This is a genomic window from Chryseobacterium sp. ISL-6 (assembly GCF_018613715.1).
In the GTDB taxonomy this organism is placed as follows: Bacteria; Bacteroidota; Bacteroidia; order Flavobacteriales; family Weeksellaceae; genus Chryseobacterium; species Chryseobacterium paludis.
Map to the genome: position 1 here is coordinate 230,687 of NZ_JAGGPT010000006.1, position 461,373 is coordinate 692,059.

At 34.6% G+C, this 461,373-nt stretch carries 423 protein-coding genes, 2 tRNA genes and 2 riboswitches (2 of these 427 only partly in view); of the genes, 179 read left to right on the forward strand and 246 right to left on the reverse strand.

The window, feature by feature from the left end:
• The 4 genes from glmM to J7E44_RS11845 all read right to left on the reverse strand — a co-directional run.
• Positions 1-457 carry the 5' end (the start) of a phosphoglucosamine mutase gene (glmM, locus tag J7E44_RS11830; protein WP_214829728.1) on the reverse strand. It extends 926 nt beyond the left edge of the window, so the window shows 457 of its 1,383 coding nt (coding positions 1-457); the start codon lies at positions 455-457; the stop codon falls past the left edge of the window.
• 242 nt (positions 458-699) lie between these two features.
• Positions 700-2,733 carry a ferrous iron transport protein B gene (feoB, locus tag J7E44_RS11835; RefSeq protein ID WP_214829736.1) on the reverse strand — a complete coding sequence of 678 codons (2,034 nt, stop codon included), beginning with the start codon at positions 2,731-2,733 and terminating at the stop codon, positions 700-702.
• Complete coding sequence (locus J7E44_RS11840; RefSeq protein ID WP_285439764.1) at positions 2,733-2,987, reverse strand: FeoA family protein; 255 nt, start codon at positions 2,985-2,987, stop codon at positions 2,733-2,735. The genes feoB and J7E44_RS11840 overlap by 1 nt, the downstream gene beginning before the upstream one ends.
• A gap of 135 nt (positions 2,988-3,122) precedes the next feature.
• Complete coding sequence (locus J7E44_RS11845; protein ID WP_214829740.1) at positions 3,123-4,028, reverse strand: GLPGLI family protein; 906 nt, start codon at positions 4,026-4,028, stop codon at positions 3,123-3,125.
• Between the two features lie 245 nt (positions 4,029-4,273).
• On the opposite strand from J7E44_RS11845, the gene J7E44_RS11850 reads away from it, so the two are divergent.
• Positions 4,274-4,768: a DinB family protein gene (locus J7E44_RS11850; protein ID WP_214829743.1), complete on the forward strand. Its 495-nt coding sequence runs from the start codon at positions 4,274-4,276 to the stop codon at positions 4,766-4,768.
• Between the two features lie 64 nt (positions 4,769-4,832).
• Here J7E44_RS11850 and J7E44_RS11855 read toward each other — a convergent pair whose 3' ends face one another.
• Positions 4,833-7,580 (reverse strand): carboxypeptidase-like regulatory domain-containing protein, encoded by a 2,748-nt coding sequence (locus J7E44_RS11855; RefSeq protein ID WP_214829746.1) that lies wholly within the window; start codon positions 7,578-7,580, stop codon positions 4,833-4,835.
• Between the two features lie 330 nt (positions 7,581-7,910).
• Here J7E44_RS11855 and J7E44_RS11860 point away from each other — a divergent pair, with 330 nt between their 5' ends.
• Both J7E44_RS11860 and J7E44_RS11865 read left to right on the forward strand, forming a co-directional pair.
• Complete coding sequence (locus J7E44_RS11860) at positions 7,911-8,792, forward strand: cupin-like domain-containing protein (RefSeq protein ID WP_214829749.1); 882 nt, start codon at positions 7,911-7,913, stop codon at positions 8,790-8,792.
• 387 nt (positions 8,793-9,179) lie between these two features.
• Positions 9,180-10,061 (forward strand): cupin-like domain-containing protein, encoded by an 882-nt coding sequence (locus J7E44_RS11865; RefSeq protein ID WP_214829752.1) that lies wholly within the window; start codon positions 9,180-9,182, stop codon positions 10,059-10,061.
• 37 nt (positions 10,062-10,098) lie between these two features.
• On the opposite strand, the gene J7E44_RS11870 is transcribed toward J7E44_RS11865, so the two are convergent.
• The 14 genes from J7E44_RS11870 to J7E44_RS11935 all read right to left on the reverse strand — a co-directional run bounded on the left by J7E44_RS11870 (position 10,099) and on the right by J7E44_RS11935 (position 21,467).
• Positions 10,099-11,823: a M14 family metallopeptidase gene (locus J7E44_RS11870; RefSeq protein WP_214829755.1), complete on the reverse strand. Its 1,725-nt coding sequence runs from the start codon at positions 11,821-11,823 to the stop codon at positions 10,099-10,101.
• A gap of 132 nt (positions 11,824-11,955) precedes the next feature.
• A complete protein-coding gene (locus J7E44_RS11875; protein ID WP_214829758.1) occupies positions 11,956-12,684 on the reverse strand; it encodes a metallophosphoesterase family protein in 729 nt (242 codons plus the stop codon).
• A gap of 3 nt (positions 12,685-12,687) precedes the next feature.
• Positions 12,688-13,230 carry an RNA 2'-phosphotransferase gene (locus tag J7E44_RS11880; RefSeq protein WP_214829761.1) on the reverse strand — a complete coding sequence of 181 codons (543 nt, stop codon included), beginning with the start codon at positions 13,228-13,230 and terminating at the stop codon, positions 12,688-12,690.
• A 9-nt stretch (positions 13,231-13,239) separates the two neighbouring features.
• A complete protein-coding gene (locus J7E44_RS11885) occupies positions 13,240-14,181 on the reverse strand; it encodes an ADP-ribosylglycohydrolase family protein (RefSeq protein ID WP_214829764.1) in 942 nt (313 codons plus the stop codon).
• On the reverse strand, positions 14,181-14,867 hold the full coding sequence (locus J7E44_RS11890; protein ID WP_214829767.1) for an SIR2 family NAD-dependent protein deacylase: 687 nt from the start codon (positions 14,865-14,867) through the stop codon (positions 14,181-14,183). The genes J7E44_RS11885 and J7E44_RS11890 overlap by 1 nt, the downstream gene beginning before the upstream one ends.
• Entirely contained in the window at positions 14,864-15,385 is a 522-nt protein-coding gene (locus tag J7E44_RS11895) for an O-acetyl-ADP-ribose deacetylase (protein WP_214829770.1), read from the reverse strand. Before J7E44_RS11895 ends, J7E44_RS11890 begins: the two co-directional genes overlap by 4 nt.
• Positions 15,369-16,016, reverse strand: coding sequence for a DUF4291 domain-containing protein (locus J7E44_RS11900; RefSeq protein ID WP_214829773.1), 648 nt, complete (start codon positions 16,014-16,016; stop codon positions 15,369-15,371). The genes J7E44_RS11895 and J7E44_RS11900 overlap by 17 nt, the downstream gene beginning before the upstream one ends.
• Complete coding sequence (locus tag J7E44_RS11905) at positions 16,013-16,828, reverse strand: TIGR02452 family protein (RefSeq protein WP_214829776.1); 816 nt, start codon at positions 16,826-16,828, stop codon at positions 16,013-16,015. The genes J7E44_RS11900 and J7E44_RS11905 overlap by 4 nt, the downstream gene beginning before the upstream one ends.
• Positions 16,821-17,246 (reverse strand): ADP-ribosylation/crystallin J1, encoded by a 426-nt coding sequence (locus J7E44_RS11910; protein ID WP_214829779.1) that lies wholly within the window; start codon positions 17,244-17,246, stop codon positions 16,821-16,823. Before J7E44_RS11910 ends, J7E44_RS11905 begins: the two co-directional genes overlap by 8 nt.
• A 4-nt stretch (positions 17,247-17,250) precedes the next feature.
• Entirely contained in the window at positions 17,251-18,159 is a 909-nt protein-coding gene (locus J7E44_RS11915) for an NAD(+)/NADH kinase (protein WP_214829782.1), read from the reverse strand.
• 92 nt (positions 18,160-18,251) lie between these two features.
• On the reverse strand, positions 18,252-19,226 hold the full coding sequence (locus J7E44_RS11920; protein WP_251040566.1) for an SPFH domain-containing protein: 975 nt from the start codon (positions 19,224-19,226) through the stop codon (positions 18,252-18,254).
• Between the two features lie 114 nt (positions 19,227-19,340).
• Positions 19,341-19,892, reverse strand: coding sequence for a prolyl hydroxylase family protein (locus J7E44_RS11925; protein WP_214829787.1), 552 nt, complete (start codon positions 19,890-19,892; stop codon positions 19,341-19,343).
• A 27-nt stretch (positions 19,893-19,919) separates the two neighbouring features.
• A complete protein-coding gene (gene ybiA, locus J7E44_RS11930; RefSeq protein WP_214829790.1) occupies positions 19,920-20,462 on the reverse strand; it encodes a riboflavin biosynthesis intermediates N-glycosidase in 543 nt (180 codons plus the stop codon).
• Between the two features lie 327 nt (positions 20,463-20,789).
• On the reverse strand, positions 20,790-21,467 hold the full coding sequence (locus tag J7E44_RS11935) for an NUDIX hydrolase (protein ID WP_214829793.1): 678 nt from the start codon (positions 21,465-21,467) through the stop codon (positions 20,790-20,792).
• Between the two features lie 133 nt (positions 21,468-21,600).
• On the opposite strand from J7E44_RS11935, the gene J7E44_RS11940 reads away from it, so the two are divergent.
• Positions 21,601-22,233 (forward strand): DUF1579 domain-containing protein, encoded by a 633-nt coding sequence (locus J7E44_RS11940; protein ID WP_214829809.1) that lies wholly within the window; start codon positions 21,601-21,603, stop codon positions 22,231-22,233.
• A gap of 35 nt (positions 22,234-22,268) precedes the next feature.
• Here J7E44_RS11940 and J7E44_RS11945 read toward each other — a convergent pair whose 3' ends face one another.
• Together J7E44_RS11945 and J7E44_RS11950 are read right to left on the reverse strand one after the other, a co-directional pair.
• Entirely contained in the window at positions 22,269-23,420 is a 1,152-nt protein-coding gene (locus tag J7E44_RS11945; RefSeq protein ID WP_214829812.1) for a DUF8740 domain-containing protein, read from the reverse strand.
• 9 nt (positions 23,421-23,429) lie between these two features.
• Entirely contained in the window at positions 23,430-23,882 is a 453-nt protein-coding gene (locus J7E44_RS11950) for a T9SS type A sorting domain-containing protein (RefSeq protein WP_214829815.1), read from the reverse strand.
• A gap of 205 nt (positions 23,883-24,087) precedes the next feature.
• On the opposite strand from J7E44_RS11950, the gene J7E44_RS11955 reads away from it, so the two are divergent.
• Entirely contained in the window at positions 24,088-24,303 is a 216-nt protein-coding gene (locus J7E44_RS11955; RefSeq protein ID WP_214829818.1) for a hypothetical protein, read from the forward strand.
• A 38-nt stretch (positions 24,304-24,341) separates the two neighbouring features.
• Here the strand turns inward: J7E44_RS11955 and lepA are convergent, their stop codons facing one another.
• Complete coding sequence (lepA, locus tag J7E44_RS11960) at positions 24,342-26,138, reverse strand: translation elongation factor 4 (protein ID WP_214829832.1); 1,797 nt, start codon at positions 26,136-26,138, stop codon at positions 24,342-24,344.
• 313 nt (positions 26,139-26,451) lie between these two features.
• On the opposite strand from lepA, the gene J7E44_RS11965 reads away from it, so the two are divergent.
• Positions 26,452-28,743 (forward strand): GH92 family glycosyl hydrolase, encoded by a 2,292-nt coding sequence (locus J7E44_RS11965; RefSeq protein WP_214829835.1) that lies wholly within the window; start codon positions 26,452-26,454, stop codon positions 28,741-28,743.
• Positions 28,744-28,784: 41 nt separating this feature from the next.
• Here J7E44_RS11965 and J7E44_RS11970 read toward each other — a convergent pair whose 3' ends face one another.
• The 4 genes from J7E44_RS11970 to J7E44_RS11985 all read right to left on the reverse strand — a co-directional run bounded on the left by J7E44_RS11970 (position 28,785) and on the right by J7E44_RS11985 (position 31,534).
• On the reverse strand, positions 28,785-29,804 hold the full coding sequence (locus J7E44_RS11970; RefSeq protein WP_214829838.1) for a hypothetical protein: 1,020 nt from the start codon (positions 29,802-29,804) through the stop codon (positions 28,785-28,787).
• 98 nt (positions 29,805-29,902) lie between these two features.
• The gene (locus J7E44_RS11975; RefSeq protein WP_214829841.1) at positions 29,903-30,415 is read right to left on the reverse strand and encodes a hypothetical protein; all 513 of its coding nucleotides are present in this window, start codon (positions 30,413-30,415) and stop codon (positions 29,903-29,905) included.
• Positions 30,416-30,423: 8 nt separating this feature from the next.
• Complete coding sequence (locus J7E44_RS11980) at positions 30,424-30,966, reverse strand: hypothetical protein (RefSeq protein ID WP_214829844.1); 543 nt, start codon at positions 30,964-30,966, stop codon at positions 30,424-30,426.
• Positions 30,967-30,976: 10 nt separating this feature from the next.
• Entirely contained in the window at positions 30,977-31,534 is a 558-nt protein-coding gene (locus J7E44_RS11985; protein ID WP_214829847.1) for an RNA polymerase sigma factor, read from the reverse strand.
• Positions 31,535-31,629: 95 nt separating this feature from the next.
• Between J7E44_RS11985 and J7E44_RS11990 the strand changes: the two genes are divergently transcribed.
• The 4 genes from J7E44_RS11990 (at position 31,630) to porW (ending at position 36,163) form a co-directional block, all read left to right on the forward strand.
• A complete protein-coding gene (locus J7E44_RS11990; protein WP_214829850.1) occupies positions 31,630-32,379 on the forward strand; it encodes a Rossmann-like and DUF2520 domain-containing protein in 750 nt (249 codons plus the stop codon).
• Positions 32,369-32,887, forward strand: coding sequence for a KdsC family phosphatase (locus J7E44_RS11995; RefSeq protein WP_214829853.1), 519 nt, complete (start codon positions 32,369-32,371; stop codon positions 32,885-32,887). Before J7E44_RS11990 ends, J7E44_RS11995 begins: the two co-directional genes overlap by 11 nt.
• Before the next feature lie 9 nt (positions 32,888-32,896).
• The gene (locus J7E44_RS12000) at positions 32,897-33,451 is read left to right on the forward strand and encodes a Maf family protein (RefSeq protein WP_214829856.1); all 555 of its coding nucleotides are present in this window, start codon (positions 32,897-32,899) and stop codon (positions 33,449-33,451) included.
• 87 nt (positions 33,452-33,538) lie between these two features.
• Positions 33,539-36,163, forward strand: a complete 2,625-nt coding sequence (porW, locus tag J7E44_RS12005; RefSeq protein WP_214829859.1) for a type IX secretion system periplasmic lipoprotein PorW/SprE — start codon at positions 33,539-33,541, stop codon at positions 36,161-36,163.
• A gap of 15 nt (positions 36,164-36,178) precedes the next feature.
• On the opposite strand, the gene tsaB is transcribed toward porW, so the two are convergent.
• The 8 genes from tsaB to rpiB form a co-directional block, all read right to left on the reverse strand.
• The gene (tsaB, locus tag J7E44_RS12010; RefSeq protein WP_214829862.1) at positions 36,179-36,859 is read right to left on the reverse strand and encodes a tRNA (adenosine(37)-N6)-threonylcarbamoyltransferase complex dimerization subunit type 1 TsaB; all 681 of its coding nucleotides are present in this window, start codon (positions 36,857-36,859) and stop codon (positions 36,179-36,181) included.
• An 80-nt stretch (positions 36,860-36,939) separates the two neighbouring features.
• Positions 36,940-37,689 carry an SDR family NAD(P)-dependent oxidoreductase gene (locus J7E44_RS12015; protein WP_214829876.1) on the reverse strand — a complete coding sequence of 250 codons (750 nt, stop codon included), beginning with the start codon at positions 37,687-37,689 and terminating at the stop codon, positions 36,940-36,942.
• A gap of 78 nt (positions 37,690-37,767) precedes the next feature.
• On the reverse strand, positions 37,768-38,139 hold the full coding sequence (locus J7E44_RS12020) for a YraN family protein (RefSeq protein WP_214829879.1): 372 nt from the start codon (positions 38,137-38,139) through the stop codon (positions 37,768-37,770).
• A gap of 36 nt (positions 38,140-38,175) precedes the next feature.
• Positions 38,176-39,105 (reverse strand): S66 peptidase family protein, encoded by a 930-nt coding sequence (locus J7E44_RS12025; RefSeq protein WP_214829882.1) that lies wholly within the window; start codon positions 39,103-39,105, stop codon positions 38,176-38,178.
• Positions 39,102-39,788, reverse strand: a complete 687-nt coding sequence (locus J7E44_RS12030; protein ID WP_214829897.1) for a LysE family translocator — start codon at positions 39,786-39,788, stop codon at positions 39,102-39,104. Before J7E44_RS12030 ends, J7E44_RS12025 begins: the two co-directional genes overlap by 4 nt.
• A gap of 1 nt (position 39,789) precedes the next feature.
• Positions 39,790-40,299: a hypothetical protein gene (locus J7E44_RS12035; protein ID WP_214829899.1), complete on the reverse strand. Its 510-nt coding sequence runs from the start codon at positions 40,297-40,299 to the stop codon at positions 39,790-39,792.
• A complete protein-coding gene (gene rnr, locus J7E44_RS12040; RefSeq protein WP_214829907.1) occupies positions 40,299-42,449 on the reverse strand; it encodes a ribonuclease R in 2,151 nt (716 codons plus the stop codon). The genes J7E44_RS12035 and rnr overlap by 1 nt, the downstream gene beginning before the upstream one ends.
• A 247-nt stretch (positions 42,450-42,696) precedes the next feature.
• Entirely contained in the window at positions 42,697-43,131 is a 435-nt protein-coding gene (gene rpiB / locus J7E44_RS12045; protein WP_214829911.1) for a ribose 5-phosphate isomerase B, read from the reverse strand.
• 552 nt (positions 43,132-43,683) lie between these two features.
• On the opposite strand from rpiB, the gene J7E44_RS12050 reads away from it, so the two are divergent.
• Complete coding sequence (locus J7E44_RS12050; RefSeq protein WP_214829914.1) at positions 43,684-44,874, forward strand: phosphoglycerate kinase; 1,191 nt, start codon at positions 43,684-43,686, stop codon at positions 44,872-44,874.
• A gap of 69 nt (positions 44,875-44,943) precedes the next feature.
• Here J7E44_RS12050 and J7E44_RS12055 read toward each other — a convergent pair whose 3' ends face one another.
• The 7 genes from J7E44_RS12055 to J7E44_RS12085 all read right to left on the reverse strand — a co-directional run bounded on the left by J7E44_RS12055 (position 44,944) and on the right by J7E44_RS12085 (position 55,211).
• Positions 44,944-45,825: a C1 family peptidase gene (locus tag J7E44_RS12055; protein ID WP_214829917.1), complete on the reverse strand. Its 882-nt coding sequence runs from the start codon at positions 45,823-45,825 to the stop codon at positions 44,944-44,946.
• Between the two features lie 557 nt (positions 45,826-46,382).
• Positions 46,383-47,204 (reverse strand): class I SAM-dependent methyltransferase, encoded by an 822-nt coding sequence (locus tag J7E44_RS12060; protein ID WP_214829933.1) that lies wholly within the window; start codon positions 47,202-47,204, stop codon positions 46,383-46,385.
• Positions 47,205-47,315: 111 nt separating this feature from the next.
• On the reverse strand, positions 47,316-49,178 hold the full coding sequence (gene mnmG, locus J7E44_RS12065) for a tRNA uridine-5-carboxymethylaminomethyl(34) synthesis enzyme MnmG (protein ID WP_214829936.1): 1,863 nt from the start codon (positions 49,176-49,178) through the stop codon (positions 47,316-47,318).
• Between the two features lie 181 nt (positions 49,179-49,359).
• Entirely contained in the window at positions 49,360-49,770 is a 411-nt protein-coding gene (ybeY, locus tag J7E44_RS12070) for an rRNA maturation RNase YbeY (RefSeq protein WP_214829950.1), read from the reverse strand.
• A 4-nt stretch (positions 49,771-49,774) separates the two neighbouring features.
• Positions 49,775-51,931, reverse strand: a complete 2,157-nt coding sequence (locus J7E44_RS12075) for a patatin-like phospholipase family protein (RefSeq protein WP_214829953.1) — start codon at positions 51,929-51,931, stop codon at positions 49,775-49,777.
• Positions 51,932-51,935: 4 nt separating this feature from the next.
• On the reverse strand, positions 51,936-54,383 hold the full coding sequence (locus tag J7E44_RS12080) for a bifunctional UDP-N-acetylmuramoyl-tripeptide:D-alanyl-D-alanine ligase/alanine racemase (protein WP_214829956.1): 2,448 nt from the start codon (positions 54,381-54,383) through the stop codon (positions 51,936-51,938).
• Between the two features lie 237 nt (positions 54,384-54,620).
• Complete coding sequence (locus J7E44_RS12085; RefSeq protein WP_214829959.1) at positions 54,621-55,211, reverse strand: thymidine kinase; 591 nt, start codon at positions 55,209-55,211, stop codon at positions 54,621-54,623.
• A 61-nt stretch (positions 55,212-55,272) separates the two neighbouring features.
• On the opposite strand from J7E44_RS12085, the gene J7E44_RS12090 reads away from it, so the two are divergent.
• The 4 genes from J7E44_RS12090 to fabG all read left to right on the forward strand — a co-directional run bounded on the left by J7E44_RS12090 (position 55,273) and on the right by fabG (position 59,781).
• The gene (locus tag J7E44_RS12090; RefSeq protein WP_214829962.1) at positions 55,273-56,709 is read left to right on the forward strand and encodes a DUF8457 domain-containing protein; all 1,437 of its coding nucleotides are present in this window, start codon (positions 55,273-55,275) and stop codon (positions 56,707-56,709) included.
• 8 nt (positions 56,710-56,717) lie between these two features.
• Positions 56,718-57,392 (forward strand): 16S rRNA (cytidine(1402)-2'-O)-methyltransferase, encoded by a 675-nt coding sequence (gene rsmI / locus J7E44_RS12095; RefSeq protein WP_214829965.1) that lies wholly within the window; start codon positions 56,718-56,720, stop codon positions 57,390-57,392.
• Complete coding sequence (locus J7E44_RS12100) at positions 57,393-58,865, forward strand: hypothetical protein (protein ID WP_214829968.1); 1,473 nt, start codon at positions 57,393-57,395, stop codon at positions 58,863-58,865.
• Positions 58,866-59,037: 172 nt separating this feature from the next.
• Positions 59,038-59,781, forward strand: coding sequence for a 3-oxoacyl-[acyl-carrier-protein] reductase (gene fabG, locus J7E44_RS12105; protein ID WP_214829970.1), 744 nt, complete (start codon positions 59,038-59,040; stop codon positions 59,779-59,781).
• Between the two features lie 43 nt (positions 59,782-59,824).
• Here the strand turns inward: fabG and J7E44_RS12110 are convergent, their stop codons facing one another.
• Positions 59,825-60,865, reverse strand: a complete 1,041-nt coding sequence (locus tag J7E44_RS12110; protein ID WP_214829971.1) for a GMP reductase — start codon at positions 60,863-60,865, stop codon at positions 59,825-59,827.
• Between the two features lie 59 nt (positions 60,866-60,924).
• Between J7E44_RS12110 and J7E44_RS12115 the strand changes: the two genes are divergently transcribed.
• From J7E44_RS12115 to J7E44_RS12125, 3 genes are read left to right on the forward strand one after another with little or no spacing between them, the layout of a single operon-like run.
• The gene (locus J7E44_RS12115; protein WP_214829973.1) at positions 60,925-61,671 is read left to right on the forward strand and encodes a prolipoprotein diacylglyceryl transferase; all 747 of its coding nucleotides are present in this window, start codon (positions 60,925-60,927) and stop codon (positions 61,669-61,671) included.
• A gap of 11 nt (positions 61,672-61,682) precedes the next feature.
• Positions 61,683-61,919: a hypothetical protein gene (locus J7E44_RS12120; RefSeq protein WP_214829975.1), complete on the forward strand. Its 237-nt coding sequence runs from the start codon at positions 61,683-61,685 to the stop codon at positions 61,917-61,919.
• A 9-nt stretch (positions 61,920-61,928) separates the two neighbouring features.
• Positions 61,929-63,332, forward strand: a complete 1,404-nt coding sequence (locus J7E44_RS12125; RefSeq protein WP_214829977.1) for a radical SAM protein — start codon at positions 61,929-61,931, stop codon at positions 63,330-63,332.
• Positions 63,333-63,396: 64 nt separating this feature from the next.
• Here the strand turns inward: J7E44_RS12125 and J7E44_RS12130 are convergent, their stop codons facing one another.
• Entirely contained in the window at positions 63,397-64,059 is a 663-nt protein-coding gene (locus J7E44_RS12130; protein WP_214829980.1) for a GNAT family N-acetyltransferase, read from the reverse strand.
• Positions 64,059-64,829, reverse strand: coding sequence for a 5'/3'-nucleotidase SurE (gene surE / locus J7E44_RS12135; RefSeq protein WP_214829983.1), 771 nt, complete (start codon positions 64,827-64,829; stop codon positions 64,059-64,061). The genes J7E44_RS12130 and surE overlap by 1 nt, the downstream gene beginning before the upstream one ends.
• A gap of 146 nt (positions 64,830-64,975) precedes the next feature.
• Between surE and J7E44_RS12140 the strand changes: the two genes are divergently transcribed.
• Positions 64,976-67,105 (forward strand): carboxy terminal-processing peptidase, encoded by a 2,130-nt coding sequence (locus tag J7E44_RS12140; protein WP_214829986.1) that lies wholly within the window; start codon positions 64,976-64,978, stop codon positions 67,103-67,105.
• Positions 67,106-67,252: 147 nt separating this feature from the next.
• On the opposite strand, the gene J7E44_RS12145 is transcribed toward J7E44_RS12140, so the two are convergent.
• Complete coding sequence (locus J7E44_RS12145; protein ID WP_214829988.1) at positions 67,253-67,756, reverse strand: superoxide dismutase family protein; 504 nt, start codon at positions 67,754-67,756, stop codon at positions 67,253-67,255.
• A gap of 152 nt (positions 67,757-67,908) precedes the next feature.
• On the opposite strand from J7E44_RS12145, the gene J7E44_RS12150 reads away from it, so the two are divergent.
• The 9 genes from J7E44_RS12150 to J7E44_RS12190 all read left to right on the forward strand — a co-directional run bounded on the left by J7E44_RS12150 (position 67,909) and on the right by J7E44_RS12190 (position 75,898).
• A complete protein-coding gene (locus J7E44_RS12150) occupies positions 67,909-68,811 on the forward strand; it encodes an AraC family transcriptional regulator (RefSeq protein WP_214829991.1) in 903 nt (300 codons plus the stop codon).
• A 99-nt stretch (positions 68,812-68,910) separates the two neighbouring features.
• The gene (locus tag J7E44_RS12155) at positions 68,911-71,148 is read left to right on the forward strand and encodes a TonB-dependent receptor (RefSeq protein WP_353050483.1); all 2,238 of its coding nucleotides are present in this window, start codon (positions 68,911-68,913) and stop codon (positions 71,146-71,148) included.
• Positions 71,149-71,242: 94 nt separating this feature from the next.
• Entirely contained in the window at positions 71,243-71,893 is a 651-nt protein-coding gene (locus tag J7E44_RS12160) for a hypothetical protein (RefSeq protein WP_214829997.1), read from the forward strand.
• Between the two features lie 141 nt (positions 71,894-72,034).
• Entirely contained in the window at positions 72,035-73,366 is a 1,332-nt protein-coding gene (locus tag J7E44_RS12165; protein WP_214830000.1) for a 2TM domain-containing protein, read from the forward strand.
• Positions 73,353-73,655: a 2TM domain-containing protein gene (locus tag J7E44_RS12170; RefSeq protein WP_214830003.1), complete on the forward strand. Its 303-nt coding sequence runs from the start codon at positions 73,353-73,355 to the stop codon at positions 73,653-73,655. Before J7E44_RS12165 ends, J7E44_RS12170 begins: the two co-directional genes overlap by 14 nt.
• A gap of 106 nt (positions 73,656-73,761) precedes the next feature.
• Positions 73,762-74,325, forward strand: a complete 564-nt coding sequence (locus J7E44_RS12175) for a methyltransferase family protein (RefSeq protein ID WP_214830006.1) — start codon at positions 73,762-73,764, stop codon at positions 74,323-74,325.
• 191 nt (positions 74,326-74,516) lie between these two features.
• Positions 74,517-74,816 carry a 2TM domain-containing protein gene (locus tag J7E44_RS12180; protein ID WP_214830009.1) on the forward strand — a complete coding sequence of 100 codons (300 nt, stop codon included), beginning with the start codon at positions 74,517-74,519 and terminating at the stop codon, positions 74,814-74,816.
• Entirely contained in the window at positions 74,800-75,090 is a 291-nt protein-coding gene (locus tag J7E44_RS12185) for a 2TM domain-containing protein (protein WP_214830012.1), read from the forward strand. The genes J7E44_RS12180 and J7E44_RS12185 overlap by 17 nt, the downstream gene beginning before the upstream one ends.
• A 64-nt stretch (positions 75,091-75,154) precedes the next feature.
• Positions 75,155-75,898 carry a LytR/AlgR family response regulator transcription factor gene (locus tag J7E44_RS12190; protein WP_214830015.1) on the forward strand — a complete coding sequence of 248 codons (744 nt, stop codon included), beginning with the start codon at positions 75,155-75,157 and terminating at the stop codon, positions 75,896-75,898.
• Here J7E44_RS12190 and J7E44_RS12195 read toward each other — a convergent pair whose 3' ends face one another.
• On the reverse strand, positions 75,899-76,795 hold the full coding sequence (locus J7E44_RS12195; protein WP_214830017.1) for a hypothetical protein: 897 nt from the start codon (positions 76,793-76,795) through the stop codon (positions 75,899-75,901).
• Between the two features lie 100 nt (positions 76,796-76,895).
• Between J7E44_RS12195 and J7E44_RS12200 the strand changes: the two genes are divergently transcribed.
• From J7E44_RS12200 to J7E44_RS12210, 3 genes are read left to right on the forward strand one after another with little or no spacing between them, the layout of a single operon-like run.
• Positions 76,896-77,627, forward strand: coding sequence for a glycine-rich domain-containing protein (locus J7E44_RS12200; RefSeq protein WP_214830020.1), 732 nt, complete (start codon positions 76,896-76,898; stop codon positions 77,625-77,627).
• A gap of 17 nt (positions 77,628-77,644) precedes the next feature.
• A complete protein-coding gene (locus J7E44_RS12205) occupies positions 77,645-77,989 on the forward strand; it encodes a hypothetical protein (RefSeq protein WP_251040567.1) in 345 nt (114 codons plus the stop codon).
• 4 nt (positions 77,990-77,993) lie between these two features.
• A complete protein-coding gene (locus tag J7E44_RS12210) occupies positions 77,994-78,785 on the forward strand; it encodes a hypothetical protein (protein ID WP_214830026.1) in 792 nt (263 codons plus the stop codon).
• An 85-nt stretch (positions 78,786-78,870) separates the two neighbouring features.
• Here the strand turns inward: J7E44_RS12210 and J7E44_RS12215 are convergent, their stop codons facing one another.
• Positions 78,871-79,077: a hypothetical protein gene (locus J7E44_RS12215; RefSeq protein ID WP_214830029.1), complete on the reverse strand. Its 207-nt coding sequence runs from the start codon at positions 79,075-79,077 to the stop codon at positions 78,871-78,873.
• 76 nt (positions 79,078-79,153) lie between these two features.
• Positions 79,154-80,341: a tRNA 2-thiouridine(34) synthase MnmA gene (gene mnmA / locus J7E44_RS12220; RefSeq protein WP_214830045.1), complete on the reverse strand. Its 1,188-nt coding sequence runs from the start codon at positions 80,339-80,341 to the stop codon at positions 79,154-79,156.
• A gap of 193 nt (positions 80,342-80,534) precedes the next feature.
• Between mnmA and J7E44_RS12225 the strand changes: the two genes are divergently transcribed.
• A complete protein-coding gene (locus J7E44_RS12225; RefSeq protein WP_214830048.1) occupies positions 80,535-81,065 on the forward strand; it encodes a hypothetical protein in 531 nt (176 codons plus the stop codon).
• Positions 81,066-81,150: 85 nt separating this feature from the next.
• On the opposite strand, the gene J7E44_RS12230 is transcribed toward J7E44_RS12225, so the two are convergent.
• Complete coding sequence (locus J7E44_RS12230) at positions 81,151-83,682, reverse strand: ATP-dependent Clp protease ATP-binding subunit (protein WP_214830050.1); 2,532 nt, start codon at positions 83,680-83,682, stop codon at positions 81,151-81,153.
• A 154-nt stretch (positions 83,683-83,836) separates the two neighbouring features.
• Here J7E44_RS12230 and J7E44_RS12235 point away from each other — a divergent pair, with 154 nt between their 5' ends.
• From J7E44_RS12235 to J7E44_RS12255, 5 genes are read left to right on the forward strand one after another with little or no spacing between them, the layout of a single operon-like run.
• Complete coding sequence (locus tag J7E44_RS12235; protein ID WP_214830053.1) at positions 83,837-84,061, forward strand: uroporphyrinogen decarboxylase; 225 nt, start codon at positions 83,837-83,839, stop codon at positions 84,059-84,061.
• Positions 84,061-85,158: a glycosyltransferase gene (locus tag J7E44_RS12240; protein ID WP_214830056.1), complete on the forward strand. Its 1,098-nt coding sequence runs from the start codon at positions 84,061-84,063 to the stop codon at positions 85,156-85,158. The genes J7E44_RS12235 and J7E44_RS12240 overlap by 1 nt, the downstream gene beginning before the upstream one ends.
• A 42-nt stretch (positions 85,159-85,200) precedes the next feature.
• A complete protein-coding gene (locus tag J7E44_RS12245; RefSeq protein WP_214830059.1) occupies positions 85,201-85,620 on the forward strand; it encodes a SufE family protein in 420 nt (139 codons plus the stop codon).
• A 2-nt stretch (positions 85,621-85,622) separates the two neighbouring features.
• The gene (locus tag J7E44_RS12250; RefSeq protein ID WP_261510578.1) at positions 85,623-86,588 is read left to right on the forward strand and encodes a glycosyltransferase family 9 protein; all 966 of its coding nucleotides are present in this window, start codon (positions 85,623-85,625) and stop codon (positions 86,586-86,588) included.
• A gap of 4 nt (positions 86,589-86,592) precedes the next feature.
• Positions 86,593-87,495, forward strand: a complete 903-nt coding sequence (locus J7E44_RS12255; RefSeq protein WP_214830062.1) for a glycosyltransferase family 2 protein — start codon at positions 86,593-86,595, stop codon at positions 87,493-87,495.
• Between the two features lie 96 nt (positions 87,496-87,591).
• On the opposite strand, the gene J7E44_RS12260 is transcribed toward J7E44_RS12255, so the two are convergent.
• From J7E44_RS12260 to J7E44_RS12275, 4 genes are all read right to left on the reverse strand, one after another.
• A complete protein-coding gene (locus J7E44_RS12260) occupies positions 87,592-88,383 on the reverse strand; it encodes a hypothetical protein (protein ID WP_214830065.1) in 792 nt (263 codons plus the stop codon).
• Positions 88,384-88,498: 115 nt separating this feature from the next.
• The gene (locus J7E44_RS12265) at positions 88,499-91,285 is read right to left on the reverse strand and encodes a hypothetical protein (protein ID WP_214830067.1); all 2,787 of its coding nucleotides are present in this window, start codon (positions 91,283-91,285) and stop codon (positions 88,499-88,501) included.
• Positions 91,286-91,287: 2 nt separating this feature from the next.
• A complete protein-coding gene (locus J7E44_RS12270) occupies positions 91,288-91,758 on the reverse strand; it encodes a DUF4280 domain-containing protein (RefSeq protein ID WP_214830069.1) in 471 nt (156 codons plus the stop codon).
• Positions 91,759-91,812: 54 nt separating this feature from the next.
• Complete coding sequence (locus tag J7E44_RS12275) at positions 91,813-92,796, reverse strand: hypothetical protein (protein WP_214830072.1); 984 nt, start codon at positions 92,794-92,796, stop codon at positions 91,813-91,815.
• 151 nt (positions 92,797-92,947) lie between these two features.
• Between J7E44_RS12275 and J7E44_RS12280 the strand changes: the two genes are divergently transcribed.
• Positions 92,948-95,230 (forward strand): T9SS type A sorting domain-containing protein, encoded by a 2,283-nt coding sequence (locus tag J7E44_RS12280; RefSeq protein ID WP_214830075.1) that lies wholly within the window; start codon positions 92,948-92,950, stop codon positions 95,228-95,230.
• 109 nt (positions 95,231-95,339) lie between these two features.
• Here the strand turns inward: J7E44_RS12280 and J7E44_RS12285 are convergent.
• The 3 genes from J7E44_RS12285 to J7E44_RS12295 all read right to left on the reverse strand — a co-directional run bounded on the left by J7E44_RS12285 (position 95,340) and on the right by J7E44_RS12295 (position 96,812).
• Positions 95,340-95,414, reverse strand: a tRNA-Val gene (locus J7E44_RS12285).
• A gap of 38 nt (positions 95,415-95,452) precedes the next feature.
• A tRNA-Val gene (locus tag J7E44_RS12290) sits at positions 95,453-95,527 on the reverse strand.
• Between the two features lie 40 nt (positions 95,528-95,567).
• Positions 95,568-96,812 carry a bifunctional folylpolyglutamate synthase/dihydrofolate synthase gene (locus J7E44_RS12295; RefSeq protein ID WP_214830078.1) on the reverse strand — a complete coding sequence of 415 codons (1,245 nt, stop codon included), beginning with the start codon at positions 96,810-96,812 and terminating at the stop codon, positions 95,568-95,570.
• Positions 96,813-96,909: 97 nt separating this feature from the next.
• Between J7E44_RS12295 and J7E44_RS12300 the strand changes: the two genes are divergently transcribed.
• From J7E44_RS12300 to J7E44_RS12320, 5 genes are read left to right on the forward strand one after another with little or no spacing between them, the layout of a single operon-like run.
• On the forward strand, positions 96,910-98,250 hold the full coding sequence (locus tag J7E44_RS12300) for a TolC family protein (protein ID WP_214830081.1): 1,341 nt from the start codon (positions 96,910-96,912) through the stop codon (positions 98,248-98,250).
• A gap of 1 nt (position 98,251) precedes the next feature.
• Positions 98,252-98,842 carry a SprT-like domain-containing protein gene (locus J7E44_RS12305; RefSeq protein ID WP_214830084.1) on the forward strand — a complete coding sequence of 197 codons (591 nt, stop codon included), beginning with the start codon at positions 98,252-98,254 and terminating at the stop codon, positions 98,840-98,842.
• 2 nt (positions 98,843-98,844) lie between these two features.
• A complete protein-coding gene (locus J7E44_RS12310) occupies positions 98,845-99,927 on the forward strand; it encodes a mannose-1-phosphate guanylyltransferase (protein ID WP_251040568.1) in 1,083 nt (360 codons plus the stop codon).
• Positions 99,928-99,957: 30 nt separating this feature from the next.
• Complete coding sequence (locus J7E44_RS12315; RefSeq protein WP_214830087.1) at positions 99,958-100,623, forward strand: hypothetical protein; 666 nt, start codon at positions 99,958-99,960, stop codon at positions 100,621-100,623.
• Positions 100,592-101,125 carry a GNAT family N-acetyltransferase gene (locus J7E44_RS12320; protein WP_214830090.1) on the forward strand — a complete coding sequence of 178 codons (534 nt, stop codon included), beginning with the start codon at positions 100,592-100,594 and terminating at the stop codon, positions 101,123-101,125. The genes J7E44_RS12315 and J7E44_RS12320 overlap by 32 nt, the downstream gene beginning before the upstream one ends.
• Positions 101,126-101,185: 60 nt before the next feature.
• Here J7E44_RS12320 and bcp read toward each other — a convergent pair whose 3' ends face one another.
• Positions 101,186-101,635 (reverse strand): thioredoxin-dependent thiol peroxidase, encoded by a 450-nt coding sequence (gene bcp, locus J7E44_RS12325; RefSeq protein ID WP_214830092.1) that lies wholly within the window; start codon positions 101,633-101,635, stop codon positions 101,186-101,188.
• A gap of 32 nt (positions 101,636-101,667) precedes the next feature.
• Between bcp and J7E44_RS12330 the strand changes: the two genes are divergently transcribed.
• Entirely contained in the window at positions 101,668-102,288 is a 621-nt protein-coding gene (locus J7E44_RS12330) for an endonuclease III domain-containing protein (protein WP_214830094.1), read from the forward strand.
• Here the strand turns inward: J7E44_RS12330 and J7E44_RS12335 are convergent, their stop codons facing one another.
• Positions 102,289-102,735, reverse strand: a complete 447-nt coding sequence (locus J7E44_RS12335) for a DinB family protein (RefSeq protein WP_214830103.1) — start codon at positions 102,733-102,735, stop codon at positions 102,289-102,291.
• 70 nt (positions 102,736-102,805) lie between these two features.
• Entirely contained in the window at positions 102,806-104,602 is a 1,797-nt protein-coding gene (locus tag J7E44_RS12340) for a DUF885 domain-containing protein (protein ID WP_214830105.1), read from the reverse strand.
• 168 nt (positions 104,603-104,770) lie between these two features.
• Between J7E44_RS12340 and J7E44_RS12345 the strand changes: the two genes are divergently transcribed.
• The 4 genes from J7E44_RS12345 (at position 104,771) to J7E44_RS12360 (ending at position 107,485) form a co-directional block, all read left to right on the forward strand.
• Entirely contained in the window at positions 104,771-105,232 is a 462-nt protein-coding gene (locus tag J7E44_RS12345) for a hypothetical protein (protein WP_214830107.1), read from the forward strand.
• A 179-nt stretch (positions 105,233-105,411) separates the two neighbouring features.
• Positions 105,412-106,116, forward strand: coding sequence for a MotA/TolQ/ExbB proton channel family protein (locus tag J7E44_RS12350; RefSeq protein WP_214830110.1), 705 nt, complete (start codon positions 105,412-105,414; stop codon positions 106,114-106,116).
• Between the two features lie 61 nt (positions 106,117-106,177).
• The gene (locus tag J7E44_RS12355; RefSeq protein WP_214830111.1) at positions 106,178-106,576 is read left to right on the forward strand and encodes an ExbD/TolR family protein; all 399 of its coding nucleotides are present in this window, start codon (positions 106,178-106,180) and stop codon (positions 106,574-106,576) included.
• A 27-nt stretch (positions 106,577-106,603) separates the two neighbouring features.
• The gene (locus tag J7E44_RS12360; RefSeq protein ID WP_214830114.1) at positions 106,604-107,485 is read left to right on the forward strand and encodes a ferric siderophore ABC transporter substrate-binding protein; all 882 of its coding nucleotides are present in this window, start codon (positions 106,604-106,606) and stop codon (positions 107,483-107,485) included.
• Positions 107,486-107,507: 22 nt separating this feature from the next.
• Here J7E44_RS12360 and J7E44_RS12365 read toward each other — a convergent pair whose 3' ends face one another.
• From J7E44_RS12365 to J7E44_RS12405, 9 genes are all read right to left on the reverse strand, one after another.
• Positions 107,508-107,900, reverse strand: coding sequence for a hypothetical protein (locus J7E44_RS12365; protein WP_214830122.1), 393 nt, complete (start codon positions 107,898-107,900; stop codon positions 107,508-107,510).
• A gap of 47 nt (positions 107,901-107,947) precedes the next feature.
• The gene (locus J7E44_RS12370; protein ID WP_214830124.1) at positions 107,948-109,351 is read right to left on the reverse strand and encodes a spore maturation protein; all 1,404 of its coding nucleotides are present in this window, start codon (positions 109,349-109,351) and stop codon (positions 107,948-107,950) included.
• 155 nt (positions 109,352-109,506) lie between these two features.
• Positions 109,507-110,019, reverse strand: coding sequence for a DUF6973 domain-containing protein (locus tag J7E44_RS12375; RefSeq protein WP_214830126.1), 513 nt, complete (start codon positions 110,017-110,019; stop codon positions 109,507-109,509).
• A gap of 54 nt (positions 110,020-110,073) precedes the next feature.
• On the reverse strand, positions 110,074-110,928 hold the full coding sequence (accD, locus tag J7E44_RS12380) for an acetyl-CoA carboxylase, carboxyltransferase subunit beta (protein ID WP_214830129.1): 855 nt from the start codon (positions 110,926-110,928) through the stop codon (positions 110,074-110,076).
• Positions 110,929-111,008: 80 nt separating this feature from the next.
• A complete protein-coding gene (gene fbaA, locus J7E44_RS12385; protein ID WP_214830131.1) occupies positions 111,009-112,079 on the reverse strand; it encodes a class II fructose-bisphosphate aldolase in 1,071 nt (356 codons plus the stop codon).
• A 70-nt stretch (positions 112,080-112,149) separates the two neighbouring features.
• On the reverse strand, positions 112,150-113,016 hold the full coding sequence (locus J7E44_RS12390) for an NAD kinase (protein ID WP_214830134.1): 867 nt from the start codon (positions 113,014-113,016) through the stop codon (positions 112,150-112,152).
• A 1-nt stretch (position 113,017) separates the two neighbouring features.
• Entirely contained in the window at positions 113,018-113,668 is a 651-nt protein-coding gene (locus J7E44_RS12395) for a CBS domain-containing protein (RefSeq protein WP_214830136.1), read from the reverse strand.
• 184 nt (positions 113,669-113,852) lie between these two features.
• Positions 113,853-114,383, reverse strand: a complete 531-nt coding sequence (locus J7E44_RS12400; RefSeq protein ID WP_214830138.1) for an RNA methyltransferase — start codon at positions 114,381-114,383, stop codon at positions 113,853-113,855.
• A 5-nt stretch (positions 114,384-114,388) separates the two neighbouring features.
• Entirely contained in the window at positions 114,389-115,009 is a 621-nt protein-coding gene (locus J7E44_RS12405; protein ID WP_214830141.1) for a toxin-antitoxin system YwqK family antitoxin, read from the reverse strand.
• Between the two features lie 57 nt (positions 115,010-115,066).
• Between J7E44_RS12405 and J7E44_RS12410 the strand changes: the two genes are divergently transcribed.
• The gene (locus J7E44_RS12410; RefSeq protein ID WP_214830143.1) at positions 115,067-115,666 is read left to right on the forward strand and encodes a hypothetical protein; all 600 of its coding nucleotides are present in this window, start codon (positions 115,067-115,069) and stop codon (positions 115,664-115,666) included.
• Here J7E44_RS12410 and J7E44_RS12415 read toward each other — a convergent pair.
• On the reverse strand, positions 115,663-116,556 hold the full coding sequence (locus J7E44_RS12415; protein ID WP_214830145.1) for a bestrophin family protein: 894 nt from the start codon (positions 116,554-116,556) through the stop codon (positions 115,663-115,665). The two genes, J7E44_RS12410 and J7E44_RS12415, sit on opposite strands and share 4 nt — an antisense overlap.
• Positions 116,557-116,744: 188 nt before the next feature.
• Between J7E44_RS12415 and J7E44_RS12420 the strand changes: the two genes are divergently transcribed.
• The gene (locus J7E44_RS12420) at positions 116,745-117,623 is read left to right on the forward strand and encodes a cupin-like domain-containing protein (RefSeq protein ID WP_214830147.1); all 879 of its coding nucleotides are present in this window, start codon (positions 116,745-116,747) and stop codon (positions 117,621-117,623) included.
• A gap of 2 nt (positions 117,624-117,625) precedes the next feature.
• Here J7E44_RS12420 and J7E44_RS12425 read toward each other — a convergent pair whose 3' ends face one another.
• Positions 117,626-118,180 (reverse strand): GNAT family N-acetyltransferase, encoded by a 555-nt coding sequence (locus J7E44_RS12425; RefSeq protein WP_214830150.1) that lies wholly within the window; start codon positions 118,178-118,180, stop codon positions 117,626-117,628.
• 125 nt (positions 118,181-118,305) lie between these two features.
• On the opposite strand from J7E44_RS12425, the gene mutS reads away from it, so the two are divergent.
• Positions 118,306-120,891 carry a DNA mismatch repair protein MutS gene (gene mutS / locus J7E44_RS12430; protein ID WP_214830153.1) on the forward strand — a complete coding sequence of 862 codons (2,586 nt, stop codon included), beginning with the start codon at positions 118,306-118,308 and terminating at the stop codon, positions 120,889-120,891.
• 49 nt (positions 120,892-120,940) lie between these two features.
• Here the strand turns inward: mutS and J7E44_RS12435 are convergent, their stop codons facing one another.
• Positions 120,941-121,099 carry a bacteriocin gene (locus tag J7E44_RS12435; RefSeq protein ID WP_214830155.1) on the reverse strand — a complete coding sequence of 53 codons (159 nt, stop codon included), beginning with the start codon at positions 121,097-121,099 and terminating at the stop codon, positions 120,941-120,943.
• A 166-nt stretch (positions 121,100-121,265) separates the two neighbouring features.
• On the reverse strand, positions 121,266-121,430 hold the full coding sequence (locus J7E44_RS12440; protein WP_214830157.1) for a class IIb bacteriocin, lactobin A/cerein 7B family: 165 nt from the start codon (positions 121,428-121,430) through the stop codon (positions 121,266-121,268).
• Positions 121,431-121,580: 150 nt separating this feature from the next.
• Between J7E44_RS12440 and J7E44_RS12445 the strand changes: the two genes are divergently transcribed.
• From J7E44_RS12445 to J7E44_RS12455, 3 genes are all read left to right on the forward strand, one after another.
• Positions 121,581-122,069: a TlpA disulfide reductase family protein gene (locus tag J7E44_RS12445; protein WP_214830159.1), complete on the forward strand. Its 489-nt coding sequence runs from the start codon at positions 121,581-121,583 to the stop codon at positions 122,067-122,069.
• 10 nt (positions 122,070-122,079) lie between these two features.
• Positions 122,080-122,739, forward strand: coding sequence for a thioredoxin family protein (locus J7E44_RS12450; protein WP_214830161.1), 660 nt, complete (start codon positions 122,080-122,082; stop codon positions 122,737-122,739).
• An 86-nt stretch (positions 122,740-122,825) separates the two neighbouring features.
• Positions 122,826-123,224: a ribosomal maturation YjgA family protein gene (locus tag J7E44_RS12455; protein ID WP_214830163.1), complete on the forward strand. Its 399-nt coding sequence runs from the start codon at positions 122,826-122,828 to the stop codon at positions 123,222-123,224.
• Here the strand turns inward: J7E44_RS12455 and J7E44_RS12460 are convergent.
• From J7E44_RS12460 to J7E44_RS12475, 4 genes are all read right to left on the reverse strand, one after another.
• Positions 123,211-123,666 carry a hypothetical protein gene (locus J7E44_RS12460; RefSeq protein ID WP_214830165.1) on the reverse strand — a complete coding sequence of 152 codons (456 nt, stop codon included), beginning with the start codon at positions 123,664-123,666 and terminating at the stop codon, positions 123,211-123,213. The genes J7E44_RS12455 and J7E44_RS12460 overlap by 14 nt on opposite strands.
• Positions 123,632-124,552 (reverse strand): YARHG domain-containing protein, encoded by a 921-nt coding sequence (locus J7E44_RS12465; protein ID WP_214830167.1) that lies wholly within the window; start codon positions 124,550-124,552, stop codon positions 123,632-123,634. The genes J7E44_RS12460 and J7E44_RS12465 overlap by 35 nt, the downstream gene beginning before the upstream one ends.
• Entirely contained in the window at positions 124,549-125,187 is a 639-nt protein-coding gene (locus J7E44_RS12470; RefSeq protein ID WP_214830169.1) for a DUF2306 domain-containing protein, read from the reverse strand. The genes J7E44_RS12465 and J7E44_RS12470 overlap by 4 nt, the downstream gene beginning before the upstream one ends.
• A gap of 183 nt (positions 125,188-125,370) precedes the next feature.
• The gene (locus J7E44_RS12475) at positions 125,371-126,573 is read right to left on the reverse strand and encodes a BaiN/RdsA family NAD(P)/FAD-dependent oxidoreductase (protein ID WP_214830171.1); all 1,203 of its coding nucleotides are present in this window, start codon (positions 126,571-126,573) and stop codon (positions 125,371-125,373) included.
• A 113-nt stretch (positions 126,574-126,686) separates the two neighbouring features.
• On the opposite strand from J7E44_RS12475, the gene J7E44_RS12480 reads away from it, so the two are divergent.
• The 3 genes from J7E44_RS12480 (at position 126,687) to J7E44_RS12490 (ending at position 129,468) form a co-directional block, all read left to right on the forward strand.
• The gene (locus J7E44_RS12480; RefSeq protein ID WP_214830172.1) at positions 126,687-127,181 is read left to right on the forward strand and encodes an acyl-CoA thioesterase; all 495 of its coding nucleotides are present in this window, start codon (positions 126,687-126,689) and stop codon (positions 127,179-127,181) included.
• An 81-nt stretch (positions 127,182-127,262) separates the two neighbouring features.
• Positions 127,263-128,327, forward strand: a complete 1,065-nt coding sequence (thiL, locus tag J7E44_RS12485; RefSeq protein WP_214830174.1) for a thiamine-phosphate kinase — start codon at positions 127,263-127,265, stop codon at positions 128,325-128,327.
• Positions 128,328-128,559: 232 nt separating this feature from the next.
• On the forward strand, positions 128,560-129,468 hold the full coding sequence (locus J7E44_RS12490; protein ID WP_214830176.1) for a DUF6268 family outer membrane beta-barrel protein: 909 nt from the start codon (positions 128,560-128,562) through the stop codon (positions 129,466-129,468).
• 2 nt (positions 129,469-129,470) lie between these two features.
• Here the strand turns inward: J7E44_RS12490 and J7E44_RS12495 are convergent, their stop codons facing one another.
• The 5 genes from J7E44_RS12495 to pepT all read right to left on the reverse strand — a co-directional run bounded on the left by J7E44_RS12495 (position 129,471) and on the right by pepT (position 134,030).
• Complete coding sequence (locus J7E44_RS12495; protein WP_492330249.1) at positions 129,471-130,205, reverse strand: LytR/AlgR family response regulator transcription factor; 735 nt, start codon at positions 130,203-130,205, stop codon at positions 129,471-129,473.
• Positions 130,195-131,208 carry a sensor histidine kinase gene (locus tag J7E44_RS12500; RefSeq protein WP_251040569.1) on the reverse strand — a complete coding sequence of 338 codons (1,014 nt, stop codon included), beginning with the start codon at positions 131,206-131,208 and terminating at the stop codon, positions 130,195-130,197. Before J7E44_RS12500 ends, J7E44_RS12495 begins: the two co-directional genes overlap by 11 nt.
• A gap of 127 nt (positions 131,209-131,335) precedes the next feature.
• The gene (locus J7E44_RS12505; RefSeq protein ID WP_214830182.1) at positions 131,336-131,932 is read right to left on the reverse strand and encodes a porin family protein; all 597 of its coding nucleotides are present in this window, start codon (positions 131,930-131,932) and stop codon (positions 131,336-131,338) included.
• Between the two features lie 198 nt (positions 131,933-132,130).
• Positions 132,131-132,370 carry a hypothetical protein gene (locus tag J7E44_RS12510; RefSeq protein WP_214830184.1) on the reverse strand — a complete coding sequence of 80 codons (240 nt, stop codon included), beginning with the start codon at positions 132,368-132,370 and terminating at the stop codon, positions 132,131-132,133.
• 412 nt (positions 132,371-132,782) lie between these two features.
• Positions 132,783-134,030: a peptidase T gene (gene pepT / locus J7E44_RS12515; protein ID WP_214830186.1), complete on the reverse strand. Its 1,248-nt coding sequence runs from the start codon at positions 134,028-134,030 to the stop codon at positions 132,783-132,785.
• Positions 134,031-134,216: 186 nt separating this feature from the next.
• Here pepT and J7E44_RS12520 point away from each other — a divergent pair, with 186 nt between their 5' ends.
• Positions 134,217-135,065: a hydroxymethylglutaryl-CoA lyase gene (locus tag J7E44_RS12520; protein ID WP_214830188.1), complete on the forward strand. Its 849-nt coding sequence runs from the start codon at positions 134,217-134,219 to the stop codon at positions 135,063-135,065.
• 60 nt (positions 135,066-135,125) lie between these two features.
• Positions 135,126-135,965 (forward strand): sulfurtransferase, encoded by an 840-nt coding sequence (locus tag J7E44_RS12525; RefSeq protein WP_214830190.1) that lies wholly within the window; start codon positions 135,126-135,128, stop codon positions 135,963-135,965.
• A 50-nt stretch (positions 135,966-136,015) separates the two neighbouring features.
• On the opposite strand, the gene J7E44_RS12530 is transcribed toward J7E44_RS12525, so the two are convergent.
• From J7E44_RS12530 to J7E44_RS12550, 5 genes are read right to left on the reverse strand one after another with little or no spacing between them, the layout of a single operon-like run.
• Positions 136,016-136,342: an SUF system Fe-S cluster assembly protein gene (locus J7E44_RS12530; protein ID WP_214830192.1), complete on the reverse strand. Its 327-nt coding sequence runs from the start codon at positions 136,340-136,342 to the stop codon at positions 136,016-136,018.
• Between the two features lie 3 nt (positions 136,343-136,345).
• Positions 136,346-137,050 carry a 3'-5' exonuclease gene (locus tag J7E44_RS12535; protein WP_214830194.1) on the reverse strand — a complete coding sequence of 235 codons (705 nt, stop codon included), beginning with the start codon at positions 137,048-137,050 and terminating at the stop codon, positions 136,346-136,348.
• A 15-nt stretch (positions 137,051-137,065) separates the two neighbouring features.
• Positions 137,066-137,413: a tRNA-binding protein gene (locus J7E44_RS12540; RefSeq protein ID WP_214830196.1), complete on the reverse strand. Its 348-nt coding sequence runs from the start codon at positions 137,411-137,413 to the stop codon at positions 137,066-137,068.
• The gene (locus tag J7E44_RS12545; protein ID WP_214830197.1) at positions 137,410-137,919 is read right to left on the reverse strand and encodes a hypothetical protein; all 510 of its coding nucleotides are present in this window, start codon (positions 137,917-137,919) and stop codon (positions 137,410-137,412) included. The genes J7E44_RS12540 and J7E44_RS12545 overlap by 4 nt, the downstream gene beginning before the upstream one ends.
• A 40-nt stretch (positions 137,920-137,959) precedes the next feature.
• Positions 137,960-138,889 carry an NADP-dependent oxidoreductase gene (locus J7E44_RS12550; RefSeq protein ID WP_214830199.1) on the reverse strand — a complete coding sequence of 310 codons (930 nt, stop codon included), beginning with the start codon at positions 138,887-138,889 and terminating at the stop codon, positions 137,960-137,962.
• 272 nt (positions 138,890-139,161) lie between these two features.
• Here J7E44_RS12550 and J7E44_RS12555 point away from each other — a divergent pair, with 272 nt between their 5' ends.
• The 5 genes from J7E44_RS12555 (at position 139,162) to J7E44_RS12575 (ending at position 144,565) form a co-directional block, all read left to right on the forward strand.
• Complete coding sequence (locus J7E44_RS12555) at positions 139,162-139,740, forward strand: DUF4840 domain-containing protein (RefSeq protein WP_214830202.1); 579 nt, start codon at positions 139,162-139,164, stop codon at positions 139,738-139,740.
• 108 nt (positions 139,741-139,848) lie between these two features.
• The gene (locus J7E44_RS12560) at positions 139,849-140,415 is read left to right on the forward strand and encodes an RNA polymerase sigma factor (RefSeq protein WP_214830204.1); all 567 of its coding nucleotides are present in this window, start codon (positions 139,849-139,851) and stop codon (positions 140,413-140,415) included.
• On the forward strand, positions 140,408-141,808 hold the full coding sequence (locus tag J7E44_RS12565; protein WP_214830212.1) for an outer membrane beta-barrel protein: 1,401 nt from the start codon (positions 140,408-140,410) through the stop codon (positions 141,806-141,808). The genes J7E44_RS12560 and J7E44_RS12565 overlap by 8 nt, the downstream gene beginning before the upstream one ends.
• 49 nt (positions 141,809-141,857) lie before the next feature.
• Positions 141,858-142,832: a T9SS type A sorting domain-containing protein gene (locus J7E44_RS12570; RefSeq protein ID WP_214830214.1), complete on the forward strand. Its 975-nt coding sequence runs from the start codon at positions 141,858-141,860 to the stop codon at positions 142,830-142,832.
• A gap of 197 nt (positions 142,833-143,029) precedes the next feature.
• Positions 143,030-144,565: a YifB family Mg chelatase-like AAA ATPase gene (locus J7E44_RS12575; protein WP_214830216.1), complete on the forward strand. Its 1,536-nt coding sequence runs from the start codon at positions 143,030-143,032 to the stop codon at positions 144,563-144,565.
• A gap of 93 nt (positions 144,566-144,658) precedes the next feature.
• On the opposite strand, the gene J7E44_RS12580 is transcribed toward J7E44_RS12575, so the two are convergent.
• Positions 144,659-145,132: a DUF6876 family protein gene (locus J7E44_RS12580; protein WP_214830218.1), complete on the reverse strand. Its 474-nt coding sequence runs from the start codon at positions 145,130-145,132 to the stop codon at positions 144,659-144,661.
• A 76-nt stretch (positions 145,133-145,208) separates the two neighbouring features.
• Between J7E44_RS12580 and J7E44_RS12585 the strand changes: the two genes are divergently transcribed.
• The gene (locus tag J7E44_RS12585) at positions 145,209-145,694 is read left to right on the forward strand and encodes a hypothetical protein (RefSeq protein WP_214830220.1); all 486 of its coding nucleotides are present in this window, start codon (positions 145,209-145,211) and stop codon (positions 145,692-145,694) included.
• A 2-nt stretch (positions 145,695-145,696) separates the two neighbouring features.
• Here J7E44_RS12585 and J7E44_RS12590 read toward each other — a convergent pair whose 3' ends face one another.
• From J7E44_RS12590 to J7E44_RS12600, 3 genes are read right to left on the reverse strand one after another with little or no spacing between them, the layout of a single operon-like run.
• A complete protein-coding gene (locus tag J7E44_RS12590; protein WP_214830222.1) occupies positions 145,697-145,954 on the reverse strand; it encodes a hypothetical protein in 258 nt (85 codons plus the stop codon).
• Positions 145,947-146,399 carry a hypothetical protein gene (locus tag J7E44_RS12595; RefSeq protein WP_214830224.1) on the reverse strand — a complete coding sequence of 151 codons (453 nt, stop codon included), beginning with the start codon at positions 146,397-146,399 and terminating at the stop codon, positions 145,947-145,949. The genes J7E44_RS12590 and J7E44_RS12595 overlap by 8 nt, the downstream gene beginning before the upstream one ends.
• A gap of 19 nt (positions 146,400-146,418) precedes the next feature.
• Positions 146,419-146,667 carry a hypothetical protein gene (locus J7E44_RS12600; protein ID WP_214830226.1) on the reverse strand — a complete coding sequence of 83 codons (249 nt, stop codon included), beginning with the start codon at positions 146,665-146,667 and terminating at the stop codon, positions 146,419-146,421.
• Between the two features lie 339 nt (positions 146,668-147,006).
• Here J7E44_RS12600 and J7E44_RS12605 point away from each other — a divergent pair, with 339 nt between their 5' ends.
• Positions 147,007-147,348, forward strand: coding sequence for a nuclear transport factor 2 family protein (locus J7E44_RS12605; protein ID WP_214830228.1), 342 nt, complete (start codon positions 147,007-147,009; stop codon positions 147,346-147,348).
• Positions 147,349-147,414: 66 nt separating this feature from the next.
• On the opposite strand, the gene J7E44_RS12610 is transcribed toward J7E44_RS12605, so the two are convergent.
• Positions 147,415-147,885, reverse strand: coding sequence for a YdeI/OmpD-associated family protein (locus tag J7E44_RS12610; RefSeq protein ID WP_214830230.1), 471 nt, complete (start codon positions 147,883-147,885; stop codon positions 147,415-147,417).
• Positions 147,886-148,065: 180 nt separating this feature from the next.
• Between J7E44_RS12610 and J7E44_RS12615 the strand changes: the two genes are divergently transcribed.
• The gene (locus J7E44_RS12615) at positions 148,066-148,866 is read left to right on the forward strand and encodes a T9SS-dependent choice-of-anchor J family protein (protein WP_214830237.1); all 801 of its coding nucleotides are present in this window, start codon (positions 148,066-148,068) and stop codon (positions 148,864-148,866) included.
• A gap of 106 nt (positions 148,867-148,972) precedes the next feature.
• Here J7E44_RS12615 and J7E44_RS12620 read toward each other — a convergent pair whose 3' ends face one another.
• Positions 148,973-151,177 carry a S46 family peptidase gene (locus tag J7E44_RS12620; protein WP_214830242.1) on the reverse strand — a complete coding sequence of 735 codons (2,205 nt, stop codon included), beginning with the start codon at positions 151,175-151,177 and terminating at the stop codon, positions 148,973-148,975.
• Positions 151,178-151,262: 85 nt separating this feature from the next.
• Here J7E44_RS12620 and J7E44_RS12625 point away from each other — a divergent pair, with 85 nt between their 5' ends.
• Positions 151,263-151,697, forward strand: coding sequence for an META domain-containing protein (locus tag J7E44_RS12625; RefSeq protein WP_214830243.1), 435 nt, complete (start codon positions 151,263-151,265; stop codon positions 151,695-151,697).
• Between the two features lie 86 nt (positions 151,698-151,783).
• Here the strand turns inward: J7E44_RS12625 and J7E44_RS12630 are convergent, their stop codons facing one another.
• From J7E44_RS12630 to J7E44_RS12650, 5 genes are all read right to left on the reverse strand, one after another.
• A complete protein-coding gene (locus J7E44_RS12630) occupies positions 151,784-152,194 on the reverse strand; it encodes a hypothetical protein (RefSeq protein ID WP_214830245.1) in 411 nt (136 codons plus the stop codon).
• 6 nt (positions 152,195-152,200) lie between these two features.
• Complete coding sequence (locus J7E44_RS12635) at positions 152,201-154,747, reverse strand: beta strand repeat-containing protein (protein ID WP_214830247.1); 2,547 nt, start codon at positions 154,745-154,747, stop codon at positions 152,201-152,203.
• A gap of 4 nt (positions 154,748-154,751) precedes the next feature.
• Positions 154,752-155,231 carry a T9SS type A sorting domain-containing protein gene (locus tag J7E44_RS12640; protein ID WP_214830249.1) on the reverse strand — a complete coding sequence of 160 codons (480 nt, stop codon included), beginning with the start codon at positions 155,229-155,231 and terminating at the stop codon, positions 154,752-154,754.
• Positions 155,232-155,394: 163 nt separating this feature from the next.
• On the reverse strand, positions 155,395-156,108 hold the full coding sequence (locus tag J7E44_RS12645; protein WP_214830251.1) for a LytR/AlgR family response regulator transcription factor: 714 nt from the start codon (positions 156,106-156,108) through the stop codon (positions 155,395-155,397).
• A gap of 242 nt (positions 156,109-156,350) precedes the next feature.
• On the reverse strand, positions 156,351-157,370 hold the full coding sequence (locus J7E44_RS12650) for an MsnO8 family LLM class oxidoreductase (protein ID WP_214830253.1): 1,020 nt from the start codon (positions 157,368-157,370) through the stop codon (positions 156,351-156,353).
• A gap of 297 nt (positions 157,371-157,667) precedes the next feature.
• On the opposite strand from J7E44_RS12650, the gene hflX reads away from it, so the two are divergent.
• From hflX to J7E44_RS12680, 6 genes are all read left to right on the forward strand, one after another.
• A complete protein-coding gene (gene hflX / locus J7E44_RS12655) occupies positions 157,668-158,897 on the forward strand; it encodes a GTPase HflX (protein WP_214830255.1) in 1,230 nt (409 codons plus the stop codon).
• Complete coding sequence (locus J7E44_RS12660) at positions 158,897-159,526, forward strand: DUF4919 domain-containing protein (RefSeq protein WP_214830257.1); 630 nt, start codon at positions 158,897-158,899, stop codon at positions 159,524-159,526. Before hflX ends, J7E44_RS12660 begins: the two co-directional genes overlap by 1 nt.
• Before the next feature lie 16 nt (positions 159,527-159,542).
• Positions 159,543-160,829, forward strand: a complete 1,287-nt coding sequence (locus J7E44_RS12665; RefSeq protein ID WP_214830259.1) for a cation:proton antiporter — start codon at positions 159,543-159,545, stop codon at positions 160,827-160,829.
• A gap of 13 nt (positions 160,830-160,842) precedes the next feature.
• Entirely contained in the window at positions 160,843-161,562 is a 720-nt protein-coding gene (locus J7E44_RS12670) for a DNA alkylation repair protein (RefSeq protein ID WP_214830261.1), read from the forward strand.
• A complete protein-coding gene (locus tag J7E44_RS12675; RefSeq protein ID WP_214830263.1) occupies positions 161,562-161,891 on the forward strand; it encodes a DUF6122 family protein in 330 nt (109 codons plus the stop codon). The genes J7E44_RS12670 and J7E44_RS12675 overlap by 1 nt, the downstream gene beginning before the upstream one ends.
• A 65-nt stretch (positions 161,892-161,956) precedes the next feature.
• Positions 161,957-163,027, forward strand: coding sequence for a calcium:cation antiporter (locus J7E44_RS12680; RefSeq protein WP_214830266.1), 1,071 nt, complete (start codon positions 161,957-161,959; stop codon positions 163,025-163,027).
• On the opposite strand, the gene J7E44_RS12685 is transcribed toward J7E44_RS12680, so the two are convergent.
• The gene (locus J7E44_RS12685) at positions 163,024-163,407 is read right to left on the reverse strand and encodes a group III truncated hemoglobin (RefSeq protein WP_214830268.1); all 384 of its coding nucleotides are present in this window, start codon (positions 163,405-163,407) and stop codon (positions 163,024-163,026) included. The genes J7E44_RS12680 and J7E44_RS12685 overlap by 4 nt on opposite strands.
• A 121-nt stretch (positions 163,408-163,528) precedes the next feature.
• Here J7E44_RS12685 and J7E44_RS12690 point away from each other — a divergent pair, with 121 nt between their 5' ends.
• From J7E44_RS12690 to J7E44_RS12700, 3 genes are all read left to right on the forward strand, one after another.
• Positions 163,529-164,500, forward strand: a complete 972-nt coding sequence (locus J7E44_RS12690; RefSeq protein WP_214830270.1) for an ion channel — start codon at positions 163,529-163,531, stop codon at positions 164,498-164,500.
• Entirely contained in the window at positions 164,500-164,988 is a 489-nt protein-coding gene (locus J7E44_RS12695) for a YkgJ family cysteine cluster protein (RefSeq protein WP_214830272.1), read from the forward strand. Before J7E44_RS12690 ends, J7E44_RS12695 begins: the two co-directional genes overlap by 1 nt.
• 119 nt (positions 164,989-165,107) lie before the next feature.
• Positions 165,108-165,428, forward strand: coding sequence for a hypothetical protein (locus J7E44_RS12700; protein WP_214830274.1), 321 nt, complete (start codon positions 165,108-165,110; stop codon positions 165,426-165,428).
• Positions 165,429-165,643: 215 nt separating this feature from the next.
• On the opposite strand, the gene gdhA is transcribed toward J7E44_RS12700, so the two are convergent.
• From gdhA to J7E44_RS12715, 3 genes are all read right to left on the reverse strand, one after another.
• Positions 165,644-167,002 carry an NADP-specific glutamate dehydrogenase gene (gene gdhA, locus J7E44_RS12705; RefSeq protein ID WP_214830276.1) on the reverse strand — a complete coding sequence of 453 codons (1,359 nt, stop codon included), beginning with the start codon at positions 167,000-167,002 and terminating at the stop codon, positions 165,644-165,646.
• A gap of 190 nt (positions 167,003-167,192) precedes the next feature.
• Entirely contained in the window at positions 167,193-168,302 is a 1,110-nt protein-coding gene (gene dprA, locus J7E44_RS12710) for a DNA-processing protein DprA (protein ID WP_214830278.1), read from the reverse strand.
• A 33-nt stretch (positions 168,303-168,335) separates the two neighbouring features.
• A complete protein-coding gene (locus tag J7E44_RS12715; protein WP_214830280.1) occupies positions 168,336-169,103 on the reverse strand; it encodes a rhomboid family intramembrane serine protease in 768 nt (255 codons plus the stop codon).
• Positions 169,104-169,350: 247 nt separating this feature from the next.
• Between J7E44_RS12715 and J7E44_RS12720 the strand changes: the two genes are divergently transcribed.
• The gene (locus J7E44_RS12720) at positions 169,351-170,283 is read left to right on the forward strand and encodes a DUF3078 domain-containing protein (protein WP_214830282.1); all 933 of its coding nucleotides are present in this window, start codon (positions 169,351-169,353) and stop codon (positions 170,281-170,283) included.
• 69 nt (positions 170,284-170,352) lie between these two features.
• Here the strand turns inward: J7E44_RS12720 and sufD are convergent, their stop codons facing one another.
• The 5 genes from sufD to J7E44_RS12745 form a co-directional block, all read right to left on the reverse strand.
• Positions 170,353-171,660 carry a Fe-S cluster assembly protein SufD gene (sufD, locus tag J7E44_RS12725; protein WP_214831311.1) on the reverse strand — a complete coding sequence of 436 codons (1,308 nt, stop codon included), beginning with the start codon at positions 171,658-171,660 and terminating at the stop codon, positions 170,353-170,355.
• 119 nt (positions 171,661-171,779) lie between these two features.
• A complete protein-coding gene (gene sufC / locus J7E44_RS12730; protein WP_214830284.1) occupies positions 171,780-172,523 on the reverse strand; it encodes a Fe-S cluster assembly ATPase SufC in 744 nt (247 codons plus the stop codon).
• A gap of 18 nt (positions 172,524-172,541) precedes the next feature.
• Complete coding sequence (locus J7E44_RS12735; protein WP_214830291.1) at positions 172,542-173,048, reverse strand: GNAT family N-acetyltransferase; 507 nt, start codon at positions 173,046-173,048, stop codon at positions 172,542-172,544.
• A 6-nt stretch (positions 173,049-173,054) separates the two neighbouring features.
• Positions 173,055-174,503, reverse strand: coding sequence for a Fe-S cluster assembly protein SufB (sufB, locus tag J7E44_RS12740; protein ID WP_214830293.1), 1,449 nt, complete (start codon positions 174,501-174,503; stop codon positions 173,055-173,057).
• A 71-nt stretch (positions 174,504-174,574) separates the two neighbouring features.
• Positions 174,575-174,904: a HesB/IscA family protein gene (locus J7E44_RS12745; protein ID WP_214830295.1), complete on the reverse strand. Its 330-nt coding sequence runs from the start codon at positions 174,902-174,904 to the stop codon at positions 174,575-174,577.
• A gap of 213 nt (positions 174,905-175,117) precedes the next feature.
• Here J7E44_RS12745 and J7E44_RS12750 point away from each other — a divergent pair, with 213 nt between their 5' ends.
• Together J7E44_RS12750 and J7E44_RS12755 are read left to right on the forward strand one after the other, a co-directional pair.
• Entirely contained in the window at positions 175,118-176,032 is a 915-nt protein-coding gene (locus J7E44_RS12750; RefSeq protein WP_214830297.1) for a GLPGLI family protein, read from the forward strand.
• Between the two features lie 7 nt (positions 176,033-176,039).
• Positions 176,040-176,897: a GLPGLI family protein gene (locus J7E44_RS12755; protein ID WP_214830299.1), complete on the forward strand. Its 858-nt coding sequence runs from the start codon at positions 176,040-176,042 to the stop codon at positions 176,895-176,897.
• Between the two features lie 45 nt (positions 176,898-176,942).
• On the opposite strand, the gene ypfJ is transcribed toward J7E44_RS12755, so the two are convergent.
• The 13 genes from ypfJ to J7E44_RS12820 form a co-directional block, all read right to left on the reverse strand.
• Entirely contained in the window at positions 176,943-177,800 is an 858-nt protein-coding gene (gene ypfJ / locus J7E44_RS12760; protein ID WP_214830301.1) for a KPN_02809 family neutral zinc metallopeptidase, read from the reverse strand.
• An 84-nt stretch (positions 177,801-177,884) separates the two neighbouring features.
• A complete protein-coding gene (locus J7E44_RS12765) occupies positions 177,885-179,963 on the reverse strand; it encodes an LTA synthase family protein (RefSeq protein WP_214830303.1) in 2,079 nt (692 codons plus the stop codon).
• 227 nt (positions 179,964-180,190) lie between these two features.
• Complete coding sequence (ribH, locus tag J7E44_RS12770) at positions 180,191-180,709, reverse strand: 6,7-dimethyl-8-ribityllumazine synthase (protein WP_214830305.1); 519 nt, start codon at positions 180,707-180,709, stop codon at positions 180,191-180,193.
• Between the two features lie 3 nt (positions 180,710-180,712).
• Positions 180,713-181,420, reverse strand: coding sequence for a YfgM family protein (locus tag J7E44_RS12775; RefSeq protein ID WP_214830307.1), 708 nt, complete (start codon positions 181,418-181,420; stop codon positions 180,713-180,715).
• A gap of 70 nt (positions 181,421-181,490) precedes the next feature.
• Positions 181,491-182,027 carry an adenine phosphoribosyltransferase gene (locus J7E44_RS12780; RefSeq protein WP_214830314.1) on the reverse strand — a complete coding sequence of 179 codons (537 nt, stop codon included), beginning with the start codon at positions 182,025-182,027 and terminating at the stop codon, positions 181,491-181,493.
• Positions 182,028-183,218, reverse strand: coding sequence for a hypothetical protein (locus tag J7E44_RS12785; protein ID WP_214830316.1), 1,191 nt, complete (start codon positions 183,216-183,218; stop codon positions 182,028-182,030).
• A 286-nt stretch (positions 183,219-183,504) separates the two neighbouring features.
• On the reverse strand, positions 183,505-184,521 hold the full coding sequence (locus tag J7E44_RS12790; RefSeq protein ID WP_214830318.1) for a hypothetical protein: 1,017 nt from the start codon (positions 184,519-184,521) through the stop codon (positions 183,505-183,507).
• A gap of 145 nt (positions 184,522-184,666) precedes the next feature.
• Positions 184,667-185,998, reverse strand: coding sequence for a quinol:cytochrome C oxidoreductase (locus J7E44_RS12795; RefSeq protein WP_214830320.1), 1,332 nt, complete (start codon positions 185,996-185,998; stop codon positions 184,667-184,669).
• 8 nt (positions 185,999-186,006) lie between these two features.
• A complete protein-coding gene (locus tag J7E44_RS12800) occupies positions 186,007-186,705 on the reverse strand; it encodes a c-type cytochrome (RefSeq protein ID WP_214830322.1) in 699 nt (232 codons plus the stop codon).
• Position 186,706: 1 nt separating this feature from the next.
• Entirely contained in the window at positions 186,707-187,228 is a 522-nt protein-coding gene (locus J7E44_RS12805) for a DUF3341 domain-containing protein (protein ID WP_089028500.1), read from the reverse strand.
• A complete protein-coding gene (gene nrfD, locus J7E44_RS12810) occupies positions 187,215-188,612 on the reverse strand; it encodes an NrfD/PsrC family molybdoenzyme membrane anchor subunit (RefSeq protein ID WP_214830329.1) in 1,398 nt (465 codons plus the stop codon). The genes J7E44_RS12805 and nrfD overlap by 14 nt, the downstream gene beginning before the upstream one ends.
• Before the next feature lie 25 nt (positions 188,613-188,637).
• Positions 188,638-191,685: a TAT-variant-translocated molybdopterin oxidoreductase gene (locus J7E44_RS12815; protein WP_214830331.1), complete on the reverse strand. Its 3,048-nt coding sequence runs from the start codon at positions 191,683-191,685 to the stop codon at positions 188,638-188,640.
• Positions 191,686-191,707: 22 nt separating this feature from the next.
• Positions 191,708-193,069, reverse strand: coding sequence for a c-type cytochrome (locus J7E44_RS12820; protein ID WP_214830333.1), 1,362 nt, complete (start codon positions 193,067-193,069; stop codon positions 191,708-191,710).
• Positions 193,070-193,254: 185 nt separating this feature from the next.
• Between J7E44_RS12820 and J7E44_RS12825 the strand changes: the two genes are divergently transcribed.
• Complete coding sequence (locus J7E44_RS12825) at positions 193,255-193,791, forward strand: SPOR domain-containing protein (protein WP_214830335.1); 537 nt, start codon at positions 193,255-193,257, stop codon at positions 193,789-193,791.
• A gap of 54 nt (positions 193,792-193,845) precedes the next feature.
• On the opposite strand, the gene J7E44_RS12830 is transcribed toward J7E44_RS12825, so the two are convergent.
• From J7E44_RS12830 to J7E44_RS12855, 6 genes are all read right to left on the reverse strand, one after another.
• Complete coding sequence (locus J7E44_RS12830) at positions 193,846-195,120, reverse strand: DUF6080 domain-containing protein (RefSeq protein WP_214830337.1); 1,275 nt, start codon at positions 195,118-195,120, stop codon at positions 193,846-193,848.
• Between the two features lie 76 nt (positions 195,121-195,196).
• Positions 195,197-196,150: a T9SS-dependent choice-of-anchor J family protein gene (locus J7E44_RS12835; protein ID WP_214830339.1), complete on the reverse strand. Its 954-nt coding sequence runs from the start codon at positions 196,148-196,150 to the stop codon at positions 195,197-195,199.
• Between the two features lie 80 nt (positions 196,151-196,230).
• The gene (locus J7E44_RS12840) at positions 196,231-197,772 is read right to left on the reverse strand and encodes a protein adenylyltransferase SelO (RefSeq protein WP_214830342.1); all 1,542 of its coding nucleotides are present in this window, start codon (positions 197,770-197,772) and stop codon (positions 196,231-196,233) included.
• A gap of 74 nt (positions 197,773-197,846) precedes the next feature.
• Positions 197,847-200,219 carry a penicillin-binding protein 1A gene (locus J7E44_RS12845; RefSeq protein WP_214830344.1) on the reverse strand — a complete coding sequence of 791 codons (2,373 nt, stop codon included), beginning with the start codon at positions 200,217-200,219 and terminating at the stop codon, positions 197,847-197,849.
• A 6-nt stretch (positions 200,220-200,225) separates the two neighbouring features.
• Positions 200,226-200,687, reverse strand: a complete 462-nt coding sequence (locus tag J7E44_RS12850; RefSeq protein ID WP_214830346.1) for a gliding motility lipoprotein GldH — start codon at positions 200,685-200,687, stop codon at positions 200,226-200,228.
• Positions 200,680-202,044 (reverse strand): PSP1 domain-containing protein, encoded by a 1,365-nt coding sequence (locus J7E44_RS12855; RefSeq protein WP_214830348.1) that lies wholly within the window; start codon positions 202,042-202,044, stop codon positions 200,680-200,682. The genes J7E44_RS12850 and J7E44_RS12855 overlap by 8 nt, the downstream gene beginning before the upstream one ends.
• Before the next feature lie 276 nt (positions 202,045-202,320).
• Between J7E44_RS12855 and J7E44_RS12860 the strand changes: the two genes are divergently transcribed.
• The 5 genes from J7E44_RS12860 (at position 202,321) to J7E44_RS12880 (ending at position 208,231) form a co-directional block, all read left to right on the forward strand.
• Positions 202,321-203,559, forward strand: a complete 1,239-nt coding sequence (locus tag J7E44_RS12860; protein WP_214830355.1) for an OmpP1/FadL family transporter — start codon at positions 202,321-202,323, stop codon at positions 203,557-203,559.
• Positions 203,560-203,569: 10 nt separating this feature from the next.
• A complete protein-coding gene (locus J7E44_RS12865; RefSeq protein WP_214830357.1) occupies positions 203,570-205,120 on the forward strand; it encodes an SGNH/GDSL hydrolase family protein in 1,551 nt (516 codons plus the stop codon).
• A gap of 84 nt (positions 205,121-205,204) precedes the next feature.
• Complete coding sequence (locus J7E44_RS12870; protein ID WP_214830359.1) at positions 205,205-206,143, forward strand: ribose-phosphate pyrophosphokinase; 939 nt, start codon at positions 205,205-205,207, stop codon at positions 206,141-206,143.
• 55 nt (positions 206,144-206,198) lie between these two features.
• Complete coding sequence (locus tag J7E44_RS12875) at positions 206,199-206,849, forward strand: 50S ribosomal protein L25/general stress protein Ctc (RefSeq protein WP_214830361.1); 651 nt, start codon at positions 206,199-206,201, stop codon at positions 206,847-206,849.
• Between the two features lie 161 nt (positions 206,850-207,010).
• Positions 207,011-208,231 (forward strand): aminotransferase class V-fold PLP-dependent enzyme, encoded by a 1,221-nt coding sequence (locus J7E44_RS12880; protein ID WP_214830363.1) that lies wholly within the window; start codon positions 207,011-207,013, stop codon positions 208,229-208,231.
• Positions 208,232-208,273: 42 nt separating this feature from the next.
• On the opposite strand, the gene J7E44_RS12885 is transcribed toward J7E44_RS12880, so the two are convergent.
• A complete protein-coding gene (locus tag J7E44_RS12885; protein ID WP_214830365.1) occupies positions 208,274-208,399 on the reverse strand; it encodes a GNAT family acetyltransferase in 126 nt (41 codons plus the stop codon).
• 218 nt (positions 208,400-208,617) lie between these two features.
• Between J7E44_RS12885 and J7E44_RS12890 the strand changes: the two genes are divergently transcribed.
• Positions 208,618-209,433 carry a T9SS-dependent choice-of-anchor J family protein gene (locus tag J7E44_RS12890; RefSeq protein WP_214830366.1) on the forward strand — a complete coding sequence of 272 codons (816 nt, stop codon included), beginning with the start codon at positions 208,618-208,620 and terminating at the stop codon, positions 209,431-209,433.
• A 44-nt stretch (positions 209,434-209,477) separates the two neighbouring features.
• On the opposite strand, the gene hemE is transcribed toward J7E44_RS12890, so the two are convergent.
• From hemE to hemA, 4 genes are read right to left on the reverse strand one after another with little or no spacing between them, the layout of a single operon-like run.
• Positions 209,478-210,503 (reverse strand): uroporphyrinogen decarboxylase, encoded by a 1,026-nt coding sequence (gene hemE / locus J7E44_RS12895; protein WP_214830369.1) that lies wholly within the window; start codon positions 210,501-210,503, stop codon positions 209,478-209,480.
• A gap of 49 nt (positions 210,504-210,552) precedes the next feature.
• The gene (locus tag J7E44_RS12900) at positions 210,553-211,236 is read right to left on the reverse strand and encodes a uroporphyrinogen-III synthase (protein ID WP_214830371.1); all 684 of its coding nucleotides are present in this window, start codon (positions 211,234-211,236) and stop codon (positions 210,553-210,555) included.
• 37 nt (positions 211,237-211,273) lie between these two features.
• Positions 211,274-212,182 carry a hydroxymethylbilane synthase gene (hemC, locus tag J7E44_RS12905; protein ID WP_214830373.1) on the reverse strand — a complete coding sequence of 303 codons (909 nt, stop codon included), beginning with the start codon at positions 212,180-212,182 and terminating at the stop codon, positions 211,274-211,276.
• Positions 212,169-213,443, reverse strand: a complete 1,275-nt coding sequence (gene hemA, locus J7E44_RS12910) for a glutamyl-tRNA reductase (protein ID WP_214830375.1) — start codon at positions 213,441-213,443, stop codon at positions 212,169-212,171. Before hemA ends, hemC begins: the two co-directional genes overlap by 14 nt.
• A 241-nt stretch (positions 213,444-213,684) precedes the next feature.
• Between hemA and J7E44_RS12915 the strand changes: the two genes are divergently transcribed.
• The 6 genes from J7E44_RS12915 to J7E44_RS12940 are packed head-to-tail and all read left to right on the forward strand — an operon-like array spanning position 213,685 to position 219,960.
• A complete protein-coding gene (locus J7E44_RS12915) occupies positions 213,685-214,710 on the forward strand; it encodes a rod shape-determining protein (protein WP_034680746.1) in 1,026 nt (341 codons plus the stop codon).
• A gap of 26 nt (positions 214,711-214,736) precedes the next feature.
• Positions 214,737-215,591: a rod shape-determining protein MreC gene (gene mreC / locus J7E44_RS12920; protein ID WP_214830377.1), complete on the forward strand. Its 855-nt coding sequence runs from the start codon at positions 214,737-214,739 to the stop codon at positions 215,589-215,591.
• On the forward strand, positions 215,584-216,090 hold the full coding sequence (locus tag J7E44_RS12925) for a rod shape-determining protein MreD (RefSeq protein ID WP_089028523.1): 507 nt from the start codon (positions 215,584-215,586) through the stop codon (positions 216,088-216,090). Before mreC ends, J7E44_RS12925 begins: the two co-directional genes overlap by 8 nt.
• Complete coding sequence (locus J7E44_RS12930; protein WP_214830379.1) at positions 216,087-218,117, forward strand: peptidoglycan D,D-transpeptidase FtsI family protein; 2,031 nt, start codon at positions 216,087-216,089, stop codon at positions 218,115-218,117. The genes J7E44_RS12925 and J7E44_RS12930 overlap by 4 nt, the downstream gene beginning before the upstream one ends.
• Positions 218,114-219,343 (forward strand): rod shape-determining protein RodA, encoded by a 1,230-nt coding sequence (gene rodA / locus J7E44_RS12935; protein ID WP_214830381.1) that lies wholly within the window; start codon positions 218,114-218,116, stop codon positions 219,341-219,343. Before J7E44_RS12930 ends, rodA begins: the two co-directional genes overlap by 4 nt.
• Before the next feature lie 35 nt (positions 219,344-219,378).
• On the forward strand, positions 219,379-219,960 hold the full coding sequence (locus J7E44_RS12940) for a pentapeptide repeat-containing protein (protein WP_214830401.1): 582 nt from the start codon (positions 219,379-219,381) through the stop codon (positions 219,958-219,960).
• Between the two features lie 80 nt (positions 219,961-220,040).
• Here the strand turns inward: J7E44_RS12940 and J7E44_RS12945 are convergent, their stop codons facing one another.
• The 7 genes from J7E44_RS12945 to J7E44_RS12975 form a co-directional block, all read right to left on the reverse strand.
• Positions 220,041-220,751, reverse strand: a complete 711-nt coding sequence (locus tag J7E44_RS12945; protein ID WP_214830412.1) for a C40 family peptidase — start codon at positions 220,749-220,751, stop codon at positions 220,041-220,043.
• A gap of 303 nt (positions 220,752-221,054) precedes the next feature.
• Entirely contained in the window at positions 221,055-222,161 is a 1,107-nt protein-coding gene (locus tag J7E44_RS12950) for an efflux RND transporter periplasmic adaptor subunit (RefSeq protein ID WP_214830414.1), read from the reverse strand.
• A gap of 31 nt (positions 222,162-222,192) precedes the next feature.
• On the reverse strand, positions 222,193-225,462 hold the full coding sequence (locus J7E44_RS12955; RefSeq protein WP_214830415.1) for an efflux RND transporter permease subunit: 3,270 nt from the start codon (positions 225,460-225,462) through the stop codon (positions 222,193-222,195).
• 32 nt (positions 225,463-225,494) lie between these two features.
• Positions 225,495-226,886, reverse strand: coding sequence for a TolC family protein (locus J7E44_RS12960; RefSeq protein WP_214830416.1), 1,392 nt, complete (start codon positions 226,884-226,886; stop codon positions 225,495-225,497).
• Between the two features lie 101 nt (positions 226,887-226,987).
• A complete protein-coding gene (locus J7E44_RS12965) occupies positions 226,988-228,343 on the reverse strand; it encodes a sensor histidine kinase (protein WP_214830418.1) in 1,356 nt (451 codons plus the stop codon).
• On the reverse strand, positions 228,340-229,032 hold the full coding sequence (locus J7E44_RS12970; protein ID WP_214830420.1) for a response regulator transcription factor: 693 nt from the start codon (positions 229,030-229,032) through the stop codon (positions 228,340-228,342). Before J7E44_RS12970 ends, J7E44_RS12965 begins: the two co-directional genes overlap by 4 nt.
• Before the next feature lie 153 nt (positions 229,033-229,185).
• On the reverse strand, positions 229,186-231,381 hold the full coding sequence (locus J7E44_RS12975) for a glutamine synthetase III family protein (RefSeq protein WP_214830422.1): 2,196 nt from the start codon (positions 231,379-231,381) through the stop codon (positions 229,186-229,188).
• Positions 231,382-231,596: 215 nt separating this feature from the next.
• Here J7E44_RS12975 and J7E44_RS12980 point away from each other — a divergent pair, with 215 nt between their 5' ends.
• The 3 genes from J7E44_RS12980 to J7E44_RS12990 all read left to right on the forward strand — a co-directional run bounded on the left by J7E44_RS12980 (position 231,597) and on the right by J7E44_RS12990 (position 235,951).
• On the forward strand, positions 231,597-233,288 hold the full coding sequence (locus J7E44_RS12980; protein ID WP_214830423.1) for a DUF6909 family protein: 1,692 nt from the start codon (positions 231,597-231,599) through the stop codon (positions 233,286-233,288).
• 217 nt (positions 233,289-233,505) lie between these two features.
• Positions 233,506-233,973, forward strand: a complete 468-nt coding sequence (locus J7E44_RS12985) for a DinB family protein (protein WP_214830425.1) — start codon at positions 233,506-233,508, stop codon at positions 233,971-233,973.
• Positions 233,974-234,106: 133 nt separating this feature from the next.
• The gene (locus J7E44_RS12990; protein ID WP_214830427.1) at positions 234,107-235,951 is read left to right on the forward strand and encodes a M1 family metallopeptidase; all 1,845 of its coding nucleotides are present in this window, start codon (positions 234,107-234,109) and stop codon (positions 235,949-235,951) included.
• Between the two features lie 77 nt (positions 235,952-236,028).
• Here the strand turns inward: J7E44_RS12990 and J7E44_RS12995 are convergent, their stop codons facing one another.
• On the reverse strand, positions 236,029-236,211 hold the full coding sequence (locus J7E44_RS12995; RefSeq protein WP_214830429.1) for a bacteriocin-like protein: 183 nt from the start codon (positions 236,209-236,211) through the stop codon (positions 236,029-236,031).
• 241 nt (positions 236,212-236,452) lie between these two features.
• On the opposite strand from J7E44_RS12995, the gene J7E44_RS13000 reads away from it, so the two are divergent.
• Genes J7E44_RS13000 through J7E44_RS13010 form a run of 3 tightly spaced genes read left to right on the forward strand, consistent with a single transcriptional unit; the run spans position 236,453 to position 238,748 of the window.
• Positions 236,453-237,214 (forward strand): type III pantothenate kinase, encoded by a 762-nt coding sequence (locus tag J7E44_RS13000; protein WP_214830431.1) that lies wholly within the window; start codon positions 236,453-236,455, stop codon positions 237,212-237,214.
• On the forward strand, positions 237,211-237,741 hold the full coding sequence (locus J7E44_RS13005) for a GNAT family N-acetyltransferase (protein WP_214830433.1): 531 nt from the start codon (positions 237,211-237,213) through the stop codon (positions 237,739-237,741). The genes J7E44_RS13000 and J7E44_RS13005 overlap by 4 nt, the downstream gene beginning before the upstream one ends.
• A 56-nt stretch (positions 237,742-237,797) precedes the next feature.
• Positions 237,798-238,748 (forward strand): hypothetical protein, encoded by a 951-nt coding sequence (locus J7E44_RS13010; RefSeq protein ID WP_214830434.1) that lies wholly within the window; start codon positions 237,798-237,800, stop codon positions 238,746-238,748.
• A gap of 2 nt (positions 238,749-238,750) precedes the next feature.
• On the opposite strand, the gene J7E44_RS13015 is transcribed toward J7E44_RS13010, so the two are convergent.
• The 11 genes from J7E44_RS13015 to J7E44_RS13065 all read right to left on the reverse strand — a co-directional run bounded on the left by J7E44_RS13015 (position 238,751) and on the right by J7E44_RS13065 (position 247,474).
• Complete coding sequence (locus tag J7E44_RS13015) at positions 238,751-239,182, reverse strand: nucleoside deaminase (RefSeq protein ID WP_214830436.1); 432 nt, start codon at positions 239,180-239,182, stop codon at positions 238,751-238,753.
• Positions 239,182-239,811: an energy transducer TonB gene (locus J7E44_RS13020; RefSeq protein WP_251040571.1), complete on the reverse strand. Its 630-nt coding sequence runs from the start codon at positions 239,809-239,811 to the stop codon at positions 239,182-239,184. The genes J7E44_RS13015 and J7E44_RS13020 overlap by 1 nt, the downstream gene beginning before the upstream one ends.
• A 56-nt stretch (positions 239,812-239,867) precedes the next feature.
• Positions 239,868-240,788, reverse strand: a complete 921-nt coding sequence (locus tag J7E44_RS13025; RefSeq protein WP_214830438.1) for a helix-turn-helix transcriptional regulator — start codon at positions 240,786-240,788, stop codon at positions 239,868-239,870.
• Positions 240,789-241,102: 314 nt separating this feature from the next.
• Positions 241,103-241,273: a hypothetical protein gene (locus tag J7E44_RS13030; protein WP_214830440.1), complete on the reverse strand. Its 171-nt coding sequence runs from the start codon at positions 241,271-241,273 to the stop codon at positions 241,103-241,105.
• A 192-nt stretch (positions 241,274-241,465) separates the two neighbouring features.
• Positions 241,466-242,023 carry a hypothetical protein gene (locus tag J7E44_RS13035; RefSeq protein ID WP_214830442.1) on the reverse strand — a complete coding sequence of 186 codons (558 nt, stop codon included), beginning with the start codon at positions 242,021-242,023 and terminating at the stop codon, positions 241,466-241,468.
• 1 nt (position 242,024) lies between these two features.
• Positions 242,025-242,708, reverse strand: coding sequence for a hypothetical protein (locus J7E44_RS13040; RefSeq protein WP_214830444.1), 684 nt, complete (start codon positions 242,706-242,708; stop codon positions 242,025-242,027).
• Positions 242,709-242,786: 78 nt separating this feature from the next.
• Entirely contained in the window at positions 242,787-243,362 is a 576-nt protein-coding gene (locus J7E44_RS13045; RefSeq protein ID WP_214830445.1) for a DUF2589 domain-containing protein, read from the reverse strand.
• 406 nt (positions 243,363-243,768) lie between these two features.
• Positions 243,769-244,806, reverse strand: a complete 1,038-nt coding sequence (locus tag J7E44_RS13050; RefSeq protein WP_214830448.1) for a patatin-like phospholipase family protein — start codon at positions 244,804-244,806, stop codon at positions 243,769-243,771.
• Between the two features lie 190 nt (positions 244,807-244,996).
• Positions 244,997-245,497, reverse strand: coding sequence for a M15 family metallopeptidase (locus J7E44_RS13055; RefSeq protein WP_214830450.1), 501 nt, complete (start codon positions 245,495-245,497; stop codon positions 244,997-244,999).
• 233 nt (positions 245,498-245,730) lie between these two features.
• Entirely contained in the window at positions 245,731-246,342 is a 612-nt protein-coding gene (locus J7E44_RS13060) for a YdeI/OmpD-associated family protein (protein WP_214830452.1), read from the reverse strand.
• A 4-nt stretch (positions 246,343-246,346) separates the two neighbouring features.
• Complete coding sequence (locus tag J7E44_RS13065; RefSeq protein ID WP_214830453.1) at positions 246,347-247,474, reverse strand: serine hydrolase domain-containing protein; 1,128 nt, start codon at positions 247,472-247,474, stop codon at positions 246,347-246,349.
• Positions 247,475-247,572: 98 nt separating this feature from the next.
• Between J7E44_RS13065 and J7E44_RS13070 the strand changes: the two genes are divergently transcribed.
• Positions 247,573-248,874: a M48 family metalloprotease gene (locus J7E44_RS13070; RefSeq protein WP_214830455.1), complete on the forward strand. Its 1,302-nt coding sequence runs from the start codon at positions 247,573-247,575 to the stop codon at positions 248,872-248,874.
• A gap of 19 nt (positions 248,875-248,893) precedes the next feature.
• Here J7E44_RS13070 and J7E44_RS13075 read toward each other — a convergent pair whose 3' ends face one another.
• From J7E44_RS13075 to J7E44_RS13085, 3 genes are all read right to left on the reverse strand, one after another.
• Positions 248,894-250,423, reverse strand: coding sequence for a hypothetical protein (locus J7E44_RS13075; RefSeq protein ID WP_214830457.1), 1,530 nt, complete (start codon positions 250,421-250,423; stop codon positions 248,894-248,896).
• Positions 250,424-250,499: 76 nt separating this feature from the next.
• On the reverse strand, positions 250,500-252,041 hold the full coding sequence (locus J7E44_RS13080; RefSeq protein WP_214830459.1) for a glycine--tRNA ligase: 1,542 nt from the start codon (positions 252,039-252,041) through the stop codon (positions 250,500-250,502).
• A gap of 236 nt (positions 252,042-252,277) precedes the next feature.
• Positions 252,278-252,478 carry a hypothetical protein gene (locus J7E44_RS13085; RefSeq protein WP_214830461.1) on the reverse strand — a complete coding sequence of 67 codons (201 nt, stop codon included), beginning with the start codon at positions 252,476-252,478 and terminating at the stop codon, positions 252,278-252,280.
• 152 nt (positions 252,479-252,630) lie between these two features.
• Here J7E44_RS13085 and J7E44_RS13090 point away from each other — a divergent pair, with 152 nt between their 5' ends.
• Together J7E44_RS13090 and J7E44_RS13095 are read left to right on the forward strand one after the other, a co-directional pair.
• Positions 252,631-253,326: a pseudouridine synthase gene (locus J7E44_RS13090; protein ID WP_214830463.1), complete on the forward strand. Its 696-nt coding sequence runs from the start codon at positions 252,631-252,633 to the stop codon at positions 253,324-253,326.
• Positions 253,327-253,409: 83 nt separating this feature from the next.
• Positions 253,410-254,432 carry a quinone-dependent dihydroorotate dehydrogenase gene (locus J7E44_RS13095; RefSeq protein ID WP_214830464.1) on the forward strand — a complete coding sequence of 341 codons (1,023 nt, stop codon included), beginning with the start codon at positions 253,410-253,412 and terminating at the stop codon, positions 254,430-254,432.
• Positions 254,433-254,589: 157 nt separating this feature from the next.
• Here J7E44_RS13095 and J7E44_RS13100 read toward each other — a convergent pair whose 3' ends face one another.
• Together J7E44_RS13100 and J7E44_RS13105 are read right to left on the reverse strand one after the other, a co-directional pair.
• On the reverse strand, positions 254,590-255,474 hold the full coding sequence (locus J7E44_RS13100) for a hypothetical protein (protein WP_214830466.1): 885 nt from the start codon (positions 255,472-255,474) through the stop codon (positions 254,590-254,592).
• A 30-nt stretch (positions 255,475-255,504) separates the two neighbouring features.
• Positions 255,505-256,749: a DUF445 domain-containing protein gene (locus J7E44_RS13105; protein WP_214830468.1), complete on the reverse strand. Its 1,245-nt coding sequence runs from the start codon at positions 256,747-256,749 to the stop codon at positions 255,505-255,507.
• 105 nt (positions 256,750-256,854) lie between these two features.
• Between J7E44_RS13105 and msrB the strand changes: the two genes are divergently transcribed.
• The 4 genes from msrB (at position 256,855) to J7E44_RS13125 (ending at position 259,000) form a co-directional block, all read left to right on the forward strand.
• Entirely contained in the window at positions 256,855-257,298 is a 444-nt protein-coding gene (msrB, locus tag J7E44_RS13110) for a peptide-methionine (R)-S-oxide reductase MsrB (RefSeq protein WP_214830477.1), read from the forward strand.
• Positions 257,299-257,305: 7 nt separating this feature from the next.
• Positions 257,306-257,695 carry a DUF7079 family protein gene (locus tag J7E44_RS13115; protein WP_214830479.1) on the forward strand — a complete coding sequence of 130 codons (390 nt, stop codon included), beginning with the start codon at positions 257,306-257,308 and terminating at the stop codon, positions 257,693-257,695.
• A gap of 98 nt (positions 257,696-257,793) precedes the next feature.
• Positions 257,794-258,552 carry a murein L,D-transpeptidase catalytic domain family protein gene (locus J7E44_RS13120; RefSeq protein ID WP_214830480.1) on the forward strand — a complete coding sequence of 253 codons (759 nt, stop codon included), beginning with the start codon at positions 257,794-257,796 and terminating at the stop codon, positions 258,550-258,552.
• A 67-nt stretch (positions 258,553-258,619) separates the two neighbouring features.
• On the forward strand, positions 258,620-259,000 hold the full coding sequence (locus J7E44_RS13125) for a cupin domain-containing protein (RefSeq protein ID WP_214830482.1): 381 nt from the start codon (positions 258,620-258,622) through the stop codon (positions 258,998-259,000).
• A 74-nt stretch (positions 259,001-259,074) separates the two neighbouring features.
• Here the strand turns inward: J7E44_RS13125 and fabF are convergent, their stop codons facing one another.
• From fabF to J7E44_RS13160, 7 genes are all read right to left on the reverse strand, one after another.
• Positions 259,075-260,319, reverse strand: a complete 1,245-nt coding sequence (gene fabF / locus J7E44_RS13130; protein WP_214830484.1) for a beta-ketoacyl-ACP synthase II — start codon at positions 260,317-260,319, stop codon at positions 259,075-259,077.
• Between the two features lie 2 nt (positions 260,320-260,321).
• Entirely contained in the window at positions 260,322-260,747 is a 426-nt protein-coding gene (locus J7E44_RS13135) for a PaaI family thioesterase (RefSeq protein WP_214830490.1), read from the reverse strand.
• Positions 260,748-260,757: 10 nt separating this feature from the next.
• Positions 260,758-262,026, reverse strand: coding sequence for an acetyl-CoA C-acetyltransferase (locus tag J7E44_RS13140; protein ID WP_214830492.1), 1,269 nt, complete (start codon positions 262,024-262,026; stop codon positions 260,758-260,760).
• A gap of 10 nt (positions 262,027-262,036) precedes the next feature.
• Complete coding sequence (locus tag J7E44_RS13145; RefSeq protein ID WP_214830494.1) at positions 262,037-262,642, reverse strand: TetR/AcrR family transcriptional regulator; 606 nt, start codon at positions 262,640-262,642, stop codon at positions 262,037-262,039.
• 99 nt (positions 262,643-262,741) lie between these two features.
• Positions 262,742-263,722 carry an alpha/beta hydrolase gene (locus J7E44_RS13150; protein ID WP_214830496.1) on the reverse strand — a complete coding sequence of 327 codons (981 nt, stop codon included), beginning with the start codon at positions 263,720-263,722 and terminating at the stop codon, positions 262,742-262,744.
• Positions 263,723-263,767: 45 nt separating this feature from the next.
• On the reverse strand, positions 263,768-264,184 hold the full coding sequence (locus J7E44_RS13155) for an OsmC family protein (RefSeq protein WP_089028566.1): 417 nt from the start codon (positions 264,182-264,184) through the stop codon (positions 263,768-263,770).
• An 87-nt stretch (positions 264,185-264,271) separates the two neighbouring features.
• Positions 264,272-265,144 (reverse strand): helix-turn-helix domain-containing protein, encoded by an 873-nt coding sequence (locus J7E44_RS13160; RefSeq protein WP_214830498.1) that lies wholly within the window; start codon positions 265,142-265,144, stop codon positions 264,272-264,274.
• 148 nt (positions 265,145-265,292) lie between these two features.
• Between J7E44_RS13160 and J7E44_RS13165 the strand changes: the two genes are divergently transcribed.
• The 12 genes from J7E44_RS13165 (at position 265,293) to J7E44_RS13220 (ending at position 287,003) form a co-directional block, all read left to right on the forward strand.
• The gene (locus J7E44_RS13165; RefSeq protein WP_214830500.1) at positions 265,293-266,171 is read left to right on the forward strand and encodes an AraC family transcriptional regulator; all 879 of its coding nucleotides are present in this window, start codon (positions 265,293-265,295) and stop codon (positions 266,169-266,171) included.
• Positions 266,172-266,596: 425 nt separating this feature from the next.
• Positions 266,597-269,557, forward strand: coding sequence for a SusC/RagA family TonB-linked outer membrane protein (locus tag J7E44_RS13170; protein ID WP_214830502.1), 2,961 nt, complete (start codon positions 266,597-266,599; stop codon positions 269,555-269,557).
• A 14-nt stretch (positions 269,558-269,571) separates the two neighbouring features.
• Positions 269,572-271,206 carry a SusD/RagB family nutrient-binding outer membrane lipoprotein gene (locus J7E44_RS13175; protein ID WP_214830510.1) on the forward strand — a complete coding sequence of 545 codons (1,635 nt, stop codon included), beginning with the start codon at positions 269,572-269,574 and terminating at the stop codon, positions 271,204-271,206.
• 165 nt (positions 271,207-271,371) lie between these two features.
• Entirely contained in the window at positions 271,372-272,664 is a 1,293-nt protein-coding gene (locus tag J7E44_RS13180; RefSeq protein ID WP_214830512.1) for an MFS transporter, read from the forward strand.
• 42 nt (positions 272,665-272,706) lie between these two features.
• Positions 272,707-273,678: a glycoside hydrolase family 130 protein gene (locus tag J7E44_RS13185; RefSeq protein WP_214830514.1), complete on the forward strand. Its 972-nt coding sequence runs from the start codon at positions 272,707-272,709 to the stop codon at positions 273,676-273,678.
• An 88-nt stretch (positions 273,679-273,766) separates the two neighbouring features.
• Positions 273,767-276,001, forward strand: a complete 2,235-nt coding sequence (locus tag J7E44_RS13190) for a GH92 family glycosyl hydrolase (protein WP_214830516.1) — start codon at positions 273,767-273,769, stop codon at positions 275,999-276,001.
• A gap of 33 nt (positions 276,002-276,034) precedes the next feature.
• Positions 276,035-277,462, forward strand: a complete 1,428-nt coding sequence (locus J7E44_RS13195) for a glycoside hydrolase family 125 protein (protein ID WP_214830517.1) — start codon at positions 276,035-276,037, stop codon at positions 277,460-277,462.
• A 113-nt stretch (positions 277,463-277,575) separates the two neighbouring features.
• On the forward strand, positions 277,576-279,732 hold the full coding sequence (locus tag J7E44_RS13200; RefSeq protein WP_214830519.1) for an endo-beta-N-acetylglucosaminidase H: 2,157 nt from the start codon (positions 277,576-277,578) through the stop codon (positions 279,730-279,732).
• Between the two features lie 71 nt (positions 279,733-279,803).
• Entirely contained in the window at positions 279,804-282,191 is a 2,388-nt protein-coding gene (locus tag J7E44_RS13205; RefSeq protein WP_214830521.1) for an endo-beta-N-acetylglucosaminidase H, read from the forward strand.
• A 78-nt stretch (positions 282,192-282,269) separates the two neighbouring features.
• Positions 282,270-282,767, forward strand: a complete 498-nt coding sequence (locus J7E44_RS13210; RefSeq protein ID WP_214830523.1) for a cupin domain-containing protein — start codon at positions 282,270-282,272, stop codon at positions 282,765-282,767.
• Positions 282,768-282,852: 85 nt separating this feature from the next.
• The gene (locus tag J7E44_RS13215) at positions 282,853-284,964 is read left to right on the forward strand and encodes a glycoside hydrolase family 97 protein (protein ID WP_214830525.1); all 2,112 of its coding nucleotides are present in this window, start codon (positions 282,853-282,855) and stop codon (positions 284,962-284,964) included.
• Positions 284,964-287,003 carry a kojibiose hydrolase gene (locus J7E44_RS13220; protein ID WP_214830527.1) on the forward strand — a complete coding sequence of 680 codons (2,040 nt, stop codon included), beginning with the start codon at positions 284,964-284,966 and terminating at the stop codon, positions 287,001-287,003. The genes J7E44_RS13215 and J7E44_RS13220 overlap by 1 nt, the downstream gene beginning before the upstream one ends.
• Before the next feature lie 29 nt (positions 287,004-287,032).
• On the opposite strand, the gene J7E44_RS13225 is transcribed toward J7E44_RS13220, so the two are convergent.
• The 10 genes from J7E44_RS13225 to J7E44_RS13270 all read right to left on the reverse strand — a co-directional run bounded on the left by J7E44_RS13225 (position 287,033) and on the right by J7E44_RS13270 (position 301,650).
• Positions 287,033-288,397, reverse strand: a complete 1,365-nt coding sequence (locus J7E44_RS13225) for a sugar porter family MFS transporter (protein WP_214830534.1) — start codon at positions 288,395-288,397, stop codon at positions 287,033-287,035.
• Positions 288,398-288,402: 5 nt separating this feature from the next.
• Entirely contained in the window at positions 288,403-290,157 is a 1,755-nt protein-coding gene (locus J7E44_RS13230; RefSeq protein WP_214830536.1) for a class I mannose-6-phosphate isomerase, read from the reverse strand.
• 32 nt (positions 290,158-290,189) lie between these two features.
• The gene (locus tag J7E44_RS13235) at positions 290,190-291,128 is read right to left on the reverse strand and encodes an ROK family protein (protein WP_214830538.1); all 939 of its coding nucleotides are present in this window, start codon (positions 291,126-291,128) and stop codon (positions 290,190-290,192) included.
• 16 nt (positions 291,129-291,144) lie between these two features.
• Positions 291,145-294,474 (reverse strand): glycoside hydrolase family 38 N-terminal domain-containing protein, encoded by a 3,330-nt coding sequence (locus J7E44_RS13240; RefSeq protein ID WP_251040572.1) that lies wholly within the window; start codon positions 294,472-294,474, stop codon positions 291,145-291,147.
• 61 nt (positions 294,475-294,535) lie between these two features.
• Entirely contained in the window at positions 294,536-295,297 is a 762-nt protein-coding gene (locus J7E44_RS13245) for a GntR family transcriptional regulator (protein WP_214830540.1), read from the reverse strand.
• A 141-nt stretch (positions 295,298-295,438) separates the two neighbouring features.
• Complete coding sequence (locus J7E44_RS13250; protein WP_214830542.1) at positions 295,439-298,126, reverse strand: TonB-dependent receptor domain-containing protein; 2,688 nt, start codon at positions 298,124-298,126, stop codon at positions 295,439-295,441.
• Positions 298,127-298,193: 67 nt separating this feature from the next.
• Positions 298,194-298,556 (reverse strand): hypothetical protein, encoded by a 363-nt coding sequence (locus J7E44_RS13255; RefSeq protein WP_214830544.1) that lies wholly within the window; start codon positions 298,554-298,556, stop codon positions 298,194-298,196.
• A 19-nt stretch (positions 298,557-298,575) separates the two neighbouring features.
• On the reverse strand, positions 298,576-299,235 hold the full coding sequence (locus J7E44_RS13260) for a hypothetical protein (protein WP_214830546.1): 660 nt from the start codon (positions 299,233-299,235) through the stop codon (positions 298,576-298,578).
• A 78-nt stretch (positions 299,236-299,313) separates the two neighbouring features.
• Positions 299,314-300,000: a response regulator transcription factor gene (locus J7E44_RS13265; protein WP_007842513.1), complete on the reverse strand. Its 687-nt coding sequence runs from the start codon at positions 299,998-300,000 to the stop codon at positions 299,314-299,316.
• A gap of 102 nt (positions 300,001-300,102) precedes the next feature.
• The gene (locus tag J7E44_RS13270; protein WP_214830547.1) at positions 300,103-301,650 is read right to left on the reverse strand and encodes a sensor histidine kinase; all 1,548 of its coding nucleotides are present in this window, start codon (positions 301,648-301,650) and stop codon (positions 300,103-300,105) included.
• A 202-nt stretch (positions 301,651-301,852) separates the two neighbouring features.
• Here J7E44_RS13270 and J7E44_RS13275 point away from each other — a divergent pair, with 202 nt between their 5' ends.
• A complete protein-coding gene (locus J7E44_RS13275) occupies positions 301,853-302,344 on the forward strand; it encodes an SRPBCC family protein (protein ID WP_214830549.1) in 492 nt (163 codons plus the stop codon).
• Between the two features lie 123 nt (positions 302,345-302,467).
• Here the strand turns inward: J7E44_RS13275 and J7E44_RS13280 are convergent, their stop codons facing one another.
• The 4 genes from J7E44_RS13280 to J7E44_RS13295 all read right to left on the reverse strand — a co-directional run bounded on the left by J7E44_RS13280 (position 302,468) and on the right by J7E44_RS13295 (position 306,541).
• Positions 302,468-302,809: a hypothetical protein gene (locus J7E44_RS13280; RefSeq protein WP_214830550.1), complete on the reverse strand. Its 342-nt coding sequence runs from the start codon at positions 302,807-302,809 to the stop codon at positions 302,468-302,470.
• Complete coding sequence (locus J7E44_RS13285; protein ID WP_214830552.1) at positions 302,806-304,854, reverse strand: S9 family peptidase; 2,049 nt, start codon at positions 304,852-304,854, stop codon at positions 302,806-302,808. Before J7E44_RS13285 ends, J7E44_RS13280 begins: the two co-directional genes overlap by 4 nt.
• Positions 304,855-305,023: 169 nt before the next feature.
• On the reverse strand, positions 305,024-305,764 hold the full coding sequence (locus J7E44_RS13290) for a uroporphyrinogen-III synthase (protein ID WP_214831314.1): 741 nt from the start codon (positions 305,762-305,764) through the stop codon (positions 305,024-305,026).
• Positions 305,765-305,776: 12 nt separating this feature from the next.
• Complete coding sequence (locus tag J7E44_RS13295; protein ID WP_315941733.1) at positions 305,777-306,541, reverse strand: DUF4271 domain-containing protein; 765 nt, start codon at positions 306,539-306,541, stop codon at positions 305,777-305,779.
• Between J7E44_RS13295 and J7E44_RS13300 the strand changes: the two genes are divergently transcribed.
• From J7E44_RS13300 to J7E44_RS13315, 4 genes are all read left to right on the forward strand, one after another.
• Positions 306,522-307,238 carry a polyprenol monophosphomannose synthase gene (locus tag J7E44_RS13300; RefSeq protein WP_214830557.1) on the forward strand — a complete coding sequence of 239 codons (717 nt, stop codon included), beginning with the start codon at positions 306,522-306,524 and terminating at the stop codon, positions 307,236-307,238. The two genes, J7E44_RS13295 and J7E44_RS13300, sit on opposite strands and share 20 nt — an antisense overlap.
• Positions 307,235-307,603, forward strand: coding sequence for a DUF4296 domain-containing protein (locus J7E44_RS13305; protein WP_214830559.1), 369 nt, complete (start codon positions 307,235-307,237; stop codon positions 307,601-307,603). Before J7E44_RS13300 ends, J7E44_RS13305 begins: the two co-directional genes overlap by 4 nt.
• Positions 307,604-307,671: 68 nt before the next feature.
• Complete coding sequence (gene tgt / locus J7E44_RS13310) at positions 307,672-308,802, forward strand: tRNA guanosine(34) transglycosylase Tgt (RefSeq protein WP_214830561.1); 1,131 nt, start codon at positions 307,672-307,674, stop codon at positions 308,800-308,802.
• Between the two features lie 9 nt (positions 308,803-308,811).
• Complete coding sequence (locus J7E44_RS13315; RefSeq protein WP_214830563.1) at positions 308,812-309,924, forward strand: LptF/LptG family permease; 1,113 nt, start codon at positions 308,812-308,814, stop codon at positions 309,922-309,924.
• Here the strand turns inward: J7E44_RS13315 and J7E44_RS13320 are convergent.
• Complete coding sequence (locus tag J7E44_RS13320) at positions 309,918-310,631, reverse strand: biotin--[acetyl-CoA-carboxylase] ligase (protein WP_214830565.1); 714 nt, start codon at positions 310,629-310,631, stop codon at positions 309,918-309,920. The genes J7E44_RS13315 and J7E44_RS13320 overlap by 7 nt on opposite strands.
• Before the next feature lie 86 nt (positions 310,632-310,717).
• On the opposite strand from J7E44_RS13320, the gene rsfS reads away from it, so the two are divergent.
• The 5 genes from rsfS to J7E44_RS13345 all read left to right on the forward strand — a co-directional run bounded on the left by rsfS (position 310,718) and on the right by J7E44_RS13345 (position 315,362).
• Positions 310,718-311,086 (forward strand): ribosome silencing factor, encoded by a 369-nt coding sequence (gene rsfS / locus J7E44_RS13325; RefSeq protein ID WP_200242114.1) that lies wholly within the window; start codon positions 310,718-310,720, stop codon positions 311,084-311,086.
• A 15-nt stretch (positions 311,087-311,101) separates the two neighbouring features.
• Positions 311,102-313,090, forward strand: a complete 1,989-nt coding sequence (ftsH, locus tag J7E44_RS13330) for an ATP-dependent zinc metalloprotease FtsH (RefSeq protein WP_214830567.1) — start codon at positions 311,102-311,104, stop codon at positions 313,088-313,090.
• Positions 313,091-313,224: 134 nt separating this feature from the next.
• A complete protein-coding gene (locus tag J7E44_RS13335) occupies positions 313,225-313,806 on the forward strand; it encodes an LUD domain-containing protein (protein ID WP_214830569.1) in 582 nt (193 codons plus the stop codon).
• 25 nt (positions 313,807-313,831) lie between these two features.
• Positions 313,832-314,704 (forward strand): phosphatidate cytidylyltransferase, encoded by an 873-nt coding sequence (locus J7E44_RS13340; RefSeq protein WP_214830571.1) that lies wholly within the window; start codon positions 313,832-313,834, stop codon positions 314,702-314,704.
• Between the two features lie 4 nt (positions 314,705-314,708).
• The gene (locus J7E44_RS13345) at positions 314,709-315,362 is read left to right on the forward strand and encodes a phosphatidylserine decarboxylase family protein (protein ID WP_214830573.1); all 654 of its coding nucleotides are present in this window, start codon (positions 314,709-314,711) and stop codon (positions 315,360-315,362) included.
• A gap of 144 nt (positions 315,363-315,506) precedes the next feature.
• On the opposite strand, the gene J7E44_RS13350 is transcribed toward J7E44_RS13345, so the two are convergent.
• The 4 genes from J7E44_RS13350 to J7E44_RS13365 all read right to left on the reverse strand — a co-directional run bounded on the left by J7E44_RS13350 (position 315,507) and on the right by J7E44_RS13365 (position 319,263).
• Positions 315,507-315,857, reverse strand: a complete 351-nt coding sequence (locus J7E44_RS13350; protein ID WP_214830576.1) for a DUF1801 domain-containing protein — start codon at positions 315,855-315,857, stop codon at positions 315,507-315,509.
• 23 nt (positions 315,858-315,880) lie between these two features.
• Positions 315,881-317,719: an ABC transporter ATP-binding protein gene (locus J7E44_RS13355; protein ID WP_214830586.1), complete on the reverse strand. Its 1,839-nt coding sequence runs from the start codon at positions 317,717-317,719 to the stop codon at positions 315,881-315,883.
• 54 nt (positions 317,720-317,773) lie between these two features.
• Positions 317,774-318,697 carry a M28 family peptidase gene (locus J7E44_RS13360; RefSeq protein WP_214830588.1) on the reverse strand — a complete coding sequence of 308 codons (924 nt, stop codon included), beginning with the start codon at positions 318,695-318,697 and terminating at the stop codon, positions 317,774-317,776.
• Positions 318,698-318,873: 176 nt separating this feature from the next.
• Entirely contained in the window at positions 318,874-319,263 is a 390-nt protein-coding gene (locus tag J7E44_RS13365) for a DUF4293 family protein (RefSeq protein WP_214830589.1), read from the reverse strand.
• A 143-nt stretch (positions 319,264-319,406) separates the two neighbouring features.
• On the opposite strand from J7E44_RS13365, the gene rho reads away from it, so the two are divergent.
• Together rho and J7E44_RS13375 are read left to right on the forward strand one after the other, a co-directional pair.
• Entirely contained in the window at positions 319,407-321,221 is a 1,815-nt protein-coding gene (rho, locus tag J7E44_RS13370; protein ID WP_214830591.1) for a transcription termination factor Rho, read from the forward strand.
• Positions 321,222-321,398: 177 nt separating this feature from the next.
• Entirely contained in the window at positions 321,399-321,995 is a 597-nt protein-coding gene (locus tag J7E44_RS13375; protein WP_214830592.1) for a superoxide dismutase, read from the forward strand.
• A 52-nt stretch (positions 321,996-322,047) separates the two neighbouring features.
• On the opposite strand, the gene J7E44_RS13380 is transcribed toward J7E44_RS13375, so the two are convergent.
• Both J7E44_RS13380 and J7E44_RS13385 read right to left on the reverse strand, forming a co-directional pair.
• Complete coding sequence (locus tag J7E44_RS13380) at positions 322,048-322,470, reverse strand: DUF6146 family protein (RefSeq protein ID WP_214830594.1); 423 nt, start codon at positions 322,468-322,470, stop codon at positions 322,048-322,050.
• A gap of 31 nt (positions 322,471-322,501) precedes the next feature.
• A complete protein-coding gene (locus J7E44_RS13385; protein ID WP_214830597.1) occupies positions 322,502-323,689 on the reverse strand; it encodes an endonuclease/exonuclease/phosphatase family protein in 1,188 nt (395 codons plus the stop codon).
• Between the two features lie 221 nt (positions 323,690-323,910).
• Here J7E44_RS13385 and J7E44_RS13390 point away from each other — a divergent pair, with 221 nt between their 5' ends.
• On the forward strand, positions 323,911-326,778 hold the full coding sequence (locus tag J7E44_RS13390; protein ID WP_214830605.1) for a carboxypeptidase regulatory-like domain-containing protein: 2,868 nt from the start codon (positions 323,911-323,913) through the stop codon (positions 326,776-326,778).
• Positions 326,779-326,810: 32 nt separating this feature from the next.
• Positions 326,811-328,109: a M949_1556 family lipoprotein gene (locus tag J7E44_RS13395; RefSeq protein WP_214830607.1), complete on the forward strand. Its 1,299-nt coding sequence runs from the start codon at positions 326,811-326,813 to the stop codon at positions 328,107-328,109.
• Positions 328,110-328,199: 90 nt separating this feature from the next.
• Here the strand turns inward: J7E44_RS13395 and J7E44_RS13400 are convergent, their stop codons facing one another.
• The 5 genes from J7E44_RS13400 to J7E44_RS13420 all read right to left on the reverse strand — a co-directional run bounded on the left by J7E44_RS13400 (position 328,200) and on the right by J7E44_RS13420 (position 331,783).
• On the reverse strand, positions 328,200-328,670 hold the full coding sequence (locus J7E44_RS13400; protein ID WP_251040574.1) for a DUF6702 family protein: 471 nt from the start codon (positions 328,668-328,670) through the stop codon (positions 328,200-328,202).
• Between the two features lie 58 nt (positions 328,671-328,728).
• Positions 328,729-329,481, reverse strand: coding sequence for an LOG family protein (locus J7E44_RS13405; RefSeq protein ID WP_214830611.1), 753 nt, complete (start codon positions 329,479-329,481; stop codon positions 328,729-328,731).
• 6 nt (positions 329,482-329,487) lie between these two features.
• Positions 329,488-330,201 carry a nucleotidyltransferase family protein gene (locus tag J7E44_RS13410; protein ID WP_214830613.1) on the reverse strand — a complete coding sequence of 238 codons (714 nt, stop codon included), beginning with the start codon at positions 330,199-330,201 and terminating at the stop codon, positions 329,488-329,490.
• 76 nt (positions 330,202-330,277) lie between these two features.
• Entirely contained in the window at positions 330,278-330,685 is a 408-nt protein-coding gene (locus J7E44_RS13415) for a RapZ C-terminal domain-containing protein (RefSeq protein WP_214830615.1), read from the reverse strand.
• A 75-nt stretch (positions 330,686-330,760) separates the two neighbouring features.
• Positions 330,761-331,783: an aminoglycoside phosphotransferase family protein gene (locus tag J7E44_RS13420; RefSeq protein ID WP_214830617.1), complete on the reverse strand. Its 1,023-nt coding sequence runs from the start codon at positions 331,781-331,783 to the stop codon at positions 330,761-330,763.
• A 50-nt stretch (positions 331,784-331,833) separates the two neighbouring features.
• Here J7E44_RS13420 and xrtF point away from each other — a divergent pair, with 50 nt between their 5' ends.
• Positions 331,834-332,364 (forward strand): exosortase family protein XrtF, encoded by a 531-nt coding sequence (gene xrtF, locus J7E44_RS13425; protein ID WP_214830619.1) that lies wholly within the window; start codon positions 331,834-331,836, stop codon positions 332,362-332,364.
• Positions 332,351-332,785, forward strand: coding sequence for an exosortase F system-associated membrane protein (locus tag J7E44_RS13430; RefSeq protein WP_214830622.1), 435 nt, complete (start codon positions 332,351-332,353; stop codon positions 332,783-332,785). Before xrtF ends, J7E44_RS13430 begins: the two co-directional genes overlap by 14 nt.
• A 9-nt stretch (positions 332,786-332,794) precedes the next feature.
• Here the strand turns inward: J7E44_RS13430 and J7E44_RS13435 are convergent, their stop codons facing one another.
• From J7E44_RS13435 to J7E44_RS13535, 21 genes are all read right to left on the reverse strand, one after another.
• Complete coding sequence (locus J7E44_RS13435; RefSeq protein WP_214830624.1) at positions 332,795-333,790, reverse strand: cation diffusion facilitator family transporter; 996 nt, start codon at positions 333,788-333,790, stop codon at positions 332,795-332,797.
• A 54-nt stretch (positions 333,791-333,844) separates the two neighbouring features.
• The gene (locus tag J7E44_RS13440; RefSeq protein WP_214830632.1) at positions 333,845-334,837 is read right to left on the reverse strand and encodes an aspartate-semialdehyde dehydrogenase; all 993 of its coding nucleotides are present in this window, start codon (positions 334,835-334,837) and stop codon (positions 333,845-333,847) included.
• A 30-nt stretch (positions 334,838-334,867) separates the two neighbouring features.
• Positions 334,868-335,299 carry a hypothetical protein gene (locus J7E44_RS13445; protein ID WP_214830634.1) on the reverse strand — a complete coding sequence of 144 codons (432 nt, stop codon included), beginning with the start codon at positions 335,297-335,299 and terminating at the stop codon, positions 334,868-334,870.
• 91 nt (positions 335,300-335,390) lie between these two features.
• Positions 335,391-337,985 carry a TonB-dependent receptor gene (locus J7E44_RS13450; RefSeq protein ID WP_214830636.1) on the reverse strand — a complete coding sequence of 865 codons (2,595 nt, stop codon included), beginning with the start codon at positions 337,983-337,985 and terminating at the stop codon, positions 335,391-335,393.
• Between the two features lie 209 nt (positions 337,986-338,194).
• On the reverse strand, positions 338,195-339,055 hold the full coding sequence (nadC, locus tag J7E44_RS13455) for a carboxylating nicotinate-nucleotide diphosphorylase (protein WP_214830644.1): 861 nt from the start codon (positions 339,053-339,055) through the stop codon (positions 338,195-338,197).
• A gap of 12 nt (positions 339,056-339,067) precedes the next feature.
• On the reverse strand, positions 339,068-340,639 hold the full coding sequence (gene nadB / locus J7E44_RS13460; RefSeq protein WP_214830646.1) for an L-aspartate oxidase: 1,572 nt from the start codon (positions 340,637-340,639) through the stop codon (positions 339,068-339,070).
• Between the two features lie 29 nt (positions 340,640-340,668).
• Positions 340,669-341,295, reverse strand: a complete 627-nt coding sequence (locus J7E44_RS13465) for an NAD(P)H-dependent oxidoreductase (protein WP_214830648.1) — start codon at positions 341,293-341,295, stop codon at positions 340,669-340,671.
• A 125-nt stretch (positions 341,296-341,420) separates the two neighbouring features.
• Positions 341,421-343,418: an FIDD domain-containing protein gene (locus tag J7E44_RS13470; RefSeq protein WP_214830650.1), complete on the reverse strand. Its 1,998-nt coding sequence runs from the start codon at positions 343,416-343,418 to the stop codon at positions 341,421-341,423.
• Positions 343,419-343,574: 156 nt separating this feature from the next.
• Complete coding sequence (locus J7E44_RS13475) at positions 343,575-345,833, reverse strand: FIDD domain-containing protein (protein ID WP_214830652.1); 2,259 nt, start codon at positions 345,831-345,833, stop codon at positions 343,575-343,577.
• Positions 345,834-345,955: 122 nt separating this feature from the next.
• On the reverse strand, positions 345,956-348,217 hold the full coding sequence (locus J7E44_RS13480; RefSeq protein WP_214830654.1) for an FIDD domain-containing protein: 2,262 nt from the start codon (positions 348,215-348,217) through the stop codon (positions 345,956-345,958).
• Positions 348,218-348,405: 188 nt separating this feature from the next.
• The gene (rnhA, locus tag J7E44_RS13485; RefSeq protein ID WP_214830664.1) at positions 348,406-348,882 is read right to left on the reverse strand and encodes a ribonuclease HI; all 477 of its coding nucleotides are present in this window, start codon (positions 348,880-348,882) and stop codon (positions 348,406-348,408) included.
• Between the two features lie 37 nt (positions 348,883-348,919).
• On the reverse strand, positions 348,920-350,506 hold the full coding sequence (gene dnaB / locus J7E44_RS13490; protein ID WP_214830666.1) for a replicative DNA helicase: 1,587 nt from the start codon (positions 350,504-350,506) through the stop codon (positions 348,920-348,922).
• Between the two features lie 157 nt (positions 350,507-350,663).
• Complete coding sequence (locus J7E44_RS13495; protein ID WP_214830668.1) at positions 350,664-352,781, reverse strand: FIDD domain-containing protein; 2,118 nt, start codon at positions 352,779-352,781, stop codon at positions 350,664-350,666.
• A gap of 116 nt (positions 352,782-352,897) precedes the next feature.
• Positions 352,898-354,997, reverse strand: a complete 2,100-nt coding sequence (locus tag J7E44_RS13500; RefSeq protein ID WP_214830670.1) for an FIDD domain-containing protein — start codon at positions 354,995-354,997, stop codon at positions 352,898-352,900.
• Between the two features lie 39 nt (positions 354,998-355,036).
• Positions 355,037-355,441, reverse strand: coding sequence for a hypothetical protein (locus J7E44_RS13505; protein WP_214830672.1), 405 nt, complete (start codon positions 355,439-355,441; stop codon positions 355,037-355,039).
• 89 nt (positions 355,442-355,530) lie between these two features.
• Complete coding sequence (locus J7E44_RS13510) at positions 355,531-356,766, reverse strand: MFS transporter (RefSeq protein WP_214830674.1); 1,236 nt, start codon at positions 356,764-356,766, stop codon at positions 355,531-355,533.
• Between the two features lie 92 nt (positions 356,767-356,858).
• Complete coding sequence (locus J7E44_RS13515; RefSeq protein ID WP_214830676.1) at positions 356,859-357,221, reverse strand: hypothetical protein; 363 nt, start codon at positions 357,219-357,221, stop codon at positions 356,859-356,861.
• 69 nt (positions 357,222-357,290) lie between these two features.
• The gene (locus tag J7E44_RS13520; RefSeq protein ID WP_214830678.1) at positions 357,291-358,790 is read right to left on the reverse strand and encodes a GH3 auxin-responsive promoter family protein; all 1,500 of its coding nucleotides are present in this window, start codon (positions 358,788-358,790) and stop codon (positions 357,291-357,293) included.
• Between the two features lie 127 nt (positions 358,791-358,917).
• Positions 358,918-359,214, reverse strand: coding sequence for a hypothetical protein (locus J7E44_RS13525; RefSeq protein ID WP_214830680.1), 297 nt, complete (start codon positions 359,212-359,214; stop codon positions 358,918-358,920).
• A 180-nt stretch (positions 359,215-359,394) separates the two neighbouring features.
• Entirely contained in the window at positions 359,395-359,790 is a 396-nt protein-coding gene (locus J7E44_RS13530) for a hypothetical protein (protein ID WP_214830682.1), read from the reverse strand.
• A 196-nt stretch (positions 359,791-359,986) separates the two neighbouring features.
• The gene (locus J7E44_RS13535) at positions 359,987-361,822 is read right to left on the reverse strand and encodes a T9SS type A sorting domain-containing protein (RefSeq protein ID WP_214830684.1); all 1,836 of its coding nucleotides are present in this window, start codon (positions 361,820-361,822) and stop codon (positions 359,987-359,989) included.
• Positions 361,823-362,020: 198 nt separating this feature from the next.
• On the opposite strand from J7E44_RS13535, the gene mfd reads away from it, so the two are divergent.
• The 6 genes from mfd (at position 362,021) to pth (ending at position 369,773) form a co-directional block, all read left to right on the forward strand.
• A complete protein-coding gene (gene mfd / locus J7E44_RS13540; RefSeq protein ID WP_214830686.1) occupies positions 362,021-365,383 on the forward strand; it encodes a transcription-repair coupling factor in 3,363 nt (1,120 codons plus the stop codon).
• A 138-nt stretch (positions 365,384-365,521) separates the two neighbouring features.
• A complete protein-coding gene (locus J7E44_RS13545) occupies positions 365,522-366,343 on the forward strand; it encodes a hypothetical protein (protein WP_214830687.1) in 822 nt (273 codons plus the stop codon).
• 3 nt (positions 366,344-366,346) lie between these two features.
• On the forward strand, positions 366,347-367,162 hold the full coding sequence (locus J7E44_RS13550) for a hypothetical protein (protein WP_214830689.1): 816 nt from the start codon (positions 366,347-366,349) through the stop codon (positions 367,160-367,162).
• Positions 367,163-367,165: 3 nt separating this feature from the next.
• Positions 367,166-367,909: a hypothetical protein gene (locus J7E44_RS13555; protein ID WP_214830691.1), complete on the forward strand. Its 744-nt coding sequence runs from the start codon at positions 367,166-367,168 to the stop codon at positions 367,907-367,909.
• A 287-nt stretch (positions 367,910-368,196) separates the two neighbouring features.
• Entirely contained in the window at positions 368,197-369,123 is a 927-nt protein-coding gene (locus tag J7E44_RS13560; RefSeq protein ID WP_214830693.1) for a hypothetical protein, read from the forward strand.
• Between the two features lie 86 nt (positions 369,124-369,209).
• Positions 369,210-369,773 carry an aminoacyl-tRNA hydrolase gene (gene pth, locus J7E44_RS13565; RefSeq protein WP_214830707.1) on the forward strand — a complete coding sequence of 188 codons (564 nt, stop codon included), beginning with the start codon at positions 369,210-369,212 and terminating at the stop codon, positions 369,771-369,773.
• 151 nt (positions 369,774-369,924) lie between these two features.
• Here the strand turns inward: pth and J7E44_RS13570 are convergent, their stop codons facing one another.
• The 7 genes from J7E44_RS13570 to J7E44_RS13600 form a co-directional block, all read right to left on the reverse strand.
• Positions 369,925-370,560, reverse strand: a complete 636-nt coding sequence (locus tag J7E44_RS13570; protein ID WP_214830709.1) for a carbonic anhydrase — start codon at positions 370,558-370,560, stop codon at positions 369,925-369,927.
• Between the two features lie 54 nt (positions 370,561-370,614).
• Positions 370,615-372,207 carry a SulP family inorganic anion transporter gene (locus J7E44_RS13575; protein WP_214830711.1) on the reverse strand — a complete coding sequence of 531 codons (1,593 nt, stop codon included), beginning with the start codon at positions 372,205-372,207 and terminating at the stop codon, positions 370,615-370,617.
• A 141-nt stretch (positions 372,208-372,348) separates the two neighbouring features.
• Positions 372,349-372,648, reverse strand: coding sequence for a hypothetical protein (locus J7E44_RS13580; RefSeq protein WP_214830713.1), 300 nt, complete (start codon positions 372,646-372,648; stop codon positions 372,349-372,351).
• Between the two features lie 23 nt (positions 372,649-372,671).
• The gene (locus J7E44_RS13585) at positions 372,672-373,340 is read right to left on the reverse strand and encodes a carbonic anhydrase (RefSeq protein WP_214830715.1); all 669 of its coding nucleotides are present in this window, start codon (positions 373,338-373,340) and stop codon (positions 372,672-372,674) included.
• 331 nt (positions 373,341-373,671) lie between these two features.
• Entirely contained in the window at positions 373,672-374,229 is a 558-nt protein-coding gene (locus J7E44_RS13590) for a serine O-acetyltransferase (RefSeq protein ID WP_214830717.1), read from the reverse strand.
• A gap of 37 nt (positions 374,230-374,266) precedes the next feature.
• A complete protein-coding gene (locus J7E44_RS13595) occupies positions 374,267-375,460 on the reverse strand; it encodes a glycosyltransferase (RefSeq protein WP_214830719.1) in 1,194 nt (397 codons plus the stop codon).
• Entirely contained in the window at positions 375,415-375,972 is a 558-nt protein-coding gene (locus J7E44_RS13600; protein WP_214830721.1) for an acyltransferase, read from the reverse strand. Before J7E44_RS13600 ends, J7E44_RS13595 begins: the two co-directional genes overlap by 46 nt.
• 58 nt (positions 375,973-376,030) lie before the next feature.
• On the opposite strand from J7E44_RS13600, the gene J7E44_RS13605 reads away from it, so the two are divergent.
• Positions 376,031-376,261, forward strand: a complete 231-nt coding sequence (locus J7E44_RS13605) for an acyl carrier protein (protein ID WP_214830723.1) — start codon at positions 376,031-376,033, stop codon at positions 376,259-376,261.
• Here J7E44_RS13605 and J7E44_RS13610 read toward each other — a convergent pair.
• From J7E44_RS13610 to J7E44_RS13630, 5 genes are all read right to left on the reverse strand, one after another.
• Positions 376,258-376,896, reverse strand: a complete 639-nt coding sequence (locus J7E44_RS13610) for a GNAT family N-acetyltransferase (protein ID WP_214830724.1) — start codon at positions 376,894-376,896, stop codon at positions 376,258-376,260. The genes J7E44_RS13605 and J7E44_RS13610 overlap by 4 nt on opposite strands.
• A complete protein-coding gene (locus J7E44_RS13615; protein WP_214830726.1) occupies positions 376,893-378,332 on the reverse strand; it encodes an AMP-binding protein in 1,440 nt (479 codons plus the stop codon). The genes J7E44_RS13610 and J7E44_RS13615 overlap by 4 nt, the downstream gene beginning before the upstream one ends.
• 47 nt (positions 378,333-378,379) lie before the next feature.
• Complete coding sequence (locus J7E44_RS13620; protein WP_214830728.1) at positions 378,380-379,552, reverse strand: glycosyltransferase; 1,173 nt, start codon at positions 379,550-379,552, stop codon at positions 378,380-378,382.
• 109 nt (positions 379,553-379,661) lie between these two features.
• The gene (locus tag J7E44_RS13625) at positions 379,662-380,495 is read right to left on the reverse strand and encodes a glycosyltransferase family 2 protein (RefSeq protein ID WP_214830730.1); all 834 of its coding nucleotides are present in this window, start codon (positions 380,493-380,495) and stop codon (positions 379,662-379,664) included.
• 5 nt (positions 380,496-380,500) lie between these two features.
• Positions 380,501-381,040 carry an acyltransferase gene (locus tag J7E44_RS13630; protein ID WP_214830732.1) on the reverse strand — a complete coding sequence of 180 codons (540 nt, stop codon included), beginning with the start codon at positions 381,038-381,040 and terminating at the stop codon, positions 380,501-380,503.
• A gap of 154 nt (positions 381,041-381,194) precedes the next feature.
• Here J7E44_RS13630 and J7E44_RS13635 point away from each other — a divergent pair, with 154 nt between their 5' ends.
• Positions 381,195-381,965, forward strand: coding sequence for a class I SAM-dependent methyltransferase (locus J7E44_RS13635; protein WP_214830734.1), 771 nt, complete (start codon positions 381,195-381,197; stop codon positions 381,963-381,965).
• Between the two features lie 31 nt (positions 381,966-381,996).
• Here the strand turns inward: J7E44_RS13635 and J7E44_RS13640 are convergent, their stop codons facing one another.
• The 19 genes from J7E44_RS13640 to J7E44_RS13730 form a co-directional block, all read right to left on the reverse strand.
• Positions 381,997-382,935 carry a glycosyltransferase family 2 protein gene (locus tag J7E44_RS13640; RefSeq protein ID WP_214830737.1) on the reverse strand — a complete coding sequence of 313 codons (939 nt, stop codon included), beginning with the start codon at positions 382,933-382,935 and terminating at the stop codon, positions 381,997-381,999.
• 50 nt (positions 382,936-382,985) lie between these two features.
• A complete protein-coding gene (locus J7E44_RS13645; protein ID WP_214830739.1) occupies positions 382,986-383,927 on the reverse strand; it encodes a glycosyltransferase family 2 protein in 942 nt (313 codons plus the stop codon).
• A complete protein-coding gene (locus J7E44_RS13650; protein ID WP_214830741.1) occupies positions 383,924-384,868 on the reverse strand; it encodes a glycosyltransferase family 2 protein in 945 nt (314 codons plus the stop codon). The genes J7E44_RS13645 and J7E44_RS13650 overlap by 4 nt, the downstream gene beginning before the upstream one ends.
• On the reverse strand, positions 384,868-386,664 hold the full coding sequence (gene asnB / locus J7E44_RS13655; protein ID WP_214830748.1) for an asparagine synthase (glutamine-hydrolyzing): 1,797 nt from the start codon (positions 386,662-386,664) through the stop codon (positions 384,868-384,870). The genes J7E44_RS13650 and asnB overlap by 1 nt, the downstream gene beginning before the upstream one ends.
• Before the next feature lie 19 nt (positions 386,665-386,683).
• A complete protein-coding gene (locus J7E44_RS13660; RefSeq protein ID WP_214830750.1) occupies positions 386,684-387,439 on the reverse strand; it encodes a class I SAM-dependent methyltransferase in 756 nt (251 codons plus the stop codon).
• Positions 387,440-387,495: 56 nt separating this feature from the next.
• Positions 387,496-388,416, reverse strand: a complete 921-nt coding sequence (locus tag J7E44_RS13665) for a glycosyltransferase family 2 protein (protein ID WP_214830752.1) — start codon at positions 388,414-388,416, stop codon at positions 387,496-387,498.
• 10 nt (positions 388,417-388,426) lie between these two features.
• The gene (locus J7E44_RS13670; RefSeq protein ID WP_214830754.1) at positions 388,427-389,095 is read right to left on the reverse strand and encodes an NAD-dependent epimerase/dehydratase family protein; all 669 of its coding nucleotides are present in this window, start codon (positions 389,093-389,095) and stop codon (positions 388,427-388,429) included.
• 63 nt (positions 389,096-389,158) lie between these two features.
• Complete coding sequence (locus J7E44_RS13675; RefSeq protein WP_214830756.1) at positions 389,159-390,028, reverse strand: glycosyltransferase; 870 nt, start codon at positions 390,026-390,028, stop codon at positions 389,159-389,161.
• Between the two features lie 19 nt (positions 390,029-390,047).
• Positions 390,048-391,235, reverse strand: coding sequence for a glycosyltransferase family 4 protein (locus J7E44_RS13680; RefSeq protein ID WP_214830758.1), 1,188 nt, complete (start codon positions 391,233-391,235; stop codon positions 390,048-390,050).
• Complete coding sequence (locus tag J7E44_RS13685; protein ID WP_214830759.1) at positions 391,228-391,827, reverse strand: acyltransferase; 600 nt, start codon at positions 391,825-391,827, stop codon at positions 391,228-391,230. The genes J7E44_RS13680 and J7E44_RS13685 overlap by 8 nt, the downstream gene beginning before the upstream one ends.
• Positions 391,827-392,726: a glycosyltransferase family 2 protein gene (locus J7E44_RS13690; protein WP_214830761.1), complete on the reverse strand. Its 900-nt coding sequence runs from the start codon at positions 392,724-392,726 to the stop codon at positions 391,827-391,829. Before J7E44_RS13690 ends, J7E44_RS13685 begins: the two co-directional genes overlap by 1 nt.
• Complete coding sequence (locus J7E44_RS13695; RefSeq protein WP_214830763.1) at positions 392,726-393,826, reverse strand: DegT/DnrJ/EryC1/StrS family aminotransferase; 1,101 nt, start codon at positions 393,824-393,826, stop codon at positions 392,726-392,728. The genes J7E44_RS13690 and J7E44_RS13695 overlap by 1 nt, the downstream gene beginning before the upstream one ends.
• Before the next feature lie 6 nt (positions 393,827-393,832).
• Positions 393,833-394,774, reverse strand: coding sequence for a GNAT family N-acetyltransferase (locus J7E44_RS13700; RefSeq protein ID WP_214830764.1), 942 nt, complete (start codon positions 394,772-394,774; stop codon positions 393,833-393,835).
• The gene (locus J7E44_RS13705) at positions 394,774-395,637 is read right to left on the reverse strand and encodes a GNAT family N-acetyltransferase (RefSeq protein WP_214830767.1); all 864 of its coding nucleotides are present in this window, start codon (positions 395,635-395,637) and stop codon (positions 394,774-394,776) included. Before J7E44_RS13705 ends, J7E44_RS13700 begins: the two co-directional genes overlap by 1 nt.
• Positions 395,638-395,642: 5 nt before the next feature.
• Positions 395,643-396,896: an ABC transporter ATP-binding protein gene (locus tag J7E44_RS13710; protein WP_214830769.1), complete on the reverse strand. Its 1,254-nt coding sequence runs from the start codon at positions 396,894-396,896 to the stop codon at positions 395,643-395,645.
• Between the two features lie 61 nt (positions 396,897-396,957).
• Positions 396,958-397,806, reverse strand: a complete 849-nt coding sequence (locus J7E44_RS13715) for an ABC transporter permease (protein ID WP_214830771.1) — start codon at positions 397,804-397,806, stop codon at positions 396,958-396,960.
• Between the two features lie 172 nt (positions 397,807-397,978).
• Positions 397,979-398,842, reverse strand: a complete 864-nt coding sequence (rfbA, locus tag J7E44_RS13720; protein ID WP_214830772.1) for a glucose-1-phosphate thymidylyltransferase RfbA — start codon at positions 398,840-398,842, stop codon at positions 397,979-397,981.
• Between the two features lie 17 nt (positions 398,843-398,859).
• The gene (rfbB, locus tag J7E44_RS13725) at positions 398,860-399,939 is read right to left on the reverse strand and encodes a dTDP-glucose 4,6-dehydratase (protein ID WP_214830775.1); all 1,080 of its coding nucleotides are present in this window, start codon (positions 399,937-399,939) and stop codon (positions 398,860-398,862) included.
• Between the two features lie 165 nt (positions 399,940-400,104).
• The gene (locus J7E44_RS13730; protein ID WP_214830777.1) at positions 400,105-401,418 is read right to left on the reverse strand and encodes a UDP-glucose dehydrogenase family protein; all 1,314 of its coding nucleotides are present in this window, start codon (positions 401,416-401,418) and stop codon (positions 400,105-400,107) included.
• A gap of 215 nt (positions 401,419-401,633) precedes the next feature.
• On the opposite strand from J7E44_RS13730, the gene rimP reads away from it, so the two are divergent.
• The 11 genes from rimP (at position 401,634) to pckA (ending at position 420,274) form a co-directional block, all read left to right on the forward strand.
• Positions 401,634-402,101 (forward strand): ribosome assembly cofactor RimP, encoded by a 468-nt coding sequence (gene rimP, locus J7E44_RS13735; protein WP_214830779.1) that lies wholly within the window; start codon positions 401,634-401,636, stop codon positions 402,099-402,101.
• Positions 402,102-402,117: 16 nt separating this feature from the next.
• The gene (gene nusA, locus J7E44_RS13740) at positions 402,118-403,353 is read left to right on the forward strand and encodes a transcription termination factor NusA (RefSeq protein ID WP_172282359.1); all 1,236 of its coding nucleotides are present in this window, start codon (positions 402,118-402,120) and stop codon (positions 403,351-403,353) included.
• Positions 403,354-403,432: 79 nt separating this feature from the next.
• Positions 403,433-406,381, forward strand: coding sequence for a translation initiation factor IF-2 (gene infB, locus J7E44_RS13745; protein WP_214830781.1), 2,949 nt, complete (start codon positions 403,433-403,435; stop codon positions 406,379-406,381).
• A 304-nt stretch (positions 406,382-406,685) separates the two neighbouring features.
• Positions 406,686-409,556 carry a SusC/RagA family TonB-linked outer membrane protein gene (locus J7E44_RS13750; protein WP_214830783.1) on the forward strand — a complete coding sequence of 957 codons (2,871 nt, stop codon included), beginning with the start codon at positions 406,686-406,688 and terminating at the stop codon, positions 409,554-409,556.
• 19 nt (positions 409,557-409,575) lie between these two features.
• Positions 409,576-411,003 carry a RagB/SusD family nutrient uptake outer membrane protein gene (locus tag J7E44_RS13755; RefSeq protein WP_214830785.1) on the forward strand — a complete coding sequence of 476 codons (1,428 nt, stop codon included), beginning with the start codon at positions 409,576-409,578 and terminating at the stop codon, positions 411,001-411,003.
• A gap of 139 nt (positions 411,004-411,142) precedes the next feature.
• Positions 411,143-413,080 carry a putative porin gene (locus J7E44_RS13760; protein ID WP_214830787.1) on the forward strand — a complete coding sequence of 646 codons (1,938 nt, stop codon included), beginning with the start codon at positions 411,143-411,145 and terminating at the stop codon, positions 413,078-413,080.
• 15 nt (positions 413,081-413,095) lie between these two features.
• Positions 413,096-414,682 carry a bacillithiol biosynthesis cysteine-adding enzyme BshC gene (bshC, locus tag J7E44_RS13765; protein ID WP_214830795.1) on the forward strand — a complete coding sequence of 529 codons (1,587 nt, stop codon included), beginning with the start codon at positions 413,096-413,098 and terminating at the stop codon, positions 414,680-414,682.
• 38 nt (positions 414,683-414,720) lie between these two features.
• Complete coding sequence (locus J7E44_RS13770) at positions 414,721-416,670, forward strand: LysM peptidoglycan-binding domain-containing protein (RefSeq protein WP_214830798.1); 1,950 nt, start codon at positions 414,721-414,723, stop codon at positions 416,668-416,670.
• A gap of 68 nt (positions 416,671-416,738) precedes the next feature.
• Positions 416,739-417,614, forward strand: a complete 876-nt coding sequence (gene fabD, locus J7E44_RS13775; protein WP_214830800.1) for an ACP S-malonyltransferase — start codon at positions 416,739-416,741, stop codon at positions 417,612-417,614.
• A gap of 10 nt (positions 417,615-417,624) precedes the next feature.
• Positions 417,625-418,530, forward strand: coding sequence for a GYDIA family GHMP kinase (locus J7E44_RS13780; RefSeq protein ID WP_214830802.1), 906 nt, complete (start codon positions 417,625-417,627; stop codon positions 418,528-418,530).
• Between the two features lie 127 nt (positions 418,531-418,657).
• Positions 418,658-420,274, forward strand: a complete 1,617-nt coding sequence (pckA, locus tag J7E44_RS13785) for a phosphoenolpyruvate carboxykinase (ATP) (protein ID WP_214830810.1) — start codon at positions 418,658-418,660, stop codon at positions 420,272-420,274.
• 76 nt (positions 420,275-420,350) lie between these two features.
• On the opposite strand, the gene J7E44_RS13790 is transcribed toward pckA, so the two are convergent.
• Positions 420,351-420,755, reverse strand: a complete 405-nt coding sequence (locus tag J7E44_RS13790) for a type II 3-dehydroquinate dehydratase (RefSeq protein WP_214830812.1) — start codon at positions 420,753-420,755, stop codon at positions 420,351-420,353.
• Between the two features lie 243 nt (positions 420,756-420,998).
• Positions 420,999-421,095: riboswitch (SAM riboswitch) on the forward strand.
• 83 nt (positions 421,096-421,178) lie between these two features.
• On the opposite strand from J7E44_RS13790, the gene J7E44_RS13795 reads away from it, so the two are divergent.
• The 19 genes from J7E44_RS13795 to J7E44_RS13885 all read left to right on the forward strand — a co-directional run bounded on the left by J7E44_RS13795 (position 421,179) and on the right by J7E44_RS13885 (position 444,600).
• Positions 421,179-424,094 carry a SusC/RagA family TonB-linked outer membrane protein gene (locus J7E44_RS13795; protein ID WP_214830814.1) on the forward strand — a complete coding sequence of 972 codons (2,916 nt, stop codon included), beginning with the start codon at positions 421,179-421,181 and terminating at the stop codon, positions 424,092-424,094.
• 17 nt (positions 424,095-424,111) lie between these two features.
• Entirely contained in the window at positions 424,112-425,602 is a 1,491-nt protein-coding gene (locus tag J7E44_RS13800) for a RagB/SusD family nutrient uptake outer membrane protein (RefSeq protein ID WP_214830816.1), read from the forward strand.
• Positions 425,603-426,042: 440 nt separating this feature from the next.
• Positions 426,043-426,366: a DUF6660 family protein gene (locus J7E44_RS13805; RefSeq protein WP_214830818.1), complete on the forward strand. Its 324-nt coding sequence runs from the start codon at positions 426,043-426,045 to the stop codon at positions 426,364-426,366.
• Positions 426,367-426,506: 140 nt separating this feature from the next.
• Positions 426,507-430,865: a CusA/CzcA family heavy metal efflux RND transporter gene (locus J7E44_RS13810; protein WP_214830820.1), complete on the forward strand. Its 4,359-nt coding sequence runs from the start codon at positions 426,507-426,509 to the stop codon at positions 430,863-430,865.
• A 1-nt stretch (position 430,866) separates the two neighbouring features.
• Positions 430,867-432,114, forward strand: a complete 1,248-nt coding sequence (locus J7E44_RS13815; protein WP_214830822.1) for an efflux RND transporter periplasmic adaptor subunit — start codon at positions 430,867-430,869, stop codon at positions 432,112-432,114.
• A 39-nt stretch (positions 432,115-432,153) separates the two neighbouring features.
• Entirely contained in the window at positions 432,154-432,894 is a 741-nt protein-coding gene (locus J7E44_RS13820; RefSeq protein WP_214830824.1) for a methyltransferase family protein, read from the forward strand.
• Positions 432,895-432,924: 30 nt separating this feature from the next.
• On the forward strand, positions 432,925-433,806 hold the full coding sequence (locus J7E44_RS13825; protein WP_214830827.1) for a bestrophin family protein: 882 nt from the start codon (positions 432,925-432,927) through the stop codon (positions 433,804-433,806).
• 20 nt (positions 433,807-433,826) lie between these two features.
• The gene (locus tag J7E44_RS13830; protein WP_214831315.1) at positions 433,827-434,723 is read left to right on the forward strand and encodes a cation diffusion facilitator family transporter; all 897 of its coding nucleotides are present in this window, start codon (positions 433,827-433,829) and stop codon (positions 434,721-434,723) included.
• Positions 434,724-434,738: 15 nt separating this feature from the next.
• Complete coding sequence (locus J7E44_RS13835) at positions 434,739-435,158, forward strand: Fur family transcriptional regulator (RefSeq protein WP_214830829.1); 420 nt, start codon at positions 434,739-434,741, stop codon at positions 435,156-435,158.
• Between the two features lie 44 nt (positions 435,159-435,202).
• The gene (locus J7E44_RS13840; protein WP_214830836.1) at positions 435,203-437,161 is read left to right on the forward strand and encodes a heavy metal translocating P-type ATPase; all 1,959 of its coding nucleotides are present in this window, start codon (positions 435,203-435,205) and stop codon (positions 437,159-437,161) included.
• Positions 437,162-437,786: 625 nt separating this feature from the next.
• Positions 437,787-438,509: a hypothetical protein gene (locus J7E44_RS13845; protein ID WP_214830845.1), complete on the forward strand. Its 723-nt coding sequence runs from the start codon at positions 437,787-437,789 to the stop codon at positions 438,507-438,509.
• Between the two features lie 423 nt (positions 438,510-438,932).
• Positions 438,933-439,292: a hypothetical protein gene (locus J7E44_RS13850; protein WP_251040575.1), complete on the forward strand. Its 360-nt coding sequence runs from the start codon at positions 438,933-438,935 to the stop codon at positions 439,290-439,292.
• Positions 439,293-439,428: 136 nt separating this feature from the next.
• Positions 439,429-439,704, forward strand: a complete 276-nt coding sequence (locus J7E44_RS13855) for a YHS domain-containing protein (protein WP_214830847.1) — start codon at positions 439,429-439,431, stop codon at positions 439,702-439,704.
• Positions 439,691-440,374, forward strand: a complete 684-nt coding sequence (locus J7E44_RS13860) for an SCO family protein (RefSeq protein ID WP_502757509.1) — start codon at positions 439,691-439,693, stop codon at positions 440,372-440,374. Before J7E44_RS13855 ends, J7E44_RS13860 begins: the two co-directional genes overlap by 14 nt.
• Before the next feature lie 27 nt (positions 440,375-440,401).
• The gene (locus tag J7E44_RS13865; protein ID WP_214830851.1) at positions 440,402-441,076 is read left to right on the forward strand and encodes a superoxide dismutase; all 675 of its coding nucleotides are present in this window, start codon (positions 440,402-440,404) and stop codon (positions 441,074-441,076) included.
• Between the two features lie 3 nt (positions 441,077-441,079).
• Positions 441,080-441,448 (forward strand): hypothetical protein, encoded by a 369-nt coding sequence (locus tag J7E44_RS13870; RefSeq protein WP_214830853.1) that lies wholly within the window; start codon positions 441,080-441,082, stop codon positions 441,446-441,448.
• A 309-nt stretch (positions 441,449-441,757) separates the two neighbouring features.
• Positions 441,758-442,594 carry an MbnP family protein gene (locus J7E44_RS13875; RefSeq protein WP_214830856.1) on the forward strand — a complete coding sequence of 279 codons (837 nt, stop codon included), beginning with the start codon at positions 441,758-441,760 and terminating at the stop codon, positions 442,592-442,594.
• A complete protein-coding gene (locus J7E44_RS13880; RefSeq protein ID WP_502757510.1) occupies positions 442,581-443,633 on the forward strand; it encodes a cytochrome-c peroxidase in 1,053 nt (350 codons plus the stop codon). Before J7E44_RS13875 ends, J7E44_RS13880 begins: the two co-directional genes overlap by 14 nt.
• Positions 443,634-443,646: 13 nt before the next feature.
• Positions 443,647-444,600, forward strand: coding sequence for a transporter (locus tag J7E44_RS13885; protein WP_214830858.1), 954 nt, complete (start codon positions 443,647-443,649; stop codon positions 444,598-444,600).
• 820 nt (positions 444,601-445,420) lie between these two features.
• Here the strand turns inward: J7E44_RS13885 and J7E44_RS13890 are convergent.
• Entirely contained in the window at positions 445,421-445,810 is a 390-nt protein-coding gene (locus J7E44_RS13890) for a helix-turn-helix domain-containing protein (RefSeq protein ID WP_214830860.1), read from the reverse strand.
• 522 nt (positions 445,811-446,332) lie between these two features.
• On the opposite strand from J7E44_RS13890, the gene J7E44_RS13895 reads away from it, so the two are divergent.
• From J7E44_RS13895 to J7E44_RS13920, 6 genes are all read left to right on the forward strand, one after another.
• Positions 446,333-448,396 carry an NIDO-like domain-containing protein gene (locus J7E44_RS13895; RefSeq protein WP_214830862.1) on the forward strand — a complete coding sequence of 688 codons (2,064 nt, stop codon included), beginning with the start codon at positions 446,333-446,335 and terminating at the stop codon, positions 448,394-448,396.
• A gap of 39 nt (positions 448,397-448,435) precedes the next feature.
• Positions 448,436-448,960 carry a hypothetical protein gene (locus J7E44_RS13900; RefSeq protein ID WP_214830864.1) on the forward strand — a complete coding sequence of 175 codons (525 nt, stop codon included), beginning with the start codon at positions 448,436-448,438 and terminating at the stop codon, positions 448,958-448,960.
• Between the two features lie 352 nt (positions 448,961-449,312).
• A riboswitch (cobalamin riboswitch) is annotated at positions 449,313-449,496 on the forward strand.
• 113 nt (positions 449,497-449,609) lie between these two features.
• A complete protein-coding gene (locus J7E44_RS13905) occupies positions 449,610-451,637 on the forward strand; it encodes a TonB-dependent receptor plug domain-containing protein (protein ID WP_214830866.1) in 2,028 nt (675 codons plus the stop codon).
• Complete coding sequence (locus J7E44_RS13910) at positions 451,634-452,770, forward strand: YncE family protein (protein WP_214830868.1); 1,137 nt, start codon at positions 451,634-451,636, stop codon at positions 452,768-452,770. The genes J7E44_RS13905 and J7E44_RS13910 overlap by 4 nt, the downstream gene beginning before the upstream one ends.
• A gap of 14 nt (positions 452,771-452,784) precedes the next feature.
• A complete protein-coding gene (locus tag J7E44_RS13915; RefSeq protein ID WP_214830870.1) occupies positions 452,785-453,978 on the forward strand; it encodes a cell surface protein in 1,194 nt (397 codons plus the stop codon).
• A gap of 26 nt (positions 453,979-454,004) precedes the next feature.
• Positions 454,005-456,278, forward strand: a complete 2,274-nt coding sequence (locus J7E44_RS13920) for a T9SS type A sorting domain-containing protein (protein ID WP_214830872.1) — start codon at positions 454,005-454,007, stop codon at positions 456,276-456,278.
• A gap of 206 nt (positions 456,279-456,484) precedes the next feature.
• Here the strand turns inward: J7E44_RS13920 and J7E44_RS13925 are convergent, their stop codons facing one another.
• The 5 genes from J7E44_RS13925 to J7E44_RS13945 form a co-directional block, all read right to left on the reverse strand.
• Complete coding sequence (locus J7E44_RS13925) at positions 456,485-457,273, reverse strand: T9SS type A sorting domain-containing protein (protein WP_214830874.1); 789 nt, start codon at positions 457,271-457,273, stop codon at positions 456,485-456,487.
• Positions 457,274-457,578: 305 nt separating this feature from the next.
• Positions 457,579-458,790, reverse strand: coding sequence for an MFS transporter (locus J7E44_RS13930; RefSeq protein WP_214830876.1), 1,212 nt, complete (start codon positions 458,788-458,790; stop codon positions 457,579-457,581).
• Positions 458,791-458,849: 59 nt separating this feature from the next.
• Positions 458,850-459,509 carry a FadR/GntR family transcriptional regulator gene (locus J7E44_RS13935; RefSeq protein WP_214830878.1) on the reverse strand — a complete coding sequence of 220 codons (660 nt, stop codon included), beginning with the start codon at positions 459,507-459,509 and terminating at the stop codon, positions 458,850-458,852.
• Positions 459,510-459,631: 122 nt separating this feature from the next.
• Positions 459,632-460,477 (reverse strand): acyl-CoA thioester hydrolase/BAAT C-terminal domain-containing protein, encoded by an 846-nt coding sequence (locus J7E44_RS13940; protein WP_214830879.1) that lies wholly within the window; start codon positions 460,475-460,477, stop codon positions 459,632-459,634.
• A 61-nt stretch (positions 460,478-460,538) separates the two neighbouring features.
• Positions 460,539-461,141 carry a Crp/Fnr family transcriptional regulator gene (locus tag J7E44_RS13945; protein WP_214830881.1) on the reverse strand — a complete coding sequence of 201 codons (603 nt, stop codon included), beginning with the start codon at positions 461,139-461,141 and terminating at the stop codon, positions 460,539-460,541.
• Between the two features lie 178 nt (positions 461,142-461,319).
• Here J7E44_RS13945 and J7E44_RS13950 point away from each other — a divergent pair, with 178 nt between their 5' ends.
• A protein-coding gene (locus tag J7E44_RS13950; protein WP_214830883.1) for an alpha/beta hydrolase-fold protein crosses the window boundary here: on the forward strand, positions 461,320-461,373 show its beginning. 1,155 nt of this gene lie beyond the right edge of the window; the window shows 54 of its 1,209 coding nt (coding positions 1-54); it begins with the start codon at positions 461,320-461,322; the stop codon falls past the right edge of the window.

Here is a 461,373-nt window from a genome sequence, read left to right on the forward strand (position 1 = left end):
ATTTTCCTAAATCATCTACTTCTGCAAAATTGAAATCTTCGCTTTCAGCGATAGCCAACATTTCTGCTCCATTCTCACCACTGATGAATTCTCCTTTTTCGTTAAGTAATTTAAGTGCGTTCCATTGTTTTGGATTGTGAGAGGCGGTAAGGATAATCCCTCCGTCTGCCTTCAGTTCAGGCACCATGATTTCAACGGTTGGTGTTGTAGAAAGTCCAAGATCAACAACATTAATTCCTAAACCTTGTAATGTAGCCGTTACCAGAGAAGAAACCATTCCACCGGAAATTCTGGCGTCTCTTCCTATAACAAGCGTTAAATCTTTTTTGTTTTTATTATTCTGAAGCCAAGTTCCGAATGCTGAAGCGAACTTTACCACATCAAGTGGCGTCAAGTTATCATTCACTTTTCCTCCGATCGTTCCTCGGATTCCTGAAATACTTTTAATTAATGACATTGTGGGTCTTTTGTAAGTTTAAATTCTATTTAATATTTTGCTTAAGGCAAAGCAAAATTAGAAATTATTTACATGATTTGCATGACAAATTTATGAACAACCGCAATCTTTATCACAACCCCCGCCTTTAGAATTGAATTTTTTAGGGGCAAAGTTCTTCCTGATCACTCTAAATAAAGAGTAGCAGGCAAATCCCACGATTAATATTACGATTATGTATTGAAAAATTAATGAAGAGTTCATTATTTTAAAATTTGATAAATAAACATTGACACAAAGTATGCCAAACCAGTCATCATTACCACCTGAAAGCCAGTCCATTTCCAGCTTTTGGTTTCTCTGTAAACTACTGCAAGTGTAGAAACACACTGCATTGCAAATGCGTAAAACATAAGTACGGATATTCCTGTCGCAAAATTAAACACTTTCTCCCCATTTGGTTTTACATCATGTCTCATTTTATCTATTACTTTCATTTCAGGAGCATCATCATCCAAACTGTATAAAGTAGACATTGTTCCCACGAAAACTTCTCTGGCAACAAAACTGGTTATAATTCCAACGCCCATTTTCCAGTCATATCCCAATGGGGCAATTGCCGGCTCTATCGCTTTACCCATCTTTGCAAGATAGGAATGATCTAATTTTACATCAGTAGCGACCATCTGATTGGATTTTTGTGATGGGCCGAAATAACTTAAAAACCAAATAATGATACTCACAATAAAGATTATTTTCCCGGCTCCGGTGATAAAATCCCAAACTTTTCCTAACACCATTTTAAAGTCGTATCCGAAAAGTGGTTTTTTATAGGTTGGTAAATCCATTACCAGATAGGTCTTCCCTTTATCTTTAATAAATCTTTTAAGAATAGCAGCAGAAAATAAAGCAACAAGGAAACCTAATAAATACATTCCCATTAAAACAAGTGCCTTATATTTTATTCCTAAAAAGCTTTTGTCTGAAATGACCAATCCAATGATGATACTGTAAACAGGAAGTCTGGCAGAACAAGTCATAAATGGTGTTACCAAAATGGTTAACAATCTTTCTTTTACGTTTTCAATATTTCGGGTTGAGATCACTGCAGGAATAGCACAGGCTGTTCCCGAAACCAGCGGCACGATACTTTTTCCATTTAACCCAAAAGGACGTAAGAATCTATCCATCAGGAAAATAACCCTTGCCATATATCCTGAATCTTCCAATAAATATAAGAAGTAAAGTAAAATACCAATTTGTGGCGCAAAAACCATAATCCCTCCCAATCCAGGAATAATTCCGTTTGAAACTAAAGAATTAACTGGACCATCAGGAAGATGTTCGCCTGTAAATGCAGATAGCCATGAAAAGAAACTTTCAATCCAGTTCATAGGAAATTCTGCCAGAAAGAAAACGCTCTGGAATATGATTAGTAAGATAAACATGAAAACGACATATCCCCAGAATTTATGAACCAGAACCTTATCGAGTTTTTCCGTCAATAATTCTTTGAACTGAGGTTTTTTAGTGATAACATTTGCTAAAACCTTATCTATATTTTGATATCTTCTTACGGTTTCCTGAACCTGTAATCTTTTTGGAACTAAACTTTTAGCATCTGCTCCATTAAGCAGATCATTTATTGATTCTATTTTTCCAAGCCCTGGACCAGAAGATATACTCATCCATGCTTTATACTCATTATCAAAACCTTTGTGAGCCTTAATTTGAGAAATAAAATCTTTATGTTCGTTAGGTGTTTCAAAAGAAATGTGATCTCTTTTTTGAAAATCACTGTTGAAAACAGCTTCTCTTATTTCATCGATACCAATCTGCTCTTTGGCATTGGTCTGGATAATTTTAATATTTAAAGCTTCTGAAAATTGTTTGATATCAATATTAATCCCTCTTCTCTCTGCCTGGTCAATCTGATTAACCACCAAAATCATGGGAATTCCCAGATCCTGGATCTGCTGGAAAAGAAGAAGTCCTCTTTTTAAGCTTAGTGCTTCAAGAATATAAACTACTCCTGCATAATTCTTCTGTTCATCGATCAGAAATTTAGAAAAAATAGCCTCATCCTCGGAGCTTGGATAAATACTGTAAGAACCTGGTAGATCAATTACCTCAACCTCTTCATCTTTATACCTGTAGTTCCCGGAATAACTAGCTACAGTAACACCCGCATAATTTCCTGTTTTCTGCTTTTTATTGCAGAGTGTGTTGAAAACCGTAGATTTTCCCACATTAGGATTTCCTACTAAAAGGATCTGTTTTTTCGTATTTTCCTGCATTAATCCAAATCTTGTACAATGATATAATCTCCTTCTTCCTCTCTAAGAGCAATCCGGCTTTTCTCCTCTCCAAATTCAACATACATGGGACCATTAAACGGAGCCTGATACAAAATCCTAAAAACAGTTTCCGGTAAAAGTCCCATTTCTATAATTTTGTTCGGCATCTTTAGATGGTCATTATCATAGTCCAGTATTTTCCCCATTTTATTCTTAGGAAAACCGCTTAATTTATGTAGATCCTTCTCTTTCAAAGCCTGCTTTTTGTACATGCAAATGTACGCTATTTAAATTTAATCTAAATAACCTTTGGTTTAAAAAAAATAAACCCAAATGCTTAAAAAACATTTGGGTTCACTTGATAAAATATAATTTAGTTAGTTGAATGTCTATTTTTTCTTCTTGTCTGCTACCTCAACTTTTTCAATTGGGTTATCGTTGGCATTAAAGAATTCTTTGTATTGCTTTTCCTGCTTTTTCATCATATCTCCAAGTGTTCCGTCCATTCCTGGTATCGTCTTGGAAAGCATTTCCTGAGTCATCATAGGTCTCATGGTAGCAAAAGGATCCTTCTTAAAATCATTGTATGTTTTTTCAAACTTCTCTCTTGTCAGTTCATTTACTTTTCCTCCTTTCGCCTGCATTAGATTTTCAACATATGAATACTCTGTATAATCTTTTACTTTTTTATTTCCTTGAAGAACCCAAGAATAATCTTTAGCATCATCTTCTATTTTAACAATTAGTCCCGGAAGACCAGAAAACTTATAAGGTCCGTCCTGGAAGGGTAGATCAGTACTGAACCACGCCGTCCATTTTCTTCCTCCAAACTCTGTAGTCGCCTTTTGAGTGTTATATGCTCCTATCTTTTGTTTCTCATTCTGAATGTTCCAGTTAAATTTCGGTTCTTCATTATAGCCGATATTACTTGGTGTAAATCCACTGGCAATTTTATCCACATACTGAACTTTCATGCTCGGGTATGATTTATAGATCCTTGCTGAAAGTTTTGGCTGCTTAATCGTTTTTGAAAGGTCTTTCATCACGCCTGCCTTCTGCATTGCTTCTATTTCTATTTTCAGAATAGAATCCTGGGCGATGATCGTGTAATCTTGGTATATAGATCTGTTTTTGTCTGTAATATCCAATATAGTGACCACCTTATCAATCTTTGTAGAATCCTTTTTAGGTTTAAAGGTAAGTTCGTAAAAGAAACGGTTTGCAGTTTCTTTAGATTCCTGAGCATTTGCAACAGCAAAAAGAGCAATTAAAAATACTGAGAAGAGCTTTTTCATTGTAATAATGTTTACTTATTAGTTACCATTTCTATAAAAATGTTACAGTTTTTTTTGGTTTTAATCGTAACACTTTCATTTTAAGTTAATTGAAAAAAGTTTTCAAGCCTATTTGACAACACGCTAAGATTGATTTCAATATTGTTCTTGCTTCTTTATTTTGTTTTTTGAAAAGATTATTATTCTCTTAAAATGATATTCATACTAAAAGCTTTAACTTTAAATACCTAAAAACAAAAATTAATATGGACACCTTATCTCAATTAAAATCAGAACTCGATAACGAGTATCAGACGACCAGAAAGTTCTTCGACATTTATCCTGATGACAAAAATGATTTCGCTCCCCATGAAAAGAGCATGAAAATGAAACCTCTAGCCAATCACCTTGCCGACATTTTTGAATGGCCGAATACGATGCTGAAAACATCAGAACTGGATTTTGGCACCGCTGAGTATCCTACATTATCTTCTACAAAAGAAGATCTGTTGAAAAAATTAGATGACAACTTTAAATCAGGTATTGATGCATTAGAAAATGCAAAAGAAGAAGAGCTAGATTCCACCTGGGCTTTGAAAAACAACGGTCATGAATTGGCAAAGTGGACGAAGTATGCGTCAATCCGTCATAGTTTAAATCAAATAACCCATCACAGAGCACAACTTGGAGTGTATTACAGACTCAATGACATTCCATTACCTGGAAGTTATGGGCCATCTGCGGATGTACAGAGTTTTTAAAAATATTTTTAAATAAAAAAACCAATCTCTCGGGATTGGTTTTTTTTCTGTTTATTTTAGTTTATTATTTGAAGTTGAATTTTACGGTAAACATGACCTGACTTGGTCGGAGCTGAACTCTAGTGTAAGCAATGCTGTTAGTTGTTGCATTAATATTATAAGTTTCAAAAACCTTTCTATTCGCTATATTTAACCATTTCAGCTCAAAATCAATCTTCTTCTTGGCCCAGGTAAATTGGTAAGTTAAATCATAAAAAGCATTATGGTATTTTTGAGTTCCGTCACTCGTATTTACCTGATCCCAGTTAAATCCAATTGTGTGGTTTTCTATAGGATAAAAGAACAATCCTAAATTATGATTGAATCCCTCATTTATCCCCAGTCTCCCTCCATTATTTAACCCTATATTTTCTTGTTTATTTCTAGACAAATTAAGATTGTAATCTACACTCATCCAGCTAAAATAAGTGTTATTGAGTTTAAATCCGTAAGTCTGTGTATTGTTTTTATTTTGAAATTGATTTTCATTTAAAAAGGCGTCTGATTTAGCAACTGTATTACCATAGCTAATCGAAGCATTTGTTTTAAATTTTGGGAAGTATTTACCTACTTCAACACTAAATGCATTGTTTTTTGCATGATTTTCCTGTTCAATAAATTGCATTAATGTAAAACCTGTTGTTGGATCTAGGATAGGTGAAGAAAGTAAATTTTTCTTACTATCACTCAGTCTATAATTAAGGTTAAAGAATAGATTGTTCAGTGGATTTCTGTATTCAATTCGTGCTCCTGCCGATTTTGTATTCGTTTGTGGAATAGGATTGTTAGGACTCATTACGTTAAATCCTCCCGGACTGGTTAAAATATATCCTGCATATGCAGAGTTTACATCACCAAAATTATTACTGATATTTACATTTGCACTTGCTTTCCAAAAAGAAGCAAACGTATATTGTGCAAAAATATTAGGAGTAAAAGTCGTTTTATTTAACGATTTAGAAACACCTCTCAATCCATCTTCTGCCTTAATGTTATTTAAATTCACAGGAAAATTGGCAAATAAGCTCCAAGAATCAGATTTATAATTCACCCCGACTGAAGCTTTAGGTGTAATTTCTGTAAACCTTAAACTATTTTCATAAATAGGATCATTAAAATTAGGAGGAAGGTCATTTGGTATATCCGGATTTGGTATAGCAACCCCGCTAAAATTAGTATTTAGTTTATCTGTAGAAAAATCAATCCCAACTTCTGGTGTAAACGTCCAGCCTTTTGTTGAAAAGCTAATATTAGCAGAATGAGAAGTATCAAGCGTTTTAATTCTCATATTTTGTATTGCTCTACTACCTGGAGCAAAATTAATAGTTGTAATTGAATCAACAGCCGGATTTCTGTAAGGAAATTGTAAATAATTGGCTGGAGTTATTTCCAAGGTTTGCCTATCATCTTGGTAATTAATATATGATTTAAGATTAACCATTTTCTCCTTCCATGGGATAATTGTACTTAAAGAGTTTTGGAAAGAGGATGTCGGAGACTCTATTCCTTCATTTCCTAATCTTCCTCCTCTTGTTGCAACGGCTCTATCTGCATTCCAAAATTGACTAAAGCTGGTTGTATTTTTGAAAAATCCTTTTTTAGCATTTTTTGTAAAAATTAATTCTCCCTTTATTTTATCTGTATAATAATTATTTTTTGTACTTGTTACAACAGTAGATAAAACATTATTATCCGGAGAAAAATATTTGGTTTCAACATTATCTTCTCTTTCCACTGCATTATTTGTATAGTTTGCATTGGCCTTTAGTTCCCATTCTTTTTTCTTGTCAATATTGGTCAAATAATTAGCTGATAAATAATGTACATTATTCATTAAGTATCTTTTTACTGGTAAATTTGGTGTGGTTGCATTCTCAACATTCAACCAATCGTTTTGAGCTGCATTAATTCGTCGTCCCTCCCAACTATTCCCAAAGGCCAGAATATTTCCTTCATTTTCTACCTGCTCGCCCATGTTATTGGTTTTATAATTAACAACCCATTGGCTTTTCTGTCCAAAGAACATCGGTGTTAACTTCACATTCCACAGCCATGGATCTCCAAAACCGGTTCCGACTTCACCTCTACCTGTCATGGTAACCGAATTTTTTAGCTTAATATTAATGGCAGCCTGATCTGAAGGTACTTTGTCCTGAAGTATTTTTACGGGTTGGTGATTCTCAAGAACTTCAACTTTCTGCACCGCATCTTTTGGCAGCGAATTGTTTATCGTACCATATCCGCCTTCCATAAGGTCTTTTCCATTAACATAGAATTTATTGATAGCATTTCCCTGATAAAGAATCGTTCCATCTGTATTGACTTCAATTCCCGGGATCTTTTTCATCACGTCAGCAAGTGTTCTGTCACTTTTACTATCGAAAGCCTTAAGGTCATAGGCAATCGTGTCTCCTCTTGAGGTGATCATTTTGGTTTTAAGCTGGACTTCTTTGATTTCTGTCGCTTCGGACTCCATTTTAAAACTTAAAGTCTGATCGCTGTTGCTTATTTGTTTCGTTAGCGGTTTTTGATTAAATGCCTTTACTTTCAGATCTACATTGGATTCAGCTGAAGTAAAACTTACTTTATATTCTCCTTTTGAGTTGGTAATTCCATACGCTAAAATGGCATCTTTTCCAGGTTCTTCAACTGTTACACTTGCGCTTGGAATAGGAACACCATCTTCATCTGTGATCTTTCCGGTAACTGATTTCTGTGCATAGGTAAGTACAGAGAGAAAAATCATCAGAAACAAAGTAATATTCTTTTTCATATTCTAGTTATTTGCTTAATTAGTTATTGTTGTGTGTTTTTTGTTACATATGTATAGAGATGCATTTTAGAGGAATAAGTTAAACCGCTGCATTTCACTATGTTTTTAGTGATAATTTTTTTCGAAATTTTTCCTTTTCCAGATTTTACACTCAATTTGTTTCAGTATGAACAGATTATTTTTAGATTATTACTTACATCTTCATTTAATATTTATAGTTTTGTTTATTTCGACTAAATAAAACTGCGATAAGAGTTATAGATTAATAAAATCTTAAATGTTTTATTGTAAATATTTTATTAATAATTTTGTAACATAAAATTTATAAGAATGGGAGTCATTTTAAAGCCTATTGATATTGTAGACGACATCACCAAAGAGGAGTTCTTTGAAAAATATCTAAAGCCAAGAAGGCCAGTCGTTATTAAAAATATGGCAAAAAAATGGCCAGCTTATCAAAAATGGACGATGGAGTACATAAAAGAAGTAGTAGGAGATGTCGAAGTTCCTTTATATGATAGTTCAAAGGCTGATCCTTCCGCTCCTATAAATACGCCTACCACAAGAATGAAGTTCGTTGATTATATTGATCTTATCCAAAGAGAACCAACTGATCTGAGGATCTTCTTTTTTGATCCGATAAAATTTGCGAATAAACTACTGGAAGATTATATTTCTCCAAAAGATTTAATGGGCGGGTTCCTCGATAAATACCCTTCGATGTTTTTCGGAGGAAAAGGTTCTGTTACATTTTTACATTATGATATAGACTTACCTCATATTTTTCATACCCACTTCAATGGGCGGAAGCATGTGATCCTTTTTGAAAATAAGTGGAAAGAAAGATTATATAAGATTCCTTATACAACCTACGCACTGGAAGATTATGATATTGAAAATCCTGATTTCGAAAAGTTCCCTGCCCTGAATGGTATCGAAGGAATTGAATGTTTCCTTGAGCATGGTGACACCCTGTTTATGCCTACCGGATGGTGGCACTGGATGAAATATCTGGATGGAAGCTTCTCACTTTCTCTTAGAGCATGGGATAAATCCTGGGCTGTGAAAGCACATTCTATATGGAATCTTACTGTTCAGCGTAAATTTGACGATGTTATGAAAGTCAATTTCAAGAAAAAATACATGGACTGGAAGGAAAAGAAAGCTGTTAAAATAGCAGAAAGTGCATTAAAAAACAACTTACCAAAGTAACAACGATCCAACATAACAGGCGTACAGTTTTTCTAAAATTGTACGTTTTTTTTTGCGATATATTGATTGATAAAATAATCTCCCTGAAACTTGAGTTTGTCAATTTAATCCCTTTTATAAAAGCAAAACTCTTTATTTGTAAATTCTCATTAAATCTTGCAAATAAATAGCTATAATGCATAAATGTTGAATATTTCTCACATCCCAGAGTTTTTATCACACTGCTATTATCCTTATCCTACTACCTTATCGAAGTCATAAGCTCTTTCCGTTATTTTTGTTTAGTCTAAATATCGAAAACTGTGATTTGAATCATAGATTAAAAAAAACTTAAACTCACCATCATATTTATTTATTTAATAATTTTGTAACATAAAATTTATAAGAATGGGAGTTATTCTAAAACCTATAGATGTTGTTGACGATATTTCTAAAGAAGATTTCTTCGAAAAATACCTGAGACCCAGAAAACCGGTTGTCATAAAGAACATGGCAAAAAAATGGCCAGCTTACCAAAAATGGACGATGGAATATGTAAAAGAAGTGGTAGGAGATGTTGTTGTTCCTTTATATGATAGTGCCAAAGCCGATCCCGCAGCTCCGATCAATGCTCCTACTACAGAAATGAAGTTTGCTGATTATATAGATCTGATTCAGAGAGAACCAACAGACTTGAGAATTTTCTTTTTTGATCCTATAAAACGTGCTAATAAATTATTGGACGATTATATTTCCCCAAAAGAATTGATGGGCGGATTTCTCGATAAATATCCTTCTATGTTTTTTGGAGGTAAAGGTTCAGTAACATTTTTGCATTTTGACATTGATTTAGCGCATATTTTCCATACTCACTTCAATGGAAGAAAACACGTATTGCTTTTTGATTATAAATGGAAAGACAGGTTATACAAACTTCCTTATGCAACCTATGCTCTGGAAGATTATGATATTGAAAACCCTGATTTCAAAAATTTTCCGGCTTTAGATGGCGTAGAAGGGATTGAGTGTTTTCTTGAACATGGTGATACGCTATTTATGCCTACCGGATGGTGGCACTGGATGAAATATCTTGATGGAAGCTTTTCTATTTCTCTAAGAGCATGGGACAAATCCTGGGCCGTGAAAGCGAATTCCCTTTGGAACCTTACCGTTCAAAGGAACTTTGATAATTTTATGAAAGGGCGCTTTAAGAAAAGATACATGGACTGGAAAGAGAAAAAAGCTGTTGAAAGAGCAAATTATGCTTTGAAAAGAGGCTTACCTAAATAATATGAAAAAGGCGTTTCAATTGAAACGCCTTTTATTTTTATAAGATCCTATAGACAGGATATTGTCTGAATGTTTTTTCCTCAAAATAAGAGGAATGTCTATATACCCAGTCCAATTGAGCATCTCCGTCTTCAGCAAATTTCTTGTCTGAAGATTTCTTATCCTCAAAAGCTTTTTTCAGTGTATTATCCTTTTTCAGAAGTTCGGCAGCAGTATCTTCAAAAATATAGGCTGAAAAGTATTCTTTCTGAGCTAAAATGCCATCAAAGAAATTCCAGTTAAAGAAAGAATCCAAAGCTTCGGGTTCTAAGGTCTCAATAATATATTTAACCCCGGGCTGTTGAGTTGGAACAATATAATCACCTGCTGAGAAAGCCTGTTTTTTATCTGATTTATCCACTGTCGTTTCATAGTGCAGATAATGTCCTTCATATGGGTTTTTAACCGTCTTAAAGTCATTGATCTTATACGACTCTACCATCATTATACTGTCTTTCTGAAGTAGTTTCATCTCTATCTTATTTCTTCTAAATTCCTCAATTACGCGGTACTGCGATTGTGGAATCACATAATACTTAGGTATTGTAATATAGCTTGTAGGAACGGCTGTGGTAAACAGTTTTATTTTCTTTGTAAAAGGCTTGTTTCTATCATAATATAACCTTGGTTTTCCTGAAATTTCACTTGGTTTATACTTTCCTTCATATCCCTTAAAATCCATGGTCGAATATTTTGTAGAATCTATCTTCCATCGTATTCCATATTGCTTCCCTGCCTGATATTGTTTTAGGTTTTCAAGACGAAGTTCTTTAATTTTTCTATAATCCTTATCAAGATTCTGAAGATTGACGAGCATATACTTGTAGGTTGCATCCACCCTTTTGTCATAAGGTTTCAGCATATGTGTTTCAGGAACCGTTCCCAAGGAATTAAATAAAGAGGTATATCCTGTAGAATATCTTGGTGAGTCTTCAAAAGAAGCAAATCCAATCTCCGGAACATCCCCATGGATATTGACATATGGTGTACTTTCATATCCTGTTTTCTTTAAATCATCAAGATTTTTAGCCTGATAATCATTGTAAAAATAATTCCCCAGAACATTTCCCAAGCGTTCTTTAAAAGTTGAGATATAGGTAAACGTATACTGATAATCTGCCCCGTTACTTACGTGATTATCAATGAAAATATCCGGCTTCAGCCATTGATAGATCTCCTGAAAGCTTCTGGCGTTTTTAGAATCAGCTTTAATAAAATCCCTGTTGAGATCATAATTTCTGACATTTCCTCTAAAGCCATATTGTTCAGGACCGTTTTGATTGGCTCTTGAATAGGAACCCCTATTGAGCATTCCACTTATATTATAAGCAGAAATGGCGGCAACAATAAAGTTTTGAGGTGTTTTTATTTTTTTTGTAGCAAGATCGCGCATCAACATCATGGTCGCGTCAATTCCGTCCGGTTCTCCAGGATGAATCCCATTATTAACAAATAGAATGGCTTTATCTTTCCTCAGTTTGTCCAGATCTTTTTCAGGAAAAGGATTATAAATGACGACGTAAATAGGTTTTCCGTTGTCATCCTCACCTTTTTTAAGATATTGAATGCTAGGAAACTTTTCAGCAAGACCCTGATAATAGGTATTCATTTCATCATAGGTAACCGTCTGATTACCATTTCCTTTTTCAAAAGGTGTTTGATAAGACTGCTGAGAAAACAATACTGAAGAACTAAGAAATAATAGGAAATATTTAAGTTTCATGAAGGTATAATTTCAGTTTTTAAAATTACTGAAATTATCTTTTCAAAAAGCTTTGGTTAATCGCAAAGACGCAATCGTTGCATAATAGACTTTTTATTATAGATTAAAAACTTACGCCTTAATCATTAACTATCAATTTCTTCCCTTTTCATCAGGATATAAGCTTGTAAGCGGATCGCTCTGCCAGAACTCTTTGGTTTCAACATCCATAATAGATAAAGGTCCTGTATAAGCTGCTCCTGTATCTAAATTCCAGATATTCGCTTTATTAAGAGGATAAGTAATTCCCAGTTCTGTAGTTGAAGTATGACCAATAAAAATTTCTTTAAATAAAAGCAGCCTTTTAGGATACAATTCTGAGTTCTTACTCAGCTTCTTGTCCATTGCTACAGCGGTTTCCCAAAGAGTCCTATCCCAACGGTAATTGCTCATATACATTTCTTTTTCTGGACCATGCATTGAAGAATATCCAGCATGAATAAACAAGCGGTTTTGATCATCTACATAATAATTTCTCATTCGCTGGACGAACTCTAAATGCTTTTCCAAATCTTCTAAAGAATAGGTTTCATAGCTTTCAACCGTTTTTCGACCTCCATTGAAAAGCCATGCATCTGCTTTTTCACCAGACAAAAACCAATCTTCACACCAGGCATCATGATTTCCTTTAATGAAAATACAGTCTTGGGTTTTGGAAAGTTCCATTAAAAATTTAATGATTTGAGAAGATTCGCTCCAGCCATCCACATAATCTCCTAGAAAGATCAATTGATCATCAGCAGTCACCTTTGCGCGTTCCAGAACCTGAATTAAGGCTTTAAAGCCACCATGAATATCTCCAATTACTAATTTCCGCTTCACTTTTTACTTTGAAATATATTTAACATCTACAAAATCAGTTAACCAGACTCCATTATCCGAAAGATAAAATTCAATATTTTCCTTAAACATTTCGCCCGTTCTGATTATCAAAATTACGGGTTTTCCGTGACGCATACCCACTTTTGTAGCCGTTTCTTTATCCGAACTTAAATGAACATGCTGTCTGTTTCTTTTCTCAATTCCTTTTTCTAAAATCGAAGCCATATTTGCTTCTGCCGTTCCGTGATAAAGGAATTCTGGGGGCTGTTGAGAAATCAATACCAGATCAACATCAATGGAATGTCCCTGATTGGCTCTAATCTTCGTTTTATCTTCATTAAAAGCAAACCTTTTTTTGTTATTGGTTTCAACGACCTCATCTAATTCTTCCAATGCAAAACGCATTCTGTTCCTAGCTGATTTTTCGATCAACTCACTGACATCTGCCCACCCGTTTTCGTCCAGTTTCAGATGAATTGTTTCCGGCTGGTGCCTAAGAATCAGACTTAAAAATTTACTTATTTTTTTGTTTTCTATTTCGTTCATGATTTGTTTTTATTTCATTAGTTTATTCTCTAATTTATTACAAAGCTTTTCAATATCCCCCCTCCTTACTAATTCTGAAACCCATTCTTCAGGAATATTTTCAAATCCATAATAAATTCCGGCAATTCCTCCTGTGATAGCTCCAGTTGTATCGGTATCTTCTCCCAGATTAACGGCTCTCAAGACAGCTTCTGGGTAACTTTCTGATTTCATAAAACACCATAAAGATGCCTCTAAACTATGAAGAACATATCCACCAGAACTGATGCTATCCTCTTTATATTCAAAAATATCATTGTTCAAAACTCTATCAAATCTATCCATTTCGTCTTGTGAACAAATTGGATTGTTGTTCAGGAATTGTTTTACTGTCATTTGCATGACTTGATATGCTTCAAATTTTTCCTTTCCTTTCAATATTTCCAATGAAAATTCTAAATAAATAAAGCATGAAATTACTGAACGAATATGAGCATGAGTAATAGAAGAAACTTCCCTTATTACATCGAAACGTTTTTCAATTGGAAAACCCTTTATATAAAACAACAAGGGTAAGATTCTCATTAAAGATCCATTTCCATTATCCCTTTCACTTGTTCCTCCACATAAATAAGTAGTATATCCTTTACTTATTTTATGAATAGCTTGTCGAGTTGCAATTCCAATATCAAAAACTTTTCCGTGAGGAGTCCAGTGTCCATATTTGTACCATTTAACAAAACTCTGTGCTATTCTTTCCTGATCATATCCTTTTGTAAGTTCTTCAGCCAGACAAAGTGTTAACGAACTATCATCGCTCCATGTACCAATTGGTTGGTGATGGGTTCCAAACTCCAGCATTTTAATGACAGGTGAATTTTTCAATTGTTCTCTGCTTTTAAACTCCACAGGAACACCTAAGGCATCTCCAATACAGACTCCAAAAATTCCTGATTTTACAACATCTTTCATTACGCCATATTTATCAGTTTATCAAACAACAGTTTCATTCCTCTCGTTGCGTTTTCTTTCATAACAACCGCTCTTTGTCCATACCCGAATTCCGTTTCATGAGGATTAATTACAATCAATAGACAATCATCTTTGATCTCATGAATTAAACCTGCTGCCGGATACACCTGTAAAGAGGTTCCTATAACAATTAAAATATCAGCATCTTTTACTTTATCTCTCGCCACATTATACAATGGGACATCTTCTCCAAACCATACAATGAATGGTCTTAATTGTGCTCCATCTTCGGCTTTATCACCAAGATTAATATCATCTTTCTGTTCGTAAATAAGATTTTTATTATTGCACGAACAGGATTTAAATAATTCTCCATGAATATGAATGATATTGGTTGACCCCGCTCTTTCATGTAAATCATCTATATTTTGAGTAATGATCTGCACATCAAAATACTTTTCTAAATCTGCGACCAATTGGTGAGCCTCGTTAGGTTGTACCTCATGCAGTTGGCGACGTCTCTGATTATAAAATTCCAATACCAAAGCTCTGTCTTTTCTCCACCCTTCGGGGCTTGCTACATCTGTTACATCATGATTTTCCCAGAGACCATCTCCATCTCTGAACGTTTTTATTCCACTTTCGGCACTAATTCCTGCACCGCTTAATATGGTTAGTTTTTTCATTGTTTCTCTTTTAATAGTTTATCATAGATCGTCTCATTCTCTTCATCAAAACAAACAAAAATAATTTTCTCAATCTTTTCCGTGTTGAATTTTTGAACTTCCTGAATAGCAATTTTCGCCGCCAGATTTTTAGGAAAATGATAAATCCCAGTACTGATGTTTGGAAAGGCAATCGTTTTAACATCCAGACTTTCTGCTAACTTTAAAGAATTCTTATAACAATTCGCTAAAAGCGTTGAGCCTTTTTCTTCATCATTATTCCAAACAGGTCCTACGGTATGAATGACATATTTTGCTGGCAGGTTTCCAGCAGAAGTTACAACCGCTTCACCGGTCTTACATTTCCCCTGTCTGTTTCTGATTTCAATACATTCATCTAATATTTGTTTTCCTCCTGCACGATGAATGGCTCCATCTACACCACCTCCACCAAGTAGAGAAGAATTAGCCGCATTAACGATAGCATCAGCCTGAACTTTTGTAAGGTCTCCTTTTAGTACTTCAATAACTGGTTTCATTTAATTTCAGTTTTTTGTTTAGATTATGATCTTCAAATATTAATGGCTTTTCTTCTGGAATCATCAGGCTTTCCAAGTTATCATTTAGTACAAATTGATATTGCTCTTTTACAAAACCAGAAATATCTTCAATCAAAATAATATCATCTTTAGCATACGAATGAATAAAGTTATTTCTCAATCCAACTTGGATTGCCCGTCTTTCTAATTTATTTCCAAACGGATCATGGTCAGGATCCCACTGTAATCTTACTGAAGATTCCTTTACTTGATTTTTCCATACTTCTTCAGAAACCCCCAGATTCTCATTGTAAGAAGAATAAACAGCATTTTGCAAATATTTTTTTATCGCCTCCATTTTGAGATGAATTGCTAAAACACATTCCTGTCCCTCTTTTGATCCCCATCCGTTTCGGTACATCATCCAAAGGAAGTTTGGTTTTATCCAGGTCATTCTTTCTAAACTAAAATCGCCTCCAAAATATTGATTCCTAACAGCAAATTCTCCAATGTCCTTTCGGTAAGACTGATAAACAATAATTTCTTCATCATTGTATTGCGCCATTATATAGTGTCCTTTCTGAGGCCAATCCTGTAATTGTTCTTTATATTTTTTTAATTTGATTTTCATTTAATTTCTTCAAACAATGTCACCAATTCTTCATTTTTAGTAAGAACCGCAAAAACTGTCCTTTTAAATTTATTCTTATACTTTCCTTGTAGGTATTTTTTGAATAATCCTGCGATCTCTTTCGGATCATTTCTAAAAACACCACATCCCCAGGCTCCCAAAATCAGCGTTTCATTTCCTTTCTCCAAAGCCAAAGCAAACATTTTATCCATACGCATATCCATTGCATTTAAAATTTCACCTATTCTCTCCGGTTCTTGTCTTTTTACAACTCCCGCATTTACAGCAGCAGATGTAATAAAATTACACAGAACAGGCTTTTCTAATAGCTCTCCTTTATCTCTTCTAAAGACAGGAACCTTTGGGCTATAAATCATATGATCTGTATAAAAGCATGATTTCATTCCACGATGCGTTTTATAAAAACTTTCAGCTTCAAGTTGGCTAGCGTATAAGGCCGAAGTTCTTGCCAGGCTTTCCTCCTGAGCCTCTGCTCCACCTATGAATCCACCACCTGGATTTTTTGCAGATGCAAAATTCAAACACATCAGCTTTTCCTGATCCTCTTCTTTAGCCAATTGCAAAATGGCTTTTAATGAGCTACAATTCCAAACCTCAATTTGAGTTTCAAAATCATTTTTAGTAACTACATTTTCCACTAATACTGCAAGTTCTTCCGAACTAAATAAAACTGTCCTTTTTTTACAAATTTCAATCTCTCGATCTAATTCTACTTTTTCACCCTTTAGATTTATATATTTTTTGTTGGCTAAGATTTCTAAAGTATCTTTAGCCATTCCTTTATTAGTCATTGTTCTTCTCTTTTAATCTCTCTATCAGGTTTTCTATCTCAGTATTTTCAGATTGGATAAAATCATTGCCAATAAATACCTTTGTTACATTAATTTCTCCAACGATAGCCTGATTAAATTTATCTAATTCTTCTGCCGGTACCCATAATTCATTGTGGTTTTTTGCTCCAACATTTTGAGGTGGATATTTATCTGCTTCACTTTCCACAACATCAAATTGAGTCACAAACCCAAGATAGTTTCCAGATTGATCTCTGGTATTCCATTTTTCAGCTATCTCCGAAGCATAATCTTCATTAAGTACCGGATAGAAGATAGGTTGCCATTCCAATCTTGGTGGAAAATTTTTATAATCACTTTCAATAATTAAAATCATTTCCTTTTCTCCTACTGGCCTATAAAGTCTTATTGTTTTCATTTTTCTAATTAATTACCAAAACCGCCTCTTCATCAGACAGCCTGATTTCTGCAGTAGCCCCACTGTTGAATTGCAAAAAATCCTTTTCAATTCCGTCACTAAATATAAAACCATTATTTGGCATTAATGATTCTATGATAAGCCTATTTCCTTTTTTTAAAATCCCACCACAGATGTCGGTCTGTGTTGCTTTACTTTTGAAAGGCTCTCTCACCGCAAAGTATAGATCTTCATCATTGAGTTCTGGATATTTTAGTTTTTTTGATCCTAAAATACCATATGCCATATTGAAAATAGAACTCAGCCAACCTGTACTTCCTGTTTTTGTAGAAACAATAATTCCACTGGAAGAATGCGTTTCTTCTTTTCCGTTCAGCATTAGCTTATATCTGGCAGAGCTGTGGGAAGAAATACCAATAAACAGATCATTAACTGCTAAGAGTTTTTGTCCATCATTCAGAACAGCTTCTGCAAACCTCATCTTCTTTGAACTAAAATTTTCGTTTATTACAGCATTTACTCCATTGAGAAAGTTTTTTACATTAAAAGGAAGCAGTACACCATCATATCTTTCTTCATCAGGGTTGATTGCTACAATAGGAATGTTTTTAGCGTATTTCGCAACATTTGCAACCAGCCCATCCTGTCCTATGACCACAATAAGATTCTTTTCAGAGAAAATATAGGAAGGCATAAATTCTCTTTCCAGTACTTTATTCTTGATCACTTTAGAAAGCTTTGTCTGAACTTCCAGAAAAGACTGACAGAACTTTTCATGTTCAGCAACATACTCCTGAAAATCTCCGCCAGAACTTTCAATATAAAACTGAGCCTGAGCTTTGGTATTAAATCTTTCAATCAAAGACTCCAATCTCGTTTTGTTCTTAATGATAATTGCGTATTCTATTTTCATGGCTTTTCTTTAATTGTAAAATGTACAATGTATTACTGATTGCGTTAGTTCACTATTTTAACTTCAATGTCCTCGCCTCTCTCTTCAAGTTTTTAATGTTCTTTCAACAGATTCTCTAATAAATCAGGACTGATGTTTAAGTTTCCGATCTTTCCTGCATTTTCTGCCAGTTCCCTGAAAGCAAGGGCAATATTTGATCTTGCATCCTGATTTCCATTTAAAGCGGTTAAAATTCTCCAGTCCATTTCTTTGTATGGTCTTAAAGAAGTTTCTAATACGTAGCCTTGTGTTTCCGCTTCTTTTCTGTCGTTTTCTGTCTTTTGTTCGATCAGTTGTTTTCTTTGGTTTTCAACTGATATATCAGCAGCGATCTTCATTTCTCTCAGTATCTTATTATTTTCTTCCTGTTGAATTTCGGTCTCCATTCTCTTTTCTTCGATCTGTTTTTGTTTTTCTTCAACCGCTATTTCTGTATTCAGCTCAGATTCTTTGATTTTCCTTTCTTGTTCTACTGCAAAGTTTCTCCTTTCATAAATAGCCTCGTCTGCCTGTTGCTGAAGTTTTTCTCTGGTTTCTGTTTCTAATGCCCGTGCCATTTCCGGAGTGGTCTGAACCGCTAAAATACTCGCTCCTAATATTTCAACTCCCATCGTTTGGATTGTTTCTGAAGTTTTTAGCCCTTCCAGAATATGCTCCTCTATCTTTTTAGCAGAACGGATCGCATCTTTTAAACTCATTTCATGAATAAATGATGATGTAGATGTCTGCGCAAGATTGATGATCCTTTGATTAAGCTTCTCAATATCATTCTTTTTATACACTCCTGATTCATTAACTGTAAAATCCAATGTGTTGGACAAAGCCTTTGGATCAAAAATTTTATAACTGATCTGTCCCTGAATATTTACCATCTGATAATCAAACGTATTTTCATTAAAAATAAAAGGGAGATCATTACTTCCCATTGGAATAGCAACAATAGAACTGTTTGGAGCAAAATAGAAGAATGATAAGCCCCTTCCTTCTCTTACGGTTCCTCCATTTTTAAAATGAAGAACGTAAGTCATTGAATCGAATTTGATGTGTCTGAAACCAAACATAGCTTTAAGTTTTAAAAAATTAATATTTGTGTTGTTTTTACACTAATTCTATTAGACATGAGTTTGCACTTATTTTTCAAACTACTTTCTAATAGTATACATTACATCGGTCCGCAGTACATATTTAGCCCCACTGATCAATGTTTTACCTTCGTGTCTTAATGGATGATAAAAGACCAATGCCATTCCTTTTTTAGGAGCAATTGTAAACAGGTTTTCAAATTCTGTTTCCCCACCTTCAAAGTCATCGTTCAGATACATTAAAAACGTATAGAAGCTTTTTTCATTCTCGTCTCTTACATAGCTTCCATCTCTGTGCATTTTAAATCTTTGTCCTGGAGAATATTTATAAACCCTGAACATCTCATTAAAGTCACATATTTCATTTCCATCGTGATTTTCTGGAAGAAATTCAAAAGCTCTCTCAAAAAGATTGTTAGCAAGATCCTTACTAAAAAGCATTAATCGGTCGTTATTTCGAATACCCTTACTCATTAACTGCTGACCGTTTATATTGACTTTCGCTTCCTCAAAAGCCTGGTCTTCTGCCATTTTAATGTAGCTCTCACATTCCTGGTTGGTTAGAAAATCTTCAATCAGAAATATCTGTGGATGTAAATCGATCTTTTCCATGATTTCTATATTGTGATTATGATTGTGTTATCTTCTCAATTCATCTCTTACCTCCATCAGAGCGAATCCTAACAGATTTTCTCCACGCCATTGAGATGGATTCTCTGCTTTGGAATCAGACTCTGATATTCCTATTCCCCAAATGGTATCATAAGGACTCGCTTCTACAATAACTTTATCTTCGGTAGATAAAAGAAATTCCCTGAATTCTGAGTTTTGTGAAAATTTTAAAAAGTTCCCCCTCTTTACAATTTCATACTTATGATTATCCCAAGTCTGATGATCAAAGTTTTTTATTTCTCTTCCCAAGCTCTTTGCTTCTTTAGGGTTTCCTGATTCAAGGATTTTCAACATTGTCTCATCATCATTAAATAATCTCGCCTTCTCTGCCATCATATAATGTTCAGCAGTTCTATACTCAATACTATTTTCTTTGAAACTTGCAGGAAACCACTGGCTAAAACAAGCTTTTGAAATTTCATTTTTAATGGTATGTCCCCAGAAAAACAAAAATTGCAAGTTTCCTTTTTCCTGAAAAAGTTCAATTGTATTTTGTATGGTGTATTTCATGATTGCGTTATTATTACACAAATGTAAAATAAAATCATTTTATCCTCCAAATTTATTTGTGTTATTTTTACGCTAATAAATTAACTAACTGATAATCAATTTATTTATTTTATCCTATCTAGATATTAATAGTACAAATAATACATTACAATGACACAAGCTATAATCTATTTTTATGTTTTGGCTAAAGTCGATGAATTACCATTAATAAAAAAACGGACTAAAGCCCGTTTATATTGATGTCTTTTGACATCTATCTGATATCAAATATTTTGTTTTTCCTTATAATGTTTGTGCCATTTGTGAAAAGCATTTTGTGTTTAGCTATCATTTGATCTCAAAATAAAACCCTTGTTCTTCAAGTTCCTTATATTTTTCCTGATTAAAAGTAAATAATTTCCCGGGCCTTCCACTCCCTTCTTTTTTTACATTATTGGTTTCATTAAGAAGACCATAGCTCATTATTTTCTTTCGGAAGTTTCTACGGTCAATTTCCTGTCCAACAATGGTTTTGTATAAATTTTCAAGATCCGAAAATGGAAACTCTTCATTAAGAAGATTAAAGCCGATCGGCTGATACTGAATTTTTGTGCGAAGTCTCTTTAAAGCAATATCAATGATACTTTTATGATCAAAAGCCAGCTTTGGTAATTGATTGACACTGAACCATTGAGCATCTTCAGCATCTGAGTCTGCAAACAGTTCATGATAAGAAGGGTTCACTAGTCCCAGATAAGCCACAGAAACCACTCTGTTTCTGGGATCACGACCCACATTACCAAAAGTATAGAGTTGTTCTAAAAAATCAGGCTTTATGCCCGCTTCTTCATACAGCTCTCTTTTTACGGCATCATCCAGATTTTCATCATCCAGAACAAGTCCACCAGGCAAAGCCCAGCCTCCCTTAAAAGGATCGATCTTTCTTTTTATTAAAAGGATCTGTAAATCTTTTTTATCAAAGTATCCAAATATAACAGCGTCTACCGCTACTTTAATATCCTGCATAATATAGTTTGCGTTATGAATACACAAAATTACATTTTTGAATTAAAAGTCCCACCATTAAAAAACCAAAAAGCGTAAAAATAAAATTCCTTATCTTTAAGATTGATTATAACCAACTTAAAATTAAATATTTATGAAAAATCTAATGTTCATTTTCTGCGCTGCATTTTTGTTAACTGCATGCGAAAAAGGAAAACCCACCATGGGTAAGGAATCAACCGGAACTGATTCTACAGCATGGAAACCGGTAGACTCTGCTACTGCAGCAAAAGCATGGATGGAATATGCTACTCCTGGCGACATGCACAAAATGTTAGCTAAATCTGATGGAGTATGGATAGGAGACAATACAATGTGGATGGAAGAAGGAGGAAAGCCAATGAAAAGTACTTCTGAATGTACCAATAAAATGATCTTTGGTGGACGTTATCAGGAAAGTACCCACAAAGGTAATTTTTGGGGAATGCCATTCGAAGGAAGAAGTATTGTAGGATATGATAATGCCACTAAAAAATTTGTAAGCACCTGGATGGATAATATGGGAACAGGGATAATGTATACCACCGGAGAATGGAATGCTTCAAAAAAATCAATTGAATTTAAAGGTAAAATGCCAGATCTTACAAGACCGGGGAAGGAGTGTGATGTAAGAGAAGTCTTCACATTTGTTGACGACAACAATCAAACCCTTGAAATGTATGGTCCAGGTTCGAAAACCGGTAAGGAAATGAAAACAATGGAAATAAAATTCACCCGTAAGAAATAAAATAAAACCGCTTCAAATGAAGCGGTTTTTTATTTTTAATTGGTTTCAGAAGCACTTGTTACAGGAATACTAAAACTGTTATTATAATAATTGACATTGTACAACTGTGATGCCCAGTTTCCTGTTTTGGAATTGAAAACATATACTTTCCTGTCATATTTATCAACAAAGATAAAATTCCCGTTAGACGCTGTTACATCAGGAATACTCATGCTGTTATTATAATAGTTAACATTAAATACCTGAGAAGCCCATGTCATTGTTTTGGCATTAAAAACAGACACTTTATGGTCATATTTGTCAACAAAAGCAACATTACTTCCAGAAGAAATTGAGGTTGGAAAACTATTGTTATTGTTATAATAATTGACATTAAATACCTGTGATGACCAGCTTCCACTTATATAATTAAAGACATACATTTTGTGATCATACTTATCCGAAAATACTAAATTTCCATTGGATAAGGGAACTAAAGTAGGGGTTGAAAAGTTATTATTATAATAGTTTACGTTATAAATCTGTGATGACCAGGTTCCTGTTTTAGAATTAAATACATATACTTTTCTATCATATTTATCAATAAACATAAAGTTACCGTTAGAGGACGTTACCTCTGGCACCGCAAAATTATTGTTGTAATAATTCACGTTATAAATTTGTGGAGTCCATGTTCCCGTTTTAGAATTAAAAGCATAGACTTTTCGGTCATATTTATCTGTAAAGACATAATTTACACTTTTATTTTCAATAAGATCATCTCCCAATGATGAATCTGAAGAAGAGACATCTATCTTTTTGGCGACATAAGCATAAGGTACACTCATCAATTGATTCACGCCTACATTTGTATAATTAGTCCCTCCTGCAGCATCCATTTCTACTTTTACAAACTTAGAATTCGTACTCCAATTTATTGCAGAAAATGTCCCTGACACAGCCGTTCCCTGCCCTATATTAAGATTTATCAATCCCTTGGAGTTGGTCGTCTTTGAATGCGTTTCCGTATAGATATTCGTTCCTGTAGCAGAATTATCCAAAATGCTTATTCTTAAAGAAACAGGTCCGTTAACAACCGGATTTCCCGAAGCATTGAAGGCAACAGCCTGATAAGCAAATCCCTTTGGAACCTGAGCAAATACTGCCGTAGTAAGCAGTGCTAAAAATAAAGTATATATTTTTTTCATGGTATCGTTTTATTTTTTAATGATTTTTACTGGCTTTAATTCAGAATTATTAAATTTCAGAATATATATCCCCTGAAGCAGAAAGGATAAATCTAATTTATTGTTAACTATCTTATTTTGAGAAACTAGCTTTCCTGACATATCATAAATAGAAACATCTTCAAGCCTCGTTGAGGAGGAAACATTAAAATTAATGTAGCCAGCTGTAGGATTCGGATAAATACTAACCGCTTTTTCGGTAACGATCTCGTTTACCCCTAAAACATTTAAAACAGTCTGATAAAGAACCCCAATGGTTCCGGAATTCTGATCATCGGGATTGGTAGGAATCACATAGATTTCTCCTACCGTGTGCATCAGGTTTTCATTAGAAACTCCTCCAGAGTTTATTCCTCCAATAAGACTTTGGGAACAAATAGGAACAGAAACTAAAAAACCGACCAGTAAGTAGATTTTTTTCATTTAAAATAAATTTTTCGTAAATATAAGATAAAGAATAATAGTTTAAAATGAAATTTATACTATTTGAAATTTAGTGAAAAACACACCTCATTTTCAGGGTTTTAACTGATTATCTTGGTCTTTTTATTACAGAACTTTGAAGTAATAAAAGGGGCAAGCCGAAAACCTTAAAGAGTAGGCATATAAAAACTAAAAAAACACCATTATGAATGCTAAAACTTTATTGAGAGCACTTATCGTAATCATCATCATTATCGGAGGAGTGATTATCATTGTTATTGGAAAGAAACCATTTCCTGAACCCGAATGTATTGTATGCGGAACTAATCTGATTACCATGTTAGGAATCGTTGAAATTATCCTGGGACTGGGAGCACTGGTTGTTCAGGGAAGCCTGGTTGACAAGCAAAGAAATCTTTAAAAATAAAAAGACCGATATGATATCGGTCTTTTTTTATATTAATCGTTTAGTTTTAAAACTGCCATAAATGCAGATTGTGGTACTTCTACTCTACCAATCTGTTTCATTTTTTTCTTCCCTTCTTTCTGCTTTTCCAAAAGTTTACGTTTTCTGGAAATATCCCCTCCATAACATTTAGCGGTAACATCTTTTCTTAGGGCTTTAATGGTTTCTCTTGCGATAACTTTAGCTCCCAGAGCTGCTTGTACAGCAATATCAAACTGTTGTCTAGGAATCAGCTCACGAAGCTTTTCACACATCTTTTTACCAATATGATAAGCATTACTATCGTGAATTAATGAAGAAAGAGCATCTACCATATCTCCGTTGATCAGGATATCCATTTTTACCAATTTAGAAGCACGCATTCCAATTGGTGTATAATCAAATGAAGCATATCCTTTTGAAATAGATTTCAGACGGTCATAAAAGTCGAATACAACTTCCGCCAAAGGCATATTAAATGTAAGCTCTACCCTATCTGCGGTCAAATAGCTCTGGTTAACAATCTCACCTCTCTTTTCAATACAAAGGGTCATAACCGGACCTACAAAATCTGATTTCGTAATAATAGAAGCTTTTATAAAAGGTTCTTCTACCCTATCCAAAATCGTTGGATCCATCATCTCGGATGGGTTATTAATTAAGATTGCCGTTTCAGGTTCTCTTTTAGAATATCCAAGATATGAAACGTTAGGTACCGTTGTAATAACGTTCATATTAAATTCTCTATCCAAACGTTCCTGTACAATTTCCATGTGAAGCATTCCTAAGAATCCGCAACGGAAACCAAATCCAAGTGCCGCAGAACTTTCCGGTTCGAAAACCAGGGAAGCATCGTTCAGTCTTAGTTTTTCCAGTGAAAATCTTAATTCTTCAAAGTCCTCAGAATCAATAGGATAAATTCCCGCAAAAACCATTGGCTTTACTTCTTCAAATCCATCAATAGCTTCTAAAGCAGGATTTTCAAATGAAGTAATAGTATCCCCTACTTTTACCTCCCGTGCATCTTTGATCCCTGAGATAATATACCCTACATCACCACATTCAATCTTTTTCTTAGGAACCTGTTTTAGTTTCAATGTTCCTACTTCATCAGCACCATATTCTTTTCCTGTAGCAAAAAACTTAATTTTTTCGTTTTTGGAAATACTTCCATTGACTACTTTAAAATAAGCTTCAATTCCTCTGAAAGGATTATAAACAGAATCGAAAATCAAAGCCTGTAATGGGCCGTCAGGATTTCCAACCGGAGCTGGAATTCTATTAACGATCTGTTCAAGCAAGTCATGGACTCCTTCTCCTGTTTTTCCTGAAACTCTTAAAACGTCCTCAGGCTTACATCCCAAAAGACCAACAATTTCATCGGTTACTTCTTCAGGGTTTGCTGAAGGAAGATCTATTTTATTAAGAATAGGAATGATCTCTAAATCATTCTCTAACGCCAAGTAAAGATTACTAATTGTTTGTGCCTGAATACTTTGCGCAGCATCTACAATAAGAAGTGCACCTTCGCAGGCTGCTATTGATCGGGAAACTTCGTAGGAGAAATCTACGTGGCCAGGGGTATCGATCAGGTTTAAAATATATTTTTCCCCCTTGTATTCATAATCCATCTGGATCGCATGAGATTTAATAGTAATCCCACGTTCTTTCTCCAAATCCATATCATCCAGGGTCTGAGACTGTAATTCTCTTTGGGTAACAGTATTGGTATATTCCAATAAACGATCAGCCAAAGTACTCTTACCGTGGTCAATATGAGCGATTATGCAAAAATTTCGTATGTTTTTCATTTAAGAACCTTGTAATTTGCAAAGATAAAAAAAACGAAGACAATTCCTCTCTCTTAATTTTATTGGGTGAAATTAATTTTAATTATTGATTTTAAGCAGATAATACTTGTTGATATTATTACGTTAAATTAAGTAATATATTCCTGCAATAAGCAATACAACACGGATCTGTTTATAAAAAAAATGTGTTTCAATTGCCTGTAAAATTTTAAAAATATTTATCTTTTCAGTTTATTTTCAAATCATAAAGCTCAGGTACATTTGAAAAACATTTAATTAAAACCTGAATTATGGCAATAACCGATCTATACTCATGAAAAAATTAACCTATCTGTTACTTTTTATTATTCCGTTAACTCAATTAAAATCACAATGGGTGGAAAAAGCTTTGGATCATCCGGAAGAATGGGTAAATCCATTAATTGGAACACTTTCCAAACCTTCGCTTTCTAATGGAAATACATATCCCGCTGTAACAGTACCCTACGGAATGAACCTGTGGACTCCTCAAACCGGTAAAAATGGTGATGGCTGGCAGTATCAGTACGATGCAGATAAAATACGTGGCATAAAACAAACCCATCAGCCTTCGCCCTGGATGAATGACTACGGCATGTTTTCTATTATGCCGGTTACAGGAAAAATGAGTTTTAATGAAGATGAAAGAGCAAGTTGGTTTTCACACAAATCGGAGGTATCTAAACCTTATTATTACAGTGTTTACCTGGCTAATCACAATGTAACGGCTGAAGTTACACCAACTGAACGTGCTGCACAATTTCGATTGACATACCCCAAATCTGACAGTTCATGGGTTGTTATCGATGCATTCGATAAAGGATCAAGTATTACCATCATCCCTTCCCAAAAGAAAATTGTTGGTTATTCTACAAGGTACTCACGTGGAAAATTAGTGGGCTTCAAAAACTATTTTGTTATTTATTCAGATAAACCATTTACAAAATACACTTCATGGAAGGATAAAAGTCTTGTAAAAGATTCTCTTCATATTACAGGAAATCATTGTGGTGCTATCATTGGTTTTGCTACGCAGAAAGGAGAAAAAGTAAACTTACGTGTTGCTTCTTCATTCATTAGTTTAGAACAGGCGGAACTCAATTTACAACGTGAGCTTTCTAAGGACTCATTTGATACTACTTACGAAAAGGCCAAGTTATCATGGAATGAAAAGTTGAAAAAAGTGGAAGTATCTGGTGGAAGTATCGATCAGATGCGTACATTCTACTCTGCATTATACCGCATGCTGTGCTTTCCTCATAAAATGTATGAGATCAATAAAAACAATGAGGTTGTACATTACAGCCCCTATACAGGAAAAACGGAACCTGGTTATCGCTTTGCAGGAACAGGATTCTGGGACACCTTTAGGGCTCTTTATCCATTTTTAAATCTTGTCTACCCAAGCATCAATGTTGAAATGCAGAAAGGACTGATCAGTGACTATAAGGAAGGCGGCTGGTTACCGGAATGGTCCAGTCCGGCGTATGCAGACTGTATGATCGGAAACAATTCTGCTTCTGTTGTTGCGGATGCCTATATAAAAGGACTTAGAGGTTATGATATCAATACGCTGTATGAGGCTCTTCTTCATGGTGCAAATAATGCCGGCCCTGAAGCAACAGGTAGAATGGGAATTGAGTACTATAAAAAATTAGGATATGTTCCTTATGATGTTAAAATTAATGAAAACGCTGCAAGAACTTTAGAATATGCATATGATGATTTCACCATCTATAAGCTTGGAAAAGCCTTGGGTCGTCCGGAATCCGAATGGGCCGAATATGCCAAACGTTCTCAGAATTATCAAAAAATAATAGATCCCGAAACAAAACTGGCAAGAGGACGAAATCTTGACGGAAGTTTCCAAAAACCTTTCAATCCTTTCAAATGGGGTGATGCATTCACAGAAGGCAATAGCTGGCATTATACATGGTCTGTTTTTCACGATATAGAAGGGCTTTCAAAATTAATGGGTGGCAAAAAACAATTTGTAAAAAAACTGGATTCACTTTTCGAAATGCCCCCTCTTTTTGATGATAGCTATTATGGCAGTACGATTCATGAAATACAGGAAATGATCAATGCCAATATGGGGCAATATGCACATGGAAATCAACCGGCACAACATATTATTTATTTATACAATTATGCTGGTGAACCCTGGAAAACACAATATTGGGTTCGTGAAACCCTTAATCGTCTTTACCAGCCAACACCAGATGGCTATTGTGGAGATGAGGACAATGGCCAAACTTCTGCATGGTATATATTCTCAGCATTAGGATTTTATCCTGTCACTCCGGCTACAGATCAATATGTTTTGGGAGCTCCACTGTTTCAAAAAGCAATTATCCATTTGGAAAACGGCAAAAACATTGAAATCAATGCTCAGGAAAACAGTAAGGAAAAAATGTATGTAAAATCATTAAATATGAATGGTCAGCCCTATTCCAAAAACTGGTTAAACCATCAGGAATTAATGAAAGGTGCTGTGCTGCAATTTATAATGGATGATAAACCGAATAAGAATCGGGGAACCAATGAAAAAGATTTTCCATATTCTTATTCTACGGACAAAAAGTAAAAACAAAAGAGAGACAAGTTGTCTCTCTTTTGTTTTATAGATTATTTTGTTTTATCAAAACCTTCGGGTAAAATATAATGTCCTGTAAAGGGATCAAGATAAACTTCAGATCCGGGATCTCCTTTTCTTTTACTTTGAATCCCTGCATCTATTACTGCACCAATAATGCCACCAACTAAACCGCCTGCCATTCCTCCAATCATAGCTCCATTGGTTGATGTTTCCGGAAATAGATCTGACTTTTTAGCCTCAATAAAAAGCCCCTGATCATTTTTGAAAATCTCAACATAACCAACTGGTATATTTTTATAAGCAATGCCATTATGTACAAAAGCATAAAAGTGTCGTATCCCCATTTTTTCTTCTCCATTCACAGCCTTTGTAACAATTCCTTTATCATTGGTCTTCAATGTAAAATCAGGATCAGGATTGTGTGTAAAAAAGCTGTAATAGTCTTTATAAACTCCATCTTTTAATTTATCTGTTTTAAAAATATCCAGTTTTTCCTTCAACAAAACAGCATAATCTGTTAGCTCATTTTCCGCAACTGCGAATTCCCAAGGAGTTTTTTGATAAGAATTTTTAAATAGATCTGTGAAAATAAGTGTAATTTTTTTAGATAGACTTTGTGCCAGATAAGGCGATGTACGAGATGAAACGCTCGCAGCAGTATCTTTTCTGAAGAGAAAATGATAGCCGTCTTCTTTTTTAATAAATGTGCTTGCTCGGAAATTAAGCTTCCCTATTGAAAATTTTTCTTTTTTATCTTCTATTATTTCTATGTTTTCTAATAATAGAACCAGCTCATCTTTTCCTCTTATCGGATTATCTTTGAAAAACCAGTCAGTAATATCTTTTTCAGCACTGTTTTCAAAAACAATATTTACCTGATCTTTATGATACATTACATGACCCACTTCCTTATTAGGTCTTTGATCGATCACTGTAAGTCTTTTAACAGAATTTTTTTTGTCTTTAATAGATTTGGAAAGATCTATAATCTCAGTTTTCTGGGCAAATAGTGATCCTGAGAATAAAATAAATAATAATATTTTTTTCATAATTTACTTTTGCGCAAAAGTATGTATTTGGCCTGAAAATCAAACGACTCTTACAAAAAATCTTCGTAAGAGTCGTCCAACATTAAAAAAATAAACTATTATGGGTTTTGTTTAGGTGTTGCCGTATTGTCATCGTGATCATGAGGTTTTCTATCATTCATTTTATCTCTCATCTTCCACTCTGATTGAAATAACTTCAATACTTTCTGGCAAGGAATCACCTGCTGCATCTTCTCAGCATATTTTTTTCTATTATCTAATAATTTCTGTCCAAGTTCAAAACTTTGCTGTAGCTTGATCTTAGCTTCTTCATCAGACATCTTTTCAGGATCAAAATCGGGGTTAAACTGGCTTTTTATTTGTTTCTGATTATCTATATATTCATTATAGATTGCAGTAAATGCAGCTTTATCCTTTGCATCAACATTCAGATTATCTAACATCATATTATCTCTGAATTTCTTCAAAAGCTCTTTTCTTTCTTCGGGAGAAAGGTTATTTATTATCTCTTTTCTCTGTTTAGGGTCCATTTTCTTCCAGTCGTAATCCGTTCTTTGAGCCTGTAAACAAAAGCCATAAATAATAAAAAGTGTAAATAATATCTTTTTCATCTTTTCTTTTAATTATATAAATCTAAATAAACGTCTTCTGTGGAATTCTTAGCTAATTCTGCAATTTCTGTATTAGAAAATGAATCCAGATACTCGTTCATTTTAGTATCCGTTTGTTTTGAAACAGTATTCCCTATCTGAGGTTTTGTTATATTTTCTGTTTCATTATCCTGAGAATACTCTGTATTTTTATTTTTCTTATTTTCAACTATTTGATCTGTATTTTCCACAGAATTTAAATCAGATTTCAAAGTTTCATAGGCAATCTCGCTTTCACTTTTGGGAGCTTGGTCATTCTTAGCATAGTTTGCTTCCGATACACCGGATCCTTTTGCTGTATTCTGATTTTGATCTGAATTATAAACAAAAGTAACTCCAAAGATTAAAGCTAATGACGCCGCAACTGCATACACCCAGTTTAATTTAAAGATGGGCGCTTTTTTGTTTGCTTTCACGTCATTCATTACTCTTTCCTGGATGTTATCAAACATATCATCAGGAATCTTGTAAATGTTTTTACGTTCTAATTTCTCTATATCGAATTCTTTCATCTTATGTTGGTCAAAAATTATTTTCGTAATTTTCTTTTATATATTCTTCTATCTTTTGCTTGGCATAATGGTAATTTGTTTTTAATGTTCCTACAGACATATCTACTATTTTTGATATTTCTTCGTAGGGCAAATCATCGTAATACCTCATCATAAATACGAGTTTCTGTTTTTCAGGCAGACTCTGTATGGCATTCTGTAGTAAAATTTGTATTTCGTCAGCATTCTTTTCTGCATTATCTGCTACAAGATTCTGCATATAATATTCAGCGTCTTCATCAGTTTTCTGCATTTTTTTCATTTTATTTATTTGCTGTAATGCTTCGTTGGTAGCAATTCTATACAACCAGGTGTATAGTTGGCTATCATTTTTGAACTGGTGAAAATTCTGATATGCTTTTATAAATGTATCCTGCAAAGTATCCTGAGCAAGATCTCCATCTACAATGATCCTTCTTATATGCCAATACAATCTACTTTGATAAGCATCCATCAACGCACGAACTCCTTTATCTTGAGTTCGTGGGTCTTGCATCAGCGTAATAATTTCCGCGTCCTTAATCTTCATAGATGCTTTCACTGTTTTGGATTACAAAAATATCTAAAAGTTAAATACTTTGTTCAATTTTCAGTCCAAAACTCATAAAATATTATCTTTGTTATATGCAAATTGTAATTATAGGTTCCGGAAATGTGGCTTATCACCTGGCAAAAGCTTTTGTTCTGAGTAACATTCCATTAGCTCAAATTTTTGGAAGAAATGAAAAAGACCTTGAAAAAATAGGTTCAGAGTTACATATTCCATATTCTACAGAACGGCTGGAAGATGCTGATGTATATCTTATATGTGTCAGCGACAATTCTGTAGAGGATATTTCTAAGATCATTACTAAAAAAAATGTTCTTGTCGCTCACACCTCTGGTTCGCTTCCTAAAGAAATTTTAGCAGGGGAGTACAGAAAAGCTAGTTTTTATCCTTTGCAAACTTTTTCTAAATCTAAAGATCTGAACTATGAGAAAATTCCTTTTTTTATAGAAACAGAAAATGAAGAAGATAGAAAACTGCTTTTCGAACTGGCCTCAAAAGTGTCAAAAAACGTCATGGAAAGCAATCATGAAAAAAGAAGATATATCCATCTTACGGCAGTTTTTGCCTGTAATTTTGTGAATCATCTTTTTTCTAAAGCTAAAGAAATTTCAGATTCTCAAGAAATTCCTTTTGACTATTTTTTACCATTAATTGATGAAACAGTACAGAAAATTCATGAAATTGAACCTAAGCTAGCACAGACAGGGCCAGCAGTAAGAAACGATATAAGGGTTCTGGAACTTCATGAGCAACTGTTAAAAGATGAAAGTCTTGAAATATACAAAACAATAAATCACTCTATTAAAAAAATGTATGAGCTATAAAGAGAAGTTAAAAGATATAAAGGCATTCGTATTTGATGTGGATGGCGTTTTTACAGATGGCAGCGTTTATTTGATGCCTGGTGGAAATATGAGTAGGGTAATGAATGTCTTAGATGGCTATGCAGTTGTTAAAGCATTAAAAAACAATTATTTAATAGGAGTTATCACGGGGGGAAATGATGAGATGGTAAAACACAGGATCCATTATTTGGGTATAGAAGATTATTATGCTAAATCTCATAATAAAATGGTTGATTTTGAAGATTTTAAAAAGAAATATAACCTCAAGAACGAAGAAATTCTGACGATGGGTGATGATCTGCCAGATCTACATATTATGGAAAATTCTGCTATAGCAGCGTGTCCTGAAAATGCCGTTCCTGAGATCAAAGGAATTTCAGATTATATATCAACAAAGCAGGGTGGAAGTGGAGCTGTACGTGATGTTATCGAACAGGTGATGAAAGTACAGGGAAACTGGCACGATGATAATACACAATCTGTATAATTGGTCGATATGAAATTACTTTTAGCATCACAATCTCCAAGAAGAAAAGAATTGCTTTCCAGTTTAGGGTTTGATTTTGAAGTGGTAAAAATAGATTGTGAGGAAATTCTTCCTGAAAATATTACAATAGAAAATGCTGCCGCTTATCTTTCAAAATTAAAGGCGAATGCATTTAGATCTCTTCATGATGACGAAGTTTTATTGACCGCAGATACAGTGGTCGCAATAGATCATCAAATTCTTGGGAAACCGAAAGACGAAGCAGATGCAAAGAATATGTTGAAAATGCTTTCCGGGAAAACACATCAGGTTTATACCGGGATAACCATCCAAACATCCAATAAAACTTATACAGAGACAGATGTTGCGGATGTTGAGCTTGATGAAATTTCTGATGATGAAATTGATTACTATGTGAAAAATTATAAACCTTTCGACAAAGCGGGAAGTTATGGCATCCAGGAATGGCTGGGAATGGCAAAAATCAATAAATTATCCGGTAGCTTTTATACCATTATGGGTCTTCCTACCCATTTGGTATATAAAATTTTGAGAGAAATATAAATTTTTTCAAAATAAAATTTTATTATTTTTACAAAAATCATCAAACTACTGATAATAAAAAGTAGATTAGTTAGTTATATTGAAATAATGAAAAAGAATATTTTATTCCTTTTAGCAGCATGTATTGTTATTTCCTGTGCTACCAAAGTAAAAAGGCCGGAACAACGATCAAAGTTCCTAAAAGGTTTTTCCACACATTATAATACCCTATTTAATGCAAAAGATGCATTAAATAGTGAGTTTACGACCAGAGATAAAGGCCATAAAGATAATTTTTATGCCCCTTATATTCCTATACTTACTTACGAAAACCAGCCTTTAGGCAGTGATCTTGGACAATCTTCAGCTTTTGCAGAAAATTCAATGAAAATGGCGGATATTAATAGATCTGCTTCAACTTCAAACAGGGGAGGAAATGCAAGTGGCCCTCCGGGTAAACCTGGCCTTCAGGAAGCTGTTGGAGCGGTGAAGGATAAAATTAATTCTGCTGTATCCGGTATAACAGGGAATGGAAATGATCCGAATCAACCTGAAACAAAAGGAGCGACTGCACTCGAAATTGCAGAAGCAAAAGCTTTAAAATCAATCAATAAATATTCCGTGATCAGAAGCGGAGAAGAAAAAAACAAACAGATTTTTGAAGCTTACATGATTCTTGTACAATCAAGAATTTATCAAAATAAGGCTGTACAAGCTCTTGATGCTTTAAATTATGTTTTCACTCACATGAAAGATGATAAAAGGCTTCCTTTAGCGAAGATCTACCAAGGTGAAGCCTATGCTCAGATCAAGGATTATCATAAAGCTCAGGAGATATTCTCTAAGCTAAAAGGAGAGGGGATCAGTAAAAGTTATGATAAACTGCTAAGTATCTATAATTCTGAAGCTCTTTTAGATGCTGGAAAAAAAGAAGAAGCAGTAAAAGAACTTGACCGTGCTTATGATCTCAACGGCAACAGAAAGCTAAAAAGCAGAATTTCTTTTCTAAGAGGACAGATTTTAGAAGGTTTAGGACAGAATGAAAAAGCTAGAGAAAGCTTTTTAGCAGCGTATAAATATGCCAATGATTTTGAATTTGAAGTTAAATCTCAAATAGAAATTGCAAAAACATTTAATGGAAAAGGAGACTATGAAGGAGCTAAAAATTATTTAGAAAAGATCAGTAATAAGGGAACTTATATGTCCAGAAAAAACGAGTTCTATTATGCTCTTGGTCTGATGGCCAATAAGGCTGGTAAAAAAGATGAAGGTCAACAGTTCTTTAGAAAATCTTTATCTGAAAAGGTTTCAGATCCACAAGTCCGTGGTTTGGCTTACTACGAAATAGGAAAGAATTACCTGGATAAAAATGATTATATCGGTGCGGGAAGTTATTATGATTCTGCACTTGCTGTAATGACATATGAGCCTTCTAAAGTGCTTTTAAAAGATCAATCTGAAAATATTAAAAAGATCTCAAAGAATTACTATCTGATCAAAAAGAATGACAGTATCCTTTCTTTAGCGAAAATGAGTGATGCTCAAAAAAATGATTTTTTTGCGAAACATATTGCAAAATTAAAAGCTAAAGAGGAAAAAGAAGAATTGGAAAGAAAACGTGCTGAAAGAAGTAAAGGTTTCGATACTGGAGATTATAATTCTAATTCTATATTTGCTAATGGTTCAACTTCTTTTGAAGATTTCGGAACAGCTCCTAAAGGGTTTTATTTCAGTAATACAGGAACCGTAAGTAAAGGAACTTCTTCGTTCAAACAAGTTTGGGGTGATAGAGCATTGAGTGATAACTGGCGTTATTCAAAGAAAATGTCAACGATTGATGACATGAAAAATGAAGCACTGGGAGTAACTTCAGCTCCTAATCCAAGACGTTTTGAGCCTGCTTTTTACATAGAGCAGATTCCTACAGATGCAGGTAAGCTAGGGCAGTTGAAAAAGGATAGGGATACAGCGTCTCTAGGTCTTGGTATCATGTATCAAAATTACTTTACAAATACTCCATTAGCGACCAAAACATTATATGATCTGGTAGATGTAAAACCCGAAGAAAAGGTGATGTTACAGGCATTATATGAGATCTTTGCGATGAATTATGAGAAAAATCCACAAGCGGGAGATAAAGCGAAGCAGATCCTGCTTACAGATTATCCATATACTTCTTATGCCGAATTTGCAAGAAACCCTAAAAATAACTCTTTTGTAAAATCTTCTGAAGACGTTGAAAATGAGTACAAACGGGCTTATGCATTATTTGAATCAGAAAAATTTGGAGAAAGTAAAGATGTCATCGATCAGACCATTCAAAAGTATCCTAAAGATGCATTAGTCCCGAAATTATATTTATTAAATGCATTTAATACAGGAAAATCAAGTGGAAAGGAAGTAATGATCCTACAATTGGAACAAATTGCACTTAACTATGCTAAGACACCTGAAGGTATAAAGGCTAAAGAAATGTTGAATTATCTGAAGAGTGACCTCGCTTTCCAGTCAACGGATAACAAAGGAAATGTTGTTCCTCAAAATCAGAATAATGCTCCTGTACAGCCAGATTTACAGAATAATAATATTCCTGCAAATCCGAATAATCCGAATATTCAGGATCTTAACGCGCCACCGCCAGTGAAAAGAAAGTCGAAAAGATTGGGCACAAATCAGAATCAACAAGATCTTAAAATGCAGAACCCTAATGACGTTCCTGCAAAACCAAAATAAATAAAAAAGCGAAGATTAATCTTCGCTTTTCTTTTTCTTTACTCCATGGAAATCTTTTAAATAAAAAGGTTCGAAGTAGGCAATATCTTCGACGTCTTTTTTTTCTATTTTTTCAAGGGTTTTCTTTATTAAATACTGTGCAGAAGGGTAGATGCTTTCATTAAATTCAGCATTCGGAAGCTGAAGGATTTCTTTTGCTTTTTTAGCACCATCACCAACGAATATTACTTTTTTATCTGCAAATTCTGTAAAAGAATGCTCATCCAGAATTTTAGCTTCAGTCGCAGCAATTTCTTCTCCCGTATTTCCGTCATATATGGCAGTATAAACCTCCATTCTCCTTGCATCGACCAATGGCACTATATAATCATAGTTCTTTCCTAAAAAAGGCTCCATCATGCTTTCTAATGAATTAACAGCAATAAGTGGGATCTTTAATCCATAACAAAAGCCTTTTGCTGAAGCTGCACCAATTCTTAATCCGGTATAAGAACCTGGTCCTTTGCCTAAAGAAACCGCCTGAATATCCTTCATCGAAATACCAGCGCCTTCAAGTGCCCATTCTACAAAAGTGTGTAAGCTTTCGGACTGTTTATAATTTTCAGAAACTTCTTCACATAAACATAATAGTTTTTCATTGTCTGAAATGGCTACAGAACAATTCTTAGAAGAGGTTTCAAGATATAATATTTTCATTTTTTCTAAACTAAACTGCAAATTCGCAAAAAGGCAAAAATGCTTTTAAATAATTAACGCAAATTTAATCCTTTTTGAAACTATTTTCTGTAGATCGTTCTAGGTTCACTCTGCGCACTTGGATAGATGGTCATATCAGAAACATTTACATGTTTCGGCGCGTTCACACAATAAGCAATAGCATCTGCAATATCTTCAGCCTTTAAAGGTTCATAACCTGCATAAACTGTGGAAGCTCTTTCATTATCTCCTTTAAATCTCACTAATGAAAAATCTGTTTCTACGGCGCCCGGTTGAATATTTGTTACTCTAATTCCAAATTCTGTAAGCTCTAAACGCATTCCTTCAGAGATCACATCGACTGCTTTTTTTGTCGCACAGTAAACAACTCCATTTATATACGTCTGTCTTGCAGCTACAGAACTTATATTAACAATATGGCCAGAGTTATTGTCTTTCATTCCCGGAATAAGTATTTTAGACACATATAAAAGCCCTTTTACATTTCCATCGATCATAGAATCCCAATCATCGGTTTTCCCGGCTGAAAGAGGATCTAAACCGTGTGCATTGCCTGCGTTATTAATCAGAACATCAATATTTTTCCAATCAGCAGGAAGAGATTTAATAGCATTTTTTACTTCTTCTAACTTCCTTACATCAAATTTTAAACTAAATACTTCCGTAAAAGCAGATAATTCAGTTTTTACTTCTTCCAGTATCTCACTTCTTCTTCCGCAGATAATGATTCTGTTTCCCTGTTTAGCAAATACTTCAGCGGTTGATTTTCCAATTCCGGAAGTAGCTCCGGTTATTAATATTGTTTTCATATATAAATGTAGCTGTAATAGTGTATCAATGTAACAATTTATGGTAAACGGATCATTGATACGTTTGTTAAATTAATTTTAGTTTGCATCAAATGCTTCAAAAGCATTCGTTATATGTTCAATAACTAATTTTCTTTTTTCATCGGGCATAACCGTTATAATGTCGAACCGCACTTCGTTGTGTTTATCGAATTCTTCAAGATAATGGTTTGCAGCAAAAACAATAGATTTGATTTTCGTTTTGGTAACAGCTTCCTGTGGTAATATAAAAGCGTCTGTAGAGCGTGCTTTTACTTCGGTAATAATAATTAAATTATCTTTTTCAGCTATAATATCAATCTCTGCTTTTTGAAATCGAAAGTTCCTGGTGAGAATCTTATACCCATTTTTTACCAGGTGCTCAACGGCCATATCTTCTGCTATTTTTCCGAAATCATTATGCGTTGCCATTCCTCTTTGATTAAAAATTATAGATTCCCCGTTAATTTAAAATTCAATCTTGACTTTATTATCAACTTTCATTTTTATACTTCCCCCAATAATCAAAGGTCTGTTATCTTTTATATGTCCGTTTGGAAAACTAAAAACAACTGGGAATTTATATTTTGAAACTCTCTCTGAGATTAGCTTATAAGCAAAATCATCAAAGCTTTCTTCGTAATTTTTATTATCTTTTTCATCCCCCATATTGGTCATTCCGCCAATAATAAGTCCTTTTATTTTTTTGAAGACTCCTGCCAGTTCCAGGCTCATGATCATTCGATCTAAAGCATAATAATTTTCACCTATATCTTCAATAAATAATATTTTATCTTTAAAATCAAAAGAATATTTAGTTCCTAAAAGAGCATAGATCAGAGCCAGATTTCCACCAACCAATTCTCCTTCCACGGTCCCCTGTTTATTGAACTGATTTGATGGTATGCTGTATTTTGGAGTCTTTCCTTTCAGAACATCAAATAATAAATCATAGCTTTCATCCGTAACTCCAAAGCTGGAAGTTTTAATGGTCTGGCCATGAATAGATGCAAAACCATTTTTTAATAAATAACTTTGAATCACAGTATTATCAGAGTAACCGATATACCATTTTGGCTTTTCAGTAAATTGTTTAAGCTTCAGGTGCTGGACCAGATGCTGACACCCATATCCACCTCTGGAAGCCCAGATTGCAGAAATATCAGTATCATTTAAAGCCCAGTTGATATCTTTTAATCTTTCCTTTTCTGTTCCAGCATAATTATAACCATTAGAAAATTTGGTATAAAGGTGTTCTCCTATAACAGGTTCAAAACCTTTTGCTTTAATCATTGAAATTCCTTTTTCAAGTTGAGCTTCTTCTACAGCTCCTGCCGGAGAAATAAGAGCAATTTTATCCCCTTTTTTTAGGGATTTTGGAAAGATAATTTTTTTCATTTTGTTTTTTGAAATTTGACTTCTTTCTTCTCTGCTTCTTCTAATCGTTTATCAAACTGATTAAATTTTTTAAAGCTTTGTAAAAAGATAAAGAAACTGAAAATGATAAGAATTCCACCTACAATTCTTCTGATCTTATTGGCTAAAGTTTGTGTTAATTTATCATGGAATTGTTTAGCCAGAAATATTTTAGCGAGATCGATACATAAATAAGTACCAATTACCAAGCCTATATACAGGATAAAATTACTGATATCAGGATATTGATTTCGTACCGAAATTACTGTTACCAACCAGAAAAGAATTACCCCAACATTTAAAAGATTAAAGAAAAAACCATTAATAAAAGTTTTAAAATAATTTTGACTAATGATTCTTTCTTCTCCAGGCATATGCATTTTGGTTTTGGTAACCAACATTACGATCCCATATACAAAAATAAGAATAGACGTAATCCTGTAAAAACCAGGATGTTTGTCTATTAAACTAACAAGATCTGCACTTGCATAATATGCTGCAACGATACACAACAGGTCAGCGGTTATAACTCCGAGATCCAGTGCTAAAGCGTGTCTGGGACCTCTTGAGAAACTGGTTTCAATTAAAAGGAAAAAAATAGGTCCTATGAAAACCAGGCTCAACATAAATCCTAATATGACAGCAGAAAGTACAAGTTCAAACATTTTATTCTAGACAGTTTTCATTATAAAAAAATTGGTAATCTTTTCTAATTTTCAATCCAAAGATACCTTTTTCGAAAATATAAGTAATTTGATTTTTAAATTCCATCCTTTTATAATCAATGAAAAAACTACGAATCATATATTCGTATTCGTAAGCACTGTTACTCAAATAGATATAGGTAGTTTTTCCTCTATAATGATTACTCCTTCCTCCTACATCTGCCATTTTACATTTAAAACAATACGTTTCCTTAGTAGGGTTTGATCCTGTAACATAATTGATTAAAAAAAATAAATTTATTATTAAAGGAAATTTAATCAAAAAAAAATATTTTTTTTCCCAATTCTCTATCTTAATAATCTTTTTATTGATGAGTACATTTATAAAAAGGCAAAGCACAAATATAATACTTACCAGTAAGAAAAAATTAATAACGGTTTTAAAAACAATTGTAAATAGTAAAATAACATTGGCAATACTAAAGACAATAATTTTATCTATCCTTGTCATTAATCAACAATCTTGAAATCCAGTTGTTTCTGAATTAAGTTAGCTTTAACCACTTTGATCTGAACCTGATCTCCCAATTGATATTTTTTACCGGTTCTTGAGCCATAAACTGCGTGTGTCGACTTATCATAGGTATAAGAATCATCTACCAGATCTCTTAATTTGATCAATCCTTCAGCACCATTTTCAGGTATTTCAACCCAGAAACCAAATTCTGCCACTCCCGAAATCACACCCGTGAAAGTTTCACCAAGATGTTTTTCCATGAATTTCACCTGCATGAATTTGATTGAATCTCTTTCTGCATCTGCAGCCAGTCTTTCCATAGCACTGCAATGTTTTGCCTTTTCTTCCAATTCAGTTCTATCAGGAGATTTTCCACCATCAAGGTAGTGTTGCAACAAACGGTGTGCAAGTAAATCAGGATATCGTCTGATAGGAGATGTAAAGTGCGAATAATATTCAAATCCTAAACCATAATGTCCGATAGGTTCAGTGGAGTAGACCGCTTTGCTCATGCTTCGCATTGCCAAAGTTTCGATCATATTTTCTTCTCCTTTTCCTTTTACATCATACAGTAATTTATTTAAAGATTCGGCAACTTTCTTAGTATTTGCAAGGTTCATCTGATATCCAAAAGTGGATACAAAATCTCTTAATGCTTCTAATTTTGCTGGATCCGGATCATCATGAACTCTATAAATGAATGTATTATTAGACATCCCTCCTTTATTAGTAAGAGATACAAATTCCGAAACTTTTTTATTCGCTAAAAGCATGAATTCTTCAATCAGGTGATTAGAATCTTTGCTTATTTTAAAGTAAACTCCAACAGGTTCGTTATTTTCATTAAGATTAAATCTTACTTCACTTCTGTCAAAGGTAATAGCTCCGTTTTTGATACGTTCATCACGCATTATTTTTGCCAGCCTATCCAACACAAGAATTTCTTCTGTTAAATCTCCTTGCTGGGTTTCAATACGTTCCTGAGCTTCTTCGTAGGTAAATCTTCTGTCAGAATGAATTACTGTTCTACCAAACCATTGTTTCTGTATTTCTGCATGATCATTCAGTTCAAAAACTGCAGAGAATGTATATTTATCTTCATTAGGACGAAGTGAACAAACATCATTACTTAAAACTTCTGGTAACATAGGAACCACACGGTCAACCAAATATACTGAAGTTGCCCTTTGATAAGCTTCATCATCTAAAATAGTTCCCGGAACCACATAATGAGAAACATCCGCAATATGGACTCCAATTTCCCAGTTTCCATTTTGTAATTTCTGGATTGATAAAGCATCATCAAAATCTTTTGCATCTTTAGGGTCAATAGTAAACGTGCAGATATTACGCATATCACGACGTTTTGAAACTTCATCATCCGTAATCTGTCTGTTGATCTTATCAGCATCTGCTTCTACTTCCTCAGGAAACTCATAGGGTAATCCATATTCTGCTAAAATAGAATGAATCTCTGTTTCGTGCTCTCCAGGAGCTCCTAAAACTTTAATGATTTCTCCTTCAGGATTTTTATCCCCAGGTCTCCATTCTGTCATCTTAACAATAACTTTAGCACCATCTTCAGCACCACCAAATTTCCCTTTTGGAATAAAAATATCAGTATTGATCGACTTTTTATCGCAAACAACAAATCCGAAATCTTTATGAGCAACCACTTGTAAAGTACCTACAAATTCCGTTCTCGTTCTTTCCAAAACTTCCAAGACAGAACCTTCCAGCTTCTTTCCTTTATAAGTATAGGTTACTATTAAAACTTTATCCCCTTGTAAAGCATCCTTTACATTTTTTGAATGGATAAAAATATCATCTTCCATTCCATCTACATTCACGTAGGCATTTCCAGATTGATTAAAATCAATAACTCCGGTTAAAGTTCCTGCGATATTCAAGTTAATAATATATTTTCCTTTATCTGTTTCTTTAATTTTTTCTGAAGATTGCAGCTTATGTAAAGCCTGGATCACCAGTTCCCTTTGTCTTGGGTTCTTATGATCAATTCCGTCTGCGATCTGCTTATAGTTATAGATCTTCGACGAGTTTTCGTTCATAAATCTTAAGATCAATCTTCCGATCTCCATTAATTTATGGTCATTTTTCTGACTTATATATTTTCTTTTTTTCATTTTTTAATAATTGTTTAAAATATCAACAACATCATTTTCCTTCCCAGTGTTTTGATAACGGGAGTTTTAGTTCGTATAAATTTAATACAAATATGGAGAAGAGGGGAGAAAACCTGTTATAAATAAACTTAATATTACGAGTATAAGTTTCGAGAGAGAATATAGAATGTGTTTCTATTTGATAGTGCAAAGATATGTAATTTAAAACAAATAAGGCTTGTAATTTGATTTACAAGCCTTTATATATTTAGCAAACTGCTATTTTGTCAACTCTTGTTTGGTGTCTGCCCCCTTCAAAGTTTGTAGAGAGAAATTTTTCTACGATCTCTATTGCCAATTCCTTAGATATGAATCTTGCAGGCATAGAAATCATATTGGCATCATTATGTTGTCTTGCCAACGATGCAATCTCCGGCATCCAACATAAAGCGCAACGAATTTTCTGATGTTTGTTTGCAGTGATCTGTACACCATTTCCGCTACCACAGATTAAAATTCCCAATTCATTTTCCCCATTTTCTACAGAAGTTGCTGCAGGGTGAACAAAGTCAGGATAATCCACACTGTCTGTGGAAAACGTTCCAAAATCTTGAATATCAAATTGTTCTGAAAAATAGTTCTTAACAATCTCCTTATATTCAAAGCCTGCATGATCAGCTGCGATCGCAATTTTTCTTTTCATAATACTTGTATTAGACTTAATATAGATTTATTTCCCTACAAATTTAAGTATTAAATATTAATTGTTAGTTCAACACTAGTTAATTGTGAAAAGCATTGTGAATAACTGTGGAAAACTTTTATAAAGTAAATAATTTTTGAATATGAAAATTTACTAATGGACAAATTCTCTCAAAAGTCAATACAGAATTTTCAAAATCTTTTTTGGGACTATTCGTTAGTTTTTCCATAAATCAGTAATTAATAATTAAAATTGTTAACAACTAACTCATTTTTGTTAGTAACCATCTGAATAATCAGATTTACAAGAAATTGCATTGTGAATTAAATATGAATTAAATAAAAATTAAGTGTTATGAACTTTTTAGAGGAAAGTTATCCCCTAAACCCCCAACACTCAACAACAATACTCACTCATATTTTCTTTATTAAAAAAAAATTGTTGATTAGTGAGTGTTGGGTCTGTGGGAAGATTTCTGAAAACTTTTTTTGATTCAATCTTTTCCAAAAGTTTAAAATCTTACATTTGTGAAACGAAAATTCAAAGCTATTTATGAAAACAATCAATGATTTCAATTTTAGAGACAAGAAAGCTTTAGTGAGAGTGGATTTCAATGTTCCGCAAGATGATCAACTGAAAGTTACAGACAATACAAGAATCGTAGCAGTGAAACCTACTGTAGAAAAAATTCTTAATGATGGTGGTTCTGTAATTCTCATGACTCACCTGGGGAGACCTAAAGGAGAAGTGAAGGATGAATTTTCTCTGAAACACATCCTTGCGGAAGTTTCTAATGTTTTGGGAAGAGAAGTAAAGTTTGTAGAAGAGTCTATAGGTCCTAAAGCTGAACAAGCAGCTGCTGAACTTAAACCGGGAGAAATTCTATTATTGGAAAATTTACGTTTTCATAATGAAGAAGAGAAAGGAGATGAAGGGTTTGCTGAGCAACTTTCCAAATTAGGAGATGCTTATGTGAATGATGCATTCGGTACCGCACACAGAGCTCATGCTTCTACAGCTGTAATTGCTAACTATTTCACTTCAACTAAATTTTTCGGTTTATTAATGGCTAATGAATTAAAAGCTATCGATAAAGTTTTAAAAAGCGGTGAAAGACCTGTTACAGCTATACTTGGAGGGTCTAAGGTTTCAACTAAAATTACCATTATAGAAAATATCCTGCCTGCAATTGATAATTTGATCATTGGTGGCGGGATGGCCTTTACTTTTATAAAAGCGCTGGGTGGTAAAATTGGAACTTCCTTGGTAGAGCAGGATAAGTTGCCTCTAGCACTTGAGATATTGGCAAAAGCAAAAGAACACAACGTTAAAGTATATCTTCCATCTGATACTATTATAGCTGAAAGTTTCAGTAATGATGCTGAAAGAAAGGAGATAGATATTTATGCAATTCCTGAAGGATGGATGGGATTGGATGCCGGATCAAAATCGAGGGATCAGTTTAATGATGTTCTTTTAAATTCAAGAACTATTCTATGGAATGGACCAATTGGAGTTTTTGAGATGTCCAACTTTGCTGCCGGTACTGTTGCTTTAGGTGATAGTATTGCTGAAGCGACTAGACTTGGAGCTTTCTCTTTAGTAGGAGGAGGGGATAGTGTTGCGTTTGTAAAGCAATTTGGATATGATGACAAAGTAAGCTATGTATCGACTGGTGGTGGTGCCATGCTTGAAAGCTTGGAAGGATTAGAACTTCCTGGAATTGCTGCTATTAATAAATAAAAAACTGTTATTATAAATAAAAAAATAACCCTCTCTTTTTGAGAAGGTTATTTTTTATTAGTCATTATCTTATTGAACGTAAGCTACATAACATTCATTAATTGCTCCATTATTTGCTTTCGCAAAGAATGAATAATCAATCCAAAAGTATCCGTTGTTCCCCCAATTTGTACCCCATTGATTTTGTACTTTAAACGCTTGTTTTGCATCGTCATATCCTATTACGGCAATTGCATGTCCTCCTCGGACATTACCTGAATGTGACTTCCATATCCATCCGTTTGATGAACTTAAATGATCAAAGCTGTAATCTACTGTAACTGCGATAACTATGGGTAAATTCATACTTAAAAGCGTTTTTACGTTGCTTATATCCGTATTGTCGACGGTTGCCCAGGTAGTAAATTTATGACTACTAGCTGCATTTTTTTGGGAAGTATTAGGCTGAGTAGAGCAACCTGTATCCGTGTAAGGCATTTCACTCCAGCTGCAAACTCCCTGATTTTTAATTAAGTTTAAACCATCACTAACATAAGCACCTGCATCACAAGAACCAAGTTTGATCTGGTTGTAAACATATTCAGGGCTTCTTTTTGCAGTAACTCCTTTAAAATTGGATTCTAAACCACTGGTTGTGGTATACGCGGTCGCCCATGCAACACATGATCCTTCACCGCCCTGATCACCAATTGCTGGCAAACCGGGAATAAAATAACTGGATGCTAAAGCATTTTTAGCAGTTGATTCACTTTTTCCCTTTAATTTCAGCGTAAGTTCATTGATGTTTACTTTTGCAAAATTTCTGTAGATAGATTGATCTATAAGCCGTGCCCCCAATGCGTAGTTTTTTTGAACTTCAGTAGAGGTGGTGTTTTGATCGTCATCTGTTTTTGCGCATGATGTAACAGATAGCATTCCTATCGCTATCATTACGAGTTTAAAATTTTTCATTGATTAATATTTAAAAATGGTTCTGTGAATGTATAAATTATTTTCACATATCAATGAATTATTTAATGCAATTGAGTGTATTTATTGAATTAAATTTATTATTTAATAATATTTCCTTTTTTTTATTCATTTTCATTTAATTTATTTTGTTTTTTTATCATTTATTATATTTTTTTTATCATTTAGCACATTACTTATGTTTTTGGATAATGGTTATTAAAATTATATTTAAATAATTTATATTTTATTAATTAATTTATTTAAAATAATATATTTAATGTAAATTTTATTTGGTTTATTTTTATTATAATTTGAATTTTGTTAGGTATTTGACATATTATGAGTGAAAAAAATGTGCTTTAAGTAATGATTTTATTTATATTTTGAATTTTTTGTGAAAAAGAGAGTGAAATGACATGAGCTATTTATTAAATATGTTTTTGTTAAAATTTTTATTTAAATGGAAATAAAAAAACTCTCAATATTTTGAGAGTTTCTAATTTTTAGGTGGAAATCGGTGAAAATTGGCTTTCAGAAATAGCTCAAAAATCGATTTTCTATCTTTTTTCGATAATATATATCAAACTTGAAAATTCATTCGAAAACAATGCTTTTACGTTCGAAATCGTTCCGTAGATGAGAGCTTTTAGCCAAAAAAGTGGTGATTTCTTGTATTTTTCGCTCAACATAGAGATGTAGTAGGAATCGAGGATCAAAGGTTTGATCTTTCTTAATTTCCAGTCAGGGTTTTTAGAAATTAAATTTTCCATACCATTTTTTGAAAAGTGATAGATATGTCTGGGTACATCATAGGCTGCCCAATATTCTTTATAATGTTTTGCATCATAAGAAGTAGGATTGGGAACTGCTATAATAAGCAATCCTTTTTCATTTAATTTACTATGAAATATCTGAAGTATTTCTGCCTGGTTTTCGATATGTTCAAAAACATGCCAGAGTGTAATAGCATCTAAAGCTTTATCTTCAATTAAATTAATATCATCAATAATCTTCGTTTTTGATACTTTAGTTTGCGCCGCTTTTCTTGCATCAGCATCAGGTTCATATCCTAAAGTCTGAAAGTCATTCTCTATAAACTTTACAAATTCTCCTGCACCACATCCATAGTCCAGAATCTTGGAATTCTTTTTAATTCTGTCAATCAGGATTGTTTTTTTATACTGAAGATTAAAAGACTGAAGAAATTTATATAGCTTTTCTTTTAAACTTCCTGAATCCTGATGGTGGGAAATGTAATCTTCGCTTTCATAATATTTTGAAATATTCGATGGGATAGGGGAGGTTTTAAAAACCCCTTTAGTTTCTGTTTCTTTAATTTCGAATATTTCCTGAGTAAGAAAGTGATCTTTAATTTTCATTAAATTATTCTTTTATATTAAAAATTAAGATATTCAGAGTTTAATGTAAGCTCGTAAATACCTTAATTTTTGCTTTAATTTTAAAGATGTTTCACGTGAAACATATATTAATTATCGTCCTAAATAGACCAGTAAAACATTAATGTCAGCAGGAGAAACACCACTTATTCTTCCAGCCTGTGCAATTGTTTTTGGTCTTACATTATTCATTTTTTGTTTAGCTTCAGATGAAAGACTGGAAAGTCTTAAGTAATCGAAGTCTTCTGGAATCTTAATGTTTTCTAAGCGATTTAGCTTTGCCACATTCTCTTTTTCCTTTTCGATATACCCTTTATATTTAATATTAATCTCAGCTTGTTCTCTTACTTCATCCTCAAACTGAGAAGTAAATTCTTTGATAACTTCAATATTTTCCAGTTTTTCAAGAGTGATATTAGGTCTTGTAAGAAACTGGGATGCTCTGTAAGCCTGATCTACCGGATTGCTTTCTTCTTTTTCAAGAATTGGATTAATGATGCCTGGTTTTAAAGAAGTTTCTCGTAAAAAGCTTTCAAGTTCCTCACTTTTAGCAATTTTGTTTTCAACTTTTCTTAACCTTTCTTCTTTTGCAAGTCCTAGATGATATGCTTTTTCAGTTAATCTGATATCAGCATTATCTTGTCTTAGCAGGAGTCTGTATTCTGCACGGGAAGTAAACATTCTATAAGGTTCTTCAGTTCCTTTTGTGATAAGATCATCAATCAGAACTCCTATATATGCTTCATCTCTGTTTAATATAAACTCTCCTTTATCATGTACTTTATTGTGAGCATTGATCCCTGCCATCAAACCTTGTCCTGCAGCTTCTTCGTATCCTGTAGTACCGTTAATTTGGCCTGCAAAATAAAGATTGTCTATCAATTTTGTTTCTAGAGTATGCTTTAATTGAGTAGGGGGGAAGTAGTCATATTCAATAGCATAGCCAGGACGGAATACTTTTACATTTTCGAATCCGGGAATATGTTTCATTGCTTTTACCTGTACATCTTCTGGTAATGAGGAGCTGAACCCATTCACATATATTTCTACTGTTCTCCAACCTTCTGGCTCTACAAATAACTGATGTCTTGTTCTTTCTGCAAAACGGTTGATCTTGTCTTCAATACTAGGGCAGTATCTTGGACCTAAACTTTGAATGGTACCATTGAACATTGGGCTTCTGTCAAAACCTTCTCTAAGTATATTGTGTACAGTTTCGTTCGTATAAACGATATGACAGCTTAATTGTTTGGTTAACTTGGGTGTGTCTAAATAGCTGAATTTTTGAGGTTTTTCATCTCCTTTCTGTTCTTCCATTTTAGAGTAATCAAGACTTCTTCCATCTACTCTGGGAGGAGTTCCGGTCTTCATTCTTCCAGCTTCAAAACCTAAGGATACCAATTGTTCGGTGATACCAAATGCTCTTGGTTCACCCATTCTTCCACCACCTAATTGTTTATCTCCAACATGGATTAATCCATTAAGGAAAGTGCCATTTGTAAGCACTACAGATTTTGCTTTTATAGAGATTCCCAGAGAGGTTATAACTCCGGTTACTTTATTATTTTCAACAATAAGCTGTTTTACCATATCCTGAAAGAAATCAAGATTAGGTGTGTTTTCTAATGCTAAACGCCATTCTTCTGCAAAAAGCATTCTATCATTTTGGGTTCTAGGGGACCACATCGCTGGTCCTTTTGAAAGGTTTAGCATTTTAAACTGAATGGCAGATTTATCAGCTATAATTCCTGAATAACCTCCCATTGCATCTATTTCGCGAACAATCTGTCCTTTTGCGATACCTCCCATTGCGGGGTTACAGCTCATTTGACCAATGGTTTGCATGTTCATTGTGACAAGCAAAGTTTTTGATCCTAAATTGGCAGCAGCAGCAGCGGCTTCACAACCAGCATGGCCGGCACCAACTACTATTACATCATATATTTCTGAAATCATTTTCTTACCTATTTTAAGGCTTAAATTTTAATCTTTATAATAAATGTTTCACGTGAAACATTGTTTAAAAATACAGCTTAAAAGAGCTTGTATTCTGCATTATCCGGCCTGTTTTATATTTTATTTAATTATAAAAGTTATTTAACAAGGACGAAATGAAAGATTTTATTGGCTTAAGATATTAGTCTTTATACGTAGCTAAATAAAAATCTTCTTTTCTACGCATTTCCTTTTCTTCATCTTCTGTTTTATCCTTATAACCGCAAAGATGAAGAATGCCATGGGCTAAAACTCTTCTTAGTTCTTCTTCGTAGTTTCTGGATAGGGTAGAAGCGTTGTCTGAAATGCGCTGCAAAGATACAAAAATCTCCGCGCTTATTGTTTTGCCTTTAACATAATCGAAAGTGATGATATCCGTATAGTAATCATGCTGCAGATAATCTTGATTTATCTTAAGCAAATATTCATCATCACAAAAGATGTAATTGATTTCGCCTAATTTTTTTTCTTCTGAAAGAATGATATCTTCCAGCCATTTAGTATAGTCTGTATGTACAGAATCTGGTAAGTTTTCGTAAAAGAATTGTATCATTGTTTTAAAACCAGTGTCCTAATATAACACTGAATATGCCTTTTTGATTATTTTTTAATGAATGACTGAAATTAACCTTAATCTGGCCGAAAGGAGATTTATATCCCGCAGTTATTCCAAGTGAACTGTAATTAAGTTTAACAGCATCTTCGAAGGTAATATCATTCGAAAGGTTCGCAAAAGAGAAATTCCCACTGATGAAATAATTTTTGTTGAATCTAAACTGAAGATCATTTGAAATAAGAATAACATTATTGGTACTAAGCTGAGCAAAATAAAAACCAGCAAAGCTTTTAAAGTTAACCACATTTTGTTCAAAAATTCCCCCTAATCTATATTTATAAAATTCAGGCAGATGCTCTCCTAAAGTTACTCCACCATATAAGTTCAGTCGATAAGTTAATTGTTTTGCAAGAGGAACGTTTATTCTTATATCTGCCTTTATCTGAACTATTCTTTTTTCCAATTCGGATTTCATCAGATCGATAACTTTACCTTCAGCTGATATGTATATTCCTTTTGTCGGAAAATCCTTATCATTTTGAGTATCACTTTTTATAAATACATAAGGATTCAGAAAACGACTTACTCTTTCATTGGTACCATTATTATCAGCACTAAAATAGTCATGGCTTATTCCACCCCCAATTGCAAATTTATCCTTCCAAATGGACTGGATATAGGCTTCATTTCTCAACCATTGCCAACTATCAAATACATTGTTATTTATATCCTTTAGATCAATACTCATCCCAGAAGAATAAATTCCGAATCCTGGTATATATCCATTGTCAATAAAATAGTTCAGATAGTACCTTGGCTGATCTCCCACAATAACATCTAAAGATAAATTTGAGTTTCTGAATAAAAGACGCTTAGCAGAATAGTTGAGTAATAACCCTGTCTTGAAAACTTCATCATAATGCAGGCCGAATTTAAAAAAATGTCTGGCATCATCTTCAGTAACATATAATTTCAGATAGTTTGCATTGTTCTCTGTTACAATATCGTAATTGATAAACTTGTAATTATTGGTTGCAACCAGCCTGTCTATTTTTTTATTGATACTGCCATAGGTTTCCAAAGAGGGGAGATGTAATCCCATTTTCCCTAAGGCGTAGTTTTTACCATATATTTTGCTTCCAATTAAAGAAAGACTATCAATCTTATATACGTTGGAATAAATTGGATTTATACGCTGTCTAAGGCGGTCAAACGATCGCTTTGGCAACTGATCTAATATATCAACGTATTTTAACCCTTCAACATATCCACTATCGAGAATTTTTTTCTTTTCATCGTAGCTGGTAGCAGACATCCCTTTTAAATTAGGTTTAATATTGATATCTGTGTATTTATATTGCCGTTTGGTATCTTTATGAATATTCATATCGATAATCTGATTGAGAATGGCAATAATATTAGTTAAATCCTCTCTTTTCGATAGATCCTGATTAAGGTCGACACCGATAACAATGTCGATTCCTTTGTCCTTTAATGGCTTTGAAGGATAATTTACAGTCATGGCTCCATCTATGTAAATGCTGTCACCAACCTTTACGGGATCCATTAGTGACGGAAATGCTGAACTCGCCATAATAGACTGTACAAGATCTCCCTTTTCAAAAATCTGCATATTTCCACTTTCCAGATTAGTTGCTACACACATAAAGGGAATGGGTAGTTTTGAAAAATCATCGATATTGGAAACGTTTTTAAATAGTTCCTTTAAAAGATATACATTTTTCTGACCCGTGCTTATGGAAGAGGGGAGGTTAATCTTTCCATTCTTGATAGGAATTGACAAAAGATATTTGTCTACAGATTTATTAAAAAATGTACTTTCTTTCCTTGACTTAGGATCCATTATTAAAGAATAGAAATCCGTATCCATTACAATTTTTTCTATTTCTTTTCCTGAATATCCCGAAGCATATAGACCACCAACAATGGCTCCCATACTTGTACCAGCAATGTAATCAACCTTTACCCCTAAGGAGTCCAATACTTTGAGTACTCCTACATGAGAAAATCCTTTAGCTCCACCTCCGGCCAGCGAAAGCCCAATTCTGGGATTTTTTGGAATTACCAATCCTTTTTTTACCTGCGAATGCAGCAAAAGCAATTGGAATACGAGTATAAGAACCAGGAGTTTTCTCATAGAGTTAATCTTTTATATAAATCCGCTTCACCCGCGGCGAAATGGAGGTTAATACTTCATAGGTTATTGTTTTGCAGTAATCTGCAAATTCTTTTAAACTTGGCTTTGAATTAAAGATAGTTACCATATCCCCTTCTTCAACATTAGGAATATGATCTATATTGATCATCATCATATCCATACAAATACTTCCAACGATAGGAGCTAGGGTTTTATGTATTCCAACATTACCAATCTGATTGCCAATCAATCTTGGAATTCCATCTGCATAACCTACCGGGATTGTGGCTATTTTCGTCGTGTGATCGGTCTTATATCTTCTGCTATAGCCCACAGATTCTCCATTTTCTACGGTTGAAATCTGAGAAATAACGGTTTTAAAGCTTACAGTGGATTGAAGCTGTTTTTGTATTTCACTATTTGGTGACTCACCTAACATTCCGATACCAATTCTTACCATATCATATTGATGGTCCGTATAACTTGTAATTCCTGACGAATTCAGAATATGACGGATAGGCTGATATCCCAGCTTTTCAATAAGATAGTTGGAGTTTTTCTCAAAGATTTCAAACTGATTTAAAGTAAACTCTCTTTCATCCGGCATATCAGAAGATGATAAGTGGGTCAGGATACTTTGAACCTTTACATTTTTATTTTTTAAAGTTTCACTTAACTGATCTAACTCAAATCCTTTAAAACCAAGTCGATGCATTCCAGTTTCCAGTTTAATATGGATAGGGAATTTTTGGTCATATCCGGATTTCTGAACGGCTTCATTAAATAATTCTAATACCCTGAAGCTGTAAATTTCCGGCTCCAGATTATATTGTATAATCGCATCATAACTATGCTGTGCAGCATTCATGACAACGATAGGGGTTGTAATTCCTTTTTTTCGGAGTTCTACGCCTTCATCGGTATATGCAACACCAAGATAATCGATATGGTGATGTTGTAAAAATTCTGAAATCTCATAACTTCCTAAACCATAAGCATTTGCTTTTACCATTGCCATTACTTTAGTCTCAGGTTTCAATAGAGATTTATGATAGTTGATATTATGAAGAATTGCGTTCAGATTGATTTCCAAAACGGTATCATGCTTTCTTAGTTCAAGAATATCTTTAAGCCTTTCTATCTCAAATTTTCGCGCTCCTTTCAAAAGAATAATCTGATTTTCAATATCTGTAAGGTATTTACTTTCAATTAATTCCTGAGTATTGATAAAAGTAAAGGTTTTAGATTTAAACAGATCGCTAAATTGGGTTATTTCGTTTCCAATTAAGAATACAGAGTCAAATTTTTGTTCATTAACAAGTTCAGAAACCTCTTCATACAACTCTTTTGAATTCGAATTCACCCCTACAATATCAGTTAAAACCAGAGATTTTTTTGGTTTTTTATATTCGTTTAAAAATTGTAAAGCTGTTTTCAAAGAATCCAGATCCAGATTAAAGGAATCATTAATAATGATATTATTTTTATTTCCTTCAATTGCCTCTAATCTCATTTCTACAGTTTTCAGAGCGTTGATTTTTTCGATGATCTTTTGATTGTCAATATTCAGCTCTTTTAAAACCGTAATAAGGGCTAAAGCATTCGTTAGAGTAGCTTCATCCCTTTGATGAACGGGAAAACTTATTTCCTCATTAAAATATTTTACGATGATGTTTTCATCTTTAGAAATACTATTTTTAATAAATACCTGATTTTCATTTTTGAAACCGTAGGATATTAATTTTTTACTTGAATATAATTCTTTTATTTTCTGATTAACTAGGGAATTATCTCCGTTGTAAATAATGACTTCAGAATCTTTGAACAGCTTGATCTTTTCATTGATCAATTCATCATCAGACTCAAAGTTTGCAGCATGTGCAGTTCCGATATGAGTGAGAAGACCAATCTGAGGTTTGAAAATATTTTCCAGCTTTTCCATTTCATTGGGCTTGGAAATTCCAACCTCAAAAATCCCTAGCTCATAAGAATCATTAATTTGAAGTAATGAAAGAGGGAGTCCTATTTGCGAATTAAAACTTTTAGGACTCTTTACTGTAGAAAATTCGTTCCACAAACACTGATAAAGCCATTCTTTTAAAATGGTCTTTCCATTACTTCCTGTAATTCCTATCGATTTCAGATGGGAATGTTCAAAATGGTATTTAGAAAGTTTTTGAAGAAAGTCAATAGAACTTTCAACTAAGATCCAGGTGATATTTTCAAATTGCGGATACTGATGTTCGGAAATAATAACGTTTATCCCCCTATCAATGGCCGATTCTATGAATTTTTCACCGGAATTTTTTTTTGTATTAATTGCAATGAATGCAGTATTCTTGATTGAATAGATAATTCTGCTATCAAAAGCTATATTTTTTATAATAATATCAGTATCACCAATAACTTGTGAATTGGTGATATCTGCAATTTCTTGTATCGTATAATTCATTACTTCCCGTCAGCTTATTTTTTTATAAACAGCCAAAACGTAAAGTTCTCTAAAAAGAATATTTTTATGACCTGTTAAAATCAGAAATTTCTCAACAAGGTATGAGGCTTAATTTTACCAGGGATAAAATCTCGGCACCCTAAAAAGATTACTATTAAATTATTTTTACGTCTTTGCGTTTAACTTAGTATATAAAATTATAAATTAAAATTAATCTAATTTTAGGTTATTTAAAAATTATTTTTTTTTCTTTAAAAGGACTTCATCTATAAAAACCCTGCGGCTTACAGCTTCATAACTTTCTGTTTCTCCCAATTCCACTAAATTATTTCCCTGAGAAGTTCTCATAGAGTAATTAGCCAGATTACCCGTTCTCTTACAAATAGCGTGCACTTTGGTTACATATTCTGCAGTGGCCATAAGATTGGGCATTGGTCCAAATGGACGTCCTAAAAAGTCCATGTCTAAACCCGCAATAACAACTCTTATTCCACTATTTGCCAACTGATTGGCAATGTCAACAATACTTTCATCAAAAAACTGTGCTTCATCAATTCCTACCACATCACAATTAGAACCCAACAAAAGGATTTCGTTGGGATTTTCTACCGCGGTGCTTCGGATCTTATTCTGATTATGTGATACCACATCTTCTTCAGAATATCTGGTATCAGTTTTTGGTTTAAAAATTTCCACATTCTGCCCTGCCATTTCTGCTCTTCTCAGCCTTCTGATCAACTCTTCGGTTTTTCCGGAAAACATTGAGCCACAAATAACTTCCATCCAACCGCTTTGTTTGGAGTGATTAATTGTATTTTCTAAAAACATTTGTTAAATTAGCCGTAATATTTTAACATCAAAAGTAAGCAATTTTTAACAAGAATCTTATATGCAGAATATCCAAGATTTAAAGGAAAAAATTTTTTTCGAATCCAAGAATATCATTGATATTTTGGAGAAAATAAACAATGTGGATGAATTACTTTCCAAGCAAGATCTTGTGGATGAGCTTGCCAATAGGATTTCTTTTTTGAAGATGCTGGAAAAGAATATAGAGTATTTTATACCCAATACATCGTCACAAAATACCGAAAGTCAAACGAATAACTCTTTTGTGAATGATGAACTTGATAGCCAGGAGTCAGCACATGAAGTGACGGAAGAAGAGGCGATTTTCAATAATGAACTGAATGAAATTGATGAAAATGAGGCTTCAGAATATGAAGAGATTGAGCATGTAAATGCTCCAACTACGGCAGAACAAGATGAAATTTTCAACAATCAATTGACTGAAATTGTTGAGAATGGATATCATGAAAATGTAGTTAATTTTGCAGATGAGGAAAAAATCGCACAAAATTTCGAAACAGAAATTGTAGAAAAAGATACTGAAGAAGACTCACATGATGATCAGATTGAAGAAGAGGTGATCTTTACGAATCAACTCAATGAGATCAATGAGTTTGAGAACGAACCTTCTAATTATCAGGAATCGAGTATGAATTCTTTTGATGAAGAGGAAAGTATTCAGAATAGTATAGAAGAGGAAATGAAAACTAATGAAGAAAGGATTTTTGCGAGTGATGTAAAAGAATTTCCTGAAGTAAATGAAAAGATTCCAAGTATTTTCGATAGTGAGGTTTTAGAAGATGATGAAATGCTGATTGAAGAAAATGAATCACAGTTTATATCTTCAAATGTAGCGATTGAACAAGGTGAGATGGTAATGGAAACTTCTAATGTAGAAAATATCCTTAGCGAAATAAAAAATGATGCCCAGGTTGAAGAGATACATGAAGAACAAGCTATTTCTGATGAAATTAATAAAAGAAAAATTGTTGATATAGATCATGGATATCAGGAATCTGAAAAAGAGAAATATCCTTCTGATGAAAGCTTTGAAAATCTCGATGCTTATAATCAGGAGAAAAAAATAAAATTAGCAAATATTAAAGGATTAAAATCTATTCAGTCACTGTTTGATGATGATCCTTTAGAAAGAGAAATTCCTCGGGAAAAGAATGAGCCGGTTGTAAAAGAAGACAATGGAAGTTTGTTGAAGACCAATATCCCAACAAATTTTATGGAAGCTGAAAAATCTAAACCTGAGTTCAGATTGGATCTGAATGATAGGATAGCTTTTTCAAAAATGCTATTTGATGGAAGTCAGTCCGAGTTGAATACTGTAATTTCAGACCTAAACAGTTTTAGAACGCTAGAGGAAGCTAAAGAATATTTAAGTGACTTATATTACTCCAGAAACTGGAGAAAAGTAGATGAATATGCCCAGAGATTATGGGTATTGGTGGAAAATAAATTTTTATAATTTTAATTTTGAGCGGAATCCTATATTTTGTTCCTACTCCCGTAGGAAACTTAGAAGATATGACTTTCAGAGCCGTGAATGTACTGAAAGAAGTAGATTATATTTTATGTGAAGATACGAGAACATCCGGAGTCCTTTTAAAGCATTTCGAGATTTCTAAACCTTTAAGATCTTATCATTTGCATAATGAACATCAGGCAACGGAGAAAGTAATTTCCGACCTTGAAAGCGGCCAAAATGTTGCTATTATTACTGATGCAGGAACACCTGGAATTTCTGATCCCGGTTATTTATTGGGAAAAGCAGGGGCAGATCATAATATTGAGATGATTTGTTTACCTGGAGCAACAGCTTTTGTTCCGGCACTTGTGGTATCCGGACTTCCAAATAATGAATTTTTATTTGCCGGTTTTCTCCCACAAAAGAAAGGAAGACAAACCAAGCTTAAACAGCTTGCAGAAGAGAAAAAAACAATTGTTTTATATGAGAGTCCTCATAAAATAAACACAACACTAGAACAGATCAAAGAGTTCTTCGGTGAACATACAAAAGTAAGTTTAAGCCGTGAAATTTCTAAAAAATTTGAAGAAACTAAAAGAGGAACGATCAATGAATTAATCGAATTTTCTAAAAGTAAAACTTTAAAAGGAGAAATTGTTCTTATTGTGAATAATTCTAATTAATTGAAAAAGCTATTTTTTATACTACTTTCATCAGTTTCTTTCGCACAGCAAACTGATCAATACAAACAGATCTTACTATCAAAAAAACTGGGTAAAGAAGTACGCTTTTACTCAAAGGGATATGGAATAATTTCTGAAACCGGTAAATCGAGTATAGTAGATTCTTTAGGAGTCATTACTGCTGATTTCCCTTACAAAAGTGAGATCTCCCGCCTGACGAAAGACCGATTCATTGTAAAAGGGAGAGAAGGAGCTTTTAATGGAAAAACGGCTCTGATTGACAATAGAGGAATTCAGTTAATACCATTCGATAATTTTAAGTTCAGAACCTGGGAAAATAAACAAAGACTCATTTATTCCAAAAGTGGACGGGATTGTGTTTATGATTACAACGGAAAGCAGATCATTCCTTTCTCTGATAGAATAGAATTTGCCAGTGAGAATAGATTCTTTGTAAAAATTGGAAAAAGCTGGAAGATCTATGATTTTGATGGTCAATTAGTTTCCGATAGGGAGTTTGATGAAAATTTGCATTTTTATAAGGGAAGGGTATATATTATTACCGGTTTTAGAAAAGGCGAGATCATTGATAATAATGGGAAAACGATAAGTTCTATTTCCGACCACTATATTGATGGAATTATTTCCTATCCTTTTCTCGTTACTAAAAATATTCCTAAAGATAAATATGGAATTGTAGATGCAGATGAAAATATATTGGCTGAAGAGATCTACGATCAGGCTTTTGTGGGAACAGAATACATCTATCTTAAGAAAGATGATAAAGTAAGTATCTTTTCTAAGAAAGATAAAAAAGTACATGCTACGGATTTCGGATATGTAAACCATTTATTTAATGGCTTATTCAGAACGGTTCCTGAGAATAAAAATCCTAAAGTTGCTGTAATCAGAACCAACGGAGAAATTGTATTGCCTCAAGAGTATGATGATGTAGATGCTCTTAAAATTTCAGGGCAAGACTTTCTTTATCTGAGAAAAAATAATGAAGAAACACTTTTAGATAAAAATCTGAATAGTGTTTTAGATGGGGATTATGAGATCGAGAAAATATTTTCTAATTATCTGATTCTTAAAAAAGAAGGGGTGTTCTACAGATTTTCACCAAAGGATAAACAATACAAAGTGCTGGAGAATATTGTTTCTATAAAACCTTTTGTACGTTTACCCGGGCTGATCTATAAAAATAAAGAAAATAAATTCGGAATGATGAATGAAGAAGGAATTGAAATAATTCCAGGGATCTACGATGATATGATCACTTTCCTTTCTGCCAATGAAATTGTTGTAAAAAAAGAAAATAAATTCGGAGTTACAAACTATAAGAATGAACCTCTTAAAGATGTAGTTTATGATAGCTACTCATCGGATAGAAAAGGGGTAAAACTGACGAAGGGTAAAAATTCAGAATTTTTATATTTTACGCATTCTGAAGATAAAACAGTCTGGGATTGATCCTCAAACATGACAAAAAACAGACTTAATACGAAAGTAATGTATGATTAATAATGCGTTGAATAACAAATTATAATATCTTTGCGGCTATTTATTTTGTCAAAAAAAAATATATTAAATTAGCCGCTAATCAATACATTAGTAAATAGAAAAGAAAATAATTGTCATAGATATGAAACTATTAGAAGGAAAGGTAGCACTAATTACCGGAGCTACAAGAGGAATTGGAAAAGGAATAGCTGAGATTTTTGCTCAACAGGGAGCAAAAGTGGCTTTTACTTATGCCGGTTCTGTAGACAAAGCAAAAGAATTAGAAGCGACTTTAAGTTCTGTAACTCAAATAAAAGGTTACCAATCTGATGCATCAGATTATGATGCTGCTCAAAAATTAGTAGATGATGTAATGGAAGAATTTGGCAAGATCGATATACTGGTCAACAACGCTGGAATTACAAGAGATAATCTGTTATTGAGAATGTCTAAAGATGATTGGGATACTATTATCAGGGTAAATTTAGATTCTGTATTCAACCTTACTAAAGCTGTAATCAAACCTATGATGAAAGCAAAATCAGGTTCTATTATCAATATAACTTCAGTAGTTGGGGTAAAAGGAAATGCGGGACAGTCTAATTATGCAGCTTCTAAAGCTGGAGCAATTGGATTTACAAAATCTATCGCCCTTGAATTAGGATCAAGAAATATCCGTTGTAACGCTGTTGCCCCAGGATTTATTGAAACTGAAATGACCGCTTCTTTAGATGAGAAAACACTTAAAGCCTGGAGAGATGGAATTCCAATGAAGAGAGGTGGACAGCCTCAGGATATTGCAAATGCCTGTGTATTTTTAGGAAGTGAGATGTCAACTTATATTACCGGACAAACATTACATGTTGACGGTGGAATGTTAACATAAAAATAAAGAAAGCCAGATCAATTGATCTGGCTTTTTATTTATCTTAATCTTTGAAGATTTGATTTTCCTGTTCCTGAACCCTGATGAATGTGGTTCTCTTGGATAGTTCTTTAAGTTTGGAGGCCCCTACATAAGTGCAGGTAGACCGTACACCTCCTAAAATATCTTTTACAGTTTCCGAAACCGGACCTTTATAGCCTACTTTCACAGTTTTACCCTCTGAGGCTCTATATTCTGCAACACCACCGGAATGTTTATCCATGGCTGTTTTTGAACTCATTCCATAAAAAAGACGGTATTTTTTTCCGTTTTCTTCAATCATCTCACCACCACTTTCATCATGTCCGGCAAACATTCCACCAAGCATGACAAAATCTGCACCACCTCCAAAAGCCTTAGCGACATCGCCTGGAACTTTACAGCCCCCATCTGCAATAATATGACCACCCAAACCATGAGCAGCGTCAGAACATTCGATAATAGCAGAAAGCTGAGGATAACCAACACCGGTCTTCACTCGCGTTGTGCACACGGAACCAGGCCCGATGCCAACTTTAATGATATCTGCACCTACTAAAAGTAGTTCTTCAACCATTTCACCGGTTACCACATTACCTGCTATAATGATTTTATCAGGAAAATTAGCTCTTGCCTGCTTTACAAAGTCAACAAAATGTTCAGAATAACCATTGGCTACATCAATACACAGAAACTCGATTTTTGGATGCTTTTCGATGATTTGTTTAAGCTTTTCTTCATCCGTTTTTCCGGTTCCTGTACTTAATGCAATATATTGGTGAATACTTTCTGGCTGACTATTCAGAAACTGATCCCATTCCTCCACGGAATAATGTTTGTGAACTGCTGTAATAATTTTATCTTTTGCGAGTTCTACAGCCATTTCGAAAGTACCTACAGTATCCATATTGGCAGCAATGATGGGAGTACCTGTCCATTTCTTTTTGGTGTGTCTGAAAGTAAATTCTCTTTCTAAACTTACTTCAGATCTGGATTTCAGGGTAGATCTTTTCGGACGGAACATTACATCCTTAAACCCTAATTTTATATCATTTTCTATACGCATTGTAATTATTTAGAATATTAAAATTAGCAAATAATATTAAATATAGTATTTTTGGATGCATGGATTTTCCTGTTACTTTTCAATTATTTGGTAATACAGTGTTAACGCATCCTCTTTTTGAAGCGTCGGGGATGTTTATGGGGATGCGGTATTATTTTTATTTAAAAAGAAAATCAACAGAAAAGCTTACTTTTAATACTTCTGCAGCGGTTCTTATTGGAGCAACAGCAGGCGCTTTAATCGGGTCAAAGTTAATTGGTAATCTCGAAAACCCTTACAAACTATTTGAACACTTTGACTTGAAAAGTATTTGGTCGAATAATACAATAGTGGGTGGACTTGCTTTTGGTTTAATGGGCGTGGAATTGGCGAAAAAGATTGTTAAACATAAGGAAAGTACTGGCGATCTCATTGTTTTTCCTTTAATGCTGGCGATCATTATTGGTAGAATAGGCTGTTTTCTTACCGGGGTTTATGAAGAAACCTATGGTTTGCCAACAGACTCAATATTTGGGATGCATCTTGGAGATCAGTATTTACGTCATCCTGTTGCGCTTTATGAAATCGTATTCTTAATCAGTCTTTGGGTTATTTTAAAGATAAAAAAAAGTACAAAAGAGTACCCATCCGGGTATATTTTCCAACTATTTATGTTGAGTTATTTTACCTTTAGATTTTTTCTGGATTTTATAAAACCGAGGGTAGGTATTATTGGAAGCCTGGGGACGATTCAGCTTTTATGTATTTGTGTAATTATTTATTACATCTTTAAGATTAGAAAAACAAAAACCGTAAATTCACCTTAAAATATTTAAAAATGAAATTCTTAACCCTTTTGGAAGGTGGAAATCTGGGCGGAATGGTTGCAATGATTATTTTAATAATAATATTGGGAGCCCTATTTATTTCATTCATTATTACAATGATTGTGAAGATCTCCTATGAATGGAAAGGAGATAAAAAATTTACCAAAAAACAATTTATTCAGAGCATGCTGATTTGTCTGTTGATCTGTGGTCTGATCAGTGGGTATATTTGTGGTGGAGGAATATAAAATTACATTATGCCAATACGAAATTATACATATTACGATTATACAATTAGTCTTTGCCCGGAATGTCTGAAAAGAGTGGGAGCTAAGATCATTATAGAAGATGAATCCGTTTTCATGACTAAAAGATGTCCTGATCATGGTTTTTTCAAAACAAAAATTGCTTCCGATGTCCATTATTATAAAAACATCAGAAACTATAATAAAGCATCAGAAATGCCTTTGCATTTTGGAACGGACGTAGAATACGGCTGCCCTTATGATTGTGGACTGTGTGTGGATCATGAACAGCACAGCTGTCTTTCCATTGTAGAAGTAACAGATCGTTGTAATTTGACTTGTCCTACATGCTATGCAATGTCATCTCCTCATTACGGAAGTCATAGAAGTCTCGAAGAAATAGAAGCAATGTTTGATGTGATTGTAAAAAATGAAGGCCAGCCGGATGTTGTTCAGATCAGTGGCGGAGAGCCTACCATCCATCCTGAGTTCTTTAAGATCATGGATATTGCTAAGTCGAAGCCGATCAAACATTTAATGCTCAATACAAACGGGGTTAGAATTGCCAATGATCCGGGTTTTGCAGAAAAGCTGGCAACTTACGCTCCCGAGTTTGAGGTTTATCTTCAATTTGATTCTTTTAAACCAGAGATTTTGATCGATTTTAGAGGAAAAGACCTCACCGATATCAGAATGAAGGCTCTTGAAAAGCTAAACGAGCTTAACCTTTCTACGACATTGGTCATTGTTCTTCAACAAGGCAAAAATATAGATGAGATTGGAAAGATCATTGATTTTGCATTGAAACAAAAATGTGTGCGTGGAATTACATTTCAGCCTGTAGAAATTGCAGGAAGAAACAGGGAAGATTCAGCACATGAAAAAATTACTTTAACGGAAGTAAGACAAGAGATACTGAATCAATTCCCATTATTGAATTCAGATGATATTATTCCCGTTCCCTGTAACCCGGATGCTTTGGCAATGGGATATATTTTAAAACTTGAGGGTGAAATTATTCCTTTAACGAGGTATATCAATCCAGCTGATTTACTGAATAATGAGTCTCGAAATACAATTGTGTATGAGCAGGATGCCGGACTCCAAATGCAGCTTTTGGACATTTTCAGTACTGGAATATCTGTAGATAAAGTAAAACCTAAAGTGAATCAATTACTTTGCTGTCTTCCTGAGGTTTCGGCTCCAAATCTGGATTATGATAATTTATTCAGAATTATTATCATGAATTTTATGGATGCTCATGATTTTGATGTTCGCGCAGTAAAGAAATCCTGTGTTCACATTGTGAATAAAGATCTGAAATTAATCCCTTTTGAAACAATGAATCTTTTTTACAGAGATGGGAAAAAGGAATATCTGGAAGAATTAAGGAGAGAGGATAAGGTTCTGTTTTAGTATTATCCAGGACCTAGTTCTTTTATACTCAAAAAATTTGAAAGAAATAAAAAAGGGTGAAAAACTATCGTTTAACACCCCATAAATTTATTGTTCCTCTATGATGGAAACCTAGTTTCTCATATAGCTTTTTAGCTCCGGTATTAGTTTCAGCAACATGAAGAAAAGGTGTTTTGTTATCTTCAAATATTTTCCCGGAAACAAAAGCGACAAGTTGCTTTGCATAGCCTTTTCCAAGATAATCTGTATCTGTAATAACAGCACTTACTTCCGTCATATCATTCATCTGCATTCTTTCTCCTGTTACTGCTACCAGTTTGTTATCTTTAAATATACCAAAATAACGACCCAATTCCGGAGTTCTGTTTTTAAAATAATGCGGATAGAACTTTTTGATAAAATGAAGGAGTTCTTCATTATTCTCCTCCTTTAAAAGATCAATTTTTTCTGTAAAGTCCAGATCAATTTTATTCTCCAATACATACTGATCACAAACAAGCTGAGATAATTCTTTTTCAAAATTACCATAAGGTTTGGCCCCGAAAATAAGAAAGTCATCACAGATTTTTGAGTATTCTGTGATATCTTTTTCTTTTGCAACCTCTGATGAACCTCCGAAAGCTGCGACTTCAGGATTGTAAAATTTAGAATCTCCAAAGTTTAAGCAAAACTTTTTATGATGCTCATTAAGTGAATGATAAACAGGATTGTCTAGTTTCTCGTACATTAATCGAAATTCATTACTTCTTCCAGAGTCTTCATATATTCATAAGCTGTTAAATCAAACTTTACAGGAACAATGGAGATATATCCATTGGCTAAAGCGGTTTCATCAGCATCTTCGGATTCATCCATGTTATTGAAATATCCAGTTAACCAGTAATATTTTTTTCCGTGTGGATTTACTCTTTCATCAAAACTTTCTTCCCATTTTGCATGAGCCTGCTTACAAACTTTGATTCCTTTTATATCTCCGGCAGGAAGTTTTGGAATATTTACATTGAGAACGATCCCTCTAGGCATTGGATTTTCCAATGTTCTCCTAACGATATTTTGAATAAATTCTTTGGCTTGCGTAAAATCTGCTTCCCAGCTAAAATCAAGTAATGAAAATCCAATTGCTGGAATTCCTTCTACACCAGCCTCTACAGCTGCAGACATTGTCCCGGAGTAGATTACATTAATAGATGAGTTCGCTCCATGATTGATCCCAGAAACAACAATGTCGGGTCTTCTTGCTAAAATTTTATCAAGAGCCATTTTGACACAGTCTACGGGGGTTCCACTACAAGAATAATCCGTTTGAGGACCATCTAGCTGTACTTCTTCGTAACTTAAGGTAGAATTAATAGTAATAGCATGTCCCTTTCCACTTTGTGGGGAGTCGGGTGCTACCACAATCACTTCTCCGATTTCGTTCATAAAACTGATAAGATTTCTGATACCAGGTGCTGTAATTCCATCATCATTAGTAACCAGAATAAGTGGTCTTTCCATAAAATATTTTAATTTTAACAAAAATACTCAAAACTATCCGATATTTGTAAATAAGGTATTAAATTTGATAGTTTGTAACAGTAATTTAAATATTACTACTAATTAATATTATTTAAAAAAAATATAATAAAATACATAACAGATTTATGTGGAAAAATTTTAAACTCAATAAATTTTTACTTCTAATTCCATTGACAAGTCTAATGTTTTGTTTCAACTCGCCTAAGAATGATGATGAAAAGATGCAGACGATAATGGTGAGCGTAAAGAATACACTTTCTTATTTGCATTATAGCCCAAAACCCATCAATGATGCTTATTCAAAAGATGTTTATAAGCATTATTTTGAAATGGTAGATCCTGGAAAAAGATATTTTCTTCAATCGGATATGGATGAATTCGGCAAACATGAAACAAAGCTGGATGATTATCTGAACCTTGGAGATTTAACATTTTATAAACTTACTATCGATAGGTTATACCAAAGAGTAGATGAAATTGATAAGATTACCCAGGACATTTTCAGTAAGCCTATCAACCTGGAGGAAGATGAGACCCTTACTCTGGAACCAAAACTAAAAAAAATCCCGGGCAACAAGCAAGAGCAGTATAATGAATGGAGAAAATTCATAAAATATAATATCCTTCAGGAGATTGAATCTATGAATAGTAAAGAGCAGGCTCAAAAAGAAAAAAAGGACTCTGTACAAAAATTCAATCTAAAGGATACAATTAAGCTTCAGATCCTTACTCCCGATCAAAAAAGAGTAAAAGCTACAGATGAAGTAAAAGACCTTGTGAAAGAGACATTCACAAGATTTAAAAAGAGAAAAAAGATGGATTGGTTCACGGTGTATATGAATGCATATACGGAGGTTTTTGATCCACATACCAACTATTATTCTCCAAAAGATAAAGAAGATTTCGATACACAGTTTACTGGAAAAGTAATTGGTATTGGAGCCATTATTCAGGAGAAAAAAGGGAATCTTTATCTGGGTGCTTTAACGATTGGAGCTCCGGCATGGAAATCGAAGCAGCTTTCAGAAGGTGATAAGATCCTGAAAGTAAAGTCTAAACCGAAAGAAGATGCAGTAAACGTAGTAGGAATGCTTTCTGATGAGGCGGTAAGATTGATCAGAGGCGAAAAAGGAACTCCTGTAACACTTACGGTTCAGAAAAAAGATGGTACAACTAAAGAGGTTACCATGATCCGTGAAGAAGTAGCTATTGAAGATACTTTTGCAAAAAGTGTAGTTGTAAACTCTCCAAACGGAAAGAAATATGGTTTCATCAATTTACCAAGCTTTAACGCTGATTTTGAAGATTCTAAAGGTAGAAACGCTTCAGATGATATCAAAAATGAGATTATTAAATTAAAGGCTCAGAATATTGAAGGGATTGTTCTAGATCTAAGAAATAATGGGGGTGGATCATTAACGGAAGTTGGTGATATTATGGGACTTTTCATGAATGCCGGACCTTATGTTCAGGTAAAAGATGGAAACGGTAAAATCCAGACCTTAAAGAATAAAAATGAAACTCCAATCTGGACAGGGCCGTTAGTAATTATGCAAAATGAACTTTCAGCTTCAGCTTCAGAGATTTTAGCTGGAGTAATGCAAGATTACGGAAGAGCAGTGATTGTGGGTGCTCCACAATCTTTCGGAAAAGGAACTGTACAGACTTTTGTAGATCTGAACAGATTCTTAAATACAGAGGATGATTTCGGATCATTAAAGCTAACCATTCAAAAGTTTTATAGAATTACTGGAGAATCTAATCAGAGAAAAGGAATTGTTTCAGATATTCAGATGAAAGATTTCTTTACGTATGCTGAAATAGGAGAGCGATATGACGACTTTGCGCTGGCTTGGGATAAGATTCCAAGTGCACAGTTCCAAAAATTAAACTATTTTGATGTTAAAGCATTGGAAAAAGCAAGTAATGATAGAATGGCTAAAAACTCAAACTATCAATTGTTATTGGAATCTGCTCAATGGAGAGAGAAATTGGATAAAGAAGAAACAATTACATTAAATATTACGAAGTTCAATGAAGTTATGAAGCAGAGAAAAGCTCAGATTGAGAAGTTCAAAGCGCTGACTAAATTTATGAATGGACTTCAGTTTACAATGTATCCAAATGAAGTTGAACGTGAGAAGAAAGATGAAGCATTTAAGAAGAAGTCTGAAATGTGGATTAAAAATCTTAAAAAAGATGTATACCTACAGGAAGCAATGAACATTATTGCAGACATGAGTGTAAAATCATAATCTAAAATACCCGGCCTGAAAGGCCGGGTATTTTTTAAGGCTTATAAAAAATAAATTAAATAAAAGCGGGAATTTATATTCCCGCTTTTATTTTTAAAACTGTTTAGTACTAAACAGTCATTTTTTTAATGGTTAGATGTGCAAGTATTACTTGATCTCTACACATCCCACTCGTCCACCGGCATTTCCTGTTGGCTGAGTATGAAAGTCATCTGCAGCAGCATGTACAATAAGCCCTTTTCCAATGATATTCTTAGACTCATCGGTACATCCAAGACACCATTTATTGGTTTTGAAAGTTAATGTTGCAGTTCCTGTCTGATCAGCAACCAGGTTACCGATATCTCCCATATGGAAATGTTCAGCACCCCATTTACCATGGTCATCTTTTGCCGGATTCCAGTGTCCTCCAGTAGAAGTCCCATCAGCAGCAGAACAATCTCCTTTTTCGTGGATGTGTACTGCGTGGATTCCCGGAGTTAAATTCGTTACATCCAGTTTCATGATAACTTCATCTCCTTTCTGAGTAAACTTAGCCGTTCCTCCAGTCTGTGTTCCGCTTTTAGCGTTGACCATGTACGTATTTGTTGTTCCACAAGAAACAGCAAATAGGGCAAATCCTGTTAATAATACTAATTTTTGTAGTTTCATTTTAAAATGATTTAAAGTGATTTTTTATGATTACCTAAATTTAGAAATAATTTTCTAAAACACTTTATGATTCTGATCTGTTTTCGAAAATCCGTAATAAAAGACAAATCTGCTCTATTTAATCTTGTTATTTTTGTGAATAAAAACAATAATTGGAAGAATATAAAAAAAGGATTATTAAAATAATTCAATATATAGAACAGCATCTTGACACGGATCTCAGTCTGGAGAAAGTTGCAGAGATCAGCGCATACTCTCCCTTCCATTTTCACCGGGTTTTTAAGCTTATTACCGGAGAAACTCTTCAGAATTATACCATAAGAAAGAGGATAGAAAAAAGTGCCTTATATCTTGCCATGAGAAAGAGAGTGGATATAAAGGAAATATATTTAGAATTGGGATTTGACAATCATTCGGGTTTTAATAAAGCCTTTAAAAAATATTACGGAAAGTCCCCTTCTGAATTTCGTAAATCTGCTCCTGAAAATTTTCACAAGATCTTAAAAATTGAAAGCAAGAATGGACAAGTTGATGCCGTTTTTCACCAATATATTTGTAATGTAGAAAACCTATTAAAATGGAGAACAATGAATTTAGAAATTAAAGTCGCAGATCTGGAAGAGATGCATCTTGCGTCTGTAATGAGCCTTGGTATTGAAAATGTAGAATCGTCTTATGATGTCTTGATCAATTGGGCTAAAAAGAAACACTTATTTCCCCGGGATCATGTAAAAATGATTTCTGTGTATCACGACAGCTTCAAAACGACATCTCCGGATAAGGTACGAATTCATGCCGGGATGCTTGTCGAAGATAAGCTGGAAGCCCAGGATGGGGAGATTTTTCCAGAGATCCTTGAGGCGGGAAAATTTATCATTGGTAGTGGAGAGGTGACTCTTGATGATTTTGAGCAATGCTGGGTATCTTTATTCTTATGGATGAATGAAAACCATTATACAACCAGAAAAGCTTTCCCATTTGAGATCTACCATTCCAACTTTAAAGAACATCCGGAAGGAAAAATGTTGGTTGATTTTTGTATTCCAATACATTAATTTCCGGTTCAGTATTCAAACTATACCTTTCAGTAATATTTTTTTAACAGGAAGGTATTTTCAATAGTATTTTTGAATCGAAAATTAACAACCATGAAAATGCAGACACAAAAATTATTATTTCTAATTGCCTTTCTATCGTTCTTTTTAAGTTACACTCAAGTAAAAATTACAGGGAAGGTAACCTTTAGAAATAAGGGGGTTAGTGATATCAACGTCACATTGAAAGGAACTTACGACGGTGCTACAACAGATGCTAAAGGTAATTTCTCTTTTGAAACCACTGAAAAAGGGGATCATATACTTACTTTTACCCATCCAAAATATAACGATGTTGAAAAGCCGATTGTCATTGGAAATCAAGACATAGCTGTAGATGCGGAACTGAAAGAGCAGATCAACGAAATTGACGCGGTGGTGATTTCTGCAGGATCGATAGAAGCCAGTGATAAAAAAAGAGCGACCGCATTATTGACACCGATTGATATCTACACAACAGCAGGAGCAGACGGACAGATTTCTTCAGCATTGAATTATCTTCCAGGAGTGCAGAAAGTAGGAGAAACGGAAGGCTTATTTATCAGAGGTGGTACTGGAACAGAATCTAAGATCTTTATGGATGGAAGCCTTATCAATAATTATTTCTCCAGTTCAGTTCCGGGAATTGCAGGAAGGGACCGATTCAATACTTCTCTTTTTAAAGGAAATGTATTTTCCAGTGGTGGATATTCAGCTTTATATGGGCAGGCTCTTTCAGGAGCGTTAATGCTTGAGAGTGTTGATTTACCTGATCAGAGCTCTTATGATTTTGGCATTTCTCCAATCTTTCTAAGTGGTGGGTTTCAAAAATTAAGCGATGATAAAAATCACTCGTATGGTGCTACTTTAGGATATTCTCTTTTAAGTCTTATGTCTAATGTTCTCAATTTCAATACTGATTTTATTGATGCACCGCAAGGTCTAAATGGAGATGCTAATTTTCGGATTAAAACAAAATCCGGAGGATTTTTTAAGTATTACGGAATGTATGACACGAATAAAATGGGAGTGAGGACAGAAAGCTTAGAGCCAGATTATGATTTTGCTCTCGTAAGATTGAAAGGAAAAAACACTTACCATAATCTTTCTTTTAAACAAAAGTTCGGAAAGTATCTATTAAATACAGGAGCTTCCTATTCATACAACAGATCAGATCTTAATTTCTCAACAGAAAAAAGCGAGGTAGAATCCGATAAGACACAGCTTTTGACTACCGGAAATTACATCAATTTTAAAGCTGTTTTGGAAAGAAAGATCAATAAAATAAGTGCAGTGCGTGGCGGCGTTGAATTAAATAATGCCGATGAAAAGCTAAATTTTGAAGAGGTAAACAAGCATTATCAGGATTTTATCTCTTCTGTTTTTGCTGAAACAGATTTAGGATTTAGCAATCAGTTTTCAGCGAAGATAGGAGTGCGGGCTGAAAATTCTTCTTTCTTAAATAAAAGCAATATTGCTCCTCGTTTAGCCTTAGCTTATCGTTTAGCTCAAAACTGGACCACTTCTTTCGCATATGGCCTTTTCTATCAAAACCCCGAAAGCAAATATATTAATGGACCTGCCAATTTGGATTTTCAAAAATCACAGCATTACATTCTCCAGGTTCAAAGAACATCAGAGGGAAGGAGTTTGAGATTTGAAGCTTTTTATAAAAAATATGATCAGCTGATAAAAGTGAAGGATATTGCTTCAATCAATGATCAGAGCCAACCTGTTCAGACAGCCATCAATAACAATGGATATGGCTATGCAAAAGGATTGGAATTGTTTTGGCGGGACAAAAAAACATTTGAAAATATTGATTACTGGATCAGTTATTCATTTTTGGATTCTAAAAGGGATTTTATGAATTATCCTGTTAGCTTAAAGCCTAATTTTGCATCAGAGCATACCCTATCAGCGGTTGCCAAGAGATTTATTCCTGAGTGGAAATTAGGGGTTAATCTTTCTTACACCTATGCAAAAGGCCGTCCTTATTATGATATTGCAACGAAAGACGTAAACGGAAACATTGTAAGTTTTACGAGAAATGAAGGAAGGTTGAAAGATTATAATGCTCTCAATTTGAGCTTTAATTATCTTCCCAATCTTGGAAAAAAAGAGGCAAAGATGTTTACTGTTTTCGTGTTGAGTATTTCCAATATACTGGGAACAAAAAATGTATATGGATACAATTTTTCACAAGATGGATCCAGAAGCTCTACAGTGGTTCCTCCAGTAAATACATTTGTCTTCGTTGGAGCATTTATCAGCTTCGGAGTTGATAAGACACAAGATGCAATCAATAATAATTTATAATAAAATAAAAGACTGTATTTTTAATCACGTGATGACATACATGAAATACATATCTTTCTATACAATAAAACGAACTCTAAAAAAATAAAAAACAATGAAAAAGTATCTATTAAGTTTTGCTTTAGCTTTTATGAGCTTAACCGCTTTTGCTCAGGCCGATTATGAAAAAATAATGTCTGAAAAAATCGCAAAGATCGAAACCTGTAAGACAGCAGAGGACTTCCAAACCTTAGCAAACGATTTTGAGAGAATAGGAAGTAAAGAAAGTGGAAAATGGCTTCCAAGTTACTATACGGCATTTTCTTATATCCAAAAAGGGAGAGTGATGATGAGAGAAGGGAAAACCCAGGATCTGGATGAGGTAGCTAATCAGGCTGAAAAACATTTGGCTACAGCACAAAATCTTGCAGGAGCAGATAATGCGGAAATTCATCTCCTTAGAAAAATGGCATATTCTTTAAGAATGATGGTAAATCCACAACAGAGATATATGACTGACGGAATGAAAGCTATAGAAGAGCTTAAAATAGCAGAAAAGTTGGATCCAAACAATCCAAGAATTGCTCTGATTAAAGCCGAAGACCTCTACTTTACTCCAGAACAATATGGGGGAAGTAAAACAAAAGGGATTGAAATGTTTAAAAAGACATTGGACCAATATAATACCTACAAGCCAAAAACGGCAATGGATCCAAATTGGGGGAAAGGAGAGGCAGAATATTTTATCAGTCAGCCAGCAAAATAGCATTAAAATATAAGATCAATAAAAGTCTTCCTCAAAAGGAAGACTTTTATTTTGCCTTTCAGAACATTAAATTGACGGTTCGGTGAAAAATAATTTTTGGTACATTTAATATCAACTAATTTTGAACCAAGAAAAAAACTCATGAAACGTAAAAGTCTTATCGTATTACTTTGGGTATCCATTGGAACCGCATTATTTTTCTTTTTGTTCTTTACAAAAGAAAAGACGATAGATAATTTTATGCTTTCCTTTCTTATTTCCACCATGTATTCTTTTCTTTTGGGGATGGGAAATGGGCTAATAAACGACTATCTAAATAAAAAGATTCCGTGGTCAGAGGCAACTACTAAAAGAGCCATCTTAAGTATTGTTTCAATTCTTATAGCTAACATTATCTTGGTCTATATCTGCAACTATATCAATTTTGTTATTTTTCAGAAAGCAGCCACTCCGGAGGAATTTTTTTCAGGGAAGTATAATTTTACCAACTGGTTTATGGTGAATATTGCCCTGCTTATTTCTGCCTTTCTCCATGCTAGAGGATTTATGGAAGAGCTCAAAAAGACCTCTAAGAAAGAGGTAGTAGAGCAGAAATTAATTGCAACATCTGCAAATGCACAGTTTGAGACGCTTAAAAATCAGCTGGATCCACACTTTCTTTTTAATTCCTTAAATGTTTTAAGCTCTTTAATTGATGAAAACCCAAAACAGGCTCAGAAGTTTACGGCTTCAATGTCAAAGATTTATCGTTATGTTTTAGAACAAAAAGATAAAGAACTGGTGACCGTAGAAGATGAAATAGAATTTGCAAAAACCTATTGCGATTTATTAAAAACGAGATTCGAGGATAGTGTAGACTTTATTTTTGATGTACGAAAAGAAGATTACAGAAGATATGTAGTTCCGCTTTCTTTGCAGCTGCTTTTGGAAAACTGTATCAAACATAATTTTGCAACATCTTCAAAACCTTTGGTTATTAAAGTATTTTCAGAAAATGACACTTTATGTATTGAAAACAATCTCCAGGAAAGAGAACAGATCAAGGAAAGTGCGGGAATTGGATTAGCGAATATTGTTCAGCGCTATTCTCTGCTTACTAAGAGAAATGTTTTTATTGAAAAATCCGAAGATTATTTTAAAGTGAAACTTCCGGTTTTATCAGATAAGCCAACGGTTGTCGGTTTGAAAAAAGAAGATCAGGATAAAGCATACAAAAGAGCACGAAAGAGGGTAAAAGAAATTAAGGGATTTTATGCCAATCTTATTTCTTATTGCATTATTATTCCCTTTTTAATTTTTATTAATATTTATACCCAAAACAAATATCACTGGTTTTGGTGGCCACTGTTAGGATGGGGTATTGGAGTTGCTTCACATGCTTTTCAGGTTTTTGGAGTTGGAGAACCTTGGCAGGAAAGGAAAATTCAGGAAATCATGAATAAACAAAAAGACAGAGACAATGGAAACATTTGATGAAAATGATATTCAATATCAGCAAGCCAAAAGAAAGGTAGATAAACTGAGAGGATTTTACGGACACTTATTCTCCTATATTGCTGTAAACATTATGATTGCTTACTTTAATTACACGAATTTAAAACCAGGAGAAAGCTATTTTGAGTTTAAAAATTTCTTTACTGCAACATTCTGGGGCATTGGACTTCTTGCACATGCGCTGGTTGTATTTTTACCTAGTTTTAATTTTATGAGAAAATGGGAAGAAAGAAAAATTAAAGAACTAATGGACAAAAATAAAGAATGAAGGCAAGGGTGCTACAAAGTTAAACCGCCAAATGGCTAATGGCAAAACAGTTCATCATAGAGGTTTACTACTTCGCAATATTATTCCAAAATCTAAAACAATAACAATGAATCTACAAATCTTATTTTATGTTTCTATGGGAGTTTGGTTTTTAAGTGAAATTATTTACAAACAAAAACTGAAATCTGCAGATCAAGATCAGAAAAAAGATAGATCTACACTCAATATCCTTTGGTTGGTGATTATAGTATCAATTGCAAGTGCGGTTACTGTTTCGAATATATCCAGTTTCCCGATCTCTAATTCAGCATGGATTCTGTATTTAGGGGTGGCGCTTATTCTAATCGGAATTATTTTCAGATTAATTATAATAAGATCTTTGGGAAAATATTTTACAGTTGATATCACAATAAAAGATGACCATAAAATTAAAAAAGAAGGCTTTTACAATTATCTGAGACATCCTTCTTATAGTTTCTCACTATTAACTTTTCTGGGGCTTGGTTTATATTTAAATAATTGGTTTTCTCTGGCTTTAGCATTTATTCCGCCATTCTTGGCATTCAGTTATAGAATTAAAATTGAAGAACAGGCTCTTGTAGAGCAATTTGGAGATGAATATATTCAATACCGAAAAATGACCAAGAAGTTAATTCCTTTTATTTATTAATTTAAAAAAGAATGACATATGATGTAATCAATAAAAGAAATTACACAAAATAAAAATCCCGGCCACAATTGAGTCGGGATTTTTGCAACTCAGAATTCAAATTCTACAGTTCAGTAAGATATAGTTGATTTGAGAGTGGTATTCGACATACATTTGATTCAAGAAAAAAATATAAATCAAAATTCATTACTATGGAAACACTATCATTCAACAAAGAAAACCGCGCTTACGAAAAAGCAGCAAAGAGAGTAAAAGAATTAAAAGGGTTTTATGGAAATCTGACGTCTTATTGTCTGATCATTCCTTTTTTACTGGCTTTAAATCTTTTAACATCACCTACTCATTTATGGTTTTATTGGCCAATGTTAGGATGGGGAATGGGACTTGTAGCTCATGGAATAAATGTTTTCGGAATCGGAAAAGACTGGGAAGAAAATAAAATAAAAGAACTGATGGAAGCAGATAAAAGAAATCATGGAAAAACACTTTAATACAATGGATTATAATCAGGCATACGAGCGGGTAAAACGATTGAAAAGTTTTTATAAAAGTCTTACATGGTATGGTATTATTGCGGGGATATTATTTTTCAACGATTATTTTGAAAATGGAAAAATTGATTTTTCATTCTATCACGGATCAATCCTGTTGCTAATCTGGGGAATAATATTATTCATTAAAGGGGTTAAATTATTTATCTTTGATTCAACCTGGGAACAAAGAATTCTGAATAAGGAATTAGAAAAAAGCAAATCGAAATTATAAGTCAGAATCAAATCCTTTTATATAATTTTAATTCCAGGATTTTAAAAACTAAAACCACTATTCTATGATCAAAACTGTCATTATTGAGGATGAAAAACCGGCTTCAAGGAAGTTAGAGCGGATGTTAAGTATATTCCCTGAAATAGAGGTTATTGCAAAAATTGAATCCGTAGAAGAAGGTATTGCTTGGTTTTCTGAAAATGAACATCCTCAGTTGATATTTTCGGACATTGTTCTCGGTGATGGATTGTCCTTTGATATTTTTGAAAAAGTTCCTTCAAAAGGATTTATGATCTACACAACTGCCTTTGATCAATATACACTAAAAGCCTTTAAACTAAATAGTATAGATTATTTATTAAAACCGATTTTAGAAGAGGATCTGGCTGGAGCGATAGAAAAATTTAAATCATTTCTTCCTTCAGATAACTCAGTTACTTCACAGGATATTAAGCAGTTAATTAAAAAAGATAAATCAACTCTTTCCAGGATCTTAGTAAAAATAGGATATAATTTGAAGATTGTTCAAACCCATGAAATAAGCTGTTTCTACAGTGAAAATAAGATTGTTTATTTACAGACCCAGGAAAGAAACTATCCTTCAGATTTTACATTGGATGAATTGGAAGATACTTTGGATGAGAAAAAGTTTTTCAGAGTAAATAGACAATTTATCATCAATTCAGAGTATATTAAGAATATTCATACATCGCCAAATTATAAGGTTGAAATGGAATTTCAGCCAAAAGAAGAGATTACAGTCAGCAGGGATCGCGTTAAAGATTTTAAAGACTGGTTGGTAAGTTAATTACTTGTAATCTATTCGGTTAGATTCAGTGTCTTCAAGTTGTTTGATGATAGAAGTAGGAATCTCATCGCTATCAATTGGGAAGCTGATGGAATCGGGAAGGAAATTTTTACGATCTGCTTTTTGGAAAATTTCGAATAGAGCAATAGGCTCTTGATTAAAACTAATACATGTACTTATAAAATGCAATTCATGGAGTTTATATTCTGGATTCTTGAGTTTTTCATTGATATCTTTTATCCTTGAAATAAAGTGTCTTTGTCTGATAAAAGTATTGCTGTTCATGATAATGAATACATAATCGGAATATGCAGTAACCTTTCCGAAATACTTGTGATGATCCCCTCCGCTTCTTTCAATGAAGTACTCTCCAGATGTTTCAGATTTATAGATTTCCATGGCTGAACGCCATATTCTATCTTCTTTAGTTTGTAAGGGATTATCGGGAAGATTTCTGTTATAGGAATACCAACAGCCGACAAGCCGGTCTAAAAGAATTACGTTTTGTTTAGCATTGTTCATCTCGATCCTAAGATCATTGAAATTAAATACTTCTGTATTGGAATTAATGAAATCAATGTAATTAGAATATCCTAAAGCTCTTACAATAAGACTTAGCTTCGCCAGATTAGGTTTACTGATACTGGCACCGCTATTTTGATTGTACTTCTTTAGTTTGTTGATTATCAGGTGTTCATAAAGATAATTTGATCCTAAGATATCAGTTTTTACTTTGATGTTCCGCTCTGAATGGTTGCTGGAAATGAGCTCATTAAGTTCATCGACAATGTAGGACCATTCCGTTTTAGTAACGTCTTCCCAATTGTTCTTCTTTAAAAAGTGCATGCTAAGAAAATTCATCAATTTCTCAAGATGACTAATATCTTCTTTTCTCATAAGACTAATTTAAGATTTTTTTACGACCAAAAGAGATTGTTGTAAGACTTTTATATTTTTTAATCCTCTGAAATTTGAGTAGAAATTAAAAGTTTAAACAATGGAAACGACAATCATTATAAAAGAAGATTCCCTATGGAATAGGATTAGCGAGTTTTCACTAGATGCTGCGGAAGCTAGCTTTCCCTTTTCAAGGAAATTAGCAAAAGAAGAAAATTGGACCTTAGATTTTACCCAAAAAGCCATAGAAGAGTATAAAAAATTTGTTTATCTGTGTTGTATTTTGCCCAATGGGGCTTCGCCAAGTGAAATAATTGATAAAGTATGGCATATGCACCTTATTTACACACAAAATTATTGGGAAGACTTTTGTCCGAATATCTTAAAAAGAAAGCTTCATCATCATCCTTCCAAAGGAGGCTATACTGAAAAATTAAAACACGATGATTGGTTTAATGGTACCTTAAAATATTACAGGGAAATATTTCAATATGAGGCTCCTGAGGACATCTGGAAAAATCACGATAATATAAATTCTAAAAAACACTGGATTAAAAGGCTGTACCTGTCTCTTTTACTTCTAACTCCATTTTTGTTTTCCTCCTGTTTAGGGCAGGTTATCAGTGTTTTAAGTCCTATTATTCTAACAATAATTGCAGTATTGGGATTTGGATATTTAATTTTCTTACTTCAGGATAATGGTAAAAACAATCGCTCGACCAATGATGGCGGGGGTGGTTCAAGTTGTGGTGGAAACAGTTGCAGTGGAGGAGGAGACGGAGGCGGTTGTGGAGGCGGATGTGGAGGATGTGGTGGTTGTGGAGGCGGGTAAAATGCAATCGTTGTGTCATGAAAAAGTTACTATTTAACTCAGCGTCAAGTATAGTTGGTATGATCTGGCTTCTCTTTGAACATCAGACTTTTAATCCTATTTCTTTAAAAGGTTCCGAGTTTCTGAAGTTTTATTTAATTGTTTTATTAGGATTTTATGCCTCAATGATTATTCAAAAATTATCTGGGAGTAAAATTCCGAAATCAACATTTTATTTTCTGATTTTCATTTTGTTTTTAGGAGTGGTAAAATTGATCAAAGGTTTGGTTTTAGCAAAACCTGTAAGATACCTTGTGATGCTGTTGATCACAGAATGTATTATGATCTATGGATATAATTTAAACATAAACAATAAGAAATAAGCTTATGGTAAGAACATTTACCGAAAAAGAGAAAAGTATTTTATATAAAAATATTCCTTTACAGAAACAAGGACATAATGTAAGTTGGGAAACAGTTCTCTTCATCATTTTGAATATCATCCTTTTTACATTTAGCCTTAAAGTGATTCTTTTTGACCATAACCCTTTTTCAGCAGAGGGCGAAGATGATTTGGCGTCCTTTTTTTATTTTTTTGTCGGTTTTATACTACTCTGTGTGATTTCTTTTTTAGTAATAGTTGCCCTGTTCATTTCTATAAGAGGACTTATAGTGTATGTGAAATATGGAAAATATGCCGTACAAAACATTTACCATGTTGCAAGAATAGAAGTTATTCAAGGAAGAAATGATGAAGATTTTATAATACAGATTTTCAATACTAAAGACGTGAAAATAGAGATAAAGGTATACCTGAAAATATATGTTGAATCATCTTTTAAAACGGATTTTCTGGAAGAGATTGAAAAATACAGAATGTCTGGTTCTCAGAATATTGATATTTCTTTTCAGAAAGTCTTACGGATAACAGAGTCTAAAAGCCCCTCTCGGATGGCTTACATCAATTCTAGTGATTTTTCTACAGATATAAAGTTGGATTCTGATCAGGAAATAGACTCTTTTCATGATTTTTTGAAAACAAAGTACGATCTCATTTATAGCCTGAGAACGAAGGAATTACTTTTTATAAGTTTTTCAGGGGAGTCTATAGAAAAGCAAATCGATATAATTGTGAAAGATGTTGAAAATAAAATTGTCTACTATGTTGATTTTGAATAATTTAAAATGAGAAGACTAACTTTATAACGATGTCTTGTAATCATATAAAAAAGGCCTGAAATATTTCAGACCTTATTATTATTCATTACTCAGATTCATTCTCTGACTGTTTATTTGAGTCGTATTTCTCTACCATAATGTAAGTCATCATAATTAAGAGGAGACTTAGTATAAGATGTGATCTTTCCGGATTTACAATAGCTTGATAGATATTATAGCCTAAAACGGAAGATACCACAGCAATTAATATTTGATTTGTAATAGTGTACTGGTTTTTTAAAGAAGTTTTCATAGTGATTGATTTTGTTAATATTTACAGAGTAAGTATCATTTCTGAAAACATGTTACAAAAATTATTAGTTTAAAAACTAAGCAATAACTCCACTTCCTAAAAGTTCATCACCAATATACCAGGAAGCAAACTGTCCTTCAGCAATTGCAGATTGAGGCTCCTCAAATTCCATGTAAAATGCATTTTCAAATTGATAGATAATAGCTTTCTGAAGTGCCTGTCTGTAACGGAACCTAGCCATTACTTCCATGCTTTCTCCGTTCTTCAGTTTTAGATCCTCGCGAACCCAATGAAGTTCAGAATTATCAACCTTTAGAGCTTTTTTATGCAACCCTGGGAAACTATGTCCTTCTCCTACAAAGATGATATTGTTTTCCATATCTCTGGACACGATAAAACAACTTTCTTTATGCCCACCTATTCCTAAGCCTTTGCTTTGTCCGATCGTGAAAAATTGAGCACCTTGATGCTTTCCAATTACTTTTCCATCAGATTTTTTATAGTTGATCTTTTGAGCTAAGTAGTCTAATTCTTCTTCTTTAGAAGAAAACCCGGGTTTTTCTTGTGAGAATAAAGGAGAATCACTGAAAATTTCCACAATTTCACCCTCATTAGGCTTTAATTGTTGTTGTAAAAATTGAGGTAAACTTACTTTTCCAATAAAACATAATCCCTGAGAATCTTTTTTATCAGCAGTTACCAAACCAATTTCTTTTGCAATTTCTCTAACCTCAGGTTTTGTAAGTTCACCAATTGGGAATAATGCTTTAGATAATTGATCCTGATTCAGCTGGCAAAGAAAATAAGACTGGTCTTTATTGTTATCTTTTCCTGCTAAAAGATGAAAAATTTCTTTTCCGTTTTCATCAAAAGTTGAATTTACTCTTGCATAATGACCTGTTGCAACTTTATCAGCACCTAAAGACATTGCTGTTTTCATAAAAACATCAAACTTAACCTCCCTGTTGCATAAAACATCTGGGTTCGGAGTTCTTCCCTTTTCATACTCTGCAAACATATAGTCTACAATACGCTCCTTATAAAGTTCACTCATATCAATAACCTGGAAAGGGATTCCAAGTTTTTGAGCTACCATTAATGCATCATTACTGTCCTCTATCCAAGGGCATTCATCTTCTAGAGTTACGGATGCATCATTCCAGTTCCTCATAAACAAAGCCACTACTTCATGACCTTGCTGTTGCAGCAAATATGCTGTAACACTGGAATCTACACCTCCCGACAATCCTACAACTACTTTCATAATATTTTTGATAGAGTTTTTATCTCTATCTTAACGGGTGCAAAATTACAACAATCCTTTTCGCAAAAAAAGTTATAATTTTAAACATTGATAAAAACGATAGTATATGAAATCACGGTGTGCCAGATTAAATACAAGCACCTATCAAGATAAGTGATTCCATGTGATCATTAAAACAATTAATTATCCGCATATGAAAAAAATAATTATTCCATTGATGTTGATGTTTTCACTATCAGTCTATTCCCAGGTTTCGGTAGGAACTCCTTCAGTAGCAGAAAGTAACCGATGGACTTTTGGTGGTGGTATTGGATTAGGCTTCGGCAGTAATAGTGCATTTTATCTACAGGCTTCTCCCAGAGTAGGCTACAGACTTACTGAAGATCTTGAAGGTGGAGTTATAGGAAGTGTTTCCTGGCAGACTTCAGATTATTACAGATCAACAATGTTTGGAGTAGGACCTTTTGTCAATTATTATTTTGCGAGGTCTTTTTATGTAGGGGCAAACCTGCAACATTATTTTATTGATTATAAAGATAAGTTTTACGATTTTAAAGATAACAGGGAAGAAACAGCTCTTTATCTCGGTGGTGGATATATGCAGCGGATCGGAGGAAATTCTTTTATGCAGTTGGGACTGATGTATAATGTTTTATGGAAAGAGAATTCAAGTATTTTTTCAAGTGGTTTAGTTCCTAATATTGGATTTGTTATAGGATTGTAATAACCTGATTAGAATTAAAACTAAAGATTATAAAAACAAAAAGCACCGAATTTTTCGGTGCTTTTTGTTTTAACAAAATTATTTATTATTGTGAAGACTTTTCAGTCGTCTTTTTTGTTTTATGAGCTTTACCGGTTAATCCGTCTTTAGCTTCATTAACATCCAAAATGATGGTTTCTCCCTCATTTAATTGTTTGTTTACCAACATTTCAGCTAATAAATCTTCAATGTATTTCTGGATTGCTCTCTTTAATGGTCTTGCACCGAAATCTTTATCCCATCCTTTTTCTGAAATAAAGTCTTTTGCTGCATCAGTTAAATCAACTTTATATCCTAATTTTTCAAGTCTGCTGTAAAGCTTGTTCAATTCAAGGTCAATGATTCTCTTAATATCACTTTGCTCAAGAGAGTTAAAGATCACGATATCATCAATTCTGTTCAGGAATTCTGGAGCAAATGCTTTTTTAAGTGCATTTTCAATTGTACTTCTTGCTCTTGTATCTGTATTTGACTTTTTAGCAGAAGTTCCGAATCCTACGCCATCCCCGAAATCTTTAAGATCTCTGGTACCAATGTTTGAAGTAAGGATGATAATCGTATTTCTGAAATCAATTTTTCTACCTAAGCTATCAGTAACATGACCCTCATCTAAGATCTGTAAAAGGATATTGAACACATCAGGGTGCGCTTTTTCAATCTCATCTAAAAGAACCACAGCATAAGGTTTTCTTCTTACAGCTTCCGTTAACTGACCACCTTCTTCATATCCAACATATCCCGGAGGCGCACCTACCAATCTCGATACCGCGAATTTTTCCATGTATTCACTCATATCGATTCTGATCAATGCTTCATCTGAGTCGAAAAGCTCTCTTGCCATTACTTTTGCAAGCTCTGTTTTACCAACACCAGTTGTACCCAGGAAGATAAATGTTCCAATTGGACGATTCGGATCTTTCAGACCAGCTCTGTTTCTTTGAATAGCTTTAACTACTTTTTTCACAGCGTCTTCCTGTCCGATTACTTTTCCGTTTAGATTATTATCCATTTGAGCTAATTTATCAAGCTCATTTTTACCAACCTTGGTTACCGGAACACCACTCATCATAGAAACCACCTCTGCAACATTTTCTTCTGTTACGGTTTCTTTTTTCTCTTTTACATCTTTATCCCACTGGTCCTGAGCGGCATTAAGTTCCATTTGAAGGCGTTCTTCTTCATCTTTTAGCTTTCGGGCTTCAAGATAATCCTGAGCCTTAACAGCTTTCTGCTTCATTTCTTTGATATCTTCAATTTTCTTTTCAAAATCAATGATTTCAGTAGGGACTTTCATATTTTTAATATAAACACGAGAACCTGCTTCATCCATTGCATCAATTGCTTTATCTGGTAAGAAACGGTCTGTAATATATCTCGATGTCAAATTGACACAAGCTAATATTGCTTCCGGTGTATAAATCACATTGTGATGCTCTTCATACTTATCTTTGATCTGATTTAAAATCTGAATGGTTTCTTCAATATTAGTTGGCTCCACCATAACTTTTTGGAACCTTCTTTCCAATGCTCCGTCTTTTTCAATATACTGACGGTATTCATCTAAAGTAGTTGCCCCGATGCATTGGATCTCTCCTCTTGCTAAAGCAGGCTTGAACATGTTGGATGCATCTAAGCTTCCTGTAGAACTTCCTGCACCAACAATAGTATGAAGCTCATCAATGAATAAGATTACATCACGGTTCTTTTCAAGCTCCGTCATGATTGCCTTCATTCTTTCTTCGAATTGGCCACGATATTTTGTTCCTGCAACTAAACTTGCAAGATCAAGGGTAATGACTCTTTTACCAAAAAGAACTCTTGAAACCTTCTTCTGCTGGATTCTTAAAGCTAAACCTTCCGCAATAGCAGATTTACCAACTCCGGGCTCTCCAATAAGAAGTGGATTGTTTTTCTTTCTACGAGAAAGGATCTGAGACACACGCTCAATTTCTTTCTCACGACCGATTACAGGATCCAGTTTCCCATCTCTTGCCAAAGAAGTAAGGTCTCGACCAAAGTTGTCAAGGGTAGGAGTCTTGCTTTTTGCAGAACCTAAGTTTCCTGCAGGCTTTCTCATTTGCTCAAATTCCTCTCTTTCATCATCGTCGTCGTATGCACTCATTTGAGGTGCCTGCCCAGAATTTTTAAGCATTGTTTGATATTCTCTTGAAACTCCTTCATAGTCAATATCATAGGCTCCTAATATATTGGAGGTTGGGTCTTCATATTTATATAGAATACCCAGAAGTAAATGAACGGTATTAATTTCATTACTTTTGTATTGTCGGCATTCTAACTCTGCACGTTTAACAGCATGATCTGCCATTTTAGTGAAAGAAATATTGGTTACCTCCTCAGAAATAGGATTAAGACTTGTTGTATTTAGAGTTTCAATTTTTCTTCTGATTTGTGTTAAATCGGCATTAAGGTTTTGAAGGATTTCTTTTGCAGAGTTTTCTGTTTTTATAATACCTAAAAGTAGATGTTCTGTATTAAGAAATTCACTTTTCAGCCTTTTAGCTTCATTTTTGCTCTGTTTGAACACTTGGCTCAAACCTTGTGAAAACTTATAATCCATAATATATCTCAATTAGAATAAAGATAGAATTATCTTTTATTCATTATTCTAAATTACAAATATTTTACCAAAAATCAATTAATGACTTTATGGCAGAAAAAAGTTTTATTATCTTATTGAAAATGACTAAGTTTGTTTTCTTTAAATTTTCCTTATGAGTCCCGAAATTGCTACTTATGTTGGATATTCTGCCTCGCTTTTTATAGTGTTGAGTTTTATATTGAAAGATGTAAGAAAAATCAGAATCGTAAATATGGTGGGCTGTATTTGTTTTGTCATTTATGGTATTTTTAGCGGAATGCTTTGGCCGGTCATCATACCAAATGGGTTAATCTGCTTCATACAAATTTATCATTTGATTGCAGGAAAGAAAAATTAATGAAAAAGAAAATAATTACTTCTGCCTTTAGCAACCTGTATACAGATCAACGAATAGAAAAGGTATGCAGGACTTTATATGAAAAGGGATACCAAATCGAGCTGATAGGAAATAACTGGGGTGGAGCCGAGGAAATGAAGCGGCCATACTCTTTTTTCAGAATACCTTTACTGTCAAAAAGTTTAAAAACAGCTTATTTCGAATTCAATTGGAAGTTATATAAGGAATTAAAAAAGAAAGCTGATCAGAATACAATTCTCCACGCTAATGATATAGACGCTTTGCTTCCCAATTATCTTATTGCTAAACGGCTAAATATTCCCTTAGTTTTTGATAGTCATGAAATTTTTTCTGAGATGCCGGCAATTCAAGGCAAAATGTCACAAAAAATGTGGCGTAACCTGGAAAAAAATATAATTCCAAAATTGGAATATATGATTACAGCTAGTGGAAGCTATGCAAAATGGTTTAAAAAAAAATATCTTGTGAATCCTGTGGTTATTCAAAATGCACCCAGAAAAATAGATTTCACTATAGAAATTCCAGAGAATAATCCGAAAATACTGTTATATCAAGGAGCAATAAACCCGTTTAGGGGAATTGAAAAGGCAATTATGGCAATGCATCACCTAGAGAATGTAGTATTTAAAATTGCAGGTGACGGACCAAGAAGAAAAGAATATGAAGATCTGGTCGTTCGTGAGAATCTCCAACAAAAAGTCCGGTTTTTAGGAAAGCTCCTGCCTGAAGATTTGAGAAAAGTTACTCTGACTGCCGATGTCGGGATGAGTATTGAAGAAAATGGAGGGGATAGCTATTTATATTCTTTACCCAATAAAGTATTAGACTGTATTCAGAGCAGGGTTCCATTAATTATGGCTAGTTTTCCTGAGATGCAGAATATTAAAAACCAGTTCGATGTTGGAGAGCTTATTAAAGATCATCAACCTGAAAATATAGCTGCGGCGGTGCAAGCCGTTTTAAATAAAGGAAGAATAGGATATTTGGCAGAATTAGAAAGAGCTTCCAAAGTCCTTTGTTGGGAAAATGAAGAAATAAAGCTGTTGGAAGTTTTTGAAAAAGCATCCAATAAATAATCCTTACAAAATTGGTATCTTTGCATAAAGAATTGTTGAAAAATGACCATTAAAGAAAAACAACAGGAAATAATTGACGAATTTGCATTTCTTGAGGACTGGGAACAGAAGTATGAATACATAATTGACCTGGGTAAAGATTTGAAAGGTCTTTCTGAGGACAAAAAGACAGATGATAATCTTATTAAAGGTTGTCAGAGTAAAGTTTGGATCGATGCAGAATTTAAAGAAGGGAAACTTTTTTTTGATGCAGATTCCGACGGTATTTTGCCAAAGGGGATCGTTTCTTTGTTGGTAAGTATTTATAGTGGTCATTCTACACAGGAAATCTTAGATTCTGATTTTCAGTTTATCTCAGAAATCGGATTGCAGGAGTTTCTTTCTCCTTCCAGAGCTAATGGTCTAATGGCAATGACCAAGCAGATTAAATTTTACGCCGTGGCTTACCAACTGAAGTCGTAGTTGTGACAAGAATTTTAGCATATCGTTTTTCCGCTTTTGGTGATGTTGCGATGACAGTACCTGTCTTTCGTGAGTTTCTTGAACAAAATCCCAATGTAGAAATTATAATAGTTTCCAGAAAAAATTTTGAAAGCTTATTCTCTGATATCCCAAATGTTATATTTAAAGGAATTAACCTCGATGATTATAAAGGTTTTTTTGGATTAAATAGATTGGCAAATGAGCTTATAAAAGAATTTCATCCTGATTATATTGCGAATCTGCATGATGTGATCAGAACAAAAATATTGGATAAGATTTATAGAAGAAAAGGCTATAAAGTATTTAAAATCAACAAAGGAAAGGAGGAAAAGGAAGTACTTACAGATATTTGGAATCTTAATAAAGTGCAATTAAAGCGTACTGTTGAGCGATATGCTGATGTATTTAGAGAAATGGGATTTAAGGTGATATTATCCAATCAGTTGAGGCCAATCGCAAAAAAGAAGTCCGGAATAGGATTTGCCCCATTTGCTCAACATAAAGGGAAGATGCTTCCTTTAGAAAAGTCTTATGAACTGGTGAAGATTTTGTCTCAAAAAGAAAAGGTGTATTTTTTTGGTGGCGGAAAAAATGAAACTGATACTCTTGAGAAGTGGGAAAGTGAAATTCCTAATACCCAGAGTTTATCCGGAAAATTAAATCTTAAAGAAGAACTTAACAAGATTGCAGAATTGGAACTCATGATTTCAATGGATTCAGCCAATATGCATTTGGCAAGTATTGTTGGGACAAGGTGTGTTTCCATATGGGGCTCCACTCATCCTTATGCTGGGTTTCTTGGATTTGGCCAGAGTGAAAATGATGTTGTTCAAATAAAAGATCTCACCTGCAGACCTTGTTCTGTATTTGGAGATAAAGAATGTTTTAGAGGAGATTGGGCTTGCCTGGAAGAGTTGAACATTCAGAAGATCATTGAAAAAATCTGATCTGATGAAAGTTTCTATCTGTATCCCTGTGTATAATTTTGATGTCCGGGAATTGGTCTCAAACCTGATAAAAGAAATTAATGCACAAGATTATGATGCAGAAATCATTTTAATAGATGATGAATCTGAAATAAAATTCAAAGATATAAATAAAGACCTTCACAATCAGGTCGACCAATTGATCTATCTTGATAAAAACATAGGAAGATCACAAATTCGTAATTTATTTCTTACTTATTCTAAAGGAGATTATTTACTTTTCCTCGATTGTGACGGAAGAATAATTGAGGAAAATTTTTTAACAGACTATATTCAATTCATACAGGAAAACCCATCTACAAAGGTTATTTACGGGGGTAGAAGTGTATCGGCAGAACTTCCTGATCAGAAACATTTTCTACGATGGAAATTTGCAACAGAACGTGAAAATCTACCTGTAGAACTTCGGATTGAAAAACCATATCTGAGCTTTCAGACCAATAATTTTATTATAAAAAAAGAAGTGCTTGAAAAAGTTCGATTCAATCCTGAATTTCAAAAATACGGATATGAAGACCTGCTCTTTGCAATGGATTTAAAATCAGAAGGAATCGTAGTTGATCATATTAAAAATCCCATTTTTAATAATGATTTAGAAGATAATAGAGTCTATCTGGAAAAAGTAAAAGAGTCTGTGGAAAGTTTATCTCAAATGCTTAAAGACCACCAGTTAAGCTTAAAACTGTCTGAGATTAAGCTTGTAAAAGCCCATAATGTAATGAATAAAATAGGGTTAAAAAGCCTCTTCAAGTTTTTTTTCAGGATGAATAAACGAAGGATAGAGCAGAGCCTTTTGAAGGGAAACGTAAGCCTTAGATATCTCGACCTTTACAAACTTGGATTACTTTTAGATAATCCGGATTCTTAAAAACAATTTAATTTTATTTGATTGATTCTAAAAATGTAATTAAAAAAAAGCATTGTCGGAGTTAAATAACAATGCTTTTTCTATTGATGGATAGGTTTATCTTACAACTTCTAGTGGAGATCCCTTTTTAGGACGGTGAAGTACCAATTCATAAATCTCCGTACTATGATCTTTAAGCCTTGCCTGTAAAGCAGATTCATCTTTACTTTTTTCATCAGTTCTTATTAAAGAAACCATTCTGCCATTTCCATAAAAAACCATTTTATAATTGTCTACGGGTAAAACTTCAACAATGTTTTGGATGGTTGCTGAGGTTTCTGACTGATCCTTTTTACTATCAGAGGAAGAGAGATACAATGCTTTATCAATTTCAGCATCTCTTATTTTGGTTTTTGTAAAGAAACTGCCAGTATCTTTTTTCTGAAGAATATCCCTGAAGTTATTATATGTATCTAAAACTTCTTTAAGTAATGCGTCTTTATCTTCGTTCAACAAAACCGTTGATTGAGACCATCCAGTTACCTGGTAAGGAACATCAGAGTTAAAATCCCAGGTTTGAGTAATCTCCTTTGCGGGTTTGTTTTCATCTGTATTAAATTTACAGTCTACAACCACATCATAATCTGGCGAATCGAAAGAAGCATATTTTAAAATCCTGAATTTATAATATTTAAGTTCATTTTCATCCAATTCTTTATCAGACTTAAGAACGATCTTAACGGTCTGTTTACCTGACCCTAAAATCTCACGATTAATAGGTAAGGTAAGAGATGTACCACCGTTTTTATAATAATAAGCAACCAGGATATCATTGATATAAACCTGAAAATCGCCTGCTGCATCAAGGCTTAAAGCATATAAAGGATGAGAAGCCATAGTCTTTGTCATTTTTTTTTCGTTATTATTCGTATTGAGATTTGATGTGTGGGTTATTGTATCTTTTTTTTGGCAGCTTATGATGTTAAATAACAATAGACCAAATAATATCTTCCTGTTCATTTTATTAAAATTTATTTTCTTCGCCTTCTCCAAAAGTCATACTTACCGGGTTTCCTGAATAGCTTGGTATCAATTTAAAAGGATCCAGAGTTTCGGGGCCTTTGTTTTTGGAATTTCTTTTCATGGAAAACTTATAATAAACGGTAACCATAAGCCCCGAGAACTTGGTTGTAAAATCAAGCTTATTTCCCCAGTCAAAATTTGGACTTGCCGTTATTTTAAAAGAACAATCTGCTCTTACACCAGCCTGAAGTTCTATTTCCGGGAATTTTTCGATCTGCTTAGCACTCATAGTAAGGCCCAATTCAAGTTCAAGCTTACCTCCAAGAGTTCCCGAAAGAGTTAGATCTGTATCAAACTTATTTCCTTCTTTTGCGTCATTCCATTTTACGTATGCTTCTTCTATTGCTAAATTAGCATAAAATATCAAATCTATACGGTAGGTGATGCTTAATGCATCCATCGAAATCTTTTCAATCAACCAAGTCGTGAGGTCTAGAAAAGTAATAAACTTTCCATAAACCGGGATCTTATCCGCTAAAGCCAATAAATCAATTTTAAGTTCACCACCGATAAGGGGAGAACACTTTGCCTTACCAGCAAGTTCCAGGCCTACAGAGTCTCCTGTTTTAGCGAATTTCCAGCTGATCCCAACAGATGGGGCAGGAGCCAGGAGTGAAAGGCTCATCATGCTTCTTCTTCCAGCCAAAGATGGAGGTAGAGATTCTGCACCTTTTCTAGCATCTTTTGCTCCGGCAATATCATCAACAGTATCATAGATAGATTTTAGAATGCCAAGCATCTTACGATACTTCTCAGCAAATTTCCAGCTTAATTCGTGAGAAACCCCGCTATTATATGAAACCTTGGCTGATAACCCGTAGCTGCCTTTCATATCGCCCATAAAGCGGTTAGCTGCTGTGCCTATCTTTTTTTGCCCGTCTTTTTTATTTTTATTTTCATTTCTTTCTTCTCTTCTTAATTCTGCTAGTGAGATTACATCTCCTTTAGTTTTAAGATCTTTTACAGATATTGTATCCCTGGTCGCTTTACTCTCAGTCCCATAGATATTGTATGTAGGTTCAGAGTTCCCATACCATACCGGATCTGAAGTGTTATAAAAAAAGTTTAATGACCATTCAACATCTGGAAATAGCCTTAATTTGACTAATTGATTGGGATAACGACAGGTAGAAATAGGGACAAAATAAGTCTGTATTTTGTCCTTCGACAGCCAGAAATAATTGGCAAGCCATACTTCTGTTGCTGGCACATCGCTAAATTCTTTACTTCCAATAGCGATGGTTTTATTATAAATATAATCAAGGTTTAACTGGAGTTTATTTTCTCCTATGTAATTGTAATCAGTATTTTCTGTCCATCCTTGTACATCAGCAACATTTTGAGAAGGAGCTTTAGTTTCGTCCGCATAAACATCAGTATCATTTGCCTGTGTAGAGTCATTTTTAACGGAAGGTATTTTACCTGTATAATGTGGTATCAATACCTTATCTAATAAAAAGACATGCTTTGGAATATTGTGTTTTTCATCTTTAGGAAGTAAAACACCTGTGCATAAAACGTTTTTATTCTGAAGGTTATCCAATGTAATGGTTACCTTTTTCTTTTCCTTATCACCAGTGATAATATCAAAAGTATTTTTGGTGTTATCTATTTTGTCTTTTGCATCTTCATCAAAGATAACATACGGACTACGCTTTTTATCAGATTCATCGGCTACGGTTATTTTACTGTATCCACAGGGATCATATTCTTTTTTAAGATATTCAATATCTCCAATGTACTGAATCTGATTATTTTTTTGTTTTTCAAATTCACCAAATAGAGCACTCATGTCATTGTAAGGAACCAATAGATCAGGGGAGGTATTAAAGATCCATTTTCCTTTTTCCATTCTGCCCCAGTTTGACGTGTCCTTTTGAGAGTCGTATGCTCCTTCCTGAGACAAAAAACCTTTTGGAAGTAAAACGGGTCCTGTAAATCCGACATAGCCTTTTAATCTAAGAAAGAACTGTTCATCCTTCTTTTCTTTGTTGTGGTTTTTTTGCCAGTCAGGATTTAGTTGAAATTTTAGAGCTTTTACTGAATTGTAAACAAATGGCCCAGGACTGGTGATTTCTACTCTTTCCTGTTTAGAAACAACTTTACCCTTGTTAATAAGTTCGACATCAAATATGAATTTTGAAAGATTATTATTCCAATCAGGAAGTAAATGAGTATATACTTCTACATCTACTGTTTGCCCATACAGAGCTTTTTTCTCATTATTTGTTAAAGGGATATATCCGGTTTTTGGAAATTTAAAATGACAATATAGAACCTGTGGTTTATCTACAACCACGACTCTTAAAACCTCATTCCCATCTGCCTCCGGAAAAGTGCTGTAGGGAATTAAAAGATGGATAACACCTATGCTTTTGGAATTTGTTTGAATATCTCCAGTGCTGAATACCTTATTATTTCCCTCAAACAGTTTATAATCTTTATTTTCTTCATTTTGAGTTTTTATGGTGTTAAAAAACTCATTAGGACCAAGGGTTGGATAAAGCTGTTTATAGGCTGTCCATATATGTTCTCTTATAAGAAACCATTTGACCTCTTTCATGGTAGATTCCGGATTACGCGTGCCTTTTCCAAGGCAGGTTTTATCCAGATAGGCTGTGAAAGAATTCTGCGAGTGACCTAGTTCCACAATGAACCCGGTACCATATTTTTTAACGTTTTCTTTCGGCTCTTTGATCAGTGCCTTTTTAATTCCTGCTGTACCCATACCTAAAATCCAAATTTATACATGTCCTTCGCATTATATTGTGACATATCAATGATAGGATTTACATGAGGCTGAAGTTCTTCGTCAGCGTTTTTAATGTTGCTTTGGGATGGTTCTCCGATCTGTCCTGTTTTAATAATACTTATGCAGTCTTTGCCTCCAACAGGGCAGGTGGCCTTGCTGTCTTCCAATAAAATATAACCGTCTGGTGGAGAATATTTTTCCTTTTCATAGTAACCACTCCATTCTGTAACGATGGCAACGCAAGGAGTATTAAGCTTCTTTTTACACGAACCAAAGCAGTTTTTTTCAAAAGTGGGTCCTATATCTTTATGAGTGGCAGCAAGTTTAGAACTTCCATTAAGATCATTAATGAAATATTTCTGTTGCGTGAGTACCATTAATTTATCTGGAGTAGTACCAAACTGGCATTGGCACAAGGCTCCCTGTACTACTTTTTCTTTTAAAGGCATATTAATATAATTTGTGTGGTCTGTAAAATTAATGTTTTTTATACAAATGGATTTTTACCAGTCATTCTCATATATGTTTTTATAGAATCCCCATTTATTAGGCTCTGATATAACTAAACCTCCCGTAATAAAAGGACTCTCTTTGCTTAATTCCTTATGTTTATAATCTTCATTATTGAGTTGAAATTGAGTGTAATTTATTTTTTTCACTAAAGTTTTATTTCCTAAGGAATCATTGGTGAAAACTTCAAAATAAGCTCTCGTATGCATAGGAAAATGATGATATAAGTCCAAATCAAAAATAACATGTAAAGACATAAAGTAAGATGACGGGTCTGGATGATTTTTAGGAATAAAGTAAGGGTCTGCAGGCATTTCCTCACTCTTGAACTCTATCACAAAAGAATGGTAGCCGGTTGGGATCTTATTGATTGTTTGAAGTCCGGAAAATCTAATTGGAAATTGATAAGGAATTACCGAGAGAAATAAAGCTGTTTTTGCTTTTCTGGTTTCTCCGTAATCAATGAATTTAGAATGGAAAAAAAGGTTCCAAAACCAATCATATTGAAGACTTTTTTCCAGGTCCGTTTTATTATCTATTTTATGATCAACTGATGTGAAAAGATCAGTAAGAGGTTTGCTCGAGTATTTTTGTGATAGTTTAGATTTTTCATCTTTCCATCGTTCTTTAATCTCTTCCAAATTAGTGATTTCATTGGTGCCGATACCTTTTTCATTCAGGTGAGTTTGAATAGGGTATAAGGCTTTTGATATTGAGTCTGCTAAAATTTCACTGATATTGTCGGGCTGATGCTGATTATAGAAAATATTTTTTTTGTTAATCGTTAAAACACCCTTATTATATTCAAGATTTAGATCTGCGGTTGCCTCGTAATCAATTCTTTTTGATGGGACTTTCTCATCATAGGAATAGTATTTAATTGAGATGCCATAGTTTCTGGGTTTCAGTCCCAAAGGATTGATTCTAAGTGTATTTAGTCTCCTTAATATTTCTTTTTTTGACATTACGATGCCCATAACCATATCATTTTAACCTGTCAAACATTAGTTGTAATAATCAAATTTAATGAATTGTTTGTAAAATCTTTAAATTTTTAAAAGGAGAGTTAAATATAGTGTAGATGTGCTATTTTTGTGACTTAACCGAAGCTAATAAACCAATTAAAATATGAGAATAAAATCTACATTAATCTTCCTGGGGATAACTTCTTCTTGTAACGCTCAGATACTTAGTATTCCTGATTCGCAATTCAAAGCTAAATTATTACAGGCGGATATCACCAATGATATTGCGAAAAATATAAATGGCAGCTCTATTAAAATAGATGCCAACAACAATAATGAAATAGAGCAAAATGAAGTTTTGGCTGTTTATCAATTGCAAATTCAAAATATTTCTGCAACTTCACCAACTAAGATATCAGATCTAACAGGTTTGAATGCATTTTCAAATTTAAAAGTGTTAGTCGCTTTTAATAATGCGGTTACTAATGCTGATGTTTCTCCTCTTGTGAACCTGGAGCACATTGATTTTACAAATAATTTACTTAATTCAATTAATCTCAATGGTTTGCTTAATCTAAAAAGGCTTAATTGTTCTTATAACAACCTCGTAACGTTAAATATTACAGGGTTATCTAATCTGCAGATCCTCGATTGTGGACACAATCAAATTGCCAATTTAGATTTAAGTAATAAGCCGGAGTTAATACAACTGGAAGCTCGAAATAATAATATTTCGACTTTGGATGTAAGTAGCCTAATTAAAGTTAACGATTTTGTTGTTAATGACAATCCTATTTCGGTACTGGACTTGTCAATGATTAATAAAATAGGAACTCTTCAATGTATGCATACCAATGTGAGTGTAGTCGATGTATCCAATCAGACAGGTTTAACTACTTTATTGTGTGGTAATAATCCAAATTTGGAGAGGATTTTCATGAAAAACGGAAGTGTAGAATCTGGACTGAATCTTGAAAATCTCCCTAATTTAAAATATGTATGTGTTGACGAGTGGGAGATGTACACGATTCAACAGCATGTAAATATTAATGGCAGTACAAATTGTTCCGTTAATACCTATTGTTCATTTAATCCGGGTGGGACTTATTTTGTAGCTCAAGGAAGCACGAAATATGATTTTAATAATGATGGCTGTGGTATTACAGACCCTATATATCCAAATATGAAGTTCAATGTGACCAATCAAGGAGGGTATTTGACAGGAGTATTGATAGGTAATTCATCTGGAAACTATGGTTTACCGGTATTAGCAGGAACACATACGCTTACTCCTATTCTGGAAAACCCGGCTTATTTTACGGTTAATCCATCAAGTGCTACTTTCTCTTTTCCCTCTATGGTAAGTCCACAAACTCAAAACTTTTGTGTTATCCCGAATGGAGTTCATAATGACCTTGAAATCAACGTTATTCCTTTAGATGGTGCAAGACCGGGATTTGATGCGCATTATAAAATAATTTATAAGAATAAAGGAAATCAGACTCAATCGGGTTTAATTACTCTGCAATTTAATGACGCCGTTTTGGACTTTATGTCTTCTGTTCCGGGTATTTCAAATCAGGTGCCCAATATTTTATCATGGAATTTTTCAAACATCCAGCCTTTTGAAACAAGAGTAATCAATTTTGTGCTGAATTTAAATGCGTCTACAGAAGTACCTCCTTTAAATTTAGGTGATATTTTGAATTTTAACGCACATATTTCAGACAATAGTGATGAGACTCCCCAAGATAATACTTCCGTATTGAACCAAAATGTTGTCAATGCTTTTGATCCGAATGATAAAACCTGTTTAGAAGGGAATATAATTTCACAGAGTTCTGTAGGTGGTTATGTGCATTATTTAATCCGTTTTGAAAACAATGGTACTGCAAATGCTCAGAACATTTTAGTGAAAGATATCATAGATGGGAACAAGTTTGATATAAACAGTTTAATACCTATTGGAGGAAGTCATGATTATGAAACCAAAATTACAGGGACAAAAGTAGAATTTATCTTTCAGGGTATTAATCTTCCTTTTGATGATGCTAATAATGACGGTTATGTGATATTTAAAATTAAGGTAAAACCGACATTGCTTGCTGGAGAGTCGTTTGCAAATATGGCAAATATTTATTTTGATTATAATTTCCCAATAGAAACAAATAACTATGTTACAACTGTTCAAAACTCATTAGGAATAAAAGACACGGAGTTTAAAACTGATATTGCAATTTATCCAAATCCTGTAAAGGATGTTTTAATATTTAAAACAAGTGAAAAATTGATAAAAATTGAAATATATGACCTGGCAGGAAGAATTGTTAGAAAAGCTTTTCTAAGTGAAAACAAAATAGATATAAATGATTTGAAATCTGGAAATTATATTATAAAAGTCTATACAAAAGAAGCTTCAAATACCTTAAAATTAATTAAGAAGTAAAATTGTTGAAATATTAATATACGTGAGGTTGATCAATGGATCAACCTTTTTTGTTATAAGCGATTGATATAAAAAAGAAAAATCTCCCAGTTTCCTGAGAGATTTTCTGTGGGCCCTGAGGGATTCGAACCCCCGACCCTCTGGGTGTAAACCAGATGCTCTGAACCAACTGAGCTAAGAGCCCTGAATTTTTTTTTAAAAGGCTTCAGTTACCTTTCTCTGTGGGCCCTGAGGGATTCGAACCCCCGACCCTCTGGGTGTAAACCAGATGCTCTGAACCAACTGAGCTAAGAGCCCCACTTACGATTTCTCGTTTTGAGTGGTGCAAATATACGACTTATTCTTTTACAGACAAATTTTTTTCTAAAAATTCTCCGACTACAAAGTTGCTTCCGCCAATAAAAATCATTTCATCATTTGTACATTCTTGTTTTGCAGATAAATACGCTTCCTGTACAGAATCAAAAATTTTGTAAATTATTTTTGCATTAATGAGCAAATCTTCATAATCTTTTGGATGGCGTCCCCTGTGGATAGCTGGTTTTGCAAAATAAAACTTAGAATTTTCAGGCAGCAAATTCATCACTTCATCTATTTTTTTATCATTTACAAAACCTAAAATAACATGTTTGTGGCGATCAATTGAATTGAGCTGGGAAAAAACCTGTTCTAATCCTGCTTGATTGTGAGCGGTATCACAAATCGTTAATGGAGTTTTGGAAAACTCAAACCAACGACCAATAAATCCGGTGTTCTGATTAACATTTAGTAATCCACTTTCAATATCCTGGTGTGAAATTTCAACATTTAACCTTGTTAATTCATCTGTTAAAGCTAAAACAACCCGGATATTCTTTTGTTGATAGTTTCCTTTTAAATCTGATTTTAAATCTGATTTTATGGAAGTAGCGTCAATAAAATTGGCATTTTCTTTTTTGGCTTTATCCCTAATAATATTTTTTACAGTCTCATTTTCATCTCCCGAAATGATTGTAATATTATTTTTAATAATGCCTGCTTTCTCATAGGCAATTTCCTCGATGGTATTACCTAATATGTTCTGATGGTCTAATTGTACATTCGTAATGGCAGAAACCATAGGTTTTATTATGTTTGTAGAGTCTAGTCTGCCTCCCAATCCTACTTCTATAATAGCAAAATCGACTTGCTGCTGATAAAAATACTCAAAAGCCATTATGGTTGTGAACTCAAAAAAAGAGGGTAGAATGTCCTCTGGAAGAGTTTTTAGTTTCTGAATGAAATTAAAAACAAATTCTTTATCACAATTTTCACCGTTCACTTTTATACGTTCTGTAAAATCAATAAGATGAGGTGAATTATATATTCCGACTTTGTATCCTGCTTCCTGGAGTATAGAGGCCAACATATTACTTGTTGAACCCTTTCCATTCGTTCCTCCAATATGAATACATTTTATTTTTTCCTGTGGGTTGTCAAAAAAAGCACAAAGCTTGGTTATATTATCCAATCCCGGCTTGTAAGCCTTCTCACCATCGATCTGATAGTTGGGTGCTTGCACGAAAAGCCAGTCTACGGCTTCTTGATATTCTTTGGTTGTCATGATGCAAAATTCTCAAAAGTTTTATTAAAATGAAACATTAATTTTTAAATGTGTAACTTTTTTATATTTACTACGTCTAATATGGTAAAATCTCTATATGAAAAAAGTTTGGATTATCGTTTTCGGATTAACTTGTCTGGGTATGAATGCTCAGAAGAAATGGTCCTTAAGAGAATGTGTGGATTATGCGGTAAAACATAATCTTCAGGTTATCCAAAATGAATATTCGAAACAAGTTCAGGATTCTAATCTTAAAATTGCTAAAAAAGGATATTTACCCTCTGTATCAGCGAGTGTGGGGAACACAGTAAGTTTTGGACAGGCCTCATTAGGAACAGGAAGTATCAGGAATGATAGATTCAGTAATAATGCTAATCTCTCAGCAGATGTTTTAGTTTATAATAATGGACGACTAGAGAAAACAATTAGAAAATCACAATTTGATGTTGAGGCAAGTCAGTATGATATAGAAACAATAAAGAATGATATTTCTTTACAGATTGCACAACAGTATTTAACAACTTTACTGAACAAAGAAATTGTGAAAATTTCTCAAAGTGCTGTTGAGAATGCTCAAAAACAATATGAAAGAGCAAAAATAACTACCCTGGTAGGAACAACTGCTGAAACCGTTCTTGCTGAAGCACAATCAGCCGTAGCTAGAGAAAAGCAGAACCTTAAAACCGCAGAAATCAATACCGGAAGAAGTTTATTTGCCTTAGCTCAACTATTGCAGCTGCAGGAATACAAAGATTTTGATGTTGAAGATGTAGACGTTCCGGACGAGCTTACTCCACAATTGAAATCTGTAGATGAGGTTTTAACGACTGCTTATGACAATCAGCCGCAGATAAAAGCAGCGGAAAGTAGAATTAGATCTGCTGAAGCGCAAACAGAAGTGTCTAAAACAGCATTTTGGCCAACGGTAACAGCAAGTGCAGGAATCGGAAGTTTTTATAATAACTTACTTAATACAAATAATGTGGGTAATGCACTGGTTTACATTGAAGAGCCCAATTTTTTCCAACAATATAAAGACAACTTCGGGCAGCAGGCCGGATTGTCAGTGAGTATTCCAGTTTTTAATAAAGGAATAACAAAGTTACAAGTCGAGCAATCCAGGATCAATGAAAGTGTTGCCAAAAATACATTGGAACAACAGAAGCAAACGGTAAGACAAAATGTTCAGAAAGCACAATTTGACGTAGATGCTAATTATGAAGCATATATTGCTGCAGTTGAAGCAGCAAAAAGCACAAAGCTTTCAATGGATTTTGCAGATAAGAGTTATGCAGCAGGAAGAACCACTATCTTTGATTTAAATGTAGCCAGAAATAATTATGCGAATGCACAGGGTTCTGTGGCTCAAGCTAAATTTAATTATCTTTTCAGTCTTAAATTGTTGAATTTCTATGCAGGAATTCCACTAAGTTTGTAAAATGTCTATCCAATCATTAGAAAAATATTTACCACCGAATACACTTCAGTACTTGAAAATCTGGTTTTCAGATTATTATATTCATATAAAAATTACTCGAAATAGGAATTCTAAGCTGGGAGACTATAGAAAGCTCCCAGATCATTCCCATGAAATAACAATCAATTCTACATTGGTTCCCCAACTCTTTTTCTTCGTGCTTACTCATGAGTTAGCTCATCTTATTGCCTTTGAAAAATATGGAAGAAGAATTTCTCCTCATGGTAACGAATGGAAAGAGACTTTCAGACGGATGCTTCTGGAAAGTACCGAGGTATATGATGAAGCTTTGAGGCCAATTATTATGAAATTTTCAAAGTCTCCAAAGGCCAATTTTATGGCAAGCCCTGATTTGGTTAAATATTTCCATATTGAGAAACAAGATGATAAACTTCAATTTATTGAAGAATTAAAAGAAGGAGACTACTTTATGTACCGAAACGAGAAGTATTTTCTAGAAGGTCTGATTAAAAAAAACTATCTTTGTAAGAACCTGGCTACTGGAAGGAAGTATTCTTTCAAACCTTTGGCAAGGGTAGAAAAATGCAGTTAAACATGTCAAAATCAGATAAATACTGTGTAATTATGGCAGGTGGGATTGGTAGCAGATTCTGGCCTATGAGTACGCAGAAGTTTCCAAAACAATTTCAGGATATTTTAGGAGTAGGACGTACAATGATCCAACAGACTTACGACAGGATTAGTAAGATCATTCCTAATGAAAATATTTTTGTTATTACAAATAAGGAGTATATGAGTCTTTCTCATCAACAATTGCCTGAAATTCCTGAAATTAATATCGTTGGAGAGCCCTTGATGAAAAACACGGCAGCATGTAATCTTTATATGGCAAATAAAATTGCTGAGATTGATCCTGATGCTACAATAGTTGTTTTGCCTGCAGATCATTTAATATTAAAAGAAAATGTTTTCCTTGAAAAAGTAGAACTTGCCTTTGACCTAGCTTCAAAAAATGATTATCTGGTTACGTTAGGAATCACGCCAACAAGGCCGGATACCGGTTATGGATATATTCAATTTGTTGATAAAAAAGAAGCTGAATGTTTTAAAGTTAAAACATTCACAGAAAAACCAATTTTAGAAATCGCTCAAAGTTTCTTAGAAAGTGGAGACTTTCTTTGGAATGCAGGAATCTTTATCTGGAATGTGAAAAGTATTCATAAGGCGTTCGAAACCTACCTTCCTGAAATGACTCAACATTTTATGGCTTGTGAATATAATGCTGAGAGTGAGGATAATTGTATTGAGCTTATTTATCCAAAAGTTCAAAAGATCTCTATAGATAATGGAATTTTGGAAAAAGCTAAAAATGTATATGTTATACCTTCAGATCTTGGATGGAGCGATTTAGGGACATGGACTTCTGTTTATGAAAATGCGGAAAAAGATGCTAATGAAAATACGGTAAAGCTTAAATATCTCCTTGCATATAACTCGAAAGGGAATATTGTTCGGATGAAGAGCAACAACAAGGCTGTCATTATAGATGGACTGGAAAACTACATTATCGTAGATACGGATAAAGCACTGCTTATTTGTCCGCGAGACAATGATCAGCTTATAAAAGATTATGTTCTTGACCTGAAGAACTTCAAAAAAGGAGAGAAGTTTATGTAGTAGTGCTTTACTTTTTATAACTTTCAAATTATGATAAAATTGGCATCTAAACTTGTTACATTCACTTTTATTCTTTTAGGAATTTTGACATATTCTCAGGAAAAAAAGAAATTTTCAAGTATCCCAAATGTTCTAAAAGAAATTGAACCCAATGGGAAAATTGATTTTTGGGTGTTAGTTTATAATACCTATGCAAAAGATCAGGAGATAAAAATCTCAGGGGCAAAAAAAGATTATACACCACAATTCTCGGGCTTTGATCTGTTTCCGGACGAAGATAGTTTTTATTATATAGCTTATTCTTCAGGAGGTAAAATAAGTTATATCACTGATCTTGAAAGCCTGAAAGGGTTTATTGGAAAAGTAGATAATGTTGAAGAAGCGGCGATTGCTGCGACTATAGATGGATACATGATAGATGAGGAATTTACGGATGTGGCAGGAAATTATTACGAAGACCGGAATAATTATTATTTAGATCTAGGAAAATTAACATCAAAGGAATGTCCATATCAAAAAACACATTATACATTAACGGTAAACAAAACTACCGGAGCCATAACTAATGTAAAGGATAATGGAACTTATATTGAACTTTATAATAAGAAGTGTGCCAACAACCCAAGGCTTTTAAAAATTGAAAAAAAGGAAGAACCAAAAAAAGATGAGCCTAAGAAATCAACCAAAAGAAAATAATTTCTACGAAACTGAAAGATTGATCATTCGTCCAATATCTTTGGATGATAGTGCTTTTATATTTGATCTTTATAACAGGCCAAAATTTATTAAATTTATTGGAGATCGCCAGCTAAAAACGATTTCTGATGCAGAAGACTATATTAAAAACAGATTTCTTCCTCAGCTTGAAAAGTTAGGATTTGGAAATTATTTGGTTGTAACGAAAGATGAGAATAAAAAAGTCGGTGCTGTAGGTATTTTTGAACGTGATGGGCTTGATATTCTGGATATTGGCTTCTCTCTGTTGGATGAATTTGAAGGAAAAGGTTATGCCTATGAAGCAGCAATGATGGTTAAATCAATTGGAATGGATGAATTCGGATTGAAGAAGATATCTGCTATTACTTCCAAAGATAATTTTTCTTCACAAAAGCTAATCGAGAAACTTGGATTGAAATTCCAAAAATATGTAACTCTTCCCAATGATGAGGAGGAATTAAGATATTACGAAACTGAGTAAACGAATAATAAATAACACGAATTCTTAAATTGAAAAAATTCGTGTTATTTACCTTTAATCTTATTTTTCTAAGATCTGTTCTGCAGCTGTTTTTGAAGTTACTTTTTCAATAACTCTTGTGCAAATTCCCTTTTCGTTAAAGATAAAAGTAGTTCTTACAATTCCCATATAAGTTTTGCCAAATGTCTTTTTCTCCTGCCAAACACCAAATTTCTCGATAATATCACGGTTTTCATCAGCAACCAAATCATATGGAAAAGCAAATTTGCTATGAAAGTTTTTTTGTTTTTTTACAGAGTCTCCACTTATCCCTAAAAGCTGAAACCCGGCTTTCTTTAGTTGAGAATAATTATCACTTAAATTACATGCTTCCACAGTACACGTTGGTGTATTGGCCTGCGGATAAAAGAATATAACTAATTTTTTTCCAATCAATTCCGATGAGATTATTTTTCCTCCGTCCTGATTGATTCCTTCAAAATCGGGTAATTTGTCTCCTACTTTCAACATAATGTTTATTTTTGTTCAAATTTAGTGGTTAAATGACAAAAAAACAAAGGGCAGAACTTGTTCAGTTTGAATTAGAAAAACTATATCCCGAAGTTCCCATTCCGTTAGCTCATACTGATGCTTACACATTGACGGTCGCTGTGGCGCTTTCTGCGCAGACAACAGATAAAAAGGTGAACGAGGTAACCCCGCTGCTTTTTAAAGTGGCAGGAACGCCAGAAAAGATGGCTAAACTGGAAGTTTCAGAGATTAAAGAACTCATCAAAGAAATAGGACTTTCAAATACAAAAGCTAAAAATCTAAAAAGAATGGCTGAACTTTTATTGGAAAGACATCATGGGGTAGTGCCCCAGACATATGAAGAACTTGAAGCTCTACCGGGAGTTGGTCATAAAACAGCCTCCGTAGTAATGAGTCAGGGGTTTGGATTTCCCGCGTTTCCTGTTGATACGCATATTCATAGATTAATGACCCAATGGAAACTCACCTCAGGAAAAAATGTAGTAGAAACGGAAAAAGACGCAAAAAACATATGGAAGGAAAGTGTTTGGAATAAGCTTCATCTCCAGATCATTTTCTATGGCAGAGAATATTCTCCTGCAAGAGGAAAAGGAGACAAAGATTTTATTACAAAGATGATGTTTGAGAAATAATTAGTGATCCAGCAACCTTCTGTGGTAATTAATTTGCCCCAGGTGATAGCTCAAATGCCCGATCAAATGAAACAGGAAATATTCAGTTGTCATTTTATATCCCAAAGCTTCAAGAGGATATTCGTTCTTTAGGTCAGAATCAGTTAATTTGTCAAGGGAAGAATTTACAACTTCAATTGTACTTTCTATTTGCTGAATTAATTCAGTTCGTGGAATATTTTTTAATGAAAATTCAAGTTCTCTGTTTCTTATATATCCGGAATGTCCAAGTATTGCACCCACAAAATGGCTAAGATTTCCAACCAAATGAAGACAGAGGTTTCCTGCAGAATTTGAAATATGCTTGTCTATTAACCAGATTGACTCTTCATTTTGGTACGCTTCAATTTCTGATTTTAATTTATTTAAATCTCTGGTATAAAGAGATTTTAGCGAATCTGTTATCATTTTATTATATTTAAGTAAATGTAAAAAAAGCCGCAAATATTAATTCGTGGCTTTTTTATTTTGTTGAAAATTACTTCTGCTTCTTTGCCCAAAGTTCCATTTTTCTATTCAGGACATCCAAAGGAAGACATCCCTGACTCAAAACTTCGTCATGGAAACTTGCCAGACTAAATTTACTGCCTAGTTGTTTCTGGTATTTATCACGAAGTTCACGAATTCTTAAAGAACCTATTTTATATCCTAAAGCCTGTCCCGGCATTGCCATGTATCTTTCCACTTCTGCAGTAGCTCCTGCTCCATCATAGGAAATATTGCTTAAGAAATATTTTATAGCTTCTTCTCTTGTCATTCTTCCTGTATGTAATCCAGTGTCCACGACCAATCGTACCGCTCTCAGCATTTGATCACTTAAGTAGCCCATTTTTTGATAAGGATCGGTGTATAATCCAAACTCAGGACCTAAAGTTTCACAGTAATGTGCCCAACCTTCTCCATAGGCTCCAAACCAACCAAATCTCATAAACTTTGGTAACTTCGTGTTTTCCTGCTGAAGAGAAACCTGATAATGGTGTCCCGGAATAGCTTCATGTAAGAATAGGGATTCCATTCCTGAAGTCACATTAAATTTTGAAGGATCGGGAAGAGGAACATAGAAAATGCCGGCTCTTTTTCCATCTGGAGTTCCCTGGATGTATTCTGCACTCGCACTTGCTTCCCTGAATTTCTCGGTTTGTCTGATTTCAAATTTTGTTTTTGGAGTTACACTAAACATGGTCTTTAGTTTCGGGGTAATTTTAGACAAAATCCCGTTAAAACCATCCAGAACTTCTTTTGAAGTTTTATAAGGCATTGCTTTAGGATCAGTTTTCACAAAATTGATAAATTCTTCCAGGCTTCCGGTAAATCCAACCTGTTGCTTCACTTTTTCCATTTCTGCACGAAGCATGGCTACCTGCTGAAGTCCAATTTTATTAATTTCTTCAGGCGATTTATTAGTTGTGGTCCAACTTTTTACATAATATTGGTAGATTTCATTTCCTCTTGGAAGACTGTTGTATCCATCAGTATCTCTTCCTTTAGGAAGGTATTCCGTTTCTAAAAACACGCCCATTTTGGTATAAGCAGGAATGATTTTTTTCAAAATAGCGTCTTTATAAAGAGCTGTAAATTTATCTTTTTGAGCTTTCGAAAAATCTTTTGGGAAATTTTTGATGGGTCCGTAGAAAATATTTTTGTCAAAATCAGGGGTAATAATTTCCTCCGCTTTCATCTGAGGAATCATTTTTACAATCAGTTTTTTAGGTAAAACGACTTTATTATTGATTCCTTCTTTAAAATTTTCTATTGCACTATCCATCCATAAGGGAAATTTATTCATCCTTTGTAGCCAATCTGCGTAATCTTTTTCTGTTTTAAATGGCTGGCTCCCTTCACCACTTCCGAATAAAGGGAAATTTAAAGGCAGGCCCGTAAACTGACTAAATGGAATGTATTCCGGATGGTAAGCATAAGCTTCAATTTTATCTTTCAATGTATAATCCAGAACATCGTAAACTACCTTGTCATCGTCTGAAAGACCATTGTAATCTACCTTGTCTAATTGATTTTGAATTGAATTGTAAAAAGCGATCTCTCCTGTGATAAAATCTTTATCGATATTAATCGGCAGTTGATCGTTATATCTCGGATCACCTTGTGAGGTAGCATCCAATGGATATAATTTTAGGTATTGTTCATAATAGTTTGAAGCAATAGAATCCAGGTTGGTGGGAGTCACTTTTGTTAAGGGTGAATCAGATTTTTTACAAGCTGTAAGGCTTACTACTAATCCTAAGCACAAAATACCTTTACATAAAACATTTTTCATTTCAGAATCTTTATAACAACAAAAGTAAGTAATATTAGGAGATCAAAAACGTCCTGATTGTCGATTTTAGAAAAATAATTTTGAAAATATTTTTCAAATTCAATCTATTTTTTATCTTTGCTTAAAACATTTAACAATCATATTATTACAGCTCTTTTTTAAGAAATAATGAAAGGGATTTTAAAAATTTACCATCCGGACGAGACATTAAAATACAATATAAGAAGCACTTATTGCAAGGCTATTTATAGTAACCAACAACACTTTCTTGAAGTTGAAGTCATAACGGATGATGGCTTGGATCACGTAGACGATGATTCTTTACAGTATAACTTTCCTCAACTTTCACTTGAAGTTTTCGATTTTCCGATTGAATCTGCGGAGATTGAAGGAAAAACGATTAACATCAATGATTCCGATGAAGACACCTTTACAGAGGTAGATTTGTTTGATGATGAAGATGCTTTTATCTACGATAATGAGCTTTCATTTGAGAAAAATGAAGCGGGAGAGCTAGAATTGATCTGGAAAGGAACCATTGATGATTTCTACACAGGATCAGATACTCCAATTGCTTTTAGACTTAAATGCGAATTTAAACAAGACCATATTGAGATAGACGAAGATTAAATTCATCTTCCTCAGTCTTACTATAATCAATTTCTTTTCAAAATTCTTTTTTGGAAAGAAATTTGCTGTTTATGTGGCAATGGAAAAAATTTAAGTTGTTTTTAAGCATTTTTTAAGACATCAATTAATAATATTCCATTACTTTTGTCGTTTAAAATCATTATAAAATATTCAAATTAATGCTGTTAACGGAACTTACCCAGATCTTATTTGCACAAATTGCGACACCCGCAGTTGCCACAGACAATTTAGAATTTTCATTTTGGAAAATAATGTTCCATGGAGGAGCTTTCGCTAAGATAGTGATGGCCATTGTGTTACTTCTTGGTGTATTTTCTGTTTATCTGTTTTTTGAACGTTTTTTCTTTATTAAAAGATTATCGTCGAAAACAGATTCCAACTTTATGAATAATATTGAAGACTTTATAAAAGAAGGAAAAATTGAATCTGCTGCTGATTACTGCAAAAGGCAGAATTCACCCGAAGGTAGAATTTTGGAAAAAGGAATTTCAAGATTAGGACGTCCTGTGTCAGATATTGTAAGTGCAATGGAATCGCAGGCTCAGGTTGAAGTAGCCAATATGGAGAAAAATCTAAATCTATTAGCTGTAGTTCCGAGTATTGCTCCTATGTTAGGACTTTTAGGAACTGTTATCGGGATGATTATAGCTTTCTTTAATCTATCTCATGCAACAGGATCTTTCTCTCCAAAAACTCTTTCAGAAGGCATTTATACTGCGTTGGGACAAACGGCAGTTGGTTTAGCTGTAGCTATTCCTGCAAACTTTTTTTATAACATCCTTTTAACAAGGATTGATAAATTTGTACTGAAGACCCAGAATATGTCTGGAGAATTTTTAGATCTTATCAACAAACCTTTATAAATCTTTCTTATGAAACCGAAAGGTTCCATCTGACCATTTAAAAAAAAGTAAAAGTAAACAGATGAAAATTCAAAGAAGAAATAAAGCGAATCCGGAATTCAGTTTGGCAGCGATGACTGACGTTATTTTGCTGATGCTGATATTTTTTATGATCACTTCTTCAGCGGCCAACCAAAGTGCAATTGATGTTAAATTGCCAAAAACAACTTCCGTTGATGATAATATACCCAATCCACTGACTGTTAGTATAAAGCCTGATGGATCTTATTATGTAGATGATAAACCAGTGACTAAACAACTGCTTGAACAAACTATTGTAAACAGTTTAGCCAATCAAAGCAATAAGTCGTTTACGATTCGTGCCGATGAAAATACATTACATAAAGATGTTGTTTTTGCAATGGAAATAGCTGAGAAATATAAATTCAACCTTGCGCTTGCAACAGTTAAAGATAAATAACCATTAGGTTGGTAAGTATTTAAAGAAATGAAAAGTTATATCGTAAACAAAAATGAGGAAACGAGAGATCGGATAAAAAGTGGAATACTTTCTATTCTGATATGGTCTGCAATTCTACTTTTTGTTTTTCTTTATAAATTAAAACCCGAACAAGATAAAGAACCTGAAGTAATCACTACGATGTTGGTTAACTTTGGGGACAATCGAAATGGGAATGGGGTAGAAGAGCCGGCAGAGCAGGAAGGAAGTTTAGCCGCTAAAACAGAAGAAATCACTCCAGAACCTGTAGAAGCAGCGGTTCCGGAAACTAAAACAGTAGTAAAACCTGAGCCGGAGCCTGAGACGAAAAAATCAGAATCAAAGGAAAAAATTATTAAAGGAAATAATAAAAAAGTTAGTGTTCCAAAAAAGGAAGAATCTAAATCGAATAAAAAAGAAACAACAAGCTCTTCTGCTTCCAAAAATACTAAAAAGGCCACTGCTACAACGGCTAATTCAAAAACAGGTAACGGAGATGGAAAAGGAAATGCAGCGATTGGAAATTTAATTAAAGGGAGAGGAACAAAAGCAGGAAGCCAAGGAACAGGAACAGGTATTGGAAATGCTGGAGATCCTTTAGGAGGAGATGGAAACGGAGACAGTAAAGTAGGAATTGACAGAAAATTAGTAGGATATATACCCGGAACAATGGGCAGGGGTGGAGCACAGCCTCAACATAGCTGTACGGCAAGTGGTTCTGTTACCGTTGCTTATACAGTAGACAAAGCAGGAAATGTAGTCTCCGCAAGACGGGCAGGAGGAATATCTGATCCGTGTGTCTCTTCAACATCGGTAGCATGGGTTAAAAAGTATGTGAAAGCTGAAAAAGCAAGTACCTCTTCAACAGGAACCTACAAAATTACATTCTAATATATAAAATAAAAAAAGCACTTTATTCAAGTGCTTTTTTTATTTCGTTGATTCTATTTATAATGGGAAGTGCAAAAATTCCACTTGTCTGAAGATATAATTCATAAAACGTTTTTGCTTTGACAAGGAAATCAGTATTGTTGCTTTGTTTTCCTGTAAAGTAAAAAAGATTTCCCAGCATTTCATAATAATCTTTATGATCTCTTTCCTGTCTTTCGTTGACAATTGCAATGATTTCTTCTTTGGATTTTGAAGATATTTCTACGAAGTCTATTTTAAAAATATCCTTCATTAAGGAATCAAAATCCAATTCTTTCTGCATTAAGCTTTCTTCCGGTTTATCTAAAATAAGTTTTTCGAGTGCTTGGGTTAACTGGCGGATGAGTCTTAATGTGAATTCTTTATCTGTTATCATATTCTGGTTTTTTGTTGCAAGTTGTTAGAAGGTTGTTTTTAGTTTTGTTATGCGAAAAATAAATAGGCTAACGCAATAGAAGTGATAACACCTACCAGATCCGCCAAAAGCATGGCAATTACAGCATATCTTGTGTTTTTAACGGCTACGGCTCCAAAATAAACTGCAATCACGTAAAATGTAGTGTCTGAGCTTCCCTGAAGAACAGCGGCTAATTTTCCCTGGAAGCTATCTGCCCCAAAAGTAGACATGGTGTCAACCATCATTCCGCGAGCTCCGGAACCAGAGAGAGGCTTAATTAAAGCAGTTGGCAGTCCGTCGACAAATCTTGCATCTAAATTCGCTGCATTAGCAACCCATTTCATTCCGTCTATAATCACATCAAAAACGCCGGAAGTTCTTAGGAGTGATATCGCAATCAACATTCCGACTAAATAAGGGATGATTTTCACACAGGTGGTAAAGCCTTCTTTTGCGCCGTCTATAAAAGCATCAAATACATTGATCTTTTTGTAGACTGCTCCAAGAACAATAGCTAAAAATATAAAGAGAATCAATCCGTTACTAAGGATTTTACTGAATGTATCTAATTCATCTTTGCTTAATTGGACAAGATATAAAACCAAAAGTCCGATAATAGCAGAAATTCCTCCTACATAGGCAATTACAACCGGACGTAGTAAATTGATCTTCTGATATAAGGAAACAATGATCATTGCTGCCAATGTTGCTGTAAAAGTAGCAATCATACAGGGAAGAAAGATATCAGTCGGTGTTTTTGATCCCATCGAAGCTCTGATGGCAATAATAGAAACCGGAATCAGCGTCATTCCACCTGCGTGGAGACAAAGAAACATGATCTGAGAATTGCTTGCCGTATCTTTATTGGGATTTAAGGTCTGTAAACTTTCCATTGCTTTTAAACCAAATGGCGTAGCAGCATTATCAAGACCTAAAAGGTTAGCACTAAAATTCATTAGCATATGCCCAAATGCTGGGTGATTCTTGGGAATATCAGGAAATAATTTCGAAAAAAATGGTTGAATCAACCTACTTAACAAATTAATTCCACCTGCCTTTTCTGCAATACTCATAAAACCCATAAACAGGGTCATGATGCCGATCAGTCCAATGCATATTTTCACAGCTGTTTCTGCAGTGCCAATGACTCCATCTGCCTCCTGAACACGGTAAACTTTTACATTTTGTTTTAATGAATCTGCTTTATAATGAATTCTGTTATCTGCGAAATCAGATTTCTTCATCAGGCTATCTCCGATGATTGGGGAGAGCGTGTTCATCTTTTGTGTTGCAATCTGTACAGTATCTCCTCCTTTTCCAACTACCATATCGTTGAAAATAGTATTATAATGACCTGAAGAAATATATTTTATACTTGCAATAGCAATAGCTATAATAATGAAAGCGGACCAAATTCTGCTGAGAACCATTTGATTGAATTAAAATTTAAGAAAAGATAATAAATTATATGTAAAACTATTTAAACTTTTGCTTTTTTGAAATACTAAGATTCAATAAGTTATTAGGAGATCAAAATGATTCATCTAAACTTAAGTTCTTAAAAGCCTGTAATAGGTTGATAAAACTATTTTTCATCAAGATAGACCAAATATCCCTCAAAATCATCATCGAGATTTTTAAGAACTTTGGCATCATTCATCTTTTCAATCAGAGCATCTATAAAGAAACTTTTTTCAAAAAACTGACGGTGGATACCAGGGAGAATTTCCATAAAATAATCCATTCCGATTTTATTATTATGAAGATCCATTTTTGTTTCTAATGGTTTGTTGGGAAACAATTCTTCGTGTAAATCTGTTATTCTTTTACAAAAGTCGAGTGCTTTTTGAGGTGAGGAAATTTTAGAACAATACATGATAATAAAACAGCACCACAAGGCATGTCTGAATGCATTTCCTATTCCATTATTGGAAGCTGTATCGGGAAACCGTTTTTGAGCAATAGTAAAAGCTTTGACGGTAGCATGAAAACTTAATATAGAAAACAAAGGATGTGGTAAGACAAGTGATAAAAGACGAAGAATCTTTTTAAAACTCATTGTCCGAATCGTACTGAAAAATATCTTAAAAGTTCTCATAAATAAAAATCTCTCCCTAATTAGAGAGAGATTATATTGTTTTTGTTACAAATTTTAAGCATGTACTGCTAATAAATTTACTGTTTTAGCAACAACATCTTTAATCTCGGTTCTTTTTACGATAAAGTCCACAAAACCTTTTTCCTGAAGGAATTCTGAGGTTTGGAAGCCTTCTGGTAAATCTCTACCAATCGTTTCACGGATAACTCTTGGTCCCGCAAAACCGATTAAAGCTTTAGGTTCAGCCATAATAATATCGGCTGTCATTGCAAAAGAAGCCGTAATACCTCCAAAAGTAGGATCACATAAATAAGCAATATATAAAAGACCTGCTTCTGAAAGTTGAGCTAATTTAGCCTGTACTTTTGCCAGTTGCATTAGAGAATAAGTTGCCTCCTGCATTCTAGCACCTCCAGACTGACAAATGATCATATAAGGAAGTTTATGAGCAATACAGTAATCTACAGCTCTCCTGATTTTTTCACCCATTACAGAACCTAATGATCCCCCAATAAAAGCAAAGTCCATACAAGAAACTACCATTTGAGTTCCATTTACAGTTCCTACTGCATTTCTGATAGAATCCGTAAGTTTTGTTTTTGCTCTTACTTCTTTTAAACGGTCTACGTAAGGCTTTGTATCTTTAAAGTTTAGGATGTCTATACTTTCAACATTAGCATCTAGTTCAGTGAATTTACCTTCATCAAAAAGGATATCAAAAAATTCTGCACTTCCTATTCTTACATGAAACCCATCTTCAGGAGAAACGTAATTATTTTTCTTAAGCTCCTCGTGTTCTACTACTTTTCCTGATGGAGTTTGGTGCCAAAGCCCCTTAGGAACATCCTTTTTTTCATCAGTAGAAGTGGTAATGTTTTTAGCTTTTCTTTTAAACCAGTCGAATGCCATTTATAAAATTTTAGATTTAGACTTTGGATTAGTTAGATTTTAAAAAAGTTATTTAAAATCTAAAATCCAAAATTTATAATTTATTTAAGCGTATTTACGTTATTTAAATCTTCAAAAGCTTTAACCAATCTTGTAGAGAAAGTTTCCTCACCTTTTCTTACCCAAACTCTTGGATCATAGAATTTCTTGTTAGGCTTTTCCTCTCCCTCAGGGTTTCCGATTTGAGATCTTAAATATTCAATATTGTTTACCATATAATCTCTTACGCCTTCTGTATAAGCGAATTGAAGATCTGTGTCGATATTCATTTTGATAACACCATAATCAATAGCTTCTCTGATCTCTTCTAAAGTAGAACCAGAACCTCCATGGAATACAAAGTTTACAGGTTTATCAGCTGTTCCGAATTTCTCCTGAACAAATTTCTGAGAATTATCTAATATTTTTGGTGTAAGAACCACATTTCCTGGTTTATATACTCCATGTACGTTCCCAAAAGCAGCAGCGATAGTAAAGTTGTCAGAAACAGCTTTTAATTTTTCATATGTATAAGCTACATCTTCTGGTTGAGTATATAATTTAGAGTTGTCTACATCAGAATTGTCAACACCATCTTCTTCTCCTCCTGTTACACCAATCTCAACCTCTAAAGTCATTTTCATTTTAGCCATTCTTTCGAAATATCTGGCAGAAACTTCAATGTTTTCTTCTAAAGGCTCCTCAGAAAGATCCAACATGTGAGATGAATAAAGAGATTTTCCTGTTAATTTAAAGAATTCCTCATTAGCATCCATTATACCATCAATCCATGGCAATAATTTTTTTGCACAGTGGTCTGTATGTAAAATTACAGTAGCTCCGTAAGCTTCAGCTAAAGTATGAATATGTTTTGCTCCGGCAATTGCTCCTAATACAGCAGCTTTTTGTCCGTCGTTGCTTAATCCTTTTCCTGCATTGAAAGCAGCTCCACCATTTGAAAACTGAATAATAACAGGAGAATTTAATTTTGCTGCAGTCTCCATAACAGCGTTTACATTGCTAGAACCGATAACGTTTACAGCTGGTAACGCAAATTTATTTTCTTTAGCATACTGAAAAATATCAGTAACTAATTGACCTGTGGCAACTCCTGCCGGAAAAATTCTGCTCATGTTTTACTTTTTAAAAATATTATTAGGTGTTTGTAAAGTTGTTGTAAAGGTAAGAAATTTTGCTTAATTGCTAATTTCTTTTATCCCGTCCCCAGAGTAGTTTTTGGCGGATGGTTTCGTAGAAACTTAAGTTGTTAGGTTGAACCAAAAGGATCTGAAAATCAGCCTTTTTGATGACGATTTCTTTATCTGTTTCTATATGTATCAATCTTGAATCCAAAGAAAGAGAGTATTGGGATACCCGGCTTTCTACTTTAAATTTTATTTCTACCCGATCATTAACCACCAAAGGTCTCACATTCAAATTGTGAGGAGCAATAGGAGTAATGACAAAGTTTTCGTTATTGGGAGAGATAATTGGTCCGCCACAACTTAAAGAATAAGCAGTAGAACCAGTAGGTGTAGAAACAATAACCCCGTCTCCCCAGAATACATTTAGAAATTCATCGTTTATAAAAGAATCTACAGTAATCATTGATGTGGTTTCCTTTCTTGAAACAGTGACATCATTCAAAGCATATGGGAAAAATTCATCTGATCTTGGTGAAACTACTTCAATTACAGAACGGCGACTGGTTTTTACATCTCCTTTTAAGATGGCATCCAGTTCCTTGAAAGCTTCTTCTTTAGTAAAACTTGCTAAAAAACCCAGCCTTCCTGTATTTACCCCAACAATAGGGATTTCAAGGTCTTCAATAAAAGTAAGTGAATTTACAATAGTTCCATCACCTCCAAAAGTGAAGAAAAGGTCTACTTCTTTATCTATAAGATCCTGCTTATTGTTAAATGTTTCGAAAATTTTTGAAAACTGAAGAGCTTCAGCCATTTCATCATACAAAACAGATTTTACACCTCTGCCTTCAAGTTCTGAAACAAATTTGCTTAAATATAAAAAAGTATCGAGATCTTTTTTTTGAGAATATATAGCTGCCTTCATGTTATATTTCTATAAATTTTTGGAAAAAACCAAATCGGTCTTTAAACAGATCGGTCTTTTCATCAGAATAGAATTTTTCAACAATTCTGTAATCATATCGATCAAAAGTTGCATCAATAGACGCCAGATTTTCATTGCTGATCTTAATGGTAACACGAACAACCTCTTCAGACATAAAACTGATAAAACCACCATAAAACTTTGAATTGTTGCTTTCCACAATATTGGCAATTTCAGTCATCGAATATTTTCTCGCCGGAGCTTCTACCGTGAGAATGGCCCCAGATTCTGAAAATAAAGGATAGCGTGACATATCTTGAAAAACATCTTCACAGGTGATATATCCCAAATATTTTTCTGTCTTACTGATTACAGGGATCACATTGGAATTGAACGTGTAAAACAAACGGATACTGTCCATGATATTGTTATCTTCAAGAATAGCAAATCGCTCAACCTGATGCTCAAGATCTTTTAACGTTCCTTCTGTCTCATGAAGAAAGTCTTTAGCAATAGCCCCATAAAAGTGATGGGATTTTTTAATGAAAATATGGGTATATCCAAAATCTTCTAATGTACTTCTTGCTGATTCTATTGAGTCAGTCAGGCTAAAACACGGGAAATCCTTTGAGATATAGTCCTTGATAAACATTGTGCTAATTTATAAAAAATTAAACGAAACTGTTTTGTAATATTCGGTTTTTTTTTCGGAAAAATAAAAAATGCGAACCAAAAATTTGTTTGTAAATAAAAAAAAATTATCTTTGTCGCCTTTCATTTTTACTTTTTATTAGATTTATTTCAAACTGCACTGTCTTTTAGACATATGCAGTTTTTTATTTTAAAGCCTTTGTGAACTCCCACATTACGATACCTCCACACACACTTACATTTAAAGAATGTTTAGTTCCTAACTGAGGAATTTCCAAGAATACATCAATGTTTTCCAAAGCTTCATCACTTATACCATCCACTTCATTACCGAGGATTAAAGCATATTTCTTTGATTTATCGATTGTAAAATCAGTGATCATCGTACTGTTGCTGGTTTGTTCGATACCAATAATTTCAAATCCCTGACTTTTTAAATCCTGAATCGTTATATTAATATCTTTTTCATAACCCCAATCCACACTTTCTGTAGCCCCCAATGCCGCTTTATGAATTTCGCGATGAGGAGGTTGCGGGGTAATTCCGCAAAGAATTATTTTTTCAATTAAAAAAGCATCAGCCGTTCTGAACGTGGCTCCCACATTATGCATACTTCTTATATTATCCAAAATGACGATCAAAGGAATCTTCTCAACTTTCTTAAATGTTTCTACATCTATTCTGTTGAGTTCTTCCAGTTTTAATTTATGTACCAATTATATTATTTTGTAGAGATTAATTTTCCGTTTTTGTAAATTTCTGTTTTTTCAACACTTCCATCTTCACGATAATGAACCCTGGTACCATTCCATTGGTCATTGGCAAACTCGGTCTCACGCTGAACTTTTCCCGATGGATAAAGCATTTTCCATTTCCCTGTTGCCACCCCATTTTCATAATAACCAATCTGTTTTACAGACTTTCCATTTTCATAAAAGACTTTGCTTTCACCATTCAGTTTTCCTAACTTATAATTAGAAATTTCAGTAATCGTTCCCGAAGGTGAATAAAAGGTACCTGTTAAACTATTATCATAGACATTTTTTTCACCATTCCTAAAAGCTTCTTTTGAGGTTAAGACTCCGTTTTTGTCATAATAAACCCATTCCTTTATTTTGTAGTCTTTTTTGTACTCTCCTTGAGCTTGAATTTTTCCATTTTCATAATAGAAAACAGCATCACCATCAAGCTTTCCCTTTTTCCATTCAGCAACTTCTTTTACCTGTCCATTTTCAAAGAATTGTTTGCAGCTTCCTTCCTGTAACCCATCTTTATATCCGCATGGTTTTTGTGCAATAGCCAACGAAGATGCAGAAAATAATAAAAGAAAAATGTATTTCATAGATTTTTTTATTTCAAAAATAGTAAAATAGTTATATTTGAAATAAAAAAATATGATATGAAAAATTTACTTATACTAATAACGTTAATGTCTGCTTTTATATTATCAAAGGCACAAAATACATATTATCCACAAGCTTTCTTCGATAAAAAATTAGCTCAGAGTATGATTGGTTTTGGAAATTCTACCATTGAAGGAGTAGCATCCACAAAACAAAAAAACAGTTGGGGATTTAAACCATTGCTTGGGGAAAAACATTATGCTCCTGAAGGAACCGTAGTCATGCTTTTTCCTGTAACCCCATACTTTGAAGAGTTTTACAACATGAGAAAGAAATATGAAAATAGAAAAACAACTGTTTATATGTCCGAAGAAGCGTTTAAATATAGAATAGATGCTTATACAGACGCTCATGGACGGTTTAAATTTGAAAAACTGAAACCAGGCAAATATTATCTGGAAACGATTGTAAACTTTACAGCTACAGCAAATTATCAACAACAAACCGGACAATCAGATGCTTACAATGTTTATGGTGGCTATCTGTACTCCACTCCGATATATCAAACTTTTTTCTATAATTATGCTTCATCAAGTAGAGAAAGTAAATTCGTAGAAATAAAACAAGATGGCGAGTTAAAAGAAATCAACCTTTAAAGGTTGATTTTATTTTTTAGTCCCATAATCTGGTGAACACTCTTTTCGATATTTTGTGCTATTGTTTCCATAGGAATATCATTTTCGTCATTATTGAAAGGATCTTCTATTTCTTCTGCAATAAGTTCCAGACTCATTAAAACGTAATAGACAAAGACTGTAAGAGGGATCATGAATAAGCCAATGCTAATTACATAAGCCACAGGCAGTGCCAATACATAAAGTATAATGAATTTCTTCACAAAGGAAGAATAAGAATAGGGGATCGGTGTGTTTTTTATTCTTTCACAACCCCCACATATATCTAGGAAACCGGAAAGTTGAGTGTCAAGAAATACCATTTCTATATCTGAAATTTTACCTTCTTTTTTCAATTGGTTTAATTTGTGGCTAAGGAGAATAACAATTTCACTCGGCCCATGATGTTTAAGAGATTTTTCTATCTCTGAATAATCTTCATCTAATGCGAGTCTTGTAGATTCTTTAGAGAGATGTTTAGCCAGAAAATGAGGAAAAAACTTTAAATACCGTGCTATTTGTTCCGCACTTTGTCTGTCATTTTCAAGAATAAGATTAATTTTTATAGCAAAATTTCTGGTATCATTAACCAGTTTTCCCCATAACTTTCTTCCTTCCCACCATCTGTCATATGCTGTATTGGTTCTGAAAACCAGTAATAAAGAAAGTACAAAACCTAGCAGAGAATGAATCATACCCACATTGCTTACCGCTGATTTTGAAGTGAGGTGAAGGTATTCAATTTCCAGATATTCTATCCCATAAGAGTATATCCCAACTACGATCATCGACGGAAAAAGAATTTTCAAAGTATCACTTTTATGTAAACTGAAAAGGATCTTCAGGAAATGTTTGGTATTGTAGACTCTCATAAATTTAGTTGATGGTACAAATATAATTTTTTTCGATTTATCCTTAGTCTATGCATTATTGATTTATTTTCTTACACAATCCTTTCTATTAACAGTACTATTAGGATTTTAAAGAAAATGTAAAAAGTAAAATTTTTATAAATTTCAAAAAAACATTACTTTTATTTCACATTAAATCAGCCAACAAAATGATTCTCGAAAAAGTAGATGTTGTAAATGATATTAGTAAAGAAGATTTTCAGAAAGATTATTTCAGGAAAAAAAAGCCTCTGCTGATCAAAAATTTCGCAAGCCGGTGGGAAGCTTTTGATCAATGGAATCTCGCTTATATTCGTGAAAAAGCGGGAGAACAAGAAGTTCCATTATATGATAATAAACCGGCCAATGCAGCCAAAAGTTCAGATGCTCCGGTTACCCATATGAAAATGAAGGATTATATAGATACTATAAAAAGCAAACCTTCAGATCTCCGTATTTTCTTCTATATTATTACTGACAGACTTCCTGAGCTTTTAAAAAACTTTACCTATCCTGATCTTGGCATAAAATTTTTTAAAAGGCTTCCTACCTTATTTTTTGGAGGAAGTGAGGCTCATGTTTTAATGCATTATGATGTTGATTTGGGAGATTTCATGCATATTCATTTTGAAGGAAAAAAAAGGATATTATTGTTTGATCAGGAGCAGTCTGCTTTTCTTTATAAGGTTCCTTTATCTGTTCATACAGTCTATGATATAGATTATGAAAATCCAGATTATGAGAAATTTCCGGCTTTACAATATGCTAAAGGATATGAGATTTTTATGGAACATGGAGATGCTCTTTTCATACCGGGAGCATTTTGGCATTTTAACAGATATCTTGAACCTGGTTTTTCATTGTCACTCCGAGCACTTCCTAATAAACCAAAGGTTTTTGCAAGTATGCTTTACCATGTTTTTGTTATGAGATATACTGATAAGCTGTTAAGGAAGGTCTTTAAAGCAAAGTGGGTAAATTATAAACAAAAATGGGCTTATGAAAAAAGCACAAAAGCGTTAGAAAAACAGTTGAAGGGAAACAAATAAAATTACTTTCTGCTTGCAGATATTTTCAGCTTATTAATAAGTCCAAAAATAGTAGCGTCTACAAATTTTCCTTTTTCAAAGAAGAAATCACGCATTGTACCTTCTTCATTAAAATCGAGTGACAATAAAAGTTTTTCGGATGAAATATTAGCAGGATCAATGAAAGCTTCTATGCGATGTAAATTCATTGTTGTAAAAGCAAACGGAATAATGGCCTGTACAGCTTCTTTCATATAGGCTTTTCTCCAGAATTTCGGATTGAGCTCATAGCCAAGTTCGGCTTTAAAATGTTCGCGAAACCAGTTGTGGTAACCACAGGTTCCAATTACTTTTTTTTCGGATTTCAATTCAATAGCCCATCGGAATCCCTTTTTATTTTCAAATTCACTATTGAAATGGTCAATCAGTTTTTCGGCCTCTTCAATTTGAGTAAAGGTTTCTAAATCATAATATTCCATGACAATATCCAAAGAGAAATAGTCAAATAAATCTTTAGAATCCTTATTAGTTAGTTGTCTTAAAATTAACCTTTCAGTTTCTAATATTGGAAAATCCATTACTCAATTTTATTGAAAAATACGATAAAAAATTAATTAGACCAAGGTAGTTTTTGAAAACATTAATCCAGAAACAATTTCCTAAGCCTGAATTTATTTTCTAAATTTGACGTTCATTTTTTACTATGGCAAAAACGAAGAAGGAAACTCCATTAATGACTCAGTATAATACCATCAAGGCAAAATATCCTGATGCACTCTTATTATTCCGGGTTGGAGATTTTTATGAAACTTTTGGACAGGATGCGATCCGTGCTTCTCAGGTATTGGGTATTGTTCTGACAAAGAGAGCAAATGGAGAAGGGCATATAGAATTGGCTGGATTTCCGCACCATTCTGTGGATTCTTATCTTCCAAAGCTGGTTAGAGCTGGACTTCGTGTTGCTATTTGTGATCAGTTGGAAGATCCTAAAATGGTAAAGGGAATTGTAAAAAGAGGAGTTACAGAACTGGTTACCCCAGGTGTTACATTTAATGATCAGGTATTAAGTTCGAAGAAAAATAACTTTCTGCTTTCCCTTCATAAAGAAAAAGAAAAATTTGGAATTGCTTTGGTTGATATCTCCACAGGAGAGTTTTTAGTAAGCGAAGGAAATCTGGAAAAGCTTTTACATATTGTCGGGACGTTTGATCCCAGTGAGATTATTTATCAGAGAAGTGTTCAGCTTCCTGATCAGTTTAAGAATAAAAGTGCTTTTAAGCTGGAAGACTGGGCTTTTCAATACAATTTTGCGTATGAGAAATTAACGAATCATTTTAAAACAAATTCTTTAAAAGGGTTTGGTATAGAAAACCTTCCTTTAGCAATTACGGCGGCAGGAGCTATTTTTGCTTATCTGGTTGAAGATACACATCATAATCTACTGGCTCACCTTACAAAAATTAAAGTGATCCCTCAGGATGATTTCCTGATGATGGATAATTTTACATTAAGAAATCTGGAGATTGTGTATCCAAGTAATCCACAGGGAAAATCGCTATTAGATATTATAGATAAGACATCAACTCCAATGGGAGGGAGACTCTTGAGACGCAGAATTATTCTCCCCCTAAAATCCGTTAGTGAGATCCAAAGAAGATTGTCATTAATTGATTTTTTAAACGAAAATGATGGTTTAAAGTATGAAATTTCACAGTTACTAAAGTCTATTTCTGACTTAGACCGATTAATGGGGAAACTGGCAGCTGAAAAGATCTCACCGAAAGAACTGGGATATCTTCGTCAGAGCTTAGTTAATATTCATACCATCAAAGAGTTACTTCATCCATTTGCAGATGTGCTGGCATGGATAGAACCATTATATGACCTGGATGAGCTGATTAAGTTTTTGCAAAATAGGTTGAATGAAGAACTTCCTGTCAATATTTCGAAAGGAAAAGTGATAAAAGATGGTATTTCTGAAGAATTGGACAGGTTACGAAATCTTCAAAGCAAAGGTCGTGGCTTTTTGGATGAGATGTGTCAGAGAGAAATTGAAAGAACAGGAATTACAAGTCTTAAAATTGATTTTAATAATGTATTCGGGTATTTTATTGAAGTTCGGAATACCCATAAAGATAAAGTTCCGGGAGATTGGCTAAGAAAGCAAACCTTAGTGAATGCTGAAAGATATATCACAGAAGAATTAAAAGAATATGAAAGTCAGATTCTTGGAGCTGAAGAGAAGATCAGTGTTTTGGAAAATGAGTTATATAGAAATGTATGCTCTGAAACAATGGTGTATATTGATCAGATACAGGAAAATTCAAATATTATTGCTCAGATCGACGTTGCTGCTGGGTTATCAGAACTAGCCGTGTCTGAAAGTTATACAAGACCGATATTGAATGAAAGTTATGTTGTCGATCTAAAAGAAGCCAGGCATCCCATTATAGAAAATGCGCTCCCATTAGGAGAGAAATATATTCCGAATGATATATTTCTGGATAAAGATTCTCAACAGATCATTATGGTAACCGGACCGAACATGGCCGGTAAATCTGCGATCCTTCGTCAGACAGCAATTGTTTGTCTTCTGGCTCAGATCGGAAGTTTTGTGCCGGCAAAACATGCTGAAATAGGAGTGTTAGATAAGATCTTTACAAGGGTAGGGGCAACAGATAATATTTCTGCTGGAGAATCTACTTTTATGGTTGAAATGAATGAAGCTGCCAATATTCTAAATAATATTTCAGAAAGGAGTTTAATCTTACTGGATGAAATCGGACGTGGTACTTCTACTTATGATGGAGTTTCTATAGCATGGGCTATCGCGGAGTATCTTCACCAACATCCAAGCCAGGCTAAAACCTTATTTGCTACTCATTACCATGAATTGAATGAAATGACGGTTAATTTTGAAAGGGTGAAAAATTTCCATGTTTCGATTCAGGAAAACAAAGGGAACATTATTTTCCTGAGAAAACTTATTCCCGGGGGAAGTGAGCATAGTTTTGGTATCCATGTAGCAAAACTTGCTGGAATGCCCGCAAAAGTAGTGAACAGGGCTAATGAAATTCTAAAAACATTGGAAGCGAGTCGTACCCAGGGAACTTCATCAGAAAGCATAAAAAGAGTAACAGATGAAAATATGCAACTGTCATTCTTCCAGTTAGATGATCCTGTTTTGGAAAATATCCGAGAGGAGCTTACAAAGATTGATATCAATACTTTGACACCTATTGAAGCTTTAATGAAACTAAATTCAATAAAGAAAATGATTGGAGGTTAACTCAAAATAAAAAAAGAAAGCTAAAGCTTTCTTTTTTTATTTTGAGTTATTAACAGCACGCTCCTTTTATGTCACAAACTCCAATATAGGGATCGCCCCCCGGGTTAATGCAAAGGCATTCCATATCACAGCCATTACTATTACCACCATTAATTTCTTTTAGTTCTTTTTTAGATAATTTTCGTTTTAATAAGTCTGATTTTTTCATAGTAATAATATTTAATTTAGTTAAACTAAGGTATATTATTTATTTAATAAATCCAAAAACAGTGAGTAAAACTCTTCTTTAATATAAAAAAAGACACCAAAATATTGGTGTCTTTTCTAGTTTAGAAGAATATATTTGCTTGTTTTTAGCAAGATATTTCTTTTAATTAGCAGCAGTATCCGTCTTGTATACCATAAACGCCACTCAGTTCTTCACCGGTATGGCGATCAAAACAACTGATTACTCTTGGGCAAGCCGGTCCAAAACCACCATTAATTTCCTTCAATTCTTTTTTAGTCAATTTCTTGATTTGAATGCTTGATTTTTTCATAATAAAAACTTTTAATTTGGTTAAACTAAATTACATTTTTAATTCTGATATATCAATTATATGTGAACAGAATTTATGAAAATACCTGAAATTAGGTATATTAATGTGCTGGAAATCATTGACAAATGAAAATTTTCATTAATTTTGAATATGAAGAATTCAATAAGTATTTTATTTCTGTTCTTATGTTTTACCATTTCAAAGGCGCAGCAAATTAATGTTTCCTCTATAAAATATGAAGAGCTGGAAAAGCGTATTCAGCAGGAGAAAGATAAATTGCTTGTTGTCAATTTTTGGTCAACAACCTGTGCCCCTTGCATAAAGGAACTTCCTTATTTCATGGAGGTAAACAATAAGCATAAAGATAATCCAAAATTTAAAATGATCTTGGTTTCTTTGGATAGGGCGGTAGATAAAGAAAAGGTGATTAAATTTATAAAAAATAAAAACCTAACAACGGAAGTCATTTTGTTGGATGATATCAAAAGGATGAATACATGGATACCAAGGTTTGAAAAAGATTGGGATGGTAATATTCCGGTCACTTTATTTTATAAAAACGGCGAGAAAATATTTTTCAATGACGGCGAAATGAGTAAAGATGAGTTGGAGAATACGATTAACAAAAATTTACTTTAAACAAAATACTATGAAAAATTTAAAGATTATCATACTAACTTTCATTATTGGTTTTGGAATGTTGAGTTTTACAACAAGAGATAACGATAAAAAAGGAACAGAGAAACATCCTATTTCTCTATCTAATAAAGGATATGAGGTGGGTGATGAGGCAACAGATTTTAAATTAAAAAACATTGATGGGAAAATGGTTTCCCTAAGTGACTATAAGAACGCAAAAGGCTTTATTGTCATTTTTACTTGTAATCATTGTCCTTATGCTAAAAAATATGAAGACCGGATTATAGAACTCGACAAAAAATATAAAGATCAGGGCTATCCTGTGATTGCTATTAACCCAAATGATCCGAACGTTCAACCTGAAGATGGATACAAGCAAATGATTGAAAGAGCTAAGCAAAAAGGATTTACTTTTCCCTATTTGGTAGATGAGGGACAGAAAATTTATCCTCAGTATGGAGCCACTAAAACACCGCATGTGTTTATTCTGCAAAAGAATAATGGTAAAAATATTGTCAAATATATCGGAGCTATAGATAATAATTATGACAACCCGAATGACGTTTCAGAATATTACGCTCAGGATGCGGTAAATTCTTTGATAAAAGGAGAGCCTATAAAAATGACAAAAACTGTAGCTATAGGATGCACAGTGAAAGTAAAGAAATAATCATCGATTATATACGTTTACTTACAAAGCGGGCTTTAGCCCGCTTTGTAATATTGATTATACCATATTAAAATATAAAGATTATAATGAAGATAAAATTTAATCTGAAATATCTCTTTCTAACAATTCTGTTGTTTCTGACAGAAGTTTTAATTGCGACCGTATTAAAAGATATTTTCTTTATAAGAGCTTATTTGGGGGATGTTATTGTCGTGATTCTTCTGTATACTTTTATCAAAACTTTCACTATAATTGATGATCAAAAACTTATTGTAGGGATTTTTATCTTTTCTTGTGTTATAGAACTAGCTCAATATTTCAATATTGCAGAAAAAATAGGCTTCCGAAAAGGAAGCCTTATGTATATTGTCATTGGAAATTCATTTTCCTGGATTGATATTGCATGTTATGCAGTCGGATGTTTAATTCTTTATATCATTGTAAAACATAAAAATTATAAACGGCTACTGACTACTCAAGGCTAAATATAAGGGGCTGCCTCATTTTCATTCTCGTCTTGATCCCATTGTTTACCCCAGGAATCCATTTTGTATTAACACTATTGAGGGATTTTAAGAACTCTCTTTTAATAATGTCATTTTCATAGGATTCTATTTTTATATCGGTCATACTGCCATCTGTTTCTATGACGAATGAAGCCACAGCTCTTGCTTTAGTAATGTTAAGACTTGATAGCAGTGAAGTACGAAAAGTGCTTAAAATTTCCTTCACAAATGCCTGATGGCCACCTGGAAAGTCAGGGCTCTTATCAGTTGCAGACCCAGCAGGTGAAACGGATTTTGTTATGTTGTTATTGGAAATAGAATCTTTTTGTGCAGAAATGAAAACAACGCAGAAAGCGAGTATAATAAAGGTTAGGTACTTTTTCATATTACCTTCCAAAACTGTCATATTTGTCTTCAGCATATTTGATAAAACGATTCAATAATGCAACGTTTTCTTTTTCCATTGGTGAAAGATCATTGTCTACATTGCCAGATACAGGAATATACCAGTCCGTATGTTCAAAAAAGTTTCTGTATGTTTCTTTTTTAAAAGAATATCCATGTCTTGCAAAAACTGAATTCTTAATGATTTCCATATCCAGCTTTCTTAAGTTTTTAATGTCTTTTTCAGTTAGTTTTTGCTTAGATGCATTAATTTTAAAGATAGCTTCCGTAGCCACTCTGTTTTTTGAGGTGGTATAGCTTTCTGTTTTTCCTGTTTCTTCATCCTTATATTTTTCGACAAAACTTTTGGGATTAGTCCAGTCTACAAGATCAGAATCTTCATCCAACATGAAATTTGGGTTATATACAAAATCCTTTTTTGCTAATCTCAATGTTTTAGAAGATGCTTTTACAGCGGTTTTATTAAAGGCTGTCCATTTTCCAGATAGAGAGTCATTATTTAATTTTACCTCAAATCTTCCATCAGTTTTATCACTTCCAGGTTCGTCTAAAACAAAAGATTTTGTAGCTTCATTAAAAATACCTCTGAACGGACGTTGGTTACCATTTACAATACTTTGTCCATACACACTGTCTTTTGTTATTTTATTTATTTTTAAGGAAATTCTTTTTAAGATACTTCCATCATATTCTGAACCATCACTCTCATCCAGCATTTTTTCCATTCCGGCAAAATCACCAGTATAAATTCCGTAATATTCTTTATGAATTTCAGGAATGATTACAGAGTCTTTTTTTGCGGTGAGAGAATCTGAAGAAGAGCTGGTGTTTTTCGCATCCTTTTTACAGCTTAGTAAAGAGACTGTCAGTAAAGGGATCAAAGCATAATTTAAAATTTTCATAGTATTTTTTTTGTGATTAAGAATTCAATTAATAAGATATTGGGAATCCAACCCAACCATGCAATAATTTGATAAACATCCATCGGATTGGGGTGAAATAAATATACAATAATAACTTTCCACATTCGTAAAGTTATAGCAGATAATGTTAACGCAAAACTTCGCCACATCCATTGTTTATGAAGAGTGAATTTTTTCTGTTTTGCAAATTGATAAGCTTTGAAAGTAGTAAACCACCATAAGCTACCAAGTATGATGAAAGAAATTTTAGATGGAAAACCCCCATTGGCGAATGTCGCCATATAAATTCCGGCAGGAGCAGAGAAGATTAACAGAAGTAAAATATACACTTTGCCAGCATTTCTATGGAAGTTTTTTAAACCGAAATCCCTTCTGAGAAGAGCTAAAAAGCCAGATAGTAATACAAAGATACTGGTGTAAACATGGGTGTAAAAAAATGGAAGATATTCAGGTCTGTGCTCTACTTCTGTTTGTTTGATCATTAAAAAACTCACATCTGCTTTTATAGGAATATATTCCAATGTAATTTGTAACATAAGCCAAAAGAAATATCCGAACCCTAGAATTAAAAGGATTTTTAAAACGGGAAGATATTTTTTCTTGACTAAAAGCATTTTAAGAATTTATTATTATTCAAATTGCATTGTGATAGGTAATTTAAATCTATATTTTACAGGTTTGCCGTTGAGTTCAGCCGGGTTTCATTTAGTTTTTGCCATTGCTTTTATGACACGTTCCACTTCTTTATTCATTGACTTGTTATTGCCCAAAGCTATTTTTTTCATTATATACTTTATTTATTTTATATTCAAATCCTGTGCGATAAGCCAAGCCTCACTCCAACAAGCCTGAAAATTGAAACCACCTGTTACCGCATCAATATTTAAAACTTCACCCGCAATATAAAAATTGGGGATGATTTTTGAAGACATATTTTTAAAATTAATCTCTTTTAAATCTACACCTCCTGCGGTTACAAATTCATCTTTAAAGGTTGATTTTCCAGTTACCTGCAATTTCTTTTTGCAAAGATTTTCTAAAATAATCAGCATTTCCTTTCCCGAAATATTAGCAACCTGTTTGTTGAGGTCAACTTTGGAAACTTCCAGAACTTTCTGCCAGAATCTATTCGTAATATCAAAGATCTTGGATTGACCAATTGTTTTTTTAGGATTACTTTGTCTGAAGTTTTGAAATAATGCTTCAGCTTCATCCATTGTTTTTGAAATAAAGTTGGCTTCAATTTCAAAATTATATTTAACCAAAGCTAAATCTATAGCTTCCCAAGCAGAAATTTTCAGAATTGCGGGACCCGAAAGGCCCCAATGTGTGATCAATAATGGGCCGCTTTCTTCCGTTTTCAATTTTGGAATAGAAATTTCTGCATTTTCAAAGCTTGTTCCTGCGAGATCTTTTAGTAAATCATTCTTAATATTGAATGTAAAAAGCGAAGGAACAAGACTGATGATTTTATGTCCTAAATTCTCAATAATTTTCAATGACTTTGGAGAACTTCCGGTGGTATAAATAATATAATCTGCTTCAAAGTCTTCCGAATTGGTTTTAACAATATATTTTTCTTCTTCCTTTAGAATTTCCTTTACAACGCATTTTGTTTTTACCTCAATGTTCTTTTTTTGAATTTCATTAAGGAAGGTGTTAATAATCGTTTGTGAAGAATTACTCTCTGGAAAGATCCTGTTGTCATTTTCTATTTTCAACGAAATATTTCGTTGATCGAACCATTCCATTGTGTCGCCCGGTTGAAATTTGGTAAAAACGCTTAGAAGTTCTTTATTTCCACGAGGGTAGAACTGAACCAGTTCTCTTGGATCAAAACAGGCATGACTTACATTACAACGACCTCCTCCGGATATTTTTACTTTCTGAAGGACATCTGAATTCTGTTCAAGAATAATAACTTTATATTTTGTTTCGTCGAGGTTTGATGCACAAAAAAAGCCTGCTGCACCACCACCAATAATGATAATTTTTTTCATGTATATGTAATCCTATGCTGAAGATTATTTTTCCAAAAGTACAATTTTTATAAACCATCTTATTTGAGTATTTTTGATGATTATAATTTTATCATTCTAAATACGATTTTCAAATGACATTCTACCATACCTTCGAAGTGCGTTGGAGCGATCTTGATGCCAACAAACATTTAGCAAATTCATCTTATGTGCAGTATTGTGCACAAACCCGAATGGCTTTTATGACAAAAGAAAAAATGGGAGTTACCCAATTAAGCAGATGGGGAATCGGACCTGTTATGCTGCATGAAAGATATTCTTTCTTTAAAGAGATCTATGCCGATCAGACCGTAATTGTAAGTTTGGAAATAGATGGGTGCTCAGAAGATTCTTCTATCTACCGTTTTCTTCATAAATTCTACACGCCGGATGGGGTGCATTGTGCAACATCGGAGGCTACAGGAGTATGGATTGATATGATGTTAAGAAAAATGACCACGCCGCCGGATGACATTGTAGAAGCAATGAATAAATACAAAACTGCCGATACGCAAATTTTAACAAGAGAGGATTTTAAGAAATTCCCTTTTCATGCGGAAAATATTGACCCAACAGAGTTTAACAAATAAAAGATAATTTGTAAATGATAATAGGTAGAATAGTATCGAACATCATTTATCAATTATCCGTCATCACTTATAAATAAAGATATGTTTGAAGATAAATCTCAGGAACTGACACCGATCTCTAAATTAGGAGAATTTGGACTGATTAAACACCTTACGGAACATTTTCCTCTGTCCAATGAATCTTCGGAGCTTGGAGTAGGGGATGATGCAGCAGTTATTAATCCGGGTAACAAAAAAGTAGTACTTACTACAGATGTTTTAGCTGAGGGAGTTCACTTTAATTTGGGATATGTTCCATTAAAACATTTGGGATATAAGGCAGTTGTTGTTAATCTTAGTGATATTGCTGCGATGAACGCTACACCAACTCAAATATTAGTTTCCCTGGCAGTTTCAAACCGTTTTCCGGTTGAAGCTCTGGAAGAACTTTACTCCGGAATCCAAGCAGCTTGCTCACGTTATAAAGTGGATTTAATAGGTGGAGATACCACAAGCTCAAATGCAGGATTAGTAATGAGCATTACAGCTGTTGGAATAGAAGATGAAGAAAACCTGATAAAAAGAAGTACAGCAAAAGCAAATGATCTACTTGTTGTAAGTGGAGATTTAGGAGGCGCTTATATGGGGCTTCAAATTTTGGAAAGAGAGCATGCTGTTTTCTTAGCAGATCCAAATATGCAACCTGAAATGGAAGGCTTTGACTACATTTTAGAAAGACAATTAAAGCCAGAAGCAAGAACAGATGTAAAATCGATCTTGAAAGAACTGGATATCAAACCTACTTCTATGATCGATATATCTGATGGATTGGCTTCTGAAATTTTGCACCTTTCTGATCAGTCGAAGGTTGGATTCAGATTATACGAAGAGAAGATTCCTATGGATAGCCTCACAATTTCTACAGCAGATGAAATGAATTTAAATCCTGTAATGACGGCATTAAGTGGTGGTGAAGATTATGAATTGCTGTTCACAATTTCACCTAATGATTTTGATAAAATTAAAAACCATCCCGACTTTACCATTATAGGGCATGCTGTAGAAAAAGAAGAAGGGAACTTTATGGTAGCAAGAGGATCAAATCAGTTAGTTTCTCTGACAGCACAGGGGTGGGATGCTTTTTTAGGCAACCAGCAAGAAGAATAGATTAGATTTAATTTTTAAATATTGTAAAAGCCACTGCAACCTTGCGGTGGTTTTTTGTTCACTGTCATTGCGAGGAGCAAAACGACGAAGCAATCTCTTTAGTATAAATCGAAAGGAAAGGAAAATCTTACTCATCACACATTTATTTCAACTCATCCTAAGATATAAGCACTTAATCAAGTAATTTTTGCCCAGGGCAACGAAAGGGCTCTCTTTGTGAAAATTTTAAATTATGAAGAAAGGTCTTTTGACGGTCTTTTATGGTCTTGCTCACCTGAGTTGTTGGGTTAATGCTCAGTCTGGAATTTCCGGAGAAGTAAAAACGGAATATATTCCACACTCCAGCTATATCCGTCCGGAGGATAGCGTGAAAACAAATTCTAAAAGTGATTTTAAGAGAATGGATGTAAGTTTCAATATTCCATTATCTATGAAGAAAACAGATGATGGAAAAGTGAAAGCCTGGTCATTATTGGTGAATGGATCCTATGCTAAGATGTCCCACAAGAACTACGAAAGTAGTTTGTTTCCGGATCAGATGCTGAATGCACAAATTGGATTACAGCATTTGAGACCATTAGGAGGGAAATGGAGCATGATGATTACTGCTTCGGCAGGAGTTTATACCGATCTGGAAAATGTAAATTTTGATGATGTATTGGGTCAGGGAGGAATATTATTTATAAAGAACTTTAGTCCAAATCTAGCTCTCGGTGCAGGACCGGTATTAACTACTGCGTTCGGAGTACCTATGATTATGCCGTGGATTTATTTCGATTGGAAGACAGGAAGTAAAATCAAGTTTAAGATTAACTTCCCGGAAGGTTTGGAAGCGGGTTATCAGTTCACAGATAAATTTGCTTTAAAAGGGGTGGTAGAAATGAATGGGATGACCGTAGAAAGAAATAAAGGCGGAAAATCTACTTTATTGGGATATCAGCAGATAACCGCAGGTTTAAGACCTGAGTTACAGATCAGCAAAAACTTAAGCTTACGGCTTACCGGAGGAACAGCATTATTAAGAAGTTTCAACGAAAACGATCGTAAGATAAAAAGTATATTTAAAACTAAAAAGATGGAAGATCCGCGTTTCGCCAGTACCTTTTATATGGCATTTTCGTTACGCTGGAATCTGCCATAATTTTATTTGCTGATGAGCTTCTTATAAACAACCTGATTTAGTAATTCTTCTTTTCGGGTTCTGGAAATAGGGAGCTCAATTTTATTAATGTACAATCTGCCTCCCGAGATCATTTCAATATGGGTGATATTAATCAGAAAAGATTTATGAATTCTAAAAAAATGCTCTGGAGAAAGAGATTCTTCAATGGCTTTCATTGTTTGATGAATAACAAGAGATTTATCTTTAAAATGAAGCTTAGTATAGTTCTGCATGCTCTCTATGTATAAGATATCTACCCAGGAGACCTTAATGAAGGTATCAGATTGACGGACATATAAAAAAGGATCATCCAATTGGAGGTTCTTTTTTGATTTTTCAGATAGAATAAATTGTTGATGGGCTTTATTTACCGCCTGATAAAAGCGATTGAAAGCAATGGGTTTCAAAAGATAATCTACCACCTGAAGTCTGTAACCTTCTAGAGCATATTCAGAATAAGCCGTTGTAAGAATACATAAGGGAGGATTTTCCAATTGTTCCAAAAACTCAAGTCCGGTTAAATAAGGCATATTAATATCCAGAAAGATCAGATCAATTTGATTATCCTGTACTTTATAATTTGCTTCTAATGCTGTGGCACAGGTGTCTGCAACTTCTAAAAAGTCAATCTGATCTGCCATATCCTTAAGGTAAAACCTTGCTAAAGGTTCATCATCGATTATTAAACATTTCATTTTAGGAAGGTTATTGTTCATCATTATCTATAGATAATTTTAAGGTTAGAGAAACTTTGTACACATTATCATCAGATTCAATCTTTAGGATATGAGAATCCGGATACTGAAGACGCAATCTTTTTTGTACATTCTGAAGACCTATTCCATGAGCACCATCTTTCTTTTTGTAGGTACTGAGATTGGAATAAGAATTTTCAACATAAAAAAACAGGGTATTATTTTCTTCTTTACATGAAATAATAATGTATCCTTTATGTCCTGGTAGGCGGCATACATATTTAAAAGCATTTTCTATAAAAGTAACGAGTAGAAGGGGAGCAATAAAGGCTTTCTGATTGTTGAGTTGCCAAGTAGCTTTTACATCCAGCTCATTTCCCCAGCGTAGTTTTTCTACTTCAACTAAATCCTGAAGGTATTGAATCTCCTGATTGAGTATGACTTGATTTTTGTTACAATGATATAATTGATAACGCAGAATATCAGAAAACTTAAACAGAAGAAAAGAAGCCAGCTCTGTATTTGTTTTCATTAAAATATGAATGTGATTAAGGATATTAAATACCAAATGTGGGTTAATCTGATCCTGCAACAGTTTAAGCTGGTTTTCTAAATGTGCCTGTTGCAACAGAATGTGGTCACGTTCTATTTTCCCATGTTCCAGATAAAATCTGATACCACAAGCAGTCCCATTAATTAAAAGCGATGCCGGAATCGACAGATAAAAACCCTTCCATAATACGGAAAGATGTGATAAAACCCCTGGTGGAATAGGAGTAATGGCATTAATATTAATGTAGGTAAAGACAAGTGAAAATATAAAGCTCAATAATAGAATGACAATGAGCGCCTCTATTAAAAACTGATTCATATTCTTAGATATTAATGCTTTGGGAAGACGTTTGTTCGTTAAAAAATGAGCAAAAATATAAGAGCTTATCAGAATGATAGAAGTCTGAAGAAAAGCATTATACATGCCGACATCAGCTTGGATCTGTATCCAGATAGCTATGCCGAAAACCATCCAAAAAATAGTTATTAATACATGTTTTTTTAAAACTAGGGGAGTTGTCATAGTTAAAAAGGTGGATTTATAAAAAATTAGAAACCGCAAGACTGCAGTTTCTAATGTGTAAAGGTAATTTAAGTTTTTAGAACAGGAAATATCCAATGCCCAGAGAGAAACTATGTGGCTTTGATTTGAACTCCTTACTGATGCTTGTCAGCCCTGTTTCATATCTCAGATCCACTGTAAAGTTTTTATAATCGACACCAATTCCTCCTGTAATTCCAACATTGAATTTATCGAATTTTTTTAATCCTTCATGCAGAGCTTTTGATGTAGAGATATTCTCATTAAATGCATAACTGTAGACCCCACCGGCAAATGCTCTAACATTAAAATCTTTAGAATTTACAATTTTATAACCAACTACGATAGGAACATCAATTGAATTCCATTTCAATTTAGGTGAGCTTCCTTCTTTCAGGTCATAGGATGTTTTTCTCTTATTGAATACTGCTTCCCCCTGTAAATATAAACGGTTGAAATCTACTCTTGTCATAATCCCAGCCTGATATCCTAATCCATATTTTCCCGTAAGGTCCGAAGATTCTGTGGATGTTTTTGTAAAGTTGGTTCCCGCTTTGACTCCGATGTGTATAGCTGGAGTTTGCTGTGCGTTGGTTTCCACGGAGCAAGTAATGCAAAGTAATAATGAGCTTACTGCTAAAAAACGTTGTTTCATAAAAATAAATGTTATTAAATCTGATGCAAAACAACGGATGTCAGAGATGAGATGAAATTTTATTTGATGAACGGTGGAGATGTTAGGATAAAAAGGAATTTATATTTAAAGAGTGAAACCAACACTAAAGAAAGTGCACTTAACACAGTCGGTATAAGGAAAATAAAAAATCGGAAAAATATTTCCGATTGGTTATCATTAAAAAGGTTCTTCTTCACAAATCATTCCTGGAGGGCATCCGCCACCAGGGTTACCTCCTCCTCCTGGACTTCCAACACTTACACAACTTCCTGGGTTTCCGTCATCAGGCATTTCACATGCTTTTCCGTAAGTACACTCACAGTCGGTCCAGCAATAAGCAGAGTCGCCATTACTATGACAGCCATTGATTCCACTTCCCAGAATTGTTGACAGATCTTTTCTTAAAAGTTTTTTCATGATAATTTGATTTTTAATGGTTTTGTTTAATAAATATAAAGAAAACGATTGAATTAGAATGGGTTGTGCTTTATGAGAATCGATTTTAACTTGTAATTGATCTGATACTAGATTACTTAGTAGAATACAAATGCCTTTAATAAACCTAAAGAAAAAAGCCACAGCAATTGCTATGGTTTCTCGTTTTTTATGTAATAGTTAAAATTGTTTTTCATAGTTGAAGGTTTAGCTCCAACTAAGTTACAGTTTATTTTTTATTACTCACATTGTAGAGAAGTAAAAACTCAGAAGTATTATACTTGTAATAGGTTATCTGTTAGATTGTTATAGTTGTAGGAGGTATTGGTAATGTTCCACCAATACAAAAACCCCTGTATAAACAGAGGCTTTTGTATCTATAGTATATTACTGATTATTTTTTAACAATATTAATAATCACTTCAGTAGCTTTTTCCATACTTTCTAATGCAACGTATTCGTAAGGTCCGTGGAAATTGATACCTCCAGCAAAAATATTAGGACATGGAAGACCCATATAAGACAATTGCGCACCATCTGTTCCTCCTCTGATCGCTTTAATCTTAGGTTCGATATTCGCTTCTTTCATTGCTTCAGCAGCCTGGTCAATAATATGCATTTTACCATCGAACTGCTGCTTCATGTTACGGTACTGTTCTTTAATTTCTACTTCAGCAGTTCCCTCACCATGTTTCTGATTAAATTCAGCCACTTTCTGTTCCATGAATTTCTTTCTGGCTTCAAATTTTTCTTCATTATGATCCCGAATGATATACTGAAGTTTTGCCTCAGAGATATCTGCAGTAATATCCATTAAATGATAAAACCCATCAAATCCTTTTGTTGTAGAAGGTGTTTCATTTGCTGGAAGAGATTGTGCAAACTCAGCAGCCAGAAGACTTGCGTTCACCATTTTTCCATATGCATAACCAGGGTGAACACTTAATCCGTGTATTTTTACCACAGCTCCGGCAGCGTTAAAGTTTTCATATTCCAATTCTCCAACTTCTCCACCATCCATCGTGTAAGCCCACTCAGCACCGAACTTTGTAACATCAAATTTATGAGCTCCTCTTCCGATTTCTTCATCAGGAGTGAAGCCAATAGCAATTCTTCCGTGTTTGATTTCCGGATGAGCAATCAGATATTCCGCAGCAGTTACAATTTCTGCACAGCCAGCTTTATCATCAGCTCCAAGAAGGGTATTCCCATCTGTAGTGATTAAAGTCTGACCAATATATTTTTTTAAACTTTCAAATTTTGAAGAGGATAAAGTAAATCCTGTTGTCTGATTAAGAAGCAGATCTCCACCATCATAATTTTCCCAGACCTGAGGCTTTACATTTTCTCCATTAAAGTCCGGTGAAGTATCATAATGCGAGATAAATCCAATAGTAGGAGTATTATCATTTTCAAGATTGGAAGGAACATAACCCATAATGTATCCATTATCATCAATAGAAACATTCTCCAAACCTATTGTTTTTAATTCTTCAACGATATATTTTGCAATGTCCCACTGCTGAGGAGTTGAAGGTGTAGCTTCACTTTCTGCATCGCTGGTTGAATATATTTTTACATAGTTAAGAAAACGATTCAATAACTTCTCTCTCCATAATTGGCTGAATTCTATAGTACTCATTAGATAATATAAATTTTAACAAAGTTAGCAAATTTGATGCTCACAACACCTTATTTGCAATTGAATATCAATTATTGAAATTATGAATCAGATATAAATAATTGAAAATCAAAATTATGTTAGCTTTGTATCTATCGTAGATAAACTTGTTTAGTTTTATTATATTTGAGAAAATCTAAAGTGAAAATGTTTCTTACTGAATGTCCTAGAGATGCCATGCAAGGTTGGGGAGAATTTATTCCCACAAATAAAAAAATAGATTACATCAATTCGCTAATGGAAGTGGGTTTTGATGTGTTGGATAGTCTGAGTTTTGTCTCTCCTAAAGCAATTCCACAGATGGCCGATTCCGATGAGGTTGCTGAAAACATTGACAAATCCTTATCGAATACAAAAATTTCTGCCATTATCGGAAATTATAGAGGAGCTGAAAAAGCTTTGAAACACCAGTCTGTAGATATTCTTGGATTTCCCTTTTCTATTTCTGAAACATTCCAACATAGAAATACAAACAAAAACCAGGAAGAGGCTTTTAATGATGTTGTTAAAATGCTGGAATTGGTAAAAACCGAAAATAAGGAATTGAATATTTATTTTTCAATGGCTTTTGGTAATCCGTATGGAGAAATGTGGAAGGTCGAAGATGTGGAATTCTGGGCACAAAGATTTTCTGACATTGGAATTAAAAATATCTTATTATCTGATACGACAGGTGTTGCAACACCCGAAACAATCGCTCTTTTATTCGAAAGGATACCGGTAAAACATCCGGAAATTCATTTCGGAGGGCATTTTCATAATCGTTACGAAGATTCTTATTCAAAACTGAAAGCAGCATATGATAAAGGTTGCAGAAGGTTTGATAGCGCGATAAAAGGAATTGGAGGATGTCCTATGGCGGAAGATGATCTGGTTGGAAATATGCCAACAGAGCAAGTCATTAATTTTATGAGCGTTGAAAAAGTAGATCACAATCTGAATCTTTTAAACTTTGAGAGCTCATATAATATAGCGAAAGATATTTTTCATTTTTAAAAATATAAAAATCAATAAGAGTGGGTTTAAGCCCGCTTTTAATAATTAAATTTAAATCAGATGTCTCCTATAATTTCAACTTCAGAACTAAAAGAAAATTTCCAAAACAAAAACCTCATTATCCTTGATGCAAGGGTAGGAAAGGACGTTTACCAAAACTACCTTGAGAAGCATATTAAAGGAGCAAGATTTATTAATTTAGATAAAGACCTTGCTGAAATTGGAGATGATGCTGCATTTGGTGGAAGACATCCGCTTCCAGGTGTTGAAAAGTTTAGCCAAACCTTATCTGACTTAGGAATTTCAGAAAATGCCCATATTGTTGTGTATGATGATAAAAACGGATCCAACGCTGCAGCGAGAGCCTGGTGGATGTTGCGGTCTTTTGGATTAGATCATGTTCAGGTACTAGATGGAGGTTTTCAAGCCGCTGAAAAAGAAGGACTGGAATTTACATCAGGTGAAGAAGTTTTTGAGAAAGCTTCTATTATTAAAAGAGAAAGATGGCTTCTTCCTACTTCAAGTTTGGAAAATGTTGAAAATGAACTAGTAAACAATTCTTCAACGGTGATTGATGTTAGGGATGCTTACCGGTATAAAGGAGAATCTGAACCTATAGATTTGGTAGCCGGACATATTCCGGGAGCAATTAATATTCCTTTTTCTGAAAATCTTGATGAAAACGGGAAATTCTTAAATCCTGAAATTTTAAAGGAGAAATATTTAAAATTGCTGAAAGACAAGCCTGAGAATTTAATCATTCATTGTGGTTCTGGAGTTACAGCCTGTCATACGATTTTAGCCTTGGAATATGCTGGTTTACAGATTCCTAACTTATATGTAGGATCGTGGAGCGAGTGGAGCAGAAGAGAAGGGAAAGAAATAGCGAAAGATATTTAAAACAAAAAAACCGCAGAATTTCTGCGGTTTTTTATATTGTATTTTAATGATTAAAGCATTCCTAATTCGAATTTGGCTTCTTCACTCATCATATCCTTATTCCAGCTAGGTTCAAAAGTAAGTTCTAAATCAACGCTTTTTACTTCTTCTACCGCCTGAACTTTATCCTTTACTTCTTGTGGAAGGGATTCTGCAACAGGACAGTTTGGTGTAGTAAGGGTCATAATGATTTTCACATCACCATCCTCAGAAATCTGTACATCGTAAACAAGTCCTAACTCGTAAATATCCACAGGGATTTCAGGGTCATATACGGATTTTAGTACTCTTATAATTTCTTCTCCTATATCAGCAATTTGATCGTCTGTAAATTTCATTTTTTAATCTAGATTGATATTTCTTTTCAATAAATCTTCCTGACGCATACGCCGGAAAATATTTGCCAAAGTTAAGACATCTTTTTCACAATAGTCAACTATTCTTTGCAAGTCTTTTTCTATGTAGTAGATTGATGAAACCATTGAACCATCGATGTCATCTTTTGGAGTGGGAATTCCAAAAACATGAGCTAATAACTCTAAGGAAATAAAGCTTTTATAATCTCCGAATTTCCAGAGTTCCATTGTATCAATATGAGGGATTTCCCACGGTTTTTTTCCAAACATCTGAAACGGAACTGGAGGTTGAATTCCATTAATTAAAAAGCGCCTCGCGATCCATGGAAAATCAAACTCCTTCCCATTATGGGCACAAAGAATTACATCCCGAAGTCTTGGACTATTAAATATTTCTCCGAATTCCACAAGAAGCTTTTTTTCGTCGTGATCGGCAAAACTTTTAATTTTCAGGGTATTATTCTTTTCGACCATTCCAATTGTAATACAAATGATCTTACCAAATTCAGCCATAATACCTGCTCTTTCAGGATAGAATTCTTCCGCTGAAGTTTCATCTTTCCGTTGAAATCTTGTTTTTTTGTCCCAAAGCTTTTGATCTGTTTCTGATAGGTCATCCCATGATCCTGCATTCGGAACGGTTTCAATATCAAGGAATAAGATCTTTTCTAATTGAATGTGTTGTATCATAAGTATTTTGTGTTTTTAGCCAACCTGCATGCCGTTTTTTACGGGCAATGATGGAGCTAGGAGAGTGACGTCACTTTTATCTTCTCCATATACACCCAATACCAAACATTCACTGAAAAAATTAGCAATCTGCTTTTTTGGAAAGTTTACAACCGCTAAAATCTGTTTTCCTATTAGCTCTTCTTTTTTGTATAGCGTTGTAATCTGAGCAGAGGATTTTTTAATGCCAAGATCTCCAAAATCAATATCTAACTGGTAAGAGGGGTTTCTGGCTTTTTCAAAATCATTAACGGAAATAATGGTTCCGCATCTTATATCTATTTTTTCGAAATCTCCCCAGGATATTTCTGGCTTTATAATCATGATAATTGGTTAATTAACTGTTCTACTTCTATTTTCTGTTCTGCATATTTTTTCTGAAGCTCTGAACCTTCACCCATTCTTTTATAATACTCTAAAGCTTTATTGGCGAAAAATTTTTTATGAAAATCTGAAACCTCAGGAATTTGTGGGAAAACTTTGTGAAAAAGCATTTCAGAATAGGCCTGAAACTCTCTTTCGTTTTTATCTTCAATAAAATTACCGGGGGCTTTTTGTCTCACATGAAGCATTTCATGGGCGACCATATTAAGAACAAGATTCAAATCAAAATCAAATAAATTTCTGGGAATCATTACTTTTTGCGGTTGTCCGAGTTGTCCCTCAGCGGTCAAAAGCATTGAGTTGGGAGATAACTCTTCCCGGAAATCAAATCCTGCAAAGTTTTCATGTTCCAAATTAAAAGAATGAATCAGATAGTTAGCTGCATCTATAATCTGATTGTGTTCTTTGTAGGCATCAAGATGTAGATTGATTTGTTCAAAGTTCATTCAAAATATGTTTTTAACAAATGTATTAAAATAATAGAAATTACATTTGAATTACAATCTTTCCCTTGGTACCATGGGTTTCGATCGCCTGATGTGCTTCTGCTATTTTTTCAATTGGAAAAATTTTATCTACATGCACTTTAAGTTTATTTTCATCTAATAGGCTTGCAATAATCTGCAACTGCTCTTTTTTAAAATTAAGCATGGTCCACATTAGATCAACATTTCGTTTTTGGGCAAGCTCTATAGCTTTCGGATCATCTTTGGTATAGGAAGGAAGACACACAAGTCTTCCACCAGGCTTCACACAATTGATCGATCTATATAAAACGTCCCCACCCATTGTATCCAATGCTTCATCCAGGTCAGATACTTTTTCTTCAAACCTCTCATTTTTATAATCAATTGGAAGATCAACACCAAGGGCTTTAATGAAGTCAATATTTTTACCTGAAGAAGTTCCGCTTACAAATGCACCCACTATTTTAGCAAACTGTACTGCCAGATGTCCAACGCCTCCTGCGGCGGATTGAATTAAAATTTGGTCTCCAGAGGAAACTTTTAAATGATCATGAATTGCCTGATAAGCAGTAAGACCAGCTAATGATACTGCTGCAGCTTCTTCAAAACTGATTCTTTCTGGTTTTTTGACAATAACGTCAGGGCTTAAGGCTACATATTCAGCATAGGTTTGACTGGCAAGTCCAAAAACGGCATCTCCCACTTGAAACTCCAGAACATTTTTGCCAACTTTTTCAATAACCCCACTTATATCTTTTCCCAGAATTACGGGTAATTGCAATGTTTTAGAGGTAATATGACTTCCAGATCTTATTTTGGTGTCCACAGGATTTATTCCAAACGCTTTTACCTTTACTAAAACCTGATCATCTTTTATTTGAGGTTTTTCTGTATCTACTATTTCAAGTTTGTCAGCTCCTCCAAATTCTTTTATAATGATTGCTTTCATAATTTTTTTTATGATGCTTAATGATGATCTAATATAAGGATTTTATTGATCTTATCTGTGTAAGTCATGTTGGATTCAATAAACACGATTCTGTTTCTGTATTAATTATTTAATGAAGAAACTATTTTTATGTTTTTTTATTCTGAATATCAAGTGTTTGTATGTTTTTTTAAATTCTTTTTGAAAAATTCATGCAAGATTTTCTAAAAGGCGGGTTTATATAAATGAGTACTCAAAGTAAAAATAAGTGTTTAATACAACAAATTTAAAAAATGAAAAAATTCATAGTACTTAAAGCTTTTATGGCTTTGTTGATTGGTTTTGTAAGTCTTAGTTTAGTTTCGTGTAATAATGATAATGGACCAGATATTCCGCCCGTGAAACTACAGGATGTTATAGGAAACTATAGAGCTAAACTGATAACAAGTCAGGGAAATATAAAGGCAGAGGCAGCAGTTAATTTCACTGCAAAAAAAGATACTATTAAGTTCACTGATCTTCCTATAAAAGAAATCGTGAAATCGGTAGTTAAGGATCCTGTAAAAGCTGAAGCGGCATTAACTGCAATAGGGAAAGTTAAATATAATCTTAATTATACTGCAACCATAAATACCAATTATAATGTGTTGGAATTGGCTTTTACTCCCAAAGTACTGACTATTCAGATTCCTGTGGATGGAACCATTAAAAATACAGTAGTGACATTTACAGCCAAAGAAAAAGGCTTCTATGTAAGACAGGATGATGGGATGAAGTTTGGTTTGGTAGCAGAAAAGATAACAGTAGATGGAGTTGTATTAACACCGTATGAGGTTATTAAGTATGATTTTCCATATTGCTTAAAATATTAGATAATAGTAGAGTTAGTTAAAAATAGGTTGCGCTTTGCAATGATGCAACCTATTTTTGTATTAAGATTAAATTGATCATTAAACCAGGGTGTCAGTGTAACATAATCAATGGAGGCAAATAAGGAGCAGATTTTAGTAGACCGTCTTCTGTTAAAGGAAGAAGCTGCATGGAAGGAGCTTTTCGGAGCTTATTCCGGAAACCTCTCGTATGTGTGCTCCCGCTATATCATCAGTAAAGATGATGTCCATGATGTATTACAAAATAGTTTTATTAAAATGTTTCGCTCGATAAATTCATTCGAGTACCGTGGAAATGGTTCTCTAAAAGCATGGATAACCAGGATTGTTGTTAATGAATCATTAAAGCATATCAGACAATATTCTGACTTTAAAATAGTAACGGATGATTTTGAAATTCCTGATATAACCGAAGAAGCGGAACCTAATCTGGAGGAAGTACCGCAAGAAGTTATTATGGAAATGATTCGCTCTCTTCCGGATGGTTACAGAACTGTTTTTAATCTGTATGTGTTTGAAAATAAAAGTCATAAACAAATTGCGGAATTACTGGGAATAGCAGAAAATTCTTCGGCTTCGCAATTTCATAGAGCTAAAGGCATGCTTGTTCAGAAAATTAAGGAGTATAAAATGTTAACAAAGGCGCAATATGAATAATCAATGGTTAAACGAGCTGCGCAGGAAGATGGAAGATCATACAAGTGATGTTCCGGATGAATTATGGAATGATATAAAGGATGAATTATCCTTTGAAGAGGAGAAAAATACTGTTGTAGGCTTTCCTACTGAGGGAAGTCGTTCAGATGAAGAGGAAAATCAAGTTCCAGCCAAAAAGATTAAACCTTTAGTATACAGAGTTGCCGGAATTGCAGCTGCAATTGCATTATTTTTTATCATAGGAAAACAGCTGCTTAAGGTAGATAATGAAAAGGAAGTAGCACCAAAAATGACCTATTCTCCTGAACAGAGAAATAAAATAAAGCAGGATCATTTATCCAATAATGGAACGATTCCTGTGAATAGAAATGGAAATGTCAATATTGATCATGATGTTTCAAATAAAATTGGATCACATGAATTGGCCTCTTTAACAGGAAATATTTTTCAAAACAGTCTATATCAGAATTTGGGAAGAAATCCGGATATGGGTTATAATAAGGAAACAACAGATACAAGTCTGTTACCTTATTTGTTAGGACAATCAGGCACTATAATACAGAAACAAATTCCTCATATTGAAGATAATGGCTACATTAATCGCAGAGATGAGATCAACGAACTTATTTCTGAAACAGATCTGGAAATGCAAAACCAATCCATGGCGAGCACAGCAAAACTGAAAAAGCAAAGGGCGAATAGATCATGGATGCTAAGTATGTTAACGGGAAAAGCTTCTTCTGAATCTCAGCAGTTCCCCGGATATGCAACAATGAGTGGTCAGCCTTTGAGCATCAGTGAGATGTGGAGTGCCTCAGCATATGATAATGATCCATTTGTTGGTGTTTTATTAGCTAACCAAAACAAAAATGTAGAGGCAACATTGAGACATAAGGTACCATTGAATTTAGGAATTTCTTTATATTATAACTTAGGAAAAAGATGGGGTATAGGGACAGGACTAAATTATACCAAATTATCATCTGAGCTTCACTCCGGCAGTCAGTCTAATTTCGTGAAAAGTGAACAGACGGTTCATTATATTGGGATTCCGGTACAGGTAAATTATAATGTAATACAGAAAGGAAGATTTACAGGATACATTACCAGTGGTGCTCTTGTTGAAAAATCTGTTGCTGGAAACTTTACAACGAAATATGTGGTAGATAATGTTGTCAATGAAGAGACAAAAGAAGATTTACCCAGCCAGCCAGTACAGGTTTCATTAAATACTGCTTTGGGGGTACAATTGAAACTTGTCGATAAAATTGGAGTCTATGCAGAGCCTGGTGTTGGCTATCATTTCAAAGATAATAGTTCCCTGAACACCATTTATAAGGAGAAACCTTTAAACTTAAATATCAAATTTGGTATCAGGATATTACTGGATTAATTTCTTAATACTGTTATTAAAAATACTAACCAACCATAAAAATTTATATATGAAAACAAAACTAATTTTTTTATCACTGTTCTTATTTTTAAGTATTTTAAGAATAAATGCACAGTGTTCATTTACACCTACCATTACCAGTCCTAGATTAGGAGCTCAATTCCCAAATAAAATTGTGTTTTGTAACACAGAGTCTGAAATACTTTCAACACAAAATTATGGTAGTTACCAATGGTACAAACAGATGTGGACATGGCAGTCCCCAAATACAAATCCTTGGGTTCCTATTTCTGGGGCTAATTCCCAAAACCTGACAATCAATGGAGCTAATGATATGCTTTATAATTTTAAGGTGGAAGTTACCCTTAATGATTGTACAGCACAAAGTGCGGAAGTTATGGCAGATGGATATGCATATGCTCTTCCAGCTATGATGACCACTCTGACTCCGGGAACTTATGAAGATTTAGGAGGTGGAGAATACAATGTTTGTAATGGTGCATCAGTGCAATTTGACGATGCATTCCCAGTACTATACGGAGCCCATACCTGGTACAAATGTGCGCCAAGTAATATACCACCGGTTCCAGGAGACCCTTGTATCATAACAGGAGTAACAGGAGATACTTATATTGCAACGGGATCAGGTGAATATGGTTATTATGCATGTACGGCGTACTGTCCGGATCAATGTGAATTCCTGGGTTTAGGTTCTTTTGTGAAATTGAATTTTGGAAACTGGAGTTTTTGTAATCTGGGAACTGATGAAACAGGACCAAAGAAAACGAATGATTTAACAATATATCCTAATCCAGCGGCACAGTTTATATTTATTGGAAAAGATTCCGATAAAGTATATACGGAGGTTTCCATTATTGATGCTTCAGGAAGGCTTGTTCTACAAAAAAAGAATCATACCTATAATCAACCTATTGATGTAAGCGGATTGGCTGTTGGAACGTATATTATTGTTTCTAAGGATTCAAAAGATCAAACGTATAAAAATAAATTCATTAAAAAGTAAAACTGGGTGCCCCCTTATAACTCAGTTAGTTTTTTCAGTAATTGTGGAGTCGGTGTAGAATTTTTTCTGCACCGACATTTTTTTTAAAGAATACGGCTGACATGATCAGTGTATTTGAGATCAATATTATTACAATATTGACTGATAGTTATTTATTCAGGAAAAATTAAATTATATTTACTTTAAAACACACACAAATGTTGATCAAAATTTATGGAAGCGCAATTCATGGAGTTGCAGCTCAGACTATTACTATTGAGGTAAATGTCGATACAGGAGGCGTTGGCTATCATTTGGTGGGGCTTCCCGATAATGCTATTAAAGAAAGCAGTTACAGAATCTCTGCAGCCTTAAAAAATGTAGGATTAAAAATTCCGGGAAAGAAAATCACAATTAATATGGCTCCTGCAGATCTTCGAAAGGAAGGTTCTGCCTATGATTTAAGTATAGCTATAGGGATTTTAGTTGCTTCAGATCAAATTCTTGCTGAAAATATTCAAGATTACATTATCATGGGAGAGCTTTCATTGGATGGAAGTTTACATCCTATAAAAGGGGTTTTACCCATTGCTATTCAAGCTCGTGAGGAAGGCTTTAAAGGAATTATTCTACCCAAACAAAATACCCGGGAAGCAGCAGTAGTAGAAGGTCTCGATGTGTACGGAGCTGATAATATTAAAGAAGTAATTGATTTCTTTAACGAAGGAATACCTATTGAAAAGGTTGTTTTAGATATAAAAAAAGAATTCCAGGAAAAGGTTAATCAATTTCCATTTGATTTTTCAGAAGTAAAGGGGCAGGAGACTGCAAAAAGAGCTATGGAAGTTGCAGCAGCAGGAGGACATAATATTATTTTAATTGGTCCACCAGGAAGTGGAAAAACAATGTTAGCAAAAAGAGTTCCAAGTATTTTACCACCACTAACTTTAAAGGAGGCTTTAGAAACAACAAAGATTCATTCTGTTGCTGGGAAAATTGGAACAGAGACTTCTCTAATGACCATTCGCCCCTTCAGATCACCCCATCATACCATATCAGATGTTGCTTTAGTGGGTGGTGGAAGTTACCCTCAGCCTGGCGAAATTTCTCTGGCTCACAATGGTGTTCTATTTCTTGATGAAATGCCTGAGTTCAAACGGACAGTTCTCGAGGTCATGCGACAACCCCTGGAAGATAGGGAAGTAACGATTTCAAGGGCTAGATTTACCGTCAATTATCCAGCAAGTTTTATGCTGATTGCTTCAATGAATCCAAGTCCGAGCGGATATTTTCCAGATGATCCTAATAATACCTCGAGCATTATGGAGATGCAACGATACATGAACAAATTATCAGGCCCTCTTTTAGATCGTATTGATATCCACATTGAAATTCAAAAGGTTGAATTCGACCAGCTAACAAAAAAAAGGAGTGGTGAAAGAAGTGAAGATATCAGAAAAAGGGTTTTAAAAGCCCGTGAAATACAGCAAGAAAGATATGAGGGTTTAGAAATCAGTTGTAATGCCCAGATTGGTCCTCGGCAAATCGAACAATTTTGTGCATTAGATGGGGTTTCATTTTCCTTAATAAAATTAGCAATGGATAAATTAAATCTTTCTGCAAGAGCCTATGACAGAATTTTAAAAGTAGCCAGAACAATTGCAGATCTTGAGGAATCTGAAAATATTTTGTCACAGCATATCTCCGAAGCGATACAATATAGAAGCCTGGACAGAGAATTTTGGAATGCCTGATATAGATTGACGAAAAAATCTTAAAACCTAAAAGAAATAAAACCCAAGATTGAAACTACAAGAAGAGCTTAAGGGAAGAGTTTATTCATATTTTTAATAGTTTTTTTCTTCAATAGGTAAACAGAATAATTGATCCTTTTTTATAATTGTAACATCATCAAAATAAAAATTTGCCTGTACATTTTCTGTTTCAGCTATTTTATTGCCTTCTTTGTTTTTACATACTAGGGTAAAGGAATTCTGATGAGTTCTTGTAAAATACCATATTTGAAACTCGGGATTTAAATCTATTTGCTGATCCAATATCAGATCCAATAACCACAAACAATCTTCATAATTTGTTAAATCATAAATTCCTTCTGTAAATTTATATCCATCTTTGTAATCATGTAGGTCTTGCGGAACTGAATAAACATCGTATAAATCGTTGGCAAAATTTCTACGGCTACTGTTTCTGTTAGTCATGATCTTTGTTTTTAAAGCTGAAGGAGATTTATATTTACGAAAAGTTTCTGGAGTCTTGAAATTATTGTAATAGGCACTTGTAGGTTCTGTGAAATTTTTCATATTTAAATATTTATGTTAATTTTGTTTTATTACCTTTGTACAAATATAGTCAAAATTTAGACTAATTTAAATATAAATGGACAAAATAACAACCATAAAGGAGAGGATACTATTTTATCTGGAAGAAAAAAGTATTAAAAAGGAGTCTTTTTATAGAGAAACTGGAATGTCTGCTTCTAATTTCAAAGGAGCAGGACTAAAGAGCGACTTGGGAATTGATAAGGTTGTTAAAGTACTTTCTGTATATCCGGAATTGAATAACCACTTACATTGGTTGATAAAAGGGGAAGGTGTTTTAGATTTAAATGCTGTGGAGGAAGAGGAACAAAAAAAAGATCCCCAATCATCTGGCGATCTTTTATATAGTGAAAATTTTAATGAAGGAATTGGAGATTTACTGGCAAATATCTATGCCCAGTACAATACTCAAGATAAAAGTTTACTCTTCATACAAAATCAAATATCGAAAATGGAGAAGAAATTAGATGCTGCTATTATAAAACAAGGTAAGTATTTAGAAAAAATTCTATCCCAGATTCAAGATAAAGCAGATTCAAAGTAAGTTTAATTCTTATTTACAATGATCTTTTCTTTATTAGAAATCAATGTTTTTGTAGGAGCATTTAAAATGAGATACCCGAGTTCATCGGTGAAAATTTCCAAATCCTGCATTGTACCAATAAATCCATTATTGATCTCTTTTTTTACTAAACTCATTTTCTTTAAGTATTGCTCCTCAGATAAGATTTCATGAATATAATCTTCCCAAAGTTTATCACTAAGAGCAACAAGAATCTTTAAACTTTCTCTGTGATTACTCATTTTTAGTGATGTCATTTCGTTTAAATAGTATGGAAGAAAATCTTTCTAATGTACTATTATTAAATTTATCAATTACACTTATTTCTCGATAGTAATTATCTAATCGATATATCAGATAAACGATTAAGGCAATAATTACAACAATTGCAATGTCTGCATATCCCGATATAATATTCTTATTAAAAAATATGAATTTAATATACGTTGCTAGGTGAAAATATCCAGAAACGAAAACAGCATAGAATGTATATCGATGAGCTTTAAATAATCCTCCTAGCGCAAGAAGTATAATGCACGATGGGATTGATAAAAAGTAAATAGCCGAATCAAGATCCAAACGCCTTTCACCAGCATTATTTGCTAACTGAACATTCACGTCAGTAAAATAACCAACGATGTTGTTCAGAAATGGTAAAATTGCCGATATCAGCACAAAAGCTGACATAACAATCTGGATAGTGAGCTTACCTAGGCCTATCCGGTTTCGTTGGGTCGATTGTTTCGTTTGCTGCTGGTTCATTTATTGCTGGTGGATTAGTTGGAATTTCTGATGCTCTCACTGAGTCGGTAATAACTTTTACCGTCTTTAATCTTTTCATATCTGATTTGATACTCTTGGATTGTTGTGTGGTCATTTCATCATCATTTCTATCCGCGCAAGCTACCAAAAGAGATATCAAAATAATTCCTGACAAAATTAATTTTAGATTCATAACAATATATATTTTTTTACAACATAAAGATAAGAGATAAAACTTAAATTTATGTTAAAAAAAATAAGGTAATGTTTTTCATCTTTTAATAGTAATTAAAATTAACAAATTATCTAAAAACCTTATATCACTACGCGATGAATTCAAAAGTAGTGAATATATTTTTATATGCTACTATTTTTTAGTAAAATTTTCATTTCAAAGCACATAACTTTGTTTTTATTTTACTAATTAAGCCTTACTTTGGAAAAAAAGTTCTTAAAAGAAGCTTTTGATCTTATTTGGAGACTTACCTAGCTATAGGTGCATTTTTTCAAAAAAAATAAAATTATAAAGGATATGAGTAACAAAGAGATCTTAGAAAAAGCAAATTTGGCCATTACAAAAGGAGATTATGAAGGGTTTTTGGCATTCTGTGCTGATGATACGAAATGGACTTTTGTTGGTGAGCAGATCTTACAAGGAAAGGAGGAGGTCAGGCAATATATGGCAACAATATATATAGAGCCCCCTAAGTTTAGAGTTGAAAAACTAATAGGTGAGGGTGATTTTGTAACAGCAGTTGGTAAAATAAGTATGAAAAACAAAGGGGGAAAGATCATCGATTACTCTTATTGTGATGTTTGGAGATTTCACAACGGTAAAATGATTGAATTGGAAGCTTTTGTTATTGAGAGTTAGTTGCGGATACCAATTGAAATTTTGAAATGATATTCTTTACAGATTGTAATAGTGTGATAAGGTTAGTTAAACCCCTTTTTTCCCATCCATAATCATCTGAATCATTTTTGTTTTTCTATTTTCCCGTGTTTCCTGTTTTTTGGCTTCTTCAATCCATCTTATATATTCCTTTCTATGAGTGTAACTCATTTTATCAAATAAGTCTTTTGCTTTGGGGTTTTCATTAAAAACAACAACAATATCATTTGCAATTTCAACAGTTCTTTCTTCCTTATCCTCAATGAGAGATACGAAAACCTCATCGCCAAAAGTTTTATTCAGTTGTTTTCTGATCTCCTGGGTTAGTCCTAAAACATGACAATCAGATTTCATTTTAGAAAGACTTCCACGATATTCAACATTGCCATCGAAAGTAGCCTTGATTTTAACCTGTCCTTTTTTTCCAAATATTTTCTCAGTGGAAAAAGGGAATTCGACAAACGCAGCATTTATTTCGCCATTTTGTCTGATAATAGCTGAAAATTTAATAGAGCTCATGTAAATCGATTTATAGTCAAAAATAAGAAATTTCGAATATTTTTCAAGATTTAATATGAGAGTATTTTAATAGTGTAAGAATGTTTTGTGTATTTTATTGTTTTTAGTTTAATTAAATGTAAATATTTTTATTTAATCAATTGAAAATTCGTAAATTGTTTTGATATTAAAAAAAATGGAATGAAAAAAATTTTACTTTCTCTAACGTTAATTTCAGCATTATATAATGCTCAAGTTACTAGTTTTCCTTGGTTGGAAACATTTGAAACTGATTCGTCAACTTCTTCTTTATGGACTAAAATTTATGAGTCCGGAACGAAAGAATGGACGAATGTGCAAACTGCATATGCCGGATATACCACTGGAGCTTACCAAGGTTCTTATATGGCACAATTTGATATTACTTCATTTGATGGCGATACAACAAAGTATGTGAGTCCTGTATTGGATTTGTCGTCGGCAGCTAGCCCTACCTTGGAATTTTATTATAGAAATAGAGATTGGGGTGGAGATCAGAATGAGCTTAAAGTATATTACAGAACATCTTCTTCAGCTGCTTGGATCTTGATAAGTACGTACAATTCCAGTGTAAGTTCATGGACTACATCCGGAGTATTACCATTACCTTCACCATCTGCAACTTATCAGATTGCTCTAGAGGGAGTGGCGATGTATGGATATTCTATTACTGTAGATAATGTAACGGTGAACGCCTCAGCATTATCCACATCTGAAGTGAATCATAAAAAAGATTTATTCAGAGTATTTCCGAATCCTACATCCGATTTCGTAAATATTACGTCGGCATCAAAAATTTCGGAAATCTCAATAATCGATTTTAGTGGAAAGAACATTAAAAACCTAAAAGCAGATAATACAGAAGTTCGTGTTTCTGTACAGGATTTACCATCTGGAAATTATATTGTTAAAGTTAAGAGTTCAGATGGAACTGCCGGTTCTCAGAAGTTTATAAAAAAATAATATAACGCGCAGCAAAGTAACCTTTATATTATTCATTATAATTAAAACTAAAATAAAACCCCGTGAAACTTTTTCACGGGGTTTTAAAATATATCTTAAGAAAAGATTACCTTTTCTTTTTAGTCGTTTTTTCATGCTCTGCTTTAGCAGGACGAGTTTTAGTGTCAGCAGGAGTGTTTTCACTTCTTACTAATTTTAATTCGTCAATTAGCCTTCTTGCGCCAGCATATTTATCAATAGTCCAAAGCACGAAACGTACATCAACGTTGATTGTTTTTTGCCATTCCTGTTCAAAAACAATATCACCGCTTAGCGCTTCACTGTTTCCGTCAAACGCGATACCAATAAGATTACCTTCACCGTCAATTACCGGAGAACCAGAATTCCCACCTGTAATATCATTGTTAGAAAGGAAGTTTACAGGCATATAACCTGCTGCATCTGCATATTGACCGAAATCTTTCATATTGTAAAGATCAATCACCCTTTGTGGAAGATCGAATTCTTCATCTCCTTTTTTGTATTTACCAACAAGACCAGTCATATCAGTGTAATAGTTGTCCGTTACACCAAAATAATTTCTATCTGTTCTGATCGGTAATTTATCTACTGTTCCATACGTTAATCTCATTGTAGAGTTAGCATCCGGATAGAATTTTTTCTCAGGCATTGCTTTCATTAAACCCGCTAAGAATAAACGGTTGTTTCTAGCAAAGTTATCATCTATTTTAGAGAACTTTTCAGAAGATAATCTCTGATCAGTAGCAACACCGTTAGCAATTTTTAAAAGTGGATCTGCATCAAGTTTCAAACGGTCTGGGTTTAAGATAAAGTTTGTTACTGAAGCTTTATTAGCAAAAATAGATGAATAGGCTACATTTGAAAGATTCTTAGAGTCTAATCCCATAATAGTAGCAGAAGCAACATCCTTATCTACTCTTGACTGGTAAAGACCAACCATTGAGTTTAGCATTTCTCCTTCCAATTTAGTATTGAAGTTTTCATAAGCAGCTTTTACAGAAGCTTCCACTTTTGCTTTCATTGCTAATCTTCCTTGCATGTCTTGTTCTGCATAAGATTTAAGAACAGAACCTACCTGATAAGCAAGACTGATATATTTTGCATTTCTGGAAAGTTGAGAAGCATAATTTCTTTCAACATTTCTGTTAGAAACTTGCTTGTAGTAAATAGAAATATCATCTAATACTCCATCATATTCAGTGTTTCCAGCTTGTAGAGCCCATTTGCCGAAGTTGTCTTCAATTTTTTGTTTGTCAGAAATTGTTCCGTTCTTAATAACAGCATCAATGGTTCCTTGTCTGTTTTTCCAGTAGTTAGCTACTGAAGCATACTGAGAAGCATAGTTAAGCTGCGTAGCTTTATCTTTATCCATATACTTCTTCATTACATCCATTGCCAGTTTTGATGCTTCCACCCAAGCTGGATAATCTTTGTTTACCATCTGTTGGATACCGTAAGACGTTAAATAACGGTTTGTTCTTCCCGGATATCCTAAGATCATAGAGAAATCTCCAGGCTTAATTCCTTTAAGAGAAACCGGTAAAAAATGTTTAGGTTTTAGTGGAGTATTGCTTGGAGAATATTCTGCCGGATTTCCTGCAGCATCAGCATATACTCTGAAAACGGTAAAATCCGCTGTATGTCTAGGCCATTCCCAGTTATCTGTATCACCACCAAATTTACCTAATGATGAAGGTGGAGCACCAACCAATCTGATGTCTTTGTAATCTTGATAAACGAAATAGTAGAATTCATTTCCGTTAAAGAAATCTCTTACTACCACAGTATATTTTCCGTTTTCGGAGTTTTCAGACTGGATTGCTTTAGTTTCAGCATCGATCACAGCTTTTCTCTCTTCACCGGTCATATTGTTATTTAGTTTGGAGTTGATTCTTTGAGAAACATCATCCATTCTAACTAAAAATCTAACGTATAGGTCTTTTGCGTTAAATTCGTCTTTTTGCTTCATTGCCCAGAAACCATTTTTTAAATAATCTTTTTCTGGAGTAGAAGCTGCTGCCACAGCACCGTAACCACAATGGTGGTTCGTAAAAATAAGTCCTTTATCAGAAACAATCTCTCCAGTACAAAATCCACCAAAGCTTACGATGGCATCCTTTAAACTTGAATTGTTTACAGAATAAATTTCTTCAGGAGTTAAATGCAAACCTTCTTTTTGCATATCAACACCATTTAATCTTTTGATGAGCATTAACAGCCACATACCCTCATCCGCTCTCATCTGGACAAAGCCCAATAAAAAAGTGAATAGTAGAAATAGTCTTTTCATTTTATAAAATAATTTTGTGTCGCTAATTTACTAATTTTTACGATATTCTGCCCGTGAATGGTATGAAAATGGAAGGATTGTTTTTATGAAAAAAATATTAGTATTGCTTTTAGGCATTTTGTTTTTGGGAATAACTTTAAATTGTTCTTCAGTGCCGGAAAAAAATCCATCACTTCAAAGAGAATGGATGATGGTGTCCTTTGGGAATTTCAGTAAAGAAATGATGGTTAAAAATAAGGCAGGTATTAATTTAACCTCTAAAATAGAAGATGGAAAGATAAAGGGAGGAGCTTTTATGGGATGTAATAAGATGTTTTTTACAGCAGAGATTAAAAGCAAGGGTAAAATTAAGTTTTCAGGGCTTGGAAGCACCATGATGGCTTGCCAGGATATGAAGTTAGAAGAAGCTTTTTCAAGAAGTATTGAAAAGATCACCCATTATTCTGTTGAAGGACATTTTCTCACCTTATCGGATGATAAAGGGGAGGTGATGAAATTTGTAGCTTCTGATTGGGATTAAATACCCATTAATTTGTTTAAGATAAAATATAAAAAAGTCCGCTACTATGCGGACTTTCTTTTTGTTGAAAAAACTTTCTTTTGTTATTAGTTTTTAGGAATAGTTTTTTTTATTTCCTGCAAAGTTGCAGTGTTGGGTAATCCCATAACGGGTATATTTGTGTTCCTAGAATTATTTGCCTTGCGTGACTGTCTGTTGGGTATTGTTGCCAGAACCTCATCAAATGTGGCTGTATTGGACAGTTGTTTACCTGAATTGCCTGCCGGAGTCTTCGCTTTTGAATCTTGTTTTTTAACCTCAAGACCCTGATCTGATGCTAGACCACTTTGTACAGGTTTTTTGCTTGCACTTTGCTGAGTTTCTTTCAAAAGCTGGGCTTCATGTTCTTTTGCATTTTTTAATACCAGTGTCTGATCCTGCGTTTCCGAGGTTTTCGTTTCCTGAGCATAAGTACTAACACTTAATAGTAGAAATGCGGTAATATATATAGATTTCATAGTTTTTTATTTAATATTTACAAGTACTTTTATTTTTCCGATTTCATTCTGATTGTAGTCCTGAAGTGCTTTTCCAATTACCTGTCCTACTTTTACTTTTTTAATATTAGCCTTCATAGCAACACCTGGTTTTGATGAGGTAACTAAAAGATCTCCTCTTTTTATTGCGCCACCATCCAAACAGACTTTCGTAGGAATTACACCGATAACACCCATGGGAACTTTATCAGAAATATCAGCATCTATATGTTCTTCGGTGAGTAGTACACCTGGTCTGGTAGCATAAACACCAGCAACCAGATTAGAATATGGTTTTGAAGATTTTTCTACAGTTCGGTCTGAGTTTGTTGAGATCGTTAAAACATCACCGGTTTCATAATCTGAAATATTTCCTTCTACATCGAAAACCTCAGCTAAATCCGCTCCTCCAGTTTGTGTTCCACCATTGAAAAATCCTCTTCCTGCTTTATTGATACGGGCTACATTAACGGAGGCACTTTGATATACGGAAATATTACCTGATGGTCCCTGATGATTAACAAGCAAGGCGGAGCCAGTGCCTGTAGTGGTTACATGTACCACTGGTTGGCCATTAGCATTATTGAAGTTGGCAAAGCGACCAGCTTTACCGGTACCAAAATTGGGAATAAAGCCTGAGATGGCATTGCCTGTTCCGTCACACGATGCTTCAATACCGTCGCCAGTACCTCCTGCATTGGCGGTAATGCCATTTCCATTGCCTTCCGTAAGGGCTAACACAGCCGGACCATTCCCGCCAGCATTGGAGGAATAGAATAAACCACCGTATCCCCCGGTGCCTGATGAAAGACCATAGACGCCAGCAGTACCAAAGTTGGCAAATATAGAGTTCACTTCTCCTTTCACAGCTGGTGAAGTACCTGTAGTGCGATTTACCATAAAGTTACCTGCAATCCCATTCCCGACGGTTTTTACAGTTATTACATCATTTTCATTGTCTTCATTAAAAATCTCAAACCTTCCGGCCCGTCCTGTTGCGAAAGTTGGAACCCATGCATATAAGGCATTCCCATTTCCATCAATATTGGTTTCAACACCATTACCGTCTTTACCTGCATTAGCGGTTATTGCATTTCCATTGCCGTCGGTTATTGCAACTAAGGCACGTCCGTTTCCTGCAACATTGGAAGCATAGAAAAGGCCTCCAAAACCACCCGTTCCCGAAGCTATACCAAAAATACCTGCAGCTCCGAAGTTGCCAAATATTGTATTTACTTCAGCTCTAACAGCTGCTGCCACACTATTCGTGTTATTGACAAGGAATGATGATGCATTTCCCTCAGTATTGTCAGGAATATTTCCATTTCCATTGGTTTCTACTTCAAGTGTATTAACGAGATTGGTTTGATTCACGTTTTCGAATCGTCCTGCTCGTCCGGTGCTGGTATTAAGCCCTACTTGACCAAAGACACCAACTCCTGTTCCCGTAGTGTTTGTAGAGATAAATCCTCTTACGCCATATCCACCACCATCATTTCTTCCGACCACTGCTCCGGCGATATCACTGGTTGTTCTCCCCACAACAGCTTCTCCATTTCCGTTATTGTCTCCAATAATACCTGCAGAAACCTGTTGGCTGGTTATGCCATGTACGGCAAATCCGCTTCCTGTGGTACTTAAGATTCCGGCACCGCTTCCAGAAGAAGAAACATTCACTACCGTTCCATTTCCTAAAGTTGAAACATTAAGAGCGTTATTGTTATTGGCATTATTTAATAAAGCAATATTAGCGGCGATCCCATTGTTACTTGTTGCATTAAGACCTGTTCCTGTATTGCTGTTTGCATATACACCATATCCGGCTCCTGATGAGTTTCCATAAACCCCTAAACCATTAGGAGTAACTCCGTATACTCCCCATCCGCTTCCGTTTTGACTGCCCCAGACACCAACTCCCAAACCACCTGTTCCGTTATTGATTCCGCGAACTCCTGATGAAAACCCTCCAGGAGAAGTGCTGCTCACAATACCCCTCACTGAAGCAATACTTGAAGTCGTTGTATTGTTGATTCCTTCAACTGAAGTGCCGTCACCATCATTTGTCAGTGAAAAAAGGGTAGCTGGGTTATTAACAGTTGCCGTATAAGGAAGGGTGAAGTTTCCACCACCCCCGCCTGCTGACTTTGCATACATAGCATATGGAACGCTAAGTAGCTGACTGGTTCCTGTTATTGTGTAGCTTGTTCCTCCAAGAGGATCCGTTTCTGTTTTTAAATAATAATTTCCTGTTGACCAGTTAATAGTGGCAAATGTTCCTGTGAGGACTGTTCCCGAACCTATTTCAAGGCTGATAAGGCCGTTTGCATTCGTATTTCCGGTTAATCTTTCGGAATAAACGACCGGTCCTGCTGCAGAACCTTGTAAGACACTCACTCTTATGGCGATGCTTTGATTGACGAGCAGTTGTCCGGAAAGATTCCGCATAACTGCTTGATAGCTCATTTTTTCGGGTACTTGTGCATAGGCTGAAAGACAGCCCAACATAAGCCCTAGCATAAATAGAATTTTTTTCATGGTGTTATTTTTTTATGATTTTGAACGTTTTGATGTTTTTACCTTCTTGATTTATTCGGATCAGATACATCGCAGAAGGAAGTGAAGAAAAGTTGAATTCAGATTTTGATTGAGTTATCTTATCCTTTTTGATCAATTTACCTTGGGCATCAAATAATTGATAATCTGAGTTTTTGTAACTGTTTACAGTAAAATCCAGATATAAATTGTCTTTGAATGGATTAGGGTAAAGTAAAATGCCGTCTTCTTCGGTTGTTGTTTCATGAGTAGAAAGAGTTGTTACTTCAAAGGCTTGTTGTACACCTTCCATAACTTGTGAGCCACTTCCCTTTGAGAGGTAAGTGATTTGCCCTACACTATAAGAAACAGAGCCGTTACCTCCTGAGACACTCGTTCCCGTAGCCAGAACAGCTGACTGAGCGTGCAGATGTCCGGATACGATAAACAGAATGAAAAAGAAGCCGAAAATAGATGTTCTTTTCATGTGATTTTTTGGTTATTAGTTAATGATAATAAGTAAGAGTTTGTGGAATATTAAAATTACCACATATTTGAGGCTGATATTTGGAAAATAGATAAACGACAGGAAAAATCGACGAATGACCAGTTTATTAAAATAGTTGAGATTGTGGAGTTATTGTTTGATCTCAGCCGGGCATATTGAAAAATGCCAGGTTGTCTTTATAAGTTCTTCCGATTGGAAGTTTGATGTGATTAACGAGTTCTACTTCGTGTGCTGTTTTACTTCGGATGAGGTATTTGGGGACAGCATAACTGCGGTGTATTCTTACAAAAGAATCAAAATAATTTTGGTGAAGAAGATTGCCAATAGAATCCAGAATACAGTGCTTTTTTTCGGAAGTTATGATTCTGGTGTAATCTTTTAATGCTTCAAGATAAAGGATATCTGTGATTTTTATTTGAAGAATTGTACTTCCTTCTTTTATTTTAATATTATTTTCACCTAGCAAGATATCAAGACACTCACTCTTTTCCTTCATTTCAAGGAAATCAAAGAGCTTTAACATGGATTGATGGAATCGTTCTGTTTTCAGGGGTTTCTTAATGAAATCTAAAATGTCCAGTTCAAAAGCTTCAATAGCGAATTCAGGATGTGAACTTATAAAAATACAGATCGGGATTTTGTGGGCTAGTTTGCTAAATTCCATTCCATTCATACCAGGCAGATTGGTATCAATAAATAAAACATCAATAGGAAGGTCAAGGTAGGGAATAGCTTTTTCTGCGGAATCAAGAGAAGCAACAATTTCAATACACTCATATTGATTAATATGATGATGAAGAACCAGTCTGTCCAGTTCATTATTATCAATAACCATACATTTAATATTGGTAATCATGATTCTCTGGATGTTGTTAGTTTTTTAAATTTTAAAGTATTAAAACAATAAAATTGTTCTATAAAGTTATTAAAATAATATAATTTAATGTTGTTTTAAATTAAATTTAACATTAAGATTTTTATATTTTAAATAAAGTAAGTAGTTTCCAGAGCGAATTATCACTAATAAGATGAATGTAGCTAAAAGTGGAGTTATATAATTGTTATATAATTAAGGATAAGAAAAGAGGGTAGGGCAAGTTATTTAATGTTGTTAATGATCCATTCAAAATTTCTGAATCGAGAATTTTTATCATAAATATTACTTAGGATTATCATGTTGTTGGTTTTATAAAATGCTGCAATATCAGAAAGTTGCTTTCCGATAGTCTCTGGTGTGGCAATGATTATATTTTTTAAACCTTGTTGAAAATCATTTTTGCCTTCTTCTCTCGAAATTTTTTCTTCTACCTCATCTGGATGTAAAAGGGGCGTTGGTGCTAATCCCCGATGTGCCTCTAAAAACTGGTAAACCATTGAATAGGCATTTCTTTTTGCTGTTTCATAGTCTTCAGCTACTGAAACTGAAAGAGCAATTTGTAAACGAGGCGTTGATGTTATAAGGTTAGGTTGAAAATCGTTTTTATAAATGTTAGTGCTTTCATTTCTTTGTTCATTTACTAAAAAATGAGAATATGAATAACCTAGTCCATTTTTTGCTGCTTCTTTTGCTGAATTGTTGCCCGATCCTAACCACCAGACTTCAGGTTTGTGATGAAGATTTTGTGGTTGTGCTATTAAGTCTCCATAACGCTCCTGAGTTGGGGTAATATCCTCGGACAGATATGCGACGATATCCTGTAGTTTTTCACTAATTGTAGTTACGGTTGGAAGTTTATCACCATTCAATGCAAGCGACGACATTTTAAGTCCACCCGGAGCCTTTCCTAATCCTAATATAAAGCGTCCCGGAAAGATAGAAGCCAATAGTTTTGTTATCTCAGATACTTTATAAGCTGAGTAATTGCGAAGCATAATACCAGCAGTACCTACTTTTATATGTTGTGTCTTTCCCAAGATGACGGCAGCTAGAATTTCTGGGCTTGAACTGGCATAAGCCGTTACACCGTGATGTTCTGAAAATAAAATACTTTCATATCCTAATTGTTCTACCCATTGTGCCAATTCAATACTGTTATCGAGAGCTTCCTGAGGGTGTTTTCCGGCAATAACAGGGGATTGTTCCAGGACACTCAGTTTAATCGTTTGTTCTTCCGTCATATAGATTGGTTTTTAAAAACAATATTTAATCATTCAATATAATAAATAAATTCTTTTGGCTTTTAATAATCATTCACTTAGTGTCATAACTCAAAGGGATCGTTGGTGTTTTTACCAGTTATTTAATTTTAGTGTTTAGAAAATAAAAAACGGGTTAATCTAATTGGTAATTTTCTACAAATCGGTATTATTATAAACTTAAATTAACATTAAAATTTCTCATTGTCCAAAAAATCATTTTGTTTTTTATTCTTAAAAATGTTATCTTGTAAAGCTCACAAACATAGATAGAACTTAATGCTAGAAAAGAAAGAACATAATTACGAGAAAGCAGTTTTAGTAGGTGTTATTACTCAGAATCAGGATGAAGAAAAGCTGGTAGAGTATATGGATGAACTGGAGTTTTTAGCTTTCACGGCAGGAGCCACAGTAGAAAAACGCTTCACTCAAAAATTAACGCAGCCAGATTCCAAGACCTTTATTGGAAGTGGAAAAGCACTTGAAATAAAAGAATACGTAAAAGAAAACGAGATAGGGACTGTAATTTTCGATGATGAACTCTCTCCTTCGCAGCTTAAAAACCTGGAAAGAGAAATGGAAATTAAAATTTTGGACCGTACCAATCTTATTCTTGATATTTTTGCACAACGAGCGCAAACTTCGTATGCAAGAACTCAGGTAGAATTGGCACAATATCAATATCTCTTACCGAGACTGACAAGAATGTGGACCCACTTGGAACGTCAGAAAGGGGGAATAGGAATGAGAGGTCCGGGGGAAACAGAAATTGAGACCGACCGTCGTATTATCCGTGACAGAATTTCATTGTTGAAAGATAAATTAAAGACCATTGATAAACAAATGGCTACTCAGCGAAACAATCGTGGGAAAGTAGTTCGTGCCGCTTTGGTGGGTTATACCAATGTTGGAAAATCTACTTTAATGAATGCGCTTTCAAAATCTGAAGTTTTCGCTGAGAATAAATTATTTGCGACTTTAGATACGACAGTGCGAAAGGTTGTTATTGGAAACTTGCCGTTTCTGCTAACCGATACGGTAGGGTTTATCAGAAAACTGCCAACTCAACTGGTAGAATCTTTTAAATCTACATTAGATGAGGTTCGTGAAGCTGACTTGCTTATTCACGTCGTGGATATTTCTCACGAAAGTTTTGAAGATCATATAGAATCTGTTAATCATATTTTGATGGAAATCAATGCTCATCAGAAACCAATGATCATGGTTTTCAATAAAATTGATGACTTCAGTTATGAGAAAAAAGATGAGGATGATTTAACGCCAACCACAAAAAAGAATATTTCTCTTGAGGAGTGGAAAAAAACCTGGATGGCAAGATCTAAATATCCTACCGTATTTATTTCTGCTTTAAGTAAAGAAAACTTTCCAGAAATGAAGAAAATGATCTATGATGAGGTAATGAAAATTCATATCTCGAGATTTCCTTATAACGATTTCCTTTTCGAATATTTTGAAAATGATGAGGAGGAAGAAGAAAATAACGATTAATGAAATATTACTTTTTCCTTCTGTTTCTATGTATCTCGATTTCTGGCTTTAGTCAAAAATCCAAGATCGATTTTAAGAGTATTGAAAAGAACCTTAAAAACTCTGAGTCGCCATACAGTTATGATAGACTTATTTTCAAATATAAAGGGATACCAAAATCATTGGATAGCATAGAAGCTCAACATTTGTACTATGGTAGAAATTTTGAAACAAATAAGCTAACTACTTCGGATGAAGATTTTAAGAGTCTGGCCGAAGCGTTTAAGAATAGCAATTTTGATGAGTGTATACGATTAGGAAAGATTTTATATGGTAAAGATCCTACAAATCTTGATGTGTTGTTAATTTTGCTCAGAGCATATGACAACAAAAAAGATATAAGCAATTTTACCCATCATTTGTCACAACTTCGATTGCTTGCTGATGCAATAAAAAATTCCGGGGATGGAAAATCAGAGAAAACAGCCTATAATGTTAACTCTGTGGGTGATGAATATATTTTTCTGAATATTCTAAATCTGGGAGAAGGATATACAAGAAGTTCAAAAACAATGAAGGACGGGGTTATCGACGTATGGGAAAAAGAGAATAACAAAATATATATCAAAGTCCTTTATTTAGGCTTTTAAATTTAAAAATAACTTAGTGGAATTATATTATTCATTTTCGGTGTTAATAGTTTTAGCATCCATATTCGCATATCTCAATTACAGATTTCTTAAGCTTCCGAGCACGATCGGAATTATGGTTATTGCCATTGTGGTTTCAATTTTCCTGGTTTTATTTGGTGAAACCGTATTACCTAGAACCTTTGGGCATCTTCATAAATTAATGAATAGTATTGATTTTACGGAAGTACTGATGGGTGCAATGCTTAATTTTCTTTTGTTCGCCGGAGGAATACATATCAATATCAATGATCTGAAGGAACAATTTAGGCCGGTTCTTATCTTTTCAACAGCAGGAGTTGTTATCTCTACTTTTATAGTAGGTTTCGGAATGTTTTATCTTCTTCCTCTTGTAGGTATCAAACTTCCGTTTATCTATTGTTTGGTTTTCGGAGCCCTTATTTCTCCTACAGATCCGGTAGCAGTTCTCAGTATTTTAAAACAGGCAAAAGTATCAAAGTCTTTGGAAACAAAGGTGGCAGGAGAGTCTCTTTTTAATGATGGGATGGCTGTTGTTGTGTTTACTGTTGTTTTACAGCTGGCTGTTGGGAAAGAAGTAGATTTGGGAGTTGAGAGCATCGGGTTACTATTGATGAAAGAAGCCGGCGGAGGATTATTGCTGGGTGTTTTATTAGGCTGGATCACTTCCCGACTGATGCGTGAAGTGGATGATTATATTATTTCAGTATTAGTTACCCTTTCGGTTGTGATGGGAGGTTACCTTATTGCAAGGCAAATGCATATCTCTGGGCCGCTTACTATGGTAGCTGCAGGATTGTTTATGGGGAATTTTAATGTACGATTCAAAATGAAATCCATTACCCAGGACTACCTTATTAAATTCTGGGAATTAATAGATGAGATATTAAATGCCGTACTATTCCTATTTATTGGTTTTGAGTTACTAATGATCAAAGATTTGAATCATTTTATTATTCCAGGGCTTATTGCAATTCTAGTTGTTTTGATCGCAAGGTTTATTTCTATTTGGGGACCTTCGAAATTTATGTCCTTCAGGACGCGGTTCAGTCCACAGACCATTAAGGTTTTATTTTGGGGTGGAATTCGCGGTGGGGTTTCCATTGCGTTGGCAATGTCTATTCCTAAAAGTGAATACAGTAATATTATTTTAAGCATTACTTATTGTGTAGTGGTATTCTCAATTATTGTTCAGGGGCTTACAATTGCTAAAGTTGCTAATCCTAAGAAGATTGCGAAAGAAGAACTGGAACAAGAAGGTGTTGCTTTAGATGAAACTACCTAATTAGTTGATTACGATGAATAATACAATCAAAGATATACATGAAGCATTAGCTGTTTTATCTATTCCGGAAAAGGCAGCTTTCTTTCCTAAGTTTTTTAAAACAGGAAAAGGTGAATATGGTGAAGGGGATGTATTTTTGGGAGTAAAAGTTCCGTACCAAAGAGTAGTGGCAAAAGAATACTATTCTAAAATTTCTTTAAAAGAACTTGGGGAGCTACTTTCCTCAAAATTTCACGAACATAGATTGACTGCCTTGTTTATGCTGATCAATAAGTTTGAAAAAACAAAAGATCCAAAAAACAAAGAGGAAATTGTAAAGTTTTACCTTGATCATTTACCGTTTGTCAATAACTGGGATCTGGTAGATTCCAGTTGCTATAAAATTTTGGGACGCTATGCTTTTGAAAATAAGAAAGAAAATTTACTTAGAGATCTTTCTAACTCTGATGACATGTGGCATAAAAGAATTGCTGTTGTTGGAACAATGCATTATGTGAAAAAAGGATCGTTTGATTTAACGAAAGAATTTGTAACAAATAATTTAAAACATTCACATGATCTGATGCACAAAGCAAATGGATGGCTGCTAAGAGAAATGGGGAATAAAAATGAAGAAGAGTTGATTTCTTATTTGTCGAAATACTATAAAGATATGCCCAGAACATGCCTGAGATATGCGATTGAGAAATTGGATGAAGAAGTACGGCAAGATTATTTAAAAGGAAGGATCTAATGGATTGTTTATTTTGGAAGACCTGTGCCCATTATTTTTTACACCTTATATTTCCTGTTTTTATAGCTTTAATTTTCTATAGAGATAACTGGAAGAAGGTGTATCTTATTCTATTAGCAACGATGCTAGTAGACCTAGATCATCTATTTGCCAATCCTGTTTTTGATCCTACGAGAAATAGTATAGGATTTCATTTCCTGCATTCTTATTATGCCATTACCTTATATTTCGTAATGCTTTTTTTTAAAGGAACAGTCAGAATTATTGGTATCGGACTTTTATTACATATGTTGACCGATTTTCAGGATTTTAACCTATGGTGCCATTAAAATATCATTAATATTTTCTTTTAATAATTTAATTTTCATCGTTTTTTTGTATTTTGTAGACACTTATGAAATTAAAAGAACTTTTACACTATACCTTTATTTTCCCTGTTTTAGCAGTAGGTTACTATTTTTCTGGATTAATGGAAAATGGTGTTGTTTATGAAATTATTGCAGGAATTTTACTCACAGGTAGTGTATTATCAGCTGTCCATCATGCAGAGGTTGTAGCTCACAAAGTAGGAGAACCATTTGGTACTATTATTCTAGCCCTTTGTATTACTATTATTGAAGTCGCATTAATTATTTCGCTGATGGTAGCAGGAGGAAGTGAGGCTATTACATTAGCCAGAGATACTATTTTTGCTGCAGTAATGATTATTCTAAATGGGATCTTAGGAATATGTATTTTAGTAGGTGGAGTGAAATATTATGAGCAGTTTTTTGCAAGAACCTCAGCAACGACATATCTGGTAAGTATTGTTTCAATATTAGTTTTAACATTAATCCTCCCTAACTTTACCTCAAGTGTAAATGGGCCATTTTACAACACCGCTCAGCTGATTTTTGTTTCTATTGCGTGTCTGGTTATTTATGGTGTTTTTTTAATGGTTCAGACCGTAAGACACAGGAATTATTTCATTATTACAGGGGATCATCCGGATTCTCATTTTATTCCATCAAGAAGTCAAACTATTGTAAGTTTTGTTTTTCTGGTAATCTGTCTTGTTATTGTTGTTTTAATGGCTAAAGGTCTTTCCGCAACAATTGAAGATATGGTACAAAGTATAGGTGCTCCAAAATCATTAGTAGGAGTAATTATTGCAGGGGTTGTGTTGCTTCCGGAAGGTGTCGCTGCTATTCGTGCAGCAAGAAATAATCAGATACAGTCTAGTGTGAACTTAGCATTGGGATCTGCCTTGGCAAGTATTGGTTTAACGATCCCTGCGGTATCTATTGTTTGTATAATGTATGATATTCCTTTTGTATTGGGGCTCGATAAGAAAGATATTATTTTACTTTCTTTATCCGTGTTTATTGTAATGCTTTCTTTAAGTAGAGGAAAAACCAATATTTTATATGGAACAGTTTTACTAGTGAATTTAGCGGCTTATATTTTTACTGTCATAGTTCCTTAATTAAGCTTTCTGGCCATTTCCATTTTGTATGCCATCAGCCTGGCGATATTTTCAGATTTATAGATAGCCATATCAGCATTTTCACCTATAAAGTTTTCTTCAATGGTTCTTTTCCATAATGATAACCATTGGTCAAAATGTTTTTTCTCCATCGCCTGAAGCTCATTAATTGGAAAATGGACAGCCATGGGATTTCCTTTATAACTCATTTGACCAAAAAGAATGCTTTCCCAAAAAGAATACATTTTTGGAAGGTGTTTATCCCAGTCTACTTTGATAATATCCCTGAAGAAAAATCCAATAGTATCGTCTTTAATTACTTTTTTGTAAAATGAATTAACCAACAGTTCAATGTCCTCTCTGGATTCAAGCTTTTTCATATTTCAAAGTTAATTTAAATTCAATTGATGAATTCAATCATCGACTTGATAAATTTCATGAAAACAATATTTTATCTTTGCATGTTGGTTACAAAAGTTGGAAAGAAAAATAATATAAATAATGGCAAGAGGATTTAGGCAAAAAATTCGTCAGAAAAATACGGATAGCAGTGGTTTTGGAAGTAATGCTTCCGGAAGGTTTATCAATAAGGATGGACTGCCGAATGTTCGAAGAAAAGGCATTAATGTCTTTAATAGGTTGAGCTGGTATCACACTATGCTGAACCTGTCTACATTCAGGTTTCTTTCCTATTTAGTGATTGGCTATATTCTTATAAATATTATTTTTGCTTTAATTTATTACTCTATAGGAGTACAACATCTTACTGGGATCGATAAGAGTAATCCGATCAATGAATTTATAGATGTATTTTTCTTTAGTTCACAGACATTTACTACTGTTGGATATGGTAGAATAGCTCCGATCGGTTTTATGGCGAGTTTGGTGGCTACTTTTGAAGCTTTTCTGGGATTGCTTGCTTTTGCCATTGCAACGGGTTTATTTTATGGAAGATTTTCCAGACCCAGAGCCTATTTAAGATTTTCTGATATTGCTGTTATATCGCCTTTTCAGGATTCTACAGCTTTAATGTTTAGGCTGGCTCCTTATAAAAATAATGCACTTACTGATGCAGATGTTATAGTATCAGCTGCAATTGAGGTTATTGAAGACGGAATACCTAAGAGCAACTTTTATAGATTAGAGACCCGATTAAACAAGATCAGTACATTGGCACTGAATTGGACTGTGGTACATTTAATTGATGAAAACTCTCCCTTTTATGGGTTTTCTGAAGATGATTTTAAAAGTATCGATATAGAAATTATAGTACAGGTACGAGCTTTTGATGAGGTCTTTTCAAATACAGTGGTTCAAAGGTCATCTTATGCTACCGGAGAGATAATTTATGGGGCTAAATTTGTACCAATGTATTACCCAAATAAGGATAACCAGTCTACAATTCTGGATCTGGATAAAATTAATAAATATCAAAAAGTAGATCTTTCCGTTTTAGCGGAGGATAGAGGATAATGAATCTGGAACTTTATAAAACACAGGCTTTACAAAAGCAAAAAGAACACAAAAAATTCTTAGATGGGTTAAAGAAAAAACCACCTAAGAACCTTGATTATGTTGTTCAGGAAACCCATGAGGAGGTTTTTGAAAAGATTAATTGTCTTCAGTGTGCTAATTGCTGTAAAACAACGGGGCCATTATATACAGAAAAAGATATTGAACGTATCGCTAAACATCTTCGGATGAAACCTATAGATTTTGAAGCAAAATTTCTGAGGGTAGATGAAGACAATGATAAAGTTCTGCAAAATCTCCCTTGCTTTTTTCTTAATAATGATAATACATGTTCTATCTATGAAGTGAGACCTAAGGCTTGCAGAGAATACCCACATACGGATCGTAAAAAGATCTATCAGATCAATTCTCTGATGATGAAAAATACTGTAATCTGCCCTGCAGCATTTGAATTTGTAGAAAGAATTATGAAAAATTTAGGAAAATAACCTATAATCAAAAATCATCTTAAAAATACATAAAGTACGTTAAATAAGAACTTTAGATATAATTTAATGAAATAAATGGCGTTTAAAAAATATTAAACAACCATTTAAAATATTACAATATGAAAAAGTTAATTTTAACGGCAGTCTTTTCTTTAGCGGGAGCTGTTGCCGTATCAGCTCAAACTGATGCTCAGAAAAAAGGTGATGCAAATCAAACAACTACTCAAGCGCAGCCGCAAAGTACACAAACAAACATGAGTACGACTACCCAAATGCAAGGGCAGAATGCAGGTGCAACAGTTACAACAGATGCCGCTGCAAATACGTCAACACTAAGTGATGCAACAGCAACCGTAAGTGCCGATACCAATGTAGAAGCAACTAAAACGGCAGAAGCCACTAAAGAGGAAAAAAAAGCTAAAAAGAAAAAGTCGAAATAAGTAATTTAAAAGTAAAAGTGAGAAATCCTGAAATATTTATTTCAGGATTTTTTTATTAATAGTTTTTATTTTAAAAGTATTTCCCATATTCTGAAAATAAAAAAAGCATTGAATAAATCAATGCTTTCTCCTTTCACTTTTTACTTTTTTCCCATTTTCCCGGGAACAGGCTATAAGAAAAAAGGCCGGGAATTTCCCAACCTTTATATTTTATTTTATACAACTCCTTGAGCCAGCATTGCTTCTGCAACTTTCACGAAGCCGGCAATGTTTGCACCTTTTACGTAGTTTACATAACCATCTTCTTCTTTTCCATAGTCTCTACAAGCTTTATGGATTCCGATCATGATCTCCTTTAATCTTGCGTCTACCTCTTCAGAAGTCCAGTTTAGACGAATTGAGTTCTGAGTCATTTCTAATCCTGAAGTAGCTACACCACCAGCGTTAGACGCTTTACCAGGAGAGAATAATACTTTGCTGTCTAAGAAATAGTTGATCGCTTCTAACGTTGAAGGCATATTAGCTGCTTCAGTTACGCAAAGAACTCCATTTTCAACCAATACTTTAGCATCTTCGAAGTCCAATTCGTTTTGAGTAGCTGAAGGGATAGCAACATCACACTTCACTTCCCAAGGACGTTTTCCTGCATAGAAAATAGCAGATGGATATTTTTTAGCATAGTCTTCAGCTCTGTTATTACCTGAAGATCTTAATTCTAATAAATAATCAATTTTATCACCATCGATACCGTCTTTATCATAGATATATCCGTCAGGACCAGAAATAGTTACTACTTTTCCACCCAATTCAGATACCTTTTTAATAACTCCCCAGGCTACGTTACCGAAACCTGAAACAGAAACAATCTTATCTTTAAATGTTTGATCAATAGTCTTAAGCATTTGCTCAGCGAAGTAAACGACACCATATCCCGTAGCTTCAGGACGGATCAATGATCCACCATACGCAAGACCTTTTCCTGTAAGCACACCTGTAAATTCGTTTCTTACTTTCTTGTATTGTCCGAAAAGATATCCGATTTCTCTTGATCCTACTCCAATATCTCCTGCTGGAACATCAGTTTCAGGGCCAATGTGCTTGCATAATTCAGTCATGAAAGCCTGGCAGAAACGCATTACTTCCATATCTGATTTTCCTTGTGGGTCAAAATCAGAACCTCCTTTACCACCACCCATTGGAAGAGTAGTCAATGAATTTTTGAATACTTGTTCGAAAGCTAAGAACTTAAGAACTGACAAGTTTACAGTAGGATGGAAACGAATTCCTCCTTTGTATGGTCCGATTGCAGAGTTCATCTGAATTCTGAAACCTCTGTTTACCTGGATTTCTCCTTTATCATCAACCCATGGAACTCTGAAAATAATAATTCTTTCAGCTTCAGCCATTCTCTCAAGAAGCTTCATTCCTGTGTATTCTTTCTTGGTAGCGATAAACGGAATTACAGTAACTGCAACTTCTTTTACGGCTTGTAAAAATTCTGGCTCGTTAGGGTTTTTTGCCTCAATTTTTGCAATAAACTCCTGGATTTTCTGGTCAATATTATATTGTTCCATATATTAAGGTTGAATATTATTGCCAACAAATTTAATTTTTTTTTCAAGATTCACAACACCTTAATTGATGATTGTTGAAAATTTATTAATTATGAGAGAAAATATTATTAAATTGATAATTTGCATTTAAATTTTATTAAAAATTAAATGTTATACGTGAAATAATGCAATATTAAGAAATAGTTAAATTTCAAATTGCTAGAAATTGCCTCCCAGAAAACGATTTCACTTTACCTAAAAGCTCTAATTCTAAAAGTACAGGTAAAATTCTATGTGTTGGAAGGACTATTTGCTGGGCTAAATCATCCAAATTAATTTGTGGATTTTCAGCAATAAAATTATAGATTAGACTTTGATTTTCAGTTAATTGAATTGCAATAGAAGAACTGGGAAATAGTTCTTCTATTTTTTCTTTAGGTTTGTTAAAACAAAGGTTGCTGATCAGATCTTTAATTGTAGAAATTGTAGCTGCCTTATTTTGAGAAATAAGATGATTGCAGCCTTGGCTATACTGATCTGTAATTTTTCCGGGCAGAGCAAAAACATCCCTGTTATAGCCGTTAGCAAAGGTTGCTGTACTCATTGATCCGCCTCCAAAAGCGGTCTCCACCACCATAGTTGCTGGAGATATTCCAGCAATAATTCTATTTCTTTGAATAAAGTTTTCTCTATCAGGTTTTCTTGAAGAATTAAATTCGGTAAACAGGACTCCGCCGTCTTGCAGGATCTTCTCAGATAGCCGCTTATTTTTTGCAGGATAAAGAGTGTGGAAACCATGCGCTAAAACAGCAGCGGTAGGGATTTTGTAGTGAAGAGATTGATCGTGCACTTCTTTATCTACTCCCAAAGCCAATCCACTAATGGAAATAAAACTACAAGATTGGGTTTCTTCAAAAAAATTCTTTATAAACTGTTTACCATAAGCCGTAATATTCCTTGTACCTACAATACTTAAGGGCAGTAGTGAATTTTTGTAGTTTCCTTTTTGGTATAAAATAGCAGGAGCATCTTCACATTCCCCGAGTAAGTAGGGGAGTTCTTTAAGATGTTTTAGCTTGATCAGAATATTGTTGCTTTCGCAAAATTTCAATTCTTTTTCAGCAAAGTCTAAATGGCTAGGGTTGCCAATATCTGATACAATCTTTTGACCAAATCCATCTATTTTTTTATATTCTTTCTTAGCCTTTTCCCACGCCGTTTTAGCGCTTCCAAATGTTCTAATAAGTTTTATGAAATTGATATCACCAATCAGGCTGCACTCGCGTAATGCGATTGCATAAAGATGTTCTTCGGAAATCATGTGTGTTTTTTTTCAAATGTAATGAATTAAGTTTTATTTTTTCCTTAATTCCTCTAAATGATCCCAGATATCATCTCTTTTTTTGTGGGGCAGTTCTAAAAAGTCTTCGGGGTGATTTTCTTTATATTCCTGCCAAAGCTTGTCATCTTTCTCGTTATAGTAGTTAGGGAATTCCCAAATGAATTTTCTCTTTTTTTCACCAATATTTTTGAATGCAAAAGCAATGATACTTCCTACTACTGCTCCTGAAAGGTGGGCTTGCCAGGATATTTTACTTGGTTCATGAAGATTGTAAAATAATTCTTCAGGAAACATCCCCCAAATCAAACTTCCGTAATATAATACAACCAGTAAAGAAATGGTTAAAAGTTTCATATTCCATTTAAATACTCCACTGAAGAAGAGGAAGAAAGCTAAAACATATACGACGCCACTGGCTCCAATGGTACAGGTGTACATGTACTCACCTGTGAGGATATCTATGGGCGGAAGTAACCAAACCAATAATCCAGTTGCCAGCCAACCGATAACAAACACTTTATTGGCCACTAATGGATAGAACTGATATAAAAGAAACATCAGCACAGCAATGGGAATTGAGTTACTGATAATATGGTCCATATTTCCATGCAAAAGAGGAGAGGTAACCACCCCCAACAAACCTTCAGGTAAAAGAGGAATGATGGCTCCAAAGCAACTCTGAAAGAAGCCTTGTGTTTGTAAAAAGTAGCCCAGCCACATTGCAGCAAGCATCAGCAATGGATATAAGATAGCTTTCTTGGAAATTGCGTTTTTAAACATGAAGAGGTAATGTCAAATCAAAAGCCAATAATAAATTTCGGAAAATTTGGCGATGGTTTTTTCTCTTTTAAATTATTTATAAGACAAAAGGTAATGATTTTTAGGGAACTAGTGATTTGGAATTTATTGTTTGATGATTCATTTTCTTTATTTCGGACATTTCGATCCATTTGTTGGGTCTATTTGTTTAGTGAAAGTTCTTCAATAAAAAATTATATTTCTATTTTTGTATTGGAAATCTTTAATTATGAAGAACAAATTGTTGATTTTTTCCATTGCATTGGGAATAAATGTAGCAGCACAAGAGATAAAAATAGATACAACAGCAACACCGGTAAAGGATTCTATAAAAAGCTGGTCTGTATTAGGAAAAAACACATTAATGTTCAATCAGGCAGCTTTTTCAAATTGGGTTGGTGGAGGAGCCAATAATGTTGGCTGGCTCGCTGGTGTCGATTATAATCTTACCTACGAAAAAGATAAAGACCTGTGGGAGAATATCATCATTCTTGGTTACGGTCAGAATAATACAAAGGGAATAGGGACAAGGAAAACACAGGATGTCCTCAATATATCTACAAACTACGGAAGACAGTTTTCTAAAAGCTGGTATATTTCTTCAGGGGCCAGTTTGCAGTCACAATTTTCTGCTGGTTATGAAGATGGAAACAACCCTGAAGCTAAAAAGATATCCAATTTTATGGCTCCGGGATATTTTAACATGGGTTTGGGGGTTACCTATAGACCCAATGATAATTTAACGGTAACATTGCGCCCTGTCAATGGAAGATGGACCTTTGTGTTGGATAATGAGCTTCAGAAAGCTGGGAATTATGGTTTAAAAGCAGATGGAGATAACTCACTATTGCAGTTTGGTTTTTTAGGAAATGCTGTATATAAAGTGAAACTGATGGAAAATATTAATCTGACGAATACCGCTTCTGTGTTTTCAAACTATCTCGATCATCCCGAAAGGTTAGTACTGGCTTATGGAGCTGTTTTAAATTTAAAAATTAATAAGTATATCTCATCCAATATCACAGTAGATGTACTATACGATCATAATCAGATCCAGAAAACACAGCTGAAACAAACTTTAGGAATCGGTTTTGCGTATACCGTTAATAATGGTGTGAAAAGATCTGATAGAAAAGACAATCAGTGGTGGCTTAAAAAATAACAAAGTAATTATTTAATCAATAAAAAAGCACTTCGAAAGAAGTGCTTTTTTTGGTATCAATTTATTTTCTTAGAATTCAATGTCTACTTCTAATTTTTCAGCCAGTAACTTTGAAATTTTTTCCTTTAAAGGTTCAATGTCAATGTTCTGCATGGCATCATTCGCAAAAGCATAAAGTAATAATGCCTGAGCTTCTTTTTTGGAGATTCCTCTTGCTCTCAGATAAAATAATGCATCTTCATTCAATTGGCCCACTGTACAACCATGAGAACACTTTACATCATCTGCAAAGATCTCTAGCTGAGGCTTTGTATCAATTGTTGCTCCTTCACTTAATAACACATTATTATTCTGTTGATAAGCATTGGTCTTCTGAGCTATTTTATCAACGAAAACCTTTCCGTTAAATACTCCATGAGCCTTATCTTTGAATATCCCTTTATAGTTCTGATAACTTTCACAATTAGGTTGGTTATGGTGAACAGCCGTATGGTGATCCACTAGCTGATCTTTTCCGATAATCGTAATCCCATTCATGAATGAGTTGATATTCTGTCCATTATGGATGAAATCCAGATTGTTTCTTACCAATTTTCCTCCAAAAGAGAAAGTATTTACAGTTGTTAAGCTGTCTTTTTCCTGTTTTGCAAAAGTATTATCGATAAGATAAGAAGTATCATTATCATTTTGAAGTTTATGCCAGTCTGCCTTAGCATTTGGATAGGTAAAGATCTCGGTCACTGAATTTGTCAATACAAAAGTATCGTCAAAATTATGATGACTTTCAATTACTTCTACTTTTGCTCCATCTTCAACGATCAATAAATTTCTTGTATTGTAGAATGTATTTTCTTCTTGGTTTTGTGAAAGATAGAAAACATGGATTGGTCTTTCAATGACAACATTTTTTGGTACCTTCAAGAAGAAGCCATATTTGCAGTATGCAAGATTTAAATCTGTAAAAGCTGAACTCTTCCCTGCAATTGTATTGAAATATTTATCAAAAACTTCTTTATGTTTTTCGTCATTCAAAGCATAGTTGAATGAAAGAAATTCTACGTTTTCGATAGAAACTTTTGATAACTCCTTATGTAGTTTACCATTTACAAAAACGATCCAGTCAAAGTTTTCTTCACCTAAATGCAATTGGTCCAACTGTTCTTTGGTAATATTGTGACCTTCTTTTGGAAAGAAATTATAGTTTTTTTCCGTGATCTCTTTTAAGTTGGTATATTTATATTCTTCGTCCTTTTTGGTTGGAAAACCAATGCTTTCGAACTCTCGAAGAGCTGCTTTTCTATCTTCATCCAGAAATCTGTGACGAAGGCTTTTCAAAAACTCATCGTGGTTGTCAATAATTTGATCGTATAAAGCCATTACTGAAATTTCGGCCATCACACCTTTTTTATATATTTAAAAATTGTAATATTATTTGCGGGTTTTCCGCTTATCTTTTAGTCAGAATTGATAAAATCTGCACCAAAAAATTTCTCTTCTTAATTAAGAAGCCAGTCGTAACCTTTCGCTTCTAATTCTAAAGCAAGAGATTTGTCACCCGTTTTAATGATCTTACCGTTCGCTAGAACATGTACAAAATCCGGCTGAATATAGTTTAGCAATCTTTGGTAGTGAGTAATCAAAAGAACTGCATTTCCTTCATTTTTAAAGTGATTTACACCATCTGCAACAATTCTTAAAGCATCAATATCCAATCCTGAATCGGTTTCATCAAGAATAGCCAGTTTTGGATTAAGCATCATCATCTGGAAGATCTCATTTCTTTTCTTTTCACCTCCTGAAAATCCTTCGTTTAATGATCTTGAAAGGAAGTCTTTCTTAATTCCCAATTTTTCAGACTTCTCACGAATCATAGCAAGCATTTCTTTTGCAGGCATTTCTTCAAGTCCGTTTGCTTTTCTGGTTTCGTTTAAAGCAGCTTTAATAAAGTTAGTCACAGAAACTCCGGGAATTTCTACAGGATACTGAAAAGATAGGAATATTCCTTTATGAGCTCTTTCTTCAGGAGCATCTTCGTTAATGTTTTCACCTTGAAAAATAATATCACCTTCAGTAACTTCGTAATCTTCTTTACCCGCAATAATAGATGAAAGAGTAGATTTTCCTGCTCCGTTAGGTCCCATTATAGCATGAACTTCACCCGGTTTTATTTCGAGATTGATACCTTTTAAAATTTGTGCGCCATCTTCAATTCTGGCGTGTAAGTTTTTTATTTCTAACATTTTATTTGCTTAAACAAATTATTTTTGAATTCTATATATTAAACTTTCCGGCTGATCCGGTACATCATTAAGTTGTCCAGTCTGTTCCATTCCTGCTTTTTCCAATACTTTGATCGAAACAACATTAGCAGGACGAACCATACCGAAAATTTCCTTTTCATTCAGATCATTAAAACCGAAGTCTATAGCTTTTTTTGAAAACTCTGTTGCATATCCTTTTCCCCAGGCTTCCGGAGCAAAACGATATCCAAGGTTTAATTTTTCTTCTTCGTCATACATTTTATAGCTAAGTCCGCCGAAGCCAATAACCCTATCTGGGTTTTCTTTTTCTAAAATTGCCCATCCACCGAAATTGTATTGATCCCAATGTTCAAGCATTCTATTAAATGTATTTTCAGCTTTTTCAAGACTCATTGGTCCACTCGGATTATAAAGATTGGTCTGCGGGTCTTTATTAATTTCAAAAAATCTTTCAAAATCTTGCTTTTCAGGTTTTCTTAAAATTAATCTTTCCGTAGTTTTCATCCTGTCTTATCCTACTGAGCCTTCTAGTGAGATCTCTAATAATTTCTGAGCTTCAATAGCAAACTCCATAGGAAGCTTGTTTAAAACCTCTTTACTGAAGCCATTCACGATCAGAGCAATCGCTCTTTCCGTATCGATCCCCCTCTGGTTACAATAAAAGATCTGATCTTCACCGATTTTTGAAGTGGTTGCTTCATGCTCTAATTGAGCCGTAGGATCTTTAATCTCAATATATGGGAATGTATGTGCACCACATTCGTTACCCATTAGTAAAGAATCACACTGGGAGAAATTCCTTGCTCCTTTTGCAGAAGGCATTACTTTTACCAGTCCTCTGTAAGAGTTTTGTGATTTACCGGCAGAAATACCTTTGGATATAATCGTTGATTTTGTGTTCTTTCCGATATGGATCATTTTTGTTCCGGTATCAGCATATTGGTGATTGTTAGTCACAGCAATAGAATAGAACTCACCAATTGATCCATCTCCCTTCAAAATACAAGATGGGTATTTCCATGTTACCGCAGATCCGGTTTCAACCTGTGTCCATGAGATCTTTGCATTTCTTTCGCAAAGTCCTCTTTTTGTTACAAAATTAAATACACCTCCTTTTCCTTCTTCATTACCTGGATACCAGTTCTGAACTGTAGAATATTTAATTTCAGCGTTATCCATTGCAATTAATTCCACAACGGCTGCGTGCAATTGATTTTCATCTCTGGAAGGAGCAGTACAACCTTCAAGATAAGAAACATAACTTCCTTCATCAGCAATCACAAGAGTTCTTTCAAACTGTCCTGTTCCTGCCTGATTAATACGGAAATATGTTGAAAGTTCCATTGGACACCTTACTCCTTTAGGAATATAACAGAAACTTCCGTCAGAAAATACAGCAGAATTTAAAGCTGCATAAAAATTATCTCCTCTTGGAACTACTTTCCCTAAGTACTTTTTCACTAAATCAGGATGGTTTTTTATCGCTTCTGAAATAGAACAGAAAATAATTCCTTTCTCTGCTAAAGTATCCTGGAAAGTTGTTTTTACCGAAATTGAATCTATTACAATGTCTACGGCAACTCCAGAAAGTCTTTTTTGTTCCTCGATGTTAATTCCTAGTTTTGCGAAGGTTTTAAGCAATTCCGGGTCTACTTCATCTAAACTTGCCAATTCGGCATTCTTCTTTGGAGCAGCATAATATCGAATTGCCTGGAAATCTGGTTTCACATATTTAATGTTGGCCCATGTAGGTTCTACCATTTTAAGCCATATTCTATAAGATTCCAAACGCCATTCTGTCATCCATTCTGGCTCTTCTTTTTTAGCAGAGATAGCACGGATGACATCTTCATCTAAACCAATCGGGAAATCTTCATAATCGATCTTCGTTTCCCAACCGAATTCGTATTTTTTATTTTCTAAATCGACGCGTAAATCGTCTTCTGTATATTTACTCATTTTGATGGATTCTAGATTTTAGATATCAGAAGTCAGATAGTGATTACTAACTTCTAATTTCCAACGTCTAATTACAAACTAAAACTCTCTCCACAACCACACGTTCTGGATGCATTAGGATTATTAAAAACAAATCCTTTTCCGTTCAAACCTCCTGAATATTCAAGAATGGTACCCGCTAAATAGAGGATAGATTTTTTGTCTACAACAATTTTAACATCGTTGTTTACAATAATTTGGTCTGTTTCTTCTTTTTGGTTGTCAAATTTTAAAACATACTCCAAACCAGAGCATCCTCCACTTTTCACCCCCACTCTTATATAATCTTCAGCAGGGTTAAAGCCTTCTTCCGTCATAAGTTGGATGGCTTTTAACTTCGCTTGATCTGATACTGTTATCATTGTATTTATTTAGAATGATTTAATCTTGCAAAAATACGAACTAATTTCCGCAATCTCAAATTGAAGATATCTATTTTAATAATTCGAATCTTAATAGCATCGTTATACATATCATTGTTAGTGTTAAAAAATGTATAAATATTCTTCTGCAAATTTAGTAATTCTGTTTTTGATTTAACTTTGAACAGTATTTTTTATCTATAAAGAATAATTATGAAAAAAAAATTACTGGTCTTTTTTATATTGTTTTTACTGACAATGTCTTATGGACAAACTATAAGATATGTTTACGAAACTTCAGTAAACCCCGATTCAATTAATCTGGTAAGTCTGAAATTTGAAAAAACTTTTTTAGATATTAAAGGAAATCAATCCTTGTTTATAAGTGAACATAAATTAGTAAGGGATTCTTTATTAACTGCTTTTAGAAAGGAAGAAAAAAATGATAGTAAAAAAGAAGGGAAAGATTTTACAAAATTTGGATTTGGAAAACAATCGGAACAATCTTTTTTTGAATATTTTATCACAAAAAACATTTCTGAACAAAAAGTTTATTATCATGATAAAATAGCTGGGAAGCAAATTTATTATCAGGAAGACCGACCTATTAAATGGCAGGTGACAGAAGAGACTGAACAACAAAATGGATATAAAGCTCAAAAAGCAACAGCCAATTTTGGTGGCAGAGTCTGGACGGGCTGGTTTACAAAAGAAATAAATATTTCTGATGGACCATATAAATTTTCGGGATTGCCAGGTCTGATTGTGAAGCTGGAGGATGATAAAGGAGATTACAAATTTGAACTTGTAAAAAAGATTACTATTAAAAATGCTTTTGAAGAATCTGTAAGTCCAGATGCAAAATTGAGCACACGAATAGATTTTATGGGTGATAAAGCGGCAATAGAATTAAGTAAAGACAGCAGAACCATGTTGAGAAGTAGAAGTGGCGGAGATATGAATTCCGGGGGTGGAAGACGAGGTGGCGGAATGAAAGGCGGCAGTCATGGCGGAGGTAGAGGAATGTCTTCGAGAGGAATGGACAGTAGCAATAGTAATTCTATACCAACGGGTGATATCGAAAGCTTTCACAATGATGTAAAGCAAAACCCAATTGAACTAAAATAAATTACAAATGAAAAAAATAGCCATCATTGCATTAGCTCTTTTCGTGCAGAATGCTTTTGCACAGGTAAACCGATTTGTATATCAGGTTACTATGAAATCAGATGCAGCAAATAAAAATGATATAAAGACAGAAAATGCATACTTAGATATTTCGCAGGAGAAATCCCTTTTTTACTCTGAGAATAGAGTAAAAAGAGACTCTATTATGCAAAAGACATTTCAAAGTGGCGGAGCAATAGCTTTTAACAGGGATCAAATGGAAGGATTGAGAACCAATATCAATTACTCTGTTGAAAAAGATAAAAAAGATCAAAAAACCTATTTTAAAGATAGGTTGGGACGAGATATGTATTCTTATGAAGAAGACCGTCCATTAAATTGGAAAATATCACCTGAAACTACTAAAATAGGAGACTATAAAGTTCAAAAGGCTGAAACTGATTTTGCAGGAAGAAAATGGACAGCCTGGTTTACTACAGATCTTCCTTATCAGGATGGACCTTATAAGTTTAGTGGGCTTCCAGGTTTAATTGTAAAGGTAGAAGATAGCCAGGGAGATTACTCCTTTGATTTAATGAAAAATTATAAGATCGCTGAATTGGCAAATTTAAGTCAACGAGGGAATATCATAAAAGTGAAAAGAAAAGATTTTCTAAAACAACAGGAAAAATATAGAACAGATCCAATGTCCTTTATGACTCAAGGCGGTGGCGGTGGCGGAGGCTCTGCCCAGACTGTTGTTGTAGGTGGTGCTGGACGAGGTGGAGGTGGTGGAAACCGGAATCCGGCTGATATGAAAAAAAGAATGGAAGAAAGGGTGAAGGATGAGGCGAAGAAAAACAGCAATCCAATTGAATTACAATAAATAAAAAACCCTGAAGAACTCTTCAGGGTTTTTATTGTATCTTATTTATTTTAAAAGTTGATTGAAAGTATCACCTTGCCGGATATCTCCCGTATTAAAACCTTTCATAAACCATTCTTTACGCTGAGCAGAAGATCCGTGAGTAAAGCTTTCCTGATTTACATATCCTTGAGATCTTTTTTGGATATTATCGTCGCCTACAGCTTCGGCAGCATCTATAGCAGATTCAATATCACCAGGTTCCAGAATTTGTTTCTTGTCATTAGTTCTTTTTGCCCAAAGACCAGCATAGAAATCAGCCTGTAATTCAGTGGCTACGGAGACCCTGTTCATATCAGCTTCTGAATATCTTCCACTTCTTCTGAGAGCATCTACTTTTTGGGTTGTTCCTAAAAGAGTCTGTACATGATGTCCGATTTCGTGTGCTAAAACATAGGCTACAGTAAATTCTGTTACCTTCGCTCCAAATCTTTGCTGTAATTCATTAAAGAAGCTCATATCCATATACACTTTCTGATCTGCCGGGCAGTAAAAAGGTCCCATTGCAGATTGTGCAGTACCACAGCCGGATTGTGTTGTGTTTTCAAAAAGTACAATTTTAGGCGGAGTATAGGTCATTCCGTTTTCTTTGAAAACTTCAGTCCATGCAATGGTGTTCCATCCATCCATCATATCGACCATTTCATATATTTTTTTCTCATCAGCATTTAATTCTCTCTGTTCAGACTGGCCTTGTGATGACATACTATTTGAATTCAATATACCCGAAGGGTCGCCTCCCAAAAAGAAAACGATGGCAGCAATAATCAATGTTCCTAAGCCTCCTCCTACGATCATACCTCCACTCCCCCCGGAGCCACGACGGTCTTCAACGTTTCCGCCTCTATCGTTTGTCCATTTCATAGTAAATAATTTTAGATGTAAATTTAAAACTAATATCGATATTAATTATTATTTTTTAATTCTACTAAAAATATTTGAACAATTTTAACGGTTAAGCTGATTACTCTTTAGCCAATATGAAGTAGATTGATAAGCAGAAATGGCATCATCAACCACTTTCTGATTCGGATTCTTCATAGGATTTTCATCATAATAGATGCTAAATTCCGGAGTTAGCTTATCCTTTTTTTGAGATAATGAATATTGTTTTATCTTTTTTACTGGAGAAATTACTGTTAAATATCCATCTTTTACAAATCCTAAATCCTGATAAGTGGCAATATAGGCTTTAGGCTGAAATTCTTTTTTAAAAACATCCTGTCCTAAGAATTTCGATTGGTAGTTGAAATTAAGTAATCCCAATACGGTAGGCATAAGGTCTATCTGGGACATAAGTTTATCAAATTTTTGTGGCTGAATAAAATCTTCAGAGAAGACCAGAGCTGGAATTCTGTATTTATCCATTGGTAATGCTGTACTGCCAGCGCTTGATGCGCAATGATCTGCAACAATTACGAAAACCGTGTTTTTATACCAATCCTGTTTCTTTGCCATTTCAAAAAACTTACGAAGAGAATAATCTGTATATTTTACCCCTCCTTCTCTGGATTTAGCATCACCGGGAATATCTATTCTTCCGTTCGGATAAGTAAAAGGTCTATGATTAGAAACCGTCATCCAATGATTGAAAAAGGGTTTTCCAGATTTTGATTCCGTATTCATTACCTGAATTGCTTTTTTAGCCATATCTTCATCGGCAACGCCCCAAACATTGGCAAAAGTAATTTCTTCAGGTTTAAAATTATTACGGTCAACAATTCCATATCCGTTACCAGCAAAGAAATCCTGCATATTGTCAAAATAACTGTAACCACCGTATAGGAATTTCACATCATATCCTTTGGATTTGAAGATGCCACCTGTTGTGAATTTATTTTTGTTATTTTCTCTTTTTATGATACTTTCTCCTGCTGTTGGAGGAATACAAAGAGTTAATGCTTCCAGACCACGAACCGTTCTGTTTCCTGTTGCATACAAGTTTGTAAACATCATAGAACGATCGGCTAAACTATCTAAGAAAGGTGTTATTTTCTGATCATTTCCATAGTGCTGCATAAAATCAGCAGATAAACTTTCTATAGAGATAAGAACGACATTCTTTTTGAGCTCAGGTTGGTCTGAATTTATTGTTCTTGTTAAAACAGGATCAGAGTACTGGCTTAAAAAATTACTTTCAGCTTTTTTCTGATCTATCTGTGGGTAAAACTGGAAGTAGTCTAATTCATTATGTGTAAATGCCCAATAGAACTTTGGAAATCCATTGGCCTCAATTTCTTCAGCAAAGACATTCGTGGATTTTATCTGAGTAGTAAATGTTAGGCAGACTAAGCTGATTCCTGCAAGTAGAATAAAAGAACCTAATAAAACCAGTTTCTGCTTGAAATTGGGAAGATCTTTAAGCTCATTCTTTGTTTTCTTATAAATAAACCATGTGATGGTAGATGTAATAGCAAAGATGATTAAAAATAAGGGAAAGACAGGATAGCTTTCCATAATGTTTCCTATCACTTCATTCGTGTAAATAAGATAATCAACTGCAATAAAGTTGTAACGCAGTCCAAATTCATTGTAGAAGAAATATTCACTTACAGCATTAAAAACAATAAGCAATACATAGATGAATAACGTAATGAAATAAAGAGTATTACGGATTTTAATTCTTTTTGACGGAAGAAAAAGCATTAATGCAAAGCAGATGATTTTTAGTCCGATAAAAGCAAGTGCAATTTCTGCTATAGATCCCCCATATTGTTTAAAAATATTATTCGGAATAAGAAGGATATAGAAAAAAAGGAGCAGTAAAGCTCCTAATATTATTTGCCCATAAGGCTTTTTATATTTTGAATCCGAAAGAAATAAGAAGTACAGAGCTAAAAATGTACTTGCTAAAACAAAGACAAAGACATCGTTAGCTACTCCGACTACTAAGACTTTCAGCACCTCAAAGAAACCGAAGCTTGCGGTAGTTATTGGGTGGAAAAAAAATACTATTCTAACAATCAGTGATACAATAAGATAAAAAAATCCTAAGTATAAGAATGGTTTTATTTTTTGAGGATACATTTAGATAAAGTATATGTTAACTTTTGCAAAGATAGTTTTTATGCTGTATTTTTTAAGGAAAAAAACAAAAACAGCTGATTTGTTATGTTTTTTATAATTGTTTAAATTATTCTTAAAAAGGAATATTATTAAATAAAAGAGGTTTTCTCAGCTTAAGAAATAAAGACAATAAAAAAGGACTATAAAAAATAGTCCTTTTAATTTATAGGTTGTAAAAGATATTAAAATTAAGAATTTCCAAAGCCTATATTGGTCTTTTTCTGAGATAATTTCTTTTTAAAATCTATCATTCTTAGAGCTGTAACAGCAGCTTCTACGCCCTTATTACCTAAGTCTCCACCGCTGCGTGCTACAGACTGTTCTTTGGCGTCATCTGTAAGAACACAAAAGATGGTTGGAGTATCTGTCAGAATATTACAATCTTTAATTCCCTGTGCGACTGCTGAAGATACAAAATCAAAGTGCGGAGTCTCGCCTCTGATAATACATCCTATAGCAATTACAGCATCGAATTTTCGCTCTTTGCACAATTGCATACTTGCGTAATTTAATTCAAATGCTCCAGGTACTGTAAAAAGTTTTATGTTTTCAGTTTTTACTCCTTCTTTTTCAAGGATTTCTAAAGCTGCATCACGAAGGTTATAGGTTACAAAGTCATTCCACTCAGAAAAAACAATGCCGATAGAAAAATCCTCGGCATTGGTTATATTAAGTGGCTTGTAATCCGAAAGATTAACTGTTGCCATTTTTTAATAATATTTAGTCATTTCAATATAAGAATCAGACATTCCATTGTCATAGTCCTGATATTTTTCGTCAATTGTTGAAAAGTATTTCTTAGCTTCTGCTTTTTTCTTTAATCCTAAAGCTACTATACCAGCCTTTCTTGTAAAGAAGTAAGAAGTATAAGGATCTGAAGAAGCGCTTGAAGCTTTGTCTAGCAATGATAATGCTTCATCATTTTTGTTAAGACCAGATTTTGCATCTGCCATAGCTCCAAACTTCATCGCCATCAATGTTTTGTTGTCAGAAGAGAATTGATCTAAAAGATCGTAAGCTTCCTGGAACTTCCCTTCTTTGAATTTTAATAAACCAGCATTATAACCTGCGAGTTTACCGATATCTGTAGAAGAAAAGTCATTATAAGTTCCTATGAAACCTGGGTTTGCAGCAGATTTACCTCCCAACGCCTCTTTATCTTTACCTTCAGTAAGGTTTTTTTGAGCGGCAAGGAAAGTTTTTACTGCTTCCGTATTTTGAGGAGCAACTACAAATTGTTTATAGGCGAAAAATCCTAAAACTCCTAAAACCAAAGCCCCAAAAACAATACCTAGTGGTTTTGAGTATTTTTCTAGGAATCTTTCTGTATTTAAAGCCTCTCTGTCAAGATCTTTAAAAAATTCCACTGTTTCTTTACCTTCTTGCTCTTTTTGAGCATTCTTTGCAAGTTTTGCCATAAATTCTTAAAAATTGAATTGCAAATTTAATTGTTTCTGAGGGATTTACAAAATACTTTGAATGTATTATTTAATATTCTAAAATATGATAGATTTCCGCATTGAATTTTTTTAGTTTTTCATCGCCATTTAAATCTCCTAGAGCGGTTAAAAAACTGAACTGTACTACTTTTGCGCCCTGTTTTTCAACTAATTTTGCCGCAGCTTCTGTTGTACCCCCGGTTGCCAATAAATCATCATGAATTAATATTCGCTGCTCTTTTTTTATCTGTCCTTCACGCGTTTCTATTTCGGCACTTCCATATTCCAGGTCATATTTTTCCGAGATAATGGGTGGTGGAAGTTTACCTTTCTTACGGATTAAAATAAACGGAACCTCCAAAGCAACAGCAATTGCGATTCCAAAGAGATAACCACGGCTTTCGATTCCACAAACAGCATCAATCTTTCCTTTGCTGAATTTCACAAGATCTTCAATAACCTCTTCATATAATTTTGGGTTAAGGAAAATAGGCGAGATGTCCTTAAACTGAATTCCCGGAATAGGAAAGTCAGGAACATTTTCAATGGTATTTTCTAATTTATGAATTAATTCTTGTGAAGCCATTTATGGGTTTATTTTGTAGCTGGAAATTTTCCAGTCTCCGTTTACATTTTTAAGTCCGAAAGTTACTTTCAGGGAAGTTGTTTTTCCATTTTTGTCTGTAACATCATAAGTAGCATTCACACTTGAGCTGTTAGCATTAGTGGCATTTGCCGTGATATTTTTAACACTCACATTTTTTACGGATCCAAAGCCTGAAGTAGGATTTGAAAAAGACTCATAGCTTCCCCAGCTTGGGTTATTTGAAGACTCAAATGCTGCTTTAAGATTTTGTGAACTTACATTATTTAAAAATTTACTTACTGTATTTTTTGGATCTGCAGCTGGTTGTTTTGGTGTTGCAGGAACTGTTGTTACAGAAGGGTCTGTAGTATTGCCAGTACCTGTAGGGTTGCTAGGATCAATTACTGCATTTGGATCTGTAGGTACAGCTGTGGAATCTGTTTTAGGAGGTGCTGGAATTTTTAAAGCTGACGGATTTACTTCCAACCCGATTTTAGACATTTTAAAAGTTTTTGCAGTTGTTTTTACAGATACCGTGATATCTATTTTATTATCAACCACTTTTGAAGCTAAAAGAGAAGAAAATCTTAAATTGAAACCTTTGAAATTATTATCAGTCATCAGATTTTTTGCTGTTGAAAGCTTTACTCCATTACTGAAAACTTCTAATGTAGCTTCTAAGCCGGCGCCCGTAAATGCAACAGGATTTCCTGCATTATCGACAAGCTTAGGAATGATCTGGATAGCTGTTGCTCCGTTTCCGTCATCAGCTGAAGGCCTTGTAATGATACTCAATGAGCTGGCTTTCACATCATTTGGATCACTTTCCTTCGCCTTTTCATCACCAAAAATGTTCATCTCTCCTAATGAAGGTGGAGCCGTACTTGCCCATTCGATGTTATTCTTCTGAGCTACCTCATCGGCCATTGATAAAATTTCAGGAACTTTTTTTCCATTAATTAATTTGCCAAGAGCCTTTACTTCGTTTACGTCACCTTCGGCATCTACTCCAAATGTTTTAAGGATGTAAAGAGCCTCATTAAACTTGATTTGTTTGATGGTTGACAGGCTTGATGCCATATCATTGATACTTGACTGTAAAGTTTTTGTACTCGTAGCATCTACATGATCTTTCTTACATGCTGTAAAAAGCAATAGGCTAAAAATTAGTAGAAGAGAAAACTTTTTCATTTTTATTCGGTTTGTTACAAATTTAGTAAAACCTTTATTAATAGAAATTTTTTATTTTTTATTTCTTTTTTCTGGAATCTCAATACTACCGCCATACTTGTTTGGTTGTTCTTTAGGCTATTTATCCCTAAATAGATCTTATGGACCATTTGAAGAGTACAGCCAAAGGAATCTTTTATATAATTATTGTTGAAAAGTTGCTCTAGTAAAAGAAAGGAGTAGTATTTATAGTATTATTTTTCACTTTAAAAGATATCATTTAAAAGAAATAGGAGATTTTTTTATTTTATCGTTTGTTTGGTTGCTCTTTTAGACTTCCTTCAAAGAATGAACTGAAGATTGCCTGCATATTTGGGAATGATGCATCTTGCCAGAATTTTGATGTATAGCTGCTGTTGTCCTTATCAAATCTTACTTTTTCAACATCATCATTATTATCAAATGAGATTTCAGTTGGATAGAAATTGGTATATGTTTGTATTTGATTGTAATTAGGTTCGCTCTTGTGTTTTATTTTAATAAAGACCCGATCATTATATTCTAAAAAATCTTTTAATCCTTTTTCAGATCCTTGTTCGAAGGAAAGATTAACAATAGCCTTTATGTCAAAAAAGCGATACCCAAAAAGAGCAAATTCTTTTTCTTGTAATGCCTCACCAGAGATTTCTATTTGATCTTTTTTGTCTCCTTTTAATTCTTTTATAACCGTTACTTTATTTTTATAGTCTTCGGGGCTTCCTATTTTTTTAAGTCTGGGAAGGTTTAATGAATTGCCATAGTCCCATAATGATGTTTGCTTTTTTTCCTCTGAAGGATCTTCCAATCTGTAAATTCTGTATTGTTGTGCATTGGTACTTTTTAGTTTTTTAGTTTTGTTATCAAAAACATAGGTTACAATACCATCTGCATAGCAATTCAGTTTGTTATTTAGTGTGACATAGGCATTAAAGTTTCCTTTAATGATGATGTATTTTGCAGGTTTGTTATTTTTTAATACTACGGTCTCTATTTCTTTTACCTGATCGTTAACTTTTATTATGTCGTGATCAAGCTCTGCATAGGAAAGTGTTGCTACAAGAAAATTATCATAGATCAGTTGAAATTTTTCCTGGGACGGATTTAATGCTTGCTTATCTATTTTACCATCAATGTCAGAATACGCTAAAATACTTCCGTCTTTTCCAAAAACAGAAAGCTTAGGCAATGGTTTATTATTTTTTTCTGAAATGAATGTAATGGTCTGGGCATTGGTAAAGCTGAATAGCAAAACGAATAGAATTTGTAATAGGTAGTTTCTTTTCATAATTAATTATTTGCTGGTGTGGAGACCGTTTACTTATAAGACAACAGTTTTGAAAAAAGGTTGCACAGAAATCTTAATTTTCTGCATAAAAAAAGACTGATTAGTTAATAATCAGTCTTTTAGAGTTTTATTTTGTTACAAGTCCTTAGAAAGGATACTCATAAATTTCAGATTCGTGTAAGAATGGGTTTCCAGTAGGAATTAATTTTAGTTTAGATAATGCTGACATTACAGTAAACATAAATAATCCAACTACAAATAGGACAGCACCTAGTATTAGTATAAATACTTCAGGAGTTTTCCAATATGGGCCCACTGTTCCAGGCATTACCATATTAAAGTAATCTAAAAGGTGTCCTAAAATAACAACTACTGCCATTACGGTAACTACTTTATAATTTCTTTTAATGCTGCTACTTACTAATACCAATAAAGGTAATAAGAAGTTGATAATTAGCATTGGTAAGAATGTAGGTGAATAGTGCTGGAATCTTCCAAAGAAGTAATTAACCTCTTCCGGTACGTTTGCATACCAGTAAAGCATGAACTGAGCAAACCATGTGTACGTCCAAAGCATACTTGTTGCGAAAAGGAATACTCCAAGATCGTGTAAGTGATTGTCATTGAACTGAGGTAAGAATCCGTTCTTCTTAAGGTATACACTGATAAGAATAATAACAGCAATACCACTGGATAAACAGCTCACCATAGAATACCAGATATACATTGTAGAATACCAGTGAGGGTCAATTGACATCAACCAGTCCCAAGCCCAAGCTGCAGAAGCAAAACCGAAGAATGCGATATATCCAACAGCCCATCTGTAAAGGAATTGATACTCAACCAAAGATTTTGTCTCATCTACTTTTTTAGATTGTGCTTTCAGTTTCCATGCGAAGAATGAAGCTCCGATTACGTAGATCAAAGTTCTGATTGCGTAGAAAGGAATATTTAAGAATCTTTTCTTTTCAAATAAGATCACATCAAAGTGTGCTGAGTTTGGATCTGTTAAATCCGGATCCATCCAATGAAAAAGGTGTCCTTGGTGGAAGATATTTAATAACATAAGGATGATCAAAATAGCTCCTCCGTATGGAATATAAGAAGCAATAGCTTCCATTACTCTTGTAATAATAATTGGCCAACCTGCGTGAGCAGCGTGCTGAATACAATAGAAGAACAATACGGCACAACTTACTCCAAAGAAAAATACAGCTACGAAATGTAGTGATGCTAATGGTTGGTTGTGAATTTGTAATTCTGCATGTTCTAAATGAGCAGCATGATCCTGAGGACCTATCATCTCACTTGAATGAGTAGGGGCAGTGTGACCTGAAGCATGAACAGCTTCCATCATCTGTTCAATTTTTTCTGTGCTGATTCCTTTATTCAAGAAAAAACCAATACCAAATAGAACTAAACCTACAACAAGCAGTATTATAGAAGTTGATTTTAATTTTGGTGAAAAAGTATACATTTCTTTTCTTATTTTTTAGTTGCGGTAGTCGTCTCAGTTGTTGCCGCAGCTGGCGTAGCTGTAGCGGTTGTAGCTGCTGCTGGTGCTGCATTTTTCTTGAAAGCACTCATCACATACATCGCCACTCTCCATCTGTCTCCTGCGTTCAATTGTCCCGCATAAGAACCCATTGCATTTCTACCGTTAGTTAATACATAATGAACAGATCCTACAGTAATTTCTCTATCTGCGTAGTTAGGCACACCAGAGAAAGCACCGCTTTGTACAATTGGACCCTGTCCATCACCTCCAGTTCCGTGACATGCTGCACAAGTGTGGTCGAACAACATTTTTCCTCTTTCTATATCCTTAGCTGCATTAGCTGGATTTAAAGGAGAAACAGTCATCTTCTTTGATGCATCATATCCTGCATTATATTCATCTACATTTTTCGGAAGTAATCCTTCTTCAAAAATTCCGTCTTTATTTTGAGCAACACTTCCTTCTACTGGAGCAAGTCCTGTTGCAAAGCTATTTTTAACAAACGCTGGGATTTCATTCTCATGATCTGAATACGCATCCTGAGCTTTCATCAATGGATCATAAGCTACCGGGAAATACATATCCGGGAAATATACCAGGGGTGCATTTTCTTTCGGTCCGCAAGAATTAAGTAAAACTGTTGTTAAACCTAAGATTGCAGTAATTCTTAATACATTCTTTTTCATTTTAAGCGTCTTTAACAGTTATTTCTTCAACTCCAGTTTCAATAAGTAGCTGTTTTACAGATTCTACATCTTCAGTTACAAACTCCATCATGAATTTGTCATCTGTAGTTCTTGGATCTGGATTTTGAGCTGGAGCTCCCGGATACATCTTATTTCTAACTAAGAAAGTAAGAGACATCATGTGAGCTGCACAAAATACCATTAATTCAAACATTGGAACTACGAATGCCGGCATATTGTGTCCCCAGTCAAAAGCAGGTTTACCACCAATGTTTTGAGGCCAGTCATGATTCATCACATACCAAGTTACAGTTGCACCAATGGTAACACCATAAAGAGCATAGAAAAACGCAGCATCAGAAATTCTAGTTTTCTTTAAACCTAAAGCTTTATCTAGTCCGTGAACTGGAAATGGCGTATAAACTTCGTTTATCGTTATTCCTTTATCGTTGAATGCTTTAACGCCGTTCATTAAATCGTCGTCATCAGCATAAAGTCCGTATACAATTTTAGTGGTGCTCATCTCCTTCTTTTGCTTTATAAGTTTCACCTGAGATTTTCAAAATCGATTTTAATTCAGCCTGTGCAATTACAGGGAATGTTCTTGCATATAATAAGAATAATACAGAGAAGAATCCGATTGTTCCTAAATATACACCCACGTCAATAATCGTTGGTTTAAACATCGTCCATGAACCTGGCAAGTAATCTCTTGAAAGGTTAATAACGATGATATCAAAACGCTCAAACCACATACCGATGTTGATAATTAATGCAACGATGAAAGTCCAGATAATATTTGTTCTAGCTTTTTTGAACCAGAAAGAAGCCGGAACAATCAAGTTACAAGTAATCAAAGCCCAGAAAGCCCACCAGTAAGGTCCTGTTGCAGCACCTGGAGAAAGATATGTAAAGTCTTCAAATCTTGATCCGGAATACCATCCGATAAAATATTCAGTTGCATAAGCTACAGTTACCATACCACCTGTTACAACGATTACGATGTTCATAATCTCGATGTGATACATAGTGATATAATCTTCGAGGTGACAAACTTTTCTGGCAATTAACAATAGTGTTTGTACCATTGCAAATCCTGAGAAAATCGCACCAGCAACGAAATATGGAGGATAGATCGTAGAGTGCCATCCTTTAATAACTGAAGTTGCGAAGTCAAAAGATACGGTAGTGTGTACTGAGAATACAAGTGGAGTTGCTAAACCTGCTAATACCAAAGATAATTCTTCGAATCTCTGCCAGTGTTTTGCTTTACCACCCCAACCGAATGCTAGGAATGTATAAATTTTTCTTGTCCAAGGCGTTTTAGCTCTATCTCTGATCATTGCAAAGTCAGGGATTAATCCCATGAACCAGAATACTGTAGATACTGAGAAATACGTAGAGATTGCAAATACGTCCCAAAGTAGAGGAGAGTTGAAGTTCCCCCAAAGAGAACCAAACTGGTTAGGAAGAGGGAATACCCAATATCCTACCCAAACTCTACCCATGTGGATTACAGGGAAGATTGCCGCCTGTACAACTGCGAAGATAGTCATCGCTTCAGCTGAACGGTTTACAGACATTCTCCAACGCTGTCTAAATAATAATAATACCGCTGAGATTAGGGTTCCGGCGTGACCAATACCTACCCACCATACGAAGTTGGTAATATCCCAACCCCAGTTAATAGTTCTGTTAAGCCCCCATGCTCCAATACCTGTCCCGATAGTATAAGCGATACAGCCGAATCCGTAGATGAATAGAGCTAAAGCTGCATATAGTGATACCCACCATAATTTACCTGCTCTTTCTTCGATAGGTCGTGCAATATCTTCTGTGATATCGTGATAAGTTTTGTGACCAATAATTAGAGGTTCCCTTATCGGAGCTTCGTAATGTCCTGACATTTTTTACCTATTTATTATTTAAACTTTATTTTTCTACTCTGTTTCTTACTTTAGTGTGATAGAACACATTTGGCTTTGTTCCGATCTCTTCTAGTAAATAATATCTTCTGTTGCTAGAATATAATTCTCTCACTTCAGATTCTTTATCATTCATGTCTCCAAACGTCATTGCTCCGGTAGAACAAGCAGCAGCACATGCACAAGAATTTTTGAATTCGTTGTCAGTTACTTTTCTGTTTTCTCTCTTAGCAGATAAGATTGTAGCCTGAGTTTCTTGGATACACATTGAACACTTCTCCATAACCCCTCTTGTTCTTACAACAACATCCGGGTTTAGTACCATTCTTCCAAGATCGTTATTCATGTTGAAATCAAAACGATCGTTTAAGTTATATGTGAACCAGTTGAAACGTCTTACTTTGTATGGACAGTTGTTTGCACAATATCTAGTACCAATACATCTGTTATAAGCCATGTGATTCTGACCTTGCTTACCATGAGAAGTAGCCGCTACCGGACATACTGTTTCACATGGAGCGTGGTTACAGTGCTGACACATTACCGGTTGGAAAATTACATCAGGACTTTCGTTTGGCTCAATTAAGATGTCGTATAGATTAGGAACATTTAATCCTCTTTCAATACCTTCTTTAGTTTCAATTTTTTCTTTAGCAGAGTAGTAACGGTCAATTCTTAACCAGTACATATCTCTTGACATTCTGATCTCTTCTTTACCTACAACAGGAACGTTGTTTTCTGCCTGACAAGCAATGATACATGCTCCACAACCAGTACAAGAGTTTAAGTCGATTGATAAGTTGAAGTGAGGGCCATCTGTGTCGTCAAAAGCATCCCAAAGATCTATTTTTCTTGCTGGAAGAGCTCCACTGATCGTGTGATACTCCAAAGGCTTGTTCCATCCTTTATGCTCGTCATCAAATGCTACATTTAAATACTCAGTAAGAGGAACTTCTTTAGCAATTTCATAACGACCCATTAGGGTGTTTTGAAGCTGGATACCTGCGAATTCGTGATCTTCTCCTGTTTTCTCTATTTTAGCATTTGATACCGCTAAATTAGAGCCATCAAATAAAGGATAAGCGTTTACTCCAGTATCAGCAGTTGCTCCAGAATCTTTTTTACCATATCCAAGTGCAAGACCTACTGATCCGTCTGCCTGACCTGGTTGAATAAATACAGGAACATCTTTTATTGTTACTCCATTCACCGTAAGATTTACAATAGAACCGTCTAACTGCATTCTAGCGTTAAGGTCGTTTTCTATTCCTAGTCTTTCTGCATCTTTAGGAGAAATTGTCAAGTAGTTATCCCAAGACATTCTTGTCAATGGATCTGGTAATTCTTGTAACCAAGGGTTGTTGGCCTGAGTACCATCTCCGATAGAAGTCTTAGTATATAATACCAATTCTAAATCAGAAGCTTTAAAGTTTCCTAGTTCAGCAAGAGCCTGAGCAGCATTTCCTCCTGTATAAGCCAACGTTGTTGCGTTGTTTGAAGGAACGATACCATTATATAAAGCTTTGTTGAAAGAGGTAGCTCCTAATATAGAAGCTGCACTATTTTTTAAATAGTCATAGTAGTTATTAGCAGCATTGTTTTTACCATTTTTCCAAACCAATAAAGATTCTTCAATCTGTCTTGATTTGTAGATTTTTTGGATCGTAGGCTGCATTAATGTATAAACTCCAGTCTGAGGTTCCATGTCACCCCAAGATTCCAGCCAGTTAGCTACAGGAATTACAGCTTTCGCTGCCTTATACATTTCATTTTTCTTATCTGCAACAGCAATTACATAAGGAACTTTTGTTAAAGATTTTTTGAAATCTTCTCCTTTTGGATGAGAGTAGATAGGGTCTACATTGTTTGTAATTAATACACCAACCTGACCTGCATTTACCCATCCCAGAAATTCCTGATATCTTGCTTTATCAAATTCTTTTAAGAAATTAGCTTTACCAGTGAAAGCTACTGAACCCAGTTTTTGGTTAATTAAGTGTGCCAGAACCTGAGCTCCTTTAGAACCATCAGCTAATACAACTGCTTTGTTGCCTTTTGCCTGTAGTTCTTTTACGATTTCAGCAGCAATCTTGTCAGAAGCAGCACCTCCACCTACGATTGCATTATAAACCTCAACTAACGTTTTATTTACTGCACTTGGTTTTAATCTGTATCTTGAGTCAGCATTTGCACCAGTTAAAGACATGTTAGATTCCACTTGAACGTGTCTCAACATGTTTGCTCCCGGTTTTCTAGCTTCAGCATAAGACGTTTCTAAACTCGATGCATTGTAATCTCCTAAGAAATCTGCCTGGAAAGAAACTACTAACTCAGACCCTTTAAGGTCATAAACAGGTAATGCTCTTTGTCCGAATACTTCCTGAGCAGCATCTAATGCGGCAGAGTAAGGGAAAGCATCATAAGTTACAAGTTCAGCTGTAGGATACTTAGCTTTAAATTCAGCGAACAACTTTTTGAAAGTTGGTGAAGCGAATGACTGAGATAAAAGAACAATCTTCTTACCTGCTGCCTGAGCTTCTGCCAAACCTTTAAGAACGAAATCATCTACTTTATCGAAAGTTTCGTCTTTACCGTCCAGCTTAGGTTGTTTTACTTTATCATTATCATAAAGAGAAAGTACACTTGCCTGAGCTCTGGCGTTAGTTTTACCTAAATCACCTGCAGCTGGGTTTGGATCAATCTTGATAGGTCTTCCTTCACGGGTTTTTACTAAAACACTAGCAAAGTCGAAACCATCAAAATATGTTGAAGCGTAGTAATTTGGAACCCCAGGAATAATATCATGAGGTTTTACCACGTAAGGAATCGTTTTAATTACCGGAGCTTCACAGGCAGCAAGCGTTACCGCTGCCGTAGAAAATCCTAATAACTTTAAGAAATCTCTTCTTGAAGTACTTGATCCGTTTTGTTCAGCATCTCCAAGGAAATCTTCTACCGGAATTTCTTCCTGAAACTCTTTCTGAGCCAGCCTATTATTTAAAGCTGGGTCTTTAAGTTCATGAATACTTCTAAATTGTATTTTGTTTGAAGCCATTTATACTTCTAATTTTTAGTTATTAATAATGACATTTACCACACTCAAGACCTCCAATCGCATCTACAGTAATCTTACCACCATCTTTAGGGTATTGTTTTTTCAACTTGTCATGTAGATTTTTGAAGTATTCTTTATTATAACCGTTGTTCATATCAACTTCTGTAGTTCTGTGACACTCAATACACCATCCCATCGTAAAGTCATTAGCCATCTGAACAACATTCATTGTATCAATTTTTCCGTGACAAGCTTTACAAACAACATCAATTTTGTTCGTTGGATTTTTCTTGTTGAAAGAATTGATGATCGCCTGCTCACCAGCTACAACGTGCTGAGAGTGGTTAAAGTATACGAAATCCGGCATGTTGTGGATTCTTGTCCATTCTACAGGCTGAGTTTTCCCAGTGTATACTTGTTTTGCAGGATCCCAACCAGTTGCGGCATAGATCTTCTGGATCTCACCATCATAGAATGCCTTGTCTTTTCCAGGCTCCATGTAGTGGTCTGCATTGTATTCAGAAATTGTTCTGTGACAGTTCATACAAACGTTCATAGAAGGGATTTCAGAAACCTTACCGTATTTAGCGCTTGAGTGACATAATTGACAGTCAATTTTCTGTTCTCCAGCGTGGATTTTGTGTGAGAAGAAGATAGGCTGCTCTGGCTTATATCCTTTGTAAACACCGATCCACATGATCCAGTTCCAAATTCCATAAGTAGCAAGGATCGCTAAAATTGCCAGTAATCCTTTACCTATATAATGGTATTTTTCATAGACTTCACTGAAAGAACGAACCCTTGTTTCGTTTAATCCTGCTAAATCTTCAGATTGACCCAGTTTAACTAATTGTCTTAGTTTAAGTAAGATCCAAACCAATAAACCTGCAATCGCTAAAAGTGAAATGATTACAACGTTTGTTGTTGTTTTGTCCGCTGGTGCAGCTGCCGTAGCATCTGTTGCAGTAGCTCCCGCTTCCGGTTTTTTCTCTTCCGGAGCTGGAGGATTAGTTGTAAAAGCTAAGATGTCATCAATATCCTTATCTGTAAGATTAGGAAACTGTAACATTTCAGTTTTATTAAATTTTTCAAAAATCTCATTAGCGTATTTATCCCCAGAAGCTCTTAGAGCTTTGTTGTCTTTGATCCACTTATGAAGCCAATCTTTGTCTACACCACCTTCTGTCTTTACACGTTCTACAACTCCCTTCAAAGGAGGTCCTATAACTTGTTTATCCAGCGCGTGACATGCAGTACAATTCGCTTTGAAAAGTTTCTCGCCGTTTTTAGGATCGCCGTCTTGCCCGTAAAATGAAGCACTGGTTGATAGCAATAAGCCTATTGCGATCAACGTTTGTTTATAATGCTTTCTCCAACTAATCATTTAAATTATCTTATGTTAGTAAAATATTGAACATTCAATCAATCCCGCAAAAATAATATTTTTAACAGGAATTTAACGGCATATAGAAAGGGGAAAATATCATTTACGTTTAATTTGTATTGATTCTAAATAACTCTGTTTGGTATAATTTTTTAATTTGTATAAATTTGCGCAAACAAGTTTAAATGAAAAATTTAATCAAAATATTGACAATACTATCCTTATTCGGATTTTATACTATTGAAGCCCAGCAGGTTGTAAAGAAGGATACATTGTCCGGAACAGAGCTGATTATGTCTATGGATCCTAAGGTAAAAGATGCTTTAGAAGGTCTGGAAGATAAATGTTCCAGAGTTTCTACTTCTACAACTCCTAGAGAAAATAATGAAGAGACCTATACAAAACCGACAAAAATATATGTTCCAAGTCGAGAATTGACAAATGCAGAGATCTGTAGAAAGAATCCAAGAATTTTGGGATATAAAATACAGATCACGACAGTAAAAAGTAATGATGAAGCCAATGAGATCAAGTCTTATTTTAGAAAAAGATTTCCAAATCTGAAGGTTGAAACTGATGCTTCTTTAAGACCTAATTACAAGATCTTAGTAGGAAGTTATTTCACGAAACAAAGTGCATCTTCGGACTTGTCTAAAATTAGAGAATATTTTAAATCTGCGGTGGCAATACAATACAGAATATTCTGTGCTGAAGCAAAATAGAGCTTTTATTCTATATAAAAAGTTAAGCTGAGAAGAATTTTCTTCTCAGCTTTTTTATGGGTAATAGGTGTTTAAAAACCAGAAAAATTCTGTCATTCTAATGTAGTTGTTAACTACTAAATAGATGAACAATATTCCTATTGTGACTGCTAAGATCGATAATACTTTTGGTGATGCTTTATAAGCATAAAAAAGCCATCCTAAAAGTAATGGAAAAACGAAAACAAAATGTCCACCATAGATATATGAAGTGTGTAATCCAAATTTCATTATGCAATGGATAACGATATCTAGCAGAAATGAAATCATGATTATTTGCACAAATTTGCTTTTAAAGTTTCTAAAATAACTCCACAATATTAATCCTAATAGAATTGCAATAAATAAATAAGGAATCCAGGAAGAATAAACATCCATGATTAACGCTTTAAAATTAAAGCCTTTCATATTATTTTTGTCCCGGATAATGAAGCTTGAGAATAGGATGTTGCCACCGAAAAAATAAGAAGCTATCATATCCCAGGTAGGAGTAGATTTTACATTGGAGAATTTTTCATACTGTTCGCTGGTCTTGTTAAATATGTTTTTATATTTAAAATCAATTCGGTTCAAATAGAGTAGGACAAAGCAAATGCAGGTTATGGCAACGCGCAGAGCTGCATTTCCGAATTTTCTCCAATTTCTGAAAATATTTTTTTCAAATAATACGGGAACAAATGCTTTAGCAATATTTGTAATTGTAAGACCTCCTACTGAAATGGCAGCAAAAGCAAGAGCTAATGCCGGTATTTTTTCATCCTTTTTAAGCTTAATTGCGGCATAATGATTATACAAACAGAGAAGAAAAAGGGTATAGGTGAAGTTTTCAGGAGTAAAGGAAAGTAAAATGTTTGTTGAAAAAAATCCAAAAAATAATACCAGTAAAAGATTGATCATCAAAGGTAGATGAATGATATTTTTAAGATATTTAAAAATCTGTAGTACACTTAGGCTTATCGTGATTGTACTGAACCATGCTAAGGTCAATCGGAACGTAGAATCTGTTTTACCATTTGAAATAAAAAAAGCAATTTCCCTTATCCAGTTGAAGAAATAATAAGAGAGGGGATGTCTTTCAAAACTTCCGCCACTCATTACAATAGAGCGGTTGTCAAAGCTGAAATAGGCATCCCAGGGAATCCTGTTGTCAAAAATTATTCGGTAATTAAGGGCGATATATGATCCTAAAATCCCATAAAAAGATATAAAAAATAGAAATACCCATAGCTCAGTTAATGAAGAAGGGAATACGAGCTTGAAGAAATTAACGAATTTTGATTTGAAATTCACCTGTTTAAAGTTTTTGCAAAAGTAAAATAAAAAACTCACCAATTTTGGTGAGTTTTAACAGATATATAAAAAATTGTTATTCTTTAATTACTTTTTCAGTAGTTGAAGTTCCATCGGCAAACTCAACCTTAATCAGGTAAATTCCTTTTGGGAGAGAAGAGATATTTAATTTCTCAGAATTTGTATTCATTACTGATTTGCCAGACATATCTAGTATTGTGGAAGATTTTATCTTTTTATCAGTTTTGATATTCACTTCTCCTTTTGTAGGATTAGGGGAGATACTTGTTTTGGTCTTTGAAGAAACTTCGTTAGTAGAAAGAGTTCCCGTCGTAATCTTAACGTCATCTACGAGTAGCATATATTTATCAGCAGACATATATTGGATACCTATTCTAACAGTTTGACCGGCATAAGTATCTAGACTCTGTGTAACTTGTTGCCATGCTGCGTAAGGAGCAACTAAAGGACTAGCCCCTGAAATAATTGTAAAATTAGCTGCTGTAGTTGGTGTACCACTACCGATATATACTCCAATTTTATAATTTTCAATGAAAGCTGGAGAAAGTGCCTTTACCCAAAGACTTAATTGATTGCCTCCTGCGCCTAGTGTTACTGCTGGGGAAATAAGCCAATCATTATTTGCTGTAGCACCAGCTGCAGGAACGCCGGCCCAGGATACTGCAGTTTTTTGTCCCGCATGAGGAGTGAAATTTCTTATTTCTTCATCTACTCCAGTTACCGAAGTAAGGTTGTTTGTGGCATTGCTTGCAGAAAGGTTGAATATTTGAAATGCCATTGGAGCTCCTGCATTGGTCCAATTGGCTGTCCATCCAGGAATAGTGGTGCCTCCAACAACAGGACCTCCTCCAGTGTAAGTATTTAATCCATCTAAATCTAATGTTTGCCAGGTACCTAAGCCTGTAATTGCAAAGTTTGTATAAGATTCGAAACCTTCATCTAATAAAACGGTTTGAGCATTGCCCATAATGCCCGTTAATAATACTAAAGAGAGTAAAGTCTTTTTCATAATAAAGCTATTTTGTAATTGTTACTCAAAAGTAAGCATTTTTTTTAATAGACAATTGTATCTTACTTTATATTATGAACTTAAGAACTGCATGACAGGGTAGAGCATCCTGATATATCATCATAGCTTGAAGGTCTCTTCTCAGAAAATTCAGGATAAATTTCCTGATATGGATTCTCTAATGCTTGGGTTAGTTTATCTAATAATTCTGTTTTACCATCATTAATTTCTTCAATACATTGATATAAAAGATAATTTCTTAGGATAAACTTAGGATTTGTTTTTTGCATCAAATTCAAGGACTCTTTTTTTGTTATGTTATTTTTGGAGAGCCTTTCATTGTATTTCTGTATGAAATCTTCAAGTTTTCTCAACTTGTCATCAGTCAGATTTGTATAAGAAACATTCGCAAATAAATCTTTTACATCGTTTTCTTGATCTACTTTTTCTAATTGATTGAAAAATAGGGTATGATCAAACTGCAGTTCCTGCATCAATCCTTGCCAGTTGCTGAAAAAATCTTCATCCCCATTTATTAACTGATCAAAGCCAAACTTTCTACACAGCATTTTATCATGGGTTTCCCAAAAATAATTACCATAAGAATTCAAGGTATCTTCCAGAAATTTTTCATCTTTTATTAATGGATGAAGAGCATTGGCCAGCTGCCAGAGATTCCATTGTGAGATCTGTCCCTGTTTTCCAAATGCATACCTTCTTCCGGGTAGATCAGTGGTATTGGGTGTGAAATTTAAATCATACTCGTCTATCATTGAGTAGGGACCATAATCGATGGTTAATCCGAGAATTGACATATTATCGGTATTCATTACTCCATGAACGAATCCCACTCTGAACCATTCTGTAGTCATATCCGCCGTTCTTGTACAGACATTTTTAAAAAAATCCTTGTATTTCTGTGTATCTGATGATGTGATCTCCGGGTAGTAATTTTGAATGGTGAAGTCAACAAGATCCTGTAGTGTTTTATATTCCCTTTGGGCTGAAGTTAGTTCAAAATGTCCAAAACGGAGGAAGCTTTCGGCAGTTCTGATGATCACCGCTCCTTTTTCATTCTGAGGATTTCCATTGTACATCATATCTCTTACAACATCTTCTCCTGTAAAACATAGGCTTAAAGCCCTTGTTGTAGGGACTCCCAGATGATGCATTGCTTCGCTCATAAGATATTCCCGGACGGAAGATCTCAATACTGCACGTCCATCTGCATGTCTTGAATAAGGAGTTGCTCCAGAGCCTTTCCATTGAATTTCGGTTTTTTGACCGGAATTATTTGTTATTTCACCCGCTAATATAGCTCTTCCATCTCCCAATTGACCTGCCCAATTTCCAAATTGATGTCCAGCATAAGCAGTAGCATACGATTGAATATTTGCAGGAAGATCATTTCCAACAAGAAAATTTATATCAGAACTTTCGAATTTGCCTAATCCAATTTCCTCTGAAAGTTTTTCATTAAAAGCAATTACTTTTGGATTTTCAAAACCCGCAGGATTGATGGTTGAAAATAACACTTTTGGAGTAACTCTTTGCATAGGGTTTCCCGAAAAATCTCCTGGAAAGTTTTTTAGAAAGGGCTGTCTGATCTTTTCAATATTCATAGATACAAAGATACGACAATAAAAAAAGACCTTTCAAATTGCTTGAAAGGTCTCATGTATTTATAAAAGAGAAATTATTTATTAAAATCAATCTCTTCACCTGTATTCAGGTTTTCATTGACGTTCTCTTCTTTCTTACCAGAATTCGTTTTTGGAGTCTGATCTACTGGTTTGGGATTTTTAATTTCATCAATGGTCTGAAGGCCTCCATCATCTCCATAGCCACCACTCAAACCTTTTAGGTCAGAACATCCGTCTTTCCAGTCTGATGGTTTTACAAATTTATCATCAGGAGTGATTCCTAAGCTTTTATCAGCCCAGACTTTTTTCATAAAGATAGCCCAGATTGGTAATGCCATTCTCGCTCCTTGTCCTTCACCAGTCCCAAAGAAGTGGGTTGCTCTGTCTTCCCATCCAACCCAGGCACCTGTAGCTAGTTTTGGAGTGATTCCCATAAACCAACCGTCAGAGTTATTCTGTGTAGTACCTGTTTTAGCAGCAATTTCTACTGCTTTTGAAATCCCTCTTCTTGAAAGTTCTCCAGAGGCGGTCCCAAATTGTGCTACCCCTTTCATTAATTCAATCATGGTGTATGCATAACGAGGATTCATTACTTCCTTCGGATCTACATTTACTTCTTTAATAACCCTACCATTAGCATCTTCAATCCTCCAGATCATTTCCGGTTTGTTGTGATTTCCATAATTGGCAAAAGTACTGTAAGCTCCTAGCATTTCATAAATCGTAATATCGGATGAACCTAAAGCAATGGTGTTGTTTCTTGGTATTTCTTCCGTAACTCCCAGATCTCTGGCTGTTTGTATTACTGCATCTACCCCAGTCATCTCGATAAGACGTGCTGCAACCGGGTTTTGGGAATGAGCTAAAGCATCTTTCAGAGTTAGCATTCCTCCTCTACCAGGGACGTGCCATCCGTTGTGGTCATAGGTTCCATTTGAAACTGCTGAACAAGGAGTCATTCCTAATTTCATAATAGCAGTTGCATATACGAAAGGCTTAAATGTGGAACCAACCTGTCTCTTACCTTGTTTAATGTGATCATATTGGAAATGCTGCCAGTCAATTCCTCCTACCCAGGCTTTAATCTCCCCGGTTCCTGGAACCATAGACATTAGTCCTGCCTGAGCAATTTGCTTGTGATATCTGATAGAATCCCAAGGTGACATTTCAACTTCTTCTTCTCCATTCCATGTAAAACGTGATGTTTTTATAGGTTTATGGAATTCCATTAGAATTGAGTCTTCAGATACTCCCGCAGCTTTTAGAAGTTTATAACGTCCGGTTCTTTTCATCGCCTGAGTCATAACACCATTAATCTGCTTATCTGTTAAATAGTAGAATGGTCTGTTTTTTCTGCCTCTTTGCTCCGCGTCAAATCTTTTCTGTAGATCAGTTAAGTGTTCCTTGATCGCCTCTTCCGCATATTTTTGCATTTTAGAGTCAAGGGTCACATATATTTTCAGCCCGTCTTTATAAAGGTTTAATTTCTTACCGGTTTCTTTCTCGTGATCTTTAAGATAGTTGTCAATCTCTTTTTTCAGATAAAACTTATAGTAGGCAGAATAGTCATCATTGATGTTTTTGATTGGATGGTAATCCAAGGTAATAGGAGTTGCTACAGCTTTACTATAGGTATCTTCATCAATATAACCTGTTTTTTGCATTTGCTCCAAAACAACATCCCTTCTCGCTTTTGCTCTTGTTTCATTACGCATTGGGTTGTTTTTTACCGGATTTTCCAACATGGCAACAAACATAGCAGCCTCAGGTAATGTAAGCTGACTTGTCGTTTTATTAAAATAAATTTTTGAAGCCATTTCAATTCCGTTTGCATTGTATAAAAAGTCAAACTTGTTGAAATATAATGTTACAATTTCTTCTTTTGTATATCTTCTTTCAAGACTTACTGCAACGACCCATTCTTTTAGTTTTTGAAATGCTCTATTAATTTTATTTTGTGAAGCACCTCCTGTAAAAAGTAATTTTGCAAGCTGCTGAGTGATCGTAGATCCACCACCTCTTTTACCTCCATAAGCCACAGCTCTTGCAATAGATTGGACATCAATTCCTGAGTGCTCCTTAAAACGCTCATCTTCTTTAGCCTGTAAAGCATAAACAAGAAAAGGAGGAAGGTCCTTGTATGTAATAGGTTGAGTTTTTTCTTTTTCAAACTTACCCAATAGAACACCATCCGAAGAATAAATTTGAGAGGCTACATAAATATCAGGATTTTCAAGCTCTTCTACATCAGGCATTTCACCAAGAAAGCCTTGAGAAACGGCAAAGAAAAGCCCTGAAATACCTAAGACAACAACAATAAGTCCAAGCCAAATAAATTTAGCCCATTTTTTCCAAGAAGTATTTTTTTTGGGTGGAAGTGGAAAGGTTTTTCCTTTGCTTCCTGTGTTTTTTTTGTTTTCTTCCATTTATGGTTACGGTTTAGCCGTTTCTATTTTTACTCCAATATCTTCAATCCCAGGAAGGAAGTCATTTCTCATTGCTTGTATTAATCCAATTTCATACTTCCCTTTTTCTGGAAATTTATAGTTCAATTTATACTGAAAAAGAGTTTCCTTCGTGTCTCCAAAACCTGTACCAAGCCATTCTCCATTTGGTTTTGTAAGGACATAGTTTAAGGTATCTGTCTCTTTTTTCTTGTTCTGAAGATTAGTGAAATTAACAATAAACCTTATATTGCTGTAAGGGTAATTGTTATTATTTCTTACAACAAATATAATATTTTTAGGATTCTGTGGATCCGAAATTTCAAGATTAAATTTTTGCTCACTTTTCTTATTCCATTTGTTATCAACAGAATTCATTGTAACGTTTTCTCCTGAAGAATTGCAACTCAAGAAAAGAATAAGGGATAGTAATCCTAAAATTTTATGCATTGTTATCTTTTTTTGGAGGAAATTTCTTTTTAAATTTTTTCTTGTTCGGATTTTGTTGCGGTTTTTTGTCAGGATCAGATACAGCTTCTGCTTTTTCTAATTGAACTTTTGGCTGTTGAGGCCTTGGTTGTTTTGGATTGTGATTAGAATTTGCATTTTCTGATCTCTCAGGTCTTTCAGGTCTGTTTTTTCTAGGTCCCTGATTATTGTTTGGCCTGTTTTGATTGTTATTCTGATTCTGATTTCTGTTTTTATTGAAAGCTTTATTCTTTTTCTCAAACCTGTCAACGCTGTTTTCCTGAATCAAATCAATACTTTGTAATGGGATGTCAGGCTGTTTAAGATCTTCAAGTGGCAGAATCTTTTCACCGCGTTTATTTTTAGAAATAAACTGTTTTACAAGATCAATATCGAAATCATACCAAGCTACTGAACTGTCAACATAAGCGAACCACATTTTCTTTTTGAAAACATCAATTTTGATACAGAAAGCTCTTCCTTTTTCTGTATCTAATGTTGTTGATGAAGAAGGGAAATTGCTTAATGCATCAAGATAACTGTCCAATTCATAATTAAGACAGCATTTTAGCTTGCCACATTGTCCAGCCAGTTTTTGAGGATTAATACTAAGCTGCTGATATCTTGCAACATTCGTATTTACCGATCTGAAATCCGTTAGCCAGGTTGAGCAGCAAAGCTCTCTACCGCATGAACCGATACCCCCAATTTTTGCAGCTTCCTGTCTAAAACCGATTTGTTTCATATCGATCTTAGTTCTGAACGTTGAAGCATATTCTTTTATCAACTGCCTGAAATCTATTCGGTTATCTGCAGTATAATAAAATGTTACTTTCGAAGCGTCACCCTGATATTCAACATCAGTAACTTTCATTTCAAGCCCAAGACCGTGAGCAATTTTTCTTGCCTGAATCTTTACGCTATCTTCTTTTTTTCTTGCTTCCTGCCAAACTTCAATATCTTTCTGATTGGCCAATCTGTATATTTTTAGTGAGGTTTCTTCAGAAGATTTTTTCTTTTTCATCTGAATTTTCACTAATTCGCCGGTGAGACTTACCACACCAACATCATGTCCGGGACTCGATTCTACGGTGACTACACTACCTATATGTAAAGGAACATTATTTACATTTTTATAAAACGCTTTTCTGTCATTTTTAAATCTAACTTCTACAAAATCACACCTGTTAGAAGGAGGATTGTTGATGTTAGACAGCCAGTCGAAAACACTTAATTTATAACTATTACCACAGGTATTTACACTTTCACAACCATTCGCGGATTTCTTGGGTCCGCAAGAATGCGCAGAATCGCCGGATGTTTTACATCCACAACTCATATAACTAATATTTAATCTTGCAAATTTATATATTTTTATCTTTATGTAATTCTAAAAAATTCAAATATTCCATAACATCATTGTTTAATCTTAAACAAATATTACAATTGTTCAATAAAATATTATCAATGTGCTAGTATATATGCTTTTAGACTGATGTTTTCCCAAAGTGTTATTTTAAACATAATTTTCTTTTCCTGTAATGTTTAAAATATTAAGAAATATTAACAGACCTATTCAAAATAATTTTATATTTGGGTTATATAATAATAGTCTATGAAAAAAATATTAGTATCAACTGCTTTATTGGCAGGTGTTTTATCTTACGCCGGAGGCTTCAGAGTTTCCTTGCAAGGGGTAAAACAATTGGCAATGGCACATACTAGTGCTCATGCTGAAGATGCAAGTGTGGCGTTTTTTAACCCTGCAGGTATGTCATTCATTCCTTCTAAACTGAGTATAGTTGCCGGAGGATTTGGAGCAAGTAACAAAGTTACTTTTCAGAATTTGAATACTTTACAGAGTACAGAAACTGATAATCCTATTGGGACACCGATATATGCGGCTATTGCTTATAAACCGCTAGAAAATCTATCAGTAGGTTTTAGTTTTTCAACGCCTTTTGGTAGTACTATTGAGTGGCCAAATAATTGGGAAGGAAGAGAAATGGTTCAGAAACTAGAACTAAAAAGCTTTTATTTCCAGCCAATGGTTTCTGTAAAATTGGCACCATGGTTAGCTTTTGGGGCAAGTTATATTTATGCAAGAGGAAAGGTGGATTGGGATAAAGCTGTTACCCAGTTTGGAGGAGAGGTTAATATTAATGACGAAAAAGCAAGTGGACATGGATACGGCTTCGGTTTCTATTTCAGACCGGAAGAAAAACTTGATATAAGTATTGCCTACCGTTCACCTGTTGATATGAAAGCTAAAAACGGAACAGCAACATTTAAATTCCCATCACAATCTATCTATTCATTATTAGGTCTGGGTGCTAACGGGCAGGATAGCTTTACGGCGACTTTACCTTTAGTAGAAGAATATACGGTTGGTTTAACATATAAAATTACTCCAAAATGGTTGGTTTCTGCCGACTTTAACTATCATGGATGGGAAAGATACAGCAAACTAACATTAGATTTTGCAAATGCTCCTATTGGAAATCAGCCAGGAGACCCAACAATTCTTGTTGCTCCTAAAAACTTTAGAAATTCAAAAACATTCAGATTGGGAACACAGTATGCATTCAGTGATATGATCTTTGGTCGTCTTGGTGCTTATTATGATGAATCTCCTTATTCTGATAATAACTTTATTGCTGAAACACCTTCGTTTAATACCTATGTAGTAACAGGAGGGGTAGGGTTTAAACTAAAGCAATTTGGAGTTGATATTGCCGGAGGGTATGCAATGCCTCAAGCCAGAGACGTAAATAATACCAATCTTGGTTTCGTTGGACAGGCTAAAGCTACCGCGTTCTATTTTGGTCTAGGCTTATCTTATAACCCATTTTAATTGAAAGACTATGAAAAAAATTATAATTTCTACAATCGCTGTCTCTGCTCTTTTATTTATGACAAGCTGCGAAAATGATTTTGATACGGATGTAAAAGATATCCAAGTGGATAAAGGTGAAGCAAACTTTTCTAAGTATGTTGCATTAGGTAATTCATTAACTTCAGGGTATAGAGATGGTGCTCTTTATTTAGATGGACAAAATGAATCCTATCCATCAATGATTGCTCAACAAATGAAACTTGTTGGAGGTGGTGAGTTTAAGCAGCCATTAATGCCAGATAATAACGGTGGGTTGATCTTAAATAGTCTTATAGGTCCAGTTCAGATTGCTAATACAAAATTATTTATTAATGCTTTTGTAAATGGATCCCCGGATATTAAAAATGCAAATAATAATACTGCAACCGCAGTTGTTAATACAATTCTAACAGGTCCTTTTAATAATATGGGAGTACCGGGAGCAAAAGTAGCTCATTTACTGGCTCCGGGATATGGAAATATCCAAGGGATTCCGGCAAAAACAGCTAATCCTTATTTTGTGAGATTTGCTTCAAGTCCTACAACATCTGTAATAGCTGATTTTAAAGCACAAAATCCTACATTCTTTTCATTATGGATAGGAAATAACGATGCATTACTATATGCTCTTGCAGGGGGAGATGCTACAGTTGAAACACTTACACCGCCAGCACAGTTTACACAGTATTACAATGCATTAATTAATGAAATAGCATCAACAAATGCTAAAGGGGTAATAGCAAATATTCCAAGTGTTACTTCTATTCCTTCTCTAACGACAGTGCCATACAATCCTTTAACAGCAGCTGTTCTGGGAGGTGGTAATGTAACTGTTGGAAATGCAACTATAGATAACTTAAATACTAATTTATACGGTCCATTAAGTCAGATATTAACGGCTATTGGTGCTGGAGACAGAATAAAGCTACTTTCTAAAACGGATTCAAACCCTTTGCTTATTGTCGATGAAAGTCTGGCTCCTTTAAATAATCAGATTACCGGTGCAGCATTGGCTTCGGGCAACCCAACCCTAGTGGCTTTAGCGCCATATTTAGGGGCAACTTATGGCCAGGCTAGACAGGCTAAAGCTGGAGATTTGGTTCCTTTAACTTCAAAAGCTGAAATAGGAACACTTCAAACATTGCCTCCGGGAGTTCCTGCAGCACTTGGAGCAAAGGGAATTGCTTACCCATTTGCAGATAAATATGTGCTGACATTAACAGAAGTTACAGATGTAAATACGGCTATTGATGCTTACAATGTTACCATTAAGGCAGCAGCAGATTCTAAAGGATATGCATTTGTTGATGCGAATAAAAAAATGGTTGAGCTTAATAATCAATCTGGGATTTCATTTGATGGAGTAAAGTATACGGCTAAATTTGTAACAGGCGGTGCTTTCTCTCTTGATGGAGTTCACTTGACTGGTAGAGGGTATGCTATTGTTGCTAATGAATTTATTAAATCTATTAACGCAAGGTATAAATCTACATTACCACAGATAAACGCGAACAATTATTCGGGAATAAAATTCCCTTAAAATATCAAAGAAATAAAAACTTAGAAACCACAAGAGTAATTCTTGTGGTTTTTTTTTAAATTTGCAAAATCTTAAAAAGTAAAAATGGCCGATCAGTTAAGTTATCTATTTAGTACAAGGACGAGTAAGGACTTGGCAGAGAAAATTGCTCAGTATTATGGGCAGGAACTAGGAAAAATAAACTTCCAGGAGTTTAGTGACGGGGAATTTGAACCTGTTTTAGACGAATCTGTAAGAGGAGGAAGAGTTTTTCTAATAGGATCTACATTCCCGCCAGCAGACAATCTTTTAGAACTTCTTCTAATGATTGATGCTGCAAAAAGAGCTTCTGCAAAAAGTATTACTGTTGTACTTCCATATTTTGGACTTGCAAGACAGGACAGAAAAGATAAACCAAGAGCTCCGATAGGTGCAAAGCTTGTTGCGAATCTTCTAACAGCAGCGGGTGCGACACGAATCATGACAATGGATCTGCATGCAGACCAAATTCAAGGGTTCTTTGAAATTCCGGTAGACCACCTTTATGCTTCCACTATTTTCGTAGATTATATAAGAGCATTGAACCTAGATAACCTTACGATTGCTTCACCGGATATGGGAGGAGCAAAGAGAGCTAAAAACTATGCCGGACATTTAGGTGCTGAAGTAGTAATTGCTTACAAAGAAAGAAAGAAAGCGAATGTAATAGAGGAGATGTTCCTTATCGGAGATGTAGATGGTAAAAACGTTATTCTTATCGATGACATGATCGATACTGCTGGGACACTTTGTAAGGCTGCAGATATTTTAATGGAAAAAGGGGCGAAAACTGTTAGAGCGATGGCTACTCATGGTGTGCTTTCAGGAAAAGCTTACGAAAATATTGAGAAGTCCCAATTGCTGGAAGTTATTGTAACTGACTCAATTCCTGTTAAAAATAATTTGTCATCTAAAATAAAAGTGCTATCTTGCGCCCCATTATTTGCAGACGTTATGAAGATGGTTCATGAGCATCAATCAATCAGTAGTAAATTTGTTATCTAATTGATTATTTGCTGTTTGCGAGTTATATTTTAAACAAAATTTTAAATTTTTATAAATGAAATCTATTACAATTCAAGGTACAAAAAGAGAAAACGTGGGCAAAAAGTCTACAAAAGCTTTACGTGATGCTGAATTAGTTCCTTGTGTTGTTTATGGAGGTACAACAGGACCATTAAACTTCTCTGCTGAAGAGAAAGCTTTTAAAGGTTTGGTATATACTCCTGAAGCACACACGGTATCTATTGAGGTTGATGGACAAACAATTCCAGCAGTTCTTCAAGATATTCAGTTCCACCCGATTACGGACAAGATTCTTCACGCTGACTTCTATCAGTTATCTGATGATAAGCCAGTAGTTATGGAAGTTCCTGTAAGAATTACGGGTCGTTCTAAAGGTGTTGTAGCTGGTGGTGTTTTACGTCAGTCTTTCAGAAAGCTGAAAGTAAAAGCGATCCCTGCAAACTTGCCGGATGAGATCGTTATTGATATTACTTCACTTAAAATCGGTAACAAATTATATGTTGGAGGTATCAAAACTGAAGGTTATTCTTTCATGCACCCAGACAATGCAGTTGTTGTAGCTGTTAAGATGTCTAGAAATGCAATGAAAGGTGGTGCAGCAGCAGGTGATGATGAAGATGATGAAGAAGTTGTAGCTGAAGTTGAGGGAGGTGCTCCAGCAGCTGAAGAAACTGCAGCAGAATAAGAATTGCTTTAAACAATTATATAGAACCTGTCAATTTTTTTGACAGGTTTTTTATTTTAGATTACATCTATATTGGTATTCATTCTTTAGTCTTTCGAAAAAAAAGCTGTAAATTTGAAGTGTTCTAAATAAGAACGCTATAATTGTAAAATTTATAATAAATGTTTGACATTCAAGAAATACGAAGTCAGTTTCCTATATTAAATCAGCAGGTAAACGGTAAGCCTCTGGTTTACTTGGATAATGCAGCGACATCTCAAAAGCCCAATTCTGTTTTAGAAGTTTGGACTCAATATTATACTGAAATCAATGCAAATGTTCATAGAGGGATCCATACTTTAAGTCAGCTTGCAACAGAAGAAATGGAACTTTCAAGACGAAAGATTCAAAAATTCATCAATGCAAAACATGATTTTGAAGTAATCTTTACAAAAGGAACAACAGAAGGATTAAATCTCATCGCTTATATCCTTACACAGAAGTTAAAAAAAGATGATGAAATTATTATTTCATATTTGGAGCATCATTCTAACATAGTTCCATGGCAATTGCTATGTGAAAGAACGGGTGCGAAACTTCGTGTAATTCCAATTGATGAGAATGGTATTTTACAACTTGATTACTTAGATCAATATTTAAGCGAAAAAACAAAAGTAGTTTCTGTAAATCAGGTTTCCAATGCATTAGGAATTGTAAACCCTATTGAAGAAATTATTTCAAAAACAAGAAAGAACTCAGACGCTTATATTGTAATTGATGGTGCCCAATCTGCTCCACATTTTAAAATTGATGTTCAAAAATTAGATTGTGATTTCTTTGTATTTTCAGGACATAAAATGTATGCACCAATGGGTACAGGTATTTTATATGGAAAACAAGAAGTTCTGGAATCTTTGCCACCATTCCATGGAGGAGGAGAGATGATTGCGGTATGTTCATTTGATGGCACAACTTACGCAGGACTTCCGTTTAAGTACGAAGCTGGAACTCCGAATGTGGGTGGGAATATTGCATTAGGTGCTGCTGTTGACTTTATAGAAAGAATTGGACAGGAAAATATTCAAAGACATGAAAACATTCTTTTGGAATATGCTCAAAAACAACTTTTGGAAATTGAAAGCCTTAAAGTTTATGGAGAGAAAGCACATAGAACGGGAGTTGTTTCTTTTAATCTGGAAGGAATAGGGATTTCCTCTGACGTAGGGATGATCTTAGATAAAATGGGGGTCGCAGTAAGAACCGGACACCATTGCACACAACCTATAATGGATTTCTTTAATATCGCGGGAACAGTGAGAGCAAGCTTCGCGGTTTACAATACTTTTCAGGAAATTGACTTACTCGTTGAAGGGGTGAAAAAAGCGAAAAAGATGTTGGGTTAAAAAACAAAAAAGCAGTTGAAAAACTGCTTTTTTTATTAATAGCTATTCCCAAGGAACACAATAGCATCTTCCTTGGATAATGACCTGATAATATCCATACGCACATTCAAGGCAGATTTCACCTCCGGCTATAATTTTCTTCATTTCTTTTTTGTCTAATTTTTTCATAGTGATAGGTTTAATGTATTAGTAATCAAATATAAAAATAAATCTCATTAAATAGAGGATTGTGCTTTTGAGACTCAAATAGCAGAAATACAAAGAGAAATTAAATATTTGTTTTTAATATTTATATGTTTATTTTCCGCTATAATCGTATATAATGTTAAATTTTATAATTAAATGAATATTAATGTTTAATTTTATTATCACTAATAAAATTTGCCATGAAGAAATATTTACTTTTACTAGTAGCCTGTGGAATATGTAATGCACAGGTGTTTTCTGAAAACTTTAACGGAAATGCTTTACCTGCGGGTTGGACAATAGATAATCCTGATACCGCTTATAATTGGGGAGTGGGTATGCAAAGTGGGTTCGCTTCATTTCCCAGTGGTGCTGCATTTTTTGATGATGATGAGGCAGGGCCTAATGGGATCAATACCAATGCGAGATTAGTTTCTCCGGTGATCAATCTTTCGGGAGTTACAAATCCGAAGTTGTCATTTAAGTATGCTAACCAGATTTACATTGATGATACCGTCTTAAAAGTGGAAGTGTTTAATGGAACATCGTGGGTGCAGGTGTTTACACATTCAGGGGATGCGGGCGATTGGACTATTGACCTGGCTACACTAACTTATATACTGACAAGTTATGTTGATGCGACGGATATAGATCTTAGTCCTTATGCTAATGCTAATTTTAAATTGAGGTTTGTATATGATGACGTTGGAGATTATTCCTTTGGAACAGTAGTAGATGATGTTGTTATTACGGCAGGAACTCTAGGGACAACAGAGGTTTCAATGAAAAATGAAATGCAAGTCTATCCTAACCCAGTAAAAGATTTTGTTCATATCCAATCCAATAACCTGAAATTTGATTCTAAAGTTACGGTGCTTGATATGTCTGGTAGAAAAGTTAAAACTTTTATAGGGCTATCTGATGGCTATAATCTTTCAGATCTACCAAAAGGAAGTTATCTGATTCTGATAGATGATAAAAAAGAAATAATCAGTAAAAAGATTATAAAAGAATAAAAAAAAATAAGAAAGCCTCCTGACCAGGAGGCTTTCTTATTTTTTTATGGTTTCCATTCTACTACGGCTCTGATAAATGCTTCTGCATTTTCGACAGGAATATTTGGTAAAATACCATGTCCCAGATTAGCGATGTATCGGTCTTTTCCAAAACGATGAATCATTTCATTTACCATCTTCTTGATCGTTTCCGGTGTTGAATGTAATCTTGCAGGATCAAAATTTCCCTGAAGGGTCATTGTATGGTTCGTCAGCGTTCTTGCAAATTCAGGTTTGATCGTCCAGTCAACTCCTAAGGCAGAAGCTTTAGACATGGTCATATCTTCCAAAGCAAACCAGCATCCTTTTCCAAATACAACAACATGAGAAAGTGGACTTAGAGCCTCAACAATCTGATTGATATATTTCCATGAGAATTCCTGATAATCTTCAGGAGAAAGCATCCCACCCCAAGAATCAAAGATCTGTACTGCAGAAACTCCTTTTTCTACTTTTCTTTTTAAATAAGCTATAGTGGTATCTGTAATCTTCTGAAGTAATAAATGAGCTGCTTCCGGTTGTTGGAAACAGAATGATTTTGCAATATCAAAAGCCTTACTTCCTTTTCCTTCTACACAGTAACAAAGGATCGTCCATGGAGAACCCGCAAAGCCAATCAAAGGAATTTCATTATCTAATTTTATCAACGTTAATTCGATTGCATCAAAAACGTATCCTAAAGTATCATTTACATCTGGAACAACTACATTCTGAACCTGTTCCATTGTTCTAATCGGATTATCCAACCAAGGGCCAACGGATTCTTTCATTTTAAAATCAATTCCCATTGCTTGAGGAACCACTAAAATATCAGAAAATAAAATTGCAGCATCTAAAGGAAATCTGCGGATCGGCTGTACTGTAATTTCAGCAGCTAATTCCGGAGTCTGACATCTTGTGAAGAAATCATACTTGTCACGAAGTGCAATGAATTCAGGCAGATATCTTCCTGCTTGTCTCATCATCCATACGGGAGGTCTTTCTACGGTTTCTCCGCGAAGTGCTTTTAAATATAGGTCGTTCTTAATCATAATTTATTTTAAACTAATACTTCGATAAGATTGATTTTACAATCATTATTTATCGGTTATTATTAATTTCTCTTCTGATCATTTCTAAAATTGAAACTAGATTATTGCCTTCAGAAGTAAAAATTCTTTCTTGAGTGTACTTTTTTAATTCATTGGATGTAGTTTCTCCTATTGAGAAGAGCTTCATATGGTTCAATGAATTTTGTTTTGCAAAACTACGAACTCCACTCGGACTGAAAAAAACTATAGCATGATATTTTTCAGTAATCAAAGGATTAATTTCCTCTGTGTTATAAACCGTGGTTTTCTGATATTTAATGTTTTGTAATGGCAGGTCTTTATCTAGAACATCGATTGCTAAATTTCCACAAAAATGTACAAACCTTTCGTGTGGGCAATGTCCAATGATAAATGCTGAAAGAGTTTCTGCATTTTTTAAAACTTTAAAAGTCCCAAAGCCATGTTTTCTTAATTCCCGCTTCGTTTTTTCTCCTACACAATAAATTTTATTGTAATTTTTGGCAGTAAAATTTTCGTTTGGTTTAAATTGATTTCTAAAGAAAGACGTCACCCCTTTTGCACTTGTGAAAATGAGTGAATAATTCTTTAGATCAAAAGGTTTTACCACTATAGGGATGGTCTTAATTACTTCAATACAATCGACCAAGATGTCTTCTCCTAATTCTTTGGATAAAACAGATGGGTCTATATTTTTGGTAAATAAGATTTTCATGATTTAAAACTTGGTGAAGTAGAAAAGAAAGAGGGGTCTATATTTGGCTTTTAATTTCTGCCATCAGTTCCTTACCTCCGTTTTCAAGAACTATTTTTGCGAATTTTTCTCCAAAATTTTCAGAATCATTATAGATAAAGCTTTCATCTGTGGCAATACAATTTTTACCATCTAATGAACATAATGCTGCTTTAAAACGAATCTGATCATCAAATATTTCAGCAAAAGCCCCAATGGGTGCAGTACATCCACCTTCAAGAGTGCTTAAGAAGTTTCTCTCGATCTCAACACAGATCTGAGTTTGTTTGTGATTGATCTTGCTTACAATTTCGTTGATTTCTTTTTTATCCGAATGTCCAGCAATTGCAATAACCCCCTGAGAAGGTGCTGGAATCATTAAAGGAAGCATTTCATAATCAATGTCCATTTTCATTCTTTTAATGCCGGCCAAAGAAAGGATGGTGGCATCAAAATCCTGTTCTTCTAATTTTTGAAGACGTGTTTGGATATTCCCACGAATATCAGAAAATATTGCATCAGGATAGTACTTCAGCCAAAATGCTCTTCTTCTTAAGCTGCTTGTCGCCAGTTTCAGCTCATGAAACTCTTTATTTTTAGCGTCTTCTTTTCTTATTAGAACGTCTTGTGGAAAATCTCTCTCCAAATAAGCAATAAGCTCAAGATGTTCGGGTAATTTTGTAGGAACATCTTTTAAAGAATGTACGGCGATATCTATTTCATCATTTAATAATGCAGTATCCAGATCTCTTGTGAAAACACCAGTGATCCCTAAAGCGTAAAGGGGCTGGTTAAGATTTTTATCACCCGAAGAGAGGATTGGAACAATCTCAGTAGTATAATTGTTATTCTGCAAATATCTTGCAACTTCTCTTGCCTGCCAAAGTGCAAGTGCGGAATTTCTCGTTCCTATTCTAATGCTTTTCATTGAATTCGTTGTTTGGTTGTTCAACTAATATTTCGTGCATTAATTTACTAATTTCTTCGGCTTTCCAAGGGTTGTCTATGATGTATTTTGCAAAACGGCTGGTAATTTTCTGGATCATCTTCTCAGAAAGTGCCATATCGTCTATATTGATGTATTTATTTTTTCTGTAGAACTGGTGCATCTCATTACGTTCCATATTTTTTAAAACCGCTTTGAAATGATGAATATTAGGAGCTAGTTTTCTCTTTTTCTCCCATTCAAGAAAATCTTTTGCCATTTCCTTGATGATAAGTTCTGCTTTAGGAATTTCTTTTTCCCTTTGTTGAATCGTCTCCTGGATCTGCTTTGAAAGCTCATCCACATCAATTAATGTTACATTTTTATTATTGGTAACATCTTTCTCAACGTTATGGGGAATAGAAAGATCGATGACCAAGGTTTCTTTTCCGTTTGGAAAATGAGAAGCATTCACAATAGGATGTTTTGCTCCAGTTGCAACGATCAGGATATCTGTGCTTTTCAGCTCCTTGTCAAAGTCAGCATAATCAACATGAGGGATATTATATTTCTCAGAAATTTTCTCGGCCTTCTCTTGAGTTCTGTTGGTGATCTTTATTTTTGGCTGATAAACATGTTTTACCAAATTCTCAACCGTATTTTGTCCAATTTCTCCTACTCCTAAAAGTAAGATATTCTTTTCGGTAATCCTTTTCTGATTATTTAAAATATAATGAACTGCGGCATAAGAAACCGAAGCTGCACCATTGGAGATCCCAGTCTCATTTTTAATTCTCTTTGAAATCTGAATAGCAGAATTAATAGCTCTTTCCAAATAGGGGTTAGAGTTTTGTCTTTCCTTTTTAAAACGGCTATATGCCTTTTTAATTTGTCCAATAATTTCAAAATCTCCAATAATCTGGCTTTCAAGACCAGCAGCCACTCTGAAAAGATGTGTTAAAGCCTCTTCTTTGGTTAGGATATTGGCAAATAATAGGAAATCAGTGATATTAACACCAATCGTTTTGCAATATTCCTCAGCTACTAAAAGATAATTGGATGTAGTAGTGTAAATTTCGGTTCTGTTACAAGTTGAAACCACAAAAGCATCCCCTAAATTTTCATCATGAATTCGGGTAACGAAATTTTTTATGTTTTCATCAAAAAATGCAAACTTTCCCCGTGTTTCTCCATCAGCTTTTTCGTAGCTTATGGAGAGTACCGCGAAATTTGAAGTTTGATGTATATGAGAGTAGTGTAACATATCCGGCGACAAATTTACGTTTTTTTTAATTAAAGACTTTCTGAAATTGTGTATGATAATTATCGTAAAAAACTATAAATCCGTTGCTGTTCCGACTTTGAATTTAATATTATAAGAAATTAAATTGACCGTTAATAAATAATTTCAAATTTTAATAAAATTTTAACCAAATTATATGCTTATCAAATTTCATTGGTAGTGTTTAATTTATATCTTTGTAAACTTAAATCAGAAGAAAAATATGAGTTTATTCGATATGTTTACGCAAGAAATTGCGATAGACTTGGGAACTGCTAACACACTTATCATCCATAATAATAAAATTGTTATAGACCAGCCGTCAATTGTTGCAATTGAACGATCTACTGGCAGGCCGATAGCTGTGGGTGAACAGGCTAAACATATGCAGGGGAAAACTCATGAAGATATCAAAACCATCCGTCCTTTGAAAGACGGGGTAATTGCAGATTTTCATGCTTCTGAACACATGATCAAAGAATTTATCAAAAAAATTCCTGGAATCAAAGGTAAATTTATCCAACCCGCTTTAAGAATCGTAATCTGTATCCCTTCAGGAATTACCGAAGTGGAAAAAAGAGCAGTAAGAGATTCTGCACAAAAGGTGAATGCTAAAGAGGTTAGGCTTATTTATGAGCCAATGGCAGCAGCAATAGGAGTTGGAATTGATGTTCAGAAACCTGAGGGGAATATGATCATTGATATAGGTGGGGGTACTACTGAAATTGCAGTTGTAGCTTTAGGAGGTATCGTTTGTGATAAATCTGTAAAAATTGCAGGTGATGTATTTACAAATGATATTGCTTATTTCCTGAGAACACATCATAATCTTTACATTGGTGAAAGAACTGCTGAGAGAGTGAAAATTGAAGTAGGATCGGCTGTTGAAGATCTGGATGTTGATATTGAAGATATCCCGGTACAAGGTAGAGACCTTATTACTGGTAAGCCTAAAGAAATTATGGTAGGTTACAAAGAAATTGCCCGTGCATTAGATAAATCTATTATCAGAATTGAAGATGCTGTAATGGAAACTCTTTCTTTAACGCCTCCTGAATTGGCTGCTGATATTTATAAAACAGGTATTTATCTTGCTGGAGGTGGTGCATTGTTAAGAGGTCTGGCAGACAGATTACACAAGAAGACAGGTCTTCCTGTTTTTGTAGCTGAGGACCCGTTGAGAGCGGTAGTTCGTGGGACAGGGATTGCACTTAAGAATATGGATAAATTCAATTTCTTAATCAAATAATTTTAACTTTTTACGATACTATCTGAATGGGATTTTTGCTGAGATTATTTTCGAAGAACGCTCTTTTTGTCTTCTTTATTTTCTTGCAAATTATTGCTCTGGTTCTTATATTCTCCAAAAATGCCATGCAGAAATCCTGGATCGCTGGTCAATCGGCCGCTTTAAATTCTTGGGTTTCAGGGTATATTGATGAGGGAGTTTCTTACTTGAAGCTGAAGCAGATCAACGAAGATCTTGTTGCTCAGAATAAAGCATTAATGATTGAACTGTATGGAAAAGATGGCGCAAAAAAACCTGTTTTTAGAAAAGTTCATGATACTTTAGGAGGTGGGCAGATCTATACATTTGTGGATGGCGAAATCGTTTTCAACAGTATAAACAGAAGAAATAATTATTTTACGATCAACCGGGGTCGAAGAGATGGTGTATTTCCTCAAATGGGAGTTATGGCGCCAAAAGGAGTAGCCGGAATCGTTATTAATTCTACAGATAGCTATGCGTTAGTTCAGTCGGTGTTAAGTGTAAACCGGATCAGAATCAATGCTGCTTTAAAAAAATCAGGATATTTTGGGACATTAACATGGAGTGGTGATAACTCCAGAGTTATGCATTTATCAGACGTTCCCAAATATGTTGCCTTGAAAATCGGAGACACCATTGTTACTGATGGTAAATCTGCAATTTTTCCGAAAGGTGTTATGATTGGTACTATTGCGGGATACTCCGTAGATAATAAAACAGGGTTTTGGGACATTTCAGTAGAACTAAGCGAGAAGATGGGTTCTTTAAGTAAAGTATTTGTTGTAAAAAGTCTGAAGAAAGCTGAGGTTCAAAAGATTCAAGATACATTACAGGCAGTAATAAAAAAGGAAAATGATTAGCAGAACACTATTTACGGATATTTTAATCATGATTTTTCTTGTTGCATTACAGATTTTTGTTTTGAACAGGATCACGCTGTTCGGAAAATACACTCCGGTGTTATATCCTGTATTTGTCATGTTTTATCCTTTCTTTAGAAATAAATTTCAATTTTTAGCATTAAGTTTTTTAATAGGTCTTTCTATAGATGCTTTCTTATATTCGTGGGGAATCAATGCCCTTGCAACTACACTCATCGCGTATTTCAGAACATTGATTTTTAGGACGTCTACCGACACGTCCACTGACTTCTTTTCATTTCAATCCCTTCAGTGGGGTCAGTTCTTACTGTTTCTTTTTTCAAGTATTTTCTTGCATCAGCTTTTAGTACAGTATATTGAGTTCTTTAAGTTCAGCAGGTTTTTTGAAATATTATTTAATGTGTTGGTAACAAGTGTAATTTCCTTTATATTTATAGTTATTTACGCATTAATATTTAAAATCAAACAAAAAGTTTGAACACACGCTATTTAAAAATCTTTGCCGTTGTTGCCGTTATTGCCCTGATCTTTGTGGCAAGGCTTGCTTATTTACAACTATTTACAGACCGGTATGCTTTGAATGCAGCCAATACATCTATTAAAATAGAATACGTTATCCCACAGAGAGGGGTGATTTTTGATAGGAATGGTAAAATTATGGTAGGCAATCAGCCTGCCTATGAGATTTCTTTTACTCAGGCTTTAATGAAGCCTGATTTCGATACTTTGGGATTCTGTAATTTAATGAAGATCAGTAAGTCTGATTTTATTAAGAAGATCAATTCAATAACCAAAGAGAAATATTATTCCAAGCTGACACCGATGACTTTTATCAAAGATCTCAGCAGAGAAGATATTGCCAGGGTTCAGGAAATTATATTTAAATATCCTGCGTTTAGTATCGTTTCAAGACCTCAGCGTCAATATGAAGTTTCCACTTCCGGAAACCTTCTGGGATATACCAGTGAAGTCAATGAAAGGGATATTAAAAAAGATTCTGTTTATTATCTTCCTGGAGATTTCATTGGAAAAACCGGTGTTGAAAAATCATATGAAAAAGAGCTTCGCGGAGTAAAGGGGATGAAATATATCCAAAAGGATATCAGACTCCGAAACATAGGCTCATATAAAAATGGAGCACTGGATAAAGATGTAATTACAGGAAAGGATATTACCTTAACCATCGATTATGATCTTCAGAGAATGGCCGAAGAAATGATGGTTAACAAACATGGGGCAATTGTCGCCTTAGACCCTAATAATGGTGAGGTTCTAGTTGCTGCAACTGGTCCGGATATTGATCCTAATCTTTTTACAGGGCCCTCCAAATCAAAAAATCTATACGCTTTATCAAAAGATACACTTTACGAAAATAAACCCACATTTGATCGCTCTTTACAAGCCGGTTATCCACCAGGGTCTACTTTTAAACTGCTTACTGCCTTATCTGCAATGCAGATGGGGGTAATGGATGAAAATACAATCTTTCCTTGTGGAGGAGGATTTAATTATAGAGGATTAAGGATAAAAGGCCACGGTGGTGCAATTCCTTTGATCCCTTCAATTCAGGTTTCCAGTAACTGTTATTTCTCCTATGCATTTTTGGCTATTGTTAATAAATATCCTGGAAATCCTTCAAAAGGAGTTGATGAGTGGAAGGCCATTATGAGTAGCTTCGGAGTTGGAGAATTTTTAAATAATGATTTTGCCGTAGGAGCAAAAGGAAGGATTCCTTCTGGAGAATTTTATGAAAAAAGAATGAAGAACATTCTTAAAGCTAGTGGTTCTAAAAAAGACTATAAAAACTGGGATGTTTTAGCAACTGGTGCAGTTTTCAATGGGATGGGACAAGGTGATGTTATGGTTACTCCTCTTCAATTGGCAAATTATGTTGGAGCTATTGCTAATAAAGGATGGTACTATACACCGCATATTGTAAAATCCATTGACGGGAAGCCCAATCCTGATCCTAGATTTAAAAAGAAACATAAAACTTTAGTTGATCCTAAACACTTTGGTCCAGTTCTAAAAGGAATGGAGGCTGTAGTTTTAAATGGTACAGCAAGGGGATTAAAATCAAACGATTTTACCCAATTAGCAAAAACAGGAACAGCACAGGTTCCTCAGGGTAAGGACAATTCTATTTTTGTATTGATTGCTCCTGCAGATAAGCCTAAAATTGTTGTAGTTGCGGTAATGGAACATGCCGGATTTGGAGCAACATGGGCAGGGCCAGCCAGTACTGTAATCGCAGAAAAATATATTACCGGTGATCTGAAAAGGGAGAATCTTTATAAAAAGATGACCTCAGCCAGTTTTATGCCTGAATATAAAAGACAATGGATTGTTGATTTAAAACGTAAAGGTTTATATAAAGATCCAAAACTGGATTCTGTGAAGCTTAAGAAAATACAAGACAGCTTAGATTTTATCAAAAAGCAAAAAGAAAAATTGCAGAAGCAGATAGACGCAGAAACTCAAACTAAAAAAACCAAAGAGCAATGAAATGGACAGAAGGATTAGATAAATTAGGTCTGGGTCTGTATTTCTTGCTTTGCATTTTTGCAATAGCAAATATCTACAGTGTTGAGCCTGCCAGTGGAACCAGACAGGCTGTTTGGTTTGGAGTATCTGTTTTTGTTGGTTTAATTATTTTCTTTACCCGGACTAAGTTCTTTGAAAACATGGCTGGGATCATCTATATTATTGGAGTTCTATTACTGATCGGCTTATTTCCTTTTGGAAAAGAAGTATTGGGACAGAAGAACTGGTATAAATTTGGACCTTTAAGTTTACAGCCGGTTGAATTTGCCAAATTAGGAACAGCATTAATGCTGGCTAATTATGTGTCAGGACCCGATTTTAATTTAAGTAATAAAAAGTCTCTCCTAACGTCTTTAGCAATTGTAGGAATCCCTGCAGTAGTGGTATTGGCAATTCCGGATGTTGGGTCATTGCTTGTTTTCGTGGCTTTTTTTATCGCTTTATATAGAGAAGGATTAAGTGGATTATTATTTGGAATTGGATTTCTATTTGCTTCGGTTTTCTTAGTTTCATTAGCCGTAAATCCTATTTACGTCACTATTGCTATTTTGATAATTGCTGGAATTTTAATAGCCCTGAACTATTATAAAATGTCCTGGGATGTTATTTCGATTTCGAGTATTGCGGGATCCATTATCCTGCTTTGTGGTTTGGCTTTTGCAACACCATACGTTTTAGAAAAACTGCCTAAACACCAAAGGGAAAGAATTGAGGTTCTCTATAAAGGTGAAAAAGCTTTTAGAGATACTTCGGGATATAACCTTCTTTATTCTAAAACGGCAATTGGTTCTGGAGGACTTTTGGGAAAGGGATATCGTGAAGGATCTGTAACTCAGGGGAAGTTTGTGCCTGAACAAAGTACCGATTACATTTTCTGTACAGTTGGTGAAGAATGGGGTTTTGTAGGAAGTGCAGGTCTGGTTTTGTGTTATATGCTCTATATAGGGAGAATTTATTATCTCGCAGAAAAGCAGAAATCTACTTTTAACAGGGTATTTGGTTATTGCTTTGCCTCGATCCTGCTGATGCACTTTTCAATCAATTTAGGGATGGTTATGGGGCTTTTTCCAACTGTTGGGATTCCATTGCCTTACTTTAGTTATGGAGGAAGTTCATTGTTGGCCTTTTCTACCATGACTTTTATCTTTTTTAAACTAAATTATTCTGATAAGAATAGCTTGGTTTAAATCTTATCATTACCAAGAATTACTTAAAACGGCTTATGAAGGAAGCATATATTTCAGACCAAAGTTTTGATGCTATAAATTTTGGGCAGTCTCCCTTGGAAAAAGGAGAATATGAAAACTGTATTTTCAGCAATTGTAATTTTGAATATGCAGATCTTTCAGAATTTAGATTTACAGATTGTGAATTTATTGGATGTAATATGAGTATGGCCAAGCTGGTTTCAACAGCATTTAGAGACGTATATTTTAAAGACAGTAAAATGTTCGGATTACAGTTTAACGATTGTAATGAATTTGGACTTTCTTTTAGATTTGAAGGTTGTTCTCTGAATAACTCTACATTTTATAAAACCTCCTTAAAGAAAACCTCTTTTAAAAATTCAAAGCTTATTGAGGTAGATTTTGAAGCTTGCGATCTGTCAAATGCATTCTTTATGAATTGTGATTTGTCGGGAGCAATCTTCGAGAATACAAACCTTGAGAAGGTTGATTTTAGGAGCTCTTTTAATTATACGATCAATCCTGAATCCAACAGGCTTAAAAAGGCGAAATTTTCACTTTCTGAAGTTCATGGTCTCTTATATAAATTAGATATAGAGATCGAAAGGAATAGCTAGTTAAGAGCCTTAAATAAAATAAAAGAAAAAGCCATCAAATATATTTGATGGCTTTCATTATTTAAATCAATTATTTAAAATTAAAAACTTGTCGCTGTTGATGCTGTAGTTGCAGCTAAGTTGTTATATGCATCACCTTCTTCATTGATCACTCTTTTTGCAAATCTGAATTTCGGACCCCAATAAGAATCATTAAGCGACGAAATCATAACTCCTTTTGAAGTGGCTGCGTGAATAAATTTAATTTCACCATCTTCAGAAACACTTTCTACAATACCTACGTGAGAAATTCTTCTTCCATGTGAAAAGAAAATCAAATCTCCTTTTTGTAAGTTTTCCTTTTCGATTCTTTCTCCTTCCTGAGATTGAGAAGCCGCTACTCTTGGTAAACTAAGACCTGCTGCAGCACCGAATACAGAAAGAACGAAAGCTGAACAATCTATACCGTTTCTTGTTGTTCCTCCATATCTGTAAGGAGTTCCCAGGTACGTTTGAGCTTCGTTAAGGATATTGTCGATTGTTGTATTGTGTTTGATTGCTTTTGCAATCTCAGAATTTTTTAAAGTATTTTTTGCGTTGTTTAAAACGGCTGCCTTCTCAGAGATAAAAGAATTGATTAATTGCTTCTTATCCTGCTCCATTTTCTTGGTATCAATAGAAGCTAGTTTGGCATCTGTTTTGTATTCTTTAGTGTAAGTTGCTGGTTTTGCAACAACGTAGTTGGTAACGCATGATTGCAATGATACAGTAGAGACTAAAGCAACTAAATAAAACAAAACTCTTTTCTTCATATATATTTGATTATCCGTGTTAAATAAGGAATATTTATTTCTAAAAGCATTACAAAAATAGAGATTCCAACTTGAAGAGCTTTGATATGATTAATATCAGGTTCTTACTTTAACACATTTTAACATATTATTTACGTATGTTAAAGAAAAACAAACCGCAACATCCCTTTTTTGGTGATACTGCGGTTTTTTTTATTAAGATTCTTTAACAAAGTAAATGGTGATTCCTTTGTTATTGGGATTATTTTTGTTTCTAATCAAAAAATGAATAAAAATTCCTATTAACAGGATATTAAGATTAATCTATTTTGAGAGCTTCACTTTTATGTTCTGTCCATCACGGATTTCTTCAGTGGCTAATTTGATAATTACATCATTAGGGCTCACAGGTCCAATAATCGTAGTTGTGTCGGTATTTGAAATGCCTGCTGTAACGGGTATCCAATGTGCTGTGTTTTTTTCTACTCTGATAACGAATACCCCAAGCGTAGAATTTAATACGGCTGATGTAGGAACAGACAAGGCTTTATTATTGTCATTTAGAGGCAGGATTACATTAGCAACCATTCCCGGTAATAGCTTCTTATCTTTGTTGTAGACATCCATTTCTACAGACTGGGAACGTAAACGATTATCCAACGCGCCTGCAAACCTTGATACCTTAGCTGTAAAGGTTTCTCCCGGGATAGACTGTACAGAGAATTTTATCTCCCCATCTTTATTAAGACTTCCTGTATAAGACTCCGGAACATTCACCACCAAACGTAATTTATTTTGTTGTACTAAACTAAAGAGTGGGAGTTCAGATCCTTTTCCTGATGGACCTACATAAGCTCCGGCGCTTACATTTCTCGTTACAATATTTCCACTGAATGGGGCTTTGATCTGTAAATAATTTTTGACATCCATTACTTCCCGATAAGAAGCTTTCGCTGCTTCCAGTTGAGCGATATCAGACTGTTGTGCAGCAAGAGCCTGCTCAAGATCAAGAGCAGATATTGTTCCAGGTGTTTTGCTTGTTTCTTTCAATCGGTTATATTTTGCCTTGCTGGCAATATATATTGCTTCTTTTGATTTTAATGTGGAAGCAGCAGCATTTTGTTGTGCATTCATCTCAGGTGCTTCTAATGTTGCTAGAAGTTGTCCTGCAACTACCTCATTTCCTACATCCACATATAATTTCTTAACGAAACTGCTTATTTTAGCATAGACATCAACTTTTTGAAAAGGTTGAAGCTCACCGGGAATGGTAGTAGAAGATGCAAAATCTCCTTGTTTTGGATTAATTGCTTCTATTTCCGGTGCCGATGGAGTTGTTGTTTTTTTTACTTCAGCTTTGTTCTGCTCACAGCTCTGTAGGCTGAAAAGTAGAACTGTAACAGGAATAACATATTGATATAATCGATTCATAATTAAATTTTTAATAGCCATTAGGTTTTCTTTATTTTGAAAGTTCGGGTATAAAATGAATACTTTCTTCATCCTCAGGATCAAGCGATACACTTTGTGTTGATGTTTTTCCTTGTCCCCATGCAAAAGCTAGTGGAAGAATAAACAGAGCTGCAAATGTAGAAGCGATTAACCCTCCGATTACAGCTCGTCCCAAAGGAGAAACCTGATCTCCCGCCTCTCCTAATCCCAAAGCCATGGGAACCATTCCTACAACCATTGCCAGAGCCGTCATTACAATAGGTCTTATTCTTAAAGCAGCAGCCTCTTTAGCAGACAGTAAAGCATTGCCATTATGCTTTCTTAATTGTTCAGCATTTGTAATAAGTAATACTGCATTAGAGATAGATACTCCGACAGACATGATGATACCCATATAAGATTGTAAATTAAGTGTTGAGCCACTTACGATCAATAGAGCAAGGGCCCCTAATAATACGGCAGGTACGGTGACCAATACGACTCCAGAAACCTTAAAGGATTGGAAGTTAGCAGCAAGCATTAAAAAGATTACCATAATAGCAATGATCAAACTGCTTTGTAAACTACTTAAAGTATCATTAAGGGTTTGACTTAATCCTATTAATCCTATATTCAGACCCCTTGGAAGTTCTCCAAAATTATTGATGACTTTTTGAACATCTCTTGAGGCTCTTCCCAAATCGGTATGATTTAAGTTTGCTGTTACTGTAAGCATTGGCATGGCACCAAGGTTATCTGTTTCACCATACGTGAAACTGTCTTTTATGGTTGCTACATCACCTAAGTTAGGTCTGTTCGAATTTTTCTGTAATGGAATGCCAGCAATTTCTGCCTTACTGTTCATTTTATTTTCAGGGATCTGTACCTGAACATTGTAGCTGTATCCAGCTTTTTCATCAGTCCAAATATTCTTTTCTGTATATCTGGATGAAGAAGTTGAAGCCACCAATGAGCGTGAAATGTCTGTCATGTCAACTCCCAACTGAGCGGCACGAATACGGTCTACATTAATATCAATAGAAGGGTATTTAATAGACTGTCCTATTTGTACATCCCGCAGATATGGGATCTTCTTAAGTTCTATTTCTATTTTTTTAGCATAAGCTTCATTTAATTCTTTGCTTCTTCCGGATAATCGCACCTCAATTGGAGTAGGAGATCCCTGGCTTAGAATTTTTTCTGTTAATTCAATAGGTTCAAAGGAAAGCTTCATTTCGGGATTAATGCTTTTAGCTTTCTCTCGAATCTTATCTTTGAGATCATCTAAATTAGTATGAAACCCTTCTTTTAAACCTACCTGTAATACAGTCTCATGGGATCCTGCCATCCAAAGATATATTGGACTCACTGAGAAAAGGTTAGGGTGCGTTCCTACATAAGCTGAAGTAATTGAAATATTGTCCTTGCCCACAATGTCTTTAATCCCGTCCAGTAATTTTAAAGTTTGAAGTTCAGTTGTTTCAATTCTTGTTCCATCGGGAATACGGGTTCGAACCTGAAATTGAGAGCCATTTACCTGAGGCAAAACATCTCTTCCTATACTATTCAGAAGCAGCGCAACAAGTCCCATTGCAACTAAAATATAAGCAGAAACAATGATCTTTCGAAAAGGCATGATGCGATCCAGGAATTTTAGATAACGGAATCTCACTTTTTCGAATAAACTTACCTTACCATCCCTGTTGCTGTCTATATTTTTTAGCAGTATTTCTTTTTGACTCCATGTATCACTTTCATCACTTAAACCTGCAGCTTTCAACTCTTCTGCTTCAGTCATGATGTGGCCGTCTTTTGCTTTGTGGTGTTTTACTTTCATGATCCAGTTGGCCATTACCGGAACAAAGGTCTGTGCAAGGAAATAAGAGATGATCATGCTGAATCCTATAGCCAAAGCAAGAGGTAAGAATAAAGATCCTGGAATACCTTCCATTGTAAATGCCGGTGCAAAAACAGCAAGAATACAGAATAAGATCAATAATTTTGGAAAAGCAATTTCTTTACAGGCGTCCCATATTGCTAATGCTTTTGGTTTCCCCATATCCAGATGCTGATGTATATTTTCTATCGTCACCGTACTTTCATCGACGAGAATACCAATAGCTAATGCGAGACCACTTAGCGTCATGATATTAATAGTTTGTCCGAAAAGATTAAGAAATAGAACCGCCGAAATAATAGATATCGGAATGGTGAGGATTACAATAATAGCTCCCCGTATATCTCCGAGGAATAATATTACCATCAATCCTGTCAGTAAGGCACCAATTGTTCCTTCACTCATTAAACTTTTAACAGAATTAATTACATAAGTAGATTGGTCAAATTCAAAACTTACTTTTACATCGTCCGGAAGATTGGATTGGATCTGGGGAAGTTGTTTTTTAAGATTCTGAACAACATCCCAGGTTGATGCATCGGCACTTTTAGCGATACTCAGGTAAACAGAACGGCGACCATTAACCAATGCATAACCGGACGTCATATCAGCTCCATCAGTTACTGTTGCCACATCTTTTAAGTAAAGATTCTGAACACCGCCTTTATATAAAGGAATATTCCCAAAATCTTTTACATTCTTGATCATGGTATTGGTTGGGGTGATATAAAATTTATCACCAATACGTACATTTCCTGAAGGAGCTGTCTGGTTGTTTAAGCGTAATGCTTCTACCAGCTGATCAGGGGTTAAATTATGTTGACGGAGTAAATCCGGATTGGCATTGATAACTACGGTACGTATATTTCCTCCGAAAGGTGGAGATGAAACAATTCCTGGAATTGAGGTGAAAGTTGAACGTACATAAACGTTTGCTAAATCGAGTAGTTCATTATTATTTCTTTTGTCACTGCTTAAAACGAGTTGTCCAACAGGGAGTGTAGAGGCATCAAAACGAATGATAAAAGGTGGATTGGATCCTGGTGGAAATGCTGCCTGAATCCTTGTTGAAAATGAGTTGAGCTCAGCCGCAGCCTGAGCCATATTTGTTCCCGGATAGAAATTTATTTTCATTAATGTCAATCCCTGGATGTTTTTAGTTTCAATACTTTTAATCCCATTAACGAAAAGGAAGATATTGATGTATTGTTTAGCAAAGAATGCTTCCATCTGTTGTGGAGTATATCCGCTAAAAGGATGTGAAACATAAATAACCGGTAAGTCCAGTTTGGGGAAGATGTCTACTTTAATGGAGCTTGCTGACCGTATTCCAAAGAAAAACAGTCCTGCTACAAGTACCAGAATCGTAATGGGTTTTCTTAATGCAAATCTTATTAAATTCATTGATCTATTGTTGATGTAATTTATATTAGTCCTTACAGCTCGCTTTCAAAAACGGTAAAATCACCTGTAGCTGCCGCCTTTAGTAATAAGGCATTCCAAACGTTGCTGATGGCGATATCTCTGTCTGTCTCTGCTCTTATGAGTGCGTAAATTGATTGGGAAAGATCAACCAGATCAGTTAATCCATTTTTATATAATACAGAGCGTTGGATATAAGCATCGGTTGCTGATTTTAATTGGGCTGGAACCTGGTCATATACAGTAAGCGCGTTATTCCATTTGTTTTCAGATAAATCTAATTGTGCTTTAAGCTGTTGTTCTGCAAGATCATATTCGTGTTTTAACCCCTGACTTACATAATCCTGTGCACTGATTTCTTTTGATAGTCTGAAGGTTTGTGTAAAATTCCAGGATACACCCAAGCCGATCAGATAATTGCTTCTGGTAGGATGAATTCCATCCCAATAAGAAGTGGAGTAGTCATTCTGATTCTGTGCATATCCATTTCCAAACCCCGACGCTCTAGTCTGGATAATACCAACCATAGAAAATGAGGGGTAATATTGAGTTTTCAGAAATTGTCTTTCCTGTTCACTCACATCGATACGGCTCTTGTAAAATGCTAAAAGGGGATGATCTTTTAAAACAAATGTTTTTTCTGATGGAAGATCTACGGGGACCCTTTTGAGAATAGTACTGTCCAATTTAAATTCCTGAGCCGGAATTCCCATAAGTTGTGCTAATTTATTCTCCTGTTCCTGTTCATTGTCCTTGGCTTTTGTGTAGGTGATCATAGCATTTGCATAATCAGCTTTAGCAAGAGATAGATCAACACCCGGAACGAGCCCGTTTTTTTCTTTAACCTCAACAATTCTTCTTATAGTATCCGTTCTTCCTACGTTTTTTTTGTAGGATAACTTCAACTTTTTAGCTGCCAGTACATTCAGATAAGCGGCGGCTACTTTTATTTTGTGTTGAAAGATTTCATCAGAAAGGTCTCTGGTGTCTCTTTGGTTTTTAAATTCAGCAACTTTAACCCTTTGTTTGGCTTTACCAAATGAAAAGAATTCCCAGTTGACATTTGCAAGGTACAAAGCACCAAAGGATGCATTCCAATTTTGCTCCGGTAGTGGAAGACCGGATGAAGCGACTCCATAACCTCCAAACCCATATAAAGGTCCATTCTGGCCATTCACTGTTCCAAAATCCTGCTGTACACTTAAGTTAAGGTTGGGCAGATATTGCCTCTTAGCCAATTCTACAGATTCCTGAGAGGATAGACGATAGGATTCTTTTGCTTTAATGGTTCCATAATTATGAACCGCTGTTTCAAGCGCAGATTGTAGTGAGATGACTTCCTGCGCACTCACTTTGTTGATTAAAAAAATCGTTGAGATGGATAGAATAAAAGCTCTTAAAAGCATCGAGTATAGTTTTTTCTTTATTCAAAGTAAAAAACATATTTTGAAGCAAATTTGAAGTTCTATTTAATTTGATCAAACGTCCTATTTGAGAAGGTGTTTTTTTATTCTGCAAAATTAAAGTTAGGCTGTACGCTTCCAATTTTTGTCAAAGGATTTTTACAGATTTTAGCAGGAACAAAAAGAACATGATTTTCTATACTGCTAAAATATACTGTAATGCTATGCCATCCATCTACGAAATCATAATAAACCGGAAATGCATTAACCTCACAAATTTGTTTTACAATAGACAGCCCCAATCCAATACTTTCAGTGGACTGATTGCTTTTTTTAAATCTTTTAAAAAGTTCCTGGGTAGGGATATCCGGAGGTAAACCAGTGTTGCTGATTTGAAAAAACTGACTGGTAAGGTTAATTTCTATATTGCCATTTTTTAAATTATGTCGAATAGCATTGGATAAAAGATTACTTAAAAGTATTTCTGCTAGTGCAGGGTGGATTTTTATAAATACATCTTTTTCGCAATTTCTGTTGAGGGTAATATTCTTCAGTGCTATATGGTCAGAATAAGCATTTATGGTTTCTTTTTCAACCCTGCAGAATTTTAATTTCTGTTCGGTTAAAAATTCATGATTATTAAGTTTGGTAAGTAGGATCAGTGAGCGGTTGATCCTGCTTAGCTTATCAATGGAATTTTGAATATCCGTAAGCAAGGCAGCTTGTTTTCCATTAATTTCTGTTTCTGCCAAAAGTTCAATTTTACTCTGTATAATAGCTAAGGGAGTTTGTACTTCGTGAGAAGCATTTTCGCTGAATTCCTTAACCGAAGCATAGTCTTCTATCGCTTTGTCAGTCATTAATCTAAGAAACTCGTTGAGCTTTTTAAATTCATTGGTGCTTGTCGGTAAAAGATCCAGAGGTTCTTTTTTTTGGATATTAAAATGATGGATGTTATCAATGGCGTGATGAAAGGGTTTGAGGATGTACCTTGATAATATTCTGGCAGTAACAAAAACAATAAAAGTGATGAGTAATACTTTTAAAATTAAGGCACTTAACATCCCTTGCATAATTTGTTCTGTAGACGTAATATAGCTGTAGGAAGAGATTTTGTATGTTTTATTTGCGGCTGTTACAAAGGAATTGATCTGTATTTTACATTCGTTACGGGAAATTCCATTGTTATCAAGACAGGTGTGTATAATTTCAGGGTTTGTGGGAACGATACCACTTCCCGCATATGGCTTGATGGATATAGGTAAACCCTGGGATGTTTTTTCCGGGGTTTCACCTCTTTTTAATTGGGAAGCTACATAATTATTCACTGATCTCAACCGTTCTATTTCTACATTATCCAATCGTTTTTTAATATTGGTGTAAGAGATATACATACTGAGAGGGGTGACCAACAGTACAATAGCGATAAACCAAATGGATATTTTGTTTAATAAATTCATGAGCTCGGGTATTTTAACGCATTAAATTTATATCCCAATCCGTAAATAGTTTCCACGTAATCATTACCCTGTGCCGTAGCTATTTTTTTTCTGAGATTTTTAACATGTTGATATACAAAATCAAAATTAGCTAAATTATCAGTATAATCACCCCAAAGATGATTGGCAATTGACTGTTTGGATAGAACCCTGTTTTTGTTTACTAAAAAATAAAGCAATAGTTCAAATTCTTTTTGAGTGACTTCTAATCTTGTTTCATGAATGAAAACTTCAAAAGTATCGGTGTTCAATAGAATCTCATTAAATTTTACATCATTATACCCGTCCATTTTTTTTCTGCGGTAAACCGCTCTTAACCTTGCGTGCAATTCAGGTAAGTGAAAAGGTTTGGTAATATAATCATCGGCTCCTTTTTCGAGACCTTTAATTTTATCATCTAATGCATCCTTGGCAGAAATGATTAATACACCACTGTTGATCTTCTCATTTTTGACATGATTCAGCAAATTAAGGCCATTGCCATCCGGCAGCATAATATCCAGTAATATACAGTCATAAGTGTTGAAGCTCAGGCGATCCAAAGCTTCATTATAATTATAGGCACATTCGCAGATGTAATGCTCTTCTTCAAGATAATAGGTCATGCTCTGAGCAAGTTCTTTATTATCTTCGATGATCAGGATTTTCATGAAGTACAAAGTTAAAACTAAATCTTATATCAATTTTGAAGTTGTGTAAAATATTGTTTTTTAGGTCTTTAGTTTGTCTTGTTTTCGATAACGGAAATAAAAAAAACTCCCCGAATATTCGGAGAGCTTAACTAATATGGAACTTTATAAATATTATTTTGTAAATAACATTTCTCTGTATTTCGTCATTGGCCAAAGTTCATCATCCACCATCATTTCAAGATTGTCTGAAGCTTCTCTGATTCCATCAAATAAAGGAATTACTTTACTACAGTACTGCTCTGCTTGTTTTTGGCTGTCAGAAACCGCTTTTGCAGCTTCTCTCGCAATGATAAGTTCTTCAACACCTAACTTGATTTTAGAAACATTCTCAGAAATATGAGTGATCAGGCTCATTTGCTCTTTCGCTAATACTTTGAATTCTTTGTCTCCAAAAATTTCTTTAAGACCTTTTACGTTTTCAATTAATCTGTTTTGATATTTTAAAGCTGAAGGAATAATATGGTTTCTAGCAATATCACTTAAAACTCTTGCTTCAATATCAATAACTGTTGAATATTTTTCAAGTTTGATTTCATTTCTAGCTTCTACTTCTCTATGTGTAAATACTCCTATTTCTTCATATAAAGCTAAAAACTTCTTATTCATTTCTTGTTTTAAAGCTTCAGGAGTGGTTTTCCAGTTATTCAAACCTCTCTTTTTAGCTTCTTTTGCCCAATCATCAGAATATCCGTCACCTTCAAACATAATGTTTTTACATTGTTTGATGTATTCTCTTAGGACGTTGAAGATCGCTTCGTCTTTTTTTAATCCTGTTTCGATAAGCGCATCAACTTCTTTTTTGAAATCATTTAGCTGTTTTGCAGCAATGGTATTCATTACGGTCATAGATTCTGCACAGTTTGCAGAAGATCCTACCGCTCTGATCTCAAATTTATTTCCTGTAAATGCAAATGGAGAAGTTCTGTTTCTATCCGTGTTATCCAATAGGATTTCAGGAATTTTTCCAACTACATTTAATTTTAATTCTGTTTTTTCTTCAGGAGATAATTTCCCGCTTGTTACTTTTTCAAGCTCTTCTAAAACTCTGAACAGCTGACTTCCAATAAATACTGAAATAATTGCCGGTGGAGCTTCATTAGCACCTAATCTGTGGTCATTGCTTGCAGAAGCAATACTTGCTCTTAAAAGGTCAGCATACTCATGTACTGCTTTAATGGTATTCACGAAGAACGTTAAGAACTGTAAGTTTTTCTTAGGATTCTTTCCTGGGCTTAGTAAGTTTTCTCCTGTATCAGTAGCAAGTGACCAGTTGTTGTGCTTCCCGCTTCCGTTCACTCCTGCGAATGGTTTTTCGTGGAATAAGATGTGGAAATGGTGTTTGTGAGCAACTCTTGCCATGATGTCCATCAATAAAGAGTTGTGGTCTACAGCAACGTTTACTTCTTCAAACATTGGAGCCAGCTCGAATTGGTTAGGAGCTACCTCGTTGTGTCTTGTTGTTACCGGAATTCCTAACTTCATACATTCTATTTCCAGCTCTTTCATGAAGTTCATCACTCTCGTTGGGATAGATCCGAAATAATGATCATCAAGCTGTTGTCCTTTTGCCGGAGAGTGACCTAGTAAAGTTTTACCTGTCAATACTAAATCCGGACGGGATTGAAATAATGCTGAATCAACTAAGAAATATTCTTGCTCCCATCCTAAAGTAGGAGTTACTTTTGTTACGTTTTTATCAAAATACTGCATTACGTTTGTTGCAGCTTCATCCACGGCATTTAGAGCTCTTAATAAAGGAGCTTTATAGTCTAATGTTTCTCCTGTGTAAGAAATAAAGATAGAAGGGATACAAAGTGTAGTTCCCATAATGAAAGCTGGAGATGTAGGATCCCAAGCGGTATAGCCTCTTGCTTCAAATGTATTTCTGATTCCTCCGTTCGGGAAAGAAGAAGCATCCGGTTCTTGCTGGATAAGCAGGTTTCCACTGAATCTTTCGATTGCTCTTCCACCTTCGATTGGTGTAAAGAAAGAATCGTGCTTTTCCGCAGTTGTTCCTGTTAAAGGCTGAAACCAGTGTGTGTAGTGTGTTGCCCCTTTGCTCATTGCCCAATCTTTCATAGCTACAGCTACCTGATCTGCGATGTGTCTCTGGATTTTAGTCCCTTTTTTTATAGCATCCATAATAGAGTTGAATGCTTCTTTCGTTAAATATTCTCTCATTGTTACTTCTGAGAAAACATTTTGACAGAACAGTTCTGACAATTTTGCAGGAACTTCGATAGAATTATCCTTTCTAAAGTCCTTAAATGGTAATGTTTCTAACGCTTTGAATCTTAAAGTTGACATAATAGGGTTAATTTTACAGGGCAAATTTACAAAAAAAATGAATCGAAAACATTTTAACCCTAAAAAATATAGGGGTAATATGAAAAAAAATAATTTCTAACTGTTGATTGAGCTTTTAGAAGATGTCGTAAAAACTAATATTGATAAAATGCTTGTTAAAAGATACTTAAAATAAAATTGACCAAAGAGTCGTATATTTGTGTGAAATTTATTTTATGACAAATTCTAGAGCAAGAGAAACAACAGAGGCTATTGAAAGATTATATATTTCTATGAGACATTTGTTTTATAGAGGGTTTTTTAAGCCAGGGGGTGTTTCAGGAGAAAGTATCAGAAGTTTGTTAAAAACAATCAACCCTGAAATTTATGGTACCATGAATGTTCCCAATAAATTGGAGCTTGATGGTTTGATGTATGTTTTAGACAGACTTCCTGAAGGAATTGAGGAATGTGCTTTTATTCATCTTACATCAGATGAGGGTTTTGATAAAGGAAGTTTCGAACCTATTGTTCCTAAAAAGAGAAGGAGAAACTGTTATAGAATAGATGAACACCAGATGAATATTGAAGTTCTTTTGGGACGTTCAGAAATCTATGATATTCTTACTCACTTAACATTCTTATTTATTGAAGCCGATAAGATCCGTAATCTGGCTTTCATTCAGGATGAAAACTGGAAACCTACGCGGGCTTTTAAAATTATCGAAGAGGTAGTAAAAGGTGAAAAGAAATTTAGCAGAAGGGAAAAAGAAGTAGCACTTATTCATTTGTCTTCTTTAATAGGAAGAACTTTTGAGGAAACATTAAGGGCTTATAATACTTTTGGTGATGATGAAAATCCTGATCGTTTATTTAAGATCATTTACAACTTAGGAAAAGTAAGTTTAGATGATGCTAAACAAAGCAGAGAAAGAGAAATTCATTTCAGTGCTATATTAAAGGAAAGAGTAGGGCATCATTATTTTGGAGAGAAGTGGGCAAATAAAGTGAAGGAGATTTTATTTGAAAATAATCTTCATATGCGTCCTTTGCATATTATTTCAGCGAATATGCACTCCGTAAAAAATATGTTGTATGCCAATGATGCTTTGAAGAAAAAAGATCATAAGGAAGTAGACTATAAATTATATGGTGAAATTTCTGATAAAAAAGATCTTCGTGATAAAGTTTCAAAATATGCTGCTGATCAAGGATTGATTTATATAGACGACAAAAGTGGAAGTAATATAGATGTTCAGATCATTGATTTAAGTAAAACAGAGCTTAAAAATACACCTTTCGGACATGCAAAATATTCAGGAGATGATGTAATCATGGTTTTTGACTATGCTTTCGGGGAACAGGCTTTTGAAGTAATGGATGAGCTTTTAAGACCTTTCGAACATACAGGAGAAGTCTATATGATGAAAGTGAAATCTGTTTCTATCATGGGTAAAGCAGGAATCCTAAATGGAGCAAAAGGAGATATTATGATTCCTACTTCTCATATTTTTGAAGGGACAGCAGATAACTATCCTTTTGAAAATGCTCTAAAGCTTGATGATTTTAAGGATGATGAACTGAAAGCTTTTGAAGGGACAATGATTACCGTTTTAGGAACTTCGCTTCAAAATAGAGACATTTTATCTTACTTCATGAATACTTCATGGAAAGCGATAGGTCTTGAAATGGAGGGTGCACATTATCAAAAAGCAATTCAGGTAGCATCTAAGATCAGACATCATATTGCACCGGATCTTTTTGTTTGCTACGCTTACTACGCTTCGGATAATCCATTGGAAACGGGAAGCACCCTTTCTTCTGGAGGTTTAGGACTTACCGGAGTGAAGCCAACATACCTCATCACTTTAAAGATCCTTGAAAAGATCTTACAAAGCGGAAAGAAAGAAGTTTCTTCTAAAAAATAATTTAATTTAAAATTAAATATAAACCTCAGGTGTGTATGCATTTGAGGTTTTTTGATTTTAAACACGGATAGCATTAATTATTTTCACAAATAGCACGAATATATTTGTGTTTAAACCGTGTAAGTATTTGTGCCATTTGTGGTTAAAAAAAATCTCTGTTATCTGCTAAATCCGCGAGATTTTAAATTTAATTATCTTTAGATACAAAATTTTAAAAATGAGCTCAGTAATACAACTATCAAAAAGATTCAGGGAAGTTTTACTTGATGGATTTTGGATTGCCAATACCAATTTTAAAGATCAACTTTCTGATGTAACCTGGGAACAAGCAACGAGAAAAGTTGGTTCTCTGAATACCATTGCGGCTTTAACCTTTCATATTGATTATTATATTGCAGGAATTGTTAATGTATTTGAAAGTGGGGATCTTGAAATAAGAGATCAATTTAGTTTTGATCTTCCTCCTATTGAATCTCAGAAGGATTGGAAAGAATTATTGAATAAGCTGTGGTTAGACTCCGAGAGGTTTGCTACATTGCTTGAACAAATGCCTGATGCTAAGCTGGATGAAGTTTTTGCAGACGAGAAATACGGAACGTACAGAAGGAATATCGATGGAATGATTGAGCATAGCTACTATCATTTGGGTCAGATTACTTTGATAAAAAAACTGATGAATCCATAACAATAGATTTCCATTCAGAATCATTTTCTTAATATGCGGGGAAATAGAATTAAATAAGATGAAAATCCTATATAACTCCGCATTTTTGAGGATTTTGGATAAATTACTTACCTTTAAAAAAAATAAATTTTAAATGAAAAAGTCGATTGCAATCATTTTTGCTTTTATCATTTCACAGCTTCAGGCCCAACAAATACCTTATTATCAGCAGGCTGCGAAGTACAAGATGGATATTGATGTTAATGCAGAAAAATTTACTTACCAGGGAACCCAGACATTAGAATATTCGAATAACTCACCGGATGAACTTAATGTGGTGTATTTTCATTTATATTGGAATGCTTTTAAACCTAACTCAATGATGGATCAAAGAGTAGCAGGTCAAGGTAAAAATGGTGATTCAAGATTGCAAAAGGACGGAGTTTCAAGATTAGCTTCTATTCCTAAAGATCAGGAGGGAGCGCAAAATATACACTGGATCAAACAGAATGGGAAAGACCTGAAATTTGAAATCCAGGAAACAATAATGAAGGTTTATCTGAGTGAACCGATCAAGCCAAACTCTACGACATCTTTCACTATGGAATGGGATGCTGTGATTCCACAACAGATTCGAAGAAGTGGACGAAATAATAGAGAAGGAGTAGATATGACCATGACGCAATGGTATCCCAAAATTTCAGAATATGATTATGATGGATGGGCTACATTTGATTATATAGGAAGAGAGTTTCATGCACCGTTTTCAGACTTTGATGTTACCATTAAAATAGATAAAGATTATGTAATAGGAGCAGGAGGAATCCTTGAAAACCCTACGGAAGTAAAAGGCTATGATGCCAACGCAAAGATTAAAACTGAAAAAAATAAAAAAGCAATATGGAAATGGACTGCTAAAAATATTTTGGATTTTGCATGGAGTGCGGATAGAGATTACGTTGTTAACGGTTTTGATGTTCCAAATGGGCCAAAGGTATTTTTAGTATATCAGAAAAACGATAAAACTAAAGTTTGGGGTGAAGCTCAACCTTATGTTACTAAATATTTCCAGATCATGAATTCGCATTTTGGAAAATATGCCTATCCTACTTATGCTTTTATCCAAGGTGGAGATGGTGGAATGGAGTACGGAATGTGTACCATGATTTTAGGGGAATCAAAAGATATGGAAGATTTAATGGGATTAATGGCTCATGAAGGATCACATTCCTGGTATCAGCAAATGCTTGCTACTAATGAATCAGTTCGTCCGTGGATGGATGAAGGATTTACAAGTTATGCAGAAGGCTATGTAATGAATCAGCTATTTCCTCCAAAAGATAAACTTCCTAATCCTTTTGTTGATAGATTAAACGCTTATAGAAGTTTTGTGAAAAAAGGAATTGAAGAGCCGGCTGTATGGTTGGGAGACCATCATGATAACGGGACATCTTATACTTTTTCTACCTATGTGAAAGGAGAGCTGTTTTTGGTTGAATTAGGATATATAGTTGGTGAAGAAAATCTTTCGGAGATTCTGAAGCAGTATTTTGATAAATGGAGTTTAAAACATCCTACAGATAGGGATTTTCTTCATATTGCGCAGAAAGTATCCGGAATGGATCTGAAGTGGTTCCATCATTACTGGATCAATACCACAAAAACTATTGATTATGGAATCAAAGATGTGAAATATGATGCAAAGTCTACCACTGTTACTTTGATTAATAACGGACAGGTACCTATGCCTATTGATTTCAGCGTTGTGACGAAAGATAAAAAAATTGTTACTTATCAAATTCCTACTAATCTTACGCATACATGGAAACAGAAAGATGCGTATGGGGATTTTAAGACAATGAATTACTGGCCATGGACTCAGAAAGAATATACCCTGACGATTCCTTATTCTAAATCTCAGTTAGAGGTTTTAGGAATCGATTTTAGTCAGCGGTTAGCTGATGTAAATATGGAAGATAATTTTGTTGAAATTAAATAAAACAAAGAAAAATAAAAGAGGAGTATTGAAAAATACTCCTCTTTTATTTTAATATAATATTGAGAATGACTAAATGGTTACCATATTACAGGTGAACCACAATCCTGGATCGAAACTCTGCAGTTAGGAACAAGGCATGGGTTAATAGGGCATTTGGTACCTGGGCACAATGCCGGTACACCACTAGGCATAGGACAAACTACATCTCCGCCTGTTATAGACTTTAATGCACTTCTTGACATTTTCTTTAAATTTTTCATATTATTTTCTTTAAATTGATTGGATAACAAATGTATTTTAAAACAGTCCCTCGTAACAGGATGAATATATAAGTGTTTCATTTGATTTAATAAATGCAGCTGTATAGCTCTTAACTGTGATTTTATAAAATTATATAGCTGAATCTCATTTAATTGAGATAAAATTAATTTGTATTTAATTTTTTAATTGTAAAGGTTTATTTTTACAGTTATTTTCAAACCCTTTTAGTTTAAAGAATAAATGAATTCTATCGTTATAAATATAGGAAACAGCAATATCAGATTTGGACTTTTTGATGATGATAACTGTGATATTTCATGGGTAATTAATACAAAGCCCTATAGAACGGCTGATGAGTTGTATGCGCAAATGCTCATGCTTTATCAGACTTATAAGATCGAACCTAAGGATATAAGCAATATAATTATTGGTTCAGTAGTGCCTCAGCTTACCAAAGTAATGAGCTCAGCCATAAAAAAAATTCACGGTATTCTTCCTGTAATTGTTGATAGAAATACCCCTTCTGAAGTACAGGCAAAATCTAAGCAGATGGGAACTGATATTTATGCTAATCTTGTTGCGGCACACACCATGTATCCCGATCGCAAGAAAATTATTATTGATTTTGGAACGGCACTTACGGCGAGCTGTGTTACAGAAACAGGTGAAACCCTTGGGGTTATTATTGCACCAGGAATTATAACCTCATTAAATTCTTTGATCAGTCAAACCGCCCAGCTTCCTGAAATTGAATTGAAGAAGCCGAAATCGGTTCTGGGGCTTGATACTGTAACGTGCATGCAAAGTGGAATGGTATATGGGTTTCTGGGGATGGTAGAAGGCTTCGTAGACCGTATTAATGAAGAAGTAAATGATGACTGTTTTGTGATAGCAACAGGAGGTGTTTCTCATGTTTACAAACCATTAACGAATAAAATACATATCACAGACCGACTTCATACACTAAAAGGATTGTATTTTTTAGGTAAAGATAGATCATGAAAGAATTCCCAATAATAGAGACAGAAAGACTTATTCTTTCAGCATTGAATACGGAAGATATTCCTTATGTTGTAGAATATCTGCAGGAGAAAGTTTTTTCGGAACTTACTTCCAATATTCCGTATCCTTATTCTGTAAAAGATGCTGAATTCTGGGTGAAGATTTCCCACGAAGCTTTTGAAAATAGATCAGGATACACTTTTGCGATTCGAAATAAAGAACATAAGATAATTGGTGCTATTGGAATTCATGATAGGGGTGATGATAAAGCAGAATTAGGTTATTGGCTGGGCGTTCCATTTTGGAATAAAGGCTATGTAACAGAAGCGGCATCAGCTGTTGTTGATTTTGGCTTTAAAGAATTGGGATATAATAAAATATTTGCTACTCATTTTTTTCACAATCCATCTTCAGGCCGTATCATGCAAAAGATTGGAATGGAGAAGGAAGCTATCTTAAAACAACATCTCAAGAAGGATGGAGAATATTTTGATATTTCCATGTATTCTATTTTTAAGAAAAAGTAGCTTTATTTGATTATATTAGAGATGGCTTTCTATCGAAGGCTCATTAAACTAATACTATGAAAAAAATAACTATTTGTTTTTTCTTATTATCTCTTTTTATTATCAATGCACAGACAAAAGTAGCTGGGACTTATCATGTTAGTTCTGGAAATCCAGATGATGGGGGATATCACTGGATGCTTTTTGAGAATCATAATTTTGCTATGGTTACTTTTGGGCAGATCATTGCCGGAAAATGGAGTATAGACGATAAAAATGTAATTTCATTTACCCCATCTACTCCTAAATTTCCCTTCGATGTTTATGGCAGGTATGATTCCGCTCTTAAAGGAACAAAAATTATGTTTGATAATTTTGATATCAATGCTAAAACGTATATAGGAGATACCGATCAGGGAGTACAGCCCATTTTAGGTGAAAATGCCAATTGTCTCCCATATCCATTGCTAAAGGAGTTCAATAAGGATTTTAAAGATCTTGTTTTATCAGTGACTATGTTTGATCAGACAAAGGAAACATTTTATGTGGCAGAAAATAAAAAATATAATGATTTTATTATTATGTATTATTCATCTGCAACAAGACTGCGCCCATTTACTGCACGCCTGAAAGGGGGTCAATTGTATTTCAGAGATGATAACCGTCCTTCTTCTCCAAGAAAAGATATTAGTCCAAAAGAATTAAAAGAGATGGGAAAATTTGTTAGCGAGGGTGTATCAGCGGTTTCAAAAGAATTTATTATCAGTAATAAAGCCTACAATATTGAATCTTATGGGCCAGGAGAAAGGAGCGCGGATTTAGATGAAGAAGCTTATTTAAAGTACAATTACAATTATAACGATGCAAAAGAAATTTATACAGCAAAAGAGCCAAATGCCGTTTCAGAAGATGATGCATACCACGATCTGAATACCTTATATAAATATCGTAGAATTGAGTTAAAACCTAATCAGAATTCATATAAGAAAATAGAGAAGAGTATCTTCAATATTACCTGTAAGGACTAGTCTTATCTTTTTGATTTAAAAAAATCTTTTACAATACCGGAACATTCATGTTCCATAATTCCTGTTACAATCTCCGTTTTAGGATGAAGACTAAGGTGTTTATTAATAAAGCCCCTTTGCTCATCTCGTGCTCCAATTACCACTTTGGAAATTTGTGACCATGAAAGAGCTCCTGAACACATTACACAAGGTTCTAATGTAACATATAATGTACAGTTGATAAGGTATTTTCCTCCCAGGAAATTGGCTGCTGAAGTAATGGCCTGCATTTCTGCGTGGGCAGTTACATCATTAAGCGTTTCCGTCAGGTTGTGTGCTCTTGCAATAACACGGTTATTGGAAACCACCACGCACCCAATAGGAACCTCATCTTTTTCAAGAGCAATTTCTGCTTCCTGAAAAGCCATTTTCATGAAATATTCGTCCGTAAACATTATTCAAAACTCATAGTTAGTGGAAGCTTAAATCGATATCTCACAGGATCTCCATTGATAATAGCAGGAGAAAATTTTTCTGAAAGAGAATATAGTGCAATTTGAGCTTGCCTGTTGAAGGTAAAATTGTCGCCTTGTGCTTCTACATTGCTGATAGTTCCATCTTTTTCTACGATGAAAGCTACAGTGGCTTTTACTATTTTCGTTTCGGAAAGAACGCCATCTATATAAAAAAGGTGGGCCACTTCCTTTCGCAATGCATTAATACCTCCCGGATAATCTGCAGATTTATCTGTAATAGGAAAGATATCTGGGGCTTTTTCCGGCGATATCGTTTTGTTTTCAAGCTGTAATCTGTTGAGATCTTCTGTGTTTTTTATTTTTAACAAAGCGCCTATTAAAGCAACATTCTCAATGCTGTCCATCTTTTTCATGAAAAAAAGAAAATCCTGCTTAATGGAAGCTTTTTGAAAATTGCCTGTCTCAGCATCAAACTTTTTCTTAAATTCAGTATTCAGCATACTGCGATGCTGGTTATAGTAAGATTTCACAAGCTTAAATTCTTCCTTTTGTTGAGAAAAGAAAACCGAAGAAATAAAGCAACATAAAAAGAGAAATAAAGATTTCAATTTTGAGATATTTATGTAAAAATAGTCAAAAAAAACTAAAATTAAATGAAACTAATTTAGTCTTCAAGATAACTATTTAAAGATTCTTTTAAATGATTACGGATGTCGTCAACTAAAGATATCGGTTCTAAGACTCTGACCTCTTTTCCATACGAAAGGATCTCCTGCATAAAGTCATAAGTTGGATGAAGGAAGAATTCAAAATAGATGTCTTCAGGTGTTTCTTTAGTTTCTTTTTGTGATTGATGAAGCGGAAAACTTTTGATATATTCGCCTTGATGGCGGGTACATTTTAGGGTGATTTTTTGAGGCTTCTGCTCAGTTAAGTTCATTACTCCAAAAGCATTTTTAAAATACTCCCTGAAATTGTATTTATATTTTTCACGGAATTTAGTTTTACTGACGTCAAGGTAATTGATCCGATCAAGTCCAAAAGACTTTAAAATCTTATCCTTGGTATCAATAGCGATGAGATACCATCGGTCTTTAGATTCTTTTAAAGCCAAAGGATGTACTTTTCGGGAAGTCATCAATTTGTTTTTATAGTTGTAATGCTCAAAAGAAACGACTCTTTTATTTCGAATGGCGAAGAAAAGATCATAAAAATGATCTACTCCAGTTGGCTTTCGGGATTCAAAAAAGATATAATCCGAAAAATCAGGGTGTAGATTTAGAGCATTACTAACCTGAAAAGATTCAAGTAATTTTTGATTATATTCATCCACCTCCATTGTGGGACGGCTTTCAATGTAATAACGGTTATCACCTTTTTTCTTATTGTGAATGGAAAGGTTAAAGAGGTCAGATATCTCCCGGATATCTCTCTGCAATGTGCGGATCGAATAGCTTTTTATATCCGCATCCTGAAATTCAAAAGAGTTTAAAAGATAATCCTCCAGCTGCGAATAGGTAGCGGGTGCACTTTCTAATTTTTTAATGATTAAGGCGTATCTTGTTAAATAAAAATCTTTTTTCATTCGGATAATTTTATGGCTATAGTTTCTTTTTTGTTTTTTTAATCTAACACCTGACGTGTCTCATTTTTAGTTTTCTAAAACAAATATAGATTCTTAATACGACAAAATATGTCGTGTTTTATTTTTGTGGATAAGTTTTAAAGAGGCTTAGCTCATTCTTAATAAATATAAAGATATGAGAATTTCAAATATGTTTATTTTTAAAAAAGTTCCGGCTATCCAATACTTGTGAATGGTGATTCAAAGGCATTATGGAATTTGGTCTGAAAGAATTATTGGATAGCTCCAGAACTTCACTAACTAATACGTTTTTATTAATAAATATCATCTTCAAGGATTTCATTTTCAAAATCTTCCTTGAAGAAAACTTCAATATCATTGAGATAGTTTTCATAATCTATCTCCACGTTTTCGATGTCACTCCACTCAATAGTGTAGAGATCTTTATCGAAAATTATATCTGAACTGTGATTTGGTGTTTCCATGTTGGGTGTTTTAAAGGTTGAACATATTTCTGGCTGTCCAGCATTAATTAATGTTGAATTCAATGGCTTTTAAAAGTTTTTAAAGATTGTTTTTTGTGTCTTGGTTTATATTTCAAAAGTAGGAGCTAGTGGCGTCAAAACTTGACGTGTAAAAAAAAATAACTCAAAAAAAATGAGTTATTTTTTAAATTTTTAAGAAAAATCTTCCAGATCTATTTCATCAGCAATAAGCATAATGATATCCATTTCTGAAAGCATTGATTTGAGTTTCACTCCTCCTATTTTAAGGTCATTATCTGAGAGAATATACCACCATACCTTTTGAACAAAATCGTGGAAGTCCATCTCATTGGTGTAATGTAGGCCTTTTTGCTGTGCTGTTAATGCTAATATTTGTTTCGTGATATCCCTACATTCATTCATCTTTCCTTCATGTGGCAATAAAACATTAATTACGCAGTTTTGCGCATCATAAAGAAGGTTAGCTGCAATTTTTATTTGATTTTTTTTAGTATTGAATCCTCTTTCATCACTAAATTTTCCTGCTAATATTTTTGCTCTGAATCCCGCAACTTCTGAAACTTCACTTATGTTGTTCGTGGAAAAAATTTCTTCTATAGATTTTAACCAGGATAAAATTTTGTCAGTAAAGAAAGGGTCTTTTTTTTCTAGATAAGAAACGATCTTCGGAAATTCCTGTAATTTCTCTTTTAATTGAGAAACCAATATAAATTGAGATTTTTTTACCATATTATTCAGGGATTAGCGTTTCTATGATGTTTCCATTAATATCTTCATATCTCGACCATTCCATGCCAGCTTCACTTACACTCATTTTTGCATAGATCAGACATTTTGCATCTAAAGCCATTAGTTTGCTGGCTTCTACAATAATCTCACGATCTTCAATTTTTTCAATTACTTTTCTCGCTTCAAAAATAGTTCTGTTAGAAATACTCTGCTGAAAAAATTGTGGATTGGTCAGTTTCCATCTGAAATTAGGCAACGATTGGCAAAATTCCAATGTATATTGGGGAATGGGATCAAAATATTTGATCTGTGAATCTGTAATCGTGGTAGTGTTCTCTTCTTTGATTTTTTTGATGGCATCATTATAAGTAACTTCAAGGTCGACCAAAAAAGCTTTAAGACTCTGATCACTTTTTATATCAGAAGGGTCATAATCTGTTTTAGCCACTTTTATAATTTCATCGTAGGCGAAATCTCTAAAAATCATTATAGGTGAATTTCCAGCGGTAGCAAAAGGAATTGTAAGATCTACAGTTCCAACCTTCATTCTTGGAATAGAAAAATGTTTCAATAAATCGTCTTGAGCATATTCCTTAGCGATCTGTACAGTTTGTAAGTCTGCCATTTTTCTGGCAGAAGCAATTTCAGAGACTATGCCTCCCAAATATTCGTTCAATTTCGGCATGATAATTTTTTTTATTTATAAAAAGTTGGTTGAAAAAGGATGGCTGCCGAAGCAACCATCCAAAAATAAATAGGGTTTTTAAACTGCTGGTTCAGCGGCTTTAGCTACAATAGCATCTTCTAGCATGTCCATAATTCTTGCAAGACCGGCAGGTAACTCATCATTTACAGCTTTTACATGGACACCTAAAGTGTACGTTTTCTCTGTAGTTGATGTACTTGAATTGGTCTTTTTATAAGAAGCAGAAGCATTGAATTTTACTTTCCAAATTTTTCCGCTTACAGAAGCACTTCCTGTGAATTCACTTGAAATAGCTTGAGTTTCCACTGAGTTTAATTTTGCGTTAAAATCAATCGTCATCTCATCAATTCTTAATGCAGGAATTGTAAGCATTGAAAGAAACGGAACCTGTAGTGTAACAGTAGAATCTATGATAGCACCATTTTCACCAGGAACCGACTTTTTATATTTAAAATCTACATATCTAAGCTCTGAAGGAGCTGTCGGGTGATTGGCAGGGTTGAAACCTACCTCTTTAATGAAGTTTACTTGCGAAATAGATGCATCGTGTTGCGCTTTAATAGCTGCCTGCATAGGCCCACCGATGTAAACACTAAAATCTAAACTGTTTAATTCTTGAACTAAATTTGCCATAATTTAAAAATTTTAAAGGTTATTAATAATTGGTTAATAATATATAGTAGTGCTAGCAGACTAATATTCAGTTAGGGTAATACATATCCTGTTCAGTGTTTTTTAGGTACTGAAAACTGATAATTAATTAAAAATTAATTTGGATATTTTTAAGACTGGAACAAGTTTACTTAGTTCTTGTTTCCTTGGTTATTTTGTTACTTCAAAGATAGTTTAAGGTGGCGCCAAAACTCGTCGTGTTATAATTTTCTTCCATTATTATTTTGTTTTATTTTGGTCTTATTGATACTTCAAATATAACTTCGAAAAGCGCCAAAATCTGGTGTGTTTTTTATTTAATTAAAAAAATAGGAATCTATTAATATAAGCTCATAAGCTTATTTTAGTCTAATATAAGCTTTTTAGCTTATATTTTGTTTCTGATGAGTTTTTGTACAATCTGATTCAATGTTTCTCTATTATCATCTATATAGCTTAATCCAGCTTGTATCAGATTTTCGATATTAGAACGTCTTACATTATCCATTGCAGGAGAAGCATTTTTTAAGGATGGATTGATCCGATAATAATTCTTCTGATTTCTCAAACCCAATGTCTGAAACATCTGGCAAAGTTGGTAATCAACAGTTTCTGCATTAGCAGACATCAAAATATCAATAATAGGAGTTACCCAGCCAATTTTTCCGGCTTTTTCTAATTTCTTAAAAGAATAGCTGCGGGATTCAATTCCTGTTCCTATAGATATCATGATCATATCATTTACTGTAGGGTGATTGGCTTTCTGATGGTTTCTCAGCACTTCCGCAAAAGGGATCTTTCTTGCTTCCGCATAAGCACAAAGTGCAGGGTTGTTCGCAAACATCCCACCATCAATAAGACTGAATAATTGTCCATACATCGATTTGATCTGTACAGGACTGAAATAGGTAGGTGCTGCTGAAGTTGCCCGGCAAACATCTTTTACATAAAAGTTGTCCGTACTTAAGCTGGCTTCCCATGAGTTAAAAAGTTTAGCCCTTCTGTTTTCAATATCATAACTGGTAATCAAACAAGGTTTTATTAATTCTTTTAATTCAAGATGTCCAAAAAAATCATTTAGATTTTTTTCCAGTGCTTCTTGGGAAATCTTTTCGTTGAGTAAGCCAAACGGATTTACCAGTTTCTCCCAAAAAGAAACCTGAAATATGTCGCCACCTTTTTCAGCATATAATTCTAATCCTTTCTGAATAGAGTATTTTGCTTTTCGGTGTTCATCCGGGCACAGTATAATAGAAGCAATGAGTCCTCCTGTGCTGCTTCCTGCTACCAAATCAAAATAATCGCCAAGTTTTGCATTGGGTTTATCATAATATTGTAGTTGTTCTTCTATGTAACGTAAAATAATACAGGTGATAATACCTCTTATTCCGCCGCCGTCTAAAGAAAGAATGGTTGTCTTTTTCATGTGATGGTATTAATTGTTAAAGCGACACTTACAATCTTTAATGTTTAAAACCAAGGTTCATTTTTCTAGATAAAACAATTATTTTTGTCATGTAGATTTCATTGTTTTTTATTGTTTTCTTGTAAAGCAAAGGTAGATCAGGGAAGCGACAGAACTTGTCGTATTATAATTATTTTCAAATAAAAGAGAATTATATAATGATATATCCGCTCTTATCCGCAGGCATTTTAGCCAGGGTTCTCCAGGTAGTTTTTATAAGGCCTTTTTTTGTTAAAATGTTCTTTTTTTCAAAGTGCGGAAGGTCTTTGAATGTTTTCCAGTTTCCACCCCAGTCCCAACCATGTTTGGCAAAAATCTTTACACATTCATACCAATCCGCAACACCATCATTGTCCCAGTCTTTTGCAGTATCCCAACTAACTGCTTTTCCGTCGATCATCAAACAAATGTCAACCGCTAGCCCATAATTGTGAATACTTTGCCCTGCTTTGGCATTGGTTACTTTCTTTCCCGTCGTAAGTCTTCCGATCGCATATAGTTTTTCCTGCTCTTCAAAAGATCTCAAACCTTGGGTAATTCTTACTTTAGCTCTGCCAGCAAGAGCTTCATCACATTCTTTAATAATTTGTTTTACTTCCTCTCTTACCAAAGGGTGAAGCTTTTCTATCCGTTCTAAAGTCACTTTATCCATAATACAATTTTTAGTCTTTTAGGAAACAAAAATACATATGGATAGCGCCAAAACTTGACGTATTTAAAATAGAATTAACTTGTTGTATTCATTAATTACGTCGATTTTGAACTGTATGATTTATAAACAGATGCGTGCAATTATTGGAGCTTTCAAGCTTCTCAAGAACATTGCGCTTGTGAAAAATAATTGGAGTTTTACCAGGATGATAATATTATAGTATGGGGATCTTTTTATTTTTTTTCATACTTCCAATTGCGGGATTTACCTTCAGATATCCATTCCAGAGCCTGTTCCATTCTTTTATTACGGGTAACTTCTGTTTTAGCTTCAGAAATCCATAGGATATATTCTTTTCTGAAAGAAAGTGAAGCCTTCTGAAAAATATCTAAAGCTTTTTTGTTTTTGTCCAATGCTTTTTGAAGATCATCCGGAATGGGAACTTCAGTTTTCGAAACAGGTGCTTTTTTCATAGTAACACCCATATCCATAAGATCCATCGCTTCTTTAATTGCTTTTTTCAGTTGAGGTTTTGAGGGCAAATCTTCTATTTTTGTAATTTTTCCTAAACTAAACATCGAGTTTTTCTCAATAGTCTCTGTGATTTCCTGCATTGTTTTCATTTCTTTTTCAAGCCAGAATCCAAAAGTACAATGCTGTTTGAAGGAGGCCATAGCACAAAGATTTTTTCCTTTGTAAAGAAAATGAGGGAAACCCCATTTTATAGTTTCTTCAGCATCGGGACAGAATTCATGAATGATTTCACGAAGGTAATTTAAGATAGGTTTGGCAAAATCCTGAGATTTTTCAATATATAAATCAATTTTAATGCTATGCTTTTCCATAATCCTATTGAAATAATTTTACGGTTTCATTTACAAGAAATTTTACCTGATCAGGTCTTCCTCTGTCATTTTTAGGTGAGTTTTCGTAGCTTCCGGTTCTTACAATAACCATATTATGATCAGGTATCATAATGATATATTGACCCTGAAGTCCTAGAAAATAATAGTGTTTAATGGGATTGTCATGATTGATCCAAAGTCCCATTCCGTAAATGTTATCCGATTTTTTTGTAGGTGTTCTCATCTGCTCAATAAATTCAGCATTGAGAACCTGAATACCATCAGCTTTACCATGGTCTAAAAACAGTTGACCTAGTTTGGCAAAATCCCGGGTATTAGAATGTATGCAACAGTATGTTTTTTCCATTCTGCTGTTATCTACGCTCCATTCTGCATTTTGTTCCATTCCCAAAGGAATCCAGAATTTCTCTGATAAATAACTTGCTAGTGTTTGGTCTATTGATTTTTTTATGGCAAAACCTAATAGTTGTGTCGAACCACTTTGATATTCAAACTTTGAACCTGGCTCTGCTTTAAATCTTTTTGTAAAAGTAGCTTTTATAAGACTCCTCCCATAATAAGCTTTTGCATTGGGACGAAAGGGATTTTTGTAATCTTCATCCCAATCCAGACCAGACTCCATCTGAGCAAGATTTTTTAGGGTAAGCTGATCGCCAAATTTTTTGTTTTTGAAATCATCGAAAAGATCTGAAAATTTCTGGTCAATATTTTTTATTTTACCTTCTTCTAAAGCTTTCCCCAAAAGCATTACTGTAACAGCTTTAGCCATAGAGAAAGAGTTAGTTTTAGATAGTTGATCATATCCGTTCCAATATTGCTCATGAACTAATTTGCTGTTTTTGATCACTAAGAAAGAGGCCGTATTAGAATGGATGAGGTTGTCAACTATGGTTTTAGGTAAGTCTGTTTTGTTGTATAATGGATCTTCTTCCCAAAGCTTTGGTGATTCTGTTGCAATGATATTACTGGGAAAGAGTTTTCCATCATCAATGTTTGCGCTTGACCTGCCTTTAAAATACGTTTTAGCAATTCCACTGAATAAATAATCGTATCCGAAAAGATAAGAAAGAGCTACTGTGGCAGCTGCTCCGCCAATAATATATTTTAGCATTTTTGTTTAAATGTGTCTTTAACAAATTTAAAATAAATTTAGCATGAAAATAAAAATCTATTGGCAAATAAGTTATTTTTGCGCTTATTGAAGAAAAGATGATTAAAAGATTTATTGTATTTGCATTGTTCATATTTTCCATAAGCTGCTTTTCACAGACTTATAAAACAATAGATACTGCAGACTATAAAGAAAGGATAGCCTTTTTAAAGACATTTAATGCAAATAATGAGCTGCTGATTAAAAATCTAAAAAACAGTTACTCAGGAAAGACGGGTTCAGAATTAGCTAAAATTTATAAAGAGATAGGGGCTGATTTTGAAAAACAGGTTAAAAATAAAGACTTCATTTTCAAATCTGAATTTGATCCTACGATTAAATCTTTAATTCAGCGTTTGAGAAAGAATAATCCGCAAATCCCCACAGATTTAAAAATATTGATTGCTAAAGATAATACTCCCAACGCTTATTGTCTTGCAGACGGGACTTTCGTAATTAATATAGGTTTATTTAACTGGCTGGATAATGATGACCAGATTGCGTCAGTGATTTCGCACGAATTGGGACATAGAATTGAACAGCATTCTCTGAAGGCATTTGTAAACTATATCACTCAGGATGAAAAAGATAAACTCACTGTCAATAATCTAAAATCAGCGAAAGTAAACCTGAACCAAAGGGCTTTCGACGTTTTGAAGAACAGGATGTATAAAAAAGGAATAGAAAAAAGAGGGCATGAGATGCAGGCAGATTCTTTAGGTTATACAATCTTTAAAAACAGTGATTTTAAAAAAGAAGAATTTGTAAATGCCCTATTACGGCTTCAGGATTTTGATACCATTTCACCAAAGGTATTAAAGCTAGAGACTTACAGGAAGTATTTTAATCTTCCCAAGCAGGAGTTTAAGGAAAAATGGCTTAAAAAGGAAGATTTTTCGATATATGATTACAATCATTTTAAAGAAAAACTAAATAAGGATTCTTTAGCCTCTCATCCTGAAATTACTTTACGGATAGAAAAGCTTAAAAAGAGATTCCCGGAATTAATCGTTGCTGCATTGCCGGAAAAGGCTTCTGAGTCATTTGCTTCACTTGAAAAAATCGCAAGTATGGAAATCTTACCTGATTTTTATCACTCTGAAGATTATGGATTAGGAGTGTATACAAGTCTTCAATTCTTACAGGATGGCGTAGAGGAAAAATATTATAAAAGCTGGTTGGGGAAATGCTTTGCTAAGATTTATGAAGGCCGGAAAAATTATAATCTCAACAGATATCTGGATCGCGTTGATCCCAAAAATCAAAGTGAAAGCTATCAGCAATTCCTTAATTTTATGTGGAACCTCAGTTTAGAGGATATAAAAAATATAGCTGATTATTATCAAAACAAAGAATCCTGATCAAATCAGGATTCTTTTATTAGTAGTTAAGTCTTTCAAGACGTATTTTATTGAATTTTTCTTTCTCATTAAATTCTCTCAAAAGAATATAACCTTCTTTTCCTACATATGGAGTTACTGTAAAGTTATCTTTTTCAGAAATCGGAATGACTTCCTGTTTGAATTTTCCATCGATTACAGTATTGATAAATAGATTCCATTTTTTTTCTCTCGTTGCCTCATCTTTCTGATAATCGCGGTAGAAGAAAACTACGTCTTTCCCATCGTTCAGATACTGTGAAAACAGATAATCTGCATTTACCCACTTGGATTTTTCTTTTTCAAAAACCTTCAGTTCTTTTATATTGAAATCTTTATCGGTATAGATGTATACAAGATCTGTCGTTTTGGGAGCATTGTACTGGCCTTCAGGTTTAAATTTTTCAGATAAAATTCCGACACTTCCATCACTCATAAAATACATGTCTTTGGTCTGAAGGTAATATCCGTTTTCCACCCCTCCATCTGCGCTGATATTTTTAAGGTGAGCCGAATAATCAGGTTTGAAATTTAAAGCCTTCAAATCTGTAGTAAAATCATTTTTATTGACAACCAGACGGGCAAAGCCACGCATTTTATCAGAAACAAAATTCTTTCCGGTTAAAACAATCTTATCATCAAAAGTTTTATCATTGTCAATTCTCGATTCCCCTGTTGCAAAAAAATCAATATTATAGATCGTTTCCGGTGAAAGGCCTGTGACAGGTTTATTAGAAACCTCCTGTCCGGTTTTCATATCAATGACAAGCATAGAAAATGTTTTATCATCTCCATTTACATTTCTTAAAATTCCGTAGATATATTTTTCATCTTTATCTAAAACACTAAGATCAGAAAATACTTTTTTGCTTCCATTGGTGTTGTATTTATACCTCCAGATCTCTTTTTTGTTTTCATTAAATTTTATAATGCTGTTATTATTGACATATTTGCCATAGTCATGATACTCCACAGCGATAAATCCGCCTTCTTTTACTTCGCTAACGGCAGAAACGTAGTTATACCCTTTTTCTTTCTTTTCTTCACGGTTTTCTTTTCTTTCCTCTTTCCAGGTTTTTGGCTGAGTGATTTCTGTAAAAACACCTTCCTTATAGTCATAATAGACCTTAGGGGCAACAGTATTTGTTTTTAGATCAACAACCATAGAAGGAGGAGGAGCGGTCAGTACTCTTTTGAAAAGTTGGATGTAAGTGATGTCAGTAGGTTGTAGAATGATCTTTCCTTTAAAATCTAAATATCCAAAATAAGAACCAACACTGTTGTCTCCTTCAAATTCATTATTGGCAACAGGATTTAAATTTTTATCTAGAATTACATAACCGAATTTGTTAGTGGTTTTTCCTGTCTTTCCATAGGAATATACAGAAACATAACCGTATAGATTATCTTTTGTGTCAAAAAGGGCATTCATTCCGATGTACTTTCCCGAAGCCAGTGCCGCCAGATCCTGTGTTTGCGAATAATATAACGCCTGAACAAGACCGAAGGCCACCAATAGAATTTTTTTCATAGCTATAATTTGCGCCAAAAATAATGAATTAACCTATAGAAAATAAAAAAGCCTTGAAAAAATCAAGGCTTTCGTTCTATATTTTTGAAAGTAAATTTCTGAAATTCACTTTCTCATCAATGATCCTTCTTAATTCCGATACCGGAACTCTTTCCTGTTTCATGGTGTCCCTGTCTCTTATCGTCACGGTGTGGTCAATAAGGGAATCGTGATCTATTGTGATACAATAAGGAGTACCAATAGCATCTTGTCTTCTGTATCGTTTTCCGATGGCATCTTTTTCTTCATAGAATAAGTTGAAATCGTATTTTAGGTCATTAAAGATCTTCTCAGCATATTCTGCCATACCATCTCTCTTCATTAAAGGAAGAATTGCCGCTTTTACCGGAGCTAAAGCAGGGGGTAGAGATAGAACTGTTCTTTCTGAACCATCTTCCAGGATTTCATCTTTTAAACAATGAGAGAATACAGAAAGGAATAATCTATCCAGACCTACAGAAGTTTCGACAACATAAGGAACATAGTTTTCATTTCTTTCAGGATCAAAAAACTGAAGTTTTCTTCCTGAATGTTTCTCATGAGCTTTTAAGTCGAAATCTGTTCTTGAGTGAATACCTTCAAGTTCTTTAAAACCAAATGGGAAATTAAATTCGATATCTGCAGCAGCATTAGCATAATGAGCCAATTTCTCATGATCATGGAATCTGTAATTTTCATTACCTAGACCTAAAGCAAGATGCCAGTTCAGACGTTTTGTTTTCCACTGTTCATAGAATTCAAGTTCTGTTCCCGGAGCTACAAAGAACTGCATTTCCATTTGTTCAAATTCACGCATTCTGAAAATAAACTGTCTTGCAACAATCTCATTTCTGAATGCTTTTCCGATCTGAGCGATACCGAAAGGAAGTTTATGACGGGATGTTTTTTGTACATTTAAGAAATTAACAAAAATACCCTGAGCCGTTTCAGGTCTCAAATAAAGATCCATTGCCGAATCAGCAGAAGCTCCCAATTTCGTTCCGAACATCAGGTTAAACTGTCTTACTTCCGTCCAGTTTTTTGAACCGGTATCCGGATCAGCAATTTCCAATTCCTCAATTAATGATTTTACATCAGCAAGGTCTTCATTTTCCAGAGACTTCGCTAATCTTGAAAGAATAGCCTCTCTTTTTGCTCGGTATTCCAGGATTTTAGGATTGGTAGCTTCAAACTGAGCCTTATCAAAAGAATCTCCGAATCTTTTTGCCGCCTTTTCAATTTCCTTATTTTCTTTATCTTCAATTTTAGCACAATAGTCTTCTACCAAAACATCTGCTCTGAAACGCTTTTTAGAATCTTTATTGTCAATTAATGGATCGTTAAAAGCGTCCACGTGGCCTGATGCTTTCCAAGTAGTTGGGTGCATAAGGATCGCTGAATCGATACCCACAATATTTTCGTTAAGCTGTACCATTGCTTTCCACCAATATTGTTTGATATTATTTTTTAGTTCAGCACCATTCTGCCCATAGTCATAAACAGCGGATAAACCGTCATAGATCTCACTGGAAGGGAAAATAAAACCATATTCTTTAGCGTGAGAAATCACTTTCTTGAAAACATCTTCTTGCTTTGCCATAATTTTTTTTACTTCTGAAGTGCAAAAATATGAATTTGGAATCCAAATTCATGAAATTCAACAAAAAAAGCAGTTAAAAAACTGCTTTTAAATATTTAGGATGCTAAAAATGATAGCTTAATGATAAACCATTCCGTGAAAATAATGAGATTAACAGAAACCGAAGGCCTGAGATTTTTCAGGTTTAGAGATCGTTCGATTAGTTTTACAACTATATTTTTATGCTTGACAAAGGATCAATATCGATAAGAACCAACATTAGAAATTGTCATCAACAAACAACCACCAGCTCCGATAATGAATATAATTGCAGCTACAATTAATAATAATATTCTTGTTACTTTATTCTTTTTAGGATCGGTCGCTGCTAAAGTAATAGCAACTGCCACTATGGAAATAATAACAAGTGCTACGAAAAAATTAAAATATTCGTTCATATTCTTAAATTACATAAATATAGAGATTTTTGAAAATAGGACTGGAATTTTTATTAACAGGATGAATTGTAAATGAAATATCAAGTATTTACTCCGCAAAATGATGCTACTATAATCGGGCTAGATCGATCGAAAATTTCTACTTTTGTCCCATGTTAGAAATTCTTTATCGCGATGAATATCTTATTGCCATCAATAAACCAAGCGGATTATTGGTTCATAAATCTTTTTATTCCGGAGAAGCAGATACTTATGCTATTCAGGAATTAAGAAAGCAGATTGGGCAATATGTTTTTCCCATACATCGCCTTGACCGAAAAACTTCGGGTGTTTTACTGTTCACTTTAGATAAAGAAACGTTGAAAATCATGAGTGAGCAATTTGCTACACGGCAGGTTGAAAAGAAATACATTGCAATTCTTCGTGGTTGGGCAAAAGAAGAGGAAACTATTAATTATGATTTAATTAATGAAAACGAAGTCAGGCAAAACGCGATTACGTATTATCATCGTTTACAGATTTCAGAAATAGAATTACCTTTTTTAAAACATCAAACTTCAAGATATTGTTTAGTTGAAGCCATTCCTGAAACGGGAAGATTTCATCAGTTGAGAAAGCATTTTAAGCATATTTTACATCCTATTTTAGGCTGTCGTAAGCACGGATGCAACAAACAAAATAAGTTGTGGCTTCAAACATTTAGCATCAACAAAATGACGCTTCACGCCCATCAATTGGTTTTTAATCATCCTATTTCTAACGAAAGAATTATGGTAAATGCAACTATCGATGACGAATTCAAAAGAGTAGGAGATATTTTGAATTTTGATTTGACTTTGTATTCCTGACATGTTTGTAAGACCTATCCACTTTCAACTTTCCATTTTCAACTCTCCACTAAAACAGCTATCTTTGTCTCCCAAAAAAGGCAATGTACAAAAACCTGATCCGTCCCATTCTTTTTAAATTTGACCCTGAAGAAGTTCACTATTTTACTTTTTCAATGCTTAAAAATTTCTCTTTCTTAACAAAACTTTTTCTTCCAAAACCTATTGAAGATAAGAGATTGGAAAGGGAAGTCTTCGGTTTGAAATTTAAGAATCCAGTTGGATTGGCTGCCGGTTTTGATAAAAATGCAGTGCTTTTTGAAGAGCTTTCAGATCTTGGTTTTGGTTTTGTTGAAATTGGAACGCTGACTCCAAAAGGACAACCTGGTAATGATAAGAAAAGACTTTTTCGTCTGAAAGAAGATTCTGCTATCATCAACAGAATGGGGTTCAACAATGAAGGAGTAGATGCTGCTGTTGAAAGACTTAAAAAAAATAAAAATGTCCTTATCGGCGGAAACATAGGAAAAAACAAGGTGACTCCTAATGAAGAAGCTGTAAACGATTACAAAATTTGTTTTGAGAAACTTTTCCCTTATGTAGATTATTTTGTAGTAAATGTGAGTTCTCCCAATACACCAAACCTTCGTGAGCTTCAGGATAAAGAGCCTTTAACACAGCTTTTAGGTACTTTACAGCAGATGAATACTGAGAAAGCTAATCCAAAACCTATTCTTTTAAAAATAGCTCCAGATTTATCCGACGATCAATTATTGGACATCATTGATATTGTAAAAGATACAAAGATTGCTGGTGTTATTGCTACAAATACAACACTTTCCCGCGAAAATTTAACTTCTGAAAATAAATCTGAAACAGGTGGACTTTCCGGAAAACCTTTAACAAAAAGATCTACAGAGGTAATCCGTTTTCTTTCTGAAAAAAGTGGTAGAGCTTTCCCGATCATTGGAGTCGGTGGGATTCATTCTGCAAAAGATGCTATTGAAAAACTGGATGCTGGAGCAAGTTTAATACAGCTTTATACAGGATTTATTTATGAAGGTCCGGAATTGATCAACGAAATCAACCAAGAGCTTTTAAAAAGAGCAAGTAGACTGCCAAGGTAGAATAGATTTTAAATTCAGGTGACATTTGAATTGGTATTCTGTAAGAATGCCAAGGTTTAATCCTGTAGAAAATCCCTAACGTAATATTTAAAAGATTTCTCCTGTCGTCGAAATGGCAGAACCAGGCTGTAAATAAACAACTTCCTTTGTTTTAATATTATTTCGATTTTACAACTGAAGCATTTTTAATATCTACAACCAAAGTATAAGCAGGACTTGTCGTTGTTTTTTTAATACTAAATTTCAAAACTTTTGGATCCTTGGTCTTACTTTCTGTAGTGTCGTAAATATTATTGATACAGCTTTCCGTAAGAAAATCCTGGTATTTTTTGTAATTCCAGTCGCTGGTAAAGTATAAAACCCGATATCCCTTTTCTCCTTCACTGGCTCCGCACATTCCACAAGCATTGAAATTGGAGGTACGTTCAAAATACAATAAGACCCTATTTCCGGTTTTATCGGAAATATAAGAAACAAGTTCATTGCCACCGTATGGATCTATGAAATCGTAAGTATTGATCTTTTTGTTGTTAGGGAGAATCAGATAGTTGTTGAATCTGTAGATCATACTGTTTTTCGTTAATAGTTTTGCAGGGTGTATGGTATTTCCCAGGATAAAAGTTCCGGAAATTTCATGTTCTGCATGATCACTTTGAAAGTTTAAAATTTCTTTGGGATTCAATGTTTTTGCAATACTGTCTGTTTTTTCGATCAGTCGCGGTGATGTAATCTTTTCAACAAGTATTTTTGAACTTTGTTTTTGTTTGTTTCCAAAGTTGTAGAGATATAGATTTCCATAATCATAAATACCGGTTAACGGGATTTTTTTCTGGTACTTATCATAATAATACCATCCATCGACAAAATGTTGATATTGACTGCAATCTACAATTCCAGCATAACGTAATTGCATAGTAATTGGAATTCCTGCAATTTCTCCTTTGAAGATTTGTGATGAATCTGTAATGTCTTTCAGTTCAACTTTTTGAGCGAAGGAAAGACAGCCTATGAAGCATAGGAGTAGTAAAATGATTTTTTTCATGATTTGGTTATACTTAGTTTTAGTTTTTGATCATATAAAGAAATGGGCAATAGTGTAAATAATTAAGCCAACCAATCCTCCTACCAGTGTTCCGTTTACCCGGATGAACTGAAGGTCCTTACCAACTTCAAGTTCCATTTTTTCACTTAGCTCCTTGCCTTTCCAATTTCCAACCGTTGAGCTGATGAGGTTCCCAAACTGATGGGTGTTTTTAAGAATATATTTATAAGCAGTAACACGTACCCAATGATCGATTTTGTTTTGAAGTTTTTCGTCAGTTTTTAAATTCTGAGAAAACTCATTTAAGTTTTGGGAGATGTATTTTTTAAGAGAAGATTGGTCTTCCTGAAGCTCTTTAGTCAGAGTACTTTTAATAGAAATCCAGATATCATTAGAATATTCATTCAGCTTATCATTTTTAAGAAGCCCATCTTTGATATTTTTAAACTCACCTTCCCATTTTGGATCCTCTTCTAAGTCCTGCGAAAATTCGTAAATCTTTTTTGTAATTAATGAACGGATCTCATGTTGAGGATCTTCTTCTACTTCTTTAAAAAAATCAGAAAGCCCACTTGCTATTTTTTCGGCAATTTTATTGTCAACGAACGAGGGGATAAAAGAATAACTGCCCTTTTTCACCCGGTCCTCGATCATTTCTTCATTTTCAATGATATAGTCTTTGATCTGTTTTGAAAGATTGGTTATAATCCTTTGATGGTCGTTTTTATCCAATAGATAATTAATCCCGTTTCCAATAATAACGTTGAATTTAATATCATTCGTCATTTCAGAAACTTTTTTACTGATAAAACCACTCACAGCAGAATCATCCAATTTATTTAGAATGTCAAGGACAATATCAGAGAGGTTTCTAATTAAAATTTCCTGATTCTTTTCTTTAACCAGCCATTCACCGACAAAATTTGAAATTTTAAGCTTTTGAATATAGGGACGAATATTTTGAGGGGAAAGGAAATTGGTGACCACAAAGCTTCCAAGGTTGTCTCCCAATCTTTCTTTGCTGTTTTCGATAAGATTGGTATGGGGAATAGGGATCCCAAGCGGATGGCGGAATAAAGCGGTTACTGCAAACCAGTCAGCCAAGGCACCTACCATTGCAGCTTCAGAAAATGCACGGACATAACCGATCCAATGGGAAGTATTTGTTTTCTGGAGAATAGTGGTAATCACAAAAATTATCGCCATCAGAACAAATAATCCAGTAGCAAAAGCTTTATATTTTCTTAATTGTTTTCTTTTAGCTTCATCATTCATATGATCAAATTTAGTAAATTTGGTTATGAAATTTTAATTTCATTTAGAGTAATCGTTTTTCTGCAACCACATTCGCAGAATCTTCAACCTGTCAAAATTACATTTATGGAAAACCAAGCAAAAAATAATCCATACTATTCAAGAACAGATACCACAAAATTGAACATTTCCAATGAAGAATGGAAAAAAATCTTGGCTCCGGATCTGTATGCTGTATCAAGAGAAGCTGCAACGGAAAGGGCTTTTACAGGAAAATATAATGAATTTGATGAAATAGGAGACTATTATTGTGCCGTCTGCGGGCATCATTTGTTTCGTTCCACATCAAAATTCGCAAGCAGTTGCGGGTGGCCAAGTTTCTTTGAAGCCGATAAAGAAGGTGTTTATTATAAAAGAGATACTGCTTATGGGATGGAAAGAGTAGAGGTGCTTTGCAAAAGATGTGATTCTCATTTAGGGCACGTTTTTGATGATGGACCAAAACCTACCGGACTTAGATATTGTATGAATTCCGTGAGCCTGGAATTTGTTCCGGATTCCAAAGAATAGATTTGTTTTGGAAGAGCTGCAACATCTGGATGAGCGAAAACTGGTATGGAATGTATTATCCGAATTATACCTGGATACAGAACTTCAGGAATCGGATTTTCAATATGTAGCTTTAAGCCTTTATAAAAGCCCTTTTAGTTTTGATGAAATTAAAAGAATTGATCAGTACGAAGTTTTTCCAGTGCTCTTTTCTAATCTATTAAATCCGGCTGGAGAATGGGGCGGATTTGATGAAAAAAGATTAGTTAAAAATATTATGAACTGGATGGAATCCAGAAGTACACTGGATATTTTTGCCATCAAATGTATTTATGTTCTATATGAACCTGTAAATAGGAGTTATTGGAAAAGACTGGAAGAGATTTATAATCAGATAGATGCTTTTGACGGCCGTTAAAGTTTCTTAAATAGAGTTAAACTTTTTAGAGTTATAACTGTCTGGTAATTATGTTTTTATAATTTTGCTCCACTAATTGATATTTTACATAGGATTGAATGAAAGGATTATATAGCCTATTAGGCTTTGCGTATATGGTTACTACTTCATTTTATATTTCCCCGGAGAAAGGAAATTTAAGGAGTGAGATCATAAGCACAGAAAAAATTGAAAGAGTAAACGATACGAAATCTGAGAAGACGATAAGTACAGTATCTTCATCAGAAGCATTATATAAATCAATTGTATTTGAACCAGGGCATGAGCTTAATGAAGAAGTGTTTTTTAAAGCATTAACAGGATTTGAAAATTTAAAAAAGGCAGGATTGCTGAACCAGGATTCGCACTTATTAACTATCTGCGATTTTTCTATGTCTTCAAATACAAACAGACTTTGGGTGATTGATACACAGGAAAAGAAAGTACTATTTAATTCATTGGTTGCTCACGGAAAAAACACCGGTGAGGAATTTGCAACAAACTTTTCAAATACTGAAAGCTCACTTCAAAGCAGCATGGGATTTTATATTACGGATGCTACCTATAATGGAGACAACGGATATTCTTTAAGATTACTGGGAATGGATAAAGGATTTAATGATGCGGCCTACAAAAGAGCAATTGTAATGCATGGAGCGAACTATGTAAGTGAAGAGTTTGCCACAATGCATAAAAGAATTGGAAGAAGCTGGGGGTGTCCCGCAATTCCAAAAGACCTTACTGCTCCTATCATTAATACCATAAAAGGAAGAAATTGCCTCTTCATTTATTATCCTGATCAGAATTATCTTTCTTCGTCTGAATGGTTGAAGTCTTAATTTACAGGGAGTGATATAAATGGTGCTCACATAGATAATGGTGCCGTAAGAAATAATTAAATATAACATGGAAAACAAAAGTGAGTTTGTACCTTCTTTTAGATTGCTAAGTAATCCTGATGGAACAAGCAAATTCGAGAAAGGTAAAATACCCACATTGAAATCCATGAATACCACTACTTTTTGGATAAGTACCATGACAGAAGAATGGGAAAAGAATGTACATCCAGCTCCCAGGAGGCAGTATGTGGTCACATTAAAAGGAAAAATTTTATTTAAAGTTAGTGATGGTTCTACATTTCTAATTGAACCGGGAATAATTCTAGTTGCAGGAGATACTAATGGTGTTGGTCATAGTTGGGAAATAATGAAGGGAGATCAATGGGAGAGGCTTTATATTCCAATTGCAGAGGGTGAAGATGATTTTTTTATTCCTGACTCTGAATAAAATGAGAAAGCAGTCAATTTTGACTGCTTTTTTTTGTATCTAAAATCTGCTGAATCTCTTTGATCTGCGAGATATTAGTGGCTAAATTTTTTGAAAATCACTGTTGCATTATGCCCGCCAAATCCAAAAGCATTACTTAATGCATAAGTAATATCCTTTTCTTTTGCCTCATTAAATACGATGTTAACATCTTTTGGAATATTCGGATCAATGTTATGAAGGTTAATGGTTGGTGGAATAATTCCATTTTGGATCGCTTTTATCGAGAGTATCGCTTCTGCAGCACCTGCAGCACCTAATAAATGTCCCGTCATTGATTTCGTTCCACTGATATCCAGTTTTTTACTTCCTTTGAAAATACTGCTGATCGCTTTTAGCTCAATTAGATCGCCCAGGGGTGTTGAGGTAGCATGTGGATTGATATAGTCAATATCTTCTGCATTTACACCAGCTTCCTTAAGAGATAGCTGCATCGCTTTGATTGCCCCTGCTCCCTCAGGATGAGGTGCAGTCATATGATAGGCATCTGCAGTCATTGCTGCACCTACCAATTCAGCATATATTATTGCTCCTCTGCTTTTTGCATGCTCATATTCTTCAAGAACAAGAGAGCCAGCACCTTCTCCGATCACAAAGCCGTCTCTCTCAGCGTCGTAAGGGCGGCTTGCTGTTGCAAAATCATCATTTCTCGTAGACATGGCTTTCATAGTAGAGAATCCACCCACTGAAGCCGGGGTAATACCAGCTTCTGAACCCCCACTGATAATTACTTTTGCTTTGCCTAAACGGATATAGTTAAAGGCATCCATTAATGCTGTATTTCCAGTTGCACAAGCAGAAACGGTGGTATAATTAATTCCCTGAAGTCCATATTTCATGGAAATCATTCCGGAAGCCATGTTAGCAATGAATTTTGGCACAAAGAACGGATTAAAACGGGGCGTTCCATCCCCAGTATAATATTCTGCAACTTCATTTTCGAAAGTTAACATCCCTCCCTGTCCTGTTCCCCAGATCACTCCGGTGTCAAAAGGATCCATATTTTCAAAATCTAATCCTGAATCCTGGATCGCTTCTGCAGAGGCATACATTGCATACTGTGTGAAAAGATCACTTCTTTTTATTTCATTATGAGTTAAATGAACTTTAGGATCAAAACCTTTTACTTCGCATGCAAAGTGAACTTTAAATTTTTCTGCATCGAAATGTTTGATCAAAGCAGCTCCGCTTACTCCATTAATACTGTTTTGCCAGAAATCTTCGACATTGTTTCCCAAGGGTGTAACAGCACCCATTCCTGTAATGACAACTCTTTTCATACCTAGTTATTGATTTTAAATAAATTAGAGGTTCCCCTTGCAATTAATCTTGTTTTATCTGCGTTCCATATTTCGCATTGGGCATTCACAAATTGCTTCCCTCTTTTAATGATTTTAGTTTCCGCTACAATATTATCATTTTCTTTCGCAGTTGAAAAATAATCGATGACATTATTTATGGTTGTTATGAAAGAATTTTCATTTAGTGAAAACATAGTGGCACCTATCACGTCATCAACAATTGCCGCGGTTACTCCACCATGAAGATTGCCAATAGGATTCAGCCACTCCGGACGTACGGTATACTGAAATTCCAGATTTCCTTCTTCTACGGAAATAATAATGGGATTCAGCCATTTCATAAAAGGTGAAGGAGACTGATCAAATTCCCTTCCAACGAATTGTCTTAACTGTTCTAATCGATCCATATTGTAATTCTTATTTTTCTAAGATCATTGTAATTCCCTGCCCTCTGGCCGCACAAATTGAAATAAAGCCTTTTCCACTTCCTTTTTCATTTAAAAGTTTAGCCAGTGTGGCAATTATTCTACCACCTGTTGCTGCAAATGGATGGGCTGCAGCAAGGCTTCCTCCTTTTACGTTAAGTTTATTTCTGTCTATTTTTCCCAATGCTTTTTCGAGGCCAAATTTTTTAGCGAGATCATCATTTTCCCAAATTTTAATTGTTGCCAGAACCTGTGCTGCAAAAGCTTCATGGATTTCATAATAATCAAAATCTTCGAGACTGATTCCTGCTTTTTTCAACATTCTTTCTGCTGCAAAAACAGGCGCTAAAAGTAAATTTTGTTTATTTTCAACATATTCAATTCCGGCTAATTCTGAAAAGGTAATATAAGCTAAGATCGGGAGGTTATTTTCTTTTGCCCATTCTTCACTTGCTAATAAAATAGCTGAAGCTCCATCTGTAAATGGGGTAGAATTTCCAGCTGTTAAGGTTCCTTTTTGTTTATCAAAAGCGGGTTTTAACTGAGCTAATTTTTCAAGACTTGTATCAAGGCGCAGGTTGTTGTCTTTATCCAGGCCAAAAGCAGGGGTGACCATATCACTAAAGAAACCTTCATCATAAGCTTTTGCCATATTTTTGTGACTTTTAAAAGCCAGTTCGTCCTGATCTTCCCGGGATATCTGGTAGTATTTTGCAGTTATTTCCGTGTGTTCACCCATCACTAAACCAGTTTTGGGTTCTTGCCCTTTATAAGGAATTGGCATCCAGTCTTTCAGCTTAGGACTTAATAATTGCTTTAACTTTCCGAAAGCTGATTTTTCTTTATTAGCTTTAAGGAGAGCTTTACGCAATCTTGCTGATGATTCAAAAGGAATATTGCTCATTGCTTCGACACCACAGGCGATGCCACTTTCTATTTGGCCTAAGGCAATTTTATTTCCAATATAGATTGCGGCTTCAATTCCAGTATCACAGGCCTGTTGCAGATCACATGCCGGAGTTGCCTGATCCAGAGAAGTATTCATTACGGTTTCTCTGATGAGGTTGCTTTCCGAAATATGTTTGATAACAGCACCACCGGCAACCTCTCCAAGAAGTTTCCCTTTCAGATGATAGCGGTCTATTAATCCATTTAAAGCAGAGACCAGCAAATCCTGATTTCCGGCATTTGCATAAGCGGTATTCATTCTGGCAAAAGGAATTCTGTTGTATCCTATAATAGCCACTTTTTTTGTTTCCATATGATAAAATTTATGATGGAATGATATTGAGTTCCTGATCTATAATTAATAATATTCTGTCTAAGGCAAGATTTAGATAGCTTTCATCACCAGTTGTTTTGGAAAGTAAAATTCCTCCTTCGGTTAGCATAATGAATAGGGAAGCCAATTCGTTGGCGTTCGCATTTTTCTTAAGCTCTCCATTTTTCTGGCCTTCAACAATTGTTGTTGAGATTTTTTTAATCCACCCCTCAAAAGATAGAGTTACCTGTTTTTTTAGTATTGGGAAAGTATCGTCTGCCTCAGTAGCAGCATTCATCAGAGGACATCCGCCATTAAGAAAAACTGCTTTCCAGCTTTTGCGATAAAAATTGACAAAGGCCTTTAATTTATCCAGGGCAGAAGGAAAGTCCTCTCCCAAAGATCTGGCCATACTCTTACTCAATAATGTTGAATTGTATTTATAAGCTTCAAGCGCCACTTCGTCTTTGTTTTCAAAGTTGCCATAAATACTGCCTTTTGTTAATCCTGTAGCTTCCGTAATGTCCGAAAGCGTCGTTGAGAGATAGCCTTTCTTATTAAATAAGGGGGCTGTGGTCTCAATGATAAACTGTTTGGTCTTTTCTGCTTTTGACATAATCATGAAATTATATGCAAATATACGAAAATATACCAAATGGTATATTTGGTTTTAAAATTAAGTCTGAGAGTGTTAACTCCCAGACTTAATATGATTTTACTTAAATAAAGCTTCTTTTATTGTTGAAGCTGCCTGAGCTATTGATTCCTGAATGGCGGGAATGTGAGCCAATGGATTCAGCATTCCGTAATCGTGAATGAATCCTTTATAAACAGCAAGTGTGGTAGGAACTCCTGCTTCGTCCAATTTTCTTCCGTAGGCTACCCCTTCGTCATGAAGAATATCATTTTCAGCAACGTGAAGCAATGCCGGAGGTAATCCTTTCAGTTCTTCAAGAGAAGCCTGATATGGTGAAGCATATTTCTCTTTTCTTTTTTCAAGATCTGTGGTATAGTTATCCCACATCCATTTCATTAACGGAGCAGTTAAAAATCTTTCCTGTCCATATTTTTCATAAGATTCTCTTGAGAAATCAGAGTCAGTAACTGGCCATAATAAAACCTGGTATTGAAGTTTTGGTTCGTTTTTGTCTTTTGCCATCAAAGAAACTACTGCAGCCATATTTCCACCCACACTATTTCCAACGACCGCTAATTTTGAACCATCAACGCCAATATCTTTCCCATTTTCAGCAACCCATTTTGTAGCGGCATATGCTTGATTAACAGCTGTAGGATATTGAGCTTCAGGAGAAGGTGTGTAATCCGGGAATACTGCAACAGCACCACTTTTTACAACAAGATCCCTCACTAATCTTTTATGAGTAGGAAAATCTCCTAAAACCCATCCGCCACCATGGAAGAACATAAATACCGGAAGGTTATCTTTTGCTCCTTTAGGTTTTACAATGTGGATATTTAGTGAAATTCCATCCTGGGTAATTGTTCTTTCAGACTCTTCAATATCAGAATAATCAAAACTTACTGATTTTTGTGCTCCCACAAGAACTTGTCTTGCGTCTTCAGGCGACATTTCTTCAATTGGTTTTCCGCCTCCACCGTTGAGTTCTTTAAGAAATGCGCGAATATCTTTTAGAATATGTGGATCGGTTTCTGCGGGTTGGATATGGTGTGACATAATGTTTGGTTTTTAAGGTTGTTAATTGGTTATAGTAGTAAGGTTTTAAGCTAAAGTAGCATTCAAGGTAATTTCAAAATTGAAAGCTGCACTTACAGGACATCCTTCTTCAGCTATTTTAGCATACTTTTGGAAATCCTCTTCAGAAAGGCCAGGAACTTTTGCAGTTAAAGTTAATTCCGACTTCGTAATTTTTCCGATACTTGGATCAAGGGTAATCACAGAAGTTGTTTTTAATTCCTCAGGAGTAAAACCTGCTTGTGATAACTCTGCGCTTAGTTTCATGGTAAAGCATCCTGCGTGAGCAGCAGCCAATAACTCTTCCGGGTTTGTTCCTACTCCATCAGCAAAGCGGCTGTTGAAAGAATACTGTGTTTCGTTTAAAGTAGTACTTTGAGTCGTTAAACTTCCTTTTCCTTCTTTGATGTTACCGTTCCAAACGGCTGTTGCGTTACGTTTCATAATGTTTTGTTTTTAAATTATTTTAAATTGATTTTTGATATGACAAAGGTATGGTGTTGATGGGTTGATCTCAATAGATAAAAAGAACTAAATATTGTACTTTTTTCCCGATGAGTAACTTTTTTTGAAATTGGAAGGTGTACTGCCTACTTTGTTTGTAAAAAGTCTGTTGAAATAAGCAGGGTCTTCATATCCCAGGTCGTAAGCAATTTCTTTTACCGGTTTATCCGTATAAAATAGTAGCCTTTTCGCTTCGAGCAAAATCCTGTTAATGATCAACTGATTTGGAGATTCCAAATTTAAATGTTTAAATTTATGAGTCAATGTTTTTGGGGCAATACGCAATATTTCTGCATAATCGGCAACATTATGTTTTTCCCTGAAATGGATTTCCAGGTTTCTGCTAAAGTCTCTGAATACATCCAATTCATTACCAGGAATATTAACGACATCCGTTTCCAGGTTTTGCTTTTTCCATTTTCTTGTTGAATGAATGATAATCTGTTTCAGATAGGTTCTGATCATTTCCTCATTCGACGACTGTTTCCATTCGAGCTCATGCCTTATATTTTTAAGTAAACTTTCAATAACGATAGACTCCTCTGAATCAAGTTCTACTTTTGGAATTTCAAAAATGTTGTGAAAAAGAAGCCCATCACAGGCAACTTCTTTATCGTGGATCTGAATGCAGTAAAAGTCCCTATTATAATAAAGAAGAACAGATTCGTTCGGGTTTCCCTTTTTTACATCGAGGTATTGATTAGTAAGAAAAAACAGCGTAGGTACGTCTGTCTTGTAATGATTGAAATCCACACTGAGTTCATATCCAGGAGGAACAAAAAAAATTTTGATCTCGGAACGGAACCTATTTTCTTTAAGGGTGTCTAAATTTTCTTCAGAAAAAACATCGAATCCAAACTTTTTATAAGGGTCTTCAAAAATTAAACTTTGTGAGAGCATTGATATACTTTAACAATAAAGATACAAAAATGAATAATGTCAATTCTATTAATTCTTCGTATCATGCATGTAAGAATAAAAATTTATATATTTCCGATAATTCTATGATCAATATTTACATTTAAATATAATTTTCTTTAAAAACTATATGAGCAGTTTAGAAAATATTCTGAGAGAAATAACTCCTCTATCTCCAGAGGATAGTTTTCTTGTATTTGACAGGATAAAAACATCCTTTGATTTCCCCTATCATTATCACCCGGAAATTGAGATCAATTTTATTTATAAAGGAAAAGGATATCGCAGGATGGTAGGTGATCATACGGGAGAGATCGGAGAGATCGAATTAGTGCTGGTTGGTCCTAATCTTCCACATTGCTGGGCGAATTATAAATGTAAGAACAAGAAAACGTATGAAATTGTAGTACAGTTCAATCAGGATTTCTTTAACCAATCTCTGATGCAGAAAAATATTCTGAAACCCATTAGCAATTTGATCAATGAATCGATCAGGGGAATTTTGTTCTCGAAGGAAACGGCAGAAAAGCTGAAGGAATCATTTCTTAATTTATCAAAGATGAATAGTTTTGAATCTTTTATAGAGATCATGAAAATTCTCAATGAATTGGCTACCGCTGAAAATAAAACATTTTTATCATCCTATAGTATTGAACTTGAGACATTTGTGGATAGTGATAAAATGAAAACTATCCATGATTTCGTTCATAAAAACTTTGAAAATAAAATCACCTTAGATCATATAGCCTCACTGATCAATATGAGTAGTGTGAGCTTTAATAGGTTTATCAAGAAAAGGACAGGTAAAACTTTTGTGAACTACCTCAATGAGATAAGAGTAAGTTATGCTGCCCGTTGGCTAATGGAAAAAAACCTTACTATTTCTGAAATTGCTTTTGAAGCAGGTTTTAATAATATAGCCAATTTTAATAAGGTTTTTAAATCCATAAAAAAAACAACACCCACAGAATTTAAGGAGCAGTTTAAAGGAGTTAAAAAGATAGAATGATATTTTTTATTTAAAAGATTTCATATTCTTGAGTCCGGATTTAGGTATTCGGATTTTCTTTTGATAAGCAGTAAACCGATAAGAATGACAGAATAAATTGATTATAAATCACAATTTGCATGCAAAAATCATCAAAAACACCTATTATTTTTAATCTCTAAAAGTATTATAAAAGACTGTCTGTCAGGAGAAAATAAGACGGCTTAAAAAATGTTAGAAAAAATAATATCGTTTTATGACAAAATAGTATTATATCTAATTGAGCACAAAAATTAGATTTGTCAATATGAATTAAATTTTAACAAAACTTTAATTGTTTGGTGTTTATGATACATAAATGTTAAGCAAAATAAGTTGGGTTTGTTTTATAAGTAAAAACAAGATGTAAAGTACTGATTCTAAATTAAACACTATTTAATCTACCTATGAGAAAAACTGCTATACCGGTTTTATTAGCCTTTTCTGTGTTTGGATATGCACAAGAAGCTAAGCCAGCCGATACAACTAAAACAGCCGATATTGAAGAGGTTGTTGTGACATCTTTGGGGATCAAAAAACAAGCACGCTCTCTTACCTATTCAAGCCAACAGATTGGCGGAGATGAACTGACTGCTGTAAAGACTCCCAATCTTTTAAATTCCATCAACGGAAAAGTTTCCAATGTGCAGATCAATAGAACCAATGGTGTAGGAAGTTCCGTAAGAGTGGTAATGAGGGGGAATAAATCTGTATCTAATAGTCAGCCATTGTATGTGATCGATGGAATTCCAATCATCAATGATGCGGGGAAAGCTCCTGAGATCAGTCAGTATTCAAGTATGCCAGATGCGGGGGATGTATTAAGCTCCATCAACCCAGATGATATTGAAAGCATGAATTTTCTTAAAGGAGCTTCAGCTTCAGCGCTCTATGGTTCTGCAGGTGGTAACGGTGCAATATTAATCACAACAAAAAAGGGGAAAGCCGGAAGAAGTTCTATTAGCTATAGTTCTAGTTTCAGTGTAGAACGGGCATATAGTCTTCCTAAATTGCAACACAGTTATCTATCCTATGATCCATCTGTGGCGAACGACACTCCAGGTGCCTCTGTTCAGAGTTGGGGAGCAAAAGGATCTTCTAAGGATTACTTAAAAGATTTTCTACAAAACGGAACAACATGGGTTAATAGTCTTTCATTTCAATCAGGAAATGAGAAATCAACAAATTATTTTTCTTTAGGAAATACAACCAACAAAGGAGTTGTTCCTCTTTCTTATTTTGATCAGTACAATGTCTCTTTCAGAAACTCCAGTAAATTTCTGGATGATAAATTAACGTTGGATGCTAACTTCATTGGTTCCATACAGAATAGTGAAAACAGACAATCCCCGGGGGTATCTTTTTCTCCCTTAACGAGTCTGTATTGGTTGCCTAGAGGAGTAGATTTTGATCAGTATGGGGGAGATAATTATTCCTACATTGATAAAAATCGTTTACTTCCAGCCCAAAATTGGTGGGAGGTAAAGCCAGACGGATCATTTAAAGGAAATCCTGCTACACAGAATCCATATTGGATATTGAATAGAGATAAGGTGACAGTAAGTAACAAAAATACATACAGTGCAGTAGCTCTATCCTACCAGATCAATCCTTGGTTGACTGCCAGAGTGCGTGGAAACTACAGCTGGAGTATCTCCGATAGCCAGAGAGGAATTTCTGCCTACTCAGACCCGGCATTGTTGGTCAATGGAACGAATGGAAGATTGCTTAGAAATACATATGAAAATTCTTCCACTTATGGAGATGTTTTATTGGTTGGTAGCCCAAAATTAAGTGAGGATATTTCTCTAGACTTTACAGTGGGAGGAAGTATTAATACAACAAGAAATAAAGTAACGCAAATTGATAACGCCAGTCTGGTAACACCCAATTTATTTGCACTAAATAACCTTTTGTGGCCAGGAAACAGGGCTCCGGGAGATGGGTATCATTATATTTATTATAACTTAAAAAAACAGGTACAGTCATTTTTTGCCAGTGCGTCTGTTGGATACAAAAATATGTTGTACCTGGACATGACATTCAGAAACGACTGGGATTCTACTTTGGCCTTAACTGGTAGAAAAGGATTTGACTACGAATCAATAGGTGCAAATGCTATATTATCCTCGGTCTTTAAACTTCCGGAAGTTATTAATTTCTGGAAATTAAGGGCATCTTATGCTACTGTTGGGCTAGGGTTGCCACCAAATATATCAAACGCAATGCTAGAATATAATAAAGGATATTCTTTTGGAGTAGACGCAGGAACAATTGTATATCCTAAGAGTTCATTTGTTACTGATCCCCGTTATAAGGATCTATTTCCAAAACCGGAGCTTAATAAAACATTTGAAGCAGGTACTGAATTGAGAATACTTAGAAACAGGCTTAATTTTGATTTTACTTATTATGACTCTAATGCTACTAATCAATTGTTAGAAACATTGATCTCTTCCAATTTAGGAGGCATTCCTACTGGTTCATATTATATTAATGCCGGAAAGATACAGAATACGGGGTTTGAATCTTCATTATCATACAAGATTTTCAACACAGGGAAATTTGATTGGACAACCACATTGAATGGATCTGTGAACAAAAACAAGATCGTGGAACTATTTCCGTCAAGCCTAAATATTCCTCAGGATCAACTGTTTTCATTGACTGGTGGTGGAAACTACACAAAAATGAAATTGGGAGGTTCGTTTGGTGATATTTATGGAATTAAATATCAAAGAGACGATCAGGGTCGTATTTTAGTGGATAAAGATGGTATTCCATTAGCAACTACAGGGAGCCTTGGTTATTTAGGTAACCCAAATCCTAAATTTATCTTAGGTTTTAACAATAATTTTAATATTGGTAAATTAGGCATTTCCTTCCTTGTTGATGGGAAATTTGGAGGACAGGTATTATCACTTACTGAAAAAGCGAATGATGTTTATGGTGTGAGCCAGGCTTCTGCGAATGCTCGTGATGCAGGAGGGGTATCTATTCCAAATTCAGTGTATGCACCGGGAACACCTAATGCAGGACAGATCTATACTGGCAAAACAGATCCAAAAGCATACTATAAAGCAATTGGAGGAATTGAAAATAATACAGGGATTGATGAGGCCTATATGTATAGTGCTACAACAGTACGTTTACGCCAGGCATCAGTCTCCTATACCTTTGATGTGAATTCAAAATATATGAGAAGTGCAACAGTAAGTCTTGTAGGAACGAATTTGTTTTTCTTCTATAAAAAGGCGCCGTTCGATCCTGAGCAGGTATCAGGAAATACACCTGGTGGTGTAGGGGTAGATTCATTTGGATTACCGATCACCCGATCTATTGGATTATCACTAAAAGCTAACTTCTAATTTTACAATACAAAATGAAAATCATTAATATAAAAACATGGGTACTAGGAGTGGTAGTATTAGCTTCTGCTTCCGGATGTACCAGTGAACTTGATCAATATAATCAGGAAAAGTTAGGAGGGCCTGAAAATTTTTATGCAGATTTTAAATTGGTGGTAGACCCTTTAGTTTCTATGCAGAGAGGGCTTCAGGCAGATTACCAGCTCTATCCTAATTTGAGTGCCGATATGTTCAGCGGGATGTTCAGTACAGCATCACAGTTTAATGGGGGAAAAAATAATATGACCTATTATATGATGGATGGATGGAACAACAGGATTATTGCTAGACAACAGGATATTTTCAATTATTCTATCAACATTGATAATGCTGCTAAGAAAATCTATCCAGGTATAGATTTTAAAGGAACATTTGCAGTTAAAAAAATATTGAGAGTAATTACTGCTGCAAGGGTTTCTGATAACCATGGTCCAGTAGTATACAGTAAATATGACACACCGAATGCCAATGGTACTACGGATTTTGATTCTCAACAAAATGCCTATAATCAGTTTATTATTGATCTTACGGCTGCTATTAATGATCTACAAATGATACAGAATAGCCCTGCAACACAAAATGTAGAAGATAAATCTGCATTAAAAAAAGCAGATTTAGTCTATCAGGGAAATATGGGTAAATGGGCAAAATTAGCTAACTCTCTTAAATTGAGGTTAGCGATGCGTATGAGTTATGCTGATCCTGCAAAATCCAAGCAATATGCTGAAGAAGCGCTTGCATCATCTGCAGGATTAATTACTGAAAATGAAGATAATGCTTTGATCAGCGTTGGTCAGTCTGAATTGAGTTTCATTATCTATGGTTGGGGAGATTGTCTTATAGGAGCACCATTAATGGCCTATATGAACGGGTATAATGACCCTAGACTTCCTGCCTATGCAATTCCTGCAACGGACAGTGATGCTCAAATTAATGGGAAGTATATTGGAATACGACAAGGAATTGATTTATTAAATGGGAAAACTACTTATGGAGGATTTTCTCAGCCACAGGCAAAATCGGCAAATGGAGATTATTTCTCTGCTACTGACGGTAAAATGAAATTGTTTACCGCTGCCGAAACCTGGTTCCTGAAAGCAGAAGCAGCACTGAGAGGTTATGCTGGAGCTGGTGGAATCCAGGCAGATTATGAAACTGGAGTTCAGCAATCTTTTGGTGAATGGGGGAAAAGCGCTAGTGTTGCTGCATATCTTGCCAATAACACTGCTACAGAAGCTCCGTATGTTGATCCAAAAAATACCGCTAATAATATAGGTCTTGGACACCCTGAATTGAGTACGATTACCATTGCCTGGAACAATGCTGATTCTAATGAACGAAAATTAGAAAGGATCATTACCCAAAAGTGGTTGTCGCTTTATCCTAACGGACCTGAAGCATGGGCAGAGCAAAGAAGAACCGGTTATCCTATTCTTTTCAAAGTAAGACAAAATGATAGTGGCGGGCTTATCAGTACAGATGCAATGATTCGTAGAATTCCATTTACTGTAGATACTAAAAATTCACTTTTTAATTATCCTCAGGCCTTGCAATATTTAGGTGGAGCAGATACAGGTGGAACTAAACTATGGTGGGATAAGAAACCATAAATTTAATTTAAAAAATTAAAAATTTAGGGGAAGTCTCAAGGGTCAGATTTTATTTGATTTTTTTCGTTCCGATGTAGGAAGAATCTATTGTTTTTTTTATTTCTTCATCAAGTTTCGTTTAAATCGGAATGAACCCTTGGGATACTCTCTTTGTATAAAAGTAATATGGGAAAGACCAGCTCCGAGACTCATTCAATAAAACCTATTTTCTGGATTTCAACATTGTATTTTGCAATGGGTGTACCCTTTGTGACTATTAATGCTGTTTCCGGGATCATGTATAAGGATATGGGGGTTTCGGATTCAAAGATTGCTTTCTGGACTGCTCTGATTTTATTTTCCTGGACACTTAAGCCTCTTTGGAGTCCTTTTTTGGAAATCTATAAAACAAAAAAATTCTTTGTTGTTTTTACTCAATTTGCGATAGGGATTCTGTTTGCTTTGGTTGCATTCACTCTTCCATTACCAGAATTTTTCAAGTATAGTATCGCTCTTTTTGCTGTTGTTGCGTTTTGTGGATCGACACATGATATTGCAGCAGACGGGACTTATATCAATTTTTTAACCAATAAAGAACAGGCAAAATATATAGGATGGCAGGGAGCGTTTTACAATCTGGCTAAGATTATCAGCAGTGGAGTACTGGTTTACTTCGCTGGGGTTTTAGAAAAAACGAAGGGAGTTACTCATGCATGGATGATCATCATGGGAGTTTATGCGGCCTTATTTTTCATTTTGGCCATTTATCATTATTCTATTTTACCGAAAGAAAATAAACAGGAAAAGCAGAAAAATGAAAAAACGGCTGGAAATGTCCGGCATGAACTTCTGGAAGTGATTACTTCTTTCTTCACAAAACGTAATATTATGTGGTCTGTATTGTTCATTATTTTATATCGTTTTGCAGAAGGATTCGCCATAAAGATTGCCCCATTGTTTTTCAAAGCACCAAGAGCTTCCGGAGGATTAGGATTATCAACATCGGATATTGGTCTTATTTATGGAACCTATGGATCGGCTGCGTTTATTTTAGGGTCTGTGTTGGCAGGCTATTTTATTTCTGCCCGAGGGTTGAAAAGATCTTTAATCTGGCTTTGCTGTGCTTTCAATGTTCCGTTTGTAGTATATGCCTTATTGGCTCATTACCAGCCGGGTACTCTTTTACCCGTAAGTATTGCTGTTGTCGTAGAATACTTTGGCTATGGGTTTGGTTTTGTTGGGCTTATGTTGTATATGATGCAGCAGATAGCACCGGGAAAACATAAAACAGCCCATTATGCATTTGCAACAGGGATCATGAATCTGGGTGTGATGATTCCCGGAATGTTCAGTGGAATGATCAGTGATTGGATCGGATACAAAATGTTTTTCATCTGGGTTCTGATTGCTACTATTCCTGCATTTGCAGTCACATTTATAGCACCCTTTCCTCATCCGGAAAAACAAAAAGAAGAATAATTCAATTATCAAATAATTTTAAATAAAAGTAAAAAATACTTTATGACACCTCAATCAGCAATGATCCCTTGGCAGGATCGTCCGGTAGATAGTCACGATGTAATGTGGCGTTTCTCCGAAAATCCAATTATCAACAGATATGCGATACCTACATCAAACAGTATATTCAATAGTGCCGTAGTTCCTTTTGAAGATGGATTTGCGGGAGTTTTCAGATGTGACAATAAAGCCGTGCAAATGAATATTTTCGCAGGTTTTAGTAAGGACGGTATTAACTGGGATATCAATCACAATCCTGTTGAAATGCAGGCAGGAAATACTGAAATGATCGAATCTGATTATAAATACGATCCACGTGTTGCCTTTATTGAAGACCGTTACTGGATCACATGGTGCAACGGATATAATGGGCCTACCATAGGAATCGGTTATACTTTTGATTTTAAAGAATTTTTCCAGTGTGAAAACGCTTTTTTGCCATTTAACAGAAATGGAGTGCTTTTCCCCGAAAAGATCAATGGTAAATATGCGATGTTGAGTCGTCCAAGTGATAATGGGCATACTCCGTTTGGAGATATCTACATCAGCTATAGTCCGGATATGAAATACTGGGGTGAACACCGTTGTGTAATGAAAGTAACACCTTTTGAAGATAGCGCATGGCAATGTACTAAGATCGGAGGTGGCCCGGTTCCAATAAAAACCGATGAAGGATGGTTGTTATTCTATCATGGAGTAATTAATACATGCAGTGGTTTCCGATATTCGATGGGAGCTGCATTGCTTGACCTTGAAGATCCTTCAAAAGTGTTGTACAGAACAAAACCTTATCTGTTAGCTCCGGCAGAATTGTATGAGCTAACAGGAGATGTTCCTAATGTGATTTTTCCTTGTGCAGCATTGTCGGAAGGAGATAAAGTTACTGTATATTATGGTGCTGCTGATACCACAGTTGCTATAGCTTTTGGATATATCTCAGAAATTATTGATTTTATGAAAAACAATTCTATTTAAATTGTAATGAAAAGCGTCATTTTCTCGCTTTTAAAATAAAATTTTCATTTTTTTGTGTTGTCTTAAAAATGTTCAAGATCTCTCTATTATGAAAAAAGAACTGCTTATCTATTTTTTTATTGCTCTGTTTTTTCAAACGGTTAATGCTCAACAACGGAAGGATGATGTCCTTTCATGGGTGGATCCCTTTATAGGAACTGGCGGGCACGGCCACACATTCCCGGGAGCTACAACACCTTTCGGAATGATACAGTTGAGCCCCGATCAGAATACAAAAAGTGGTGACTGGGATTGGTGTTCAGGATATCATTACAGCAGTAAGACCATAATGGGGTTTAGCCACAATCACCTTAGTGGAACCGGTTGGGCTGATCTTGGAGATATTTTGGTAATGCCTACCGTTGGAAAAGTAAAAATGCTTCCCGGTTCAGAAGAAAATCCGGAGAGCGGTTATCGTTCCAAATTCAGTCATGAAAAAGAAACTGCCTCACCTGGATATTATTCTGTGATGTTGGATAGTTATGGCATAAAAGCAGAATTGACGGCTTCGCCAAGAGTAGGCTTTCATAAATATACATTTCCAAAGAGTGATGAATCAAACATTATCATTGATCCAACGAACAAAATCTTCGGAAATATTAATCATACACTGGTAAGAATAGAGGGAAATAACAAAATTTCAGGCTATTGCTACAGTAATGGATGGGGTGGAAAAAGATTTGCCTATTTCGTAATGGAATTTTCAAAACCATTTAAGTCTTATGGAACCTATTCTGAGGGAAAAATAAAAGATAATGAAAATTTTGCCCTTGCTAAAGATGCAAAAGCATATGTAAGGTTTTCTACTGAACAGAACGAAAGCATCGAGGTAAAAGTGTCTTTATCTCCGGTAAGTACAGAAGGAGCAAAGGAAAATTTTGACGCTGAAGCAAAAAATATTGATTTTGCCAAAGCTAAAGAAACAGCACAAAATACGTGGCGGGACCTCTTGAATAGATTTCAGATAACAGGAGGAACAAACGATCAGAGAAAAATCTTCTACACAGGAGTTTATCATACTTTCATTGCACCAAATCTATATATGGATACCAATGGAGATTATGTAGCCGCTCAGGAAAATATGAATACCAAATGGTTCACAAACTATAGTACGTACTCGTATTGGGATGGTTTTAGAGCGACACATCCCCTGCTTACTATTATGGATCAGAAGCATACTAAAGAATTTGCAAATTCTCTGATCAGTAGATATACAGACCGTAAAGATCATATGCCGATATGGGAGCTTTGTGGATATGATAATTTCTGTATGCTTGGTTACCATAGTGTATCAGTTATTTGGGATGCCATTTCTAAAGGAGTGCCCGGAATTGATCAGGAGAAAGCATTCGCTGCAATGAAAGACGCTTCTTTAACGGATAAAATGAGCAGCAGTGATGGCGGTGGCGGTCTTAATGATTACATCAAACTTGGTTATTCACCATCAGAAAATGGGGCTTCTGTTTCCGCAACTCTTGAATATGCCTATGACGACTGGTGTATTCAGCAGCTGGCAGAAAAATTAGGTAAAAAAGAGGATGCGGAAGTTTATAAGAAACGTTCAATGAATTTCCTTAATACATTCAATAAAGAGAATAGCCATTTCTGGCCGAAACAAAAAAACGGTCAATTCTTACCTGATTTTCCGTTAAATGACTGGAAAAAATTACAACCTCATTGGGTTTCAGGAAATATCTGGGCGTATGATTTCTTTGCTCCGCATCAGATTGATGAAATGATGAATCTGTATGGCGGAAAAAAAGGATTCGAAGAAAAACTGGATAAGACTTTTACCGAGGCACTTAAAATGGAGGGTGAGCAGCATGTTGATATTTCAGGATTTATTGGATCTTTAGGATTTGGTGATGAACCGGGACATCATGTTCCTTATCTTTATAATTATGCGGGAGCTCCATACAAAACTCAGAAAATGATAAAATTCATCCGCGATAATATGTATGCAGCAAAACCTGATGGAATTGTAAATAACGAAGATTGCGGACAGATGTCAGCCTGGTATATTTTCTCTTCATTAGGATTTTATCCGGTTACTCCAGGTAAGCCGGTTTACGCGATTGGAGCTCCTCAGTTCCCTAAAGTTTCTTTAAAACTGGAGAATGGGAAAACTTTCACCGTGATTGCGGACAAAATATCTGATAAGAATATATATGTTCAGAAAATGTATCTGAATGGGAAAGAATTTAAAAGCTGGGAATTGAACCACAGCGACATTATGAATGGTGGCGAATTGAGATTTGTGATGGGAAATAAGCCCGTAAAATAGAATTAATAAAATAACAACGAAATAAAAGTATCAATGGAAAGGAGAAAATTTTTAAAAACAAGTGCATTAGCTGGAGCAGGTTTATTATGGAGTCAGAATACATTTGCGAAAAGTTTTAGCTTTGAAGAATTCCCTGTGGTCCGTGTTCCTAAAGATAAAAGGCATTTTACCAGTGAAGCAGTAGAAACTGCGATTTCAGCGTTTAAAAAGAAAGTTAAAAATAAAGAATTAGCATGGCTCTTCGAAAACTGTTTCCCGAATACATTAGATACTACAGTTTTTTATAAAGAAATTAACGGAACTCCCGATACGTATGTTATTACCGGAGATATAGATGCCATGTGGCTTCGTGATAGTTCGGCTCAGGTATTTCCTTATCTACAGTTTTCAAAAAAGGATGAAAAGCTACATAAGCTCATTTCTGGAGTAATACATAAGCAAACACAATTCATCTTAAAAGATCCTTATGCAAATGCATTCTATAATGATGATAATAAGATAAGCAAGTGGAAAGAGTATGATCATACAGATATGAAACCCGGTATTCACGAGAGAAAGTGGGAAATCGATTCATTATGTTATCCTATTCGTCTGGCGTATAATTTCTGGAAAACAACGGGAGATGTAAAACCTTTTGACGATAACTGGTTGCGGGGTATTAAACTTACTTTACAAACTTTTACTGAGCAACAGAGAAAAACAAACTTAGGTCCTTACAAATTCGAACGTACGACGGCTTGGGCTACAGATGGAATCCCGATGGGAGGTTATGGTTATCCTACGAATCCTGTAGGTCTTATCAATTCAATGTTCCGTCCAAGTGATGACGCCACTATTTATGCGTTCCTGATCCCATCTAATTTATTTGCAGTAGTAAGTTTACGACAGGCCGCGGAGATGGTTTCGGAGATAAAAAATGAAAAAGCTTTGGCTCAGCAATTAAGCAGTCTGGCTGATGAGGTCGATGCTGCCGTCAAAAAGTATGGAATCTACGATCACCCCGAGTATGGGAAAATATATGCTTTTGAAACGAATGGTTTCGGTAGTTATAATTTGATGGACGACGCCAATTGTCCGAGTCTTTTAGGTTTACCTTATCTGGGAGCAGTGAAAGCTGATGATCCTATCTATTTAAATACCAGAAAATATGTGTGGTCAAAGGATAATCCTTTCTTTTTCAAAGGAAAGCTGGCTGAAGGAATTGGCGGACCACATATCGGTCTTGATATGATCTGGCCAATGAGCATCATTATGAAAGCCCTTACAACTAAAGATAAAGGTGAAATAAAATGGTGCATAGAAACTTTACAAAAAACGCATGGTGGAACAGGTTTCATGCATGAATCCTTTAATAAGGATGATGACAAAAAGTTTACAAGAGAATGGTTTGCATGGTCCAACACCTTATTTGGAGAATTATTATGGAAAACCTTTAACGAAAATCAAGATTTATTGACGTAGAAACTTTACAGTAACACCAGGTTCTTTTTTTGTTCATAACATTTAGATAAAGCTTAATTCAAGCTGTTTTCCAGTATTTTATACTTTAAAAAACAACAAAACCAAGTCATATTATGAAAAAAAAATCCATTCTTATTGCACTGATCTTATTGATTTTTCAGTCAAACTCTTTTATCAAAGCACAACAGCTTAATCCTTTGGGAATCTGCTATGTAGAAGTGAACAATAACAATATCCTGAATGCAGGATCGTACAAACTGCAAACATCAGATAAATACTTATTTGGTGTGGTAAATATTTTTGCTGCAAACCTTAACTATGACGCCAACAGAGGCAGAGCATATCTGTATTGTAATAATAATGTAACCAAAGTACTTACCAATGCAGATACTTACATCAAGCCACTTCAGCAAAAAGGAATGAAAGTGGTATTGACCATTTTGGGGAATCATCAGGGAGCGGGACTTTGTAATTTTCCGACCCGTGAAGCTGCTAAAGATTTTGCTTTACAACTTGCTCATACCGTAAACACTTATGGTTTAGATGGTATCGACTTTGATGATGAGTATTCAGATTACGGTCAAAATGGAACCGGGCAGCCTAATGACAGCTCTTTTGTAATGCTGATTCAGGAATTAAGAGCATTATTGCCGGATAAGATCATTTCATTTTATTATTATGGTCCAGCTTCATCAAGACTTTCTTGGAATGGAAACAGAGTAGGAGATAACATTAACTACAGCTGGAATGCAATGTATGGTACTTTCTCTGCACCAAGTGTTCCTCCTCTTACAAAGGCGCAAATTTCCCCAGCAGCCATATGGATGGGAAATACTTCTAATTCTACAACAACCAGTTTGGCAAGTCAGACTAAAACTGGAGGATATGGGTTATTTCTTTGGTATGATCTTCACGGAACTAGTGAGACCACACAACTTTCAGCAGGAACACAAACATTGTATGGAGAACAAACTGTTTTAAGCTCTCCTTTACAGTCATGGGCACAAGGAACCAATTGTGATGCTCCAATTGGATTGTATACAAGCAATCTTACCGGGACAAGTGTAAAACTAAATTGGTCAGCTGTTGGAACGAATACTTATGATGTAGATTATAAACCAGCTTCTTCAAATACATGGACGAGTGTTGCAGCTGCTACTACTTCCACTTCGGTAACGATATCAGGATTAGCGCAGAATACGGAATATGATTGGAGAATCAGGACAAATTGCAGTGTAAAAAGTACCTATAATTTTGCTCCAAGATTTAACAGTGGTACCGGAACAACCGTTCCAACAGGTTCTTATGCTCTTTCCTTAGATGGAAGCAGCGAATCAGGCTCAGCCGGAAATCTTAATTTAAGCGGTTCAGCATTGTCTTTTGAAGGGTGGATAAAACCATCATCTTTTAAATCAGGATTCCCTTATATTTCATCTATTATGGGAACAGAAATAAGCGACAGTAATTCTGCATTTTTACGATTAGGAGATGGTAATCTTGCCAATAATAAACTTCAGTTTGTATTAAGTATTAATAATGTACAACAAAAGTTGGCTTCTAATATAGCATTAAATGCTAATACATGGTATCACGTTGCGGCAACCTATGATGGGTCTACTATGAAACTGTACATCAATGGAACTCTGGATGCAAGCCGTTCCCAAAGTGGGAACTTCACTTCTAACGGAGCATTTAATGTTGGTTATTTATATAATGTATCCCGAAATTTCAATGGTAAAGTAGATGAGGTTCGCGTTTGGAGACGGGCATTAAATCAGACAGAGGTTAGCCAGAATATGTGTAACGTCACACTTCCAGCTACTTCTCTCGCTGCCTATTGGAAGTTTAATGAAGGAAGTGGTTCATCAGTCCAGGATACTTCAGGAAACGGTGTTATACTGACTTTAACCGGAATTGATGCTTCTAACTGGGGAACAGATATTCCATGTGCTACAGGGACTCAAAAAATTTCAGAAAACGGAAGAAATCAAAAAGGAACAGGACTGGAGCAAGTGGCTGGTAAAAAACAAATAAAACTGTATCCTAATCCTTTAAGTAAATCATCACCGCTTACTATTTCTGTTCCTGAAGAATATAACAAAGGGAAATTAACGGTCTATAGTTTCAGTGGAAGTATCATAGAAATAAAAACATTAAATACTGGGAATAACCAATATGAGATGTCTAAACTTTCAATAGGAAATTATATCATTCAATTTGAGTCTCAAGATGGAAGCCTGAAACATACTGAAAAATTAATCGTTAACTAATAATATTTTCATTGGTAGAATCATTGAGTCTAAGCCCAGTGATTCTACCATTTCTAAAAACAAATTTTAATATGAAAAAAAAATCTATTCTTATTGTATTGATTTTATTGATCTTTCAAGCAAAATCATTATTAAATGCGCAGCTTAATCCTTTAGGAATATGCTATGTAGAAGTGAATAACAGCAATATGCTAAATGCAGGGTCTTATACTTTGCAAAACACCAACAAGCAACTTTTTGATGTTGCTATTATTTTTGCAGCTAATATTAATTATGATGTTTCTAAAAGTAGGGCCTACATCTCCAGCAATAATAATGTCACAAAAGTATTGAACGATGTAGATACTTATGTAAGGCCTTTACAGCAAAAAGGGATCAAAGTACTGCTGGATATTCTTGGAAATCATCAGGGAGCAGGGCTTTGTAACTTTCCAAACCGCGAAGCAGCGCGTGATTTTGCATTGCAGATTGCAAATACCGTTTATACCTACGGTTTAGATGGTGTTGATCTTGATGATGAATATTCTGATTATGGAAATAACGGAACAGGACAGCCTAATAACAGCTCTTTTGTTATGTTATTACAAGAGCTTAAAGCTGCAATGCCGGATAAATTAATCACTTTTTATTTTATCGGCCCGGCAACGACAAGACAGAGTTACAATGGTGATCAGGCAGGAAATTACATCAATTATGGATGGAATGCTTATTATGGAACGTATAGTGCACCTAGTATACCACCTCTTGCTAATTCCAAGGTTTCAGCTGCAGCAACCTGGATACAGAATACTTCTGCATCTACACTTACCACTCTGGCTACCAATACAAAAAATGATGGCTATGGAGTATTTATGTGGTATGATCTTAAAGGAACAAATGCTGCCAGTTATTTGAGTACAGGATCGAATATTCTTTATAATGAAAACACACAGCTAAGCGGTCAGCTTTATTCTTGGACTCAGGGGGCAACTTGCGATCCGCCACTGGGGCTTGAAGTTACTAATGTTACAGGAACGACAGCGAAACTAAACTGGACTTCCAATGGATCTCAGACTTATAAAATTGATTATAAAGCGGTAGGCTCAAATACGTGGATTAATGCAGCCAATAATTATACAGGAAGCAATATCGTCATTAATAATCTAACTCTAAGCACAGATTATGACTGGAGAATACAATCCAATTGCTCTTCAACTTTAAAGAGTACTTATCTTTTTGCACCGAGATTTAATTCAGGAAACGGATGTGAAACTCCGGCTGGTTTAGTGTCAAGTAATTATCTGGGAACAACTACTAAATTATCCTGGAATACAGGAACTGCGTCTACTTATACACTGCAATATAAAACTGCTGTTGCATCGACGTGGACTACAGTTCCGAATATTTCAACCAACACCTATACTTTACAAAATTTGTCAGAAAACACAAACTATGTATGGAAAGTACAGTCAGTATGCGGTGGAACTAATACCAGCACATACTCAGGTGAAGCTACTTTTAACAGTGGTTTTCTTCCTGTTCAAAGTCCTGGTCCAAGATCACTTTCTTTCAATGGCAGTACAAATTATCTTAATGCTGGGCAATTTAACCTTAGTGGAAATGCTTTAACATTCGAAGGTTGGGTTAAAGTAAATTCATTTAAGCCTGCCTTCCCTTACATTTCATCAGTGCTTGGTATTGAAGTTGGAGACAATAATTCAGCAATATTAAGGTTTGGTGATGGGAATCTTGCGAATAACAAATTACAGTTCATCTTAAGTTTTGGGTCGTCCCAGATAAAACTTAATAGCATTACAGGACTGAATACAAATGCCTGGTATCATATAGCGGCAACTTATGATGGTGTATCCATGAAGATCTACATTAATGGAAATCTGGATGCAAGTGTTGCTGCAACAGGAAATTTTACAGCAAATGGGATCCTTTACCTGGCGAGAAATTATGATAACTCCAGAACACTCAACGGTTTCTTAGATGAATTCAGAGTTTGGAAAAAAGCATTAACACCTCAGGAGATTATGGATAATAAATGTAATATTGCAGCAAATTCATCTAGCCTTGAAGCTAATTGGAAAATGGATGAAGGTAGTGGCAATGGAGCTTTAGATGCTACTTCCAATACTCATTTTGCGGCTTTAATCAATATGTCCGCTTCTAACTGGAGTACAGATGTTCCTTGCAGCACACCATTATCTACAAGAGATGTTGACATGGATAAAGGGAATAGTGTATATCCAAATCCAGTTAAAAAAGGAAATGATATTCATTTTATCATCAATGATCATTCTGCTAGTGAGGTTGTACTTTATGATATTTCAGGAAAGTTGGTTAAAAAACAGAATATTGATAAAAATAATATCACAGTTAATACCCAAAATTTAGCCACTGGTACTTATATTTATAAAATAAAATCGGCGAACGATCAAATTATTTCTTCGGGAAAGGTAATCGTAGAATAGATATCAGGATGAATAACTTCATAGATTTGAAGTAATAATTAAACAAATAGAATTAAATTTAAATAGCATTAAAACTGTATGAGCGCAGAAAAAAAAGAAGTATTTGAGAAAGTAGAGAAAATGTTAGAAGCTCAGGGCTTTAATCTTGCTGCAAAAGATGATGGAAGACCTTGGGGTGGTTTTTTTGTGATTGATGAAAATCAGGCACAGGATTTTGCCAACCGGTATTTTGATGGGATCGATGTAGAAAGCCTGAAGATAGGTGGAAAACTAAGTCCAAAGATTTTGGTTGTTGCTCCTGAAGCCAGATTAAGCTGGCAGTATCATCACAGAAGAGCTGAGATCTGGCAGGTTGTTGAAGGAAAAGTAGGCATCAAAACTAGTGATACTGATGAAGAGGGGGAATTGATAGAGTATAACCCTAAGGATCAGATAAAACTTCAGCAAGGCGAAAGACACCGCTTGATAGGTTTAGATGATTGGGGAGTTGTGGCTGAAATATGGCAGCATACTGATGCGTCTAATCCATCAGATGAAGATGATATCGTGAGAGTACAGGACGATTTCGGAAGATAATTCTAAAATAATTATATCTGCCTCTGTCCGTCATTTCTCCCACTAAGAGAGATGATGGGCAGGGGCTTTTTTAAGATTAAATAGTATGAAGAGAAATATTATATCTTTTTGTGTGTTTATGCTGTTTGCAGCTATTGTATCAGGGCAATCCCTTTCATCTCCCAATAGTCAGCTAAAATTAAATTTTAAAATTGAAGGTGAGGGAGTTCCATATTATTCATTAAACTATAAGGATCAATCAATTCTGAAAGATAGTCGGTTGGGGTTTGTTTTAAAACCTTCCTATTCGTATTTTTCTGAATTTAAAGTTGATAAGGTTGAATATTCATCTTTTAATAAAAGTTGGATTGCGGTTTGGGGGCCAAACAAAGAAGTTGAAAACCATTACAACGAAATGCTTGTTCATTTAATTCAAAATAAAACAGGGTGGAAACTTGATATAAGGTTTAAACTTTTTGATGATGGGCTGGGTTTTCGATATGAATTTCCGGTTCAGAATGACTTAAGACATTTTACCATAAAAGATGAAATGACGAATTTTAATTTAGGAAAAGATTATAAAGCGTTTTGGATACCCGCAGATTACGATACGAATGAGTTTCCTGTAACGACTTCGAAATTATCAGAAGTTTCAAAATTAATTGACGACGTTCGAAAAGAATCACTGGCATCGAAAGCTCCAAGCGCTAGTCTTGCTGTACAGACACCATTGATGCTGAAGTCAGAAGATGGGATATACATTAATATTCATGAAGCTGCTTTAGTCAATTTTGCAGCGATGACATTGAATATTGATGATAAAAATTTTACTTTAACTTCGAATTTAACGCCCGATAAAAATGGAGATAGAGGTTTCATTCAAACGGGTTCAGTAAGTCCTTGGCGTACTATGATTATCAGTAATGATGCAAGGCAGATTCTTTCCTCTAACCTCATTATTAACCTTAATGAACCAAGCAAGGTAGAAGATACTTCCTGGATTAAACCAACCAAATATATTGGTGTCTGGTGGGAGTATTTTACAGGCGGAGGTTCTACTTGGGCATATTCTGATAATCAGGACGTCAGAATTGGGGAAACAGATTATAAAACCTTAAAACCGAATGGAAGACACGGAGCCAATACAAAACATGTAAAAGAATATATAGATTTTGCCTCAGAAAATGGATTCGATGCAGTTTTAGTAGAGGGCTGGAATGAAGGTTGGGAAGATAATCAAGCTTACAGAAAAGAACAAATTTACAGTTTTACAAAAGCGTATCCGGATTTTGATGTAAAAGAACTTCAGGCATATGCAAAAAGCAAAAAAGTAAAAATTATAATGCATCATGAAACAACATCTTCAGTCATTGATTATGAACGACAGCTTAAAGAGAGTTTTCAATTTATGAAAGATAATGGGTATGATGCTGTAAAAACCGGATATGTAGGCCCTATAATTCCCAGAAGCGAATATCATGATAGTCAATGGATGGTAAACCACTATAAATACGTTGCAGAAATGGCGGCCAGATATCATATTATGGTTGATTCACATGAGGCGGTAAGGCCAACCGGCTTACACCGAACTTTCCCCAATTGGATTGCCCAGGAATCTGCGCGCGGAACAGAGTTTGAATCTTTTAACGGAAACAGACCGGATCATACAACAATATTGCCCTTTACCAGATTAATAGGTGGGCCAATGGATTATACGCCGGGGATCTTTGAAGGTGATTTGTCCGTGTATGGAAATAATAAGGCAAAATTAAGTACAACACTAGCTAAGCAATTGGCTCTTTACGTTACAATATACAGTCCTCTCCAAATGGCAGCAGATCTGATTGAGAACTATAAAAAATATCCTGATGCTTTTCAGTTTATTAAAGATGTTGCTGTTGACTGGGATGCTTCCTATATTCTTGAGGCAGAACCTGGAGATTATATTACCATAGCTAGAAAAGCAAAAAATAAAAATGAATGGTTTGTTGGAAGTATCACTGATGAAAACTCCAGAGAGGCTATTGTTGATCTTGCATTTTTACCTAAAGGCAAAAAATTTGAAGCCACTATTTATAAAGATGGAAAAGATGCAGACTGGAAGACTAATCCTAAACGTTATGAAATATCTAAACAACAGGTAAATTCAAACAGTAAGCTGAAAATAAAAGTGGCACCTGGTGGCGGATTTGCGATAAGTATAAAACATTTAAGATAATGAAAAAATCACTTGTTCTTTTCTCTGTATTCTTTGCGGGTTTCTTCAAACTTTGTCTTGCACAGGATCCATGGATCATCAAATCTGAAAAGATCGAACCTAATAACTATACTGGAATTTCGGTTTCTAATGGTATGATAGGTGTTGTTTCATCACCAGAACCATTGAAGGTAGGAAGTGTTATTCTAGCTGGAGTTTATGATCAATATGGGCGGGGAAGGACAAGTAATTTCCTTTCGAATTTTAATATATTGGATATTAATTTATCCATCAATTGGCAACAAATCAACAGAAATAATATAAGCAACTATAGCCAGAGGATTGATCTTAAGACGGCTACTTTTTCAGGCTCGTTTGATTACGGAGATATTGCCCATGTTGAATATAAGTATACAGCATTGAGACATCTGCCCAATAATGTGTTGCTTACTGTGAGTATTCAGCCTAAAAAAGATTTGGCATTCGTTGCTGAAAGCAATATAAAGACACCACAAGGATTTATACAGCCCCAACAATATTATACTGAAATAACACCACCGCACGCAACGATTCCTCTTCTTACATCTGTAGCAAAAAGTCCTACCGGAGCAGTGACAGTGGCAGCGAGTACAACTTTTGTATTTTCTGAAGAACAATACACCCAACCTAAGATTTCCCATGAGATGCGTGATAGTGATACCCACCTCATGAAATTCGTTAAAAAACTGAAAACCTCAGAAAAGCCTTATACTTTTTCAGTAATAGGATCTTTAATTACCTCATCTCAGGTTAACGATCCATTCAATGCAGTAGAAAGATTAAGTATCTACGCAAATTTGCAGGACCCCGATAATCTTTATAAAAAACATGAAGCAGAATGGCAAAAATTATGGGAGGGAGATATTGAAATAGAAGGGGATCCACAGGTACAACAGGATATTCATAATATGCTGTATCATCTTTATTCATTTTCCAGAGAAGGATCTAATCATTCGCTATCACCTGCGGGACTTAGTGGTACTGGGTACAACGGCCATGTTTTTTGGGATACGGAAATGTTCATGTTCAAACCATTGCTGTTTTTTCATCCAGAAATGGCTAAAAGCCTTGTAGAATACAGATATGATCGTTTAAAAGCAGCAGAAATGAATGCTGCAATACATGGTTATAAAGGAGCGATGTTTCCATGGGAAAGCGCTATGTCAGGAGAAGAAGAGACTCCTGTTTGGGCTTTATCAGGAACTTATGAGCATCATATAACAGGGGATGTTGCATTTGCTACCTGGTATTATTATCTTTTTACTAAGGACATAAAATGGCTTAAAGAAAAAGGATGGCCTGTTTTGCAAAAAACCGCCGAATTTTGGCAGTCCAGGGTGGAAAAGAAAGGAAGCGAATATCATATTAAAAATGTAGTAGCAGCTGATGAATGGGCAGAGAATATTGATAATAATGCGTATACTAATGCCATTGCAAAACTGAATTTACAATTTGCAAATGCTGCAGCTAAAGCCCTTGATTTACTATTAAACAAAGATTGGGATGATATTGCTGAGCATCTTGTTTTTACAAAATTAGAAAATGGGGTTACAAAGGAGTATGACACCTACAAAGGAGAACCGATTAAACAGGCAGATGTCAATCTCTTGGCTTACCCTCTTCACATTATTCAGGATAAAAATCAGATCCGAAAAGATCTGGAATATTATCAAAAACGAGTGCCTAATCAAAAGACTCCCGCGATGAGCAAGGCTATTTTTGCATTATTATACAGTCGGTTGGGGGATGGAAAACAGGCTTATAAGTTGTTTAAAGAATCTTATGAACCTAATCTTTTACCTCCATTTAGAGTTTTTGCCGAAACGGTTGAAGGAGATAACCCCTACTTTATTACTGGAGCTGGAGGTACTCTTCAGACAATGATCATGGGATTTGGAGGAGTTGATATCGATGAAAAAGGATCATTGAAAAAAATAAAAAGTACATTACCATCTCATTGGAAAAAGGTTGTTGTAAAAGGAATTGGTTCTGAAAACTTAATATTTTCGAACAGTCAATAAGAAAATGGGATTTTTAAAGAGATTTATTTTCAAAAGACCTTCTCTTGATTCCATGTGTCCTCTATTTCCTCCAGGGTTTTTCCTTTGGTTTCAGGAACTTTTTTCCAGATAAACAGGAAAGCGATTATTGCAATGACCATATATAACCAGAAAGTATAAGAATTACCTATAGTTCCTATAAGTACCGGAAAGGTTTGGGACACTAAAAATACAGCTAACCACAGAAAAAATGTGGCAACGGACATTGCTGTAGCACGCGCCTTCGTAGGAAATATTTCGGCAATAACAACAAAAGCAAGAGGTCCCATTGACATTGCAAAACAAGCAATATACCCCAGAATTGCAATGAGTATCAAATAGCCTTGTTGTTGAATGTAAAACCCCCACCCAATAATAAACAAACAAATAGCCATACCTGAAATACCAAATAGCAACAGCTTTTTACGTCCCCAGGTATCAACATACTTTATAGCTACAAAGGTGAAAATTACATTAATGATACCTACCAAAACAGTTTGCATAAATGCAGAATCTGATCCTACACCTGTTGATTTGAAAATTTCCGGTGCATAATACATGATGGCATTAATTCCGGTAATCTGTGAGAATATGGCGAGTAGTATACCGATAAATAATGCCCGTTTTAGTTTAGGTTCTTTTAGAATAGAAAAAGAAAAAGGCTTTTCATCTTTCAACGATGCGGTAATGGAATTTAATTCTCGTTGTGCTATTATTGGCCCGTTGATCTGACTTAGAATAGCCAATGCCTCAACGTTCCTTGCTTGTCCGGCCAGCCAACGAGGACTTTCGGGCACGGTAAGCAATAACAATATAAAAATAATAGAAGGTATAACTCCTGAACCAAACATCCATCGCCATCCGGTTGAGATATTCCAGGAGTCATTATGTATACCGGCGATATAGGCATTTACAAAATAAATAACTAAAATACCAGATACAATCCCAAGTTGAAATATTGAAATCAACCGTCCTCTTATTGCAGCAGGTGCCATTTCTGAGATATACATAGGAGAGAGCATAGAAGCGATACCGATGCCCATACCACCTATAATTCGGAATACTACAAAGAGCCAAAGACTCGGCGCAAGTGATGTCCCTATAGAAGAAATAGTAAACAATAACGCTGAAAGCATGAGTACTTTTTTACGACCGACACGGTCACTAAGTGCTCCGGAATACATGGCTCCTATGATACAGCCTAATAAAGCACAGGAAGCAACCCAGCCTGTCATAATATCAGATAAGTGATAATAAGTTCGCATAAAGCCAATAGCTCCGGAGATAACAGCAGTATCATAACCAAATAATAAGCCGCCTACAGATGCCACCAGAGTTGCTTTATAGATCATATTAGAATTTACAGTTGATTGCATGTGGTTTATTTTAAAACTTTATTGGTGATCATATTTGTACGGACACTTGCTTTTATGGTAACACATTCTTTACCTATACTTTCACCATATGGGGTAATAGTATAAGCTCCAACATGGGCAGGAACAATAAAAGTTTCGGCATAATGAATAATGTATGGCTCAAAACTTAGGTCTGGACTTTCTACTATTACCTCACGCCCATCCACGAGATTCAGGACATTGACAACATCTTGGGTGTGGTGAACTACTTTTTTAGTAAACCAATGTCTTCGGGTTTCAATAAACGATGATGCATCCAGCCCGGTACGTTCTTCACGCCAACCATCTCCCTCAGCAACAGGCTCAGTAAGATTTAGAATATTTTCTTTTGTCCATGATGAGGTGCGATCCCATTGTATTACATTTCTACCATGTTCCAGTGATATAGGTCTTGGTTTGCCATCCAGTCCCATTCGTCCCCAATCCCAAAGCTTAAATGTAAAAATATAGGGTGTTGCGCTAATTTCTAATACCACAGAATTTGCTCCTGAACAATGTACAGTACCTGCAGGTATAGATACGTGGTCATGTTTGCGGACAGGCCATTTTTGTACATATTGTTCTGCATCAAAAGGGATTTGATCATTTTGGGCTATTTCCAGCTGCTGCATCATAGAATCAGGATCAACACCTTCTTTTAGACCCAGATATACAAAAGCATCTTCTTTGGTATCCAGCATATAATAGCTTTCATCCTGCGTATAAGGCATCCCGAATTTTTCTTTAATATATTCTTTCAGTGGATGTACCTGCAGACTTAGATTGCCTCCCTCCATGGTGTCCAGAAAATCAAAACGAATAGGGAATTCATCTCCGAATCCATCGTATACTTGTTTTCCTAATAAAGCTTCCGATTGGAAAAACACTAAATTAATGGAAGGTATTTCTACCACCTGATTACCAAAACCTAACAACAGGCTGTTTTCTTCGGGAACACAATCGAATCCCCATGCATAATTGGGAAGGCTTCTGTCCAGGTCACAAACTTCTTTCAGCCACTGACCGCCCCAAGGGCCTGGATCAAAAAAAGGAACGACCCTGAAAGGAGCTTTTACTGTTTGCTGAAGTGCGTCAAATAGAGCAGTAGCACTTATCATTTTGGGTTGATTGAGTAATGTAGTGTCCAAAACGAAGTTACAATTATTCAGTATTCTTTTCTTATAGTGGTCACAGACACGCCAATCTACAAAGTAGGCATGTTTATATTGATATGCAAAAGAGTCGGTATAATTGAATCTACCAAGATTACAGGCTGTATTTTTACGATAACGCATCTGTATTTCCCATCGTGGCATATCAGCATAGATCGTGAGATCAGGTTTTTTTGCAAGCAAAGTGGCACCCGGACCAACCACTACAGTACAGCCATTAATATCAGCGATCTGGTTTTGAAATTCAGCTATTGTAGAAGGATCAAAATAATCTTCCAATTTCAGAGGTGCGATATAACCGAATACCGGATCATCCGTGACATAGGGTTGCACCATTGCTGCTATTTCGTGCTCTGATTTCATAGCTTGCTGCGTATTGACAAGCAGTTGAGGATTTAAGAATTTCTGTAATGAGGTAATGATCTCTTCCACAAATACACCCGGATAACATTCTACTGCAATTATCTTAGGAATATCTCTTTTTAATTGTTCTGCAATGTTTTCCCATCCTGCCATACAATGGTGATCTTGTATTTCAACGACCGGGAATTTATTAAAATTTGATTTCATTCCGTACTATTTCGTTTATTCTATTGTTTTTATTAATTGGATATCAAATGTGCCATACCTAATAAAGCTGCCATCTCAGGAAATTCTGCTGTTTCAATTTTTACAGTTCCCCAAGGTGTCCACGCGTGAGCTTCAACTTGTTTTCTTATATAAGGGATGATTTGAGAACCGCTCGCCATGATTCCACCAGAAAGTATAAGTGCTTCCGGATCATAAGCATGGACCAGATTAATAGCACATGCAGACCATGCCTGAAGACTTTGATCGCGTATTTGTAATGCTGTTTCATCTCCTTCTTCTGCCAAGCCGAAAATCAATTCATAGTCAACTTCTGGAATGGAGGCAAGTCTGCTTTCTGCGAAATTTTTATCAGAATTTATGATGGTTGCAAGATTCCAGGTAGAAGCTTCTGTTTCTACACATCCTTTATTGCCACAATTGCATAACCCTCCTTTGTAATTGATAACCGAATGCCCTCCCAGTATACCCGCAGTGAAATGCTTGCCTCTCAGCAATTGCCCTTCCATGATAGCTGCGCTTCCTATTCCTGTTCCCAGAGTCATGAGAACAATATTATCGTAATCCTGTGCTTTCCCATATTTCCATTCTCCCAGTAATGCAGCACGTGCATCATTTTCAATAAAAAATGGTAGGCCAAATGCCTGTAGGCACCATTCTTCTAAATTAATTTCTGGAGCATCGCCAAATTTTTCATCAATAGAAAGTATTTTTTTCTGATGATTGTCCACAATACCGGGAGAGGCAATGCCTAATCCGGCAATACCTGTCAAAGAAAGTCTTTCCTGTAACAGTAACTTCTCTACAGTTTCCTGTATATAGGGTAGCCGTGATCTAAGACCATTATTGGAATTAGCATCGATGGAAGAAGAGGCCAGCAAAGAATTATTATATACTATACCTATTTTAATTCTGGTACCTCCCATGTCTATGGTAATGACTGGTTTTGACATTCTGGTTGCTTTTATGTTATGGGATTGCTTTAATTTCAATAACGTCCATACCTGATAAACTAAATGTTTCGTTAGCTGAAAATACTTTGCCTGTTTTAGGGTTGATTAGTTTTGATGGTTTTAATTTCCCCCATTTGAACGCAGTATTCTGTTCTTTTTCGTCAGGGTTATAAAGTCTTATAAGAAAACTATGATCTTCCTGCGGTGTTACACTTGTCACTACAATTTTATCGTTGTTCATCTGAAAAAGACTTCCCTCGATAGGTGCTTTTTCACGAACGTGAATTGCGATGAGAGGCTGTGTGAAAGCGGCTGCATACTTTTCATTTTCCACAGCATTAAAAGTACCGTGTGGACGAAGTGCGTAGCGATAGTGTACCGGCCCCTCCTGATCTGCTTTGTAATTGGTATGCCAATAGTTGTTCATCGCATAACTGAACCAATTAGTGGTGCCAGGTGTGCCTTTATCTTTCCACTTTTTATGGCTGTTATCAATAACCATTCTTTCATCTATCATTTCCGAAGCTTCAATTAATGGTGTTTCTAATAACATCCATTGCATACCTTGCTGTCCAAAAGAAGCATCTACCCAACGGCGGCTGTACCAATAATCCATATTGGAACCCGGAAGCTGATCAGTAAGATATTTCATAATACCATAACCCGCATCTACTGTAATGTTTTTGAATCCTGCATTGAAAGGAAAACCAAAATGAACCGATTCCTTAGTACGGACAGACTTTTTATCTATAATATTTTCTAATGCTACTTCATCATTGTCAACAAACAGCGTAATAATTTTCTCGAGTTTGTTAGCTCCTGGTGCTTCTGATGTTAATGAGATCTTAGCCATTACAGGACCATTTTCCAATACTTTTACCTGCACATTCGAATTAGATAATGCTTCTTTCGGGTCAGATCCAGGTACATACCAATAACTATTTAAACCCTGGTTGTTAAAGCTTCCAGCGTAATTCGTTGTCCCATTATCTGTAAAATGAGTAATACTTCCTGTTTTATTATCCCAGATTAATGTTACCTTTCCATTAGAGATACTATTGGAAGTAATTGAAAAAGGACTTGCTTTAGGAGATGTAGATTTTATAATGGTATAGGTTGAAGAACCTAGTGGTGGAATATTTTTCGCAATAAATGCCATAGTTCCATTTTCCAGTTTTTGTAATGGCATCATGTTACCAGCAGCATCCTGAACAGTATTACCTTGTGTAGTTGCTGGAATGATCGCTGTGCCACTGCGTATCCAAGATGATGTGTTGAAAACAGCTATGGTTTTAGATGCCGGATCTGTCAATGGGTGTAATAGATCCGTTTCAAGTTTGTTTGTCTGTGTACTGCCATCAAGAGAAAATTGTTTTTTTACCTGCCATTGATCTTTAACGAAAGGAAGATCTGGGGCTGTAATACTATTAAATGCTCCCCATGTATGTTCATGAAAAAGGATTACGTTTCTCCATGCTTCATAAAAGTTTTGATTATTATATTCAAGAGGATTTAACATTGAGTAGAGTGTTGTGATCTGTTGCAGTTTCAGGCTGGTGTTTCTGTTAATTCCTTCTTCCTTGGCTGTAGACATAGCTCCGTCTTCCCAGTGAGGGCTGATATCACCTTTTACAACTGGAATCTGATCTCCATATTTTTTTTCAAATACTTCAAACATCTTTTCATTTGTACTCAGTACGATTTTAGGTGAAGTATATTTTTTATTCCACTCATCTACAAATTTTGAAATAGAAGGATCTATTGGTCCATTATCTGATACAATATTATAACGCCATTGAACCATGTCGTATGGATAATTGTTTTTCGTAAGATCATCAAGATATTCTGATATTTTTTTCTGACCATTGTCAAATACTCCTCCAGGATGTATACCGTGCCAGGAAGAATAACCTCTTCCAGCAGTCCAGAATAATATTTTTTCCTTACCGGATGGTGACTGCCACCAAACAGGTTTATCTCCCCAGCTTTTCACAAAATTACCCACACGATCACCCAGATAAGGATTGGTCTTTCCCAGGTAGTTAGGACCGCTGGAAAAGTACTTTACTCCTGCGGATGTAAGAGCAGGAACTAAAGACCAAGCAAATCCTGGAACGTCCGACATCATGGCGCTGTTAATTTTAAAACCATATTCTTTTTCCAGTTTTTGTGCATATTCTGTATAATGGAATAATTCCTCCGGCTGACTGAGCCCTGTTAAAATATTACCATACATCGCGGAAAGACCAATATTTCCTTCTTTTACAGCTTTTACAAAAGATTCCTTCTCCTCAGGAGTTGCCTTTTGCATAAAGTTTTCTACGTCCCAAAGAGCCTCAACATTATATTTAAAACGAGCCTCTTCAGGGAGGTTTCGGGTTTCCTCAATCATCTTGAGAGCATCATAGATATTTTTGGTATGGATTCTTTCTACTTCTGATTGTAAATGGGAATACCCGACATCAGTGTGGGAGTGATGAATAAAATATAAAGTACGCGGGACAACAACTCCAGCTTCAATGGTTTTCCGAAGAAGCTCCTTTTTTCCTGAGCTAACGGTTAGTAGCACATTACCTCCTTTTGGTGAGAGTGAAACAGGAATGTCGAATGTTTTGATACCATCAGGCATAACAAAAGAGAAGGAGTCTTTATGATCGATTTTAGCCGTTATTTTTTGCTCCGGACCGAAATGTAATGTGGTAAGGGTGATAAGACGCTTACCATCTTTTAAAATAAAGGGTGTTGGACTGGCATCTATTTTTTCCTGAAAAGTAAATTTGTAGGTCATAAACCAATCTCTGCTATCCTGAGCCTGTCCTACAAGTTTTAGACGAAGTGGCTTACCAGGTGTTATTTTATGGGTTGGTATACGGAGGTAGGCAATGCCATAAGAGTCTTTCAATCCATCCATTTTTGTTTGGTGGAATACAAAGGCTGTACTATCAGCAGCCTTGGCAATCCAATCTGGGCGTTGATTCGCTGGATAGGTAGTTAGAGTTAACGCTTTTTGGTCATTAATATATAAATCGAAATTACGAATTCCTCCGCTACTGCCTGACGAGTGAGAAACCAGCCAGTTAAAATACACATAAGGCTCCTTGCTTTCCGTTGGTGCTGGTGCTGTTTCCCATTCAATGGTTTTAGCGCCATCAGTTGTACGGGTAAGTAGGGCGCGGGTAGCGTGATCTGGAAATGCTGAAAAATAATCGATATTTTCACCACTTATTTCACGGGTGTAGCCATTCGTTGCTTGAACATTGCCAAAAAAAGGAACCTTTTTCTGAGCATAAATAAAGTTGCCTGTCATAAGAAAAGACATCAGCAAAAGAAAATACTTGTTGGACATGGACTTCATTTTATGATTATATGTTAGAATGTTTGAACATATTGAATTTAAAAAAAATAAATTAGCTCTCAGCAGATTTATTGATATCGATAGTATAAGTGAATTTATCCGAACGATAATAGCCTATATTATATTCTACAGGTTTCCCATTGATATCATAAACAAAACGTTCGCGTTTCAACAACGGAAAAGTAGCAGAAACTTTTAGTTTCTTTCCTATTACAGCACCAGCCTGACAAGCGCTTATGTTTTCCCGGGATCGATGCACGATAATTCCATATTGTTCCTGTAGCATACTATACAATGGGATATTAAAATCATCTTTTTTATCAATACCAATTCTTGGATGAAAATAGCTTTCAAAATATACAATTGGATCCCCTGAGTTCTCTCCCTTCAACTTAGAAAGCTTAAATATTTTTTTATCAGGTGTACAATTAAAGAAATTACATATTTCCTCATTGGGCTGTATCATTTCCGTCTTTAGTGACTGGTTGATCACATTGATGCCTTTTTCCAGCATTTCCCGCGTAAAGCTATACCAGTGATCAAGTCCTGTTACCAGACTTTTCTTTTCAGATATTCGGGTTCCGACACCTTTTTTACGAACAATAAGTCCTTCATGCTCCAATTTATTGGTTGCCTGTCGGATCGTATTCCGGGAAACTCCCCAAAGATTAGCCAGATCCACTTCCTTTGGTAATAAAGCTCCTTTTTTATACACTTCCATTTTGATCAGTTTGCGGAAAAGCTCTTCTACCTGTACATGTAGTGGTAATTTGCTGTTGTGATCAATAGTAAAGTCTTTAGTTAGTATGTTCATACATATGATAAAGTGTAAAGGTAATAATTTTTTAATTCCAGATTGATTTTTTTTTAATTAATTCAAAATATGGTTCATTTAAATTTAAAAACAGCACCAGTATTGATGCTGTTTTGTTGATATGATTTAAATAATTAAGATCTAGAAAGTCACATCAAGACCTACATAAAAATTCGCTTTCATAATAGGCGCGTAAACCATTCCGCCATCAAAATAATTACCAAAAGGATTTTTAAAATCTACAATTGCATTCTTTTGATTGTAAGAAGTTAAATTCTCACCACCAAAATAAGCCCTTATTTTTTTGTTGAAACTTCTTGAGACTTGTGCGTTTAAAACGGCATAAGAATTAGAATATCCTGGCAATTGAAATTCGGATGGGTTACTTGATGTATCAGGAAGTCTTTGTTTTCCAACCCAGTTTAATGTTGTATCAAAGCTCCAATATCCACCATTATTATTTTTATTGGTAGAATAAGCAAGGTTTACAAACCCACGATTTTTAGCCATAAAAGGAACCTCTCTTCTTCCATCCAGATAATCTGCCTGTACATCATAATACTTATAAGCTACTTTTACCTCGAAGTTTTTTAAAGGAATGAAATCCCACTGTACCTGTAAACTATTAGCAAAAGATTTTCCTTTAAGATTATAAAACACCAGTTGCTGAGGTGATCTGTCAAGATCAACCATCACCTGATCCTGAAAATCTGTTCTGAAGAAATCTGCAACAATAGAAGATTTTCTTCCGAAAATTTTAAATTCCTGTTGTAAACTTGCGCCATAATTCCAGGCTATTTCGGGTTTTAGACCATAAATATCACCCCCATTCTGTATGATCTGAATCGTACGGTTGGAAGCAAAATATTGTTGATTTTCTGCAAAAACAGAAGCCGTTCTGAAACCTCTTCCAGCTGATAATCTTAAAATAGTTTGTGGAGTGAAATCATATTTAAAATTTAATCTTGGAGTAAATTGTGTCCCCGCTAGATTATGAAAATCGATCCTTGCTCCAGCTACCAAAGTATATTTTAATCCTGTTAATGTATATTCGGCAAAAGCTCCCAGTACAATCTCATTTCTTTTGTAAGGGGTTGTAAGGTAGGTTTCATCATAACCATCATACATAAAGCTTGCTCCAGCCTTATATTTATGATTAGTATTCCCAAGGATACTTTCAAAAATTAAATTTGAATAAAATGTATTCTGTTTACCTGAATAATTTCTCAACCCGAAAAAGCTATCCTGCTGGTGGTAAACATATTGATTCATCCAACCCAGGCTCTGGTAAGGCTTTCCTTTAAACACATAACCTGTTTTATTCCACACCTGAAATCTAGAGATATCAATTCCTACTCCATAAGCATTCTGCTTATCCTGAGCCAGTTTTTTGTCAAAACCGGTTTGCCCTGCAGTTCTGTTATCCTTAACAAAATTAATTCCGAAATGAGAACCAAATCCAGACTTTTCAAGATCATTATAATTGAGAAGGTATGCTGTATTAATCTGTGTTCCTTTCGGACGGTCAAGAAAACCATCATCATTCATATCTGTATTTCCAAAAGTTCCATTTCCGTGTAATAGAAAGGTCTGTGACCATTTCTCATTGATAGGAGAAACACTCGTAATATTAGCTTCAGCTCTTCCATTGAAGTCTGAAAAAAGATTTAATGAGGTTTCTGGTTTTTCTGAATTTTTTAAAAGTTCAGTGTTGATTTGTCCGGTAATACTTTCATATCCGTTAGTAACGGTGCTTCCACCTTTGGTAAGCTGGATACTCTCGATCCATCTCCCAGGAATGAAATTTAATCCATAAGCCGATGCCAGACCTCTGATTTCAGGTAAAAGTTCTTTTGTTAAACTGGTGTATTTTTGATCAAGTCCTAACATTTTAAGCTGTTTAGTTCCTGTAACAGCATTGCTAAAAGAAACATCCACTGTAGCATTGGTCTCAAAGCTTTCTGATAAATTACAACAAGCAGCCTTTAATAATTCCTTTTTATCAATATTAAAAACCAAACCCGCATCTTTCTTACTTAATGAAGTAGGCGCTCTGGAGGCAGATAATTTTACTTCTTCAATATTTTTTTCGTGATTACCTTGATCCTGACTGGTTGAAGAAGTTGAATCAGTTTCTTCATGATGTTCAGGCTTTCCAAGTTCATCAACATGTACACCTGCTCCTTTTTCTCCTAACGCAACATTTCTGTCATAAAGACAACAGTCTGGAAGGTGATTATAAACACTGTCCGAAGATTTATACTTTTCATTATCATGTCCCACATCAGCAATCTTTTTTAAAATTTTATCTGCTGAGGTTTTTGTAGTATCGAAATCTAAAATAACAGATTGTTTTTCAGCACTCCATTCTGCAGAGCTCGCTCCAGCGTCTTTTGCTGCTTTTTCAATTCTTGCCTTACATGAAGCGCAATTTCCTTTTACATAAAATTCATTGTCTGCTTTAGAAGCCTGAGCTGATACAGTGGTACTTGAAGGCTGAAGATCTCTTGCATAATGACAACATCCGGGAAGGGCTTCATATGTTTCAATGGATGCTTTGAATTTCTCATTGTCATGACCGGCCTCGGCTACTTTTTTAAGAATATCATTAGTGGAAATAGTGCCTTCAGTTTCTAAAGTTAATGTTTGAGTGTCAATAGAATACCTTGCTGCTTTTGCACCCGCTTTTTTAGCTGTGGTTTCTATTCTTTCTTTACACATCTCGCAGTTTCCTTTTACCTGGAACTGACTTTTAAGATTTTGAGCAAATATAAATTGAATAGATAGTAGACATATACCAAGAATCAACTTGGAAATAAATAATTTCATTTTGTTTAAAATTTAGATTAATTAAAAAACAGCTCATTAGTGGTCTAATGAACATCCATATATTTAATTAAGCTAGCTTGGGCGGTTCCCAAATCTCTTTTAAACGATCCGAAAGGTGAGGATCACAATACTGAAATTGTAGTCTTTTATTCGCTTTGTAATAAGATATTTCTAAAAGCAAACCTTTAGAAAAAGGCGTTTCTATGAATGAAAAACAAGCTACACAGGTCGAACAGCAATCGTCATTACATGATGATTTTGATTTTTCGTGACCTTTAGTTGATTTCGACTGATGATTTTTACAGCAGTCTTCTTTTTTAGACTCTGCTTTACAACATGTTTCCTGAGCTGCCTTTAGAACGAAGTTATCTTTAGGAATCAAAAAGATCCCTAAGCAGAAAATGATGGTTATGATCTGAAATAACTTCACAATGGCAAAATTACAAAAATTATGGTAAAGGATCACCTACTTTCACAGAACAATTATGGAAATGCTCTCCATGAGCAGGATTTAATTTTGGTTTATCACCGCTCGCCAAACTTTGCTGTGGTGTTGAAGCCGGTGTATTTTGTACGACATTTTGTACTGGTTGTACAGCCGGAGCAGGTTTACTGTTTAAAGGCTGTCCCACAGGAATATCACATCGGTGTCCCGGTTGTCCATGTGGAGGATTCATGCCAGGAGCAGTTTTTACCGCTTTCCCAGTTTTATCAACCGTGAATTTCCCCGGTTGTAAGGAATTAGGGTCTATTTGAATAGTTTGTGATCCATTCTTATTAACGACAACATTTTGAGTAGCTTGAGCCTGTGTTGGAGCAGGTTTGCTGTTTAGAGGCTGTCCTACAGGAATATCACATCGATGCCCCGGTTGCCCGTGAGGAGGATTCATGCCTGGAGCAGTAACTGCAGTAGGAGCTGGCGTAGCTGTATACTGTGCATTGGTTTTAATTCCTGCTTGATCTAAAATTGAAGTTTTGGGTGTATTATTAACAGTAACAGCCGGTTGCTGAACAGATGCTTCTTCTTTGACATAGGTTGCTCTTTCGTCTTTTTTGCAAGAAACTGTAAGTATTGAAACAGCAGCAAGACCTAAAAATGTATTTTTCATATCCTATCGTATGAAACAAAATTAGCAAAACATTTTCAATTGTTTTGCTAATTTTATATTTATAATCTTATTTTGGAATTAATTCTTAACCAAAAGTCTGAATCCTTCTCCGTGTACGTTGATGATTTCCAATCCTTCATCATCTTTCAAAAGCTTACGAAGTTTAGCGATATAAACGTCCATACTTCTTGCTGTAAAGTAGTTCTCTTTCTTCCATATCTTTCTTAGTGCCAGATCTCTAGGCATGAAATCATTTCTATGGATACAAAGAAGCTTAAGCAATTCATTTTCCTTTGGAGAAAGTTTATATTCTTTATCGCCCACTCTTAATTGTCTTAGCATAGAATCAAAGAAGATATTGCTGATTTTAAATTGTTCCTGTTCTTCATTTTCTAATGTTGAACTTCTTTGAAGGATTGCTTTGATTTTGTATAAAAGCAATTCAGTATCAAAAGGTTTTGTAATATAATCATCTGCCCCCAATTGATATCCTTTCAAAATATCTTCTCTCATATTTCTTGCAGTCAAGAAAATGATCGGGGTGTTTTTATCAATCTTTTTTACGTCTTCCGCTAATGAGAACCCATCTTTTTTAGGCATCATAACATCGAAAATACAGATATCAAATTCATTTTCTGTGAATTCTTTTAGCCCCTGCTCTCCATCTGTTGCAAGAGTTACTTCAAAATTATTTATCGTTAAATAATCTTTCAATACCGCTCCAAAACTCTGATCGTCTTCTACTAATAATATTCTGTTGCTCATAATTTTAAAAATTAAAAATTAATAATAAGAATGAACTTCCTCACTCTCTCTTCTGTTATATTTGTTATTTGGTTTATCTTTTATTTATTCCAATTATCCCTTTTAGGTCATTGGAAGTTTTATAGTAAATATGCTTCCTTCTCCTTTGTTCGATTCTACTATAATCTGACCTTTATGCAGTTCTACAATTTTCTTAACATAGGAAAGCCCTAGGCCTTGTCCTTTTACGTTATGAATATTTCCTGTTTCTTCTCTGAAAAACTTTTCAAAAATTTTCGTTTTGTTCTGGGTTTCCATTCCCATTCCTTTGTCTGAGATCTCAATAACATAGAAATTGCCTTCATTTCTTGTTTTTATTTTGATATCAGGAGTATCAGGAGAATACTTATTGGCATTATCCAATAAATTCACCAACATATTTGAAATATGAAATTCATCAATTTTAAAATTGTACTTATCAGCAGTGAACTCTTGGGTAAGAGAACCGTTTCTCTGGGTTACAATAAGATTGAAAGACTCCGTTGTTTTTTTGATAAGTTCTCTTACATTGGTTTCTTTCAAAAATAAATTAACTTCATTTCTTTCCAGTTTAGACATATTAAGAACATTTTCCACCTGTTTCTTCATCCTCAGGTTTTCCTGTTTTATAAGACTTGAGTAATATCTAACTTTTTCAGGGTTGGTCGCAATTTTGTCATTGGCTAAAGAATCTGTAGCCACTGAAATAGTTGCTAAAGGAGTCTTAAACTCGTGAGACATATTATTGATGAAGTCGGTCTTTATTTCTGCAAGCTTCTTTTGTCTCATCATATAATTGATAGAGATGATATAGATTCCTAAAATAGTCAGTAATGAAAGGAAAGTTCCCAAAAGCATTGGCCAGTTATTCATGGCTAATGAATATTCCTTTTTAGGAAAAACTAAAGCCAGATTATATAAAGTCCGTTCTTTTTTATCTGTAAAAAGTGGGTAGCTATAGGTATTGTTATCCTTTTTCTCTTTATAAACCTTATTGAAAACGGTGGTAAGTGTATTATTCTTATCCGTAACACCAAAACCAAATTTAGCGGTAATACCCTTCATCTTCAATTCCTTTGTAAGAACTGAGTCCAATATCTTATCATCCACTCTTTTAGTAATAGGAAGATTGTTTCCATATACTTTAGCAAACTCCTTCATCGAATAATCACCGCTTTCTATATCCTGATTGATATCGGTCGTAAGGAGTTCCCGGTTAGTGGTATCTCTCTTCAGCTTATAAGCTGCTTCGTCAGTATATAATGTAGTAAGTTTTAAAGAATCTCCTTTTTTAGAAATTGGGAGCTGAGTTTTTTCAATGATATTTTTAGAATAAATAATCTGTCTTTGTGTCCCGGAATCCTGAACTTGTTGAATCGTAGTCAGGGATGGCTGATTATTATTTGAAATGACATTTTTCCTGAAATTTTTAAAATCCTCATTCAGGTACTTTTCAACTTCAATTTCGGAGATGTTTTTAGCAGTGTTTTCCAATGCTGAATAGACTTTATTAGAAAAGTCTTGTTCCAGGGCACCGTAATATCCTTTCAGCCAATAAAATTGGAGTGTAACAAAGACAATCAGTGAGATCGTCATGAACACTGAAATTATTGGGATGAACTTATTATTCATTATCTTTTTTTAAGTTGTTTGGAATGATGAATGTTAAAATTAATTGTTTTAAGACTTCATAAACAAAAAACGAGCCAAAAAATTGTATTTTTTTTCTTAAAACTATGTTTTTTAACATTTTTTTATAAATCGTAAAAATTACTTGTCATATGAAAAGCGTTGCCTACAAATAAAGAACTAAGTTTGTTAAAAATAATTACGTATGGAATCAAGTATCATTTTTAACAAAGATTTTGACTCGAACAGTGTTTATGTTATGAAAGTCTATGACGCTGATGTTTCAAAAGTGTGGGACTATTTTACCAAATCTGAATTATTGGATCAATGGTGGGCTCCAAAACCTTGGAGTTGTGAAACGGTAAGCATGGATTTTAAAGAAAATGGAGTTTGGTATTATGCCATGGTTGGTCCTGAAGGTGAAAGAATGTATGGACAATTGAAATACGGAGAAATTATGGAGCATAGAAGTTTTGACGGTGTAGATGCTTTTTGTGATGACAAGGGAAACATTAATCAAGACTTTCCACAAGCACAATGGCTTGTTGGATTTACAGGAATAGAAGAGGGTGCAAAAGTGACGGTCAATATTCATTTTGCATCTCAGGATGCCATGAAAAAACAAATTGAAATGGGTTTTGAAGATGGTTTTAAAATGGGGCTGAGTCAGCTAGAAGAAATTCTTAAAGCTAATTAGTCAATTTGAAATCTTCAACAATAAAATAGAAAATAATAGGGCGGGCTTAAGCCCGCCCTATTATTTTAGGCAAAAAAAATATGATAATGAAAATAATTCAAATTGTCATATTATCATTTCATTTTATATCAGTTCTTCGTCCTGAAAATACTGAATAATTGCTTTTTTCATGAGCAATGTCTGTTCGTTGGTTCGTAATTCCGGAAGATCCTCCAATTTTTCAAACTGTGGCCATCCATCTTCATAATGCGTAAATTTATAATAACCAAACGGTTCTAATAATCTGCAAACAGCAATATGAAGGATATTTAATTTATCGTCTTTTGAATATTTTTGCTGACCACTTCCCAATTCCTGTAAACCAATTAAAAACAATACTGTTTCAATAGGTGGATTTTTTTCAGTCTCAAAATTCTCTTCAAAAAACTGTTCTATTTTTTTCCAATATTCGGATTCGTTAATCATTCTTTTTTATTTTCTAATTTCAATAGAAATGCATATTCCAATGCATCTTCTTTAAGTGATTCAAATCTTCCACTCGCTCCGCCATGTCCTGCACTCATATCGGTTTTAAAAAGTAAAAGATTGTCATTGGTTTTCAGCTCTCTTAATTTTGCCGTCCATTTGGCTGGTTCCCAATATTGAACTTGAGAATCATGCAAGCCTGTTGTGACAAGCATATGTGGATAATCTTTAGCTTCTACATTGTCATATGGAGAATATTCCTTCATATAATGATAATATTCTTTGTCATTCGGATTACCCCATTCATCATATTCCCCTGTTGTTAAAGGAATTGTTTCATCCAGCATTGTTGTTACAACATCTACGAAAGGAACCTGTGCAACTATACCATTAAATAAGGTTGGTTCGTAGTTAATAACTGCTCCCACTAATAATCCACCGGCACTTCCACCCATCGCATAAAGATGGTTAGATGAAGTGTAATTTTCCTTTATTAAATATTTCCCCGCATCTATAAAATCAAAGAATGTATTCTTTTTAAACAACATTTTCCCATCTTCATACCATTCTCTGCCTAAATATTCTCCACCACGGATATGTGCGATGGCATAAATAAAACCTCTATCTAAAATGGAAAGTCTTACATTAGAAAAACTTGCATCTACGGTATGTCCATAACTTCCATATCCATATAATAGTAAGGGTGTATTTTCAGATTTTTTGGTGTCTTTATGATAAACCAGGGAAATGGGAATTTTTGCTTCTCCATCTCGGGAATCTGCCCAAATTCTTTCAGAAATATAATTTTCAGGGAAGAATTTTCCACCCAAAACTTCCTGTTGTTTCAGAAGTATGGTTGTTTTGTCTTTCATATTATATTCGTAGGTAGAACTTGGCTGTGTTAAAGAAGTGTAGCCATAGCGTAAAATCTCTGTGTCAAATTCTAAATTAACGCCGATATAAGAGGTATAGGTAGGATCTGAAAATGGGAGATAGTAAGATTCTTTGGTTTTTTCTTCAATGATCTTTATCTGTAACAGACCTTGCTCTCTTTCTTCAAGAACAAGATAATCTTTAAATATTTCAAAACCTTCCAGTAAAACTTCGGCCCGATGAGGAATTACATCCACCCAGTTTTCCATTCCGCAATTGTCGATTTTAGCTTTTACAATTTTGAAATTGAAAGCTTCATCAGCATTGGTGATGATGTAAAATTCATCTTCATAATGCTCTACTGAATATTCCAGATCATCTATTCTAGGCTGAATGATCTTCCAGTCGGCAAAAACATTGTCGGAAGGAATAAAACGATGTTCATCAGAAATAGTGCTGGAGCTCGCAATAAAAATGTATTGTAAAGATTTTGTTTTGAAAACATTGACATCAAACGTATCGTCCTTTTCATGGAAGATTAAAATGTCTTCTGATGGCTCTGTTCCCAGTTTGTGTCTGTATACCTGAAATGCACGTAAACTTTCATCCTTTCTGATGTAAAAAACGTGTTCGTTATCATTGGCCCAAACTCCTTTTCCTGTTGTGTTTTCAATTTTATCTGAAAGAATTTCTCCAGTTTCTAAATTTTTGAAATTGATCGAATAAATTCTTCGTCCCACATTGTCGGAAGAAAAAGAAGCTAATTTATTATTGGGGCTTACAGCAATACTTCCAACTTCGAAAAAGCTTTCTCCCTCTGCAAGGATGTTGACATCAAGAATAATCTCTTCAGGGTTTTCCAGGCTCTTATATTTTCTACAGAAAATAGGATATTCTTTTCCTTCTTCATAGCGAACCATATACCAATACCCATTAAAAAAATAGGGTAGAGATTCATCATCCTTTTTGTAACGGGATTTCATTTCTTCATAAAGCTCCTCCTGAAAATCTTCAGTTTCCTTCATCATGAAGTCTGAATAAGCATTTTCCTCTTCAATATATTTTATAACTTCAGGATTCTCCCTTTCATTAAGCCAGAAATAATTGTCTGTCCTTTTATCGCCGTGTATTTCGAGTATTTTTTCTATCTTTTTTGGTTGGGGAGCTTTCATCCGGGGTATTTTAATTTTTTATTGGTTCGAAAGAGCATCATTTTATACTTTCACTTTGAAAAATATATGCAGACATTTTATTCAATATTAATTTTTGTTCAAATTTAATTAAAAAAAAGCCATCTTCCCTTTTATTGAAAGACGGCTATATTTTATGTGATATTAAAAACTACTTATGAAGGCTTTTAATATATTTTTCAAGTGCCATGGTCATGGATGGTGTTTCCTTGGTAGGAGCCATTACATCTACTCTTAATCCCGCTTCTTCAGCTGCATTTAAAGTAGTATTTCCAAAGACGGCGATCTTGGTCTCATCTTGTTTGAAATCTTCAAAATTCATCTGTAACGATTTAATTCCTTGTGGACTGAAGAATATCAACATATCATAATCTTTAATATTGATATCGCTTAGATTACTGCATACCGTTCTGTACATGATTGCTCTTGTCCAGTCAATATTTGCAGTGTCAAGTGTCTTAATCGTATCCGGACTTAAAACGTCTGAAGACGGTAATAGATATTTCTCAGTTGGAAATTTTTTGAAAAGAGGTAATAGATCTGAGAAGTTTTTCTCCCCAAAGCTGATTTTTCTCTTCCTGTAGACGATGTGTTTTTGAAGATAGTTAGCAATCGCTTCAGACTGGCAGATGTATCGCATCGTATCCGGAACAGCAAAACGCAGTTCTTCAGCTAGTCTAAAGTAATGGTCTATCGCATTCTTACTGGTAAAGATAATGCCAGTATACTGCGTTAGATCTATTTTTTGTGTTCTAAGTTCTTTATTGTCAACTCCCTCTACGTGGATGAACGGACGGAAATCAATCTTTATTTTTTCCTTCTTCGCTATATCCAGGTATGGAGAAGACTCACTAGGCGCTGGTTGAGAAACCAATATAGACTTTATTCTCATCATTGACTTTTATTAAAAAAATAACAATTTCCAAAGCAACAATAATGGCGCTATTTGGAGGGTGCAAATATACAAAAATTTATAATACCATTTTTCAGGTAAGATGTTGTTCTTGTGAAATAAATAGAAAAAAACCTTAAAAATAAACACAAAAGAAAAGAATGCTAAATAGTAAAAAAATATTTTATTTCTGTCAATTGGGAAATAATAATGGGTAACACACAGAATTATTAATAAAAATGAAAGAATGAAATAAAATTTAGTGGAGGTAAAGTAAAAAATCAGCCATTTTTTTGTGTCTCCTATACTTTGATAAAATAAAAAGCCTAAAGTAGATTTTGTTAAATAAAAAAGACTGATTGCTGATAAACAATATCCAAATTTATTCATTTGATACCCCAATACTTGTAAATCGGCAATATATTTAGGGACAACTGGAATGTATTGTGATAATAATACTGCTAAAGTAAGTGTGATTACACAGGATGTGATGATCCAGCTAGCTAAATTATTACTGGCATCAAAATATTTTTGAAGCAGAAAATCTTTTAGATTGGCGCCTCTTTCTACGATATTAATCATAAAAAGATATAAAAATATGCAGCCCAGCAATATAAAGATCACCCAATCATTGTTCTCAGGAATCCTTACATGGTTTACGAAATTTTGTGATAATAGCAACCGATTGTTTTTTGCAAAATTATAGAATATTTTGTATAAAATAAAAAGGTTAAATAAACTATCTTTGCAAACTGAAATGAAAAAACTCGTCATCATTCCAACTTATAACGAAAAGGAAAATATTGAAAATATTATTTCCAAAGTTTTTGCATTGGAAGAAGACTTTCATATTCTTGTTGTAGATGACTCCTCTCCTGACGGAACGGCAGAAATTGTAAAAGATCTGCAAAGAAGATTTTCTCATGGTCTTCACCTTTCAATAAGGCATGTAAAAGACGGCTTAGGGAAAGCTTATATTCATGGGTTTAAATGGGCACTTCAAAATAATTATGATTATATTTTTGAAATGGATGCAGATTTTTCTCATAATCCAAATGATCTACCCAAATTATATGAAGCTTGCTTAAACGCAGATATGGCAATTGGTTCGCGTTATTCAAAAGGAGTAAATGTCGTAAACTGGCCAATGGGAAGGGTATTGCTTTCCTATTTTGCATCCAAATATGTAAGATTTATTTTAGGACTGCCTATTCATGACACTACAGCTGGATTTGTCTGTTTTTCGAAAAAGGTTTTGGAAAATATCGATTTGGAGAATGTAAGGTTAAAAGGTTATGGTTTTCAAATTGAAATGAAATTCAGAACTTTTAAAAAAGGCTTCAAAATTGTAGAAGTACCTATTATTTTTACCAATAGAATTTTAGGAGAAAGTAAAATGAATGGCGGAATTATTCATGAGGCCGTTTTTGGTGTTTTAAATTTAAAATGGAAATCATTAATTAACAGATTATGAAAAAATTGATTTTTCTTTTTGTTTTGATGTTTGTATTTTCTTGTAAGAAATACGTTGATACACCTAAGAATCTTGTTTCCAAAGATAAAATGTCTGAAATACTGGCTGATCTTGCAATCAATGATCAGGCAACTTTTATGTTTCAGAATACGAATTTAGAGAGTGGAACAAGATATGTTCTTAAGACCCACAATGTAAAAGCCGATGACTTTGTAGAAAGTTTTAAATATTATGTTGTCGAACAAAAGATGACTGATATTGCTGATGAAGCACAGAAGATAATACTAAAAAAAGATCCTAAAGCGGATAAATATGTAAATGATAAACTAAAGAAGAATAAAAATCTTCCCACTTTGTCAAACTAATTTAAATGTAGAAAGCGCACCAGTTGGTAATGTAAAAACCAGTGGCAATGAATTAATAAAACAGAAGAATGAAATTTTTTAATATAGAAAAAACCTCTGAGGGGAAAGCTAGAGCCGGAGAACTTACTACCGATCACGGTAAAGTTCAGACGCCTATTTTTATGCCGGTAGGAACTGTTGCGAGTGTAAAAACGGTTCACCAAAGAGAATTAAAAGAAGACATAAAAGCCCAAATTATATTAGGGAACACATACCACCTATATCTTCGTCCAACAATGGATGTCATGCACGAAGCAGGAGGGCTTCATAAATTCATGAATTGGGATCTTCCTATTCTTACGGATTCAGGCGGTTTTCAGGTGTTTTCACTTTCAGGAAGCAGAAAAATGTCTGAAGAAGGAGTGAAATTTAAATCTCATATCGACGGAAGCTATCATCTTTTTACGCCTGAAAAATCAATGGAGATCCAAAGGCAGATCGGGGCAGATATTTTTATGGCTTTTGACGAATGTGTTGCTTATCCTAGTGAGTATAACCAGGTAAAAGCGTCCATGGAAATGACACACCGCTGGTTAAAAAGATGCATTGACTGGAATGAAAAAAATCCTGAACTATACGGTCATAAACAAAGGTTTTTCCCTATTGTCCAGGGGTCTACATATTCTGATTTAAGAAAAATTTCCGCTGAGGTTATCTCGGAAGCAGGAGCGGAAGGAAATGCAATCGGTGGTCTTTCTGTAGGAGAACCAGAGGAAGAAATGTACAGGATCACAGATGAGGTAACAGATATTCTACCTAAAGAAAAACCCAGATATCTGATGGGAGTTGGTACTCCATGGAATATTTTGGAATCGATTGGATTAGGAATCGATATGATGGATTGTGTAATGCCTACAAGAAATGCAAGAAATGCTATGCTCTTTACATGGCAGGGAGTAATGAATCTAAAAAACGAAAAGTGGAAGAAAGATTTTTCGCCTTTAGATGAGTTTGGGACAAGTTTTGTAGATAAAGAATATTCAAAAGCATATGTCCGCCATTTGTTTGTTTCAAAAGAATACCTTGGAAAGCAGATAGCATCCATTCATAATTTAGCTTTTTATTTAGATTTGGTAAAAGTTGCGAGAGAACATATTATTGCTGGCGATTTCTATGAGTGGAAAAAATCAGTTGATCCTATTCTTAGACAAAGATTATAAAAGAAGATTATGTTTACAATTATAGATAGATATATCATAAAAAAATATCTTGGAACTTTTGGTTTCATGCTCATATTGTTGTCTATAGTTGTTTTAGTAATCGATGTCCAGCAGAAGATCCCAAGGATTGAAAATGCAACGGCTATTGATGCTAAATTAAATTTAACCTATTTTCTTGTCCATTTTTATCCGTTCTGGATCATCAACCTGGTCATGACATTTTTGTCTATTTTGGTATTTATTTCGGTAATTTATTTTACCTCCAGAATGGCAAATAATACTGAAATTGTTGCTGTTATCAGTAGTGGTGCCAGCTTTCACCGTTTTGCAAAACCATATTTGTTGACCTCATTGTTTATTGCATTTCTGTCTCTTGCAATCAATCATTTTGTGTTGCCCTGGGCAAATATTAAGAAGAATGAGCTTGAGGCATATACATACAACGCAGCAAATAAAGAAAAGGTCTTAGGAACGGCTCCTGTTACGGCACAGCTTAGCAGAACAGAATATATTTTTATCAATTCATGGAATAAGAGAGAAAGGAGAGGTTCCGGTTTTATATTTCAGAAATTTGATAAAGACAGAAGGATGCTTTATGAACTAAAGGCATCTGACGTATATTGGGATGTACCCAAAAAACAATTTGTTTTGAATAACTACGCCGAGAAAACCATCAATAAAAATAATTCTGAAAAACTAGCGAATGGACCCGAATTAAGAAAAAGCTATGGCCATGCTCCGGAAGAGCTCTTTCCAAATGAGTTATTAGGACAAAATAAAACAACTCCAGAACTTTTGAAATTTATTCAGCGGGAAAAAGAAAAAGGAAACAGTAATCTGAATACCCACTTGAATGAATTGTATCAAAGGACTTCAATGCCTATTTCTATTGTTATTCTGACGTTTTTAGCGCTTTCTCTTTCCTCACAAAAGAAAAGAGGTGGTCTTGGAATTAATTTAGCAATTGGGATCTCTCTTGCCTTTATTTTTGTGTTTTCATTTGAAGCATTAAAGGTAGTCTCGGAAAATAAAAGTATGTCTCCAGCACTGGCTATGTGGTTTCCGAATCTTATCTTTTTACCTATTGCGTTATATCTGTATCTGAGAAGAGCAAATCAATAGAGAAGCTTAATTTCTTTGTGGTAAAAAGAACGTATACCTTCTTCCAGTTCGATCCAGATTTCTCCCTTTTCATCGGAGAATTTTATGATGCCATTTTGTCTCTTTTTGTCGATCTCGAAAACAGAAATTTCATCTTTTCTAAATAGATTTTGATTGAATTGTTTCATTATTTCTCCCTCTGAAGGAATATTATTCAGTTTTTCAACCAGGAAATCATGTAGCTTTAAAGTGAATTCCTCAAGATCAAATTTTCTGCCTGTCAGCGTTAGAAGTGAACCAGCATTGGAAATTTCATCAAACTTCTCCTGAAGAATATTTATTCCTGCTCCAATGATGAAATAATTTTTTTGATTAATTTTTTTCTTTTCGATCAATATCCCTACTATTTTCTTACTTTTAAGAATAATATCATTGGGCCATTTTATCTTTACATCACTTTCAGTCATATTGGCAAGGAAATCCCTGATAACAATTGCGGTATAATAATTGAACATAAAATCCGTGAGCTTGAAATGATTAGTGCCTACAGCTAGTGTGTATGCGAGATTTTTTTCAGCTATGGAAGACCATGTATTTCCGTATTGACCGCGGCCTTTAGTTTGGTTAAATGTATGTAAAGCAATAAAATCTGAATTTTCGTAAAGTAAAAACTTTGAAATTTCGTCATTAGTAGAAGAACACTCTTTTAGATAGAATAGTTGAGCCATTAAGAAAACTTTAAGACTTTAAAGGGTTAAAAGTAAGGCTAAAGTAAAGAAAAAACAATAAATTTGCAGATTATAGTATTTTTTTAATGAATAAGACAGTAGAAAAGCAAGAATTAATAGATAAAATCGTTGAAGCTATCCAAGATGTAAAAGGAGAAGACATTATGATCTTCGATCTTTCCAACATTGAAAACTCAGTGGCAGAAACGTTTGTAATATGTAGTGGAAACTCAAACACACAAGTTTCTGCATTAGCAGGAAGTGTAGAGAAGAAAGTGAGAAACGAACTTCAGGATAGACCTTGGCATGTCGAGGGAACTGATAACGCAATGTGGGTTTTGGTAGATTACGTAACAGTAGTTGTTCACATATTCCAAAAACAGGTACGGGAGTACTATGATATTGAGGAATTGTGGGGTGATGCTAAAATTACCAAAATTGAAAATGAAATTTAATTTTAAAAAGTATAAATGAACAATAAAGGATTTAACTGGTTTTTTCCAATTGCAATCATAGCACTTTTGTTATTTTTTGGATCCAATTTTTTAGGAGACAACAGTGCAAAAGCTATCGATGAAGATGGTTTCTTCAGAGAAATGCAATCGGGAAAAGTTCAGAATATTATTATATATAAAGACACTGAAAAGGCTGATGTATTCCTGACTCAGGCTGCTAAAACGGCTATGGTGAGTAAGACCGCCAAAGAAAACAATCCGTTATCAGCATTCGAAATGGCTCCTAAAGCAGATTACACTGTAAAATATGGAGACCTACAGCTTTTCCTTCAAAAATTTGATCAGATAAGAGCAGATAATGCGACTATCAAGACCACAAAAGATTATGGTGCAGGTAAAAATCCTTTTATGGATATTTTATTTTCAGCATTGATATGGATTGCTATTTTGGGATTATTCTATTTCCTTCTTTTCAGAAAGATGGGGGGTGGCGGAGGACCTGGAGGACAAATCTTCTCTATTGGTAAATCCAAAGCAAAGCTTTTTGATGAAAAAGAAAGAATTCAGGTAACATTTAAAGATGTTGCAGGATTAGAAGGCGCCAAAGAAGAAGTACAGGAAGTTGTAGATTTCTTGAAAAATTCTGAAAAATATACAAGACTTGGAGGTAAAATTCCAAAAGGAGTTCTATTGGTAGGTCCTCCGGGAACAGGTAAAACTTTATTGGCTAAAGCAGTAGCAGGAGAAGCAAAAGTTCCTTTCTTTTCACTTTCCGGTTCTGACTTTGTGGAAATGTTTGTTGGAGTAGGTGCATCAAGAGTGAGAGATCTATTTGCCCAGGCAAAAGCGAAGTCACCAGCAATTATCTTCATCGATGAGATTGATGCAATCGGACGTGCCAGAGGGAAGAATAATTTCTCAGGAGGTAACGATGAGAGAGAAAATACCCTGAATCAGCTTCTTACTGAAATGGATGGTTTCGGAACGGATGTAAATGTAATTGTAATGGCTGCGACCAATAGAGCGGATATCTTAGATAAAGCCTTGATGAGAGCAGGACGTTTTGACCGTTCGATCTATGTGGATCTTCCGGAATTACATGAAAGAAGAGAAATTTTTGATGTTCATTTAAAGAAGATCAAATTGGATGAAAATGTAGATAGAGACTTCTTAGCAAAACAGACACCAGGATTCAGTGGAGCTGATATTGCAAATGTTTGTAATGAAGCAGCACTTATCGCAGCAAGAAATAGTCATACATCAGTTACAAAACAAGATTTTCTTGATGCTGTAGACAGAATCATCGGTGGACTTGAGAAGAAAAACATGGCTATCAAGCCTTCTGAAAAGAAAAGAGTGGCTTACCATGAAGCAGGTCACGCTACAATTTCTTGGCTGGTTGAGCATGCGTCACCACTTTTAAAAGTAACGATTGTTCCAAGAGGACGTTCTTTAGGAGCAGCTTGGTATCTTCCGGAAGAAAGACAGCTTACTACTACAGAACAGATGTTAGACGAAATGTGTGCTACATTAGGAGGTAGAGCAGCAGAGCAAGTAATATTTAACAATATTTCAACAGGTGCACTTTCTGATCTTGAAACTGTAACGAAAAGAGCTCAGGCAATGGTTACGATCTACGGATTAAGCCCAAATATTGGTAATATTTCTTATTATGACAGCTCAGGGCAATCTGAGTATAATTTCGGAAAACCTTATTCTGAAGAGACAGCAAATAAAATTGATGTTGAAATAAAATCAATTATTGAAAATCAATATCTAAGAGCAGTGCAGATTCTTGCTGATAATAAGGATAAACTAGATGCTTTGGCAGGTAAACTTTTGGAAAAAGAAGTGATCTTCCGTGAAGATTTAGAGGAAATATTCGGAAAGAGAGCATGGGACCCTGAATTAACAGAGAGACCTGTAACGAATACCATTCCATTATTAAAGGAAAAAGAGGAAGAAAGTGAAATTCAGGCTCCTGAGAGTCCGACTCAACTTTAAATCCTTAAAAAATAAAAGAAATAAAACCTGGTAATTTCAAAATTGCCAGGTTTTTTCATATTTAAAGCTACATTTTTAGAATCTATTATAATTTATTTTCTATTTTTGTATAAAGTTGACTAAAAAAACATAAGTTGAGTTTATTTAAAAGAATTGTAATCAAACTAACCAACCAACCTGAGGAAGATGATAGCCAGAGTTTGGAGAAGCTTGGGGATTCGCTAAAAAATGCGGATCTCGACTATAAGTTTGCGCAGTTATTTACGCATTCGGGTGGTTTTTTTAATTATTGTGCAGACGAAGCGGAGGCTCTACAAACTTTAAATCAAATTATTAAAATTGAAGGTATTCACAATATGTTCTGCTGGGATAAGGAACTTCAGAATTTTTTGACTGTTGTGAAAACTCCCTGCACTTCAGAATTGGAACATTCCAATGATGCGGCATTTATTACCTGTGAGTATCTTATTGCTTATGATGGAAGGATCATGCTGTCGCATAATAATATTCTTCATTACCATTCTTCGAGATTGCCTAATAAAATTATTATCATGGCTAATGTTTCGCAGATTGTAAATAATCTTAATGATGCAATGGGGAAAATAAAAAGGAATGGTAATATTAAAAACCTAACCTCAATTAGCGGAAGTCAATCAAAATTAGATACCTCTTCTAATTCTAACACAAAACTGTTTTTATTGCTGCTTGAAGATTAAGCATCAATTTTCTAAATTATACATTTTGGACAAAAACCTCATTCAAAGAACAATTTCGGGTATTGTTTACGTGGCAATTATTATCCTATGCGTAACTCCACTCGGAGCCCAACTGATCAATAGCATTTCTCCGGATCTCGTTAAACAGCAATATCTATATTATGGATTGATCACATTTTTAATGGTGGTTGGATCGTGGGAGTGTGTAAAGATCATGAAGTTTGGAAAAGGATATGAAAAATGGATCGTATTTCCGGTTGTTATGATTATCTTTTATATGTTCTCGAAGAGATATTTTTACCATGATTTCTTTTTTGATTTTAGATTAAGTGAAATATTAGCCCTGTCTTTAATAGCAATTGCTGTGGTTACTTTATTTAAATATCCTACCGAATTATATTTCGACAGTGGTAAATTGATTTTTACGGTCATTTACGTGGCTTTGCCTTTTAGTTTTGCTCTTGGTCTTCCGAAGTATTCCAGTTATGATGATAAGTTCTCTTTAGAAGTGTTGTTTCTCTTTATTTTAATCTGGAGCAGCGATACCTTTGCCTATCTCACAGGAAAGTTTTTTGGAAAACATAAAATGGCGCCTAAAATATCTCCTAAGAAAACCTGGGAAGGCTACGCAGGAGGTGTAATCTTAACCTTAGTTCTATCTTATTTTATTGAAAAATATCAACATGATCTCCGTGGAAACTGGATGGTTGTTGGATTCTTAGTGGCTTCTTTTGCTCCTTTAGGGGATTTAGTAGAAAGCCAGCTCAAAAGAAATTTTGGTGTTAAAGATAGTGGAAACATCATTCCGGGACACGGTGGTGTATTAGATAGGCTGGATAGTTTTTTAATCTGCGTTCCTGTCGTATATTTGTACTTTATTTTAGAAAAATTTATTTAGACTCATGAAATTACATAGAGAATCAAAAGGAACGATTACAGTAGCAACAATACTTTTCATTATAATTGGTGCTTTAGCGATTTATTTTCTTAAAATGTGGTCGCTTTTGATCATTATGCCTTTACTCATTATTTACAGTTTAGTATTTTGGTTTTTCAGAGTTCCTAACCGTGAGATTCTTGATCATAAAGAGAATGTAATTGCTCCGGTAGACGGGAAAGTAGTAATGATTAAAGAAGTTGACGAAACAGAATTTATTAAAGGAAAAGCAATTCAGGTTTCCATTTTCATGTCTCCTTTGAATGTCCACATCTGTAGATATCCTGTTTCAGGAGAGGTAATTTATAAAAAATACCATCCAGGAAAATACTTAGTGGCATGGCACGAAAAATCTTCTACAGAAAATGAAAGAACAACTATTGCTATTGAAAGTTTAACAAATCATAAAGTGGTATTTAGACAAATTGCGGGATATGTAGCAAGAAGAATTGTTTTCTACTGCAATGAAGGAGATCAGGCAAAGGCAGGTCATGAATTTGGTTTTATTAAATTCGGTTCAAGAATGGATGTTTTCCTGCCTCTAGATACAGAGATCATTTGTAAGATTGGAGATATAACGAAAGGAGGTATTGATGTGATCGCAAAAATGAAGGAATAATTCAATTGAAAAATATATAAGAGAGCCGTTTCAAAAAGAAGTGGCTTTTTTTATTATTAATTACAAATGGCAGCATTTGTTTTAATCATTGAGTATACAGTTTTTAGCTACTATAGACCTTGTTAAGTAATCAACTCTACTAGTTTATACTCTAATGAGCTGTTTTACTTCATTAATAAGGTTTAAAATAAGTTCAACAGGTAAATCCTCTTCCATATCAATTAAAAGGATTTTAAACTTCTTTCTGCCTTCCTGGATCAACTCCGGGGCGTTCAATCGGTCCCCGTGATAAAAACTGATGTAGTGCTTTTTATATTTTTTACTATAATATAAATAACAAAGCATCTTCTTTTTGTATTTGAAAAAAGGTAATCCAAAGCTCAGTGTTTCTGTAATGTTCTCCAGATCAGATTCCAATATCTTTTTCCGTAAATACAAAAGAGTACTTCTATCAGGTTCTTCAATTCTGTAGAAATACTCTTGTATGGGATTCATTTTAAAAATTAATTTAAAAGGATTTAATCAAAATTTTGAAGCTCAACTAATTTGTGATAAACACCTCTCTTTGCAATCAGATCATGGTGGCTTCCTTGTTCTACAATATCACCTTTTTCCATCACTACGATCCAGTCGGCTTTCTGTATAGTTGAAAGTCTGTGTGCAATGACTAATGATGTTCTGTTTTCCATCATTTTCTCAAGAGCATCCTGAACGAATTTTTCAGATTCCGTATCTAAAGCTGAAGTAGCTTCATCTAAAATCATAATCGGTGGGTTTTTAAGAACCGCTCTGGCAATAGAAACCCTTTGTTTTTGTCCTCCGGATAATTTACCACCATCGTCTCCAATATTGGTGTCATAACCATTTGGAAGCTGTGTGATAAAAGTGTCCGCGTTGGCCACCTTAGCCGCTGCTATAACTTCTTCCTTGGTTGCTTCAGGTTTCCCCATCAGAATATTATTGTAAACCGAATCATTAAATAATACAGATTCCTGTGTTACCATTCCTAAAAGTTTCCTATACTCCTGTAGTTTTAAATGCTTAATGTTAGTGTTATCAATTAAAATTTCACCTTCAGAAACATCATAGAATCTTGCTAAAAGATTGGCAATTGTTGTTTTTCCACTTCCGCTTTGTCCGACTAATGCAACAGTTTTTCCTTTCGGAATCGTTAAATTAAAGTTTTTAAGAATTAAATTATCTTTATCATAATAAAATCCGATGTCTTTGAAATGGATGTTATTTTGAAGAGTAGATATTGAAACAGGCTCAGCCACTTCTTCAATTTTAACGTCTGCATCAAGAATTTCCAATACTCTTTGTAAAGAAGCTTCTCCTTTCTGAACGTTAGAGATAGCTGTTGATAAGCTCTTTGCCGGAGGTAGTATCTGGAAGAACATTCCTAAGAAAACTAAGAAATCGGCTGGCGAAATGCTTTGTTCAACAATGATCTGTTTTCCTCCATACCATGCGATGATCAAAAAGGTGATTGATCCCAGAAATTCGCTCATTGGTGATGCCAATTCCTTCTTTCTACCTAGGCTTATTGAGCTGGATATCCATTTGTTCATCGATTGCATGAATCTACTGTCCATTATTTTTTCAGCATTAAAGATCTTGATCACCTTTGATGATTTCAGAGTCTCATCTACAATGGAAAAAATGGTTCCCATTTCGTGCTGAGCTTCATGAGAATCCTTTTTTAGACTTTTCCCTACCAAAGCGATCATTGTTCCCATTACGGGTAAAACCAATAAAGAGAAAAGTGTCATTTCGGGGCTTAAGAAGAATAAAGTAACCAAAGTACTGATCAACATAAATGGTGCATTGATCAGTTCGATCAAACTGCCTAAAATATTCCCCTCAACTTCACCCACATCATTTGACATACGGGACATAAGGTCACCCTTTCGGCTTTCAGTAAAAAACGAAACAGGTAAAGAAAGTATTTTGCGGTACATAGCACCACGAAGATCTTTAGTAACCCCTACACGGTAATTAATTAAAAGAAAAGATCCGAAATACCGGAATGCATTTCTCAAAAGAAACATAAAAGCAGTAATGATACAAAGCCATGCAAGAACTTTCAGTGAACCGTAATTGGTTACCAGACTTTGCACGTAGTAATTGGAGTAATCTTTTAAGTAAGAGAAGAAATCAATAATATCTCCCGAATAAACAGGAGCTGATTCATATTTTTCAGGTTTTATAGTGCCGAAAAGCATTCCCAAAACCGGTAAAATAGTCCCTAGCGAAGCTATTTGAAATACAGAATACATGATGTTGAAAAATAAACTTCCGTAAATGTATTTCTGATGGGGTTTTGCGAATTTTAATATTTTTATATATTCGTTCATTTAATGAAAAAATTGGAAAAGCAAAATTACGTAAATTTAAAAGAGTAGACGTTCTTAATTAAATTTTACTTTATCGTTATACTTCGGAGCGAAATTTTTAGGACTTAATTTATCCAAAGTCTTTCCAAAATTATTAATGATTTGAGTAAGGTTATCAAAGTCAACAACATTTACATCATCATTTACCTGATGATAATGTTTTATTTTACTCATATCAGCTGTAGAAATAGAATGGGCAATGATTTTCTTTTTTACAAAACTTACGTTGTCCGACCTGTAGAACAACTGTTCTGCTGCATAAGGATCAGGATGTATTTTTAAACCTTCTGCTGCATTTTGATTAAATAATTCATCAAGATCAGAAAATTCGTCTCCAGTCATAAAAAGAGCATTTTTCCCAAACTCCGACTCTGTTGCTACCATTTCAAAATTGAAAAGAGCATACAAATTGTTGTAAATAGGATCTAGATTTTTGTCCTTTGAAATTGCTTGAGAACCCAGCATTCCTTTTTCCTCTCCATTAAAAGCCATAAAAAGCATAGAGAATTCAGGTTTTTTATTTCTAAAATAATCTGCAATTCCTACAAGAGTTGTTATTCCACTTGCATCGTCGTCAGCTCCATTATAAATATTGTCGCCGCTTTTGTTGTTTGTTCCTATATGATCAAAATGTCCCGAGAAACCCAGATATTTATCGGTTTTCCCTTTTTTAACTCCACATACATTATAAACTGTCTTTCCCTTATAATCAAAAGGAATAAGGTAAGAGTTTCCTGTGCAGTATTCAAGATTATTTTCTTTAAAAAGTTTGGCAATATAATTCGCGGCATTGTCATTCTCAACTGTTCCTATTTCTCGGCCCTTCATTTCATCTGACGATAGTGTTGAAATAACAGTATTGATTCTTTCTTTTGAAACTTCCTGAGCAAAAGTTATTACTGAGAAAAACGAGAAAGCGAGGTAAGTTATTTTTTTCATTGGAATCATAATTTTATAGATCTATATGTCGCAGATTTATTTAAAATGTTGCATCGATATAAAAATAAATTTATGGAAAATAAAGAATAGCATCTAAAAATTAAGCCTTTAAAGAATTTGAAATAAAAAAAACAGCTCCAAAAAGAAGCTGTTCTACTCAAAAAATCGTTGTAAGGTTATCGAAGTCTGTCTACAGATTTCACGAGCCTCTCATCTTTACGGATATAAATGTTTGAAATGAACAAACAAATAATCGCGATCAACGGAAAAACAGGCTCAATACCCTTCTCAGGAAATTGAATTCCTCCGGATAAGTTTAGTAACCAGTAAATCAATACACCAATCAACAAAGCGTTTATAATGATGCTGATTGTGTTCAGCAAAATTTGTCTTTTTCTGTTTTTAAAGCTGAATACACTTAGTAATCCAACCAAAACAAGTACAATAGATGCACTATCTATAACAGGTATATTGCCAAAAATAGCAACATCTTGTCCTGTGATGAAAAGAAAAACAGCAGCTAAAACTGCCAGAAAAGTCCATATAGTTTGTATTCTTTGTAGCATTGAACATTAAATTCTTGGCAAAAATAACATAAATTTTGCACAATTCAAAAATAAGTGTAGATTTGCATTATACAATGTACTTGAAAACAAAAGTCGCCGGACTTACTTTTCTTACTCACAATTAATTACATTTTTACATACATATGTTTAACATTGAAACGTTAAGGTCAAAATCCGTAACGGAATTGACTAAAATCTTAAGAGATTTGGGCGTTAAAGTTGCAAGAAACAGCACTGAAAATGATAAAATTTTTGCTGTTCTTGATTTTCAAGCTTCTAACCCTAAAGTTACAAAAGATTATTTCAACACCACAGAAACCAGTATAACTGCTGAAGATAAAACGGTGGAGAAAGAAATTAAGGCTCCTGCTCCTGCCAAGAAAGCTGCCCCTAAGAGGACAGCAAAACCTAAAACGGAGGTTACAGCACCAACAGAAACAACACCAATTGCTGATGATAAAATAGAAGAAAAACAAGTTGTCTCTGAAACACCAAAACAGGAAGAAGTTATATCTTCGGCAACAGAAGAAAATTCTGCTTCATCCCAGGCAAAGAAAAAAAGGAAAAGAGTACTTCCTAATAACAATACAACAGAAACTGCTGTTCAGGAAAAAACAGAAATTCCTGGAAATACAGAAACTCAAGAGCCTGTTTCAACAGAAGAAAAGCCTAATAATCCTCAACATCAGGCAAGACCTCAAAAAACACACAATCATCCACAAAACAGTGGAAATCCTCACAAAAATCAAAACCAGAACCAGAACCCGAATCAAAACCAAAATCAGAATCAAAACAGACATTCTGATAAGGAAGAGCACCACGAATCTAAAAAAGAATTCCATTTTGATGGAATGGTTAGTATCGAAGGAGTTCTAGAGATTTTACCAGATAATTACGGATTCTTGCGTTCTTCAGATTTTAGTTATATTTCTTCTCCTGATGATGTGTATGTTTCAACGGCACAGATCAGAAATTTTGGATTAAAAACAGGGGATACTGTAAAAGGTATTGTAAGACTTCCAAAAGAAGGTGAGAAGTATTTCTCATTATTAAAGCCAACGGAAGTTAATGGTCGTGATTTAGCATTTATTAAAGACCGTGTTGCTTTTGAATATTTAACACCTCTTTTCCCTGAAGAGAAATTTAATCTTACAGGTAGCAATTCTACTATTTCCACAAGAATTGTAGATCTATTTGCACCAATTGGGAAAGGACAGAGAGCAATGATTGTTGCACAGCCTAAAACGGGTAAAACAATGTTGCTTAAAGATATTGCTAATTCCATCGCTGCCAATCACCCGGAAGTGTATATGATGGTTCTCCTTATCGATGAGCGTCCTGAGGAGGTTACGGATATGGAAAGAAGTGTAAATGCAGAAGTAATTGCTTCTACATTTGATGAAGCGGCAGAAAAGCATGTAAAGGTGGCCAACCTTGTGTTAGCTAAAGCTCAGAGAATGGTTGAATGCGGACACGATGTGGTCATTTTATTAGACTCAATTACAAGATTAGCAAGAGCATATAATACCGTTACACCAGCTTCAGGAAAAGTTCTTTCAGGAGGGGTGGATGCTAACGCTTTACACAAGCCGAAAAGATTCTTTGGAGCGGCTAGAAAAATTGAAAACGGAGGTTCTTTGACTATCATTGCTACAGCTCTTATTGATACTGGTTCAAAAATGGATGAAGTTATCTTTGAAGAATTTAAAGGTACAGGTAACATGGAACTTCAATTAGATCGAAAAATAGCGAACCGAAGAATTTATCCAGCAATTGATTTGGTATCTTCAAGCACAAGAAGAGATGATTTACTTCTTGATGAAGTAACTTCTCAGAGAATGTGGATCTTTAGAAAGTATCTTTCTGAAATGAATCCTGTGGAAGCTATGGAATTCGTGAATAAAAATATCAAAGGAACTCTTAATAATGAAGAATTCCTGATGTCTATGAATAGATAGATTAATTTAATATTGTTAAATAAAAAGCACAGATTTTAAAATCTGTGCTTTTTACTTTCAAATAGTACTATTTGAATCTAATCTGTCAATGTTAAAGATTTATTAAAATAATCCGCTATTTTTGATAATCGGTCAATTATTGGCTAACTTTGAAATATAACATTAAAAATAAAAAATATGTCATTTGAATTACCAAAACTAGGATATGCATATGATGCATTAGAGCCAACTATTGATGCAAAAACTATGGAAATTCACTATACAAAGCACCACCAAGCTTATATAGATAATTTAAATAAAGCAATTGAAGGAACTGAGCTTGCTGGAAAAACAATTGAAGAAATCTGCCAAACAGGGACTGATAAGCCTGCAGTAAGAAATAATGGAGGTGGTCATTTTAACCACTCTTTATTCTGGGAGATTTTAACACCTGGCGGAAGCAAAGAACCTGTAGGAAATGTAAAGGCTGCAATTGATAATTATGGTGGTCTTGAGAAATTTAAAACTGATTTTTCTGATGCTGCTAAAACAAGATTTGGTTCTGGATGGGCTTGGTTGATTAAAAACGGAGACGGATCGGTTTCTGTATCTTCTACACCAAATCAAGACAACCCACTAATGCCTGTTGCAGATGTTAAAGGAACTCCTGTTTTAGGATTAGATGTTTGGGAGCATGCTTATTATTTAAACTATCAAAACAGAAGACCTGATTATGTTTCAGCATTCTTCAGTGTAGTAAACTGGGATAAAGTTGAAGAATTATTCAATAAATAATTTTCAATTATTATAAAATAAAAAAGGTTCAGAATTTTCTGAACCTTTTTTATTAAAATCGTGTGACATCACTGCCACTAAGTCCATTCATTCTTATTCCATATTTCCAGTTGACGTAGGCAAAAACCTGATACAATTTATATTCAAACTTTAATCCGTAATTTTCTCGTGGATCATAGCTAATTGATGATTCAATTACATTTCTATATTTTCCGGAACTGAAGTAGGAATTCCACTCACTTACCAGATTTATATTTCTAGATTTCAAATAAGACTCCGAATATTGGTTCATTGGTTTTGCAATAGCGCTTAAAAAATAATCATATTGGGTATCTAATACATCAATATCCCATTCCCCATCGTCATTCTTTGATGGTTTTATTTCAGACTTTTCTTTGTCAGTCTTAGATTTATCTTGTGAAGAACAGCTAAAAGGAAGACAAAATATTAGCAATAAAAGGATTAAATTTTTCATACTCATAAGGTTACATAAAAAGCCATTTACATTATGGTTCTTTTTGCAGAATGACAAATGCAGGAAAATGATCACTGTAGCCTCCTGTGAATTGATCTCCATTCCACGATCTGAAAGGATAGCCCTTGTAATTTCCCTCTTTATTAATAAGATAAGCCGGAGCATAAACTTCAGTTCTGTAAACTGAATATTCTTTGGTTAGATGAGCAGAAATTAGATTTTTTGACACAATGATCTGATCAAATAGATTGGGTACATCCCTATAAGCCAAAGAAGCAACTCCTTTTTTATATAAAGGGTACATAAGATTTAAATATGGTGTGCTTTCGTTAAGATCTTTGAGTTTTCCTACAGCCTTTAGATGGTTTTTTAAACTTGAACTGACAGGGTCATCATTAAAATCTCCCATTGCGAAAAGTTTCGTAGAAGGATCTGCTGTCCTTACACTATCCATCTGTTGTTTTAAAAGGAGTGCGGCAGCATTTCTTTTAGGCAGAGAGATCGCTTCACCTCCTCTCCTAGAAGGCCAGTGATTCATGAAGAAAGCAACTTTTTCATTATCCAAAAAGCCTGTTACCACTAAAATGTCCCTCGTATACTCCCTTTTCCCATTTTCGTTAAAAATTTTCAGTTCCTTTTTTAAAGAATTTGTAATGGTAAATCTTCTTTTTTGATAGATCAAGGCAACATCAATTCCCCGATAATCGTAAGAATTGTAATGAATAATCCCGTAATCATATTTGGCTAACGCTGGTTCTTTTATGAGATCTTCTATCACTTGTCTGTTTTCGATTTCTATGAGACCCACTATTGCAGGTGCTGTTTTTGTATATTGAGATCCGAGCTCAGAAATTACTTTTGCTTCATTTGCAAGTTTAGTCTTATAAATCTGGGTGTTATAGTTTTTGGAACTATTTGGTGTAAATTCTTCAGAGCTTATTTGGTATTTTACAACCTTCTTTCCTTTTAATAAGGTGTCATTCCATTGTCCGTCGTATTTTTCTACGGTTAAAAATTTAATCGAATCAAAAGGAATACTTCTGTGAAAGGCAGGATTACTAATTGATTTCGTCCCATCTATGTAGTCAGCAGATCTAATTGTATCCATAAGATTCTCTACATTTAGGAAACCTATAGCTACAACTTTTCTAATATTCCCTTGCTGTGCAAAAATTATTACTGAAAAAAGAATAATTAAAAAGCTTAAATTTTTTTTCATCATATGTAAAATTAATTGGTTGTCATTATTTTTTAAACCGGTTTTGTATTTAAAGTTTAAAATGATCAATTCGATTTTTTTTGTGTTTTTGCTGAGATCTTATATTGGTAATATAAAACAATTTTACATAGTATTTAGATTGTAAATTTTGTTAAATTTATAGATGCCCATTTTTTTAAAGAATAGAAAATGAGAGCAAAACAAGAAAAAAACATACACTTATGATGAAAAAACTATCATTAGTCTCTTTGTTTACTTTACTTCCCACATCTCATTATTTTGCTCAAACTACAGTGTTCGGGTATCTAAAGGATGATGATGGAAAACCCATTGAAAGGGTAGAAGTAGATTTGCAAGGGAGCGAAAATGATGCAACGGCAGATCAGATTGGATATTTCCAATTTGTCGATTTACAGTCGGGACATTATCAAATTGTAATGACGAAATCCAATTACGAAATCAAAGTAATGGAGTTCGATATCACGGATGACGAAAAAAGGAAGGATTTAGGAATCATTACCCTATATTCTAAGCTTGCTAATTTGGATCAGGGCCTGGCTATTATAGACAGCAATAATGACGATGATGGCAACAATCAGACCTCTACCGTAGGACTACTTCAATCCTCTATGGATGTTTTTAGTAGAATTGCAGCATTTGACTTAGGATTTTACTGGTTCCGACCAAGAGGAATAGATGGAAGAACTGGAGAGATTATGCTGAATGGAGTTTCGATGATCAAGTTGGATAACGGAAATGTAGATTTCGGAAACTGGGGTGGCTTGAATGAGATTACAAGATATCCTGAAATTTCTGCAAATCATGCACCATCCGAATATACCTATGGAGGGAATAGTTCTGTGATTTATAAAAATACGAAAGCAGGTGAATATAGGAAGGGCTTCCAGTTTACTCAGTCTTTAACCAATAGGAATTACAGAAACCGAACATCTTTGCGTTACAGCTCAGGAATGAATAAAAAAGGCTGGGCATTTACAGTAATGGGTGCCAGGAGATGGGCTGAAGAAGGGATTCAAGAGGGAACTTTTTATAATGCATATTCTGCTTATTTAGGGATTGAAAAAAGAATTAACGACAAACATAGCATAACATTTAATTTTATCGGAGCTCCTTACCGGAGATCTACTGCAAGCCCTAGCACACAAGAAGTATATAATTACAGAGGAGTTCATTACAATTCTTATTGGGGATATCAAGATGGTAAACAGAGGAGTGAGCGGATTAGAAAAGGTTTTCAACCAATATTCCAGATCCAGGACTTTTGGAAAATTGATAAAAAATCAAGTCTTTGGACTTCTGTTTCCTATCAGTTTGGAAAAGATAAGGGCTCCCGGTTAGACTGGCAGAATGTGCAGAATCCTTCACCTACTTATTATAGAAATCTACCCAGTTATTATAATTCTTTGAATCCTAACACTTCAGTTCCTACTAGTTCTGGTGAAGTACCGACTAGTGTACAGGATGCATATCAGACCTCTTTAGCTACTTGGACTTCCGGAGATACAAATGTTACTCAATTGAATTGGGATAATCTTTACAGGAGAAACAAGCAACAACCTATTGAAAACTATTATGGACGAACTGGTAAAAGAGCTTTATATTATCTTGTTAATGATGTGAGTGATGATAAAATCTTTAATGTATCTACTCATTTCGTCCGCAATTTTAATGAGACAACCAAGTTTTTACTTAATGTATCATATCAGAACTATCGTTCCGAATTATACAGACAAGTAAAGGATCTCATGGGTGCTGATTTTGTTTTAAACCGGGATCCTTTTGCGGCAACCAACCAGCCCGGAAAATCTGGTTTATTTAATGAAGGCGAAGAGAATGTTACCAAACAGATTGGAGACAGAATGACATACAATTATATCTTCAGAAGGCAAGAGATAAAGGTAAATCCTGGATTGAAATTTATAGCTGGGAAATTTGATTTATTTGTTACAGCTCTTGCAGGATATTCAACTTCAAGCAGGGAAGGGTTGTTCAATCATTATTTGTATAAAGATTCTAAAGGAAAGAGTGCAGATTACAACTTCTGGAATTATGGTTTGAAGGGGCAAGCCATTTATAAATTAAATGGAAGGAATTTTTTTATATATAATGGAGCTTATTATTCTCAGGCGCCTTCTCTTGAAGATCTGTTCATAAATCCGAGGGTAAATAGCTCGACAGCTCCCAATATCAAGAACATGGTTATAAGGGCAAATGACCTTAGCTATGTCATGTCTTCTCCATTTCTGAAACTAAGGCTAAGTGGGTATTTAGTTGATACAAGTAATGAAACAACAGTACAAAGATTCTTTGCAGATGGTATTCAATTAAATAATATTGATGATCAGGGAAATGAGACATCAGTGCAGAGCGCTTTTATAACCCAGATAATGACTGATGTGAAAAAAAGAAATTTAGGTGTAGAGCTAGGGATTGATGCTAAAATTACTCCAACCTTATCTTTACAGGGACTAATAAGTTATGGACAGTTCACTTATCAGAATGATCCTGTCACTTACTTCGCTTCAGATGCAGCAGGTGTTTTTTCCAACGGTCTTTCTTATATGAACGTAGGAAAAGCATACATTAAAAATTATCGACAGGGAGGTACCCCACAACAAGCCTATTCCTTTGGGTTTAAATATAATTCACCTAAATACTGGTGGTTTGGGGGCAACTGGAACTATTTTGATGATAGTTATCTGGATCCTTCGGCATTAATAAGAACAGAATCATTTGTCCAAAATAATAATTCTTCAACTCCTTATTATAACCTGACAACATCTGAATTAAGAAGGGTATTAAAGCCGAATAAATTACCATCTTCATTTTTCTTTAATGCGAATGCTGGTAAATCGTGGTCTATCAGGAAGTATTATGTTTTGCTTTCGGCCTCAGTAAATAATATTATGAATAACAAAAGATATATTACTGGAGGTTTTGAACAAACAAGAAATGCTAAATTCTCAAATTTTATGCAAGATAATGACAGAGAATTTACTTTGTTCGGACCAAAATACTGGTATACTCAGGGAAGATCTTATTTTGTTAACCTGCAATTTAGATTTTAGCACTTATCATTAACTATTTTTAAAACAACAAAATGAATAGAAAAAAATATTTTAGTTTAATAACAGGAATTGTCTTTGCTACAGTTTCTCTTAGTTCTTGTGTACAAAAAGATGATTGGGATACCCCTCCAATCAGATGTACAAATAAGTTTTCTGCTCCCACAATGACAATGGCAAATTTCAAAGCACAGGCTCCGGCGAATGGTTTTATTTTAATTAATACGGATCAGATTTTTGACGGTTATGTGATCTCTTCTGATGAAAACGGAAATTTCTATAAAACAATTTCTTTTCAGGATAAATCTGAAAACCCTACTGCAGGACTACAAATTGAAATTGATAAAGCAGGTAATTATGCCGATTTTCCTGTAGGAGCACATATCATAATTAATGCAAAAGGATTAAGATTAGGAACTGATAGAGGCGTGGTGAAGATTGGCTCAGTAGATCCAACGTATGCAATAGGAAGAATACCTGGTACTTTATTCAGTAAATATATTTGTGGTGTATGTAATGGGTCAAGTTTGGATATTGAAGTTATAAAACCTTTAGAACTGGCAGACCTGAAACAAGCTCAGAAGACTGATTATTTGAATATTTTGGTTAAAGTACCTAATGTTCAGTTTGCAGCTTCTGAATTAGGGAAAAGCTATGTTAATTATGTAGCGGGTTCTGGAGTTGATACAGATAGAAGTATTGTGGATACCAATGGAAACTCTACAATATTAAGAAACGCGGGGTTTTCTACATTTGGAGCAACGTCGATTCCGGAAGGAAAAGGGAGCCTTACGTTTGTTATAAACCGCTATAATTCTTCCTGGCGGATGCAAATACGAAATTTAAATGATGTTAATTTTATAGGGAAAAGATTTTTCTTTGAAGGCTTTGATGGAAACCTAGATGATTGGTCCAATATAAGTATTCAAGGAGCTGAGATCTGGAATATTCAGCAGTTTGGAAACCCAAAACCATGTGTGGTAATGAATGGTTTAAATAAAGATAACGAAGATTGGTTGATCTCAAAACCCATTTCTTTGCAAGGGTTTTCTTCCGCTTTTTTGTCTTTCGATACCGATGTTAAAAATAATGGTAACCCACTGGAAGTTTTTGTGACTAAAAATTATACAGGAAATCCTGCAACAACGCTGTGGGAGCCACTATCTGCTGTATTTGATCAGGATGCTAATTTGTTTAACACCTGGACTTATTCCGGCAATATTAATCTGAATGCTTATTTGAATAAGGATATTATTATTGGCTTTAAATATACCTCTGCGGTTTCCGCTTCCGCAATATGGCAACTGGATAATATAAGAGTAGTTGGGAATTAAAAGAAATTATAAACAGACTTTTGTATTATACTACACCAACTGAAAAGCCACTACAGGTGTAGTGGCTTTATTATTTAAATTGATTCTTTTTTAGAAAGATACTTCGTTTACTTCTTTTCCACGTTGGAAATTCATTACTTTCTGACTTCCTTTATAAGAAATAGTAACGATGTTACTCTGCTTTGGAAAGGCACTTAGAAGTATTGTATTTTTAATCTTTAAGGTATTGATATCTGAAACACCGCCAGTCTCAAAATATACCCATACAGTTTCTCCGCTTACTTGACTTCCGGTAAATGTTATTGTTTTAGGCGAACCGTTGACGTACACATCAAAATTATTATTTACATATTTTTTTACTTCTGCTTCAAATCCTGCTGTATTGGGATTTATTTTAATAGCATCAGAAATATGACTTGTATTCATTTTTGTGGTGAACTTCAATGTTTTGCTTCCATCAATATAATCAACTTTTGTCATTGAGGAGAAAAAGTCTACATACATAAAACTCATTAACACAAAACATGTTAAAATTCCTGATATATATAAAAGTTTTTTCATCTTAATTAATAGATTTACAATCATAATTGTTATTTATAAGTCACAAATAATATGCCAATTAGAAATTGACATTTACAGCATACTTGTCATAAAATGCTTTAATGTGCGCTACAGCTTCATCAGCAGTATCTACCACTCTATAAAGATCCAGATCATCTTCAGCAATCATTCCTTCTTTTAATAAAGTTGCTTTGAACCATTCCAGTAAACCATTCCAGAATTCAGAACCAACCAATACGATAGGGAATCTTCCGATTTTGTTAGTTTGAATAAGGGTAATCGCTTCTGTAAGTTCATCAAGGGTCCCAAATCCTCCAGGCATTACAACGAATCCCTGAGAATATTTTACAAACATTACTTTTCTCACGAAAAAGTAATCGAAATTCATTGAATAGGATTTATTGATATAAGGATTGAAATGTTGTTCAAAAGGCAGGTCGATATTTAAACCAATAGATTTTCCTTCAGCATTAAAAGCACCTTTATTTCCTGCTTCCATAATCCCGGGGCCTCCACCTGTAATAATACCAAAGCCTATTTTGGTTATTTTTTCTGCAATTTCTACAGCCATTTCATAGTATTTGCTGTCCGGCTTCAATCTTGCAGATCCAAAAATAGAGACACAAGGTCCAATTTTTGCCAATTTTTCATAACCATCCACAAACTCAGCCATTACCTTAAAAACCATCCAACTGTCTTTTGTAATGATCTCATCCCAGGTTTTTTGCCTTAGGCTATTTTGTAGTTTTGTTTCGTTTATATCAAGTTCTGGATTTACTAAACTTTCATCCCTGGTTTCATTAATTTCCATTTCAAATTATTTAAAGTGTTTTTCAGCTTCTATTACAGATTCCGGTCTTCCAACATCTATCAAAAGACAGTCGTGTACATAACCATGGATTTTTTCTGTGTGCATAAGATCCAGATATTCTTCCATAACAGAAAACTTGCCCTTTCTTTTTATTTTCTCAAAGATAGAGGGGTTAATGCAATGGACACCACTAAAAGCTAATGCCTTAAATCCTTTATTGAATTCTGCAAGCCTTTGTTCTCCGGTTTGTACATTTAACCACCCTCTTAGTACCAAATCATCATTGAAAAGAAGCTTTCTCGAACTTTCTCTGTCCGAGACGGCTAAAGTAGCAAAATCTTTTATCTTTTTGTGATAGGTAACAAGATCAGTAATATTTATATCAGTAAGAATATCCGCATTCATGATCAGAAAATCTTCTCCATGATCAAGGAGTTTTCTAGCAAAAATTAAACCACCGCCGGTTTCAAGCAATTCCTCCCTTTCATCAGAGATTTCAATTTTGCAATTAAAATTGTTGTTTTCCTTTAAAAAATCAACAATCTGATCTCCAAAATGATGAATATTTATGACAAAATCGTTGATCCCGAAACTTTTAAGATATTTGATATTTCTTTCTAATAGTGGAACCTCATTTACCTTAACCAACGCTTTTGGATGATGGTCTGTAAAAGGCTTTAGACGTGTTCCTTTTCCGGCTGCAAAAATTAAAGCTTTCATTTGTTATTGTTGATAGATGATGAATGATCATTGATAAAATAAGCAGTGTGTAAATTAATCATTTATAATTTATCGCTTACGAATTAAGATGATGCTGCTCATCATGATGTAGGCTTATTTCTGTTCCTTCCGGATACTTTTGCTTGATATATTCAGCTATTTTTATTGCAGAATATACCGATCTATGCTGTCCACCAGTGCATCCGAAGTTTACCTGAAGATTTTCAAATCCTCTTGAAAGATAATTGTCGATATTAATGGATATAATACTTTTTACCAGTTCTAAAAATTTTGGCATTTCAGTTTCGCTCTCCAGAAATTCCTGAACCCCGATATCATTGCCTGTCTGGGTTTTATATTCTTCAATTCTTCCAGGATTTAAAATTCCCCTGCAATCAAAAGTGAAACCGCCCCCATTTCCAGAATCATCTTTTGGTATTCCTCCTTTTTTATATGAGAAGCTGTGTATATCTATGTGTAGCATTTTTATTTTTTATTTTTAAACCAAAGGCTTATTAAACTTAATTAAGGATTAGGAAGCTTTAAAATAGGAGAGAATCTATTTATCGTTTAAGATCTCATTAATTTTTGACTTCGTTTTATCAAGAGCTAATTGTTGTATTACTTTTTTTAGTTCAGGATACTCTTTCATCTGGTCCCATTTTTCAGCAAACTGTATTATATTTTCAATACCCTGTTCTATACTTGATATAAAATGTTTTTTTCTTTGAATAAGTCCTCTAAAACCATAGGCGCCCAAAACCTGAAGGAATCTCATCATTTGAAGCGGCTTTACCGAATCTTTTAGTTGGTGTTCTGTTTCTTCATTTTCAAACTGAGCAATATAGAACTCTAGCATCTCATTTTTTAAATCTTCAGGGAAATTAGCTTTAGCCTGAAAAAGAAAAGAAATTACATCATACATTAAAGGCCCTTTCATAGCGGACTGATAGTCGATAAAAGAAACATTGTTATTTTCGTTTATCATGATATTTCTTGACTGAAAGTCTCTGATCATTATTCCCTGTGGCTCAAGATTTTCAATACGAATTGAAATTTTCTTAAATTCCTTTAGTAAGGTTGATTTATGATATTCGAGTTCCAAGACATCAGCAATAAAGTTCTTGAAATAATACAGATCATGAATGACCGGAAGTTCATCGTAGCTTTCATATTCAAATGTTTTACTAAAGTCAATTTTTCCTTGTGTCTGTTTCTGTAGCTGGAAAAGTTTTTCTAGTGTTTGCTTTACCAAAGATTTTACTTTTTCCGATAAGCCCTCATTTGAAATGATTTCAGATAAGGTGTTTTCACCTAAAAATTCCTGAATGTACATTTTCCGATCTTCGGAAATAGCAAAAATAGTAGGAGTATTAAGGGTTAGTTTGGAAAAAACTGTTGAATAATAGAAGAAACTTTCGTTCTCCTGGATATTCTCATTATAAGTAATAATGTATTTTTTGTTGTCTGCTTTTGCCCAAAAATTCACCCTCGCGGATCCGCTTTGAGCCAATGTGACGAACTCAGAAGATTTTTCACCTATATAGTTTTCAAAAAATCGTTGTGCGTTTTCAGAAGTCATAATATGGAAACAAATATACTAAATTACAGTCTAATTTTTATCTTTGCATCATGCTAAAGGATTTTAAACCAGTTTTAAGTATTCTATTGAGGTTCATCATCATCTATCTGGTGCTGCTTTTTTGTTATCAGTTTTACCTGAATAGTTTTAAAGAATCCGGACTAGACCCTTTTTCACGAATAATTGCTGAACAGGTAAGCTGGATCCAAAATGCTTTACACTATCCTACACAGTTGTATAATGATGTTTCAAAAGAACAGGTCTGGTTTTATGTGAAAAAAGTTTATGTGACAAGAATGGTAGAAGGATGTAATGCTATTTCAGTTATGATCCTATTTATTTCTTTTGTTTTTGCTTTTTATAAAGGCCTCAAAACTTTTATTTTTGCATTTATTGGCCTTTTATTGCTTTATATAATGAATATTCTACGAATTGTAGGCCTAAATATTGTTGTAAGTGACTTTAAACAATATGAGAGAATTGCTCATGATTTTCTTTTTCCTGCCATCATTTATGGGACAGTAGTTGTACTTTGGCTTATATGGATTAAATTCTTTGCTTTAAAAAATGAAAATTCTTAATTGGTTTTTAGTAATAATCGGAATCTGTGGTCTTATAAGTGTGCGAATACTTGAGGACAAATTGTTTTATGACCCATTCCTGGGTTATTTTCATGAAGCTGATAAAAGTATGATATTTCCTTCTTTTGAATGGGGGCAGTTAATTCTGGGATATGTATTCAGATTTATTTTAAACTTACTTTTCTCTTGTTTAATTATTCATTTTTTATTTAAAGATAAAACATGGACAATGCAGGGAGGTATATTGATAATGATAATTTTCCTGATTACTTTTCCTATTTATCTGTATTGTATTTACAATAAATTTGAAATAGGTTATCTTTTTTCTTTCTATATGAGACGGTTTGTGATTCAGCCTTTGGCAATACTTTTAATCGTTCCAATGTTTTATTATAGAAAACAGATGGTAAAGGGAGGCTAGTAAAAATTTTTATTTTACGGTGTGTTTGATTTCAAGTATAATGTTACCGGTTGTCCATTCTATTCTTTTTACGAATTCTCTTTCACGGACCGGGCAATCCATAATCTGGCATATGGGACATGAAATGATCTTACAATCATCCATATGAAAATTAAATTCGATAGTACGCTTCATATTTTTAGCTAAAAGAATAATTACATTTTCCATTTCTTTGTGAGCATCACGAAGGCTGTAATACCAGGGAAGCGTAATATGTGCATCAATATGAAGAGAAGATCCAAACTGTTGTATTTTCATATTGTGAATATCTATCCATTCAGTTTTTCTGTTATTTTCGAGTATCTGAACAATTTGGATTAATATTTCAGGATCCTGTTCGTCCATAATTCCACTTAGTGACTTTCGAACAATTTTATACCCTACGAAGATGATGTACCCTCCAAAAATAAGTGCTACGACAGAATCCAGCCAATATATTTTAGTAAAGTAGACGACAATTAAACTGAGCACGACACCAAGTGTCGTAATTGTATCAGATTGGAGGTGTTTTCCTGAGGATATGAGTACCAGTGAATTATCAGTTTCCCCTTTTTTTATGGAAATATAACCCAATAAATAATTAACCACGGCGGTAGCTGCTATAATAGCAATCCCCCAATCTAATTTGTTAAGTATCTTTCCGACGATCAGACTATTGACACCCTCATAGATGATCATAATCCCTGCAATAGCGATCAAAGCTCCTTCTATACCCGAGGTTACAAATTCTACCTTTCCGTGCCCATAAGGATGATCTTCATCCTTGGGTTTGGCAGCAAGATGTAAAGAATACAGTCCCATAAATGCACTGATTACATTAACGATGCTTTCCATGGCATCAGAAAATACGGCATCTGAATTGGTGAGTTTCCAGGCGATAATTTTTCCGATAAATAAGATTATTCCAAAAGTTGCAATCCACTTCTGAAAACCTATTTTATTTTTATTCGTACTCTGAATGTTCATAAGTTTGATAAAAAAAAGAATCTCAATTTTGAGACTCTTTTTTATTTTGTTAGTTTATACTAAGTTGTTTGCTACCAGGTATTCTGCAATCTGTACTGCGTTCGTTGCAGCTCCTTTTCGCAGATTATCAGCTACAATCCAGAGATTGAGCGTTTTCGGCTGAGAAAGATCTCGCCGTATTCTTCCAACGAAGACCTCATCTTTTCCCTCAGAATCTAAAGGCATTGGATAGAGGTTGTTTTTAACATCATCTATTACAATAACTCCTGGGGTTTCAGATAAGATTTTTCTTACCTCGTCAAGTTCAAATTCGTTTTCAAATTCGATATTTACACTTTCAGAATGTCCTCCCTGAACGGGAACTCTTACTGCAGTTGCTGTTAAATTAAATGTATCATCACCTAGAATTTTCTTAGGCTCTTTCATTAATTTAATTTCTTCTTTAGTATAATCATCATCACTGAAAACGTCGCAATGCGGTAAAGCATTTTTAAAGATCTGGTAAGGATATACTTTCGCTACCGAATTGTCACCATTGATTTCAGCATTCAATTGATCAACCGCTGCTTTTCCAGTTCCTGTTACAGACTGGTAAGTAGAGACAACAACTCTTTTAAGGTCATATTTTTTGTTAAGTGGTCCTAAAACCATCACCAACTGAATCGTAGAACAATTTGGATTAGCAATAATCTTATCTTCAGCAGTTAATACATTTGCATTAATCTCCGGAACTACAAGTTTTTTTGTAGGATCCATTCTCCATGCTGAAGAATTATCAATTACCGTTATTCCGGCTTCTGCAAATTTTGGTGCAAACTCAAGCGATGTAGAACCTCCGGCTGAGAAAATTGCAATATCAGGTTTGGCAGCTATAGCGTCATTAATGCTTACAATCGTATACTCTTCCTGTTTATACTTCACCTTCTTACCAATAGATCTTTCCGAAGCGACCGGAATTAATTCTGTGATAGGAAAGTTTCTCTCCTCCAATACTTTAAGCATAACTTGTCCAACCATTCCTGTTGAACCTACTACAGCTACTTTCATCTTAATGATTACAATGTTTAAGTTAATATATTATGCCCCAAAGACTCTTGTCCAAGGGAACGCGAATGCAAATAAACCAACTGCAATTAATCCCATAATGACAATTCCTAAAGAAATGGTATCATTGGATTTTACTTTTTTATTGATGATCGTCATCAATACTGCTGCAATTAGCATAGAAAATGGATGTTCTACATACTGGAACCTTAGGTCTGCATTTTTCATTACTGATCCCATATCCAATCCTTTTGTAAAATTAGTGATCAGCATAATAATCCCAATTAAAAACTGAACATGAAAGAAAATCATCGTGAAGAGGGTAATCTTCTTCAAAAATTTATTCACTTTCCCACTGAAACCAAACATGGTTCCTAAAAGTGCAATAATAAATAATGCTACTAAAAGAAGCTCCAGATACCCAAACCCTTTATGGGCACTAAGTAAAATCTTGTAAAAATCCATATCCTATTTTTTCTATTTTTCTGATCACAAAGATAACAAAAAATCCCAGCCAAAGCCGGGATTGATATTTATAAAATCTAAAATTGTATTATTAGAAGTTGAAAGATAATGTTGCGGACCAAGTTCTTCCGAAACCAAAATATACACGGTTTCCATCAGCTATACCTTTATACATTCTACCTGCTTGTTCATAAGTTTTCCCTTTGTCAGGATCGTTATTAGCAGTAATTTTATCACTACCAAAAGTGTTTGTAGCACCATCGGCAATATAAGTAGTATCAAATAAATTATAAATGTTTGCTCCCACTGTAAAATACTGGCTGTTATCTCTTAATCTAATTTTGTATGATATACCAATATCTGTTAGGTTATAATCAGGTAATTGTAATACTCCTCTGTCTTGATTAGCAATATTTGAGAATGTAGCAATATCAATAGAAGAATATAATTTACCAACGAATCTCCAACCTCCATAAATACTCAAGTCTTTTACAGGTTTAATAGTAGCTCCTAATGACGCTGTCATTTGTGGAATACTGTTGTTGCTTGATCCTCCTACTTTAACCTTATCGATGTAAAGTGTTGTTACATTTGAATCTCCTGCAACTGTCAAAGGTTGGTTGTTTCCATCGAATGTTGATCCGGTTGCATTTCCTTTGTAATAATAATCTCCCCAAGAGAACATTCCGTTAAACTCTACAAAATTATTAAGTTTATAGTTTGCATCAACTTCAATACCTTGGTGGATTTCTGTAATGCCATTCATTTCTGCATAAGCATCTGTTACGTTTGGAACCGTAATATTTCTTCTTAATGCTCTGTCTTTCCATTCTGTTCTATAAATGTTAACATTAGCATTAAATTTAGAAGATCTGAATCCGTATCCAACTTCTGCAGAGAATATTTTCTCGTTAGTTAACTGAGGGTTAACAACCTGCTGATTACTTGGATAAACTGCATTCATGAAAGGTTGCTTACTATAGTAACCAATGTTTCCAAACACATTGTGATTTTCGTTGATGTTATAGTTAAGTCCTCCCTTAACATTGTATCCAAATAAGTTTTTGAATCCAGTCTTTCTATTAACGATCTGATCTCTTTGTTTTGTAACGCCATCAATTACAAACTCATCAATTCTTTGATAACCTTGGTTTGAAACTGACCCTTGTAAGAAGGCAGATATTTTATCATTGGTATATTCAACCTGACCAAATCCACTGTACCAAAGAACTTCACCATCATTACTGAAAGCTAATCTGTTCTCTAGAGGAACTTGGCTTCCTCCAAATGGGTTCCAAACCAACTTTTGGTAATCATAAGTCTGATTAATGACATTAGGGGCAATGTTTTTATTAGTGTTATCCTTATAGCCGCTTGCTCCATATAAGTCAGAAGCAACCTGATAATGGTATCCATAATAATATCTGTTATCTGTTCCAACTGAGAAATTCCAGTTATCATTGATCTTGTGTTGGAAGTTTGCTAAAATACCATACCAGTTGTGAGAATTGATACTTGATCTACGAATTAAAGTTGCTCCATTTCCAGCAGCATTTACGTCGATAGCAGCATTTTCTTTAAAAATTTGGTCATAATTGTATAGACCTTGTGCGTCTCTAAAATATGGCTGGCCATTTGCATCAGTACCGTTAATTGTTTTATTGTTTACTCTACCAATATCTGCAGTTCCTCCACCTCTACCGTTAGACATGTAGGCAACAGTACTTAACTTGGATTTTTCACTCATTGTCCAATCCCAGTTAAACATAAGTACTGGTTTTGAATAATAATTAGATCTATTGGCAAGTGCAACTTTTCTGCCTTCAGCGTTTGTATAGTATCCCCAGTCTGAGTTATAAGTTCTGTCTGGTTTTCCATCCTTATCCGGATTATACTTAATATAGTCTGAAATAGAAGGTGCGAAAGATCTCTGATCATGCCATTGAGGAGATGACGTAATCATAAATTGGAAGTTATGCTTTTTGCTTGGCTCCCAACCTAAAGCAAAATAATATGCATAAGATTCAAAATCTGTATTTTGAATATAAGTGCTACCAGCAGTTCTGCTTATTAAGAATGATGAAGACCATCCGTTGTTTAATTTTCCTGTATTGTAAGCAAATGATGTTTTTAAGTAATCGTTATTACCAACGCCCAATCTTATTACACCACCTTTCTTCATATCTGCTGAACGGGTAATAAAGTTAATTGTTCCTCCAACAGAAGCAATTCCTAATTTAGATGAGCCTAAACCTCTTTGAGTTTGGATGAAACTTGTAACATCAGATAAGCCTGTCCAGTTAGAATAGTACACTGTACCACCCTCCATATCATTTACAGGCATACCGTTTACCATTACAGCGATATTTCGAGATTCAAAACCTCTCATCACAATACCTCCGTCTCCAAAACCTCCTCCTGATTTAGTAGCATACACAGAAGGTGTAGTGTTTAAAATCTCAGTAAGTTCTTGGTTACCTAATCTTTCGATAATTTGTGCTGCTTTAATAGTAGAAGCTGCAACAGGTGTCTTTCTATCTTTAGCGATATCGGTTACACCTTGTAAAATTACCTCCTCAATGTCTTTAGACCTTTTGATTGTGTCCTGTGTTTCTTGAGCGTAATAAACACTAGCTGTAGACAATGTAATTACTACAGTCAGTATCGATTTGTTGATTAATTTCATAATCGTTAGTAATAGTTAGATTTAAATTTTATGCAAAAGTCGATAAATAAAATTTAACCAATATTAACTCAATGTTAATTTTTAACTAATATTAAGAATTATTAACGTGTTGATTAGTAGTATTTTAACTAAAAGCAGTGTTTTTGTGTTAAAAAAATGCATTGCATAATATGTAAAAAAGCATGCTTATTTTTGTTAAAAATACAACGTTACTTCACGGCTTTGAGGCTTAAATCAATGTTCTCAGCGGAGTGAGTAAGGGCTCCTGCAGAGATGTAGGTCACACCTGTAGTTGCGATTTCTTTAAGTTCATCTCTGGTGATTCCTCCTGATGCTTCAGATTCGCAAGAACCATTAATCATATCTACGGCTTGTTTCATCATTTTTACATCCATATTATCAAGCATGATTCTGTCTACTTTTGCTTTAATTGCTTCCTGAACTTCATCTAAATTTCTGGTTTCAACCTCAATTTTAAGCTTTTTCTTATTTTTTTTGATATAATCTTTAGCCATTTTTACGGCATTGGTAATGCTGCCATTATAATCAATGTGATTGTCTTTCAGCATGATCATATCATAAAGGCCATATCGGTGATTGGTACCTCCGCCAATAGAAACAGCCCATTTTTCACAAATTCTAAAATTGGGAGTTGTTTTTCTGGTATCTAATAATTTGGTTTTAGTACCCACTAATCTTGAATCCCATTCGTGAGTAAGTGTTGCAATTCCACTCATTCTCTGCATGCAGTTTAAGATGAGTCGTTCCGTAGAAAGTATAGATTGAGCACTTCCAGTAACAATAAAGGCAACATCGCCTACTTTGGCTGCCTCTCCATCTTTGATAAAAGTCTCTACTTTTAAATTTTTATCGAAAGTCTTAAAGATAATTTCGGCTAATTCAACCCCAGCAAGAATACAATTTTGCTTTACTAAAAGTTTGGCACTTTGTTTAAGATCTTTGGGAATTGTGGATAACGTGGAGTGATCCCCGTCCTGAATATCCTCTTCAAGAGCTGATTTTATAAAAGTTTTAAGTGCCTTATCTGTTACGTAGTTTGGCTTTTTCATATGGTATGCTTTTTAAGCTAAATCTTTATTGTAAAATGCTCCTTTGTTCTCTGTCATTTCCATAGATTGGGTAATGATGAGGTAGGCAACGGTTGTTAAGTTTCTTAGTTCTGATAATTGAGGAGAAAGAATAGAGTAGTGGTAGATCTCGTCAACAGCAGCTGCTATTTCATGATGTTTTTGCAGTGCCATCTTCAGACGTCTGTTGCTTCTTACGATACCTACTAAATCACTCATCATTTCCTGAAGCTGTTTTCTAAGATAACTAACGATGACCATTTCATCGATAATTTTCATTCCTTCTTCATTCCATTCCGGTACAGCTTTTAAGTCATCAAAATTGAAATTATTTTTATTCAACAATTCTACTGTTTTAATTGCTGCATTATGTCCAAAAACGAGACCTTCAAGTAAAGAGTTGGAAGCTAGTCTGTTGGCTCCATGTAACCCTGAATTGGTACATTCTCCGACTGCAAATAAATTATTGATTGATGATTGTCCGTCTTTGTCGACTTCAATTCCGCCCATCAAGTAATGGCAAGCGGGAACAACCGGGATGAGTTGTGTAAAAGGATCGATGGCTTCTTCTCTGCATTTTTTATAAATGTTGGGGAAATGATCCAGGAATTTTTCTTTATTCATTTCTCTGCAGTCTAGGCCTACATATTCATCACCGGAGATTTTCATTTCGTTATCAATGGCTCTGGCTACGATATCTCTTGATGCAAGTTCTTCACGTTCGTCATATTTGTGCATGAATTTTTCCCCTCTCTTGGTTCTAAGTTTAGCCCCATCTCCCCGAACGGCTTCAGAAATTAAGAAAAGCATTCCATCAATTTTGCTATACAATGCTGTTGGATGGAATTGGTAATACTGCATATTAGAAACATTTCCTTTCGCTCGTGCAACAAAAGCAATCCCGTCACCAGTTGCAATGGTTGGGTTGGTTGTGTTTTTATAAACATGTCCTGCACCTCCTGTTGCCACAAGTGTTATTTTTGAAGTGATCTTTTTAATGGCTTTGGATTTTTCATCCAAAATATATGCACCATAACAATGGATGTCACCTTCATTTAATTCTTTTCCCGGAACATGATGTTGTGTGATGATATCAATGACATAATGATGATCTAATATCTCAATATTTGGGCTGTTTTTGGCCGTTTGTAAAAGGGCTCTTTCAATTTCAAAACCGGTAATGTCTTTATGGTGAACAATTCTGTTTTCCGTATGTCCGCCTTCTCTACCTAGTGCAAACTCACCATTTTTCATGTCGAATTTTGCACCCCATTCTACAATTTCATTGAATCTTTTAGGAGCTTCTTTTACGACCATTTCAACAACATCACGTTTACTTTCACCGTCACCGGCGCGCATAGTATCTTCAATGTGTTTGTCGAAATTGTCTTTTTTGAAATCTGTAACCACAGCTAAGCCGCCTTGTGCATATTTAGTGTTGCTTTCATCCTCATCGGACTTTGTTACTATGATTATCTTGGCATCAGGAAGTTGTTCAGAAACTTTAATGGCATAAGAAAGTCCCGAGATTCCGGAACCAATTATTAATACATCCGCTTTTATCATATGCTTGCTTTAAGACAATGGTCTAATCATTAAATAAATTTAAACAATTTTTCGTTTGGTTTCCTTACTTTTTTCATGTGCTGAAAGAGATCTTCTTCAGAACGGTAGCCAATTGCCAGTGTAACAGTTACTTTTTCTGTTTCCGGGTTTATATCCAGGATTTTTTCAATTAAATCTTCACGAAAACCTTCCATTGGGCAGGTGTCTATATTTTCAATAGCTGCTGCATACATTAAATTTGCTAAAACGATATACGATTGCTTTTCTGCCCAGTTGAAAATTTCATCCTGGTTTTTTTGATTAACGTGCTGGCTTATACTATTTTTAAAAAGATTTAGGTTTTCTAAAGGAATATCTCTTACTTCAGAAATGTGATTGAAATAGCCCCGGATGTAGCTTTCGTCAATTGTTTTTTTTGAAATAATAACAATGAGATGAGAGCATGTAGAAATTTGAGATGGATTATAAAAAGCCGGAATTAGTTTTTGTTTCATTTCCTCGCTTTCAACAACTAAGATTTTATAAGGTTGCAGCCCCAAAGAACTTGCAGACAGTTTTCCTGACTCAAGAATATTGTGAAGTGTTTCCTGAGGTATAATCTCTTTATTGAATTTTTTTACAGAATATCTTCTGCTTAAAGCTTCCAAATAATTCATAGGACAAATTTAAGAATTGAATATGAATAAAATGGAGTTGTTATGAATTATCTGTTTATAAATAACACAAAAAAAGGATTGCTCCATTTTTGAAGCAACCCTTTTGATATGAATGAATGTTTATATTATTCTCTATTCTTCACCAATATCCAACCTGAATATTTAATCGGAGTGTTCTTTTTGTCATTTTCATTCCATGTTACAGAAAACCAGTAGCTTCCTGTGGAAACCTTTCTACCGCCAATAGTTCCGTCCCAAGTGTATTTATTAGATTTGTCACCCTGATGGATTTTAGCACCATATCTATCGTAGATGCTAAATACCAGATTTTGTTTACCAGCAAGGGCTGAATAATCTATTACATCATTTACTCCATCTCCATTAGGAGTAATTACATTAATTAAATTAGGAATAGTTATGGTAATGTCGATTGGTTCACAATCATAGGCATCTTTTACAAATAGGTTGCATTCCCCTCTTGGTAAGTTAGTGAACACATTAGAATCTTGCCAGTTGATATTGTCTAATGAGTATTGATATGGAGGAGTTCCACCAATGGCATTTACTGTGATCGTGCTGCTTGAAATATCTACATTGGTAATAACTGGTTGTTCAGCAGGATATACTTTTACGTTTTGAGTGGCAACACATTCTCCTGTTTTTAGTTTAACCCAATAAACACCTACTCCTACATTGGTAATAGCCTGTGTTGTTGCTCCTGTGCTCCAAAGATAAGATGCAAAACCTGGACCTGCATCCAAAGTAGTTTTGTCCTCTATACAAATTATTTTGTCTTTTAGAACAGTAGAAAGTACGGGAGCTAGTACAATTAGAGTGACTTTAGCCACTGCGTAACACCCGTTTGAGTTGGTGACTCTGATATACACGACTCCGTTTGGTGCAATATAAGCAGTTGGAGTGGCTATTTCGTTTGTTCCGTTTTGAGCATCTGCTAGAGATGGATAATATTTTTTAGTCAATACTCCCGGAGTTCCTGTTACAATAGCGGTCGTAAGATTAAATAATGCTGTTGAGGGATTTGCCTCAAGGAAACAGGATCTTAAAGTGGTATCGTTTACAGTGACAATTGGAGCAACTTTTAAAGTTACTGTTGCGTCATTATTGTCGCATAATACAGATGTTGGGTCTTTTATAACGACAGAAATATTGGTATCTGAAGTGTATTGGAAATTTGTGGGATTAGGAATTGGTGTTCCACTTCCTGTAATGTAATATGTAAAGGTATAATTAGTAGGTGTTGTTGTAAACTGTGAGTTTAATGTCGTAAGATCAATAGTTGCCATTCCAGCTAAATCTGGGCAAATCGATTTTGTAATTGCAGTTTGTAAAAGAGGGATTTTATCAACATAAACTTTTACATTTTTAATAGAGTGTCTGGCTCTTGCTCCTCCTGTAGATGCTGAAAAACCGAAATACCCAACAGTCATTGCGGCTGCAGCTCCGGAAGGTGCAAAGGATTGGTTTACGATTAATGTACCATCAAGTGTTATTTTTACGATCCAATTGGCAGGAGCTGCGGGGTCTACCTCTCCGCTTACTTCAACATGTTTGTAAGTTGTTCCTTGAAATGGTTGTGTTGAATTAAGATCTGCTGAGTGAAAAGAGCTTCCCGGAACATTATAAAACTCGACATTATTAGTGTCTGTCGTATTTTGAACTTGTCCATAGGCAACATGTACTTTACTCATTCCTGAGCTTCCTGTAGCATTGTTATAAGTGTCAAAAGCCGTAATAAAACCGATTGCATTTTGAGATACACCTAGCCCGGAACCGAGGATGCTTGCGATTGGTGGATTGGCCAGATACCAAAACGCGATACCGTCGCCGGTATAAGTTTGATTGGAGTCCATTCTAAAATCGAACTCTACTCTCCACTTGTCACAATACTTTAAGTTTATAGGCTCATTTAATCTTATAGAACCTGATTTATCATTGGTGTCGGGCGTAAGCTGTACAAAATCCGTATTCACAACGGTGGGAGCAACCATTGTCCATCCCGTAGTATTTACGGGATTACCTGCTAGCTGATAAGTTTGTGATATGAGCTGTATTGGAAGACAAAGTAAAATAAGAAGGAAATAAAAAAGTATAGTTTTTTTCATTGTTATTAGGTTATTTGTTTTTGAGATATTTTAAGTATGATAAATAATAGATTTTTAGTTTTAGTTTATACAAAATACGTCTTTGGATCTGATTTGATAAAAAGAATCACTTCCGTTTTAAGGAGTGATTCTTTATCTCTTGATTACCTATTTTAGTTAATCTCTATTCTTTACTAGAACCCAACCGGAATACTTGATAGAAGTATTCTTTTTGTCATTTTCATTCCATGAAACAGAGTACCAATAGCTTCCTGTAGGAACTTTTCTACCACCTATGGTTCCATCCCATCTATATTTTGTAGACTTATCTCCTTGGTGAATCTTAGCTCCATACCTGTCAAATATATTGAACACAAGGTTTTGTTTATTTGCTAATGCCGAATAATCAATTACATCATTAATACCATCTCCGTTAGGAGTAATCACATTAATTATATTTGGAATTGTTACAGTAACATTGATCGGTTCACAATCATAGGCATCTTTTACAAATACAGTGCTTTCTCCTCTAGGTAGATTAGCAAACACATTGGAGTTCTGCCAGATAATATTGTCTAATGAATATTGATACGGAGGAGTTCCGCCAATTACATTTATTGTTATTGTGGTGGTTGAAATATCTACATTGATAATAACCGGCTGTTCTGCGGGATGAACTTTTACAGTTTGTGTAGCAATACATTCGCCTGTTTTTAATTTAACCCAATAAACACCTACTCCTACATTGGTAATAGCCTGAGTTGTTGCCCCGGTACTCCATAAGTAAGATGCAAAACCAGGACCTGCATCTAATGTTGTTTTGTCTTCAATACAAATTGTTTTATCCTGTAGGACAGTAGACAATACGGGAGCGAGTACAATTAGTGTGACTTTGGCTACAGCATAGCATCCGTTTCCGTTAGTGACTTTAATGTAAATGACTCCGTTTGGAGCAATATATGCTGCGGGTGTTGTGATTTCATTTGTCCCATTTATGGCATCTGTCAGAGATGGATAATATTTTTTAGAAATTCCAACTTGTGTGGCCACTGCTGCGGCTGTGAGGTTGAATGATGCCATAGATGGATTTGATTCCAGAAAACAAGATCTAAGAGTTGTATCATTTACAACAACAACAGGATAGATGTTTAGAGTGATTTGTGCAACATCTACACAACCCTGTGGAGTGGTCACTTTTACAAAAACAGATCCTACAGGAGATGCATAAGCAGTTGGATTCATAATTTCATTAGTGCCGGCATTAAGGTCTGCTAATGAAGGGTAATATTGCTTTATGACCCCCGGAACAGTTGTAACTGCAGCTGTGGTTAGATCAAATGTAGCTGTTCCTGCATTATTGTTGTTGCATCCTGTTATGGTAACATCATCTGCTGCAAAAGGAGTTGGGTTCAGTTGAATGACTCCATCTCCATTATCGCATAATGTGGAGGAAGGATCTTTAACAACAACTGTGATTGTTGTGGCTCCTGTATACTGAAAACTGGTTGGATTGGCAATGGGTGTCGAGTTGCCCAGAACATAATAAGTAAAAATATAATTTGCCGGATTATTTACGAACTGAGAATTGTAAGATGTTAAATCTACAGTTCCGTTTCCTGTTGCAGGATTTACGCATACGAAAGGAGTAATGGTGCTTTGTAAAATAGGAACTTTATCTACGAAAATTTTAGCATTTTTAATAGAATGTCTCGCACTTGCTCCTCCAGTTGCTGCTGAAAAACCGAAATATCCCTGAGTCATTCCAATTGCACCTCCAGATGGGGCAAAAGATTGATCTGCAATAAGTACCCCGTCTATTCTTACCTTAATAAGCCAGTTGGTAGGATTGGCAAGATCTGTTTCACCATTTACTTCTACATGTTTGTAGGTTGCGCCGACAAATGGCTGTGTGGGATTCAAATCAGGAGAGTGGAATGTACTGCCGGCAGTATTATTATATTCTATATTGTTGTTAAGAGAGTTGTTGGTCCCATACAAAATATGAACCTTGCTCATTTGTCCTTCTGTGGTGTTGTTAAAAATATCAAACCCAACCATTAAACCTGAAGCATTAGCCGGGATTCCTAATCCGCCTCCTGAAACAAATCCTGTTGGAGGATTAGCCAGATACCAAAAGGTAAAGCCGTCCCCTCTCCCGAATTGGGCAGTCCCATTTCCGTCGATCCTAAAATCGAATTCTACCTTCCATTTGTCACAATACCTCAGATTGATTGGGTTGGTTAGTTTAATAGCACCATATTGATTTCCTTGATCCGCGGTAAGTTGTATAAAATCAGTATTTACATTTGCGCTTGAAACAAGATCCCATCCTGTAGTATTTACTGGGTTACCCGAAAGTTGATATGTCTGAGAGAAAAGAATACTGGGCAGATTGATGAAGATGATAAGAAGGCAGAAAAGTAAAGTTTTTTTCATTGAGGTGAGTGGAGTAAAGTGTTATTGTTTTTCCATTTAATTAATTCAAGTCCTTTTTGTTTTATAATAAAACTTAAGTAATAAAAAAGACCACTACCAATAATGGAGTGATCTTTTCTTTATTATTCTCTATTTTTAACCAATACCCAGCCATTGTAATTTGTTTGAGTATTGTTTTTGTCATTTTCATTCCAAGAGATCGTATACCAGTAAGTAGCAGTAGATATTTTTTTACCACCGGAAGTGCCATCCCATCTGTAATTTCTCAATTTATCGGCTTCATATAGCTTATTTCCATATCTGTCATAAACAATGAATACCAGATTCTTTTTGTAAGCAAGGGCAGAATAGTCGATATAGTCATTTACGTTATCTCCGTTTGGTGTAATAGCATTGATAAGATTAGGAACAGTGATTTGTACATCAATAGGGTTACAGTTGTAAAAATCTTTAACAAATATTTTATGTTCTCCTCTTGATAAACCTGAAAATATGTTTGAATCCTGCCATGTAACACCATCTAAAGAAAATTTGTAGGGTGGAGTGCCACCATTTACATTGACGGTGATTGTGCTGTTGGTAATATCAATGCTTGTAATAACAGGTTGTGGAGCTGCTTTTACTCTTACGATCTGATTGGTAAGGCAATTTCCTGTTTTTAGCAAAACTGAGTAAATTCCTACAGGAACATTTTGAATAGATTGAGTGGTTGCTCCTGTATTCCATAAATAACCATCAAAACCCGGACCTGCATCTAAAGTTGCTGTTTCATCGATACAAATTGTCTGATCTTTAAGAACGGAGGATTGTACCGGAGGTAAAACAACAAGATTGATCTTTACAATAGTATAACAATTATTGGCATCAGTTACTTTAACATAGACTACGCCGGTAGTGGAAACATATGCTGCCGGATTTACTATTTCGTTAGTACCACCTACAGCATTTGCCAGGGTTGTATAATATTTTTTGATAACTCCAGTTTGTGTTGTTATGTTGGCTGTGGTTAGATTAAATAAACCGGATGTAATATTTGTATCAATAAAACATGAACGTATAGTGTCATCATTAGCAACTACTTCAGGAAGAAATGAAAGAGTGATTTGTGCTGTTCCAGTACAGCCTTGAGGGGTTGTTACTTTCACATAAACAATTCCTGGAGCAGAAGTGTAAGTTGCTGGGTTTGTAATCTCATTGGTTCCCGCGTTGAGGTCATTTAACGTTTTATAGAATTTCTTAATGACGCCAGGTACTCCTGTTACAGGCGCTGTTACAAGGTTAAATGTTGCTATGCCAGCTTTATTATTGTTACATTCAGATATTGTTACATTACTTGCTGTGAACGGAGCGAGAACGAGGAGTATTTTTCCGTCAGGATTATCGCATAGGACTCCTGCATTGTCTTTTATGACAACGGATATCGTTGTATTGGCATTGAATTGATAATTGGTAGGATTCGCAATTGGTGTTGAGCTACCTAGAACATAGTAAGTAAATGTATAGTTCGCTGGTGTAGTTACAAACTGCGAATTGAATGTAGTTAAATTCACAACACCGTTCCCTGTGGAAGGATTGGGACAGAAAGATTGTGTTGCAGAGTTTTGTAATATTGCAACTTTGTCCGTATATATCTTTACATTTTTAATGGAGTTTCTTACAGATGCTGCTCCTGTAGATGCAGAGAAGCCAAAATATCCCTGGGTTATTGCTGCTGCTGCTCCGGCAGGTGCAAAAGATTGGTTAATGACTGAGGTTCCATCAATTTTTAAAGTAATAATCCAGTTAGTTGGTGTTGCAGGATCCACTTCTCCGGTCACCTCAACATGTTTAAAGGTGGGGCCTACCAAAGGAAGGGTAGACGTTAGATCAGCAGAGTGAAATGAACTTCCGGGAGTATTAAAATATTCGATATTGTTTGTATCAGTGGTATTTTGTACAACACCATAGGCAAGATGGACTTTATTCATCTGACCTGCTGTTGTATTGTTGTAAAGGTCAAAACCAATCATTAAGCCGATTGCATTTTGCGGGATTCCTAAACCAGAGCCCAGTTGACTTGTTATTGGAGGATTTTGTAGATACCAAAATGAAAAGCCATCTCCTCTTCCAGCAGATGTTCCATTTCCATCCATTCTGAAATCAAATTCAATTCTCCATTTGTCACAGTATTTTAGATTAATGGGATCATTAAGCTTTATAGCTCCGGATTTATTTGTTAAGTCATCGGTAAGCATGACAAAATCTCCATTTACTACTGCAGAAGGAACTACGGTCCAACCTGTAGTATTCACGGGATTTCCTGTGAGCTGATAAGTTTGTGAAAAGAGTTTTCCGGATAAGCAGAATAAAACCAGAGTAAAATAAAATAGTAATTTTTTATTCATTAATTAGGATGTTTAAAAATTGGACGTGTAAATATATTAAATCCTAAGTAATAAATATGTATTCAGTGTTAATTTTGCAGAAAAGATTAATAATATTTTAATAAAAGTTAATTAAGCTAGTGAAATAACTAATTCAGGGTGTAGAATAGTTGGAAATACTGATATAGATTCCATTTGAGGAGTTTTCTTTAAAACAGGGAATTATTTTCAAGATCTTCAAAAAAGGTGTCAATTTCTAAATGAGAAGATGCTGCGGCGGCAACTGCAAGTTTATCACACAACTCATTTTCGAAATGACCGGCATGTCCTTTTATCCAGTGCATTTTTGGACTGTGCTGATTATAGAGGATAACGAACTTTTTCCACAGATCAGGGTTCTTTACGTTTTTCCAACCTCTTTTTATCCAGCCTGAAATCCAATTTTGATTAATGGCATCTGAAACATATTTACTGTCTGTAAAAACATGAATGTCATTTTCTGTTGATTTCAGTTTTTCTAAAGCTGTAATAACAGCTAAAAGTTCCATTCTGTTATTTGTTGTTTTTCGGAAACCTTTAGAAAAAGTTTTTTGATAATTTTTTTCTGGAACGCGCATCAGAATTCCATATCCTCCTTTTCCAGGATTTCCACTACATGCTCCGTCGGTATATATTTCAATTCTCAAAACTTTCTGATCTGTAAGAATGGTTGTATTTAATTATTTAAAATGGGAAATCATCATCATCATCAAAATCATTCATAGAAGATCCTGAGAGCTGAGAGTTATCTGGAAGATCAAATGCCGCACCTGGTTGAATGGTGGTTTTTATCTTGTCAAAACCACTAGGTTCATTAGAATTAAAATTAGAGGGATATCCTGGAGCTCCTCCCATCGCAGCCTCTACATCTCCAAATTTTGCAAAATGTTTCAAGAATGATAATCTTACATCTGCCGTAGCACCATTTCTGTGTTTTGCAATAATTAGTTCTGCTTGATTTTCTGTTGAACTTTCCTGTCCTTCCTCATCGTTATCCCAAACGGCAATTTTATAATATTCCGGTCTAAATATAAAAGATACAATATCGGCATCCTGCTCAATTGCTCCTGATTCCCTTAAATCGGAAAGTTGAGGTCTTTTTCCAGGGCGGGTTTCCACACTTCTTGAAAGCTGAGAAAGCGCAATTACTGGTACATTCAATTCTTTTGCAATAGCTTTTAATGAACGTGAAATCATAGAAATTTCCTGTTCACGGTTTCCGCCTCCTTTTCCTCCACCTCCCGCGGTCATTAGCTGAAGGTAGTCAACCATGATCAGTCTAACGCCATGTTGCATAACTAGTCTTCGGCATTTTGCCCTGAAATCGAATATGGAAAGTGAGGGAGTTTCATCAATAAAAAGAGGTGCATTTTCCAATTCGGATACATTGGAGAACAGTCTTTGCCACTCTTCATCATCCAATGTTCCTTTCCTTAATTTTTCTGAAGAAATTCTTGTTTCAGAAGCGATCATCCTTGTGATAAGCTGTACTGATGCCATCTCCAGAGAGAAAAGAACCATAGGGATTTTGTGCCCTACCGCAATATTTCTTGCCATGGAAAGAAGAAATGCAGTTTTACCCATCGCCGGACGTGCAGCAATAATAATAAGGTCAGAATTTTGCCAACCTCCTGTTTCTTTATCGACATCTCTGAATCCCGATGGAACCCCTGAAAGGCCTTCTTTATCTTTTAAAGATTTAATAGTATCAATAGCTTGTTTTACCAATGAATTTGCTGTATCGAAACCTTTTTTAATAGTACCGTTGGTAATTTCAAAGAATGATTGTTCCGCTTTATCCAGTAGTTCAAATACGTCAGTTGATTCTTTATATGAAGAGTCGATAACGTTGGCAGAAACGTTAATTAAACTTCTTAAAATATATTTTTCAAGAATAACACGAACGTGATATTCAATATGCGCAGATGAGCTAACTCCCATCGTTAGATCAATAATATAATGATCGCCACCTGCTAAATGTAGTTTTTCCTCCTTTTTTAGCTCCTGTATAATGGTCATTAAATCTACAGGATGGTTACCTTCATACAATTTCAATATGGTAGTAAAGATCACCTGATGTCTGGGGTCATAAAAAACTTCAGGAGTAAGTAAGTCAATGGAATGGTCTAGTCCTTTCTTATCAATTAAAAAAGTTCCTATAATCAATCTTTCAAAATCTACTGCATTAGGAGGCATTTTTCCATCAGCAATTGACAGTTCCTTCGCAAAGTTTCCATGCGTAAGAGATGATAATGTTTCTTTCTGCGCCATGTTGCAAAGATAGTTTATTTAAAAAATAATTAAAAAATAGTATTCAACAAATTATTCTTAATAGGTACTAAAATACCGCCAATAAAAGATAAAATATGTTGATAAAAAAATCACCTCAATATTGAGGTGATTTTTTAGATTTGATTAATTATATAAATTATTCTCTGTTTTTTACCAATATCCATCCGCTATAATTCGTTTGAGTATTGTTTTTATCATTTTCGTTCCATGAGATCGTGAACCAATAAGTACCGGTTATAATTTTTTTACCACCAGAAGTACCATCCCATCTGTATCCTCTCATTTTATCAGCCTCGTACAATTTATTTCCATATCTATCATAAACAATGAAAACGAGATTTTTCTTGTATCCTAATTCAGAGTAGTCTACATAATCATTTACGTTGTCTCCATTTGGAGTGATAGCATTAACTAAATTTGGAACTGTTACTTGAATATCAATAGGTGTACAGTCAAAAGAATCTATAACATAGATTTTGTTTTCTCCTCTAGGAAGACCTGTGAATACATTTGAATCCTGCCAGTTAACACCATCTAGGGAGTATTTATATGGCGCTTTGCCTCCTGAAACATTTACTGTAATTGTATTGTTTGAAATATCAACACTCGTAATAACAGGTTGTTGCGAAGCATATACATTTACTTGCTGTACCGTGTAGCAGATTCCTGTTTTTAACTTTACCCAATAAGATCCTACAGGTACATTCGTAATGGCTTGGGTTGTTGCTCCCGTGCTCCATTCATACCCGTCGAAACCAGGTCCTGCATCTAACGTTGTCTTATCTTCTAAACAAATAGTAACATCCTTCAGAACGTTAGATTTTACCGGAGGTAAAACTTTAAGGGTAATTTTAGCAATAGCATAACATAAGTTAGCATTGAATACTTTTACATATACCTCACCGTTAGTAGAGACGTACGCCAGAGGATTAGCTATTGGGCTTGTTCCACTGACAGCGTTGGCCAGTGTAGTATAAAACTTTTTAGTAATCGGTGCTTGATTTGAGACATTGGCAGTGGTTAAATCAAATGATGCTGTCGTTATATTAGTATCTATATAACAAGATTCGATAGTAGCGTCATTAACAACCACAACAGGATGGAATTTTAAAGTGATCTCAGAGTCATCTGAACATCCTTCTGTTGAAGTTACTTTTACATACACTTTCTTTTCAGCTGAAACATAAGCTGCTGGATTCATAATCTGATTAGTCCCAGCATTTAAATCAGCTAACGTAGGATAATACTTCTTAATGGCAGTAGGATCGCTAAAAGTATCCGCCAATGTTAAGTTATAGGTTGCAGTTCCCGCCCCATTATTATTACATTCAAAAAGAATAGCATCTTTGGCTATAATATTACCTTGTCTGAATTTAAACTTACCGGTTATAAAACATTTATTAATCGGATTATCAGGATTCGTGGGATCAGTATAAGTGACTCTGTAATAATAAATTGTGGTTCCATCCACAATTGTAGGGTTTGCTAGGGGGTTATTTCCGGTTATAGCATCATTGTTATTATCATGATAAGTAACAGAAAAATTTGCATTACCATTAACGATTCCGGAAGTAAGTGTATTAAAATCAAATGGACCTGGAATCGCACATTTTAAAATTTCATTAGGAGAATCAGGAGTTGGGCCAGGAACGCCTGGAGTGACAAAAGGATTAGGTGTTAGTACTGGGTCATTGAAAGCGGAAGCTAAAGTAGCTGTTCCTCCCCATGTTAAAGAAAATCCAAATGCATTAGTGCTATAGTTACTTACTAATAATACATAGCTTTCACCTGCTAGCACATTCATTGGAGTGTTATAGCTTAGATTTGGAGGGGTAGATGATAACCCTGTTGGGTAAGGCCATGGAGGAAGTCGTGCAGAAAAATTACAAGTCACAGGAGCTCCAAGGTTTCCACAGGTAGGGCTAGGACCCCATACAGCCCAATCATAATCTGCGCCATCATTGTTGGGTCCTGGCGGAGTATTTGGAATGGTATTGGGTGTAATCTCAAAAGTTAATGTTCCTGAAGTGGCTATGGTAAATGAATACCAAACAGAATATTTTTCTCCACCTTTAAGGCAAAGATCATCAGGAATAGTACTTGGTGGAGCCGGGATGTCAACAACAGTCCCTGAGCCCGTAGGTATATATGAAATGTCTGAGTTTCCACATACCGGAATTGCAGTAATACAATCCGATTGTGAAAAATATAATTGGGACAAAAATAAAATAAAAATAAGTAGTAATTTTCTCATTTTGAAATGAATTTAATGTAACAAAAATAGCGAAAATAACAAAATATTTAAGTTATTATTCGCACGAATTAATAAAAACCGCTTGAAAAAGCGGTTTTTATTAAAAAAAAATATGATTATTCTCTGTTTTTAACCATAATCCAGCTAGAGAATTTGATAGGCGTATTTTTCTTGTCATTCTCATTCCAGGTTACAGAGTACCAGTAAGTTCCAGTTGAAACTTTTTTATTTCCATTGGTGGTACCATCCCACTTATAGCCATTAGTTTTATCAGCCTGGAAAATCTTAGCACCATATCGGTCAAATATGCTTAATACTAAATTTTGCTTGCCTGCTAACGCAGAATAGTCAATTACATCATTAATACCATCATTATTAGGAGTGATCACATTAATTAAATTAGGAACTACAACAGTGACGTCAATAGGTTCACAATCATAAGAATCTTTCACATAAATTTGAGTATCTCCTCTAGGGATATTATTAAATACATTTGAATCCTGCCAGTTGATATTATCAATTGAATATTTATAAGGTGGAGTGCCTCCAATAACATTTACAGTAATGGTATTCGTTGAAATATCTACATTCGTTATAACTGGTTGTTCGGTAGGATGAACTGTTACTGTTTGGGTTGTAATACATTCTCCTGTTTTTAATTTTACCCAGTAAGTTCCAACCGGGACGTCTGTAATTGCCTGCGTTGTAGCACCGGTGCTCCATAAATAAGAAGCAAATCCAGGGCCTGCATCTAAAGTTGTTCTATCTTCCATACAGATGATCTTATCAACCAAAACTGTAGATTTTACCGGAGGTAATACGATCAAGGTAATCTTTGCAACAGTGAAACAATTGTTTGAATTTGATACCCTAACGTAAACAACACCGTTCGGAGCTACATATGCTGCGGCTGCGGCTGGCAAAATTTCATTTGTAGCGTTTACAGCATCTGTCATAGATGGGTAATATTTTTTAGTGGTTCCAGACAGAGATGTTACGATAGCAGCTGGAAGATTAAACAATGCTGTTGAAGGGTTTGTTTCAATAAAACAAGATCTTATAGTAGGTTCTAATACCGTTACAATTGGATGGAAGTTTAGCTTGATTTCGGCTATTGCTGTACATCCAAACTGATTGGTTGCTTTTACGTAGGCAGATCCTGAAGGAGCAACATAAACATAAGGGTTTGTGATTTCACTTGTTCCATTATTAGCATCAGCTAGTGAAGGATAATATTGAAATGTCAGACCAGGAATGGCACCTGCACCAACGTCTGCAGTTGATAAGTCATAGGTTCCTGTTCCGGAGTTGTTATTACTACAGGAAGTAAGTGATCCTGGAGTGAGTGTGAATGACCTGTCTACGAATTTTATCGTTCCAAATTCTTTGCACTTATTTAAAAAACTGGCTGGACTTGTAGGGTCAAAATAGCTGATAACATAAGTGTAAGTTGTAGCTGGATTTACAACAGTTTGGCCAATGATTGGATTTACATCATCCAAAGCATCAGTAGCTGTTTTATAATACTTAATAATGAAGCTAGGGTTACCATTTAATATTCCTGAAGTCAAAGTAGAGAAATCAAAATTTAAATTACAAATGTCAAGAATACCATCATGATTTGGGCCAGGTGTAACAAATGGATATGGCTGTAAAACAGGATCTCCAAAAGGAGTAAGTAATCCTGCAGATCCTCCGAAGGTTAGTGAAAACTGTGAGCTGGCGCCGGAAAATTGATCAACTAACAGATAATATACTTGTCCTGGCAGAACATCGATATATTTTACCATACCATCTGATGGGTTTCCTAAATTATCAGTACCTGCATCTTCCGATGTATCAAGTGAAGTGAGGTTAAGTCCTGTTATGTACTGTCCAGGTGATGGCGAATCATAAGAGCATCTGAGTGGCATTATGGTTTGAATCTCTGCACAGGTGTTATTAGGGCCATAAAGAGCCCAGTCATAATCCACATTATTAACAGGATCAATCGCAAATGTCAAAGTACCTGCAGTAAGTGTACTGAAGGTAAACCAAATAGAGTTGTTTTCTCCGCCTAAACAACCTGCATTCCCTTCATCACTGTTTCCGGTTCCAGTGGGTGTAAGGGTAATATCTGCATTACTACAGATAGGTATTGCTGTTGAGCAGTCGTTATTTTGTGCGAAAAAAATATGAGATACCAAAAAGGCTATAAAGAGTAATGTTTTTTTCATAATTTTTTTTTTAAATAGAAGTAAATTTGTACTGTAAAACTATTTTGCAGTTTTAACGGCTTCAAACTTTGTTCTCTGCTCTCGAATAAGATTTAGTAAATCAGTGATTTCTTTATTATCAGGTTGTAATTCTAAACTTCCTGCAACAAACTTTTCAGCGAGGCTGTTAGTATATCTAGTATCTGCTTTCTTATTGCCGCTGTTTATAATAAATTCACCTTCCTTGTATAATACAAGGCCAGCATAATAATACGCTTTCCACCTGTAAGGATCTCTGGATTTTTTTAATTCCGAAAACTCTCTGAAAAGCTTTTCGTAATCAGCGACGGTTTTTGCAGACGATATTTTTTCTGCTTTTTGATTCAATGTATTCTCGTAACTACTCTGGGCAGAAATAAGTACACTAAACAATACAAAATAAAAAGTGAGTAAAGTTTTTTTCATAAGGGGGGATTTTATACGACAAATATAAAAAATTATTAATCTTCAATTAATGTTTTTAAGATTTATTTAATAGAACGGTAAATATGTGTTTAATATTGCATTTTTCTTAGTTTAGAATTGGTGCTTCCTACAATTAATGCAATAAGTACGGTCATTGTTCCGCCAAATACGACCGAACGGACTACCCCAAGGAGCTTTGCGGATAATCCACTTTCAAATTGCCCCATTTCATTACTAGACATAATAAAGATAGAATTTACGCTCAGAACGCGTCCCCTGATGTGATCTGGTGTTTTTAATTGTACAATAGTGCCTCGTATGACAACTGAAATTCCATCCAACATCCCACTTAACACCAAAAACATAAATGATAACCAGTATATGTTTGATAATCCAAACCCTATTATGCAAAGTCCAAATCCTGTAACCACAGCAAGAAGTATTTTCCCTTGGTTCTTTCTTAACGGAATGATTGATAAAGTAGTAATAATACACATAGAGCCGATGTCTGATGCGGCATTTAATAAACCAAATCCTTCTGCGCCTACTTTTAATATATCGGTAGCATACACCGGAATCATAGCTACAGCACCACCAAAAAGGACAGCAAACATATCTAAACACAGTGCTCCCAAAATTTCTTTGGTCTTGAATATGTACGAAATACCTTCGCGCATGCTTTCTATAACATTTACACTGTCTTTTTTATATTCAGAATGTTGTTTTTTAAGTTGCCAGAAAAAGAGAGATGCTGTGAAAATTAATAAGATAATAACTACTAATGTCCATTTTACGCCAAAAAAGCCTATCAAAATACCTCCGGCTGCATGTCCACACACTGAAGATATCAGAAATGTAGCCTGGTTGAGAGTTACTGCATTAGGTAGATTTTCTTTTTTTACAATTTTTGGGATCATCGATGGAACGATTGGGCCAATAAAAGTTCTTGCGATTCCTGTAAAAAAAATCACACTATAAATAAAATAGGTGATCTGATGGCCTGTAAAATGCATTTCAACATCAAAAAAAGCAGGAATAAGAAGCAAGCCTATGAGGAATATATAGGCATAATTGCAAATTAATAAAAGCCTTTTTTTCTCATTCATATCAATTACATGTCCTGCATATAATGCGCAGCTAACAGCTGGTATGACCTCTGAAAGACCTATTAATCCTATTGAAAATGGATCTTTTGTTAATTGATATACCCACCATCCAAGTAAGGTAGCAAGCATTCTGAAGGCTAAAACGATAAAAAATCTTCCCGTAAGAAGATTTCTAAATTCAATATTTTGTAGTGTTTTTAACGGAGTAAAGGAAATCATACGCAAAAATAGCTCTAAATATTTATTTAGAGCTATTAGCTTATTGATTTTTCAAATGATAAATCAAATGTATTTTGAAAGATAAAATCTATTTAATCTGCTCTTGAAGCACTTACTACGATAGCAGCAGCGGCGGCAGCACCGATTATAACGGCACCTCCAGCTACTCTTGCTCTTGATCTGTCCTTAACCGCAGCAACATTGGCCTTAGGAATAATTACCTCTGTACTGTCTTTTTTTCCGGCAGTTCCTACAATATTATCACCCTGTATATTACGAAATAACATTTTTTGTTTTTTAGAACCGTCTTTCATAGTGACAATGTACATTCTTCCTGCTTCTAGATTGGAGTAATTATTTTTCGAAACATCTTCACTGTATTTTGTAGTAGCACATGAAGAGATAAAAAATAAAGATGTCAGTAAAGATGATTTTAAAAGTACAGATGCTTTCATTATTTTTATTTAGTTTTTCAAATTTATAATTTTTTTTGAATATATGTTTTTGGAATTGAAAAAATATGATTAAAATTTGTAGATTTCTAATAAATCGGCAATTTTTCTATCATTTGCTAATCTTGGAGTCTTATTCTGGCCGCCAAGTTTTCCCTGAGATTTGGCATATTCCTGAAAAGCATTTTTTCTCAATGGACTGATGTGAAGCCTTTGTAAGATATTTCCTGAAATAAGATCGTCATAATAAGTGTTTCTTTTTCTTAGTTGATCATCCAGTTCGTTTTTGAAAATTTGTAAATCCCCAGGCTCTCTTTCAAATTCAATAAACCATTCGTGATAGGGAAGTCCCTCTTCCGGATTTACTTGTGGGGCGAGATGAAATTCTATAATTTGAGCAGGGTATTTTTCTAAAGTGGCTTTTATGGCCGCTTCTACTTCAAATGCAATTACATGTTCCCCGAAAGCAGAGGTGAAGTGTTTGGTTCTTCCGCTTACTAAAATCCGATAAGGTTTTTTATCAATAAACCGGACTACATCCCCAATGGAGTAAGCCCATAGTCCTGAATTGGTTGTTAAAATTAGTGCATAATCTTTATTCAGTTCAACGTCTTTTAAGGTAAGCCTTCTTGCGTTAGGTTTTCCATATTCCTCTAAAGGAATGAACTCATAAAAGATACCATGATTTGTTAAAAGAAGAAGTCCTTCTTTCTTGTGGTCGTCCTGGAAAGCAAAAAAACCTTCAGAAGCTGGAAAAGTTTGAATAATATCAACATCTCCTCCTAGAAGATCTTCCATTTTATCGCGGTATGGTTCATAGTTAACACCACCAGTAACAATAAGTTGAAGATTAGGAAAAAGTTGTTTAATCTTTTTTCCGTGTTTCTCAGTTAGCTTTTCGAAATACATGATCAGCCACGGTGGGATTCCGGAAATTAAGGTCATGTTTTCTTTTTCAGTTTCTTCAATGATTTTATCAACCTTGGTTTCCCAATCATCTATAATATTAGTTTCCCAGCTTGGAAGACGATTCTTTTGAAGGTAGTTAGGAATATGGTGGGCTATAATTCCTGAAAGACGTCCTGTCTTTATTCCATAAACTTCTTCAAGCACGGGGCTTCCTTGCAGGAAGATCATCTTTCCTTTAACGAAATCAGCATTTTCTTTTTGAGCAATGTAATGAAATAGTGCGCTTTGTGCACCCGCTATTTGGAAAGGCATGGCCTCTTTAGAAATAGGAATATATTTTGATCCTGAAGTTGTTCCCGAGGTTTTTGCAAAATATTCTGGAGTGTCGGTCCAGAGAATATTAGCCTGCCCTTTTTTTACTCTTTCGATATAGGGCTTTAGATCTTCATAGTCAGCAATAGAAACTTTTTCCTGAAAATCTTTTATAGAATGAATGTTCTCAAAATCATGTTCCCTTCCAAAAAGAGTTTTTTTTGCAGTCGTGATCAAAGATAGAAGTAATTTCTCCTGATCTCTTTCAGGATTTCTCTTGAATTCTTCGGCTTTTTGAACATGTTTTTTTGCCCAGGCCAGCGCTATATTTTTCTTAAGGAAGCTTAACATGGTTCAAATTTATAAATAACTAAAGAATTTGAGGGTATTTTAATGAAATTTGAAAATAAAAAAAACCGATGATGAGTTCATCGGTTCTTCGAAATTTGATTATGAAAATAACAACTATATGTTGAGTTTATTTATTGGCTTTGTACCTTTTGTCGGGTGTGCCGTCTTTTTTTAAATGTTTGTTTTCTTTGTATCGTTTATCTGGAGTTCCATCCTTTTTCATTTTCATTCCGTCTTTAGAGGTAGAAGTCGCAGCTGGCTTAGTCATTTTAGCTTCAGTTGTTTTTGAAGTTTTTGGAGCTTCTTGACTAACTTTAACAGTACTAACCGGAGCTGTTTTTGTTGCAGTTGCTGGAGTAGTTTGCTGAGCAGTAGCAAGGCCTAGCCCTAAGACCAGTGACATTGCCGTTAATAATTTTTTCATAGGGATTATATTATTTTGGTTTTGTTAAGTAAAGGTATGCAAAAAACAGGCTGAAAAAACTAGCTTCCAGAAACTTAACTAAAGTTTATTACAGATTAAAAAAACATTAAAGCTCATTGTAATACACGAAAAAACCCGCTTCTGGAATAGAAACGGGCTCGGTAAATAAGTGTGATATTTTTATCGTGTACAATTAGCTGTCCACGTTTTACCATCTTTAATAAAGAGTATTTTCAATTCGTTGTTATCTATTCTTATATAAGATGTTCCTGTTGAGCCTATCATCACCAATGTATGATCTCCTTTTTGTTCAAATTCAATTCCATTGAGATCCGGAATACTATTTGAGAATGCAAAATTATATTTTGTGCCACTTGCGATTTTTGTAACGAATACGCTCCCATCGTTAGTGTTAATGTTGGTAGAACCTCCATCATTGTAAGAAACAGTTCCTTTATAAGTACCTGCAAAGAAGTCATTGTTAACTGGGTCATCATCATCACTACATGAAGATATTGTAATGACAGTACAAAATATCAACATGAAAATTCCTAAAATTTTAATTGCTTTTTTCATAATACGATCTTTAATGTTTGGTAATGATCAAATTGCCAAACATTATGCCACGTCATAAAAAAGGCTTTTTTTTAACTTTTGTTTTAAAAAATTTAATAAATATTGTGAAATGTTTATTGTTTTTAATTGTTTTTTGTGTTTGAATTAAAATCAAGGGTATTTGTTTTTGGATTTAGAGCAGAATGAGGTTTTAGTTTTATTTTTTAACCACCATTTTAAAGCTTTTCTGGAAATCTCCAGAATTTCTTGTAATGCTTATTATATAGGTTCCGTTCTCGAGTTTGTTCTGAAGTACAAATTTCTGTTCATTGTTTTTTTGCATGTTTTCCTCATAGATGAGTTTTCCTGAAATATCATATAGACTAATTTTGTAGTTTTCTTTTTCAAGGATGTTGCCCTTGAGAGTAAAGTTTCCATTGTTTGGATTATTGTAAAGTGCCAGATCATTGAATTGTGAGGTTTCAGAGGTGCTTAATGTTTTTATATCAAACTTTGTTAGAAAAGTTACATTTTTCTCTTGACCTACCACTGTTGGGTTTGGATCGATAATCTGAGATTGCCAGCAGCCTTCACTTGTATATCCGGTTTGTGCCGTAGTTTCTCCATAAAGATATAACGCACTTTTGTGGATCGCTATATTGAGAGGTTCGTTTAGTCTTTCACTACTTCCACCATAATATGAGCTCCACTGAAGAGAGCCACTTGAATTAAATTTTGCGAAAAATCGGTTTACCGAATTGCTGTTATTTTGCTGAGGGCTCTGTTGATAAACATTAGGGGTTGATATATTACTTCCTCCTCCATAAGTCAAACCACAGACGTAGATATCATTTCCTGTAATTGCAAGGGGCTTTTGAGATCCTTGAGAGGTTTCGTTGCCCGTTCCGCCCATGTAGGTGCTCCAGATTCTGTTTCCGGAATGATCAAATTTACTAAGAAAGATGTCTGAATTTCCGGCCATTTGGGGTTGGTAACTTCCAGGAGTACCATAATAATTGTTACTATTCGTAGCTGGATCAGATGATAGATAGTCTCTTCCTGCAATATATAAACCAGTGTCGTTGACTTCAAAATTGGTCATTCCATTATTTCCGAATCCTACTCCATAATAGGTCCCCCAATCTCTGGTTCCTGTATTCGCATTCATCTTCATAATTGCTCCTGTTGATTTTAATGTTTGAAAAGCACCTGGTGATGGAATTGAAATTTGATTAGATGCAAATTCTTGACTTACCATCATATATAGGCCGTTGTTATGATATTGGATTGCAGAACCATAACCTGGATAATAGGTTCCCCATATTCTTTGTCCACTGGGATTTAGCTTTATTAGATATCCGTTAGGTATTTGGGCTCCACCTATAGTCATTACCTGGTAATTTTCCTGAAAGACTCCCGGAGTTGCTATGTCCTGTGCTGAATATGTGAGTCCTGAAACATAAACATTTTGAGAGTCGTCAGTTGTAATTCTTGCTAATGATGGAAGATATGTAGCCCATATTAATGTATTGTTTGCTGATAATTTTGCAAGAATTACAGAAGGATACGCTGATGTGGCAGGCATCCATACACCGGGAGTTACTGATACCGGGAGATTGCCGCCGGAATGATACTGATAGTATTTGTTATCTTGTGAATCAATATACATAAGTTCCTTATGGAAAGTGCCTGGAATATTTTGATGAAATTGATCATACTCATAAAATGAGAGGTTTCCTGCAGAAGTAAACTTTGCATTGTACAGTGACTGAGGATAAGGGCCTGAGCCAAATGAATAGGGTTGACCATTGCCTATGCTAAATTGTTGATAATAGGGGGTGTTATAGCTGATGATTCCTGTGACTAATCCTTTTACATAAATATTATCCTGAGAGTCAAAAAGTATAGGTTTAGTGTCGAATAATGCAGTCCATGACCTTCCACCCACGGGTCCGAAATAGGTTCCCCAAGACCTTGAATACTCAAAACCACTTTGAGCCATAGTGAGATTTAAAAGGAAGATGCTTAATAAAAATAGTAATTTTTTAGTCATATTATATTTTGTTTGATGTTATGTTGTTAAAAATACATAATTAATTCTAAAAATTTAATAAATTTATTTTGTTTGTGAGTTTTATTTGTGGTTTTCGAAAATGATAAAGTCGCAAAATGTTGTCTTTTCATTATCTTTGCATACTAAACGGTTTCGGAAAAGTTCTGAAATCGATTTTGGCGTTTATATCTATATACTATGCAGTTAAAGACCATCAAAGAAAAATTTCTTCCCGATTTATTGCAAAAGGAGTTTGGAAAAGAAATTTTCACCCAACTTGAGACTCATCAGCATATTTCTGTAAAAGGAAGTGCAGGATCTTCAACTTCTGTTTTTATAGCTGAGCTTTTCCTTACGCAAAAGAAGAATATTCTTTATCTCATAGATGATAAGGAGGATGCTCTTTATGCCAATACGGAAATGGAAGATTTGTTGGGTAAGGATAAAGTTCTTTATTTTCCAGCTACCCATCTTGAACCCTATCAGGTTGAGAAAACTCAAAATGCAAATCTGGTTTTAAGAACTGAGGTTTTAAATAAAATAAACTCCGGCAAATCTCCAAGAGTAATTGTTGCTTATATTGGAGCCTTGTCAGAAAAAGTTATTAAGAAAGAAGATTTTAAAGCGATTTCGCACCAGATAAAAGTAGGCGATCAATTGGATTTTGACTTTGTTGATGAATTGCTGTCTCATTATCAGTTTCAGCAGGCGGATTTCGTTTCCGAACCTGGAGAATTTTCTGTTCGTGGCGGGATTGTAGATGTCTTCTCTTATTCTAATGAAAGACCTTATAGAATAACTTTCTTTGGAAATGAAGTGGAAAACATCAAGACTTTTGATATTGAAACACAGCTTTCAGTTGATAAAGTAAAGGAGTTTCAATTGGTTTCAAATATGAATTTTTCAGTTTCAGGAAGTAGAGTTTCCTTGCTCCAGCTCCTGCCAGATGAAAGTTTTGTGATTTCTAGAAATGGAGTTGTAGGATTACAAAAGCTTAAATCTTTTTATGAGAAATCGCTCGAGAAATATAAAACATTAAGTAAAGATATTGCTCATAGAACGCCTCAGGAATTGTTTATTTCTGATCAGGAGTTTTTATTTGATTATAAAAAATTTAAAACAATTGATTTCAGTAGTATCGGGATTGAGGGTGTGAAAACTTTTGATATCAGTATTGAACAAACTTCGCAGCCTTCTTTTCATAAGAATTTTGAATTGCTTATTCAGGATCTTGAAGAAAAGCAAAGTGAGGGTTTTGATACCTGGATCTCTTTCTCAACAGAAAAACAAAAAGAAAGACTGGAGTCAATTTTTGAAGAGTTGGAACATGAAACAATTTTCAAAAGTTTTAAATCTGAACTTCACGAAGGCTTCGTAGATAATAATCATAAGATTTCTGTGTATACCGACCATCAGATTTTTGATAGGTATCAAAGGTATAAGGCCAAAAATACCTTTGCAAAATCCGAACAACTCACTTTAAAGGATTTAATGTCTTTAAAAATAGGGGATTATATTGCACATATCGACCATGGAATTGGTAAGTTCATGGGATTGGTGAAGGTAAATAATGATGGAAAAATTCAGGAATGTTTTAAGTTAACGTACAAAAATGGAGATCTATTATATGTAAGTATTCATTCATTACATAAAATATCCAAATATAACGGACCGGATGGGAAAGAAGTAGTTTTAAGTAAATTAGGTTCACCGGCGTGGAAATCTTTAAAACAGAAAACGAAAGCGAAAGTAAAACAAATTGCTTTTGATCTGATCAGACTGTATGCGCAGAGAAAGACAGCTCAGGGTTTTGCATATACTCCCGATTCCTATCTGCAAAATGAACTGGAAGCCAGTTTTATTTATGAAGATACTCCAGATCAGGAAAAAGCAACTCTAGATGTGAAAGCAGATATGGAGGCCAGTACGGTAATGGATCGTCTGGTATGTGGAGATGTAGGTTTTGGTAAAACAGAAGTTGCTATCCGGGCGGCTTTTAAGGCCGCAACAGATGGAAAACAGGTCGCGGTTTTAGTTCCTACTACAATTCTTGCATTTCAGCATTTCAGAAGTTTTAAAGAAAGACTGAAAGATTTTCCGGTAACCGTTTCATATGTTAACAGATTCAGAACGGCAAAACAAAAATCGGAGACTTTGGAGGGGTTGAAAAATGGGAAAGTTGATATTATTATTGGTACCCATCAATTGGCAAGCAATAGCGTAAAATTTAAAGATCTTGGGTTGTTGATCATTGATGAGGAGCATAAATTTGGAGTTTCTGTTAAGGATAAACTAAAGACACTTAAAAGTAATGTTGACACCTTGACATTAACTGCGACGCCTATTCCAAGGACATTGCAGTTTTCTCTGATGGCAGCAAGAGATTTATCAGTTATTAAAACGCCACCGCCAAATAGACAACCTGTAGATACTCAGATTATTGGCTTTAATGAGGAGATTCTTCGAGATGCTGTTTCGTATGAATTGCAAAGAGATGGACAGGTTTATTTTATCAATAACAGGATTGAAAACCTGAAAGATATAGCAGGATTGATCCAAAGATTGGTTCCTGATGCAAGAGTAATCACCGGACACGGCCAGATGGAAGGAAAGCAGTTGGAAAAAAATGTTCTGGATTTTATGGAAGGGAAATATGACGTTTTGGTTTCTACAACAATTATTGAAAGTGGAGTGGATGTTCCCAATGCGAATACAATTTTCATCAATGATGCCCACAGATTTGGTATGGCCGATCTTCATCAGATGCGAGGAAGAGTGGGACGAAGTAACAGGAAGGCTTTCTGTTATCTGATCACTCCGCCGTATGATATGATGACTTCCGATGCAAGAAAGAGACTGGAAGCTATAGAGCAGTTTTCAGATTTAGGAAGTGGTTTTCAAATTGCAATGAAGGATCTTGAGATCCGTGGAGCCGGAGACTTGTTAGGAGCTGAGCAAAGTGGCTTTATTAATGAAATGGGGTTTGAGACCTATCAGAAATTAATGCAGGAAGCTTTAGAGGAATTAAAGGATGACGAAGATTTTGAAAATTTATTTGAAAATGAAGAAGATAGACAAAAGCTTTTTAAATCTGTAAAAGAAGTCAATATTGATACTGATTTGGAGCTGATGCTTCCTGATTTTTATATTTCAAATACCGAAGAAAGATTATTGCTGTATCAAAAGATTGCTGAAATTGATAATGAAAAAGATCTTCAAAAGTTTGAATCAGAGCTTATTGATCGATTTGGAAATTTACCAAAAGAAGCTATTAATCTCTTAAAAAGCGTTTCTCTGAAATGGCTGGCAGCTGACATTGGTTTTGAAAAGATCGTGATGAAAAACGGGGTCTTTTTAGGATATTTTCCAAGCAACCCTCAAGATAAATTTTATCAGACGGATAAGTTTAAACATATTATAAATTATTTAACTCAAAACCCATCAGAAGCTCAGCTTAAAGAAAAAATAGGAAAAGAAGGAAATAACCTGATGATGCGAAAAGATAAGGTGAAAAATGTAGATGAAGTAAATATTTTACTTAAATCAATATTGGAGTTATAGCTCGGTTCTCCCCTGTATTAAAGATAATTCTACTTTTTTGTATGAAGAATTCTAATACCCTATAGTTATATTTCTATGGTACAAATAATTAAATAATAGAGTTTTACATTAAAAATATGTATCTTTGCGGCGCTTATTATGAAAAAAACTATCTATTATTGCATAACAGTGTTTTGCTCTGTTTATGCGCACGCACAGGTGGGAATTGACACAAATGTCCCTAATTCGACTCTCGATGTTAACGGGAAAACCACTCTAAGAAAAGAATTAAGAGTAGGAGGTACTCCAGCTCTTATAGGAAATGCCGGACTAAACGGTCAAGTTTTAGTTTCGCAGGGGGAAAATCTACCTCCGGTTTGGAAATCAATCAATGTATCCTTTATGGAAGAAGGACAGTACAAGCTGATTAATTCGTATTTGTCACTGGATCAAAAAGGTGTTACCACTTTATCCAATGGTGTGGCAGGTGATAACATTTTCACAAATACTGTGGGAGATGATATTACGGATACGGGTAAAGGTAAATGGGTTAAGATTGAAGGTCTTGAAAACAATTTCACGGTAAAAAATCCAAGAAACAGAATTACCTATCAGTTTCAGACAGGAATTGAAATGAAAGCTCCTGCAGCTACCACTTCACAAAATATAAGCTTTACATGCGGAGTTTTTAGAGGAGGTAAACTTGTTGCTGTTCGTCCTGACAAAGTTTCTTCAACAAATAATACCGCTAAAGGAGGGTTTCAGGATTATATCTTCACGCTTAATTATACTGAACAAAATGTTCCTTTAGGGCCTCAGAAAATTGAAGTAGCTTGTAGGAAAATTACAACGTCTGATGTTAATAGCCAATTTTCGATTGGACGTAACATCTCGAATACCAATACAGTTTCCAATGCATTTACTTTGGAATCAGATCTAAAGATCGACATTATTGAATATGTAACCTACAAAGCCAATTAATTCATGAAAAATATATTATCAATCCTATTTTTATCAATAGGGCTATCTCTTTCTGCGCAGATAGGAATAAAAACAGTAACACCTAAAGCGAAATTAGATGTAAATGGAGATGTTAATCTTCGTAAAAAACTGGTTGTTTTAAATACAACAGACAATAGTCTCGTTCAGGGAACTAATGGGCAAATATTAGTTTCACAAGGAGAAAATTATCCTCCAATATGGAAAACCCTTAGAATCCCTGAATATGAACCTAATCAATTTTATCTGATATTTAATAACTCCTTCTCAGATCGAACTGGAGTTACTTTCACTGGATCTGAAGAGTCTACTACTGGTAGTACCAGATCCACAAGCTTTACAAAAGGAGGTGATTTTAGTACTTTTACGAATTTTAAAAAAATCACTTCTCTATCACAACCTTTTCAGGTAAATAGTACAGATAGTAAAACTTATTTTCAGTTTGAAACAGTAGTTCATACGAATTTTCCAGCAGGTGGTGCAACAGATACTTCAATTGACTATGCCTGTGGGATTTTTGTCGATAACAAATTGGTAAATCTTAGACAAGGAAATATTAAGGCAAGTAGTGCAAGTAATACTTTCTTAACTCATAACCAAATTGGAATTGCTCAAAATCTTACGAAAGGTACACACACTGTTAGTGTCGCTTGTTCAAGATTACAATCTTATAATACAAGTAATATAACTTTAGGAATAGGAATTAACGTAGCAACTAACATTGATAGCTTTATTGCTCAATCTTCTTTGAAGGTTGATGTATATGAGATTCCTCAGGTATTTAACACAATTTTAAACTAGATCATGAAAAAAATATTTTTAGTAACACTACTATTGGCTATTGGTTTATCTAATGCTCAGGTGGGTATAAATACAACGACCCCTGTAAATACACTTGATATTAATGGAGATTTAAATGTAAATAAGGAACTAAGAACAGGCGGAACCGATGCTGTAAAAGGTAGTGCAGGGAATGCCGGAGAGATTTTTCACAATAATTCCGATTTATTAAGTAATGACTGGAAAAGTATAAAAATTGCCGACGGGCAAGGAAGTATGGCCCTGTTTTCTATAAATACTGTTTCTGATAAGGTTGGTGCAACTTTTTCAGGGGCTAATGGATCAACAGCACCCTATACTGAAAATGTTGCTTTAGATGCGACATGGACTGTTTTAGCAGGAGCAGTTGATACCTTTTCTATAACTAATGCAACGAATAAGGTGGTATTTACTTTTCAGACCACTACTCAAAAAACAACTAATGCAAATGCATCAATAAGTTATGCATGTGGTATCTTTGTTGATAATGCTCTTAAGGCTGTAAGAACGGATGTTTTAGTAGGTGGTGACGGGACAAATAAGATTTTTAATCTTAATGCAACCCTCACAAATCTTACTCCTAAAAATAATTACAGTGTAAAAGCTGCCTGTACAAAGAGAAACCTTAATGCAGGAACTTTAGGAACAGGAAAAGCTGTAAATACTGCTTTCTTAAATGATGATATGGCTCAGTCAGTATTGACGACTCAAGTATTACAACCGTATTAATTTTGATAATATTAAATAAAAAATCTAAAAGATATTTCTTTTAGATTTTTTTATGTTTTAATGAGGGTAGATTTTATTAAATTCCTAAATTACAGTTACCGGCATCAAAAGATTGATTCGTGGATTTATTATGGGTGTTTATAACTAAACTTATTCTTTATCAATATATTTATAATGCAGTATAGTGCCTTTATTTAATTGCTAGTTTTATTATAATATGAATAAATATATACTTTTTATTTAAAAAAAAATTATATTTGTGGAAAAATAAATAATCCCCCTTGGAAATGAAACAACTTTTCTATTTTATTTTACTGTTTGCTGGTTTTTCTTCCATTCATTCTTGTAAAGATCTGACTGATGAAGATGGTAACCCACTTATCGATATGCATAACAATCCTGGATTAACAGGACCAAGAGCACTATATAGAGAGATTACAGATGCTGATACTATTGCAGAATATCATTATAACGGATTGCTTTTATCCAGAGTTCTTACAAAAGGAGCTTCTGTTACTGATGTACAGTTTAGTGGAAACAATTTAAGTAACGTTAATTTCAATGGATTTGTTGATTCTGATAATGACGGGACTTTAGATGTGGATAGTACATCATATACACAAATGTTTACTTATGGTAATAACGGAAGATTGACAACTATTTCTGAGAAACGAACTGTATATGACAGAACTCCGGGCGTACCGCCAGGAACTCCTCCGGGACCCTGGACCGTTTTAAGAAAGACAAAAACTATTTATGATCTTGTCTATAGCCCAACAACAAGTAAATTGGCGAAGATTACGATGAGAACAGGTGAGGATGTAAATCCTTTTGATTATACGAACTATTCTGAAACAACTTATGAATATTTAGGAGATAACGTATCTAAAGTTGTAAGACAATATGGGCCTATGGCTGGTGGTGTATTTGGTGCGCCTACTGCTAAGCTTGGCTATGACTATTCCAATTTTGATAATCAGATTAGTGGATATACACTTCTTCCGTTTGCGTATAAAATATCAGTTATTTTATCTACTGAGATCAATGATAGAAGAAGTTTGATACTTTCGCCGAACAGTCCCAAAAGAATGGCAATTACGGATCTTACAACTCCTATTCCAGTGCCGGCTATTTTTAGTACAGATTATCATTATGATCCTCAAACTTACGTAACAAAAGGATTTGGAATAAACTATGTTTATAAACCTTTATAATAATTCTATAAACAATATATAAACTCAATTCTTTATCGGATTGGGTTTTTTTATTTTTTATCTCTTAATTTTGCAAAAAATTTCAAATGAAATATTTAATAGTAGGTCTGGGAAATAAAGGCCCTGAATATGAAAATACACGTCATAATATAGGTTTTAAAGTTGCGGAAAAGATAGCTGAAACTCTTGATGCTTCTTTTAATACTACGAATTTTGGGTGGATGGCAGAAGGAAAATATAAAGGAAGAAAAGTACTGGTGTTAAAGCCGGATACCTACATGAATCTTTCCGGGAATGCCGTTAAATACTGGATGCAGAAAGAAAATATTCCTCTTGAAAATGTATTGATAGTGACCGATGATTTGGTGCTGCCTTTTGGAACACTGAGGATGAAAATGAAGGGTTCTGATGCAGGGCATAATGGGCTTAAAAATATTAATGAAGTGTTACAGACTCAAAATTATGCTAGACTTCGTTTTGGGATCTCTGCAGATTTTTCAGAAGGCAGGCAGGTTGATTATGTACTGGGTACCTGGAATGAAGAGGAGAGAGAGAAGCTTCCGGAGAGAATTGATAAATTTTCTAAAGCATGTCTGTCATTTGTATTTGCCGGAATTAATAATACAATGTCAGCTTTCAACGCAAAATAATTATCGTTTAAGATATAGAAAGAATTAATAAAAAAGACCATCGTTTACGATGGTCTTTTGTTATGCATTTAAAATTAATTCCCAATCAATTTATCTAAACATATTTTATAGACCTGATTTTTTTGGGAGCTGAAATATGAATTTTCATATCTTATAACCAGCTAACAACACCTGTTTCAACATCATAGTTAGCTCCAATGATTTTGATCTTACCTTGGTCTTCAAGATTTTTAAGTGTTGAACTCTGTTTGCGGATATCCTCGATCGCATTTTTTACGTTCTGCTGATTTAATCTTTCCAAAAGCGAACTGTTCTTTGAAGAACGTTCCTCATTTTCTTCTATCACTTCATTAATGATCGGGTCAAAATGATTGATCAGATAGTTTAAGTTATCCATTCCCATTCCTTCTATTTGTGCAGCATCCAGTCCACCTTTTAAAGCGCCACATTTAGTGTGGCCTAAAACTACAATGAGCTTAGAGCCTGCAACATTGCAGCCAAATTCCATTGAGCCAAGAATGTCCTGATTGATAAAATTACCGGCAATTCTGATGCTGAAAACATCTCCCAGTCCCTGATCGAAGATAAGCTCTGCAGATGTACGGCTGTCTATACAGCTTAAAACCACTGCAAAAGGCCATTGTCCTTCACGCGTGGCATTTACCTGTTCCAGAAGATCCCTGTTTGCTTTGAGATTGTTTACAAATCTTTGGTTTCCTTCTTTTAAAAAGTCTAATGCTTTTTCAGGAGTAATCGTCGACTGAGTTTCGTATGTATGTGCTTTCATTTAATTTCGTTGTTTTTTGAATTTTTAGTTAAAAAATAATTGATGTTAAAGAGTTTACATGGCTCTTTTATGAGTAATTACGATATGAGAATCTTCATCTTTTTCGTAATCTCGATATGATGTTTTGAAACCTAAAAGTTCCACAGTGATATCTTCTTCTTTCGCCCGGATATTAGCGAAATCCTGAATCATTTCCAAAACATCTGTTGCTATATAAGAAGTTCCTCTTGCATCAATAATTACTGATGAATTTGGCTTTATGTTTTTTAGTGTTTTTTTGATAGCCGCCTTGTTCAAAAAGGATACTTCTTCAGCAAGCTTTATTGTAATTTCGTCTGCATCATCCAGCTTTTCTCTACTTAGATAATAAGCACGTTTCATATTTCCCTGCAGGATATAGAAAACAGAGATAGCTAAACCAATTCCTACACCTTTAAGTAAATCCGTTGCAACCACTGCTGCCACTGTTGCTACAAATGGAATAAATTGAAATTTTCCTAAATGCCAGAAATGTTTAAAAGTAGCAGGTTTCGCTAATTTATATCCTACCAAAATTAATACAGCAGCTAAAGTAGCTAAAGGTATTAAATTTAATAGAAATGGTATAGAAAGCACACAAACCAAAAGTAGTACACCATGAATCATTGCTGAAACTTTAGATGTTGCTCCTGCATTTGCGTTTGCAGAACTTCTTACAACAACAGAAGTCATCGGAAGTCCACCAATGAATGAACTGATAAGGTTTCCGATTCCCTGTGCTTTTAGCTCTAAATTAGTGTCAGTAATCCTTCTTTGTTTATCTAATCTGTCTGATGCTTCAATACATAGCAATGTTTCAATGGAGGCTACAATAGCAATAGTTGCTCCAACAATCCAAACTTTAGGATTTGTGAACCCGGTAAAATCAGGTAATATGATAAGGTTTTTAAAATCATCAATAGTTTTTGGAACAGGCAGGGAAACTAAATGTTCAGTTTTTATAGCCAATGCGCTTCCAGTCATTTTGAAGACCTCATTCAATAAGATACCTGTTACTACAGCAACCAAAGCTCCAGGAAGCATTTTCATTCTTTTCAATACAGGAACTTTATCCCAAAGTAAAAGGAGCCCAACAGAAACTAATGTCACAATGATAGCTCCAGGATGAATTGCTCCAAACAATTCTGTGAAATAATTGAAGTTTAAACCCTTGTCAAAGATTGATTCATGGCCTTCATAATCCTTATCAAATCCAAGTGCATGCGGGATCTGCTTTAAGATGATGATGATTCCAATTGCAGCTAGCATTCCTTCAATAACATTGTTGGGGAAATAATTCGAGATACTGCCGGCTCTTATGAATCCTAAAACCAATTGAATGATACCTGCAATAATGCCTGCACAAAGAAATAGTTCGAATGCACTCAGATCAGTAATAGCAGTTAAAACAATAGCTGTTAAGCCTGCAGCAGGACCAGAAACCGAAATATTCGAATTACTCATAGCGCCTACAACTAGACCACCTACAATACCTGATATAATACCAGATAAGGGTGGTGCTCCTGATGCCAAGGCAATTCCCAGACATAATGGAAGTGCCACTAAAAATACAACGAGTCCTGAAGGGAAATTCTCCTTGATTCCTCCTAATAATGATGTTTTTTTCATGATTCTTTTCGAAAAATACTATAATATAACTGACTGAATTATTCTTGAATAATCAGTTATAAAAGATTGGAATTTTAATTTTAAAGCAAGTGTATTCAATATCAAATTGATATGAATAATTTATTACGGAGTTATTTAAAATTAGGCTTCCGGAGGCGGAGAAAATATAGTAAGTAAGGGAGATAGGTGAAAGGAATCATCTATCAGAACAAAAGATCTTTCTTTTGGATCAGATTCAAAAAACTTTAGATAATCAAAAACATCCAAAGTTTTTGGAAGTGTCTTTTCATAAACAGTAAAAGAAGAAGGATGAGAGTGTGGTTCTTCTTCATTAATTATTATATTGGTTCTCAGTAGATCCCAACCTGCAATTACAGCAATGCTTGGCAACGCTGTAAAGTTTAGGAAAACCGTTAATACAATAATACTCCAGAATTTCATTTCACACTCTTTTTTTTGAAAAACTAAGTTGTTTTTCTATTCATAACCCAAGCCGATTCCGTAAGATTATAGATTTTCTGAATGTCTTTCAAAACTTTTTCGAAATCAATATCTAAATCAATAATTTTACCGGTTCTAAGGTCGAAAACCCAGCCATGCACGACAGGATACTCTTCTAAGATGTATCTTTCCTGTACACATGCCATTTTAATTACGTTGATACACTGCTCGAGAACATTAAGTTCCACTAACCTGTCATAACGTTTACCTTCATCTTGAATAGAATCCAGTTCAGCTTGATGCAATCTGTAAACATCACGAATATTTCTCAACCATGGATTTAGCAATCCTAAGTCTTGAGGGGTCATCGCTGCTTTTACACCACCGCAATTGTAATGTCCACAAACAATAATGTGTTTTACTTTCAAATGTTCCACAGCATACTGAATAACTGCTGTTGAACTCATATCTAAAGTATTAACTACATTGGCAATGTTTCTGTGAACAAAAACTTCTCCCGGTTTAGCACCCATTAATTCTTCAGCTGTAGCTCTACTATCTGAACATCCGATATATAGATAGTCAGGATGCTGAGTTTTAGCTAATTCTTCAAAATAATGTGGGTCTTCTGAAATTTTTGATTCTACCCATTTTTTGTTGTTCTCGAAAATAACTTCGTACGATTGGGACATAAAATAAATTTTTTAAAGTTTATAATTATTTATTTCGTTTAAATTATTTTCAAATCCAATAGACTAAATCAATAATCATGCAAAAATATAATTTTTGACGAAAAGTAAATCTCTTTTAACAAAGTTTAATATTAAAATATGTTTAAAATCATACATTAATACCCAAAATTAGTCAAATACTGCCATAAATTATATTGAATCCTTTTCATGTCAATAATTTAAACGTTCTTAAATTAAGATAAAAGTACAAACAATTAGGTACAATGAAATAGTTAGGAAATTAAAATATTCTTAAAAGCGAAAAAATAAGGATCGGATAGGGGCTTCTTTTTTAGACTTTATTATTGATATAGCCCTCAGTAGCATCTTCCCTTGGATAAATTTTCCCCGGATTGCCTACTACCACAGAATTAGAAGGGACATCGAAATTTACATATGAGTTGGGAGCAATTAAAACGTTGTTTCCAATAGTTATACCTCCGACAATTACAGCGTTGGCGCCAATCCATACCTCATTTCCAATGACAGGAATTCCTGTGTTCTTTCCCCGGTTTTGCTGACCAATAGTAACACCTTGGGCAATATTACAATTGTTGCCGATTTTTGTATTTGGATTGATGACCAGACTTCCCCAATGCCCAAGATAAAAGCCTTCTCCAATCTGAGTTTCAGGGTAGATCTGAAAGCCATATTTAATCTGATGATGTCTTAATACAAATCTCCAGAATAATCCAGGAACAGACTTCTTCTGATGTTGCTGAGATTTTCTTAGAATATAAATAAAATGAAGGTTGGGGTTTACACATTTTGCCCAGATTTCAAATTTTGAAAGCCATTTTCCATTTTCTCTATAAAAATCTTTTTGAATAGTGGTGTGTTTTTCTGGCATAATAGCAGTCTGTGTAAGTTGTAAATGATAAAGTTAATTATAATTCGTCTAAAATATCAGTTATTTTATTAACAGAGTTTTCGAGATTAAAGGGCATCTTATACTCATTTAGTTTTTCAGAATAATGCAGAAATGTCTCAGGATGCAGTAAAGCCTGTTTCATCCCAAAATAAATTCCGTCTTCTGAATTTTCCACAATTAAGCCCAACTCTCCGTTATTTAACATTTCTCTTGCTCCAGATACCTCTGTGGTGATCATTTTCTTTTTTAACGTGATTGCTTCAAATAGAACGGTTGGAAAACCTTCATACCTGGAACTTAGAATATAAAAATCAGCATTTTTAAAATAAGGATAAGGATTATCTGTAAATCCTAACATAGTAGCAGTTTTATCAATATTAAGTTCAGATTTTAATTTTTTGATATTCTCAAAATCATAACCATCACCAATTATTAAAACTTTATGTTCTAAACCTTCATCAAGGATTTTTTTGTGAACCTTTAAAAGTCTGTCAAAGCCTTTTTGTGGAAATACAGTTCCTACCGAGACAAAAGTAGGAATAGATCCCTCAAAGCTATATTTTTGGACAGGCTTCTCAGCTTTAGTTAGGATTTCCTGAGTATCTAAAGGATTATAGATCCTAACAATTTTTCGTTTCTCAGATTCATTTTTAGCTAAACCGTAAAATAGTTTTTCAATTTTTTCTGAAATAACCAGGATCTTATCAAAACCAAAAAACTTTTTAATCTCATGATCATTGTATCCTTTTACTTCAGAGAGATCGTTATGAATCCAAACTATCTTTTTAGATGAAGTATGAGGGGAGTCTAAAATTTCATCACGCATCCCATGAATAGCAGCAAACTCAATATCATATTTTTTACCTTTTAATTTTCCACTATACAGAAGATCAGGAAATTTTTTCAGAAGCTTTTGGTAAATAACCCGTGTGATTTTTTTTGGAATATCCTGGATACGGTTCGTTGTAATCATTTCTCCCTTGTTAAGATAAATTACATTGATCCAGGTTGGAACTTCCTGTAAATATTTCCCGGAATATAAGTTTAAAAGAAGATCAATCTCATATCGATCCGGCGATAGGTTTTTCAGAAAAGTAACCAATACCTTTTCTGCACCTCCATGGCGGAGGGAACCAATTCGGATAAGTATTTTTTTCTTTGGCACTATTTCGTAGTTTTGAATTTTTGAGGTAAATTCAACTTCAGCCATTGATTAAGCTCTTTCCTGTTTTTTTCTAAATGAAGAGGATATTCAACTGTCGTTTTTTTCAATACATCAGCATAATCTTCTACTTCACAAATATACTTAGCTGGGTTTCCCGCATAGACAGTATGTTCCGGCATAGATTCGGAAAGAACCGAATTGGCACCAAGAACACAATTATTTCCTATTTCCACATTTTGTAATATGACGGAATTGCTGCCAATAGCACAATTTTCACCAACTTTTATCCATCCAAAATTTCTTACTTCCTCATAGCCTTTCAGCTTTCTTATATTTGTAGTAGCTCCGGAATGGGTTACAAAAGTTACTCCAGAAGCGATTCTTGTGTCTTGTCCAATCTCAACTAGAAATGGTTCAGAGCCAAAAGAAACATGATTTCTTACCACAACATTTTTGCCTAATTTTAAACCGTTATGGATGCATGTTTTAAGGTAAACAGAATGTTGGAAATCCTGAATTAAGGAAGATATTTTGTTAATAATTTTATATATCATCATAGTAAAAACAAAGTTAGAAATTATTTTATAAATTTGCCTGTCCAAATATTATAACACAATGAAGATCGAACATTTTTGTGAACTGCTTAAACAGGAACTTAACGAACAAACTATAATAACCTCAGATACTAATTTCAAAGAATTGGAAAGCTATGGATCTTTATCAGCTGTATTGGTAATGCAGTTGGTTGAAAATCAATTTGGGGTAAGTTTAAATCCAAGATCTTTCAGGAATATTAATACTATTGGAGACCTTACAGAAGCAATAGGAATAGAAAAGTTTGATTAATCTGTACATGTTTTTCGCAGGATTATCTTTTGAACACTAGGATAGATCTTATGATCTGAAGTATCGATATTAATAGTTTTATATTCTCTAAAACCAAATTTGGCGTAATATTTTATAAGATGCGGGCTGCTTTCCAATACATCTATATAAAGGTCGTTGGCTTGAGGTTCCATCTGTGAAATGACATGTTTTAATAAATATTCAGCGATGCCTCTATTTCTATAATCGTCATCTACAAAGACATATTGAATAAGATACTTGTTTTCGGAATATGTCTTGGTTTCAGGTAAATTTTTTACATTGTTAATAAACGAATTTAAATGCTCGCTTCTTAAATGGATAGGAAATAGTTCGCTTTTATTTTGGTAATAATTCTTATCTGTAAAAATAAGAGCGCAGCAGCCGGCAGCTTTTCCATCAACTTCTGCTATTATATAAGAATTTAAAGAAAGCTCTGTATCGAAATTTTCTTCATCTAAAAAAAATTGACTTAAATACTCCTTGGTGGTTGAGAGATCAGTTTCAAATAGATTACTATAAGTATCTGATAAAGATTTTGAATTAGTTTCAATAGCTAAAATTCCTTTTATAATCAAAGGGATGTCAGCTTTTATCGCTTTTCTTATACTAATCATAATTTATTTTTTAGTTCATTTCTATCTATCTTTCCTGAAGTGTTGATGGGAAACTTTTCTAGTTTGACAATTTTTGAAGGAATACAATATTCAGGAAGGTTATCTTTTAAATATGAAATAATTATTTCATCCTCTACATTCATATCATTAATAAAGAGGATAAGAAGATCATTATTGTTTTTATCTTTACAGATGAGAGCAACACTAATAGCATTATTTAGTTTTTGATTTGAAAAAAATTCAATTTCAGACAGTTCTACTCTAAAACCATTTATCTTAGCCTGGAAATCTATTCGGTTGAGATAAAAATAATCACCCTCAATATCCCTTAAGCACCAGTCTCCCGTTTTATAGAATATTTCGTTATCTTTTTCAACAAAAACCTCATTTGTTTTTTCTTCATTCTTCCAATAAGAGTGTGTAAGTAATTTTCCTGATAATAATAGTTCCCCTTCATTTGTTTCGTTATCAGAAAAAGTCATTGTTGTATTGACCATTGATTTTCCAATACTAATAATACCATTTTTCTCTTTTATAGGATCTTCTATTTTGTATTGAGTACAGAAAATGGTGTTTTCTGTTGGGCCATATACATTGTAGATATTTGCATTAGGAATAAAATCTTTCCAACCTTTAATTTGTTTTGTTAATAATGCTTCACCGCAGAATAAATTGAGTCTCAGACTTTCATTTTTTACTTCAGGATCTAAATAAGGAATAATTAAATTTAAAATGCTTGGAACCATAAGGGCTACAGTAATTTCATTAGCTTCCAGTAAATCGAGAATTTGTAAAAATTTAGTTTCTTTTTTATGAAGACCAATAACTGCAGCTCCATTTAGCCAGGGAATAAGATAGCTCATCACAGATAAGTCAAAAGTGAGCTCAAACATCTGCAAAACACGATCATTAGGATTTAAGTTTCCAAAAGTTGAATGAAAAGATTCAGAAAAATAATATAAGTTTGAAAATTGAATGGGAACTCCTTTGGGCTTTCCGGTACTACCTGATGTGAAAAGAATATAAGCATTGTTGTGAATGGATGAGTCAACAGGTAAAATAGCTTCTAAGGGGTAAACTTCCTTTGTGTCAATAATAGAAATTTGATAATTCGCCTCTATTTCTATGGAGGTTAAAATTACTTCAATATCAGCCTGCTGAATCACATCCAGGTTCTTATTAAAAGGAAATTCAGGATGAATCGGAACATAGGTTTTTCCTGTAAACCAAATGGCAAGTATTGAGGCATACATGTATACATCATCTGTAAGATAAATTCCTACATTTTGAGAATCGACTTTTTGTAATTGGATTCTGATTTGATGGGATAAATCTAAAATATCTCCATAAGTATGGGTTTGATCCTGAATACGTAGACAGGTCTTTGTATTATTTTGTAGAAAAGATTGGTATAAATTTTCAATAAAGGGATTCATCTTTTTAAATTTGTGTAGTATACTTTTGCTTACTTAATTTATGGAAACTATGTAGTGGGAGTTTTGTTCTGGTAAAGATTTTCAATAATGCTTTCTACACTTTTGAAGATTTTCTCATTGTCAAAACGTTTCTCAATATCTTTTAAATTCTCCTGAATATGTTCAATCAGATTTTTATTGGTTAAAAATTCTTTAATACCATTATATAAACCTTCGTCAGAATAATCGGTTAAATATCCGGATTCCTTATGGGTGACCATTTCCGGAACTCCACCAACTTTAGTTGCTAATATAGGTTTTTGAAGAATTAATGTCTCGGCGATAATTAGTGGCCAGCCCTCGCTTTCTGAAGGCATAATATAAAAATCTGCATTGGCAACATAGGGATATGGGTTCATTTGTGTGCCGAGTAGTTTAAAGGAGTTCTGTACCTCCAGTTCCTTGATTCTTTTAGATAACAAATCGTAATCTTCCCCATTTCCAATAACAGTAATATGATGATGGAAGCCGTCATCAATAAGTTTTTTATGGGTTTCTAAAAGTGTTCTGTATCCTTTTCTATAATGTAATCTTCCAACAGAGACAAAGGTGGGAGCTGTACCAAAGTCAGGATTAAATGCTTTTGCCTTTATCTTTAATTCTTCAATTGGAATCGCATTTAAAATTACTTCTCCTGGTGGAAGTTTGAGATCAGGATATTTTTCACTTAAGATATCCTTGCATTGTTGTGAACCATATATAATATAGTCGAACTGTTGCATGTTTTTGAAGATTTCATCCCGATAGGGAGCAAAACCTTCTAGCGATAAATCAGAATGAAGCCATGCGATTTTTTTTGATTTCTTGTTCGTAGAATTTAGTACTGTTTTATAAACTGTATAACCTGTTGCAATTTCTACATCGTAGGTGTCATTTAGCAGTTGATCAGCAATCTTTGGATTTTTTGCTGCTTTATCAAGTTTAAGTCTTCTTTTTGCTAATTGAATCTTTTGAATAACAGGATTTTTAGAAAAATCTTCTTTACCCTCAGCTATATATACTTTCCTGACATGATTTGGAAATTCATTACGTAGTTCTCCCTGGTTAATATTTAAACATATTGTCATGTCAAACTTATCCCTGTTAAGATTATTAAGCATACTTAATACAACTTTTTCTACACCACCCATTTCCATAGAACGATGTCTGAAAAGAACTTTTATTTTTTTATTCTCCTGCATTTGGGATTTTTGTAATAATTTTTTGTGTCGAAAAGTGTTAGGTATATTCTATAAATTGAACAGATCTCAAAGATAATTTCTGGCAGTAGCCATAATATTTTGAAGATTTCTATTCTGATTGGAAAAAAGTTAATATTTTGATTTTAAGTCTATAAATTCTCTTTGTCTGATAATCAAGTAAGTTAAAAATTTCTTGAGGACTTTGAAAGTTTTCAGGGACTGTTTTTTTATTTATAGAAGTAATGTTTCTTCTTTTTAAGGTGTTAAAGATAACTTTTGCAAATGAATCTTTTGCTTTTCCTTTCGATTTTGCTTGAGAAACACCATTAGGATGAAGTCTATACTTATATAAGTTTTCATTAATAAAGTAAGCGCTTCCCAGATCTAGTATTTTTAAATATAGATCTTGGTCAACAGCACTCGTAAGACTAGAGTCTATGCCTTCAGTTCTTAAATATGCCTCTCTTCTAAATGCCACAAAGTGTGCGATCTGAACTGGGAAATTGAAAAAATAAGGATCGTTATTGAGAATTTGTTTTGCAGATTTGAAAGGATAAAGAGGAGTTAAATTTTCATCGCAGGCTAAAAATCTGGAGTAGGTAAGAACGACATTTTTTTTATTCTGGAAAGTCGTGATAGACTTTTCAATTGCTGTAGGAAAAATGGCGTCATCAGGATCTACAAATCCACAGATTTCTCCATTGGCCAATTCAATACATTTTCTTTTTGTATATCCAACTCCCTGATTGGACTCATTTTCAAAGAAAATAAATCTGCTGTCACCTTCAATTATAGATCTTACAGCTTCCTTTTCTGCTTGATTAGAACAGTCATCTACAATGATTGCCTCCCAGTCTGTGTAGGTCTGTTGTTGAAGACTTTCGTAACAGTCTTTAAAGTAATCGGCATTATTATAATGTGCAATAAGAACTGAAAATTTCATTTTAATTAAGATTTGAAAATTAATTCCTGCTTATTCATAACAGTTGTATTTGCAGGAATATCTTTATAAATAGTACAGCCCGCACCAATTATACAATTATCACCAATACTGACCCCTTTTAATACTGTAACGTTACTACCTAACCAACAGTTTTTCCCGATTTTTATCGGAGCTTTAGTAAATTGGTTTTGAAATATTTTGAATTCAGGAGAACTTTGATAAGCATGATTATGATCATACATCTTTACATTTTCGCCAAATAATGTATTTTCGCCAATCGAAATGTGATCGAGGCAATTAATAGAGCAAAAATTGTTCATGAAAACATTGTTTCCTATTTCTAATGTTGCTTCATCCTGAACTAAAATGTGAATATAATTACGAAAACGGATGTCATTTCCAAGGTTTATTTTTTTGATATTCTTATAGATCACAAAATGATTATTAATTCCCAATTTTATATTTCCTAAAATAACTTTAGGGTGTTTGTGAAAAATGGAAATCTGTTTTTTCCTTTGAAGTGTTTCAAAAATTTTGGAAAGCATGTGTTTTTAATTAATTTTATTTTCTGTTCATGCAAAACTGTAGGTATAAAACCATTTTGAACATAATAGCTTCTGCTTTTTTTATATTAAAAAAGATTTAGCTTTAAACAAATGTAGCTAAAAAAAAATATACTTTTGTAACAAAGTAAACACGATGGGTGAATTAAAAAGAGTTTTTAAAACATTTGTAGCATACCTTAAAAGGCCAGACCTTTATCCCGAATTAGGAAGGAAAATTTTGAAGAACACTGTGAATAGAAATAATGCCTTCAAAGGAAAAGAAAAAACGAATTCTTGGGCACGGTCAAAGGCTATTTCGCAGAAAGAAGCTGTTTTCAATCTTTTTGGAATTGATGCCTCCACATTTAAAACGCAATATAAGGATGTTTTGGATAAAGCGGCACAAAAAGAAAAAGAATGTCCCATTAAAATGGGCGGTCCGGGAGCATTAGAGCTTATCTATTATGCTTGTGAATTTTCTGAAGGTAAGAATGTAGTAGAGACGGGAGTTGCCTATGGGTGGTCTTCACTAGCCTCACTGTTGTCGCTGGAAAAAAGAAATGGAACTTTGTATAGTTCTGATATGCCCTATTTAGGACAAAATGGAGATCAGTACGTAGGATATGTAGTTCCTGAAGATCTAAAAAAATACTGGAAACTTTTTCGCTTTGCAGATAAGGAGTCTCTGCCAAAAATATTCAATGAAAATCAAGTTTTTGATGTGGTTCATTATGATTCGGACAAAAGCTATAACGGAATGTTCTGGGCATATAATCAATTGTATACACACTTAAGAAGTGGCGGGGTATTTATCAGTGATGATATCGGGGATAATTCAGCTTACCAGGATTTTTGTGAGAAAAATGATATTGACACAACTATTGTAGAAATTGATGATAAGTATGTAGGTGTTTTTATAAAGTAAGAGAATTAACGCTTAATGGAATACAAAAGAATTAAAGTAAATATTTTCTAAAATTAATATTATATAGACCGGAACGAATACTATTATAATCAGTAAATAAATATTTCATGATCATTCCCCATTTTTTTGGGACAGAAGCTTCGGCTATCTGATAGCTTCGGTATGTTCTTTCAATATGCTTCTTAATATGATCTGGAATTGAAGATTCACTTTTAGCCCAATTATGTACTTCACTCCAAAGCAGAATCCTTGTAGAAGATGGCTTTATTTTCCCAATATCTACTTGCGTGATTCTATTATTTTCATGGACTCCTCTTACTGCAACAGCGTTATCGAGTATTCCGGGGTAAAGATTAAGGTAGTAAGATAAACGGAAAATAAATTCTGTATCCTGATGAAGTCTAAGTCCGGTTTTGAAAAAAGGACTGACTTTTGAAAGAGAACTTTTCCTGATCGTTAATCCATCAAGGCTGAAAAGTCCAAAACTCCCTTTCATATTAAGAAGTCCGGGAAAAACTTCTTTTGAATCATGTTTTTTGTATACTGTGGTTAGGCGGTTTTCAAAAACTTTGTAGTATTGTTCTTTGGCTTTTTCTGAGCAATAATGTACTCCTATAGCGCCATACACACCTTCTACCTCAGGATTTTGAAAAAGTTGTTTTTCTGCATCAAAACGATTAGGCAGGTAATAATCGTCTGCATCTAAAAATGCGATGAAATCTCCTGTTGCATTCATTATTCCAAGATTTCTGGACGCTCCGGCACCATGATTTTGTTTATCAGGATGTTGATAAAGTTTTACGCTGTCGTATTTTTCTGCGAGTTTTTCACAAAGTAGGAGTGCATTATCTGGAGATTTATCCTCCACGAGAATTATTTCAAATACTTCATCAAACTGAAGCGCTGATTCTACAGCTTGAGAAATGTAATTCTCTGCATTATAAACAGGAATGATGACAGATATTTTCATGGTTGCCAATTAATTAAATAAGTAAAATGGTACGGTACGAATATGCAAGATTACGAAATTAAAGAATATCTAAAGTTGATGTTATATAATCCTGATCTTATACTCTGATAATCAACGAATAAATATTTTATAATCATTGCCCATTTTTTTAATTTTGGAGAACTTGCTATTTCGAAACTACGTTGCATCCTTTTGATATGTGTTTTAATGTCTTCTGGAATATTAGCCTCATCTTTTGCCCAATTATAAGCTTCATTCCAAAGGATAACTCTTGAGATCGTATGCTTTATCTTATTAGAATCTACTTTGGTGATTCTATTGCTTTCATGCACTCCTCTCATTGCTATAGCTTCATCTATAATTCCGGGATATAAATCAAGATAATATGAAAGGCGAAATAAAAACTCTGTGTCTTCGTGAAGTTTCATTGGCTTGAATAAAGGAGTTAACTTCGCCAAAAGAGACTCTCTACGAACAGTTAGAGCATCAATACTAAATAGTCCAAAACTTCCTAACTTATGGATCAACCCTGGAAAAACATCTTTAGGATCATGTTTTTTGTAAACTGTGGTTAATACATTTTTAAATAATTTAAAATATTGCTCTTTAGCTTTTTCAGTGTAATAATGTACGCCAATAGCCCCATAAACACCTTCTACTTTGGGATTTTTGAAAAGTTGTTTTTCTGCATCAAAACGATTGGGAAGAAAATAATCGTCCGCATCTAAAAATGCGATGAAATCTCCAGTTGAATTCTGTATTCCCAGGTTTCTGCTTGGACCCGCGCCATGATTTTCTTTGTCGGGATGTTGATATAATTTTACTTTGCTATGCTTCGCGGCTAATTCCTGGCAAGTCCGTAAAGATTGATCTGGTGATTTGTCTTCCACTAAAACGACTTCAAATACTTCATCAAACTGGAGCGCTGATTCTACAGCCTGAGAAACATATTTTTCAGCGTTATAAACGGGAATGATTACTGAGATTTTCATTTCATCGATTTTTGATAATTAAACCTATACTGTGTTTTTAATATATTGGGATTCTTAAGAGCTTCAATAAAGATATTATAATATTTTATTGCTCCCGTTTTTTGAGATAAGTCGAAGGACTTATATCTTAAGTAAATTTTTTCTTTAAATTCTGAAGGTATCTTCTGATCGCGGGCCCAGTCATATAAAGATTTCCAGAAAAGAAGCTGTCTTTGTTTATACTGAGGGGAGTATTTCACAATTTTAGTAATTCTGTTATCGTCATGTATTCCTCGTATGGCCACGGGCTGATCTATAATCCCTGATTTTAAATAACAGTGATAAGCCAGTTTAATAATAAAATCCGAATCCTGATGAACTCTAAGTGTCTTGTTGAATTTTAAATTAGATACTTCAATGGCTGATCTTCTTATTGTAAGAGCATTTAAATGGAAGAATGTACCGAAAGTTTTAGTTGTTAATCCTAAAAGTCCTTTAAAAACTTCCCTTCCTTCAGCGGAATAATTTACAGTTGTAAGGGAAGTATCACTGAATTTCGATTGAAATTCCTGTTTTCCCTTTTCAGTTAAATATTCAATACCAATGGCTCCAAAGACCCCTTGAACCTTAGAATCAGTAAATATTTCTTTTTCTCCGTCAAAACGATTGGGTAGATAATAATCATCAGCATCTAAAAATGTAATGAAATTCCCTGTTGATTTTTCTATTCCCAGATTCCTTGAGGCGCCTGCGCCATGATTTTTTTTATCAGCATGTTGAAATAGTAATACTTTTAGATTTTGGTCAGCTAATCTTTTGCAAATTTCCAGTGAATTATCTGTTGATTTATCTTCAACTAAAATAACTTCCTTAACTTCTTTAAATTGCAATGCAGACTGAACTGATTTTTCTAAAAATTCAGCCGCATTATAAACCGGGATAATAACAGAAATTTCAAGCATTATAATACAGATTGATTGTTATGGGCCCAAAGAGCAAGTTGTAACAAATTCCAATGTTTATGATCCTTGTTCAGAAATTTTTGAGCACCCTCAAAATCTATATAATTGAAAATTTTCTGATTTCGATCTTTAAGCAATTCATTGGATAGATTGATGAGATTATCTTCTTCAAACCAACTCTTAACACTCATTCCAAATCCTTGCTTGTGACGTTTTCTAATCGTTTCTGTCCAATATGCCCCCATTGTTTCCCGAAGTATAATTTTATCATTTTCACTATTTAACTTCAGTTGTTCAGGTAATTGTATGCAAAACTCAGCAAAATCAACATCAAGGAAAGGCGTTCTCACTTCCAATGAATTCGCCATGGCCATTCTGTCGGATTTCATCATCATATTTCCTGGAACATAATTTTCCAGATCTACCCGCATAATATCGTTCAATGAGTCAGAATTGGGTGTGAAACTGTAGGGTTGCTGATAATCTGTTAGAATCCCGAGCAGATTTTGTTCTTTTTTAGAGAATGCATTTCTAACGGAATTCTGATGAAAATCTAAAATAGAAGAATACTGTAAATTGCTTTGTGTAACAAAAGAAGTTTCTCTCAACTTTTGATAAATCTTTAATCCGAATTGAGTAATTATATTTTTATAGCTAAAGTGGTTTTTTAATTCATTTTCGACTTTATAAAAATGATACCCACCAAATAGTTCATCACCGGCATCCCCAGAAAGGACTACAGTAAGATTTTTTCTGGCATTTCTACAGATCTCATAATGTGGAAGATAAGAGATGTCAGCAAAAGGTTCATCTAAGAATGGAGAAATCTTTAAGAGTGATGCTGCTATATCCTGTTTTTTTTCGTGAACCTCAATATGATTGGTTTGGTATTTATCGGCAATTTCTTTAGCATATTTCAATTCACTATCTTTATGATCATACCCAAAGCTAATAGTCGTTTGTTTTGGCATAAATTCATTGACCAGGGCTACTATGGAGGACGAATCTAATCCGCCACTTAAAAAACTTCCAACTTCCACATCTGCTATAAGCTGTTTTTTAACAGCATTTTTTAAGAGGTATAAGAATTCTTCCTTTGCATCAGATAAACTTATATTCCTATCCTTTGCCGGTAAGCTATAGTAACGTGAAACGATAACTTTTCCATTTTTCCAAATTAGTTGATGAGCAGGAGGAAGCGTGAAAATGTTTTTGTAAATACTTTGATAGGTATTTACATATCCATGTTGCAGATAGTGAGCTAAGGCTTCAGAATTTACTTCGGGCTGAATTAATCCAGAAGCTAATATAGCTTTAATCTCCGAGGCAAAAATGAATTCGTTGTTACTTCCGATAGCATAGAAGAATGGCTTTTCTCCAAAACGATCTCTGGCACAAAATAATTGCTGTTTCTGGTCATCCCAAATTGCAAAAGCAAACATTCCTGGGAGATCATGGATGAGGTTTTCCTGCTTTCTCTGATACATTGCAAGAATAACTTCTGTATCCGAAGTTCCATGATAAGGATATTCCGGATATCTTTTTTTAATATCAAGATATCCATAAATTTCACCGTTCAGTACAATGCATTCGTTTTTCGAATTTGAAAACATCGGTTGTTTTCCACTCTCTGAGAGATCTATAATTGAAAGTCTTCGATGACCTAAAGTTGCATTTTCATAAAATTCATGATGTGAAGAATCTGGACCGCGATGTACCAGTACATCAGTCATTTTTTTTATTTCGTTTGTATAATTTCTAGCGTTTGGAGCTATTATTCCTGCTATTCCACACATAATACCATTTTATTTTAAATTATGACATCCCTCTTTTACAAAAGAAAATATCTTCCTCAGGATTCACTCCAAATTTTTTATATTTATCAGAAATATTTACTCTCTCTACTATAAAACCAGCATTTTCTAATCGTATTACATAGTCTTGACCATATATTCTTACATGATCAAACTGACCAAAAAGTTCTTTTCTTTTTTGAGGGTCGGAAATAGAAAAGTCTTCGTAGGTCTGTTGATTATTCTTAGAAATAGGGACCTGTAAAATAGCTTTTCCTTCAGGCTTTAATACCCTTAAAAGTTCTTTCATGGCTTTTGCATCGTCAGGAATATGTTCTAAAACATGATTACAAATCACCAGATCGAAATAATTGTTCTCGTAAGGGATACTTAAAATATTAATATTTTTTACATGGTCTGGATAATGGTAATTCCCTGTGAGCAGATCTCCACAAATATATTCCTTTAAATTCTGGCTTAAAAGAATCTTTGATAATTTAGGTTCTGGTGCGATATGTAATACACTGATGTCTTTTGGAAGATTTAATTCTTTAATAACAAAAGCATATAAAAGTCTTTCTCTGTCTCTGGAATTACATTTATAGCATCCTGCCGCTCTACGCCCGCCTCCAATGACATGTTTTTCTATTAATACAGGTAAATTATGTCCTACAATTTCCAGATCTTTCGATTTGTAGCCACAAAATGGACATTGATAATTTGAGCCTGAATGAGAAAATAGCTCTATCTTTTTTTTTATTCTGTCCAGGATTTTCATATTGTGTTTTATTTATGTGATAAAAGAAATGTTATTGTAATAAATCTTTCATTAACTTACAGATTCAGGAATGTTGGTCCTATTTGCATTACTTTACTACGTATTTCAGCTAATTTTTTTTCTTCTTTTGAAATCTTTTTATACTTTAAAGATAGTTTTTTATAAGTGCCAATATTTCCTGTGATAATATTCTTTACAATGCTTTGCTTAAGAGATTTCTTTTCTAAATATAATGCATTATTCAGGTTAGGATTTATAATTTTAGTTTCTATACTCAGATTTGGAAATTTATTATAATCAATTTTAGTTAAAAATTGTTTTCCATCATGAACTGCTTTACTGCCAGGGACAAGTAGCGTTTTTTTCTCGTGAAATAATACCCGGTTTGTATACTCATCGTCTTCTCCATAGTGAAAAAAGTAAGGGTTAAATCCACCTACAGTTTCTATGGTATGCTTTGGAAGAAGCCAATGAGCAGCATTAATAAACTTAATTTCATAAAAAGGTTTCAGTGTTTGAAAATACAGGTCAGATATCAGCCTTGTCTTTTCAAAATTTGTAGCAATATATTTATCTAAAAAGATATCCAGATATTTTTCTGTTCCATCAATTTGCATGGGGCTGATGATCCCAATTTCTTCTTGTTTGGGATGCTTACTGTAAATATCAAGCAACTTTTCAAGACTATCAGGGTAAAGCCATGCATCCTGATTCATCAGATAGAAAAAATCAGCACCTTCTTTATGAGCTTTTTCAATACCTATATTATTGGCTTTACCAAATCCCAGATTCTCTGAAGACTGAATGAAATCTACTTCCGGGAAATTTGTTTTTATATACTCCTGTGTATTATCTGTTGATCCATTATCTACAACAATACACTGTATAGGAACCGAAGATCGCCTTAAGCTTGTAAAGCATCTTTCTGCCCATTTCATGGCATTATAAGTGACAATAATAAGATAAATCCTTGGCATTTATTTTTTTTTAAGTATATTTTTCAGCTAAATTTTTCAAATAATCAGTAGGCTCTATTCCAGAGAAAAAGCTGTTGGTGTTTTTATCAAAATCGACTTTGTAAAAATCCCCTTCATCTGCTTCATCATAATTTGCTTTCTGATCCATTCTATTTTGGATGGCATCTATAATTTCCCTTAAATCATAATAATAAGGATATGCAAAGTTTATTGTTTCATTTTTCACAGACTGGCATGTACTTTCTAAAAAATTGGCAATGTCATCGATATCTAATAATAATCTTCTGGCATTTCGGTGAAGTATGAATTTACCATTGGTTTTAATTTTTGTTTTAAGAAAATTAAAAAGAGTATTAGGATTTCCACCTTTCCCTACGATATTACCAATTCTTAGAATAAGGTAATTGTCAGATTTACTTTTAATATAATTTTCCATTTCCAACTTATGCAGTACATAAAAGCTGTCCTGTTTTGATTGATCCTGAACACTCAATGTGGAGAAATAGATAAACTTCTTTTCGCTGTAATTTTCAAGGGCGTTGCTTAAAAGATTGAATTCTCTTTCAAATTCTGCTTTTTTTGTTTCAAGAGAATTTGAAACTCCTGAAGCGAAGAAAAGTATTTTGTCCGAATCGATATTTTGTAATGAACTAGCAATAAGCCCGTTTCCTATGATCATATTGTGTCTTTTGATATTGTGTGTAACTAATTATTGTTAAAGTTAGTATTATTAAAAATAAAATTAAAGATCTACTTTTAATTTTCTATTAATCTGAGATGCATATCTAATGTAATTAAAATATTTTTTAATAAAAAATAGATGTTGTCTGAAATCTAAATACTTATAAGGATAAAATTTTAGTGTAAATAAAAGCGTTTTCCTATTAATCGGGTAGTATTCAAAATATTTATGTAAAAAGCCGGAAAATATTTTTTTCTCGGTGGTATTGTCAATTGTTTTTTGAAAATCAGATCCAATTTTTTCTTTAATTTTTATGTTGGAATCCAACCACTTTTTATCCAGATTTCCGCCAGAGAAATGTTGTATAAGTATATTATCGATTACGTAATTTTGAAGTCTTTTTGATACCCTTAATGTAAAATCCAGATCATAACCGTGAAACCCATTAATATCTTCATCGAATTTAAAATCAAAGAAATTTTCCTTTTTAATACCTAGAAATACACCATCTACGGCATAAACCGGATTTGTATTTCCAGAGACTTTATTAATTAGATAGGATTCGGCATTTTCTTTATTTCCCTGCAAAATATTGATGAAATTATGTTTTTCTGAAACGGTCCAACTGGAAGGTGCAACAGGGACATAGGAAGAGCCGGCAAGTCCGATAACACCTGTTCCAGGTCGGTTGAGGTGGGTTATTAATTTCTCGCCCCATTTATCTGTATGAAATAAAATATCCTCATGGATGAATAAAAAATAATCATATTTAGCTTTTTCTGCTCCCATATTGTATGCCTTGCAGATCCCCATTAAGCCAGGATTATCAATTTTGATAATTTCGTAGGGTACACCAATCGTTTCTGCAATATTATTTTCCAATGCAGAGAAATAGTGAGGAAGATATGAAGATATAATGATAGAGATCATATAAAAGTATTCACTAATTTTATTTCAATAGATTGTCCATCGTCTGAAAGATATCAGTAGTCAGTCTTTTTTCAGAATATTCCAGTTCTAATTTATTCTGGATTTTAATTCCATAATTTTCTCTTAATTCTTTGCTCTGTAATAGCTTAACGATCTCAGAAGCCATAGTGTCCAAATCAAGATAAGGGGCAAGAACACCAAAACCATTTTCAAGAAATTCTACTGCGCCGCCACTTTGTTCAAATGCAACAATAGGTTTTTTAAGTTTTGCTGCAGTAAGCATCACAAGAGGAAACGGATCTTCCCGGGATAGTAAGAGGAAAATATCAAAAATATTAATATAGTCGTTTGGAAATTTGTTGTGATCTACATATATGATTTTATCATCTACTCCAAGTTTTTCAGCATCTAGCTTTGAACATTTTACAGGACCAATTTTGGAAGTTCCACCAAGGTTAATGAATTTAAAATCTATATCTGTCTGATCTGCTATTTTTTTTACAAGGAGAGGTACTAAATCCGTTCCTTTACGCAATTCCTGAGAGCTTGCAATACCAATAACTAATTCATTATCAGAAATATTGAGCTCTTTTTTTAAAGCTGTCGTATCTTTTTGAATATCAATTACTTCATCGACAAAAGAATGAATGACTTTAATTTTTTCTGGTTTTGCTCCATATCTGGTAATCAGGTTCTCTGCTACAGCATTTGATCCCGCAATAATAGTAGAAACATTGGATACGTTTTCTAAAATAAATTCTTTTGAGTAAGAACTTTCTACTCCAAAAGCCAGTTCGTGGATGGCTACAATGGTAGGAATGTTCTTTTTGTAAAAGGGTATTGTCCAAATTAGTGTTTCTGCAGTATTTCCATATACCAAATCATAATTGTTAGAAAATAATCTTCCGGTTATCTTTTCAATCTGTTCCTCTCTGGTTTCTGCTGTTGGAAAAAATGCAGCCTGAAGTTTTTTAAAATTTCTATTGATAAAAGAAAATGATTGATTATAATAACTAGCTACAATAATTTTGTTGTCAGAAATTTTAGCAAAATCTTCAAAAAGCTGTCCTGCTCTTAATAATAGAATATCAATGCTAAAATTCTTTTTTTCTTGTTTAAGCTTTTTTAATACACTCAACAATAGTATTGGAGCACCTGATAAAGATGCTTCATGAGATATAACTAATATTTTTTTTGTTTCATTCATTTTGCAAAGATTCGAATATTAAATTTTGACTGTTTTTTACAATAGTATTAGCCGGGATAGATTTATGAATAACACATCCAGCACCAATAATACAATTGTCACCGATGTTAACTCCTTTTAATATGACTGTATTACTTCCTATCCAGCAATTATTACCTATAATTATCGGTGAAGTCTTAAAGGCTGTTTTATCTATAAAGAAATTGGGATTGAACCCGTACTCATGATTGTGATCATATAATTTTACACCTTCTCCGAATATAGTATCATCACCAATGGTAATATTATCGATACAATTAATTGAAGAATAATTATTAAAGAACACCCCACTGCCAATAGTTAGTGAAGCATTTGGAAGCACTGAAATATTACAGTAATCTCTCACGAAAAACCGTTCACCAATAGCTATATTACCAAATTCGCCCTCATTTCCTTTAAAGATATTAACATCTTGAGGGGCAAAAGTATGGTGAATTGTAATAGTTGGTTTTGCGTTAAAAGCCCGCCAAAGTTTCTTCTTTTTTTGTACTTCAAGATCAGTAATAAAAGAAGCTATTTTTCTATGGATATAATTTTTTAGCCTTAAGAACATTAGAAAAATTTATATTTTAGATGATAGAGTTTAATAGGTAAACGATATTTCAAACAAAAATTCAGCCAAGGTTCTTTTCCCTTGTACTGATTATATTTTTCAAAAGTCTTTTTTAGTTCTTTCTTGTTAGTTGATGTAATATAAATTTTCTTGACACTATTATTAAGTTCCGATTTATTATCTAACTCTGTGTCATATTGTAGTCTCAACAGTATTTCTTCAACGAAAACCACTCGGGCCTTTAAGGTTGAAATGTTTTCTTCGTGCTTTCTATAATAAGCAAGGTGTTCCGGAATAAAAGCAAAAAAATGTTTTTCATTTATTTGTAGCCATTTATCGTAATCTTCCAAAAGAATATCTTTATTATAAGATCCTGTTTCAAGAAGAGCTTTAGTTTTGATCAATGCGCTGACAGCCGGTACAAAATTTCTTGTTTTCTCAAGTTTTCTAAACTGATATTCATCTCTATAGAAATCAAAATTCCCATAATACTCAACTAAATTTTTATCTTCCTCTACAATATATGCTGATGAAAAAACCACAGCAAACTTATCATCTTTGTTTTCCAATGTTTTTACACATTTTTCCAAAAACTCCGGGTGCAAATAATCGTCAGCTGCAATAAGTTTAATATACTTTCCTTTAGCGAATTTTATACATTCATTAAGCATCTCAGCTAAACCAGTATTCTTGGAATGGAAATTTTTTTCAGCAGTATACTTATTGTCATTAATCCAATTTTCGAAGACTTCTACAGAATTATCTGGTGAAGCATCATCTCCTACAATTAATTGAATGTTCTCATAAGTTTGATTTTTTATGCTATCCAGGCATTCTTTAATATAACCGGAATGATTATATGAAACGATAATAACTGTTACTAAAGGATTGTTCACCATTAATATTCATTTATAGCTTTAATAATGGTTTCAATTTCTTCCGTATCTAAAATAGATGAAATAGGTAAACTCAATACTTCCTCATGTATCTTTTCACTAATTGGAAAAGATAGCGTATTCATTTCTTTATAAGCTTCTTGCTTATGAGGTGGAATAGGGTAATGGATAATTGTGTGGATCCCTTTTTCATTGAGGTAGCTTTGAAGATTGTCTCTATTTTCTGTTCTAATAACAAACACATGCCATACATGTTCCTTTTCATCTTCTGGATTTTCTGGAAGAATGATTTTTGGATTAGTTATTTCCTCAATGAATTTTTTCGCAATTAGTCTTCGCGCATTATTTTCTTCTTCAATATACTTTAATTTAATATCCAGTACTCCAGCTTGTATTTCGTCCAATCTGGAATTAAGACCCTTGTATATGTTGACATATTTTTGATTAGAACCATAGTTTCCTAATGCACGGATGGTCTCAAATAAATCTTTATCATTTGTTGTTACTGCACCAGCATCACCCAGAGCACCTAAATTTTTACCGGGATAAAAGCTGAATCCAGCTGCATCACCCAGGTTTCCTGATTTAATATTATTCCATTCTGCTCCGATAGCCTGTGCATTATCCTCTACAATTTTTAGTTTATGGTCCTGTGCTATTTTTCTTAATTCTTCAGAAAAAACAATTCTACCCTGCAGATGAACGATTAGTATTGCTTTTGTTTTCGAAGTGAGTTTTTCTTCAATTTTTGAAATGTCAATATTGTATGTATTTATTTCCGGCTCTACAAAAACAGGGATTAATCCATTATCCGATAAAGCCAGAATAGAAGCGATGTAAGTGTTTGCAGGGACAATGACCTCATCTCCAGGTTTCATAATGCCCAGCTCTATGTAGGCGCGGAATATTAATCGTAAAGCATCCAGTCCGTTTGCTACTCCTAAAGCATATTTTGAACCAATATAATGAGCTAAATTGGTTTCGAAATTCTTAAGCTCATCTCCCAATAAATACCATCCGCTCCTGAAAACTTCCAAAAGTTTGTTTTCAATTTCTTCTTGATATTTAAGGTTTATTTTTTTTAAATTTAAAAAACTAATCATTTGGTTTTAATTTAAAGTAATTTCATAAAAATCATTACAAATAGCCCTCCCACCATACATCTCTTTTTGGTTGATCAGACCTTCATTTAAAAATCTTCCCTGATTTTCAGTAGAGATTCCGAAACTAAAATAGGGTCTGTCTTGAAATTGTTCTTCAAGCAGCTTGACAATAAGATAGTCCAAAGCACCAATTTCCCTGCCCTTCTCAGAATTCGCGAGGTATTGTGTATGAAGGACTTTACCAAAGTCGAAAATTAAGGTACCACTCAGTAGCTCTTCATTTTCTGTAACTTCGTATAGTTTGATATTATTTGGGAATTTTTCTGCTAACTGTTGAATTTCCTGTAGACTGTGTACAGGTTTAGCTCCATGGTTTGATGCAAGGACATTTGTTAGAAGTGTCCAGTAATTTTCAAAATTTTTATTCTCTTTAATCTCAAGATTTAACTTGGAACATTTTTTATATCTTCTTGCAGGTGAATTCGCTAAAGGTAACCTATTTTGGATAGGTAACACCGAAGAGATATCTCGTCTGATAAGTTGTGCATTATTTAAAAATAAAGCATACAGGTCTTCCTGCGAAGGTTGCTCAAAGAAGATAGACGGAATTGCTTTATAAAGTAATTTGCTAAAACCACTATTCTTGTAGTAGTTGATTAAAAGTGTAAATATTTCTAAGACCTCAACAGTTTTAGTTTTTTCACTGATAACCAAAGATCCATAAGTTAATCCGGAGTGAGAAAAAATTTCCTTATCTATTTCATTCGCTGGAAAAGCAGCAATGATCTGATCTTTTTTAATGAAAATCAAAGAATGATCAGTAAAGCGGTCAGCATGATAATCCATATAATCCCTTTCAAAAAAGAATAATCCATTTTTGCTTTCCCTTATGAAAGTATCCCAAATGACTTTCTGGGTAACATGATATCGTGTTAGTTCTATATCCATTATAACTTTAAAGACATTTTTACGTTATCTTTTACGATCAACTCTATTCTGAATCCAAAATTTTCATAAGCTTTGATAGCTCTAATATTATCAGGAATAACATTTAGATAGACGTTTTCTAACTTGTGCTCTTCCTTTGCACTGCGCAATATTTCAGATAATATTTGTTTGCTTAGACCTTTCCCCCAAAATTGCTTTTCTCCGATATAACCAAAATACTCAGCATCTTTGTTGTTGAGGTCAATTTTTTTTAGACCTGCAACGCCAATAATTTGCTCACCAAAAGCAATACCTTTAATATCATAGTTTTTCATATCCTCAAGTTTGCTAAACCATATTTTCTGATCTTCTCTTGTAAAATCAGGTGTATTGGTAAGCTTTTTAATTTCAGGATCATTAAGCCAATTCCACGATTTATCCAGAATTTCTTCAGTATAATCTACCAGATGTAACACTTCAGATGGAGAAGGGTATGAGGTAAATTCTTCATAACTTCTAAAGTAGTCGGTTTCGTCGTAAAGTTCAGATGCTAAACAGAGTAATACCGCACTGTGTGAGAATTTAATATCCCGCCAGATTAATTTTGGGATATATATTCCTCTAGAAGGATTATCTAGTATAAATGTTTCTTTATTACCATTTTTATCTTCGATATTAAACTCTATTGTTCCTGATACAGCAAATATGATTTGCTTAAGATTTTTATGAGCATGACCTCCTCTCATCACATCTTGAGGAGTATAGTAAGTCCAATATACACGTTTGACATCAAAAGGCACGTTCTTTAAGCTCTCGGCTACTGTAATAAAGCCAAGAGAAGAATTACCAATTTTATCTAAATCAAAATATTGAACCTTGTCCATTACTGTTATTTTATATCATATTTAAAATCTGGTCTAATAATTCCCGGTAGAGAATTTATATTAGTACCACGTTTAACATTCTCAACTTCAAAACCTATAATTTCATTGGCTATATAAAGAGGGATTTTTTGATCTTCCCCGAAAATTAATTTGAAATAATAATTTCCTGCATTAAGAAGATTGGAAGGAATTTCAAATTCTACTATATATTCTTTTTTTCGGGAACTGTTGTTTGTTGCTACGAAGGCTCCCGTATGAAAAACTACAGCTTCTTCATAGGTTCTCAATTCGAATGTAGTATCCAGATTGATATTCTCTTTGAAATTATAAAATCTCAATCTTATTTTAATCCCAGATTCAATATCTAGAAATGGTCCTTGTATTGGTTTCGTAGAGAATTCCAATATCCTGATATTTTCATTTCCTAAAGCTGTCTCCAGAGAACCCTCATGGATATAACTACTTTGTCTTTCTGCATTTTTTTGATACTCTGTAATAGTTTGTAGAATATTTCCAGAATAATCCAGATGCCCCTGATTTAATAAAAGTCCACTTTTACAAAGTTCTTTTATAGCGGTCATATTATGGCTTACAAAAAGAATAGTTCTTCCTTCTCCTTTCGTAACATCACCCATCTTTCCAAGGCATTTTTTTTGAAAATCGGCATCTCCAACAGCTAGAACTTCATCTACGATAAGAATTTCTGATTCAAGATGGGCCGCAACGGCAAAGGCTAATCGCACATACATCCCCGAAGAATATCTTTTTACTGGGGTATCGATATATCTTTCAACACCAGAAAAATCTACTATTTCATCAAATTTGCGCTTGATTTCTTTACGCGTCATTCCTAAAATAGCACCATTTAGGAAAACATTTTCCCGGCCCGTCATTTCAGGATGAAATCCAGTTCCTACTTCCAATAATGATGCAATTCTTCCTTGCGTGTATATTTTGCCTGTGGTAGGTTTAGTTACTTTACTTAAAAGTTTTAATAAAGTAGATTTACCAGCTCCATTTCTGCCAATGATTCCAACAGCATCTCCCTGTTCTACTTCAAAGTCGATATCACGAAGTGACCATACATATTCAGAATCGCCTTTTGTCGTTCTGTCATTGGTGTCTCCAATTTTTAAATAGGGATCTTCTTTGCCTCTTACTCTATACCAGAATCTATTTAGATCATGAGTAAGAGTTCCTGTACCCACTTGTCCTAAGCGGTACTGTTTTGATATATTTTCAGCTTTTAAAGCCAGCATATTTTTTAATTTAAAGAATTAGACTTCTACTATAAATTCTAACAGTTTTTTACTGTTTTAATTATACAGTATCCATAAAAGTTTTTTCAACCCTGTTAAAAATAACAGTTCCTATCGCTAGAAGTACCAGGATTATGCCCGTACTGATTCCTAGCATGAGTGGAGAAAAATTTCCAACACCCAGCCATGCATATTTAAAGCATTCGAAAATACCTGTCAAAGGATTATAATAAGCCAGGCTTTTGAAACCTGCAGGAAGTGAAGATGTCGGATATATAACTGGGGTAGCATACATATATAAACTTACACCAAATCCAAGAAGCATATTCAAATCCTTATATTTTGTTGTGAGAGAAGAAAAAATCATTCCCACACCTAATGCAAAAAGCGCCATAAGAATAACCAGGAAGGGGGTAGCAAGTATCCAGATATTTGGATGTGCTTCTCCTTTTGCGAAATAATATCCCCATACCATTATAAATAGTATGAATTGTACACCAAACCTCATTAGGTTGGAAATTACAATTGATAAAGGAGTTACCAATCTTGGAAAATAAACTTTTCCAAAGATGCCTGCATTTCCGGCGAAGGTATAGGATGTACCCGTTAATGAAGTTGAAAAGTAGTTCCAAAGCGTAATTCCAGCCAGATAAAAAAGTAGAGGTGAAGCTCCGTCAGTTGGTAATTTGGCTATTCTTCCAAAAACAATTAAATAGGTAATTGTTGTAAAAATAGGATTGATAAAAAACCATATGGGTCCAAGCACGGTTTGTTTAAAGCTGGATACAAAGTCTCTCTTTACAAACATATAAATAAGATCCTTATATCTCCATACCTCTTTGAATTTTAAATCAAAGAGAGAATGATTAGCTTCAATTGTTTCTGTCCACTTTTGTTGTGGTTCAATCATTTGTGTTAAGTTTATGCAAATTTACAATAATTAATTTTCTCATAGTTCCAGATATTATGAATTGTTATTCATGTAAAAACCAAAAATAATAACTAATATATTGATATTTATTATTATAAACAAAAGCTGTAACCAATGAAGACAACAGCTTTATAAATTTCTATGGTAAAAATTATTTGTTTACAAGTTGAGTGAGATATTTTCCATACCCACTTTTCCCATATTTTAAAGCCGTGTTTAAAAGCTTCTCCTCGTCAATAAATTTATTTCTGAATGCAATTTCTTCAATACATCCAATTTTGAAGCCTTGTCTTTTTTCAATAACACTTACAAACTCTGAGGCATCATGAAGAGAGTCAAATGTTCCTGTGTCTAACCAGGCCGTTCCCCTGTCTAAAACACCAACTTCAAGTTTTCCTTTTTTAAGATAGACATTGTTTACATCTGTGATTTCGAGCTCGCCACGAGCTGAGGGTTGTATGTTTTTAGCGATCTCTACAACTTCATTGTCATAAAAATATAAACCAGGAACTGCATAATTTGATTTTGGATGAACAGGCTTTTCTTCTATAGATACAGCCTTGAAATCCTGATCAAATTCTACAACACCATATCTTTCGGGATCAGAAACATGGTAAGCAAAAACAACACCTCCATCAGGATTTGTTTTGTTTTTTAATAAAGTTCCCATTTCTGAGCCATAAAAAATGTTATCCCCAAGCACTAATGCTACAGGATCATTTCCAATAAAAGAATCTCCAAGGATAAATGCTTGTGCCAGACCATCGGGGCTTGGCTGGACCATGTACTCTATATTGCAGCCTATCTGAGAGCCGTCTCCTAAAAGTTTAATAAAGCCTTCCTGATCATGAGGGGTAGTAATGATAAGTATGTCTTTAATTCCGGCTAATAATAATGTTGAGAGGGGGTAATAAATCATTGGTTTGTCATAAACCGGCATCAACTGCTTACTTACGGCAATTGTAAGGGGATAAAGTCTTGTTCCGGAGCCTCCGGCAAGGATAATACCTTTCATCTGTTTGTATTTATAAATTAATTATATTGATTTTCGTAGTATTTCTGATAATCTCCGGAAGTTACATTCTCAAGCCATTCCTTGTTTTCAAGATACCAGTCAATAGTTTTTGATAATCCTTGTTCAAAAGTTACAGATGGTTCCCAGCCCAGATCCTTGTTCAGTTTTGTAGCATCAATAGCGTAACGTTTGTCATGTCCCGGTCTGTCTTTTACGAAAGTGATCAGCTTTTCGGAATAACCTTCTTGTTTTCCAAGTTTAGAATCCATCTGACTGATCAGTTCTTTTACCAAATCAATATTTTGCCATTCGTTAAAGCCTCCGATATTATAGGTTTCTCCCGTTTTAGCTTCATTGAAAATCTGATGAATAGCTCTTGCGTGATCAATTACAAATAACCAATCTCTTGTATATTTCCCATCTCCATAAATAGGCAATGGCTTTTCATTGATAATATTAAAAATACAAAGCGGAATTAACTTTTCTGGGAAATGATTTGGGCCATAATTATTTGAACAGTTAGAAACGATAAAAGGCATACCATAGGTATTTCCATATGCTCGTACTAAATGGTCAGACGCTGCTTTAGAAGCGGAATAAGGAGACTGCGGATCATAAGCTGTTGTCTCCAGAAAAAATCCTGTTTCGCCTAAACTTCCATATACTTCGTCAGTAGAAACATGATAGAATAAGTTTTGTCTGGGTTCGTTTGGAAATCTCCCATGAGTATGATCTGGATTTAAGGTCCAGAATTCTTTACATAGATTAAGAAGGTTGGCAGTACCATTAACGTTTGTATTGATAAATGCCATAGGGTCGGTAATACTTCTGTCTACATGGCTTTCAGCAGCTAAATGTATTACGGCATCCGGATTATATTTTTCAAAAACCGTTCTTAGTTCCTCAGGTTTTGTTATGTCTGCTTTTTCGAAAATATAATTGGGTTCGTTTTCGATATCTTTTAAATTTTCCAGATTTCCTGCGTAGGTAAGAGCATCAAGATTAATGATTGTTGTATTGGGATTATTTTTTACAAATTCTCTTACAACATGAGAGCCGATAAAACCTGCTCCTCCTGTGATGATTATATTTTTCATTTTAATATTTTGAAAAAAGTTAAAGGTTAAAGATAGTAAAAGTATTAAGATACATTTTACACCATCTATAATATAATGTATAGACTTGTTCTTTTTCTTAAATGTTAATGTTATAGCAGTAGCCTATATACTGGTAAAGAATAGCGTGTGTTATTTTTGAATTCATTAATTAAGTACCGTTTGTCTTCCTATACTTTTATAATAGAATCCATATTGCTTAGGGACTTCCAAGGGATACATATTTCTTCCATCGAAAATAACCTTGTTTTTCATCTTCTCTGCCATAAGTTCAAAATTTGGATTTTTGAATTCCGGCCATTCTGTTGCAATAAATAATGCATCTGCTTCTTCTAAAGCTTCATACATTGTTTTTGCATATTGAATTTGATTCCCAATGATCTTTTGAACATTATTTTCTGCGACAAGATCATAGGCAACTATCTCGGCTCCCTTTTTCAATAAAAGATCTATATTATCTAAAGAAGATGCTTCGCGGATGTCATCTGTATTTGCCTTAAAGGCTAATCCCCATACTGCTATTTTTTTTCCTTTAAGGTTTCCGTCAAAGTATTTTTCAATTTCCGAAACCAAAATTACTTTTTGAGCAATGTTTACATTTTCGGTTGCTTCTAAAATTTGAAAATTAAAATCTTCTTGCTTTCCGGATTTTATTAAAGCTTTCACATCTTTAGGAAAACAACTTCCCCCATATCCGATTCCAGGAAATAAAAAGCGGTGTCCAATTCTATCATCACTTCCCATTCCCAGTCTCACTTTATCTACATCAGCACCTACTTTTTCACAGTAATTGGCGATCTCATTCATAAAAGTAATTTTTACCGCTAAGAAAGAATTTGAGGCATACTTGGTAAGTTCAGATGATTTTTCATCCATGAAAATAATTGGAATCCCAGTATTGGTAAATGGTTGGTAAATTTTAGACATGATATTCTTTGCTCTGTCAGAACTTGATCCTACCACTACTCTCGCAGGATTCATTGAGTCTTCTACAGCAAAACCTTCTCTCAGAAATTCTGGATTAGAGACAACGTCAAAAGAAATGTCTGTTTTTGAAGAAATCACTTCTCTTACTTTATCTGCAGTTCCTACAGGAACCGTACTTTTATTAACGATGACTTTATATTCTGCCATCATTTCTCCAATGTCATTAGCCACACCAAGTACATAGGACAGATCCGCTGAACCATCTTCTCCCGGAGGGGTAGGGAGTGCGAGGTATACAACTTCACTTTTGTCTAACGCTTCCTTTAAATCGGTGGTGAAAAATAATCTTTGGGATTGAATGTTTCTGTGGAACATTTCTTCAAGGTTCGGCTCATAAATGGGAACAATGCCGTTTTTCATACCTTCTACTTTCTTTTCATCAATATCAACACAGTATACTGAATTGCCAAGTTCTGCAAGGGTAGTTCCTGTAACTAATCCTACATAACCCGTTCCTACAATTGTTATATTCAAAATGTATGTTTTTAAAATTCAGGACAAAAATAATAAAAATACTTTCAACACCTCTTTAAATTTAATGTTAATAGATCCTATGGTTATTTATCTGATAATAAGATGATTTTGCTTTTTTAGAAAAAAAATATTATATTTGCAGAGGATTTACGGAAAAAAATGGGAAGGCTTCGGAAGAAAGCCTTTTTTCGTACTGTAGATCAAGCATAAAATTTATGGAGTTTAGAAAGAAAATTGAAGAATTATTAAATGGATTCCTCGAGACCAGAAAAGATTTATTTCTTACTGATTTAAAGATTTCTGCGGGGGATGATATTACGGTGATTTTAGATGGTGATAATGGAGTTTCTTTGCAGGACTGTCTTGATGCAAGTCGTGCAATAGAGTTCAATATGGATCGCGAAGAGCATGATTTTAGCCTTCAGGTAATGTCTGCTGGATTAAGTGAGCCAATGTCAACTCCAAGGCAGTTTAACAAAAATATAGGAAGAGAGATTGAGATTTTACTTGAAGATTCTTCTAAAATTGAGGGTGAATTGTCAAAAGTGGATGAAGAGAAAATCACACTTGTTTTGCGTTACCGTAAACCAAAAGATATTGGAAAAGGTAAGGTAGATGTGGAAGAGGAAAAGGAAATTCCTTACTCTGAGATTAAAAAGGCATTAGTAGTAATTAAATTTTAAAAAGAAAAAAGAATAAATGGATAATATAGCGTTGATTGAATCCTTTGGTGATTTTAAAGACGAAAAAGGGATCAGTAAGATTGATCTTATGGCAATTATTGAAGATTCACTGAAAACTCTTTTAAGAAAGAGATTTGATTCAGATGATCATTTTGATGTAATTGTAAACCCCGATAAAGGAGATTTTCAGATATTTTTAAATAAAACAATTGTTGAGGATGAAATGTCGGAAGATGATGATTTGGAAATTGAGATTTCTGAAGCAAAAAAAATCGACCCGACTTTTGAAGTAGGTGAAGATTTCACGATGGAAATTCCTGTTGCACAATTAGGAAGAAGGAATATTTTAACTTTAAAGCAAATTTTAGCTACAAAACTGCAGGAGCACAATAATGCAATGTTGTATGAGCAGTTCAGAGATAGAATTGGAGAGATTGTAGTTGGAGAGATTCACCATATTCGTCACAAACATGTAATTTTGTTGGATGATGAGGGAAATGAATTTATTTTACCAAAAGAAAATCAGATTCCTTCAGACTTCTTTAAAAAAGGTGAAAATATCAGAGCTATTGTTGAATCAGTAGATTTTAAAGGATCTAAGCCGCAGATCATTATTTCAAGAACTGCACCTAAGTTTCTTGAAAAACTATTGGAGCTTGAAATTCCTGAGATCCAAGATGGAACGATCATGCTGAAAAAAGTAGTAAGGATTCCTGGAGAAAAGGCAAAAATTGCAGTAGATGCTTATGATGATAGAATTGATCCGGTTGGTGCTTGTGTGGGTGTTAAAGGATCCAGAATTCATGGAGTTGTAAGAGAGTTGAAAAATGAGAATATAGATGTTATTCAGTGGTCTAAGAATCCTGAAATTTTAGTGAAAAGAGCATTAGGAAATGTTACTATCAATAAAATTGACATCAATGAGAACAGTAGCTATGCATTAGTTTATACCCCTGTAGAAGAAATTTCTAAGGTAATCGGAAAACAAGGTCAGAATATCAGATTGGCTTCTTGGTTGACAGGATATGAAATTGATGTATATAGAGAGTCTAGCGAGGATGACGATGTTGATTTGAGAGAATTTAATGACGATATCGAGCAGTGGATTTTGGATGAATTTAAGAAAGTAGGTCTTACTACTGCGAAATCGGTATTAGATAAAGATACTGAGAGTCTTTTAAATATGGTTGACTTGGAAGAGGAAACTATTGAAGATGTAAAACGCATTCTGAGAGAAGAATTTGAAGATTAAGATTTTTGAATAAATTTTAACAAAAAGTAAAAAAGAAATACTTTAATTTTAAGAATTAAAAAAATAGTAAATAATATAAATGCCAAAAATAAGATTAAATAAAGCGGTTAAGGAATTCAACATTTCGATGTCCAGATTAGTAGAGTTTTTACAGTCAAAGGATTTCGAGGTTGAAAACAATCCTAACGCTCAATTAGAAGAAGCGGCATATTCTGCATTGGAGGCTGAGTTTGCCAAGGATGGCGAACAACGTAAAGCTTCCCATGAGGTGGTGATCATTAAGGTTCCAGAAGAAAAACTGGAAATTGAAGAAAAGAAAACCCCTGAAGTAATAAGAGCTAAAGCTAATAAACCAGAAACTAAGATTTTAGGTAAAATAGATTTGGATTCTAAAAAACCTGAAGTTGAAGAAACTTCTGATGCTCCTGTTATTCCTGTGGCTCCTGTTGAAGAGAAGAAGGAAGAGGTAGTGCCAGAACCGGAAGCTGAAGTTAAAGCAGCTCCCGAAAAACAGGAATTTAAAGTTCTGGATAAAATTGATTTATCTCAAATAGAAACCAGAAACAGACCTGTTAAAAAAGATAAACCAAAAGTGGAGGAGAAAAAAGCTGAAGAAAAACCAATTGAAGTTGTGAAAGAAACTCCGAAACCAGTTGTTGAAACTGAAAATAAACCAATTGCTGAGGTGAAAGAAGAGCCTAAAAAAAATGATGAGCAGCCTCAAGAGCCTCAGAAAATTGAAACAGTTTATCAAAAATTAGACGGTCCTAAAATTGTTGGTGAGAAAATTGACTTAACTCAATTTGCTCCAAAGCCAAATTCAGGGGCGAAAAAGAAAAGAAAAAGAATAGAAAAACCTGGTGGTCCTAATCAACAGAATACAGGAAACAACCAACAAGGTGGTGGTAATAACAATAGCCAGGGAGGCGGTCAGAATCGTCCCCAAGGTCAAGGTGGGCCTGGTGGTAACCGTCCTCAAGGACAAGGTGGGCCAGGTGGAAACCGTCCTTATAATAATAACAATCAGGGAAGTCGTCCTCCAGGTCAAGGAGGAGGGTTCAAAAAAGGTCCGGGTGGAAACAATAACAACAGACCTGGGCAGAGAACTATGCCTGTTGAATTAACTGATGAACAAGTTAAGAACCAGATTAAAGAAACCCTTGAGAAATTAACAAATAAAGGAGGTAAATCTAAGTCTGCTAAGCATAGAAAAGATAAGAGAACTTACCGTAGAGAACAAGATGAACGTCAGCAGGAAATTGATGCTCAAGACAGAACATTAAAAGTTACTGAGTTTATTACAGTAGGTGAATTAGCTAGTTTAATGAATGTTTCACCAACGGAAGTTATTTCTGCTTGTTTCTCATTAGGAGTTATGGTAACAATGAACCAAAGACTTGAAGCTGATACGTTGTTATTAGTTGCAGATGAATTTGGTTATAAAATTGAATTCTCAGATGCAGACCTGGAAGAGGTAGAGTCTGAAGAGGATATGGATACAGAGGAGGATCTTTCTCCGAGAGCACCAATTGTAACGGTAATGGGACACGTTGACCACGGTAAAACGTCCCTACTTGACTACATCAGAAAAACAAATGTTATTGCTGGTGAGTCAGGAGGTATTACACAGCATATTGGAGCCTATAACGTGAAACTGGAAAATGGACAAAGAATAACATTCTTAGATACACCGGGTCACGAAGCATTTACTGCAATGAGAGCCAGAGGTGCTCAGATCACGGATATTGCAATTATTGTAATTGCAGCAGATGATGATGTAATGCCTCAAACCAGAGAAGCTATTTCTCACGCACAGGCTGCAGGTGTACCAATGATTATTGCATTGAATAAAGTTGACAGACCATCTGCAAATCCTGATAATATTCGTCAGCAACTTTCTGGTATGAATATTTTAGTTGAAGAATGGGGTGGAAATGTTCAGGCACAGGAAATTTCAGCAAAGTTTGGTAATAACATGGATGTTCTATTAGAGAAGGTATTACTTCAGGCAGAAATGCTTGATCTAAAAGCTAATCCAGATAGAAATGCTCAAGGTGTTGTTATTGAAGCTTCACTAGATAAAGGAAGAGGGTATGTTGCTACCATGCTTGTACAAACAGGAACTTTAAAAGTTGGTGACTATGTACTGGCAGGTAAAAACCATGGTAAGGTAAAAGCAATGCTTGACGAAAGGGGTAGAAATCTTACGGAAGCAGGTCCATCAATTCCGGTTACTATTTTAGGTTTAGATGGAGCTCCTACTGCAGGTGATAAGTTTAAAGTATATGAAGATGAAGGAGAAGCTAAAACGATCGCTAATAAGAGAGAGCAGCTTCAGAGAGAACTTTCAATAAGAACTAAGAAGCACACTACGCTTGAAGAACTTGGAAGAAGAATTGCACTGGGTGAATTCAAAGAATTGAACATCATCTTAAAAGGTGACGTGGATGGTTCTGTTGAAGCACTTTCAGATCAGTTACAAAGACTTTCTACTGAAGAAATCAGTGTAAATATCTTGCATAAAGGGGTTGGTCAGATCACTGAATCTGATGTGAACCTTGCTACCGCATCAGATGCTATCATCATTGGATTTAATGTTAGAGCTGGTGGTAATGCTAAAGAATTAGCAGATAAAGAAGAGATTGAGATCAGAACATACTCTGTGATCTATGCTGCTATTGATGAGGTTAAAGAAGCAATGGAAGGTATGCTTTCTCCAGAAATTAAAGAACAGGTAATTGGTAATGTTGAGATCAGAGAAGTATTTAAGATTTCGAAGGTTGGAACAATTGCAGGATGTATGGTTCTTTCAGGAAAAGTTACAAGAAGTGGAAAAGTAAGAGTTTTAAGAGATGGTATCGTTAAATTCGACGGTGAACTGGAAAGCTTAAAACGTTTTAAAGATGATGTAAGAGAAGTAACGAAAGGATACGAATGTGGATTGAACTTAAAAGGTTACAATGACATTGAAATTGGTGATATTCTTGAAGTTTATGAAGAAGTTGCCGTTAAGAAAAAGTTGAAATAATTCACTATTTATAGAAAAAAAGACCACTTTACTCAAAGTGGTCTTTTTTGTTTTCAAAAATATAATTTATAATTATTCTAAATAATATTTTTTAAGATGATAAAAATTTGTTAAAAATATTTTGAAAAGTAAAATATTTGTTTTATAAAAAAGACAAATGTTATTTTTTGTTAAATTCAAGTGGTTTTGACATATTATTAATCGTAATTGAAAGTAAACGGGATATTTACCACGACCTTCAAAACTTGTAAGTGTTAATATTTATTAACATATTTGCTCCCTTAATATATTAAAATTTGTTAATATGAATGTGAAATTACGTGTACTAAGTGCTGGGGTGCTGTTCTTTTTTGGACAGGTAGCTTTTGCACAAACAACAAAGGGAGATACTATTCCTAAAGAAAAGCAAATCGAGGAGGTCATAATTACTGGGTCCTATGGGATAAAAGTAACTCCTGAACAATCTTCGGGTTCGCTTGTAAAAGTATCAGGGGATATCCTAGACAAACCTTCAGCTATTTCTATTGATAATGTTTTGCAAGGGACTGTAGCAGGACTAATGTCAACTGCAAGTTCAGGACAACCAGGAGCGTCAACTATTACCTTAATTAGAGGTATATCCTCATTGACGTCTGGAAATGATCCTCTATATATTGTAGATGGAGTGCCAATTCAGTCGGGTGATATTTCTGGAGCCTTGACAACGCAAAATGCTTTATCGTTAATTAACCCTGCTGATATTCAGGATGTACAGGTCTTAAAAGATGGTGTTGCTACTGCAATTTATGGATCAAGAGGAGCAAATGGAGTAATTGTAATTACAACTAAATCTGGTAAAAAGGGTAAGTCTAGCTTACAATTTGTTAGTGAAATCGGGGCCTCAGATATAGCATTTGATAAATTGAAAATGTTAAATGCTCAAGAAAATGTAAATTATTTAGGGCAGGCTCTATATAACAAATATCCATCTACATCACCGGATGGATATGCAAATCTACAAGAGGCGATAGATGATGCTAGAGTCAATATTCTTAAGTGGGATGGCAAAACTGATACCGATTGGCGAAAATTGACAAGAAGAAATTCTCCGATTACAAATAGATATAACCTTAGTTATTCAGGAGGTTTTAAAGATTTTACATTATATGCTTCATTAGGATACCTAAAGCAAGAAGGATTATCATATGATGCGGCGTTTGATAGATATACAGGTGCAATTAAAGCTAATTGGAGAGCAAGTGACAAACTAAATATAACTTTTGGGGCGAATTTATCAAGGACTGTACAAACAGGGCCATCAGATGCGTCATCATATTCAAACCCTATCTTCTCAGGAACATTGCTTTCACCTACACAAAGTCCTTATTTAAGTGATGGTAGCTATAATTTGAATTTGGTTTATTTAAACCCACAATTCAACCCTCTGGCATTAACAGGAACAAATATTACAAAAGGGACTTTCGATAAGGTGCTTACCTCAATAAATGTTGACTATAAAATCTTACCTTATTTAACTTTTAACTCAAATTTTGGTATAGATAACACTTCCGGAAATGAATTTACATATTGGAACCCTGATTTTGGAGATGGTTATGCACCTTCAAATACGAATGGTAATGGATTGTACTCTAAAAGTCTTAGAAACTTTTTTACATGGAACTGGTATAATTTCTTGAATTTTAATAAGACATTTGCTGAGAAACATGATGTTTCAGCTTCTATTGGTATGGAAGCTACAAGAAGAACGTTGGAATATAATTCATATACAAAAAGAGGTTTTCCAGCAGGTACAAGAATCAAATACGCAGATGCGGCTGCTAATGTTACTGCAGCTACGGGAAGAACAGATGCATGGACTCTGGTAGGATATATCGCAAGAGCATCTTATACCTATAATAAATTTGCAACGATAACGGGTTCTGCAAGAAGAGATGATTATTCAGGATATACTAAAGCGGGTAACTTCTTTGGTGTTGGTGTGAGCTTTGATTTAGGAAGGATGAATTTCTTACCATCTTACATTAATACTTTAAAACTTAGAGCAAGTTATGGAGAAAATGGTAACCAAGCAGCGGGTCCTTATGATAAGTACCCACAATATTCTTTATCAAGTAACTATCTTCAAACCAACGCAGGATTTATTCAGACTCCGGGAGCACCGGAAGGTCTACTATGGGAGAAATCTAATAAAAGAAATATAGGATTAGATTTTTCGTTAGGTCAAAAAGGAAACCTTTATGGAACTTTTGATGTTTATTCAAATATAAACTCAGATCAGGTATATAATGTTCCAATTTCTCCATCAACAGGATTTGGTTCCATTATTAAAAATCAAGCAGAAGTTAAATCGAATGGTTTTGAAGTTTTACTAGGTTATAGAACAGGCGGTGAGTTATTTAGCTGGGATATTAAAGGGAATTATTCTTACAATGATTCCAAAGTTACTTATATAAAAGGCGATCCTACTCCTACAGCTATTGATGGATTAAAGGCATTCTTCCCTGGTCACAATCCTTCTGAATTCTACACAAGATTATGGGCCGGAGTTGATCCATCTAATGGAGATCCACTATGGTATACAGATGAATCAAGAACTACTACAACGAATGATGTAAATAAAGCTAACCTATCTTTTACAGGTAAAAAGGCTTTACCTACACATATTGCGAGCTTGATTAATGAGTTTACTTATAAAGGGTTTAAATTGTCATTTATGATAAATTATCAAGGAGATTACTCTGTATGGGACAGATGGGGTTTTGTGTATGAATCAGACGGAGCATATCCTACTGTAAATACAACTACTGCAGCATTTTATGACTCTTGGACTCCCAACAATACAAATGCTTCAAGACCTAAACAAATGTTTAATGGGAATAAAAGCTCAAATGCAAACTCTACAAGATATTTATACAAAGGAGATCATATTAGATTGAGAAATGTAGAATTAGGATATAAATTTAAAGGTTCTATGCTTAATGTAAATGGGATTAATGGAATATATGCATACGTAAGAGGAGTTAATTTATATACTTATGCATTTGATAAAAACCTTCGTTTTGATCCTGAAGCAAACTCTAATGCGTTTAATTACACCGTATCTAACTTAGGAGTTTATGATATGACGCAACCAAATATGAGACAGTTTATTTTTGGGGTACAGGTTGATTTCTAATTATTTAAATTCTAAAAAAATGAAAAAAATAAAAGTTTTATTAATAATATTAACGGGAGTAATTGTAAGCTCTTGTCAAGGTGATTTTACTGAAGAATTGCCACCTATTACACTTCCTCTTGATCAGGCAATTACTAACGAGAAAGTATTAAATACAGCTGTTAATGGTCTGTATGGATACTATCAAACGAACAGTGATGGATCATTAAACTCATACGGAGCTTTATTACCTACTTTGCAAGAATTACTTGGGGATAATGCTTTTGTTGCTATTGTAAATTCTAACAGATTTTCAACCACAAGAGATAGTAATCTTACATTTTATACTAGAAACAATGGGGATATAGCTACTTTATGGGCTACTCTTTATAAGATCATTGCAAATGCTAATTTTGTTCTTGGATATGAAGGTAAAATAAGTGATGACCTGACTACTCCAGGTACACCTGAAAATTTGTTTGGTCAGGCTCATGCTATAAGAGCAATGGCCTATTCAACACTAGTCGCTTTATACAGCGATAATTTTAATGGCTCAAATCCAGATGTGGGAGTTCCACTTCCATTAGAGTTTAAGCCAGGAACAAATTTACCAAGAGCTAGTGTGAAACAAGTTTATGATCAAATTTTTTCTGATTTAACAAAGGCTAAATCATTAGTAGGGACAACAAACGGTAATAAAAAGCTTAATTCAACTGCAATAGATTTGTTATTTTCAAGATATTATCTTGCGATTAAAAATTATGGACAGGCTAACACTTATGCTCAAAGTGTTCTAGATAATTCTACAAGTACATTATTACCTTCTTCTGGGGTTGCTAATTATTTTTCAGCTGCAGGGGAAACAAACCCTGAAACAATCTTTCAAGTGGATTATAACTCTTTGGATTTGCCAGGAGATAATGATGGTATTACTGCAACCTGGTCTTCAACAGGTCGTTATAAGCAAAATTTCGCAACTCAAACATTTTTCAGTAAATTAGGAGCTAATGACGTAAGAAGAGGGACGTGGTATAGAAATACAGGTTATGTTCAAACCTTAACAGATAATCCGAAACCTATTGATGTGATGAAATATACTACAACAGATAGAGATATTGTAGTGTTAAGGAAAACTGAAGCAGTATTCAATCAATTAGAAGCTTTATATTATACAAATCCTGTAGAAGCTCTTACAAAGCTAAATGCTTGGGTGAAAACATATAGAGATACTGATTATGTTTATGCTGGAACTGGTACAGATTTGTTAAAAGAAATTCTGATGCAAAAGAATCTTGAGATGTTCTTAGAAGGTTTTAGATATAGTGATTTGAAAAGAAATGGCATTTCTTTCAAAAATCCACAGACACAAGTTGAACTTACACCAGCTAAAGTTCAGTTTAAGGCTTTTCCAATAACACAATCGGAGCTTAATACAAATACTCTTATTCAGCAGTATCCCGGTTATTAATTAAACAATAACCCATATAATATGAAACCCTGCTCCAAGCAGGGTTTTTTATTTCCTTTTATTTCTTACTTTTGCTGTACAAAATGTAATATAAAAACCGCTATGGTTCTGTATCACTTTTGAACCAATAAATTAACATATGAAATACCTATTTTTTATAATTATCTTCTTTAGTGGTCTCTCTAATGCACAGGTAGTTAATAAAACAGATTCTAATAGGCTTGAAAAAAAACTGGCAGATACTCTGGTTATTGATTCAGGAAAGAAGGATTCTTTAAAAATATTTAAACCTACTATCAATGATTATCTGTATCAGACCCAATTTTCTGAAAAGAAAATATTTGATACAGTAATGACCTATGATAAAACCTATATCTTTTCACAATATAATAACAAAGATAACTTTGGGAGGGTTCAGTTTCCCAATGTAGGATCTGGATTTAATCCTCTTTCTTATGAGGTAAATGCAGAACAAAATTTATCATTATTACCTTCCAATAAATCATATGGGATTATAGGAATTAGTGATGTTAAATATTATGATGTAAAAACGCCAACGGCCACTTTTATATATCATAATTCAATAAAGAATGGGGCTATTTTGAAATCTACATATACTCAAAATATTGGGAAGCGTTTTAATTTTGCCTTGGAATATATGGGACTTCGGTCGCAAGGTCTTTATAGAAATTCGTTAGCAGCCAATAATAACACTTTGTTCTCGGGACATTACATTAGTAAAAGTGGGAACTATGAATTGTTTGCTCATTACCTACATCAAAATGTGAATAACCAGGAGAATGGAGGGATTGTTGCGGACGATCTTTTTCAAAGTGGAAATAGTGATTTTCGAAACAGGCTCAATGCTGAAGTAAATCTGGCTTCTTCAAGTTCGCAGTTTGGCTATAGGAGATATTACTTAAGTCATCAGTTTACACCTTTTAATTCTGAAAAATTTCCTTTTAGGATAAGACATACTATTTTTAATCAGGGAAATAAATACTATTACACAGAAGGGGCTCTAGAAGGATATTGGTACGATGCTCCATCAGAAATTGTCAGCGGCTTTCCTCTTTCTACCAAGAAATATTCAAATAATCTAAGCAATACGGTGAGTTTGGTTTGGGATAATGAAAAATTTAAGCTAGATGCTGGAGTACGTTATCAAATGCTGAAATTTGGTGCAACGCAGACTACCTTGCCGCTTTCACAAATTCCTAACGAAATTAAAGAAAGCAGAATTGGGGCTGTAGGAAATCTTCAGGTGAAACTTTTAGATAAAATACAATTAAATTCATTTGTAGAATTTTCAAATGGCAGTCAATTCGGGACTTATCTAAAAACAACAAATAATATAAAATTTGAACCTATTAAAGATTACTTTGTAAATGCTAAAGTAAATTTCCAGAGCACCTATCCTACATTCAATTATCTTTTAAACACTTCAGTATATAATAAATTCAATTATGTTCTGCAGGATGTGAAAAATCAGTCAATAACTGAGATTGGAGGAAATATCAATCTTAAATGGTTTAAAACAGAATTGTTCGTTAACTATTTTAGAATTGATAACTACACCTATCTTGATGCAGCGTCAATGCCAAAGCAAAGTCAAAGTTCATTGAATATCTCTCAGATCGGAGGAGATGCAACATTCAGTTTTGGTAAGTATCATTTAAATACAAGAGTGCAATTTCAGAATGCATTGACAAATAAAGAATTATATCCGATGCCTGGGTTTATAGGAAGAGTTAATTTTTTCTATCAGGCAAAAGCATTTAAAAATGCTGCTGAAATACAGGCTGGTTTGAAAGTTTATTATTTCTCGAAGTTTGCTTCAAGAGAATATTTTCCAATACTTAATGAATACATTTTACCAAGAGCTGATTCATTTTCAATTGGAGGGCAGCCCATTGCCGATATTTACATTAATATGAAAGTGAAAAAAATGTTCTTCTTTGTTGAAGGACAGCAAATTGGCACTCTTATATCATCTAATAAAGCCTATGCATTTCCACATTATCCGGTTTATGACTTCAGATTGAACCTTGGAATTGTTTGGTATTTGTTCAACTAAAAAGCTAAATTACAGTTGAAAACAATTAACAAAATATCATTTAATGATATAGAAAACATACCTCAATTAATAAAAGATTTTTTAGATCAGAAAATTGAGGGCTTTGAGGAAAGTACATTTTCTTTAGAACATTTTACAAAACAGATTCATCTGAAACAAGAATCTTTTACATCAGAACAAAGGGATGTACTCTTTAATGTGCTTGAACAACAACTTTCAAATCTTAAGCTTTCGACTAGGCAAAAGGAAAACCTGGAAAATTTAAAACTTCCGGATACATTTACAATTACAACAGGACATCAATTGAACTTATTTTCAGGGCCTGTTTTTTTTGTCTATAAAATTTTGCAGACTATTAAAACCTGTTCGTACTTAAAAGTTCATTTTCCGGATTTTAATTTTGTTCCCGTTTATTGGATGGCTTCAGAAGATCATGATTTTGCTGAGATCAATCATTTTAAAACGGAAAATAACTACTACGAGATTAATGAAAAGTCAGGTGGACCCGTTGGAAGAATCGAAGTAAGTGATACATTTTTCATTTCTGAATTTGAAAAGGAATTCAAAGATTCTGTTTTTGGGACGGAACTTATTTTAATGCTTAAAGAAGCCTATAAAGTTGGAAATACACTTACTGACGCCATTAAAATTTTGGTCAACAGACTTTTCTCTGACTTTGGATTACTGATCATTGATGGAGATTCTAAGGAATTGAAAAATCAGATAAAAGATATTTTCAAAGATGAGATTCTTAATTCCAGTTTGTATAATGTGTCAAAAGAAAAAGTGAACTTTCTGACTGGGAAGTACGGAAAGGTTCAGGTGAATCCTCGGGAAATCAATCTCTTTTACTTTTCAGAAACTAGAGATAGGATCGACTTTGATGGAAATAAATACATTATTATTGATAGGGGTCTTCAATTTAGCAGGGAAGAGATTTTGAATGAGTTAGAGGATTCTCCTGAGAGATTTAGCCCAAATGCATTGATGAGACCAGTATATCAGGAAAAGGTATTGCCTAATTTAGCATATATAGGAGGTAATGCTGAAATCATGTATTGGTTGGAATTAAAGGATTATTTTGATACGATTAACATTCCATTTCCCATTCTTATTCCGAGAAATTCAATGCTTTTTCTTCAAGATAAAACCCTAAAGAAAATAGATAAATTAAATCTGAAAATTGATGATTTTTTCCAGAATTTCGCTACTATAACCAATGGAAAGATCTTGGATGACAGTGCTGTTGTTAAAGTATTAGAAGAAAAGGAAAGTCTTTTGATTAATAGTTTTTCCGATTTAAGAGCTATTGCTGAAACGACTGAGAGGTCTTTTGGAAATATGGTTAAGGCAGAAGAGGTAAGACAGCTTAAATCTTTTAAAAGGATGAAAAAACGTCTTCTACATGCCGAAAAAATAAAACAAAGTGAATTACTTGAAAGGCTGGAAAATTTATTTTTAGATGTACATCCTTCTAAAACCTGGCAGGAAAGAGTTTATAATTTTAGTGTATTTTTTGCGGATTATGGATATTCATGGCTTGAAACTTGTTTAGAAGAAATGGTGGTTCAAGAATCAAAATTAATAATTGTTGCCATTTAATTTTAAAGGAGTATTTTTGTAAATTATAAGTATCTACTATGATAAAAAGGTTTTTTATTCTATCCAGTTTATGTATGGTTTTGGGTGTTTCTGCTCAACAATCACATACCGTAGTTAAAGGAGATAATCCTTATAATATTGCTAGAAAATATGGCATAACTGTAGATGAACTGCTGAAACTAAATCCAAAATTTAAAGAAGGCAAACTGGCTATTGGTGATGTGCTTACGGTTAAGTCCGATAAAAGTTCTGTAAAAAGTCCTGCAAGTACTATTGCTAAAGCTGCCGTTGTAGAAAAGGCTAAACCGACTTCTCAGACTGGAAAAATCATTTTGCAGCCAAAACAAACTATTTATGGGATTACAAAGCAATACCGTATTTCTGAAACTGATTTAAGAAAATTGAATCCGGAATTGGATTCACATATGAAAATTGGCGATGAAATTACTCTGCCTTTTGATAGTATTAAGAAATATGGTGGTGACCAACAGCCGGTAGTAGCTTCTAAGCCAACTGAAAAACCTGTTGATGTAATCGCTACAAATAACGCATCAGACGAAGAAAGTTATACGATTCAGTCAAAAGATAATTACTATAGAATTACAAAACAGTTTGGAATCAGCCAACAAGAACTGTATACTTTAAATCCTGGATTGGAAGAAAAAGGATTAAAACCTGGTGAGGTTATTAAGGTCAAGAAATCAAATACTACTGCTGTTGTTTCGGAGCCAGTGAATACCAAAGCTAAAATTGATTCAGGAAACGAAAAATCATCAACGAATTCATCCAATACAAATACAGTTTTGGCAGATGAATATGTAACATATACCGTTCAACAAGGTGATACTGTTTTCTCTATTGTTAACAAATATGGGATATCCATTGATGAATTAATTGCTTTAAACCCAGATTTATCACATGGATTAAAAACAGGGATGGTTTTAAAAATAAAAAAACTTGACCCTGCTTACATAAAGAAAAGTGGAGATGCATTAAGTGTTGTTTTAATGCTTCCTTTCGGATATAGCACAAACGAGACTCAATACAGAACCATGGCAATTGATTTCCTTACAGGGGCGAAATTAGCTATTGAAAGAAATGCCAGAACCGGACAAAAACTTGATATAAAAATTGTGGATTCCGGAAATGAAGCTTCATTTAGAAACTCATTAACTCAAATCAATCCTAATAATACAGATTTGATCATCGGCCCATTCTTTAAATCCAATGTTATTGACGTACTGGATTTTACCAAAACCCAAAAAATTCCTATTGTAGCTCCATTTGCTAACTCTCCTGAGCTGTATAATTATAGTAATTTGGTTATTATTGAAACGAATGATCAGACCTATGCTGATAAGATCGTAGATGAAGTGAAGGCAGTATATTCCGATCAAAAGATATATATAGTTGCTGATGGTAAAAAAGACAACGCTAATTATATTAAAGCAGGTCTTGAAAAGGCGGTTAAAAATCCAAATGTGATGATTGTAGGTTCTCCTGCAGAAATCAAAGCGGATCAAAATATGATGACCGGACAATCAGCACCGGTAATTGCAATTTTAGCCAGTGATAATGATGGTACCGGGGAAGCTTTTTCAAATAAAATAATTGCATTGTCAAAAGAAGTGCAGGGAGTAAAAGCTTTCAGTATGTATTATGTCCCAAGTTTTGAGAAAAAAGTAGACGAGCTTAGTCAGGTTAATCTGGTTTATCTAATGGATAGAAAGATCAATACAGATGGAAGTTTTGAAAAGGAAATCCTTGCAGCCTATAAAAGTAAATATTGTAAGACTCCTCCAAGATATGCAATCATTGGGTTCGATGTTGTAAATGATATGTTAACAAGAGAGAACAAAAAAGGAGAAATCTTTAAACAAATGAATAAAATTCAGACCCAGCTTGCGACTAAGTTTGAGTTTGTAAAGTCCAAAGCTAATGGTGCTTATGTAAATACAGGCTATCGTGTGATTCGATTGGTTCCTTAGAGAAGAGGATTGCATTAAGGAAATTCTTAATATTATATTTATATTTGCATAATATTTTAAATTAATAGATGAAAGCACTTGTATTTCCTGGGCAGGGTTCTCAATTCGTTGGGATGGGAAAAGAATTATATGATTCTCGAAAAGACATAAAGGACTTGATGGAATCTGCCAATGAAATTTTAGGTTTTGATATTCTCTCCCTTATGTTTAATGGGGCGGATGAGGATCTTAAAAAAACTGAGGTTACACAACCTTCTATTTTTATACATTCAGTAGCTGCTCTAAAAGCAGTAAACGGTCTTGGTGCTGAAATGGTAGCAGGTCATTCTTTAGGTGAATTTTCAGCACTTGTTGCTAATGGGGTTTTATCTTTCGATGATGGACTTAAGTTAGTTTCTGAAAGAGCAAAAGCAATGCAGGAAGCTTGTGATGCAAATCCAAGTTCTATGGCTGCAATTTTGGGATTAGAAGATGCTAAAGTTGAAGATATCTGTGCTCAGATTAACGGAATTGTTGTTCCGGCAAATTATAACTGTCCTGGACAATTAGTGATTTCCGGAGAAACAGCAGCTGTAGAAGAGGCTTGTATAAAATTAAAAGAGGCAGGTGCTAAAAGAGCGTTATTATTACCTGTAAATGGTGCTTTCCATTCTCCATTGATGCAGCCGGCACAAGAGAAATTAGCTGCGGCAATTGAGCTTACCAAATTTAGAAAAGCAACTATTCCGGTTTATCAGAATATTACAACAACAGCGGTTACTAACCCTGACGAAATTAAACAAAACTTGATTGCACAACTAACAGGTCCTGTAAAGTGGACGCAATCTGTTCAGAATATGATTAAAGATGGTGCTTCTAACTTCGTAGAAGTTGGACCAGGAAAGACGCTTCAAGGATTGATCAAAAAGATTGATGGTTCTGTAGACGTTGCTTCTGCAATCTAAACAAAATAATATGGGCGAGATATTTTCACCAGGAAAGCTGATGCTGACTTCAGAATATTTCGCAATAGATGGAGCTCTTGTCCTAGCGGTACCAACCAAACTAGGACAAGAGTTTTTTTTTGATGAAAAAAATGATCGGAAGTCATTAATTTTCTGGAAAGCCTATCATCAGAATAAACTTTGGTTAGAAGCCGTCATTGATTATAAAGAGTGGCAGATCCTGGATACCAATATTCCTATAAGTGCAGAGTTTATTGTAAAAACTTTAAAGAATGTACAGCGACTTTCAAATAGCAAACTTGCTGGAACAGATTCCTATTATTTAAAAACAAATCTTCAGTTTCCTTCCGATTTTGGATTGGGAAGCAGTTCTACCTTAATGAATAATCTTTCCGAGTGGGCAGGAATAAATGCTTTTCAGTTAAATACCATGAGCTTAGGCGGAAGTGGTTATGATATCGCTGTTGCAAAAGAGAAATCTGCAGTTCTTTACCAAAACAAACCCGAAATACACTATAAAAAGGTAACCTTCAATCCTGTTTTCAAAGATGAATTGATCTTTATTCATTTAAATCAGAAACAAGACAGTAGAGAGGCTATTAATCTTTATAAATCTAAAGTAAAATCTGATGAATTAATCGAAGAGTTCTCAAATCTTACAAAAGAAATTTTATTGTGCAATAAATTGGATGATTTTTCACGATTAATGGAGATTCACGAACAAAAAATTTCTCACTTTCTGAACATGCCAACAGTTAAGGATCGGCTTTTTGAAGACTGTCCCTTTTTTGTAAAAAGTTTGGGCGCATGGGGAGGTGATTTTGTGATGAGTGCCAAATTCAGGGGCTTTAAGGACTATTTTCGGGGAAAAGGTTTTAATACTATTTTTGATTGGGATAATATAATTAACTCATAAACAACAATTTACAACTCTTCATTTTTCTTTGTCATTCTGACTTATATCATTATATTTAACCACCTTTAACAATAAATTAATATTTAATTTTGTTGGACTAAAAAAAGAAATAGAAAATATAAGTAAAATGAAACACGCTAAAATCATCCAGGATTTACAAAAATTAGGGATTAAAGGAGACTATGAAGTAATATATAATCCTTCTTATGAGGAATTATTTCAAGCAGAAGTTTCTCCCGAAAATCAGGGTTTTGAAAGAGCTGAACTTACGGAATCTGGTGCAGTATCAGTAAAAACGGGAATTTTTACAGGCCGTTCTCCTAAAGACAGATATATTGTTCAGGATGATGTTACAAGAGACACAATTTTCTGGGATGGTAAAGTGAATTTACCTACAACAGCAGAAATCTTTCAGTCTTGTAAAGAATTAGTGCTAAACCAACTTTCTTCTTCTAAGAAAATTTATGTTGTAGATGCTTTTTGTGGAACAAATGCTGATACAAGACTTAAAGTAAGATTCATTGTAGAAGTTGCATGGCAGGCGCATTTCGTTACTAATATGTTCATCCGTCCATCTCATTTTGAGCTGGAAAACTTTGGAGAGCCGGATTTCACTGTAGTGAATGGGTCTAAAACAACTAATCCAAACTGGGAGGCTCAGGGATTAAATTCTGAGAACTTTGTAATGTTCAACCTTACTGAAAAACTTCAGATCATTGGTGGAACATGGTATGGAGGAGAAATGAAAAAAGGAATGTTTGCTATGATGAATTATTATCTTCCTTTGAAAGGTATGGCATCAATGCACTGTTCTGCAAATGTAGGTGAAGAAGGAGATGTTGCCTTATTCTTTGGTCTTTCCGGAACAGGAAAAACGACTTTATCTGCAGATCCTAAAAGATATCTGATTGGTGATGACGAACACGGTTGGGATAATAATGGAGTATTCAATTACGAAGGTGGTTGCTATGCTAAAGTAATTGATTTATCAGAAGAAAAAGAACCGGATATTTTCAGAGCGATTAAGAGAGATGCACTTTTAGAAAATGTTGTTGTTCATAATGGGGTTTCTGATTATACAGATGGTTCAATCACGGAAAATACAAGAGTTTCTTACCCGATTTATCATATCAACAAAATTGTTTTGCCTTCTAAGGCCGGACATGCAAAAAAGATAGTTTATCTTTCTGCTGATGCGTTCGGAGTATTACCTCCGGTTTCTATATTGGATGAAAACCAAGCTCAGTATCACTTCCTGTGTGGATACACTTCTAAATTAGCTGGAACTGAAAGAGGAATTACTTCTCCAGAACCATCGTTCTCACCTGCATTTGGTGAGGCATTCTTAACATTACACCCAACTATGTATTCTAAAACACTGATTGGTAAAATGAAAGAACACGGTGCAAAAGCTTATTTGGTAAATACAGGTTGGAATGGTACTGGTAAAAGAATTTCTTTAAAAGATACAAGAGCCATTATTGATGCGATCATTGATGGGTCTATCGAAAATGCTCCTAAGACGAGAATTCCAATTATGAATTTAGAGATTCCTACTTCTTTACCAAATGTTACGGAAGGTATTCTAGATCCTAGAAATACATATAATGATGCAACTGAATGGGAAGAAAAAGCAAAAGATCTAGCTTCAAGATACATTAAAAACTTCGAACAGTATTGTAATACTGAAGAGGGGAAAAAGCTTATTGCTTCAGGTCCGCAATTACAGGAACAAACAATTTAAGACAAACCATCTTAATATAAAATTAAAGCCTCATCATTGATGAGGCTTTTTTATTTTTTTCTTTTGTGACCAAAAATTAGAAGCTCAACAGCGCTAATCTGTAACCTTGTAAGCCAAAGCCTGATAATACCGCATCAGTATATGCAGCAGTCACAGACTTCTGACGAAACTCTTCTCTTTTATAAATGTTGCTGATATGGACTTCAATTTTAGGCTTTTGAATGTTTTTTAAACAATCAGCTATAGCATAAGAATAGTGGGTAAAAGCTCCCGGATTTATTACTAAAGCATCAAAATTATCTTCCTGAAGTCTGTTGATCAGTTCACCTTCAATGTTAGATTGATAATAATTCAGCTCTTGGGTAGGAAATTCCGATCGTAATTTATCTAAATATTCCGCCATTGAAATTGTTCCGTAAATTTCCGGTTCTCTCGTTCCTAGCAAATTAAGATTTGGACCGTTTACAATTAAAATTTTCATACTATAAAATTAAAAAGTTTTTTTGATTAGCATTTATATTTCTGTCTTTTATTTCAATAAGATGGATTACATTATTTTTAATGATATTTCTCATGTTTGAAAATTTAACATTTTTTCTAAAGGTCTATTGACAGGCAGTTTATGTAAAAATTTAGTTAATTTTTGAAAAATTTTAATAAAAAATTTAATAGTCTACTTGTTTTATAGACTAATTGTTTTTAGATTTGCACCCATATTTCGATCGGCTTATAAAGAAAGATGGAGGGAACTGACCCTGTGAAATCTTAACAACCTGCATAATGCAAGGTGTTACATTCAGCCTTTTAAGGGAAAATAAGCATTAGGTTAATCAAATTTATTGATGCCCTTTGCTGTCTTTTCCGCAAAGGGTTATTTTTTAATATTTCATAAATAAAATTGATTATGGTTAGTAAAAATTTATTTAAGGCTAAAATTTGGATTCCACCAAGTGCTTTGTTTTTCTTAGGAATTATGAGTGTGAATGGTCAGGAAGCAAAGCCTAAAAAAGATACACTTCGGGAAAAAGATATTGATGAAGTTGTCGTAGTTGCTTACGGTAAAGCAAAAAAAACAAGTTATACAGGTTCTGTAGCAACAATCTCAAGTGAAAAGATTAATAACAGACCAGTTACTAATATTACCAAGGCACTGGAAGGGCAAGTGGCAGGACTGCAGGCAGTAAGTTCCTCCGGACAACCTGGAGCCACAGCAACGATACGTATCAGAGGGATCGGATCTATCAGTGCTTCAAGCAATCCTTTATTTGTTGTAGATGGAATTCCTTTTGATGGAAACATTAATTCTATCAGTCCAAACGATATTGAGTCTATCAGTGTTTTGAAAGATGCTACAGCGAGTTCTTTATATGGATCACGAGGGGCAAATGGTGTTATAATAGTAACAACAAAATCCGGAAAAAAAGGCGAGCCTCGAATCAACTTTAATATGAGCCAGGGTTTTTCCAGCAGAGCAGTAAAAGATTATGAGCAGGTAAATACAGATCAGTATTTTCAATTGTATTGGGAAGCTTTGAGGAATGGATATCAATCAACTCAGATATCTTCACAACAGGCAGCACAGATGGCTACAAACAATTTGGTGAACGAATTGGGAATTAATCCTTATGGACCAAATTATGCTCAGCCAGTAGGAACCGATGGAAAGCTTTTACCTGGAGCTAAGGCTTTATGGAATGATGACTGGCGGGATATTCTTCAGAGAGTAGCTTCAAGAAATCAAGTCGATCTTGATTTCAGCGGTGGAAATGAGAAAGGGAATTACTTTTTTTCATTAGGGTATTTGGATGATAAAGGAATTGCCATTGGTTCTGGTTTTAAAAAATACAGCACCAGATTAAAAATTAATAATGAAGTCAAAAAATGGTTAACTATTGGTGCTAATTTAAGTTATACCAATAGTCTTCAGGAAGCTCCACCTTCTTCAGATTCAAGAACAGATAATATCATTAATGCAGCAAGAGTAATTCCTTCTTTTTATCCATATTATGAAAGAAATCCGGATGGAAGTTACAGACTGGATGCCAATGGAAACAATATCTATGACTTTGGAAAATACAGACCAACAAGTGCTTTACAGAATCAAAATGCTGCGGCAACTTTACCTTTAGATAAAAACGAAAACAGAGAAGATAACTTTTCAGGAAAAGGATTTTTAGACTTTACTTTTTTACCAGAGTTAAAATTTAAATCAAGCTTCTCAGTTGACCTGGTCAATTATAATGGACATTATTATTCTAATCCATTGCTGGGCGAGGGGAGTGAAATAGGTGGTTCTGTAACGAAAACAAATTCGAGAACCCTATCTTATACAACCAGTAATATTTTGACCTATGATAAAAAATTCAACCAGCACCATTTCAATATTCTGGCAGGGCAGGAATTTTATCATTATGAATATCAAACAATATCTGGAAACAGAAGTCAGTTTTCTCTGCCTTATTATTATGAGCCGGATGCAGCTGCCCTGTTGGGAGGATTCAGTGGGAATAGTGATAAATTAGGTCTACTGAGTTTTTTAGGTAAAGCAGAATATGATTTTAAAAACACTTACTTTATTTCAGGGTCTGTAAGAGCGGATGGTTCTTCAAGATTTTCACCTGAAAATAGATGGGGAACTTTCTGGTCTGTGGGAGGTTCATGGAAAGCCTCAAATGAAAGTTTTATTAAGAATTTGAATTTCTTTAATCAGCTTACTCTTCGTGCAAGTTACGGAGGTCAGGGAAATGATAAGTTAAGTACATATTATGCTTATCAGAGTTTATATGCATTTTACAATAATCTTGGTGAAGGAGGAACTGTAGCAAGCAGACTTCCAACTCCGAATTTAAAATGGGAGACAAATCTCAATTTAAATGTAGGATTAGAGTTTGCAATACTTAACAATAGAGTTAAAGGGAATGTAGAATATTTCCAACGCCAGAGTAAGGATCTTTTATTTGACAGACCATTAGCTCCTTCTCTTGGTTTTACTGGGTATTCTGCCAATATTGGTGAATTGAAAAATACAGGGTTTGAATTCTCATTATTTACTACACCTGTTAAAACAGATGATTTCCAGTGGGACGTTGATCTTAATTTAACCACTCTGAAAAATAAAATCACAAAACTTCCAAAAGGATCTATTGTTACAGGAACCAAATTATTACAGGTTGGAGGTTCAGTCTATGATTTCTTTATTCCTGAATGGGTGGGTGTTGATCCAGGCAATGGGTCTCCTTTATGGAAATACATCTACCAGGATGCGAATGGAAATACAGTGGAAGGGACAACCTCGGAGTATGCAAAAGCTACAAAAACCTTACAAGGGTCTTCTTTACCTAAGTTTTCCGGTGGATTGACCACAAGCATAACCTATAAAAACTTTGATTTTTCAGGATTGGTGACCTTCAGTGTTGGAGGTAAGATCCTTGATACGGATTACACGATGCTAATGTCTAATGGAAGCAGTGCAGGAAGAGCCTGGAGTGCTGAAATGATCAACAGGTGGACGCCGGAAAATCCAAATACTGATGTACCGGCTTTAAGTACGAAAACAAACAACTGGACATCTGCATCTTCAAGGTTCCTGTATTCGGGTACCTATGCCAGAGTGAAAAATGTAAGCATTGGATACACACTGCCTTCAGACTATTTTGGGAAGTTAGGTTTAAAGAAATTTAGAATTTATCTTCAGGCTGAAAATCTACTTACTTTTTATAAGCATAAAGGAATGGATCCGGAGCAGACGCTCGATGGAACGACCTATTATAGGTACCCTGCAATGAGAACAATAACTTTTGGCCTTCAGGCAACCCTTTAAAAATTAAAATTTAAGCAATGAAAAAAATAAAATATATAGCCTTTATAATTGCAGCGCTGTCTTTTTCCAGTTGTGCAAATGATCTGGAAACAGCACCTACTAACCAGGCAAATGAAGCAGAAGTTTTTAAAACTGCTGAAAGTGCAGAAACGGTTATTAATGGAGCTTGGGCAAAATTTAATGATGATGGAACTACCTATGCTAATATTGGTTATTCCACTGTGCTGAGAACAAGTGATGCTATGGGAAGTGATGTTGCGGTTCTCACAAATAAATATGGATTTGCATCCCCGTATGCATTTACCGATCTGGTAAACAATACTGGAAGTCGCTCGCAATTTATCTGGAGTATGTTATATTCCACGATCAATAATATGAATAATGTGATAGCAAGAATCGATGGAGTAGAAGGGAGTCAGTCCAAAAAAGATCAGGTTAAGGGACAGGCAAAAGCTTTACGTGCTTTTTGTTATTTGAATTTAGCTAGTTTTTATCAGTTCAGTTATTTAAAAGATAAAAATGCTTTGGTAGCGCCTATTTATACTGAACCTACTACAACGAATTCGGTAGGAAAGAAAAGAGCAACCCTTGAGGAAATCTATACTTTAATTAAAAATGACCTTTCAGAAGCCAGTAATTTGTTGCAGAATTATACCAGAAATAATAAGGATAAAATTGACAGGTCTGTTGTAAACGGACTGTTGGCAAGAACTTATCTGAATACTGGAGAATGGGCTAAAGCGGTTACTGCTGCACAAATAGCAAAAGCAGGATTTCCATTAATGGCCGCTGAAAAATATAAAGATGGATTTAATGATATTACTAATGCGGAGTGGATTTGGGGACATGGCCAGACGCAGGAACAATCAGGTGAAAGTTATGCCTTTCATTATCTGGATGTTTCTTCTTCAGGAAGTTATTATTACAGTTTCATGGCCGATCCTTATTTTAAAGATCTGTTTGATACCAATGACATCAGATATCAGTTGTTCCAATGGGATGGACTTCCGGGAAGGGAAGGACTTTTAAGATATGCTAAATTTAAATTTAAAGCCAATCTTATTGCAGACATTGTCTTCATGAGAGCTGCTGAGATGTATTTAATTGAAGCAGAAGCAGAAGCCAGAAATGGAAATGTGACCAATGCGGTGACTATTTTAAACCAATTAAAATCTGCCCGACATGCCAATGTGTATACTGGACCTTTAGCACAGAATGATGTGATTAAAGAAGTCCTGATTGAAAGAAGAAAAGAATTGTTTGGGGAAGGGTTCTCTTTGTCTGATATTATCAGAACTCAAGGAACAGTAGCAAGAAAACCATACACTGATGCGAGTGGACAACCGATTAAAGTGCAGATAACAACTCCGGATGGTACAGTGAAAACAGTGAATGGGAGAGGACACTCTATATTTGCTTTCCCTGATCAATCTGTATTTGCTCCCAACAGTAGATATTACTTGTTTACGATTCCGCAGAAGGAAGTGGAGAATAATCCAAATTTGTAGTGATTATTTTTGATGAAAAATGATATAAATAAACCCCTTGTATTTGCAAGTGGGTTTATTTACTTGAAAATTCGATATTTTCTTTTACTTGCTTTAGATTTATAATAGATTAATAAATCTAATATTACCATGAATTGATTAAACTTTTTACTTTTATCATGCTCTATTATTTCATTGGCAAGGAAATAATCATAAGTAATTTTTAATAGTCTTTTATTGGTTCTCATCTCTATTATTTTTGGAGGTGAAATAGAATTCTACTTCTCTACTATTTTTGAATGATTATCAATAGTATGGTTAAAAAGACTGAAGAATAATATAGTTTTTTATAAATGATTAGTTAAATTTTAAATATAGTTCTTTGCGGGCTATCGCCTAAAATAAATATACAATATCGGGATTTAATTTTTTTTTAATAAAAAAAATATACCTTTGTCACAATGAACTTGTTAAGATGGATTTTAGCATTCTATTTTATGGCATTATCTCTAATGCCATGTGAAGATGTGCATAAACAACCCAATTCATCTACAACTAATGCATCACTAAGTATCGGGCAGCCCCATACAAAAGACAAAGGCGATATCTGTTCTCCTTTATGTGTCTGCAACTGCTGTCAGATTACGGTGACAGCTTTCAAAACAGAACCCCTACTCAGTGTTCCAAAACAGGTTCAGACTTATTTTTCAAAAAAGATTCTTTTTCAAAAGAATGATTTTGCCTATCAGGTTTACGAGAATATCTGGCAACCCCCTAAAATTTAATTTTATTGACTTTTAGAAAGTAATGCTTTCTAACCTACGTGAAACTTTGCAATTACATTGCAAGGATCTTCATGATACTTTTGCACATGACATTTTAAAATGCCATCGTGTGTATATTTTCAATAAAATAAATCTTATTTGTGTTAGATAAAATCATAAAATTCAGCATCAATAACAAGTTTATCATAGGTATTATGACCTTGTTATTGATTATTTGGGGAGTTTGGAGTGCTACCAGACTACCTATAGATGCCGTACCTGATATTACCAATAATCAGGTGCAGATTATTACTGTATGCCCTACCCTGGCCGGCCAGGAGGTAGAGCAGTTGGTTACTTTTCCTATCGAACAGAGCATTGCCAATGTTCCTGGGATTGAGGATACAAGGAGTATCTCAAGATTTGGTCTTTCTGTTATTACCGTAGTTTTTAAAGAAGATGTAGATGTCTATTTTGCCCGGCAGCTCATTAGTGAGAAATTAAAAGAAGCAGCTGAGGAAATACCAAAAGGTGTTGGAACTCCGGAAATGGCTCCTGTAAGTACGGGATTAGGAGAAGTATACCAATATATCCTTCATCCCAAAAAAGGGAGTGAGAAAAAATATAATGCTAAAGAACTACGTACAATGCAGGACTGGATCGTACGTAGACAACTGAATGGAACTCCTGGAGTTGCAGAGGTCAATAGTTTTGGGGGGGAATTGAAACAATATGAAGTAGCTATCAACCCAAATCGTCTTAAAGCAATGGGAGTGAGTATTACAGATATATTTACCTCTTTAGAAAAAAACAACCAAAATACGGGTGGAGCCTATATTGATAGGAAGCCCAATGCGTATTTCATTCGTGGAATAGGTATGGTAACCTCTTTGGAGGATGTTAAAAACATTGCAGTAAAAAATGAAACAGGCAGTGTTCCGATTTTTATTAAAGATGTAGCCGATGTTCGTTTTGGAAGCGCCGTTCGTTACGGTGCCATGACCTTTAATGGAAAAGTAGATGCGGTAGGTGGAGTTGTCATGATGCTGAAAGGAGCCAATAGTAATGAAGTCGTAGATAATATTAAGGCTAAAATACCAACCATTCAAAAATCTCTTCCTAATGACGTGGTGATCGAACCTTTCCTTGACAGGACGGATCTGGTTGGAAGAGCAATGAAGACTGTAGAAAAAAACTTAATAGAAGGTGCACTTATTGTCATCTTCGTACTTGTTGTTTTCCTGGGGAATCTTAGAGCTGGTCTTATTGTGGCCTCAGCAATTCCGCTTTCGTTATTGTTTGCTCTGGGAATGATGAATGTTTTTGGAGTCAGTGCCAATTTAATGAGCTTAGGGGCTATTGATTTCGGATTAATTGTAGATGGAGCTGTCATCATTGTGGAATCAACATTACATATACTGAATCATAAAAGTAAAGGAAGGCTTACCCAGATCCAGATGGATAAGGAGGTGGGAACTGCCGCATCTAAAATGATGAACAGTGCCATATTTGGACAAGTCATTATTCTGATAGTATATATTCCCATCCTTACTTTAGCGGGAGTAGAAGGGAAAATGTTTACCCCGATGGCAAAAACGGTAGGATTTGCCATTATCGGAGCAACGATTTTATCTGTAACGTATATTCCGATGGTGAGTGCATTGTTTCTTTCAAAAAATATTAAAAATAAAAAAACGATCAGTGATAAAATAATGGATTTTCTGCAACGCATTTATCAGCCGCTGTTGCAAAAAGCGATTAGATTAAAATATATGATCGTCTCTATAACAATTTTCATTTTCGTTATCGCTGCTTTTATATTTAAAGGTATGGGAGGGGAATTTATTCCGCAGCTGCAAGAGGGTGATTATGCATTCCACTGTATTTTGCCACAAGGAAGTTCTTTAAGTCAAAGTCTTGAAACTTCAATGCAGGCTTCGAGAATTATTAAACAATTTGATGAGGTAAAAATGGTCGTTGGAAAAACGGGATCCGCTGAAGTGCCGACCGATCCAATGCCACCTGAAGCAACTGATATGATTGTGGTTCTAAAACCTCAAAGCGAATGGAAAACAAAGAAATCATATACGGAACTGGCTGATGAGATCAGTGAGAAACTAGAGGCGATTCCAGGAGTATTCTTTGAAAAGAACCAACCGATACAGATGCGTTTTAACGAATTAATGACAGGGATCAGACAAGATGTAGCGGTGAAGATCTTTGGTGAAAATCTTGATTCCCTTTCCATTTACGCAGATAAAGTAGGAAAAGCAATACAGACTGTAGATGGAGCAACGGCGCCACAGATTGAAAAAGTAAGTGGTCTTCCACAGATCAATGTGGAGTATGATAGAACCAGAATTGCTAATTATGGATTGAGTATCGAAGATGTTAATAATGCTTTAAGTACTGCTTTTGCAGGGAAAAGCACAGGACAGGTTTTTGAAAATGAAAGACGTTTTGACTTAGTTGTTCGTTTAGACAGTCTTAACAGAACGAATATCGATGATGTGAATAATCTGATGATCACAACCAATACTGGCGCCCAGATTCCTCTTTCACAGGTTGCTAATATCAGTTATAAACTGGGTCCGGCGCAAATAAGTCGTGAGCAAGGGAAACGAAGAATCGTAATTGGATTTAATGTAAAAGGGCGTGATGTTGAAAGTGTGGTAAAAGATATTCAGGTGAAGCTTGAAAAACAGATAAAATTACCATCAGGATATTATTTTACTTATGGAGGACAATTTGAAAATTTACAGGAGGCAAGTAAGCGTCTAACGATCGCTGTTCCTGTGTCCTTATTTTTGATCTTTATGTTACTGTATTTCACTTTTCACTCCTTCAAACAGGCTGCGTTGATCTTTACTGCTATTCCGATGAGTGCTATTGGTGGCATATTTGCCTTACTTCTCAGAGGAATGCCATTCAGTATAAGTGCAGGAATAGGATTTATAGCATTATTTGGAGTCGCGGTTCTTAATGGGATCGTTTTGATAGGAACCTTTAATGAACTAGAAAAAGAAGGTGAAAAAGATATTCTAAAAAGAGTTATTGAAGGAACCAAAACGAGACTTCGTCCTGTTTTGATGACGGCAACAGTGGCCTCGTTAGGATTTTTACCAATGGCGATATCAACAGGAGCGGGGGCTGAGGTTCAAAAACCTTTGGCAACAGTAGTAATAGGAGGATTAATTTCAGCCACCTTTTTAACACTGTTTGTATTACCGATGCTGTATATGATTTTCAATACAAAAATTCCACTAAAGAAAATAAAAATGAAACCTCTGACAACAGTGATCATTCTTGGATTTTTAATGTTGGGGCAAACGTTAAATGCACAGTCTAAAACACTTTCTGTAGAACAGGCAGTAACAACGGCAGTAGAGAATAACCTGTCTTTAAAATCCAAGGACCTGAGTATTCAGGCTGCAGAAGCATTAAAACCCACGGCCAGGGAACTGCCAAAACTCGGTTTTGACGCTCAGCTTGGTCAATATAACAGTCCAAAATTTGACCAGTCTTTTGCGATCTCACAAAGTATCCCATTTCCTACTATTTTTAAAGCACGGAAAGACTTGATCACGGAAACAGTGAAAAGTAAACAGATCGATAAAGAAGTATCTGTTAATGAATTGGTAAAGCAGGTGCGTTCTTATTACTATCAGATAGAATATCTGCAGTACAATAAATCGCAACTAAAGAATCTGGATAGCCTTTACCGGGATTTTATCCGTATTGCAACGGTAAGATTCAAAGCGGGGGATATCAAAAAAATAGAAATAAGTACTGCTGAAACCCAACAGGGGGAAATCAACCTTCTGCTAAATCAAAATCAGGTGTACTTAAATAATGCCTATAAAAATCTGAAAGTTCTCTTAAATACTTCAGAGGATTTTGAAATTCCATTTAATGGAAATTATGAACCTTTAAAAGCTGAAAATGTTCTGGATATCAAAGCTGTTGATAATAATCCGACGATAAAAGCTTTTTATCAGGAAATGGAAATTGCCGAAAGAAATAAGAGTGTCGAAAAATCGCAGGGACTTCCCGAGTTCAGTATTGGATATACCAACCAGTCATTAATTGGATTATACCAAAAAAACGAACAAGATGTATTTTACAATTCAGGAAACCGTTTTAATTCTGTGACTTTGGGAATTGCTATTCCATTAACGTTCGGAGCTACAAAAGCCAGAATTAAATCATTAGAATATCAGAAGCAGGTTGCGGAAACCAATGCAAAATATAAAAAGAATCAGCTTTCCACACAATTGGAAAATGCTTTTACCCAATATCAGCAGGATGCTCAGCAGTACGATTATTATGTGGGGCAGGCTATTCCCAACGCTGATAAAATAGTGAAGGCAGCACAATTAGGATATAGAACAGGAGAAATCACCTATGTAGAATATCTTTTTGCCTTACAGACAGCTACTAATATTCAATTAAAATACTTAGAATCTATTCAGCAGGTCAATCAATCTGTAGTTACTATTAATTCAATAATTAATAAATAAAATGAGAAAAAAACACATCATCATATATTTTACATTTCTTTCTTTATTCGTCATTAGTTGTGAGAAAAAGAAAGAGGTAGCTGAGACTGCTGCGGGGAAAACAGAACAGAAAGCTGAAAGCCCTGCAGAAGTTCCTCAGACGATTGCTTCACTTACAGAAGAGCAAATGAAAGCAGTAGGAATTACACTGGGAACCATTGAAATGAAGGAATTGACTTCAACGATCAAAGCAAATGGATTACTTAGAGTTCCGAACAACAATAAAGCAACAATAACTTCTCTATATGGAGGAATTATAAAAACACTCAATGTTCAGGTAGGAAGTTTTGTAAATAAAGGACAGGTAATTGCAACCATTGCAAACCCTGAATTCATTCAGCTCCAGGAAGACTATCTGACTACGAACAGCAGGATCACTTTTGCTGAACAGGAATACAGAAGACAGCGGGAGCTTTTTGATAATGATGCCGGAGCAAAGAAAAATCTTCAAAGCTCTGATTCGGAATTGAAGACGTTAAGAACAAGAAAGGCATCCTTGCTGAGACAACTTCAAATGATGGGAATAAATCCCGGAAGTGTAAATAATGCAAATATGAGATCCGGCCTGGTAATTACGGCGCCAATAAGTGGGACAATCAGTAGTATTGCTGCCCAGATAGGAAGCTATGTAGATGTTTCATCCCCTGTTGCAGAAATTATTGATAACCAATCGATACATTTAGATCTGCAGATTTTTGAAAAAGATCTGCCAAAAATGAGAGTGGGACAGATCGTACATTTTAAACTGACCAATAACCCTGAAACGGAATATGATGCAAAAGTGTATAGTATAGGGTCATCATTCGAAAATGATAGCAAAACAATTTCTGTACACTGTAATGTTACAGGAAATAAAACAGGTCTTATTGACGGTATGAACATTACCGGAATCGTAAGTCTCGATTACAGCACAACGCCTGCGATCCCTAATGAAGCAATAGTAGAAGCAGATGGAAAGTTTTATGTCTTTGTACAGACGGATAAAAAGCCGGAAGAGGATCATGATGAAGCTGAGATAAAAGCCGGGAAACCTAAAAAGAATATTAAAACAGTCAATTTTGAAAAAATAGAAGTTGTAAAAGGTTCTACTGATATGGGATATACGGCTGTTACTCCGGTACGGGAAATTGCTTCGGATTCTAAAATAGTTGTAAAGAGTGCATTTTTTGTCAATGCCAAGCTTACGAATGGCGGAGAACATGATGAATAGATTATCTAAATAAAAACACAAATAAGAAAAAATTGAAAAATGGCTTTAAAAGAAGAACTTGAAAAACAGGGAAACTGGCTGTTTAAATATAGAAGTACTTTACCGATAGGTATTTTATTTGTCGGTTTAGTAGTTTCTATCCAAACTAATTTAAAAGAAGAAACAAACAGCTGTACCATATTCTATGAATTTGCATGCTTATTCGTAAGTATGATTGGCCTCGGAATTAGAATATACACAGTGGGATATACACCTAAGAATACGTCGGGAAGAAATACTTCGGAAGGGCAGGTGGCTGATACTCTTAATACAACAGGAATTTACAGCGTAGTAAGAAATCCATTGTATTTGGGAAATTTCTTTATGTGGTTAGGCCTTGCAATGTTTACAGAGAACTTATGGTTTATCATTTCTTTTGTTCTTTTTTACTGGATCTATTACGAAAGAATTATATATGCAGAAGAACAATTTTTAGAAAGAAAATTTGGTGAAAAATATAGATCATGGGCAGATAAAGTACCGGTTTTTATCCCTAACTTAGGGTTGTTTACAAAGAATGAGTTGTCTTTTAGTATAAAAAAGGTGCTGAAGAAAGAAAAGAACGGGCTTTTTGCCATGTTTCTGATTTTCATGGTGTTTGATTTAATTGGGGAATGGATTAGAAATCATTCTGATCATAACTTATTTTTCATTTCAGGAACTATTTTTACAATGATTATTTACATTGTACTTAAAGTGTTAAAAATGAAAACAGGTTTTTTGGAAAATAATAGATCGTAAAGGATTAAAACTTAATTAAAAAGAACAATTATGTTATTAAATAAAAGATTATCCATTTGGTATTTCGTCAATGAAATAAAATCTCAGATGCTTTTCCTCTTTATATTTGCTGTATCCATAGGACTTTTAGATTTATTACCTGGATTTCGTAAGATATCACTTCCATTGAATGTGCCTGCACTTATAGGAACTGCAGTATCTCTGTTATTGGCTTTCCGTACTTCACAATCCTATGAGCGATGGTGGGAGGCAAGAATTGTTTGGGGAGCTATTGTGAATGACTCGCGGACTTTTGTAAGATTGGTCATGCAATTTTTACCGGAAGGTCATGATAAAGAAGTTGAGAAGTTTGCTGAAAGACAGATTGTCTGGACGTACGCACTTGGAGAATCCTTAAGAAAACAGCCTTTTTCTGATCGTGTACAGGATTATCTGGGTGCAAATAAAATTTCGGGGTTTAATATTCCTAATGCTTTGCTCGATGAACATTCTAAGCAGGTTAAAGAAATAATGTATGCAAAATCTATTTCAGAATTTCAGCAATTACAGCTTAATGATGCAATAACTAAACTTTGTGACAGTATGGGAAAATGTGAACGGCTTAAAAATACTGTTTTTCCGAGATCCTATAGTATTTTAGTTCATGTGTTAATTTATGTGTTTGCGGCTATACTGCCATTTGGTCTGGATGATAACCAGTTAATAGTTGAGATCGCACTTACTTTTTTGGTTCCCACTATGTTTATTGCCATTGAGAGAACATCTATTATCATGCAGGATCCATTTGAAAATACTCCTGTTGATACACCAATGACTTCCCTGGCGCAGACTATAGAAATTAATCTGAGACAGATGATTGGAGAACAAAATGTTCCTATGAAGAAAGAGAATCCTTTATACTATGAAATGTAATTAAACCTATTTCTGAAATGATGAACGAAAAAAACACACAAACCGCTTCGGCGGCAAGTAAACACAAAAAAAATCTTCTTCTTGTATTAGCTTTAAGTGGAACCTACCTTATAGCCGAGGTTATTGGAGGTGTTATTACTAACAGTCTTGCATTATTAGCTGATGCCGCACATATGCTTACCGATGTGGTGGGATTGCTTCTGGCATTTATCGCCATAAAAATAGGGGAGCGTAAAGCTGATTCTAAAAAAACTTTTGGCTATTACCGAACAGAAATATTAGCGGCTGTAATTAATGCTGTAGTACTACTTGGAATTTCCCTGTATGTTTTGTATGAAGCTTATCAGCGATTTCAGAATCCACCGGAAGTGCAGAGTAAATCGATGTTGATTGTCGCAGGAATTGGTTTAGTTGTTAATATTGTTGGCATGATGATCCTTAGAAAAGATTCCGAGGCAAGTCTGAATATGAAAGGAGCTTATTTTGAAGTGCTTTCAGATATGCTTACCTCAATAGGGGTGATGATTGCTGGTGTGATTATGCTTACAACCAATTGGTATTATGCAGATCCATTGATCTCAGCAGCCATTGGATTGTTGATCTTTCCAAGGACATGGCGCCTTCTGAAAGAAGCTGTAAATGTATTATTGGAAAGCACACCTAAAGATGTAGATATAGATCTTCTTCGTAAATCCTTAGAACAAATTCGCGGAGTAAAAAGCCTTCATGATCTTCATGTATGGTCACTTACTTCAGGAATTAATGCAATGAGTGCTCATGTTGTTAAAGACGATACGATTACTCAGAATCAGTTGCTGGAAGCCCTTACAGAAGAGGCGATGACCAAGTTTAAAATCAGTCATACGACCTTTCAGATAGAGGAGGAGGGATACAAGGAAGGGGCTGTCCATTCTTAATTAAAATAGCAGAAAATGAAAAAAGAGATAGAAAATAAACTGATAGATAAAAATACCAAACCGACAAGTATGCGGATTCTGGTATATGATTTTTTAAGCTCTCAGGAAATGGCTTTATCGTTGTCTGAAATTGAAAATTCTTTTGACAACGCGGACAGGACAACAATTTACAGGACGTTGAAAACCTTTGAAGAAAAAGGGATTGTTCATAGTATACAGGAAAATACAACAACCAAGTATAAACTTTGTGATGATGATTGTGATGAAAAAACACACAAAGACTGGCATCTTCACTTCTACTGTAAGATTTGTAAGCAAACCACATGTAAGGAAGATATTTCGTTTCCGGAAAATATACAGACAAATTTCAGGATTGATGAAATAAGACTTTTTGCCAAAGGTATTTGTGAAACCTGTCTTGAAAGTTTGCAATAGTATTGCAACTGTTTTAAAATTAATTTTGTTGAAAATTATAAGTTATGGAAAAATGCTGTGATACAAAACCTCAAGAAAAAAAGCACGATCACTTTGAAGGAGACGGCCATGATCATGGGCATTCTCACGATACGTCGGATAAAACAACGTTTCAATTATTCTTACCTGCGGTGATCTCTTTTATTCTTTTAATGATAGGGGTTGCTTTAGATAATTATATAAAAACAGAATGGTTTACCGGTTGGGTTCGTATCGCTTGGTATTCAGTGGCATATATTCCTGTAGGACTTCCCGTATTAAGAGAAGCTTATGAAAGCATTATAAAAGGTGATGTTTTTTCAGAATTCTTTTTAATGGGAATTGCGACAGTAGGGGCATTTGTAATTGCACAATATCCGGAAGGAGTAGCCGTAATGCTGTTTTATGCTGTAGGAGAGGTATTTCAGGCATTGGCTGTTACCAGAGCGAAAAGTAATATTAAATCACTATTAGATCAGCGTCCCGATGAGGTGACGGTTTTAAAAGATGGTCAGCCACAAACTGTAAAAGCTGAAACTGTAGGTATTGGTGAAATTATCCAGCTGAAGTCTGGAGAGAAATTAGGGTTGGACGGCGAATTACTTTCTGAAACAGCAGCGTTTAATACAGCAGCCCTTACAGGGGAAAGTAAACCTGATACAAAATCAAAAGGTGAAACAGTTCTGGCTGGAATGATTAACTTAAATACAGTAAGTCAGATTAAAGTGACTACTGCTTATCAGGACAGTAAATTAAGTAAAATTTTGGAACTCGTTCAAAATGCAACTGCCCAGAAAGCACCAACCGAATTATTCATCAGAAAATTTGCAAAAGTATATACCCCGATTGTGGTGCTTCTTGCCATAGCAATTACCTTATTGCCTTATTTTTTTGTAGCGGATTATCAGTTTAGAGACTGGTTATACAGAGCCTTAGTGTTCTTGGTGATTTCTTGTCCTTGTGCTTTGGTAATTTCTATTCCATTGGGATATTTTGGCGGGATTGGAGCCGGAAGCAGAAATGGGATCTTGTTTAAAGGAAGTAATTTCTTAGATGCTCTTGCTAATATTCAGAATGTGGTGATGGATAAGACCGGAACCATGACAGAGGGCGTTTTTAAAGTTCAGGAAGTAGATTTTAAACCTGAATTTGATAAAAATGAAATATTAAAATTGGTCAATGTTTTAGAAAGCCAGAGTACCCACCCTGTAGCAACGGCTATCCATGAATATGTAGGTGAAATAGATCACTCGCTTCCTTTAGAAAATGTAGAAGAAATTGCTGGACATGGATTGAAAGCAACAATTAACGGAAAGGAATTGTTAGTTGGAAACTTCAAATTAATGGATAAGTTCAATATTACCTACGATATTAATCCTGATCATATTGTATATACCCTGATTGCAGTAGGTTATGATAAGAAATTTGTAGGATATCTTACCATTGCAGACCGTATTAAAGATGATGCTCAGCAGACGATCAACAAGCTAAGAGCATTGAACATAAAAACAACCATGCTGAGTGGTGATAAAACCTCAGTGGTAAAATATGTAGCAGATACTTTAGGAATTCAGAATGCTTATGGGGATTTACTTCCGGAAGATAAAGTGAATAAAGTAAAGGAGATCAAGGCTAAAAATGAAACGGTTGCCTTTGTCGGAGATGGAGTGAATGATGCACCCGTTGTCGCTTTAAGTGATGTAGGAATTGCAATGGGTGGATTAGGAAGTGATGCAACAATTGAAACCGCTGATGTTGTGATACAGGATGATATGCCGAGTAAAATTCCGATGGCAATTCATATTGGAAAGAAAACAAAACAGATCGTTTGGCAGAATATCATCTTGGCATTTGTTGTTAAAGGAATTGTTTTAATTCTGGGAGCCGGAGGTTTGGCAACCATGTGGGAAGCTGTATTTGCGGATGTAGGAGTTTCTCTGATTGCGATCCTGAATGCCGTAAGAATACAAAGAATGAAATTTTGATGGGGTTTTAGCTACTTTTCACAAAAAGGGAATTTTGTCTTTACAGCTAAGCCGTAATTTAGATATCACACAAAAATCTGTATGGTTCATGTCGCAAAGAATTAGAAAATGTTTTGGGATCCAGGATAATAGCGAATGAGAAGAATGTTCAGTTACTCGAATTTTCCGAGTACCTGCTTCCGATGTAAAAAATAATAATCCAAATAGGTAATAAGGCGTTAAATTTCCTAATTATGAGATAATAAGGTGCGATTTATGATTTTATTTTAAAAGATAACAACTAATATTTTGTTTTCTGCAAAAAAGAGTTTTTCTTTGCAGAAATTTAGTTAATTCATATCCCTCCTCTCTATGATCGATGTAGTTATAGCTGCTCATCATTAAATAAATTAATTAAATATAAAAAAACACATTGAAAAAAATTATCCTAAAACACATCAATCCGCTCTTTTTAGAGACAATGGAAGTACACTCTGTAATATACAATAATTGATTTTTAGCATATAAAATAGTTGAATAAGGATATTCAGCTATGGATCACTTATTGGAGGTAATCGCTGATTTTTCAGGGACTACAGGCACTTTATACAATACACACAATTTTTTAATTTTAACAAATACACACATGAAAAAATTATTATTTATTTCCAGTATTTTACTGGGAGCTTATTTACAAGCACAGGTAGGAATTAATACGGCTGCTCCAACTGCAACACTGGATGTAAACGGGAATGCCCGAATTAGAAAGACGGACAGTATCACTACAGCCCCAAAATATGTTTTAACACCTGATGCGGATGGAAATATAAGAAAGGTTAATGTCAATAAAATAAAAAGTAATGACCAGGCAGCGATAAACTCTAAAGTTATAGTAGTTGCTAGTAGATATAATCCCCAACGTCTTGCTGTTAAAGATACTGATTATAATGTAACTTTTGATGGTCCTAATCCTATGTCTGGACTTAACTCAAATCTAATAACCCTGAATGGCGCTAAAGATCGTATTAATTTACCCCCCAATAGAAACTTTAAAATAACAGGATATATAGGAGTTAAAGGTAGCTCCAATACTGGTTCTACCACTAATCCTGGATATATCACAACATTATTTCAAGCTGGTGGGGATGCTACAACTATAGTTTCTACACTAGGTTATACAGAATCTTCTACAGAAACGTGGGATGATGGAGGAGTAACTCCTCCAATTATAATGCTATCTACAGGACCTAATCCCAGTTATGTAGAATTGAAAGTTCGATATGGGGGAGGTAGTGCCAGTAATTATTGGATTTCAGGAAGTGCTTCAAGATCAGGTGTAGGAAGCTACCTTTTAATAGAAGAACTTTAATCTAAAGAATTCCCCAGGCTCTCCCGGGGAATTCATTTATTGCGCCTACGGTTATAAAAAGTTTAAATGCTGGTGATTTAATAAGGCTTACATATTATAGAACGTTGCAGCTAGGTAGTTCATATAGTGCTGTTGGTTTAGCTTCTAATTATGGGGCAGCATCCTATACCTTGTCAATCTCAAAACTTTAGTAATACGTAGAACAAGGTCTTTTAATAAGGGGGGGCAATATCGACGATAAAATCTTTGCGCCTTAAAACATTGTTGATTAAAATAATTTGCGCCTTAGCGTTTATCTAAAAACAGATGAAGCTCTACTGACGATCAGTAGAGCTTTTGTTTTAAAAAAAATATCAATGACTTTCATCATAAATTAGGCATAAGATCATTTTGAATAGTATATTTGTGGTATAGAATTAATCGTTGAAGTTTTTCATATCCATATTCATTATTTTTACCATTGCAATACGTCCTGTTTTGCCATTGATCAATTATGCGGTGAATTACGATTATATTGTAAAGAATCTTTGTGAAAACAGAGCAAAGCCCGAATCTACCTGTAAAGGGAAATGTTATGTTGAGAAAGAATTGGCTAAAACTGAAAAACAATCCGGACCGCAAACGATAAAAATCTCCGTATTGGATGTATTCCTTTCCAATGAAATTCTTTATTTTTCCAGAGAAAAAGGATTTGATATCTTACAAAAGACAGCTAATTCAGGCTATCTGAATTCTCATACTACAGAATATTTCGCTAAGGTTTTTCATCCCCCTTTATCATAGTTTCATTAAACTAAACTTTTAGTGCTTTTTTAAAAATACCTGATCAGAATTGATTTATAACATTTCCAGAGGTATTTTTCAATCTGTCACTACGATTTATTTCATGTATTACCATTATTAATTTCATTTCTATCTGATGAAACATAAACTCATTTTGACAGCTCTGCTGTCTATATCACTGCTGTCCTGTGCCCAGGAAGCTCCTAAGGTTAAGCATAGTAAAAGCATGGATACTCCTAAAGAGAATCTTAAAAATGTAAAAGTTGTGAATGCCGAAGATCCTGTCTGTCATATGAAGACCGCCGATTATTTAAAGTTTACAGCAACCTATAAAAATAAGGTGTATGGTTTTTGCAGTGCTTCCTGTAAAAACGAGTTCAATAAAAATCCTGAAAAATATGTCCAGAAATAAAACAACAGCCAAAAGTGCGAAAAGCAAGATTGTAATTCCTATTGCCATCATTGCATTGATCTTCCTGGGTGTAGGTTTTGGAATGAGCTATTTTAAAAAGAATCTTTATACCGTAATGAAGGTTCCTGATTTTGAACTTACCGACCAGAATAATAAAAAGATCAGCCATAAAGATATGCTCGGGAAAGTATATCTCGTAGAATTTTTCTTTAGTAAATGTCCAACTATTTGTCCCGTGATGAATAGCAATATGAAGGCTATTGAAGAACAGATCAACAGTCCTGAATTTGGCATTATTTCTATTAGCATAGATCCGGAGAATGATACTCCAGAAGCTTTAAAACAACATGCTGAAAGACTAGGCGTAAAATCTCCAGACTGGCACTTTTTAACGGGCGACAGAACCTATATTGGAAGTCTTGCCGATAAATTCAATATCTATGTAGGGGATAAAGAAGATGAAGGGGAAAGTCTTAACCACAGTGGGATGATTGCTCTTGTGGATCAGGAAGGAAATATCCGATGCCGGTATAACAAAGACAATATGCCTGTTCTTTACTACTCCGGACTAAACTACAAAGATCCCGAGGGAAAAGAAACGCAGCTTACAGGGAAATACCATCCTGACAGGGAAAAGCTGATTGAAGATATTAAAAAGTTATTACATTAATAGGTTAAACCATAAATACAAAACATTATGAAGGTTATGAAAATAGCTGCATTAAGTGCAGTTTTCGCGGCGCAATTTGCTTTTGCTCAGTTTAAGCAAACACCACTATCTTACGCTTACAATGCGTTAGAAGGGTCAATTGATGCACAGACAATGGAAATTCATTATACAAAACATGCTGCTGGTTATGTGAGTAATCTGAACAAGGCTATTGCCGGAACTCCGCAGGAGAAAGAAACTTTGTTTCAAATTCTTTCTAAGGTTTCGACACTGAGTCCTGCTATCAGAAATAATGCCGGCGGACATTTTAACCATGAGCTTTTCTGGACGATGTTAACGCCTGTGAAAAACACCCAGCCATCGGCTAAATTATTAAAAGCAATTACTGAGACTTTTGGCAGTCTTGATGCTTTTAAAGAGAAAATAGGTAAAGCAGGTGCTGAGCGTTTCGGCTCCGGATGGGCTTGGCTTTCTGTTGATAAAAATGGGAAACTATTCGTTTCTTCAACGCCTAACCAGGACAATCCTTTAATGGATGTTGTAGAGGAAAAAGGAACTCCTGTTTTAGGGATTGATGTTTGGGAACATGCTTATTACTTAAAATACCAGAATAAGAGAGCTGATTATCTGGCTGCTATCTGGAACGTGCTGAACTGGAAAGAAGTAAGTACGAGATATGAAAATGCGATAAGCAAGAAATAATTCATGAACTATATTTGCAGCATATTCCTTACTTTTTATATGGTGTTCAGGCCTCTGATCCCCATCATGGAATATGCTGTAAATTATAATTATATCGTTGAAACACTTTGTATCAATAAAGATAAACCAGAACTTAACTGTAATGGTATATGTTATTTAAGCAAAGAACTGGCTAAAACCAATGATACAGAATCAACGCCTTTATCTAAGGGAAAAACTTCCGGACAAAAGATTCTCGATATTTATATCCTTCCGGAAATTACAGAAATAAAAAACACAGATCAAATATATCGGATCAATTTCAATTTTATCTATCAAAAGAATTATTCTTTTCTTTTTCTAAAACTAATTTTCCGGCCGCCGGTTTTTTAAGTTGTCTGTATATTTTTAACCACAAATTTTAATCTGAGTTCAGGACAAAAGTGACTGACGTAAGACCGAATGTTTTTCGAAATACAGGAGGTGACCCTGCGAACGTAGTTCAGAAGAGAAATGTACCGGGATCTTTTCGTAAGACTTCACTGTTACTCAATCATCCTTAACCTGGGTTAATAATAAGACCTTCCCTTTAAGATGCAAAAGTATCTGGAGCTGTTGTGGCTTTTGTGGTCAAAAAAATGAATGTTTTTTAACATTCAAATTATATTCTATTTAAACAAATACAACTTAAAAAAATCAACAATGAAAATTTATAAATTTTTATCATTATTCTTTATTGCCTTTACCCTATTTGCAGTTTCTTCATGTCAAAACAATGACGATGATGATCATCCACAGGATACAACACCAGGAAATCTTCAGATCAAATTTGAAAATGGTTTTAATAACCTGGGTGGAATTGTTCTCAATCAGACTACACAAACTTCTTCGAGTGGACAAAAACATCAGTTTTCAACTTTAAAATATATTGTAAGCAATATCAGTTTAATAGATGAAAACGGAAAAGAATTTAAATACAATGAAAACAATCCCGATAAAGGGGCTTTTATCATTGACCAGGCGGATGCAGTGGCTGGAATTGTCTATGTAAATCTTACCGGAGTTCCGAAAAATAACTACAAAAAAGTGAAATTCGGATTGGGAATTAGTCAGAATGCTTATTTACTTGGAATGGATGGGCAGGCAGAATTCTGGAATAGAGCAAAGGCGAAAGGAATGTCATGGTCCTGGGCTGCAGGATATGTTTTTGTAAAACTGGAAGGTAAATATGGAAGCAATACAGCGGATAAAGAGTTTATGAACCACACCGGAAATATGGGGAATGTGACGGCTAATAATACACCGGATTTATACAGGGAAATTACTTTAGATCTTCCTACCACAGCAAGAGTTACCAATAAAATAAGACCGTCTATTCATATTCTTGCGGATCTTAATCAGTATTTAAGTGGAAATACACCGCTTACATTAACTACTGCCAATGACATGATGATGGGATCAAGCCCACATTTGGTAAACGTAACCAACAATCTAACGAAGATGTTTTCTGTAAATCATGTCCATAATGATGAAGATTAGGGGTTTATTAAAAGTGGTGTTAATAGGTATTGGCTTTTTTAATATCGTATCATGTTCAGATGAGGTGATTGAGCCTTTAGAAAAAGATGAAGCTTATGCTCTTCAGTTTCCTGCTTATTTTCCTGAAATGAGTTTCGATCAGGCTGGAAATCCTGTTACCAGAAATGGAGTGGAGCTGGGACGGAAATTATTCTATGAAGGGAGGCTTTCACGTAATAATACGATTTCATGTGGTTTTTGTCATATTCAGGAAAATGCTTTTACCCACCACGGACATAATGTAAGCCATGGAGTGGATGACAGGATAGGAATACGAAATGCGCCGCCTATTCAAAATATGGCATTTTTAAAAAGATACATGTGGGACGGAGTGATCCATAACCTTAATGAGCAGCCAATTATTCCAATTACTGATGCTAATGAGATGGATAGCTCTATGCCGGAAGTAATTTCTAAATTAAATTTAGATGACAAGTACAAAAAGCTCTTTAAAGCAGCTTATGGTGATGAAAATATTACCGGGGAAAGGGTACTGAAAGCTTTATCTCAGTTTATGGTCACCATGATTTCTGCAGATTCAAAGTATGATCGCTATAAACAGGGAAAAGAAACGCTGACATCAGCTGAATCGCAGGGAATGGCTTTGTTTCAGCAGAAATGTGCTTCCTGTCACAGCGGAGAACTGTTTACAGATGAAAGTTTCCGGAATACCGGAATGTACTATAATACTCAGTTTAAAGATGCTGGCCGCTACCGGGTGACATCAGATCAAGTGGATTGGATGAAATTTCGGGTGCCTGGTCTGAGGAATGTAGAATATACAGCGCCGTATATGCATGATGGGCGGTTTTATACGTTGGATGCCGTTCTCAATTTTTATTCGGATAATGTAGAGGACAATCCTAATCTTGATCCACAGTTAAAACAAAACGGGCATATTGGAATTGCGATAAACAGTACAGAAAAACAATCCATCATTGCTTTCCTGAAAACGTTATCTGACAAGAATTTTATAACCAATCCAAAATTCTCGGAATAAATTTTAATTCAACATGAAAAACATAATTATAACACTATTTAGCCTGTTGATATTTCCAATAGCTCAGGCTAAGCCAGTTAAAGACAGCCTTTATATTCCCGAAAATAGTTTTAGTTCAATGGTATTTTTGGATGATGATTGTGATGCCTGTGGTTGTGCTGCCGGCAATGGTTCATCAGGCTTTGAGTCTTTACTGAATCCACAGTTTATCGGGATAAAATATTTTGCTCAGCATTATAAAGCAAAAGAGAATCTTTTTGTAAAAGATCTGACGCAGGATCAGTATTTCAATACCATTCAATTGTGGGGAAAAGTTCCCATTACAAAGAAATTAAGTGTTTATGGAAGTCTTCCTTTTCAATTCCATGAGAAAAAGACCATGCAGGGTGATATTAAAATCAATGGACTTGGTGATCTTAATCTTATGGGAATCTATCAGCTGATCAGTTCTAAAGATTCCTCACACCAATTAAACGGTGGATTGGGGGTAAAAGTTCCGCTGGGGAAATTTGATGAAAAAGGTATTACGGGAGTTAATCCAAGTTTTCAGCTGGGAACAGGGAGCTGGGATTATCAGATGGTTCTGAATTATAAATATCAAAAAAATAAAGTAGCCCTGATTGTTAATACAGATTATACCGTTAAAACTGAAAACAGGAAATATTATCAGTTTGGTAACCAGTGGAATTATGCAGCAACAGGATTCTATCAGATCCATGCGGATAAAAAGGTGATCTTTTCAGGGAAAGTTGGGCTGCAGGGTGAAGTTTATGACCGGAATAAGCAGTTTGATGAAGCCTTACCGGATACTGCCGGAAGCGCATTATACGGAAAACTGGGTTTCGAACTTTCCTATAGCAAGTGGAGTCTCGGAAGTGAGGTGATGCTTCCCGCTTATACGAATCTTGCCGGTGGAAATATTGAAGCCAAATCCAGATTCAGTGTCTTTATCAACTTTGGAATTTGATGGTGATATAGATCGTAATGATATTTAAATGATGGTGGCTGAGGTATTCGAAGCCACCATTTTTTATAAAATGTCATCTGGGGATCTTAATAGATTTTTCACTCCGTTCTGAATGACAGGAGTAATATTTAAATTGATAAGACTGAGATTAAGAGAGCTTAGAGCTAATCAACAACAGTAGTTATTTTCTTTCTCCGAATTAAACAGATTTTTTTTCACGCAAAGATTTATAGCGATATTATATAATTTAAGTTAGCAAAGAATGGCTTCGCTATGAAGCTTGTTCCAGGAGAAAAATCAAAGATTTTTTTTGTTCTTTTTACGGAGCATTTTAGTACTTAAAATAAATTAAATGTTTAAAAAACTTTTGTGGTTTTATTATAAGAATGTTCTCGATACATTTTTCTTCTGAACTACGTTCGCAGGATTACATCCCGTATTACGAAAAACACTCCTTTAGATTAGCAAAGTGATCAACAAGTAAATTTACTATAAAGAGAAAAGTGTTTAAATAAACTATTATACAATCGAGCTGACGGTAAATTGAATATCTCTCTGTAAATCAACCCGAAATATTCTACGTCACTTCGAGTAGATTTTGAAGAAATCGTATTGAGAAGTTTCTACTTTGAAAACAAATATTTTATTTAAATACGATCGTACTAAGGTCTTTACAGAAATTAAAACTTATGTGTACTTATTATAGAGCATATATTAACTTGAAAAACGAAAGTGTTTAAAAACTTTTGTGCCTTTTGTGGTTAAAAAAAAGCATCCTGTTACAGAATGCTTTTTCAGTATGTCGGTTAATACGGAAGCCTTATTGGCCCGGTTCGTTTTTCTTTTTTAGGCTGATCATTTCTTCTTTTAGCAGGCTGATATAATCCTGTAGATTTTTAATGATTTCTATACTTAGATCATTGGTGAAGTTCGAAACATTATCACCGGAAAAATTAGTATTGACAGAAGATACCTGACTATCATTAAATACCTGATTTTCTATAATAATGGTCGCTTCATCCTCTTCGTAGATGTCTTCAAGTGGAACATCCAGAAAGCCTGCTATTTTCTCCCATTCAGCTCTTATGATCTTAACATTGCCGCTTTCCTTTCTGCTGTAGTTGGATACATCTGTTGCAAGCAGATCAGCGATCTCCTGTTGGGTATGGCCTCTTTTCTTTCTTAGGGCACGTAATTTTTCTTTTTGCATCTCAGATATTTTTACAAATGTGCAAAAAAAAAATTTAACTTATGTAGAAAAAATAGACTTCCTGAGGATCATGTGATCGGGTTTAATTTAGCAAAAAGATGTTTCGCTATTGAAGTTTATAGAATCAGAGATTTTTTTAAAAAACTTCTGTGTTCTTCTTATGCATTATTTCAGCACTTAAAATAGATTAAATGTTTAAAAAACTTTGAGGTTAAGGAGAAATGGTAAGGTATCTTTCTTTGCGGTTTTAAATCTGCTTTTTTACCTGAAGAGCAAACTTGTCAGATTTCTCCAGGCAATGTATTTCTACGAACAAATTTTACCAGGTAGTCAGAATGATTCTAATTCATACTGCTCTATTGAAAAAAATCTAAAATATTTTCTCTGGTACTATATCAATTATTTTTAATATATCAATATAATGTACTGCAAATCAGTTATGTATAGCATATTAATAGCTGATTAAATGTTTCCTGTTGATCAGGCAAACATCTAATTTTGCGGACTTAAAACACAAACAAAATGAAAGAAAATCTTCAGAAGAAGGTCAGTTGCTTCGTTGCAATACTGACCCTCTTACTCTTGATATTTCCGACCGGGCTTAAAGCTCAGGAATCGCAAAATTGGATGGCAAATACTACTACTCCCTATGCCTTTTCTGCATCGTCGGGAAGTTTTACATATCTTACGGGAGGCACAGGGGTAAGCAGTATTCAGGTTGATACCGGATTTAGCGGAGCATTGCCTATCGGTTTTAGTTTTAAATTTGGCTGTAAGGATTATACCCAGGTATATGCCAGTTCTGATGGAACATTGTCATTTGAAGGTGGAAGCCCTTATAGTTCTAATAATAATGAGCCTTTATCCTGGAAAAGATTTTTAGCTCCCTTTTGGGCTGATTTGGATGGTCGTTTGGGGAAAGCCAGCTATGCTACTTCCGGTACCGCTCCCAACAGGGTTTTTACCATGGAATGGAGAGACTGGAAACGGTATGGTTCTGGTTTTTACGATAAAAATATTTCTTTTCAGGTAAAACTTTATGAAGAGACTAACGAAATAAAATATATTTATAAACAGGAATTTGCATCAGGTAGCCCAAGTGGTTTGAGTATAGGTCTTTTCTATGGCTCTGATAGTAGCCATAAGAGATGGCTAAATAATGCTTCATCATCTCCTACGGCCTCATCGACTCAATCTTCAGATCTCAATAGACCAGCCACAAACCAGGTGTATGCTTTTACACCGGGCGATAATAATTGTACTATAGTTTGTTCTGGACGAACTACACTTAATAACAGTGGTGGTACAAAAGGCACAGACGGACTTCGTGTTATTATGACTGGTGCCGGGAATATCCAGATTGTAAGAAATGGAACGGGACAGATTTATAAAAGTGATGACAGATTAGACAGCGGAACTTCCAGTCCTTATTCAGTGCCTGGTACTACGCATGGTCTTATACTGGGAATAGGGGGTACTCAATATACGACCGGTACATTGAAAGCCTCTTCAGGGTTTACGGATGGAGGTCGCCTTACAATTGTTTCAAATACGTGTCAGGAGGATACAGGTCCGGATGCCGATGGAATTGAACGTAATAAGATACGCCTCAGGGCCACTAAAAATGGGCGGGATTATTTTCTGAATGTATATTATTATTACAGAAGTCCTGAAACATTTATGACGGTAGATTATGAAGTAGAGATCCCTGTTGGTAACACAGAGTTGGTAAAAGTAGCACATGGCTGGGATACTTACCTTAATGGGGGGGACAGTGGTCCGGGATTTGTAACCGGCCAGGCTCCCTATTATACGATGGGTGTACAAAAGCAAGGCTCTTACGAGGCCTTCCAGTATGTTTCAGGAACCCCATGGAGTGGATATTATTCGGCGAACTATTTTGCCTTGAATAGTAATTTAGATAATGATTTAGCTTATAAAAATGTAATTAATTCGAATCCTAATACCGATAATGGAATGGGAATATCTCTTAATTTCGGTAAAGATTCAGGTACTTATAACAGTATCAATAAAGTGATCTTTAAGTGTAATGCAGAAACGAGGCCGGTTCTTAGGCAGACTTCTGTTCCTTGCGGAAGTGGATCTATTAATCTGAACAGCTTTGTAGTGCCTTTAAATCCTAATCCCCATAACCTGATCCTGATGTGGCGAGACAGTACGGGAGCTGAAGTAGCTAACCCTACCAGCGTAAGCAAGGCAGGAGTGTATACGGTTACTTATAGAGATACGGTAAATAGCTGTGATTCACCTCCAAGTACATTCACTATTACAGGAGTATGCGTGGTAACTACCTGTACGAAGCCAGCTTCTACGGCGACTCCTACCGCTTTTACAAAGATGGGTATGTCAGGGTACAGTTCTTTGCAAAAGGATTGGCCGGCTAAGATTCCTAATGGTTTTATCGCACTGGAGTCAGGCTTCAACGGGCTGGTAATTACTAGAACAGTTCCCGGTAAGATCACCGATCCTGTAGCAGGAATGCTGATCTATGACACCTCTAAAAACTGTTTCAGTTTATACAACGGAACCTCATGGAAATGTATTGAAAAATCGTGTAATGACTAATCGGTCTGCAGAAAGATCAATCAACAAAAAAGCAGAATAATGAAAAATATAAACAATATAAGCAATATAAAGAAAACCTTATCTATAGTGGCATTGTGTATGGCAGGCATTGCCGGAGCTCAGGTGGGTGTAGAAACGGAAACGATAAGAGGGAGCGGTATCCTGGATTTTCCTACAGGAATAAACAAAGGGATCATCCTTCCGGTATTAACAGAGGCAAACTCCACTCCTTCTGCAGGAACGATACGAATGTATAACAAAGTGATACAGGGTGTTACCAGTTCGGGAGTGGTAAACTTCAGTGATCCCGGCGATACTGCTGCGGTTACTTTTAACACATCCACCCCACAGGCAGCCTCTGTAAACAGTGTGATCATAGGCGCTGCGACTTCTGCTGCTACAGGAGGGGCGTTGGTTCTGGAATCCGATACTAAAGCATTGATCCTTCCCCATGTCTCTAATGTAGAGACAATGCCAAGTCCATATCCGGGAACGATATGCTATGACGTAAGAAGTAAGACTTTTGCCATGTTTGATGGCAAAGTATGGAATTTTTGGAAATAATTTTTGTTCATTTTTGTGAGTGATTAGGAATAGTACAATATTCATAATCATGTATTTTTTTTAGCGAATCCTCTAGAGCGTTATGCTTTAGAGGATTTTTTTTAAGCTTCTGTGTTGTCTCCGGAATGTCTTTCCGACAAAGGAGGAATCTCTATAATCACAATCTAATGAATGAATGGTTAACGTAAATCTTAATCGGGATTCTTCACCCCACTTCCGAACTCCGTTCGCCGACTTACAGTCTGTGTTCAGAATGACACACAACATTCCGTTGCAATAGTAACGGAATGTTAGCTTATATGTGGTTGATTGTCATTTTGTTAGATTCCGTATTGTTTCTAAGCAGAATTTTCTATCTTTGCCGGATTCTGGTGAGCCATAAAAAGCTCTTAATAGGGAATCCGGTGTAAATCCGGAACAGACCCGCTGCTGTAAGCTCTACAAAAGTTTTTGAAGCATATATCCACTGTTTTTTTAATGGGAAGGATTTCAAAAATAGAGTAAGTCAGAAGACCTGCCGGAAAGATTAAAGTTTGATGCTTTCGTGGAATAAAGCTTAGGACAACAATGATTCTGTGCAGTTATAGCTGTACAATATCGTTGCTGCTTTCTTATATCCATTAGCATTAAAATTATTCTCAATGAGCTAATGGAACCAAAATTTACTTTTTATAAAACGAATAAAACGATTATCACAATTCTTGTGCTATTCGCTCAGCTTTTCTTTTCTCAGTCGAGGGATACTATTAAAGAACAGGTCATTGTTCCTGTACATATTCAGAAAAAGACCTTTAAAGAGATCCTTCCGGCACAGGTAATATCGGGAGAACAATTAGAGAGGCTTAACAGCCATTCCGTAGCAGATGCTCTCCGGTATTTTGCGGGGATTCAAATTAAGGACTATGGCGGGATCGGAGGTCTGAAAACCATCAATATCCGTAGCATGGGAAGCCAGCATGTTGGTGTTTTCTATGATGGTATCCAGTTGGGAAATGCTCAAAATGGGATTGTGGATTTAGGGCGGTTTTCTCTTGATGACCTTGAAGAAATCTCTCTTTATAACGGGCAGAAAAGTGAAATTTTTCAGCCTGCAAAAGATTTTGGTTCTTCGGGTTCCATTTATCTGCAGCCAAAAATCCCAACTTTTAAAGGAAATAAAAAAACCAATCTTGTCGTAAGATTTAAAAACAGTTCCATTGATTTATTTAATCCTTCATTTCGGTTAGAACAAAAAATATCTGAGAAAATATCGGCAAGCTTCAGCTCTGAATTTATACAAAGTGACGGAGTTTATAAATTTAGATATAGAAAGAAATATCCTGATGGAGAAATTGCCAATGATACAATTGCCAAAAGATTTGATTCTGATATTAAGTCAAAAAGGTTTGAAACAAGTCTTCATGGGGATTTAAAAGATGGAAACTGGAGTGTGAGAGGATATGGTTATTTGTCTGATCGTGGAATTCCGGCAGCGATTGTTAATAATCGGTTTGGTGCACGGGGACAAAGATTGCGGGATGAAAGCTACTTTGTTCAAGCCAGTTTAAGGAAAAAACTATTTCCAAAATTTGAAACACAGCTTAGAGCAAAATTTGCTTACGATTATACTTTTTATGCAGATACAGTTTCTACAGAAGCGGCTTTTCCTGTTCGCAACAGTTATATCCAGCGTGAAGTATATGTTTCTTCATCCAATATGTATTCTATAACATCCAACTGGGATATAAGTGCGAGTGTAGATTTTCAGTATAATAATCTGGATGCCAATTTGTTTAATTTTTCCTACCCTACCCGTTATACTACATTAATGGCTTTTGCGACGACTTACCAGTGGCGGCGGTTCAAATTTTTAGGAAGTGTTCTGGGTACTTTTGTAAGTGAAGAAGTTGAGAAAAATTCTAAATCTCCGGATAAAACAGAATGGACACCAGCGGCATTTCTGTCCTATCAGCCTTTTAATTCTAAGGAGATAACCATAAGAGCTTTTTACAAAAGAATTTTCAGGATGCCTACTTTCAATGATCTGTATTATACGGTAATTGGAAATGCTTTTCTAAAACCTGAATTTACAAATCAGTATAACGTAGGTTTTACCTATGGGAAATCCTATCATCATCAGATTTTAAAGGGTATTTATGCTACAGTAGATGGCTATTTCAATAAGGTGGAAGATAAAATTATTGCAGCTCCCACAGGAAACTTATTCCGATGGACAATGCTGAATCTCGGAAATGTAGAGATCCTGGGAACTGATGTTCACGTACAGGCTGATCTGAATTTTGGAAATGTAACCATAAGACCTCAGGTCAACTATACCTTTCAGCGGGCACGGGATTTTTCTGATCGAAGCGAAAGCTATTTCGGGGATCAGATTCCATATACTCCATGGCATAGTGGAAACTTTACGACAATGGCAGATTACAAAGACTGGAGTTTCAATTATAGTTTTGTTTATGTAGGGGAACGATATGACGGCCAGCAAAACAATATTCAATACAATTATATTCAGCCTTGGTATACTCACGATCTATCGGTGCAAAAAAAATTCAACTGGCAGACACATCAAATTAAAGCGAGCCTGGAGGTCAACAATATTTTCAATCAATACTATGATGTGGTACTGAATTACCCTATGCCTGGAAGAACTTTTAAACTAATTGTAAGTTTTACATTATGAGAAAATTAAACTTTTGCCTCCTGATCGGTCTGCTTCTTTTCTTCTTTTCTTGCAGAACAGATGAATATATTCCCCGTGAGCAAAAAGAGGAAGGTCTGGCACAGCCAGAAAATACGGCTATTAAAGGGTTTTATATTCTTAATGAGGGAAATATGGGAAGTAATAAATGTACGCTGGACTTTTTTGATTATACAACAGGAGTGTACCGACGTAATATTTATGGTGAAATCAATCCCAATGTCGTAAAGGAGTTGGGTGATGTTGGAAATGATATCCAGATCTATGGAAGCAAACTCTATGTGATTGTAAATGTTTCCAATAAAATTGAGGTATTAGATGCTAAAACAGCAAAGCGTATTAAAACAATTCAGTTACAGAATTGCAGATATATCAAATTTAAAGATGGAAAAGCGTATGCAAGCAGTTATGCCGGACCTGTTGATATCAATCCTAATGCTCCTAAAGGAAAGGTTGTAGAAATTGATACGGTTTCACTTTCCATTCAGAGACAGGTAACAGTGGGATATCAGCCTGAAGAAATGGAGATTGTAGGCAATCAGCTTTTTGTCGCTAACTCGGGAGGGTATATGGTTCCTAATTATGATAAAACGGTTTCGGTAATTGATCTCAATTCATTTACAGAAACCAGGAAATTGGATGTCGCAATTAATCTTCACCGTCTTAAAAAAGACAATTACGGCGATTTATATGTGAGCTCCAGAGGGGATTATTATAACATCCCTTCAAGTTTATATTTAGTGGATGCTGCAACAGGAGTGCTGAAAAAAGATTTTCATGTGGCAGTAAGCGAAATGACCATCGTTAATGACAAATTGTATTATTACGGGAATGAGTTTAATTACAATACCCACTCTTATTCTAAATCATTTGGCATTATTGATGTAAAAACCGAGCAGATCATTTCCAATAAAATTATTGACCAGGAATACGTAGATGGTATTAAAGCACCTTACGGAATAGCTGTAAATCCGATCACAGAAGATATTTACATTACAGACGCCCGGAATTATGTGTCTACAGGATTTGTCTACTGCTTTAATAAAAGTGGACATTTTAAATGGAAAACCGAGGGTGGAAATATACCGGCACACTTCACCTTTTTATACAAATAAACAGAATCTAAGATATGGACAGAAATATTTTTAAAATTTTAAAAACTGTACTGACGGTATTTCTATTGGTAGGAATGACCGCATGTAAAAGTGACAGAGATGAAGATTCACCATTTAATGGTTTAGAAGAATCTTATACGATCAACCGTTTCAACGTTCTGAATATTGCCGCGAATGTTTCAGGAAAAATGACATGGAGCATTAAAGACTCCATTATTTCTGAGGGCTCAGAGCTGGACTTTATCAGTCCCTATATTAAAACGTACCCTCTTACTTTAAAAATAGATCAGAACGGAAAGGTAAAAACGTATCAATCAACAATTATTGTCAATAAAGAACCCGGTTCTTACAGTAAATATGTTTCCAATGTATTGGATTTCCGTCCTGCTGTAGGACAATTTACCAACGAAATTCCTGAATATATGATTGGAGATACTTCCAGCAGTATGCTTCAAAAAGCCAGAGGATCTTTGGTGGGTTCCAATACCTCGATGATTAGTTTAGGTGGTTTTGGAGGATATGTAGTTTTAGGCTTTGATCATACCATACCAAATATGAATGGTCGGGATTTCAAAATCCTTGGAAATGCTTTCTGGGGGAATAATGCTAATGAACCTCGCTCAGGATCTTGTGAGCCTGGAATTATTATGGTCGCTTATGACAGAAATAAAAATGGGAAACCGGATGATAATGAATGGTATGAAATTGCTGGAAGCGAGTATTTTAAAAATACAACCGTTAAAAACTACAGTATTACTTATTTCAAACCTAATGAAAATAAGCCTCCTGTTCCTGGAAATGAACCCTGGCAGGCTGATATAGAATACATTAAATGGCAGGATAATCTTGGAAATACTGGTTTTAAGACAAAAAATGGATTTCATGATCACAGTTTTTATCCATTATGGATTCCCGATGCTTCTTATGGTTTCTCAGGAACAAAAATACAGAATAACTATTACGATCAGAGCGGAAACGGATCCTATTGGGTAGGGAAGTCTTTCGATTTCGGATATGCCGATAATGCTCCGAATAATGATGAAGCCTCCAATATAGATATTTCTTGGGCGGTCGATAAAAATGGAAAATATGTAAAACTTCCGGGGATTGATTTTGTAAAAGTACATACTGCTGTTAACCAGGAAGCTGGTTGGCTGGGAGAGGTTTCTACTGAAGTAGCCGGTGCTTATGATTTGTATATAAAATAAAAATTCAACAATAAATTTATTTAAAAATGAAAAAGATCTATCTTTTAACATTACTGTTATTTTTTGCATTTTTTACCAATGCACAGGTAACGGTTCAAGGGGTACCCCGAAATGATATTAAGCAGAATTCAAAGCAAAAGAATGAGCTTAAAACGACCACTACCGTCACTGATTTTTCTGATATTCAGTATTGGGTAGGGACAGGTTCTAAAAAGGCTGCTTTTGTAGTACAATGGAACGACGGTAAGAATCCTGATGCTTTAGTTTGGGGATTTAAATGGGATGGAAATGCTACAGGAGAAGATATGTTGAAAGCAATTGCTCAGACAGATCATCGTTTTTATTCTTTACTATACCAGGGGACAACTTTTGGAAGTGCAATCGGAGGACTTGGATTTGATCTGAATGGACAAGGGACTATTGGACTTTACAAGAGCGGAAACCTTACGTATCCATTATATCCGTTAAATGGGATTGTTAATACAACGGCATATGATTTTGATGACTATACATCAATAGATGGAGCGAATGATCATTGGAAGTCCGGATGGACTACCGGATATTGGTCTTACTGGGTGAAAAATCCTGCAGATGCAGCCTTTGGATATTCAAGTTTGGGAGCCAGCAGCCGTGTTTTAGAAGATGGTTCTTGGGATCTCTGGAATTTTTATCCGGGAATGGTTGATCAGCCTATTTCAACAACTCTGACTCCGGTGTCAGCTTATTCTTCACCAACAACATTTACAGATGGTTATTTTATGGTGAATGAAGATTGGTTTGGGCATACCAATGGTTCTGTAAATTTTATTAATAATAACGGACAGATTAACTACCGAGTGTACAGCAATGCAAATAACAATCAGTCTTTTGGAGCGACTACTCAATATGGTACCATTTATGGGGATAAATTTTATTTTATTTCTAAACAGGCTGCTGATGGAGGAGATACTCAATATACACCGGGCGGTAGACTTGTCATTGCGAATGCGACCACAATGCAGAAAATAGCTGGATTTAACACAATTGGTGGCGGTGATGGAAGATCATTCCTTGGAGTTAATGAACATAAAGGATACATAGGAACGACTACAGGGATTTTCTTATTTAATATTGATAATTTACAGGTTGGAAGCCTGGTTCCCGGAACTGGTGGAAAAGGGCAGATCGGAAATATGATCCGTACTTCACAATATGTATTTGCTGTAACACAAAATGGGGGTATCCTGGTTATTAATCCTAATACCAATGCCGTTGTTCAGACTATAGCTGGTGCATTCTATTCAATTGTGCAGGCGAAAGATGGAAGTGTATGGGGTATTCAGGAACAGAAATTAGTGAGCATTAATCCTACTACTTTTGCGACATTAGAATATGCAATTCCTACGACTAAGTATTTCGGTGACTGGGGAGCGTGGTATGCAGGAAGACTTACATACAGTACCCAGCAAAATGCTTTATACTGGATCAATTCTATCAATGCTTTTTCTTCAGGAGCGAAGATTGTGAAGTTTGATGTTACCTCTAAAGCATTTAATGAAAACTTTGCTGCAATTCCAGGACAGACCGGTACGTATAAGCAAATTCCTTATGGTGCTGCATTGCGTGTTAACCCAGTAACCGATGAGCTCATTCTAAATACGACAGAAAGTGGTTTTGGAGCGCATTATCAGAAAAACTGGATACATACATTCAGTAATACAGGAGCTCTTACAAATACTAAGACATTAAATGATTATTATTGGTTCCCTTCAGTGGCTGTATTCCCGGATAATAATGCTCCGGTTGTGAAAAGTACATTCCCATCTCAGACCACAGTGAACAGTACTACAACAATCGATTTAAAAACAGTAGTTTCAGATACGGATAATTTATCGATGGCTATTGTAAAATCCATAAAATCTAATAGCAATCCGGGTATTGTTACTGCTGTAATCAATACAAATGATGAGCTGGTTTTAACACCTCAGAGCACGGGAACGGCTACTGTTGTATTAAGCTTTAACTCTAATGGAAAAGTAGTTGAGAAATCCCTTACAGTAAATGCAAGTACTTCAACATTAGGAACCGCTGAAGTTAAAAAACTTGAATTAGGAATTTATCCTAATCCGGCTACAGACATCCTTAATATTAAAACACAGGATAAAGTGATGAACACTACTATTTTTGATATTTCAGGAAAAGTGATCAATGCTCCGTTCAATAATGGACAGATCAATGTAAGCACACTTACTAAAGGAATGTATATTCTAAAAGTGGTTACTGATAAAGCTGTATATCAACAGAAATTTATTAAGAATTAATTTCTGTAATGATTTTTTAATTTGATATTAACCTCTACCGCTATTGGTAGAGGTTTTTATTTTCAGGAAGATTCCTTTTAATACGTTGTCAGGCTTATTTGCAATTTATTTAGCGTACTGATTTTAATGGAATTCGATTGGGTGTAAAATAAATAACACCGGCAAGCTTTAGCTTGCCGGTGTTGATTTTTTAAAGTGTATGTCTTTTACTTAATCATAATTTTACGGGAATATAATTTTCCTTCTTTCGTCTTAAGTGTTAAGATATAGAACCCTTCCGGTTGTCTGGATTCAAATGTTTTTGATTGCAGTGTAGAACGGTGAACTTCTTTTCCTGATGAATTAACTAATGTAACTTCAGATCCTTCGAAAGGAATTTTTCCATCAAGGGTAATCTGTCCATCCTGGATGTTAGCCATTAAGCTGATATGTGGATCCTTGTATTGGTATGCATAATAAATACGGAAACCACCATTAAGGTTAAGCAAACCAGAGTTAAGGCTTATCTTAACACGATCATAAGGCTTGTTCATGGTAAGCTCAAGAGCTCCTCTGCTTGCGTCTGTACCGCCAAGCTTAAGAACATTATCATGGATGTTCATATAATCGTTATTAGAAACATCTCCAAGAAATGTTTCTACTGATACTCCACCTATTAACTGGGCAGTTAGAATGGATTGATCTGTACCAATACCAATGACAAGCTTATTGGTATCTGCAGCTATATTCGTGGCAGAGAAGATCAGGGTCTGTTCTGTTCTTCCTAATAATCCCACAGGAACGAGTAGAGTAGAATAATCATTTTCATTACTTCCTACTGCATTTTCTGGATTTTGTACAAAACAAGCGACACAAATACCGTAAGCCCGATTTGTTTGGCTGCTTGGATACGTTTTAACGATTTGTGCAAAAGACATAGTGCCCATAAGGAACAGTAAAGACGCCAAGACTACTTTTTTCGTCATACTTTGGCCTGCTAATAGATTTGTTTTCATGGTTAAAAATTTAAATTTTTAGTTTCTATAAAGTTACATATAAAAAGATTATGTTGTTGCATTTATTTCATTTTTATGTGATTTAGTATTCAATTTATTTTTTTAAATAGCAGGAAACTAGATATAACCGTGAAATTATTATTTAAATGGTGTAAAAATTAAGTTGTGAATTTTATAATTAATAGGATGGATTGATAAATTAATCCTAATATCAAAATAAGCGAAAAGGTCTTTAGTTTCGTAGAAAAACAAAACTCTTTACGACGTCGTAAAGAGTTTTAATATGCTTTATAAATAATATGATATTAATTACTTTTTTTTGATCCTTTAATGTTAGGTAAAAAAGCTGTTATTATTCCCATAAGTGGTAAGAAGGCACAAATTTTAAATACATATGCAATACTGGTATCATCTGCCACTGCACCTAAAACAGCGGATCCGATTCCGCCCATTCCAAACATGAAACCAAAAAATAAACCGGCTACCAGACCAATTTTATCGGGCATAAGATCTGTTGCATATACTAAGATGGCAGAAAATGCTGAAGCAATGATCAAACCTATTAGAACAGCAAATACTATGGTCCATACTAATGAAAGATACGGAAGGCATAAAGTAAATGGAGCAGCCCCCAAAATTGAAATCCAGATAATTTTCTTTCTGCCATATTTATCGCCCAATTTTCCACCCAATATAGTTCCTACAGCAACAGCAGCAAGAAACATAAATAAATATAACTGAGAGTCTTTAACGGAGATATGAAATTTATCAATCAGAAAGAAAGTGAAATAATTCGTCATGGACGCTAAGTAAATATATTTGGAAAATACTAAAGCCAGTAGGATCGTGATCGAGAACATTACTTTTTTGCGGGAAAGATTTATGTTAACAACTAAATCTTTATGTTTAGCTGTTTTTTTAATGGATAATCTTTCGGCATACCAGTTTCCAATTCTCCATAAAAGGATGATACCAATAAAGGCAGCAATAGCAAATAAACCGACATACCCCTGTCCTAATGGAAGTACAATGAGGGCTACTAATAATGGGCCTATGGCACTTCCGGAATTACCACCCACCTGAAAAATAGACTGTGCCAGTCCCTTCTGTCCTCCTGAAGCCATTTGGGCAACCCGTGAAGCTTCCGGATGAAATACTGAAGATCCCATTCCGATAAATGCAACAGCAATAAGGATGACATAATAGTGATGTGCAGCTGCAAGAAGTAATAAACCAGCCATGGATAATGCCATTCCTATGGCAAGAGATCTTGGATTGGGTTTCTTATCCGTGTAGATCCCTACAAATGGTTGCAAAATAGATGCGGTAAGTTGAAATACCAGAGTAATAATACCAATCTGAGCAAATGATAATTTAAATTCACCTTTTAGAATGGGGTATAATGAAGGAATAGTAGATTGGATCAGGTCATTCAAAAAATGAGAAAAACTGATCATAAATAAAATGGGGTAAACAATTTTAGAAGTGTCAATTGTTTGGGTCTTTATATTTTCCATGAAATAAAATCTTTAATTCATCATGTCATCTGATGAATTTTGTTATGGGTTTAATTATTTTAATATTGTCTCTCAACAATTTTCTGTGCAGTCAATGCAGCATGATCAGAGTCTCTCTTTTCTATATAAAGATAAAGATCTGTATGTATTTTTTGTGAAGCAATGAAAGAGTCCGTGTTGTTATTGTGGCTGCTTTCATACGTTTTCAACACATGCTTACTGGCTATTTTATAAATTTCTTTTAAAAGGCTATTGCCACAAGCTTCTGCAATGGCGACATGGAAATTAATATCCGCCTGATAACATTCAAGAGCCTGATTTTCTTTAGCCAGTTTGGCTCTGAGATCTAAATAGGATTTTATCGTCTTTAAATCTTTTTCAGTATGATACATCGCTGCTCTTGCGGCAATTTTTGATTCCAGAAGAGACCTTACTTCAAACACATCTTCAATTTGTGCTTTGTCCATCTGGGTTTCCAAAGACTCCTGAATGTTTTTGGAAACTACAAATGTGCCAACGCCCTGCTGTACATTTAATACTCCCTTAATAGATAATATTTTTATGGCTTCCCGAATACTTGACCGTCCAACACCATAAATTTTCATGAGCTCAGGCTCAATAGGAAGTTTTTCACCAACAGCATATTCATTATTGATTATCCCTTCAGTCAGCCTTTCTGCAACTTCCTGAGCTAATGTTCGTCTTTGAATTTGTGCCATATACATCTTATCATCTGATGACTGCAAAGGTATAAATTATCTGAGATATTTCTGCAATTATTTAACTAAAAATAAATGTAAAAAGAATAATAAATGTTGTGGGGTCAATGCCTGGTTTGATTTTATTTAAAATTCTTTTCTAAAAAAGCGAATATTTTATCAAAATGTTTCGTGGGTTCAGCATGAGAACCTTCGTAAATCTGATGTTCATATGCATATCTGAATTTGTTATTTTTAAGTCTGGAAATCATTTTATTACCCATTTGTACTGCAGGGATCATTTCATCTTTTGTGCCGGATAAGATTAGAATCGAACCTTTTATGTTCTCTACTTTTATAATGGCTTTTTCTTCTGCAATGGTATCCTTTAGCATGGCTTCAAATGTGCCCCTGAGATCATGCTTCATTAAAAAAGGAACAGCTTCTTCATTTACAGGAACAAATGGTAGCTCTTTCCCGTTAAGCGTCCAGCAGGAAGTTGTAAACTCTTGGGTATGGCCGGGAAAAACAACATTACTGGATGACATTCCAATGACACAAGAAATGTCCTGATAATAGCTGCCTAATAGTAATGCGAGATCCGCACCTCTGGATCCTCCAATGACTGCGATTTTGTTTTTATTGATTTTTTTGTTTTTAGAAGCCTCCATGATGGCATTATGTACATCGTTAATGGCTATCTGGTTTAATATGGATGGTGTATTTTTACATCCAAAATATCCAATAGCCAAGAAAGCATACCCTTTGTCGATAAATTCTTGTCGTGTTTTTTTCCAATAATCTTTTGTCCATGCATTGCCTCCTTCTGATCCGCCAAGACCAACTATAAGTGGTTGGCTTTTATCATTTCCTACATATAAAATTGCCTCTACATTAGCTGTTTTTAAAGTATCCTGTGAGAATATAGAAATCGGGCTGAAGTTTAACAATAAAATTAAAAATGCCCAGGTTGTTTTATTAAATTCCATGTAATATTTTTTTCAAAATTGGTATTTAATAACGGATAAACTTTTGACCTATATCAAAAAGTTATTTTTGAGCCCTTATTCTGCTTAATGTTTCCTGGGTTATTCCTAAATAAGAAGCGGTCATTCCTAAGGGAATCCTGTGATAGATGCCTTTGTAAGTCTGAATGAAATGATCGTATTTTTCTTTTGCCGATGCAAACCGGAGTGAGGCTATACGCTCCATCAGGTGACCGACAACTGTTCCCATAGAAAGCCTTGCATAGCGTTCCATTTCAGGGAAATGATCAAACAGGTAAACAAGATCATTTACGTGTAGGCAGAAAGTTTGGGTATCTTCAATAGCATCGATATAATAAATATCCTTTTCTCTTTTATATAAGCTCTTTGGAGAATTACACCATTCGCCTTCGGAAGGAAAATACTCACTGATTTCTTTTCCGTCTTTTAGAAAATAAGTTCTTAAGAGCCCTTTTTGAATAAAATAAGATTGAGTACATACTTTATCTGCATCATGTACAAGATCTCCTTTTTTAAAAGTAATAAAATGTATGCTTTTAGACAAAGCAGATCTCAGCTCATCGCTGACCTTAATATAGTTTTCAAAATGAAGAAATAATAGATCCTTTTGTTCGGAATTTTTATCTTCTGTATCAACATGTCCCATAATTTATCAGGTTATTTGATTTTATTTGAAAAATAATTTAATAGATAAATATAAAATTTATTAAATGAAATTAACAGAAAGTTTTGAGAAGGTCTGATTTTAAATTTTCTGATTGATAATTGGTTGAATTTGTGTTGTTTATAGCTAATTTAGTAAATTTATCAGAAATACTAATCGCATGATCGATTTCACTACCTACAGACAATGGTTATTATATAGGACTTTATTAGTC

Coding starts and splice junctions, on each gene's coding strand:
- feoB (WP_214829736.1), bottom strand. CDS start 2,733: ATGCAGGAAAATACGAAAAAACAGATCCTTTTAGTAGGAAATCCTAAT.
- J7E44_RS11845 (WP_214829740.1), bottom strand. CDS start 4,028: ATGAAAAAGCTCTTCTCAGTATTTTTAATTGCTCTTTTTGCTGTTGCA.
- J7E44_RS11850 (WP_214829743.1), top strand. CDS start 4,274: ATGGACACCTTATCTCAATTAAAATCAGAACTCGATAACGAGTATCAG.
- J7E44_RS11855 (WP_214829746.1), bottom strand. CDS start 7,580: ATGAAAAAGAATATTACTTTGTTTCTGATGATTTTTCTCTCTGTACTT.
- J7E44_RS11860 (WP_214829749.1), top strand. CDS start 7,911: ATGGGAGTCATTTTAAAGCCTATTGATATTGTAGACGACATCACCAAA.
- J7E44_RS11865 (WP_214829752.1), top strand. CDS start 9,180: ATGGGAGTTATTCTAAAACCTATAGATGTTGTTGACGATATTTCTAAA.
- J7E44_RS11870 (WP_214829755.1), bottom strand. CDS start 11,823: ATGAAACTTAAATATTTCCTATTATTTCTTAGTTCTTCAGTATTGTTT.
- J7E44_RS11880 (WP_214829761.1), bottom strand. CDS start 13,230: ATGAACGAAATAGAAAACAAAAAAATAAGTAAATTTTTAAGTCTGATT.
- J7E44_RS11885 (WP_214829764.1), bottom strand. CDS start 14,181: ATGAAAGATGTTGTAAAATCAGGAATTTTTGGAGTCTGTATTGGAGAT.
- J7E44_RS11890 (WP_214829767.1), bottom strand. CDS start 14,867: ATGAAAAAACTAACCATATTAAGCGGTGCAGGAATTAGTGCCGAAAGT.
- J7E44_RS11895 (WP_214829770.1), bottom strand. CDS start 15,385: ATGAAACCAGTTATTGAAGTACTAAAAGGAGACCTTACAAAAGTTCAG.
- J7E44_RS11900 (WP_214829773.1), bottom strand. CDS start 16,016: ATGAAAATCAAATTAAAAAAATATAAAGAACAATTACAGGATTGGCCT.
- J7E44_RS11905 (WP_214829776.1), bottom strand. CDS start 16,828: ATGACTAATAAAGGAATGGCTAAAGATACTTTAGAAATCTTAGCCAAC.
- J7E44_RS11910 (WP_214829779.1), bottom strand. CDS start 17,246: ATGAAAACAATAAGACTTTATAGGCCAGTAGGAGAAAAGGAAATGATT.
- J7E44_RS11915 (WP_214829782.1), bottom strand. CDS start 18,159: ATGAAAATAGAATACGCAATTATCATTAAGAACAAAACGAGATTGGAG.
- J7E44_RS11920 (WP_251040566.1), bottom strand. CDS start 19,226: ATGACTTACGTTCTTCATTTTAAAAATGGAGGAACCGTAAGAGAAGGA.
- J7E44_RS11925 (WP_214829787.1), bottom strand. CDS start 19,892: ATGGAAAAGATCGATTTACATCCACAGATATTTCTGATTGAAGATTTT.
- ybiA (WP_214829790.1), bottom strand. CDS start 20,462: ATGAAATACACCATACAAAATACAATTGAACTTTTTCAGGAAAAAGGA.
- J7E44_RS11935 (WP_214829793.1), bottom strand. CDS start 21,467: ATGCAGGATATTAAAGTAGCGGTAGACGCTGTTATATTTGGATACTTT.
- J7E44_RS11940 (WP_214829809.1), top strand. CDS start 21,601: ATGAAAAATCTAATGTTCATTTTCTGCGCTGCATTTTTGTTAACTGCA.
- J7E44_RS11945 (WP_214829812.1), bottom strand. CDS start 23,420: ATGAAAAAAATATATACTTTATTTTTAGCACTGCTTACTACGGCAGTA.
- J7E44_RS11950 (WP_214829815.1), bottom strand. CDS start 23,882: ATGAAAAAAATCTACTTACTGGTCGGTTTTTTAGTTTCTGTTCCTATT.
- J7E44_RS11955 (WP_214829818.1), top strand. CDS start 24,088: ATGAATGCTAAAACTTTATTGAGAGCACTTATCGTAATCATCATCATT.
- lepA (WP_214829832.1), bottom strand. CDS start 26,138: ATGAAAAACATACGAAATTTTTGCATAATCGCTCATATTGACCACGGT.
- J7E44_RS11965 (WP_214829835.1), top strand. CDS start 26,452: ATGAAAAAATTAACCTATCTGTTACTTTTTATTATTCCGTTAACTCAA.
- J7E44_RS11970 (WP_214829838.1), bottom strand. CDS start 29,804: ATGAAAAAAATATTATTATTTATTTTATTCTCAGGATCACTATTTGCC.
- J7E44_RS11975 (WP_214829841.1), bottom strand. CDS start 30,415: ATGAAAAAGATATTATTTACACTTTTTATTATTTATGGCTTTTGTTTA.
- J7E44_RS11980 (WP_214829844.1), bottom strand. CDS start 30,966: ATGAAAGAATTCGATATAGAGAAATTAGAACGTAAAAACATTTACAAG.
- J7E44_RS11985 (WP_214829847.1), bottom strand. CDS start 31,534: ATGAAGATTAAGGACGCGGAAATTATTACGCTGATGCAAGACCCACGA.
- J7E44_RS11990 (WP_214829850.1), top strand. CDS start 31,630: ATGCAAATTGTAATTATAGGTTCCGGAAATGTGGCTTATCACCTGGCA.
- J7E44_RS11995 (WP_214829853.1), top strand. CDS start 32,369: ATGAGCTATAAAGAGAAGTTAAAAGATATAAAGGCATTCGTATTTGAT.
- J7E44_RS12000 (WP_214829856.1), top strand. CDS start 32,897: ATGAAATTACTTTTAGCATCACAATCTCCAAGAAGAAAAGAATTGCTT.
- porW (WP_214829859.1), top strand. CDS start 33,539: ATGAAAAAGAATATTTTATTCCTTTTAGCAGCATGTATTGTTATTTCC.
- tsaB (WP_214829862.1), bottom strand. CDS start 36,859: ATGAAAATATTATATCTTGAAACCTCTTCTAAGAATTGTTCTGTAGCC.
- J7E44_RS12015 (WP_214829876.1), bottom strand. CDS start 37,689: ATGAAAACAATATTAATAACCGGAGCTACTTCCGGAATTGGAAAATCA.
- J7E44_RS12020 (WP_214829879.1), bottom strand. CDS start 38,139: ATGGCAACGCATAATGATTTCGGAAAAATAGCAGAAGATATGGCCGTT.
- J7E44_RS12025 (WP_214829882.1), bottom strand. CDS start 39,105: ATGAAAAAAATTATCTTTCCAAAATCCCTAAAAAAAGGGGATAAAATT.
- J7E44_RS12030 (WP_214829897.1), bottom strand. CDS start 39,788: ATGTTTGAACTTGTACTTTCTGCTGTCATATTAGGATTTATGTTGAGC.
- J7E44_RS12035 (WP_214829899.1), bottom strand. CDS start 40,299: ATGACAAGGATAGATAAAATTATTGTCTTTAGTATTGCCAATGTTATT.
- rnr (WP_214829907.1), bottom strand. CDS start 42,449: ATGAAAAAAAGAAAATATATAAGTCAGAAAAATGACCATAAATTAATG.
- rpiB (WP_214829911.1), bottom strand. CDS start 43,131: ATGAAAAGAAAAATTGCGATCGCAGCTGATCATGCAGGCTTTGAATAT.
- J7E44_RS12050 (WP_214829914.1), top strand. CDS start 43,684: ATGAAAACAATCAATGATTTCAATTTTAGAGACAAGAAAGCTTTAGTG.
- J7E44_RS12055 (WP_214829917.1), bottom strand. CDS start 45,825: ATGAAAAATTTTAAACTCGTAATGATAGCGATAGGAATGCTATCTGTT.
- J7E44_RS12060 (WP_214829933.1), bottom strand. CDS start 47,204: ATGAAAATTAAAGATCACTTTCTTACTCAGGAAATATTCGAAATTAAA.
- mnmG (WP_214829936.1), bottom strand. CDS start 49,178: ATGATTTCAGAAATATATGATGTAATAGTAGTTGGTGCCGGCCATGCT.
- ybeY (WP_214829950.1), bottom strand. CDS start 49,770: ATGATACAATTCTTTTACGAAAACTTACCAGATTCTGTACATACAGAC.
- J7E44_RS12075 (WP_214829953.1), bottom strand. CDS start 51,931: ATGAGAAAACTCCTGGTTCTTATACTCGTATTCCAATTGCTTTTGCTG.
- J7E44_RS12080 (WP_214829956.1), bottom strand. CDS start 54,383: ATGAATTATACGATACAAGAAATTGCAGATATCACCAATTCACAAGTT.
- J7E44_RS12085 (WP_214829959.1), bottom strand. CDS start 55,211: ATGTTTTTAGAAAATACAATTAATCACTCCAAACAAAGCGGTTGGATG.
- J7E44_RS12090 (WP_214829962.1), top strand. CDS start 55,273: ATGCAGAATATCCAAGATTTAAAGGAAAAAATTTTTTTCGAATCCAAG.
- fabG (WP_214829970.1), top strand. CDS start 59,038: ATGAAACTATTAGAAGGAAAGGTAGCACTAATTACCGGAGCTACAAGA.
- J7E44_RS12110 (WP_214829971.1), bottom strand. CDS start 60,865: ATGCGTATAGAAAATGATATAAAATTAGGGTTTAAGGATGTAATGTTC.
- J7E44_RS12115 (WP_214829973.1), top strand. CDS start 60,925: ATGGATTTTCCTGTTACTTTTCAATTATTTGGTAATACAGTGTTAACG.
- J7E44_RS12120 (WP_214829975.1), top strand. CDS start 61,683: ATGAAATTCTTAACCCTTTTGGAAGGTGGAAATCTGGGCGGAATGGTT.
- J7E44_RS12125 (WP_214829977.1), top strand. CDS start 61,929: ATGCCAATACGAAATTATACATATTACGATTATACAATTAGTCTTTGC.
- J7E44_RS12130 (WP_214829980.1), bottom strand. CDS start 64,059: ATGTACGAGAAACTAGACAATCCTGTTTATCATTCACTTAATGAGCAT.
- surE (WP_214829983.1), bottom strand. CDS start 64,829: ATGGAAAGACCACTTATTCTGGTTACTAATGATGATGGAATTACAGCA.
- J7E44_RS12140 (WP_214829986.1), top strand. CDS start 64,976: ATGTGGAAAAATTTTAAACTCAATAAATTTTTACTTCTAATTCCATTG.
- J7E44_RS12145 (WP_214829988.1), bottom strand. CDS start 67,756: ATGAAACTACAAAAATTAGTATTATTAACAGGATTTGCCCTATTTGCT.
- J7E44_RS12155 (WP_353050483.1), top strand. CDS start 68,911: ATGCAGACACAAAAATTATTATTTCTAATTGCCTTTCTATCGTTCTTT.
- J7E44_RS12160 (WP_214829997.1), top strand. CDS start 71,243: ATGAAAAAGTATCTATTAAGTTTTGCTTTAGCTTTTATGAGCTTAACC.
- J7E44_RS12165 (WP_214830000.1), top strand. CDS start 72,035: ATGAAACGTAAAAGTCTTATCGTATTACTTTGGGTATCCATTGGAACC.
- J7E44_RS12170 (WP_214830003.1), top strand. CDS start 73,353: ATGGAAACATTTGATGAAAATGATATTCAATATCAGCAAGCCAAAAGA.
- J7E44_RS12175 (WP_214830006.1), top strand. CDS start 73,762: ATGAATCTACAAATCTTATTTTATGTTTCTATGGGAGTTTGGTTTTTA.
- J7E44_RS12180 (WP_214830009.1), top strand. CDS start 74,517: ATGGAAACACTATCATTCAACAAAGAAAACCGCGCTTACGAAAAAGCA.
- J7E44_RS12185 (WP_214830012.1), top strand. CDS start 74,800: ATGGAAAAACACTTTAATACAATGGATTATAATCAGGCATACGAGCGG.
- J7E44_RS12190 (WP_214830015.1), top strand. CDS start 75,155: ATGATCAAAACTGTCATTATTGAGGATGAAAAACCGGCTTCAAGGAAG.
- J7E44_RS12195 (WP_214830017.1), bottom strand. CDS start 76,795: ATGAGAAAAGAAGATATTAGTCATCTTGAGAAATTGATGAATTTTCTT.
- J7E44_RS12200 (WP_214830020.1), top strand. CDS start 76,896: ATGGAAACGACAATCATTATAAAAGAAGATTCCCTATGGAATAGGATT.
- J7E44_RS12205 (WP_251040567.1), top strand. CDS start 77,645: ATGAAAAAGTTACTATTTAACTCAGCGTCAAGTATAGTTGGTATGATC.
- J7E44_RS12210 (WP_214830026.1), top strand. CDS start 77,994: ATGGTAAGAACATTTACCGAAAAAGAGAAAAGTATTTTATATAAAAAT.
- J7E44_RS12215 (WP_214830029.1), bottom strand. CDS start 79,077: ATGAAAACTTCTTTAAAAAACCAGTACACTATTACAAATCAAATATTA.
- mnmA (WP_214830045.1), bottom strand. CDS start 80,341: ATGAAAGTAGTTGTAGGATTGTCGGGAGGTGTAGATTCCAGTGTTACA.
- J7E44_RS12225 (WP_214830048.1), top strand. CDS start 80,535: ATGAAAAAAATAATTATTCCATTGATGTTGATGTTTTCACTATCAGTC.
- J7E44_RS12230 (WP_214830050.1), bottom strand. CDS start 83,682: ATGGATTATAAGTTTTCACAAGGTTTGAGCCAAGTGTTCAAACAGAGC.
- J7E44_RS12235 (WP_214830053.1), top strand. CDS start 83,837: ATGAGTCCCGAAATTGCTACTTATGTTGGATATTCTGCCTCGCTTTTT.
- J7E44_RS12240 (WP_214830056.1), top strand. CDS start 84,061: ATGAAAAAGAAAATAATTACTTCTGCCTTTAGCAACCTGTATACAGAT.
- J7E44_RS12245 (WP_214830059.1), top strand. CDS start 85,201: ATGACCATTAAAGAAAAACAACAGGAAATAATTGACGAATTTGCATTT.
- J7E44_RS12255 (WP_214830062.1), top strand. CDS start 86,593: ATGAAAGTTTCTATCTGTATCCCTGTGTATAATTTTGATGTCCGGGAA.
- J7E44_RS12260 (WP_214830065.1), bottom strand. CDS start 88,383: ATGACAAAGACTATGGCTTCTCATCCTTTATATGCTTTAAGCCTTGAT.
- J7E44_RS12265 (WP_214830067.1), bottom strand. CDS start 91,285: ATGGGTACAGCAGGAATTAAAAAGGCACTGATCAAAGAGCCGAAAGAA.
- J7E44_RS12270 (WP_214830069.1), bottom strand. CDS start 91,758: ATGCCTTTAAAAGAAAAAGTAGTACAGGGAGCCTTGTGCCAATGCCAG.
- J7E44_RS12275 (WP_214830072.1), bottom strand. CDS start 92,796: ATGGGCATCGTAATGTCAAAAAAAGAAATATTAAGGAGACTAAATACA.
- J7E44_RS12280 (WP_214830075.1), top strand. CDS start 92,948: ATGAGAATAAAATCTACATTAATCTTCCTGGGGATAACTTCTTCTTGT.
- J7E44_RS12295 (WP_214830078.1), bottom strand. CDS start 96,812: ATGACAACCAAAGAATATCAAGAAGCCGTAGACTGGCTTTTCGTGCAA.
- J7E44_RS12300 (WP_214830081.1), top strand. CDS start 96,910: ATGAAAAAAGTTTGGATTATCGTTTTCGGATTAACTTGTCTGGGTATG.
- J7E44_RS12305 (WP_214830084.1), top strand. CDS start 98,252: ATGTCTATCCAATCATTAGAAAAATATTTACCACCGAATACACTTCAG.
- J7E44_RS12310 (WP_251040568.1), top strand. CDS start 98,845: ATGTCAAAATCAGATAAATACTGTGTAATTATGGCAGGTGGGATTGGT.
- J7E44_RS12315 (WP_214830087.1), top strand. CDS start 99,958: ATGATAAAATTGGCATCTAAACTTGTTACATTCACTTTTATTCTTTTA.
- J7E44_RS12320 (WP_214830090.1), top strand. CDS start 100,592: ATGAGCCTAAGAAATCAACCAAAAGAAAATAATTTCTACGAAACTGAA.
- bcp (WP_214830092.1), bottom strand. CDS start 101,635: ATGTTGAAAGTAGGAGACAAATTACCCGATTTTGAAGGAATCAATCAG.
- J7E44_RS12330 (WP_214830094.1), top strand. CDS start 101,668: ATGACAAAAAAACAAAGGGCAGAACTTGTTCAGTTTGAATTAGAAAAA.
- J7E44_RS12335 (WP_214830103.1), bottom strand. CDS start 102,735: ATGATAACAGATTCGCTAAAATCTCTTTATACCAGAGATTTAAATAAA.
- J7E44_RS12340 (WP_214830105.1), bottom strand. CDS start 104,602: ATGAAAAATGTTTTATGTAAAGGTATTTTGTGCTTAGGATTAGTAGTA.
- J7E44_RS12345 (WP_214830107.1), top strand. CDS start 104,771: ATGAAAGGGATTTTAAAAATTTACCATCCGGACGAGACATTAAAATAC.
- J7E44_RS12350 (WP_214830110.1), top strand. CDS start 105,412: ATGCTGTTAACGGAACTTACCCAGATCTTATTTGCACAAATTGCGACA.
- J7E44_RS12355 (WP_214830111.1), top strand. CDS start 106,178: ATGAAAATTCAAAGAAGAAATAAAGCGAATCCGGAATTCAGTTTGGCA.
- J7E44_RS12360 (WP_214830114.1), top strand. CDS start 106,604: ATGAAAAGTTATATCGTAAACAAAAATGAGGAAACGAGAGATCGGATA.
- J7E44_RS12365 (WP_214830122.1), bottom strand. CDS start 107,900: ATGATAACAGATAAAGAATTCACATTAAGACTCATCCGCCAGTTAACC.
- J7E44_RS12370 (WP_214830124.1), bottom strand. CDS start 109,351: ATGGTTCTCAGCAGAATTTGGTCCGCTTTCATTATTATAGCTATTGCT.
- J7E44_RS12375 (WP_214830126.1), bottom strand. CDS start 110,019: ATGAGAACTTTTAAGATATTTTTCAGTACGATTCGGACAATGAGTTTT.
- accD (WP_214830129.1), bottom strand. CDS start 110,928: ATGGCATTCGACTGGTTTAAAAGAAAAGCTAAAAACATTACCACTTCT.
- fbaA (WP_214830131.1), bottom strand. CDS start 112,079: ATGAGCAGAATTTTTCCGGCAGGAGTTGCCACAGGTCAATTAGTTACT.
- J7E44_RS12390 (WP_214830134.1), bottom strand. CDS start 113,016: ATGAAGGCAGCTATATATTCTCAAAAAAAAGATCTCGATACTTTTTTA.
- J7E44_RS12395 (WP_214830136.1), bottom strand. CDS start 113,668: ATGTTTATCAAGGACTATATCTCAAAGGATTTCCCGTGTTTTAGCCTG.
- J7E44_RS12405 (WP_214830141.1), bottom strand. CDS start 115,009: ATGAAATACATTTTTCTTTTATTATTTTCTGCATCTTCGTTGGCTATT.
- J7E44_RS12410 (WP_214830143.1), top strand. CDS start 115,067: ATGAAAAATTTACTTATACTAATAACGTTAATGTCTGCTTTTATATTA.
- J7E44_RS12415 (WP_214830145.1), bottom strand. CDS start 116,556: ATGAGAGTCTACAATACCAAACATTTCCTGAAGATCCTTTTCAGTTTA.
- J7E44_RS12420 (WP_214830147.1), top strand. CDS start 116,745: ATGATTCTCGAAAAAGTAGATGTTGTAAATGATATTAGTAAAGAAGAT.
- J7E44_RS12425 (WP_214830150.1), bottom strand. CDS start 118,180: ATGGATTTTCCAATATTAGAAACTGAAAGGTTAATTTTAAGACAACTA.
- mutS (WP_214830153.1), top strand. CDS start 118,306: ATGGCAAAAACGAAGAAGGAAACTCCATTAATGACTCAGTATAATACC.
- J7E44_RS12435 (WP_214830155.1), bottom strand. CDS start 121,099: ATGAAAAAATCAGACTTATTAAAACGAAAATTATCTAAAAAAGAACTA.
- J7E44_RS12440 (WP_214830157.1), bottom strand. CDS start 121,430: ATGAAAAAATCAAGCATTCAAATCAAGAAATTGACTAAAAAAGAATTG.
- J7E44_RS12445 (WP_214830159.1), top strand. CDS start 121,581: ATGAAGAATTCAATAAGTATTTTATTTCTGTTCTTATGTTTTACCATT.
- J7E44_RS12450 (WP_214830161.1), top strand. CDS start 122,080: ATGAAAAATTTAAAGATTATCATACTAACTTTCATTATTGGTTTTGGA.
- J7E44_RS12455 (WP_214830163.1), top strand. CDS start 122,826: ATGAAGATAAAATTTAATCTGAAATATCTCTTTCTAACAATTCTGTTG.
- J7E44_RS12460 (WP_214830165.1), bottom strand. CDS start 123,666: ATGCTGAAGACAAATATGACAGTTTTGGAAGGTAATATGAAAAAGTAC.
- J7E44_RS12465 (WP_214830167.1), bottom strand. CDS start 124,552: ATGAAAATTTTAAATTATGCTTTGATCCCTTTACTGACAGTCTCTTTA.
- J7E44_RS12470 (WP_214830169.1), bottom strand. CDS start 125,187: ATGCTTTTAGTCAAGAAAAAATATCTTCCCGTTTTAAAAATCCTTTTA.
- J7E44_RS12475 (WP_214830171.1), bottom strand. CDS start 126,573: ATGAAAAAAATTATCATTATTGGTGGTGGTGCAGCAGGCTTTTTTTGT.
- J7E44_RS12480 (WP_214830172.1), top strand. CDS start 126,687: ATGACATTCTACCATACCTTCGAAGTGCGTTGGAGCGATCTTGATGCC.
- thiL (WP_214830174.1), top strand. CDS start 127,263: ATGTTTGAAGATAAATCTCAGGAACTGACACCGATCTCTAAATTAGGA.
- J7E44_RS12490 (WP_214830176.1), top strand. CDS start 128,560: ATGAAGAAAGGTCTTTTGACGGTCTTTTATGGTCTTGCTCACCTGAGT.
- J7E44_RS12495 (WP_492330249.1), bottom strand. CDS start 130,205: ATGAACAATAACCTTCCTAAAATGAAATGTTTAATAATCGATGATGAA.
- J7E44_RS12500 (WP_251040569.1), bottom strand. CDS start 131,208: ATGGTTTTCGGCATAGCTATCTGGATACAGATCCAAGCTGATGTCGGC.
- J7E44_RS12505 (WP_214830182.1), bottom strand. CDS start 131,932: ATGAAACAACGTTTTTTAGCAGTAAGCTCATTATTACTTTGCATTACT.
- J7E44_RS12510 (WP_214830184.1), bottom strand. CDS start 132,370: ATGAAAAAACTTTTAAGAAAAGATCTGTCAACAATTCTGGGAAGTGGA.
- pepT (WP_214830186.1), bottom strand. CDS start 134,030: ATGAGTACTATAGAATTCAGCCAATTATGGAGAGAGAAGTTATTGAAT.
- J7E44_RS12520 (WP_214830188.1), top strand. CDS start 134,217: ATGTTTCTTACTGAATGTCCTAGAGATGCCATGCAAGGTTGGGGAGAA.
- J7E44_RS12525 (WP_214830190.1), top strand. CDS start 135,126: ATGTCTCCTATAATTTCAACTTCAGAACTAAAAGAAAATTTCCAAAAC.
- J7E44_RS12530 (WP_214830192.1), bottom strand. CDS start 136,342: ATGAAATTTACAGACGATCAAATTGCTGATATAGGAGAAGAAATTATA.
- J7E44_RS12535 (WP_214830194.1), bottom strand. CDS start 137,050: ATGATACAACACATTCAATTAGAAAAGATCTTATTCCTTGATATTGAA.
- J7E44_RS12540 (WP_214830196.1), bottom strand. CDS start 137,413: ATGATTATAAAGCCAGAAATATCCTGGGGAGATTTCGAAAAAATAGAT.
- J7E44_RS12545 (WP_214830197.1), bottom strand. CDS start 137,919: ATGAACTTTGAACAAATCAATCTACATCTTGATGCCTACAAAGAACAC.
- J7E44_RS12550 (WP_214830199.1), bottom strand. CDS start 138,889: ATGAAAGCAATCATTATAAAAGAATTTGGAGGAGCTGACAAACTTGAA.
- J7E44_RS12555 (WP_214830202.1), top strand. CDS start 139,162: ATGAAAAAATTCATAGTACTTAAAGCTTTTATGGCTTTGTTGATTGGT.
- J7E44_RS12560 (WP_214830204.1), top strand. CDS start 139,849: ATGGAGGCAAATAAGGAGCAGATTTTAGTAGACCGTCTTCTGTTAAAG.
- J7E44_RS12565 (WP_214830212.1), top strand. CDS start 140,408: ATGAATAATCAATGGTTAAACGAGCTGCGCAGGAAGATGGAAGATCAT.
- J7E44_RS12570 (WP_214830214.1), top strand. CDS start 141,858: ATGAAAACAAAACTAATTTTTTTATCACTGTTCTTATTTTTAAGTATT.
- J7E44_RS12575 (WP_214830216.1), top strand. CDS start 143,030: ATGTTGATCAAAATTTATGGAAGCGCAATTCATGGAGTTGCAGCTCAG.
- J7E44_RS12580 (WP_214830218.1), bottom strand. CDS start 145,132: ATGAAAAATTTCACAGAACCTACAAGTGCCTATTACAATAATTTCAAG.
- J7E44_RS12585 (WP_214830220.1), top strand. CDS start 145,209: ATGGACAAAATAACAACCATAAAGGAGAGGATACTATTTTATCTGGAA.
- J7E44_RS12590 (WP_214830222.1), bottom strand. CDS start 145,954: ATGAGTAATCACAGAGAAAGTTTAAAGATTCTTGTTGCTCTTAGTGAT.
- J7E44_RS12595 (WP_214830224.1), bottom strand. CDS start 146,399: ATGTCAGCTTTTGTGCTGATATCGGCAATTTTACCATTTCTGAACAAC.
- J7E44_RS12600 (WP_214830226.1), bottom strand. CDS start 146,667: ATGAATCTAAAATTAATTTTGTCAGGAATTATTTTGATATCTCTTTTG.
- J7E44_RS12605 (WP_214830228.1), top strand. CDS start 147,007: ATGAGTAACAAAGAGATCTTAGAAAAAGCAAATTTGGCCATTACAAAA.
- J7E44_RS12610 (WP_214830230.1), bottom strand. CDS start 147,885: ATGAGCTCTATTAAATTTTCAGCTATTATCAGACAAAATGGCGAAATA.
- J7E44_RS12615 (WP_214830237.1), top strand. CDS start 148,066: ATGAAAAAAATTTTACTTTCTCTAACGTTAATTTCAGCATTATATAAT.
- J7E44_RS12620 (WP_214830242.1), bottom strand. CDS start 151,177: ATGAAAAGACTATTTCTACTATTCACTTTTTTATTGGGCTTTGTCCAG.
- J7E44_RS12625 (WP_214830243.1), top strand. CDS start 151,263: ATGAAAAAAATATTAGTATTGCTTTTAGGCATTTTGTTTTTGGGAATA.
- J7E44_RS12630 (WP_214830245.1), bottom strand. CDS start 152,194: ATGAAATCTATATATATTACCGCATTTCTACTATTAAGTGTTAGTACT.
- J7E44_RS12635 (WP_214830247.1), bottom strand. CDS start 154,747: ATGAAAAAAATTCTATTTATGCTAGGGCTTATGTTGGGCTGTCTTTCA.
- J7E44_RS12640 (WP_214830249.1), bottom strand. CDS start 155,231: ATGAAAAGAACATCTATTTTCGGCTTCTTTTTCATTCTGTTTATCGTA.
- J7E44_RS12645 (WP_214830251.1), bottom strand. CDS start 156,108: ATGATTACCAATATTAAATGTATGGTTATTGATAATAATGAACTGGAC.
- J7E44_RS12650 (WP_214830253.1), bottom strand. CDS start 157,370: ATGACGGAAGAACAAACGATTAAACTGAGTGTCCTGGAACAATCCCCT.
- hflX (WP_214830255.1), top strand. CDS start 157,668: ATGCTAGAAAAGAAAGAACATAATTACGAGAAAGCAGTTTTAGTAGGT.
- J7E44_RS12660 (WP_214830257.1), top strand. CDS start 158,897: ATGAAATATTACTTTTTCCTTCTGTTTCTATGTATCTCGATTTCTGGC.
- J7E44_RS12670 (WP_214830261.1), top strand. CDS start 160,843: ATGAATAATACAATCAAAGATATACATGAAGCATTAGCTGTTTTATCT.
- J7E44_RS12675 (WP_214830263.1), top strand. CDS start 161,562: ATGGATTGTTTATTTTGGAAGACCTGTGCCCATTATTTTTTACACCTT.
- J7E44_RS12680 (WP_214830266.1), top strand. CDS start 161,957: ATGAAATTAAAAGAACTTTTACACTATACCTTTATTTTCCCTGTTTTA.
- J7E44_RS12685 (WP_214830268.1), bottom strand. CDS start 163,407: ATGAAAAAGCTTGAATCCAGAGAGGACATTGAACTGTTGGTTAATTCA.
- J7E44_RS12690 (WP_214830270.1), top strand. CDS start 163,529: ATGGCAAGAGGATTTAGGCAAAAAATTCGTCAGAAAAATACGGATAGC.
- J7E44_RS12695 (WP_214830272.1), top strand. CDS start 164,500: ATGAATCTGGAACTTTATAAAACACAGGCTTTACAAAAGCAAAAAGAA.
- J7E44_RS12700 (WP_214830274.1), top strand. CDS start 165,108: ATGAAAAAGTTAATTTTAACGGCAGTCTTTTCTTTAGCGGGAGCTGTT.
- gdhA (WP_214830276.1), bottom strand. CDS start 167,002: ATGGAACAATATAATATTGACCAGAAAATCCAGGAGTTTATTGCAAAA.
- dprA (WP_214830278.1), bottom strand. CDS start 168,302: ATGATTTCCGAAGAACATCTTTATGCAATCGCATTACGCGAGTGCAGC.
- J7E44_RS12715 (WP_214830280.1), bottom strand. CDS start 169,103: ATGTTTAAAAACGCAATTTCCAAGAAAGCTATCTTATATCCATTGCTG.
- J7E44_RS12720 (WP_214830282.1), top strand. CDS start 169,351: ATGAAGAACAAATTGTTGATTTTTTCCATTGCATTGGGAATAAATGTA.
- sufD (WP_214831311.1), bottom strand. CDS start 171,660: ATGGCTTTATACGATCAAATTATTGACAACCACGATGAGTTTTTGAAA.
- sufC (WP_214830284.1), bottom strand. CDS start 172,523: ATGTTAGAAATAAAAAACTTACACGCCAGAATTGAAGATGGCGCACAA.
- J7E44_RS12735 (WP_214830291.1), bottom strand. CDS start 173,048: ATGAAAACTACGGAAAGATTAATTTTAAGAAAACCTGAAAAGCAAGAT.
- sufB (WP_214830293.1), bottom strand. CDS start 174,503: ATGAGTAAATATACAGAAGACGATTTACGCGTCGATTTAGAAAATAAA.
- J7E44_RS12745 (WP_214830295.1), bottom strand. CDS start 174,904: ATGATAACAGTATCAGATCAAGCGAAGTTAAAAGCCATCCAACTTATG.
- J7E44_RS12750 (WP_214830297.1), top strand. CDS start 175,118: ATGAAAAAAAAATTACTGGTCTTTTTTATATTGTTTTTACTGACAATG.
- J7E44_RS12755 (WP_214830299.1), top strand. CDS start 176,040: ATGAAAAAAATAGCCATCATTGCATTAGCTCTTTTCGTGCAGAATGCT.
- ypfJ (WP_214830301.1), bottom strand. CDS start 177,800: ATGAAATGGACAAACGATAGAGGCGGAAACGTTGAAGACCGTCGTGGC.
- J7E44_RS12765 (WP_214830303.1), bottom strand. CDS start 179,963: ATGTATCCTCAAAAAATAAAACCATTCTTATACTTAGGATTTTTTTAT.
- ribH (WP_214830305.1), bottom strand. CDS start 180,709: ATGGCAACAGTTAATCTTTCGGATTACAAGCCACTTAATATAACCAAT.
- J7E44_RS12775 (WP_214830307.1), bottom strand. CDS start 181,420: ATGGCAAAACTTGCAAAGAATGCTCAAAAAGAGCAAGAAGGTAAAGAA.
- J7E44_RS12780 (WP_214830314.1), bottom strand. CDS start 182,027: ATGGCTTCACAAGAATTAATTCATAAATTAGAAAATACCATTGAAAAT.
- J7E44_RS12785 (WP_214830316.1), bottom strand. CDS start 183,218: ATGAAAAAGTTTTCTCTTCTACTAATTTTTAGCCTATTGCTTTTTACA.
- J7E44_RS12790 (WP_214830318.1), bottom strand. CDS start 184,521: ATGAAAAGAAACTACCTATTACAAATTCTATTCGTTTTGCTATTCAGC.
- J7E44_RS12795 (WP_214830320.1), bottom strand. CDS start 185,998: ATGTATACTTTTTCACCAAAATTAAAATCAACTTCTATAATACTGCTT.
- J7E44_RS12800 (WP_214830322.1), bottom strand. CDS start 186,705: ATGAAAAAGAATGTATTAAGAATTACTGCAATCTTAGGTTTAACAACA.
- J7E44_RS12805 (WP_089028500.1), bottom strand. CDS start 187,228: ATGAGCACCACTAAAATTGTATACGGACTTTATGCTGATGACGACGAT.
- nrfD (WP_214830329.1), bottom strand. CDS start 188,612: ATGTCAGGACATTACGAAGCTCCGATAAGGGAACCTCTAATTATTGGT.
- J7E44_RS12815 (WP_214830331.1), bottom strand. CDS start 191,685: ATGGCTTCAAACAAAATACAATTTAGAAGTATTCATGAACTTAAAGAC.
- J7E44_RS12820 (WP_214830333.1), bottom strand. CDS start 193,069: ATGATTAGTTGGAGAAAGCATTATAAACAAACGTTGATCGCAATAGGC.
- J7E44_RS12825 (WP_214830335.1), top strand. CDS start 193,255: ATGAAAAATTTAATCAAAATATTGACAATACTATCCTTATTCGGATTT.
- J7E44_RS12835 (WP_214830339.1), bottom strand. CDS start 196,150: ATGAAAAAGACTTTACTCTCTTTAGTATTATTAACGGGCATTATGGGC.
- J7E44_RS12840 (WP_214830342.1), bottom strand. CDS start 197,772: ATGAATATTGAAAAGATCAGACAGCCCTTTCTAAAAAACTTTCCAGGA.
- J7E44_RS12845 (WP_214830344.1), bottom strand. CDS start 200,219: ATGGAAGAAAACAAAAAAAACACAGGAAGCAAAGGAAAAACCTTTCCA.
- J7E44_RS12850 (WP_214830346.1), bottom strand. CDS start 200,687: ATGCATAAAATTTTAGGATTACTATCCCTTATTCTTTTCTTGAGTTGC.
- J7E44_RS12855 (WP_214830348.1), bottom strand. CDS start 202,044: ATGAGTTGTGGATGTAAAACATCCGGCGATTCTGCGCATTCTTGCGGA.
- J7E44_RS12860 (WP_214830355.1), top strand. CDS start 202,321: ATGAAAAAAATATTAGTATCAACTGCTTTATTGGCAGGTGTTTTATCT.
- J7E44_RS12865 (WP_214830357.1), top strand. CDS start 203,570: ATGAAAAAAATTATAATTTCTACAATCGCTGTCTCTGCTCTTTTATTT.
- J7E44_RS12870 (WP_214830359.1), top strand. CDS start 205,205: ATGGCCGATCAGTTAAGTTATCTATTTAGTACAAGGACGAGTAAGGAC.
- J7E44_RS12875 (WP_214830361.1), top strand. CDS start 206,199: ATGAAATCTATTACAATTCAAGGTACAAAAAGAGAAAACGTGGGCAAA.
- J7E44_RS12880 (WP_214830363.1), top strand. CDS start 207,011: ATGTTTGACATTCAAGAAATACGAAGTCAGTTTCCTATATTAAATCAG.
- J7E44_RS12885 (WP_214830365.1), bottom strand. CDS start 208,399: ATGAAAAAATTAGACAAAAAAGAAATGAAGAAAATTATAGCCGGAGGT.
- J7E44_RS12890 (WP_214830366.1), top strand. CDS start 208,618: ATGAAGAAATATTTACTTTTACTAGTAGCCTGTGGAATATGTAATGCA.
- hemE (WP_214830369.1), bottom strand. CDS start 210,503: ATGATTAAGAACGACCTATATTTAAAAGCACTTCGCGGAGAAACCGTA.
- J7E44_RS12900 (WP_214830371.1), bottom strand. CDS start 211,236: ATGAAAATCTTATTTACCAAAAATATAGACCCATCTGTTTTATCCAAA.
- hemC (WP_214830373.1), bottom strand. CDS start 212,182: ATGAAAAGCATTAGAATAGGAACGAGAAATTCCGCACTTGCACTTTGG.
- hemA (WP_214830375.1), bottom strand. CDS start 213,443: ATGTTACACTACTCTCATATACATCAAACTTCAAATTTCGCGGTACTC.
- J7E44_RS12915 (WP_034680746.1), top strand. CDS start 213,685: ATGAGTTTATTCGATATGTTTACGCAAGAAATTGCGATAGACTTGGGA.
- mreC (WP_214830377.1), top strand. CDS start 214,737: ATGGGATTTTTGCTGAGATTATTTTCGAAGAACGCTCTTTTTGTCTTC.
- J7E44_RS12925 (WP_089028523.1), top strand. CDS start 215,584: ATGATTAGCAGAACACTATTTACGGATATTTTAATCATGATTTTTCTT.
- rodA (WP_214830381.1), top strand. CDS start 218,114: ATGAAATGGACAGAAGGATTAGATAAATTAGGTCTGGGTCTGTATTTC.
- J7E44_RS12940 (WP_214830401.1), top strand. CDS start 219,379: ATGAAGGAAGCATATATTTCAGACCAAAGTTTTGATGCTATAAATTTT.
- J7E44_RS12945 (WP_214830412.1), bottom strand. CDS start 220,751: ATGAAGAAAAGAGTTTTGTTTTATTTAGTTGCTTTAGTCTCTACTGTA.
- J7E44_RS12950 (WP_214830414.1), bottom strand. CDS start 222,161: ATGAATCGATTATATCAATATGTTATTCCTGTTACAGTTCTACTTTTC.
- J7E44_RS12955 (WP_214830415.1), bottom strand. CDS start 225,462: ATGAATTTAATAAGATTTGCATTAAGAAAACCCATTACGATTCTGGTA.
- J7E44_RS12960 (WP_214830416.1), bottom strand. CDS start 226,886: ATGCTTTTAAGAGCTTTTATTCTATCCATCTCAACGATTTTTTTAATC.
- J7E44_RS12965 (WP_214830418.1), bottom strand. CDS start 228,343: ATGAATTTATTAAACAAAATATCCATTTGGTTTATCGCTATTGTACTG.
- J7E44_RS12970 (WP_214830420.1), bottom strand. CDS start 229,032: ATGAAAATCCTGATCATCGAAGATAATAAAGAACTTGCTCAGAGCATG.
- J7E44_RS12975 (WP_214830422.1), bottom strand. CDS start 231,381: ATGTCAACTTTAAGATTCAAAGCGTTAGAAACATTACCATTTAAGGAC.
- J7E44_RS12980 (WP_214830423.1), top strand. CDS start 231,597: ATGACAAATTCTAGAGCAAGAGAAACAACAGAGGCTATTGAAAGATTA.
- J7E44_RS12985 (WP_214830425.1), top strand. CDS start 233,506: ATGAGCTCAGTAATACAACTATCAAAAAGATTCAGGGAAGTTTTACTT.
- J7E44_RS12990 (WP_214830427.1), top strand. CDS start 234,107: ATGAAAAAGTCGATTGCAATCATTTTTGCTTTTATCATTTCACAGCTT.
- J7E44_RS12995 (WP_214830429.1), bottom strand. CDS start 236,211: ATGAAAAATTTAAAGAAAATGTCAAGAAGTGCATTAAAGTCTATAACA.
- J7E44_RS13000 (WP_214830431.1), top strand. CDS start 236,453: ATGAATTCTATCGTTATAAATATAGGAAACAGCAATATCAGATTTGGA.
- J7E44_RS13005 (WP_214830433.1), top strand. CDS start 237,211: ATGAAAGAATTCCCAATAATAGAGACAGAAAGACTTATTCTTTCAGCA.
- J7E44_RS13010 (WP_214830434.1), top strand. CDS start 237,798: ATGAAAAAAATAACTATTTGTTTTTTCTTATTATCTCTTTTTATTATC.
- J7E44_RS13015 (WP_214830436.1), bottom strand. CDS start 239,182: ATGTTTACGGACGAATATTTCATGAAAATGGCTTTTCAGGAAGCAGAA.
- J7E44_RS13025 (WP_214830438.1), bottom strand. CDS start 240,788: ATGAAAAAAGATTTTTATTTAACAAGATACGCCTTAATCATTAAAAAA.
- J7E44_RS13030 (WP_214830440.1), bottom strand. CDS start 241,273: ATGGAAACACCAAATCACAGTTCAGATATAATTTTCGATAAAGATCTC.
- J7E44_RS13035 (WP_214830442.1), bottom strand. CDS start 242,023: ATGGTAAAAAAATCTCAATTTATATTGGTTTCTCAATTAAAAGAGAAA.
- J7E44_RS13040 (WP_214830444.1), bottom strand. CDS start 242,708: ATGCCGAAATTGAACGAATATTTGGGAGGCATAGTCTCTGAAATTGCT.
- J7E44_RS13045 (WP_214830445.1), bottom strand. CDS start 243,362: ATGGCAAATTTAGTTCAAGAATTAAACAGTTTAGATTTTAGTGTTTAC.
- J7E44_RS13050 (WP_214830448.1), bottom strand. CDS start 244,806: ATGAAAAAGACAACCATTCTTTCTTTAGACGGCGGCGGAATAAGAGGT.
- J7E44_RS13055 (WP_214830450.1), bottom strand. CDS start 245,497: ATGGATAAAGTGACTTTAGAACGGATAGAAAAGCTTCACCCTTTGGTA.
- J7E44_RS13060 (WP_214830452.1), bottom strand. CDS start 246,342: ATGGAAAAGCATAGCATTAAAATTGATTTATATATTGAAAAATCTCAG.
- J7E44_RS13065 (WP_214830453.1), bottom strand. CDS start 247,474: ATGCTAAAATATATTATTGGCGGAGCAGCTGCCACAGTAGCTCTTTCT.
- J7E44_RS13070 (WP_214830455.1), top strand. CDS start 247,573: ATGATTAAAAGATTTATTGTATTTGCATTGTTCATATTTTCCATAAGC.
- J7E44_RS13075 (WP_214830457.1), bottom strand. CDS start 250,423: ATGAAAAAAATTCTATTGGTGGCCTTCGGTCTTGTTCAGGCGTTATAT.
- J7E44_RS13080 (WP_214830459.1), bottom strand. CDS start 252,041: ATGGCAAAGCAAGAAGATGTTTTCAAGAAAGTGATTTCTCACGCTAAA.
- J7E44_RS13085 (WP_214830461.1), bottom strand. CDS start 252,478: ATGAACGAATATTTTAATTTTTTCGTAGCACTTGTTATTATTTCCATA.
- J7E44_RS13090 (WP_214830463.1), top strand. CDS start 252,631: ATGTTAGAAATTCTTTATCGCGATGAATATCTTATTGCCATCAATAAA.
- J7E44_RS13095 (WP_214830464.1), top strand. CDS start 253,410: ATGTACAAAAACCTGATCCGTCCCATTCTTTTTAAATTTGACCCTGAA.
- J7E44_RS13100 (WP_214830466.1), bottom strand. CDS start 255,474: ATGAAAAAAATCATTTTACTACTCCTATGCTTCATAGGCTGTCTTTCC.
- J7E44_RS13105 (WP_214830468.1), bottom strand. CDS start 256,749: ATGAATGATGAAGCTAAAAGAAAACAATTAAGAAAATATAAAGCTTTT.
- msrB (WP_214830477.1), top strand. CDS start 256,855: ATGGAAAACCAAGCAAAAAATAATCCATACTATTCAAGAACAGATACC.
- J7E44_RS13120 (WP_214830480.1), top strand. CDS start 257,794: ATGAAAGGATTATATAGCCTATTAGGCTTTGCGTATATGGTTACTACT.
- J7E44_RS13125 (WP_214830482.1), top strand. CDS start 258,620: ATGGAAAACAAAAGTGAGTTTGTACCTTCTTTTAGATTGCTAAGTAAT.
- fabF (WP_214830484.1), bottom strand. CDS start 260,319: ATGAAAAGAGTTGTCATTACAGGAATGGGTGCTGTTACACCCTTGGGA.
- J7E44_RS13135 (WP_214830490.1), bottom strand. CDS start 260,747: ATGGATCGATTAGAACAGTTAAGACAATTCGTTGGAAGGGAATTTGAT.
- J7E44_RS13140 (WP_214830492.1), bottom strand. CDS start 262,026: ATGGAAACAAAAAAAGTGGCTATTATAGGATACAACAGAATTCCTTTT.
- J7E44_RS13145 (WP_214830494.1), bottom strand. CDS start 262,642: ATGTCAAAAGCAGAAAAGACCAAACAGTTTATCATTGAGACCACAGCC.
- J7E44_RS13150 (WP_214830496.1), bottom strand. CDS start 263,722: ATGTCACACCATATCCAACCCGCAGAAACCGATCCACATATTCTAAAA.
- J7E44_RS13155 (WP_089028566.1), bottom strand. CDS start 264,184: ATGAAACGTAACGCAACAGCCGTTTGGAACGGTAACATCAAAGAAGGA.
- J7E44_RS13160 (WP_214830498.1), bottom strand. CDS start 265,144: ATGCTCTCACAAAGTTTAATTTTTGAAGACCCTTATAAAAAGTTTGGA.
- J7E44_RS13165 (WP_214830500.1), top strand. CDS start 265,293: ATGAGCAGTTTAGAAAATATTCTGAGAGAAATAACTCCTCTATCTCCA.
- J7E44_RS13170 (WP_214830502.1), top strand. CDS start 266,597: ATGAGAAAAACTGCTATACCGGTTTTATTAGCCTTTTCTGTGTTTGGA.
- J7E44_RS13175 (WP_214830510.1), top strand. CDS start 269,572: ATGAAAATCATTAATATAAAAACATGGGTACTAGGAGTGGTAGTATTA.
- J7E44_RS13180 (WP_214830512.1), top strand. CDS start 271,372: ATGGGAAAGACCAGCTCCGAGACTCATTCAATAAAACCTATTTTCTGG.
- J7E44_RS13185 (WP_214830514.1), top strand. CDS start 272,707: ATGACACCTCAATCAGCAATGATCCCTTGGCAGGATCGTCCGGTAGAT.
- J7E44_RS13190 (WP_214830516.1), top strand. CDS start 273,767: ATGAAAAAAGAACTGCTTATCTATTTTTTTATTGCTCTGTTTTTTCAA.
- J7E44_RS13195 (WP_214830517.1), top strand. CDS start 276,035: ATGGAAAGGAGAAAATTTTTAAAAACAAGTGCATTAGCTGGAGCAGGT.
- J7E44_RS13200 (WP_214830519.1), top strand. CDS start 277,576: ATGAAAAAAAAATCCATTCTTATTGCACTGATCTTATTGATTTTTCAG.
- J7E44_RS13205 (WP_214830521.1), top strand. CDS start 279,804: ATGAAAAAAAAATCTATTCTTATTGTATTGATTTTATTGATCTTTCAA.
- J7E44_RS13210 (WP_214830523.1), top strand. CDS start 282,270: ATGAGCGCAGAAAAAAAAGAAGTATTTGAGAAAGTAGAGAAAATGTTA.
- J7E44_RS13215 (WP_214830525.1), top strand. CDS start 282,853: ATGAAGAGAAATATTATATCTTTTTGTGTGTTTATGCTGTTTGCAGCT.
- J7E44_RS13220 (WP_214830527.1), top strand. CDS start 284,964: ATGAAAAAATCACTTGTTCTTTTCTCTGTATTCTTTGCGGGTTTCTTC.
- J7E44_RS13225 (WP_214830534.1), bottom strand. CDS start 288,397: ATGCAATCAACTGTAAATTCTAATATGATCTATAAAGCAACTCTGGTG.
- J7E44_RS13230 (WP_214830536.1), bottom strand. CDS start 290,157: ATGAAATCAAATTTTAATAAATTCCCGGTCGTTGAAATACAAGATCAC.
- J7E44_RS13235 (WP_214830538.1), bottom strand. CDS start 291,128: ATGTCAAAACCAGTCATTACCATAGACATGGGAGGTACCAGAATTAAA.
- J7E44_RS13240 (WP_251040572.1), bottom strand. CDS start 294,474: ATGTCCAACAAGTATTTTCTTTTGCTGATGTCTTTTCTTATGACAGGC.
- J7E44_RS13245 (WP_214830540.1), bottom strand. CDS start 295,297: ATGAACATACTAACTAAAGACTTTACTATTGATCACAACAGCAAATTA.
- J7E44_RS13250 (WP_214830542.1), bottom strand. CDS start 298,126: ATGAAATTATTTATTTCCAAGTTGATTCTTGGTATATGTCTACTATCT.
- J7E44_RS13260 (WP_214830546.1), bottom strand. CDS start 299,235: ATGAAAAATACATTTTTAGGTCTTGCTGCTGTTTCAATACTTACAGTT.
- J7E44_RS13265 (WP_007842513.1), bottom strand. CDS start 300,000: ATGAGCAACAGAATATTATTAGTAGAAGACGATCAGAGTTTTGGAGCG.
- J7E44_RS13270 (WP_214830547.1), bottom strand. CDS start 301,650: ATGAATAATAAGTTCATCCCAATAATTTCAGTGTTCATGACGATCTCA.
- J7E44_RS13275 (WP_214830549.1), top strand. CDS start 301,853: ATGGAATCAAGTATCATTTTTAACAAAGATTTTGACTCGAACAGTGTT.
- J7E44_RS13280 (WP_214830550.1), bottom strand. CDS start 302,809: ATGATTAACGAATCCGAATATTGGAAAAAAATAGAACAGTTTTTTGAA.
- J7E44_RS13285 (WP_214830552.1), bottom strand. CDS start 304,854: ATGAAAGCTCCCCAACCAAAAAAGATAGAAAAAATACTCGAAATACAC.
- J7E44_RS13290 (WP_214831314.1), bottom strand. CDS start 305,764: ATGAGAATAAAGTCTATATTGGTTTCTCAACCAGCGCCTAGTGAGTCT.
- J7E44_RS13300 (WP_214830557.1), top strand. CDS start 306,522: ATGAAAAAACTCGTCATCATTCCAACTTATAACGAAAAGGAAAATATT.
- J7E44_RS13295 (WP_315941733.1), bottom strand. CDS start 306,541: ATGATGACGAGTTTTTTCATTTCAGTTTGCAAAGATAGTTTATTTAAC.
- J7E44_RS13305 (WP_214830559.1), top strand. CDS start 307,235: ATGAAAAAATTGATTTTTCTTTTTGTTTTGATGTTTGTATTTTCTTGT.
- tgt (WP_214830561.1), top strand. CDS start 307,672: ATGAAATTTTTTAATATAGAAAAAACCTCTGAGGGGAAAGCTAGAGCC.
- J7E44_RS13315 (WP_214830563.1), top strand. CDS start 308,812: ATGTTTACAATTATAGATAGATATATCATAAAAAAATATCTTGGAACT.
- J7E44_RS13320 (WP_214830565.1), bottom strand. CDS start 310,631: ATGGCTCAACTATTCTATCTAAAAGAGTGTTCTTCTACTAATGACGAA.
- rsfS (WP_200242114.1), top strand. CDS start 310,718: ATGAATAAGACAGTAGAAAAGCAAGAATTAATAGATAAAATCGTTGAA.
- ftsH (WP_214830567.1), top strand. CDS start 311,102: ATGAACAATAAAGGATTTAACTGGTTTTTTCCAATTGCAATCATAGCA.
- J7E44_RS13345 (WP_214830573.1), top strand. CDS start 314,709: ATGAAATTACATAGAGAATCAAAAGGAACGATTACAGTAGCAACAATA.
- J7E44_RS13350 (WP_214830576.1), bottom strand. CDS start 315,857: ATGAATCCCATACAAGAGTATTTCTACAGAATTGAAGAACCTGATAGA.
- J7E44_RS13355 (WP_214830586.1), bottom strand. CDS start 317,719: ATGAACGAATATATAAAAATATTAAAATTCGCAAAACCCCATCAGAAA.
- J7E44_RS13360 (WP_214830588.1), bottom strand. CDS start 318,697: ATGAAAAAAATAACTTACCTCGCTTTCTCGTTTTTCTCAGTAATAACT.
- J7E44_RS13365 (WP_214830589.1), bottom strand. CDS start 319,263: ATGCTACAAAGAATACAAACTATATGGACTTTTCTGGCAGTTTTAGCT.
- rho (WP_214830591.1), top strand. CDS start 319,407: ATGTTTAACATTGAAACGTTAAGGTCAAAATCCGTAACGGAATTGACT.
- J7E44_RS13375 (WP_214830592.1), top strand. CDS start 321,399: ATGTCATTTGAATTACCAAAACTAGGATATGCATATGATGCATTAGAG.
- J7E44_RS13380 (WP_214830594.1), bottom strand. CDS start 322,470: ATGAAAAATTTAATCCTTTTATTGCTAATATTTTGTCTTCCTTTTAGC.
- J7E44_RS13385 (WP_214830597.1), bottom strand. CDS start 323,689: ATGAAAAAAAATTTAAGCTTTTTAATTATTCTTTTTTCAGTAATAATT.
- J7E44_RS13390 (WP_214830605.1), top strand. CDS start 323,911: ATGATGAAAAAACTATCATTAGTCTCTTTGTTTACTTTACTTCCCACA.
- J7E44_RS13395 (WP_214830607.1), top strand. CDS start 326,811: ATGAATAGAAAAAAATATTTTAGTTTAATAACAGGAATTGTCTTTGCT.
- J7E44_RS13400 (WP_251040574.1), bottom strand. CDS start 328,670: ATGAAAAAACTTTTATATATATCAGGAATTTTAACATGTTTTGTGTTA.
- J7E44_RS13405 (WP_214830611.1), bottom strand. CDS start 329,481: ATGGAAATTAATGAAACCAGGGATGAAAGTTTAGTAAATCCAGAACTT.
- J7E44_RS13410 (WP_214830613.1), bottom strand. CDS start 330,201: ATGAAAGCTTTAATTTTTGCAGCCGGAAAAGGAACACGTCTAAAGCCT.
- J7E44_RS13415 (WP_214830615.1), bottom strand. CDS start 330,685: ATGCTACACATAGATATACACAGCTTCTCATATAAAAAAGGAGGAATA.
- J7E44_RS13420 (WP_214830617.1), bottom strand. CDS start 331,783: ATGACTTCTGAAAACGCACAACGATTTTTTGAAAACTATATAGGTGAA.
- xrtF (WP_214830619.1), top strand. CDS start 331,834: ATGCTAAAGGATTTTAAACCAGTTTTAAGTATTCTATTGAGGTTCATC.
- J7E44_RS13430 (WP_214830622.1), top strand. CDS start 332,351: ATGAAAATTCTTAATTGGTTTTTAGTAATAATCGGAATCTGTGGTCTT.
- J7E44_RS13435 (WP_214830624.1), bottom strand. CDS start 333,790: ATGAACATTCAGAGTACGAATAAAAATAAAATAGGTTTTCAGAAGTGG.
- J7E44_RS13440 (WP_214830632.1), bottom strand. CDS start 334,837: ATGAAAGTAGCTGTAGTAGGTTCAACAGGAATGGTTGGACAAGTTATG.
- J7E44_RS13445 (WP_214830634.1), bottom strand. CDS start 335,299: ATGGATTTTTACAAGATTTTACTTAGTGCCCATAAAGGGTTTGGGTAT.
- J7E44_RS13450 (WP_214830636.1), bottom strand. CDS start 337,985: ATGAAATTAATCAACAAATCGATACTGACTGTAGTAATTACATTGTCT.
- nadC (WP_214830644.1), bottom strand. CDS start 339,055: ATGAAAAAGCCAAACTACGTAACAGATAAGGCACTTAAAACTTTTATA.
- nadB (WP_214830646.1), bottom strand. CDS start 340,639: ATGATAAAAGCGGATGTATTAATAATTGGTTCCGGAATCTCGGGACTT.
- J7E44_RS13465 (WP_214830648.1), bottom strand. CDS start 341,295: ATGAATTATTTGGAAGCTTTAAGCAGAAGATATTCTGTAAAAAAATTC.
- J7E44_RS13470 (WP_214830650.1), bottom strand. CDS start 343,418: ATGAAAAAAACTATACTTTTTTATTTCCTTCTTATTTTACTTTGTCTT.
- J7E44_RS13475 (WP_214830652.1), bottom strand. CDS start 345,833: ATGAAAAAAACTTTACTTTTCTGCCTTCTTATCATCTTCATCAATCTG.
- J7E44_RS13480 (WP_214830654.1), bottom strand. CDS start 348,217: ATGAATAAAAAATTACTATTTTATTTTACTCTGGTTTTATTCTGCTTA.
- dnaB (WP_214830666.1), bottom strand. CDS start 350,506: ATGGCGCAGAAAGAAACATTATCATCTCTTACGCATGGAAACTTTGCG.
- J7E44_RS13495 (WP_214830668.1), bottom strand. CDS start 352,781: ATGAGAAAATTACTACTTATTTTTATTTTATTTTTGTCCCAATTATAT.
- J7E44_RS13500 (WP_214830670.1), bottom strand. CDS start 354,997: ATGAAAAAAACATTACTCTTTATAGCCTTTTTGGTATCTCATATTTTT.
- J7E44_RS13505 (WP_214830672.1), bottom strand. CDS start 355,441: ATGAAAAAAACTTTACTCACTTTTTATTTTGTATTGTTTAGTGTACTT.
- J7E44_RS13510 (WP_214830674.1), bottom strand. CDS start 356,766: ATGATTTCCTTTACTCCGTTAAAAACACTACAAAATATTGAATTTAGA.
- J7E44_RS13515 (WP_214830676.1), bottom strand. CDS start 357,221: ATGAAAGCATCTGTACTTTTAAAATCATCTTTACTGACATCTTTATTT.
- J7E44_RS13520 (WP_214830678.1), bottom strand. CDS start 358,790: ATGTTAAGCTTCCTTAAGAAAAATATAGCGCTGGCCTGGGCAAAAAAA.
- J7E44_RS13525 (WP_214830680.1), bottom strand. CDS start 359,214: ATGAAAAAATTATTAACGGCAATGTCACTGGTCTTAGGGCTAGGCCTT.
- J7E44_RS13530 (WP_214830682.1), bottom strand. CDS start 359,790: ATGAAAAAAGCAATTAAAATTTTAGGAATTTTCATGTTGATATTTTGT.
- J7E44_RS13535 (WP_214830684.1), bottom strand. CDS start 361,822: ATGACTAAAAAATTACTATTTTTATTAAGCATCTTCCTTTTAAATCTC.
- mfd (WP_214830686.1), top strand. CDS start 362,021: ATGCAGTTAAAGACCATCAAAGAAAAATTTCTTCCCGATTTATTGCAA.
- J7E44_RS13545 (WP_214830687.1), top strand. CDS start 365,522: ATGAAAAAAACTATCTATTATTGCATAACAGTGTTTTGCTCTGTTTAT.
- J7E44_RS13550 (WP_214830689.1), top strand. CDS start 366,347: ATGAAAAATATATTATCAATCCTATTTTTATCAATAGGGCTATCTCTT.
- J7E44_RS13555 (WP_214830691.1), top strand. CDS start 367,166: ATGAAAAAAATATTTTTAGTAACACTACTATTGGCTATTGGTTTATCT.
- J7E44_RS13560 (WP_214830693.1), top strand. CDS start 368,197: ATGAAACAACTTTTCTATTTTATTTTACTGTTTGCTGGTTTTTCTTCC.
- pth (WP_214830707.1), top strand. CDS start 369,210: ATGAAATATTTAATAGTAGGTCTGGGAAATAAAGGCCCTGAATATGAA.
- J7E44_RS13570 (WP_214830709.1), bottom strand. CDS start 370,560: ATGAAAGCACATACATACGAAACTCAGTCGACGATTACTCCTGAAAAA.
- J7E44_RS13575 (WP_214830711.1), bottom strand. CDS start 372,207: ATGAAAAAAACATCATTATTAGGAGGAATCAAGGAGAATTTCCCTTCA.
- J7E44_RS13580 (WP_214830713.1), bottom strand. CDS start 372,648: ATGAAATTCTGGAGTATTATTGTATTAACGGTTTTCCTAAACTTTACA.
- J7E44_RS13585 (WP_214830715.1), bottom strand. CDS start 373,340: ATGTCCCAATCGTACGAAGTTATTTTCGAGAACAACAAAAAATGGGTA.
- J7E44_RS13590 (WP_214830717.1), bottom strand. CDS start 374,229: ATGCCAGAAAAACACACCACTATTCAAAAAGATTTTTATAGAGAAAAT.
- J7E44_RS13595 (WP_214830719.1), bottom strand. CDS start 375,460: ATGGCTGAAGTTGAATTTACCTCAAAAATTCAAAACTACGAAATAGTG.
- J7E44_RS13600 (WP_214830721.1), bottom strand. CDS start 375,972: ATGATGATATATAAAATTATTAACAAAATATCTTCCTTAATTCAGGAT.
- J7E44_RS13605 (WP_214830723.1), top strand. CDS start 376,031: ATGAAGATCGAACATTTTTGTGAACTGCTTAAACAGGAACTTAACGAA.
- J7E44_RS13610 (WP_214830724.1), bottom strand. CDS start 376,896: ATGATTAGTATAAGAAAAGCGATAAAAGCTGACATCCCTTTGATTATA.
- J7E44_RS13615 (WP_214830726.1), bottom strand. CDS start 378,332: ATGAATCCCTTTATTGAAAATTTATACCAATCTTTTCTACAAAATAAT.
- J7E44_RS13620 (WP_214830728.1), bottom strand. CDS start 379,552: ATGCAGGAGAATAAAAAAATAAAAGTTCTTTTCAGACATCGTTCTATG.
- J7E44_RS13625 (WP_214830730.1), bottom strand. CDS start 380,495: ATGAAATTTTCAGTTCTTATTGCACATTATAATAATGCCGATTACTTT.
- J7E44_RS13630 (WP_214830732.1), bottom strand. CDS start 381,040: ATGCTTTCCAAAATTTTTGAAACACTTCAAAGGAAAAAACAGATTTCC.
- J7E44_RS13635 (WP_214830734.1), top strand. CDS start 381,195: ATGGGTGAATTAAAAAGAGTTTTTAAAACATTTGTAGCATACCTTAAA.
- J7E44_RS13640 (WP_214830737.1), bottom strand. CDS start 382,935: ATGAAAATATCTGTCATCATTCCTGTTTATAATGCAGAGAATTACATT.
- J7E44_RS13645 (WP_214830739.1), bottom strand. CDS start 383,927: ATGAAAATCTCAGTAATCATTCCCGTTTATAACGCTGAAAAATATGTT.
- J7E44_RS13650 (WP_214830741.1), bottom strand. CDS start 384,868: ATGCTTGAAATTTCTGTTATTATCCCGGTTTATAATGCGGCTGAATTT.
- asnB (WP_214830748.1), bottom strand. CDS start 386,664: ATGTGTGGAATAGCAGGAATAATAGCTCCAAACGCTAGAAATTATACA.
- J7E44_RS13660 (WP_214830750.1), bottom strand. CDS start 387,439: ATGAAAATCCTGGACAGAATAAAAAAAAAGATAGAGCTATTTTCTCAT.
- J7E44_RS13665 (WP_214830752.1), bottom strand. CDS start 388,416: ATGCCAAGGATTTATCTTATTATTGTCACTTATAATGCCATGAAATGG.
- J7E44_RS13670 (WP_214830754.1), bottom strand. CDS start 389,095: ATGATCATAGGAAACGGGCTTATTGCTAGTTCATTACAAAATATCGAT.
- J7E44_RS13675 (WP_214830756.1), bottom strand. CDS start 390,028: ATGATCTCTATCATTATATCTTCATATCTTCCTCACTATTTCTCTGCA.
- J7E44_RS13680 (WP_214830758.1), bottom strand. CDS start 391,235: ATGAATGAAACAAAAAAAATATTAGTTATATCTCATGAAGCATCTTTA.
- J7E44_RS13685 (WP_214830759.1), bottom strand. CDS start 391,827: ATGTTCTTAAGGCTAAAAAATTATATCCATAGAAAAATAGCTTCTTTT.
- J7E44_RS13690 (WP_214830761.1), bottom strand. CDS start 392,726: ATGGTGAACAATCCTTTAGTAACAGTTATTATCGTTTCATATAATCAT.
- J7E44_RS13695 (WP_214830763.1), bottom strand. CDS start 393,826: ATGATTAGTTTTTTAAATTTAAAAAAAATAAACCTTAAATATCAAGAA.
- J7E44_RS13700 (WP_214830764.1), bottom strand. CDS start 394,774: ATGGATATAGAACTAACACGATATCATGTTACCCAGAAAGTCATTTGG.
- J7E44_RS13705 (WP_214830767.1), bottom strand. CDS start 395,637: ATGGACAAGGTTCAATATTTTGATTTAGATAAAATTGGTAATTCTTCT.
- J7E44_RS13710 (WP_214830769.1), bottom strand. CDS start 396,896: ATGCTGGCTTTAAAAGCTGAAAATATATCAAAACAGTACCGCTTAGGA.
- J7E44_RS13715 (WP_214830771.1), bottom strand. CDS start 397,806: ATGATTGAACCACAACAAAAGTGGACAGAAACAATTGAAGCTAATCAT.
- rfbA (WP_214830772.1), bottom strand. CDS start 398,842: ATGAAAGGTATTATCCTTGCCGGAGGCTCCGGAACAAGACTTTATCCC.
- rfbB (WP_214830775.1), bottom strand. CDS start 399,939: ATGAAAAATATAATCATCACAGGAGGAGCAGGTTTTATCGGCTCTCAT.
- rimP (WP_214830779.1), top strand. CDS start 401,634: ATGGAGTTTAGAAAGAAAATTGAAGAATTATTAAATGGATTCCTCGAG.
- nusA (WP_172282359.1), top strand. CDS start 402,118: ATGGATAATATAGCGTTGATTGAATCCTTTGGTGATTTTAAAGACGAA.
- infB (WP_214830781.1), top strand. CDS start 403,433: ATGCCAAAAATAAGATTAAATAAAGCGGTTAAGGAATTCAACATTTCG.
- J7E44_RS13750 (WP_214830783.1), top strand. CDS start 406,686: ATGAATGTGAAATTACGTGTACTAAGTGCTGGGGTGCTGTTCTTTTTT.
- J7E44_RS13755 (WP_214830785.1), top strand. CDS start 409,576: ATGAAAAAAATAAAAGTTTTATTAATAATATTAACGGGAGTAATTGTA.
- J7E44_RS13760 (WP_214830787.1), top strand. CDS start 411,143: ATGAAATACCTATTTTTTATAATTATCTTCTTTAGTGGTCTCTCTAAT.
- J7E44_RS13770 (WP_214830798.1), top strand. CDS start 414,721: ATGATAAAAAGGTTTTTTATTCTATCCAGTTTATGTATGGTTTTGGGT.
- fabD (WP_214830800.1), top strand. CDS start 416,739: ATGAAAGCACTTGTATTTCCTGGGCAGGGTTCTCAATTCGTTGGGATG.
- J7E44_RS13780 (WP_214830802.1), top strand. CDS start 417,625: ATGGGCGAGATATTTTCACCAGGAAAGCTGATGCTGACTTCAGAATAT.
- pckA (WP_214830810.1), top strand. CDS start 418,658: ATGAAACACGCTAAAATCATCCAGGATTTACAAAAATTAGGGATTAAA.
- J7E44_RS13790 (WP_214830812.1), bottom strand. CDS start 420,755: ATGAAAATTTTAATTGTAAACGGTCCAAATCTTAATTTGCTAGGAACG.
- J7E44_RS13795 (WP_214830814.1), top strand. CDS start 421,179: ATGGTTAGTAAAAATTTATTTAAGGCTAAAATTTGGATTCCACCAAGT.
- J7E44_RS13800 (WP_214830816.1), top strand. CDS start 424,112: ATGAAAAAAATAAAATATATAGCCTTTATAATTGCAGCGCTGTCTTTT.
- J7E44_RS13805 (WP_214830818.1), top strand. CDS start 426,043: ATGAACTTGTTAAGATGGATTTTAGCATTCTATTTTATGGCATTATCT.
- J7E44_RS13815 (WP_214830822.1), top strand. CDS start 430,867: ATGAGAAAAAAACACATCATCATATATTTTACATTTCTTTCTTTATTC.
- J7E44_RS13820 (WP_214830824.1), top strand. CDS start 432,154: ATGGCTTTAAAAGAAGAACTTGAAAAACAGGGAAACTGGCTGTTTAAA.
- J7E44_RS13825 (WP_214830827.1), top strand. CDS start 432,925: ATGTTATTAAATAAAAGATTATCCATTTGGTATTTCGTCAATGAAATA.
- J7E44_RS13830 (WP_214831315.1), top strand. CDS start 433,827: ATGAACGAAAAAAACACACAAACCGCTTCGGCGGCAAGTAAACACAAA.
- J7E44_RS13835 (WP_214830829.1), top strand. CDS start 434,739: ATGAAAAAAGAGATAGAAAATAAACTGATAGATAAAAATACCAAACCG.
- J7E44_RS13840 (WP_214830836.1), top strand. CDS start 435,203: ATGGAAAAATGCTGTGATACAAAACCTCAAGAAAAAAAGCACGATCAC.
- J7E44_RS13845 (WP_214830845.1), top strand. CDS start 437,787: ATGAAAAAATTATTATTTATTTCCAGTATTTTACTGGGAGCTTATTTA.
- J7E44_RS13855 (WP_214830847.1), top strand. CDS start 439,429: ATGAAACATAAACTCATTTTGACAGCTCTGCTGTCTATATCACTGCTG.
- J7E44_RS13860 (WP_502757509.1), top strand. CDS start 439,691: ATGTCCAGAAATAAAACAACAGCCAAAAGTGCGAAAAGCAAGATTGTA.
- J7E44_RS13865 (WP_214830851.1), top strand. CDS start 440,402: ATGAAGGTTATGAAAATAGCTGCATTAAGTGCAGTTTTCGCGGCGCAA.
- J7E44_RS13870 (WP_214830853.1), top strand. CDS start 441,080: ATGAACTATATTTGCAGCATATTCCTTACTTTTTATATGGTGTTCAGG.
- J7E44_RS13875 (WP_214830856.1), top strand. CDS start 441,758: ATGAAAATTTATAAATTTTTATCATTATTCTTTATTGCCTTTACCCTA.
- J7E44_RS13880 (WP_502757510.1), top strand. CDS start 442,581: ATGATGAAGATTAGGGGTTTATTAAAAGTGGTGTTAATAGGTATTGGC.
- J7E44_RS13885 (WP_214830858.1), top strand. CDS start 443,647: ATGAAAAACATAATTATAACACTATTTAGCCTGTTGATATTTCCAATA.
- J7E44_RS13890 (WP_214830860.1), bottom strand. CDS start 445,810: ATGCAAAAAGAAAAATTACGTGCCCTAAGAAAGAAAAGAGGCCATACC.
- J7E44_RS13895 (WP_214830862.1), top strand. CDS start 446,333: ATGAAAGAAAATCTTCAGAAGAAGGTCAGTTGCTTCGTTGCAATACTG.
- J7E44_RS13900 (WP_214830864.1), top strand. CDS start 448,436: ATGAAAAATATAAACAATATAAGCAATATAAAGAAAACCTTATCTATA.
- J7E44_RS13905 (WP_214830866.1), top strand. CDS start 449,610: ATGGAACCAAAATTTACTTTTTATAAAACGAATAAAACGATTATCACA.
- J7E44_RS13910 (WP_214830868.1), top strand. CDS start 451,634: ATGAGAAAATTAAACTTTTGCCTCCTGATCGGTCTGCTTCTTTTCTTC.
- J7E44_RS13915 (WP_214830870.1), top strand. CDS start 452,785: ATGGACAGAAATATTTTTAAAATTTTAAAAACTGTACTGACGGTATTT.
- J7E44_RS13920 (WP_214830872.1), top strand. CDS start 454,005: ATGAAAAAGATCTATCTTTTAACATTACTGTTATTTTTTGCATTTTTT.
- J7E44_RS13925 (WP_214830874.1), bottom strand. CDS start 457,273: ATGAAAACAAATCTATTAGCAGGCCAAAGTATGACGAAAAAAGTAGTC.
- J7E44_RS13930 (WP_214830876.1), bottom strand. CDS start 458,790: ATGGAAAATATAAAGACCCAAACAATTGACACTTCTAAAATTGTTTAC.
- J7E44_RS13935 (WP_214830878.1), bottom strand. CDS start 459,509: ATGGCACAAATTCAAAGACGAACATTAGCTCAGGAAGTTGCAGAAAGG.
- J7E44_RS13940 (WP_214830879.1), bottom strand. CDS start 460,477: ATGGAATTTAATAAAACAACCTGGGCATTTTTAATTTTATTGTTAAAC.
- J7E44_RS13945 (WP_214830881.1), bottom strand. CDS start 461,141: ATGGGACATGTTGATACAGAAGATAAAAATTCCGAACAAAAGGATCTA.